We start from the raw sequence: 461,373 nt of genomic DNA, 5'->3' as shown, positions 1-461,373 counted from the left end.
GCCGGTATCATCAAGAACGATTACGGGGCCTACGCCACCAACCTGGACTCCACCAGCGCCCTCTCATTTTCTGTTATCAGGGTAGGGGTAGATGACATCGCCGATACCCGCCGGTTGCAGAATGAATATGGAGCCATCCAGTATGACAGCATTGAGTTTTTCTCCGTAGCCGATTACGCCTTTCTAGCCTCCTACGCGCGTAAGAGCAACCTTATCCAGGGCCTGACTTTAGGTGCCAGTGCCAAAATAATTTACCGAAACGTAGGGAAGTTTGCCAATGCCTGGGGCTTTGGGATTGACGCCGGAGCCCAGTTGCGTCGGGGTAACTGGCAGTTTGGGTTGATGGCCAAAGACATCACCACCACCTTCACCGCCTGGAAACTGAACCCCGATGAACTGGAAAGCACGTATCTGCAGGATCAGGGGTCTTTTAATGCCAACAGCATAGAGGTTACGCTACCTCGTTTGATCCTGGGCGTGGGACGCTCCTTCCAGTTTGCCAAACGATTCTCTGCCTTAGTAGCCACCGATTTGGAAGTAACCACCGATGGGAAACGAAATACCCTTATTTCCACCGGAGTCGTTTCCGTCGATCCCAAAGTTGGAATAGAGTTAGGTTACGCCAATTCCGTGTTCCTGCGGGGAGGCATCAACAACGTGCAGCAGATTGAAGACCTCAACGGTAAAAGCAGCTGGAAAGTGCAGCCTAATTTCGGGATTGGTGTAGCTACCCACGGCCTGCAGTTGGACCTTGCTCTATCCAAGGTTTCTGACAACTCGCAGGTTTCTTCTGTGATTGTTTCCCTGGCCTATAGTTTTGATTGATTTGTGTGCATGCTTATATGAAAACAATTTACTCTTTTAGATTATTCTTTTTTGCTATTCTGTTCTGCTTTGCCTTCTTGGCACCTGCCTCAAGCTCCTATGGACAACAGGTAACCTACGGCAATGAGTGGATCAACTATAACCAGAAGTATTATAAAATCAAAGTGCCTACTACGGGCATTTACCGTTTAGACCGCGCTTACCTGCAGGCCGCCGGAATCAACGGGGTGGACCCTCGTAACTTCCAATTGTTCCGCCGCGGAAAGGAAGTGGCTATCCACGTAGAAGGTGAAGCCGATGGCTCTTTTGATGCGAATGATTTCATTGAGTTCTATGGGGAGAAAAACGATGGGGCTTTGGATAGAGAGTTATATAAGAATCCTGAGCATCAGGTAAACCCCTTTTATAGTCTCTATACTGATACTGCTGCGTATTTCTTGACATGGTCTACTTCTCAGCAAAATCGGAGGATGGTAACTCAAGAAACTCCTTCTAGCGGTCTAACTGCGCAGCCGTGGGTTTGGCAAACCATAATCAATCAGTCTACAGATCAATACAATCGGGGAAGACGTTATGGAGAGAACCATATGACTTGGGTGGATGAGGGAGAAGGTTTCATGTCAAGTTCATCTCCTAGATCCAGAGACATAGTCATAAATGGTGTCTCTAATATGTATGTTCAAGGGCCAAATCCTTCAGTAGAAGTTGTGATAGTTGGTTCTAATGCCACTTCGCCTGACGTTGATGTATTTGCTGTGAATGGGACAACGATAAGGCTATTGGGGAATTTGAAATCCTCGCCCTACAATACAATCAGACAAACTTTCCCATTAGAGTTTTCAGATGTTACTACGGCTGGAAGACTAACTATTCGGTTGGTGCCTAAAGACAACATTAATGGTCAAATCAGATTTTCACATGCGAAGGTGGTATTCCCCCAACGACCAATTATGGCAAGCTCTTCAATGTCATTTGAGGTTGCTTCGGCTGCGGAACAAACTTTACTAACCTTTGAAGGAACTAATGCTAAAAGCGCAATTGCTTACGACCTCACTGCTGAAGGTTTGGTTTATAGAATTGCAGGATCTGCAAACAGTACTTCCAAAAGCTTTGTATTTCCAAGTGCTGTAGGTTCATCTAATAAGAAAGGGTTTCTATGGTCTGGAGTAGCAATTACCCCCGCAAATGCACAAGAAGTAAAATTCAGAAATCTTACTGGAGCCCAAGCAAACTATTTGATAGTTTCTCATAAGAGTTTGATGTTGCCTTCTGGTGCTTCTGCTAATCCAGTGCTTGATTATGCTGCTTATAGAACCTCATCGGCAGGAGGTGGGTTTGATACCTTAGTAATGGAAGTGAACCAGATTTACGACCAGTTCTTCTATGGAGATAAGTCAGCTGCTGCTATAAGGAGGTTTGTGAAATATATGCTGGCAAATGGAAGGCCTCAATTCCTCTACCTCTTAGGTAAGGGAATTGAAACAGAGTATGTCAATGTAAGAAAGAACCCTAACTCTGTACCGTTCAAGGATTTAGTTCCAACAGGTGGAACCCCGGGCTCAGATATATTCTTTTCTTCAGATTGGGACCAAGGCCGTTATGAACCTAAACTTGCAACAGGCCGGTTGCCAGCACAGAATCCGGGAGATGTGCTGGCTTATTTAGAAAAAGTTAAGCAGCATGAGTCTCTGCCACAAAACTTAGAGTGGAGAAAGAACATTCTACATTTAGGTGGAGGCAATACCATAGAGGAAGGTAGACTTTTTGATAATTATCTTAGTACTTATAAGAGGATTGCAGAAAAGAAGTTCTTTGGAGCTAATGTAAAAACAAAAGTGCGAGATAGTAATGAAGATTTGGATACTCTAAATATAGCTAATGAATTAAACAATGGTCTTTCTTTGATTACGTTCTTTGGCCATAGTTCTTCCTCTGTATCGGATCTTGACATTGGGTATGTATCAAATCCAATTAATAGATATAATAATACTGGCAAATATCCAATGATTCTGATGAATGGGTGTAATGCCGGGAATATATTTACCACCGCTTCTTCTTTTGGTGAAGATTGGTTGTTGACTCCAAACAAAGGGGCAATATTATTCATAGCGCATTCCAGTTATGGATATCCATCTCTTCTTAATTTATTCAGCAGAACTTTTTACGAAGAAGCTTTTGCAAATGAAGAGTACTTTGGTAAACCCATGGGTATTATCCATAAACAAGTCTTAAAACAGATAGAAAATGTCAATACTGGAGATAATCTGATTGCAATGATAGAGCAAATGGATCTGAAAGGAGATCCAGCAATCATCTTAGTTAATCCAGAAAAGCCAGATTACGCTATAAACAATAGTTCTATCTCTGTTAAGCCGTTAGACAATAAACCTTTATCAGCTTCTACTGAGAAGTTTTCAGTTTTAGTAGAAGTAAAAAATTTAGGAAAAGTACATGATGAACCATTCAATATCAGAGTAAACCGCATACAGGAGAATGGAGAACTGCTACAATCTGACTCTGCAGTAGTTGCATTATCAAGCTTTAGAGATACAATTGAGATTCAATTAGAGTCACGTGCCTTCGTTCCAGGGATTAATTCCTTTGAGGTGAAGGTAGATTCAAGGAATGAGATTCAAGAACTAGACGAAACTAATAATATTGGGGAATTAGAAGTTTTCTTGCCTGCAAGCAGTGTAATTGCCTTATCACCCTATAAATACGGAATTGTTAGTTCTCAAACTGTGAAATTAATTGGCCAGTCAACCAATCTGTTGGAGGGTAATAATAAGTATTATTTTGAAATAGACACAACTGCTACTTTTAAAAGTCCATGGAAGAGAACTAACGTAGTTGAGGGCGGAACCGTCCCTATATGGGAAGTGAGTTTACCATCCAATACATCCCAGCGGGATAGTGTGGTATACTTTTGGCGTTTCCGAAACTTTGAGGTCTCTTCCCAAGAAGATACTGTTTGGGCTACCAGTTCATTTAGATTTATTCCTGATAGTCCAAATGGTTGGTCTCAAAGCAATATAGATCAATTAGCAGAAATTGAAGGCCAGAATGTCTTATTAAAAAGAGACAGTAAAAAGATTGAATTTGTAAATAGCATAGCTAAAACTATTAGGATCAGGGGCGTAGGTGGAGCCGTAAACTTCGGGTATCCGCCAAATTCAATTTACATTGAAGGTATAAGAACAATTGATGGAGATTGTTATACTTATAATCCTAATATAATGATTGTAGTGTTCAATGATAAAACATTGGAACCTTATACAGATATGCCGGTTGGACTTGCTTCCTTTTGTGGGCGACAACCTAAAGTCACTTACAATTTTGTTGATTTAAGAAAACCTGAAAATTTAGCTAATCTAGAAACATTCCTTAGCAAGATTCCTGAAGGGTTCCATGTTGCTCTAGTTGGAACTAGCAATGTACCTTATAATACTCTTCCAGAAAGTTTAAAAGCCCAGTTTAGAAGTTTAGGGTCTGTTTTGATTGACAAATTAGTGCCTGGAGATCCTTTTGCCTTAATTGGTAGGAAAGGTGCAAAACCAGGGACAGTTCCTGAAGTAGGGCCATCAGCAGCTGAGCCTACTCCAGCTAATCAGCAGTCAATCTTCTTAGAAACTCAACTCTGGACAAATTCCGGTAGCGGGATGTATTCTTCAACCGTTATCGGCCCTGCTCGTGAATGGAAGTCACTGCATTATAAACTAGCTCTTGAGCAGTCCGATAGTTATAAATTAGAAGTAATGGGAATTACGTTGAATGGTGAAGAAACACGGCTTTTTGACAATATAACATCTTCTAATTTTGATTTAGGATCAGTTAACGCATCGCAGTATCCTTACTTAAGATTGAAAATGAATCTTAGTGATATTGAAAACAGGACTGCGCCTCAGTTGAAGGAATGGGTAGTTCTGTATGAAAGGGTTCCCGAGGGGGTTTTAAGGCCGGATCTTATAGGTGTCAACAAGTATGAGCAAATATCAGAACAGGCTACTAATGGTAAGATAGATTTGCAATTTGCATTCCATAATATTTCAAATGTAGATTTCAATGATTCATTAACGGTTGAAACTACTTTGCATAAAGAAGATGGTAATACTACTTCTAAAACATTCAAGATTGAACCTTTACAAAAGAACGATACCGTCTATTTCAAGAGTACATTTGTTACTAATGGCTTAACTGGTGCAAACAGGTTACGCGTAAATGTTAATCCAAGAATATTGCCTGAGCAGTATTATTATAATAACACCCTTGAACTACCATTTACGATTGGTTCCTATTCCGGAATGCCTCCTATAGTGGATGTTGCAATTGATGGGACTCGTATTCTTGACGGTGATATAGTTTCTCCAAGTCCACTGATTAATATTGTGTTGAAAGACAATTCAGGTAAGTTGTCTGTGAAGCAATCGCAAAAGATGCGGGTGTATTTAACTAAGCCCGGTAATTCTGTTGCTGAAGAAATTTTATTGGAGGCTAATTCAGATGTGAAATTGTATGCAGCTGATGAAAACAATGATTTTAGAATAGAATATAACCCCAAAGAGTTAGTTGATGGAGTTTACTTGCTGGAGGTTCAGGGTTTAGATGCTACAGACAATAAATTAGGTGAGCCATACAGAGTTTCCTTCCAAGTTGTGAATGAATCTTCTATTTCCAACTTTTATCCGTACCCTAATCCTTTCTCCTCAAAGACAAGGTTTGTTTTTACTTTGACTGGGAATAAAGTGCCTGATAAAATGAAGCTCCAAATTATGACAGTGACTGGCAAGGTGATTCGAGAAATTCATAAAGAAGAACTTGGTCCAATAAAAATAGGGAATAATGTTTCCGAGTTCGCTTGGGATGGCACTGATGAATATGGTGACAAATTAGCAAATGGTGTATACCTGTATAGAGTAGTTATGGATAATGTGAATGAGGATATAAAACATAGATATACTACCGGCGATAAAGCATTTAAAAAGGGGTATGGAAAAATCTATATTCTCAGATAGAAGACAGAATCAGTAGTAACATAATGAAACAGGGGGCTAATCAGCCCCCTGTTTCATTATGTTACTACTTGATTGATATCACTCTAAATACTTTTACTGTATCAACTGGTTTTACTGTAAAAGACCATGGTACATTTGAAATGTCAGTTCTATAAAAACTAGCATTTTTGGCAGTAGTAAAAAATGTAACCCAGGTGGGGCTTTGGTATATACTGCCAACTTCTTGGAGTATGATGTTTTTTGAAACTGGTTGCAAAGGCACGTTGAGCGGATAAACGAAAAAGTCGTTTACCATGGGTTTAGAAGTTTCCTCGTCATAAAACTTCATTCCACTTTGGGCACTGTACCATCGCCACCCCCAATGACCAACTGTCCAAATGGTGGACCTTTTTGGAAGATTAGCTGCAATCTTATTTGAAGCACACCTGTAGAAAGAAGAATACGCCCAGTCAGACATGCCTAGAAGGAAGCCTAAGGTAACTGTACAAATTAAAGTAAAGAAAAGTGTTCTAGCTTCTATATGTTCCAAACTTTGGAAGACTAGAATTATTAGGGGAGGAATAGCTAAGAGTACATGCCTAGTAGATATAAAAGGGGCGAATAGTATGATAAATAAAGCCATTGTAAAGAACCAAGTAAAAATTATTATTCTGTTCTTGTGAAATGATTTATCTGATAAAGTTTTAAAAACATGAAATAATAGAGTGCTTCCAACAAATAAAAAGGATACCCAAAGTATAAATGCAGGTGTCTTGTAGTTTAGTTTGTTTGATATACCATATAAAGTTGAGAGCAGAATTATTGGAAGCTGAATGGTAATTATATTCTTGAAATTTTCCTTTCTTAAATGCTGCGCTAGAATAAATAAAGAGAATGTGGCTATAGAGCCTAATGTTACTGTATAAGTAATAAGCTTATGTACAGTGAATGATGATAGTACAATGTTGTTTGATCTACCTATTATATGGATTGAATTGAATTCATAAATATTAAAAATACTCCATGCAGTGATAGTAAGGAAGGGGAGTGTTAAGGCAGGTGTCTGCTTGATGGACCAGTTATTAAGAATGGAAATTGCTAGTATTAAGTAAAGCGGTAGTAAAGAATATTTAATTAGAAGACCTGCGCTTAAAATAGTTGCTGCAAAAAAATGATTTTTTATGTTCGAATTACTGTTATTTTTGACTAGTAGAAAAATAAAGATAATACTCAACGATAGAATAGGTATGTCTACCATTGTGTTCTGATTTACTAAAAAGGCCGGGTTGAAAGCTAAAAGAGCGGTAGCTAACAAAGAAAACCTGGGAATTAGAATATTGCATAATTTGTAAAAATATATTATTGCTAATAAAGAAAAGATAGATTCTAATAAATGTAAAGGGACCTCTTTGTACCCAAATGACTTACCAATTGCAGCTATTAGGTAGAAAAATAGTGGAGGTTGATTTGAAGTATAAATTGGTACATTCTCTTTTCCCCAGTTAATAATGCCAGACATAGGAGCTAAGGGGTGCTTTTCAATCCATTGAGCAACTAATAAATGAAATGTGTCATCTATATGAAATGCTTTATTTAAGTTGAATGCAGTTGCAATGATCCAAATTGCTGCCAGTATGAACCAATCCGCTTTTTTAATCAAAGCATTCTTTTGAAGTAGAGAGATAGAATTCAATAAAATGGTGCTTTTAAGCTGCTTGGTGATACTTGTAAATAGACATCCTTTTGATGTATACTATAATTTGAAAATCTGAGTGCTAAATCATTAATTATTACTAAACACTGCCTTCCGCCGGAAAGTGAAAAACGTGTAGGGATACGCGTGTTTCTCATCGGTCGGGTGTTCCTCTTGCTCGGTTACTTCCCAGGCATCGGCTTCCAGTTCCGGGAAGAGGACGTCGCCGTCAAAGGATTCGTGGACCAGAGTGAGGTACACCACTTCGGCCAGCGGCAAGGCTTGTTTGTAAATCTCGCCGCCGCCTATTACCATGACCTGCTCGTCCAGGGCGAGGCCTTCCTGTAATGCTTCTTCCAGTGAGGCCGTCACTACGCAGCCTTCAGGAGCCTGGTAGTCTTCCTGCCGGGTGACGATGATGGAGGTGCGGCCGGGCAGCGGTTTGCCAATGGCTTCAAAGGTTTTGCGGCCCATCACCATGGGGTGGCCCATGGTCAGTTTTTTGAAATGTTGCAGGTCTTTGGGCAAATGCCAGATCAACTGGTTGTCTTTCCCGATGACGCGGTTCTCCGCGATGGCTACTACTAAGGCGATCATACGGCTTGTTGAAACGTGAAACCCCGCAAAAACTCCTGGATCTTCATCCGCTTTTTGCCTTCCATCTGCAGTTCCTCCACGGCGTAAGCAGTTCCTTCTCCGCATTGTACGTGAAGGAAGTTCTTGCCATCGGTGGTGTAAGTGCCGGGTGCCGTTTCAGCGGGGTTTTCCAGAATTCGGCCTGAAAACACCTTGAACTGCTTTCCTTCCAACACTGTCCACGCGGCTGGGTACGGCGACAAACCACGTACAAAGTTGTGCACCTGCTCGGCGGGTTGGTTCCAGTCTATCTGGCATGTTTGTTTAAAGATCTTGGGCGCCATGCGCAAGGGCTCGGCGGGTTGCGGTTGCGGATAAGGCTGGGTACGCTCCTCGGCGATAGCTTCCACGGTTTCCAGCAGGAGTTCAGCGCCGGCGTGCTTCAGCTTCTCGTAGAGCGTCCCGAAGTTGTCTTCCGGGGCAATGGTCACTTTTTTCTGCAGGATGATGTCGCCGGTGTCAATCTCGTGCTGCAGGAAGAAGGACGTGACGCCGGTTTCTTTGTCACCATGGATGAGGGCCCAGTTGATGGGCGCGGCTCCGCGGTAATGCGGCAGCAGAGAGGCGTGGATGTTGAGCGAGCCCAAAGGCGGCATGTTCCAGACGGCTTCGGGCAGCATCCGGAAGGCCACAATCACCTGCAGATGGGCATTGAAGCTTCTGAGTTCTTCCTGAAAGGCTTGGTCCTTCAGGTTGGTGGGCTGGAGCACGGGCAGGTTGTGCTGCAAGGCTACTTCCTTCACCGGCGAGTGCACCAGTCTGAGGCCTCGGCCAGCGGGCTTGTCGGGGGCGGTGATCACGGCCACCACGTTCCAGCCGTTTTCCACAAGGGCTTGGAGCGAAGGCACCGCAAAGTCTGGGGTGCCCATGAAAATAATCTGGAGGTCTTCTTTCCGCATGATGTTATTCAAAGTCTGGGTAAAGCAGGTACTGCTTGCGCATTTTTTTATAGGCCTCTAAGCCCGGTTTCCAGGAATTCCGGATTTCTTTCTCGCTCATGCCGGCCATGATCTGTTTCTGCAGCTCGTCGGTGCCGGCCAGGCTCTTGAAGAAGTTGTTGAAGAACTTCTCTTTTTGCCCTGATTTCTGATAAAAGTCCAGTAAATAGCTGAGAGTGAAATTCTCCTTCAGTTTCAGGTTGGTCAAGTCTTTTCCGTAGCAAACCTGGTTTTTGTACGGCGGGTCCATGGACATGCCGGGAATAGGCACGGGCGTGAACGAGAAGGCTTTGTCAGGATAATACGGCGCCCCGATTACCTGGAACGGCGTGTGCGTACCACGGCCCTGGCTCACCGTAGTCCCTTCAAAGAGACACAGGAACGGATACAGCTTAATGGACTGGTCGTTGGGCAGGTTAGGCGACGGCTTGATAGGCAGCGAATAGAACATTTTATGGTGGTAGCCCTTCACCGGAATAATCTTCACTTCGGCCTGCACGCCGTTTTGGAGCCATTTTTCGCCGTTGATCATCAAAGCATACTCGCCCAGCGTAAGCCCGTGCGAGATGGGAATTGTGTTCATGCCCACAAATGACTTGAACTGCGGCTTCAGGATAGGACCGTCAATGAGGTACCCGATGGGGTTAGGGCGGTCCAACAGCAGCATAGGCTTCTTCTGCTCGGCAAGGGCCTCCATCACGTAGTGCATGGTACTGCTGTAGGTGTAGAAGCGCACGCCCACGTCTTGGATATCGAACAGAACTACGTCTACATCTTTCAGTTGCTCGGCACTGGGTTTTTTGTTCTTCCCATACAAGGAAAGGATAGGCAAACCAGTTTTAGAGTCGGTGGAGTTACTGATGTGGGCTCCGGCATCGGCATCGCCGCGAAAACCATGCTCCGGGGCAAAAATCATGGTGATCTTCACGCCTCGGCTCAACAGCGTATCCACCAGGTGCGTTTTCCCGATGGTGGAGGTCTGGTTCACCACCATGCCCACGCGCTTGCCCTGCAGGTACGGCAAGTATAACTCTGTTTGCTGCGCGCCCGTTAGGAGAGTGGCCGAAGCCGGGACAGGCTGCGCCAAAGTTGTTTTAGCCGCTTCCGGGCTGATTGCCGGGGTACTGGCCACCGGCGTTGACGCGGCTGGTTTGCCGCCGGCCAGTGTGGCGCAGAGCATTGCCGTGCGGAGGAGAGTGAAGAGCATAGGTTTAGTTTAAGTACAGATAACTATCTTTAAGCACAAATTTGACGAAGTGAATCTTTCCCGATATATAGCCAGCCGTTTGGCCGGCGCCCGATCAGACTCTTTTACCGCCTCGGTCACAAAAATAGCAAAGTTCAGCGTAGGGCTAGGCATTGCTATCATGATTGTGTCTTTCGCGATCCTGGAAGGGTTCCGCCACGAGATCCAGGAGAAGATCTTCAGCTTTGGCGGGCACCTGCAGATCAGCAAATTTGACACCAACAATTCCTTTGAGGGCTATCCCATGGGCACCTCCACGGGCCTGGAAGATTACCGCAAGATCCCCGGGGTGTCGCACCTGCAGCCGTTCGCCCGTAAGACGGCCATCGTGAAAACCGAGGAAGAAGTGCTGGGCGTGGTGCTGAAGGGCGTGGATTCTACCTATGATTTCCGGGGGATGCGCGCCAACCTGGTCTCGGGCTCAGTGCTGGAGTTCAGCGATACCGCCGCCTCCAACCAGATCATGATGAGCCAGATCATGGCCGATAAGCTCAGATTGAAAGTAGGCGACCGCGTGCTGTTTTACTTTATCCAGAACCCGCCCCGCATGCGGAGGTTCGAGGTGAAAGGAATCTTCAAAACCGGCCTGGAGGAATTTGACAACGTGTACGTTTTAGGCGATTTGCAGCAAATCCGGGACTTAAACCAGTGGCCCGATTCCCTGGTGGGCGGCTACGAAATTTTGTTAAGCGATTTCACCCAGATTGATACCGTCACGAGCCAGGTCTTTGATAAGATGAACTACGATTTGCAACTGGAGAAAATCACCGACACCTACGCCCAGCTCTTCGATTGGCTGGAGCTCCTCAAGCGGAACGTGATCATCTTTCTGGTGCTGATTGTGTTTGTTGCCACGTTCAATATGGTGTCCACGCTGTTTATCATGATTCTGGAGCGCACCAACATGATTGGCGCTTTAAAGGCCATGGGCGCCACCAACGGACAAATCAGGGGTATTTTCCTACACCGAGGGCTGCGCCTCACCATTGCCGGTTTGATTGGCGGGAACCTGCTGGCCCTGCTTTTCTGTCTGGTGCAGGACTATTTCCACCTCATTCCGCTTGACCCAGAAAACTACTACATGGACACCGTGCCCATCTACTGGGATTGGCGCATTTGGGTAGGCATCAACGGCATCACCTTTATTTTGACCATGCTTTCGGTCCTGCTGCCCACCTTCCTCATCGCCCGCATCAGCCCAGTGAAAGCCATCAAGTTTGATTAAAAGCAGATCCCCGTTTCAGCGCTATTTTCCAGGAAGTAGCGCCGAAACGGGGATCTGCTTTTATGAGAAATTACGGCTTGAGGAAATACGTTTTCTGAGACTGTGATTATTTGCCGAACCTTACTTCAGTTCGATTCCTTCCTGCTCAAAAGCTTCTTTCACTTTCTCATTCAGGGATTCAGAGACCTGCTGAAAACGGTAATCTCCGCGTTGCACCCACACCTTCACTGACAAGGTCATGGTTTGTCCAGCCAGTTTTTCCACTCCCACCGATGGGGCCGGTTCCTGGATGATCTGCTTATCAGTGGCGATGATCCGGTTGAGGACTTCCCTGATTCTGGACAGCGGCACCGAGGCATCCACCGTGTAGGTCACATCTAACCGGCGTACGTTCTCCACGTCATAGTTCACCACTACCGCTGAGGCCAGCGGACCGTTGGGTAAATAGATGGTCTTGTTGTCTTCGGTTTTAATGACGGTATTGAAGATATTAATCAGCGAGACGGTTCCTTTCTGCCCTTGCGCCTCAATAAAGTCGCCCACCCTAAAAGGCTTGATGGTTAAAATCAGCACCCCACCCGCAAAATTGGCCAAACTGCCCTGCAGAGCCAATCCCACCGCCAGACCGGCTGATCCCAGCAAGGCTATGAAAGAAGTAACCTCCAGGCCCACCTGGTCAATTACCACCATGATGAGCAAAACCAGCAGCACAATGTTGAGGATATTCTTGAGAAACGGCCGCAATGACGGGTCCACATTCTCCCGGGTCATGATACGGTACGCGAAATCAGTGATGCGCCGGATAAGCCAAAGCCCCACAATCAGAATAAAGATGGCTACCAGAATCTTGATGCCATACAACAAAGCGAAATCTTGGATGCGGGTTAGAAAACGGTCGGCTTCAAACATACAGTATTAGGAATGATGGATGATAACTTTAAGATGAAGGAGTGACGATTATGATTTGAGCAGGATTTAACCAATAACCTGTTAAAAGGCATCTTTTCTCACGCTAAGTAATCATGATCTTAAAAAGATAATGGAATTACCTGGTTTCGACTTTCTTTTCAAAGGCCTACACTTTTCATAAAAGAAGGTTAGTGCAGATGCCGTGATCCCAAAATCAAATTCGGGTCAATACAAATCTGCCGGTAGTATCCTTCCTCAGAAGGCGCGCAGACACCCGGGAAATCGCCGCTTTTACCTAACAGGTTGGTCATGACCTGGAAATGCAGGTGCGGGGGCCAATCACCGTTCTCGGGGTAGGGGCCCATGGTGGCAATCTGGTTTCCGGCGGCAATGGGTTTGCCGGCATACAAACCTTCCAAAGAGGTACGGCTAAGGTGACCATATAAGGTGTAGAACGTGATGCCTTCCAGTTCATGCGCCAGGATAATGGTAGGGCCGTAATCCCCGAAGTTGTCGTTGTCCTGGAAACTGTGGACGGTTCCGGCCAGGGGCGCGTAGATAGGTAGGTGGGCAGGGGCCCAGATGTCCACGCCCAAGTGCACAGATCTGGACTCGGCAGTTCCTTCAAAGTGCTCGCTGCGGCGGTAAATGACCCGGTTTTCAAAATAACCTCCCACTCCAACCGTTGCATTTTGCTGGCGCAGCATCTCTAAGACAAACTGCTCAAATGAAGCGGTGTCTTTGAAATCGGTTTGCAGAAGGGCTTTGTTTTCAGCGGTAAAATCTAGCCTCACCACATCCGGGGCGTTGAGGTCATGATCCAGGATGGAAGCGAAAGACGAGGCGCGGGCGGAGAGGAGCGAGATCAGTTTGGAAGCGTTTTCCATAAAAGGGCTCAGAAACGTACTTTGGTGAAAAAGGAACGTGGCAAGTTACAGGAAAAACAAACGTACGGCCGCTTTTTTTAGCCTAAGTTCGGGTTGGTATATGAAATGTTGTAACTTTCCTGCTTTAATTAGAGTCAGTAAATGCTGAACTTACTCGTTTTTCGTACATACAAACTATGAGCAACGCTTATTATACCATGAAGGTGGCCGAGATCACCCAAGAGACATCAGATGCCATCACCCTTCATTTAGACCATCCAGACAAAAACAACATCCCATACATCCCTGGTCAGTTTTTGACCTTGATTTTGCCGGTGAACGGCCAGAAAGTACGCCGGTCATATTCTTTGTGCAGCATCCCCAGCGAGCCGTATTTCTCCGTGACCGTGAAGCGGGTAGAAGGCGGCCTTATGTCTAATTATCTGGTAGATAATGCCCAGGTAGGGCAGACCATTGAGGTGATGGCGCCGCTGGGAAATTTCATCCTGAAGCCCGATGCCTCCCAGAAACGCCATATTTTCCTGTTTGGCGGTGGTAGCGGCATCACGCCGCTCATGTCTATGCTCAAAAGCACCCTGAAGCATGAACCACAGAGCCGCATCACGCTCGTGTACGGAAACCGCAACCTGGAATCGGTTATCTTCAAAGACCAGTTGGCGCAACTGGAGCAGCAATACCCGCAGAACCTCAAGATTGTGCACGTGTTCAATGAGTCTATTGTAGACGCCACAGAGGCACAGGAGCACATTGGTTTGCTGGACCGTACCATGGTGTTGCGCCTTTTGGAGAACCTGAGAGTACCCGGTTACCAGCAGGAAAGCTTCTACATGTGCGGACCCGAGGCCATGATGAACGAGGTGCGCGAGGCCCTGCATTTCATGCGTGTGCCCAACAACCAGATCTTCAAAGAAAGCTTTACCGCGCCTACCTCCACCGAGGAGCACGGGGCTGACGTAACCGCGGCGGCAGACTCAGACGAGATCATCGTCCGTACCGTTACCATTATTTATGAGGGACAGGAATATCAGTTGGAAGTGAAACCAAATGAGACCATCCTGGAAGCTGGCCTGAAAGCCGATATTGATTTACCTTATTCCTGCCAGGCAGGTCTATGTACCGCCTGTATGGGCAAATGCCTCAGCGGTCGCGTGCATTTAGATGAGCGCGAAGGCCTCTCTGATGCCGAGATTGCCCAAGGGTATGTATTGAACTGCGTTGGCCACCCGCTTACCGCCGACGTAGTGATTGAGATTGGTTAATTGTTTTTCTCCTGTTATATGGAAAACACCCCCAAAACACTCGCGCTGCCGCAGCGCAAAACCCGCCAGTACCTGCCCGAAGATTTCGAGGTAACGGATTGGGCTGCCTTGGAGCCTTACTTCGAGGAACTGAAAACCCGTGCGATAAATTCGCAGGAAGATCTTGAAAAGTGGATTGCTGACCGCAGCGAACTGGAGAGCGTGCTCTCTGAGAACTTGGCCTGGCGCTACATCAAGATGACCTGCGACACCCAGGACGAGGCGCTCACCCAGGCGTTCCAGTTCTTCGTGACCGAGATTGAGCCCAAAGCCTCGCCCTATGACGATGCCTTCAACCGCAAGTTGGTGGAGTCGCCGTACGTGCAGGGGCTGGATGAGCAGCGGTTCCGCATTTATCTGCGGGGCGTGCGCCGGGCCATTGAGCTGTTCCGGGAGGAGAACATTCCGCTGCAGACCGAGATCAGCACCAAGCAGCAGCAGTACGGCGCCATTGCCGGGGCCATGATGGTGACCCTGGATGGCGAGGAGATGACCCTGCAACGCGCCGCCGACCGCCTGAAGCAAACCGATCGGGCCGTGCGCGAGGAAGCCTACCTGGCTATTCAGAAACGCCGCCTGGAAGATAAAGAAAAGCTGGATGATCTGTACACCGAGTTGATCCAACTGCGCCACCAGGTAGCCGTGAACGCCGGTTTTGAGAACTTCCGTGATTACATGTTCGCCGCCCTGGGCCGGTTTGACTACGGTCCTGAGGATACGTTCTCGTTTCACCAGGCCATCAAAGAGAAAGTAGTGCCGGTCACCCGCCAACTGGACCGGGAGCGCAAAGAACTGTTGGGCTTGGACACCCTTCGCCCGTGGGACATGGACGTAGACCCTAGCCTGAAGCCTCCGCTGGAGCCGTTCAAGCAGGGAGACGAACTGCTTTCCAAAACCATCGAGATCTTCTACCGTCTGGATTCTTTCCTGGGCGACTGCCTGGTAACCATGCGCGAAATGGGCCACCTGGATCTGGAGTCCCGCAAAGGCAAAGCCCCGGGCGGTTACAACTATCCGCTGGACGAGATAGGGGTGCCGTTCATCTTCATGAATGCGACTTCCTCACTGCGTGATGTAGTGACCCTGTTGCACGAAGGCGGCCACGCGGTGCATTCCTTCCTGACCCGTGATCTGCCGTTGAACGCCGCCAAGCACCCACCGTCTGAGGTAGCCGAACTGGCCTCCATGTCTATGGAACTGCTTACCCTGGATCACTGGGACATCTTTTTCCCGAACCAGGAGGATTTGGTACGCGCTAAGCGCCAGCACCTGGAAGGCGTTCTGGAGACGTTCCCGTGGGTAGCCACCGTAGATAAATTCCAGCACTGGGTGTACGAGAACCCCAACCATACCGTGGAGGAGCGCCATCAGAACTGGGTGCGCATCTTTGAGGAATTCAACCTGCAGGAAGTAGACTGGAGCGGCCTGGAGCACATTAAACCGTACATCTGGCAGAAACAGCTGCACGTGTACGAGGTGCCGTTCTACTACGTGGAGTACGCCATGGCTCAGTTGGGTGCCGTTGCCGTCTGGAAGCGCTTCAAATCTGAGCCCGAAGCCGCGCTGGAAGGCTACAAAAATGCCCTCAGCCTGGGCTACACCGCCACCATTGGGGAAATCTACGCCGCCGCCGGCATTCGCTTCGATTTCTCCCCTGAGTACATCCAGTCGCTGGTGGACTTTGTGAAAGGCGAGTTAGAGCAGTTAGACGTGAAATAACCGGTTTTCGGTTCCTTTGCAGGAAAACAGCCATAAAACAGAAAAGCCTCAGATGTAACTTCTGAGGCTTTTCTGTTTTATCCAGGCCGGAAGAGATTTATTGTTCTTCCTCTTCGTCGGTGGTTTTAGCGTTTTTGTCTACCCACTGAAATAAAGGGGCTGGCTGCAGGGTATCGTAGGGTTTGCCCAGGTTGGGCAGCTGTTTTTTGTAGCGGCGCAGCAGGGTGTTCAGCTCTTTGGCCGTTTGGTCGTAGCGGCCTCGGTAGAAAACGGTTCCGGTATGCAGGCTGGTGATGGACTCATTCAGGGAATCTACCAGAGCCACGCCTGTGGGGCCGTTTTCGGGCAGATAAGACCGTAAAGCCCTGAAAACAGAATCCTGCGCCATGTCATAAGCGTCTATCCGGTCTGAGTCGCGCACGGTTTTGCGGTCGTACCGGAGCGAGGTAAGCCGGTGGATGGACTGTTGCAGGTTGGCGCGTTCCTGGGCCTGAATGGCTTCTGGGGGAATAGCCGCCAGCAGTTCCTCCATCTGGTGGTTTTTCACGCTATCGCTCTGCATCATCACGTTCCACTTGCCGTTGAGGGTATCGTAAAGAACCGTGATTTCTTGCTTAAGCTGCTCATCAGAGATGGGGCGTACCAGCTTGCCCGTTTTCCCTGAGTCTTTGGCGCAACCCATTATGCCCACTGCCAGTGCCACGGCCACTCCAAAGAATAATTCCTTTTTCATAAGTACTTACTTTATAAAGCCGGGCCAGTGCCTGTCGCTTTAACATCTGTCTTACTTAATATTTGGTCAGACACCCTGCAAACGTATCAAAACCGTTTCCCGTTACACCTGGGGCAATATGGTTTAGATTTTTAGCCTGGCAGGTTGGGGGAAAGAACATGCGTCTTGCCAATACCGTCTAAAACAGTTTTTGAAAGAACTGCCGAAGGAATAGAATTATTGTGGCTTAGAAATGTTTAAGGCCGTTCAGCAACAGGTTGGAAAGGAACTCGGCGATATCATCGGGGCTCATCTTGCCTTCAGGCTTGTACCACATGTGCAGCCAGTTCAGGCTGGAAAGCAGGGTGAGCACCACAAATTTCTCGTCGTTCACCTTGAACTCGCCCGTGGCCATGCCGGCGCGCACAATCTCGCGAAGGCTTTCCTCGTACTGAAAGCGCATCTCGTGGAATTTGCTCAGCGAAGGCTCGCTCAAATGACGCCACTCGTTCAGGAACACGCCGGCAGCCGGAGGGTTCTTGGTCAGAACGCGCACGTGGGCGGCAATGGCCAGGCGCAGTTTCTCGCTGGGTGGCACGTCCTGGTTTTTCACCTCGTCAAATGCGGCGTTGAACTCATCGGCCATCTTAAAACAGACACGTTGCAGAATATCCTCCTTTGATTTGATGTGGGAGTAGAGGCTTCCGGCTTCAATGCCCAGTTCAAGAGCCAGGTCACGCATGGTGGTGGCGGCAAAGCCTCTTGATTTGAAAAGGGAAGTGGCAACTTGGTCAATCTGTTCTTTACGCGACATTGGGGTACTAGACATAGAGGTACTGTTTACAATCAAAGCTACTAAACCGAACGCCTGTTAGCAAATTTGCATGGTCATTGGGGGCGGAATGACGTAGCATGAAAGGTGCCGAGGAAAAAGCTATCTTTGCGTTTCAGGCAAGTTTTTCTAAAAATAAGCCGAAAACGTATATCTGATGCTCTTTCGCATTGGTTTTGACAAAAATTATATCTGAAAACCCCATGTCTGACTATACACCTTTGGAAAATCTGGGCGAATTTGGCCTGATTCGTCGTTTGCAGGAGCAATTGGAAATAAACAATCCGTCTACCGTGGTGGGCATTGGCGACGACGCCGCTGTGCTGGAGCCCGGCCAGAAGCAGATTGTGGTCACCTCTGATATGCTGGTAGAGAACGTACATTTTGACCTCTCGTTCTGCCCGCTCAAGCACCTGGGCTATAAAGCCGTGGCCGTGAACGTCTCAGACATTGCCGCCATGAACGCCACGCCTACCCAGATTGTGGTGAGCCTGGCCATTGGCGCCCGGTACACCGTAGAGGCCATTGAGGAACTGTACGCCGGCATGCGCATTGCCTGCGAGAACTACAAAGTGGACCTGGTGGGCGGCGATACCACTGCCTCGCGCGGAGGCTTGGTCATCAGCATCACGGCCCTGGGCGAGGTGGAGAAAGGAAAAGCCGTGTTGCGCAGCACCGCGCAACTCAATGACCTGATCTGCGTGACCGGCGACTTAGGCGGCGCCTATTTGGGTTTACAGTTGCTGGAGCGCGAGAAACAAGCCTACTTAGCCGATCCAGAGACCCAGCCAGAACTGGAAGGGAAGGATTACGTGGTGGGCCGTCAGCTTCGGCCGGAGGCGCGCATGGACGTAATCCATGAACTGCGCGATCTGGGCGTACACCCCACCTCCATGATTGATATCTCTGACGGATTAGGCTCTGAACTGCTGCACATCTGTTCACAGAGCCGGGTAGGGGCGGCCATTTACCAGGACAAACTGCCCGCCGACCAGCAGACCCTGGAAACTGCCGAGGAGTTCAAACTGGACCCCGTGACCTGCATCCTGAACGGCGGCGAAGACTACGAACTGCTCTTCACCGTGAAAATGTCTGATTACGACAAAATCCGGAACCACCCAGACATCACCATCATCGGCAACATCACCGATGCCGGCGAAGGCGTTCGCTTGGTAACGCCAAGCGGCAACACGTTCCCCATCAAAGCCCAAGGCTGGAATCACTTCGGGTAAGATTGGTCAATTTTTAAACAGCAAGCCCCAACTTCCTGCTAGAAGTTGGGGCTTGCTGTTTAGAGGGTGTTTTCAGGATATCGGGCTGGAAACGTCAACCTTGTGAGGTTTCGAAAACCCCAAAGGTTTTTAATCCTCCGGGTACGGCACGAACACGAAGTTCATGAAATCGCGGTCAATCACGAAGAGGCAGCAATATTCGTCGGCATCGCGGTAGGCTTGCTCAAACTCCTCGGTTTTGTCGGCGGCCACCAGTTGGCGGTTCACGAAATCCTCCAGGTAAGAGGCGTTGATGTTCCACTCAAGATCGCGCTCCTCGGCGGCAATGAGTAAACCGCCTATTTTGGTGATCTCCCGGGAAAACACGAAGATGGGGTACTTGGAGATATCGCGCTTCCGGATCTGGTAAGAGGCTTCTTTCAGGGTTTCGGAAACCTGCGCGAAATCCTTGGTGATGGTGCCTAAATATTTGCCGTTCAGTTCTGGATCGTTATGCATAGAAGTATGGAGTAGTGCGTAACAAGTAGCACGTATTATCTTTTAAAGAGATTCGTTTCAGGGCTGATTTCTGGAAACCAGCCCTGAAACGAAAACTTAGCTTTTCAGCGTAAGCAAGGCCACGCTTTCTACGTGGTAGGTCTGCGGGAACATGTCTACGGGCTGAATTTTCACCACATCGTACAGTTCCGCGAGCATTTCCAGGTCGCGGGCCTGGGTGGCGGGGTTGCAGCTCACGTACACAATGCGGTTGGCTTTTACCTCCAGCAATTTGGCTACCACGTCTGGGTGCATGCCGGCGCGGGGCGGATCGGTGATGATCACGTCGGGGCGGCCGTGTTTGGCGAAGAGCTCGGTGGTGAGCACGTCCTTCATATCGCCGGCGTAGAAGTGCGTGTTGGTGATGTCGTTGATCTGCGAGTTGATCTTGGCGTCTTCAATGGCGCTGGCCACGTACTCAATGCCAATCACCTGCGCGCAGGATCGGGCCACGAAGTTGGCGATGGTGCCCGCCCCGGTGTACAGGTCATACACAATCTGGGTGCTGTTGAGCAGCGCGAACTCGCGGGTCAGTTTATACAGGTTGTACGCCTGCTCTGAGTTGGTCTGGTAAAACGACTTAGGCCCCACTCTAAACCGAAGCCCTTCCATCTGCTCATGGATGTACGGATCGCCGTGGTAGCACACCACGTCCAGGTCATGGAAGGTCTCGTTGCCTTTATTATTAATCACGTACTGCAAAGAGGTAATCTGCGGAAACTGCTGCAGCAGGAAATCCAGCAAAGGAGTCAACCACTCCGGCCGGTCCTGGAACACCTGCACAATCACCATCAGGTCGCCGGTGTTGGCGGTTCTGATGATGAGGTTGCGTAAAAAGCCCTCTTGTTTCACCAGGTCAAAAAACGGCAGGTTGTTTTCCCGCGCGTAGTTCTTCACCGCCAGCCTGATCTCGTTAGACGGAGCGGGTTGCAGGTAGCAGTGCTGAATGTCCACGATCTTGTCAAAGCGCAGCGGAACGTGGAAACCCAGCGCCCGGCGGTCCATATCAACGCCGCTGTCAATCTGCTCTTTGGTGAGCCAGGCGAAGTCTGAGAACGTGAACTCCAGTTTGTTGCGGTAAAAGCTCACGCGGTCAGACGGCAGAATGGGCAGCATCTCGTGGCCTTTGATCTTGCCAATGCGCTCAATGTTGTCATTCACCTGCTTCTGCTTGTAGAACAGCTGGGTGTCATACGGAATATGCTGCCACTTGCAGCCGCCGCAGACATTGAAGTGCTCGCAGAACGGCTGGGTACGGGCCTCAGAGTACTCGTGGAAATGCACCGGCACCGCCTCCAGGTAGTTCTTCCGTTTTTTGGTCACGCGCACGTCTACCACATCGCCGGGGGCCACATCTGAGATGAACACCACCAGGTTGTCATGGCGGGAAATGCACTTGCCTTCCGCGGCCATTTCCTCCACGCGCAGCTGCGGGATGACCTCGTATTTATGTTTCTTTTTCTTGAATTTTCTCACAATGCCGCAAAATTACAAAGAAAACTCTGCACCAGGGCCTTTTCCGGCAAATGCGTTTCAAAGGAGTTTTCAGGAAATCGGCATAAAAACGGGTTTGGGAGAAATCGGGGTTCATTCAGGAAAAGGAAACGTAGGTACCGGCAAACATAGCAGCGAACTCATTGATATAGAAGTGTTCCGATTCAGGGCTATTTTCTGGAAAACAGCCCTGAAACAGTAGGCTACTACTTTTTGAATCGGACACCCAGGTTCACGCCGGGCCACACCACTACGCGCGACTGCCGGGAGACGTTCTCAAACAAAGGCCAGGGTTCCAGTTTCATGCCCGGGTCTTCGCCGGCTTTCAGCGGACGCCGGTTAGAGACGAACACGTTGAGCGTGGCCCCGTACAGCAGCGCCACTTTCCCGAAGTCCCGCTCTTTGGTGAGGCGCACCTGTTCCAGGAGGTTGCTGGAGCCGTTGGTCCAGAACTTGTTTTCGCTCACCTGGTAAATGAGCACATCCAGGAACATGCCTTTGGGGTTCACCGGAAAACCCAGCCCCAGTCCGTACCCAAAGTGGTGCTTGCCCTCGTGCGGACCCCAGCCCAGCGCGAAGATGCTGTACAGTTTCTGGGTACCCATTTTGAGCGCCCCGTTGGCGAAGAAAGTTTCCCCGGCCCAAACCTCGGCCCGGTAATAGCCGCCGTGCCGCACAATGTTCACCACGCCCAACGTAGCCCCGCTGCTGGAATCGACGATGTTGATCACCCCAATCTGCAAACCTTTGGAATGACGCGTCCGGTTGATGGTGCCAATCTGCAAGCCGTTCAGCACGCCGGTGGCCGTATTGATCACCCCACCAATCTGGGCCCCGTTCACATCACCCTCCACTGAGTTCAGGATTCCGCCTAACTGAAGACCTTCCAGGCTGGCTTCGGGAGAGATGAGGGAATCTGGTTTTTGGCGCTGGGGCATGGAAAAGTCGGTGGGTAGCGCCCCCACGGTGTTGATGAGCCCGGCCAATTGCAGGCCTTTGGAGAAATAGCGGCTCCGGTTGATCAACCCGCTGAGTTGGACGCCGCTCACCCCGCCGCTTTTATCGCCCAGCACCCCGAAGGAAAAGGAGGTGTAGTACTGCTCGCTCTGTTTTCCGTTAGAGCCTAAACCCGGTGTGACCGAGAACTGAACCGGCCGGTATTCCAGGGAAGTGCCTGATGTAGTTTGGGAGAAACCATCCGCAGCCATGGCCAAAAGCGCTGCAAGAGAGAAGAAAAATTTTTTCATGGTAAACGTGCTAAAGCACCTTTTTGAAGGTGGTTAGAAGTAATGACGGCTTTTCTGCCGTTTACCCCCACGTTGCTTTGGTGATTGTTGAGGGTGTGCCACAGCAAGTGCGGTAACCAGATGGGGAAAATGGTGCGAAACTTATTGTAGATTTGCGGCGGCTGCTATGCGGCAAATGAAGCATTTGAACATGAAAGATAAAGTTGTCATTATCACCGGCGGATCGTCGGGCATTGGAAGAGCCTGCGCCCTGGCGTTCGGACGGGCCGGCGGAAAAATCGTGATCTCGGCCCGGAATGCGCAGAAATTGCAGGAAGTAGGCCAGGAACTGAATGCCGCAGGCGTAGAGTATCTGGCCGTAACCGGCGATGTCAGCATTGAGGAAGATTGCCGTAAGCTGATAGACGAAACCGTGGCCCGGTTCGGGAAGATAGACGTGATGCTGAACAACGCGGGCATCAGCATGCGGGCGCTTTTCCAGGATGTGGATCTGAGCGTGATCCGGCAGTTGATGGACATCAATTTCTGGGGAACCGTGTACTGCACCAAATTCGCGCTGCCGTACCTGCTGAAATCCAAAGGATCGGTGATTGGCGTGTCTTCCATAGCCGGTTACCAGGGGCTGCCAGGCCGCACGGGCTACTCGGCTTCTAAGTTCGCGATGCAAGGCTTTCTGGGCGCCCTCCGCACCGAGACGCTGCACCAGGGCCTGCACGTGATGATCGCCTGCCCCGGTTTTACCGCCTCCAACATCCGCAACACCGCCCTCTCCGCCGACGGCAGCCAGCAGGGAGAATCCCCGCGCGACGAAGCCAAGATGATGACCGCCGAGGAAGTAGCCGACCGCATTCTGGAAGCTACCCGCAAGCGCAAACGCGAACTGGTGCTCACCACCCAAGGGAAATTAGCGGTATTGTTAGGTAAGTTTCTGCCCGGCCTCACCGATAAGTTGGTGTACAACCAAATGAAGAAAGAGCCGAATTCGCCTTTTAAATAGAAGAAGCGTTTAGGACACGTTTTTAGGGAAATGGGTCTAAAACAGAATGAGCCTCCAGCATTTCACTATATCGCGAAAGTTCTGAGGGAATGCGTACGTCGTTACAGTGTAACGTCGCTACAGACCAATTTGTAGCGTCGTTACACTGTAACGACGTCATCCGGCAGGATGAAAGGGCGCTGCCTTCCCCAAGCTAGGCCGCCGAGGCAACAGCACCTGCCACAAACAGGATTCTAACCTTTGTCCTTTTCTAAACTACTTCTCACTATAAATTGATGTAAAGGTGCTTTAGCCCTGTTTACAGGAAAAGAGGGCCAAAACAGAAAGAGCCTGCAGCAACCTGCAGGCTCTTTCTGTTTAACGTCAAACTCAACCGTGCTTTACCGCGATGCCGTGGCATTAACCCTGCCTTTCTGGTTTGCCACAGTGGCCGCGATTTTGGAATCTGCGGTGCCGTAGTAGAGGAACCATTTGCCTTTGAACGGCGCCAGGCCTTCCACGAAACAGACGTTGTCTACCTGGCCGTTAATCTCGTAGTCCTTGTCTGGGGTGATGAACCATTTGGGGGTGCGGGCCAGCACTTTGAACGGATCGTTTTTGTCCAGGAGCACTTGCCCGGCGGCGTAGTTCCCGGCGGCCAGGGTGGTGTCTCCGTAGGTGGGGCTGTTTTTGCTGTTGTAGATGAAGACAATGCCTCTGTCAGTGATCAGGGCGGGCGGACCGGGTTCTACCAGTTCGCTGTCAAACTGGCGTTTGCGGGGTTGGAAGACCACTTTGAAGGCATCGTCGTAGCCGCGCATGCTGTCGGGTTTGGCCTTGGTGGGGTCGGTCTCGGGGACCGGGGTCCAGTCAATCAGGTTATCGGAGGTGGCCATGTAGATATTGGATTCGCCCCACAGCATCTGGTACTTGCCGTTGATTTTGGTAGCCACCAAACGGTTGCCCACCTGCCGCGCGATGATGGAGCCCGCCTTGGTCCAGTAGTTCACGTATTTGCCGTTTTTCACGTTTTTGAACACCGAGCCGTGCTTTTTCCAGTTCCGCAGGTCCTTGGAGGTAGCGATCATGAGGCGGGCGGTTTTACCGTCATAGGCGGTGTAGGTGAGGTAATAGGTGCCGTTCTCGTCCTCCACCATGCGGGGGTCCTCGCAGCCGCCTTCCCATTCCAGGGCTTTGTAGGCATCGTTATCGGGGTAGAGGACCGGGGCCGGGTACTTGGTGAACTTGAGGCCATCGGTGCTGTAGGCCAGGCCCAGCCGCGATGTTCCCGCGAATTTCCCAATCTTGTCCTCGGCGCGGTACAGCATGTACACCGTATCGTTGCGGACGGCCACCGTGGGGTTGAATACGTCTTTGGCCTCCCAGGCAACGGAATCTTTGCGGATGGGATCATAAAACTTGGCCTTGGGGTCAGGAACGAGGACTGGGTTGGCAGCATCGGCTTTCACGAAGGGACCAATGGTCCAATCCTCGGTGGTTTGCTGACCAGTGGCCGAGGCCTGGCTCTGCTCGGCTTTCTCCTGTTGGTTGCGCTGGCAAGCGGCCAGTCCCAGAATTAGGAGCAGGGTAGAAGTAGATAGAAGTATATTTTTCATAGGGGATAACAGGTTTTTCGGTGGAAGATGAAGCCCGGCTCTTTCAGTTCAGGAGTGGGCGTTTTCGGCCTAGTTTTGCGGTAAACCCAGTAAATCAACTTCGCGGCGGGGGATGGGCAGCAGGGCATTGCTGGGTTGCCAGCCGTTCCCGTAGTCTTTATAGCCTTTGAGCGGATCAGCATCGGGAGCCTTAGCCAGCACCTCATCGGCGATGCCCCAGCGCACCAGGTCATAGTAGCGATGTCCCTCAAAGGCCAGTTCTACCCGCCGCTCGTGCCGGATGGCTGCAAGCAATTCCTGCTGGTCGTTGGTGGTGACTTCCGGCAAAGCCGAGGGATCAGTGGCCTGGTTTCTGGCGCGCGCCCGCACCTGTTCCAGCGCGGCCCGGGCCTCGGCCAGTTGGTTCAGCTCGGCGTGGCATTCGGCTTTCCAGAGCAGCACATCGGCGTAGCGGATGTAGATAAAGTCTATGCCCCCGTCGTCAATGGGCGTCACATTCTGCATGAACTTCTTCACGTTGTAGCCGGTGAGCGGAGACCAGGCAGGGTTGTAGTCTGAGCCGTCCAGCCACTTGTCGCCGGCCATGAAGACGGTGGCCTTCAGCCGAGGGTCATTCGGCTCGAATTCATCCACCAGGTCCTGCGTGGGAATCTGGAAGCCCCAGCCTTTGCCCTGCGGCGCGAATACGGCGTTCAGGATAGAGCCCTGAGAGGGCACCAGACCCGCCTCGTGCCGGGAAGCGAAGATGATTTCCTTGCCTCTTTCGCCCTCGCCGTTGAAATTGTCCTCAAACTCGGGCAACAGCATGTAGCCCGAGTTCTGCACCTCGGCGATCTCGTTGAGGCAGTCCTGCCACCGCTCGCGGTAGAGGTAGGTTTTGGCCAGCAGCGCATGGGCCGCCCCGCTGGTGGCGCGGTGGTAATTGGCGTCCTCGGGGTAGGACATGGGCAGCAGTTGCATGGCCTGGGCCAGATCGCTTTCAATCTGCGCGTAGACCTCCTGCACCGATGCCCGCACGTTGTTGGTATTCTTGCCTTGTTCGGGGGCCAGGAGCGGCACCCCGCCAAAATTGACCACCAGCCGGAAGTAGTAGAAGGCCCTCAGAAAGTAGGCTTCGCCGCGCATGCGGTTGTAAAGGTCAGCGCTGAGGCCAGGTATGTTGCTCCCGTCCTGCTGCAGAAACGTGTTGGCCGCATTGATGCCCTTGTAGTTGAAGCGCCAGATACCCAGCACATTGTTGTTCTCGGGAAAGATGTTGAAGGTCTCCATCCTTCTCATATCTTCCTGGTCGCCCAAGCCGCCGCCTCCTTTTACGGCATCATCGCTCATGACATCACCAATGACCCATTCGCGGGGGATGGAGGCCCCGTTTTCCCACTCCCAATTGCCCCTGAACCGGTTGGTGATGGGCAGGTACACGGCGTCAATGGCCAACTGGAAATCACTGGCCTGGGTGAAGACGTTCCCCCCGGTGAGTTTCCCCTGCGGGAGTTTGTCCAGCTCGTCTTGGCAACTGGTTTGCAGGACTATTAGCAAAAACAGGCTATAAATATACTTTTTCATGTCTGATAGTTTGGGTGGAATAACCGGCCCGAAGGCCTCAACCAATAGTTAGAAGCCCAACTGCAACCCGAAGGTGTAGATGCGCGACTGCGGATACGTGCCCATGTCAATGCCCCGACCCAGGTCGCCGTAGTTGGCCAGGTTCTCATTGGTGTACAGCTCTGGGTCCATACCGCCGTAGTCGGTGATGGTGAAGAGATTCTGGGCGCTGACATACACCCGGGCTCTGGTGACGCCCACCCGCTGCATCAGGGAACCGGGCAAGGTGTAGCCCAGTACCACGTTTTTGAGGCGCAGATAGGAGCCGCTTTCCACGTACCTATCAGAGGAACGACGGTTGTTGTTGGGGTCCTGGTAGGTGGCCCGGGGCATGGAGTTGCTGGTGCCCGCGCCGTGCCAGCGTTCCTCGTAGAAATCCCGCTTCACGTTGAAGCCGCGCGCGTCAAAGCTGTTGATGATGTTGTCAACCTCGTTGTAGATGTCGTTGCCGTACACGCCGTTGAAGAACAGGTTCAGGTCAAAGTTCTTGTAGCTGAAGGTTCCGTTCAGGCTGTACAACAGATCTGGGTTAGGATCCCCGATGATGGTGCGGTCGGCATCGTCAATCTTGCCGTCATTGTTCACGTCCACGAACCGGATGTCGCCGGGTTGGGCGTTGGGCTGCAACTGTTCGCCGGTGGTGTTGACGTAGGCTTGCACGTCTTCCTCGGTTTGGAACAGCCCGTTGGTTTTATAGCCGTAAAACGCACTCAGCGGCAAACCCTCGCGCAGAATCACGCTGCCGGAGCCCGAGGAAAGGATCTGCTCCTTGGATTGGTACAATGACTCCACTCGGTTTTTCACCGTGGTCAGGTTGCCGGTCACATCCCAGGAGAAGCCGCCGGTGCTCTGCCGATAGTTGAGCGTGAAGTCCCAGCCTTTGTTGGAGAGTTTGGCCCCGTTCACGTAAGGCGGCGTGGCGTCTCCGTTGGTGTAGGAGGCGGGCAGTTGAATGAGGATGTCGCGGGACTGCTTGTCAAAGTAATCCACGCTCAGGTTCACCATACCCTGGAACAGCGAGGCGTCCAGCCCAACGTTGGTCTGCTCGGTTGTTTCCCATTTCACATCGGGGTTGCCTAGGCTGATGGGCTGCAACACGCCGTTGGAGGTGGAGTACAGCGTAGCAAACGGGTACAACCCGATTTCCTGGTTGCCCAACTGGCCCCAGCTGGCGCGCAGTTTCAGGTCTGGTAGCCAGGTCACGTTCTGCATGAAATTCTCCCGAGCCAAATTCCAACCCACCGAAACAGATGGGAAATACCCAGTTCTATTGTTCTCACTAAAGCGGGAAGAAGCATCAGCGCGCAGGTTGGCAGTTAAGAGGTATTTTTCCTTAAAAGCATAAGAAACGCGCCCGAAATAGGACATCAGGGCCCATTCTTCCTCCACGCCACTGCTGAACTGCTGCCCCAGCCCGAAGTCCAGGTACTGCAGGTCTGGGTTGGCATCGGTGCGGTTATCATAGCCATTGCGGGCCGCAGACAGGTAATCTACTACGAAAGTCACGTACTCGGTGCCCAGGGTGAAACCTACGTCATGGGCTTCGTTGAAATTGTGGTTGTAGTTGAGGGTATTGGTCCAGTTGAGGGTGTAGTAGCGGTGCCGGAATTTATCCAGGGACTTGTCCTTGTCGGTGAGGGTGGTGCGGTCGCCGGGAATCTGGCCGTTGTACTGCTGCTGTTCCTGCAAAGAGAAATCGAGGCCCGCATCGGTGCGCAGGCGGAAATCATCAAGGAACGTGACTTCGGCGTAAATGTTGCCCACAGCCCGGTAGCGGTCCAGCGCCCGATTGCGGTAATCAGCGATGGCGAGCGGGTTTTTGGCATCGCCGTACAGAATGGAGTTCTGGTAGAGCGAGGCGGGCGGCAAATCGGTGTAAAATCCGGTAACGGGGTCATAAATGGGAATGGCGTTGGGCCGCAGCAGCGCATACCTAACCACGCCAGGCAAACTGCCGGGCCGACCGCCATCGCCGGAGGCACCCAGGGCTTTGGTGTAGTCATAGGTGAGGTTCAGGTTCTCGCCCACGGTGAGCCATTTGCGCACGGTGCTGCTCACGTTGGACCGGAGGCCGTAGCGCTTGAACTCTGAGTTCTGGATGGTGCCCTCCTGGTTCACCAGGTTGCCGGAGAGATAGTACCGGGTCACGTCGTTGCCGCCGGAGAAACTGAGGTTGTACCGCTGGATACCTGCTGTGCGAAAAGTGGCATCTAGCCAATCCGTATTAGGGAGCGTGGCGGCGTTGTCATTGTTGCGGGTGGTGGCGCCGTCATTCGTAAAAGCCTCGTTCTGCAATTCAATGAACTCGGCGGTACTCACCATCTCCGGCAAGCCGATGGCGCTGGCCAAGCCGTACGTAGCCTCCACGGCAATTTCGTTTTTCCCTGCCTTCCCCGATTTGGTGGTCACCAGCACCACGCCGTTGGCGGCCCGGGCCCCGTAAATGGCCGAGGCAGCGGCGTCTTTCAGCACCTCAATGGATTCAATGTCATTGGGCGAGATGGTGTTCAGACCTCCGGTCACGGGCACCCCGTCAATAATAAAGAGTGGATTGCTGTTGTTAAGCGTGCCAATTCCCCTGATTCTGATCACCGCCTCGGTACCCGGCGCGCCGGTAGGGGAGGTGACGTTCACGCCAGAGGCCTGACCTTGCAGAGCGGTACTCAGATCAACCGCCTGTGTTTGGGCCAGACTGGCTCCTTTGATAGACGAAATGGCCCCGGTCACCTGGCTTTTCTGCTGCGTTCCGTACCCCACCACAACAACTTCATCTAGCGCCTGTTGGTCGGTGGCCAGCGTGACGTTGAGGGTAGATCGGTCATTGATGGCGACTTCCTGCGTCTGGAACCCGATGTAGGTGAACACCAACGTACCGCTTCCGCTGGGGACGCTCAAAGAATAACTGCCGTCTGAATTGGTGGCCGTGGCGGTGGTGGCCCCTTTCAGTTGTACGGTGACCCCGGCCAGACCGGTGCCGGTATCATCGCGCACCACGCCGCTCACCGTAAAGGTTTGCCCAAAGGCTTGCCCCACCAAAAACAGGCAGAGCAGCAACATCCCCAGGAAGCGTAACTTCCAGCGCCTTGCTCCCGGGAACGTCTTCTGAGGGTGGGGCAGTTGCCCAAAAGTAGATGTTCTATGCATGTTGTCTGTTAGTAAATGGTACATGAATGGGTGTGTTCCTTCCTGGTACTTCTCGCCCGGCAATGGCCCCCGAAGCGGTTGGAATGTCTTTTCAGGATGCTTGCGACCCTGTACATTCCTGCTTCCGCCGGGCTATGGGAGTTGATTCAAATGTAAAATTTACCTAACCCTGGGCTATGTACTGGAATCACAATGTGGTGTACTATAGTATCAACCGCCTATTTCTAGCTGTTTTGAGCTGTTTTGGGAGAGACGGGGTTCAGCGTTCTGGCAGGCAACTTCGCTGAGGATTCTTGGCGAGCAGGCGAGTTCTATTATCAGGCGAGTTCTATTATAAAATGTGCATTGGCGGAAACGAAGCCCAACTATGGCGCGGAAGTTACTTCCGTGACTTACGGGTAATGCTTAGAAAGTCACGGAAGTAACTTCCGCGCCATAGTAGGAGAGTTCCTTTTATAAGTTGCGCATTGGCTCAAAAGAAGCAGGCAATCGGGCATCCCTTTTTAGGCAGTTTTTCGGAAAAGAGGGCATAAATCGAAAACCCGCGGTAAGGGTTGGGTAAGGTCAAGTAATAAGCGTCGGATCTAAGGTGCGCCTGTTTCCTGGGGAATTACCTCGTTACAGTGTAACGAGGCTACATTTATGGGCTCTGTAGCGACGTTACACCGTAAGGTCGTAAGCAAACGGCTATGTTTTCCTAGGGGCGATTATGGTGGCAGGGTGGAATAAAGGTGCTTTCCAAAACAGGTTCGTTGCTTCTGATCGCTCGTATAATTGTTTTTGAAGGCCTTTTTTGAAAAACAGTGTCAAAACGAAGTCAGGCCTGGATGCGGTGGTGGGCGCGGTACTCATTGGGGGAGCACTCGTAGCGTTTCTTGAACTCACGGAAAAAGTAAGATTGGTTGTTGAAGCCGGTTTGGTAGAAGATTTCAGACACGCTTAGGTTGGTGTTCTGCAACAGGGCCGCGGCTTTCTGCAGGCGCACGTGTTTGATGAACTCGGCGGGTGTCATGGCCGAGAGGGCTTTGAGTTTGCGGTACAGCTGCATTTTGCTCAGCATCAGTTCCTTTTCCAACAGGGCGGCGTTCATATCGGGGTTGTCTAGGTGCGCCTCAATGCGATTGAGTACTTTGGAGAGGAATTCCTTGTCGGTGTTTTCCAGTTGGTCCTCGTCCAAGGAAATGCTGAAGCTGTCTTTCTGAAATAATTGGTGCAGCCGGTTCTTGTATTCCAGAAGTTTGCGGACCCGCACCATCAGGTGGGCGGTGTGGAAGGGTTTGGGAATGTAGGCATCGGCCCCAGCGTCATAGCCTTCCACTTTTTCCTCCAGGGTGCCCCGGGCTGTGAGCAGCACCACCGGAATGTGGCACGTTTCCGGGGTGTTTTTCAAGCGGGAGCAAAGTTCCAGGCCGTCCATTTCGGGCATCATGATGTCCGAGATAATTAGGTCGGGGAGGGTTTTAGCCAGCAGCTCAAGGGCTTGTTGACCGTTTTCGGCCTCAAAAATCAAAAACTCCTCTTCCAGCAGGTCGCGCAGAAGGTAGCGGATATCGGCCTCGTCTTCCACCAGCAGAATGGCTGGTTTGTGGCTCGGGTCTAAGCTTTGGAGCAAGGCGTGCTTGTTGTTCTCAGAAACGGGCTGCGGGTTCTGTTTCTGGGGAAGACGCGTGGCGGCGTGCAGAAGCGGGGAGGGCTTGTCTTGCAGCACATTGTCTTTGGTGAGACCCGTCACCCCCGGAATGGCGGAAATAGGGAGCGATGTAGTAAACGTCACCCAGTCGTCAGCGCTTTGCACGGTGATTTGCCCGTTGAGCAGCGAAGCCAGTTCCTGGGTGAACGCCAGTCCAATTCCGAAGCTGAATTTATGTTTCTGCGTCCCATCCAGCACAAAGAACCGATCAAACAGCTTTTGCAGTTGCTCCGGCGACAGGTTGCTGCCCGAGTTAGCCACTTTAATCTGCACCTGGTGCGCAGCGGTATCCTCGGTCACGGTCAGAATCACTTCCTGGTTGGGTCCGCTGTGCTTGAAGGCATTGGAAACCAGGTTGAAGACTATCTTCTCCAGCTTGTCTTTGTCAGTCCAGCCCAGAATGGCCGGACTGATGTGGACCGTGAACCGGAGCTTCTTCTGCTCCTGCAAAGGCGTGAATAGCTCGACAATGTTGGCCAGCAGCGCCGAGACGTTCACATAGCTGTAATGCACCTTCAAGTGGCCTTCCTGCGCCTTCCTGAACTCCAGAATCTGGTTCACCAGGTAATGCAGCCGCGAGGTGTGCTGCTGCACCAGAGACAGGAAGTAAGCGCTGTCGCCCGATTTTGCCTGCGGTTCCTTTTTCTGAAGGTAGCGTTCCAAAGAGCCGGTAATAAGGGTGAGCGGCGTCTGCAACTCATGGGCGATGTTAGTGAAGAAACTCAGCTGCTCCTGGTGCACTTCCTCGTCTTTGAGCCGCAGCCGGTGCTCCAGTTCTAGTTGGTTTTTCATTTCCAGGCGGCTCCGGCGGTAAGACGAATAGGCGTAAATGGAGACCACCGCTACCACAAAATAGAAGAGGAAGGCCTGCCAGCTGAGCCAAAGGTATTGGTCCACAGTTACCCGGAACAGCACGGCTTCCGGCGTCCATTTGCCTTCGCCGTTGGTCCATTTCACTTTGAAGGTGTAGTCGCCGGGGGCTAGGTTGCGGTACGAGATCCGGCCGTTGGTATTGGAGTACACCCAAGCTTGGTCCGCTCCCTCCAACAGGTAGGCGTACTGCGATTTCTCTGCTTTCTGGAAGTCAATGGCCTTTAACCGAACATCAAAAAAGCCTTCGCCGCGGGGTACCGTGAAGTTCTCCGCTTTTTGGGATTGACCGGGCCGAAGCACCAACTGACCAAACGCATTTCGGTAAATCTTGCTGCCCAACTGCAGGTCAGACACCAACAGATTTACCTGGCGGTTACTGGCCTGGATCTCGTCGGGGTTCACGTAATTAAACCCGTAGATCCCCCCAAAAAAGAGCATGCCCTTGCCGTTCTTCCACACCGCTCCATCGCTGAACTCATTGCCCTGCAAGCCATCTTCGGCCTGGAACCGATCTACCTGCAGGGAGGTGGGGTTGATGCGGGCCAAACCGTTGTTGGTGCTGACCCAGATGTTGCCCTTTCCGTCTTCGGAGATGCCGTGGATGGAGTTGTTAGGCAAGCCTTCCTCGGTGGTGAGCTTCCGGAAGATCACTTTTCGCTGGAGCACCTCGTTCTCTTTGACCCAGTTCAGCCCATAACTGGTGCCGATCCAGAGGCGGTTCTGGCGGTCTTTGTGCAGGGACAAGACATCGTTATGGGACAGGCCCTCGGCCTCGGAGAAAGCCTTGAAATGCCGGAATTTGCGGGTGGTTTTGTTAAAGAGGCTCAATCCACCGTTGCGGCAACCCAGCCACAGGTAATCGTTTGCTCCCGGCAGAAGCGAAAATATCACGTTACTGGCGGGGCCGGTATCATCACCATGGAACATGAATTGTTCCAGATATTGCACCGACCATTTCCCGGATCCTTTGGCCCGCAGTTTCAAATGCACCAAGCCATAGCCGCTGGTAGCCAGCCAAACGGAGCTGTCTTTTTCCGGTAACACAGCGTATACCGAGGCGAAGGCCAGGTGCTGGTTACTGCCTTCCACTTCCTTCCATTTAATGAAGTTTCTTGTTTTGGTGTCATACAGCGAGATCCCGGGACCATCGGTGCCAAGGTAAACCAATCCTTCTTTCCCGCGTTGGATGGCGTACACGGCATTGTTCTCCAACTGCTGCGGAGCCGAGTAGGAGTGAGGCGCCGCTTCCAATTGCCCTCCGTTTAGGCTATTCTTAAACCCGAGGATGCCGTTTCCCTTGGTGCCTACCCAAATCTCTGACCCAACCTCGCCGAATGCCCGCACCGCTTTGAAAGGCGCTCCGTTGGGCAGCTCCGAAACGCTGTGGAAAAACCGGTGATTGGGCGCGATTTTCAGGATGCCGTTGCCATCTGTGCCCACCCAAAGGGTTTGGTCTTTGGAAGTCCAGAAGGAAGTGGCGGAAACATTTTTCAATAGCTGAAGCTCTTTGCCAAGAGTAACGGGCTGAAAACGACGATCAAAACTCCCAATTCCTCCGCTCGTCCAGGCCACCTGAAAACCGGATGGCACCTGGACCAAGGCTTTGATGGGTTCTTGTAGCTGGGCCACAGTTTTCAGTTGCAAGGTTACGGGAGAGATTTCCTGCAAAGCATGCGTGCCGGTTTCCTGGAGGAAGATCCTTTTCCCCAGCACGAAGAGTTTCTCCGCCTTTACAGATAGAGTTTCCCTTTTCTGGAAGGTTTGATTGCGGAGAGTATAGACCTCCACTTGTTCCTGATTCAGGACACACAACCTACCCTGAGCATCGAAGGCGAGATCTGAAACGTGCGTCAGCGGGAAGGGGAAACTGAACGGTTCAAAAGCTTGAGTAGCGGGGTTGAAACGTTTGCCTACGGTTTTGCCCTTCTCCTGAATCAGGCAGAAAACCCCATGCTGCGGGCTGATGGCCAAAATCTGCACCTCTACCTGCCTGCCGTTCTCATAAAAATAATTGAAGAATTCCCCGGTTTGCTTGCTGTAGCGGGAGATGCCTTCACTGGTTTCAATCCAGATGTTTTTGGCCGCGTCCTCGGAAATGTAGGTAATCACGTTGTTCCCGATGCTCTTGCCAATGCCTTTCTGGTGGTAATTGAAAATATGAAAACTGGAGCCATCGTAGACATTCAGGCCGTCGTAGGTGCCAATCCAGAGCAGATCATCAGAATCCTGGTAAAGAGCATTGACGCAACTGTTAGAAAGGCCGTTTCGGCTGTCTAGCTGCTGCACCGCGAAAGACTTGCTTTCCAACTGCTGCCCGACAGCCGGATTGATCCCGTACAGGAAAGCCAGGAGGAGCAACAGGTAAGACCGCAGCATATTCTAGCGTTTTAGCAAGGCAGATATGAAATCTTGGTTCTGTTCTTCAGGCGGGTTGGCTACTAAAGCCATTTGTAGGGCGTACTGTTTTAAGCGGAATTTTATTAATAAAGCAATTGATTGAAAATGCGTTAATGACTAAGTCTAATTTAATGATTTTTTATCAGGATTGTAAATTGGTGCTGTTTGGAATAAAGCATGTTAGCAAACAAATTACCATAAAGTATGGAAATAGCTTTTCAATAATCTAAGGCGTTTTGAACCTATTTTCTGAAAAATGACCCAGAAACAGAATCAGAAATTGGAACCACTCTGGCTCATGTTCTTGGGCGAAGTTGTGCTCTATATTCCTTAATTGAGGTGTTCGGAAAATCCTAGGCTTAAAAAAAAACGCCTCTGCGTTTCGGACCTGTTTACGAGAAAACAGGTCCGAAACGCAGAGGCGGTCTGTAGAGTAAAACCGGGAAGTGTTCAGGGTTTATAAAGCCGGTACCCGAACAGGAAAATGACGGCGTAGCAAAGAATAGGCAGGTAGTAGGCGTGCGCTACATCCTGGTTCGCGATGAGGCCCATGAGCGGAGGGAACACGGCTCCACCCACCACGCCCATCACAATAAAGGAAGAGGCCTGTTGCGTGTTAGGTCCCAGATCTTTCAAACCCAAACTGAAGATGGTAGGGAACATGATGCTGAAGAAAAAATTGAGCATCAGCAGGGCGATAAAGGAGGGCCAACCCCAGCTTTGGGCGATGATCAGGCACATGCCTATGTTGGCCAAGGCAAAAGCCGCCAGCAGCTTATTAGGAGCGATAAACCGCATCAGGTACGTCCCGATAAAGCGACCCAACATCATCATGACCATGCTCAGGGAGAAGTAATAAGAAGCAGTTTCATCGGTAAGGGCCATTTTCTCCACGCCGTAGTTGATGAAAAAGGCCCAGGTGGCGCCTTGGGCCCCCACGTTGAAGAACTGCGTGATGAACGCCCAGACAAAGTGCCGGTGCTGGAACAGTTTCTTGGGGGCTTTCAGGTCCTGGGGCGTGGCGGCCACCTCGTAGGCATCCGGGTCAATAGTGTGGGCATCTTTCAGGGCAGGCACTTTCACGAAGGAGAATGCAACGGCGATGAGGGTGATCAAAACACCAATGCTCAGGTAAAGCGTCTTGACAGCGCTCAGGCCTTCTTGGGTGTCGCCGCCCACGCGTAAAATAAAGTAACCTCCAATGAGCGGACCAATCACCGCGCCCAATCCGTTGAATCCTTGCGCGAAATTGAGGCGCTGGTCACTGGTGCGCTCATCGCCCAGAGAAGCGACAAAGGGGTGTGCCACCGCCTCTAACGTCGCCAGCCCGCAGGCCAGCACAAACAAAGCAATCCGGAAGAACCCGAACGACTCGGCATTAGCGGCGGGCAGGAACAGGAAAGCGCCGCAGGCATACAGCGTGAGGCCCAGCAACACGCCATTCTTGTACCCGAAGCGCTTCATGAACAGCCCGGCGGGGATGCCCATCACGGCGTATGCCCCAAAAATGGAGAACTGCACCAGCCCAGATTCTGCCTTGGACACATTCAGCACGTTCTGGAAATGGCGGTTCAGCACATCGCCCATGGTGATGGCAATGCCCCAGAGCATAAAGAGCGAAACCACGAAGGTGAAGGTGACCAGGTAATGTTTCTCCGTAAACTTTGGCTTGTCCTGGAGATGGTTTCTTTGATCAGTGGCAGTTGCTTGCATCATATATCGGCTGGTTTAAGTAACCCCAAGCACTCCCGTCTGCTTCAGATTGCCGGCTAGGGAATGGCCTAAAATTAGTTGATGCACTGCGCAGCTTTATGTACTATAGTTACAAAATAATGTAGCACCGGTGTGCCTACTTGATCAAACCAGTTAATGCGCGCTGTGCAATAGTTACGCGTTGTATAAAGATACCATCAGAACAGGGTCTTCTCATCCAAGGGCTGTGGAAGCAGCAACAGGTTGTTCTTCCTGATATAAGCAGGCTGGCCATTCCACTCAATGCGGTACCAGATATCTTCCTCGCCCATGATGTTCACTTTATGCCCCGTGCCCACAGAAGCCACCAGCCCAGCCCCAGCCGAGGGAGCCGTCATGATGGGCACATTACTGTTCCGGATAATGCCTTGTTGGTCAATGGTCAGGAAGTTGGCGAAATAGAAAACAAACCCAACGTAGACCACAAACCCAAGCTTTGCCTCAGCACTGATAGGCTTCTTTTTAGCCCACCTGATTAAGAGCAAGGTCATGGTAACCACTGCGCCAACCAGCAACAGTTCCAGAATTTGGGAGTAGTATTTATAAAACTGGGTTTTGAAGAAGTCCCAATCGGTATACTCGTAACCTGTTAGATGCTGCTGGAGTCCCACTTCCTCCATTTTCCTCAGCACCGATCTGCTGGGGCTTTTACTGTAGAATAGCTGCAGATAGTGCATAGACTGGGTGTATTGCTGCAGCCCTTCATGAATGTAAGCCATTTTCAGGAGCATCTGAGGGGAATATACCCTGTCTTTTTCCAGCAAATGCTCATAGATTTCCAGAGCTTGGGTGTACTTATGTTGGTTGTAAAGGGAATCTGCCTTAGCTAACGTTTTGCTAGAAGGTTGAGCAAGAATAGGTTGTGCGCAAAAGAAGAAAATGGCGCAAAAAAACACATTTAATTTGTGAGCAATGTTTGGCATTTACAGAAAGGGTTTATACTTTTGCATCGCAAATGAGGGAAACGCCCTTGAAAGCAAAGGTAGTAAAAGATTCCGTAGCTCAGCTGGTAGAGCAATACACTTTTAATGTATGGGTCCTGGGTTCGAATCCCAGCGGGATCACTTGATTACAGAAGCCTTTCTGGTCACTCAATCAGAAAGGCTTTTTTACCACCTTCTTACTTTTTCTGATTCTGTAGCTCAGCTGGTAGAGCAATACACTTTTAATGTATGGGTCCTGGGTTCGAATCCCAGCGGGATCACGCTTAAACCTTCAAAGGTTATCAAAACCACTCAACACTATGTGTTTGGGTGGTTTTTGCGTTTATAACCCTTTCAAAACTTGCAATTTATTTCAAAAGATTAGTGGCCTGTATAGTGGCCTTGGGTTTGCTGTGCGAATTAGGCCACTTAAAGGGTCACTGCCACTACTCCAGAAAGGGCCACTAATACTTGTTTCAAAAGGGCCACTTTCTTACTCCTTCCTATTAGCCAGTTTCCACTATTTGCTATTCTTGAGCTTAAGGAATGAATTTGATTCATTTGTTATAGCTAAACCACCTTAGTTGTAGATAACTGTATTATGCAAGTGAAATAAATTCTTTCACTTGTAAGCACAATGTTAATTTTGCAGTTGTAAGTAAATACTATTATTCAAAGTGGAAAATAAAATTAATACGTCCTTTATTCTTAGAAAATCAAAGATTAGGCAAGATGGCAAATCTCCTATAATTATGCGTATGACTATAAACAAAGAAATAGTAGATATATCAACTGGAATGAAGGTAGAAGAAAAGGGTTGGTGTAATAAAAAGGATTGCGCTAAAGGAAGTGGGTATGATGCAAATAGGATTAATAAAGCCTTAGGTGAATTAAAGGTTAAGGTATTTAAGATTTTTGATGAATTGAACTATAAAGGTGTGTTTATAACAGGCGAGTTGTTAAAGCAATACCTGAAAGGAAATGTTTCAATTGATAAAAAATTGATTGGTACTTTTAAAGAGTTTATTAATGTAGAGGAAGTTAAGTTTGCAAGAGGTGCCAGTAATAAAGGGAAAGATACTTTAAGGCATTATAAATCTTCATTAAGGAAGCTGGAAGACTTTCTTGCCTCATCCAACAAGGCCTCGATTTCATTAAATAATTTAACGGAAAATTTTTTAGTGGAATATGGAAACTATATGGCTTATACAGAAGGGTTAAGCCACAACACTGTTCAAAACCACCTTAAGAAGCTTAAAACAGTTTTAAGTTCTGCCTTTAAGAATGGCGTAATGAAGCAAAATATCTTTGCAAGCCATGTTTTTACTTATAAAGAACCAGAAACCGCCTATTTGGAAGATGCCGAGTTGAAAATTCTTGAAGAAATGGAGTTTGGTAAAGAGTATTTAGGGATGGCGCGTGATTTCTTCCTTTTTTGCTGCCGCACAGGGCTTTCTTTCTGTGATTTGGAAACTGTTCACCAAGCCTACATTAAGAAGATGCCTAACTGTGATTGGGAGTGGGTAGTTGGTTGTAGGGGAAAAACAGGAGAGCAGTTTACTGTGCCTTTATTTTCAGATGCAAAAATGATTATTGAAAAGTACAAGAATCATCCAGTTAGTCTTTCGCGTGGTACATTTTTTCCGATTCCCTCATTGAAGAACTACAACAAGTATTTAAAAATTGTCGCAGAAGAGTGTGGTATTAGTAAAAATATTTCTAGTCACGTAGCTAGACACACTTTCGCTACAAAGTTGTTCTCATTAGGTATTTCAAGGGAAGCCATAGGTAAAATGTTGGGTCATAAGAGTGTAAAGACTACGCAAGTATACGCTAAAGTAGTGCCGCTTAAGATTATTAATGAAATGCAAACGTTGTTTGAATTAGAAGGTGGATTGTTGAAAAATGTAAGTTAAGAACAAATAACACCCTATTTTATTCTTTCACTTGTAAGTGTTCAGCTTATTTTTGTGTAAAGAAAATTATTTAAGTTTAAATTAGAAAATCCAATTATGAATATTGATATTTTGACAAAGAATGATTTAAATGAATTTGAAGAGAGATTTTTTAATAAGGTTGCTAATATGATTTCACCTCTTCAAATGTCCAAGCCGCTGCTTAAGCCTAAACAGGTTATGGAAGAGTTGAACTGCAGTTTCAATACCCTTAAAAAGTTAATTAAGGAAGGGGTTTTGGTTCCGGTTCAATATTCAGACCAAAATAGATTTAGGGCTGAAGATATTGAGAGGATAAAATTTGGTAATTGATAGTAAAAGAGAGGGAGCAATGCTCCCTTTTTTTTGCATTGATGAATTTTTTAATTGGTTTAAAAAAGTGCTATCTATTTTGGCTTAATTGCTTTTAGATAGATGTTCTGATGTGTACCTGATGATTTAAGATGAAGGTGGTTCACTATTTTAAACGGAGTTTCTGTATCTGTTAAATAATTTAACGGCTTACACCATCCCTTTGCCATAGTGGTTTAGCCCTGTTTTTAGCCCCTTCATTCCCATTTCTCCCCCTCAACTCTCTCCTCTGCCTTTGATTCTGGAAACGGCTCTAAACGGCTAAAACCAGAGTTCTGAATTTTGCTTCCTCGCCCTTGAGCAGAGACAAGCAAACCGTCTTTCCCCTGTTTCCGCTTGCCCTAGAACAGCCCTCTGCTTCGCTATTGCAAAATGGCTGTTTTAGCCCTGTTTCAGGCCGTCCATTCAGGCTTCGCTTGCCAAGCTGGCCTAAGTCAATCCACAGCAATGGATAGCTGTAAACGCCTATAACAGGCTATTTTCAAGCCTGTGCAACAGAAACCTTCCATTGTCCAATGGGTTCTCTTTAGCCATCCGGAAGTACACAGGCCAGACTACCCACGCGCTTTGTCTTTGTGGTTTAAGGTGGCACCCGCATACCTCTGAAGACCTTGTTTTACCGCTGTTTTAGCCCCGCCAAGAGGCGCATCCTTTTCAGGTGCCAATGGCACCATTCAATTCAGAAAATATTATGGTAGGGCTAAAACAGGGTCATGGCATCGGTTCTGTTAATTTATTCTATGCCGCCGTTTTAAATGGCATTTCCAGCTTTCCGGGGTGCAGCAGGTTAGGCTCTGCCCTTGGCGTGTAGCCGGTGAGCCGTAGGCACTCTTCCCTTACCACCCTAACCAAATAGTCCTTGTTCATCTCCGTGGTCAGGATGGAATCGTGCACCGTGAACAGGGGCATGGCCGGTCTCTCCCTCTTTATCCTGCCGCACACCTTGTTCAAAAGTACGTGGGCCTCTATGGCTTGCAGGAGGCAGGCGAGCAGGCGGTGGTTCTCCTGCTTGATGTACTCAAACAGACGCATCACAGTGGGGAAGCAGCTTCGGAAGAGGTCTTTTGCGGCTTCCCGCTGCTCCCTGATTTTCATTGCCTTCATGGTTTCCCTTCCTTTCGTTTCTTTCTCGTTCTCGGAGAAAAGGATGGTGAACATCACTTTCTTCATCTTTCCCCTGTCCATATCCTTTCTGCCTGTCTTCTCTTCATACCTATCTAAAAGGTAATCATACAGCTTTCCTTCAAGTACCACATTCCTGTAGTGGACAACATCTTCATTGTCAATGTCTTTAAGTATATCTTGAAGCATAACGTTAGAGAAGACATTTGGAAGACATTGGAATATCTCGTTTGATAATACATTATGGATAGACAACCTTTTAAAGGTTATTTTAGCCTTTGTGGAAGGGATATTTGCATCTATGACATTAGGAATACCTTTATCAATGAACATAGAGGAAGGGGAAATAGAAAATTTAGCGCCGCGCACCCTCTTTTTCCCGTAGAACTCCCTATCCAGAAGCAAAAGGCTGAACCACATCTGGCTGTTCTTCAAATCCACCTCATACAGGCTCTCCCCGCCGTATGTCAGGAAATTCCGTAGTTCCTTTTTTAAATTAGTTAACGAGGAGTGGAACCGGCCGGAGACGGTGTCAAAGCCGTGGTAAAAGTTGCCGTCCGCTATCTTCATGGCCGCGTGCAGGTTGGTGTAGAACTTTAATAGCTTTTTCTCTCTTGGTGTCAGTTTCTCCTTGGCGGTAGGGTCCTGCCGGTTGAGGTTGTTCACTTCTATGACCCTATTTTTTAAATTTAAAAAACCGACTTCCCTAACGCCTTTCAGAAAGGTGCTGCGCATGTATGATTCTGCCCCTTCCAAGTCCATCTTCAGAAGGTCTTTGTTAAATTGTTTAATCAGGTGCTTCCCTATCTTGGAGTCAAGTTCCCGTAGGCGCTCCTCCTCCAGCTTGGTGATTTCCTTTTTGTAGGTGAAGGAAAAGGTCTTTTTAACTTCTACCGTCCTGAACCCTTGCCGGTACTCCTTGGTGTAGCGGTACATGCGGGAGTGGATGCCGTTCCTGTACTGATTGTTCCCCCCGTCAAACACGCCCGTGTTCACCAGATAGTCAAGGTAGTGTTTGTATTCGTTCCCGATGGCGTTTTTAAGTGCCGTGGAATTGATGGGCACAAAGCCGTTGCGGTGCTTGAGGTCTTTGTTGTTGGAGGGGATTTCAATTGGAAGGGAAAGGACGTAGTGCAACTTGTCTGGGCAGAAGTCCTTTATGGCGCTTTGGGGCCACCATTCTTCCAGCGGGTACTGCTCAAGGTGTTTTTCAATGTCAAAATTTGATGGTACTGAATAGTGCATTTGATGTTTTATAAAATTGTTTAATTGTTTGGGTTTGGGCAATAGCATACCGGCAGAAGGGTTTTCCTTCTTTGAAAATGGGTTTAGAATGTCCGGTGTGAATTGCCTTTTGCAAAGGTACATCGGCTTCTTACAAGTGAACGAAGGTTCTGGATGGTATTTTCAGGGGAGTGATAAATTGTTGGAAGGGGTTTTGCAGGAACTGAAAAGGGCATTAAGCGGATATGTGCGCCGAGCCCTTTAGAAACAATTAAATAATTTAAGGCTATGATTCCATTCCGATTTAGATACTGGCCCTAAGGTTCAGAAGGGTAAGGTAAACGACGGAAAAGCAAATCGTTTGGGCCTCTTCCCTTTCAGTTTATGTGATGATTTCCGGCAAAGTGGCATCAAGCCGGATTCTAGGGTGTTCTAGTTGGCGTTTTTACAGCCAAAAAAGGCACGTGTACTACTTCCCAGAAAACAGGCGTTTTGGGCAGGATTTTAAATTTAAATTATTTAACCGTGTACTACCCGTGTATAACCGGATATACCCGAATACAAGCGCATAGCTTACGAATAAGGGTTGAAAGGCTTTGTTTAGATGGGTGCCAACAGCAAGGGAATCCTGAATCTGGGGCTTCCAGACCATCAGAACCGCCATTTTGAGGTAAACAGGGCACTATTTTGAGGTTCAGGGAAAAACGGTTACTTTGAGGAGGGATTTACATGAACCCTGAAAAAAGGTACATTAAAAAGGATGGTTGAACTACTTCCACCTATAGTGCCAATAACCGTAGGTGTTCCGTTTATCCGTTAGTTGTGGGTAATTGTAATCATGGAAAAATGAAGATTCTACCAAAGAATTTTAATCCTTTAGCTTTCATTACGATTGGTTCTATAATTACCCTTCTGATGATTGCCTCCTTCATTGCAGCTTTTGCCGAAGATGAAGGTACTTCTGGCGGCGGATTATTATCTACAATATTAGCGGCGACATTTCAAATTCTACGATTTCCTTTTCATACTTTGTTCTGGGGAGTTATAACCGAATACATGGCTCTTTATTTTCCAGCACTTCTTTCAAATATTATTTTTTATTCTTTCGCAATAGAGAGATTAATAGCTTTCATCTCTAAAAGAAGGAAGGTAATTGTATAAGGAGTAAAGATTACCTGATAAAGAAATAACTGTCTTTGACCTAATTTTCAGAAAACAGCCTTAAAACAGAAAATAAAATAGAATAAAAAAACAACTTCCCACAACAAGGCGCATAAGCCATGCTACGGCCGACGGCCTTGCACGCCTCATGCACTAATCCGTTAGCGCTCATTTAAAATTAAATTCCATGGAAAATATTGAAAAATTAAGAATCCAATTTGAAGACTTCAATAAAAGTCATTTTGAAATTTCTCCAATTTGGGAATTTGCAATTGATGAGGAGGGGGAAGATGGGCAAGATGAAACAACTTTAAAACCACGTTTAGACTTAAAATACCCAGATCCATCGGAAGGACTTTTAATCATAGAAGGTGAGTTTATGTCGAAATCAGGTAGAAAATATTCTGGTCTATGCTCTCCTTCGTTTGATAATTCATTAAGTAGTATCCAACCATATATTTTTGCTGGGAACCAAATGGCAAATTTTTGGATGGGCATTTCACAGCCTGACGACCAAACTAAAGAAGAAACTTATAAGATGCTAAATGAAACTAGCGAAAGCTTATTTCCAATAATTTTAGAATCAATATTGCCTAATGCTGATGGCTCAAAATTACAAGCACAAATCGATGGCTTTATGTGGATTAAACTTTCAGATGATACCATTTATGTAGAAAAATAAACGTGCGCTAACAACGCGTAAACGCCAGCATCGGCCGACGGCCTCCGCCGCCGTTTACACCAGTACGTTAAGGATGAAAAAATTAGTTATTCTCTTATTCCTATTTCAGATTATATCAGCTTGTTCCGCAACAAAAGAAAACATTCAAATGGAAAGGAAAGAAAATGAAAATGGTATTGAATTCACATATAAACCATCAAACTCAGTATTCTCCGATTTTCAGCTTAAAATTATCCCAAATGACTATAATTTAGAAATCACAGAAGAAAAGAATCAATCTATAGCTGAATTCATAACCAGAACCTTTCCCGAAAAGGAAATTACCTTTGAGATAAAGAACAAAGTAGATTTTGCGGATTCAGGAGTAAACCTCGAAAAAATTACCTGCCCTCATTGTAGAAGAGAAATTGAATTTGAGAAATGGCAAGAGGAAATGGCCAAAGCTGAAGAGTCCGACTTTATAGAAATGGAATTTGTAACTCCCTGTTGCAAAAAAGGGACAAGCTTGAATAACCTTATTTACGATTCTGAATCAGGATTTTCAAAATATCAGATTACCATAATAAATCCCGACTTTGACAAAGTAAACCAACAGGAACTTGTAAGCCATATTGAGAAACAAACAGGATTGAAAATGAAATTAGTTTGGGCGCAGTACTAAAAAAACACTTGTGCCAACATTGTGCAAACACCATACTTCGGCCGACGGCATAATAACGGCATAATAGTTAATAGAAAGGCTTTTGTTTAACATGTTAATGACTTGACAGGAATTAATGCTGTAAGGCAGTTTAATAATTTGCTTCCCAAATAAAGTAATAGAAACTTATTAGATTATGGAAAACTTTAAACCAGACAACGAAGAAGAAAAGCAATTTGTAAGCCATTATAACGGCATTTCAAAAGCAATCTCTAAGCAGATCAGAGCACTTGATGAAGAAAAAAGATTGCCCTATCTCAGAGAGGCCGAACCTACTGACCCTTCCCTTATGAACCTTTATCTACAAGCGTTGCAGAATGAAGACTATGAAACTTGTGCAGTCGCCAAGGCTTTGCTTCTAGAAAGAGGCATCCAAGTTCCAAAATGAAACTATCAAAGTTATCACATATTCTATGATGCCTTAATAGGGACCGTTAAATAATTTAACGAAACAACAAACGCCCTTCCACACGCTACTTCAAAGGGCAACATGGAAGGGAGTTTTGCCTGAATCAATGAGAATGTGCCCTCTGTTTCTGGAAAGTCATTTAAGACTAAGTGTTCTTTGAATATCCAGTATGCTATCAATGGAGTGTGCACGCAAGTTCCAAAGTAAAGTCTACTGTATATGTGTAATTAATACTTGTGCTTTCTTCTTTGTACTAGTACTAGTCCTGCTTATACGAGGACACTATTTGTTAGGCATAAAATTTTCTCTTAAAGTCAAGTTTTGCTGTTAAGGGTTATTCAACTACCTTGGAACATAAAGCAAATCCATTGATTTATGCTTAGACACATACCTGAACAAAATTTCACCAACACTGAAATTACCCATGACTATGAAATTCCCATTTCAGTTGATAGTACTTGCCCTCATTGTAGACGCAAGGTTAATTTTTCAATTCAATGGCTTGCAAAAAGAACTTACGTAGTTGAATATGCTTTGACACATTGCCCTGCTTGCCAAGAGAAAACTACTTTTATTTACCTAACTAAGAAGCGGGAGAATAAACCGATTCGGACTGGCCACCTATTTATTCATCCTTCAAACGGTAGTAGAGAACCCTTGTCAGGTGTTCAACAAGCGGATAATATGCAAGAAGGGCTTAAGAAAGCATATTTTTCCGCAATCAATGTGCTTAACGCACATGAATGGACAGCTACCTCAGTGCTTTGCAGGCGAGTACTTGAAGGGATAACAAAATCAGTAGTGCCCGAAGAGGATAAGAACAAGCCTTTGGCCACTCAACTAAAAGGCTTATCCAAACATATTGACTTAGAAGAGCCTATTATAACCCTTGCGGACGCTATTAGAAAGGGAGGGAACTTAGGAGCACATTTTGACTTAGAAAAGGAGCCAACTGAGGAGATATCCCAACTAATGGTAGAAATGCTAGATTATCTAATAGAGTACATTTTTATTCTTCCAAATAGAATAAAAAGTCTGCATGATAAAATCGAAGCCCTATCATATCAAGAACAACCTAACGATTAAAGTGTTGTTGGAGCAAGCACTAAGGAAAGGTTGTACAGTTGCTACTCTAACTTTTTGCCATGTATGTTGAAAATATTACCTTAGCTTATGTGCAAATACAACCAATACGTAAATCTAAACTAGTTTTAGTAGATTAGTGGTCAAATTTGTGGCCTGTAATTTTAACTGAGCTGTATTTATTTGAAAATCAATGTGTTATGAGACTGGAAAGAATCCCAGCGGGATCACTTCTAAAGCCTCTTATCTCCTCTGATAAGAGGCTTTTTTTATTCCCTGCTTCTGCGTTACAGCTTTCTTGTCAATGCTTAGTAAGCATTTCTTGCTTTCCTAAGAGCTGTTCGCATTTACTTAGAGACAAACCCAAAAGAAACATCTGCTTATATCATAAGCCTGATGCGATCAGAGTTTATCTCAAAGTGAAGAGGTGCATGCCTGCTTAGCGAAACTTTGCACAACAAGGTGCGTTTAAAACTTTCCCCCTTATATATAATGCATGCTACATTGGGTTGAACAGTGCTTGTGCAAAAGAGCGTGTTTCTTTAGCTAGAGTAAGGTTGACCTGCTTGTCTTAAGTTGAACTAACGTGATTAAAAGTGTTTGCTAACTTAAGAATATAGGCCTGCAAAAGGAGTGGTGAGTAGTTCTGAAAAATAAATTTATTTTTTTTCTAAATTTTTGGAATAGAGCGATTTGATGATTTCTGCGCTATAGCCCTGAAGGCAGTTAAGTTGCTCATTTATGATTTTGTAAAACAATACGTTGGTTGAGCCGATAGATTAATAATAATTTACAAAGGGAGGTTCTCCGAAGAATTTTTTGATAAGATTTTTATTCTAGTGTTAAATAAGGATAAGTTGCTATTATATAATTTTATAAAGAAAAACTGTTTAAAACTATGAGAAAAGGATAAATTTAGCCTGAATCATTTCAAATTTTTGCTCGTTAAATTGATTAAACTAATATATGATTGTATATTGGCGATAAGAATAAATAAATGTAATATTTATGAAGTCTGCTCCGATCTCCGTTAATGAGCCCCAAGGAATGAAGCAATGGTTATCATTGAAATTGCCCAAGTCAGGTAGGAATGCAGAGTATTCCAATATGCTGGAGAATGTAAGTGAATTCTTCAATCCTTCCACTTCATTCTTGACCTTGGGGAACATCAAACTTGTGCTGAAATCTTTTCTTCATACGCTTAAAGAACAAGGGATTTATTTACTCTCTATCTCTTCTGACAAGGAATGGAAAAGAAAGGCTTTAGGATTGCAGCAACCGTTAGTGTTTGAAAATGCTTTTCAGATTGCCGAAGTGCCCGCTTTCAATCTTAATGTATGCAGAGATAAGGTGTCAAACTTATTTGGAGAGGGGCGCACCTTTGGGATGTCGCAGGTATTTAACTTAAACCACCAGTATTGCCTCCAGGAGTATGATGCCGTTAGAAATCTTACTCTAGATGATTTCCCTGCCACCTTTGATAAGGTTCAGTTGCATGAAAAGCCCAACAAACGCCTGAGGAATCTTCATCAGGCAGGTGCTTTAACCGAGGAAATTGAGTCTTTATTAGAAGTTGGTCTTTGGGAATACTCTATAGAATCAGGTGAATTCTTCTATACAGACTACATTCATACTCTTCTGAATATCCCTTCTGAGGTATCTTTGCCAGGATTTGAAGCCCTTTTACCTTATTTACGGGAAGAAGACCGCTCCTCTCTGAAAGCTGCATGGAATGATATGCTTAACAGAGGAGAAAAGTTTGAACGCCTGTTGGAGGTTCTAAGCCCTACCGGATCACGCTGGGTAAGATTTAAGACAAAGCCTGTTTTCAGGCAGGAGCAGCTTTCCAAGATAGTAGGTACTCTGCAGGATGTTACCGACGCGGTTGAAAAAGAACAGGCTTTAAAGGTAGAAAGAGAAAAAGCCGAAAGACTGGCTCAGGTGAAAACCGAGTATGTGTCTCATATGAGCCATGAAATAAGAACCCCGTTGAATGCTATCATGGGGTTGACGTATCTGCTCTTGCAAGAAGAAGGGCTAAAAGAGGAGTATAGAGATAATTTAAACTCTATTCATTTTTCATCTCAAAACCTGTTAGCCTTAGTAAACAACACCTTAGACTTCTCTAAAATTGAGGCCGGTAAAGTAGAGTTAGAGAAAGTAAACTTCCATCTAAAAGATCTTTTAAAGAATACGCACCAAGCGCTATGCTTGCGCTCCGCTGAGAAAAAGGTGGATTTTGAACTCTCAATAGACCCCCGTACTCCCGAAGAAGTCGCCGGAGACCCAGTAAGATTGATGCAGATCCTTAATAATCTATTAAGTAATGCCATCAAGTTTACCGAGAAAGGTTCTGTTAAGATGGGCGTAGAGGTTATTTACCAGACAGACAAAGAATGGGTACTGGATTTCTCTGTAGCAGATACAGGTATTGGTATTCCATTAGAAAAGCAGAAAAGCGTTTTTGAAAGTTTTGTGCAAGCAAACTCTTCCACCCACCGCCAATTTGGTGGTTCAGGGCTGGGTTTGGCTATCACCAAAAACTTAGTTGATCTGCACAAAGGGAATATCTTACTAAAAAGCACGCCAGGTAAAGGCACTGTATTCACAGTTAGGTTGAGGTATGTTAAACCCCAGGCCTCTTTGGTTACGGTTCCTAGGGCTTGCAGCGCCAAGGTTTCCAGTACCAAATTGCGCGGAGTTAAAATCCTAGTAGTTGATGACAACGTGATGAACAAAACGGTAGCTACAAAGTTGCTTACTAGCTGGCATGCAGAAGTCGATACCGCTGAAGATGGATTAACAGCCTTGGAGAAGATCAACTCAAATGCCTATGATTTGGTGTTAATGGATCTGTACATGCCCGTATTAGATGGCTTCCACGCAGTTTCTAGAATGAGGGAGGCAGGGCATCAGGTGCCGGTGATTGCTTTAACTGCTAATGGTAGTGAAGAGGAGCGCAAAAGAATTGTAGAGGCCGGTGTGCAGGGGTATTTGTCCAAGCCTTTTGTGCCTCAAGATCTTTTCAACAAACTGTTACAGCACTTAGATTCTAAGAAAGCGTATAATTGATCCCTCAAACAGGAGTGAATCTCTTTTATCCTTGCTGAATTTCATTCATACCTTATGTGACAGTGCCTTTTGTTATGATCCATTTGCAGCAACAGCTGGTGGTTGCCATGGTTGATAATGATTTGCCAAAGGAGCTACAGCAGGAAACTGATTGCCTCTGCTAAGATGGAATAACTTAATGGATGCTATCTTTTAAAGATAGATCAAACATGCAACCTCACCTAATCTAAAAGCTTACACTCTTTCTCAGCTCGCCTACTCCAGAAATTATCTGTTGTCTTTGTCACTCTTGCCATGAGAGCGAGTGAGTGAAGGGCATGTTCAATAACCAACAACTAAGTAATGCTGAAATCTAAGGTACATTAGATTGAGAAGAAGAGGCGTTCTTCTCAGATAAGTTAAAATAAGTTGAGTAAAGCATATATGCTATAAGAATTTTCATAATTCTTTTATATATTGGCAGTAGTTGAAAGGTTAATTGTTCTTTTAATAGTTTTCATCTGCATGCCTGAGTTTAAAGATGGTTCTTCCGCTAAGATATTTGTTCTCGAAGATGATATTTGGTATTCACAGTTCCTTAGCTATCATCTCTCTCTGAATCCGGATCACCAGGTGGAGGTATTTAACTCCGTAGATTCGTTTTTGGGCCGTTTATCAGAAGCCCCTGATATCATTACGCTAGATTACCACTTGCCTTCTGGTACAGGTGAAGAAGTTCTACAGCAGATCCTTCGGCAAAGCCCTAAGTCTTATGTGATAATTATCTCTGGTCAGGAAGATATTAGAAAGGCTGTAAGTCTTCTGAAAATGGGTGCCTTTGATTACATAGTGAAAAATGATGAAACCAAAGAAAGGCTTTGGAGCATCATAGAGAAGATCAAGCAGAATAAAGCCCTTCGGCAGGAAGTAGAAATACTAAGAAACGAGGTAAAGCAGAAATATACCTTGGGCAGTGAATTGGTGGGCTCATCTGAACCCATCAAAAAAGTGTTCCAGTTAGTAGAGAAGGCCGCCGTAAATAATATTAATGTCACCATTACGGGAGAAACAGGAACTGGTAAAGAGTTAATTGCTAAAGCAATTCACCAAAACTCAAGAAGAGCTAAAATGCCCTTTGTTGCGGTCAATATTGCAGCATTACCCTCTGAATTGTTGGAGAGCGAATTATTTGGGCATGAGAAGGGGGCCTTTACCGGCGCTACTGCAAGAAGGGTGGGGAAATTTGAGGAAGCCAATGGAGGGACCCTCTTTTTAGATGAAATAGGAGAAATGAACATAAATCTCCAATCAAAACTTTTGCGGGTATTGCAAGAGAGAGAGGTGACTCCGGTAGGCTCTAACAAAAGTATTCCGGTGGAAGTGCGTATCGTTACTGCTACCCATCGGAATTTGATTGAGGAAGTGAAAAAAGGCAATTTTAGAGAAGACTTGTTCTATAGATTACTGGGGGTGCAAGTTCAACTGCCTCCTTTGCGGGAAAGAGGACATGATATTCTGTTGATTGCCAATAAGGTTTTGAGAGATTACTGCCACCAGAACGATTTAGAAGAAAAGTCATTTTCAGCAGGCGCACAAAAAAAGCTTTTAAATCATCCTTATCCAGGAAATGTGCGTGAATTGAAGGCAGTTGTAGAGTTAGCGGCAGTTCTTGCCGATTCTAATTTGATTACTGAAAATGAAATTCAACTTCAGGCATCCTTTACTGCGGCTACCTCAGAAGAGAAAACCCTGGATGAATATATCTATGAAATTGTGCAGAAGTATCTTGATAAATATAACTACAATGTTGTCTATGTGGCAGATAAACTTAAGGTAGGTAAATCAACAATTTATAGAATGATTCAGAAGGGTGAGGTGCTAATTCCCGAGCATAGAAGATAATTGACATTTAAAAGTGATCAAAGATTATTGGCTATAGGTGGAATATTTATTTAATGATTTTAACACCTAAAATAAAGTGTGGTATTTAAGTGGTTTCTGTTATTTAGGAGGGAAGAGAAGTTGAGTAATATCATCTAATTGAATATAGCATGCCCTTCTTAGGCTTAGCTTTCTTTAAAGCTTCAAGCGCTAAGTATTTTGTGAATACAGTTCTTGTTAAGCCTATGTTTTCTATTGAGCAAATCTTTAAGAGTAGTTCCAATCCAACTTATGTCAAAGATGCTTACGGCAAGATAGTTTGGGCTAATTTGGCTTATGCTCAGTTACATAGAAGTAATCTGGAACAGTTGCTCGAGAAAGGGGCTATCGACTTTGATTTCTCCTATGAGAGGGACTTAGAAGTAATTGCTGCGGACGATGAGTGTAAGATAGAGGAGTTTTTCAAGCTTGAAGATGGAAGAGGCGCCTGGTTCCTGACCACAAAAAAAACTATTGTTCAGCCCAATGGCCAACGGCTGTTACTCTCTACCTCTGCAGAAATCACAAACCTAAAGGAAAGTCTTCAGATTGCTGAAAACTCATTTTCTGCTAAAGAGAAATTCTTAGCCGATGTTGGCAAAGAGCTTGATGCCCCTATACATGCTGTAATCAGCTTGGTTAAGCTGTTAAAGAAAACGTTCATCAATAAAGATCAAAAGAGATACTTAAACTCTCTCCTTTCCATCTCTGATTATCTTCTGGAAGTGCCTAAAGATATTCTGGAATACACCAAATTAGAATCAGGTGCTCTGGATTTTGGTACTGAAGTAACAGATATTGTTGAATTCACTCAAAATGTAGTTCGGGTGCTTTCTCTTAAAGCAACTGAGCAGGATGTGGTAATCCATTTCTCTGAGCCTATTGCAAAGATCCCGCTGGTTGAATTGAATCCTGCCCACCTGAATCTGATACTGGTTAAGTTCATCAATTGTGCTATCAGGTATACTAAGAGTAAAGATATAGTTGTCTCGGTTTTCCAGAAGGAGAGAATAGAAAAGGTCCTTTACTTGCAGTTCTCTATCAATAACTTAGGACTGGACCAGAGTTTTGATGAGTTTGAGGACTTCTTCAATTCGGAGAATGCATTCACCAACGACGAGTTAGACAAGAACTCTAGATTTGACTTAGGGGTGTATACCTGCAAGCGGTTGATTGGGCTGCAAGGAGGGAAAGTTTGGTTTGAAAGCAAAATGGGGCAGGGAACAAGCATTGAGTTTGTGTTGCCTTTCTCTGTAAACGACAAGCCGGTTTCAGACTCAAGTAGCAGATATCTCCAGCCAGAGCATTTAAAAGAATTGAAATTACTGCTTGTTGATGATAATGAAAGTTGTCAATCATTGGTAAGGTACCAGATTCAAAATTGGAATTCCAGGCTTGATGTTGCAAGTAGAGGCGAAGATGCTGTTACCTTATCATCAAAACAGAAGTATGATCTGATCCTCATGGATATTGAGATGCCCGAAATGGATGGCCTACGGGCAACATCCTTGATAAGGAATTCAAATGGGCCCAATCAAAATACCCCTATAGTGGCTTTTACCGGCACTTCTGGCAATTTTGACCCTGTCAGATTCAAGGAGTTTGGGTTTACAGATTTCCTCAAGAAGCCATATCATGCCTTTGACTTATTTCTTTGTATCTCAAAGAATACCGGCCAACAAGTAAAAGATAGGTATTCTCAAAGGGAGAAGTTTGAAGCCGAAGAAGTTCCTCTGTATGACTTCTCAGGCTTAGGAGATATGGCTCAAGATGCCGTGTTCATCCGCAAAATGCAGAAATTGTTTGTGGATATTGTCCCTGGTCAATTAGCTAAGCTTCAACAAGCCGTTGCGCAGAAGCAATGGGAAACGGTTTCACTTGTAGCACATAGTTTGAAATCAACTTACGGAAATATAAAAGTTGTTAAAGCTGCTCAGGCGATGAGAAGGGTGGAAGAAATTTCAAATGCTAAAACCAACTACCATGAGTTAGATGGTTTGTTGGATATTATTAGTGATGAAACTCAAAAAGTGGTAAACGTATTTTCTGAAGAACTGTCTCTTCATGCTTAAGGCCTTTTTTTAGAAAAGTAGGCGATATTCGTTACTGAATATTGAGGTTATAACTTGAATTAAATAGGTGTAAAATGGATTTGGTTGTTCTTTATCTGTTTTACTTATTTGCGTGTGAAATTCATATTTGATTTAATCTTATCCATGCATAGTGTATGCTTTAATTAATTGACATTTTTTTATTAAAGCTCTTCTGATATATCTTAATTATTGCTTTGCTAACGTACTACTATTGTTAGTAGGATAGTGCTTAACTTAATTCACTCAGGTTGGGTATCTACTATCCACATATTTAATATATTCTCCCGTCCCATCCGTTTGTAAATCGATTCAACCTTCCTGATAGACCCTTCAAGAGTAAGTTTAATTCCCAGAATAAAACATGGATTCTCAAAATGGGAAGAAATAAGTAGTGAAACGTACTTGTTTATACTTTTCTCCTAAAATTTAAGATAAAATCAGGTTTGGCACGGTTGTTTCATATAATATGTAAAAAAAAGACAAGATGAAGCAATCTTTATTAATAGTTGATGATGAGCCTTCAATCGGGTTGATACTGGAACATTACTTCTCTAGGGCTTATCAAGTTGTGGTTAAGTCAAACGGAAAAGAAGCCATGGCCTGGTTGGAAGAGGGGAATCACATTGATGCCATAGTAGCTGACTTTGAAATGCCTTTTATGAATGGCTTAGACTTCATTAAGCAGCTAAGAGCGAGTACTTTATTCAAAGACATCCCTTTGATCATGCTTTCTGGCAAGGAAGAAACAAGAAATAAGATCCTCTGCCTAAAAAGCGGCGCGGATGACTACATGGTGAAGCCTTTCAATCCTGAAGAGCTTGAGGTGAGGATTAAGAATGTTCTAAGAAGAGTTAAAATTTCTTAAAACACCATGAAAACAAGGGTTGCCTATCTTTCTCCTGATCTACAGGAAGCTATCAATTTTGAGTCTGAATTAGACCCTTTGTTTGATGTAAATCATTTTGACAACCCTAGGTACTTTCTGCAATCCTTAGAGAAAGGTGATCAATACGATATCATAATTGATGCTGCATCATTAGGTTCTCCATTGGGAATCAACTTGTTGAGAACCGTGAAGGAGCGGTTTCTACGTTCCATACCAGTTATCTGGTTGGCAGAGGATCTGGTTTCTCCAACTCTGCAAAGAATGTTGATGACGGCAGGCGTTTCAGATGTCTTCTATAGAAAGCCAGATATGGAAAAGCTAAAAACCAGAATGAAGTATTTGGCGCTTTCTAAATATGAAGAAGTAACCACTCCTATAGAAAACATCTATCAATACAAATATCCGGTTGGTAAGCGCATATTTGATGTAGTAGTTGCATCCACCGCATTGTTCTTTCTTTCCCCTTTGATGCTCCTGATCGTTATTCTGATAAAGCTGGAATCTAAGGGACCTGCCTTCTACTACTCTTACAGAGTTGGTACAGGTTACAAGATATTCAAATTCTGGAAGTTCAGGTCAATGAGGCAAGATGCTGATAAGCTTCTGGACTCCATGAAAGACTTAAATCAGTATCACCAACCCACACGAACCAGTCCTGAAGATCTCTTTTCGATTTGTTCAACCTGTTCCGATATGGGATCTGAATGCGGAAACAAATTGATAGATGAGCACGGCAAGATCATTTGTGAAAAGCAGTACATCCAATCAAAAAAATCAAAAACCGGGGCGGCCTTTATCAAAATCGCGAATGACCCCAGAATTACTAAACTGGGAATGTTTCTGAGAAACACGAGCCTGGATGAGCTACCTCAATTATTCAATGTCTTAAAAGGAGATATGTCAATTGTGGGGAATAGGCCACTTCCAGTCTATGAGGCTGAAAGAATCACCACAGACCAATATGCGGCCAGGTTCATAGCACCAGCAGGAATCACAGGATTATGGCAGGTTAGCAAGCGTGGAAAAGGCACAATGTCAGAAGCTGAACGAAAGGCCCTTGATATTGAATATGCACAGAAGTTCTCCCTGAAAAAGGACTTGTACATTCTGCTCAAAACCCTGCCTGCTTTATTTCAAAAAGAAAATGTATAAAAATATAATGTTTAAAATGAAAAAAATTACCCTTGCGATTTTGCTAGCCTTCCAAGGAATGCTGGTGATGGCTCAGAGCGGCACAACACAGGAAGCAACAGATTGGGAGAAAAAGCTATTCAATTCTGAGTATGCTCTTCCTATTTTGACAGAGGCAGCCATTACTAATGCAGCAGAACTAGAAAATGCCGACGCAGCCAAATTGCAGGCAATAGAACAGAAAAAAATTATACGCAAAAACTTTTATAGCGGCTTTTCAATCAACTCGGCCTATACCTACGGAAGCTTAGGCAATTACAACCTCAACGGTGAACCTATCAACTCCTTCAATGCGTTTGATGCCCCTCTCCGTGCCAGATATAATGTGGGTTTGTCCATGTCTTTGCCTTTAGGTCAATTATTGAGTCGACATAATCTCATAAAAAACCAGGAACTGGCTATTGCCCAAGCTGAGGGAAGTAGAAAGTTAGCTGAGAGAGCCGTCAGACAGCGGGTGATAACCTTGTACCAGAACCTTGTGTTGGCAAAATCTCAGCTGGAACTACAGCAGCAAGCCTATCAATCAGCAGTTGTGACGCACAAACTGGCAGAAAAGCAATTCAAGAGTGGTGAAATACAGATTGATGCAATGTCAACGGTGCAACAAGCTTTCACTAGTTCCTCTGCAGCCTTAAAACAAGCCAAGGTAAACTATGAAACACAGCTCTTATTGATGGAAGATACAATTGGAATGAGACTAATCGATTTAATACAAAGCAAATGAAACTGAAAGACATTTTTAAAATTATATCCCGGAATCTGTTCCTGTTAGTTGCAGTAACCTCTGTAACTGCCGCATCTATCTTCTTCTTTACAAAAGATCAGGATGATGAGTACACGACAAACACCACTATTTATACCGGTATTGCGTCTGGGTATAATCTTAGTGACGTCACCAAAAGTACAACCCAGTATAAGGTTGCCAAGGACGGATTTGCGAACCTGATATCTATCATAGATTCAAGAGACATCAGAACAGAATTAGGTTTCAGGCTTTTGGCTACCCACCTGATGCTGAAAAAGCATGATCCTAATATCTTAAGTGAAGCCTCCTACCAAAAACTTCAGGAGTTTGTACCAGCTACTCTAAAAAGACAACTAGTAGGATCAACGCTACAAGAGACAGCTAAGAACATTGCTGTTGCTTATCACGCAAGCGACGCTAATCCAGTAAGAGATATCATCAACTCAGGTGAACTAGGTTACTCAGCCGATGCTTTTTCAACCATTGAAGCAAAAAGACTTGGTGATAGTGATCTCTTGCAAATCGCTTACTACTCAGGTGATCCTGCTCAATGTAAGAATACGCTTGAGCTCTTTACTCAATTGTTTCTGGAAAAACATAAAACGCTGTTCACTGCCCAGTCAGAATCTGTGGTTGACTATTTCACAAAAGCTACTGACAGTGCCTTGGTGAAGTTAAGAAATGCAGAAGACAAGCTATTGGCTTTCCAGCAAGCAAACAACATCATTGATTACAATACCCAGGTAGGTTCAACTACAACCGAGAAAAATACTCTGATGGGTAAATCCAATGATATGGAGATTGAGTACGCAGGTGCCTTGTCTACTTTACGGTCATTGGAGCAAAGCCTGAAAGACAGAGGCGTTCCAAACCTGTATAGCCAGGAAGTGCTGCAACTCAAAAACAGACTTTCTGGAATTACGACCGAGATAGCTGAGCTAGAGTTGTTGAACAAAGGCAAAACCAATACTGCCCAGTCAAACAGATTAGCTTCTCTTAGACAGGAGGCTGATAACCTGTCCAAAAAGATGCTGGGATCAGTGGATAAGCATTATGCCAATACCCATACTGTGCAAGGCTTGCCAGTCACCAACATGCTGACTGATTGGGTAAGAACTACTTTCCTGCTGGAGGAATTAAAAAGTAAGCGTAGCCTTATTAATAAGCAAAGAGCTGCCTATGCCCAGGAGTATGAGAAACTAATGCCTCTGGGAGCTGAGAATAGAAAGCTAACCCGCGATGTGACCATGGCTGAACAGGAATACCTGGCAAAATTGGAAGGTCTTAACCAAAGTAAGCTAAATCAACAGAACATTGAGTTGGCTTCGCAATTAAAGGTGATAGATCCTCCTTTCCTGCCCGGCAGCCCAACTAAGATCACTCGGATTCTACTCATCATCTTTGGTTCATTAGGTGTGTTCCTGCTAACCTTTGGGGCCCTGATTGCACATGCATTGTTAGATGAGTCACTGCGTAAGCCTTCTGTTGCTGCTAAAAAACTACAATATCCAATCTTCGGGGTATTACCAGCTACAGATTCAAGCAACTCTAAACTGCTTCAACTAGCCCAAAATGCTGAGGATCAACTGGCAAGACAATTGATTCTCAAAATGAAACAGAAGGACACTGCTTATCCATTTGTAGTAGGGGTAATGAGTAGCATGTCCGGCGAAGGTAAAACGGTGCTTTGCAATACCTTAGCCAATAACCTGATATCCATGGGGATTGAGGTGCAGGTGCTTTATCCTAAGAGTCACAAAGGCCAGATTCCGGCTGATGCAAACTGCGGTTTCTATGCTCCGCTGGAAGGGGTGCTCACCGATGCATCTGTCTCTGATTTAGCAGGTGAAAACTTCCTGAACAATACAGTGGTGATTGTGGAATTCCCTGCCCTGCTTGAAGACACCTATCCAGTGTCCTTGTTTAAGCATCTTGATCTGGTTCTCTTAACAGTGAAAGCGAATCGTGTGTGGAAACAAGCCGATAAAACAATGTTTGAGAGCATTCAAAAAGTAACCAATGCTCCGATCGAAACAGTGTTGAGCTCAGTTCAACCAGATGATGCCAAGGAAATGGTAGTGGTTAAGCCCAAGAGTGTTCTCCAGGAACAAAAGGCGCTACAGTCTCCCAAGAGCCTACCAGCCTTAGAAACTGTTTGAAAAATAACACTACTCCTATCACGCAAGGTGATGGCTTAGCAAATTGAATCTGTCCTTCCTCTCTTTCAAGTACTCTATTGGAAGAAAGGAAGGACGGATACAAAAGCCCTAAGGGGTATGATTATCAATAGTACAATTAAAGCTACCATGAGGCAACTTCAATTATCTTCTGAAAAAAGACCGTTTAATTACTTTATACCGCTAGTAATACTCGCTGCTGTTGGTATCGGGTGGCTTACTGCCCAGTTAGGCTTTGTGATGCCTGGGTTGATGCTCACGATATTGCTAGTTGCTCCTTTCTTATTTTCAGTGTTTAGAGAGCCCAAGGTTGGTCTTATAGCTTTTATTGTGTACTGTTTTATGTTCAATTTACTAGCCAGGGAAATTGGACAAGGCTTACCTTACTTGTATGTGATCGAAGGCTTGCTGGTGTTAACTTGGCTGGCCGTCATTTTTCATACAACGAAAGAGTATGATTGGGCTAATCTGAAGAACGAGATTTGTATCCTGGGTATCGGTTGGATTTTCATCAACATTGTTGAACTGTTCAACCCGGCTGGCTCAAACATATTGGGATGGATGCTTGATTTCAGGTATCCTTTGTTATGGTTGCTGGCTGTACCTCTTTGCCTGATTCTATTCAACAAGAATAGAGACTTGAATACTTTTTTGATCATGATTATCTGCTTTTCCTTATTAGCTACCCTTAATGGAGTTAAGCAGGTAAAATTTGGTCTTTCACAAGCAGAGCAAGTTTGGTTGGCTACTTCGGGGTATGTGACCCACTTGATCTTTGGGGAGTTACGTGCTTTCTCCTTTTACACAGATGCCAGTCAGTTTGGTGCTTCGCAGGCTCACTTGTTCGTAGTATCCTTGGTTTTAGCTTTAGGCCCTTTCAAGATCTGGAAGAGAGTATTGTGTGCTTTGGCAGCTCTGGCCTTCCTTTATGGTGAATCTATTTCAGGAACACGTGGAGCCCTCTTTACAATCTTCATCGGGTTGGGAGTGGTTATCTTTATCAACAAGAACTTCAAGGTAACCCTCATTGCCCTTACGTTGCTCATTACTGGGTTCTGCTTTCTCAAATTCACCTCAATAGGTCAGAGCAATTTTGAGATCAGAAGGATGCGTTCAGCGCTTAGACAACACGATGCTTCTTTCAACGCTCGTCTAAACAACCAGGAGAAGATTCAGAAGTACCTGGAGGCTCACCCACTTGGGGGAGGTGTTGGTGCCATTGGTTTTACCGGCCGAAACTATAACAGAGGAACTTATTTAGCTTCCATTCCACCTGATAGCTATTGGGTTAAGATTTGGGCAGAGTACGGGACGCCAGGTTTCGTGCTTTGGATAAGTCTCATGATGTACATTATAGGAAAGAGTTGTGGGATTGTCTGGCGAACGCAGGACAAAGGTCTCAAATTCAAACTTACTGCGCTTACGGCAGGCTTTACTGGTATCATAATCAGTAGTTATAGTAATGAGATTATGAACATGATGCCCTCTTCCATGATCATCTACATTTCCTGGGCATTTGTATTCCAAGGACCTAAGCTTGATGAAGAACTGAAGCAATTAAAAGAAGCCCATGCTTAGTCCATTAGTTTCTATTATTTCAGTTAACTACAATCAGGCCGCAGTAACCTGTGACATGATTGCTTCGCTTCGGAAGATAAGTTATCCGAACATTGAGATAATAATAGTAGATAATGCCTCACCCTCTGATGATCCTTCCATCATCAAGGAGCTCTATCCGGAAGTAACTTTGCTCAGGTCTTCGGTGAATCTTGGGTTTGCGGGAGGAAACAATTTGGGTATTGCACAAGCTTCTGGCGAGTATGTCCTCTTCCTGAACAATGACACTGAAGTTGAGCCAGATTTTCTGGAGCCTTTTATTGAGTTGTTTCAGGAGAATCCAAAAGCAGGAATTGCTTCTCCAAAGATCATTTTTTACGGAACAGATGACATTATCCAATATGCCGGTTCCAAAGGAATAAACCCCTGGACTGGACGGAGCATCACGCTTGGTCAATTAGAAAAAGATAATGGCCAATATGATACATCTTCTACTACAGTGCTGGCAGACGGAGCAGCCATGATGGTGCCCATGAGGGTTATCAAGGAAGTGGGTTTGATGCCCGAACTTTATTTTCTCTACTATGAAGAGCTGGACTGGTGTGAGATGATTAAAAGAGCAGGATACTCTTGTCATTATGTAGCCCAGTCAAAGGTGTATCATAAAGAATCAATGTCAGTAGGGAAAGCCTCTGTGCTTAAAACCTACTATATGAATAGAAATCGACTTTTGTTCCTGAGAAGAAACATTTCTGGAGGAGCTTTATGGACAAGCGTGCTCATCTTTCTCTTAGCCGCAATCCCCAAGAAGATATTAGAGTTCATGTTTGCGTTCCAAGGGAAACACTTAAAAGCATTAGTGAAAGGTATCTGGTGGAATTTGACTACCAGGAATATACATGTCAATACAGGATACCATAACAAGGCAAATGCTCAACAGATGCAAAGCCTGGTGATGCCATAAAGAAGAATTGGGAGAGGAATGAAATTGAAGGTGCCAAGTTGCTCCACAAACTAATCTCCAAAGTCCCTATTGTAGTTACAAGTTTGAAGTACAGAGATGAAAGTCATTGAAATAGTATTGAACGTTATTCTTTATGGCATAGGGGCATATCTTCTATTCAATTGCTGCTACTTGCTCTTCTTTTCTCTGGCTGGTCATAAAAAGGCAAAACCATTACGGGTTTTTGTAAATAAATACAGACGCTTCTGTGTGTTGATCCCAGCATACCAAGCCGACGAGGTTGTGCTGGAGACCAGCATTGCAGCCCTGAATCATGCGTATGAGGGAGACTTCGATGTTTTTGTGATCGCTGACGGATTACAGCCTGAAACCATCACTAAGCTAGAGGTTCAAGGAGTTGGCGTTATTGAGGTGTTTTTTGAAAAAAGCACTAAAGGCAAAGCACTCTCTGCCGCCCTTAGTGAACTGCCCACTCATAAATATGACGTCGCGGTCATTCTTGATGTCGATAATTTGATGGGCAACAATTTTCTGGAAGAAGTGAATAAGGCGTTTGGGGCTGGTTACAAAGTGGTTCAAGCCCATAGGACTGCCAAAAACATGGAGACTTCCTTTGCCTTCCTGGATGCCTGTAACGAGGAAATCAATAACCACATCTATAGAAAAGGGCACTATGCCATAGGCATGTCGTCTGCTCTCATCGGTTCTGGAATGGCGTTCAGTTTTTCTTACCTGAAGCAGTTGTTGGAAGGTATAGGTGAAACGGTTGGGGAAGACAAGGAACTGGACTTCAGGATTGTGAAAGACCAGGAGAAGATCTGTTACCTGGATGAAGTGTTTGTCTATGATGAGAAAATAGAGAATGCCAAGGTTTTCACTCAGCAAAGAACCCGTTGGATTGCTGCCCAGGTAGAGTTCCTGAAAAAGTATGCTGTGGAGGGAGTCTTACAACTCCTGAGACTAGGTAATATTGAGTTCTTTAACAAAGTTGTACAGGCCTTTCTGGTGCCCAGGATTTTGTTGATTGGCGTTTTAGGTCTGTTTTTCTTATTCTCACTCATAATCCCATACGGTCCCTCACCTATCTTTTGGGGTATATTGCTTCTAATGTTAAGTGCGGCACTGTTGATTGCTCTGCCGGCCCGTTTATATAAAAGCGATAAACTAGGGAAGGCTCTCTTTCAGTTGCCGTACGCGCTTTTCTGTATGGTAAAGGCTTTGTTCCAGATTAAGAAAGCTAAAAAGTCTTTTCTTTCTACGCCTCATAAAGCCAAATCTGTTTCTCCTGAAATCAATGTTTAATCTTTGTAATACATCAGTTTTATGCCTTTCGAAATCTTTGCTTTCCCGGCCGTGGTTTTCTTGATCATTGGTTTCTTCAGCGGGTTAAATATTAAAAGAAACGACTAGTCTCTATTCATATGGGAGTCCTGGAAATTAGCCTCTGGATTGCGTTTGCTGTCGTCTTTTATACATATTTCGGATACGCTCTGGTAGCCTGGATAATGGCAAAAGGAGCTCTCCTGTTAAGGAAGCCGAAAGCTTTAACTTTTTTTGAACCCGATGTTACGTTGGTAGTACCGGCATACAACGAGGCTTCAATCCTGGAGAGTAAAATAGAAAACTGCCTTTCTTTAGATTACCCCAGAAAGAAGCTTAAAATCATCTTCATTACTGATGGCTCTACTGACAACTGCGGGGAAATTCTAGCGAACTATCCTCAAGTACTGCACCTGCATTCACCTGTGAGAGGGGGGAAAGCTTTGGCGGAGAATAGAGCCATGCAGTATGTTCAGACGCCATACGTCATTTTTACAGACTGTAATTCCTTTCTGAATAAAGAAGCTGTGAGAGAGATGGTGAAACACTACCAGGACCAACAGGTAGGGGCTGTTTCCGGTGAAAAGAAAGTAATGACGTTAGATTCTGCCCCCGGTGCCGGAGAAGGTTTGTATTGGAAGTATGAGTCTTTTCTGAAAAAATGTGATTCCCAGATCTATAGCCTGATGGGAGCAGCTGGTGAGCTTGTCTCGTTTAGATCAGACTTATACCGGCCTCTGGAGAAAGACACAATTTTGGATGATTTTGTACAGTCGCTTAGGATTGTGGAACAGGGATACAAGGTGGTGTACGAGCCTTTGGCGTATGCTTCTGAAACGCCTTCTACCTCCATTGCGGAAGAGATGAAGAGAAAAGTGAGAATATGCGCCGGAGGATGGCAATCCATGGTTCGCTTGGGGGCCTTGCTTAACCCATTCCGGCAACCACTGGTAACTTTTCTGTATGTGTCACATAGGGTGCTGCGGTGGAGTATCGCTCCACTCATGTTAGCTCTTTTATTGCCACTAAGTTTGATTCTTGCCTGGCAAAAAGGGGGCCTGTACACGCTCATATTTGCTTCACAGATTCTTTTTTATTTGGCTTCTTGGGTAGGCTGGGTAATGGAAAGCAAAGGAAGAAAAGTGAAAGCATTGATCCTGCCACTATACTTCACATTAATGAACTTGGCTGTTTTTGCGGGGTTCCTCCGGTTTATCAGAAACGCTCAGCCTGCGGCCTGGGAGAAAGCAGATAGAACAACTATTCCGTCTGTGGCAATTAGCAGTGAGAATTAAATTGTTTGTGGAGTAATATTTGCTCTGTTATATATTATATTTAAATTTTATAAAATAGTCTTTACGAAATTGAGCTTACTTCAGAAAATAAAGACAGATGAACGCCTGAAAGCAATAGCGCTGTATATGCTAATGCCAAAAAATCAGGCAAGGCCTCGGTGGTGGGTCCGGAATTTCATGAACCCTTTCTACCATAAGAAAGGCGATGATGCGGTTTTTAGGAGTACTTCAAGGCTAGATGTCTTGCCTTTCAACGCTTTTTCTGTCGGCAACAATTCTGTGATTGAAGACTATGCTGTCATCAATAATGGAATGGGGCATGTTCTGATTGGGGCGGGTACATTTGTCGGGTTGTACGGAGTAGTGATCGGGCCTGTCTCTATTGGAAACCAGGTGATCATTGCGCAGCACGTAGTCATTTCCGGCCTAAATCACGGATACGACAATATACATGTGCCCATCAAGGACCAACCCTGCAAAACCTCTGAAATTATCATTGAGGATGAGTGTTGGATTGGAGCAAATGCGGTGATTACGGCAGGGGTGCGGATAGGAAAACATTCGGTGGTGGCAGCGGGCAGTGTGGTAACCAAAGATGTTCCAGCCTACTCGGTTGTGGGAGGAAATCCTGCCAGGGTACTTAAAAGATACAACTTCCAGACCTCTGAGTGGGAAGGAGTCAAAAAGCTTCAAATTTTAGAGATTGTTTCCTAAAAACTAAATCAATTGGTAATTGAAAATAGCCCATTCTTTAATCGGAAACCACCCCGTCATTCTGAAGTTAGCAAATATGGAAAATGCTAGATACTATTTTCAGGATGTTACTTTGCTGATAACGCACTATAACAGAAGTAGTTCGTTGACGCGTCTGCTAAAGACGTTTCGGGAACTTGGCTGTGCTTTTGAAAAAGTTATTATTTCCGATGATGGCAGTAAGCCGGAGCATTTAGCTGTCTTGAGAGAGTTGCAGAAAGCGTTCTCGTTTCAATTGATTGCCAGCCCAGAAAATAAAGGATTAGGGCACAATATGAACAAAGGGCAGGATGCGGTGCAAACCACTTATACCTTGTATGTGCAGGAGGATTTTGTTCCCAAGAGAGCCTTTCTAACCCACTTTCGGGATGCGCTTGAAATCATGAACAAGCATAGTGATGTTGATTTAATCAGATTCTATGCTTATTTCAAATATCCTTACCTAAAGCCGTTTTCTAAGGGTTTTTCCGAAATGGTGTATAAACCATTGCCCTGGTATACCAATCACTTAAAGTTCTACTCTTATAGTGACCAGCCACACATAAGACGTACTTCCTTTTTTCAGAAGTTTGGAAGGTATCAGGAAGGTAAAAAGGGGGATGTTGTTGAATTTGAAATGTGCCTTTCTTTTATCAAGAACAAAGGAAAAGGATTGTTCTTTGAAGAATTTACAGGTGTTTTTGAACAAAAGAATACTCCTGATGAGCCAAGCACCATGGGGCGCCCTAAGTGGAAACAGCAAAAAGAGCCCCCAATTCTTTTCTTGAGGTGGATGTATTTGAAATATCGTCTTCTAAAACATACCCTTGAATTAATGTTGACTTCGCAGCAAACCCCAAAAAAAGATATGGTGAGGAGTTTTGATGAACAGGAAAATACTGTAGGAAGCAAAGTCCTACCTCAAGAGCTAATATAATTTCCTTCCATTAAAGAAGTAGGTTATTGAATATTAGTTATGATTTTTAGGATGTTTTATATATCTTATTGTATAATATTATCTAAGTTGCTTAGCATCTCTTTAGCCGTAAACAATTACTTATCCCTATGAGAGCTTTTTCAAATCCTAATTGGATAAACGATCTCAAATTTGATTACGAGAAGTTTGAAGATATACCATCTGTTGTTTTTGATAAAATCAACCGTGACTTAGATAGGGTACAAAGTAAAAGCCCTTTGGTAAGTATATTGATCTCTGCCTGGAATGAAGAGGTAAACATATTGAGATGTATTGCCAGTCTGTCAAGAATGGAAACCCAGATTCCATTTGAGATTATTGTGATTAATAATAACTCAAAAGACAGAACCCAGGACACTGTTGATAGGCTACATGTTAGATCCCTGTTTGAAGTAAAGCAAGGGTGCGGACCGGCAAGACAAACCGGGCAGGAAAATGCATCTGGAGAGTATATTCTATTGGCAGATGCAGATTGTTATTACCCCTCTTGTTGGGTTGATGACATGATGAAAGTGCTGATGAAACCTAACGTGGTTTGTGTATACGGGCGGTATTCTTTTATAAGTGAACCGGGTTTTCCCCGCTGGAAGCTGTACATTCTGGAATCCTTAAAAGACGCGATTTCTGAGATAAGACACCTGAAACGGCCCTATTATAATGCCTATGGCTTGAGTATGGGGTATGTGAAAAAGTATGGCCTGAAAGTAGGCTTTATAAAAACCAACTTCTGGGGTGATGATGGGCAGCTTTGTTTAGGCTTGATGCGATATGGTAAAATAAAGCAGGTAAGGTCAAATAGGGCCAGAGCCTGGACCAGCCCCCGTACCTTACAACGTACTGGTAACTTTTCCCAAGCTCTAAATGCCCGGGTAGTAAAAGAGCTAAAAAGGTTCAAGAACCATTTCAACTCCCGCATGCCTAAGAACATAAGCATGACCAATAAATAAGCTCATCTAAATAAACCATTAAAATTTAGCCTAAGTAGTCACTTGTTTATGGATACAGCGAAATGCTTTTTCAAGGATGTAACCTTGCTGATCACACACTATAACAGAAGTAGTTCTCTGGAGCGACTTCTCAAAGCGTATAGGGAGCTGGGTTGTGAGTTTGAAGAGGTTGTGGTGTCAGATGATGGTAGCAAGCCTGAGCACTTGAATGCCATTAAAGAACTCCAGCAAGATTATTCATTCCGGTTGATTACTTCTCCTAGAAACAAAGGCTTGGCTAACAATCTGAACAAAGGCCAGGAGGCAGTAAAAACCCCTTTTACGCTTTATGTCCAGGAAGATTTTATTCCATTAGAAGCTTTCAAAGAGCATTTTCCTGATGCTGTAGAGTTTATGAAAGCTGAAAAAGAATTGGACATCGTCAGATTCTATGCTTATTCCGCCTATCCTTATTTAAAGCCATATAAAAAGGGTTTTTCTAGAATGGTAATTAAGCCTTGGTTTACTGATTACAGAAAGATTTATTACTATACAGATCATCCTCACTTAAGGAGATCAACATTCCTGCAAAAATTTGGCCGGTATGTAGAGGGTATAAAGTCAGATAAGGCAGAATACTTAATGTGCCTATCTTTCATTCAGAATAAGGGCAGAGGGTTGTTTTATGATAGGTTCAAAGAGTTGTTTCTGCAAAAGAATTCTGCAGAAGAGCCAAGCACAATTCAGCGCAGCAGTTGGAAACAAAGTAAAGGTCCATTGATCTCTTTTGGAAGAGATATTTATAGACAAATCAAGTATAATTTTGATTTATATATTGCCAAATAGGGTAAGGTTGATTTTGTAGCGCAGCAATATTAAATAAGATCTTTTATGAACTTCGTTTTTGTAAGCCTTCAGAGAATAAATACAGATAGAGATTCTACCTCTACTTGTCTGGCGAAAGAATTGGCAAAGAAACATAACGTGCTGTATGTAAACTCTCCAATTGATAGAAAGGCTACGTTGACCTCCAGGAACGATGTATATGTTGATGCTCACATCAAAGCCATCAAAAATAAACAGGAACCATTGATTAAATTAGGTCCCAGGTTGTGGGCTTTGAATCCTACCAGAGTAATTGAGTCAATAAACTGGGTGCCATTTACTCCTGTTTTCTCTATCCTTAATTGGGTAAATAATTCCCGTTTAGCGAAAGATATAAAAGAGGCTACTGATCAGCTTGGGTTTGATAAATTCATATTAATTAACGATAAGGATATCTTTCGTAGCTACTATCTGAAAGAGTTCTTAAAACCAGAGAAGTATATTTACCTAGATAGGGATTATACACTTGGGCTGGATTACTGGAGAAAACACGGAGCCTCCCTTGAACCTAAACTGATGCAGAAGTCAGACGCTGTTGTATGTAATTCGTTTGATTTTACCAAAAGAGCCAAGAAATACAATGCCAATAGTTTTTACATTGGGAATGGATTCAATGTAGAACAGTATCTCTTAAGAGAAGCGAATCCAATGCCAAAGGATTTGGCTGGTATTCCTGGACCAATCATTGGATACGTTGGAGCTCTGATTACGCTTAGATTGGATCTGCAGCTGATGATTCAGCTTGCAAAACAGAAGCCCTCCTGGAGTTTTGTATTCATTGGGAAAGAGGATGATGATTTCAAGAACAGTGAGTTGCATCATCTGCCTAATGTGTATTTCCTGGGTATTAAGCATACAAACGAAGTGCCGGCCTATCTGGAGTACTTTGACGTTTGCATCAATCCTCAAATCTTGAATGACATCACCAGAGGTAATTTCCCTTTAAAAATTGTAGAGTATCTGGCCATGGGTAAACCCGTGGTTGCCACTTCAACCAATACCATGAGGGAAGTTTTTTCATCCTACACCTACTTAGCCGAATCTCCTGAAGAGTTTATTGCCCAAACTGAAAGAGCTTTATCAGAGGACAGCGAGGTAGAGCAAAAAAAGAGAAAAGAGTATGCCCAGGGTTTCAGTTGGGAGAAGGTAACGTCTACTCTTTTAACGTGTATTAGTCCCTCCTGACAGGAGGGCTTCTGTGTTTGATTAGTGTTAGTAGGATTCATCAAACTGGTGAATGTTTCATGCCAGCTTTGCGGAGCGGCTGTTTTTAGAATAAGTTGTTTTAATTATCCTTTATGAAAGGTTCTGGTCCAATCTCTATTGTTGTAGTATCGGATGACCATTATGTGGTGCTTTTAGCTGCATTGATAAAGTCCATTGAAGTTAATCATAAAACAGGGGAACGGTTAGACTTCTATGTGGTTGAAGATAGAGTAGGGGAGAAGACCAAAGAAAAACTTCAGGCTTCTATTAACCCTGAGGTAAGTTCTTTGTACTGGATCAGTATGAAGGATGCAATTCCATCCGGGATTGTACTTCCGCTAGATAAGAGTTCCTGGCCTCTTAATATTTACATGAGGTTCTTCATCTCCTACTTTGTGCCTCAACATGTAAAAAGGGTCATCTACCTGGATGTGGATATGATTGTTCAGGCAGACATCAGCACCCTGTGGAATATTGATATGCAGAGTAAGGTCATTGCCGCTGTCATGGACCAAAGAATCAAGACAATTGATTGTAGCTGGGGAGGAGTAGTCAACTACAAAGAATTAGAATTAGATGGTAGCGCCAAATACTTTAATACGGGGTTATTGTTGATTGATGTAGAAAAATGGCGTGAATCTGATCTTACAAGTAAAATACTGGATTGCATCAGGGTTAACGAGAACTACGCAAACTTCCCCGATCAGTATGGCTTGAATGTGGTATTGGCTGATAAATGGTTGGAGTTAGATGTCTTGTGGAATTATTTTGCCACAGGTGACCATGAAGATCCTTACATCATTCACTTTATGTCTACAAAGCCCATCTATAAGTCATATAACTTCAACACCCACTACCAGAACCTGTTTTTCGATTACCTAAGCTTGACTCCCTGGAACGGACAAAGCCAAATAAGTTCATCCAGAATATACCTGGCTAAAGCCCGAAACAAAGTAAGGAAGATATTGAAAAAGGTTTTTTGCTACGGGGTAATCCTATGCGGCTTATCTGTCAAGGCAAAAGTTGCGCTTACCGTGACTGAGCAGCTTTAAAGCCTGTATGTGTATTTAAAACAAGTTTAGATTTAACTTATTTTAGTTATTAATTAGAAAGTTAAAGTTACTATTTATAAGTTTATAAGAATAGTTGGTAAGTGCTTCAGTTATTCCGCTTGCTTTACCTTTTAAGTTTATTCAAATATGCCTCTATCTGAGAGAATCTTAAGACGCTTTTCCTTCAAAAATCCTGCGCCTGATGTTCAGCCCGATTCCCTGAATTATAACCACGTAGATTTATACTACTGGAAACCGCTGAACGGGAGCCAAAATTTTGGGGATCACTTATCTAAAGTAATTGTCACTAAAGTACTGGCAGATAGAAACCACCTTTTAGAGGAGGAAACAAAACATCAGCGTACCATGCTGGCTATTGGATCTGTACTCCATTTCGCCTCAGACAATGATGTCATATGGGGAACGGGGGTGAACGGTAAAGTGGATGTAAATGAGCATACGTTTTCCAGATTAGATGTACGGGCTGTACGAGGACCTCTTACCAGGGAGTTTCTGATGAAAAGGGGGATTCCGGTGCCAGAAGTTTATGGAGATCCAGCTTTGTTAATCCCCCATATTTTTCCAGGCAGGTTCAAGAAAGACCCCCAGAAAGAGTATGTAGTGGTGCCTAACCTGCATGACTTGAAAATTGCAAAGGTTCTGAATCTGAAGAATGTTATCTCACCGGTATGGGGTTGGAATAAATGTGTAGAGGAAATTCTTAAGGCTGAATTTGTTATTGCCAGTTCGCTGCATGGGCTTATCATAGCCGAAGCCTTTGGCATTCCGGCTTGTTACATACGGCTCACCGAAACAGAGAACCTCTTTAAGTACAATGACTATTTACACGGTACCGGAAGGGGAGAGATTGAGTTTGCTACAAGTGTAGCCCAGGCGTTGGAGATGGGCGGAATGCAGCCTCCAAAATTTGATGCTCAGAAACTATTAGATGCATTCCCGATAGACCTTTGGGAGAAATAGGGGTAAAATGAGCAGTAGTTCCGGTAAAAGCTTTATTAAAGGTACCGTTTGGGCAATTGCTGACAATTTCTTTCGTCAGTTGGTTACCCTCAGCGTGTTTGTTGTGCTTGCCCGGATACTTGATCCAGAGGTATTCGGACTCCTTTCTTTTGCGCTGGTATTTGTTAACATTTTTGTGGCCGTAATCAATGATGGTATAGTGACAGCCATCATCAGAAAAGCAGAGCCCACGGAAACGGATTACAACACCGCTTTCTGGCTTTGCATAGGGTGTTCTGTGCCAGCTTTCCTTTTCCTCATTTCTACAGCCGGCTTTTTTGAAGATCTGACGGATTCTAAAGGACTAGCCATTGTGATGCGGGCCACTAGTCTCATCATTTTGACAACTGGCCTTTCCAGTATTCATGAAGTCTGGTTAAGACGCCGCATGGATTTCCGGACAATTGCAATCCGGTCTTCCATTTCGGTTTCTTTAGGGGGTGCCATTGGGGTCATTTTGGCTCTGCAAGGCTTTGGTGTGTATAGCGTTTTGGCTCAACAGTTAACCACCGCTATTTGCCAATTGTGCCTGCTTTGGTTTACAACCTCCTGGCGGCCCGGAATGAAGGTTTCCAAAGAATCTCTGAAGGAGATCGTGAATTTTAGCAAATTCATTGCATTGTCAAACCTCAGCAATGCGGCTAACCAGAATAGTGACATATTTTTTGTGACCTACTATTTAGGGCCGGTAGCAACGGGTATTTACACCACCGGTAAAAGAATCTCCAGCACCTTGAATACGGTGATTTCTTCCGCCTTATTGCGGGTGTCAATGCCGGCGTTTGCGAAGTTGCAGAATGATGACGCAGGGTTAGCTAAAATGTACCTTCATGCTACTACCTTGACCGCCATGGTGACGGCTCCTGTGTTTATAGGGATTGCTGTTTTATCAGAGGATATCACCATTTTGGTATTAGGTGAAAAATGGATCAAGGCGGTGCCGGTCATGCAGGTGGTTACAGTTATTGGCTTCCTGACATCAATTGGGTATTACAACCAAAGTGTAATGGTTGCCAAAAACAAACCTCAGTGGCAGACCAGGTTAACCCTTCTGTATGCTATTTCCAATGTGGTTTCTTTTATAATCTTTACCCGTTTTGGGTTATTAGCCACAGCTTTAGCCTTCGCGGGCAGAGCGTTGATATTGTACCCGGTATCTGCCTGGTGTGCTTTGAAGTTGACAGGAATTAAGTGGCAGAAGTATCTGAAGGCTATTCTACCTCCGCTTGGCTCTTCCTTTGTGATGGCTTATGTGCTGTTTAATGTTGCAACCCTGCTGGCAGGTAATCTGCTTATTGTGCGGTTGGTTGTTTTGATAGGATTAGGAGCTCTTATCTATGGTATCCTGATGTACCTGCTAATGCCTTCTTCATACAGAAAGTACATGATTGATATTTTCTACTCTAAAGTCCTTAAACATCAAAAAGCGTATAATTAATGAGAGGCTTTGGAATTTTGGCATGCCCGGCTTATTCAACAAAAAAAGGGAACCCTTATAACTACTTGCTTTATAGTAACATTGAGCCTATAGGCCACCGGGTTTATGAGTACGATTTCTCTCTAAAGAAAAGCCTTCAATACATTTTCTCCTCTAAGTACCGGATATTCCACATTCATTGGCCCAGTAACGTTCTCTTTGGGGCTAGTACTTTAGAGAATAGAGTCAGGTTGGGTATTTTCTTTTGGTTCATAAACCTGATCAAGATCTTAGGCCGAAAAGTGGTCTGGACTGTGCATAACCTGGAAGACCATGAAGGCAAGTTTGCTGATCTACAGAAGAAGCTAGACATGTTTATGTATCAGAAGGTGGATGGATTCATTAGCCTTAATCAAACTGGTTTAGAAACTATTCGGCAAAAAGCGGGCGGAAACGGAAAACAACAGTTTCGCCACATTAATCATCCTCACTATAAGGGGTATTATCCCAATGAAGTGTGCCGGTGTGAGGCAAGGAGAAAGTTGAATGTGCCGGAAGATAAGTTTGTTTTTCTTTTTCTGGGGCAGATAAGGGCTTACAAAAATGTAACGGGGCTCATCAAGGCATTCAAAGGGTTAAATGATTCTAACGCCCTGCTGCTTATAGCCGGAAAAGTGCATCAGGATGTTAGAAATGAATTGAACGAGACGTTAAAGGGCGCTCAAAACGTTTTGTTTATTGATTCTTTCATAGAAGACGACGACTTACAATTGTATTTCAATTGTTCAGATGTGGTAGTCACTCCCTATAATAAGATATTTAACTCAGGTTCGGCTTTGCTGAATGTTAGTTTCAATAAACCAACCTTAGCCCCAGACTTATGGGCTTTAAGTGAACTGAAGCAGATGGTGGGCTCCAAATGGATTAAAACCTACCAAGGCCAGATTAGCCCAAAGGTTCTAGAAGAGTGTATGCAGGAAACAAAGCAAGAGAAAGTTAGCCATCTTAACCTGTCTCCGGCAATTGATTCCCTTGATCCGGAAAGAATAGCTTTGGAGACCATTGCTTTTTATAAGTCTTTGCTAAACTGAAGTCAGTAGTTATGCTGCTACTGAGCCCAGGTTGATTCTGTTAGCAGAACTCTACCATCATAGAGAAAAAGATTCGCTAATCTGCTTACAGAAAGAGTGGATTCTCTGAAAATCAAATGTGGATATAGAAGCGGTGAAATCTATTCTTTAAGTGTTTATTAAGTGAATTTCTTAAATCAATAAGAAAGTAAAACATTGCCCAGGTATGAAAAACGTAGTTCTATTATGTTACGGTAAAGAAGTTGAGTTCAAAAGAACTCTATTTTCAGTGTTGAGCTTTTTTAGTTGGTGCGGGAAAGAGAATGAAGAGGTGCGGGTAATCATTTACACAGATAACCCAGATTACTTCAAACCCTACTTTGCTGACTTGAACGTGACGTATGTATACGTATCAATGGGTGAAATACAGGAGAGCACCAATAAAACGGGGCTCATTTACCGGTTCAAGATTTCTGTGGTTGATAAAACGTTTCAGTCGTACCCCAAGGATGATATTCTGTATATAGACACAGATACCTTTTTTATCTCCAACCCTAAAAGCCTGTTAAAAGGCTTAGTTCCAGGGCAAAGCTTTATGCACGTTCAGGAATATTCATTTGAGGAAATGATAGATGTCTACAAATGGATGAATACCAGTGCGCTGGATGCTCAGGAATTTCCCAGGTCTTTTGTAAAACTTATTGAAAGCAAACCTTTCAGCATTGGGGGGAAGGATGTGCAGTTGCACAGAGGGCAGTACATCTGGAATGCGGGCGTAATTGGCGTTTCAAGTCAAATGAGGCAGTTTATTCCGGATGTTTTCGCCCTTTCAGATGAATTTTATTTGAAAACCCAATGGCGGATAAGCGAACAGTTGGCGTTTACGGTGGTTCTGAATGAAGCTTCAAAATTGCTGGAGTCAGCGGAATACATAAACCACTACTGGCATTACAAAGACAGGGTAGACCCAAGGCTAAATGAGTTATTCACGGCAGATTTCAAGAAACTAAGCAAAAACGAGAAGTTGCTTATGGTTCAGAAACTCACGCGAAAGCTGGATAAGTTGATCTATCATGAACAAATGATGACGAACACCAAGAACTACCTGCGGGAGAAGGACTATATGAGTGGTTTTAAGTTCGCGGTGAAAGCGCTTGCGGGGCTTCCTTTGAACGATGATCTGATAAAAATCATCAAGTACAGATTTTCCAAAGCAGCTTCCTGATTTATAGGGCACTTCTTCAAGAGGGAATACTCAATGCTTGTTCAGGCATAGTATTCCCTCTTTTTATTTGTGCTAACCTTAAAATTAGTGGCATTCAGAAGTTGTGAACTCCTAGGTGAAGGAATTAAACAGATTGTTAAGTGATATACTCCATACATCCAGACCATTATTTAGATTGAAATTGTTCTCTTGCAATATTGGTCTTGGCGTATTTAATCTTTTAACATTCAAGATGATAGTAACTTGCTGAGGTTGTTTTAAGTAAGTGAAATGAGGCTTTCTTCAAGCACCAGATGAAAATAACTTAAGTGTGCGGTGGTAATGGCAAACCCAAACCGCATAATATATATTTATATTATAGCTTAGGATATTGCAAAAATCAGAAGAATGAGTTATAATTGAAGAAGTTATTGTACAAATCGGCTTTAATTGTACTATCAATCAGTTTATATCTTCAAAATTGTAGGACCCTTTGCGCTTTTAATGCATGGAAAGCTTTTATGAGTTGAAATCAGGTAAGGTTTTGAAATTCCTTCTCAAAAGCCTTGTGGTATTATTGGTGTTAAACCTCACGGTGCTCTACATTGAGTATTACTTTGAGAATTACACCAATTCTAAAATTACCTCACGGTATACGTTTCAGACCTATGTAACCGGAATGTTTTATTTTGATGGCGAGCGGAACGTGCCAACATATTTTTCAACCCTAAATCTTCTTTTCTCTGCAATCCTGCTTTTTACGATCTCTAAATATGTGAAAAACAGTGAAGAGCCTGAATACTTTAGAAAATGGTACCTTTTGGGCTGCGTTTTCATCTGGTTGGCCTTGGACGAGCTATTTGTGTTGCATGAAATCAGCGCAAAGCCCATGCGCTCGATTCTTCAGAGCGTGCTTCAAAGAGACGATATAGGAGTTCTGCACTTCGCCTGGTTTGTTCCTTATTTTCTGGTAGCACTTTTTGTAGGAGCTTACTTCTTTAAGTTCATTCTGTCTCTTCCTAGAAAGACAATGCTTAGCTTTTTTTTGGCTGGAGTTCTGTTTATATCAGGGGCAGTGGGAATGGAGATGGTGAGTGGGTTGGTGGTAAGCTATAATATGCTTTCAATCTACAAACTGATCACAACTTTTGAGGAAACCCTTGAGATGATGGGGGTTATTCTGTTCATCCACTCGTTGGTGAGGTACATGGAGTACCAGAAAAATCTAGCCAAGATTAGCATTAACATCTCTGTGGGTGGCAAAAACCAGGACACAGAACCGGAAACGCTAAAAAATAGTGCTCCAGTTTCTAAGCATCTTGATATTCTGGTAGCATAAGCTTACTATTCATTTCAGGCATACTTACCTTGATGCCCTGTGACAGGTAACAGGGCATGCGTTTAGTTATAAGTTAACATGATATCTTTAGTTCCTGCTACGGCTAAGCAAAAAGAGGCTTTGCAATTGGTAAAGTTCATCATAGTAGGGGCCCTCTGTGCAGGGTTCGATATGTTCTTTTTCATCCTACTGAATGAGTACTTTCAGATAAACTACCTTGTCGCTAATTTTATTTCCACCTTCCTGGCCATTTTGCTGAATTATGTACTTTCAAAAAAATGGGTCTTTAAGAGCGGGAAGTATTCGGCAAGGGTTGAATTGATAGCCTTTGTATTGTTCTCGGTTGCTGGTTTCTTCATTAACCAAATCCTGATCTGGCTATTTGTAGAGAAGATTTTCCTGGATCCCAAATACGGTAAACTGTTAGCAATCATACTGGTTGCCATTTTCAACTTTGTAACAAAAAAGGTGTTTGTATTCAAAAGCTAGTTTCTGTTGAATCACAGATTTGCCTAGAGCAAACGGAAACTTACACGCTTTCTGGCTTAAACACCTTTGCATCAGTCTATCAGGTATGCTTTGATGAGCACCTCTGTTTTTAGGCTGTTTCTCAGAAAACCCAAAGAAAACGCCTGGGCAGTGCAAACTGCCCAGGCGTTTTCTTTGGGTTGAAATTTTGTGGCTGTGGTACAGCGGTCTTTACAGTAGAAAGTGGTTAATGCAGTTTTAGGCTGCTGCTTAAACTACTTGTTTGTTGGCTACACTGCTTCTAAGAGAAGTGGGTTGTTGGTCTCTTTTTTCCGAAAGTGAGGAAATCTCGGCTGAAGAAGTTCCTTGTGTACCGTTGGTGCCGAAATCAAACTTCAGGTTAAGAGATTTCTGGTGCAACTTCAGGTAAACCAGCAATGTCTTGATGAAGTACATAATGCCCAGCATCTCTAAGGATTCTTCAAAGGTGGTAATGACTTTGTAAGGATAACTATACTTGCCAAATATGCCCCGCAAGTATTCTCCCAACAATTCTATGCCTACTGCACCTATCACAACCAGCAGCCCCGAGGCAATAAACCCATACATGATGGGCTTAGGAAGGGAGAAAAACCAGTTTACAAAGAAGAAGAAAGAGAAGCCAGCCGCCAGAATATAGGGAATGAAGCCTGTGAACCTAACCAGTGGGATGTCATTGCCTCCATTCAAAATTTTCAACACCACAATAAAGGGCAGCCCCATGACCTCATGCAACATTAATAGTTCATCAAGGGCCAGAAAGAGAAACAGGAAACCTAAGAAGGACCATTGTTTATGGAGCCTGGGTGCGGCAGAGGCCCTGGTCACTCTTGAAATGAGAAACAGTAGGCCGGCGCTAATAAATAGGTTGATGGAGGAAATGTAAGTAGGGATGTTCTTCTCTCCGTTACAGTCAAACATGCCCACCACATAAGTATTGAAGGTGTAACTAGACGATATGCTTTTGTTTATCTCTATGTTTTTGAAATAATAGTCCAGGGAAACAGCTATCAGGCTTAGGGTTACCACCACAAGCAAGACCTTTAAATAGAACCTGAAAATCTTTGAAGGGTTTATTTTGAAGAGTATTTCCATTATGTATTCGTATTTAGAATTTCCTTCGGTGAAGCCAATCAATCCTTAGATTTTAATGTAAGCACAACTGTGTCCCGTCTTTGTAGAAGTACCGGAACTGCATGATTTTTTCCAGCATGCCATTTTCCTTTCTTAGCATTGGGTCATTGGCAGAAGCCTTGCTCCGGTCAAAGGTTGCCGGTACTCCATTCCTTTTGTAGCTGACTTGCTGGACTCTGCTTTTTCTTACATACCGTCTGAATTGAAAGTAGACTAGTAGTTTCTGTTCTTGCGCCATTCTCTGTAAAAAAGGGTCAGAAGAAGACACAATCTCTATCACATCTTTTTGGTAGTCAAATATCTGTGTGCTTGCCGGTACAATGAAATGGTTAGTGATACCTCCCTCGGTTCTTAAATTGGAAAACATGGCGTAAGAAGACTCTGTTTTCAAGCCCAGGTAAGGGCATAATCCGTTTACGAAAACAATGACAGGAATAATCATCAAGGAGAAGTGCGCAAAAGAGAACGCCTTTGGCTTTTCAGAGGCATCTCCTGATCTCATGGCCAGCATGAAGATCACTATGAAAGACACACTATAGCCGGTCCAGACTAAATGTCGGAAATAATCTTCAAATTCACGGTTGTAATAATGTACTAAGGCAACCAGCAATCCAACAGAACCAGCAAAAAAGAAAAGGTTTCTCAGTTTGAACTGAAGTAGCTTCCTCTTCAAGGCTGTTTTTTGACGCTTGAATTTCTGGTAGAGCTGATAAATCTGGTTGCTGAAACTTGTGCTGGTAAACAGGAGATAGAGGGCGAAGACTGTGGCAGAGAAATCATAAAACCCATTCAAAGGGTTGTACGCCAATATGCAATGGAATACCAGCCCTAACAATATTCCCCAGTTACGCGACCTCCGGAAAATGAGGAGTAGGGGAATAAGCGCCTCTATGAAAACGGTCAGGTATATGTTGATGGTGAGGAATATCTTGTCTGGTGGCAAGATGTTGTAGTAGTTATTCTGTAGAATCAGGAACCTGACAGCGCAGCTTGCCTCTGTGTTGAAGAAGTCTGCATTCAGTTTGTGGAAAACAGCAAAGAAATAGAGAATGATCAGCTGAATGTTCACCAAAGGGGCAAAGGTGTTTAACAGTTCTGCTTTGTCTATGTAAAAGCTCTTCCGTTTGAAAATAAGGTATACGTATGACTGAATAATGGTCAGGTTCATGAAGGCTGCTAACAACCAGTGGTTGGGTGCATCTGGCATATCTGTGTAGGCCTGATACATTTGCATGGTTATGAAAATCAGCAAGCGTACAAGAGAAGAGGGTTTGGCAATTAGTGCTAACGCCGAGATGGTAAGCAGGAAGAACGTTAAATTCAATGAAAATGAGTTGTGATTGGCCATATGGAAAATGGAGGCAATGGCCCAAAGACAACTAAAGATCTTGTATTTCAGAACAGTGGCCTTGTGGTTCTCTTGTGAAGAAAACCCCGCAGGAACGTCCAGGTAGGGTGATTCAATTACTGAAGGTGCTTTCCTGGTTAGTGGTGGATAGGTGTTCATGACAGCATTCTCTATCTGTGTTCTTTCCGTGTTTGCTTAGTCAATAATGGGGGATATGGCAATGCTTGAACTGTTTTGTTGAGGAACTTCTCAGTAAAGCGGGGAGGATCAGGTGGTTTAAACTAGCTTTTGTTGCAGGAAGCTGACCTTTGGGTGTGTGCTTACCGTGGGTAGGGGAAATGAGTTTTTTATTTAGAATTGGTATTTCAGGCTTAAAATGCAGCCTTTTTAAGAAACAAATCAAGAGAAAAGCATACTGGGCTAAGGCTAAAAAAGCATAGGAAACTTCAAGAGTATAGGCTCTCAGTGCAGATTTCCTGATGCACTGAGAGCCTTTGATCTCACATTACAATTGAATACTACTGGTTGAAGCTTAGTGGCGGCATTCCTGGGCCCCGCTTTTGTTGTAGTATCTGTAGTACATTACTTTTTCCATGAAGTAATTGCTTTTCTGGAAGAGTTCATGGTTTGCAGACGCCTTGCTTAACTCAAAGGTATACGGCTTCCCATTTCTGATATATTTCACATACTCTGGCCGTTCCATTCTCACAAATCTCCGGAACTGGAAGTACGGTACCAGTTTCTTTTCATCGGCTAAGTGCTGCAGGTGGTATTCAGAGGAAGAAACTACCTCCACAATGTCTTTCTGGTAATCAAATACCTGCACACTTGCAGGAATTATGAAGTGGTTAGAAATGCCATCCTCCGTTCTCAGGTTTGAAAACATCGCATAAGAAGATTCTGTTTTCAGGCCCAGATAAGGGCAGAGGCCGTTCAGGAACACTATCAGCGGAATCAAGATGAGGGAATAGTGCGAGATAGCGAACGGATTCTTTTCTTCTTTTTTCTCCTTCGTTCCCATAGACATGGCAAAAATGATGATGAATGCCAGGCCGTACGTGGTCCAGAGGATATGCCGGAAGTAGTCTTGAAACGCCTTGTTATAAACATAAACCAGGATCATGACGAAGACGATTGAGAAAGCAAACAAAGTAAAGTTGACCAGATTGAATTGGAGCAGCTGATTTTTCAGGGCTACTTTCCGGCGGATTGCTTTGGTGTAAAGGGTATTTATCTTACTACTGAAACTGTTGCTCGTAAACAAAAAGTAAAGGGCAAAGACAAAAGAAGAAAAGTCATAAAAACCATTGATGGGGTTATAGGCAATAATGAAGTGGAAGACCAACCCAACGAGTATGCCTACATAACGGGTTTTCCTGAATAACAGCAGTAGCGGAATCAGGGATTCTATGACTAAGGTAGCGTAGATGTTTAATGTAAGTAAGTACTTGTCTGAAGGTAAGATATTGTAGTAGTTATTCTGTACTAAAAGAAACCTTACCGCGCAGCTGAATTCGGTATCAAAAAAGCCGGCATTCAGTTTGTGGAAAACCGCATAGAAATACAGGACTATCACCTCTATCTTAACAAGCGGGGCAAATGTCTCCAGGAACTCCACTTTGTCTATGTAAAAGGTTTTCCGCTTGATGACCAAATACAGGAAGGAGTGGATGATGGTGAGGTTAACGAATGAAGTAAGTAGCCAGTGATTGCTTACCCCGGGAAGATCCAGCCCTACCCTGAAAATCTGCATACAAGCAAAGATGAGTAACCTTACAATGGAAGAAGGTTTGGCCATCAATGCAACCGCAGCACTGGTTAGCAGAAAGAAGGTAAAATTGAGAGTGAATCCATTGTAATTGGCCATGTGGAAAATGGAGGCAATGGCCCATACACAACAGAATATCTTATATTTTAAAATGGATGATGCATACTTGTCTGGCGATGCATATTCATTTAAAAAGCTATAGTAATTGATGCCTTTAGCGGTGAATGCCTGTTTAAACGAGAGGGTAGGAATGCTCATATACGCATATAACTTTTTCAGATTAAATAATTTGTTCTTGTTCTAGGTGCTGCTGCACCAGCATAGATTGGTGCTTATCCTTTTAAGCTTCCACTCCCCTTTGCTTACAGTTGCAAGCCTGTTAGACTTTGATTTTAGCTTGTTTTAAGAAAAACAGGCGTGAAACAGGGAAATGAATAGGGCAGAACAGACTTAAGATGAGGCAGACGGATAGTACAGGAAGGAGAATGGGTTGTAACAGGGCATCTTGTACGGCATGTTTCTATTGATGTACTTCACGGTTTTGCTCTCATCCATTTTATTCAGGAAGAAGTCAGTGGAGACCAGGTAGGTTTGTACTAGCTTCGTGATGGTGAGTGACTTAGTGGCATTTACCCCTAAATAGTAGCAAGACATTAAATTAAATTTCGCCTTCATGCTGGTGGTTATATAATGCCCTCTGAGGTAATCGTCTACAAATTGCTCTACTCCCGGTTTGTCCAGTTTAAGGTAGCTCAGTTCATTCATGATGACTCCTACGGCTGCATCCTTTAGAGAAGTAGAGATATATCCTAAACTGGGGAGGGCAATGGTTGCTGCTCCGGCCAGGCCAGTTAATCTTAAAAAATACCTTCTATTCATACCTGTATTCCTAATTGATTCTAATCTCGTTCGTGTTTCTAAACATGTATAAAGGAGTTATCCAACAGCTTTCTATGAGAGGCTACCAAAGGCTTTATCGGCGGCGTGCAGTGACAAGGCAGATAACGTCAGGGTAGGGTTGGCGGGAGTGAACGTGGTAAAACTGCCACTGCCCAGCACAAACAAATTACGGTATTGGTGATGCCTCAAATGTTTGTCTACCACCCCTTCATTGGCGTTGCCGCTCATGCGGGTGGTGCCCAGAATATGCGCCTCCGATTCTATCAAAGAAGAGTATTCAATTTTCTCTACAGGTAAGCAAGACAGAATACCAGGCAGCTTCTTCTTCATATTCTCAATGCCTTTCAAGGCGTACTCTGAAGGACCTTTGTGGTGAACGGCCGGCCTCAATCTGTCCGGGGAGGTTGTAACGTAGTTGTGGTCTTCGGGTAATTCTTCAAAGATCATCCGGAAGTTGATGAGATGCCGCCATTTACCTCGTTCCATTCTGATGTATGGGGCATTGTTGGATTCCATGAGGCAGGCGGCAAAGTCCTTCCGGTGGTCTCCGTCGTACAACATGTAGCCGTTAGCGTTCACCCAGGTACTGCCTCCCACATTTTCCAGATTATCCAGGTAAACAGATGCCTCCAGCGCTAACTGTTCTCCTAGGCCTTTCCCTGTGAATGGGTTTTTGTCTCCAGAGTTTAGGAGGATATTGGCATTGAACATGGCATTGGTGCCCAGTGCTATTATCTCTCCGGCAACATGATGCTCCTTGCCATCTTTGATAAAGTTGACTTTACGTGCTACGTTCTGCTCCAGATCAAGGCTGTAGACCTGTGCTCCATAAAGAAGTTCTACGCGTGGGTCCTGGTAAACCCCCATGTTGGAGTTTTCAATGGTGAACTTGGCATTCACAGGGCACACGTGGCAGACGGCACTGGCGCAGCAGGCATTTCTACCGTTTACGGCAACTCTGGCTCTGGCGGTAGGCTGGTTAATGTACAGGTTGCCATACTCCTTGTGCAGAATCTTATCTACCGTGGTAAACAGGTGTGGCGGCAACGGGTAAGAAGACTTTTTAGGGAACGGCGTGATTTCGGGCCCCGAAATAGACATGAGTTCCTCTACCTGAGTGTAGTACGGATCAAGTTCGTCATATTGCAGGGGCCAGTCATTCACAACGCCGTAGAGCGATTTCATCTTAAAATCAGCAGGCATGAACCGGGGAGTGCAGCCATACCAGCAGTTGGAACTTCCCCCAAAGCCTTGCGTGAACATCCACCTCTTCTTTGGATTGTGGTTGTCATATGTTTCCTGGGCATCTGGGTTTAATTTGGCATAAGGCGTTTCTTCTCCTCTTCTTTCTTTTACCCGCTCAGCATGAGGAAAGAAATGCCCTTTTTCCAGTACCAGCACCTTTGCGGAGGCTGGTGCTTTGCTCAGGTATTTATAGAGAAAAAACGTTGATGCAAACCCAGTGCCTACTACCACCAAGTCATATGACGTATGTTTCATTGACAGAAAATGTTATTGTCTACTCTTTAAGAAGGAGGGTCAAAAAAGGATTGTATTAGAAAGATTGCTTCAGGAACCAGTTTAAAGCCGGAATGTCTATGTAGACCAAGCCCATCAACAGGAGGGTGAAAAGAACTACATAAAGCATGAATCCCGTCTCTTTGTGCAGCTTTTCCGGACCTTGCACCACCGAGTCTTTGCGCAGACCAATCTGAAGATACCAGGCAAACATCAGGGCGAAGAACGGGAAGCTTATAAGGAGTTCTATCTTGTTTTTGATCAGGAAAATGCCCAGGAAGAATGCCGACGTGATGGCATAAAAGAACATTGAAATCAACAGGCTGTTTTCTGTATACCGCTTGAAAGATTTACGGTACAACCCGGCCAGTTCTGGGTTGTTGATGTAACGGTACTCGGCAAAGCGTTTGGTGGCCATCAGGAAGGCGCCGCCCATCCAATATGCTACAATGATGCTGCTTGGGGGAATCAACGCCCAGGCTGGGTTGAGGAAGCTTTCAGGAAGCAGGGCTGCCGGCACAAAAATGAACCAGCCTAGTGCTAGTCTGATAGGGTTGTTCACAGATTCAGAGAGAACATCCAGGTAAACCCGCTCTTTTGTGCGGAAGGGTCTTACATTGTACATGATGCCCATGAAAAGCAGAAAGCCTTCAATGGCCATGAACGGAAGTGAAATATAATAAGCCAGTGCCAGGCCAATAATGGCCAGCGCGAAGTACTCTGAGTACACATACCCAGGGCTCAACACCGTTACAACTGCTGACCTTTTCTTTTTCTCAGGGTGGAACCGGTCAAATTCGGCGTCTAAGTACTCGTTGATAGTGTAATTGGCAGAGGCAATCAAGCAGGTGCTCACAATACCCACTACAATTCTTAACAGAAGATTGAAGTCCAGGGTGGTATCATACACCAGGAAGGCGAAGAGCATACCCGGCAACATAAAAATGTTTTTGAACCAATGGTCTGGCCGGGCAATGGCGATATACTCTTTTAAGCCAGCAGGACGGAGAACAACTTCTGCATTAGACGAATCTGGTACAGTAACGGTAGGGTTCATACGGTAGTAGTTTATCTTTTTAGATTGTTTTGCCTACAGAGGCAATGGTTAGCTGTGATTTAATAGAAAAAGAATAATTAATCTTTGATAGTTATAATATTATGTTCAAAATCATGCCAAGGTTATGTAAAATATTTAAAAAAGATTATTTAACGGCACATAGCCGATTGATAAGTAGGAATATGCTTAGATTTTATATACTTTGATGGTAGTTGAAGGTGGGAAACTTACTATGTTTCCCATTTTGGATAAGAAAATCTCAAAAAGAGAATAAACAAGTTGGCCTCAATTTCCCAAAATGAAATACTTTCTCCCATTCTGGACGGCATCTATCCCAGGCAAACTTCTGGTAATAGAGCGAAGAACCCAAGGCTGAGTAAAGTATAGATCTTCTTATTGGAACCCTGGGGGTTTGCAAGATGAGGCTAGAGGCAAGCAATGCTTTCCTTGTTGTTGCTGCTGCGGAGAGCAACTGTTTTTATAAGGAGTTGATTTCTAAGGAGGCTTTTTTCGCTTTGTTCCCTTGTTTGGCTTGTATAAGTTGCTGGGTTAGCTTGGCGTAGAAGTCAAATTCCTTGAAGGGCTTTTTCTCCAGAATAAGGTAAGGCATGTTGGCTCTTTCGGCGCATTCTCCGTCTAATTCCAACCTATCACCAATGAAAAGGCATTCATCCGTAGACAGCCCCAATTTTTCCGCTATATAGAATAAGCCATCGGGGTTAGGTTTCAATTTGTCTACTTCCTTGTCTGTGGAACACACGATCAAATCGGCATCTAATTCCATGGCTTTTAACTTGTCAACTGCTTTATAATCAGAGTATATTCCCGTTTTTAGACCGTTTTTTTCTAAAGACTCAAAAAACGTTTTAACTCCCGGATACATGCAGTTTTTGAGAAATTGGTTAGGAAACGTAAACATCCAGTGTTCCACAACTTTCCTGATTCTGGGTATATGAAAGTTGCCTTTCTCAGCGCACCATTCATATTGGGCGTTTTCCAGATTACCGGCCGAATACCCTGCTTTTTTTTCCCGTTCAACCCTGAAGTGGTATAAAATCAAAAAGTCTTTTAACCGCCAGGGTCTCCATGCATAATAGCTGATCAACGCAAAAAGCATCCTCTTTCTCATTCTGGACTGAGTATAAAGTGTGCCGTCCACATCAAAAATTACAGCCTTAATCTTGGTCCAATCTAACTGCTTCTCTTGAGCCATCTTTTTCTCTAAAGTTTAATGTTGTTGTTTTAGTAAGATATTTTTTAACAAAAAGTAGGCTAGTTTTTTCAAGCCGCTTCCGTATCATGAGAGTGGCAAAATCATTTTTATCGCTTGTCTTGCGGAGCAGGTATTATTGTGATTTGATAATCAGTGTCTTATCTAAGTATATTAAGTATGTAAGAGTTGATCATTTTCCTACCTGATACAATTTTATTCACAAATTGTATTAATTAATCTTTAAACTGTAATATTATGGTATTGTTTTTGCAGTTTATTTAGTTGCTCAAGATAAGCTCATCAAGAACCCTTATTAGATGATGGCTTTGCTTGAGCATTTCTACTACTGTTTGCCACACTTCAAGGTTTATATGTAGAGGCGCGCAGACCTCTATCATACTAATGTAGAATAGCATCTGTAAAGCCATGCCGTTAAAAGTAGAGAGTGCCCCTGTGCTAGTGTACGAAAATCTTCCAAGTGCTTCCGCAAAAGTGGGGTTCGGTCTCGGGTGGAAGACAATGGTCTGGGCTTTTCTTTTGGCTGGGGTGTTCCTCAGGGTGTTCCACTACCTTGATAACAGATCTCTTTGGCTAGATGAAATCTACCTGGCTTCCAGTCTTATTAACAAAGACCTGAGCGATCTGCTTTTCACAGAACTGGAATATGAGCAAAAGGCCCCTTTAGGGTTCCTCCTGTTCTGTAAACTTGCTGTGATGGTATTTGGGAAGAGTGAGTTGGCACTCAGGTTTTTCCCCTTCCTATGCGGAATTGCGTCTTTGTTTCTGTTTAGGAAGGTCTGCTCATACTTCTTGAAACCTTATGGGGTAGCCATTGCGATGGGCATATTGGCGCTTGCCCCGCCTTTGGTGTACCATGGGGTTGAAATCAAACAATACAGTACTGAGGTGCTCGCCTCCATTACCTGCCTGTACCTTTACACCCGCTACCACAAAACCAAGTCGTTAAGCTCTCTGACCCTATGGGGTATCTGGGGAGGACTGGTGCTTTGGTTTGCCTATGCCTCTGTGTTTGTCTTGGCTGGTATGGCAATCGGAGTTACAGGGTATCATTTGTGCAGGAAAGAATGGTCCTCTATGGTAAGGAACCTCCTACCATTTGGCATTTGGTTGGTGAGTTTTGCAGTGAATTACTTCCTGTTTACCCAAAAACACATTGACTCAGCCTGGCTCATCCATTATTTCAAAGTAAGGAGCAGCTTCATGCCGTTTCCTCCGGAGTCCTTGCGAGACTTGCTATGGCCCATCAGGAAAGCAGGAAACAGGCTGATCAGGTATCCGTTAGGGCTTACTTTAAATACTGTTGTTACGCAAAATGCTTTTCTTCTTGCTTTATTTAAGAGAGCGTTTTTAGCCATCGGCTGCATTTTGGTTGGACTTGCCTGGTTTTTCAGGAAAGACCGAAAATTCCTGTTGGCCTTGGTTATGCCTTACCTACTGGCAGTAGTGGCTTCTGCCCTGGAGCTGTATCCCTTGTACGAGCGCCTCACTGTTTTTCTCGCTCCCTTATTCATCCTGATCATTGCTTTAGGATGTCAGCAGATAGGAGCGTTCATAAAGCGTATAAGCCCGGCGGTGGCATTCACCATACCTCTGTTGCTTTTAATGCCTTGTTTCTTGGTGTCAGGCCAGCAATTACTGCAGCCAGAGCTCTTTGGTGGTTACAAGAGAGCCTATTGCCGTGATGCTTTTCTGCTTATTAATGATCACTATAAAGAAGGTGATCAGGTGTATGTCTATTGGAACATGCTTACGCCTTATAAGTTCTATAAGACTTCTTACAACCTAAAATTCAATGCCATAGAAGGAAGCGATTTCAGGGCTAGTTCTGCAGATGCTTCTGAATACTTTGAGAAACTGACCTCGGAGATTACCGGCTTAAAGGATTCAAAGAGGGTATGGCTTATCTATTGTAAAAACCGAGGGGTAAAGATTGGAGAGTTTGACCATCGGCCGGCTTGGTATTTTAAAGAAGTACTTGGAGGTAAAAAGTTACATCAGAAATTTTCGGAGATGGGATATGAAGTTGATGGGTTTGAGACTCCTGAATTGAGAGTAGCTCTCTTTGAAGTTAGCAAAGAGTCTCCTGGCAATTACCAGAAATAAAACCTGTCACTCATATCATATCCCCTGAATGTCGCTAGCCTTTAGAGTTTCTCCTGTACTGCCTGTCCTTCCTGTCTCGCCTGTTGAGCCCGCTTCCGCCGGTCCGGGCCGCCTGCTGCGGGCGCTCACGTGGGCGGTGCTGGCGGCCGGGGCGCTGCTGCGGGTGTTCCACCTGGTGGACAACCGCTCGCTGTGGCGCGACGAGCTCTACCTGGCCGTGAGCCTGGTGCGGATGGGCTTCGGGGAGCTGGCGGCCGGCCCGTTGGCCTACGAGCAGAAGGCGCCGCTGGGCTTCCTGTGGGCCGAGCGCCTGGCCGTGGAGCTGCTGGGCAAGGGCGAGCTGGCCCTGCGCCTGTTCCCGCTGCTGTGCGGGGTGGCGGCGCTGGGGCTCTTCGCGCCGGTGGCCCGGCACTTCCTGCGGCCCTGGGCGGCGCTGCTGGCCCTGGCGCTGCTGGCGCTGGCCGGGCCGGCGGTCTACCACGCCGTGGAGGCCAAGCAGTACAGCACCGAGCTGCTGGCCTCGGTGCTGGGCCTGTGGCTGTACGCGCGCCAGCGGCGGGGGCGGCTCCCGCTCTGGGCCTGGGGCCTGTGGGGGGCGCTGCTGCCCTGGTTCTCCTACTCGTCGGTGTTCGTGCTGGCCGGGGTGGCCGGCGCGGTGGGCCTGGGGGCGCTGCGGGAGGGGGGCTGGCGGGCGGCGCTGGGCTACGCGCCGGCCTTCCTGCCCTGGCTGGCGAGCTTCGCGGCCGTCTACCTGCTCTACCTGGGCCGCTACCAGGACTCCGGCTGGCTGACCGTCTTCTTCGAGAAGTACTGCCGGGCTTATCTCCCGCTTTCGTTCTCCCCTGGGGTGATTGCCCAATGGTTATTTGAAAAGGCGAACGAACTGGCAAAAAATCCTTTAGGCCAATACTTCAAATTCACCGTTGCTTCCCCGACCGCTTTTGTGGCGTTGAGACTTTTCCCGTTGGTTCTTTTAGTGGCTGGCATGCTGTTGATGGCCAAAAATAACTTTCGGAATTTCTCGGTACTGGCTTTCCCCGTTCTCTTGACCCTGTTGGCATCCGCCCTTAAGTTTTACCCCTTTTATGAGCGACTGGTGCTGTTTCTTGCCCCTGTTTTTATTCTATTTATCGGGTACAGCGCCCAGAAGATTGTGGGTTTCTTTTCTGGCAATAAAGCAGTGAAGGCAGTATTGGTCGCCTTACTGATGGCACCTCTGCTCTACAATGCCACGCGGGAAGTGTTGTACCCGGAACATTTTCTTAACCACCAAAAGAACAGGGAGAGTCTGCTGTTCATCAATGAGCACTATAAAGAGGGCGATGCGGTGTACATATACTGGAATATGTGGCACGCCTACCTTTACTACAAGGAGGCCTATAACCTGAAGTACACCGCCATAGAGGGCCAGGATCTGAAGACTTCTTCCGCAAACCACGCCGAGTACCTGAAGAATCTCGACCCCGGTATCCAGAAGATCAAGGACAAGGACCGGTTGTGGTTCCTGTATGATTCTTACCTGCGGATAAACATTGGAGACTACGTGGATCAACCTACCTGGTATCACCACAAAGACTATGTAGTAGGGGAGGGCCTGGAGAAAACTTTCTCTGGGCTGGGCCAAAGGGCAGGGGAAAGGTATAAAGGTGGCGATACAGTGGTATCCTTGTTTCAACTAGCCCAATAATCTTGTATGATATGGCTTCAATTTACCAGTCTGGACCAGCGGTAGCAGAGCATCCTGTCCTTCCTGTCTCTCCCGTTGAGCCCGCTTCCGCCGGTCCGGGGCGCCTGCTGCGGGCGCTCACGTGGGCGGTGCTGGCGGCCGGGGCGCTGCTGCGGGTGTTCCACCTGTTGGACAACCGCTCGCTGTGGCGCGACGAGCTCTACCTGGCCGTGAGCCTGGTGCGGATGGGCTTCGGGGAGCTGGCGGCCGGCCCGCTGGCCTACGAGCAGAAGGCGCCGCTGGCCTTCCTGTGGGCCGAGCGCCTGGCCGTGGAGCTGCTGGGCAAGGGCGAGCTGGCCCTGCGCCTGTTCCCGCTGCTGTGCGGGGTGGCGGCGCTGGGGCTCTTCGCGCCGGTGGCCCGGCACTTCCTGCGGCCCTGGGCGGCGCTGCTGGCCCTGGCGCTGCTGGCGCTGGCCGGGCCGGCGGTCTACCACGCCGTGGAGGCCAAGCAGTACAGCACCGAGCTGCTGGCCTCGGTGCTGGGCCTGTGGCTGTACGCGCGCCAGCGGCGGGGGCGGCTCCCGCTCTGGGCCTGGGGCCTGTGGGGGGCGCTGCTGCCCTGGTTCTCCTACTCGTCGGTGTTCGTGCTGGCCGGGGTGGCCGGCGCGGTGGGCCTGGGGGCGCTGCGGGAGGGGGGCTGGCGGGCGGCGCTGGGCTACGCGCCGGCCTTCCTGCCCTGGCTGGCGAGCTTCGCGGCCGTCTACCTGCTCTACCTGGGCCGCTACCAGGACTCTGGCTGGCTGACCGTCTTCTTCGAGAAAGTCTACCACGCCTATATGCCTTTACTTCCTACTTCTGTGGGGGACTTTGAGTGGTTCTTTCATAAAACCAATGCCTTGGTCAAACATCCTCTGGGCCAGAAGATAAGATTCACCGGAGCCTTGTCTTTTATACTGGTGCAGCTTAGGCTATTGCCTTTACTGCTCATGGGGGTAGGGGTGGTATTGATGGCTAAAAATAACTTTAAGAAGTTCTCGGTGCTGGCTTTCCCCGTTCTGTTGACACTGTTGGCTTCTGGGTTGAAATTCTACCCTTTTCATGAGCGCTTTGTCTTGTTTTTAGCACCCATGTTTATCCTGTTTATTTCTTACGGAGCGCAAAGTTTATGGGAATTCTTGCCTAAGCACCTACCCGTTAGGTTAGTTCTATGCTTGTTGCTTTTGGCAGCACCGGGTTGGAATGCGATCAAAGAGGCGCTTAACACAGAGAACTTCTACAAGAAAGAGGCGAACCGGGAGGCCCTGCTGTTTATCAATGAGCACTATAAAGAGGGCGATGCGGTGTACGTGTACTGGAATATGTGGCACGCCTACCTTTACTACAAGGAGGCCTATAACCTGAAGTACACTGCCGTAGAGGGCCAAGATCTGAAAACCAACTCAACTTCCTATGCCGAGTATCTCGGCAAACTTTCTACGGGTTTTGGGGAGATCAAAAACCATAACCGGTTATGGTACTTGTATCATACCCATGTAAGGAACAACATCGGAGGGTTTATTGGGCAGCCTGCCTGGTATTTCGAAAAGAGCTTAGTGCCCGGCAAAATGCTGGAGCCTTCTTTCTCTTCCTTTGGAGAAAACTTGGGTCCTAAATTCAATCAGAAGGAAACCGTAGTGTCCCTCTTCCAGCTTGCTCAATAAAGCACACTTGCTTATGGGATAGGGATCAAGGTGAACTTCTGGTTTTCTGTTTAGGATGTGTTTTTCAGTAAACGAGTGAAAAACAGAATATTGGCTTTTGATTGGTTGAGATAGACTTATAGAGGACAACTCTAGGATTTGTAACCTCAGGAAGCGCCCTTCTGTTTTCGGGCTGGTTTTATAGAAACCAGGCTAAAACGGGAGGGCGCTTTTGTGTCTCAGCGGTGTAGAGCTATCTCAGGCTTGTATTACTTCAGGAGGAGATGGCCGTGACCCATTTTGAGGTGGTAGCTACTGGTTTCTTCCGGTGGAATTCTATCCAGCGCAACCGGACTTGACTTGGTTTCAGTAACGCCTTGCGTTTGAAAACGAGGTACAAATCGGGTTTGCCTCCCGGGTTCTTCAGCAATGCATTTTGTTCACGCCATTGTTTCCAACTGCCTGTAGGGGTAAAATTAAGCTGCCCAATTAGAAATCCCTCCGGAGACCCGGCCCTCACTTCAATGAGCCCACCGTTTTCTAAGGCCGAGTAGTTGAAGGTTAGGTGACTTATTTGGTGCAGATCTATATTCTTGAGCACCAGGTACCCACCTTGTTCTTTACTCTCTATAAAATGGTTGTTTCCAGAAGAGCCCTGCGACACATCGGTGTACCCATCAAAATCATAGGATTCCACGCGCGGATGCCGAAGGATTATCTTACGGGAAGTTGTAAAGGCTTCTTCTCCGTTAGCCCCATTCTCTGCATAGGAAGCAGTTAAAATGTACTTCCCGGTAGGGCCATTGCCTTGGTGCTTGTCTAGCAGTAAATTCCCTTCAGAAGGAAGCGAAGTAAGTTCAGGGGTGGAAAGGGAAAGAATATACTGGACTAAAGCGTCGGCATCTTCTTTTGAAAGCTGCGGATGCGCGTTCATGGAGTGCTCTCCCCACACACCGCCGCCGCCATTGATGACTTTATTGGCCAGCTCCGAGACAGTTTTAGTGGTAGGCTTATACTTGCTGGCCACGGCTAAAAAGGCAGGGCCGTACCCTTCTTCGTCTTTCATGTGGCAAGACTTGCAATCGTTTTTGCGCAGAAGTTGCTCTCCCTTGTTCACCTTCAAAGCGGTGGTTTCTTTGCTCTGCAGGGGCAAACCTGGTAAGTCTTTCCCTTCCGGGAGGTAGTCTAACGTGACTCTCAGATTCGCTTTATCTGGTTGGTGCTGTTGGTTTGAAACCAGCACCTGGTACCCGAATACTTCATTGTCCCAGTAGAAGGATTGATTGGCGTTAGAGGCAATTCTAAGAGCTGGTAAGGTTTTGCCTACCGTCACTTTCAGAGAACTCTGGGTGGTAGCGCCGCTTTTGTCTGTTACTGAGAGCACTGCCAGGAACTGGCCGGGTTTATGGAAAGTAAATTCAGGGTTGGGGGCGTTACCGCCAAATGGTTTGCCGTTCAAGGTCCACTCATACGTAAGTTTGTCTCCCTCATCGTAATCAAAAGTGCCTTTGCTTGAGAACTGAACCTTGAGTGGGGCCTGCCCGGTTGTTTTGGAGGCCGAGGCAACTGCTACCGGAGGCCGGTTCCCAACATTATACTCAATTCTGGTCAGTTTACCTCTTTCCTGAAGATAGCCCCACGGATCACCAAATTCTAAGACATACAGAGCGCCGTCTGGGCCGAACTCAAAATCAATGGGGTGGTTGAGGGCAAGGTTTGGCATAAAAGCCTCGGTGCGCAGGTAGTTCAGGTCCTGGTCCATGTACACCGCTTTGATCCAGTTTCTGGACCAATCGCCTATAAACAGCACGTCATCATAGTAAGCCGGGAATTTTATGGCGGACTTAGATTGAGGATTGTAGTGATAGACGGGGCCTCCTAAAGCGCAGCGAGCACCTTCGCCTAGCTCTGGAAATTCTTTGGAGGGGGTATAAGGATAGTAAATAAAGGCAGGAGCGGCAGGGGGCAACTTTTTGGCGCCAGTATTATTGGGTGAGTTGTTAACGGGGGCATTGGGGTTGAACAAGGCTCCTATCTTGCCTGAGGCGAAATTATACTCAGCATAAGGAGCATTCTTCCCTATGAAGTAAGGCCATCCGTTGTTGCACGCTTTCCTGACCTGGTTTATCTCGTCATATCCCTGGGAGCCGCGCGTGCTGTCTTTGCCGGCATCAGGCCCTACCTCGCCCCAGTATAGAGTTCCGGTTGGTTTGTCTACGGCTATTCTGAAAGGGTTCCGGCACCCCATCACGTAAATTTCGGGTCTTCCTTGTGAGCCATCCTTAGGAAATAGGTTACTCTCTGGAATGGAGTAGGAACCGTTTGGCAGCGGCTTTATGCGTAAAATTTTCCCTCTCAGGTCATTGGTGTTACCGGCTGAGCGTTGGGCATCGTTGCTGGCATGACCAGGCCGTTCATCCATCGGGCTGAAGCCGCTGGAGAAGTTTGCATAGGAGTTGTCACCGGTAGAGATGTATAACAGCCCTTCGGCATCAAAGGAAAGCGATCCCCCTAAGTGGCCGCTTCCATTTACATCCAGAGGTATCTCCAGCAATACCTTCTTTGAGGGCAGATCCAGTTTTCCCGCCTTTAGCGTGTACCTGCATACCTGCATTAGTGAGCCATTGCTGTTGGGTGGGGTTAGAAAAAGGAAGATGTGTCTGGTTTGGGTGAAATCCGGAGAAAGTGCCATCCCATGGAGGCCATGGCCAGCGTCTGAGGCATCAACGGGAACGGTGCCTATCTTCTCAGTGGTATTAGTTTTAGGATCAAAGACAAGTAAAGCCCCTTTCCGTTGGATGATGTACACCTCCCCGGTAGGGGCAATGCTTAGCTCCATGGGGTCTTTTAGATCCTCAAACAAAACATTGGCGTGGTATCGGCTTTTTTCCTGAAGGTGGCTAACCGGTAGGTCTTTGTTTTTGCCTGTGTTGCCAAGAACATAGTGCATCGCCTCTGTTATCTGCGAGGGAAAGTACTTGTTTTGGCTTGGCTCAGAGGAGGTTTGTAAAAGGCAGATATGGCTTTCCTGAAACTGGAAACGGGTAGGCAGCGGTACCGGGTTTGTTTCTTGGTCGGGGAGGACAGAAGCGACTGGAATGGCTTTGAGGGTGCTATTTAACCCAGTTTGCAACAGGTAGGCGTACCATTCCCAATCTTGCGGATTCTCTAAAGCGGCATCTATGCCAATAAAGCCACCGCCTTCCTGTATAAATGAAGCAAAACTTCTTTTTTGGGCTTTGTTAAGTTTTTCGCCTGAGGTTCTGAAGAAAATGACCGCCTGGTACTGTTCTAGATTTTGTTGGTTGAAATGAGATGCGTTATCTGTTAGATCAACTAAGATTTGTTGCTTGGCGGCTTGTATCTGAATCTCTTCCAGGTAACCCTGAATGGGTTGCTCTCCTTTAGAATGGTTGTAGAATAACAGAACCTTGTCTGGTTTACTTTTCTGAGAGCAGGCAGAAAGAAGATAAAGTAGGCTGAGAAAGAGTAGATACCTTACCGTTTGTGCAGCAGAAAGCCTTGGTAATATCCACTTGACCCAGAAAGGCGGAGCGGTCATAGCTGAAGGGTCAAAGTTTATAATCGGTTATTCCTATGTCTTCCATAGCTCAAAGCACTTTAGATGTGAAACTGACGAAAGCGATGGGAGGCAATAACTGCTTTCATGAGCTTCGCTCTACTTGTCGGCATGAGATGATCTTAACCATTAAGTCAACGTGTTTCAATGATTATGCCGATAGAAAAGAGTGTAAGGTAATTTGCTCTATTTCAGTACTAATTCATTTGATGTATAAGTATAATCTCATTGTGCTTGTATTCAACTACGCTTATAAAGGCGGTTACTTAATAATGAATAAGACCTATAATATAAGAAATTAATACAGAGCCTTAGACTAATGTAAAATGAAGAGTATAGCGCCAGGTTTGCATAGATTTCATGAGAAACTAAATCATTTCATGTAAGTCATGTCTGTTTTACAGGAGTTTTCAGGAAAACAGTGCTAAAACAGAGGGCAATCCTAAACGAGGATTACTCCTGATGAATGTATGAATAGCGCTGTAGTAAGGATAAAAAAAACAACCCGTTTAGGTATCACTCTTTTTTTGCTAGTTGATTTACAAATATTTGCCGCTTAATGGGCGTCTCTCCCATAAGCTAGTTGGATTGTAGTTTTTGTGTCAAATCTAGAATTTGTTCCTAAAATGGGAATGTTAACATAAATAGTATGGTGTGTTAGAATTGGGATTGCTTCCGTAGGTTTTGGCTAGGCTAATTGGTGCACTTAGTATTTTTAAGATCCTGCCATTTTGCTTCTGTTTTCATAAAACTACCTCCAAAACGCGATGTGTTCAGGACAAAGCTAGGTACAGGTTCTGCTTAAAAAGAAGGAAAGAGGATAGAAGAGGAGGTTAAAAGCCTTTGTGGAATATCGTTTGAGACTACACTCTATTGGTCACAATCTTTAAATATACTTTCAGAATCTTAAGATAAAGCTTGAAGCTACCGTTGTGCATGACAAGGGTATGCTTTATATGGCTTTTAACATTTTGCTTATTGTGGGTTGCGTGCCATATTCTGTTTGCAACACTCACGCCATAATGGGCATAAGCGTACCTTGATTTCTCCAGAACAGCTTTTCTCTCATTCTCTGGTAAATGCTCCTGAATATGCTTCATGGCATGGGCAATATCCATCAGATACTGGCCATTCAAAAACTTTTGTCCTGAAATAGAACTCAGGTGCTTCCGGTAATCGGCTAAGACTTCTGGGGTATAGGCAACGGGATAGTGTTTGGCTATGCGCACCCACATCTCCCAGTCTTCTCCATACGTGATTCCATAAAAGCTGCCTAGTTTCTCATACACCTCCCGTTTGACCACAATGGAAGCGTACTGGATGCGCTGGCGTTCGGCAATGCGCAAAAGCCAATTGTCTAAAATCCCATCCTGCTTCATCTCGCAAGGCTGCACGTAGTCTATGTGCCCGCTTTCATCCATATAACTAAACCGGCAGAAAGCAGCTCCTGCCTGGGGGTGTTGCTCAAACAGTTGCCCCATTTTTTGATAGAAGCCTTTTCTGAGCCGGTCGTCGCCGTGTAGTAAGTGCACCAATTCTCCCTGGGCTCGGTTGATACAAGTTTCAAAATTCCGGAGACTTCCTACGTTTCTTGGTTGTCTGAAGTATTTGATTCTGCCTTTCCCTATTTGATTGACAATAGCTTCTACATTGGCATCGGTACTGCAATCATCAATAACCTCAATTTGCATTACCTCTTCAGGAAGTTGCTGCTGCAGTACGCTTTCCAGGGTTTCAGGAAGAAACTCTGCGCAGTTATAGACAGGAATCATCACGGACCAAATCGGCCTCTTTCCTGCAGTAGGAAGAGGCAAAATGATAGGTGGTGATGACGGAATTCTTGGTTGCACAATCAAATTATAATAAATAATTCTATCCAAATACCTGTCTGAAAATGGCTTTAGGCAGGTGATTCAATCTAAGAGTTAATTAAGGTAGCCTATTTACGGTTGATAAGTTAAACCTTGGCTTAGATACCTTTGATAGTTTAAAAGTTAATTGTTTTTAATGTAACTCATTTCCAGATTATTGGTAGTTGGAAGCGGTTGCCCAGATCCCTCTTTTTTAAGTTTAAGGAAAGGCTTTTCTACTACATGCCAACTCACAAAAGCCGCAATAAAAGAGATGAAGCCTGAAAGTATAAACAGCAGATAAATATTCAGGTGTTCACCTGCAATAGCTAACACTAGCTGTTGAACAGGCCACGCGTATAGATAAAGCCCGTAAGAAAAGTCTCCTTTCCTTGCAAACCTAGGAAAGGGTAAGGTGGGATGGTAGGCCAAGTAGAATAATACATACGAGCCAGCAAATGGTGCCACCAAATTGAAGTAAGGGAGCCAAATACAAGAAACAATAAGAGCAACAATTGATACAATTATGAGGCCAAAGCTTCTCTTAATGTGGTTTCTATACAGAAAAAAGCAGGCGCCTGCCATAAAGTAGGTAATGAATTTGGGGAGATAGAGTGGATGGCTCATTATTCTTCCCTGGTAATTCTCCCATTGAAACCAGTGTGCTACTTCCTGTAAAGCGAAAAAGAGGTAGGAAATTCCAAACAATACCAAAGGCTGCCATTTTCCTTTTAACAATCCCAGGAGTGCCAGAACAGGAACTATCAAGTAGCAAATAAATTCGTATTGAATAGTCCATAAAGATTCATTGATCATGTTGGGCAACGGATTGTCCTGGAAAGACCAAGGCGCTCTTTGGGTTTGCAGGGTAAACAGATTCAGAAGGAACGCTTTCCCTCTGAACTCCTGGAAATAAGCAGTTACATTTCCTTGAGGATGGCTGTTGTCTATCGTACTTAAAGGAGCTATTACCAGCATACTTAGGGCAAACGCCACAAGAAACCCGGGGTAAATTCTTAGGATTCTCTTTTTTAGATAACTAGGAATTGAGGAAGTGTTTTGAAAGCTTCGGACAATTAGAAACCCACTGATCGCAAAAAAGCAGTTGACAGCCACACTTCCCAGGTCTGCCTGATTTTGGGTGATAACCATAAAAGGCTCAACATCAATTGTTTTCCCATAATAAATCACATAGCAATGGCTGTAGATAACGGTGACCGCCAGCGCAAACCTGAGCACGTCAAAGTTGTTGTTCTGTAGAGTAGGGCTTATTAATAAATCGCTTCTCAAGTTTATTCAGCCTTTATAAGAATCTACTGTTCGTTTCTTGATGCTCTATTGGAGAGTATCAGGTATTTGCTTGTGGGGGAAGGGAAGTAAGTATTTCATTCCAGATGCCTTTAAAAAGCAGTACAAAACACCTGTAATGTATAAATACTTATAAATATAGTCATAAATTTAATATAAAGTGTACTTACACAGATTTTTTGGTTTTGATTTAGAATTTAAACGGGTGGACGTTTCAGGAGAGAATTAATGATGAACTTGAGGTAGGTTTGAAATGCTTCCAATGAAGCATTTCAAAAAGCTGGCATATTCTTCATAGGGTGGCACCCAATCATATCAGCAAATTGTTTGAGGTGATTGTCAAATAGACGCAATGGTGGGTAACTGCCAAATCTTGATTAGAATGCTTGTGAGTTCATACAGGTCATCCATAAAAATTTGCTGTGCTTTAGTTATAATCTATATAATAAATATTATATTTAGTAAATCAGTTTTGATAATCGTCAATGATGTTGTTTGGAGTATCTACCTACCTTGTGAGATAAAGAAATTAGCCGACAGTTATGAGAAGGGTTCATCTGTTTTTGTTTGCTTCTCTCATATGTGTCATGAATGTCTCAGGTCAGACCATAGATTCTTTGAAAGTAGAGGGGGGCACCTCGGGAATCATAGCCACAGAGAATCATCCGCCTTTTTGGATAGAGGCTAACCGCTTTGGAACGGTTCCTTTGAAACAACATGATTTGATTACCCATCTCAAAATAGGCAATACTCACCTTTTTTCCAGAAAGTACCTTCCGCCACCTGGGAGCCCATTGTCATCAAAAGCACCCTTTCACATCGGGTATGGAGTAGATGTATACAATAACAGCCATTTTAGGGATGTTTTTCTAAAAGAAGCCTATTTAAAGGTAGGGTATGGCGCATGGGAGCTGCGTGGCGGCCGATATGCCGAAACAGTAGGCAACGTAGATCCAGAGTTATCCAGTGGCTCGTTAGCTGTCAGTAGAAATGCTCTGCCCATTCCTAAAGTGGGGGTAGCGGTGAAAGACTATGTGAACATACCTCATACAAACGGATTCTTAAAGGTTAAAGGGGTATTTAGCCATGGGTGGTTGGGCAATTCAAATCATGTCAAAGGTGCCTATCTGCATGAAAAGAACCTGTGTTTAAGAATAGGGCGAGATGCTCTGAATGTACATGCCGGATTGAGCCACTTTGCCCAATGGGGTGGAAGACACCCCTTGGGGCAGATCCCAAGTAGATTCAAGGATTACCTAAGGATTTTGGTGGGAGCAAAAGGTGATGAAACCGATCCTGCCAGTCAACAAGGTCCGGTTGATATTGTGAATGCGGTCGGGAACCATGTGATCGTCTCTGATTTTGGCGTGAATTTTCTCCTGAAAGGCAAATCCCTGCATTTATACACACAGACTATTTTTGATAAGGGGGTAGGAAGCCCCGATGCGCGGGATAAAATCAATGGCCTTAACGTTTTCAGCCGAGACAGATTGGTGGGCATTGGCTTTGATTTGAGACATCCGGGTTTAGTAAGTAAAGTGGTGATTGAAGGCATTTACACCAAATACCAGGGTGGGCCCGTCATTTACCAAGGTAGGTTCAATTATTATAACAATGCCACTTACTTAACGGGTTGGGACTATCAGGGGCAGATCATTGGGACTCCGCTTTTCTTAAACCGGAGGCATGCCAGCCTGTACAATCTTGACTTAAGCGAAGGAAGCCCTGGAAATGATTGGAATGTTGTTAGTAACCGTGTGACGGGTTTGCATGTGGGGTTAAAAGGTAATTTGTCCACCAGAATCAGTTACCGCACCCTGGCAACCTATGTACAACATGCTGGCAACTACTATAATGATGCCCTCTTCACGTCAGTAAAGAAACAAGCCTATTTCTATGGTGAACTCATCAGCCAGATAGGACCATCACTGACTTTTACCACAGCAGTAGGAAGAGACATGGGCCAGTTATCCCATAATACGGGAGGCCTTCTGGGAGTAAACTGGCAGATTAAGTGAAGGGATTGTTTTCTCTGTGATATCCTAAGCTGTCTTTGTTGCCTTGCCGGTAATGATTACCTGGAAATGAGGGTCCTGATAGTCTAGTTCCTCTTGCTTTAGCTCTGTTTTCCCCACCCCATACAGGAAAGCAGAGGCAACGTACACGTTCCCGAAAGAATTTGTTTCTATATGGTTGATGGGAAACGTTTCCGCTAACATTTTTTCTATGGAAAAACGGGTGAACGTCCATAGCCAGTTTTTTTCCCACGGCCCGAAATCAACCGGTGTTATACCGGGTACGGTAAGAAGTAAAGTGCCGCCTGGTTTCAAGGCCCTAAAACAATCCTTTACCACTGCCTTGAAATCATATATCAAGTGTAAAGCCTGGGGTAATAGGATGCAATCAAAGGTATTGTCTCCTGCAGTCACTTTGGGGCTGAACTCAGGGAGGGTAGATGATTTTTCATCAAGGTCCTCTAATCTCAAGACCGTACATTGTGTCACCTTGTCCCCGCCGATACGCTTGGCATATTGGTTCTCGCCAAATTCCAGGACTTGCCCCGTGATGTAATCTGCTTTTGAGCGCAGGAAATTCTCAATATAGTATTGGTCTATGGCGCCTCCTCTGTTCTGGCCAAAGGTTCGGTTAAAAGGAGTTTTGCTGATGAGGTCTCCAAACTTAATGTTACCAATAGCGGGTAAAAAATTTTTATAAACTCCCCGGCGATGGAGATACCGAAAGACAAAATTTGGTGTTACTGTTCTTAAGCTCAGTTTCTTTGTGAAGAATTCTACCAGATAGTACATGTAATAGGATTTGGGCTTGTACTGGTGTAGAAAATTAAGTACTTCAGGGGTAGGCTTTATTTGCTCCGCTTTTAGGCAACCATATATTAAGGTTGTATAATAATCAACAAACCCTTTTAGTCCCGCTTCATAAGCTTCTCTTTCAGCGTCAGATCTTAATTCTGGCTCCTGACGCTTTAAAACCTCCAATGCCTGTGACAACATCAGGGGAAGGTTGCCAGACATATTGGATGTATGCATTCTGTACGCCGCCAATTTTTTGGTATGGTGGAGAACGGGATATTTGCGGGTTACTCGCAAGTATAGATCGTAGTCTTCGCAAGCCTTCAGAGAGGTGTCAAACAAAAACTCATCAAAAACCCACCGCCTGTACATAACCGTGCCGTGCATGCCAATGTAGTTCTTGCGTAACATGTTGATGTAGTGATCATCTAGTATTTCCTCACCTCCATCATCCAGATTTTCCTTGGCGTGGGTAATAGCAAGATAAGCCCCGGAGACAAAAGCTGCGTTTGGGTGTTGAAGCAGATACGCCAGGTTGTAAGAAATGGCATAAGGATATAGAAGGTCATCCGCATCAAGAAAGACCAAAAACTCGCCGGTACTATGTAAGGCTCCGGTGTTACGGGCGGCAGAAAGCCCCTGATTTTCCTGATAAATGTATTTTGCAGAACTAAGTTTTTCCGAGACAACTCTGGTGTCATCGGTTGAACCATCATCCACGATAATGATCTCAATATTGGAGTACGTTTGCCTCTGTATACTATCTACTGCATCAGGTAAATAGGAGGCATGATTATAACAGGGAATTATAACCGAGACTAAGGGGTATGCTGGGGGAGGTAATAAAGGCATAGCATTGAGCAGTTAACAATTTCTTGCTTGTTTGTGAAATGCTGACTTGTTATGCAATTCAGGTTGTAGTCAATTTCCTAACTATGGAAACAGGGGGGAGTACCAGGGTAAATAGTTTGTTAATTAAGTAGATGTAACAGAGCGGGAAGACGGTAGTAGAATTCTAATAAAGTCAAAACCTGCAGTTTAATCAAACCTGAATCTGCACAGATTTTAACTTAACGTTTGATTTCTTGCACGCACGCGATGCTTTGAGTTTGGTATGAAGCCAAAGGCTTTATGGATTTGGACTTACTATCCTTCTTTTGGCTGCAGCTATGATCAATTCTATCAGGAACTTGATTTTCCGGTCCCTGATAAGTAGTTCAATTATCTTGATTTTAGGGAAATGATAGATGAAGAATATTAAGATATAGTTTCTTTTACCTAAAGCAGCTTTCTTTATGGCTTTTACATCTTTATTGATATTTTCTTTTTTTAGAATTCCTTCAGTTATAACATCTAGATTATGTAGACATTGAATCACTTCTTTAACGCTGCCCATCTCCAGTAAGGGTTGGAAATTATGCTGGAGACATTCTATGTGAGAAAGAGGGAGGGTAAAATCAGGCCCGGCGTAGTAGCGAAAATTTCTGAGCAACTGCTCCTGTAAGGCTTCTTCATACTCCTTCTTTTTGAGTACCTGGTGCAGGCTCTGGTCTGTGACTCTGTAATAAAGTAAAATTTCTGATAAGTTGTAGAACTTGTATTTGCGGGTAAGCTGCCAGAACAACTCAAAATCTTCGGCATAAGGAACGGTATACATTCCTACCTCCTCCACAGCATGCTTCCTGTACATGACAGTAGGGTGGTAGATCCAGCAACTAAAAGTGAGATTGTAGTAAAAGAACTTACTTTTGAATTTGTCTACCCTGATAAATTGTCCATCTTCTGTTACTACTTTCACCAAACTAGAAACCATCACACACTCTGGATTCGCCTGCAAGTAGTCAAACTGCTTCTGCAACCGGTCCGGAGTACTGATATCATCGGCATCCATGCGGGCAATAATGGGGGCTTTGGCTAACTGAATGCCTTTGTTCAATGTGGCCGAAATCCCTAAGTTTCGCTCGTTTTGAATGAACCTGATGCGTTGATCTGTATAGGAATTGATAATGGCTACACTATTGTCCTTTGATTCATCGTCAATAACGATAAACTCAAAGTCCTGGAAGGTCTGCTGCAAAATACTGTCTATTGCCTCTTTCAGGAATCTCTCAGCATTATAGACCGGCATTAAGACGGATATTGCAGGCATTGTGCTTGTGTTTTAGTTCTGTTTTACAAAATGTAAGACCTTTTCAGGAAGAGTATTGGTAAGTAGGTGCAGAATTGGATAACGATAACGAAAAAACGCCTTTCTAAGAAGATCGTGAATGGTTTTGTCCTGAATGTTCATCTTATGAAGATAAGCGCTCAGCCATTTCAGGTAAAACAGCCTGACGGTGTGGTATTTGCCGTCTGCATGCACGCTGTAAACAATGGATTCGGCCCGTTGCCGATACAGATTATTGCAGGCTGAGGATACGTAAACCGTTTCTGACAGATAGATCTTGCTTAATAAGGCCTGGTCTTCATACAACCCGTATTCTTTTCTGAAAGACTCCTCAAATCCACCAGATCTGTCAAAGGCAGCTTTGGTAAATATCAACCCAGAGGGGCATGGAGCGGCTCCTTCTCCCAGCGGGTACAGAAGCTTCATCAACTGAGGTGGAGGGTAGGTGGTATCTTGCGGAGCGCCTACCGGGATAACAACGTTACTCTTACCAGGATCTTCCCAGTTATACCAGTAAGCCGAGCTTTCTGCAATCATGGCAACTGAGGGATTTTCCTGGAAAATAGTTACCTGATTGGAAAGTTTGCCCGGGAGCCAGACATCGTCAGCATCCAGCAGGGCAATGTATTTGCCCCTGGCATGGCTTATCGCGAAGTTTCTGCTGGCGCTCAACCCTTTGTTTACATGGCCCTCATGTTCAAGGTAGAAGATCTTATCAGGAAACCGCTGGGCAAATTCTTGGGCTATCTGGGTACTACGGTCAGTAGAGCCGTCATCTATTAACAGTATCTCCCAAGAGGTATAATCCTGCTTTAACACGCTTTCTATTGCCTCTTGCAGAAAGCGCTCTTCGTTCAGGAAAGGGATGATAACTGAAACAAGTATTTCGCCTGGCATGGTACTCCTCATGATGCAATCAATTTACTAATCCCCAAGCTTTTTTGAGTTGGAATTTAAATTGTTCAGGAGCCCAGTTTGGTACCTGAACTCTGCCTAACCGGTAAGGGTCTGAATCTTTGGTTATTACCTGGGTTTCAGTGGTTACCGCGGCTTTGAATTCCAGCCCCTCGGCTACTTTTACTGTTCCTTCATTGAAGTTGCCGTAGGGGTAAGCCAATAAATCAATGGTCTGGCCTGTTAATTTTTGCAGGTCCTTTTTGTTTTGGGCAATCTCCTGTTCCTGGTGGGTTTTAGGATGGTATGCCAGCGCAGGATGGTTAACCGTATGGGCCCCAATGTCAAAAAGCTCATGGCTGGCCAGTTCTCTCAGCTGCTGGGTGGACATGCTGATGAAATCTGGTCGGGAGTAAGGGGCTGTATTCCCGGCCCACTCCCTTATGATTTGCAGACTTGCCTCCTGTTGGGGGTAGGGCAGGGGCTTGAGGGCTTGCCAAAGCTGGAAAAATAAGTGCGCGCGTCCGGTTGGAGGTGTTTCCAGACAGGCATTCCATTTTTGGTGCGTTTTTTCAGAATCTCCCGATAATTCCACTTCTTCTTCCAATGCACCAGAGACAAGGGTGTTTCCTACCTTGATTTCCAATTTTGCGGGCAAAACAGCGGAGTAGAGAAGCAAGCGCTCTAACTCATCCCACCAGAATTCTTTTTCCTTGCCAATATTGCCGGTAGAAACAAAAAATGTGGCGGGCAGCCCATGCTTCTCCAGGATTGGTTTAGCCGTTAAATAATTATCCGCGTAACCATCATCAAAGGTGATGGCGATGTGGTTGTTTTTCAGCCGCTTGTTTTTAACTCCTTCCGCTAACTCCCGCAAAGGAACCACGGTACCTACCCTTTTCAGTATCTGCAGTTGGGCTTCAAAATGAGCGGGGCTAACGGCAATCTCCCATATATCTGATGTTGGTTCAGCTATACGGTGGTACATAAGCACCATTGCCTTGTTCTCAAATAACCTTCTGTAGATGTACCGTAACTGTGTTTTCAAGTGGTTAGGCCTTTACTGCTTTCACTGTATTGATTACCTGGTATTGGGGGTCATATTGATCTAATTCCCGGGTGGCAATCTCTGAACGTCCCATGCCGTACAGGAAAGCCGTAGCCGCCAAAACGTTGCCAAATGATCCCACTTCTGTCTTTCCGCCAAGGAAAGTCTCGGCCATCAGTTTCCGTAGTACTTTGTCTGTGAAAGACCAGTACCAGGTTTCGCCCCATTCATCGCGGTCAATGGAGGTGATATAAGGGACTGTCAGGAGTAAGGCTCCCCCCGGCTTCAGGATACGGTGGCAGGTAGCCAAAGCTCCTTTGAAGTCATAGATCAGGTGCAGCGTTTGCGTAAGGATGATACAGTCAAAGGTGTTGTCTGGAATGTGAGGGGCAGAGCTGATGTCTCCAATAATGGTGGCTATAGGATTGCTGTCATTCACATGTAAAATATCGCTTTTGGTTACCCGTTTGCCACCATAATGCAGGGTGTATTCATTGTCGCCAATCTCCAAAACCCTGCCTTTGATTGTGGAGGCTTCTTTCTCAAGAAAGTTCTCTATGTAGTATCTGTCCACGGGACCGCCTCGGTCATACCCAAATTGGTTGCTGAACGGAGTAGTGCGGCCAAAGTCTCCCATATCTACTTTTCCCACCACAGGTGCTTCTCTTCTGTACAATCCAACTTTGTGAAGCAATCTTAAACCAAAAGCAGGCGTAGATTTTCTTATTAGTGACTTGATCATAGCGGCTTTTTTTAAATAGAATTTAACTAATAGAAATGGCCTGTGCTGTAGAAAGGTAAGCGCTTCAGAAGAAGAGGATGTTTTTTCCCGGGTTACTTTCTTGTATAACAGGTCGCAGTAATATTCTTTCCAGATCTTGTTCCCCTTGGTAAAAGCGGCTTGCTCAGTAGGAGAAGTCAACAGACCTTGTTGCCTGCCTAATACCTCCAAAACCGTTTCCAGCATCTTGGGAATGTTGCCAGACATATTGGAGCTATGCAACCGGTAAGCTGCAATTTTTCTGGTGTGGTGAGCGACCGGGTGTTTCCGGGCTACTTTCAGGTACAGGTCATAGTCTTCACACCTGGGTAGGGAGGTGTCGTAAAGAAATTCATTGAACACCCAGCGCTGGTACATGACAGTGGCATGCATGCCTATGTAGTTGCCCTGAAGCAGTTGAAGATAATGGTTTGATCCTACCTCCCAGACTTCTTCCTGGGTATAGCCTTCTTTCTCAAAGACCTTGTCATGGGCACCAGATACAAAAGCAAGTTTTGGGTTCTGTATCAGGTACTGGATGTTACTGGAAATGGCCCCTGGAAGCAACCAGTCATCAGCATCCAGAAACACCAGGAACTCTCCTCTGGCATGCAGTATGCCGGTGTTCCTGGCGGCGGACAATCCCTGGTTTGCCTGATAGATGTACCTGACGCCTTCTACACTCTGGGTTACCTGCCGGGTGTTGTCAGTGGAGCCATCATCCACCACCAGTACCTCAATTGCCGGATAGTCCTGTTGCCAGATGCTTTCAAACGCCTCCCGCAGATATTGGCCGTGGTTATAACAGGGTATCACCACCGAAACCAGGGGCAGTTCAGGCTGGGTGGCCTTTTCTGGCTGGCTGTTCTTTTTTGTTTCGGGTTGTACCATGTATACCATTACAGACAATTTAAACTTTTAGGGTTTACTGAAGTGTGGGGTGCAAATCCAAGTCGGGAACAGGTTTGATACTGCTTAACTCAGCGCGATCAACGGTTGATTTCTCCCGGTTTTTGCGGTAAAAAGCAAAACCAGAGAGAATACCTGTCATTTCTGACCACAAGGTTCTGTTCCGGTCTCTGTATCTGGGAAATCCCCTGATAACCAGTAGATAGTAATGTTTGGGAATCACATGGAACAATAACTTTTTATAATCAGCTAAGGGGTACTGCTGTTGCTGAAGCAAGGCGGCAGTGGTAAACCCCCGCATATAGTAGAAAATCTGCTTTCTCAAGCCCTTCAGATCTCTTCGGTGCTCGTGATAGGCCACCGCTCTGGGGTTGTACCGAATGGTGTAGCCGTGGGCAAGAATGCGGTACCACATTTCTGAGTCACCGTTGCAACCAGCTGCGCCAACATCCAGGATCTCGTCAAAATAGCCCACTTTGGCAAAAACTGATTTCCGGAATGCCATGTTTGCCCCAGCGCCAATGTCCCAAACAGGAGGACCTTGCGAGAGCCCACTGTTGAAAAAGTGGGTGTCATACACCTTGTCAAGGTAGCCTCGGTTGAAGCTCCAGTGTCTTTCAAAAATTTGCTGCGCTTCTGTTTCCAGTTCAGAGGCGATCACCAAGCCGGTCATGGCCGCCGTGTTCTCCTCCTGAAAGGTTTCCCAGACCCGGTATACCCAAAGTGGATGCACGACTACATCATCATCCAAATAAGCAACGATGGGGCAATTGGCCTTCCTGATTCCGGTATTTCTGGCAATATCCAACCCTGCTCGTGGCTCCCTAACGTAGGTAACCTCTTTGAACCCCATGGTTACTTCTTTGCTGCTTTCATCTGTTGGGGCATTGTCTACCACAATGATTTCTGTGGGAAAGCATGTTAGCATTTGCAGCCTTTCAAGGCATAGGTGCAAATGCTTGGCTCTATTGCGGGTACAAATGACAACAGATACAGGTACCTGGGCAGGAACAGCGGAGGAAGTATGGGAAGTGAAGACAGAATCCATCCAGTTCTTCCAGGCATTAAAGTCTTTTGTCTTCAATGCCTGTTCCCATTGGTAAGATGGTGTTCCACTCGTATAGAAATCAATTGTAGGGGCAATCGCCTGAATAAGCTGGTGGTAAAACTTTTCTTCCGATATAACTTCGTTTGGTTCCAGAAACAGTTGACCCAACGCCACGCTCCTCCACCAAAAGACAAAGTAGTTCCCTCTGTCCTTTCCGGCCAGTTCAGGCATCAGGATAGATGCATCCAAAGAGTGGTGGGTAATGGTGTAGGGCCAATTCTTTTTCATGTTGCTTGGGCAGGTTATTGGCTAAACAAGCTCCATTTCGGTCTGCTCTAATTTGAAGGGAAGCTTGGGACGAACCGCTCCCATCCACTTACCAAACCATTTGATATCTCCCCGGTAATCTTCTAACTCAAAAGACAGGCATTCCTCAAAGTAAAAAAGGTCCACCGAGGTGTCTTTCACAATGATCAAAGAGATATAATAAGAGCCATCATTCAGGAAGTTGCCCGGGATACTACACTCTCCCTCCACAAACCCCTTCTGGAAAAGAACGGAAGGGGAGGAAACATCAAAAATGCAATCTCCTCCATAGGAGAAAAGGTGCAGCCCTACGCTTAGCTCCTGGTTGTCAGCCATGTTCCAGAAGCGGAATTTGACAGTGATGGGAGTGCGAATGTCCATAGGAGCCTCTGGGTGTTCCAGTTGCGGAATCAACTCCAGTCTACTAAATCTGACCAGGTTATTTCCCGGCGCAGCTTCCGGCGTTTCCCATTCCTGCAACAGCCTTTTCTGCTGTACTTTGGAGATGTATTTATTCACAATAGTGGACACCTCTCCAATTTCCTGCATCCGGCCTTTGTTTAACCACAACGCCGTGTTGCATAGGTTTTTTACCGCTTGCATGGAGTGGCTTACAAACAGGATGGTTCTGCCGTCACTGTTGGAGACTTCTCTCATTTTACCCAGGCATTTCTTCTGGAACTCGCTATCGCCCACGGCTAATACCTCATCAACAATCAAGATGTCAGGCTCCAGGTGAGCGGCTACCGCAAAGGCCAGCCGTACATACATGCCCGAGGAGTACCGCTTTACAGGTGTGTCAATGAACTGCTCAATTCCAGAGAATTCCACTATTTCATCAAACTTTCTCCTGATCTCATTCTTACTCATGCCCAGGATGTACCCGCTGATGAAGATGTTTTCCCGGCCGGTGAGTTCCTGGTGGAATCCTGTGCCCACTTCCAACAAGCTGCTTACTTTGCCATGCCCCCTTACAGAGCCGTGGGTAGGGCGGACAATGCGGGAGATGATTTTAAGAAGCGTAGATTTCCCGGAGCCATTGCTCCCGATGATCCCCAAGACATCGCCTCTGTTTACCTCAAAGTTGATGTCGCGTAAAGCCCAAAGATATTGGTTGTTGGCAGGAGCGTCCTCGGCTTGCAAGTCAAAAAAAGGATCCTGCTTTTTTAAGACAGAGGAGTTCCACCAACGCTGGAGGTCTTGCCGAAACGAGCCGGTACCAATGGTACCCAACCGGTATAGCTTAGATAAGTTTTCGACTTCTATGATGGTGTTAGCCATACAAAACAGTTATACTATGTCAATGAGTTTATCCCCTTGCTTATTGAAAACCAAGGTAGACAGCAAGAGGCTTATCGCCGCAAAGCCGACACTATACATCAACCCATAAGTGGTGAAGGTACCTTCACCAAGTAAAGCATAGCGAAAGATCTCAAAAAGAGGGGTGAGCGGATTCACTTCTACCATCCAGCGGGCATTTTCTGGCACGGAGCCGAGGGGATAGATCACAGGGGTTACGAACATAAATAACCGGATTCCCAGGCTTACAAAGTTTGCCAGGTCCCGGTATTTAGCGGTTAAAACAGAACAGAAGAGCCCCAGCGCGAGCCCAATTGCACCTATGACCAAGATCACGGCCGGTACCACCACCAGCAGCCAGGGAGTAGACAGGAAGGGCGTCTGCCTGAACAGCCAGTAATACAGCATGATAAGGACCAGGAGGGCCAGTTGCATCAGAAAGCGTAGGAAGTGGGTGCTGACCACCGAAATAGGCATTACTAACCGCGGAAAGTAGACCTTGCTGAATAGATGATCATTCTCTTTGAAGGTATATGCCGTACCCGTAAAACAATCATTGAACAGGTTCCATAGGATAATGCCAGAAAAGTAAAATAAGACCGGCGGGATTTTACCGGTAGGTACCCCCACCACTACGCCAAACACCAGCACATACGTGACCAAGGTCATGACAGGCTGTATCAAGATCCAGATAGGGCCAAGTAGTGTTTGCTGGTAATTAAGGAGGAATTCACGTCTGATCAAACTGGCAACCAGATGCCTGTAACTCCATACTTCCTTTATATTCCACCCCCAGTAGCTGGTTTTGCTACTTATTTCCCAATGATTCTCCTGCATTTCTTAAACTAACTATGGTATTGTGGTGATCTGCTACTCCTAAAAGCCTGTTGTTTTATAAGGCTCTGGTTTACTTCTATCCTGTAAAAAGCCTGTTTTTAACCTGGTTTTACCAAAGTAAACCAAGAACAGTATTGGGTATTTAATGATAAAATTTACCTTAAGTTATAAAAATTTGAATTAAAATCTGAGCTTTCTTAAAATTATGAGCCTTGTATAAAGAATCATGCCTAAGAATAACTTAATAAGATAATACCGTTAAAATTTTGGGTTTAAGCTTCTGAGAACCCAAATAGGCAAGTCAATTCTTGTAGACCAATCTGTTTTAAGAAGATTTATCCAGTTTAAAAGTTAAAGGTGCCTATACCGTTCCTGAAAGCTGAGTGACGGGGGAGCTGATGCTAAACCCAGTTCTGCTTTCAAATTGGGACATTGTTCCCAATTTGAAAGCAGAAACGGTTATCTCTTTATGAGACAAGCCAACTGATAGCCTGAGGGTCTTTGAATGGCTGGCAGACGCATCTGTGCGGGTGTGGTGAGCGAGTTTGTATTCTGGGGTTCGTGATCAACTATAAAGGCTTCTGCAAGTATGGAGGAGGGCTTGACAGAGTTTTATAACTACTTACATGTGTTTAAAAAAAAATAATGTGCTCTTAATAGTATGTGTGTATAGTTTAGTCTGAAAATAGTGTACCCGTTTGCCTTGCCTGCTATATTCTATTAAAGCATCCCCTCTGATTGCGTATATGTAGTTTCATGTATGTTTTATATAAATACCCTGTGCCTATATATACTGAATAGCTTACTGATTTTTATGGTTGGAAGATGATTCCTGATCCTTTGAGTCGTTTTTCAGAAGACAACCGTCTAGGCTTAGTTCATTTATCTTTTGTTCTAGTTCTTCAATCTTAGCCTTCAAAGACGAGATCAGGTTGGCGTTTTCGCGGCGGGCCTGTACTTCTTTTACGGCATTCTGCATGGTTCTTACCAGCTCCTCCTTGTCCCAGGGCTTCATGATGTACCTGTAAACTTTGGCGTTGTTAATCGCATCCAGGATGGCATCTGTATCGCTGTAGCCAGTAATGATGATCCTGACAATGTCCTTGTTCTCGGGCAGGTTCTTGAGAAACTGTACCCCAGACATTTTGGGCATCCGCTGGTCTACAATTACTATGTATATGTCCTCTGAGTTGATAATCCTCAGGCCTTCTTCGCCAGACATGGCGGTAAAGACTTTGAAGTAGCGTCTGAAAGTGGATTTGAAAACAACGTTGTTATCTTCCTGGTCATCAATATAGAGGATGCTCGGCTTTTCTTGCCCCTCAGGTGTAGGCGTGGCGGATTGATTCGTAGTGTTCTGCATGAGTGCCGGATTCAACGGTATAAGTAATTCAATCTGAGTCAAGGCCTATTTGTTCAAACGTTGGCAAGCACCTGTAACGGGTACCTGCTTTTGCAGACGACATGTGTAGACAATAGGCGTAAGGTCTGAGTTTTTGGACGAGTAGTTAGATCCAATGCTCTGTAATGCGCTTGCTGTATTCAATTTTACAATAACACCTTCGTTTCATCTGAAGAACTGAATGTTTCATTTCTTACTCTGGAATTTTGGTTTCGTTAGAGCCTTAGAGGGGATTTTAAGTATATGGTTCAAAGTTAAGCATAATTTATTCTAATATAAATTATAATTTAAAACTTATTAAGCAATAAAATTAAAATCAAAATAAAATAAAGTCAATTAATTGATCGTTAAGTACTTTCTCTCATTATCAAGCCAAAAGCATAGATCTGGTGCCTAAGATGAGTGAGACTGAGCTTAAAGGTCACAGGAGCGAAGAAGCTTCTGTGAGAGATGCTCTGCTCCTGAGCGCTGATTGGTAGCTCTGTTGGAAAGGCTGTAAGAGGCTATGCGATGAGAGATAGCCAGGCCATGTTTCTACTTCGTTTCAGGGCTTTTTACGCAAAACAGCCCCGAAACGAAGTAGAATTTTATAAACGCTAGAACCGGTACATCAAGAGGCTTAGAAGAACTATTGCGGCCAGAATAATGTGGGGGATGAGGGTGATGCCTCCCTGCCTTTGCAGTTTGGCAATAACATACGTGTCATTTGTTTCTTGCCGAAGCCCTTTGGCTACCTTCCTTTTAGCATTCAGTATGTACAGCCAGTTGCCCCCAAACCCCAGCAGTAAACTCCAGACAATGGTAAATATGTTATTAATCAGAATGTCTGAACCGGTAGGCAGGCTCTGCGATTGTACCAGCGCTTTTGTGAGGAAAGGAAGCCCGGAAATTACTAGAAGAGCAACCAGGGCTTCTATGTACAGTTTCCGGTACAGCATCCAGAAAATCCCGAAGAAGAAAGCCCCAAGGTTAAACGTGATCTTGACTCCTGCTTCATACTGGGTCAGTTTCTGTAAATAATAGTCGGCGTCACTTCCAAAGTAGGCTCGGTAGTAATCTTCCAGGTCTTCATTCTCGGGGTCCAGGACTTCAGGGGGCATAAAAAGGGTACTCGGTAAGAGAATTGGTAATGCCCAAAGATACTAGTCATTCTTATTGCAAGTAGGTCCTTCAGGTGAATTCTTTGTTTTGAACCTGTTTTGGGAAATCCAGCTTTAAAACAGGAGTGGTGTTCTGAGTTATGACCTGTGGCAATACCTAAGATTTCTCATAGATAAAAGTCATTATCCCGGAAAAGGCCCTCAGATTTTCGTGCAGAAGCATGGTATATTCTACTCCTCGCCCGTACAAGGGGTCTGGTAATTCTTATGATAGTGGAACAGGCACCCAAAAAGAGCTCACGAAGAAAAAAGTACTGGCTAACCGGTGGTGCTGTTGTAGCAACAATACTGGTGCTGTTCTGGGTAGCAGCCAGCAATCTGGATGCTTGGGCTGAGAAAAAGCTCACGGAGCAGGTGAGTACCAAGTCTAAAGGGGTGTATTCGCTTCAGATGAAAGAACTGGATATAACCCTGCTGGCAGGCTCGGCTGCTTTGGAGGCGGTTGAACTGATACCCAATGATTCAGTGTGGCAGCAGCTGCAAAGGAAATCTCCAGGACAGGCACCGGCTAATACCTTTCAGGTGAAAGCCGGGCGCGTAAAGGTGCAGGGGATCAGTTTTATGAAATTGCTGTTCGGTGGTCCGCTGAGTGTACATACCCTACAACTTGATGAACCTGAGGTGCTCCTGCGGCAGATGAAACAAGACACCTCCTCGCAGCCCTTACACAAAAAGGTAGGAGAGCAGTTCAAGGGGTTGGCTGTACAAGAAATCAAGATCAGAAATGGCGGGTTCAGGTACAGACCCAAGAACAACCACAAGGCGGACCTGTTTACTCTTGCGGGTGTTGACATACAGGCTAACGGAGTGAAACTGGACAGCGCTTCTTATGAAGACAAGTCCCGGGCTTACTACAGTAAGGCCATCACCTTCACCGCTAAAGAAGGCACCTTCCATTTCCCCGATGGCAATTATCAGCTCAAGGGGAAGGTAGCAAAGGTATCCACCCAAGAGAAAGAGGCAGTATTGGAAAACGTCAGGTTGATACCTTTGCGCAGCGCCAGTGAAATGTCCAGAAAAGCAAAGATGGCGGTGACCAGATTTAAGGTGCAGGTGCCGGCTATCACCATGAAAAATATTGACTTCTCCAACGCTTTCAGGAACTCCGCCTTGTATATGAGCACCCTCGTGCTGCAGAAACCACGGGTGAGTGCTTTTAAAGATGGCAAAAACTTCCCCGCCAAAGGAAATGGGTATTTGCCCCATGACCTCATCCGGCAGGTGTCTTTCGGGTTGAATGTGCGCCGGGCACAGGTGACAGACATGTACGTGCATTATGAGCAGCTAGCCGAAAAGGCGTTCAGGACAGGCTACGTTACCGGCAGCAACATTGACCTGACCCTCACCAATCTTACCAATGACAGAACCTTGGTCTCCCACAAGAACCCCGCGGTGTTGAAAGCCCGGGGTTTGGTAATGGGCAAAGCCGTGATGGAAGCTACCGTGCGGCTGGCACTGCTGGACCCCAGCGGCTACCATTCCATAGAGGGCACCATTGGCAAAGGCAACCCGGCCATCCTGAACCCCATTATTGAGCCCAGCATGTTTGTGCGCGTAAAGAGTGGGTATCTGCAGAAAGGGTCATTCAGGTTGGAGCTAACCAAAGCCTCGGCCAGCGGTTCCATGCAACTGCAGTACGATGACTTCAAGGTGGACTTACTGAACAAATCAGAAGACCGTAAACAGTCTCTGGGCAATAAGATCAAGTCTTTAGCGGCGAACAAATTGGTGCTGAAATCAGAAAGCGAGAAAGACGGAAAAGCTCCCCGCGAAGGTGACATCAAAGTGAAACGCAGGGCAGAGCGCTCTTTTCTGACCTACTGGAAAGACTGCTTGGCCAACGGAGTGCTCTCGGTGATTGGTGCTCCCATGTAAACGGGCAGGCAAGAGCCTGTTTAGGTGCAAAGATGCGCAGAAGGGTAGCACTGGATTTTTGAAGTAGAGGCGGTAAGTCCTACCTTAAGGCTTTCAACCGATACTTGCTCCCCAGTGGCATTGCTTATGAGATATGTTACCTGCCTGCTCTTTACTCTTAGTTTTCTGTTTGGTGCAATGAAAGTCCAGGCCCAGAGCCAAACCAGGGAATTGCTGCGGCAGAAAACCCAACAACAATTGAAAGCGATCATTGATGCCTCTCCCGCGCTTACGGGGCTGGTAGCCATAGATTTGATTTCCGGGGAGACGTTTTCTTTTAACCAGGAGGTGGTGTTTCCGCAGGCCAGCGCCATTAAAGTACCTATTCTGCTGGAAGTATACAAACAGGCCCAAAACGGAAAGTTCAGGTTAACCGATGCCCGGCCTGTTCTGCCCGCCAACGTGGTGGGCGGCACCGGGATTATCAAAGACCTGCCAGACAGCACTTCCTTCAGCATCCGGAACCTGGCCGTGCTCATGATTTCCTTAAGCGACAACACCGCCACCAATTCCTTGATTGATCTGGTGGGCATGGCCAACATCAACGCGTCATTGCAGCAGATGGGCTTGAAACAAACCCGGGTACAGCGCAAGATGATTCAGGCGGCGGCTTCGGGCAGGGGAGAGGAGAACATCTCTACGCCCGCCGAGGCTGCCAAAATACTGCAGATGCTCTACAAAGGCGAGTTCCTGAACAAGGCAGCCTCGGCGGAGATTGTCTCCATTCTGCAAAAGACAAACCGGGAAACCAGCAGGTTGGCGCCTGGTATTCCGGGCAACGTGCCTCTGGCCTTTAAGCCGGGTATTTTGAACGGGGTTTCCACTGAGTGGGCCTTGGTGCTGCTCCCCGAACGACCTTATGCCGTCGCCATCATGGAAAGCTATAAACAACCGGGAAAAGCAGAGCGGGTGATAGAAGATGTTTCTGAGGTTCTGTACCAGTACTTCTGGCGGCTGGGCAATGCTACCCGTTACGGCACCTACGTGGACCCTAAACTAATAAAGTGATTTTCCCCCATGATACGCTTCCTCAAAGTAGCCCCCATCCTGATTGCTTTTCTATTTCTGGTGTCTTTTGGCGGAAACGCGCAGAAAACCAAAAACTCCTTAGCCGGTAAAATTATTTGCGTGGATGCCGGCCACGGCGGAACTGCCCAGACAGATAAGTACCGGGTAGGGCCAACCGGCGAGCGCGAGGAGTGGATCAACCTTCGGGTAGCGCTGCTCCTGCAGAAACTACTGGAAGAAAGAGGCGCCACCGTACTCATGACCCGCACCCAGGATACCAATGTGCCTTTCGAGGATCGGGTGAAACTGGCCGTCCAGAACAAAGCGCAGGTTTTTCTTTCCATTCACCATAACGCAACGGCAGACCCGCTGGTAAACTTCCCTATCATTTACTACCACGGGTACGCCAGAGAAAACAAAGCCAGCGTGAAGTTGGCCAAGAAAATAGCCAGTGCCCTGCTCAAAAGCCACTACAAAGCCGATGTGCCCGTGAGTATTGCCTCTGACCATGCTATTTTCCCTACCGCCGGAGCCAAGGTGTTGCGGGACACCTATGGCATTCCGGCCGTAATTGCGGAGGCTTCCTTCTTCACCCATGCTCCGGAGGAGGCGCGCCTGAAAAGGCCAGAATACAACCAACAGGAGGCGCAGGCATACCTAGAAGCGCTGGAGGATTTCTTCACAAAGGAACCGCCGGCCATTCTGCCCAAGAACTCAAAAGTCACCCTGCCTCCGTTCAGGGCTTTTCAGGAGGCGGAGCGCATGAGCGAAACCGCTAAGCGCTGGCTGCAGGATTACCAGGAGGGAGTGGAGCTGTTAAAGCAGGCCAAAGACACGGCATCGGTGCGGCAGGCCTATGACCTCTTTACCCGCTCCGCCAGATCGTTCCCAGACTCTTACGTAGCAGCCCTTTGCCACCAGCGCCGGGCCTATTTATTGAAACGCTTGGGCAGGAAAGAAGAAGCCGCTCAGGAAGCTCTAAGAGCCAGAGAGTTTTATGTCCCTGTCAAACGGTAACTTCGTTTTGGCGCTGTTTTGCAGAAAGAAGAGCTAAAACAGTTTTTAGGAAGCAATCATTGCTGCTTTAAGCATTCACTTCAATCTCGTTCTCCACGTTTTCGGCTTTCTGCACAATGTCCCGGATGATGGTGTCCAGTTCCACTCCTGAGGTTTTGATGTAGCCGTAAAGGGTTTGCTGATCAAATTTCTGGGAGTGGTTTCCTTCCAGCAGGTTGATCAACCCGAGGATGCGGGCCAGGGGGGCCCTTACCACGTGCGACTGAATCCAGGCGATTTCACGCAGTTTGGCGTTCTGGCTTTCGATGGCTTTCAGGTATTCGCGGCGTTCAGTCACATCTCTTTCAATAGAGATGAAATGGGTTAAGCGGCCCTGCTGATCGGTTACCGGGGAAATGTTCATGCTCACGAAGAACTCATCGCCGTTCTTGCGGTAATTCAGGATGCCAATCTCACAGGCTTCGCCTTGCTGGAGCGATTGTTTAAGCTTGTCCAGCTCGGCCCGGTCAGAGTTTGGCCCCTGCAGAAAGCGCGGCGATTGGCCTATGGCTTCTTCCGGAAGATATCCCGTCATTCTGGTGAACGCCTCGTTTACGTAGAGTATTCTGGGGCCAGGTTCTTCTAGCCGGGCATCGGTGATGATGACAGCATCCGTGGCGTTGGTGATCACAGACTCCAGCAGTTTCAGGCGTTGCTCTTCTTCCTTTACTTTGGTGATGTCCTGCATGGCGCCCAGCATCCGGATGGCTTTGCCCTGGCTGTCCCGTAAGATATACCCCCGGTCAACGACATTGGCGTAGTGGCCATCCCCCTTCCGGAAGCGGTACTCCTCGTTCCAGGTCAAGGTATCCCCGACAAGGGAACTGTTGAAGGTGGAAAGGATTCTGTCAGAATCAGCCGGATGGATGTTCTCAAACCAGAGGTTGTAATTTTCTGCCTTATCCGCAGGTTTGTGGCCAAACAGACTTTCCAGGCTCTCGCCCCAGTACACATCCTGGCGTACCGGGTCATATTCCCAGACCACCAGAAAAGTAGCTTTGTTGACTAACTGAAAACGGTCATTGCTGTCTTTCAGGTCCTGCGTACGGGCCTCCACCAACTCTTTAAGCCATCTCTCCTGCTGATGCTTGGAAAGAAATTTCTTCAGGAAGTACCCGGCCAGGAACAGAAGGAGCACCATCAAAAACGTAAACCAGCTGCTTTGGTAAAAGAAAGGCTTCACCTTGAACGTAAGCTGCACCGGTTGGGACCATACCCCGTTCAGTTCTGCTTTCACCTCAAAGGTGTAGGTGCCGGGTTTCAGGGTGGTGAAGTAGGCGGTTCTCCGTTGGTCTGCAAATTCCCAGGCATTGTTTATCCCTTTCAGCCGGTAGTAGAAATTTACGGCCGAGGGTTTCGCGAACTGAATGCTGGTGTAGTCAATCTCCAGGGTGTTAACGCCCGGGGGCAGCACAATAGGTTGGGAGAGATCAAGGGCTGTGTTGCCCATGCGAAACTCCAGGATGGACACGTTCACCGGGCCTTTTTTCAACTGGGTGGTGGCCGGGTCAACAATGGCCACTCCTTCTACCGTAGGAAACCACAAGGTGCCATCCTGTAGTTTGTAGCCCGCCGGAAAAATACCGCCGTTCATCTCTGCGTTAGCCAGGCCGTCTGAGGTGTCATACAACCGGGCAGTCACCTGGATCTTCCTGTTTTGGGATTTCTTGGCTTTTAGCAGTTCCTGAAGAGAAATGCGTTGCAAGCCAAAGCTGCCGCTAAGCCATAAGTATCCTTTCCCATCCTCCAGGATTTGGTAAATGCCGTTGAAATGCAGACCATTGGTTTTATTAAGTAAGAAAAACCGATTGTTCGTGTAGCACACCAGGCCTTTGTCAGTGCCCAACCACAGGTCTCCCTCGGCATCCTGGTAGAAGCAATCGATGATTCCGGCGGGCAAACCTTGTTTAGCGTAGAAGTGGGTGAGCTGACCCGCTGGTGAAAGCCGCACCATTCCGGCTCCCCTGCTTCCTATCCACTTGTTTTGGGTCCGGTCTTCAAAAATGCTCACAAAATCAGCTTTCGCTAAGCCAGGTGGGACTTGCACCTTTTTCACCTTGCCATCAGGTCCTACGGTGTGAATCCCGCCGGAACGGGTCGCAATCCACAGTCTTTCTTGTTGGTCTGCATACAGTGCCTGTATGATGTCACTGGCTAAGCCATGCTGCTCCGTGTAGGTTTCTTCTATTTTGCCTGTGCTCAGGTTGAAACGGTTTAAACCGTTGGGAGTGCCAATGAAAATATTCTTTCTGGTGCCAGCCAAACTCAGCACCACATCGGCCGACAAGCCCTGCCTTGAAGTGTAGGTCACGACTTTGCCTTCTGAGATTCTGCTTACCCCGGCACCATTAGCGCCAAACCAGACATCGCCGTTGGGGTGCTGGTAGATGGGCAGAATGGCTTTGTCGGGTGCTTGGTATTCTGCCGACAGCATATGAACCTCAGCGGGTTTGAACTGTACCACGCCAGATGCGGCGGTGCCCAACCACACCAGATTTGGTTGGTCAAACAAAATAGTTCTTACCCCATCTTCGGGCATTCCCTTGGGGTTAATAGAAGTGAATTTCCCGTTTTGCAGTCTATATACACCTGTGGTGAGTGTGCCGGCCCACAGGCTACCGTCCGGAGCTAGGGAGAGAGCAGTGATGAAAGACTCGCCCAAGCCGTCTTTTTGGGTAAAGTTCACCGCCTGATTCTGGGTTTGGTGAAACACGCCATGCTCTTTGGTGCCAATCCAGATAGAGTGGTCTGGGGCCACTGCCAACGCCCGGATGTCCTGGTTTTCGTATCCTGGGATGGCTTTTACACTCCTCTGGTCCTGGCTGATCTGGAACAAGCCTTTCTCAGTACCAACAAGAAGTCCTTCTCTGGTTAGCGCCAGAACCTGCACAGACCTCTTTCCTTTGTACGTCCATGCTTTCGCTGAAAATACGGTGTTGTTTTGCAGGTAAAGTAAATCACCGGCTTGCGTTCCTATCCAAAGTCTGCCTTGCTGGTCCTGGTTGATACAGGTGATTCTGGAGTTTTTGATGTAGTTCTTCAGTTCAATGGCCTGGGCCTTGTTCCGGTTAACCCGTACTACGGCATAGTCAGAGGCAGCCCAGATTCCCCCGCCTAGGGCGGGCGCAATGCTGTAGAATGCACTGGAGGTTAAGCCCGGTACATTGGTCTCATTGAAGACTTCAAAGGTGTTGCCGTCAAAGCAGCTTACCCCTTCTTCCGTTGCCAGCCACAGAAAGCCCCGGTCATCTTTTTTGAGATCGAACACCGTGTTCTGGGGCAGGCCATTCTTGTTATCCCAAACTTTAGAGACATAAGTAGGTCTGTACCAGGTAGCCGGGGTAGACTGGGCCATGGTGAGGCAAATGCTTGAAAAGAGCAATACAACTAAAAGTGTTCCAACACCAGTAAACCTAATTAAACGCATAAATGCTCTTTGTGCGATATGGTGATTTTTCTAGTAATCTTCAGCGGAAAAGGGATTATTTATCCGGAGTTTCAGATGCGATGAATCCTATTTAATGCAAGGGGGAGTTGCTCCAGAAGCTGATTACTGTTTCAATAATAGATTTTTGTTTGGTAAAAAAAATTATAAAGTTGAGTAATGAGCGTAATTTGGCTATTTTCTTGATTTTGCCATATATATGCTGATTTAGGTACTTTGTTGGTTAGATGGGTTTCTTTCAAATAGAGAGAAAAAGGGTAATGCAACTGGGTTGTAAAATTATTTAAGAATGCTGAAAAGCTAGGTTAGAGCAAGTGTGCAGGCTGGCAAATACTGCTTTAATAACTTAGTTGAGTTAGCAATCAGGTAGGGCTGAGGAGGAGATTGTTTGTGGGGTGTAGTGAATAAGTTATAAAGGATTTTATTGTTTAATCCTAGTTTAGAGTTTTGTTGGTGTGGGTTTAGTTAAAATGTTGGATCAGGTTAATGCTTGTATGATGCCGATTGGCTTGGTGGGTTTAGATGCTTTGAGATGATTAAATTATAATTTGTAGTTAACAGGGTAGGTGTGCTCTTGATTATTGACCTTTTCGGAGAGATCTACCTTTGATCGCATAATCTTGCCTGTGCAAACCTGCTTCTTTTTCTTGTATCTGTTTTAGGGCCATTTAGGGCAAAACACACCTAAAACGCGAAGCCCGTGGGTGGAGCAAAAAAAGCCGTTTGGTAAGGCATTATGAGACCTCCAGTGAACCGCGGTTCCATTTGAAATTCACTTACTTGGCAAAGGTTTGCATTACATATGATTTGTTGCATATTTTCGCCGGAACTTTGAATTCAACGGCTATCTTCTAAACCCTAACCCCCATGTACAGAAGCTTTCTGTTTGCCAGTGCCTGTCTTCTTATTCTGCTACAATCCTGTTCTACCACAAAGATTCCTGCTAAGGAAGAAGCATCCAGCCAAAGTCCCGCTCCGCCCAATTACAATGTTGAGAAGGAGTTCAGGGCCGCCTGGGTGGCTACTGTTGCCAATATCAACTGGCCCAGCAAGCCGGGTCTGAGTACCGAAGAACAGCAAAAGGAGGCCCTTCAGCTCCTGGACTTTTTGCAGCAACACCACTACAATGCGGTGATCTTCCAGGTTCGGCCCCAGGCCGATGCCCTCTACAAAAGCGACCTGGAGCCCTGGTCTTATTACCTCACCGGGGAGCAAGGCAAAGCCCCTGATCCGTACTATGATCCGCTGGAATTCTGGACCGAGGCCGCCCATGACCGGGGCCTGGAGCTGCACGTGTGGCTGAACCCGTACCGGGCGCACCATACCGCCGGCGGCCCCATCAGTGAGCAATCCATCGTGAAGAAGCGGCCCGAGCTGGTGGTGCACCTGAAAGAAGGGTATCATTGGCTAGACCCCGCCCAAAAAGGAACGCAGGATCATTCCTACGCGGTGGTCATGGACCTGGTGAAGCGCTATGACATTGACGGCGTACACTTTGATGATTACTTCTATCCGTACCCTTCTTACAACGGCGAGGAAGATTTCCCCGATGACGTGAGCTGGAAAGCCTACCAAGCGGCTGGCGGCACGCTGGCAAGAGGAGACTGGCGACGGCAGGCCGTGAACCAGTTCATTGAGCGACTGTACAAAGGCATTAAAACCGAGAAACCGCACGTGAAATTCGGGTTGAGTCCGTTTGGGATCTGGCGGCCGGGCTACCCCGCCTCAGTGCAGGGATTTGACCAGCATAACAAACTCTACGCCGATGCCCGCCTGTGGCTCAACAAAGGGTGGATAGACTATTTCTCGCCTCAACTGTACTGGAAAATAAACCAGATTCCGCAAAGCTTCCCGGTGCTGTTGGGCTGGTGGGACCAGGAAAACCGCCTGCGCCGGCATTTGTGGCCCGGCATCAGCGTGGGCCGAGACAGCAGTGCCGTGAACGTGCAGGAGATCATGAGCCAGATCATGATTTCCCGCGGTATGCTGCCCAACAGCAAAGGAGTAGTGCACTGGAGCATTTCCTCGGTGACCAAGAATCCGCCCATGGCCAAGGCCTTGGTAGCGGGACCTTATAAAAACGATGCCCTGGTGCCGGCCAGTTTATGGCTGGACGATCAGAAGCCCGATACCCCATCTGTGAGCACCGAGGTGCAGGGAGATTCTGTGCGGGTGGTTTGGGTTCCGAAGGATGAGAAAGATGCCTTCCGTTCTGTGCTGTACTACCAGTACGGTACTGCCTGGAACTACAAAGTCCTGAACCGGAAAGACCGTTCCTTCACCTTAACCCGTGCCCTGCAGGCAAAAGCCGGCGCCCCGCAACCGCTCCTGAAAGTGGCCGTCTCTACGGTAGACCGCGTAGGGAATGAAAGTGAACGCAAGGAAATAACCGTTCCCCAAGCTGGTATCTAGGTACTGCCTTCTTCTACCGCGAGGCCTCGTTTTCTCCACCATGGAAAGAACGAGGCCTTGCTGTTTTCAGGCGGTGGGAAACTGTTCCCGTATCCAATCCCGAAGGCTTTTCAGGTGGGGGTGTTCTTGTCTGAAAGTCGGGAGATCTTTTAAAAATACGGCATCGTGCTCATTCACCCATTTGAACATCTTGTACAAATCCCGACCCATGAACAGCCGGGTAATGAACATGGGCAGCTTCTGGTACCTGATTTCTTTGCCCAGTACTTCTGAGAAGATGGCGGCCACCTGAGCAAGGGTTAGCTGTTCGGCGGCCAGGGTAAGGGTTTGACCCTGGTAACGCCCGGGATCTGTAAAGATTTGAGCACTGATGGCTCCAATATCCTGGGTGCTGATAAATTGCTGCAGTACCTCTTTGTTCACCGGAGAAACAAGCTTGCCTTGCCTGATGCCCTTGGCCACCTGCGGAATCAGAAAGTTCTCATACAGGGATGAAGGCCGCAGAATGGTGTAAGAAAGGTCCGTTTCTTTGAGGTACTGCTCAATTTTCCCTTTGCTCTCCCAATGCGGAATGCCCGTCGGGTGATCGGCACCGGTAACGGAGGAGTAAATGAAATGAGGTACTTTGTTCTGAACAGCCAGGTCAATTAAGGCAATGCCCTGCTGTATTTCCTTTTGGGTGCCCTGCTCAAAAGCCTGTACACTGAATACCCCAGCCACCCCAGCCAGATGATGACCAATGGTTTCTGGTTTGTCTAAATCGCCCTGGACTATTTCGGCCCCCAGCTGCTTCAACTGTTGGGCGGCAGGGGAGTTGGGCTTTCGGGTTAGTGCCTTCACCCTAAAACCATTTGTAAGCAAATGCCTTGTAACTGCCCCACCTTGTTTGCCGGTGGCACCCGTCACAAAAATAGTTCTAGAAGAGTCCATAGTCGTAAGGTGGATTTATGAACGGGGTTTAGAAATTGGCCTTTTTAAAAATAACAGGCCAAAAACGATCCCTCCATACAGAGGATGGCACTGTTTGGCATTGGAGGAAATAATTGGAAAGCCTCAGACCATTATGGCCGATTACGTTGCTGTTTTTTCTTCTTATTCAGCGGTGGTTGGATCAATGACCGTGGAAACCTGCTTAACGGAGTTAGCTGGAAAACCGCCTTGCCGGGCATGTTCCCGAATCATCTCCTCATCAGGGGCAATGTAGACGCAATAGATTTTGTCGCCGGTAACATAACTCTGCAGCCACTGAATCTGCGGCCCCATATTGCTGAGCACTCCGCAGGAAGTCTGTGAAATGCTTTTCAGTTGGTCGGGAGTGAGAGTGCCGGCACCCGGTATTTCCCGTTCAATTACAAACTTGGGCATCTTATATGGAAGTAAAAGGTTTGACCTACTCGTGTGGCTTTTCGGGTACGCCTCGTTTTTGCAGTGGTTTCTGAACTCCACTCACTTGTTAGAACAATGCATGAAGAAAGAGGAGAAGGCTCCTGCTTTCGGTGGGGTATAGGGGAGAGGTAATTAGGAGAGGTGAAGGTTCGTATCTCGCTCAAGGAGAGAAGGGTCTGCTTACATAATCTGCCAATGACGGCAGCCCGAGTGGCAAGATGAAAGTACAAATAAATCTATGATAAAGCTAGATTGTACCCCTGTCAGGTAAAGCAACATCAACCGTTTTACCTCTGTTTTCAGGAAAACAGCTTCAAAACAAACGAAGGCTTGGGGACTAGAAGACGCCAGAAAAGGGCAGGAGCGGCTCTTGCTTTATGGTGGATGAACTTATGCCGTTTTGTTGCTGCGGCTCACGGCAAGGGTTACTGAGAATACCGCCAGAAGAAGCGTTACCGGTGTGAAGATGAGTTTCTCTAGAGGGCTATTGGAAAACAGGTTGCCTACCGTGTTCAGCAAGAAGATCCCAAACATGATCCACATGGCACCTGTGAGCAGCCTGGGAGAAACGTTCAGGCGCAGATAGCCCGCCTGCAGCAAGGCGATGAAAAAGAAAAGCACATTCAGGAGCAAGGCCGACGTTTCAAGCTGGTACATCTCTTCCTGCGTTGTGATGCGCCCGCCACCCACTATGGTGAACGGAACAACCGAGGCTAAAACCAGAAGATGGAAAACAATGGTAAGGCCGAAGATGAGGACCATGCCCTTAGATGCAATGCTTTTCATATGGTTTCAAGGAATTTTAGGAGTAGCAGCCGGAAAACGGAACCTAAATTACGAATATCTGGAACATTAGCAAAGTTCTATATAAAGCGGGAGCCTGTTCTGTTCTCCAGAGGCTTGGGAGCCAAAAAGAAAGGTCTCGCCAGTTTGCGTTCGGCTGAAAAGCCACAAACCAGCGAGACCTTTTCAATGGGTTAAATCATAGCTTAAAGCGGATTGTGAAAGTGCTTCCTTTCCCTACTTCGCTCAGTACCTCTATGTTGCCGCCACTGTTCTCCATGATCTTTTTCACAATGTACAGCCCAATGCCGGTGCCCTCCACATGGTCATGCAGGCGCTTGAACATGGAGAAGACCTTGTCTTTCTGGGCTTGGTCAATGCCCAACCCGTTGTCTTCAATGGTCAGGATGCAATAGCCTTGTTCCTGCCGGGAGGCAATCCTGATCTGCGGTGCCCGTTCCGGTGATCTGTACTTAATGGCGTTAGACACCAGGTTATACACAACGCTTCTCAGGTTCTTTTTGGAAAACCGCAGCGAAGGATGCTGGCTGAAGTCTGCTTCTACCTTAGCCGCAGACTCCTGGATCGTTCCCGATAAATCCTGGCAGATTTCCTCAAAAATCTCCTGCAACTGAATCACGCTCACGTCCTCCTCCATCTGCCGTTGCAGTTTGGTAAGCTCGGTCAGGTCATTGATGGTGGTTCTGAACCTGGTAATAGAGCTGCTTATCAGAGAAATGACCCGGTTTACTTCTGGCACCCGCAGGATTTCAATCGGTAGATCCTCAATAAGGGTGTTCACCAGCCCTTCAATGTTGGTGATGGGCGCTTTCAGGTCATGCGAGGCGGTGTAGATGAAGTTGTCCAGGTCATTATTGGTGCGCTGGAGTTCCTCGTTTCTGCGCTGCAATTCTTCCTCGGCATTTTTCTGCTTCGTGATATCGGTGTTGGTGCCAATCCAGCGGACTACTTTGCCCTGGGCGTTTTTCACGGCGTAGGCACGAGTCAGAAACCAGCGGTATTCTCCGTCGGCGCGTCTCAGGGGGAAGACCAGTTCCCAGGTTTCCTGCTTGGTCCAGGCTTCTTTTACATAGGCCAGCACCAGCTCCACGTGGTCTGGGTGATGGAGCTTTTGCCAGCCCCAGCCCTGCACTTCTTCAAAGGTGGTGCCGGTGAAATCGTACCAGCGCTGGTTGTACCAGGTGATGTTTCCTTCGGGGTCTGCCATCCAGGCCAGGTTCTGGATATTATTGGCGAAGGTCCTGAACCGGTCTTCGCTTTCGGCCAGGGCTTCTTCGGCTAATTTGCTTTCAGTGACATCCACGCAGGAACTGATGAACCCGGCAAAGGTACCGTTTGGCCCATACCTGGGCGATACCACCGCCAGTTGCCAGCGGTACTCTCCCGTCTTGCTCCGTAACCTGAACTCGCGGCGCAGAACCTCCCGGTTGGCAAAGGCATTCTGGTAGTCCTGCACAAAGCTCTCGCGGTCTTCCGGGTGGAAGTACTCTGCCCAGCCAAAATTGAGCAGGTCTTCCATGGAGCTCCCCGTCAGGTGTATCCATTCTCTGTTGAAGTAGATGGCGTTGCCTTCCAGGTCGGTCTGGGCAATGAGAAGGCCAGAGGCTTCGGCCATGGTCCGGAAACGCTCTTCGCTCTCCTTAATGGCTTCTTCCGCCCGCTTACGGGCCGTGATATCGGGGCTTACGGTGGCTATTCCCAGGACCTCGCCGGTTTTGGTGTCTTTTACCGCAAACTGGTTGTAATCTACCTCTAAAGGGGCACCCGTTTTGAAGTTCCGGAAACGGAATTCGCCTTTCCAGAAGCCTTCTTTTTCCTGGGCAGGCAAGATGACCTCCTGTACAAATGGCTTGTCTTCCTCCAGGAAATAATCCATCACGGTGGTGTTCAGGGCCTCCTGCAGGCTGTCTAACCCCACCATCTTCCGGCCGGTGGGGTTCACATAGAGAACCTTTCCTTTGGTATCCGCGATGCCTATGAAATTGGGGGAGTTCTCGCTCATGGCCAGGAACAGCTTCTGGTGCTTCTCGGCTTTTTTCCTTTGGGTGATCTCGTGGCAAACGGCTACCATGAAAGAAGCCTCTCCGTTAGGAGACTTTACAACCGAAACGTTGTTTTGCACCCAGACCTCTGAGCCATCTGGCCTGATGTACCGCTTCTCAATATCAAAGGGCGTTCCGTTCTTAATGGCCTCCTTGAACAGAACTACGTTTTGGGGCAGGTCTTCCGGATGGCTGATCTCCTGCATGCTCATCTGGTAAAGCTCCTCTCTGGACCGCCCAACCATCTCACAGAACCGGTCGTTCACCAACACAAATCTGCCGGTGAAGTCGCACTCCGCTATGCCCACCATTTTCTGGTTGAAAACCCCGTTCAGCCGTTCCTGGTGTTCTTTCAGGGACAGGTCTGCCTGTACTTTCTCGGTGGTCTCGTTGGTGATGATGAGAGTGCCCGCCGGAAGGCCGTTGTCGCCCAGGAGCGGGCTGCAATCCAGGTCCAGCCAGATGTCTTCGGCAGTGTTGTTTCGGTACACCGTAAAAGGCAGCCTGCGGTAAGAAAGCGCCTTGCCTTGCAGGGTCTGGGAAAGCACGTCTCCTATAAACCGGGCCGTTTCGGGCCAGCTTTCAGAATACTGAGCCCCCAGCATGCCCGGATGCCGTTGACCGGCCAGCACGCTGTAGGCATCGTTGTAAAGCAATGTTCCTCCCTCGCCCCAAAGTATGACCATGGGGGCAGGGGATTGCAGCATGAGGTTTACCGCCGCGCGCAGGCCTAAACTCCAGTCTGGAATTGGCCCCAAGGCGGTAGAAGCCCAATCATAATTCCGGATGAGGTCTCCTAATTCCCCGCCCCCCACAATGGGCTGGAGCGTGATTTCGGGAACATCCTGAATGGGGTGTAGAATATCTGTCATGTAAGTTGATGAAAACACAGTAAAAAAGCACTTGACCGGCACTTGGCCAAGGTACTTCTTGAGGTAGTCTGGGGGGAAGCCTACGCCAAGGCAAATCTAGTTTTTTTCTGCTTCTAAGGCATGAGAAGAACGCGAGTCTGCGCGAATAACGGTTTCTTAGGATTTAAGTTTTGAAAAGCAGAAAATTTGCCTCTAACCCGGTGTTTCTGACTTCTGGCAGCCTAACAGGCAGGGTGCAGAAAAGTTATATAGAAAAGTAGACTTCGGCAGACAAAGCCTTTGTAATGCTAAGGTTAGGGCATACTCTGTTTTAAGGCCTCTTTTCATAAAAAGGCTTGATTTCTGAAAAGAGGCCTTAAAACAAACCACTTCAGGGAAGCTGATTACGTGCAGAACTCTGGCCGGGGAGGCTCTGGTCTGCACCAGTTTATTTCTTTTCCTGTTGCTGGGCCATCTTGTTACCGATGTGGTTCATGACTTGCCGGTGTTCGTTCTCGGGGCTGAAGTCTATGAATTTGGCATTTTTCAAGACTACTCCCGTATGCGGCGCGGGCCAGTAAAAGACTTCTCCCTGGTTCACAATTTCTTCGCGGCCATCGGCGTACCTGAGTTTCATGGAGCCTTCAAATAAATAGCCCCAGTGCGGTGACGTACACATGTCATGCGGCAAGCCCGCAAACAGGGTACTGAAGTCAGTGCCGGCCGGTACTTCCACAAAACCAGCGTACATGCCACCCAAGCCACCCTTGGTGCGGAAAGAGGTTTTCTCGTCTACCGGAAGGTTTTCTTTCGGGCTGTGGTAAGAAAGGGCTTTGGGTTTGTCATAGGAAGAGGTCACAATTACATTTGTTTGCACTATTTTCCATTGGTCATCCACTTTCCTGAGCGTGCGCGATTCCTTCTTCCTGTAGCTTCCTGATCCTCCCCAGTTATCATACTGGTCAAAACTGACATAAGCCACGTTTTCTCCAATGGTGTAATGGTAGTTGTCGCGTTTGAGGTCAAGCTTAAATGGTCTGGCCCCCCTGAAATTGGTTCTGATGCTGTCCCATCCGTTGAGTTGCCAGCAACCTCTGGCCGAGGCCATGGTAAACTGGGCCTCCTCTGTCTGGACCCAGCATTTGGCCCAGTTCAACGTATCTGCGGCGGCAATAAAGTAGGTTTCGTCATCAATGAGTTTGGTGATGGTGGTTTGGTGGTTTTCTGAGCTCATGGGCCTTGCACAGGCACTGCAAAGCAAAACCAGTAGGTAAAGGTACTTTTTCATGGCAATGATGGTTTGGTGTACTACATCTCATAAAGGGGCCTGCTATGTCCCCGCTGCCAAATCAAAAGGATTGCCTTTGGGTAAGGGTTAGAAACCTGGAGTATGTCCATGGTCGTGCTTTTCCTGGGCTGTCCTTCTCCGTTAAGCGGTTTAAAAAGAAATCTGGGGTACAGAAGAGGTCCGTGGAGGTAGGTGCCGCAGCAAGAGGAGGGAGCGCTGCGCAAGGTCCACGAGAAGGGCCACAAGGGGGAAGGCGACCGGCAGGGGCTGGAAGGAAACGCCCGGCAGGCTGTCTCCTGTAGGAATCCAGGGGGAACGGCGTTTTGTGACCGCTTACTCAAGTTAGTTATTTCAGAAGAAAGATGGAAAGGTTTTGGGCCGGTTTTCTCCAAAAGAGGCCCAAAACGCAAAACCGTTAGTAAACCCCGCCTCTCACTGAAAACCCAGAAGGAAGTCACCCCTTTTGCAGAAGCTTTTTCCTACAAAGGAGAAGTTGCTTTTTCATCAGCTTCCCCAAAAAACCGAACCCTGGGATTTGACGCAAGCAACACGGCCGCAGAGACGGCATCAAGTGCCTGGTGATGGTGCCTACCCGCGAATTGGCCATTCAGATAACGGAGGTATTCCAGATACTGGACAAGTTCTTAGGGGAAGTTCCGGGATGCTATGATGCCAGCAAGCAGCTTCAAATGGGAAGTAGAGGAGAGGCTTCGTGTATTATACCTACTTTACAGTATTGCAAAGGTAAAGTCATAATTGAATCTTGCTTATGTTAAATATAATATAGACAAGATATGAGGAAAATTTTTACGTGCATTCTCTCCCTGCTGGTATTTCAAAGTGTTGCCCAAACCGCAGCCACTCCCGGCGATGCTCCCACTGGGTACAAGCCAACCTACTTTGGGCTGGGTGAACAAACCTTGGCTCCACGTCAAGAAAAAGAAGAGGTGTTCAGAAAGAACATTGTCAAAATCAACCTTTCTTCCCTTGCCCTTAACAACTACAGCTTCAGCTATGAGCGCTCCCTTACCCGCAAGATCTCGCTGGTGGCGGGGTACGGTTTTATGCCTAAAACCAACGTGGCCTCTATGCCGCTGGTAGAGAAGGTAGTTGACAGATACATGAAGGACGAAGAGGACATTGTAGAGCAGATCAAGGAATCCAACGTGGCCTATAAATCCTATACCGGGGAACTTCGGTTCTATGCCGGTAAGAAACCAGGTGCCCGGGGCTTCTACCTGTCTTTGTATGGCCGGTACATGAACCTGGATGCCGCCTACACCCATGAGTACGACACCGACCTGAGAACGTACGACATTCCCATAGACGGCAATATTAACGGCTTTGGAGGCGGTTTGATGATAGGTTCCCAATGGCTGATTGCCCGCAGAATAACCTTTGACTGGTACATTCTGGGAGGACACTACGGCAAAATGAAGCTGAACCTGGACGGGAAAGCCGATCTGAGCGCCATGAGTGCGCAGGAGAGAAGAGATCTGGAGGAAGACATTGAATCTATCAACGATGAATTACCCGGCAGCCCCAAAATAGACGCCACCGTGACAGAACAAGGCGTAACGGTGAAGGGGAATTCACCTTTTGCGGGCATCAGAGGGTTGGGCTTTAGCTTAGGCATTGCGTTCTAATAAAAAAGCTTTTCTTTTGCCTCCTTCTGCTTGATTTTTCCGGAGATCAGAAATCCTAAAGCGGTCAGTTAAGTAACTGACCGCTTTTTTGTTTTTCGGCTTAAATAAGAAAACCAGGCCAGAAATGACTCGCACTGGTAAAGTGCGGCAGAACTGTTATTCCACCAAGGCGTGCCTTTGTCTGTTTTGGACCTCTTTTCAGGAAGCAGGCCTGAAACGATAAGAGCAATGGGCTGGTCCTCTTTGACTCATCAGAATTCTATCTTCTGGCGGGCTCTGCAAAACCCAGAAAGAAATCGCACCTTTGCAGAATGTTTCTGCTGGTGCTTCTCGTACAAAGGAGAAACTGATGACTAGATCGGCGCACGCCGGAACACTTACCATGAGATTCGAAGATTACCATATCAACCCTGCCATTAAGAAAAGTCTGGAGAAACTGGACTTCAAGAAACCCACCGATATCCAGTTCAAAGCCATTCCGCCTATCCTGAAAGGGGAGGATGTGCTGGCCATTGCGCAGACGGGTACCGGGAAAACGGCTGCTTTTGCCATTCCGGTGCTGCACATGTTGCATGAACGCAAGCAGCACGGCCGCAGAGACGGCATCAAGTGTTTGGTAATGGTGCCTACCCGCGAGCTGGCCATCCAGATAACCGAGGTGTTCCAGACGCTGGGCAAGCACACGCGGGTGAATACGTTCTCGGTGTTCGGGGGCGTGGAGCAGGGGCCGCAGATCCAGCAACTGGAAGACGGCATTGATGTGCTGGTGGCCACCCCGGGCCGCATGTTTGACCTGGTAAGCCAAGGCTACATCAGGCTGGAGCGCGTGGAAATCCTGATCCTGGACGAGGCCGACCACATGCTGGACCTGGGCTTTATCAAAGACATCAGGGATGTGATGCGGCACTTGCCCCGCAAACGGCAAACGCTTTTCTTCTCGGCCACCATCAATGAGAAAATCAAAGAACTGGCGTACTCGCTGGTGACCAAGCCTATCCGTATTCAGGTATCGCCTAAAGATCCAGTTTCCAAAAACGTGGACCACTCTGTTGCCTACGTAGGCATGGACGACAAGCGCTTCTTCCTGGAGCGCGTGATAAAGGAAAACGAAGGCAGCAAGATCCTGGTGTTTGTGCGCACCAAAGTACGGGCCGAGCGCGTGCACAAAGCAATGGAACGCGTGGGCATTAAAACCGAGACCCTGCACGGAGACAAAGAGCAGAAAGACCGCCTGGCCGCCCTCAACCGCTTTAAAAGAGGCGAGGTGAAAGTCTTGATTGCCACCGATGTGAGTTCGCGCGGCATTGACATCCCCAGCGTGGAGTACGTGGTGAACTATGACTTGCCCGATGTGCCCGAGAATTACGTGCACCGCGTAGGCCGGACCGGCCGGGGTACCCAGAAGGGGAAATCGGTGTCTTTCTGCAGCCCCGAAGAGAAACCTATCCTGGATGAAATTGAGTCTTACCTGGGCAAGCCCATCAAAGTGCTGGAAATAAATAAAGAAGACTACACCGCCACCATCGATTTCTCGGCGGAAGTAAAGCCCGACCTGAAATCCCTGCTCAAAGAAGTAGAGGAGTTTGAAAACCAGAAGAAAGGCAAGAAAAGACCTAAGAAGTAAGTTTATGCAGTGATTCCCTGCAAAAGGGACTTTCAAACGTTAACCATGAATCCCCTGTTTTTAAGCTCTTTTCCATAAAATTGGCTTAAAAACAGGGGATTCATGGTTTGAAGGCTTTAATCAATTTCAAGTCCTCTGAGATGGCACAAGTGGAACTTTCCTGAACTTCCTGAACAAAAAAGCCCTCCATAAGGAAAGGCTTTTAACACGAAGTCTCCGGTTAGTTGTAGCTAGATTTCTCTACCGCTTTGGCAGCTTTTTTAGCTTGCCTATCGGCTTTAATGCGGTTACGCTGTGCTTTTGCCTCCAATTTGGAAGCTTGCTTGGCTTGTTTGGCTGCAGCGGAGGCATCGTCTTCTATCCGGTCTGCTTCTTTGGCGTTCGCTTTGGCGGCTTTGGCCTCAGATTTAGTAGTGCTTCTTAAAATGGCGGCATCATTCAGGCGTTTTTTATCTGCTTGCGCCTTTTGTTTAATAGAGTCCTGCTCTATTGCGAGTTCCTGTTCATTCTGAGTAGCCTGCGCAGAAACCTGGGTATAGAAAGAGGTGAATACCCCCATTAACAATACAATTATAATGTTCTTGGCTTTCATGATGTTTGGAGTATGGAATTACCTAGTTAGTGTATACTCTAAGGTATACGGCAAACCCAGAGAAGTAACCGAGATTTATATTGTTATATAATTGTAAATCAGAGTCTTATTTAAAATAATCGTTGGCTTCAAGAAGCTGACAGTTCTACTGCGTTAAGAAGTGTGTTCAGGCGCTGATACATCTGCTGCATCTCGCCCTCATCTTCAAAATAATATTCCAGTACTTGGGTCCGGTCTCCCTATACAAGTTCAATTTCCAACACATCGGTGCTCTTGGTGGTGTCAAGTGTCACTGAAACAATGAAGTCTGTGTTGAGTACTAATTCCTGAATACTTCCTATTGCGGGTATTTTGATGTACATGGTTAAAATGAAGAAAGGGCGAAATAGATGTCGGCGGAATTGTCGTCTCTCATCTTAAACGGATGCTCAGTATTTTAGGTGTAATTTCCCCAAATAAGGCTTGAAATGGGATTCCCATAGGCTGATTTGCATCTCCGCTTCCTAACCTCTGTTTTATCAAATGCGTTGGACAAGAAGTTAAATTGATTGACTTTACAGATAGATATGGAGCAGCGTGTAATAACGGTACTAAGCAGGGTGGAATACCCCAAACCCGGCAATAACCAAATGTCATCAAATGATACCACCTACCAGATAGCCCAGTTTCTGAATAACGGCTTTTATATTCAAAGTGTGTCTACCCAATTAAGGACCGGTATAGAGGAAGGTACCCGGCAGAACGCTATTCTGGTCACTACTTACCTTCTGGTACGGGAAGGAAATCTGCAGTAACGGGTAGGTTTAACTAACTTGTAACTTGTTTGAAAACCTAAAGCAGGTTTTTATCCAATAAGTGAATTAGATGGAGAAAATCCATTTTAATGCTGCTTTATTACGTATATTAAGGCATGATGGACTTTCAATATCCTGTAGGAGCAACCGTGTACGCCAATGCCAACCCTACTCAAAAATTAGTGGTAAGGAGATTTGCGAAACGCGTTTATTATTGCACCGCTCCAGATAGTCCTTCTCAAAAAGAGTTGGTCTATTATGGACGAGAGTTAAGTTTTGGCCCAGACAAACCGAGCCATTAAGCTGTACTTGTAAAAACGAGAAAGCCGCAGGATCAATCCCCTGCGGCTTTCTCGTTTTATCAGATTTCATATTCTATTATCTTTCAGCTTAGCTCACAAGTTGAGGGCTATGACCTTGGGTTGCATATGCCTCTTTCCCCAGTTTTCTTAGCATTCTGTAGTGCGACAATAAAGCTGCTTTAAAGCTTTCAATCTCCAGATAAGGCAGGTCATGCTCTGCTGCCGTCTCTTTTACAATCTTAGAAATGGCGGGGTAATGGACGTGGCAAACCTTGGGGAAAAGGTGGTGCTCAATCTGCCGGTTCAGGCCACCCAGGAAAAAGCTGGCTACCGCGCTTTTAGGAGCGAAGTTGGCTGTGGTGCGCATCTGGTGGTTGGCCCAGGCTTCCTCCATGTTGCCCTGCTCGTTGGGTACCGGAAAATCAGTGCCCTCCACTACGTGGGCCAACTGGAATACCAATCCCATTACGGTTCCTTCTGCCAGGTGCATGATCAGGAAACCAAGCCCTGCCTGCCACCAGGTCAGGTCCAAGGCCAGAAATGGCACGCCAATGAACAGGAAGTAATGGACAAACTTGAAAAAGAACAGGTTGAAGTACTCGCGTTTGGGGTGATTGTTCTGGTGTTGCCCAATCTGTTTCTGGAAGAACTTTATGTAATCTTTCCGGAGCGCCCAGGAGAGCGAAGCCAGGCCGTACAGCCAGAAGGCGTACAGGTGCTGGAAACGCTGGATCTTGTTCACCTTTTCGCTTTCGTCTAGCCTGATCAGGCCGGGGGCTACTTCTATGTCCTCGTCATGACCGGGTATATTGGTATAGGTGTGGTGCACCACGTTGTGGGAGATGTTCCAGAGGTAAGGATTAGCCCCAATGAGGTAAAAAAGATAGCTGAGGCCTTTGTTAACCTTGCTGCTTTTGGAGAATGATCCATGGATGGCATCGTGGCAGATATTGAACCCAATAAAGGCCCCAAAAGCTCCTAGAACCAGGGTCATGCCGATGGTGGTCCCCATACTGAACCAGCCGGAAAGAATCAGAAAGTAAAGGGAAAAGAAACCAACCAGGTAGAAAACGGTTTTGACCCACATTAACCAGTTGGCATTTTTAGAGATCCCTTGCTCTTGAAAATAGGCTTCCACCTTTTTGCGGGCGGTAGAGAAAAAAGCAGACTGGTTAGTATTAACGAATTTTAGTTTTTGTGACATGAACACTTAATGACTTAGGATTAACTTCTTGATTTAGTAATCCCAGGCCGAAAGCGCTGCAAAAACACAGATCAGAAATGAATAACAGGATTGCAGTATAGCGAATGATTCAGCTGCAATTCCCTTAAATATAGACAATAGATTGTCTTCTTTACTAACGACAATACTGATAGGAATAGTGCCATAACCTTGCCAACTTTATGAAGAGTGCTTCACAGGCCTAGTTAACTAGTTGGTTCCTTGGTGGCTCTGTTACCCATTGCGGCCTTTGGATAGCTCTCCTATGTGAAATAATTTTTGAGACTGGCCCAGCACAGGCTTGTAAGTAGCCACTATCGGTAGGTATAGCCTCTGTTCCGGACTTTTTGTCTTCCTAACAAACTTTCTTAACACATCCAGCGCCAGGCAAAAGGCTTAGTAACTTCCGTCAGTGGAGGTGCGCTTATTTTTAAACATCGGTTCATAGATACGCCCTTATAAATGGATATGCAAATCCCTACAAGGTGCCAACCAATCCTGCATCCACCTCCTTTTACTCTTTTTCTCTTACAGCAAGTTGTTAAAGCAGAACATGATAAAATATATCTAAACTATAGTGTAAGTTGTTCGTATTTTATTTTTAGGTTAGTCTAAAAATATGTTTTAGCTAGTTTAATCTTGAATATGCGGCAACAATTACTCGCCTTACTTGGATTCATATTGCCCTTAACTGCCTTTGCCCAACAAATCACCATTACGGGGAGTGTGAAAGATGCGCAGACGCGGGAGCCGTTGGGGTTCTGCAACATCAGCGTGCTGCATACAACGCTTGGTACCATGGCCGATGAGAAGGGTAGGTTCAAGCTCTCCGTTCCCCAGAACCAGACCCGTGCGCAGCTGGTAGTTTCCTTTCTGGGCTACCAGAACGATACGCTTGCGGTGCAGGCAGGGAAAACCAGTTACCAGGTGAACCTTAGGCCCACGGCCGGAAAGCTGGACGAGGTGGTGGTTACGGGCACCATGAAAGAGGTGAGTAGGTTAGAGAGCCCGGTGCCGGTGGAGGTGTACACGCCTACGTACTTCAAGAAGAATCCCACGCCCAGTTTGTTTGAGGCCGTGGGCATGATCAATGGGGTGCAGCCGCAGCTCAACTGCAACGTCTGCAACACCGGCGACATCCATATCAACGGCATGGAAGGACCTTACACGCTCATTCTCATTGACGGCATGCCCCTGGTGAGCAGCCTCTCCACGGTGTACGGCCTCAACGGTATCCCCAACAGCCTGGTGGAGCGGCTGGAGGTGGTGAAAGGTCCGGCGGCTTCTCTGTACGGCTCGGAGGCCATGGGCGGCATCATCAACGTGATCACCCAAAGTCCGCTTAAGGCACCGCGGGTGAGTGCTGAGGTGTTTGGTACCACCTGGGGGGAGGTAAGCGCAGATGTGGGCCTGAAGTTCAAGGCGGGCAAGGCGCACGGGTTGCTGGGCATCAATTACTTCAACTACCAGAACCCGCTGGATAAAAACCAGGACGGTTTCACCGATGTCACCCTGCAGCAGCGCGTGTCTGTGTTCAATAAGTGGGACTTTGAGCGGGATCAGAACCGGTTAGCCAGCGTGGCGGCCCGGTACGTGTACGAAGACCGCTGGGGCGGGCAGATGGACTGGACCAAAGAACACCGCGGCTCAGACCAGCTTTACGGCGAAAGCATTTACACCAAGCGCTGGGAACTCATTGGCCAGTACCAGTTGCCCGTGCAGGAGAAGATCATGGCGCAATTGTCTCTGAACCGGCACCAGCAGAATTCGTTCTACGGCACCACACCTTTCCACGCCGACCAGACCGTGGCCTTCGGGCAGTTGTACTGGGATAAATCCATCACCCCGCGTCACAACCTGCTGCTGGGCACCTCCTTCCGGTACACCCACTATGACGACAATACGCCTGCCACGGCCTCAGCCGATGAAATGAACCCCCAGAACCAACCGGTAACCACCCCCTTGCCGGGCATATTTGTGCAGGATGAATGGATTCTCTCAGAGAAACACAAACTCCTGCTGGGCTACCGCTATGACTATGACAAACGGCATGGGCACATTCAGTCACCGCGGGTGGCGTACAAATGGTCGCCGGGGCAGCAGCATACGCTAAGGGCGAGTTTCGGGACGGGCTACCGGGTGGTGAGTTTGTTCACCGAAGACCACGCCGCCCTCACCGGAGCACGCGAGGTAGTGATTACCGAGGCCCTGGAGTCCGAAAAGTCTGTCAACAGCAACCTGAATTACATCTGGCAGGCCCCTCTGGAGGCATTTCTGGTAACCGTAGATGTGACCGGTTTCTACTCGCGCTTCAGCAATAAAATCATCGGCGATTTTGACACCGATCCGCAGAAAATCATCTATTCTAACCTAAAGGGCCACGCGGTTTCCAAAGGCATCACCCTCAACACTGAGTTCTCGTTCTACAGCCCATTGAAGCTTTCTGCGGGAGTAACCTATATGCAGGTGTACCAGAAAGAAGCCGAAGGAGAGGGACCGCTGGTGAGGCGGGTACAACTGCACGCCCCGGAGTGGTCGGGGAATTTTCTGGCGGGCTATACGTTTGCGGGCAATCTCACCGTTGACCTTACCGGTACGTTCTACGGCCCCATGCGCCTGCCTATTTTACCCCATGACTACCGCCCCGAGTATTCGCCTTGGTTTAGCCTGGTAAACGTGCAACTCACCAAAAAATGGCAGAACGGGCTGGAGGTGTTTGGCGGCCTGAAGAACCTGTTCAACTTTGTGCCCCAGGACCCCATCATGCGTCCCTTTGATCCGTTTGACCGCACCGTAAACGATCCCGTCACCAACCCGCATGGCTACACCTTTGACCCCAGTTACAACTATGCGTCACTGCAGGGCAGGAGAGGGTTTGTAGGGGTACGCTATAATCTGTTCAAGTAAATGGTGGCAGGTAATAAAATAAGGCAGCGTCTGAATTGGGCCTGTTTTCAGGAAATCAGGCCCAATTCAGACGCTGCCTTGTGTTCAGCAATCGCTCTTTTAGAATGGCGGGCAACTAAAACCGTTTGCCACCTTTCTTAGATTTGGAGTAACCCTTTTCTTTCATGGCTTTTCTGAAAAAATAGGCGCTGGCCAGGGCAGAGGCGGTAAAGAAAAAGGCCGAGGTAATCTTTTTATACCGGTTGGTGGAGCTGGGTTTGTCCTGCATTCTGGAAAGATCTAAGTACGCAGGGCCTTCCAGCACTTTCCCGTCTACGCCAAAGCGGCTGCCGTGGCAGGGGCAGTCCCAACTTTTCTCGGCTTTGTTGAAATGCACCAGGCAGGCCATGTGGGTACACACCGCCGACACCACGTGCAGTTTCCCTGATTCGTCGCGGTAGGCACCGTAGTTCTTGCCGTCCATCTCAATGTTTTTGCCCTCGCCCAATGCAATGTCGGCCAGATCTTCTACCTGGCTGCGGTAGGGCAGGTCTTTGATGTACTGCGCCATCACGTCCACGTTCTCTTTGATGAACTTACCGGCCGCTTTCTTCGGATTGTGGCGGGTAGGAGAGTACATCTCGGCGTAGGGATTTTCTCGGCCCAGGATCAGGTCACTGATGATCATGCCCGCCAACGTGCCAAAGGTGAGGCCATCGGCTTCGTACCCGGTGCCCACGTAAATCTCAGTGTCATTGTCGCGCCGACCGATGTAAGGCAAACTGTCGGCGGGTTTGTAGTGCTGCGCGGCCCAGCGGTACTCCACATTTTTTACATCAAACCGCTCACGCACAAACTGCTCCAGTTTCTGGAAGGATTCTTCGTTGTCTTCTTTGTGGCCCACTTTGTGCGGTTCGCCCAGGATTAGCAGATACGGTTCTCCCTGGTCAGAAACGTAGGTACGCATGGAGTGGTGGTGCATGGCGTTGAAGTCCCAGAACGTGCCCTCCGGATACGCTGAGTTCAGTGACACCGCCAGTGCGTACTCGCGGTACGGACCCAGAAGCGTGTGCAGGAACCAGATGCCTTTGGGTGTGTGCGTGGCGTGTACTACCTGTTGGGCCCGCACGGTGCCGCCCTCGGTATGCACCACATGCGCTTGGCCTTCCTCCACGTACGTGACCTGGGTGTTCTCAAAAATCTGGCAGTTAGGCCCCGAGATGCTGTCGGCCAGTCCTTTGACGTAGGCCATCGGGTTAAACTGTGCCTGGTTCTCTATGCGCAGGGCGGCGGTGATAGGAAACGGGAGCGAGGTTCTGGGTTCATCGTTATAGGCGGGCAATCCTACTGCCTGCGCGGTTTCCAGCTCGGCCTGGATAAAGGCGTTCTGCGGCTCGTACTCGGTAAACAAATACCAGGGCACCCGCTTGAAATGACAATCTATGTTAAACTGCTGGGTAAGGCTTTCAATTAAATCAATAGCCGAACTTCTGGAGGCTGTTAAGGCCCTTACGGTTTCCTGGTCATACTTCTTTTCCAGCACGTTCAGGTATGATCCCACGGGCGCGTACAGGTTACCGGTGGAGTAACCCGTGGTACTTTCTCCTACCTTCAGGGCTTCCAACACAATTACCCGTTTTCCGGCCGAGGCCAGTAGATGCGCCGTTGTGATTCCGGTAATGCCGCCGCCGATAATGGCGACATCTGCTTCCAGATCTCCTTTTAAGGTGGGATAATTGGTTGCCTGGGCATCTTGCCGCCAGAGGGATGTGGTTTTCATAGCCTTATATTTTTCTGTGGATAGGAAGTTTCTGTGGTGATGTTTCTCTTTATCGGGATACGGGATAGAGGGGAAAAAGTAGGTTGTTTAGAGGAGAGTTGTGGACCTTGCTGCCGGTGTGGCTTCTGCTGGCCTTTCCATGCATCGGGGCAAAACGGAATTGCTCCATTGCTTTCTTCCCCTTTACACTGCTGATGTGCCACAACCCTGCACAGGTAGCGGAGTTAACTTTTGAGTGAACTTCCCTGGTGGTTTCCCCGAATACAAAGGCAAAAGACAGAAGACATGCAGAACTATTATACTTCAAAAGTGATCCTCATAACAGGCGGGGCGCAGGGCATTGGGCGCGGCATGGCACAGGCATTTTCCAGGGTGGGAGCCCAAGTCATCCTCACAGACCTTGACCCCGAGGCTGGCGAAGATGCATTAACCTGGTTAGATTCCCAGTACCTGAAAGCCGATTTTTTGCCCTGCGATGTAAGCAAGAAAGAACAGGTGAAAGGCATAATGCAGCAAATTGAACAGAAATATGGCCAGTTAGACGTGCTCATAAACAATGCCGGCATTGCCTCACCGGCCAGAAAACCATTAGCCGAGTTGCCGGTGGCGGAGTTTGACCAAGTGCTGAGCGTTAACCTGCGTGGACCCTTCCTGTGTGCGAAATATGCCTTGCCGCTGCTGGAGAAAACCCTGCACCCGGCAATTCTCAACATCACATCTACCCGCGCCTTTATGTCTGAACCAGATACGTTTGGGTACTCGGCCTCAAAAGGTGGCCTGGAGGCCCTTACACATTCTTTGGCCGTAAGCCTAGGACCCAAAGTAAGGGTAAACGCCATTAGCCCGGGGTGGATAGAAACAGGCCTCTGGCAGAAAGAAGGCCGGAAAACCGAGCCGCACCACAGCCAGGAAGACAAGGACCAGCATCCGGTGGGGCGCGTGGGAACGCCGGAAGACATCGCCGAGGCCGCTCTTTTTCTCTGTTCAGACAAAGCAGGCTTCATTACGGGGCAGAGCCTGGTCATTGACGGCGGCATGACCGTGAAAATGATCTACCATGAATAGCCGTTTTAGGGCTGTTTTACAGAAAATCAACTTAAAATAGCGGGCTTGGAAAAGGAATAATGCTCTTCCCCGGAATAGCGGGTTCCGAACCTTTGGACCCCAGTTCTCGGTAAAAAGAGAGAAACAAAGTAAAATACGCTTATGCAAATGCCCCCAGATAACCCGGTTTTGTTGTACGTCACTGATCCAATGTGTGCCTGGTGCTATGGGTTTACCCCCGTGATCAGGCGGCTGAAAGCACTTTGGTCCGGACGGTTGTCGGTGCAGGTGATGGTGGGCGGGTTGCGGCCGTATGCCCAGGAACCTTTAGCCTCTACAGACAAAGACAAACTGGCGGTGAGCTGGCACAGAGCCCAGAGAAAGTCTATGCTGCCCTTTGACTATAGCTTTTTTCTTCAGAAAGAAACCGTTTATGACACAGAACCCGCCTGCCGGGCCCTGCTGACGGTGCGCCATCTGCGGCCGGGTTTGGTGCTGGAGGTGCTGCGGGCGCTCCATTCTGCCTTTTATGCCGATGGCTTGGACATCAGCGATCCGCAGGTGCTGGTAGACGTGGTGCGCCCCTTCGGGATTGACGAGAACCTGTTCCTGGCGGTGTTTGAGACCGAGGAAATCTACCGGCAGACCCAGGAAGAATTCAGTAGGGTAGAGCAAATGGGGGTTACCACCTTGCCCAGCGTCTACCTGGACCACCCCAACGGGCCTCGCCTTATCTCCCGCGGTTTCTGTGAACTGGATGACCTGGAAGACCGCCTGTTGCAGGCCCTGCAGATTCCTTATTAAGGATTGATGGAGTGAATGAGAGATTGAAAGAATAACTGGAGCAGGAGCAAGTCACGTATATTCAAAAGAAACTATATCTGGCGGAAGGAGTACATATTACCAGATGTTCCATCTTCCAATCTTGCTGCCCTATGAAAACAATCGCCATACTTACCGATTTCTCTGACGAGGCGCTCAATGCGATAGAGTTCGCGGTAGCCCTGTGCCGGCATCTGCAAGGCAGATTGATTTTTCTGCACGTTTTTCACTTTTCAAGCCAATTACCCGGAACCACTTCCTCGGTCAGCGGCTTGAATTGGGCCGATCCAACGCTGTACACCCCGAATGATGTAGAAGTAGACCATGACCGCGAGCGGATCTCCAATGAGAAACTCTGGGACTTGGTAGAGAACGTGCGCCGGATCAATCCAGACCTGGAGGTCCAAAGCGAGTTGCTGCGGGGAGTAGGCATGGACACCGCCCTTGATTTTGTGAAAGCCCACGCCATAGACCTGATTGTGATGGGCACCAAAGGCGCAGACTCAGCCCTGGACCGATGGGCGGGCACCAGTGCGTCTTACGTGATGAACCATGCGTCTTGCCCTGTGCTGGCCGTGCCCAGGAACAGTGTGTTCAGGGGGTTCAACAAAATTGTGTACGCCACAGACCCCTACCACGAAGCCGATTGGCACCTGCGGGAATTACAAGCCTTGGCCACCACGTTGCGGGCCGAGGTAACCGTACTATACGTTCAGGAAGACCCAGATTCCCAGCAAAGCCTGGACCGCTGGACGGCGTTTACCTCCAAATGGGAACTGGAAGTACCCGCCCTTACCTTTGCCCGGGTATTTGGGGATAAAATGGCCGTCAGTATTGAGGAGTATGCCCAGACCAAGCAGGCAGACCTGCTGGTAGTAGCCAAGCAGAACCGCTCTTTCCTGGACGGTCTGTTCAGCAGCAGCCCCTCAGACAGATTGGTGTTTGACAACGTGCTGCCCGTGCTCTCCCTGCCCGCTCTGGATGAGAAGAAAGTCACCCAAACGAACTTCTTCTCAAGTGCCGTAGCCTAATGAGGACAGGAACTACAGGCACAAAGGTTAGCCGGTGAGAACTTAAGCTGGTTTTGGTTTCTGTCTGATTTCTGATAAACAGTTGTAAAACGAAAAAGCTCAGCGGGAAAACTTCCCAGTCTGAGCTTTTTGCTTTACACCATTTCAGGCTTCTTTTCCAGAAATCGGCTTGAAAACAGTTATTCCTTCATCTGATATTCGATTAGAGCAATCCTTCCTACTCCCATTCATTCAATCAATCACTCATTCATTCAATCACTCATTTACTCAATCACTCATTCCATTGGCCATTCCATAGTGCCGCAGAAACAGCTCCTCCAGTTGCCTGGCTTCTGGCAAGCGGGCGGCGTGAGCGGCTTGTACCAGGTTCTGCAGCCCGAAGAGATTTACCTGCCGTTCCCGCTCAAAGTAGGGGGGCTGGCTTGCGTAATAGGTGAGTTGCGTGTCAAAGCGGGCTCTCAAAAGGTTGGTTAGTTCCCGGGCTTCTTTGGTAAGTCCCGCCTGCGCCAGCGGCAACACCAGGGCCGCGCTTTCATAATTGTGCGGTGAGCCTTTGTCGGGCATCAGGTTTAGACAAGTTTGCAAAGCTTTGCGGGCCTGGGCAGTGTCACCGGCCTGTAAATGAGCCAGAGCCAACTCCGCGAAGTTCCGGCGGTACACGGGTACCGTCTGGTTCACGAAGTTCTCCTCGTAAGGCTGGTCTGGATTGGTTAACCCTGTGTATCGGAACTTCTGCAGCAGGCTTTCCTGGGTACGCTGGCGGTCAACGTAGGCCTCGGACTGCGCATCGGGGTTACGGGCGGGCACCAGCCGCAGGGCTTGGCCTTCCAGTTGTAAGAACGGCTGTAAACCCAGTTCGGCAGTTTCAGCGCCGGTGCTGGAGAAGTAAATAGGTCGCTGCCATTGGTTAGAGGCAATCACGTCCAGCATAAACAAGTGCTTTTTCTCCAGGGCACCCGCTTTCAGTTCCCACGCCATTACGTCTGTCACTTGGCTTGCCCGCTCCGGCGAGACGGTTCCGTTGGTCAGTACAACTTGTTTGTTCACCACCAAGCTGAGGCGTTTGGTAGGGAGTGTGGTAAGGGTGCGGCCGTCCTGGGTTTGTACCTGCAGCGCCGGGTGGTTTTGCCTGAGCAGTTGCAGATACTGGTTCAGGTCCATGCCGCTGTCCTGCACGCTGGGGTTGGGCACGTACGGCAGGTAATTGTTGCTGCTGAACGCGTATTGCTCCATGGGGATAGTGGCCGGCAGCGGAGCCGAGGTGTTCATTTGTCGGCGGGCCTGTTCAAGGTACCAATCGGTGTTGAGGTAGGTCATCACCAGCACACGCACATCGGGCCGGAAGCCTTCTACTTCCTGGGCGTACCAAAGCGGGAACGTGTCATTATCGCCGTTGGTGAACAGGATGGCGTTGGGGGCTACGGAGCTGAGCAGGTTCTTGGCCGAGTCCAGGGCGTGGTAGCGGTTAGAGCGGTTGTGGTCATCGTAGCCTTCGGCCAGGAGGAGGGTAGGAACCGTGAGGGAGAGGACCGTTGCCGCCGCTACTGAGGTCATTTCGGCTTTGATGAATTTCCGGAGGAATTCGTGTAAGGCCAGCACGCCTAATCCAATCCAGATACTGAAGGCGTAGTAAGAACCGGCAAAGGTGTAATCGCGCTCCCGCGGCTCTACGGGCGGCTGGTTCAGGTACAACACAATGGCAATGCCGGTGAAGAAAAACAGGAGCAGGACAACCCAACCGTCGGTGAATCTGCGCCGGAATTGGAGAAACAGCCCCAAAACACCCAGCAGCAGCGGCAGGAGGAAGAACTGGTTCCGGGACTTGCTCTCGGAGAGAGGCGCGGGGACATCGGTTTTCTTTTCCCAGGGCCAGAGCACCCCAGCGTGCTGTACATCGCTCTCTCGGCCAATGAAGTTCCACCCGAAATACCGCCAGTACATATGGTTCAGCTGGTAATCCCACAAAAAACGCAGGTTCTGTCCGAAACTAGGTTTCTGGCCCTGTTGCACGTCTCCCCAATACTGATAGGCCCGCAGGTGCAGGGGTTGGTCTGAGTAGAGGCGGGGGAGTAACGTTTTCTCCTGATCGGCATATATGGGTTCATATTTGTGATCTACCACGGCGTATTGGCCGTTTTTGGGCGCGTAAACAGGGCCGGTTTTCTCAAAGTTCTCTGCCTGCGCGTTGAACTGCGGCCCGAACAGCAAAGGCCGGCTGCCGTACTGCTCGCGTTTAAGATAGCTTACAAAAGAAAGCAGGTTCTCTGGGTTGTTCTCATCAATGGGCGGGTTGTAACCAGACCGGATGGGCACCATGAGGTAAGACGAATAGCCCACCAGCACCAGCACAAAGGCAATGATGGCATTATGCCACAGCACTTTGTTGGTTCTTTTGGCCCAGCGTAAACCGTACACAATGGCCCCGGTGAGCCCCAGCAGAAAAAGAATTGCGCCCGCGCCATACGGCAGACCCAGGCTGTTCACAACGAAAATCTCCAGCGCCCCCGCCACCGAGGGCAAACCCGTGATCACGCCTTCCATCACCGCCAGCACCAACACTCCGCCCAAAAACAATGCCGCCAGAACGCCCCACTTGGTAGGCCTGTACTTCCTGAAATACACCAGCAGTGCAATAGCGGGCAAAGCCACCAGATTGAGCAAATGCACGCCAATGGAAAGGCCCACCAGATAAGCCAGGAACAACAGCCACCGGTCCGCCTCCGGCGAGTCAGCCTCGGCTTGCCATTTGAGGGCGGCCCAAACCACAATGGCCGTGAAGAACGAAGACATGCCATAGACCTCGGCCTCTACCGCACTGAACCAGAAAGAATCGGTGAAGGCAAAAGCCAGAGCCCCCACCGTTCCGCTGGCCAGCAGGAGCAGGCGTTGGGTTGAGGTGGGACCATCCGCAGGAATGGACAATAACCTTTGAGCCAGCAGGGTGATGCTCCAGAACAGAAACATGATGGTGGCCGCGCTGCTCAACGCCGACAGGAAATTCATCCACCAGGCAACCCGGGTCACATCACCGAAGCTCAGCAAGGTAAACACCCGCCCGATGAGCAGAAACAGCGGCGCCCCCGGCGGATGGGGTACCTGCAGTTTGTACGCTGCCGCAATGAATTCCCCGGTATCCCAGAAACTGGTGGTGGGCTCCAGCGTGAGCACGTACACGGTCAAAGCAATCAAGCCAACTAGTATGCCCAGTCCCAGGTCCCAGCGCTGAAAAGCACGCCAGGCAGTAGAAGCAGGCTCAGTTGTTTCAGGGCTGTTTTTCCGTAAAATTCCAAAAAACGGCAGCGCTAGTCCCAGTACCACCAGCAGAGGGCCAAGCGTGAGGCCCAGAAACCCGTAGCCGTGCGGCGTATTGTCTAAGGACATCAAAACGAAGCCTGTTGCCATGACTGCAATGCCCAGAAACAGCGGGATGAATTGCCGTTTGGTGAAGAGAAAAGTTGCCTGTACTGTTACCCTGGCAGGTGCTTTGGTGATGGTGCTCATAGTTTTTCGTGTTTGTGTTCTGATGCCACTTCTCCGATTTCGATCCCTCGCGCAGGACTGCTGCATTTTCCCTCGCTCGCCTCTGGCGAGTGTGCGTTATGTTGCGGCCTCTGGCCGCTATGGGTATATGGGTAAAATCCCGCATAGCGGCGAGACGCCGCCTGATAGCTCACACTCGCCAGAGGCGAGCGAGGGGGTGGTGACGCAATCCTGAAACAAACGTACCCCTTCTAAGGGCATGACCGGCCATTTCCGGGTGAAATCTGCTTCGTTGCAAACATACTGGCTCCTGAAACGCACCCAGGTTAATGGATTGTAAAAAGATGTTAATGAGATGTTAACGAGGTAGAAGAGCCGCAGAAATTCAGTACTTTCGGGGCATGAGCCGTCGTAAGATCCAAGTTATTCTGGTATTGGCGTGCGTGGCGCTGGTGGCGCTGCTGAGCGTACAGTTGGTGTGGCTGAACAAAGCCTACAATGCCCAGGAACGGGCGTTCAACCACAGTGTACAGGTGGCCCTTACCCAGGTGTCTGACCAGTTGCTTTCCAAAGCGCAGAAACCGGTTACCTCGGCCAGGCCGGTGCAGCAGGTGGCATCCAACTTCTTTGTAGCGGAACTGAACGCCCCGGTAGACCCCACCGAGGCCAGTAAACTGCTGCAGCAGGAATTTGCCAAACGGCAGTTGCAGGAGCGCTATGAATTTGGGCTCTACAATAGCCTGGATGATACGCTCATGTTTGGGCAGTACATAGCGGCTCCGCAGAAATCAGTTGTGGGCGGGAAGGCCCCGGTGATCAGGCATGAGCAGGTGGGGGCAGTGCCCGTGTATAACCTGGCGGTGGTGTTTCCGGGCAAGACCTCGTTTATCCTGAAGGAGATGGAGTTCTGGTGGTACAGCACGGGTGCGGTGTTGCTGGTGGTACTGTTCTTCGGGTACACCATGATCCAGATTCTGCGGGAGAAACGCCTTTCTGAGCTCAAGACTGATTTCATCAACAATCTCACCCACGAGCTGCAGACGCCCATCACCAACATAGGGCTAGCTTCTGAGGTGCTCCGCAAACGCGCCGAAACGCTGCCCGCCGACCGGCTTTCGCGCTACCATGATCTTATCCATTCTGAGAACGAGCGGCTGCGCGCCCAGGTAGAGCGCGTGCTGCAGATGGCTACTATGGAAAGCCGGGAACTGGTGCTCAGGAAAGAAACCGTGGATCTTCACGCCCTGTTGCAACAAACCGGGCAAAACCTTACCCCGCGTCTGCAGCAACGGGCCGGCCAGTTGCGCCTGGATCTGCAAGCCACCCATACCCTCATCCATGCCGATGGGCTGCACGTAGCCAACGCCCTCTACAGCTTGCTGGACAACGCCGAAAAATACTCGCCGCAGGCCCCCGAAATTGAAGTGAGTACCCGCGATGTGGAGCAGGGAATCCTGATCAGCATCCGGGACAAAGGCATCGGGATAAAGCAGGAGTTCCAGAAGTTCCTCTTTGATAAGTTTTACCGCGTGCCCACCGGCAACGTGCACAACGTGAAAGGCTTCGGGCTGGGGTTAAGTTACGTGAAGGCCATCATGGAAGCCCATCACGGACACGTGAGCGTGGAAAGCGCCGAGCAGCAGGGCACCTGTTTCCGGCTGGTGCTGCCGGTTAATTAAACCTGTAATGAACTTCTTGAAAGCTATATGAGCATTCTATATCAAACGGATTTGCTTCTGTTAGAAAATCAATATGAGGTTGCAGTTCTGACTGACAAAAGAACAGGACAAATACTTTTACAAGAAGAGTTCTACGGAGACCCTGTTTGTGGATTAATTGACAATGAAAGTAAATGGGCGATTATAGCAGGAGAGACACTTTCAATTTGGACTCCGGGATGGGTTGAAAAGATAGATGACAAAGATTTATCCTGGGTACACGCGCTTAGATGTAAAGGCAAGGAGACCATAGAATTGTTGGTTGATCCTTGGGGAGATAAATCCTCTATTTGGGAATTAAGTACGAATACCTTCACTTATGGAAAGGCCAAAGACTTCAACGTTTACCGCGGAAAGGAATACATAGAAAATGTTCTCTGGTAAGAAAGTCGCTGATTTCTGAAAAGAAGGCTATTTTCGCTGGGCCTCCTGTATGAGGTCAGAGACTTTGTTAACTTCCTGCTGGCTGTGCTCTGGAAAGTAATCAATGCCGCAGATGGCCTTTTGAAGGTCTAATCTACGGGCGTAATGAAAAGCGAAGATGTGGTCGTTTTCATTTGCGTAGAATTCCACCGGCTGCTCCCCGGAAGGCACGCCCACCAGTTCCAGGCGCTGGCAGAAAATGGTTTGTTCTTCGGTGAGGTAACCGCCGGTAATGACTTCCACCTCCACCATCAAAGGCTTCAGATCAGTCAATAATGTATGTACCTTAACTACTTTCATCACCTTGGAATTAGAAAGTCAAGTTACCTTTTCCTGTTGAGCTGTGTGTAAAGGAATTGTTACCAATCTACTGCCCAAGATTATGTAATTGTTAAGTGCTTGTGGTTGATTGTGAATAGGTTATAGGTGGTTGCTTGCTCTGGGACATCTATCTGTTGTTGTCCTATGCACGGTACAGAAGCTTCCATAAAGGGAACAAGTCTTATCCTCATCCCTTGTTTTTGCTTTTCTTTTCTCAAACCAGGGCAACCCCCGCCAACCTTACTTGCCCTTTAGGCGGTGCTTTATCCTATAAATAGTTGTGGTTGTATTTTCTAGTGGGGTAATTATTTAATACCTTGACTATCAGTACTCAATTGAATCAGGTAAGACACTGGCTAAACAAGACAACTATGAAAGAGAATCTTATGAAGTTGCGCTGGGTGATGCTGGCGCTGTTTGTATTCAGTAGCTGTGATTTCTCAGACGATGAAGATCCGAAGCCAGACGAGGACGAGTATTTCGTGTCGGCCAAGTCGTTGGGTACTATCCCCAATGAGGCTCTGCAAGTCTATGCCACTGCTGCCGGGTTCACCAATTTTGTGTCCTATCTAGACTATGACGTAGAGTTCTTTGAGTTTGTCTATAACACCACCTACAAAGGAAACCGGGTGCAGGCCTCGGGGTTGCTCTGTATCCCGAAGGGGATCTCCGGTGCCACGGCCATTGTGAGTGCCCAGCACGGAACCATCTTTACCGAAGCTGACGCGCCTTCTAACTTTCCCGCGGGTTTCTCGGGCTTTGAACTTTTCGGATCGGTGGGGTACGTGACCGTGATCCCAGATTTCATTGGCTACGGCGTTTCCAAAGACATTGTGCACCCTTACTATGACGAGGAGCATTCTGCGGCCGCGGTCATAGACATGCTCAAAGCGGCTAAATTCTACCTAGGGCAACAGCAGATTGCCACCAATGACAACCTGTTTCTGGTGGGCTACTCAGAGGGAGGCTACGTGACGTTGGCGGCCCAAAAGGAAATAGAGGCCGAGGATGACCATGACCTGGAATTAACGGCTGTAGCCGCCGGGGCTGGCGGGTATGACCTGCAGGGCATGATGAACACCATTGCCACCGTGCCTACCTATGCAGAACCCTCGTTTCTACCCCTCATCCTGCACGGCTATAACGTAACTTACGGCTGGAACCGCCCCTACACCGATTTCTTCCAGCAGCCGTACGCCGGTAAAATCCCCGGTTTGTTGGACGGCACCCGCGACCGGGAAGAGATCAACAGTGAACTCACTACTTCCACCGCGGAGCTGTTCAACCCTACCTTTTACGCCAACCTGAGCAATCCTTCCGGCGAGCCCGTTCTAAAGCAAGCCCTCACCCAGAACAGTCTTCTGGATTGGGTACCCCAAACGCCCACCCGCCTGTACCATGGTACTGAAGACGAAGCCGTTTTCTACCAGACCACAGTGACCACCTACAACCAGTTTGTGTCACAGGGGGCCACCAAGGTTACGCTTCACCCAATTGAAGGAGGCATGCACCGCACCAGCATTGAACCCATGATGCTGGAAGTGCTCCCCTGGTTTGAATCTCTGAACCAGTAAGGCAGCCGTTGGCGGCAGGAGCGTTCTGCGGGTATAAAGGCAAGCAGATAGCGTAGCGTTTTTGAAGGCTTTTCCTGAAATTAGCCCCCAAACGCACAGAGAACCTGCTATGCCTACCCCGCTGAAAGAAGTCTATTCTCCCCGGTTCTATGACCAATTTGGTCAGGTTCTGCAGATGGTATTGCCCACCTTTGACCAGGAAAAGTTCAGGCAGTTGATCTTCGCCGAAGGCTGGGAGGCCAGGGAACTGAAGGAGCGCATGCGGCATACGGCCCGGGTGTTGCACCACTTTCTGCCGCACCACTTCCCTGAGGCGGTAGCGGTGATCCGGCAAACGATTCAGCAGTTGCGGGAAATGCGGTTTCCGGTGCAGCACGTGGAGTTCATGTTCTTCCCGGATTATGTGGAGCTGTACGGGCTGGAAGACCTGGAAACCTCTACCAAGGCCATGGAGCACATCACCCAGTTCATCAGCTGTGAGTTTGCCGTGCGTCCGTTCCTTCTGAAGTACCCAGAGCAGATGATGGCGCAGATGCTGGCCTGGTCCACGCATGAACACCATCATGTGCGCAGATTTGCCAGTGAAGGCTGCCGTCCGCGGTTACCCTGGTCCATGGCGCTGCCCTTCCTCAAACGCGATCCATCGCCAATTCTGCCCATCCTGGAAAACCTCAAAGCCGACCCTTCTGAGTTTGTGCGCCGCAGTGTGGCCAACAACCTCAACGACATCTCCAAAGACAATCCCGAGCTGGTGTTGAACCTGCTGGCCCAATGGAAAGGCCAAACCAAGGAAACCGATTGGGTGGTAAAACACGGCTGCCGCACTCTGTTGAAGCAAGGCCACACCGAGGTGTTGCAGTACTTCGGGTTTGACGGTGAGGCGCAGTTGGAGGTCTCTGATTTCAAGGTGTTAACCCCCGAGGTGGCTTTGGGCAAAGACCTGCTTTTCGCCTTTTCTGTGAAAAACACCGCCGAAACGCCGCAGAAAGTACGGCTGGAGTACGGCGTGTATTACAAAAAAGCGAACAACTCCCTGGCTCGCAAGGTGTTCAAGATCAGCGAGCGGGAGTTTGCCCCGGTAGAGGTGGCCTCCGTTACCCGCAAACAGAGTTTCAAGTACATCACCACCCGCAGATATTACCCGGGCGCGCACCGCGTGTCGTTGATTGTGAACGGGCAGGAACGGGAGATCGCAGATTTTCTAGTAGTTAACTGAGGTATGGCGCATATCCTGATCGTAGAAGACGACCCCAGCCTGGGGTTCCTGCTGCAAGACAGCCTGGAGAGCGCGGGCTATACCGTGACGCTCTGTACCGATGGGGAACAGGGCTTGGCGGCGCTGGGGGCAAACGCCTTTGATTTGTGCGTGCTGGATGTGATGCTGCCCAAACTAGATGGCTTCACGCTGGCCCAGGAAATGCGCAAACGCCAGGTGGAAGTGCCGTTCATGTTCCTGACCGCCAAAGCGATGAAAGCCGATCGGCTGCAAGGCTTTGAACTGGGCTGCGATGATTACCTCACCAAGCCCTTCGGGTTGGAAGAACTGGTGTACCGCGTCAGAGCCATCCTGCGCCGCACTGCCCGCCAGCCTGAGACCAAGCCGGCAGAAGCATCAACTTCGGTGTCTGATATTCTCCAGTTTGGCGCTTCTTCGCTCGAGTTCAGGAACCTGTTGCTGCATGTGGCGGGCCAGACCCACACCCTCACTGATCGGGAGGCCGAGTTGTTGCGCTTGTTTGCCCAACACCCGCACCAGCTCCTGCGCCGCGAAGAGATTCTGCAACGCCTCTGGCAAGACGATGGCTACTTTGTGGGCCGCAGCCTGGACGTGTTCATCTCCCGCCTCCGCAAGTACCTGCAACCCGATTCGTCGCTTAAAATCACCACCGTACACGGGCGCGGCTACAAATTTGAGGTGGCGGAATAGACCCGTTTCTGGCTTGTTTTCCTGAAAACGGCCCTAAAACTACAAAGCCCCGGTAATAGCTGTGAAGTGCTTCCAGGGCTTTGCAGTTGACGCTATCAATCAAAGACCAAGGTTCAGGTTAAGCGAGAACGTGCGCGGTCTGGGATATTGGACAAAGTCAACCCCATAGGCTACTTCGGGGTCCTGGCCGTCATAGCCCGTGAGCACAAAGGCATTCTGCACGGTGGCGCTTAGCTTGAGCGTTAGTTTGTCCTGCAGCAAGGTCCCAAAATCATACCCCACACTGATGTACTCCATCCGCAGAAATGAGGCGTTCTGAACGTAGTAGCTTGAGTTGTACTGTGGTGCGGCAAAGTTGGTATTCAGCACATCAGAAGACAGGTTTTGTGACCAGGTGGGTTGCAGGATGATATTATAGAACCCATGTTGGGCCGCTTCCCGGTTGTAATTGAAAGCGCCTAACTCAGCTCTGGCCAGCCAGCCCAAGCTCCATTTCTGGTATCTCAGCTGTGAACTCAACCCGATCAGGCTTTTGGGCCGGGCGCTGTGGAATGGTTTCTGATCCTCGGGAGTCAACTGGCCGTCTTTGTTGAGGTCTTCGTACTGGCCTTCCACCGGTACCCCGTTGGTGTATTTCTGTTGGTACACATAATAGGAATTGATGGCGCTGCCTGACCTGTTGATGTACCACTGCGGATTAGACAGGGAGCCTCCATGAAAGTTTTGAGTAACAGATTTGAGTTCATTAGTGGAGTAGGAAGCATTCAAGCCCAAAAGCCAAACTGCTTTTTCTGTTTCCAAAGCCTTGTACTGCAGCACAAGCTCAGCACCCTTGGATTGCACTTCTCCGCCGTTGGTGATCACATATTGTATACCATTGAAGGGAAGCATATTGTACGCCAGCAGGTCCTTGGTGGTGCGGTGAAAAAGGTCCAGGCTTCCGGTCAAGCGGTTGTTCAGCAAACCGAAGTCTGCGCCTAGATTTAACGTTTTGGTGCTTTCCCAGGTGAGGGACGGGTTGGGATAAAGTGAGCCGCCCGTGTTGTTTTGGGTTAAGTTGGGGAAGACGGGCGTGTTTCCCTGCACGCCATAACTGGCCCTGATCTTCAGGTCAGAAACGAATTCCTGGTTCTTCATAAACGATTCCTGCGAGAGCTGCCAGGCAAGGCCCACGGCTTTGGAATTGAAGCGGCGGTTCTCTTCGGCAAACACCGGGCTCTCGTCCTGGCGGGCGGAGAAAGACAGGAAATAACGGTTTTTGAAACCGTATTGCACCCGGCCGAAGTACGCCTTATGCCTGTTTTCCTGGCGGTACCAATATGCACTCTGCAATTCTGCCTGGGGGACCGTAACGGTGTTAAAGTAACCTTCTTCTTTGGTTTTCTGGAAAGAGTACCCGGCCGTAATGTCTAACTGGCTCTTTAACCGTTCCAGGGTCTCAGAGAAGGTGAGGTAATACTCTTGCAGCCTGCTTTTTCTGGTTTGGCCAGATTGATTTAAAACTTCACTGGAACCGCGCGGTGTGGAAAATAGCCTTGGGTTGCCTGCTCTGTCGGTCTGAAAACGGTCATACCCCAGGTTGACATGCGCCGTAAGAGCGGGCAGAAAGTGGAACCGGTATGCCAGGTGGGCATTCCCGAATCCTCTTTTGGAATCATCTTCCACCAAGGCCCTGTTTAGCAAGCCTACCGGGTTGAGCGGTGCATATTCCAGTTGCTCCCCGTTAGGGTTTCGCCACTCAAAGAAGGAGCCGTTGCTGGTGTAAACGGGCTGGGTAGGATCAAACCGAACGGCCGCATTAATAAGGTTGGCGTTGGCTATGCGTGCCTCTCCTTCGTTTCCTTTTAAACTCAGCTGGATCTGCAGGTGATCATCAAACAAGGAAGGAGTCAGGTGAATGGCAGCCGATTTTCGGGTGAAGTTGGTGTTGGAGACGATGCCATTCTGCTTCAGGTGGCCCAATGAAATACGGTAGGGCAGAAACCCCACGGTACCGCCCAGACTCAAGTTCTGGTCATAACTCACGGCATTTTCATAGATTTCCTCCTGCCAGTCTGTATTAGCAGAGCCTAATCGGTCCTTTTGCTCCTGGGTACCGCGCAGGTTGATCACCTGCCGGAACTGGTTGGCCGACAAGACCTCTACTTTTCTAGGCAGGGTGGCAAGCGCAAACTGGCTTTGGAACTCTACCTGCAGTTTCCGGTCTGGGGTACCTGTTTTGGTGTTGATGAGCAGCACGCCGTTAACCCCTCTGGACCCGTAAATACCCGTTGCGGCCGCATCTTTCAGAAAAGTAACCGAGGCAATGTCATAAGGATTCAGCAGACTCAGCGGCGAAATAACCGAGGGATCACTTCCCGGCTCCAGCAGCACCCCGTCCAGCACTATCAAAGGAACCGTTTCTCCGGATAAGGTGGCTGTCCGTTGCAGTTGAATGAGGGAGTTGGTGCCGGGTGCTCCGTTCAATGCTGTGATCTGTACGCCGGCAAGCTGGCCCACCAGCAGTTGCTCCGGGGTTGTGATCAAACCTCTGTTAAACTGGGTTGCCTGTACGGTTTGCACCGCACCGGTTGCCTGGTACCTTTTTTGGTTTCCGTAGCCTATTTGTAAGGAATCTGATGCAGTAGGAAAAGACGACTGCCGGGCTTCTGTGATAGCCGGAAGGGAGAGCGAAAGTAGAACCGCAGAAAGAAAAGCTTTCCTGCGAAAACCGGGAAGTAGAGTGTTTGGCATAGGCGTCTTAGACACAAGAAGTATATAAAATTACTAATTCTTGTTCAATAAGAGAGCATGCCGCCTACCTGGTCAGGCCTGATTTCGGAGAAACAGGCCTGAAATTCACTTTGCCGCTATTTGGTTTCCTCTTTCTGTTTTTGGGCTTTTTTCTCGGCTTTCTTCTCTGCCTTTTCCGCCTTCTTCTCTTCTTTGTTGTTTTTGATAATCTTCTTCACCTGCTGCACCACGTTGATCTCGCCGGTTTTCACGGCATCCATTTCTACGGTGCCTACCACATCGCTTTTGGGTTCCAGCACCATGTGGGTTTTCATGGAGTAAGGCCAGACCTGGTCGCCGGTGAGGGTTTTGAAGGTGGTTTTCAAAGGCTTCTTTACGTCTGAAACCGCCTGAATCTGGATAGGAGTGACACTCTGGGCCTTTACCAGGTAATCTTTCACGTTGCCGCCCACAGAGGTCATTTTCTCTGGAAAGTTCAGGGTCATTTTCATGTCCCGGATGTAGAAGTCAAACTCATTGGGGTTGTCCAGCTGCATGGTCATGACCATTTCCATTTCGTCCAGCCCGAAATCAGTGATCTTGAGATCTGTGACCGTGGCGCCGGGCAGGGCCGGAATTACCATGTCCAGGTCTTCCTCAATGATAAATTTTTTGCGGCCCAGCAGAGGAACATCGCTGAAGATCTGGAGATAGGCTTGTACTTTGTCTCCCTCTTTCGCCTGCCGTCTGACCAGCTCGCGGGTGACGTTATGGTTCATGGTCATGGGAATCTTGAGGGTTTGGGCATCGCCTTTGCGGTCGTCCCGCTCAAACGATTTGTTTCCCTTGGCTATCTGGGTACCGTACAGGCTGAGCCGGTAAGACATGCTGTCTACAAACCCAGACACAAGGGAGGGCTGCACATGGGCCAGCACGTTCATGGTCACCATTTCCTCGTTGATGCGGGTATCGGTGATGCGGAGGCGGTCAATCTTAGGCGCGAACAAAGACAGCAACTTGCGGGTAGGAGTAGTGGCCAGCACCACACCGCCAACTATGATCAGCCCTAAGATCACCAGTAAGAAAATTTTCAATCCTCTCTTCATGTCGCCTTTGGGTTCAGAGTTAAAAAGACACTTCTTTGGCTAACGAATGTACAAGGATTGTGTTGGTTACCGATTGATAATTAGGTATTTATTCCGATAAGGGAAAGGTGCGCGGGCGAGCCACCAGTTGGGAGATTCTGCTGCTTACACGAAAAGCCCCGTCTGTTTTAAGCGAGTTTTTGGAAAAATCAGCCTAAAAAAGACGGGGCTTTGAAAGTACTACTTCTGCTTACCGGATGAGCGCCATCTTACAAGGACTGAGGGCTTTCACCGAGTGGGGTACCTGCGCCGGAATCTGGATGATCTGACCCGCCTGTAAGGTCTGCGCCACTTCTTCCTCCGGAAACACAAACGAGCATTCACCTTCCAGCATGATCAGCAGGGCGTCCACGGGGGTGGTATGGGTTTTCAGTTCTTGCCCGGGAGTGAACGCGAAGAGAATGGTTTTCTGCCCGTTCCGGTCCAGCAGAACCCTGCTCTGGAACTTCTCCAGGGAGTAGCTGATCTGGCTGGCAAGATCTGGCAGTGGCCGTTGCGGTACAGCCTGAGGATTGGCGGTAGTGGCGTTGTCGTTCATGATGGTAGGTAGAAAGGATTACGGGTGGGTTGGCTAGGCCACCATTTCCTGTATGCGGTGGTAGCGGAGGCGCTCTTTATGTTTAAGCGTAACGGTGACTTTGTGCACCATGCCGGCGGTAAAGAGCAGCAACCCAAATTTGAGGAACTCCAACGCCACGTACACAAAGTGCAGCGAACTGGCCGGAGGGTTTTGCCCGTTGATGATGGCCACCGCCCGCACGTCCAGCGCCGGTAAAAGCCAGAAAGTCTGCAGAAGCAAAATAGCAGCCGTGCCGGCAATAAGCGTCCACTCAAGTTTAGAGGCATGGTTGAACAGGAAAGCCAGCAACGCAATGGCGCAGAAGGCAATCTCCACTTTGTTCATCACCCCAAACACCAACCGACCAATGCCTAAGCCCAGCGGCAAAGTGATGCCCGGCGCAGTAAACTTGACAGGCGCCTCAATGAACGAGATCCCGATGATCAGGCCAGCCCACAGAAACAGGGCCGCCACAGAAACGAAGGTGAGGGTATGGGAGCGCATAAGGGTAGGGTTTTAATGCTGATTGCTTTTTCTATAGATGAGGTGTTCTTCTCTTGCACTTACAACAGGTACTAACGAGTCCTGGGAAGGGGGCGATCTGTTTTCAATCTATTTCCTGTGAAATGGACTGAAAACAGATCGGGTCTGGGCAGCTTACATGCCGCGCTCACTACTTCGGGGCATGGGGCCAGACCGCTTCCCAAATGTACTTTCACTGAGACAAATTTCGGGTATTTAAGCCAAGAACCTTCATGAGCAGCATCATAAGCGCGGGTGATCTTTGTCATGTTCTCCGGGGCGGGGGCGCGGTACTTTTGTACTACCTAAATAACGAGACGTATGCTCCAGACCGCACATCCAGAGACTGATGTCCACACCTGCTATCATTGCGGCGATGAATGCCCCGGCACCCCCATCCGGTTTGACCAAAAAGAGTTCTGCTGCGAAGGCTGCAAAGTAGTGTATGAACTCCTGGCCGAGAACGACCTCTGCACCTATTATACCCTGGACAACCGCCCCGGCATCTCGGTGAAAGACCCCATTGCCTCCGCGCGGTTCGCCTACCTCAACGATGCCAAAGTCCAGCGGCAGTTGCTGGATTTCCAGAACGACACCGTGAGCAAGATCACGTTCCATATTCCGCAGATGCACTGCAGTTCCTGTATCTGGCTGCTGGAGAACCTCAACCGTCTGAACGCCGGCGTCACCGATGTACACGTAAACTTCCTGCGCAAAGAAGCCGCCGTGACCTTTGAGCAGGGGGTAACCACCCTGGCCCAGGTAGTGGAACTGATGGCCCACATCGGTTACGAGCCGCAGATCACCCTGGCAGACATGGAAGCGCCCGCGCCCAGGAAAGACCGCTCCATCTACTACAAACTGGGGTTGGCCGGGTTCTGCTTCGGGAATGTGATGCTGTTGAGTTTCCCCGAGTACTTCGGCGGATTGCAGCACCACTTCGGGCGGTTCTTTGGGTGGCTGAACGTGTTGCTGGCTTTGCCGGTGTTCCTGTACAGTGCCCGCGGGTTCTTCACCAGCGCCTGGCAGGGATTGCAGCAGCGCATGATCAACCTGGATCTGCCCATCGCCATTGGGCTCATGTCTTTGTTCAGCGTGAGTATCTATGACATCGCCACCGGCAAAGGCCCCGGCTTCCTGGATTCGTTCACCGGCCTGGTGTTCTTCATGCTGATCGGCAAATTGGTGCAGCGCCGCACCTATGACTCGCTGGCCTTTGACCGGGAATACACCTCATATTTCCCCATTTCGGTGTCGGTTCTGAAAAACGGGCAGGAAACGCCTACCTCGGTGAAAGAGCTGCAAAAAGGCCAACGCATTCTGGTGCGCAACCACGAACTCATCCCCGCCGATTCCATCTTGCTGCGCGGTACCGCCAACATTGACTACAGCTTTGTGACCGGTGAATCTGTGCCAGTGGCGCGGGTAGCCGGCGAGGTGATCTATGCCGGGGGCCGGCAACTAGGCGAGGGCATTGAGTTGGAGGTAGTAAAAGAAGTATCGCAAGGTTACCTGACCCAACTCTGGAACCACGTCAACTTCAAAAAAGAGGAAAAGCAGACCATTGAAAACTACGCCAACGCCGTGGGCAAGCCCTTCCTGATTGCGACCTTGATCATTGCCGCCGCGTCTCTGGTGTACTGGGTGCCGCGAGATACCGAGATGGCAATCAAAGCCTTTACCTCGGTGCTGGTGATTGCCTGTCCGTGTGCCTTGTCGCTGGCTACGCCTTTTACGCTGGGGGCTACGTTGCGCATCTTCGGGCGGCATAAATTCTACCTCAAGAACAGCGGCGTGGTGGAAGCCTTGGCCAAAGCCGATACCGTGGTATTTGATAAAACCGGTACCCTAACCGAGCCCAGCGCCGCCCAGATTACGTTTGTGGGCCACGCCCTGAACGCGCAGGAAGAGCAGTTGGTACGCTCAGTACTAAAACATTCTACGCACCCGCTAAGCCAACGTCTGTACGCCCAACTGCAAGGAAAACCGCAACCGGTGCTCAACTTCACCGAAAAACCTGGCGCGGGTCTACAAGGCCTGGTGGGCGATGTGAACATCTCCATCGGGTCTGCGGCCTGGGTAGGCGCCGAGTTTGGGGCCGATCAGGACACGAAGCAGACCAAGGTATTTATCTCCCTGGACGGCCAGGTGCGCGGGTACTACGTGTTCCAGAACGTGTACCGCAGAGGCCTGAAAGAACTGGTGCAGGAACTGGGCAAAACCAAAAAACTGGCCGTGCTTTCCGGTGACAACGACAGCGAGGCGCCGCGTCTGCGCGAACTGTTCGGGCCGGAGGCCGATTTCCGGTTCAACCAGTCGCCCATGCAGAAACTGGAGTACATCCAGCGCCTGAAAGAGGAGGGGCGTTCGCCCATCATGGTGGGCGATGGGCTGAACGATGCGGGAGCCCTGCGCCAGAGCGATGTGGGCCTGGCCCTCACCGACAACGTAACCGGTTTCTCCCCCTCCTGTGACGGAATTCTGGATGCCGGTAAACTCGCCAGACTGGCCCATTTCATCCGGTTCTCCCAAACCAGCCTCCGGTTGATTCTGGCCGCCTTCGGGGTGTCCTTCGTCTACAACATCATCGGGTTGACCATGGCCGTGATGGGTGAGTTTACGCCTATTGTCTCCGCCATTCTCATGCCGGTGAGTACCCTGAGCGTGATCTCGTTTGCCGTTCTTTCCGTGAAACTAGCCGCAAAACGGGCAGGTTTACGGTAGAGGATGGATGTCTAAAACAGCATCGGGCAATCTCCCCATGGAGAGATTGCCCGATGCTGTTTTTATGGTCTTGAATGTTCTTAGGTGGTTAGGGAGTCGCTCCTTTATGAGCGTACCATTGGTTGTATTCCTCAATGATTTTCTGCAGATCGGCAAACTTGTATTCCTTGGTTTTGATCTTGTTCAGGAGCTCTTTGTTGTCGGCGATAAGGATGGGAAGCTGATCATTGAAGTTAGCCGGCCTAACCATGCGGTACAGTTCGCCATCTTTCTCCAGCAAGTATGTCAGGACAAGTTTTCTGGTTTGGGTGGAGACAGTGCTGTAATGCAGGTACAAACTGATCTCGCCAGATTTTACCACCCGCACAAAGTCTTTGGCATAATGGTCATGGTCATTAATGTCAAAGTTCTGCTTTACGGTAAAGCTATCCTGGCCCGTCACAAAGGCAGAGATGTCCTGAACCGTCAGCTTCTGTTCCTTTGCTTCCGGGGCGGGCTTAAACGTGATAAAGTTGTCAGGGCTGTCGCCCCAGGAGTTGCCAAACGTGTGTCTGAGTAAACCTTCCACGCGGGTTCCTTCTGGGGTATAGTAATGCCCGGGAGTAAAAGAGCCAGAGGTCTGGCTTACCTGCGCAAAACTGGGTAATGCTGCCAGAAGCAGGAAGAACGAGAATGCTAATCTTTTCATATAAGAGATGCCAACACAGAACCAATCTTCCTCTCAGAAGCAGTTCCCATTTCTGCAAAGATAAGAAGTGCGGGACTTTCTGGAGGAAAAACGGGCAAAGCTGGTTGGCAGTATAAAAGTAGCTACCCCCTACAAAGGCTTCTGCAGCAAAATGGCGGTCTGGTGGTCGTGGGCTTCTGGGGTGACGGATAACACGCGGGCAAAGCGGGCCCATTTCTTTACCAGGTATTCTCTGTTGTAGAAGATCTGAGAGGCCGGATCTGAGCAGATGTTGAAGTAGACATAGTTCTGCCCTTGCACCGACTGTTTCTCATAGAACTGCCGCACAGATTCCACAAAATCAGAAAACAGGGGATCATCTTTGTATTTGGTGAACATCAGGTCAAGGGTATGCTCATCATGGATTGTAAGGTACGCATAACCACCCTTGCGCAGAATCCGTCTGAGTTCCAGGAACCAGGCATCGGCGGTATCGGTGATGTGGGTGAAAACCGAGCCGCAATACACCAGGTCAAACGAATTGTCTTCAAATGGAAGGTGCGGGGCCGTGGTGTTGGTGAGGAAAAAAAACGGATCATCAAAGTTCTGCTGGCACCAATTGATGTACCTGGCATTGATGTCACTGCCCCAGAGCTCAGATTTCCCTTTGGTGCCCGGAAAATGCCGGAGCATTCTGCCCGCAGCGCACCCCAGGTCCAGTACTCTGGTGAAGGTTTTTGGAGAAGCTTCGGCCTTTTCCAGGATGCTAAGCAGTACGTCCATGTCTTTTTTGCCGCCGGCCAAGTAATCCTCCTCTGTATCGGCGTATCCTTCCCAGTATTCAATGGGAGGCACTGGCAAGCGGGTAGAGGAAGCCCTTTGGTCTTTTTCCACTTTCACTACATAGTCCGCCGAGGCCGTGTTGTAAGGCAGAAGTTTACCCGTGATAAAGGAGTTGTCCAGAATTCTGCTGTCCATGGGCAACAGGCGCTGTTTTACCATTGCTTCTACCATTGGTTGCACCGCGTTGCCCATGCGTGTTCTTACCGTGTTCTTGAATTTCTTTATCATATAGAAGGGTTGACGTATCGCTTGCCAGGTATAAGGTACATTGCAGAGTTTAATTTAATATTATTTTAGTAATAAATAATAGAGCGGTTAAAATGAGAGGCGCTATTCTGGTATCTACGTTTTAGGGGTGCTTTGCCAGAAGTAAGCTTAAAAGACCAGCCAGGCGCCAGGTACCATTTTAAACATTGGGCAGGGGAGTGCGTACTAACAGCAATTTCTATAAAATGTTTTAAATACAGGCTTGGTTAGGCAAGCTAAGCCCTACGTCTTGGGTGTATTTTCCAATAAAACTTACATAACTGATGCAGACACGCTTAAAAAGTATTTTTCTGCTCCTGTACACCCTGCTCTTCTTAGCCGGGTGCGAAAACTACCCCAAAGACCCGGAGAAAACGCTGGAAAAAGTAACCAATGGCACTCTGGTGGTAGGGTATTCAGAAAATCCGCCCTGGGTAGTGAAAGGAGCAGCAGAACCTGCCGGCATAGAGCCAGAACTGGTAAAAGCCTTTGCCAAAAGCATTAACGCCAGCATTCAGTGGCAGAATGATACAGAGCAGAACCTGCTGGAAGAACTGGAGAAGAGAAAGCTGCACGTGGTCATTGCCGGTATCACAGATGATTCTCCCTGGAAAAGTAAGATCTCCTTTACCAGGCCCTTTGCCGAGGTGGCGAAAAAGAAGCACGTCATGGCCATTGTCATGGGAGAGAACGCTTTCACTATAAAGCTGGAGACTTTCCTGAACCAACAGAAAACAGCCCTAGAAAACAGAATCAGACCATGAATCCAATCAACAGATTTGAATACCCGGAGGAACTTCGGCCGGTTTTCCGGAAAGCAAAGAAACTGGAGTGGATCACGGTGGCGTATCTGGTCTCCACCGCGGTGGTGGTGTACCTGACTATGGGCAACTCCCAAGCCATGAAAACCGCCTGGTTTGAAGACTTACTGAGTCTTACACCCTCCATTTCGTTCCTGGTCGCCTCCCGCGTCTTTCACAAAAAACCTAACAAAGACTTCCCTTACGGCTACCACCGCGTAGTGAATATTGCGTACCTGTGCAGTGCCCTGGCCTTGTTTTGCGTAGGCGCTTTCCTTATCTATGATTCCGCCTCCACGCTCCTTAAACAGGAACACCCCACTATCGGTATCAAAGTCATCTTCGGGCAAGAAGTATGGCTGGGTTATCTCATGATTGCCGCCATGGTCTACAGCACGGTACCGGCCATGATTCTGGGCCGCCTGAAGTTGCCCCTGGCCAAGAAACTGCACGAAAAGAACCTCTATACCGATGCCGACATGAACAAAGCCGACTGGATGACCGGAGCAGCGGCCATTCCCGGCATTCTGGGCATTGGACTGGGCTGGTGGTGGGCCGATTCAGTAGCGGCTCTCATCATTTCCCTGGACATCATCAAAGATGGGTACACCAACCTGAAACAGGCCGTGTGTGACCTGATGGACCAGATTCCTAAAAACGTGGATGACCAGAAAACCGATCCTCTCTTTCAGCAGGTCAGGCAGAAATTGCAGGCCCAACCGTGGGTGAAGGAACACGCGTTCAGGATGCGCGAAGACGGCCACATTTACCTGGGTGAGGCCTTTGTGGTGCCGCAGGAAGAGACAAACCTGATGCCACGCCTAGAGCGACTGGCCGAGGAAATTGAAAGCCTGAACTGGCGCATCCAGGAGTTTGTGATCATGCCCGTCTCTAAACTACCCGAAACCGGGAACGAGGAAGGCAGACCAAACTAATAAGGAACACGGTGGAAAAGAACGTTTTAAGGCTTATTTCAGAAAGGAAGCCCTAAAACGCAGGCAAACAAAAAGCCTTGCCGGTGAGGGCAAGGCTTTTCTTATGTACTGGCCAAAAGGTTAGTCAACCTTCTGGTCTACTTTCTGAGCGCCTTTCTTGGCGGTGTTCTTTACTGCTTTCCCGGCTTTTTTAGCACCTTTGGCAGTAGCTTTGGCGCCGCTCACCGCCAGGTTCTTGGTACCTTTTCCCACCGATTTGGCACCGTGCCCAACTTGTTTGGCTCCGGTTTTAGCCCGTTCCTTGTTGGTCATGGCCTGGGTGGTGTCCTGAGCCGCCTTTACCGGAAGGTCAGTGGCCTGCGCGGAGTTCATCTGCAGTCCGGCAGCCAGAAACAAAGCCGCTAAAAATGTTACCTTTTTCATATGGGTATGTATTAAGTTCTTACTCTATTGCAGCTTATAAAACGGATTGAACACAGGATGGTTACCGTTGGGGGGCGTTCTTGTGCTGGGGAGAACAGATTTAAGAAATTAGAATTCAAGGTCTAAGCACTTAAGGCCAGGTACAGTGCCACCTGTTGCTTTAAAGAAGAACAGGTGGTGCAGGGTGGAAAGGCATTTTTGGGCTGTTTTTCAAACAATTGAAATTTTTCTGCATTTTGGTTGTAACGTAATCTTTTAGGGCCAGTTTCGCGTATAGCGGGCATTCTGACGCGTTATCCCGGATTTATTACATGAGTATAACTTCATCCGCCGCCCTTGGTGAGACAGCAAAGGAAGAGAACCTGCCTTTTCACAGGATCTTTGGCTCTTTGCCTGGATTGATCTTGATTCTGACCCCCCAGTACATAATCATGGGTGCCACAGATGCCTATTTGCGGGATACACTCACCGTGCGCGATGAAATTGCAGGCAAACACGTGTTTGAGGTTTTCCCCGAAAACCCCGAAGCCGCAGGAGCCATCAGCAGCCTGCGCCATTCTATTGAGCAGGTGCTGGCCACGGGAAAGCCCCATAAGATGGAAACCTTCCGGTACGATATCCCGGATCCGACCAATCCCAGCCGCTTCATTGAACGGTACTGGAACACCATCAACTCGCCGGTTTTAGACAGCCAGGGAAACATCAGCCACATCATCCACGAGACGGTAAACGTCACTGAGAGCGAAAAAGCCAAACAGCAACTGAGAGAAAGCCAGGAAAGGGAAAGAGAAGCCCTGGCTCAGGCCGAGTTGCAAAGAATAAGGCTGGAGCGCTTGTTTGAGCAGGCTCCCGCTGCCCTGGCAATGCTGGAAGGCCCGGAGCTGGTGTACAAAGTGCTGAACAAGTCCTACCAGCAGCTCTTCCCCGGACGGGCCTTGTCTGGACTTCCTTTGTTTGAGGCCCTGCCCGAACTCAAAAACCAACCCGTGGCCGATATCATCCGGAACGTCTACGAGACCGGCGAAACTTTTGAGGGGAAAGAAGTCCTGATTCCGGTGGCCCGCTACGAAGGGCAGGAGCCCGAAGACATCTATTGGAATTTCATCTACCAGGCCCTTTATGACGCCAGAGGTCAGGTGAACGGCATCCTTATCTTCGCGCTGGATGTGACAGGTTTTGTAGATGCTCGCCGGCAGATAGAGAAAAATGCCCAGGTATTGCAGGCCCTGAACCAGGAGTTAGAGGAACGGGTAGAGCGCAGAACCAAGCAGCTCCAGGCCGCTCAGTTTGAAGCCGAAAAGCAAAAACAACGCCTGGAACGCCTCTTCATGCGCGCGCCGGCCGCTATCTGTATTCTGGATGGGCCCACCATGGTGTATGAGCTGGTGAACCCCATTTACCAGGAGTTGTTTCCTGGGCGGCAGCTTCTGGGCAAACCTATTCTGGAGGCGCTCCCTGAGATCAGGAACAACCGCGTCTACCAGACCTTCCTGGAGGTTTACCAAACCGGGAAAACCCACGAAGAGCACGAGATGCTTATTCCGCTGGCTCGCAAACAGGGTGGAGAGCTGGAGCCGCGGTACTTCAAATACATTCAACAGGCCCGTTTCAATGAACAGGGACAGGTAGACGGCATTTTGGTGCTGGCCTTTGAGGTGACTGAGCAAGTGGAGGCCCGCAAGGCGGTAGAAGCCAGTGCCCGGCAGTTGCAGCTCATCACAGATTCATTGCCCGTGCTCATCAGTTATATAGACAAGGAAGAGAAGTACGGCTTTGTGAACAAAGCCTACGAAGACTGGTTCCCGCACAAGGCAGAAGGCTTCCTTGGCAAGCAACTGGCAGATGTGATCGGCCCGAAAGCCTACCAGAACGTGGAAGGTTACGTGCGGCGCGCCCTGGCCGGAGAACGGCTGTCCTTTGAGGCTTCTATGCCCTATAGAATTGGGTTCCAGAAACATATCCAGACCAGTTACGTGCCCGATGTCCGGAACGGGAGCGTGGAAGGTTTCTACGCCCTGGTGACCGATGTGACGAACCAGGTGGAGGCCCGTAGGGCGTTGGAGAAGCGGGAGCAGGAAGCCAATACCATGGCCGAAGAACTGGCCGTGACCAACGAGGAGCTGCGGGTTGCCAACCAGCAACTGATCCACACCAATTCAGACCTGGATAACTTTATCTACACGGCTTCCCATGACCTGAAAGCGCCAATCTCTAACATAGAAATGCTCATGGAAGAACTCCTGGTGGAGTTACCCACCCAAAGCCTTCAGAAGCAAGAGGTGGAAACCATCATTGCCATGATGCGCGGGGCCGTTGACCGGTTCAAAAGAACCATTGCCAACCTCACCGAGATTTCTAAACTCCAGAAAGAGAACGCCCAGGAGGCCAAAATGGTCAATCTGGAGGAACTGGTAAATGAGGTTAAGCTTGACCTGGAGCAGATCATTTCCAAATCAAAGGCGGAGATAGAAGCCTCGGTGAGAAATTGCTCCAGGGTGTCTTTCTCAGAGAAAAACCTGCGCAGCATTGTCTACAACCTGCTTTCCAACGCCATTAAATACTGCCACCCAGACCGGAAGCCGCAGATACAGGTAACCTGCCACCGCGAAGATGGATATCTGGTGCTCAGCGTAAAAGACAACGGCCTGGGGCTGAGCCCCGCGCAGCAATCCAAATTGTTCACCATGTTCCGCCGCTTCCATGACCACGTAGAGGGCTCCGGTGTAGGCTTGTACATGGTAAAACGCATTGTAGACAATGCCGGCGGCATGATTAAGGTAGAAAGCCAGTTAGGGGAGGGCAGCACGTTTCAGGTATTCCTGAGAGATGGCCACGCAGTCCCCCAAAACCTGCACCAGAACCTGGCCGAGGAAAAAAGTTAAGCCATTAGGTAGCTTTTCATCGGTGTAGATAACCGCTCTTTCTGTTCAGTTGCTTTCAATGGCATATCTTACTGCCAGCCACGGTACCGGCTTTGCCCTGTCTTGTTTTGCGCCTGTTTCTTAGAAAAGAAGCAGAAAACCGGCTTTTCAGGAATTTACACAACTTTCAGGTCCCGTAAGCGGTATTTCCTACCTTGCGGTCATATCTAATTTTATTCCAGGCTATCTGGAACCGAGTACCTATGGATTTTTCAACTATCAAGCTGGTAGCCTCTGACATGGACGGCACCCTGCTAGACCCCCAACATCAACTAAGCGAAGATTTCTATCCTATCTATTACGCTTTAAAAGAAAAAGGAATTCTGTTTGCCGCCGCCAGCGGCCGGCAATACTATAACCTGCTCAACCTGTTCAAACCCATCAAAGACGAGATTGTGTTCCTGGCCGAGAACGGCAGCTATGTAGCCTACCGGGGCCAGGAGATTCTGGTGCAGGCCATGGACCCCGCGGTGACTAAACAGACGCTGCAGAAAGCCGGAACCGTGCCTGGCGTGCACCTGGTCTTGTGCGGCAAGAAAACGGCCTATGTGGAGAGCAGCCATGAGGAGTTCAGGAGAAACGTGGACCTGTATTACGATGAGGTGCAGGTGGTGGAGAATCTGATGGACGTGGAAGACGATGAGTTCCTGAAAATTGCCATCTGTGACCTGGCCGGCGCCGAAAACAACAGCAACACGTACTTCCAGGCCGAACGGGAATACCTGCAGGTGACGGTCTCGGGCAGCATCTGGCTGGACATCTGCCACAAAGAAGCCAACAAAGGCAAAGCCATGGAGGTGCTGCAGGCAAGCCTGGGCATCACCCCAGAGGAAACCATGGTCTTCGGCGATTACCTCAATGACCTGAAGATGATCCAGAAGGCCTACTACAGCTTCGCGATGGAAAATGCCCATCCAGACATCAAAGCCGCGGCTCGTTTCCAGGCCAAAAGCAACAGCCAGAACGGGGTGCTGGAGGTCTTGCAGCAACTGGTGGCCGTGGAACAAAAAAGCTAAGTTCTGTTAGAGGGAATCTGGTTGCCTGCAGGATACGGCCCTGAGTGTTCCGTTTTACTGCCGTTCTCTGAAATTCGGGCCGAAAACAAGTAAACTTACCGGCATGAAAAACGCATCGCTTGCTTATTTGCTGGCCCGGTTGCCCATTGCGCTCAGCTTCTTCGGGCACGGGCTGGTACGCCTGCCTAAACTGGAGAAGTTCAGCCAATGGATGATGGGGCTGTTCCAGAAGTCCATGCTGCCCACGGCGCTAGTGCAGCCGTTCAGTTACGTGCTGCCGTTCGCCGAGCTGCTCATTGGCGCCTTGCTGTTGGTAGGGCTGTTCACCCGGCAGGCCCTGGTGGCGGGGTCGGTAGTCATCCTGATGCTCATTCTGGGTTCCTGTTTGCTGGAAGAATGGCAGAATGTGTTTGTGCAGATGCTCTACGGTTTGTACCTGGCCGGACTGCTGTTGTTTGTGGAACATGACCAGTACGCGCTGAACCATCGGCTACGCCGAAGAAGCTGACGTTTTGGGTCCGTTTTCGGGAAAAGAAACCAAAATCGCCCTGGCCGTATAACCGAGAAGATAAGTTTAAACGCCACTATCATGGATGAGCAATTATTACAGGCCGTGAACGAGGCCGTCTCTAAGAAGAAGTTCCTCAAGATACAATACCGCACGGAGCTGAATGAATACTTAAGCGTTACCTCCCTGATCAAGAAAATAGAAGAGAAAGAAGGCGGGTTGAAAGTAGAACTGGCTACCGGCGAGGAGATTCCCTTTGACCATTTGGTGAAAGTGGGCAACGTAGCCTCAGACCAATACAACAGCCGCGATTTCACCTGCGACTGTTAAGCTGTTCCTCGCCTGTTTATTGAATATTAGCCGAAATTCAGTTATTCTGATTTTTAACTTGAAATGTGATCAAAGCAAAACGGCGGTGAAGCAAGGATTTTTCCTGCTTCACCGCCGCTTGTGCTTTGTATGTAATCGTTAACTTCTGGCTTTTCCTTCTGCCATTGCTTAGAGGTGCATGGCTGGTCGGGTAGTGGTGGTTCTTCGGCTGTTATCCACGCTCCAGATGCCCGAGCCCTGGGCAGCGATGTACAGGAACAGGAAGCAGTATAGCACTGCCAGTTCTCCCTGGTTAATAATGGGCAGCCCACCCTGCGAGCCATGATACATGAAATAGGCTACCGCCATGGTACCACTGGCTAAAATTCCCGCAAAGCCGGTGAAGAAGCCAATCGCAATCATGATCCCCGTTACCAATTCAATGATGCCGCCTACTCCCGCAAGAGAAGCCAGTTCCACCGGGCCTTTGTCGCCGGGCCAGCCAAACAGCTTTTGGGTGCCGTGCATGGCGAACATAATCCCCGCTACAATGCGCAGAATGGCATAAAGATGGGGTGCGTATTTTCCTAGTGTTCTTTCCATAACAAAATTATCTAAGTGTAGCCCTTGCAGATATACTGAAGAAGCTGATTCATCTACAGATAATTTTACGATCTCTGCCAGATTCAGTTTTAGATAGTACGAGTATCCTTATTTCAAGACGGTTACTTCCTGGCTGGCCCTGATACCTTCTGAAGAACTTCCCACGATAACCCTGAACGTGTAGGCCTCTACGGTTCAATGCATGTTCTTGTCTAAGAGGGCCAGATTCTGCAGTTGCAAAGTGAATTTCACTGCTTTTTGTCCCGCCAGCCTGCAGAGTGATCAATCCAGTCGTTGTGGTAGATAAAGCTTTTTGCTCTGCCCGGTGGCTACGTGCATCGTGCAGAAAAAGCCCAGGGAGAGCAAGGCTGCTTTAGTTAAAAGCGCCTGAAAGAGGAATAGCTTAGGTTTTTTCTTCTTTAGAGAATTTTCAATTATATTAATGAATTAAAAGTATTCTCATAATCTGTTTGGGTCTGAAATCTACTTCAATAGAGAATTTATGAATAGGCGTTCCGCAGTGAAAGGGCTGCTGTTTGTAACGGGAGGGTTGGTGCTGCTGCCTTCCTGCATGATGGAAAGCGGGAAAGCCTCCATCGCGCTGAAACATCTGCGCATATCGGCGGATGATGAAAAGGTCTTGGCCGAAATGGTGGAAACCCTCATTCCCACCACTGATACCGCCGGAGGCAAAACCCTGGGTTTGCACAAATTCACCCTGAAAATGGTTGACGACATCTATTCTGAGGAAGACCAGGAGACTTTTACCGAAGGTCTGGATGATTTCCAGAAACTGACCAAAAAACAGATGGGTGCTTCCTTTCTGGAGTGCAGCCCCCAACAGCGGCAGCAGATGATTGCCCAGGTGAACGCCGGGAAAGCGCCCCAGGAAGTGCTCGGCTTCTACGCCATCCTGAAAGACCAGACCATCAAAGGATACCTGAACTCCAAACTGGTGATGACCAAGCTCCGGAAATATGAATTGGTGCCGGGCCGGTACATTGCCTATCATCCCGTGAAAACAACCCCAAAACTCAGCTAGGGTATGGCCAACCTGAATGTAGATAGTGTAAAGCAGCGCACCTTTGATGCCATAGTGATTGGCTCGGGGATGAGCGGGGGCTGGGCAGCCAAGGAGCTGACTGAAAAAGGCCTGAAAACGTTGGTGCTGGAACGGGGGCGTGACGTGAAGCACATCAAAGATTACCCCACCACCAATAAGATGCCCTATGAGTTTGAGCACCTGGGAGAACTGACTAGGGAAATAAGGGAGAAAGAGCCCATTGTGAGCCGCTGCTACGCGTTCCGCGAAGATGCCATGCACTTCTTCGTGAAAGATTCTGAGCAGCCGTATTTGCAGGAAAAGCCGTTTGACTGGATCAGGGGGCAGCAGGTGGGGGGCAAATCCTTGTTGTGGGCGCGCCAGACGCAGCGCTGGAGCGACCTGGATTTTGAAGGTCCGGCCCGCGATGGGTTCGCGGTGGATTGGCCCATCCGGTACAAAGACCTGGCGCCCTGGTACAGCTACGTGGAGAAGTTCGCGGGCATTGCCGGTAACCGGGACGGCCTGGTGGAACTACCCGATGGCGAGTTTCTGCCGCCTTTCCCGCTCAACAGCGTGGAAGACCACTTCAAAAAGCAACTCAAAACCCATTATGGCAACCGGCACGTGATCAGTGCCCGCTGTGCGCACTTGTCCCAGCCCAACGAGATCCACTTTCAGCAGGGGCGGGCGCAGTGCCAGAACCGAGTGCTGTGCCAGCGGGGATGTCCGTTTGGTGGGTATTTCAGCAGCAATGCCACCACCATTCCGTGGGCCGAGAAAACCGGTAACATGACCTTGCTGCCGCACTCAGTGGTGCAGGAAGTGATGTATGACGAGAAAGCCGGCAAAGCCACCGGCGTGCGCGTGATCCACGGCAAGACCAAGGAGGTAACCGAGTACTACGCGCCCATTATCTTTGTGAATGCCTCGGCCTTCAGCACAAACCAGATCCTGCTGAACTCCATCTCAAATAGATTCCCGAACGGCCTGGGCAACGACAACGGCTTGCTGGGCAAGTACGTGGCCTTTCACAACTACCGGGCCCGCATCACCGCCGATTATGAAGGATTAAAGGAGTTTGCCACCGATGGCCGCAATCCCGCTGGGGGTGGGTATATTCCGCGCTTCCGGAACCTGCACCAACAGGAGACCGATTTCCTGCGAGGCTACGCCGCGGGTTTCAGGGCTAACCGGAACCAGGAAGAAGTCCGCTCTGGTTTTGGCGTAGATTTGAAAAAACACCTGCTAAACCCAAGCTGGGGCATCTGGCAAGTGGGCTCTCACATGATGGGCGAAACTATTCCCAAAGCCGAAAGCCAGTTGAGCCTGAGCAAGAACCAGAAAGACGAATGGGGCATTCCGCTGTTGAACATCTCGCTGGGCTACGACGACAACGACGAGAAAATGATCCAGGATTACCATGCCCAGATGGAGGAAATGTTCACCAAAGCGGGCTTTACCAACATCCAGAAAACCGATTCCAAACAAGCCCCGGGCCTGGACATCCACGAGATGGGCGGCGTTCGCATGGGCCATGATCCCAAGACCTCGCTGCTGAACAAGTACAACCAACTGCATGCCTGCCCCAACGTGTTCGTGACCGATGGCGCCTGCATGACGTCCACCTCCACCCAGAACCCTTCCCTTACCTACATGGCCCTCACAGCCCGCGCCGTGGACCATGCCGTAAATGAGATGAAGAAGCAGAATCTATAAAATCTAAATTCTGCAAAAAGAACAAAGCTGCGTCGGTTGTTATCACACAACAAACGACCGCAGCTTTGTTTTATAGACTTTATAAAGTATCAGTCCTGACCAGATTCCATCCTCATTTTCAGGGTGTTTTCAGGAAAACCGGAGAGAAACCCGTCAACGCTTGAGTGAACAAGCTTTGGCTCTAAATTCTACCTTCTGGGCGTGTAGAAGGCTTTGAGAGAGACGCTTACATACTTGTCATTGGCTCCTAAAATGTTGCCTTCCGCCTGTCGGTTGTCAAGGTAATCAGTGGAAGGCATGTTGAGGGTAACTTCTGTGGCCAGGCTGATGCGCTCTGAGATACGGGCCCTCAGCCCGCCTCCAACCGGAATCACGAAGGCCACCGCCGGGTATTTCCGGGCGGGCAATGCCTCCTGTTCGCCGTTGTAAGATTTAACCTTGTAGCCCAGAAAACCAACCCCACCTTTCAGGTAAGGAACCAGTAAGATCTTCCCTCTGAAGGTTCTTTCATACAACCGCGCCAGGGTGGGTCTGCTGGCAAGATGCACAGTAACCGAACCCGTGCCCGATACCAGGTCTGCGCAATAGGAGCAATCTTCCTCTAAAGTGGCCGGTTGGTCGCCTCGTATGCGGGCGTACTCCAGGGTAGTCATGGCTCCCACGTAGGGCGAAAACTGGTACATGAGTCCGGCGGTGATGGTAGGGCCATATCCTTTTATCTTCACTTTCTGCACCAAGCTATTGTCTACGCCACCCCGATAATCGCTGTTCATGACGGCTACGCCAATACCGGCATTGTAGCTCAGTTTGTTGGCCTCCCTGAAAATCCGGTCCATGTTGTTGCGTAGAACCGTTTTTTCAAAGTCCTGGGCCTGGGTACGGAGTGGGGCCGCAAGCATAATACTCAGCAGCAGGCCTACCAAAAAGGACGGGCCACTGAGCCTCATCAAACAAGTTTTAGGAAGCGTAGAAACAATCTGCTGAGGGGTAGGGGTGGAATTAGGGCTATGGATTATCGGCCTTTCCGCGATCTTCACCATTTCAAAACATAAAAGCCTGTTACATCACGTCTATTTTCCGGGGGAAAGTAGCTTTCAGGAAAAGCTCGGCTTCCCGGAAACATCTATTCAGAAGTCATGTTTGTAAACGGAACGTCTACACGGCGCGCCATAAATGCCTGTCAGAACCGTTGGTTGGATTTTTAATGGTTCCGGCTGATTTACTTTCTGAGGGGTTGCAAGTGCTATACGTGTATAACTAAAGAAAGATAAAGTTGAGTATGTGGCGCCGCAGAATACTACAAAATAGACCAAAAAACTTGTGTACCGCAGGCTGCAGCTGGTAAAAACAAGGAGGTTCGGGCGTTTTAGGCCTGATTTTAGGTAAGCAACCCCGAAACGCCCGAACTCCATTGGAGGCTTCTTTGAGTTAAGGCACCAGCTCAAAGAAGGCGCGTTTGCCAATGCGCACTTTCACGGGTTCTTTGCCTACCTCAACGGGGCTTTGGGAATCGGTGACTTTGGTGCCGTTGATGGTGACGCTGCCGGCTTCAATGAGGCGTTTCAGATTAGAGCGGCTTTCTTCGATTTTTAGCTCTTTGCACAGATCCAGCAGGCGTAGGTTTTCAGGCTGGTCAATCCCCAGCGCCGCCAAGGAAACGCTGGTGAATTCCTTTTCCTCAAACTTCTTGTTCTGGAACTGGTTCTGGAAAAACTCCTGTGCCTGTTGCGCGTCCTCTGCAGAGTGGTACTGCTGCACCACGTTGAAGCCTACCTGTTTCTTGATGGCCATGGGGTTCTCGCCCTGGTTTAGTTGCTGCAGCAAGCCCTGTTTCCCTTCCGGAGTGAAATCGGTGACCAGGTGAAGGTAGTCAGGCAGCAGCGCATCGGGGATGGACATGATTTTGCCGAACATTTCGTGAGGGGCATCGGTGAGGCCCACAATGTTGCCCTCAGATTTACTCATCTTCGCCGAGCCGTCAATGCCTTTGAGCAACGGCATACAAAGCACCGCTTGTCCCGGCAGGTCCTGGCCTTCCTGCAGTTGGCGGCCCATGGAGCAGTTGAAGAGTTGGTCGGTGCCGCCCATTTCAATATCAGCGTGGATCATCACCGAGTCCTGGCCTTGCAGCAAGGGGTACACCAACTCGTGCAAAGAGATGGGCAGGCCTGTGGAAAAACGGTTATTGAAATCGGTGCGCTGCATGATCTGGGCCAGCGTTACCTGCGAGAGCAGCTTGATGGTCTCGGTCATGTCCATAGAGCCCAGCCACTCAGAATTGTAGCGGATCTCGCATCTGTTTACATCCAGGATTTTGGAGAGCTGGTTCACGTAGGTCTGGGCGTTGATTTGTACCTGCTCGGCGCTCAGCGGCGGACGGCTTTTATTTTTGCCGGTAGGGTCACCGATGCGGGCCGTAAAATCCCCGATGATGATGACAATGGTGTGCCCCAAGTTCTGGAACTGCCGGAGTTTCTTCAGTACCACCGCGTGGCCCAGGTGCAGGTCTGGCGCGGTGGGGTCAAACCCCAGTTTGATGATGAGCTTTCGGTTCTCCTTCTGGGCCAACCCCAGTTTTTCTTCCAGGGCGTTGTCTGGCAGGAAAATCTCAACGTTTTCTTTTAATACGGTTAGTGGTTCTGCGGCATTCATGCGCTTACAAAAGTTAAGTGAAATGGTTTTTGCTTGAAAAAAGCGCCAGGCAGGACAGGGCAGAAAACAAAAAAGCCCAGGTCCGTGAACCTGGGCTTCTGTATGAGTAAGTGAGTTTTTCTACATCAATACGTATAGCAATCCCAGGCTACGGCTATTGGGTAATAGGTAGAGTAGGCTGAGTAAGGATAAAAGGATTGCTGATGAAGGGTCATCTGTTTCTTCTTGATCAGGGCAAAGGAAAGCACTCTTTTTTACTTCTCCAAATGAATCTGTGAGTGCATCGCTTTGATTCTAAGGTAGAACTACTTTAACTGGTGCGTGTGGCCAATGGCTGGCAGCCAAATAATAGCCTTATTTTAAGGCTCTTTTCCTGAAATCAGGCCAGAAACTGGCGCTGTTTAGCCCAGCAGAACCTTCGCCAAAGCCACCGCCGTCATCAGCAGCCAAATGGAGTTTAATACCCAACTGGCATGGGCTTTCTTGAAAACGGCGTAGATGATCAGGCAAAAGCACCCGATGACGTTCATGAGCAGGTATTGGATAGATTGGCTGCCAATCACGTTGAGGCTGTTCAGACTGAACGCCGAAAGAGAAAACAGCGCGCCTGCCCAACCAATGGCTTCTTGTATGTACTTTCGTAGAGATAACATGGTATTCAACTTTATGCAAAGGACGGGCTATGCCACGGCTCTAAAAATGCCAATGTTGGATTGATTGATGCATAAACCAAATTACTGCCCGTGGACCTGCAACAGATAAAGTATTTCCTGGCCTTGGCCGATGAGCTGCATTTCTGGAATACCGCCGAGAAAATGTTCATTACGCAGTCGGCGCTGAGTCGGCAGATCAAGGCCCTGGAAGAGGAACTGGGCGTAACCCTTTTTGAGCGGAGCAAACGCAGCGTGAAGCTCACCCAGGCCGGCATATTTCTGCGCGACCGTTGGCGGCCCCTGCTGGAGGAAATCACGCGCACGCACCGGCAGGCCCTCAAAATCCACGAAGGCGCGTACGGTTCCATCAGCATCGGGTACCCGGGCTCGGTGGCGTACGGGTTCCTGCCCGAGGTCATTTCCCGCTTCTCCCAGACCTTGCCCGAGCTGAAGGTGGAACTGGTAGAACCCACCGACATCAGCTTTGAGGAACTGCTGCTGAGTTTCCGGATGGACCTGGCCTTCCGCCGTGACCCCGCCGAAAACCCCGCCCTGAGCTCTATTTGCCTGTATTCAGAGCCCTTCGCGTTAATTGTGCCCCAAGACCATCCCTTAACTGAGCAGAATTTCACCGGCTTGCAGGACGTGAAAGACGAGAAATTCATTATGTCTGGCCTGCACCAGAAGACGTTTTATGTGAATAGTCTGCAGGAGATGTTCCTGGCGAATGGGTTCACCCCCAACGTGTACATTGAGTCTGATTTCGGGGGCATGATTCTGAGTCTGGTGGCGCGGGGGTTAGGCGTATCGGTGCTGCCCAGTTCCTACGCCTTCGGTGCCCCGCCCGATGTGCGTTTCATTCACTTGCCGCAGAAGGTGAACCTGTACGTCACCTGGCGCAAAGACGACGCCAGCCCCGTGCTCAGAAACGTTCTGGAACTGGTGCAGGCCATCGCGCAGGAGTATCAGGAAGGATCCCAGAATGTGATGTTCTAGGTACTTGTTTATGGCAGGTAAATGCCTTCAGATGTAGTATGAACGTACGCGCCTTATGTCCCCCTTTGAAGGGGGTAGGGGGATGACAGGGGCGTTTTGAGCCAGAACTTTGCTTATTTAAAGCTATTATCTTCTGCTCTGGGATTCTAAGAAATACCTAAATCTGCAGGAGTCATCATCCCCCTACCCCCTTCAAAGGGGGACGGAATGCGTGCACAGTGTAGTGAAGAGAAAGTGGGTTAAGAGAGCAGGGGTTTTGCCAGATATTTTGACGCCTTAGATAAAGTTAACCAGAAAGCATCTTTTCAACAACCCAGTTCAAAAAAGCCTTCCACCGGCGGACCCGTCGAAGAACGATCTCTGCCGGTGGAAGGCGCTGTAGCTTTACTTGAGTTGTGGCAAGCTTAGGACTGGGGAGTGCTGTTCCAGATGTCTTTCTGCAGTTTCCAGTCTCCGTTTTCGCGCTTCCAAACCACCATGTATTTGCCCTGGTCCATGGGTTGTCCGGCATCGCCTAGTAAGGTGTAATGGCCCAGTTCTATGGCGGTCTGTTCCAGTTGTTCCACTTCCACGGTGTCCAAAATAATGGACTTGATTCCTGCATCCATGGCGCCTTGCCAGAATTGCGCAATGGCTTCCCGGCCGCGTACGGTTTCAAAGCCGGCGGGCATCAATACCGCGGTTGGGGTGTAAAGCGCGGCCAGGCCGGTGGCATCGCCCCGGTTGTAGGCATTGGTGAATTCACGGCAGAGCCGTTTGATTTCATCGGTGATATCAATGCTGAGTGTTTCCATGCGTTTTAGTGGATTGAATGGAATAGAATTGAACGTAAGCGCCGGTGCATCAGGAAGTCACTGAATCAGGCTATTTGCCTCTGCCCGATCTGTGGTTTTCTTCCCGCCAGGGATTCCAGAAACTTTCAATGGTGGTTCAGTTCTGTGAGGGCGTAGAACTTGAGGTGGAGAGTACCGAAGAGCCCGCAGGAGGGCGTACAGGGCGAGGTAAATTGAAAAAGCAGCACTTTCTGTTAGCTTCTATGAAGTTAGAAACAAATGCCGGATTTAAGAACAGAATTGGGTTAAAGTTGCAGGAAGAGCTGAATACAAGACGCAGAGGAAATCAGTGCCTAAATTGGAAGTAAGTGACTAAATCAAAGAGCCGTTTCCTGCCCGTTTTACCAAAATCAGGAAGGAAACGGCTCTTTAAAATTGCGCAAGTACCCTGTTAAAAGAAGGTAGACCTACTTCAGGGAAACAAGTACCTGAGTAAAGATGAGAAAGAGACTGGCCAGTTAAGCAGCAGGGGGGAGCACACGCAGGTTAGTTTTTCAATGTGTAACCAATAGCTATACCTCCCCAAGGAGCCAAAGGGCTATCGGTAATGTATTTGATGTCTTTTCTGGTTTGTATAATGGGAGTAAAACCAGCTTTGAAAAACAGACCTCCATCACTTCTTTGATAACGATAACCCAATCTCACCAATGGGAAAATAGAATAATTAGTCCTGTCAAAATCAAATTGTTTCTCAATAGATGGGTTCACCCCAACCCCTATTTCTAAGTGATGATTGCCCTTACCATGCAGGTAAGACAATTCTAAGGGAAACGAATACATATGATAGCCGCCATTTTCAATGATGCCGGTGTTTTTGAGGTACATGCCTCCAATGCGTCCGGCCAGTTTAAACGTTGGTTTATTGACTAAAATCCGGTCATAGTTCAGGGAGTAAACAAGACTATTGCCTCCAATTTCCAAAAAGACAGTGTTTCTGCTAATTTTTTCAGGAGGGGTGGTACTCTGCGCATGCAAAGAATTCATGATGAAGGCAAAAACAAGAGTGGGTAAAATTTTTTTCATATAAGATAATTAGTGATGCAATTTTGGATAGTTAATGCCTTTAGGTTGGAATCAAATAAACGTTGTTTCTAGGTTGATTTTTGGAAAGTGACTCCTTTTCAACCCTGAATAAACTCAGAAAATCACAAATAAAAAACTCCACCGGCAACAACCAGTGGAGTTTCTGAGGAAAGCAAATTGGGGGATATGCTAGTTGATGGTGTGGAACAGGCGGTTCCAGCGGATTCTGTTGGTGAAAGAGGCGGTGGAATCTGACGACATCCAGACCAGCACGGCTTTGCCTACCACGTATTCTTCGGGCACGAAACCCCAGTAGCGCGAATCGTGGGAGTTGTGGCGGTTGTCGCCCATCATGAAGTAGTAGTTCTGTTTGAAGGTGTAGCGGGTGAGCTCTTTTCCGTTTTGGAGGAGTTTTCCGTTTTTCACCGTCACATCAGGGTTGTGCTCATAGATCCGGATGGCCTTTTCATACAGCGGCAGGGTTTGCGGCGTAATGGCCACGGTGGCGCCGGCTTTGGGGATGTACAGCGGCCCGTAATTGTCCTGGTTCCAGGCATGGGTAGCAGGAGCTTGCGGGAAAACCCGTGGGTCTGCCTGGCCGGGAGCGGCTTTGAGAGAAACCACGTCTTTAATAAAGTCATAGGACCGTAGCTTTTCGGCGGTTTCTGGCAGGGTGTGCACGTAATAGCCGCCTTGTACCGGGTACACTTCGGTAATGCCCTGCTTTTTAAAGAATTTCTCCTGCACGTAGCCGTCGGTTTGCAGGTAGTAGCTGAACTGCAGCCGGGCATCGGTCTGGGCGGGAGCGCCGTTGAGGTACACCTGGCCTTGCCTGATTTCAAACGTATCGCCGGCTACGGCCACGCAGCGCTTTATCAGGTTGGTTTTGAGGTCAATGGGACGTTCCGTTTCCTCGGGGTGGTTGAACACCACCGGGTCATTGTGTTTGATCTCTGAGAAGCCCGGCAAGCGGTGGTACGGCAACTGCACAATGTCTGAGAAGGAGGGAAGGTTGGTGCCCCAGATGGTCTGGTGCGTTAACGGTACCTGCACCGGCGTAAGGGGCGTGCGCGAGCCGTAGTGCAGCTTGCTCACAAAGAGATAGTCGCCGGTGAGCAGTGATTTCTCCATAGACGAGCTGGGGATGGCAAACGCCTCAAAGGTGAGCCACCGGATGATAGTGGCGCACACCACGGCAAACATGACGGCATCGGCCCACTCCCTTGCCGCTGATTTCTTCTTCTTGGGGGGAGTAGGATCGGTTTTTCGGTTCCAGAATTTCAGGGTCATAGGAAGTAGTGTTGAATGCTTGTATCAGAATATAGAATAAAACTATATTTCTACTGATTTATTGTATTTACCCTTTCCTGAAAAGCATTCTGAAAAGACCGATGAGTGCTGCAGGAGAGTGACAGGTGGCTATTGAAAAGACGAAAATTCTGTAGGGAACCCCTATGCTGATCATCGGTTCTATGCTAGAAAACCCGGCGGAAAAGGGAGATTTCCTGTACATTTAGATGACTTCCTTTTCACCCTGTTTTTTGAAAATCAGGCGCTAAACGCAGGTAGGGTTTACTTCTATTGCGGAGGGTGCTTTTGGTTCTCCTGCCACAGTTATTTCTTTTCTGATTTAAGGCTTAAACTCTTCTCTTCCTATGAAAAAATCAGTGTTTTTGCTTTTCTCCCTGCTGGCTTTCTCTTGTTCCAGGACTTCCTCCGTGGAAGAAGAAACGGCCCGGCTGTTACAGCTGCATGAGCAGCAGCGCCAGGCGCACTTCGGGAAAGACGCGAAGGCCATGCTCGCCCACTCCTCCCCAGACATGATCAGTGTGAACGCCGGGAAAATTCACGTGGGTTCCGGCGACCAGGATGCAGCGGCTTTTCAAAGCTATTTCAACTCTGTGGAGTTCAGGAAGTGGGATGATGTGAAGCCGCCCGTGATCCGGTTCTCAGAGGACCGCACGTTGGCCTACACCGTGGTGGACAAACTGGTAGTTTTGACTACCAAAGACAGCTTGGGCCGGAACATAGAGGAAACCACTCATTATGCCTGGGTCTCCATTTACCGCAAGCAGCAAGACGGCAACTGGAAGCTGGAATGCATTGCCTCTACCAATGAACCCGAGAAAGTGGTGCCGTTGTAACCAGGTAAAGGTATCTCTTCGCTCTAAAGGCATAGATGAGAATTGAAGGAATTTCTGGCCTCCTTTTTAGGGTTACAGGCTTAACCAACTAAAAGTTCTTTTAAAATTTATACTTCTTGGTTATCTGGTGTATGAAAGCTGGGGAAATATGATTATTATTAAATCATAAATTCAATATTCTTTCACAGACCACCCTTTATTCAATGTTCAAAGCCCCATTTTCCTTTAAGGGAAGAGCCAGAAGGCTAGAGTACGGCCTTAGTTTTCTGATCTATGTACCACTTTCCTTTACCCTTAATGTACTAGCTGCCTCTAATGATGAAGCTACTTTATGGCTGTTCCTGCTTTTGTACGTACCCTTGATTTGGTTTCTCTGGGCCCAGGGTGCCAAGCGCTGCCATGATCTTGACCGTTCTGGCTGGTTCCAGCTGGTACCTTTCTATGTATTGGTGTTGTTGTTCAAAGACGGAGATTCCTATACAAACCGGTTCGGCGATGATCCTAAAGGTAGATACGATGCCCTTGCAGACTTTATGGAAGAACAGCCGGCAGTAGAATAAGTATTGATTGTTTTTACTATATCTGTTTGGGGCCGTTTTTGAGAAAACGGCCCCAAATTGTTTTACCCTCGCAGATACTCTACCAACACAAAAATGCCGTAAATCCAGCTGTTGTAAAGAAACGTGTAAAGCAGTCCGTAGCCCAAACTTGGAACAAGCCGGCCTTTGGTTTGGCGCGAATGCCGGAACACCAACCGCAACGCCCGGAAGAAGACCCAATAGAGCATGGCCATGAACATGCCAACGGCTACAACCAACACCTCCCCAAATAACCATAGCACCACCGATAGAACAACGGCGGTAACAATCCAGAGCAGAATACCCACCAACACCGCCAGGCAACCCTCCCCATCATCAAAGTCAAAATCGAAACTGCTGCCTGAAGAACCGGAGGAACCGCCTTTGGAAAAGGAAGGAAGCGCGTCTGCCAGGTTCAGCAAACTGCTGCGATCTTCTCCTTTACCCCTCCTTAAACTAAACCTATCTGCAACATTGCCAAGCGTATCTCTGAGTTTCACACCCCGGTATAACCCAATGCTTACAAACCCAAAAAATGCAATTGACAGCAGGGTAGTGGAGAGCAGTGAATTTTGAAAGAAGGTATGGTGCCGGCCTAAGCCAAAAGCATAAACGCCCACTATGGTTAAGGCCAGTACCAGAAGCGTGATAAAGAAAACGGTTTTGGAGTTGAGTAGGGGGCGGGATTGTATCTTATAAGATCCCATCAAAGTTTAAGATATATATTTGCTTGAATCATACTGTCCAAACTTTAGGACTATTGTTTGTGATTTCAATGCCTTTACTTCTTGCAATATCTTGGATTGCTTCAGAGAACTTGAGTGGTTTGTACTGAAACCTACTTTCGGTGGATAAGCCGAATAATCGTCTGAAACGAGCTTCTGTGTCGCCAGAGCTTTCAGGATTATAGACAACAATATTTCGAATTCTGTTTTTGCTAATTGTTCCTAAAGCAAATAAATACCTGAAAAATGAATCACTTTCTGGGAGAGAATACCCCAGTATGTAAATGTTCTGAGCTTTACTTAATTCATCAGCAGCGGCTTCCCATACTCTAGTAAGTTGGCCTTGGTATTCGGTTTTATTCCAAGTAGGAGGAATAATTACAGCCTCTATATCCTGTTGTTCGTTTGCTCCTGATAAATTTAAATATTTGTCAATATCAAAGGTATACCTGTTCCTTTCTATATATCTGTTTCTCGAATAATCATTTCTAATCCAGTTGTTTACATCTTCTACTGATAAATATTTGATTTTCCCTTTAAGAGTACTTGCATTAGTGTACCAATTTATGGAGCCATGTAGCTTCAAAAGATTCAGACCTGAGGTGTCATCATCTAATCTGTAGTTGATTTTAACATCATTATAATGAAAGCCTAGTTCTAAGCCCAAATCATAGTTAAAAGTCAGAACTGAAGGTTTTTGGTTCTTTTCGTTCTTAAGTAGTTGGGTGAAATGATTGTAGCTATCGGATGATTTGAAAGTTGGATGATGCACATAGCCAGGCTTTATAATGAAAGGGAAAAGCATTGATTTTATCAATGTTTTTGAAATTAGAGTTGTTAACGCTTCTTTATACTTAACTATATCTTGGGATTTAGATGTTAATCTACCAAGTATTATTCCCATTTCTATTGCTCCAAAAAGAGATTCTATATTGTTTAGGTCTAACTGTGCTTTTGAATGGACAATTTGCAGTTCGCTTATTAGATCAAACACTAACTGTATTTTTTCTGAATCATCATCCTCAAAAGCCTCTTTGCGAAGCAAATCTTCAGCAACATCTAAAAAGTTATTCATTAAAGGAGCGCCCGATTCAAAAGATGCTCCTGCACCGAGTATATACACATCACCATTCATAGCTATGATTAAAAGTTATTAGTAAATCTACTTTTGCATTAAAGTAGTAAAAATATATCCTCTATGGCGCGGATTTACTTCCGTGCCTAATGGGTTACTCCATGAAGTTAATTTTCAAAAGCCCTGTTCCTCCGGCATAATCAATCGCGCTGCAATAGATGTAATCTGCGGCTTCTCTGACCAAACCTGCTTCTACTGGGTTGTGATGGATGTAGTCCAGGCAGCGTTGTTGTTTCTCATTGCTGCTGAGTTCTACAGGGTGGTACTGGTTCTGCCAGAACTGGAATTTTTGATGTTTACTGCTTCCTTCTGCCGCTGTTTTGAACAAGTGAAGCAGCCACTCTTTTCTGCTCTCCTGTATATTTTCCTGGATTGCCCTCAATAAAGCAACAGAAGTGTACTTCTTGAAATCCCGGATGATGTCTGATAAAGTAATAGTGCCTTCTGTACTTAAAGCAAGATGAAGGTGATTAGACATAATGCACCAGGCATAGATTTGAAGCCCTTTCTTTAGCTGGCAGTACTGTAGGCTCTCTACTACAATGTCTTTGTATTCCCGCCGGGTGAATACATCTGCCCAGCCAACCACGGCAAACGTGATAAAGTAAACTTTCTCCTGATCGCGGACTTTATATTTCTCACTCATTAGTTAAAGGAGGCGTGGTTTGGTCTTGCGGTGCTGCTATTTTACGGGAAAGAAGGAGGTAAGGCACGGAAGTGACTTCCGCGCCATTGTGGGCTAATGTAGTTTTTCATAAAATAGGTCTAAAGCCTAAGTTGTTAATATTCAAGCTATGGCGCGGAAGTTACTTCCGTGCCTTTTGCACATCTAAATCAAACCCCTCTTGACAAGCTATGGCGCGGATTTACTTCCGTGCCTTTTGCCCATCTCAATCTCCAAATACCCCCTCTGACATCAATCACCCCCTAAACTGACGCACGTCATCTTTTCCGCGCAACCTTTCCCGGACCTTTGTAACAACTGAAAGGGCCAGGTAAGCGCCGAGGGAGCCAACTTCACTACTCTACCGCTGCCGCCTGTTTCAGGAGAGAAAAACCGGCAGCGCCATGAACATCATCTTTCTTTTAATCTGCATCAGTCTTCTGGTGGCCATCCTGTTTCTGGGGGCGTTCCTGTGGGCGGTGCGGTCCGGCCAGTACGAGGACGACTACACACCCTCCGTGCGCATTCTCTTTGACAACGAACTCACCAAAAAACAGACCATTACTTCAATTTCTACTAAACCAATGGAGGACACCGCACATGTTAGCTGAGGTTCTAAAAGCTCCGGGCGAGGCGCTTAAATCCAGCGTCCGCACCGTAGAAACATTCTACTATGACAACAAGATTGTCCGCGATTTCGCCTATGCCACCCTGTTCTGGGGCGTAGCCGGAATGCTCATCGGGGTGATCATCGCGTTTCAGTTGGCGCGCCCCGAGCTCAACATGGACACCGAGTATACCACCTTTGGGCGGGTACGGCCCCTGCATACCAACGCCGTGATCTTCGCCTTTGTGGGCAACGGGATCTTCATGGGCGTGTACTACTCTTTGCAGCGCCTTTGCAAAACCAGAATGTACTCAGATGTCTTGAGTAAAATCCACTTCTGGGGCTGGCAGTTGGTGATCTTATCGGCGGTGATTACCCTCCCGTTGGGTCTGACTACCTCTAAAGAGTACGCCGAGCTGGAGTGGCCCATTGACATTGCCATTACCTTGATCTGGGTGGTGTTCGGCTGGAACATGTTCGGGACCATCATCAAACGCCGCGAGCGCCACATGTACGTGGGCATCTGGTTCTACATCGCAACGTTTTTGACAGTGGCCGTGCTGCACCTGGTAAACTCCTATGAGATTCCGGTAACGTTCTTTAAAAGCTACTCTGGCTACGCCGGGGTGCAGGATGCGCTGGTGCAGTGGTGGTATGGCCACAACGCAGTGGCGTTCTTCTTAACTACGCCTTACCTGGGCATGATGTACTACTTTCTGCCCAAAGCCGCGAACCGCCCGGTATACTCTTACCGCTTGTCTATCATCCACTTCTGGTCTTTGATCTTTATCTACATCTGGGCTGGTCCTCACCACTTGCTGTACACCGCTCTGCCAGACTGGGCGCAATCATTGGGCGTGGTGTTCTCTGTGATGCTGATTGCCCCCAGCTGGGGCGGGATGATCAATGGTCTTCTGACTTTGCGCGGGGCCTGGGATAAAGTACGCACGGAGCCGGTGCTGAAATTCATGGTAGTAGCCATCACGGCCTACGGGATGGCCACCTTTGAGGGCCCTATGCTGTCCCTGAAAAACGTGAACGCCATTGCCCACTACACTGACTGGATAGTAGCCCACGTACACGTAGGTGCCCTGGGCTGGAACGGTTTCCTGACCTTCGGTATCCTGTACTGGTTGTTGCCCCGCATCTTCCGCACCGAGCTGTACTCTAAAAAACTGGCCAACTGGCATTTCTGGTTAGGCACGCTGGGTATCCTGTTCTATGCTGTGCCTATGTATTGGGCTGGGTTCACCCAAGGCCTCATGTGGAAGCAGTTCAACAACGAGGGCATGCTCCAGTACTCTAACTTCCTGGAGACCGTGCTGCAGATTGTGCCTATGTACTACCTGCGCGGCATTGGCGGGGTGCTCTACTTAGGCGGAGTGTTCCTGATGATCTACAACGTAGTGAAAACCGTGAAAAGCGGTTCTCTCTTAGCCAACGAAGAAGCCCAGGCGGTACCGTTGATGCCTGCTGCTAAAATCACTGCCGGCGGCGAGCACGCGGGTGGCCACTGGCACCGACTGATCGAGCGCCGTCCGGTTCAAATGGCCGTGTTCGCCACCATCGCCATCTTGATTGGTGGTCTGGTGGAGATGATCCCCACGTTCCTGGTAGAATCTAACGTGCCTACCATTGAGAGCGTGAAACCTTACACTGCCCTTGAGTTGCAGGGCCGCGATGTCTACATCAAAGAAGGCTGCGTGAACTGTCACTCTCAGATGGTGCGTCCGTTCCGCTCAGAGACCGAGCGCTACGGGGAGTACTCCAAAGCCGGCGAGTTTGTGTATGACCGTCCGTTCCTGTGGGGCTCTAAACGTACCGGTCCGGATTTGCACCGGGTAGGAGGGAAGTACCCGCATAGCTGGCACTACCACCACATGCTGGATCCCACCTCTATGTCTCCGGGTTCTATCATGCCGGCGTACCCCTGGTTGCTGGAAAAAGACCTGGACACCTCAGACACCAAAGCTAAGATTGAGACTCTGGCCAGCTTAGGAACTCCGTACGAGCCCGGCTACGCCGAGAAAGCCAACGAAGACCTGATGCGCCAGGCCCGCGAAATCACCGCCGAGCTCAAAAAAGAGAACATAGAGGTGAAACCAGAGAAAGAGATTGTGGCCCTTATTGCCTACCTGCAACGCCTGGGCACCGACATTAAAGTGAAAGAAGAGAAATAACGAAAGCCTTGATCGGCTGATGGCCAAATGAAAGAAGGGAGCTGTTTTTAGCCCGTTTTCCCTAAAACAAGCCCTAAACGCTCCCTCACTTTCCAACTTCTTTTTCATTGTCACCCTGAAAGGGTCTTGGAGACAAACGGTAAATACAAATCAAAAATGCATCTGCCGTTCGTCACCAAGATTCTTCCAGAATGACAAAAAGGAGGTACCGCCAGAACCCCGATTCAACAACGCATAAAAGCCATGTACAAGAACGTTTTACAGTCCATTGACGGAATCGAGATTTACCCAATCATCTCGTTCCTCATCTTCTTCGCTTTCTTCCTGGGCCTGATCGCCTACGTGGTAGTGGTGAAGAAAGAACATATCCAGAGCATGAAAGCCATGCCCCTGCAAAACGAAAACGGATTCGACCACCCATTAGACCTACGGTCATGAAACGATTGATACCCTATTTTGCCTCTGCGCTGTTCCTGGCCGGAGCCATGACCCTGCCTGCCCAGGCGCAGGACGCCGTAAAAGGCAAAGCCGTTTTTGATGCCAATTGTGCCGCCTGCCACGCCGTGCAGGAGCAGGTAGTAGGCCCGGCCCTCAAAGATGTGCACAAACGCCGCGACGAGAAATGGATCACCAACTTCGTGAAGAACTCCACCAAAGTCATCGCCAGCGGCGACAAGCAGGCGGTTGAGGTGTTTGAGAAGTTCGGGAAGGTGCAGATGACCAGCTTTGAAGGCACGCTTTCAGACGGTGACATCAAAGACGTGATTGCCTACGTCAAAGAAGAAAGCGATAAACCAGCCGAGGCCAAAGTAGAAGAATCTGCTCCCGCCGACGGGAACAAAGGCGCGGAAGCCGCTCCAGCCGCTGCTTCGTTCAGCTGGAAAGCCCTGCCGCCGCTTACCCAGGTGTTGGTGGTAATCATTAGCTTCCTGTTGCTGCTGGTGTTTGGGTTCCTGTTTGTGATTCTGGTGCAGGCGCTGCCAATTCTAAGCCAGGTGTGCGACAAGCCTGCCCTGCGCAATACTGCCATGGCCCGGTTCATTGCCCTGCTGCGCGGCGATACCTCTACCATCACGGGTACCCATAAAGACATTCTCATGGAAGACCACACCTACGATGGCATCTTTGAGTTTGACAACGACCTGCCCCCATGGTGGAAATACACTTTCTATGTGACCATCGTGTTTGGCGTGGCCTACCTGCTGCACTACCACGTGTTCCAGAGCGGTACCCTGCAGATTGCCGAGTACGAGGCCGAAATCCAGCAAGCCGCCCTGTTGAACCCATCTGGTGGCAGCGAAGGCAACGTGAATGAAGTCACCAACTTCAAACCACTCACCGAAGCTCCTAAACTTGAAGCCGGGAAAGCCGCCTTCGTACAGAACTGCGCCGCCTGTCACGGTGCCGAAGGCCAAGGGGTAGTGGGCCCTAACCTCACCGATGAATTCTGGCTACACGGCGGAGATGTGAACGACATCTACAAGACCATCAAATACGGTGTGACCAGCAAAGGCATGGTGGCCTGGCAGAAAAAGCTGAGTGATGATCAGATCCTGGAAGTGTCCAGCTACATCCTGAGCATCCAGGGCAGCAAACCCGCCAATGCCAAAGCTCCGCAAGGAGAGAAATACGTTCCTAAGAAATAGAGTACTTTACACCCTTTATTAACTAGATTGAAAAGAAGCCTCTACCGAATACGGTAGAGGCTTTTGCGTTTCTGGCATAATCAATCATACCGTCATCAGCCTGTGCCGCCCATTCACCAGTTGAGATGTCTGGTTTGTAGCGGCGTTACACTGTAACGCCGTGGTGCTACGCAGCGGTAAAGTCTAAGACTCAGAAAACCACAATTGCAACGTTTGCCCTGGCAGTGTAGGTAAGCCTATTTTGAGTTGGCGTTCCAGTTCCATTGCAACACGGCGTTACAGTGTAACGCCGCTACACTTATCTGGTATACCAAACAAAAGACAGAGTGTCTTCACCGATAACTCTTCTCATTAATCTGTTTTAAAGGTCTTTTTCCAAAAACAACCTCAAAACGCCGCCTTGCAGGCAAAAGATGACGAAGATCATTTTCCCCAATGACGGGTGAAATGGGAAACGGCAGCCCACCCCGGTAATTTTACAATGTGCTTTAGAAGGGGAAACAACCCAGCGGAAGCACATTGTAAAGTTAACCCCCTCTCGCTGCCGGGCGCACAACCGGTAAGAGACCATGAGTACACTGTTAACCGAGCCAGAAACCTTCCGAGACACCATCTCCACCGTTGACAAAGACGGGAAACGGGTGTGGCTGTACCCTAAAAAGCCCAGCGGAAAACTGTACCAGTACCGCAAATACGTGAGCTACGCGCTCCTGACGCTTCTTTTCTCGGGTCCGTTTATGAAAGTGAACGGGCTTCCTATGCTGCTGTTCAACATCCCGGAGCGCAAGTTCATCTTCTTCGGGATGATTTTCTGGCCCCAGGATTTCTTTATTCTGCTCATCGGGTTCATGGCGTTCATCCTCTTCATCATCTTGTTCACGGTGGTGTACGGGCGGGTGTGGTGCGGTTGGGTATGTCCGCAGACCATTTTCATGGAGATGGTGTTTCGGCGCATTGAGTACTGGATAGAAGGCGATGCGCCCAAGCAGAAAGCCCTGGACAAAGCCCCTTGGACCACCGAGAAAATCTGGAAGAAAACCGCCAAGCACACCTTGTTTGTGGCCGTCTCTTTCGTGATCGCCAACACGTTTCTGGCCTACATCATTGGCGTAGAAGAACTGCAGAAAATTGTCACCGATGGTCCTGCGGCCCACACGGGCGGGCTGTTCTCGCTGGTGCTCTTCACGGGTGTCTTCTACGGCGTGTTCGCGCGGTTCAGGGAGCAGGTGTGTACCATTGTGTGTCCGTACGGCCGTTTGCAGGGCGTGATGCTGGACAAGCAGTCGCTCACCGTGGCCTATGACTATGAGCGCGGCGAGCCGAGAGGCAAACTCCGCAAAAACCAGGTCCGCACCGAGGGCGATTGCATTGACTGCCACCAATGCGTGCAGGTGTGCCCTACCGGAATCGATATCCGGAACGGCGCCCAGCAGATGGAGTGTATCAACTGCACCGCCTGCATTGACATCTGTAACTCCATTATGGATCTGGTGAACAAACCACAGGGGCTCATCCGGATTGCCACCGAGGAAAGCATCGCGGAGAAAAAGCCCTGGCGCTTCACCACCCGCATGAAGTCTTACACCTTCGTGCTGGTCGTGTTGATAGGCGCTTTTGCCACATTGCTCATCACCCGCAGCAACATTGACGCCACCATCCTGCGCACGCCGGGCATGCTTTACCAGCAAACCGACAAAGGCACCGTGACCAACCTCTACAACATCACGCTCATCAACAAAACCGATGAAGAACTGCCCGTCACGCTCAAACTGCTGTCCAACAAAGGAACCATCAAAGTGGTGCGCAACGAACTGGTGCTGCCCAAACAAGGCTTAACCGAAGGCGTCTTTTTCGCCGAAATTCCGAAAAGCGACCTCAAAACAGCCAGCTCCCAAATTGAAATCGGTGTCTACAGCGGTGACAAACTCATCGCCACCGAGACCACCAAGTTCCTGGGACCGGGGAATTAATGAGTGATTGAGAGATTGAGTGAAGGAGTGAATGGGGAAGGATGCAGATTTTGCTTCACCTCACATTATCTCCATAAAGCTTATAACTAATCTTCTGGCGCGAGACTCCGGTCTCGTGACTTGGGATGAAGCGAGTCTCCAGACTCGCCGGAAACCTCAACCCAAAACAGAAATACTTGCTCAGCAATGCGTCAGGTCGCTGCGGGCAGCGAGGGTGGTCTGGAGACTACCTTCCATCAGTAGGCACGAGTCAGGAGACTCGCGCCAGAGGAAAACACTAGAGAAAAATAAGCAAGTATAGGGCTATTTCTCCCACTAACAGCAAAGAACTTATAACCAGAACCAATATGTCTACTCATACCACTTCCGCCCCAACCCCGCAACGTTCGCTGTTGCCTTACCTCATCATTACTGCCTTTGTTTTGTTTGGCGGGTACATTGGCTTCATGGTGTACGGTGCTATGCAGAGCGATGTGAACCTGGTGAGCAAAGATTACTACGCCGAGGAATTGGTCTACAGCCAGCGCATGAAGCAGCAGGCGCAGACCCAGGAACTGAAGCAGCCCATCAACATCATGGCGGTACCGGCGGCAGAGCAACTGGTGATCCAGTTCCCGGCGGAATTAGCCAAGGCGAAAGGCACCGTGCATCTGTTCCGCCCTTCTGATGAGAAACTGGATGTGGTGTTGCCGCTGGACCTGAACACCGAGGCCATGCAGCTTCTGAATACCGCCGCCTTGAAGAAAGGTTTGTGGCGAGTACAGCTCATCGGGAAAGTAGGGGAGAAGGAATACTATCACGTGCAGGACATTACGCTGTAAACCATGTGGTGGGCAGGCGCAATCATAGGCTTTATCAGTAGTTTCCATTGCGTGGGGATGTGCGGCCCCATTGCCATGGCGCTACCAGTTGGCAGGGGTTCCGGCGTTTCCTTTGCGGGAGGCCGGCTCCTGTACAACCTGGGCCGCATCACAACTTACACCACCCTGGGCTTAGTAGCCGGACTGCTGGGCCGCACGCTGCAGCTGGCCGGTTGGCAACAGACCATCTCCATCGCCTCGGGTGTGCTCATGCTCGCTTTGGTGCTACTTCCTAAAATACACCCCGGAAACGTCGGCCGCTGGCTGGGCACCGACCGTTGGTGGAACTTCCTCCGGAAAACCATTGGCAAACAATTTATGAGTGCTTCGCCCAAAGCGCTTTTTACCATTGGCGTGTTGAACGGCCTGTTACCCTGCGGCATGGTGTATTTCGCCTTGGCCGGGGCGGTGAGCGCGCCGGGCGTAGGTGGGGCCGTGCTGTACATGGCCATGTTTGGGCTGGGAACGCTCCCGCTGATGTGGCTGGTGTCTTTGTCCGGGAGGCTGATTCAGCCTAAGTGGCGGGCACTCATGCGCCAGGCCGTTCCGTACGTGGCGGCTTGCCTGGCGGTGCTGTTCATCCTGCGGGGACTCAACCTGGGCGTACCGTACCTCAGTCCCAAACTCGTCTCTGCCACCCAGGAGGCTCCCGTTTGCCATGTGCCTTAACCAGATCTTTTCTCCAAAACCATACAAAACCATGACACCAACACCCAGAATCCTGCTGCCTTTCAACTTCACCGATGGTTGCGTAGCGGCCCTTCGGTACGCCAGCCACCTGGCCACTTACCTGAAAGCCGATATGGTGCTTTTGCATTGTGCCGGAGATTCGCAGCTTACGCCCACTTTCCAGAGCCATCTGATGTCGCGGCTGCGCTCGTACACAGACAGGTACATGCCTGCTTCTGGTAAGACTATCATCCGCTTTTGTGTGGTGCGGGCGGGCAATCTGCGCGAGAACCTACCCTCGGTGGTAGAAAACCACAACGTGAATTTACTGGTGGCCAGCCCCGAGATGCTGCTGGAGAACATCGGTTCGCAGGAGGTAGTATCACTGGCTGGTTTTGCGACTTGTCCGGTGTTGCTGGTGCCTCGTGAAGCCGTTTTCCAGCCCCTGAAAGAAATTGTGTTCAGCCTGAACGTTACCGATACCGATGCCCGGGTTTTGGAGAAAGTGCAGAAACTGGCCCGGCAATTCTCGGCGCATTTAACCCTGTTGCACCTGCATGGCAACGTGGGCGGCCTGGAGCTGTGCCAATACCAGAAAGCGGCTTCTAAGCTGCAAAGCGAACTTTCTTACCCCAACGTGTCTATCGTTTGTCAGGAGGAAGAAGACCTGCTGGAGGGCCTCAACGATTTCTCGGAGCTGTACACCCCCGATCTCTTCGTGCTGGCCACCCGTGACACGCACCTGTTGCACGAGTACTTTTCTGGCCGTTACCGCAAAACCAGCGCCTACCACCTGCATACGCCGCTGCTGAACCTGTACCAGGCCCGCACTACGCCCTGCTCCGGCGGATGCACCCACTGCAACGGGCATGAGCCCGCGCAGAAAGCCGTTTCTTCTCTTGAAATATAAAGTTTAAACCTGGCCGAAGCAGGACGTTTATCGCCTGTTTTTATGAAATTGACTTGAAAAGAAAAGGCGCCAGAATAAACTCTGGCGCCTTTTCTATATTCAGTTCATCGTATTTAATAACTCTTACACAGCTTCATTTACTCTGCAGGGCCGTAGCCCACCAACACTACGGGAGCCGTCACTTTAATGGATTTTGCGGTGGCTTGGGAGGAGACCTGGGCTAGTGCCTGTTCAAACTTTTGATTGATGACTTGCCTGTCATTCTTGAAGCCATCAATGACTACCGAGAAAGGGAATATGTAGGTGGCAGAAGTTCCGCTGGGTTCCCATTTGGGCATTTTCTGAATCACTCTCAGCGCTTCGTTCTCCAATAAAGCGTGGCTGCCCTTCAGAACCTTAAAGTCGCCGGGGGTTCCGTCTTTCGCAATAGTAGCTTGAATAAACACTCCTCCGTAATAGTTGTTTTTGGAGGCTTCCTGGGGAATCCGGAAGGTCTGGCCAATGAACTTCAACAACTCCTTCTCTCCGCCCGGATACTGAGGGGCCATGGTTGTTTGCGTATGGGCCTTTGTCTGGCCACGCTCTACCGAAGAGGATGCCTTGTTCAGTTCTTTCAACGGAAGCTGGTTAGAGGACAGGGAAAGTGCCAGCAGGCCCAGCAGCGGGAAGGCTAAGGCTTGTTTCACTTTTGACGGGCTACTCTGAGTTTGGTGAATCATTTTGAGACGTTTTAGAGTGAGAGATTTATTGAAGTAATGGCCTAAAGCAAAGTTGTTCTTCTGCAGGACCTGTTTAGCTAAAAGCAACCCATAGGCGGTTTTATCCTCGGTCTGGATGACGTGCGCATCGGCTAGAAACTCATGGGTGGCCATGAGGGCCTTTCTGTATAGGCGGAGGAGTGGGTTAAACCAAAATACAATGGCCATAATCTCCAGGTATATCAGGTCAAAACTGTGTCGCTGTTTTATGTGCACCCGTTCATGTTGCAAAATACGCTCTTGTTCCTCCTGGGTGAGAGGGTGTGAATTGTCCCAGAAGAGATACCGGAAGAAAGAAAAGGTGGGCCATTCTCCGTGGGTAGGGATCACGGTAATGCCATGCTTTATTTCTGCCTGTTCCTTATGTTTCCGGATGAATTTGGTCAGGTGAAGCAACTGCCTGGTAAACCGAACAGAAAATAGAACCACTCCAGTCCCATACAGAAGCAAAAGAACAGAGACCCAACTTAGGGGAGAATTGTCTATGACTGGTCTCGCTTCTATTGCAGCATTTACCACATAAGGCGTAAGAGAAGGCACCGTAACCGGAAGGGCGACTACTTTCTGAAACGAGGCTAATTCCAGAAAAGGAAGCAAAAAAGACACCACCGTGGCACTCAGTAAATAGAAGCGGTTGTACCGGAAACACGTCTCGTTACGCAGCAGAAGAAAGTAAAGCAGGTAGAACGCCAACAGGCAAACCGAAGACTCCAACAGGTAAGAAACAAGGCTATTCTGCATGATCGTCTTTGGGGGTTTTCTCCTTTACATACTGCACCAGTTCCTCCAGTTCTTTCACGTCTAGTTCTTCCTCTTTCGCGAAGAAGGAAACCATGCGCTTGAAAGACCCTCCGAAGTAGCCGCTTACAAAGTTCTTCAGGAAGAACCGCTGATACTCGCTCTTCTGAACCAGCGGATAATACTCGTGCGTTTTTCCGTAAGCGGTGTAGCCCACAAACCCTTTCTTCTCCAGAATCCGGATGATGGTGGAAACGGAGTTATAGATAGGTTTAGGCTCGGGAAACTGTTCAATCACATCTTTCACAAACCCTTTCCCCAGGCTCCACAGGATCTGCATGACCTGCTCTTCGGCTTTGGTTAACTCTTTCATTTACACACTGTATGTTTCTGTTTTAAACGTATAACTTAATTTTTAGTTATACAACTTAAATTTAAGGTAAACCAAAAAAATCTGCTCCTGCTCCGTTAAAGGGATGGATTGTTGGACAGAATTATAAATGTGATTTAAGGTCCTTTTTCAGAAACCGCTCCAAAAACAAAGACCCAGTTTAAGGCTGAGGCTCTGTAGGTTGAAGTAGAACAGAATTGCTTTTTACGGCACTACCCACGTTTTCAGTAGCGTAATCCATTATGAGTGGCAAAGTTCTGATGTGCCTTATCAGAAGTCATATGAGTTAAAGGCTTCCCTAGTTGGAAAGAAATATGGAAAGTTTGGCGAAGCCGATTCAAGTCAATATAGATTGTCTTAAAGAAAAACGGATAGGGAAGAGGTTTGTCAGCGAACAGTATTTGCTGTGTCAGTCAGCTTCCCTGTTAACATATAACGGAATGCAGTTTTACGAAACACAGTATTCTGCAGGATTACTGTCTAGATGAGAGCAAAAAGAAAAGCCGTTTCAGGGCTGCTTTCAGGAAAACAACGCCAAAACGGCTGTAGCAAAAAAACTAGACTACTTTCTGCGCGGTGGGTAGGAGGCGGGTTTTCTGGGCTGGGCGGGAGCGGCAGAGGCTTTCTTCTCCTCAGGAGTGCCCCGCATGTGGATAATCAGGCCGTTAAGAAAATTACGCAGCAACTGGTCGCCGCAAGGCTTGTAGTTAGGATGGTCCTCCTTCCGGAAAATGGCTCCCAGTTCACTCTTGGTTACGTTGAAGTCCACCAGTTTCAGGATATCAATGATATCATCGTCCCGCAGTTGCAGCGCCACGCGCAGTTTCTTCATTATATCATTATTGGTCATGGCTCATCATTTAATTGGTGCACGAAAATACGTATACGAAACCAAATACCAACGCAGCGATGCCTGCAGGCTAAATTCTAACTACTATGAGGCCGGTAGGAAGCGTAGAGACCAGGCACTGCCTTGTCTTCCCGCATCCAGATGATTTTTGAGGATCAAACGGGAAACCCATTCGCCTTCCTTAGCCTCTTTTCTTACCACCTTCCCCGGTTAGCTTCTCCAGCGCTTTGTCCCGTTTAAACTCCATTTTTCCGAAACGGTAGTTAAAACTCAGCCGCACAATGCGGTTGTAGTTGTTGTTCTGGTTAAAATTGTTGGAGTTGGCGTTGTTCACGGTGGTTCTAATGGTGTTGTTGCTGAACAGGAAATTCTCCACGTTCAAACTCACGCCGCCTTTTCGTTTCCAGAACTCCTTGCGCAAGCCCAGGCTGTAGGAGTAGTTGTACGTGCTGCGGCTCTGCAACGACAAACGGGGCGAGTTGAAAGAACCGGCGGTCTGCACGCTAAAATCATTCTCGAACCGGTAAGAGGCGTTGCCGCTCAGATTGTACATGAAACCAGCCCGGTGGATGGGCGTACGGCCCACAAAACTGTTTAGATCGTTGTAGAAAAGGTTCACGTTCATGCCAATCTGCCCTTTCTGGTTGAACCGCGTATTCACCGACAAATTGGTACCGTAGGTAGCGTTTTCGCCCAGGTTCCCGAAGGTGGTGTTGAGTGTGTCGTTGTTTTCTCTGATGGGGAACTGGTACTGCGCAATGTCATTGTTGGTTTGCCGCCAGTACACCGAGGCATTCAGGCTGGTGGTCTTGACGTACAAACTGTAGTTCAGCTCGGTGTTGTGGGTGAGCTCGGCGTCCAGGTCGGGGTTTCCGTAGCGGATATTCAGCTGGTTGCTCTCGTTGCGGTATGGGTTCAGTTGCCCGATGCCCGGCCGCTGGATGCGCGTAGAATAGCTCAGCCGCAGGCGCTGGTTGTTCTTGAAAGCCTTCATCAGCATCACGTTGGGCATGAAGTTGTGAAACGGCTTGTCCAGCTGCGTAGCCACGTTATTGGTGTTGAAATCGCCGGCGACGTTGGTGTATTCATAGCGGCCGCCTACCCTTATGGTATAGACTTTCTCCACCCGCAAAGTGTAGGAAAGGTAAGAGGAATACACGTCCTGGTCATAGTTGAACAGGTTGGAGCGGGCCGGGTCCTCGGTCAATGGGGCGGAGGCGGACCGGGAATACCGGAAATCATAGTCGCTGCCCGAGTTGCGCAACACTGCCCGTACTCCGCCTTCCAAACTGCCCCGTTTGGAGAATGGATGCGCATAATCGGCCTGGAAGGTGAGTTCGCGGGTTTGGCTGTGGTTGTCGCTCTGCTCCAGGCGGGTGACGGTGGGCGCCTTATCGGTTTCTACCAGAGCGTAGTCGCTTTCCTGCCAATTGGAGTTGAAAATAGCCAGCACGTCCAGCTCCTGACCTTTCTGTTTGAACCGTTTCTTGTAGTGCAGGTTGGTTTCAAAGCCGTTCCCGCGGTTGGTGTTGTCAATGTCCCGGAAGCGGTAATTGGCCGTTTGCTCCTCGCCGGAGGGCGTAAACTGGCTGGTGGTAAGCGTGCGGTCGCTCAGGTTACGGGACAGGTTCAGGCGGAGGTTGGCGCTGAGGTTGTTCTGCTCGTTGAAATCATAGTCGCCGCCCAGTTGCGTGAACAGAGACTGGCCATTGTTTTCATAGGTGCTGTTCTGCTGGATGAGCTTGGTGGGCGTCTGAATAAGGTTCTCCTCCCGGAAATACACCTGATCTGATTCTGAATCGCCCACACGGTCGTTGAAGTTGCCGCCCACGCTGGCCCTTACGCCCAGCTTCTTTTTCCGGATGTTCAGGTTGGTGTTGAGGTTGTTGGAGCGGTTGCCGGTGGAAGCGGTCACCTGGCCGGTCATGCCCTCCATGCTGCTTTGTTTGGTGATAATGTTCACCACGCCCGCCGTGCCTTCTGCCTCGTATTTCGCCGATGGATTGGTGATCACCTCCACCGATTTGATCATATCCGCCGGAATCTGCTGCAGGGCCTCGGCCAGGTTGTCGGCGAGCATGGTAGAGGGTTTGCCGTTGATCAAAATCTTGATCTTGGTACTGCCGCGCATCTCCACGTTGCCGTCCATGTCCACGGCCAGAGAAGGTACTTTCTTGAGCACATCGGCCGCGGTGCCGCCAATGTTGGTGATGTCGTTCTCGGCGTTGTAGACCATGCCGTCATCGGTTTCCTGGATCAGGTTTTTCTCGCCGGTCACCACTACTTCCTCCAGCGCCTTGCTGTCAGATTCCAGCACGATCTGACCCAACTGCACCGCCCCGGAACCGGCGGCAACCGTTACCGGCTGAATTTTGGTTTTGTAGCCGATAAACGAGATAGCCAGGTTGTATTCGCCGGAGGAAACTTTGGGGAAGGTGAATTTGCCTTTCTCATCGCAGGAGGTGCCGTTGACGGGCTTTCCGGCTTTGTCTTGCAGTGCTACCGTCGCGAAATCCACGGGTTGTTTGGTCACGGCATCTACCACCACCCCAGAAACCGGAACGCCACCTGTCTGCTGGTAGACGTGCGCCAGGGAAGTGGCGGCCACAGTAGGCCCCGATGGCGAGAGCGCCAAGGCAGGAAGCAAAAGATACCCGAAGATGCTTCGGAGGGAAAGCAGGTTCAGTTTAGCCATAAAGACTGGGACGGCAAATAAGGTGGTAAAAGCAGGTAAAGACTTACCGCGGAGAATCCTGTGCACCAAACTTCCTCTCTGCCTCCGGGTAGCTGGTTCTTAGACAGAAACAGCCGCTGTTGGTTTAAAACGTTCTGTAAGAAGTTTCAAGCTGTTAAACTCCGTTTCAGGGGCTTTTTTCCAAAAATAGGTCTAAAACCAAGTCATTTCGCTGCTAAACATGTCTTTCTGGAAAAAATAACGGTAGCATGAAGCACCTCCTATCATAAAACAATACTCCTAATTTGAGACCGATTTCTTTAAACCAGCCTCAAATCAGGAGTATGAAAATCTAAGGTAAATCAGATTAATAAGTCAGCATCTCCACCTTACCGTCCATGGTGGCGGCAATGAGGCGGCGTTTGGGCAGCACGTTCACGGTGTTCACCATGGAGTTGTCAATCTTATGCGCCCAATTGACTTGTTTAGTCTGCGGGTTGATGCTGTACACCACACCGCTCTTGGTCCCGAAGAACACGGCGCCGTCTTTCTCAATGAGCATAGACGGTACGTGCTCGTAGCCAAAGCCAGCGTTCATTCTCCAGGCGAGTTTGGGAGCCGTTTTCCCGGTCTCAAACGCTACTACCTCGTCTTGCATGGTTTTGCCGTAGACCAGTTTTTTGTCGGCGGAAAGGCCCAGGGATTCGCGCACGGTGGCTTCTTTGCTCCGCCACAGGGTGTTGCCGGTCTGGCTGTCAATAGCGGTGATGAAACGGTCTGGCGCCACAATGTACACCACGCCGTCATGAGCCACCGGAATGCACATGGCCGGGGAGAACATGCGGTTAGCCGATCCGTTGTTCCATTTCCAAGCCAGTGTACCGTCTTGCTGGTTCACCGCATACAAGTGCCGGTCCCAGGCCCCGAAAATCACTTTGCCTTCATAGAGCTGTGGCGTGCTCACCACGGCACCTTCCAATCCGGTGAACGCCCATTTTTCTTTTCCGCTAGTTGCTTCTAGGGCCCTGAACTTGACATCTGAGCCACCAATGTAGACGATTCCTTTTTCTACCAGCGGAGAACCCAGCACCGAGGCCTCGGTTTTGGTTTTCCAGGCTAGTTTTCCAGATTTAGCCTTTAATGCATAAATGTAGCCATCGCCGGACCCAAAAATTACCAGGTCTTTATGAACCGCGGGCGAAGAGAATACGCCGCCTCCGGTTTGGTACGACCACGCCTTGCTGCCGTCTTTCTCCTTCAGCGCCTCCACTTTGCCCACACTGTTGCCAAAAATTACCAAACCTTGCGTGTGTACGGGCGTGGAAATCACGTTAGCGTCTGAGTGGTAGCTCCAGGCCTTCTTGGTGGAAGAATAGGTCTCATTCACTTTGAAAGACGGACGATCATAGGTTTTGCCGTTGGCGTAGTTGCGGGTGCCCAGGGCTATGCGGCGCCACACGGGTTTGGTAGCCACGCCGGGCGTGCGCTCGGCAAAAAGCACCGAGTCCTGGCGCATCTCCACCAGGTTATAGCCGCCAATAGCATCCTTGGCTCTCAGGTTAGAACGACCCATGGTACCCAGCAGGCCTTCTGAATCAGCAACCCGGTTTTGGTGGCCGTGTCCGCAGATGGAGAACTGGGTGTTGTATTTTTTAAGCCGATCAATGGCATCGTACCAGTTATCCAGGCCGTTGTCCAGCGGGTAGTGGTTCACAAACACAATGGGCTGCGTTTTTGGAGTTTTCGCCAGCACGCTGTCCAGCCAAACGGTGGCATCGCGGGGGATGTGCCCGTCTGACATGCGCACGTACGGCCCCGAGGCACAGCCAATGAACTTGATGCCCTGGTGCTCAAACACGAACTTATCGGACCCAAATTCCTTGATAAAACTCACGCCCCCAGACTCAGACCAACCCGTGTCATGGTTGCCGGGCACAATGTAGTAAGGCACCTTCAGTTGGCTGATGATCTGTTTGGCCAGCTTCAGTTCCTTGTCGGTGCCCATCTCGGTGATGTCGCCGGTGAGCAGTACAAAATCAATGTTGGGTAGCTGGTTGATGTCAGAGATGGTGCGCTGCAGGTCTTCTTCGGCCCCGCCGTTGGGCGAACCAATGTGGGTGTCGGTGACAAACGCGAACCGGAACGATTGGGCAAAGCCGGGAAGCGCCGCCATCAGCCAGACGCAGAGCAGGAGGGGGAGTTTCTTCATAAATGGTGGAGGTTTCAAATGAGCGGCTAATATCAGGAAATAGGCCCGGATTATCCAAATACGCCTAAAAACAAGCTGCCCTTCCTTGATTTTACCAACAATTGAATGCTTTTTAGGCCTGGATTTTCAGAAAAGAAAGCAAAAACAGGGCAATTACTTTCCCGCTTCCAGAAACCCACATCCGGTAAAATCTGTAACTTGAAACCAGAACTAAACGCTTTACACCGTGCCACAATATTTAATCACTGCTTTTGACTTTACCGATGAACAGGCCCTGGACCGTAGAATGGCTACCCGCCCGGCCCACCTGGAGATGGTGAAGAAACTGAAAGAAACCGGTAACTTCATCCTGGGTGGGGCCATGCTGAGCCCCGAGGAAAAGATGATTGGCTCTACTTTGGTTGTAGAGTTTGAGAACGAAAATGCCGTGCAACAATACTTGGCCCAGGAGCCTTACATTCTGCAGAAGGTTTGGGACAAAGTAGACGTGAAGCCGTTCCGAGTTGCTAACGTGTAAGTTTTACCCCGCTACAAGTCTGTAAAACAGACAAGGCGTTTTGAATTTTTTCTTGTAAAAGAGGTTCAAAACGCCTTTTGCATGTCCACGCTTATTAAATATCAGGCGAAAACGGTTTGGCAAATTCAATGAATTGAGTTCACGCATTTCGTCCCCCTTGGAAGGGGGTAGGGGGATGATAGGCCTTTGAAGAACAATGGAGCAGCTATTATGGCGCGGAAGTTACTTCCGTGCCTTGTATGTATGTTTTGGCAAGGCACGGAAGTAACTTCCGCGCCATAGTAAATACTTCTCGGGAATGCTTTGATCGGCATGAGTTGTCATCCCCCTACCCCCTTCCAAGGGGGACGAAATGCGTGAGAAGGAAAGTATAAGCTCCAATAACTTTGGCTATGTCAAAAGAGGCCACATTATGGCACGGAAGTAACTTCTGCGCCATAGAGATCGGCTTTATGGTGTTTGGCAGACTGATCAAGTAAGGCTACATTGACCAATCTACAAATACCAGAGATCTGACGAGGCAGGTCTCAGATAGACGGTATCTCCTTGGGCCAAGGAACGCACGCCGGTTCTTACCACTACTGGAAAGTTCTCTACAGTAGCCTCTACCTCATAGTAGCTTCCGAAGAACGTGACCTTGTTTACGGTGGCAGAACTGCCCTTCTTTTCCTCTGGTTCCAGCACCAAATCCTCGGGCCGCAGCAACAGGCTTTTACCGTTACCGCCATTTGCTGAACCTCCAAGAAAATCCTTTGCCTGCTCTGAGGAGAGCAGATTGTATTTTCCGAACAAGCCCGCCACGTAGGTATTGACAGGTTGCCGGTAAATTTCCTCTGAGGTGCCTTGCTGTACCAGTTGCCCGTCTTTCATCACCAGAATCTGGTCTGCCCAGGAAAGGGTGTCCTGCGGATCGTGTGAGACCATGAGACAGGTGATGTCCAGTTGCTCGCTGATATCATGGATGATGGTTTTCAGGAGGTTCTTGTGCCCGGTGTCCAGGTTGGAGAACGGCTCGTCCATCAACAGTAGGCTGGGGGAGGTGAGCAGCAGGCGGGCCAGGGCAATCCGCTGGCGTTCGCCGCCCGAGAGCTGATCGGTTCTCCGGTGGAGCAGGTGGCTGATGTGGCAAAGCTCGTACAGGTTGTTGGCTTCTTCCTGGGTGAGGGTGTTGGCATAGCGCAGCACCTGCTCCACGCGCAGAAACTCGGCTAGCTCAAACTGCTGGGAAAGATAAGCGATGCCCGGATGCCCGGGAACCAGCTTCTCTGCCGGACCTTTCACCCGGTCTTCCAGGAAAAAGACCTGGCCGGCATCGGGTTGAATAAGCCCGGCAATGATTTTAAGCAAGGTGCTTTTGCCAGAACCAGTCTCGCCGGCAATGGCAATGTTCTGGAATTCCTGTTGGGTAAAATGGATGTCTTTTAAGACGGGTTCTTTCTCGCCCAGCTTAGAGATTCCGGTTACTTCTAAAAATGTCATATACTGTGTAAAGGAGTTCTTAGCTCCTGGAAACCCTTAGGATGCCTCCGTAGAAACGGGCGTGAGTTGCAGCTCCTCGGCGTGCGGCTGTAAGATCTGGATGATGAAGTCAATGTGCTGGGCCAGATCCACCCCCAGGAGCTCGGCGCCTAAGCGTACCTCGTTGCGGTCCACGGAAGCGGCAAAGCTGGCCTGCTTCAGTTTCTTCAGCACCGATTTAGCCTCCAACCCCGACAAACGCTGCGGACGAACCTGGGCGCAGGCCACAATGAAACCGGTGATCTCGTCGCAACCCAGCAGGGCTTTGTCCAGGAGACTTTCATGGGGAACGCCCCAGTGGCTGTAGTGCGCCGAGATAGCGTGGGCCATTTCTTCTTCGCCGCGCTCGCGCAGCAGTTCCACTACAACATGCGGGTGCCGGTCGGGGAAGGCTTCGTAATCGGCATCGTGGAGCAGGCCGGTGTTGCCCCATTGCTCCTCGTCCTGGTTTAGTTTCCGGGCATAGGCACGCATCACCAGTTCAACGGTGCGGGCGTGGCGCAGGAGGCTCTCGCCTTTGGTATAGTTCTGTAAGATCTGATATGCTTCTTCTCTGGTCATGTTCTGGAACGTTAAGACCAGTAAGATAGGCTTGCTGGCGCTACGGCGCAAATTCCCTTTAAAGAGCGGCCAATTTTAGAGGTGTTTTCAGGAAATTGGCCCGTAAACAGAAGCTGTGAGTTGCTTACAAGCCAAGTAATTGAGAAAGCAGAAATGTTTTCAACCCTTCCATACTTACCTATTCTCTCCACCACTCAATCCTTCATTCTCTCAATGATGATGGTGGTGGTGATGATGGTCATCGTCTTCGGGTTTGTGGCGCAGGTTCTGCACTGAACCAAACACAAACAGAACGCCCCAGCACAGATACAGGTAGTTGAAAGATTCCACTTCTTTGCCCCAAAGATGCAGGAACAGGTGCGCCAACGCAGACATCACCAATCCGGTCACGGCAATAAACTGGAAGGAGTTCATGGCCTTGGGGTTGTATATTTTAAACCATTCCATAAGTCAAAAGTTAACCGGCTTTGCTGCAAGTAGGAAAACCGGCGGTTAAGGTATTTATAGGTATACGTGTAAATGCCTGTAGGTGGGCAAGCCGGCAAGTGTAGCCAGTAGGGTGAGGATATGTTAGCCGGAGTGTGATGTCTTGTAGCCTATGTGTTAAAGACTGCGGAAAGAAAAGGAGGGCAGCCCACCGCAAAGGTAAGAATTAACCGGCACCTTGCTCTTTGTTGCTTGGGCGCGGGCTTGTTTTTGAGCTGAAATCAGAAAAGTAAGGCAGAAACAGCCCTTGGTCTTCTATTGATACTACTTCCTAAAACAAGAAAGGCCCCGGGTAAGGAGGCCTTTCTTGTTTCTATATATAATTAAGGATGTGACTAGTTCTTCTTTTTGTTTTTAGGCGTTACCTCTTGCACCAGCGTTAAGAAGTTGCCTTCTGGTTTGGCCTTGAACTCAGCGTAGGCCTCTAACTGGCGAGTGCTCAGGATTCTGAAAAGCTTGGTCTCAAACTCTTCTTCAATCTCGCGCAACCTGGCTTCGCGGTTCTCATCATCGTTGGCGTACATCTTGGTCGCTTCGGCGGCTTTAGACAAACGCTCCATGTTCAGAGTACGCACCTGCAGATACTCGTTCTCGTTCAATCCCATTGCATCAACCATCAGGCGGGAAACCGAAGAAGAAGTCTTTTCAACTGCTTCATTTTTGGGAGCATCTTGAGCCGAAGCATTGAAAGCAAGGGCAACCAGTAAGCAAAGAGAAAGAGTAAAGTTTTTCATGGATCTTGGATTTTTGTGGGTGAAGAGTTCTTAGTGTTAGGCAGACGTTTTCTTTGGAATGTCTTAAAAATGGAATTTCTTCTTTTTACGAGTGCCTATTTCTTAGGTTCATTTCCTGCCAGTCATAAGTGTATTTTATGTGAATCTTGAAACAAGAATATTGGCAGAGTGCAATTTAGAGTGAAAAAGAACAGAAGAATAATAGAGTTTTAGAATATATTGAATTTTGTATAAAGTAGGGATGTGGGTATAAGCTTTAGGTAAGTGAAGGAAGGGCATGGGTGAAATGGGTTCTTACCTGCCGCAGGTGGATGTTGGGGGCAGGCAGTAAAAAAGGGAAGGCCCTGTTTCGGGGATGTTTTTAGGAAAACATCCCCGAAACAGGGCCTTCGGCAAGAAAGCGGTTATATTACCAGAGCCACTCAGGGCATAGCATGCGGGCTTTGTTTTGAAGCTTGATGCCTACAATCAGCTCGTGGCTACCGGCGCTGGCACTGTTTAGGCCAGACGTGGTAAGGTCATAGGAGTAGCCAAAATCCAACACGTGGTTCACGTTCATACCGGCCAGTGCCGCTACGGCATCGCCGTGGCGGTAAGACATACCGGCCCAGAAACGGTTGGCATAGGTCATCTTGCAGTTGATATCCACGGCCAGCGGACTTGGGTTGGCAAACTTCAGCATCACCGATGGCTCAAAAGACAGATCGTACCGGATTCTGATGCGGTATCCGCTGGTCAGGAAGAAGTGCGGCTGCAGTTTCTGCTCCGGGTCCTGGATGCCTTCCTGTTGCGAAATCTGGTTTGTGAGCAACTGGGCTGCTGAAGCTCCCACGTAGAAGTAATCTGAGTAGATCCAGGTGCCCAGGCCCAGGTCAAAGTTGGTACGGTTCATCATGCCAGGTCTCAGGGTTGGGTCGTTCTGGTTGTTCAGGTAGATGGCGTTGCCGTTCAGCCGCGTCTGTATCACCCCGCCCGACAAGCCCACTGACATGTTCACCCGTCTGGTGATAGGGTGGTGGTAGGCGTACGTCAGGTTTGCGTTGGTAGTGCTCAACGGACCGGTTTTGTCTATCTGGGCCATGGCGCCAAACCCGTGGTGTGGCCTGGATTTGTGGTACTTGGTTGACCGCGGGTTTTTGGAAGGCATTTTCGGGATAAAACCTTTGCCGGTGCCCGGCCCGGTAGGCGAGTTACGGTCGCTCATCCCAAAAGAGGAATGTCCGCTCACATAGTACGTCACCGGGGCACCTTCCACGCCCACCCATTGGCGGCGGGTTCCCATGCGCACATCGGTGTAGCTCTCAATGCCGGAGAGCGCGGGGTTCAACAGAAAGTTGTTGAACAGGTACTGGCTGTACTGAGCCTTTTGCTGAGCCATTACCGGTGACATCAGCGTTAAGAAGAAGAGGATAGAGGCAAGCTTTTTCATGTTGGCTTACTTGATAATGGTGACGTTACCGGTTAATGGACTCTCTTTGCCATCCAGACGGATGATGTAATAGTAAGTAGCGGCAGGCAGCGGTTGTCCATTCATGCGGCCGTCCCACGGTTTCTCATAACCTTTGGATTCAAACACCCGGTTACCCCAGCGGTTGAAGATCTCTACCTGGCAGTTTGGATAGCTTTTCAGGTTAGGCACTTCCCAGCCATCGTTGATACCGTCACCGTTAGGGGTGAAGCCGTTTGGCACTGCAATGGGCTGCAATACGGTAATGGTCACTTGATCAGAAGAAGTACAGCCATCCTGTGTGGTTACGGTTACAGTGTAGGTGGTGGTCTGTACCGGCTTGGCTACCGGGTTAGAAATCTGGGTATTGCTCAGGCCAGTACTTGGCGACCAGCGGTAAGTAAGCCCCCCGGAGGCAGACAGCTCCGCAAACTGGCCCAGGACAATGTTCTGGTCCTGGCCGGCATTTGCCGTAGCCGCCGGAATGTTCACTTTCACCGGAATGCGTACGCTGGCGCAGTTCTGGGTCACTGACCGCACGTAAAAGGTAGTGGTCTCCTTAAGGATTGGCGTAGTAAAGGTCAGGCCAGATCCCAACAATCTGCCACCTTCCTCTTTGTCAAACCATTCAATCACTGATCCAGGAGCAGGAAGGATAGCGGTTAAGGTTGCCGTGTTGCCGCCGCAGATGAAAGCTTCCTGCACGGTGGGCGGCTGAGGCGCAGTAACCGTTACCTGTATCACGTTGCTCTCGGCCTGGGCGCAACCTCCAGACACTACCTTCCGGCGGAACCAGGTGGTGCGTTGCAAGGGGCCCGGGGCGTAGTTCTGCTCTGTGCTGTTCCCGAAGGCCGTCCCGAACCCGCTGGTTGGTCCGCTGGTGCTGCTCTCCCACACATAAGCGAAAGATCCGTTACCGCCTTGGGGTAAAGTACCCACCAACTTTGCCGGAGCTGAGCCAATGCAGACCGTCTGGTTAGTAGAGATGGCGTTGTTGGTCACGGCGGTGAATACCGTTACTTTCACCACATTAGAATAAAGACTTACGGTACCGGAACTCACTTTTCTGCGGAACCAGGTGGTTTGGGTTAAGTTGCCCGGCGTATAGTCTTTGGTAGTGGCTGTTCCTTTTGCGGTCACAAACCCCGAGGCTGGTCCGCTGGTGCTCATTTCCCAAACGTAGCTGAAAGTGCCATCACCGCCGATAGGAGTAGTGCCGGCCAGGGTGGTGGGCGCCGTTCCGGTGCAGATGCTCTGGTCTTCGTGGATGGTGTTCTGCGAAATTTCCCCATTCACGGTCACTTTCACAGTGTTGCTCATTACCTGGCAGCCGCCTGATACCACCGCTCTGCGGAACCAGGTAGTCTGGGCAAGCTCCCCGGCGGCATAGGTTTTGCCGTTGGCGCCGGTAATGGCGGTGAAGTTTACTCCATCCTGGCTAGACTCCCATTGGTACTGGTAGTTTCCGGTTCCGCCGGTTGGCGTTGTGCCGGTGAAGGCCGCCGGTTTGGTGTGGATGAAGATAACCTGGTTGTCCTGGATGAAGTTGTTGATGATGGACTCGCTTACGGTCACCTTGATAGGAGCACTTACCTGAGGGACGCACGTTCCAGATTTCACTACCCGGCGGAACCAGTTGGTCTGGTACATGGTGCCTGGAGAGTAGCTTTCGGCCTGGGCGCCTCTTATGGTGTAGAAGGAGATGCCATCGGTGCTGCTTTCCCATTGGTAGGTGTAAGTGCCGTTCCCTCCGGTTGGCTGCGAGCCGGTGAGGGTGGTAGTGCCGGTACCCGCGCAGACTTCCTGCGCCCCAGATAACACGTTATTGGCAATTGGGTCCTGCACGGTTACAAACACCGGGGTTCTTGGTCCGGCGCAACCGCCCACTACGGCTTGTACATAGTAAGTGGTGCTTTGGGTAAGCGTGGCAGTGGTGTAAGAAGGGCCTCTGAAAAGCGAGGTTCCACCAGTGGCTGTGGTAAACCATTCATACGTAACATCGGTGCCCGGATTATTCACCCGCAGGATCGCTTTCTCAGAATGGCATACCGTGGCCGTAATGGCTTCTGGTGCTGCCGGCAACGGCGTTACGGTAACATTCACTTCTACTCTGGAAGGAGCTAAACAGCCGGAGGCAGTAACGGCCTGGGCAAAGTAAGAAGTGTTGTTCTGTAAAACAGGAGTAGTAAAGGTATTGCCTTCGGCCAGCAGGTTGCCACCGGTGGCAGCGTCAAACCATTGAATCTTCTGGCCCGAAGCAGCCGGAGTAGCGGTAAGGGTAGCCGTAGCGTTCTGGCAAGTCACCGCATCCTTTGCAATGGGCAGGGCCGGCAGCGGCATGACAGTTACTTTTACTGCGGCACTGGTGATCTGGCAGTTGCCTGAATAAGTAATTCTTCTGAACCAGGTGGTAGTGGTTAAGATGCCCGGTGCATAGGAAACGCCATCGGTTACGCCTGTGGCAGCGGTGAAACCAGCGGTGGCACTGGTGATGCTTTTCTCCCACTTATAGGTGTAGGTGCCATTTCCGCCAGTAGCAACCGGAGCCTGGATGATTGGAGCCGAGGTATTGTCGCACACGGCCATGTCTGCCGGCATGGTAACCTGGGTCAGAACCGGAGTCACGTCTACCAAAATGGCTGGTGAGAAATCCACGCAGGGGCCCATGGTCACTTTGCGGCGGAACCAGGTAGGCTTGGTTAAAGCGGCAGGTGAGTAGTTCTGGTTTGAATTGGTACCTGAGGCGGCGGTGAAAGTTACCCCATCCTGGCTGAATTCCCAGGTGTACAGAGGAGTGTCATTGCCACCGCTCGGTTTTGAGCCGGTAAGGGCTGTGGGAGTGCTGCCTGAGCAAACGGTCTGCACCCCAGTGATAGTGTTGTTGGTGATTACCGGAAGAACAGTCACTTTCACTTCGGTACGGGCCTCAGAGCAGTTGCCAATAGCCCGGCTTTGCACGAAGTAAGTAGTGTTGGCTGTCAGGGCCGGAGTAGTGTACTGATCACCGGTGAAGAACGGGGTGCCGCCCGTGGCAGTGGTATACCACTCGTATGGTCCGCCGGGGGCAGTTGCCGTTAATGTGGCAGCAGAGCCGCTACAGATGGTAACTCCGGCCACGGTGGGCGGGAACGAGAATGTGTTGATGGAAACCAGAACCGCTTCTGAAGGCTGCTCGCAACCGTCAATGGTTACTTTTCGGCGGAACCAGGTATTGGCGGTAAGGGCTGCGGTTTGGTAAGATTGTCCGGTATTGGCGCCTTCGGCCGCTTTAAAACCCGCGGTGGCGCTGGTAGTGCTTACTTCCCACAGGTAAGCAGGGGTTCCACCGTTTCCGCCAGCAGGCACAGAGCCGGTCAGGGAGGTGGTGGCACCGTAGCACACGGTCTGCGTAGCGGCGGCAACGGTGTTATTGGTCACCTGCGGAACTACCAGAATCTGCACAGGAGTAGAGTTGCTGGTACAGGTTCCGGAAATCACTTTGCGTCTGAACCAGGTGCTCTCCCGCATGGTGCCGGGGTTGTAGGTAGCCTGGTTGTTGGTGCCGGGGGCGTTGGCGAAGTCGGTGCCGTTCACGCTGCTTTCCCAAAGATAGGTGTACGTGCCGGTGCCTCCTTTCGGGGCTTCGCCGGTGAGCGTTGCTGCCGTACCACCAATACAAAGTGTCTGCGGCGCGCTGATGTTGTTGCCGGTAATCACCGGCACTACCGTTACTTTTACCGCTTTGCGGGTAGAGGAGAAACAGCCCTGCGGCGACAAAGTGGCTGCATAATAGGTAGTGGTGGCGGTTAAGGCCGGGGTGGTAAAGGTGCTGCCCGTGGCCAGGGTGTCCCCTCCGGTAGCGGTGGCGTACCAGTAAACTTTACCGGCGGTGGTGGTCGCTTTAATGATGGCGTTACTTCCAGAGCAGGTGGTCAGGTCGGCCACGGTGGGAGGTGTCGGAAGCGGCTGCACGGTTACGGTAACCAGGGTGCGGGTAGGGTTGGCGCAAGAGGCGTTCAGGGCCGCTTCCACGTAGTATTTGGTAGTGGCAGTAAGCGTTGGGGTAGTAAAGGTGGCGCCGGTTGCTAGGGGAGTAGTGGCGGTGGCAGAGGCGTACCATCTGTAAAGCGGAGCGTTCCCCTCGGCCTTTAACGTAGCTTTGGTACCGGAGCAAATGGTCACCCCAGGTACAACAGGTGCTGTAGGAATGTCCTGCACCACAATGTTTTTCACAATAGAGTCGCCAAGGCAGGTGGTGCTGGACCCGGATGGAGTTACCGCCAAAGATATGCGGTAGGTGCCGTGCTCCTTGAAGATGATGGAAGGGCTGGCCGAAGTGGCATTGGTAGAGTTGGTGAATTCCCAGCCGGTGTTAGGCAAAATGGTCCACAGCCTGCGGTACCCAGTGGTGTTTCCTCCAATGTTATTTCCGTTGAAACCTACTTTGGTTTGATCGTTCAGTTTCACCACCTGGTTCAAGCAGATGGGGCTTTCCGGGTTCACGCTGAAGCCGGGAATCGGTTTGCTGGAAATGATGATACCGCTTACCTCGGCTTGCTTAGGGATACAGCCGTACGCAATGGCGTACATGGTGAATCCTTTTGATTTTCCTTCGGAAGACTTGGTAAAGGCGTGCGTAATGGTGCGCGGAATGTTGTTTTGGGTAAAGCGAAGGGTGTCGGTGCCGTCATCAAACCAGATGGCGTAGGTAGTGGTGGGGCCGTTGTTCTCTGTGCCGGTAATGCCAAAGGTGAAGGCCGCCGGCGCACAGTCTGAGGTGTTGTTAGGGCTCTGGATACCTATACCAGGTGTACTGCCATTGAAAACCGAGTAGGTTTTACTATTGGTACAGCCGTTCTGGCTGGTAATGGAGTACTTCAGCGTGAAGCTTCCCTGGGTTTTGTAGGTGTGCGTGGCACTGGTGAAGGACCCTGGATACGTGCTGGTGGTTCCGTCTCCCCATTCAATGGTGCACTCTTTGTTGCGGGAGGCGGTGGTGGAGGTGTTAGTGACTACCAGCGTGTACTCCGGAGATCCGCCCACCGAACTACATCGGGTGAAGTTCTCCTCGTTGGCATCGGCCAGCGAAGGGTCTGGTTTGTCAGGACAATTTTGGGCATAGGAGGCAAAGCTCAGCAGGAACAGAAAGCCCAGTGAATGGAAAAATTTTCTCAGAGGCGCCATAGTGCCAGAAAAAGGAAAGAAATAAGAGATTACACAGATTGGGAAAAGCAAAGGCAGCCCTGAAGCAGGCATAAAGTGCCCGCCCTCCAGAGAGGTTTGCTTTTTAGGTGTTTATTGTACCCTAGGTGATGTCTGGCCTATGATACCGCCCGTAGATGTGGGATGGTTGAAGCCCGTAGCCGTTTGGTGGAACAGACTAGCTAAAGAAGGGGAAAGATGTGTGTTCAGTAAGTATAGATGTTTCATATATAGTAATTATTTATTGTACTAACCTTATATAGAAGCTATGGGTCTCTTATTGGGCCACTAAATCTTGTTAAGAAAAAGTGATGTTATAAAAGTAGTTTCGAGGTCAGTAACACCGGAATGTGAAACTTTAGTTCAATAATTACGTCAAATATAAGTTAATTGTATTTTAATTTAAAATGTGAAAAATCTAAGAAACTAATATAAGTAAGTTTAGAAGATGGCTTTATTTTCTGAATTTGCTTACTATTGGGGCATTCGACAGGGGGCAACCTTTTAGTGGCTCAGAAAATATTTTTTCAGAAAACCAGAGGCTGCAAAACTTTGAAGAGAAATCTTGAGTAGGTGATTTTGTGATTGGTCTGCTTGGAGGTTTGGTTTGGCGGGAGAAGCGCGGCATTCATCGGGAGAAAAGGTAAACTCACCGAATTAAAAATGCAGGCAAAATATTACCTATTATCTTTGAATCAGTTAAAACAACAAAGACAGTTTGTTGTTCCAAAAAGAGAAGATATCAAGGGACGGTGAGTCACTTCTGCCTGGCAGGAGCGTCAAAAGTTCTGGTGCTTATTGGGGGATATGCTACAGATGCTGATGACATTTGACTCTCCCGTCCCTACTTTTTCATAGCCTCTTTTCCTTTACGGAGAAGAGGCTTTTTTATTGCCCCTGGGTTTCTGAAAGACTTTTCCTTTGCCTCAGCCTGGTTGGGTAAACGGTAACTTTTAGCGCCTTATGGAAAGCGAAACGGGTTTATCACCTGTTTTCTTTAAACCAGGCCTAAATCAAAGAAGTAGCCGTTTGAGCCTTGCAACGTGGCGCTTCCTTTGTTTGTCTTAAGTTAATAACCCATTTATAAGCGTTTTCCTGGTGTAAATCTGTGTACAGAAGCTGGCCTGTGCAGCTAAGTGCCAGAGGTGGCTTTTTTTCTTACCTTTGGGTAGATACTATCAGTCCAGAATCCATGAAGCAGCATATCACAGAGAACGAGAGGGAAGTCATCAAGCTCATTACCTTCTTCAAGAAACGGGGAGAGCGGTTGGCCGCAGAAGGAGCTCTGACGCAGGAGCACGAGGAGTTGAATGCTGCATGCGAGCGCCTGACGCAGAAAATCTATAACCACGCAGATTTCCGGCAACAGGTACTGGATAAGCATGAAACCCTCAAACGTATTATTGAAGACAACGCCCAGTGCCCTTCCTGCAGCAAATCAGACATGCTCAAAAAAACAGACGTTGCCACCACTGAACTGGGCTGGAAATCTAACCGCTACAGATGCCGCCGGTGTAATATAGTATTCACCTGGAACCGGCCCAATAATCCCTGGGACATGATTCCGTTCCTGGAGTTGTGCGTGAAAGAACTGGATGACAACATCGCTTCCCAGCCCATGGACGAGGCCCTGAAAGCACGTGCCACAGAAGCCCGCGACCATATGGCCGCCAGTCTGGAGCAGTTACGGGCCGCTATTCAGCTGGCAGACACTGAAAAGCAGCAGATGGAAGCCCAGGACAAAGAAATGGCCCGCATGCTGCATGAGTTCAAGAAGTACCTCATGATTGAGAAAATAAAGCTGGAGCCCTTCAGCGAGAATTAATAGTACACCAGAAGAAACGTGTAACGGCGTGCATTTAGGGCCAGTTTTGCAGAAAACAGGCCCTAAACGCACGCCGTTACATTTTGATAATAAACATTTTCTAAGGGCAGCGTACAAATACTTAGAAGCAGCCACAGGGGCCGCTTTTATAACGCGCAAACCTATGCCCATTGAAAACGATAACATCACCAACGCAGACGAAAGCAAACGCCTGCCAGACAGCAACCCCTCTCCGGTAAAAGGCCCCAAAAGCGACTATGACGAAGTGGCCAAGCCAGACCTGGGAGGCAGCCCCTTGCAAGCCCAGGAAGCCGATTTCCTGGACCACGAACACGAGGGGAAATTCTCTGAGGGGAACATAGCCGCCGAGGACGAGGAAGACACCACCCAACTGGACGGCAGTAATGCCAACAACCTCCGCACCAAGTAACCAGCGGGCAGGGCTCTGCGGTTTTGAGGCTTTTCCAGGAAAACAGCCCCAAAACCGCAGAGCCCTTCTTGCCGTTAAGAATACTGTTTGTTACACTCAACGTCTAACACTATGAACAGAGATCAGAGATCAGATAACCATGACCATAGCCGTTCCCACCGTGGGCGCGCCGATGAAGACCAGTACCGTGGGTCTTATCGGATGGATAACGACCGGGGACGGGAATACGAGGGCCTGGACCGCAGGAACTCCGGTAACCGCCGCGACGATTTCAACGACCGTGACATCAGCAACGATTACAGAAGCCGCGATTTCCGGGGAACCAACGAAGACCTTCGGCGGGAAAGAGACCATGAACTGAGCCGCGACTACGGTCGGGATCCCAACCGTAGGGGAGAGCGCTTTGACAACATGGGCGCCCACGAAGACAACAACGGCCTGGAAGGGTCTACCCGTAACTTCGGTAACATGGGCAGCTACGGCGGAGCCCAGGGCTGGGGATCATCGGGCAACGGATCGCACCGCAATTCAGGCGAGGACAGATGGGCCAGTGGCCACGGAAGAGAAGACAACCGGCATGTGAACCGGCAGGTGTACGGCGCCTACCGTGACCATAACAGCTTTGCCCCCGGAGAGCGCGAGCAGTACGATGGCACCAACCGCGCTGGCGGCCGCGGCGCAGACAATACCCGTGGCTGGGGACCTGCCGATAGAGCCGGTTCAAACGGAGCGGTAAGAAGGCTGGGAACCAATGATATTTCGCGAGGCGATGATGACAGCCGTTATGAAATCTATGACAGTGCCCAGGCACACTACAACCGCGGCGAGTACAGCCAGCAGTTTGGCGGTGGTACCTACATAGGCGAAGGCTATGACCGCAGATCCAGAGCCGAAGGTGGGGCCAACATGGACTACAACCATGGCCGTAGAGAGCATTACAACCAGCAGGGCGAAGGCAACCGCAGCGAGAACTACGGCAACATGGCCGGTTCGCTGAGCTGGGGCAACGACCGCGACTACCGATCTGAAGAAGGCCGGGAACGGAGCTATGATCCCATGAGCGGCCACGTGAGAACCCAAGGCTCGCAGCCACCACCCCGCGATGATTTCAACTGGTAATTCCTTTAGAAACATATAAAAGAAAGGCCGCCTGTTAGGTGGCCTTTTTGTTTGTACAGAGGGAGAGTACCGCAGACGGTTCTGTTTTTAAGCTGGTTTCAGGAAAACCGGCTTAAAACAGCTTCGGCTTTAATCACAGTCCGGAGTTCTTGAATGCCTAACAGAAATCTGTGGCTGTTTACAGGCTGCTTTCCCTGAAACAAGGCAAAACAGAGGAAATGAAATCAAGGGCAGTTGGCGTATAATCTGACGGAAAGCCGTGCGTTCTATTGGTGTAGGTTCTACCTTTGCAGTTGAAAATACTGCCTCTTCATGACTAAATCTTTGCTTCCGCTGTTTTCGCTTGCTTTGTTGGGTTGGGCCTGTGCGCCGTCCTCAGAGAAGAAAGTTGAGAAAATGCAACAGGAAGTGCTGGCGCTCCATGATTCTGCCATGGCCAACATGGACACTCTTTACTCTTCCCGCAAGGCACTCACGTACCTGAGAGATTCTGTGGTAACGCAGGACACCGTGGCCAAACGGAACCTGACACAGGGCATCTCCAACCTGGCCCAGGCCGATGAGGAAATGATGCAGTGGATGCGCTCTTACCGCAACCCAGACGAAAAGAAGCCAGAAGAGGCGTTGACGTACCTGCAACAGGAGAAAGTAAAAATTGAGCAGGTGCGCAAGGCCATCTCAGAAAGCCTCAAAGCGGCAGATTCCCTGCATACCCATTACAGTAACAATCCTAAATGAAAAATACCCTTTTAGCAGTAGGCCTCGGGCTGGCGTTGGTTACGGCCTGTACCTCATCGCCGGAAGAGAAGAAGTTGCCCATCCTTGGCCCCAGAGAGCCTAAGGTAACCATGGTAGACGGAAAGCCCCAGGTAGATACCGTTTACCACACCATCCCAGACTTCGCGTTCCTGGACCAGGACAGCACCCTGGTGACCCAGCAAACCGTGGCCAATAAGATTTACGTGGCCGATTTCTTTTTCACCTCCTGCCCCTCTATCTGCCCTAAAATGAAGAGCCAGATGCTGCGGGTGTATGAGAAATTCAAAGACAACCCGCGGGTGGCCTTGCTGTCGCACTCCATTGACCCGGCGCATGATACCGTGGCCGTACTCCGCGATTACGCAGACCGTTTGGGCGTAAAGAGCAGCACCTGGCATTTTTTGACCGGTAACCGGGACAGTATCTTTGACATGGCCCAGAAGCATTACTACACCAGTGCCATGGAAGACAAAACCGTGGCCGGCGGGTACGCGCACAGCGGCTCTTTCTTACTGGTAGATGGGCAGCGCAGATTGCGGGGGCATTATGACGGTACCAATGCGCAGGACGTAGACAAGTTGCTGCAAGACATGGATGTGCTGCTGGCCGAGAAAGGGAAATAGGCCTATGTCGGTTTCCAGACTAATAGTTGCCGCTGTTCTGTTCCTGGCCTTTGCCATGGCAAGCTGTTTCACCGAGCGGGGAGATGAAGGAGAACTGCTCTACGGGCGGCACTGCGCCAGTTGCCACCTGGAAAACGGCGAAGGGCTGCGCGGTGTCATTCCGCCCCTGGTCAATTCAGATTACGTAGAGAAAAACCGCGATATCTTGGCGTGTCTTCTGCGCAAAGGCATAAGCGGTACCATTACGGTGAACGGGAAGCAGTATAACCAGGCCATGCCGGGAAACCAGCAGCTAACGGAGGCCGATCTCACCAACATCATCAATTACCTGCACAAAGAATTTAAATCGCCTAAGCAGCGGGTGTCTTTTGGCGAGATTAGAGAGCAAATGAGGAACTGCCCTTAAAAGATAGGAACGTGTAAAAACAAGAAGAGCAACCAGTACTAACCGGTTGCTCTTCTTGTTTTAGCTTTAAAATAGTTAAGCTTATAAGAAGGACTTAACTATTGGAATTATCTGGCTGTAGTTCCGCCACCGGTTGTGCCACCAGTAGTTCCACCTCCTGTAGTACCAGTTGTACCGCCGGTAGTTCCGGTTGTACCAGCAGTAGTACCTGTAGTACCAGTTGTTCCGGCAGTTGTACCAGTAGTTCCGGTTGTGCCAGTAGTACCAGTTGTACCAGTGGTTCCGCCAGTAGTGCCGGTTGTACCGCCTCCGGTGGTGCCAGTGGTACCAGTAGTACCGGCAGTAGTACCAGTGGTGCCGCCGCCCATAGTGTCGGTGCTCATGTCAGTAGAAGTACCAGCGCCATTATCCATAGTGCCGGCGTCAACAGACGTGTTATCAGTAGTTGTGCCATTGGCCTGGTCTTCCTTGTTGCCACCGCCTCCGCAAGATGAGAACGCCATCATAGCAGCCAGAGCAAAAGCGGCTCCCCAGTTTAATCTGTTAATTTTCATAGCTAAGTGAAAGGTTAAGGTTGAATAATGAACATATGCCCTTGGTACGAGATTGCAATATATTAAGTCGGTCTTAGATGAAAATATTATGAAAAAAATTTAAAAAATAGGTATAAACACGTACGAGTCTTTCCGATAAAATCCTTGAAGCGCGTATCTTAAGGCTTTAGCGGAAGAAATGCCGAAGCGGTTTGCTCTAACAGGGTGAAAAGAGGAAGTTTTTAAGAAAATGGCTTTGTTGCTAAATTTGATAGCTTTATTTGCGTATTGTTTATAAAGCTAATAATTTTAGCTATGGAAAAAGATGCTTCAAACGGGCAACCAAGCAGCAGGCCGTTGCAGGACAGAGACCTGGTAAAAGGAAGAGGAGCCCAGTATAATCCTGCCAATCCTTTCCTGAAGAACGAATACGTGGTGGAGCACCTGGAAGGGCTAGACGAACCCTGGGAGCAGAACTCCAAAACGCAGTTCTTTCAGGAGAACCCTAAAACCCTGGTGAATGAGATCAATTCACCAGACCTGGGCCAGGGGTATTCCATGAACCCTTACCAGGGCTGCGAGCACGGGTGCATCTATTGTTATGCCCGTAACACCCATACCTATTGGGGCTTTGGTGCCGGGCTGGATTTTGAGCAGAAGATTATTGTCAAAGAGAACGCCCCAGAGGTCCTGAAAACGCAACTGGAGCATCCAAACTGGGTGGTCAGGCCCATAATGCTGGCGGGCAACACAGACTGTTACCAGCCCATAGAGGCTAAAAAGAAGATCACCCGCCGGTTGCTGGAAGTGCTGTTGCAGTACCGCCACCCGGTAAGTATCATCACCAAGAACGCCCTGGTTTTACGCGACCTGGATTTACTGACTGAGTTGCACAAGCACCGCCTGGTACACGTGAACATCTCCGTCACCACCCTGGACGAGTCTTTGCGGCAGAAAATGGAACCCCGCACGGCCACGGGTGCCCGCAGGTTGCAGGTGGTGCGGGATCTGTCCCAAGCCGGGATACCGGTGAATGTGATGGTAGCGCCCATTATCCCCGGCTTGAACGACCACGAGATACCGGCTATTCTGGAGGCATCGGCGGCGGCAGGAGCCTTGTCGGCGGCTTACACCATTGTGCGGTTAAACGGGGCGGTAGGGGAGACGTTTGAAGACTGGGTGCATAAGGCGTACCCAGACCGCGCCAATAAAGTGTTAAACCAGATAAAAGCCTGCCACGGCGGCACCCTGAACGATAGCCAGTTTGGACGACGGATGACCGGAGAAGGCCAGTGGGCCGAGACGATCAAGGCGCTCTTCAAGGTAGCTAAGCACAAGCACTTCAAAGGCCGGCAAATGCCTCCGTATGACCTCACGGCTTTCACCCCGCGGTCTGGGAAGCAGCTCTCTATGTTCTAAGGCTTTCTTTCAAATCTAAGGCGCGTGCCCTTCTGAGAACCTTATTCTGAACGCAAAGAGGCTTTGCTTGTGCGCTATCCTTTCAAATATGAAGTAAGTGCAAGAATTCTAGCGACTTAGGTCCAGTTTTTGGATTATACCTACTTGGGTTCCATGCTTCTCTTGGTTTGGGATCAATAGACTGTTGGGTTCTGCTCTGGGCTCAATAGCAATAAAATAGTATTCTGGCTATATTAGGCGCAGTCTTCCATTGGATTTTCAGGAAATCTTGCAGGCGCTCTGTAAAGCCTTTAATTTCTTCTGTAAGGCACTTTTTAAGTAAACAAGAAGGAAAATTGCCTGTTCTCCCGTACACAGAAGTAGATCTTTTCCCTGAAAACAGGTAATAAATGCCCTGAAATGAAGTTATGATTACAGTGCCACAGGTGCTGCGAAACCAGAAAGTAACTTTTCGGGGCGCAGAGAGTATGCTTCTTTCTAAACATAACTTTTCTAAAACAGATAGGCACTTCGTATCTTTAGGCATGGGGAAAACCCTTACACATACAAGAACTGTGGCTGGGAAGAGAATTAAAAGAAGCTTCTTGTTTAAATTAATCGTGTTTTTAAACATAGGAGCGGCTTCCTTATTGCTTCTTTCCCATCTGGCCTCCTATATAAACCCGGGAAGTTTCTGGGTGGCTAGCCTTGTGGCCTTGGCGTTCCCGGGGTTGCTTCTGGTAAACCTGCTTTTCATTCTATACTGGCTTCTGGTTAAAAGCCGGGCCCTGTTTATCTCGGTGTTTGCGGTGCTGGTGGGCTTTGATAACCTGCGTACCCAGATTCAGCTGAACCTCTTTGAGAACGAAATCCCCGCTCAGGCGCAGAAACTACGGGTGCTCAGCTTCAATGCCCGTTTGTTTGACCTCTACGAGTGGACGGGGAATCCTAAAACCCGCGACAAGATCTTCAAGATGGTGCAGGATGAAACGCCCACTATTCTCTGCTTTCAGGAGTTTTATACCTCAGCCAAACCGGGCCGCAACAACCTGGATACCCTGCTGCACCTTCAAAAGGCTACCAACCACCACGTAGCCTATACAGAAACCCTGCGCGGGAGCGATCATTGGGGCATTGCCACCTTCAGTGCTTACCCCATTGTGAAAAGAGGCAATATCATGTTTCATGAAGAAACCAACAACCTCTGCATTTTCACTGATCTGAAAGTGGGTCAGGACACCATACGGGTGTACAATGTGCATTTCCAGTCAAACAGGTTTAAGCGGGAAGACTACGAGTTTTTGGGCAACCCGAACGCCAAGCCTTCCAATGACGAGAAACTCACTGCCTCCCGCAACATCATCAAACGCCTACAGGTGGGAGCGGTGAAACGGGCCACCCAGGTAAAGGTAGTGTCTGAGCACATTGAGAGCTCGCCGTATCCGGTGATTGTCTGCGGCGATTTCAATGATCCGCCCGCCTCGTATACGTACAATAAAATTAGCAAAAACCTGAACGACGCCTTCGTAGAAAGCGGCTGGGGGCTGGGCAACACGTACAACGGGCTCTTTTCGGTGCTGCGCATAGATTACCTCCTGCATGATAAAAACATGGTAGGGAGCGGGTACAAAACCATCCGGCAGAACCTCTCAGACCATTACGCTATTGTGAGTGACCTGTGGCTCAGGAAATAACCCCGCACTTGAAACCGAATAGTATATTCCCGGGGTGAGGACAGCGGAAATGCCTACATGGGGCACAACTTCCGTTTCGGGTTTGTTTTGCAGAAAACTGCCTTAAAACAAAAAGCTGAAGGCTTCTTTCTTTCTTTTGAGATAAAGAAAGAAGCCCTCAGCTTTTTGCGTCATTTAGTAATGTTCCCACCAGGCTTTCAGGATGTTCAAAGTGGGGAGCGAAGCCTAGTTATTACAGTGAGTGTTTCTGGTTTTCTATTACGTTGTCCAGCGTCCATTCTACCCGGCCTACAAAGGCATGCTCTCTTACCATGCAGTCAGACTTGGTGCAGAGGCGGCAGCTATGCGGGGGCAGGCAGGGGTCTAAGTGCACAAACAGTTCCACTATATTGCCCATTTCCTCAGAGATCATATCCTGTAAGATCTCTACCTCCTTGTGCGATTCCTGCAGGTTAAAGTACCAGGGCAAGGTGAGGTGGCAGTCAATGTGCAACTGGCTCCCGTACTTAATCACCCGCATGTTGTGGAGGTCTATCCAGTTTTCGCGGCGGTTCTGGTTGAGTACGGTAATGATGCGCTCCAGGAGTTGATGGTCGGCCTCGTCCATGACGCCCGAGATGGAGTTGCGCACAATGCCGTAGCCGGTGTAGGTGATAAAAGACCCGAAGATGATGGCAATGACTGAGTCAAACCACAGGATCTGGGTGAAGTAGATGCAGGCCAGCCCCATCAGCAAGCCAAGGCTGGAGTAAGCATCGGAAAGGAGGTGCTTGCCATTGGCCAGAATAGTGAGCGAGTGCTGCTCTGTGCCCCGTTTCACCAGGTAACGGCCCGCCAGGTAGTTGACAAACCCTGCAATGGCGGTAAGAATAATACCCACGTCCATTTTCTGGATGGGGTGGGGGTACAGCAGGTTGTACACTGATTTCACGATGATGATGACCCCCGCAATGGTGATCAGAGAGCCTTCCAGGCCAGAGGAAATGTATTCAATCTTGCCGTGTCCGTACGGGTGGTCCTGGTCTTTGGGTTTGGCGGCCAGGTACACGCTATACAAGGCAAACCCACCGGTCACAAAATTGATGATAGACTCCAGGGCATCGGTGAGGATGGCATTGGAATTGGTGAGAAAATAGGCGCCAAATTTTACACTCAGTAAAACCAGCGCCAGCACCAGCATCAAAGCCATGATGCGAAAGGATGTAGTGGCCGGGGAAGGGGCGGGCATAGGGTTGGTATTAGTGAGACTTCTGCTTCTCAAACGGGGAGAGGCAAAAGGGGGTGCAAAAGTACCACTTTTTTTAGCCCACAGGAAGAACTGCCCTTAAGAAATAAAGGAAATCTGGAGAGGCGTTTACCGCCCGGCAAGAAGAAGGGGAGGAACTACCGTTTATCCCAGCAAGGCAGACAGCAACCAGGTGATAAAAGAGGCGAGTAAACCCAGGAAGAAAAACAGGAAACCAAGGATTGGATGCATAACCGTACGCTAAAAGTTAAGTAAAGATAAGAATTTATTAATTAATGCAACAATTACATTAGAACATTCATATAAGGTCTATTGTAGGAACTGGAGCTTTGCTTTAATTTCGTTGTTGGTACATGATATATTCTTACGTTCAGCCGCTAAACTTATGAACTCCTCCGTGAAGAAGGCAGTAGTGGGTAAGCCCATTGAAAAAATGTTGAAAGACAATGTGCTGTTGCCCATTGACAACAGCTACATCAATGAATCGCTGGCCAGGTTGCAGGATCTGCGTCAGATGTACATTCAAAAGCCTAAGACGGGGAAGAACGTCTTCAAATTGCCGGCTCTAAAGAAGAAATAACTGCTTTCTTCCGGAAGGCTTTACGCGTATTCTTAGCTTTGCAGTAGCCCTTGCGGTGCTGCCCAACACCCTTTTACCCTTTCAGGAGCAAGTACAAGCCAGGTTTGAACTGGCTTTTTTTATGCTCTTTTTTCTGTTTCAGGGCAAAACTGAAACGCCTTAAAAAGGAGAACTCCCGTTTCAGGCCCGCTTTGCGTAAAACGGGCCTGAAACGGGAGTTCTCCCTTGGGGAATTCTAATGCTTAGTCAATCAGGCCTTGCTGAATGGCGTACTTGATCAGCGTGGCGGTGTTACGGGCCTTGGTTTTTTCAATGAGGTGCTGCCGGTGTGATTCAATGGTCCGTTTGCTGGCAAACAGCTTGTCTGCTATCTCGGCGTTGGTGTAGCCCTCGGCAATGAGGCGCAGTACCTCCATTTCGCGCTTAGACAGGTCTGGGTTGACTTTGGAGCCGCCCGCAGTGGCCGTCTGGTCTGGGTTGTTGGCTTTGTTGAGCAGGTTAAGGGCCACCTCAGAGCTAATGAAGGAGTTATCATTGGCCACCGTTTTAATAGCGTGCACCAACTCATCCCGGCCCGCCGTCTTAAGCACATAGCCCATGGCACCGGCACTGCGTACCTTGTGCACATAGCTTTCCTGGTCAAGCATGGTTAAAATCAAGACCTTTACATCTGGGTGAGATTCCTTCAGGTGCTGTAAGGTCTCAAAACCATCCATCACGGGCATGTTAAGGTCTAACATGATCACGTCTGGGGTAATGGTTTTCAGAAGCTCCAGCAGTTGAAGGCCATTATCAGCCTCCCCCACAATTTGAATTGATCTTTCTGATTTAAGCAAAGATTTCAACCCATCTCTGATCAGTGTATGATCATCTACAAGAACTACTTTTATCATGCTCTTCTATTTTGAGAGGTCTAATAAGTTTAATAACAGAGACTTAGTAATTGCCAGAATTTAGCGTAGTGCAAGATAGAATATTATACGGGGAAATAGTGGTAACAACCCATTATGCGGAATAATTTTTGAGGTTAATTCCTTTTGTCCGTATAAATACTTAGTAGATAAAAAGGGTAATTAATACATTTTTTTCCACCCTATAAATAGCTATATTTGAATAGGTCAACTTCCTTATTTAGAAGCCTATTCCTGGCCAGTAGCTAATAATTTTTACCATGGAAATTTCTACTAAGGTGACAGATGCCGGAGTATGGGTTTCTATGCGGGGTTCACTAGATGCTATCTCTGGGGAAGTAATTCAGCGGGAGTTACGGTCTGTCTTTCAACACAATAGGAGAAGCCTGCTGATTGATTTCTCTGGAGTGGCAGAAGCTACCCCGGCAGGTTTACGTAGTCTTATTCCCTACGTGCAGCAAATTCAAGCGCAGAAAATGGAATTAATTCTTTTTAACCTGAATGAGAACATTCAAAAAATGGTTAAAAACTCTGGATTTGATTCCTTGGTGGTAGTGGTAGATTCTTTGGATACTGCAATTGGTTATGCTCTGAGTAAAAGCTTAAAAAAGAGATAATATACCCGGTAAGCAAACTCTTGCCAGAAACTGCTTACTTTAAATAAAAAGAGCCATGCAAATAGCCATTGAAGAAGAAGGACGGGCTTACATTCTGCACCTGGTGGGTGAGCTGGATGCCTCTACTTGCCTGGAAGTTGACAGAGAAATTGAGATGGCTTTATGCAAGCCCATTGAACAGCTGTGGGTTGACTGCGAAGGGCTGAAATACATTTCCTCTGCCGGTCTGGGAGTTCTGATTTCGCATCTGGGTACGCTGGAAGCCCGCCAGATCAGCCTGGTGCTCTACGGCATGAGCGACCACGTGAAGAACGTGTTTGAGTTGTTGGGTTTGCACATGATCATGACCATTGTGCCCTCCAAAAAAGACGCCGTTTTACAGGCCAGATAAGCCCCGGGCAGTTGCCCGGCTTCTAAAATCCTCTCTCCTGAAAGTACCTCCGGCCCGTAATGTGTAATTACCGGCGCTCCTCTTCGTGAATTCTTGCTGGGTTGCATTTTACCGGTACCGGCAGAACCGTAACCACCTCCGTTTTGAGGCTCAAAAGATGAAATAAGATGAAAACGGCCCCAGTTCCAAACCTTTACTAGAAGTGGAACCGGGGCCGTTGTTTTTATGGAAGGTAATTACCGGTTCAGGTGAATGGTAACCACGGTGCCTTCTTCTGGGTTGGAGGTGATTCTCATTCTGCCTTGCAGCAATTTCACGCGGTTCTGGATGGTAGCCAGCCCCATGCCAGAGGAATTGGGCTTTGCCTTTGACGGCATGCCTACGCCGTTGTCTTCTACCCGCACCATGATCTGGTGGCCTTTGTCTACCACCTGTACCAGTACCTCGGTAGCGGAGGCGTGTTTAATGGCGTTGTTCAGCAGTTCCTGCACAATGCGGTACAGGGCGGTTTCCAGAATGCCCGCTTGCTTCTGCTCAAAACCAGTGACCACGCACTGCACCGAGAAGTTGTCGGTGGAAAGGCGGTGGGCCAGGTCTCTAAGGGCAATCTTCAGGCCGAAATCCTGCAACGCCTTCGGAATCAGTTCATGGGCCAGGGTTCTGGTTTCTTTGATGGCGTCTTCCAGGAACCCGCTGATGCGTTTCAGGGAGGTGGCATTTGGGGTAGGGGTGGGGTCGGTCTCCACGTCATCGGTCTGGATCAGGTCTTCCAGGTTCAGTTTGGCGGCGTACAGCAACTGGGCCAGGCTGTTGTGCAGGGCCTCGGCAATGCGTTTGCGTTCCTCTTCCTGAGCAGAAAGCACGGCGTTGGCCACGGCCTTCTGTTGGTTGAGCTGGTACTGGGTTTCTTCCTGCTGGCGTTGTTTCTGCAGCGTAATGTCATGGATAACACCCAAAGCGCCAATCACTTCTTTGTCTGCGTTCAGGAATGGCACCAGGTTTACCTCATAGGCGCGGTCTGTTTCCAGCCCCGGAATCTCGTAGAGCGTGATGCGGTGGCCCTCCAGTACCCGGTTTAAGTGCAGGTTTACTTTTTCATGATGCTCCTCTGGAAAGAGCGATACCAACGGCTGGCCCAGCACGGCTTTGCGGGGTTTGCCCATAATTGTCTCCAGGGTTTTGTTCCAGGCGGTAATGGTTTGGTCCTGGTCCAGGGCAAAGATCCCGTCAATGCTGTTTTCCAGGAGTTTCTCTGAGAACTCTTTCTCGGTCATCAGTTTGTCTTGCATCACTTTCTGTTCTGTGATGTCAATACCAAAAGCAATGCCAATCTCCCGGTGAGGGTCAAGAAAACCAAAGTTCTGGAAATGAACATTTTGTCCGTTGTGCGGGAAGCTGGCGGTAAAGCTTTTCACCTCGCCCTTGAGTACATCCTGGATGTTGTTCTTCAGGATAGGAAAGATCTCAAACATGCTTTTGCCAACCAGTTCATTGTCTTGTATGCCCACGCTGCGCAGGCCCTTGCCTTTTATCTCCAGGTATTTTCCTTCAAGGTCAATCACGGCCAGTACCAGGGGCAGGTTCTGCAGGAGCTGGTCTAGCAGAAAGGTGCGGTGCCGGGCTTCGGCCTCGGCATTTTTCTGCTCAGTTACGTCCAGGCAGAAGCCAATGGCCCCTTTGGTGGCCTCATCATAGAAAAAGAAGTTCTGCTTGTAGATTTTCTGGCCGTTTATCTCGCTTTCTCCCAGAAATGTCTCTTTGCCACCCGCCAGCACGGCGTCCAGGTGGGGTTGAACAGAGGGGTTAAGGGCAGCAAAGGAAGTGCCCTCCAGCGCATGGTCCTGGTAGCCTAACACTCCTAACCCAGAGCCTACCGCTTGCTCAATAATGCCGTCTGCTGAGATGCGCCAGAGAATAATGGGCAGGTTCCTGAGAATGCTGCTCACGGTTTCGTGCATCTGCCGCAGTTCCTGCTCAGCGCGCAGCCGTTGGGTTATGTCCTGGGCTGTGCCCACCAGCTGGATGGGCTCTTGCCGGGCGTTCCGTTTGAAAACCGTTTCCCGGAAGTTGAAGGTGTGCCAGGTGCCGTCTTTGGCCTTTACGCGTACCTGGTATTCCAGGAAATCGCCTTCAGAGACCTGGGCAAAGCGCTGCCGATGGGTAGAGATAAGCGGGGCGTCTTCTGGGTGTAAAAGCGTGTCCAGCAGCTCGCGCGGGTGGCCTTTGATGTCTTCTGCGGTGTAGCCCAGAAAAGCCAAGAAATCGCGGTTGTTGTACACGTTGCGGCCCAGTTGCAGATCCTCTACGTACAGGAAATCTGGCATGGCCTCGGCCATGGTTTTGATCAGGTGCTGGCTGTCTTTGAGTTGCTCATGGGCCTGGTGCTGCTGGGTAACGTCCTCGGTGGTGAGCACAAACCCGTCGTCCATCTTCAAAGCCACGCAGTTAAGCCAGTGTTCTCGGTCTTTTTTCTTGAAATGGGCGGTAAACGTTTGCGTGATCCCCGTTTCTACCACCTGCACGTAGCGGGCAAAGCGCCCTGAGGCTACTTCATCGGGGGCCTCCTGGGTGAGCGTAGACGGTTGCAGCCGGGCAAAGGTGGTTTGCATGAAGGCCTCGGCGGTGTGGTTCATGAGCACCCATTTGAAATCGTCTATTACGCCGTTGCTGTCTCGTACGGCCTTGAACACCTGTATGCCGTTAAGGGAACTGTTAAAGATGCCGCTGAGCAGTTGCTCATTTTTCTCCAGGGCCTTGCTTGCTTTTTTCTGCTCAGTGATGTCCAGGAACACAAAGCGGTACAGAGGGGTGTCTGTTTCCTGCTGAAGCCTGACGGCCTCTACCTGCGCACAGAATACCTCTCCCTTGGCAGGAACCAGTTTTAGTTCTGTGCGTTGCTGGGTGGTGCTGTTCTGGGCATTTCTGAAGAGGCCGTAGTACTCTGAGATGCTGTCTGGGTGCACAAACATGCTGAAACGCTTGTCCTGCAGGTGGAGGCGGGGCAGGTTCAGCAGTTCTGCGGCACTACGGTTGGCCTCGGTGATAAGTCCTTCCTGGCCAAGGGTAAGGTAGCCAAAGGGAGCGGTGTCATATAACTCAACGTATTTGTTGCGGGCCTGCTCCAGTTCTGCCGTGGTCTGGGCCAACTGGTGGTTCTGCATTTCCAGCTCAATCTGGTAAATCTGCAGCTCCTGAATCATGGTACGCACTTCCTCCGGCGTCATCTTCGCTGCTTCCTCCACCGTTACCAGCCGTTGCAGTTTCTCGGCCCTTGACCGCAGCTTTGAGTTATCGTGTGCCTGCATTGGCGTTTGCTGACCTTTAAATTCCATCACTTATACTTACCAGCTCTTTATTTGATGTAAAACCAAACCGGGTGCTACTACCCTTTGGGGGTTGTCTCTGCCCGGCACTATCTGGTGAACCAATGGTGCGCTTGCCAGCGCTTACCTGAAAGGCGGCCCTTCCCCGGCAAAAAACCAGGGCAGGCCTGCTTGTTCGGTTGCCTGCCCTCCACGGCCGCTTTGCTGTTGAAGGTGCCATCCCTGCGTTTAAAGCTTGTTTTACGCAAAACAGACCTGAAACCTGCGTGGGTTGTTTTCCTTTTTCTGCCTTGCCGGTGCCCAGCCCAGAGGAAAATTGTTTTCTGCCTCTTCTGGCAAAAGGAGGCCAGAATTAGGTTGCCAGTACCTCCGTAACCGCTTCCTGTCCCCAAGAAATGGTTTACTCTTCCAGCACCTCTATGGATATGAGAATTTTATAGGTTTTGTTGTCTTTGTACGCAATGCGGCGGGTGTTGAGGCACATTTTGCGGTAACCCAGCAGCGCGAAGTCATGCTCCAGAATGCTGTCTTTTACGTCCTGGCCCTCCAGCAGCACCTGGGCCATGACGTCATGCAGGCCGGGAATGTCCCACTGGCCGTTGCCCAGGTGGTACAGCCATTGCCCTTTGATCTGCTCAGGAATGAGTTTGAAGGTATCTATGAAAGCCTGGCTGGAGGTTTCTACCCGCAGAAGATGGTCTAACACTATCAGGGGCTTGGGCATGAGGTCTACCAGGGCGGTGGCGTACTGGTTGGTGGCCTCGCGGCTTGCTTCCATCTCTTTGTAGGCCGTAATGTTGGTGAACGTGAGCACCGTGCCGTTAATGAAATTGTCTACGGTGCGGTACGGGATAATGCGCATGGAGTACCATTGCTGCTCATCGGCGGTTTGCAGGTGCACTTCTTTGCTGCGCAGCCGTTCCAGCACCTCTTTCACGTCTTTGGTAATGTCCTGGTACTTCAGGTTAGAGGCAATGTGCGTAATGGAGCGCCCCACATCTGTCCGGATGAGGTTGAAGATCTGGGTGGCCTGCGGCGTAAAGTTCTTGATGTTGTTGTGCTGGTCCAGGAAGATGGTGGCTATCTCAGTGGAGTCCAGCAGGTTCTTCATGTCATTGTTGGAGTTGAGGAGCTCATCGGTCTTGGTCTGGTACTGCAGGTTGATGGTCATGAGCTCTTCGTTCAATGACTGCAGTTCCTCTTTGTTGGTCATAGACTCCTCATTGGTGCTTTGCAGCTCCTCATTGGCGCTTTGCAGTTCCTCATTGGTAGATTTGAGTTCCTCCAGGGAGGAGTGCATCTCTTCTACGGTAGTCTGCAGGCGTTGCTTGGTAAACTGCAGTTCCATCTCCAGTTGGGAAATGATCTGGTCTTTTTCACTCATTTCCTCCTGGGTTTGTTTGGTGCGGCGGGTTTTCTTTTTCTCGGTGGGTATGTCTTCAAACACCACCATCAGGAAATTCTTCAGGACCTCGGGTTCCTGCAAGGGCCGCACCGTAAGCCGTATGCTTTGAGTACCCACCTCATTGCGCACCTGCACGGGCATAACCGTCACTTGCTCCCGCAGCAGGTTGGCTTTCTGAATGGCATCGCTCAGCTCATAGTTGAGCCCCTCGCGGGCCATGTCAAACACGTTGAGTTTGGCCTGACCCGGGGCAGGCTCCAGGTAACGCCCGGTACGGCCATGGATGTAAAAAATATCGCCTTTGGCGTTGACAATAACAGAGGGAGGGGCAAACTGATCTAGCATGATCCGGTGCACCGCCGTTGACATGGAAGATTCTCTTATCACTTCAGTGGCAGGTTCGGGCAAGGTTTTAATAGGTTCCTTGGTGGTGAAATTAAACGGGAAGTCTATGCGCGAGAGCGGCAGGGCCTGCTCACTGCGCTGGTAGATTTTCCATTTGGTGTCTAAGGGTGTAAACAGGTCCTGGTAGCCGCCAATGGTTTCAGAGGAGCCCAGCAACAGGAAGCCGTTGGGGTTTAAGGAGTAATGGAATACCGGAAATATTTTGCGCTGCAGGTCTGATGCCAGGTAAATGAGCAGGTTGCGGCAGGTAAGCAGGTCCAGTTTGGTAAAAGGGGCATCGCGGTTAATGTTATGCACCGCAAACACAATCTTCTCGCGCAGCTCTTTCCTGACGTGGTACTGGCTGTCTATTTTTATAAAGTACCGTTTCAGACGCTCCTGCGCCACATCGGCGGCAATGTTCTCTGGGTAATAACCGTTACGGGCGCGTTCTATGGCGTCTGGGTCTATGTCTGAGGCAAAGATCTGCACGGTGAGGTGCTGGATCTGGGGGTCCTGTTCAATGCACTCCAGCAGCAGAATGGCTATAGAATACGCCTCCTCGCCGGTAGAGCAGCCCGCCACCCACACCCGCACGGTGTCGCCGTCTTTCTTCTCCTGCAGCAAACGCGGCAGGTATTTGTTTTTGAGCAGCTCATAGGCCTCGGGGTCCCTGAAAAAGCGGGTTACCCCAATCAGGAATTCCTTGAACAGCAACTCCACCTCTGAGGGGTTCTCCTGCAGGTAGCGCACGTAGTCTGGCAGTTGCTTTACCTGCTGCAGGTTCATGCGGCGTTCAATGCGCCGGAAAATGGTGTTGCGTTTGTACTGGGAGAAATCATGCCCGGTCTGGTTGCGGATCAGGAAAAATATCTTCTGCAGCAATAGCAGTGATTTCTTGCTGTCTGTGAGCAGGCGGCCTACCTGGTTGGGGTTTTGGGCAAAGGAGATCAGCTTTTCGGGCATGTCTTCGGGCGCCAGCACGTAGTCTACAAAATCGGTTTTAAGAGCACTGCGGGGCATGCTGTCAAACAGGGCAGTCTCGGGGTCCTGTACTGTTACCATGCCGTAGTTTTCTACAATGGCCCTGAGACCCAGGGTGCCGTCTGTGCCCGCGCCGGAGAGAATAATGGCCACCGCCCGCTCCCGCAGTTCGCGGGCCAGGCTCAGGAAAAAGAAATCTATGGGTTTGCGCTGCTCTGCGGGTAAACTGGGCGTATGCAGTTTAAAGAAACCATCCAGCAGCTCAATTTCCTGAAAAGGCGGCACCACATACACTTTGTTAACCTCCAGGGGCTGGTCCTGCTGTATCTCTGCCACGGGCAAGTTTGTGTGCCGCTGCAGAATCTCCACCATGTTGCTTTTGTGCTCAGGGGCCAGGTGCGGCACCACCACAAAGGACATGCCCGGCTGGGCCGGTACGTTCTTAAAGAATGTCTCGTAGGCTTCCAGTGATCCGGCGGAGCCGCCAATGCCTACCACCAGGTAATGCGCTCTCTCTTGCCTGCGCTCATTACCCGGCGGGGAAGAGGCGGCAGGAACAGTGCTTTCTGGAGCAGCAGGAACAGGTTGGGCATTTTTATCAGGCATGGAATACAAATAAAGGTAATAAAAGTAAAAGGCTGCGTTTGTTTTTGCAGCCTTTTTGGGTACTGAATAGTTGGCCTGTGTAAGGCGAAAAAACATTCTACCCAATTTACACACTTTTGCCCCCAACCGCTAATAAGTAGAATTGGACTCCCTCAAATGCCGTATTAATACGGCACCTGGCGGTTGTTTATTCCTTGTTTCAGGGAAACCTTCAAGAGAACTGTAAGAAACGCGTCTTTTATGGACCCGGGGCCGTACAACCTTCTGATGCGACCTCTACCTACCACCACTAGCCCCAACCATCACGACGTGATCGTGATAGGCACCTCTGCCGGAGGAATGACTGTGCTCCTCAAACTGCTGGAGCAACTGCCCGCCAGTTTACCGGCCTCTATTTTCATTGTGCAGCACCTGGCCCGTAACTCCAACGCCGAGATTCTGGTGGACCGCCTGAACCGCAGCACCGAGCTGGTGTGCGAAGTGGCCCAGCACGAAAAGGCGTTTGCCCCCGGGCATGTGTACTTCTGCCCCGAGGACCATCATCTGCTCTTGCAGCGGGGCCGCATGCTGGTGACCAAAGGCCCCCGTGAAAACCTGTTCAGGCCAGCCATTGACCCGCTTTTCCGGTCGGCAGCGGCGGCCTATGATTCACGGGTGATTGGCATTATCCTGACGGGCATGTTGCAGGACGGCACCGTGGGCATGCAGGCCGTGAAGCGCAGCGGCGGACTTACCATGGTGCAACTGCCCGCCGAGGCCGAGTACCCAGACATGCCCCAGAGCGTGCTGAACGAGATGGAGGTAGATTACTCTGTGCCGGTAGGCGAGATGGGCTTGCTTTTGCAGGAATTGGCTTCAGTGCCTGCCTCCCTTGACCACCTGGTACCCGATGACATCAAGTACGAAGCCACCATTGCTGAACGGCTCATGACTCAGGGCAATGGCCACACCCACGAGATGGGCGTGATGGGGCCGCAGGTGCCGCTCACCTGCCCAGACTGCGGCGGTGCCCTCTGGGAAGTGAAAAACGGGCAGTTAAGCCATCTGCGCTGCCACGCCGGGCACACCTTTACCCCAGAAAGTTACCTGGCCGGTAACCTGGAAGCCCTGGAAGAAACCATGTGGGTAGCCCTGCGCATGCTGGAAGAACGCCGCACCATGCTCAACTCCATGGCCGACCAGGACCGCAAACGCGGCAGCAATTACTGGGCCTCCACCCAGGAAGAACGCGCCGAGGAGCTCAAAGTCCACATTGAACGCATCAGGAATCTGCTCCTGGCCAACGCCAACGCTAAAAGCGACAACCAACTACGCCTAGAAGGCGATTCTGAGGCAGAGCGGGCCTGACCTGTTTTCAAGCTCTTTTCAGGAAATCACCGCCTATACGCCTTTTCCCTCGCTCGCCTCCGGCGAGTGTGGGTCATAGGGCAGCCTCTGGCTGCATTGCGGGGGTAAGGGGTTGCGGAGATCAATGACAATGAACCGGAAATGCGATGAAGCCTGACCAGATGCACACATAAGACACATAGCGGCGAGACGCCGCCCCATAACCCACACTCGCCAGAGGCGAGCGAGGGGGTTGTTTGTAGCTTCGTTTTTAATTAGTTTTTCTAAAAGTAGACCTTAAACCCATTAGACAAACCTGACTTAACTTCAACCTGCTCATGAGTGAATACCGGAAGGCGTTTCCAGACGAGTTGTATTTTGTCACCCTTACTGTTGCCGGGTGGGTAGATGTGTTTACCAGACGTGAGTACAAAGACCTGTTGGTAGAAAACCTGCAGTACTGCCAGCAGAAGGAAGGCCTTGAGATTTTCAGCTACGTGCTCATGCCCAATCACCTGCATCTGGTAGCAAGAAGGCAGGAGCAAGGTCTCTCTGAGGTGATAGGACGGTTCAAGAGCTTTACGGCCAAGAAGCTGTTAGCCGCCATTGCCCATAACCCGGTTGAGAGCAGAAAGGAATGGCTGTTGTTCCTGTTTCAGCGCTTTGCCAAAACCAATACCCAGTACGGCACCTACCATTTCTGGCAGTACACCAACCACCCAACCCCTTTACCCACGCCTGTTTTGATTCAACAGAAGGTAGACTACATCCACCAAAATCCAGTAAGAGCCGGCCTGGTCACCACCCCTGAAACGTACCTGTACAGTAGCGCCTGCCCAGATAGCCCGTTAAAGGTTTCAGATTTATAATCCTTGTTTTTCCTCTTTCCCCTCGCTCGCCTCTGGCGAGTGTGAGTTATGGGGCGGCGTCCCGCCGCTATGGGCTATATGTGCATCTAGTCAGGCTTCCACGCATTTCCGGTGCATTGTCATTTATCTCTGCAACCCCTTACCTCCCCGCAACGCAGCCAGAGGCTGCCCTGTAACGCACACTCGCCAGAGGCGAGCGAGGGATTTATGAGGAGCTGACTGCTCCACAAAATTTAGAAACCACTCTTTCTCCCGCAAAAAGCTAACCCTCTAAAGGAGTGATGGTTCCCTTTCTCTTGTCTTTAAATGCCTTTGCGGTGGCCCCCGGAAAATTTTTGGAAAAGTACGGGAAGAAATCTCCGTATAAATACAACCTTCTAAAATGGCATGCGTTGAAAGTGAGGCAATTAACAAAAAAGTAGAAGTATGAGAGCGGAAGAGAAGGTGTTAAAGGCGATTTATGGATTGGTGAAAGGAGACGAGTCGCCGGTTCATTTGCCCGTATCGCCGGTGGGGGTGAGCCAAAAGACCGGTTTGCCGGTGGAGCGCGTGCAAATGTGTTGCAAGGTGCTGGAAAACCACGGCTTTTTGATCAGCAGCAAGGTGGGGGCTTCTTCCACCTATTATTATATCACGAAACATGGCATCTCCGAGGCCCAAAAGCCCAGCCAGGTAGTTTATCTTTTTTCATCGGCCAACCCCAACAGGAAAAGAGCCTGAGATTTTTCTGAACGATCCTACGCGAACTCCCTTGTTTTAGGCCAGTTTCCTGAAAAACAGCCTGAATACAAGAGAGTTGTTGCGCGTGTGCGCAGCCCATCTGTGCTCTGCCGCTTGATTGTCCTTCCCGTGTTCTAACCTACTGGGTTGGATTCTTCAATATTCCCGTTGTCTTCGTGCGCCTTGGGGTGTCTCCCGTTTTCAGGCTGACCCGGAACATGCCTTGCATATGGAAGGTGCTGCCTGTCATTGTTCTGAATTTCCGGTACAATCACACTGCCCAAGCCCCAGTTTTCCCTACGTTCTGGTGAATCACTTTCGGCACGGCCTGCTGCACAGATACTTTTTTGTATTCCAGGAGAGCGGCAATGCCAGGTGCTACCATGTGCTGGAGGTAGAACACCCTATGAACCGTTTCTGATACTGCGCATAGGTGGCTGACATAGGTGGGGAAGTGCGGGAAATATGTGGCAAAATAGAACCTAAAACCCGTTTCGGAGCTGATTTTGAGAAATCAGCCCCTAAACGGGTTGGCTATTCAGGGGAGGCTACTTCAAAGAGTTGACTGCCGCCAGCGCTTTTTCAATTTCTTCTTCTGTGTTGTAAATGCCAGGGGTAAAGCGGGCGTAACTGGTGAGGTACGGGGCGGCGGTGCAGGTGATTTTCTGCTCCAGCATGCGCTTCACCACGTCCTCGGTGCTAAGGCCGTCTACTTCAAAGGAGATGATGCCGGCTGACAGTTCATCGTCCAGGGGAGTGTGCAGCGTTACATGGGGCATGGAAGCCAGGCCTTCTTTGCAAAGCCGGTTCAGGTAATGCACCCGTTCGTATATTTCTTCTTTCCCGATGGACTCCAGGAACTGGATGGCATCGTTCAAGGCCCAGCGGTACTCCAGGGAGTGGAAGCCGCCCGGGGTCATCTGTTTTCCGTTCATTTTGTTGGGGCGCTCTTTCTCGGCGATCACAATGTCCATCACATCCGTGAAGCTGGGGATGACCGGGGTGACGTGTTGCCAGGCCTCAGAAGTAGCCGCTACAAAGCCGGTGCCCCTGGGGCCATACGCCCACTTATGACACCCCGAAACAAAGAAGTCGCAGCCCAGTTCCTGAAACGTTTCGCGTTCTATCCCAAAGCCGTGCACGCCATCTACCAGCAACAGCACCTTGTTATCCTTGTCACGGGATTGGTTTAGTTTGGCAATGGCTTGGGCAATCTGGGTTACGGGAGTCTTGAGCCCTGTGCTGGAGTGTACCCACGTGATGCCCACTACGCGGGTTTGTTCCCCTATCGCGTTTACGATGGAGTGGACCATTTCTTCCTGGGTAACCTCGGCCAGGTTTTCGTACATGGGTACCCGGCGGAAAGAGGCTCCATAGCGGTACGTAACCCCTCTGATGGACTCATGGTGCGAGTAATGGTCGTGCTCGGTGGTGAGGATCTCCTGGCCTTTCTCCAGGCCCAGCCCCGAATACGTGATGCCCAGACCCATGGTGGTGCTGTCGGTCATGGCAAGGTCATCGGGTTCCGGATGCCCGAAATATCGGGCCACCGCTTTGCGGGTGTTCTGCATGAGGGGATCCTCGTTTTCCTCGGTGTACAACTCTGGGTCTTTGTCCAGCGCCTGCTGGTACCGGTGAATGGCTTCCCGCACCGGTGTTGGCATGGAGGCAAGAAACTGGGAGGAAGCTAAATGGATGTATTCTTTGCTCAGGTTGAATTGGGCTCTTATGTTATCCCAGTCTACTTTGGCTTGTCTGGTGTAAGTATCGTTGGTACTATTCGTCTGCATTGGGTGTTTTCTTCTCTTAGGGGGTTGAAATCAAGGACGTTAGAAGGTGGTTTTTTTTATAGGATAGGAGGCTCTTTACCGCTGGAGGGTAAGTAAACCGGCCCGGAAAGAGAAAGCGTTTCAAGCCCGGTTTCTGAAAAACGGGCCTAAAACGCTTTAAGCGAGGGGAGAGAGGATATCAGCCTTCCTTTTCCCAGTCTCCAGCATCGTCTCTCCAGATACCAATGTAGGTGGGCTCATCGGCGCGTTTGCAGGCCCTGAACATAAGGCTGGTCACAAAGCTGAATTCCACGTTGCCCTGGGTGTCAAGGGCGATGAAGTTGCGGTCTCCTTCAATCCGGTCGGTGTACAGGTGCAGGGCTTCCTGGCAGGCCTCCTTCAAGGGCAGGCCTTTGTATTTAAGCAGTGCGTACACTTCGTGGGCGGTGTTGGCCAGCATAATGCCTTCGCCGTCGCCGGTGCAGGAAACGGCGCAGACCTCGTTGTTGGCGTACACGCCGCTGCCTACAATAGGGGAGTCGCCCACGCGGCCCGGTAACTGGTTCACCAGGCCGCCGGTAGAGGTAGCGGCCGCCAGGTTCCCGTGCATGTCCATGGCGATGGCGCCCACCGTGTCATGCCCCGTGGTGGCTTCTTCCTTCTGCGCTTCTTTCAGGGCCTTTTCTTTTTCCTCGGTCAGGAAATAGGCATCCGATTTCAGTTCAAGCTTATGCTGGCGGGCAAACTCCTCGGCCCCCGGGCCGCACAGCATCACGTGTTTGGATTCCTGCATAATGGTTTTGGCCAGCGTAATGGGGTTCTTCACGTGTTTTACCCCGGCCACAGAACCCGCTTTCATGGTTTTGCCGTCCATGATGGCGGCGTCAAACTCATTGGTGTTCTCGCTGGTAGGGCTGCCTCCTTTACCGGCGTTGAAAAGCGGGTTGTTTTCCATGCTCCTGACGGCGGCCTCTACGGCATCAAGGGCGCTGCCGCCTTCTTTCAATACGTGCCAGCCCGCCATCAGGGCGTTTTCCAGGCCCTGCTCATAGGCGGCCTGTTTGGTTTCGCCCAGTTCTTCGCAGCTTTGGTTTTCGGCACCGCCGTGTATAGCAATTACCCACTTATTTCCCATAGGATACAATTTGTTGTGTTTAGGTAGTGTCAAGTGCCCTGGCAACGTGGCCGGGCTGTATTTTGTGTACGCGTGAGGGTAGGGTCAGTTTGCCTGATTAATACTGAATTGAAATAGGATTTTTACGGATTGGTAAAGAGCGATGACTCTGCGGCTAAAGGACGTTTCTAAGGCAGATAGCTGCAGCTTTAGAGGAAAACCGACGGGTAAAATTGGGTGGCGCTTTGCTTAGGGATGGAAAAATCAGTGTTTTCGCAAGTCAAATGCCGTGTTAGTTCGGGCACTATCTAAAGTGCAGGAAGCGTATGTATATACAAATTGAAACTCTGAAATATAACTATTGCCATCTGCGGGAATGTGCTGCTTCTGGTTTGTTCCTGCTCTGTTGCACAGGCGCAAGAGTGGTCACCCTTAGCATAGTAGACGTTGGCGAAAACAAACTCCAGACCTGCTTGTTGGAATCAGCATGTAGAAGGAAGTAGAGTGCGGTGGCAGGGCAGAATGGCAGAGACTACTTCCAATTAGGGAGCCAGGAATATTAAATAGAGTATTGTATGCAAAAGATTCTCACAGATAAAACGGACGCGCCCGGCATTCTCCTGTTGCAGGAAGATGTGGATCTCGCTGACCAACAACTGATCAGGAGCCTGGAAAAGATAAACCAATCTGGCAAGGCCTTTCACCTTTGGGTTGACTGCGCCGGCCTGAAGTGCCTCAAAACAATGGGCTTCTGCCACTTCATCAACCAATTACTCCTGCTGCGGCACAGGGCAGCCCACATCACGCTACTTAACCTGAGCCCACAGCACCAAGCCCTACTAAAACTCTTCAACCTGAATGCCTTCTTCACCATTGTGCATGATATAAAGGAAATAGATCAACTGGTGCAGGCCTCTTAACCAGCTAAGGGTTTGATCAGGGTTTAGGAGGTAGGAGAGGTTTTCAGTCTAATTTTCACAAAACAGAGCAGAAAGGAACAGCATGCAGCTGGAGCAATTCACAGATATAAAGGAGGCGGTGGCGTATTTGCGACAGCAAGGGTATGAGCATGTATTTGAGTGTTGCCCGCAGGGCTGGAGGCAGCGGAAGACAGGCCTGGTGTTTTGCCCCGAGAAAATGCAGATGGAAAACTGTCAGCGTTTTCAGAAATGCGGGGGTGTGCACAACGTAACGGTGTTGTACATGGTACTGGCCCCCGATGGCAGCAAAGGCGTGATCATAGATGACTGCACCACTTACGGCGATGCGCTTTTTGGCGAATACCTGGTTCGGATGAAGCTGCGCCACATCAACCCAGACCAGCAACGCCAGCAGCCTGGGTAAAAGAAGAGAGATAAATTCAAGCGATGATTATGAGAATGAACCCCGTTAGCTTCGGCTGGAATCTGATCGGAAAGCAGGTTTCTTCGCGTACTTCTTCTACGTTGTCACCTGCCTCCATAAACAGTTGGTGTGCTCAGCCGGTCCTTCCCCAGGCAGAACTCCGGTATACTTTCACCCCTTCCATGACAAAGGAGGAGCCCCTGACTTTCTCTAATCCCATACTAAGCGGTCCTCTGGGGTGAATTGCTCTTTATTGAGGGTGCTATTCTCAAAAAAAATCTTTGACAGCAGAGTTGAATTTTTATCAGGGGAAGAGCTTTTCTGACTGTTTAATATTGGACTTTTTGTATGTAAGTAGGGTTTCATCCAAAACTTGGAAAAATTATTTTTAATAAAAAGGTTGTTTTTGTAAAAGTTGTGCCCTTACCTTTAGGGCATCTTTATTGGAGATTTATAAAGAAGAGGCGAGAGAGCAGGCTCCAGGACCCTCTAGCAACCTTCGGCCCAGCCGAAAAGGTGCTAACACCTGCCCAGTTTTTGGGAACTATAAATTTATGACCATGCAACCAAAGATTTTGAACACGCGCCTTCCTTTAGACAGCCATCCTGCCTCCCGGCAGTTCCTGCGAATGCAGGCTTGTTGTTGCTGTTAGCGTACTCTATTGCTTCTTTTTTTTTCTGATGTAGTAGCCAGAAACCGCCGGGTGGTGGTATGTTCTTCTGTCTTCCTATTTTAACACAATACTCCTATGAGTCCTTCTTTACCCTTCTCTTTTCCGGAGAACTATGCTCCAGCCGGAGCTTCGTTTAGATCTGTTACAGATGCTCTTTGCATGGGCATCCTGCCTGCTTGCGGCCGAATGTGCTGTTGTTGATTCAGCCTACCTCTACTTTTAGCTCCTCCTTTAGTTTTGTTTTAAACGACTCCTGGTATCGTCCTGATGCCAGATAGGAATTCTCTTGTCTTTATAATTTCATAATAATGCAAACTTCTACAAGTAGTACTCTAAAAAGTCTAGTAAGTCTAGGGGTATTATTAGCAATATTGCTGACCCATGCTGCTTTTGCCCAGGCTCCACTGGTGAGCGGGCAGGTAACCGGTGCCAAGGGCAATGAAGCCCTGGCGGGCGTAAGTGTGGTGCTGAAAGGCACTACCAGCGGCACCTTCACCAACGCCGAAGGGCGTTTCTCCATCTCTGCTAAAACCGGGCAAACGCTGGTGTTTTCCAGCATCGGATACTCTTCCGTTGAGGCGGTGGTGAACGGAAGCACTGTAAACGTGGTGCTCAAAGAAGACACCAAAAGCCTGGAAGAAATTGTGGTGGTGGGCTACGGAACCCAGTCGCAACGGGCGGTTTCCAGCTCGGTGAGCACCGTGAACGTGGAAGACCTCAGGGGTTTGCCGGTTTCTTCCCCAGACCAATTGATTCAGGGAAAAGCGGCCGGGGTGCAGATTTCCTCAGCCAGCGGCGCGCCCGGAGGCGGAATCAGCGTGAGTGTGCGCGGCGCTACTTCCATCAATGCCAGCAACTCTCCTTTATACGTGATTGACGGCGTGTTCATCAACAACCAATCGCTAAGCAACCTGGGCTTGGGCGGACAAACCTTCAATCCACTGGCAGACCTCAACCCCGCGGATATTGAGAGCATCCAGGTGCTGAAAGACGCCAACGCCACGGCCATTTACGGGTCGAGGGGAGCGAACGGGGTGGTACTCATCACTACTAAGCGCGGCAAACTGAACGCGGGTTCCAAGATTAGTTTCCAGACCTACTTTGGCTGGGCCAAGGCACCGAAGCTTTATGAAACCGTGAACGCCCAGCAGGAGGCCGAACTCATCAACGAGGCTTTCTTGAACGATGGCGGCGCTTTCGCTTCCCGTCCGTTCCGCCCGAAAGCCGAAGGTGGGCGCGGCTTACCCGAGGAGCAGACCACGTATTCCCGCATTCCGGATGTGTTCCAGACGGCCAAAACCCAGAGCTATGATTTGTCGGCCTCAGGTGGGTCAGACAAAAGCCGGTACTTTATTGGCGGTAGTTATTTTTCGCAGGAAGGGATTGTGAAACCAGCCTTGTTTGAGCGTTTCAGCGGCCGGTTCAACTTTGACCATAACCTGAGCGAGAAACTGACAGTGGGCATCAGTGCCTCGGGGGCGTACAGTCACCGCAACGTGAGCCGCAACGATAACAGCGCGCAGGGCGTGATTAACTCCTCGCTTTACGTGCAAACGTTTCTGCCCGTGTTTAACGAAGACGGCAGCTACGCCCGCCACAGCATCTTTGACAATCACTTGGCGCTCATTGAGAACCTGAACATACAGGGCCACAGCAACCGCCTTATCGGGAACCTGTACGCCGAGTACGAGATTCTGCCGGGTTTGTCGTTCAAATCCAGCTGGAGCCTGGACTACAACAGCTACATTGACAAGGTCTACAACAACACCCAAATCAGTGTAGGCCTTCCGGCCGGGAACGGCAGCAACACCCAAACCAGCTTAGTGACGCTCATCAACGAGCAGGTCCTGACTTACAACAAAGCCTTAGGCGATGATCACCGTTTAAACCTGGTTTTAGGAAATACCCTCCAAAGCACCAAATACAACTTCCTGACGCTCTCGGGCCAGAAATTTCCAAGCGATAATTTCCAGGAAATCGCTTCTTCCTCCATTCAGACGGGGAGTACCAGTTCTAGCCAGAATGGCTTGGTGTCTTTCTTCGGAAGAGCCAGTTACACGTTCAGAGACAAGTACAGCTTAGACGGTAGCCTGCGCGCCGATGGTTCCTCTAAGTTTGCCGCGGGCAACAAGTGGGGCTACTTCCCATCGGTAGGGGCGTCCTGGATTGTCTCTGAGGAGGCGTTTGCGGAAAACCTGCCGTTTGACCAGATCAAGCTGCGCGCCAACATCGGGTTGTCCGGTAACCAGAACGGCATCAGTGATTTCCCTTCGCAGAGCTTGTGGAGAGCCGGTAGAAACTACCAGAACAACCCCGGCATCAGCCCTAGCCAGTTGGGCAACCCGGACTTGACCTGGGAAACCACCCGCCAGTGGAACGTGGGTCTGGACTTGGCGTTCCTGCAGAACCGCATCAAAGTGGAGGCCAACTACTACAGCAAATACACCAAAGACCTGCTCATCCAGGTGCCGGTGCCTTCCAAGCTGGGCTATTCCAGCGTGTATGAGAACCTGGGCGAGGTGAGCAACAAAGGGGTGGAGCTGAGCATTTCCTCGGTGAACATCCAGAAAGACGATTTCCAGTGGTCCACTGATTTCAATATCGCGAGAAACAAGAACCGCATTGAGAAACTGCCTACGCCTATCACCGCCCACTCCCGCGACTGGGTGCGCATGGAACAAGGCAACTCGCTCTTCGCTTTCTGGGTGTATGACCAACTGTATGTAGACCCGCAGACCGGCGATGCCGTGTACGATGACGTGGATAAAAACGGCACCATTACCACCGCTGACCGCAAGATCCTGGGCAACGGCGCCCCGGATTTCTTCGGGAGCTTGAACAACACCGTGCGCTTCAAACGGTTCGATTTAGGGGCCCTTTTGTATTTCCAGTACGGAAACGACGTCATCAACCTGAACCGCTTCTTTATGGAGCACGGCGGTACCCAGAGCGGCATCACCTTCTTCCCGAACCAGCTGAACAGATGGCAGAAACCCGGCGACATCACCGATGTGCCCCGCCTGACCAAAAGAGGCAACAACTACACGCTGCCCAGCAGCCGCTACTTGGAGGACGCTTCCTTCCTGCGCCTGCGCTCCATCACGCTGGGCTACAACGTGCCTACTGAGCTGATCAACCGCTTCAAAATTTCTAACCTGCGCCTGTACGCCCTGGCCACCAACCTCTGGACGCTCACCAATTACAGCGGCCTTGACCCCGAGGTGAACACAGCGGCGAACAACCAGAACGTGCTGGGCATTGACCACGCCGTGGTGCCGCAGCCCAGAAGTTTCCAGATAGGTGCCAATGTAACTTTCTAAGAAAATCAGCCATGAAAAATATTCTTTCTTCCTATAAAACCTTTGTTTTAGCCGCCGCCGTTTTGTTCTCCAGTTGCGATTTACTGGAGCCGGACCCGGCCACCGAAGTCTTGTCTTCCATCGCCCTGGTAGATGCCCGCGGCGCCCAGGCTGCCCTGCTGGGGACCTACAGCGAACTGCAAAGCAACAATTATTACGGCCTGGATTATCCGGCTCTGTCTTACCTGTCCTCCGACGAGGCGGAGTCCATCGGGTCCTTTGACTTTTACCGGCAGTTCGACCGCAACGGCATCCAGTCAGAGAACAGCTCTATCCTGAGCACCTGGCGGCAGATTTACCGCGTGATTAACCTGGCCAACAACCTCATCACCGATGTGCCTGCTATCCAGGACCCCGCCTTAACCGAAAACTTGCGGAAAAGCATCCTAGCCGAAGCCCATTTCCTGCGTGGCCTCGCCTACTTTGACATCGCCCGGGCCTGGGGAGGTGCCCAATTGGTTTTGACGCCCACTGAGTCTAAACTGGACGGACAAGGCATCGGCCGCTCCACCAAAGCCGAAACCTACGCTCAGGTGCTGGCAGATTTAAACCAGGCCGAGCAACTTTTCACCGAGGTGGAGAACGGTGCCGTGGGTGCTTCCTACACCACACCTGCCCGTGCTTCCTTGCTGGCTGTGTGGGCCCTGAAAGCCCGTTTCTATCTCTATCAGGAAAACTGGACTGAGGCCGAGAACTTCGCCACCAAGGTAATCAATGCGAAAAAAGCCCAGCTGGTGTATCCGTACGAGCAAACAATCCAGGGCCTGCTCACCCCCGAAAGTATTCTGGAGCTGGCCTACACCACCGCCAACGGCAACAGCCACGCTTCTTACTGGCTGCCCAGTTCCAGCGGCGGCCGCCTGGAATGGATTCCCGGCCAGGCCATCACCAGCGAGTTGCGCAACCCGGCCATCGGCGGCGCCCGCAGTATCCTCATCGGGACCTCCGGCACCATTGTCTACGGCAAAAAATACTTCCGCAACGGCACCAGCGATGACCCAGCGTTTTTGCTGAGAATCTCTGAGCAGTACCTCATCCGCGCCGAGGCCCGCGTGAAGAAAGCTGCCCCTGACCTGATAGGTGCCCTAGCCGATGTGAACGCCATCCGGGAAAGAGCCCGCGTTGAGAAACTGACCTTGCTGGATGCTCCCGGCTTGTTGCTGGTCATTGAGCAGGAACGCAAACTGGAACTCGCCTTTGAAGGCCACCGCTGGTTTGACCTCATCCGCACCGGCCGCGCCCAATCCGTCCTCGGCATCACCGACCCCAACAAGTTCCTGTACCCCATACCCAACGCCGACATCGTCGCAGACCCAGACTTGGGACCCGAAGACCAGAATCCCGGCTATTGATTGTAATTCTTCCTTTGCATGTGAAAAGGAGTATCACTCTGCGATACTCCTTTCTTTTTGTCTGATGCTTTGGGGCTGTTTTTAGGAAAGTAGGCTTTAAACTGTGGCTTTAATTGAACTGATTACTTTATCAGTTTGCCCAGTTTGAGGCTACCGCCTCACTGAAGTTGCAAACTTCAAGTCATGGTAGGTCCAAGTTGAAAACTTGAACCAGAGATAGAGTGATTGGAAGTGGTGCGCATTTCGTCCCCCTTTGAAGGGGGTAGGGGGATGATTTCTTCTGCAGATTATCGCGTTTCCTAAATGTAGGGCAATCCCTTGTGGTTGCCCTTGCGCCAGCTACCGCAATAGTGGTTGTTGGTGATAACACCAACAACGGCAGCAGGAAAGGATTCTCCCCTTGAGGGGAGCGAAGAGGGGTGTTTACACCTGCTAATCATGACGTTCCCAACTGCCTTCTGAGTGGTGGTAGATTCTTTGAATTTTAATGGTACTGATTACCTCAACAATGCGCACCCTCCTGTGTAAACACCCCTTTTTATCTCCCCTCAAGGGGAGAATCTGTGCTTAGTAAAAAGCAACCGGTTCTTCAAGCGCTATCGTCATCCCCTACCTCCTTCAAAGGGGGACGGAATGCGTGAAAAGGAATGAAGGATGCTGTACTATCTTTTACTGTCATAACAGCAATAAAAAAGCGGCTACAAAAAGGTAGCCGCTTTCATTTAAGATAGAAGTACAAATGAAATCCTCCTTCTGTCATCCTGAAAGGACCTTGTGGGCAAGCTAGAAAGGCGTTTGGGAAGCGCTATTACCGTTCGCCACCAAGATCCTACCAGGATGACAAGCGGGAATACAATGCACTATTCCTCTTCCTCCGCACCAGCAGGCACGCCGCCCACGGTTTTAATGATGTTGCCAAAGAAAAGGGCGTTGAAGAACAGGTGGTTGGTGCCGTACCAGCTGCCTCGGAAGTTGGGGTTGTCGGCGAAGAGCACCACGGTGCCCTGGCCCTGGTTTTGGGCCAGCAGTGAGGCTGAGTTGGCGATTTTCTTCAGGTTCGCTTTAGACACATAGCCACTTTGCAGCGGGTTGGCGGTGTATTGGGCCACGGTTTCATAGGAACTTTTGCTGGGGGCCAGGAACACGCTGCTATTGCGGTACACGCTCAGTTTACGGGAGGTGTAGCCGAAGGCCAGCGGGTGCGTAATGTCCAGGTCAGTCTCGTAAATAGAGCCGCCTACTGATTTGGCGCCTTCCAGTTCACGGGCGTTGATGTAATCTTGGCGCACCGTTTTAGCGGTGGTATCTGCAGGGGAGATAAGGCGGGCATTCGCGATGCCTTGTTTGATGGCCCACTCAGAGGCGGTTTTGAAAGTAATCAATGTGCCGCCTTCGGTCACCCAGCGCTTCAGTTTGTCCACGGTGTTTTTGTCCAGGCTGTTGTAGGAGCCGCTTACCAGCACGATGGTGTTGTAGCGGGCCAAAGACAGGCGCGGGAAAGAGCTCAACTCAGCTTTGGTGATGGGCATCTTCAGCTGTGAATCCAGGAGGAACCAAACTTCGCCGGCCTCAGGGCCTTGCACGCCAGTGCCTACCAGCATCAGCGCCTCGGGTTTGCGGATGGTCTGGATGTTGCTGCTGCCCAGGTCAATGCCTTTCGCGCTGAAACCGCTGTTCACCGCAGCAATGTTGATTTTGCGATCGGCGACTACTTTCTGGATGGCTTTGTACAGCGAGTCAGACGAGATTTTCTGCGAGGCCACCGGAATGGTGATGGCACCGGGCAAATAGTCTTTGGCGCCTGCCGTGGTATTGGCCGTGAAAGGTTTTAATGCGGTTTGGGCGGTTACGCCTAAGGATTGCAGTTGGTACAAGGCGCCAGCGGTGTTGTAATCGGTCCAGTCCAGGAGGTAGGCGTAGTTGCTTTTTGATGGCGCTGCTGCGGTGAGGGCAGGCAGGGTTGTTACTTTGTTTCCGCGGTTCACTGGTTTAGTGGCGCCCATATGCGGCAGACCATAAGCCAGCGCCAGGGTCCAGGTGGAGGCATCGTAGAAGACGCTGTCGGGTAAATTGGTGTTCTTCGCGAAGATGGATTCCACCAGTCGGTACTGTGGTTGCTCGGTGGGCACTACATAGGATTTCCCTTTCTCAAAGGTGGTGCCGTTGATGGTCTGGTTGCCCGGTAGTTCATACACCTCAATTTTGTGGGCCAGCAGCAGCTCGGTGAAGTTACGCAGGCGGGTGGCATCGTACTTCTCGCCGTACACATAGGCTTTCACCGGATTTTTGCGGCCATCGGCGATACCGGATTTGTAGAACTCGCGCTGGTGTTTCAGGAAGGTCTCGCGGTTCTCTACGGCACCTTTCACCGTGGCTAATCCCGTGCTCAGGTGGTTTCGGATACCGAAGGCAAAGGTCAAGACGCCGGTGGAATTTTCCTGGCGGTTGCCGCGGGAGCTGGCCTGCTCGGTGGTGATGCCCACGCCGCCCTGGAAATCGGGGTAAGTAGAGCCGTAGCCGGGATAGATGTTGTCGTACTGCTCTTTGGTGAAGTACAAAGACCCGATCTCGTCCAGCGCCGCTGCGTGGTACTTGGCGATGATCACGTTCAGGTTATCATAGGTGCTGCGGGGCACCAGGTAGTTCTCGGAGCCGTAGGGCTTGCTGGGCTCAAAGTAGTAGGTGGAATTGGTGCCCATCTCGTGGAAGTCAATGACCACGTTAGGCAGCCACTCATGGTAGAACTTGAGGCGGTTTCTGCTTTCCACGTGCGCAATGGGAAGCCAGTCGCGGTTCAGGTCAAACCAGTAGTGGTTGCCGCGGCCGCCGGGCCAAACCTCGTTATGCTCCCAATCATCAGGATCTGCCACGGAGGGATCACTTTGGTGCACGTTGATCCAGTTGGCGTGCCGGTCGCGGCCATCGGGGTTGTGGGCGGGATCGAGCAAAATCACGGCTTCTTTCAACGCGCGCTGGGTTTCCGGGTCCTGGTTGGCGGTGTAGTAATAAGCCGTGAGGAGGGAGGCTTCCAGACTGGAGGCTTCGTTTCCGTGCACGCTGTATCCCAGGTTCACAAACACGGGTGAGTTGGCTAGGTTGGGGAGTGGTTTAGAGACATCGGCCAACTGCAGGTGCTCTTTCCGGATGTCCTCCAGGCGGGCGTGGTTCTCGGGCGAAGTGATGATGGCCACCACCTGCGGCCGCAGTTCATAGGTAAACCCGATGGTCTGCACCTTCACTTTGTCCGAGAGCCGGTCCAGTTCTTTGAGGTAAGCCACCGATTGCTCGTAGCGGCTGTGGCGCTCGCCGATGCCGTAGCCCAGAAACTGCTCGGGCGTAGGAATGGCGGCATCAAAGTTCTTCGTCTTCGGGAAATAATAACTGCTTTGCGCCAGGGCCGGGACGATGGTCAGAACCCAGGCGGCCAGGACCAGAAGCGCCCTGTAAGTAGGTAATATTGATTTCATGGTATTTTAAGGGTGTTTTTTAAAAAATGGGTTAAAAGCGGAGCGGTGAGGAATAACGTTTCCGCAACAGCAAAGAGAGAGGAAGCGACAAAGCGCTGCCAGGGTAGAGGAGAGGCAGGCGTGCAAAGAGGAGTCCCAGGCAAACGCCGGTTTCTTTGCCCTTGCCTGCGCAAGTGCCGTGTACATAAAGAGTAAAACTGAAAAAGTAGCTAGAAAACAAAAGAGCGCTGCCTCAGCGCAAAAGGGTAGAAACCCGGGAGCCCGGAAAATCTAAGGAAGCTAACAGCAACAACAAGAGTGCATACAGGCAACGGAATAGCCTGAAGCAGTAGATAACGAAAGAAGGTTTGCGTTGGAAAGGTGGTGGTTGCTGAGCATGGTCTGAAAACTTATATTTCCCATTTGGCTGGGCAGGAGTTAGCACCTTTTTAACTTGGTTAACGGTTGCTAGAGGTTCTCAGAGCCTGCTCTCTCCCCTCTTCGGTATAATTTCAGGGGCTAAGGTAGAAAGCAGGTGGGTATATAGCAAAAGAAAGATAGATTATTTATACCCCGATTAAACTGGGTGGAAAGCTGATTTTAAGTTGTTTCTGTAAAAAGAGGCGGAAAGCCCCATAAAGCTGGGGTCAACAGAAAATGGGAAGGTAAACGAAGATTGCATCTCTCTTTCTCATGGAAGGAAGACTCTTTGGGAGCAAACCCCACCCATGGGCTCAGGTAAGCAGCGTCATTTCTTTCCAAAGGCGGTTAAATTCCTGGTTATAACCAGCCACTACCTTGGAATCTGAGGTAACCAATACATTCTCATGGTTGTACAGAGCGGCGCTGCGGGTCCAGTTGTAACTGCCGGTGAGCACGAATTTCTGGTCAATGACGGCAAACTTATGGTGCATGTGGTTGGGCGAGTTGTCAATCTTCACCTTGAGGCCCGCCTGCGCCAGTTGCCGGATGTCCGATCCTTTGTCAAACAGCTTCTCGTTGTCTGAGATCAGTTGCACGTTCACGCCGCTGCGGTGCGCGTTCAGGATAGCCTGCGAGATACGGTCATCTGAGATAGTGAACACGCATATTTTGAGCGAGGACTTAGCCGAGTTGATGCATTGTAAGATGGCCCGCAAACAATCTTCGCCAGGACTGAAATAGGCACCACAAGGCAGTGAGGCAGCGGAGGAAAAGAAGGGAAATCTGAACGCCATGCGAATATCTGGTTTTTAGGAGGCTAAATGTAAGAACTTTCTGCCACTCCTTTCCGGGTGATTTCCCTTCGGGTTATCAAAATTTTCCTATCCATAGCCCAAGCCAGGTCGGTAATATCTCCTTTTTCATTTAGCCGTAAAATAGGAGTACTTTTGCCCCGCAAAGTGGGCACCCCGGCATTTTGCCCCTTTTGGACTTACAAATTCACCGGTATACGTGTCTACTCAGAGAAACGGCTCGCCCGCAGAGCCCACCAGATTGTTTGACTGCCTGGCATATCAACTAGAAAATATGCCATTGCAGGATATGCTCAGCGCCAAGGAAGACGGAGCGTGGCGCAAGTATTCCACCCAGGAGGTGATAGATACTGTGAACCAGTTGAGCCTGGGCTTGCTGGCGCAGGGACTGTCTTCGGGCGACGGCACCGTAGAAGGCCGGGACAAGATCGCCATCATCAGTGCCAACCGGCCCGAGTGGATTCTGGTAGATCTGGCCATCCAGCAGATTGGTGCCATTTCGGTGCCCATTTACCCCACCATCAACCAGAGCGAGCTCACATTTATCCTGCAAGACGCCGCCGTGAAGACGGTGTTTGTGGGCGACAAAGCCCTTTACAATAAAGTGGTGAGCGTGCAGGAGGAATTGCCGGAGGTAAAAAACATTTTCACGTTCAGCCAGGTACCGGGGGCGCGGCACTGGAAAGAGTTGCTCTTTGAAGCCTCCCCAGACCTTGAGCGGCAACTGGCGCAGAGCAAGGAAAGCATCAGGCCAGAAGATCTGGCCACCATTCTGTATACCTCGGGCACTACGGGCGTTCCCAAGGGTGTCATGCTCTCACACCACAATATTTTGAGCAACATGTTCGCCAGTACCGAGGTGATTGATGAAGTAGGTGTGCGGGGCAAACGGGCCATCAGTTTCCTGCCGCTGAACCATGCCTTTGAACGGATGGCTACCTATTGCTACCTCTACGCCAGCGTTTCTATCTATTACGCCGAGAGCATGGATACCATCGCCGAAAACCTGCGCGAGGTGCAACCCACCATCTTTACCACCGTGCCCCGCCTGCTGGAAAAAGTCTACGAAGGCATCATCAGGAAAGGGAAGGAGCTTACCGGCGTAAAGAAAAGTTTGTTTGACTGGGCCTTGAAACTAGCCGAACGCTACGAGATCAATACCCCGCTCCCGGTAAGTTACCGTCTGCAACTGGCGCTGGCTAACAAACTGGTATTCAGTAAATGGCGGGAAGCCCTGGGCGGCGAGATAAAGTCTATCATTACCGGGGCGGCGGCCTGCCAGGTAAGGCTGCTAAAAGTATTTTCGGCGACCCAGATCATAATACAGGAAGGTTACGGCCTCACCGAGGCCTCGCCCATCATCAGCGGGAACCGGTACCCAGAGGAAAACCGCAAATTCGGGACGGTGGGACCGCTGCTCAGCAACGTGAAAGTGAAGATTGCCGAAGACGGCGAAATCCTCTGCCAAGGGCCCAACGTGATGATGGGCTATTACAAACGCCCCGACCTTACCGCCGAGGTCATCAAAGACGGCTGGCTACACACGGGAGATATCGGTATCCTGGACGAAGGCAAATTCCTGAAAATCACTGACCGCAAAAAAGAACTGTTCAAAACCAGCGGCGGCAAGTACGTGGCACCCCAACCCATTGAAAACAAGATGGTGGAAAGCCCCTGGATTGAGCAGATCATGGTGGTGGGAGAGTCGCAGAAGTTTGTGGGTGCTTTGATTGTGCCCGCTTTCCAGGCCCTGCAGGAGTGGTATTCTGCCCAGGGATTGCCTTACCCTGGCAATCTGGCCGCCGTGGCAGACAAACGGGTCCGCGCCCTGATTGGCGAGGCCATTAAACAGTACAACCGTTTCTTCAACCCGGTGGAGCAGCTCAAAAAGTTTACCTTACTGCCTCAGGAATGGACGGTAGCCAGCGGCGAACTCACGCCCACCCTAAAACTGAAAAGAAAAGTCCTTTCAGAAAAATACAGAAGCGCCATCCAGGAAATCTACACCTAACATGGAATCCCTTCAAACAGCATCGGCCCTGGCTAAAACCAAGGCCGATGCTGTTCAGTGAAAGTTGAGCTATCGTTTCTGACTTGTTTCAAGAAAATTAGACCCTAAACGAAGCCTGAACAGGGTGGAGGTTCAACGGTGTGTAACTCCAGGCAAACCTAATTCTCTCAATCACTCATTCTCTCAATCACTCATTTATTAAACCACTCCTTCTATTAAACCACTCCTTCGCTCAATCGCTCATTGCTTAGTTTCCGCACCAGGCTCTCCAGGCGGGTGAGCCGTTCTTCAATAGACGAAGGTGATTTCAGATAGGTGCTGTACACCCCGTCTACGTGCCAGATTTCCAGAATGTCTTCCGGTGTTACGGCCAGGTGCTCATAGTCGGGGTTGTCGGCTTTCAGGAGCAGGTTGCCCTCGGCGGTGAGACCCTGGTAGCGGCGCGTGATGAGTTTGTTTTGCTGCACCACTACGTAGATCTCGTTTATCTTCAGGTGGCTGGGATCGGTGTTGACGAAGGAGCAATACACCACATCGCCATGGCGCAAGCCGTGCTGCTGGTACTGCATCTCAGAGCCGGTATGTTCAAACGCGCGGTGCAAAACCTGGGGCTCGCCGGGCAGAATCAAAGAAGGAAGCTTGTCCAGGAACTGCCTTTCCTGGCGGCGCGCGAAGTAAGCGGTCTGCTCATTGGCCATGACCAACGCGGCCCGGTGTACCGGCGATTCTGCTGCATCTGCTACTTTTATGAGCAGTTGGCTCTGCGGAAGATCCCGTTTGAAGATATCGAACCCGTATAAATCATTGACAGTGAGTTCTTTGGTGATGAGCAGGTCCAGGCTGATGCCGAAGTGCCGCGCTATCTGCACCAGCGTGTCAATCTTGGGTTCTGACCGGCCTTCTTCGTAGGCGCCCACGCTAGGACGCGCTAAATCAAAGAGTTGCGCAAAAGCGGCTTGGCTCAAATTCTTGACCGTTCTAATCTTCTTGATGTTCTTCCCGATGCACGACATGAAAATATTTTTAAAAATATTTGTGCTACAATTTTGAGCGTATCTATTTTTTGTAGTATACTTGTCCTCGAAATCAGGGCAAGATAAGGAGATATTTTGAGATTATGGCTACAAGTATGAGCATAAGCCGCCATAATCCTTTTCTTGCCGGAATGAAACGCTTGGAAGAGAAGCCGCGGCATGGTCAGGAATATGAGCAAAGCCGGGGCGAAGTTGGTTCAGTAGGGTAGAAGGCTCCTCTTAGAAGATGATTGTGTGAGATTCAACTGGCCTCAGGTTGGGTAAAAACCACGGTCTGGGCCGCACCTAAATTGAAAAGATGGGAAACAACTACTTCCAGAAAGTGAAAGACTACCTCTTGGAACTGGACTTCCAGATCACCCATGAAGACGCGCGCGACTGCGTGCTGGTGGTGGAAAAGGAAAGCCTGGGCATCAAGAACCTGGTCATTGGCTGCACAGATCCGCTGCTGATCATGGAGCAGTACATCATGGAACTGCCCCAGGTAACGGTGGAAATCTGCCAGAACCTGCTCCAGAAAAACCGGGACATCATCCACGGGGCGTTTGTGCTGGATGAATCGGGACGGCGGCTCATTTTCCGGGACACCCTGCAGATGGCCAAACTGGACCTCCACGAGATAGAGGCTTCGCTTAACTCACTAGCGTTGTTGCTGAGCGAGTACTCAGACCAACTCATTCAATTCTCAAAAACTAACCACCAATCGCAATGAATTTTCTGCAACGCATTCTCCATTTAGGGCAGCCCGAGGCGCTTTCAGCGGTAAACCAATTGGAAGACCCCATCAGGATGACGGAGCAGGGCCTCCGCGAGATGCGGAAAGACCTGGAGAAAAGCCTGTTGGGACTGAGCGAGCTGAAAGCCCTGGCCATCCGGTCGCGCGAGGAAGTGGTGGCGTGCCGCGCCAAAGCCCACGGGTACGAACAGAAGGCGGTGGAGCTGCTGCAGGCGGCCCACAAGGGCGGGCTGGATGCGGCTACCGCAGACCAACTGGCCGGCGAAGCCCTGAACCTGAAAGAAGAAAACCTGGCCTTGGCTGCCGCTGCGCAGGAAAAGGAACTGAAATGCGAAAGATCAGTGACCGAACTAGAACAGAACCTGCAAACCCTGCGCTCCACCATCGGCAAATGGGAAAACGAACTGCGGGTACTTAAGTCCAGGGTATCGGTAAGCGAAGCCACCAAAACCATGGACAAGCAGCTGGACCTGATTGATTCTACCGGCACGGTGACTCTGCTGGAACGCCTGAAACAAAACGCTCCTGCAGAGGAAACCTCTTCTGAGACTACCTCAACAACTGGCGCAGAAGGGTTGGGCAAGGGGCTGGAAGCAGCCCAGGAAACCGCCCGCCAATTGGCTGCGCTCAAAGCCAAACTGGGCTACCTGGCAAATCCCGGCTCAAAAAATGCCGCAGATAGCAACTCTACCCCGGCGTAGGAGCTCCGCTTCAAGGCAGTTTTCCGGAAACCGGGGTTAAAACGCACCGCACCAACAGAGAGAAGGCTTGGCAGTTAGCGAAGCAGGTCCTTTTTGATTTCCGCCCGCTCCAGGTGGGCATTTCATCAGGTTACTTCCCCGTTTGGGCTGGTTTCAGGGAAAACAGCCCCAAAACACACCGGTTTACAGGACGCAGTACTTCATTTCAAAAGACACAGTTTTCACTTCAAAATGGGACAATTAGGATTCATCTTTTTCGCGATGGTGGGCTTTTGGCTGGTGCGGGAGGAATGGGGCCAGCAACTGGCCGAGGTGCTGCCCTCTGTGACGGAACTCTCAACGGCGCTGCTGGCCAACCAAGCCGAAATGTGGCAAACGCTTCTGCTGCAGGTGCTGTCTCTGGGGTGGTTGTTGTAATTACCTGGTTTGTGGAAGCGCAGGAACGTAGTTGAATTTTAAGGATCGGTTTTGAATCTACTTTCCAAAAAATAGGTATAAAATAAAAAATAACCCATTTTTTATGGTATTAAGGCAGTAAAAGGTGCCCTATCAGCAAAACTAAAGGGTACTGACTTTCGGGCTTTGGGAGAAATCAGTAATTTTAGTTTCTCAGGTAAAATTATTGGAACAAATAATTCCCGTATGAAGGCATTTTCTCTTTCTCTGCTCTTAAGTGTTTTGGTTTTGGCTTCGGGTCAGGCCCAAACGCCGGCTCCGGCTAAAACCCGCTCAAACTATACCCTGCAACAGCAGTTCAGTTCCCTCAAATACCGGTCTTCTACGCAGATCCAGTACAACCAGCCCTACAAAGTTGTAAAGCAAGCTAGTCTTGATGCTTTCTTCAAAAGTGTGCAGGATACCCTGGCGGCGCGGCAACAAAGCATTAAGAACGCCGGGAAAGAAGTGGCCGTGAAGCTGGCGCAGACCCAGAAAGAACTGGAAGAGCAGAGGGCGCAGGTAAAAGCCCTGCAAGAGGTAAATGCCCAGAAAGAGCAGCTTCTTCAGCAGGGAGCGCATGACGTAGCCAGCCTGTCTGTCTTGGGAATTGACATGGATAAGCAGGTGTATGTGATCCTCAGCCTGATTGTGATTGTGGGCCTTGGCATTGTCACCGCAGTTTTCGCCTACCTCTATAAAAACAGCAACAACGTAACCCAGGAAAAAATCAGGGCTTACGAAGACCTCTCTGAGGAATTCAAGAACCATAAGCAAGTAGCCCGCGAGAAAGAAGTGAAACTGAAGCGTGAGCACCAGTCAGAAGCAAACAAAGTAGAAGAACTGAAGCAGGAAATAGCAGAATTGCGGAAACGTGTGGCAATGTAACTCTTCGCTCTTTTCCCATAACCAAAACAAAAGACCGCATCATTGGCTTGCCCTGATGCGGTCTTTTGTTTTTAAGTCAATTTTGCTAGCTTGGTAAATAAACAAAAGACAGGTGAAAACGGCTCCGGAAAGACTTAGACTTCTCGTGAACTACGGCGCAGTTGGTTATCTCCTCCATTTTGTGGGGCTATTCTTTGTACCTGCCTTGCTGTTCATTTCGCCCCTTGTATTCAACCTGGCAATCTGGGGAAAGATAAAGGAGGGAAGAAACAGAGCGTTAGGTCTGTTGTGCGCCGGTACGGTGGTGCTTACTAGTTTCATCTTTTTTCTGCAACTGCTGAGCCGTGAACAAGCGCAATGGGGCTGTATCAATACAGTTTCTGATTGGGAGATAAATGCAGGTTATACTTCAACCCTTATCTTGTTTTCTCTTCTGAGTTGGGGATTTGGCTCTTCCTGGCTTTACAACAGAAAGCCAACAGTGAAATAAGTAGCGTAAGTCTGTTAACCCAAAGTAGGTTTTAGAATGGAAACAGCAGAACCAAGAGGCCTTTCGGTCAAAAGGTCCATCTATCTGTTATTGATTGGCCATGGGGTAATCTTACTTGCCGTGTTGGCCGAGGTGGTTCTTAAGAAGATAACCAGGAATCCGGGGGTGTTGTCCTTGGCAGACCTGCTGTCTTACTGTTTACCCCTGATGTATCTGATTTTCTTAGGTATGAAGAGAATCCAGAAAAACCACGTCTTTAATCTGAAGGAGGAGAGCAGGAAGTTTGACGGAAAGGTTTTGTTCTTAACAGTACTGATTACCCCTTTCCTGGGAAATCTGATTGAATATTTAGGTGAAATCCTTCTTCCTCCTGCCCCTGAGTCCTTAACCAGTCTGTTCGCTGACTGGGTTCAACCTACTTTTGTCTCTTTTGTTTCCATGGCCGTTGCTCCGGCAATTCTGGAGGAACTGCTTTTTAGGGGCGTAATTCTGGAGGGAATGTTACAGGAATACTCCCCCCGGAAAGCGATCATTTGGTCGGCGGTACTGTTTGGGGTTGTCCACTTAAATCCCTGGCAGGCTTTTGGTGCCATTATAATTGGGTTGCTCATTGGCTGGCTGTATTACAAAACCAGATCAGTTCTGCCAGGAATCCTTCTTCACTTCGTGAATAACAGCCTTGCGTTTTTCCTGATGTTACATTTTGGAATTGAGGCAAATACCTCGGATATAATAGGCAACCCACTTGTTTACTACCTGTTATTAGCTGTATCGGTGGTCATTTTTGTGGGTATTCTGTGGTACCTGGTACAGGTGCTGAAGCAGAAACCCAACCCGGCTTTGGGGGAAGTTGCTCACCCTTAAGAGTGCCTTTTGTCAAGTCAGGAGCATTCTTGTTAACCACTGTTTCTGGCTTGTTTTCCTATATATGCCTCTAAAACAGAATTCCCCCTTCTTGTCCTAAATCCCGCTACAAACCATTAACTTGTCAGGTCAATAACTGAATTCTTTTTCCGTTTACCACCTGATATGGATTTAACTGAAACGAAGATCCCGGAGGCGCCTGCTTCTACGGGGCACCCAAAGCAGCTCTACATGCTCTTTTTCACTGAGATGTGGGAGCGCTTTTCTTTCTATGGCATGAAGGCCCTCTTGCTGGCCTACATGATTTCTGAACTTAAGTTTGATGAACCCAAGGGTTACGCCATTCTGGGATCCTACGCCGCGTTGGTGTACACCATGCCCATGTTTGGCGGCATGATGTCTGACCGCTTTCTGGGTGGGCGCAAGGCCGTGATGTACGGCGGGGTGCTCATGACCATCGGGCATTTGGTTTTGGCGTTACCGCAGGACTGGAGCTTCTTCTACGGCATGGCCTTCATCATCTGCGGAAACGGCTTCTTTAAACCCAACATCTCCAGCCTGGTGGGTACCCTGTACTCAGACAACGATCCGCGCAAAGACAGTGCCTTCTCCATTTTCTACATGGGCATCAACATTGGTGCGGCCTTGGGCGGCTTGCTCTGCGGTTACGTGGGGCAGCAGATAGACTGGCACTACGGCTTTGGGTTGGCCGGTTTGTTTATGATTCTGGGCTTGGTGGTGTTTGCGCTGGGTAAAAAGTCCTTGGGTGACAAAGGGCTTCCGCCTAATCCAGTCCACCTGAAAGCCCCGGTGTTTGCGGGCATCAGCAGGGAGGTGGTAATTTATGGGGCTACGTTGTTGATTATACCAGTGATTGTGGCCCTTTTCCATAATTACGAGGTGATGGACTACATCATGTTCGGGTTAGGGGGGCTGGCAGTGGTGTACATTCTAACCTTTGCCTTACGGAACGAGGCCGAAGTCCGCAACAAGTTATTCGCCGCGCTAGTCCTCACCATTTCGTCTTCGTTGTTCTGGGCGTTTTATGAGCAGAATGCCGGGTCGCTTAATTTGTTTGCCATGCGCAACGTAGACATGCACGTGGGTGGGGTAGAACTCCCGGCTTTGGCGGTGAACAATTTCCTGCCACCGGCGTGGGTGATCGCCCTGAGCTTTGTGTTTTCACAGCTTTGGCCTTACCTGAACCGGAAGGGAATAGAGCCTAATACCCCCAGCAAGTTTGGGTTGTCTTTCGTGTTAATGGGCATCGGGTTCTATGTGTTCTACCTGAGCTGCGTTTCCAATGAAGAAACAGGCCTGATTTCTTTGCCGGCTTTCATGGCGGGTTACTTCTTTATCATCTGCGGGGAGCTGTGCATTTCACCCATCGGCCTCTCCATGATTACCAAACTGTCGCCCGCCAAGATTGTGGCCCTGATGATGGGGATCTGGTTTTTCGCCAGCGCCATTGGGGAGTACCTGGCCGGCAAGATTGGGGCCTTGATGAGTGTCCCTGCCGAGGTGGTAGACAACCCAGTGCTTTCGCTTCCTTATTATTCCACCATCTTAAACCAGATAGGGTTATGGTCGGTTGGAATAGGCGTGGCTTTGCTCTGCCTTGGGTACTTCATCAGAAGATTGATGGGTGAAGTGCGGTAGGTCTTTGCCGGCAATCACCCTATAGAAGAACGGGAGCAGGAATTTTTTCCGTCTCCCGTTCTTTTTTTAACTTACCAGTGCCTACCTCAACCAAAAACAAACGAACCATGGAGTTAAACCACAAACTACTGCGGCAGTTTGAGCAAGAGGCTGCCAATACCAGAAAGATGCTGGAACGGGTTCCCGAGGAGCATTTCGATTGGAGTCCGCATCCCAAGAGCATGACCCTGAAACGCCTGGCCGGACACGTGGCCGAGCTGCCCGGCATGTTCATTGCCCGGGTACTGCAATCAGACGAGCACGATTTCCAGAAAACCAAGTACACGCCCTTTGCCGGTGCCACGCACCAGGAGCTGATGCAGTTGTTTGAGGATAGTTACCAGAAAGCCGTAAAAGCGCTGAACGAGACCAACGTGGTGGAGATTGCCAAAACCTGGACCCTGCGCCACGGAGACCACGTCATTCTTTCCCTACCCCGGCAGGTAGTCATCAGAAACCTGGCCATGAACCACATCATCCACCACCGGGGGCAATTATCTGTGTATCTGCGGTTTCTGGATGTGCCGGTGCCAGGCATGTACGGCCCCTCAGCCGATGAGGGCTTTGGCGGCTGAGAAAATTTATTGAAGGTGTGAAAAGCTGTTTCCGGGCTGTTTTAACAGAAACACCCCAGAAACAGCTTCTTTTGTAACAATCTCCCAAAAATGAAAAAATCTATTATCCTGCTGGCCATGGCCTGCGTTAGCTTTGCCGGAGTAAGTCAGGTAAAACCCATGGAAATCCCCCTCTACGAAGGCAAAGTCCCCAACGAAGTGCCAGGCCCCAACCAGGAAGCCCGCGAAGTAAGACCAGATAAAACGGTGATCGTCACCAAAGTGCGGCAACCCACCCTTACCGTTTTTCTGCCGTCTAAAGAAAAAGCCAACGGAACGGCCGTGGTGATTTGCCCCGGCGGAGGGTACGCCAAACTGGCCACCAGCCATGAGGGAACCGATGTGGCGCAGAAATTTGCTGAGCAAGGGGTGGCTGCGTTTGTGGTGAAGTACCGGTTACCGGATGCGGCTGTTACCGTTAACCCCGAGCTTGCACCCATTCAGGATGCCCAGCAGGCTTTACGCGTGGTGCGCAAACGAGCCAAGGAGTGGAACGTGAACCCGGCCAGAGTGGGCATCATGGGCTTCTCAGCGGGCGGGCACCTGGCTTCTACCGCGGGTACGCACTTTACCAAAACCCACATCGCTAACCCAGAGAATCTTTCGCTTAGGCCAGACTTTCTGCTCTTGATTTACCCGGTTATCAGCAGTGATCCTGCCATCAGCCACAAGGGTTCCTTTGAGATGCTGCTGGGCAAAAATGCGTCAGCAGAGAAACTGAAGGCTTACTCCAATGAACAACAGGTGACGGCGCAAACGCCGCCTACGTTTCTGGTACACGCCTCAGATGACAAAGCCGTACCGGCTCAGAACAGTGTGGTATTCTATCAGGCTCTGCTCCAGCACAACATTCCGGCCGAGCTGCACATTTACCAGAACGGCGGCCATGGCTTTGGCATGATCAACAAGACCACCAAAGAACTCTGGTTTGAGAGCTGCATCAACTGGCTAGGCAGCAACGGTTTGCTATCCGTTGCCAGCAAGTAATTACCCAAAAAATAATTCTGAAGCATAAAAAAAGCCTCTCCGGGCAGGAGAGGCTTTTTGATGTCTTTATATGAAAAGACTAAGCAAGTTGTACTTTAACGGCGTTTAGTCCTTTTTTGCCTTCTTGTAGCTCAAAAGTAACTTCATCGTTTTCTCTGATCTCGTCAATCAAATTAGAAACGTGTACGAAGTACTCCTGATTTGATTTGTTGTCTTTAATAAAGCCGAAGCCTTTCTCGGTATTAAAGAACTTTACTTTTCCTTGATTCATGTGATTGTTCATTGTACCCTCAAGACATAGCCCAGCCTTCTTTCGTTCACTTTTCCCAAAAATAAAGCAAATACTTTCATGGGTTTGGGGGTGAGGACTTCAGAAGCAGCAGGAGAGGGATGGGTTAAAAGGAGAAAAGCCCCTCCTGGAGGAGAGGCTTTTGTAACAATATGTCTTTATAGCGAAAGACTAAGCACGCTTAACGTTGATGGCGTTTAGTCCTTTTCTTCCTTCCTGAAGATCATAGACTACTTCGTCGTTTTCTCTGATTTCATCTACTAAACCAGATACGTGCACGAAGTACTCCTGATTTGAATTGTTGTCTTTGATAAAACCAAACCCCTTAGAGTCGTTGAAGAATTTTACTGTTCCTTGATTCATAACTTTGTTTAATGTACAGCTACTACGCCCAAAGGTAGGCATTAGTTCATGACTTGCTAGAAAAAGTTAAATTTTATTTTAGTTAAGTAAAATTTTGTGCTTTAAGCGCATTAAGTAGGTTTTGGTACTTAATTAGCGTACCTTTGGAAAGGAAAGCAATCATTATCTCCTTTCTCCGCTTCTGGCTTACCTCTGGCGGTTTGTAATCTGATAATCCTTGAAAGCCTACTCAGTAGGTTTTACCTGCCTAAGCCCCTCATCTGTTTAGTTTCTGCACCTGACCGGCTTTTGAATCTACCTGATCCGCAAGCCATGATCTTGTGTATTTCTGCAAAAGAATAGCACCTGCTTGCTTTGGTTCTCCTGGGTAGGAACGGTAGGTCTTACTTAGTTCAATCACTGCCTCTGGCCACACTTGAGCGTGCAACCAGGGTATTATGTTTCATTTAACTCCTCACTATGGCAAGATCACAGAACAGTTTCCTGAAGAAGCAACTAGAGCAGAAGAAGCTCAAAAAGAAGAAAGACAAGGAGGAACGTAAGCAGGAGCGTAAAGAAAACTCATCTGGGGGCAACCTGGAAGATATGATCATGTACGTTGACGAAAACGGCAATTTCTCTTCTACCCCTCCAGAAAAGAAGAAAGAGCAAGCCTAATGCTGGCGAAGGAAACGTGTTTGCAGTACCATCTACTCTTAGGTTTTAAGCTCCGTTTTACAATTCCAGCCTGTATTCATTCCCAGGCATGTACCAGGTGGTTTGTTTTGCCTTTCAAAGCGTACCACTGGTTATTGGCTGGTTTCTGAAAAACAGGCGCTAAACGAGAATTTTCCTGGAGTGGGTTCAGCCCCAAAACAGAAGCCCGATCCGTTAAAGATCGGGCTTCTGTTTTGGGGCTGTTTTCTGAAATGTAGCCTCTAACGGCACCTTGTATTACTTTGCCTGCAGGTACCGCTCAAAGAACTCATAGGTACGCAGCATCTGGTCAAGGCGCTGGCGGTTGTTGCCGGAACGGGTGATCTCATGGGTGGCGCCGGGATGGCGAACATACTCTACAGGGCGGTTCAGGATCTTGAGGCTTTTGTACAGCATCTCGCTCTGGATGACGCCGGTGCGCAAGTCGTTTTCACCGTGGAAGATGATGAGCGGCGTGGTGATGTTCTGCACGTACGTCAGCGGAGATTCACTCTGGATCAGCGCTCTGTGCTGAGCTTCCCACGGAAACCCACCGAAGTAGTTAGGCACCAGGCGCCAGGCATTGCCCTCTCCAAAGAACGTACTCAGGTCATATACGCCGCGTTGGGCACAGGCGGCCTTGAAGCGTTTGTCGTGGCCCAGAATCCAGGACACCAGGTACCCGCCGTAAGAACCACCGGTCACGACCAGCCGCGAGGTATCTGCCCAGCCTTCGGCCACGGTTTTGTCAAGGGCGGTGAGCACATCACTGGCCGGTCCGGCCCCCCAGTCTTTCACATTTCCCTGCATAAAGGCCTCGCCGTAGCCCCCGGAGCCACGCGGATTGCTGTATACCACGCCGTATCCTCTGGAGGTGAAATACTGGTACTCATGCCACATGCTGCCTTCACCGGGACCCCACATGGCCGTTGGTCCGCCGTGGATTTCCAGCAGCAGCGGATATTTCTGACCGGCCACAAAATTGGTAGGTTTCATGACCCAGTACTCCACGGTCTGGCCTTTGCTGTTGGTAAAGGTGTGTTTTTCGGGTTGGCTCAGTTTTTTGTCTTTCACCCAGTCATGGTTAACGGAGGTAAGGCGCTGGGCTTTTCTGGCATCAGGGGTGGCGGCGTAGAGTTCGTTGGGGTTGGCCACTTCGGTCTTCACAAATACCAGCTGGTTTTTCTTCAGGTCAAAGCTGCCCACGCCGCTGTTGAAATCGGTGAGCTGGGTTACTTTCCTGGTCTGGAGATCGGCGCGGTTCAGAATCACGCCGCCGTTGGACGGGGAGGTGAAATACAGGGCCTTGTCTTTCTCGTCAAAGAGCAGGTTGCTTTTGTTCCGGTCATAAGGGATCTGGGTGAAGGGATCAGGGCTTCCTCTGAGGGGCATCACAGCCAGGGTAGGAATGGAAACACGGCTCACCGGCGAGACCTGGAACGCAATCCATTTACCCGAGGGCGAAACCGATAAACTGCTGAAAGAACTGCCTTTCCGTTGTAACAACGTTTTGAGGCCGGTGCCATCCAGGTTGATGAGGTAAATGGCGCTTTCCTGCGCGCGGGTAGGGTTCTCGGTTTCGTTTGAGTTGCCTTCAAAGATGATCTGTTTACCGTTGGCCACAAAATCTGCGTTGGAGCTGGACACAAACCCGGGCGTCAGGTCTCTGGGCACGGCCCCTGGCGTGGCATCTATCAGGAAAACGTGCGAGAAGTTGATGTTTGACGAGGTGGTAGATTCTTCCTGGAACGCCAGCTGGTTGATTACTTTGGCTTTGTTGTCTTTCTCGTTCTGGTCCAGGTAACTGCGGATTTCGGCCAGGGAGCCGTCTGGATTGGCTTTGGCCGAGTTGGCGCGCAGGTGCTCGTTTTGGAAAAAGCCCGGTTTCTCGTAAGACCACTTGGGCACGTCATGGTTGGGGTTCAGGAGCGAATCGGTTAACAGCTCCCGCAAAGCCAGACCCGAGGTGAACAGCAGCTGCTGCCCATTAGGGCTCCAACGTGGTTGGCTGGCGCCGTACTTGAACTTGGTCAGTTGCAGGGGCTCGCCCCCGGCGAAGGACAGCAGGTGAATCTGGGGTTTGCCTTCTACTACGCGCACAAAGGCCAGGTGCTTGCCATCGGGGCTCCAGGTGGGCTGGGTGGCGTTGTTGCTGCCATAAGTGAGTTGGCGGGCCGGCGCGCTTCCGTTGGAGGGTTGCAGGTGAATCTGCGTCACATACTTGTACTCATTCTTCTGCGCGGGATCTGGCTCAATGCTGGTGACGGTGTATGCCACCTGTTTGCCATCGGGGGAGAGGGCCACGGCCCCAATTTGTTTGATCCTGAGTAAGTCTGTGACCTGGATGAGGTTGCTCGCCCCCTGGGCGAGAACCCACGAGAGGCTTGCCCACCAGAGAAGCAGGAAGGCAGAAAGGCGTTTGTTCATGGTAGCTTGGTATGATGAAGAAGTATTTCTGTCTTTTCAGACAATCCTTAAATCTAGGAAAAATACTTCCATCACGCATACCAAAGGCCCACATAGCCTCAGGTTTGTAAACCCATCTTGCCTGTTTCAAGGCAGATTTCCATAAACCAGCCTTAAAACCGGCTCCCTATTTTGATTGGACTAACGAATCAGCGGTTCTCTTCTATCTGCTGCAGCAGGTCTTCATCTGAAAGATTTTCCAGCCAGTCTTTGGACAATTCCAGCCGAACGGTTTGGGCCTGTCCGCTGGGGGTACAGACTACGGTGACGTTGCCTTCGTCGGTTTCGGCTAGTTCAGTGGCTTTTTCGGCGGCTTTGCCCTGCAGGCCCGCATAGGCTTGCACGCAGGTCCAGGTGAGATTGTCTTTGTCCGTTACTTCGCGCTGGGTCATGGTGTGAATGAGTGAATGAGAGAATGTGTGAATGAATGATTGCGTGAGTTGTAACGGATTTGCGGTAGGAAAGGATGGAAGCTGAACAAAGAAAAAGCCCTTGCTTTTGGCCCATTTTCTGGAAAACAGGCCAAAAGCAAGGGCTTAGACGTTAGTTTGGAAAAGGAGCGGGTTACTTTGGGGTTTGAAGAAAGTAAAGAGATCCAAACTGAGGAAGCGGCGGAATGTACTTCTATCGCTTATAAGGTGTCCATGTATAAGACACGCAAAACCCGTTTCTCCCTTATCTATTCACCCATTCTCTCATTCACTCAATCACTCATTTTCTGCCTCAATAAACGAAAAGGCACTAATGAAGCCGTTCATCTGCTGCAGAAACTGATGAATGTGGTAGCCATCAGCTAGGGCGTGGTGGAGCGCGATGCTCACGGGCAGTATCACCTTGTCAGGCTGCAGGTCCAGTTGGCCAAACGCAATTTTGGGTACGCCGGCCTCCTGCGGATTCACCGAGGTGGCGTGCTCCAGGCCGTAAGATTTAAACCAGGGCAAAGTAGTAATGTGGAGCAAGTCTGGTCCCTGGTGCCCAATAAAGAACTCTTTGCTCGTTTTAGCCGCCGTGATCAACTCCCTGGAATTAGTGCAGAACTCCAGGAAAGTGTCTTTATAGGGCAAACTCACAAACGCAATGGTGTGGTTGTCTTTGAGCACCGTGGTGGAAAGGTCCAGCCCATCGTAGAGCACCACGTCATCGCCCTCCAGCCTTAGCCGGAAGTTCTCCGTGGCCCGGGCTGCCTCCAGCGTCACGTACAGGTACGCCAGGAACACCGATACCTGGTTCTGCTTGCAGTACACGTACAGTGGGGTGATATCTACCTCAGTGTGCACGTTGAAAAACGGTTGGGTGAAGGTTTTGAAGAAGCGGAACTGCTCTTCGCGCGCCCAGCCTTCTACCGTGATCTGTTGTTTATTGTATTTCGAAATCATAGGTCTCAATTCTTTTTTCAATGCCTTTGCGGTCCATCTGGGAAACAAACGCGCCTTTTACGTAGATGAGCTGCTCGTCTTCCAGTTGCCCCAGCAGGCGGTTGAGGTTACGTTGCGAGGTGCCCAGAAGCTCGGTGAGCAGTGGTTTGGAAATCTGCAGTTCATTTAACCGGGAGAGCTCCCGCAGCACAATCAGCAGGGTGTAGATTAATCTATTAGTGCTCTGGATGGAAGATTGCAGCGAGGTGTTCAGCATCTTGGAAGCCATGGAGCGGTGCATGAGCAGGTTAAACTCCTGTTCCTGGGACAGCATTTGCAGGAACTGGTGGCCGCTGATGTAGTAGAACGTGCAGGCAGTAAGCGTTTGCACCGTGCAGAAGTAGGGCATGTGCATGAGCGCCTCCACATCGCCCTCCACCTCTCCGGGACCGAAAACCCCTAAGGTAAACAACTGTCCGGCGGCCGTGGTGCGCGTGACTTTCACTAGGCCAGCAGCCAGGATGTACACACCTTGGGGGGCGGAGCCCTGTTTTAGTAAAATCTCGTGCGCCGGGGTTTGCACCTCGGTGATGTGGTGTTTCTCGCGCAAGGCCGGGTTGGCCTGCATGAACTGCGTGATCTTAGTGCGGTACTCGGTAAAGAACTGCTCTTCCATGCTGCAAACTTACTGGCTTCTGCCGCGGCGCAAAAGGACATTTGTCTCGGGAGGCAAAATCCCTGAAGAAAAGGCTGAAGAAAGAAGACTGTAGGGCCATGTCGGCAGGATTTGGTTTGGCGGAAGAGGTATTGGCCCTGCCCTTGATGAGATCTGCTTTTTTTCTTGTCCCACTTATTGTAAGTTAAGACTCCAATTGCGTACCAATCCTCAACCCCACATGATACACAGATATTTGCTCCTGGTTCTGATGATCGCCTTCGGACTTCCCGCTTCAGCGCAACAGCCGCACACCCTCCAGTCTCCGGACGGGAAGATTAAGGTAACGGTTGATCTGCAAGATATACTGACCTACAGCGTCCTGCATGAGAGGGATGTAGTCATTGCGCCATCGCCTATTTCCATGCAGCTGACCAACGGCGAAATCCTGGGCGGCAAGCCACAGTTGCGGAACGCTAAACGGAATGTGGTAAACCAGACCATCAAAGCACCGGTGTACAAGCGGGCCGAGATCCAGGACCACTACAATGAACTGGTGCTGAACTTCAAGGGCGACTACTCAGTCATCTTCCGGGCTTACAATGATGGGGTGGCCTATCGGTTTGCTACGTCCAGGAAGAAAGACTTTCAGGTGCAGAACGAGGAAGCCGCGTTCAACTTTCCCGCCGATCATAAGGCCATAGTGCCGTACGTGAAACAGGAACGGAAAACCACCATAGAGGAGCAGTTCTGGAATTCCTTTGAGAACACCTACACCCACGCTCCCTTGTCAAAGCTGGACCCGGAGCGCTTGGCGTTTCTGCCTTTGGGAGTAGAGGTAAGCCCCCGCAAGAAAGTAGTCATCACCGAGGCTGACCTGGAAAACTACCCGGGCATGTACCTGATCAACCGCAACGGCAGACCATCCCTGACCGGAGTGTTTGCGGCTTATCCCAAAAGAATTGAGCAGGGCGGGCATAACCAGCTGCAACTCATTGTGCGGGAGCGGGAGAATTACATTGCCAAGGTGAAAGGCACGCGTACGTTTCCCTGGCGGGTGATGGTGATCTCGGCCCAGGACAAAGAACTAGCCGATAGCGACATGGTGTACAAGCTGGCCTCGCCCTCGCGGGTGAAAGATGCCTCCTGGGTGAAGCCCGGTAAAGTGGCCTGGGACTGGTGGAACGACTGGAACATTGCGGGCGTGGATTTCAAATCGGGCATCAACAATGCTACTTATAAGTACTACATAGATTTCGCCTCCCAGAACAACATCCAATACGTGATCCTGGACGAAGGCTGGGCCGTGAACCTGAAAGCCGATCTGATGCAGGTGGTACCCGAGATTAACCTGAAAGAGCTCATTGACTACGGCAAGCAGAAAAACGTGGACATTATCTTGTGGGCCGGGTACCACGCCTTTGACCGCGACATGGAGAACGTAGCCCGCCATTATGCCAACATGGGCGTGAAAGGCTTCAAGGTGGATTTCATGGACCGCGATGACCAGCAGGCCGTGGAATTCTACCAGCGCGCTGCCCAGATTGGGGCCAAATACAAACTGCTCATTGATTTTCATGGCGCGTTCAAGCCCACCGGTTTGCAGCGCACCTATCCTAATGTGATCAACTTTGAAGGCGTGCACGGCCTGGAGCAGATGAAGTGGTCTGGCCCCGAGGTAGACCAAGTGACCTATGATGTGACCATGCCCTACTTGCGCATGCTGGCCGGCCCCATTGATTACACCCAGGGCGCTATGCGCAACGCCTCCAAAGGCAACTACCGCCCGGTGAACTCAGAGCCCATGAGTCAGGGAACCCGGGTGCGTCAGTTAGCCATGTACGTGGTGTTTGAGTCGCCGCTGAACATGCTCGCCGATAGCCCTACCAACTACCAGAAAGAAGAGGAAAGCACCAAATTTATCGCCTCGGTGCCCGAAGTATGGGATAATACCGTAGCCCTGGACGGCCAACTGGGAGAGCACATCGCCCTGGCTCGCCGCAAAGGCAATGACTGGTACGTGGGCGCCCTCACCAACTGGAACGCCCGTGAACTGGAGTTGGACTTATCCTTCTTAGGAGACGGTAACTACAAAGCCGAAATTTTTAGAGATGGCATAAACGCAGACCGCAAAGCCTCTGACTACAAGCACGAGACCATTGATGTGCCCCAAAACCGGAAACTTAAAATCTCCATGGCCCCCGGGGGCGGCTACGTGGCCAGAATCTACAAACAATAGAATTGCAGAAGCCCCAAACCAAGCAGTTGGCTTCCCAGCGTGGAAGGTTTGTTTTAGAGCTGAATTCAGGAATTTAAGCTTAAAACAGGGTATCCTAGTCACAGCTTCTGTTACACAAATGCGATACCCGGCAGTTTTGATGAAAACTGCCGGAAAACGCATTTTTTGATTTTATGCATATTGTTGAACCGATGGAAGGCTGAAAAGATAAGCTCCTGGATCTGAAGTTGCCCTTTGCAAGGCCGCCGGGAATTACGCAACAGCTTTGCCTCTGAAAGGAGAGGGAGAGTGCCGTATCCAATCCAGGGCATCTGTGGGAGCATGGAAGAACTGAAGGTCATAGCAGACCTGCGAAGTCATCAGGCAACTCTCCAGGTTACGGGCGTGGTGAGGATCTTCTGGCACCACCAGCGCCAATTGCTGAATCTCATGTTCGCACAGAAAAGGAACTACCTGGTGCGACAGCCAGAGCAGATCCTGTGGCGTAGGGTTGCCGCGTTTGCTGCAGTCTGAGATGAGTCTCTTAATGTGGAGTTCCCGCACTAACTCCAGAAACGCTAAGCTCCCGTTCTGGTATTCCAGCGTGGAGGGAGGCTGGTTCCAGGTTAACTGTAGAATATGGTCATAGGAGAACAGGGTGATTTCATATAAGGAGGTCTGTTGCAGAAGAGTCGCCTGGCGTTTCATGGGTTTAAGAATTTAGCTATTACATACAATGTTCTATCTGTCTTTTTAAGAAATAAGCGGTAAAACGTAAAAGAATGTAGCTATAAATAATCCTGTTTTTTATTATAGGATTAGCTTTATTGGTATACTTAAATTATTTAAAAAAGATGAGATTTAGAGGCGCTTTTCTAACAAAAAGAGGAAAATAGTTAGATGTATCTACACTAAAGCAAAATAGAGGCAGATAGAGGTGATAAGGCGGGGAAACAGGAGAATAGAAAAAAGATAAAAAATTTAGGCGAGTGCAATTAATTGTCTGGTTTTATGACTTTATTTAGCTGATAACCAGGAAAGAGCGCTGGCCTGGTCTGGAAAGTTCTCAAACTGAATGGTGAACGTCATCTCTTTGGTAAGTTCGCCCGAAATTTTCTGGGATCTCTGCTCCCGTTTGATGTCTGGGTTGATGATGCGCGCCACTTTTTGTACCCGGGTGCCCTGCAGCATCAGCGCAAACTTATAGGCAATGGTCTTCTGCTCTTCCTCGCTTATCTCCACGGTGCTGGAGGTAGAATCAATCAGCAGCTTTTTGATATCGTAGTGTTTAAGGGCATCCACCAGCTTGTTCAGCGAGTACTGAATCTCTGCAATGGAAAAGAACTTCAGGTCTGGCCAGCGTACAGACAAGATATCCGTGGTTACCTCATAGTTTAATTCCAGAAGGCCATCCTTGTACAGAAGCATAATAGTAGTGGGGTTAGAGGTGCAGCAGATTAGCTACTCTAAGATAAAGGAATTTAGGAATTTTTACTCCTGGTGCCGTCATTTGTGCTTTAAAATTAACCCAACCCATGGTGACCATTTACCACAACAACCGTTGCAGCAAAAGCCGTCAAACGCTGGAACTGTTGCAAAAACAAGGGCAGGACGTTCAGGTGGTGCCGTACCTAACCCAGACTCCTTCCAGGGAAGAACTAAGAGAGGTGCTGGCGAAGTTGAAACTCGCCCCCGAAGATATTATCAGAAAAGGGGAGAAGCTTTATAAAGAAGTATACGCAGGCCAGCACCTCACCCACGACGAATGGCTGCAGGTGCTCACGCAGAACCCCATCCTGATTGAGCGGCCCATTGTCATCAACGGAGACAAAGCCGTGATTGGCCGTCCGCCAGAAAACGTTCTTACTATTCTGTAAGGCCGGGCGCAATGGCCGGCGCTTCATCCGGGGAAAGAGGCATCTGTTGGGCAGGAACCGGAGCCGATACTTCGCGCAAATCATGCCGGGAGAGCGATCTGATGGCCAGAACAACGCTGATTACCGTAAGAACTGCCCCTAACAGGAAAGGAGCACCCGGGAAATATTGCGGCGCGTCTTTACTGGTGAAATACGCAAAGGTATAGGTCATGAGCGGAGGCCCTACAATAGAGGTAGCACTCACCAGGCTGGTAAGCCCTCCCTGCAGTTCGCCCTGCTCATTGGCGGATACCTGGTTAGAGATGATGCCCTGGATGGCTGGCCCCGCTATTCCTCCCAGGCAGTAAGGAACCAGGAAGGCAAACATCATCCAGCCCTCGGTGGCAAACGCGAACAGCAAAAAGCCCAAGGCATATAAGGCCAGTCCGTAGTAAACTGATCGCTTATGCCCCAGCCATGGGTTAATGAATCTGATAAGGCCACCCTGCACCACGGCCACCACAAAGCCCAAAGAATAACCTACCCAGGCCTCGTTCCACTTGAACTTCTCCATGGTGTAATAAGACCAGGTGCTTTGGGTAGAGTGGGCCGCTACGTAAATAAAGATAAGTGAACCCACCAGCCCGGCAATAATAGGGTACCGCTTCAGCTGCAACAGCGAGCCCACCGGGTTGGCCCGTTTCAGGTTGAATGGACGGCGGTTTTCCGGGGCCAGTGATTCTGGTAAAATAAAGAACCCGTACAGCCAATTAAGCAGCGTAATGGCTGCCGCTGCATAGAAAGGAACACGGGCGCCAAATTGCCCTAGCACCCCGCCAATCACCGGGCCTATGATAAAGCCCAACCCAAAGGCAGCGCCCACCATGCCAAAGTTCTGCGCCCGCTTCTCGGGCGTGCTGATATCGGCTATGTAGGCGGTGGCCGTGGTCATGCTGGCTCCGGTAATCCCCGCAATAATTCTTCCCACAAACAACCAGGCAATGTTAGGCGCCAAAGCTAGCAGAATGTAGTCTATCCCAAACCCGAAAAGCGAAAACAGCAGCACTGGTCGTCTGCCATACCGGTCAGACAGGTTGCCTAGTACCGGTGAAAACAAGAATTGCGTAATAGAAAAGGCAAACATAAGCCAGCCGCCGTACAGAGAGGCATCGCTCAAGCTCCCGTTGATCAGTTCACTGATGAGTTTTGGCAGTACCGGAATGATTATCCCAAACCCAATGACATCTATCAACAATGTCACGAAAATAAAACCCAGAGCTGCTTGGCGTTGTGCTTTCATAGGATAAATATTTTAGCAAAAGTTGCTAAAATAACTGGATGTTATGCACGCTTGTCCGCCGAAAAATATTCATCGAGGGGATACGCCCATTCATCCGAAGAACTTTCTGCCTGCAGAAAATCATCGTGCAAAACCGGGGTTTGAACTTGTAAAAAGATTTACTTGCCTAATTAGGTAAATTTTTTCTATATTAAATTACATTTTTGTAACGACAACAAGAACAAACTAAACCAAAACTCTGATTCATGAAAAAATCTGTACTAGCCCTGGCCCTATTCTTCTCGTTCGCCGGCGTATCGCTCGCCGACAACACGCCAAACGCCACCAACAATGCCCGGCAACTTGCCAATGCGTTGAAATTGAACGAAGCTCAGTACCTGCAGATTAGAAACCTGGAGAAAGCCAGACTAGCAGAGTTGGGGAAAACCAATTCAGATGCGAAAGCAATCAATGACAAGTTCACAGTAGCTCTTTTGGAGGTTCTCTCTAAAGACCAGCAAGAAGCATATAAGTCGTTGGTGAAAATGAACTCCTCTACCCAACAGGAAGCGCTGCTGAAAAATTAAAACAACTGCCCTTTACCAATAAACTACAAACAATTTTTTTGCCTGGACCCGCCCTGACAAGCGGGTCTCTTTTTTGCTATGCAAGGTACCGTTGGTTAAGAAGTGACCGTCTGGGAAATGCGCTTTCAACAAAACAGAAGCACAAACCTTTATAGGTAAACCCGCAAAAGCTACTGTAAGAGTATGAAATGATCGCTATTGCAGGAGCCACCGCATGGCAATGTTTTGGTTGGGAAATGTCTCCAGGGCGAAGGAGGAAAGCAGTTCCAGGCTCATGGTTGAGGTAATGTTGGCAGATCTGGTTTCGTGGGAATGGTTGGAGGTGCCAATGCGGGCAAACCGCTGAAGGCGAGTTTTCTTCAGATCAGAAAAGAACTTTGATACTATCCGGCGGTAAGAGTCTTCATCTAGGGCATAGATGACACTGTTGCTGCTGTCTAAAAGCAGCTTCTTTACGTCATAGCTCTGAATGTAATCAGCGATGGTATCCAGGCAGCGCTGTAGCTCATTGATGCCAATGTGATGCGCGTTGGGCAGTGCTACCTGTAATACGTCGGTAGAAGGATTGTACTCCAGTTCAATCAATCCGTTTTGGTATAGAATCATAGAGGTTCATCATCAGACAAAAGCCAATCCTCTTCTTTGAATTCTATCTAAAGTTACCAGTGGTTGTTTTGCAAGCCGGGCAACCCAAACGCATGCAATTAGGAAAGAACCTGAGCCAGGAATCTGACCTTGCCAGGTGAATTGCTTTTGGGGAGACACAGAAATCCCCGCTCTACCGAACAGGCCAAGCAGGGGATCTTTACTGGAACCGTAGATGTTAGAGACTTCTTAACCAATTTCTCAGTTCATGCTCGGTTTTCCCAAGCTTCTGCTGAAGCTTGCCAAGCCACTTGTTTTCCTGCCCCTCATCATAGGTCAGGTCGTCATCGGTTAAGTCTCCGTAGGCCATTTTCATTCGGCCCTTGATCTCGTTCCAATTTCCTCTGGATCTATATTCTGCCTCGTCACTATATGACTCGTTATTGGTAGTATTCATATAAAGGAAGTTATAGATAGGTATGTATGTATATACGCAGAGAGCTAAGCAGGGTTGGTGCCAGAAAGGGAGGTTTAGGCGATAGTCTGTCCCTTTTTTAGCCTGCTTTTTGGGAAACAGTTGTAAAGCAGCAGATTAGGTTTTATAGGATGGGAAAAGTATTTTTTATTTTTTGAAGCCTTTCACAAAATCACGTACCGCCGCCGGATCACGGAAGCTGGACAAGGCAAATTCCAGCTGCTGAATTTCCTCTCGTAGGTCTCTTTTGGCGCTTCTGAACTTGGTCTCCATCTGTTTGGGCGTTCCTCCAAAATCACGGTATAACTGCGCCTCGGGGCCCATGTAGTAGTTACTGTGCTCGTCTTCCAGTTCCTGGATCTGCTCTTGCAAAAGCTTCACGTAATACGCCAGTTGCTCCTCGGGAACCTGGGCTAGAATCTGCTCCTGCTCGTGCATGAATTCCATCTGCAACCTGAGCAATTCAAAGAAATCGTCCTGGTGGTAGGCAATGGTCACCTTCTTCATCGCCTCTTCCTTCCAGAGCCGGGCCTGCGGGTCTCTTTCCCGGTCTGGGTGCAACAGCTTGGCCAGGGTGGTGTACAGTCGCCGACTGGCCTTGCTGATCGTTTCCAGCTCCACTTTGGCTTTGGTTTGTTTGGCTTGCTGCGCCTTGGCCTTTTGCCGGTTAGCTTTCTGAGCGTCGCGTTTTTCCTGTTCTTCCTGCATTTGTTTGTCTAACCGTGCCTGGAACGCCTCCAGGTCTGTGAGGTCTTCCAGGTTCACGTCCAGGCCCAACACGTTCCTGAGCAGTTGCTGGGTTTCTGCTTTTGCCTGGTCAGGATTTTGTTTCGGCACGGAAACGGGCGTGGAATACCGGTGCAGGATTTCCGATACTTCCTCGGCCTGGTACTGGTGGAAGAGGTAAGAAGCCTGGTCTTTGATAAAAGTGGCCAGGTTTTCACGCTCCAACCGGGCAAATTCTTCTGTCTGGTACACTTCATCCAGTAACCTGACCAAGGCTACTCTGTTGGCAACCATTTCCCTGACCAGCGGCTGAACCTCTTTTTGCACCCGGGCTCTGGCGGCCTCGGTGATCTTAGCCCTTTCTGCCAACTGGCCTTTTAAGTGGTCAATGGTCTGGATGCTGGCGTTGAACTGATGCTGCAGGTCAGACAAAGACGCTTTTTCCTGGGGAGTGAATTGAGGAAGATTATTCTCTTTGGGCTGGTGGTCTGAGGACATAAGAATGCCGGGGTTTTTAAATAATTGTTTGCTGCTGGCGTAGCGGCGGCTTTTCTATGGATTTATGGGCTACTCTTTCTATAGGTAGCGGTATGCGCTCACGGCCGCGGGGCCCCGTCTTCCGCGCTCGCGCTGTACCAGCTTCCTTTGCTCCCTTTCGGTCGCAATGCCCGCGGCACCGGAACCTGCTAAGGCGCTCGCACGAAAGACTGGAATCGGGGAAGTAGCGGAATTGGTGACAATGGTGATGGAACCGTAGAGACAAGGCACTGCCTTGTCTAACTCTCGCATTGCCTTTCCATGGTTCAAGTCCGTGACTTGGACCTATAATGGTGGCAGTTTGTAACTGCCCTGAGGCGCTAGCCTCAAAAGCACATCTAAAGGTAAAACGCAGCTAAATTCGGTTCACCCGTTTTTCAGCAGATGAACCGAATTTGACAGCATGAAAGCTACGCTTTTGAAGCCACTGGTTCTGCTGCTGGGATCTGTTTTAGGGTCTCCAACAGGAAATTCCAGAATTTCTGAACGGAGCTGATCTGTACTTTCTCGTCGGGGGAGTGGGCGCCGGTGATGTTAGGTCCGAAGGAAATCATCTCCATATTGGGGTAGTTAGTGCCCAGAATACCGCATTCCAGACCGGCGTGGCAGGCGTTCACGTGCGGGGTTTCCTGGAAAAGCTCGCGGTACAGGGTGCTCATGGTTTTCACGATGGTGGCATCGGGGTTGGGAGTCCAGCCGGGGTAGGAGCCTTTTTGGGTCACGCTGGCACCGGCCAGCTCAAAGGTGCTTTGGATGGCCTGTGCCAGGTCAAACTTCTCGGTATCTACCGAAGAGCGGGTAAGGCATTGAACGGTATACGTACCGTCTTTTACCAGAACGCGCGCCAGGTTATTGGAGGTCTGCACCAAGCCTTCAATGGCGGGGCTCATGCGGTAAATGCCGTTAGGGCAGGCATAGAGCGCGCGCAGCACCTGGTTCTGGAAATCATAGGAAATAGCCGCGGAGGGCAGGTCAATCACCTCGGCTTGCAGTTGCAGGTGCGGATCGGTGAGGGCGTATTCGGCTTTCAGGATTTCGGCCTGTTTTTCCATGAACTGCTCAAAAACCGGCATGTTGATTTCCGGGATGGCAATCTCAGCGAATGACTCCCGCGGAATGGCATTGCGCAGACTGCCACCGTCAATGCTGTACACTCTGGCGTTGAGTTTGTGCGTGGCCTGGTACAGAATACGGTTCATGAGCTTGTTGGCATTGGCCCTACCCAAATGAATGTCCATACCCGAGTGGCCGCCAGTTAGGCCAGTGAGGCTGATGCGGTAGCCTTCAAAATCAAAAGGGATTTTCTCCTGGTTGTAAGAACCGGTGGCGGTAACGTCTACGCCGCCGGCGCAACCAATGGTGAGTTCGCGGTCATCCTCGGTGTCCAGGTTCAGCAGGATGGAGCCTTTCAGCAAACCACCTTTCAAGCCCATGGCCCCGGTCATACCGGTTTCCTCGTCAATGGTGAAAAGGCACTCCAGCGGCGGATGCGCAATGTCGCGGGAGGTGAGCAGGGCCATCATGGTGGCTACGCCAATGCCATTGTCGGCGCCCAGCGTGGTTCCTTTCGCCCGTACCCAGTCGCCGTCCACGTACATCTCAATGCCCTGGCTGTTGAAGTCAAAGTCGGTATCGGCGTTCTTCTGGTGCACCATGTCCAGGTGGCTCTGCAGCACCACGGTCTGGCGGTCTTCCATGCCCGGGGAGGCAGGCTTGCGGATGATTACGTTGCCCACCTCATCGGTGATGGTGTCAAAGCCCTGGCTGTTCCCGAAATCCTGGATGAACTTAATCACGCGCTCTTCTTTCTTGGACGGACGGGGCACGGCATTCAACGCCGCGAAATGCTGCCACAGGGCTTTAGGTTCTAAGTTTTCTAGCTGGGTGCTCATAAAGAATCGGTTCAGGAAACCCTGCGGAAGAGCCAAGGCTCCGCCTGCTGGTTTTGGTTGAGGATAATGTTCCTTTGGTAAAGGTAGTAAACAGAACGGACTACCGCCCGCGCCAGTTTAGGAAAACACCACCCTGTTTTTGGCCTTTTTTCAGAAAAGCGGGGGCAAAACGGAAACAAGCCAGAAGAAGGCAGGACCGGTAGATTTCGCTTTCAAGAAAACAACTTGTAGCGCTAAGGAGTAAAAAAGAGTTCTTCAGATGAACATCTTACTGCTGATACACTATGGCAAAACGAATGAAAGCGGCCTTTTACGAGGAGTTTGGGGGCACAGACAAAATCAAAGTAGGTGAAGTAGACATACCAGAATTGAAAGAGGGCGAAGTACTGGTACGCGTGAAAGCCGCCGCCGTGAACCCCGTAGACAATGCCGTGCTGGCGGGTTGGCTGAGCAGTTTCCTTCCCGTGCATTTCCCGGCCATTCCGGGCTGGGACATTGCCGGCGTGGTGGAAGACCGAGCCTTCAGTGCCCGTCGCTTCAACGTGGGCGATGAAGTCTATGCATATGCCCGCAGACCCGTAGTGCAGCAAGGTACCTTTGCCGAGTACATCGTGATCCCAGAGAGTTACCTCGCTCACAAACCCAGGAACCTGAGCTTTGAGGAAGCCTCGGGTATTCCGCTGGTGGGGTTAACCGCTTACCAGTCCATGTTTGATGCCGGTAATCTGCAGCCCGGCCAGAGCGTGCTGATCCTGGGTGCCTCCGGCGGAATCGGGACGCTGGGCATTCAGTTGGCCAAAAATGCGGGAGCCACGGTCATCGGCGTAGCCAGCCAGCGCAACCATGCTTTCATGCAAGAACTGGGCGCCGACCATACCATTGACTACAACGGTACCGATGTGGGGCAGGCCGTGAAAGAGATTTTCCCCGAGGGCGTGGACCTCATCTTTGATGCCGCCAGCGGCGAAACCCTCCAGCAAAGCCTCAAAGCCCTGAAGCCATCCGGCAAATTGGTTTCCATCCTGAACCAGGGCCAAGACCTTGACAAGAGTATTAACTTCCAATACGTCTTTGTGGAGCCCAACTCCGCTGAGCTGGAAATCCTTCGCCAACAAGCCGAGGCCGGCAATCTCAAAGTCCACGTAAGCGAAACCTACACCCTGGACCAAGCCGCCGAAGCCCTGGACCAGATTGCCACCCACCACACCAAGGGCAAGATTGTAATAGTGCCGTAAATCTTTGCAGCAATAAAACCTGATAATGTCGGGAGGTAAATGTTATAGAATTGTAGAGACAAGGCACTGCCTTATCTCCAACCGTTTACAGCGTCACATTCAACTCAGAGGAAGAACCATCAATTCGCGAACAACCTGAAAAGGATTAATGCGGATTTTAGCCCTCTTTTCCTCAAAACAGGCCCAAAACAGAAAGCCTCCGCTATTTTTTGGCGGAGGCTCTCTGTTAACAAGTCATCGGCTTTTCATGCCACCTTGCTGTAGGCTTTATGGATTTTATCTACCCAATCTTTGCCCCACACGCGTAGCCCGTAGGTCCAGATGTAGTTGGTTCTACCGTATTCCGTCCAGTTTTCTTCATGGCTGTCTAGCAGCAGGCCGTTGGTGAGGTCTTTGTGGTGGATGTAGAACGTGTTGGTGTCCAGCTCAATGATTTCCTCAAAGTTGTCAATGGCAAACGAACTGTCCAGTTGCAGGAAGAAGGAATTGGAAAACCTGCCGGTGGCAAAATAGGTCTTGGGGTTCGCTAATTCCTGTTTGAGTGAGGAGAAGATTTTCCTGAGTTTCTCTGCCTGCGAAAACGGGAAAACCACGCTATAAACAGGCCTTTGGGACTCTCGGGAATAAATCCGCTGGAACAGCCTATCGGTTTCCTCAATAGACAGCACCGCGTCCCCGCACACTGGTTTTCCGGCAATTCTTGAAAGACAGAGCAGAAAGTCACTGAGGTAGTGTCTTCGGTCCTGCTGCCTTTTCAGATACGTAATGCGGTTCTGGCGTCTTTGTTCTTCTTTCATCATGTCCTGGAGCACAATAGGGTGATGGTGGACTCTGAATTGAAAATCAATGGTTCACCATTTTGTATTGCTCCGGGTTGTAGCGTTCGCCCACGTGCGGGTATTGTTTGAGAAGGTCTTCCAGCGCCTGAATATCTTCTATGGTGAGCTGAATGTCCACGGCGGCGGCGTTCTCCTCCAGGTATTTGCGGCGCTTGGTGCCCGGGATGGGGATGAGGCTCTCGCTCTGGGCCAAAACCCAGGCCAGGGCTAGCTGCGCCGGAGTGCAGTTCTTGTTAGCCGCGAACTCCGCAAACGCTTGCGCCAATTTCTGGTTGTTGTCCCAGTTGTCTTCGTTTTTGAAACGGGGCAGGGACTTGCGCATGTCGTTATCCGGGAGGGTTTCCAGACTTACGGTATTGGTCACCAAACCGCGCACCAACGGACTGAAGGGCACGAACGCAATGTCCAGCTCCTGGCACAGCGGAATGACTTCTTTCTCGGCATCGCGGGTGAGCAGCGAGTACTCCGACTGCACGGCGGTGATGGGATGTACGGCGTGGGCTTTCCGTATAGAGGCCGGCGAGGCTTCGGACAAGCCCAGGAACCGCACTTTGCCTTCCTGAACCAGTTGGGCCATGGCACCTACCATTTCCTCCACGGGCACGTTGGGGTCCACGCGGTGGGCGTAGTACAAGTCAATCACGTCTACTTTGAGGCGCCGGAGGCTGCCTTCCACGGCGGTGCGCATGTAGGCCGGGGAACCGTCAAAGGCCATACCGCCGTCTTCGGTGGGCTTGAAACCGAATTTTGTGGCGATGAAAATCTTGTCACGATTTGGCACCAGCACCTGCGAGATCAGTTTCTCGTTGTGGTGCGGGCCGTAGACATCGGCGGTGTCCCAGAAGTTGATGCCCAGTTCCAGTGCCCGGTGCAGGGTGGCAATGGATTCGGCATCGTCGCGGGTGCCGTAGGCCTGGCTCATGCCCATGCAGCCCAGGCCAATGGCCGATACATTTACTCCGGTGTTGCCCAGTTCTCTATAGGTCATATCAATTGAGTTTTAGCTGAACGTGGAAAATAGAATGTACGCCCCCGGCGAGAAACCGGACGCAAAAAGCGCTCTAAGAAGACCGATGTTCCTCTAGTTTTTCCTCCGCAGCGTTGGTTCTGAAAGGCCACTCCTGGTTCAGTTTCGCTTTGATGAAATACACCACCGTTCCCAGCGAGATCACCACCAAGCCCGAGATGACCATGGTAGTGCCCGTAGACAGCAGAATGGCCGCCCACATGAGCAACGCCACAATCACAGGCAGCGGGAACAGCGGCATTTTGTACGGGAAATCCTCGCTGCTTCGGTTCTTGCGCAGCAGCAGCAAGCCCACCGCCTGTCCCATGAACTGAATGAGAATGCGCATGGCCAGAATGGCACTGATGACATCGCTCAACCTGAACAGCATACTAAACACGAAGGCCACCGCACCCAGAAACAGCAACGAGATATGCGGAAAATGCTTGGTGGGGTGCAGCCGGGCGAAGACCTTGAAGAAAGCCCCATCGGCGGCGGCCGCGTACGGAATACGCGTGTAGCCCAGCGTGGCGGAGAACACCGAGGCGAAGGCCACCCACAGGATAAGCACCGTAACCACCGTTGCCGCCGTGTTGCCCGCCAGCCGCTGAATGAAAAGGCTCACCACAAACTCGCTTTCCTTCGCTTCCTGCCAAGGCACCACGCTCACCACGCTGATGTTCATGAGCAGGTACAACGCCGCGATGCCCGCAATGGAATAAAACATACTGCGCGGGATGTTTTGGACCGGATTCTTAATTTCGGCCCCTAAATGGCAGATGTTGTAGTAGCCCAGGTAGCTGTACACCGTTTTCACGCTGGCAAACCCGATGGCCGCGACAAACCCGTAGTTGACGGTGAGGCCTTCGTTCATTTCGCGCAGTGGCTGCAAAAAGTTTCCGTTGGCCAGTCCGCCGCCAATGATCCAGCCCATGGTGAGCAGCACGCCCACCCACAGCATCACGCTGATCTTGCCGATGGATTCAATCTTTCGGTAGAGCAGCACAACAATCAGAATGACCACCCCGCCGCTCACTACTTTGGAGGTGATATCAGTCAAAGGCACCAGGTAAGAGAAATAGGAAGCGAACCCAATAGCCGCCGAGGCAATTACCAGCGGGGCCTGAATCATGGTTTGCCACACAAACAGGAAGCTCATGAACCGGCCCATGCCTTTTTCGCCGTAAGCTTCTTTCAGGAAGTTGTAACTACCACCGGCTCTGGGGAAGGCCGCGCCCAACTCACTCCAGATCATGGCATCCACAATGGAAAGCACCGCGCCCGCCATCCAGGCGTACAAGAAATAAGGTCCGTTCATCATGCCAATAACCATGGGCAGGGTGATGAACGGACCAATGCCCACCATGTCAATCATGTTAATGGCCGTGGCCTGTGCCAGCCCCAGGCGTCTTTCTAAGTGAGGTGCAGACATGTAGAAGTAGCGTCAATAAAAGAAAATAGATGCGTTAAAGATGGTGAAAAGAAAGCTGCCTATGCGTACGTGCGTTGGTATCTGCGGGTATAGCAGAAGTGGGTTCCTTTAGAAATAAAGCATGCTTGAAGGATGCAGGCTGCTTCAACTCAGGTCAAATCTAATTGCGGGCTCTTTTCGTATAGTAATAAACTGATATTTCAGATAGACTGTCTTATCCGCTTCCTGCCAGAAAACACCTGTATCCTTTTATAACCTCAAACCAGAAACCGCACCAGATGGGCGGTACACCTAAAAACCTGTTTTATGAACGAGCACTACTACAACGCCAAAGATTTGTCTCAATTTGCCAACGTGGGAGACTTACAGCAAGGCCTGGCCGACAAGTTTTTTTCTTATTACGGCGAGGTTTTCAAGGACAGTGAACTCACCGCCCGCGAAAAGTCTTTGATTGCGCTGGCCGTGGCCCATGCCGTACAGTGCCCTTACTGCATTGACGCTTACAGCACCGATGCCGTGGAGAAAGGCTGGAGCGGCCCGCAGATGATGGAGGCCGTACACGTGGCGTGTGCCATTAGGGGCGGGGCTTCTTTGGTGCATGGTGTGCAGATGATGAACAAGGTGAAGGAAATTTCCATGTAGGCATGAAGTCCCTCAAAGCGCAGCACAGTCTTTTAGCCATTGCTCAGGAGCAGATAGGAATTATCCAGCACGGGCCCAATCCCGATTTCTCCCTGGTGCCCTTTGAGGACCAGTTAAAGAAATCCGACCTTTATCCGCTGAAGCCGCTGCCCGCGGAAATCCTGCAGATCAACATCGGGAAGATGTGCAACCAGGTTTGTAAGCATTGCCACGTAGATGCCGGGCCAGACAGAAAGGAAATCATGACCCGCGAGACCATGCAGCAATGCCTGGAAGTGCTGCAGGCCAACCGGCACCTGAAGACGGTGGACCTTACCGGGGGCGCCCCGGAAATGAACCCGGATTTCAGGTGGTTTGTGACCGAGATCTCGAAACTGGGCCGACACGTGATGGTGCGCTGTAACCTTACCATTCTGCTGGCCAATAAAAAGTACCATGACCTGCCGCTCTTCTACAAGCAACACAACGTAGAGGTGGTTTCCTCGCTACCGTTTTACACCCAGGACCGCACCGACCGTCAACGCGGCAACGGTGTTTTTGAAGACAGCATTAAAGCCCTGCAAATGCTGAACGAAGTAGGCTACGGCAAAGAAGGCACCGGCCTGATCCTGAATCTGGTGTACAACCCGGCGGGTGCTTTTCTGCCTCCTGCCCAGAAAGCGCTGGAGATTGAGTACAAGCAGGCTTTGGGGCAGAAGTTCAACATTGAATTCAACCAACTGTTTGCCATCACCAATCTGCCCATCAGTAGGTACCTGGACTATCTGCTGGCCAGCGGAAACTATGAAAGTTACATGCAGAAGTTGGTAGCTTCGTATAATCCGGCCGCCGCCGCCAATGTGATGTGCCGTACTACGCTTTCGGTGGGTTGGGACGGTTATTTATATGACTGCGACTTCAACCAGATGCTGGAACTAAAGGTAAACGGGCCGCACCAACACATCAGTGATTTTCAAAACGATCTGCTGCAGCAGCGGGACATTGTGGTGGGGCAACATTGCTACGGGTGCACCGCCGGGGCAGGAAGCAGCTGTGGCGGAGCCGTGGCATAAGCTTACCCCAATTCTGTTTCCTGCTTAGTTTTATCAAATCAGGCCTAAACCAAACAACCCTTCTAGAGTTCATGCAACCAAGCTTCGCGCTCATCATCTTCGTTAAAAACCTGGTGCCCGGTAAGGTGAAAACCCGCTTAGCGGCTACAGTGGGCAATGACAAAGCCTTAGAAGTGTACAAGCACTTATTGCAGCATACCAGAGAAGTGTGCCAGGCAATAGACGCGCATAGAGTGGTGTATTACTCAGGCCAGGTGGAAGAAACAGATTTGTGGGACAGTGGTTTTGAGAAAGCCAGGCAGCACGGCAATGACCTAGGCGAGCGTATGAAAAACGCCTTTGCCCAAGTACTAGCGCAAGGCTACACCAAAGCTGTAGTCATTGGGACTGATTGCCCCGGCATTGATGCGCAACTATTGGACACAGCCTTTGATGCCTTGGAAGAATCGGATGTGGTCATTGGGCCTGCGTTTGATGGTGGGTACTACCTATTGGGAATGAAAGCGCCGCACTCATTTTTGTTTGAAGACATTGCCTGGAGCACCGCTACCGTATGTGAAACCACCCTTGCAAAGTGCCGCCAGCATCAACTAGGCTATCACCTTCTGCCACCCTTGCATGATATAGACGAAGAGAAAGACTTGGTTCACCTGCAAGCAACGGGAAAATGAAAGAAGCGCAATTGGTTTTCGTCTATAACGCCAACGCTGATCTGTTCAGCACTGTGACAGACTTTGCTCATAAGCTTTTGTCGCCGCAGACGTACCCTTGTCAGCTGTGTGCCTTAACCTACGGAAATTTCACCGAGAAGCAGGCCTGGAAAACGTTTGTGCAGCACTTGCCCATTCCCTCGGTTTTCCTGCACAAAGACGAGTTCGCCAAGAAATACCGCCTAGACACGCGCCTGCCAGCTGTTTTCTTGCAGCAAGACGGAACGCTGGAAGAAATCATCAGCAAGTCCGAGTTGGAGAACTGTTCTTCTCTGGAAGCTTTGCAAGATTTGGTGCGCAGTAACCTGAAAAGGCATGCTTAGCATCATCGTGCCCACCTACAACGAGGTTGACCAGATAGGGCAAACCATTCGGCATATTAGGTCCGCTTCCGGGCAGCATGCTTTGGAAATACTGGTGGTAGACGGCGGCAGCGCCGATGGTACCGCTTTGATTGCGGAACAGCACGGGGCTACGGTGGTAAACAGTGAACGCAAAGGTCGGGCGGCCCAAATGAACAAAGGCGCGTCTTTGGCCCAGGGAGAGCTCCTGTATTTCCTGCACGCCGACAGCATTCCGCCCCAAGGATTCATAGACCAGATTCTGACGGCGTACCAGCAAGGGGCACGAAGCGGGTGTTTTCGGTTGGCGTTTGATGATCCGCATTGGTTTTTAAAAGCCAATGCCTGGTTTACCCGGTTCAACATCAACGGCCTCCGGTTCGGGGATCAAAGCTTGTTTGTAGCCAAAGAGGTTTTTGCCCAAAGTGGCGGGTTCCGGGAAGATCTGGTGGTGATGGAAGACCAGGAAATCATCCATCGCCTGAAAAAACTGGGTACGTTCAGGGTATTGCCAGACGTGGTCATTACCTCGGCCAGAAAGTATAGGGAAAATGGCGTGTTCCGGATGCAAGGCATTTTTTACCTGATCTGGAGCCTCTATTACCTGGGCTACTCGCAGCAGCAGTTAGTGAAAGTTTATAAAAAACTGATCAGAAAACATAAGCTGTAAAGTGCCATTTGCCTAAACAAAGCAGAAGGAGTAGAGGTTAGTTTTCAGAATATCTAAATGCCGGTGACCCATGAGACCAGACGATAAAAATGCAGCTCTCCCACCAGAGAAAAGGCCCTTTCGGATATTGATCATCTCCGGGTCAGACCGGCGACAGTACAACTGTCCGGGCGTAGACAGTAAGTCCCGTACCCTGATGCTGAAAATGGCCGAAATGCTGCCCCAGGATTGGGAAATAGATTATGAAGACTTAGGTAACGTGTACGGCCGGGCCAGAATCCAGAGTTGTAATGCTTGTGTCTCCACCTCCATGGCCTTGTGCGTGTGGCCCTGCAACTGTTATGAGAAAAACAGCAAGAAAGAGCCAGACTTGTTGTGGGATTTGGACATGTACTCTAGGCTAGACATGGCCGATGCCTGGGCCATCATCGGGCCGGTGAACTGGTACGCGCCCACCAGTAACCTGAAACTCATGTTTGACCGCTTGGTGTGCATGAACGGCGGCAACCCCGACGAGAAAACCATTGACCACAAGAACCCCGAGAAAGCCATGGCCCTGGAACATAGCCAGGAATGGGAAGCTATGAGCCTGAACCACCTGGAAGGCAGAACCGCCGCTTTCTTCTGTTACGGAGACGAAGGCAGTGATGAAATGGATGACACCGGCCGCCCGAAACTGCTACGCCACAAACATTACTTCGATCCGGAAAAAGAACCTTTCCAGCACATGCGCGATGCGTACGCGCCCTTGGTATGGCAAAGCCGTTACGGCGGCATAGAAGTGCCTGACCAATTATGGGCTTACTGCACCACCGGCAAAGGCGTGAAGTACAGCGACAACCAAGCCGAAGACATGATCAAAGAAGACGAGTTCATGAATACCTTTGCCGAATGGGTGCAACAATTTGAAACGTTTGTCCGCCTGAAAGGGAAAGTGCCACCTAATAAGTACCGGGCCTACGGGTATGACCCTCCTGCGCACCATTGGGCCGATTTGCAGGATGGAATTCGCTATGTTAGAATGATGGCGGGCAAATCTCCGGAAGGCTCTTCGCCCCAGATCCAGGAAGAGTTAGGCTTAAATCAGGATGCCACCCTGCATACCAAAAGAGGTGAAGGCGAAAAGCTGCGGAGCAAAGAGCAGGAGTAAGGTAAACCACTCGTTGCTTTGCTCAGGGCTATGGGAAGATTTCTGCGAGAATTATCCTAGAACTTCTATATATAAACGCTCTTTCCCGGTTTTAAGCTACTTTGAAGAAAATAGCCAGAAAACACAGGAAAGAGCGCTTGAACTTAGTAAATTTTCCAATTCTGATTTTGCACTGCAAAAAGCTAGCAAACCAGAATTGAAATAAGCTTTTAGAGGGTAACCACAATTTTCCCGAAATGCGAACCGCTCTTCATGAACTCCAGTGCGTCTACCACCTTGTCAAAGGTAAAGGTTTGGCCAATGGCAGGCTTCACCTGGTTAGCGTCAAACGCTTTGAAGAGTTCTTCCATCATCTCTGTGCTGCCTACATAAATGGCTTGCAGGTTTACCATGTCAAACGGAGAGATAAAAATATCTTTGGTCTGGCCAGGTGCACCACCGCCAACAGCACCAATAATGTAGATGCTTCCACCTGGTTTAAGCGCAATAATAGACTGGTTCAGCGTGTCAGGACCACCTACTTCCAGGATGAAATCTACACCCTCGCCGTTCGTTAGTTCTTTGGCTTTAGCTCCCCATTCCGGAGTTTCTTTGTAGTTGATGAGGTAATCAGCACCCAGAGCTTTCGCTTGTTCCAGTTTCTCATTGCAGCTGGAAGTCACAATCACTTTTGCTCCATACAGTTTTGCAATCTGCAACCCGAAGATGGAAACCCCGCCAGTACCTTGTACCAATACTGTCTGACCTGGCTTTATGCCACCTTTAGTTACTAAAGAGTGCCATGCTGTTACTCCCGCACATGGTACTGAAGCAGCTTCTTCATAGGTAAATGAATCTGGGATCTTAGCTACTGAATCTTCGCTGAACACCACGTATTCTGCTAATACTCCGTCTGTGCTGCCGCCCAAAGAACGAGCTACCTTCTGCGCTGAGAAAGCACCCCCATACCAGTCTGGGAAGAAGTTAGGAGATACTCTATCGCCTACTTTGAGATTTCTTACATCAGGGCCTACCTCGGTGATGATACCAGCACCATCACTAAACGGAATCATTGGTAACTTCTCACCAGGGTACGCAAAGTAACCCAAGGTTACAGCAGTATCGCGGTAGTTCAATGAAACAGCTTTGATGTTGATTTTAACCTGATTGCCTGTCACAGCAGGTTCTTCAGATTCAACTAGTTTTAAATTGTCCCAACCTTTAGGGGCGTGTATTTTGTACGCTTTCATGTTCAGATTATCTGTTTTTCCTTTCAGGAAAATAAATGAATGATAAAGGCAACATACCTTTTTGCCTCAAGTCTCTTATGAATGCCACAAAAGTAAGGAAAGGTAATACTGTGTCTTTGTTAGTTTATTTACTGATACCGGTATGGTTAAAGGTACCTGAGCTGGAGAAGGGTTAGTAATGTACGTGATTATAAGCCCTATAAGCCTGGATGATACTTTCCTGAAATGATCATCTGAGTAGCAAGGGCTTAAAATCAGTAGAAACAACATCCAGCATAAAAAGGGTTATCTGCTTAAACATGTTTTGAAAGTGCCCTGCTAATTGCCCATCAATTCAGAGGAAGACCTTTCTTTCATTTTGTGTGGTTTTATTAAAAACCGCACAAAATGAGGTGAGTCTTTGCAGGGTCAGATTCTCCATTATCTTTGAATTTAAAAAAACTGCTTTCCCAGATTTTCCTTAGTCCTCCCAACATGAGAAATCCTCTGCTTCTCGCTTTCCTGCTCTGTCAGTTTACTTCCTTCGCCCAGAAACCAGCCAATGATCTGGTTCGTTGGGTCAATCCCCTGATCGGGACGCATAAGATGGGCCACACGTACCCGGGAGCCACGGCGCCTTTCGGGATGGTGCAGCTCTCACCTGATACCGATACCATTCCGTACGAGGTGAACGGCAAGTACAACAAAGACGTGTACAAGTACTGCGCTGGCTACCAATACGATGATCCTACCATCGTGGGCTTCAGCCATACGCACTTCAGCGGCACCGGCCACTCAGACCTAGGCGATTTCCTCATCATGCCTACCACCGGCAAACTGCAGCTGAACCCCGGCACCGAGACCCAACCCGAAACGGGCTATCGGTCCAAGTTCTCGCACAACAACGAGGTGGCCCAACCCGCCTACTACAGCGTGAAGCTGGACGACCACAACATCCAGGCGGAACTCACGGCCACCAACCGGGTGGGCATGCACCAGTACACGTTTCCCAAGAGTGACGAGGCGCACATCATCCTGGACCTGATGCATGGCATCTACAACTACGAAGACAAAAACACCTGGACCTTCCTGCGCATTGAGAACGATACGTTGGTGACCGGCTACCGGCAGACCAACGGCTGGGGCCGCACGCGCACGGTGTACTTCGCCATGGCGTTTTCCAAGCCGTTTTACCAGTACGGCAACAAAGACTACTCCAAAGCCCAGGTGTACCGCGGCTTCTGGCGGAAATTCGACCAGAGCAAGAACTTCCCCGAGATGGCTGGCAAGCAGATCAGGGCTTATTTCGATTTCAAGACCCAGGAAGGCGAAAAGGTGAAGATCAAATTCGCGTTGTCGCCGGTGAGTACCGAGGGCGCTTTGGCCAACATGCGTGCCGAGGTGCCGCATTGGGATTTTGACCGCGTAAAGCAGGAAAGCCAAGCCCAGTGGAACCAGGAGCTGGGCAAAGTGCGCGCCAGCCTACCCACCAAAGACGATTATATCAACTTCTACACCGCGCTCTACCACACGTTTCTGGGCCCCACCATTTACATGGACGTGAACGGCCAGTACCGGGGCCTGGACCAGAACAACCACGGGGCAAAGAACTTCACCAACTACACGTCTTTTTCCCTGTGGGATACCTACCGCGCCCTGCACCCCTGGTTCAACCTGGTGCAGCCCAAACGCAACGCCGATATGGTGGAGTCTATGCTGGCGCATTATGACCAGAGCGTGCACAACATGCTGCCCATCTGGTCGCACCACGGCAACGAGAACTGGTGCATGATCGGCTACCACAGCGTATCGGTGATCTCAGATGCGATCATGAAAGGTACTTACCCCGGCGATGCGAACCGGGCGCTGGATGCCTGCGTGGCCACCGCCCGCCAAGGCTACTATGACGGTTTGCAGTATTACATGCAGTTGGGTTATGTGCCGGAGGATAAGAACGGTTCCTCGGTGTCTAAAACGCTGGAGTACGCCTATGACGATTGGTGCATCGCGCAGGTGGCCAAAAAGCTGAACCGGCAGGATATTTACCAGGAGTTCACCAAACGCGCCCAAAACTGGCGGAATGTGTATGACAAGAACATCGGGTACATGCGGCCCAAGCTGAGCGACGGCACGTTCAAGAAGGAGTTTGATGTGCTGAGCACCCACAATCAGGGCTTTATTGAAGGCAACGCCTGGAACTACAGCCTCTACGTGCCGCAGGCCCCCGCGGAGATGATCCAACTCATGGGCGGAAACGCCAAATTCGTCCCGCACCTGGACTCACTCTTTACCATGCATTTACCGGACGAGTTCTTTGCTGATACCGAGGACATCACCCGCGAGGGCATTATAGGCAACTACGTGCACGGCAACGAGCCCGCACACCACGCCGCCTACCTGTATAACTGGACAGATCAGCCTTGGAAGACGCAGGAGCGCGTACGCATGATCCTCAAGAAACAGTATCAGGCCACCCCCGATGGTCTGGGCGGCAACGATGACTGCGGCCAGATGAGCGCCTGGTACCTGTTCAGCTCCCTCGGGTTCTACCCGGTGGCACCCGGCTCAGAGCAATACGCCTTAGGCAGCCCTGCCGTGAAAGAGGCCACTTTGAACCTGGACAATGGCAAAAGCTTCGTGATTGAGGCGAAAAACCAAAGCGAGAAAAACGTGTACGTGCAGAAAGTGGAACTGAACGGCAAGCCTCTTACCCAGCCTTTCCTGAATCATGCGGATCTGGTAAAAGGCGGCAAGCTCACCTTTTACATGAGCAGCAAACCAAAGAAGTAAGCGGCTTTAGCAGCACAAATAGGAATCCCCGTTTACGGCCTGTTTTCCTGACAACAGGCCGTAAACGGGGGATTTTTGTGGAAGACGATTGCCTCCTAAAACGATATCAGAAAACCAGCTCTTCCTGCGCTTGCAGCACATCTTCCCAGCTAAACTGCTGGCACAGCCGAAGCATGTTTTCGGGCATTCTTGCTTTTATCTCTATTTGCTCTCCCGTGAAAGGATGTTCAAATTTCAGGGAGGCGGAGTGCAGCAGCATAAACGGGCTGTTCAGTTCTTCCAGGAACATGCGGTTGTGGCGCCAGTCGCCGTGTTTTTTATCTCCTACAATGTAGTGACGCAAGTGCGCGAAGTGCTTTCTGATCTGGTGCATGCGGCCGGTTTCGGGTTTTACTTTCACCAGGCTGTAGCGGCTGGTCTGGTACCGGCCCACCGGTATGGTTAGCTCTACGGTGGCTAATCTCTGGAAATGGGTGAGCGCATCCTGGGGTTCTTTCAGGCCGTTGTCCTTGTCGGGGCGAATGGGGTTGTCAATGGTGCCTGCCTCAGGGGCATAGCCGCGTACAATGGCAAAGTAGGTTTTATCGGGCTGCCGTTCACTAAAAGCCTTTACCAGCGGGGCCGTTGCCTCCGGAGATTTCGCGAAGAGCAGCACGCCGGAGGTACCCCGGTCAAGCCGATGGACCGCGTGTACCCGGTACCCCAGTTGGTCGCGCAGCAACTGGATGGCAAATTCCTTCTTCTCCTCGGCTATGCGCGTGCGGTGAACCAACAGCCCATTGGGCTTATTGATGGCCACGTACTGCGCGTCTTCATAAATTATCTCCAGCACTCGCTTCCTACTTTTGTTGTAAAATCACCTTTTAAGCCCAGAATCAGATTGACTGAGCAGGGGATTGAAACTTCAAAAGTACCACATAAATAGGTAAGATTACGCTTAGCCGATGTTCAGCCTTCACCAGGTTCTGCATAGTGTGGCAATCGCTTTGTCTTGGCAGTTGCCGTCAAGGATACAGGTAAGGTAGTAACGCCGGAGTTTCAGCCCTGTTTTCAGGAAAATCGAGCTAAAATGGGTCCCTGTCTTGGGGATTTAAAGCAGCAGTTTTATGTAAGGACAATCCATTTCCTGTACATTCTGCGGTGCCGGTTCATGGATTACTGTGCCCAGTTTTGTACCTTCCAAAGAAACAACCTACACCTATGGACCAGCGCATCATCAATTTATTTGACGAGTACACCCACGCTCCGCTCACCCGCAAGGAGTTCATTTCCAGATTAGCCAAACTCACGGGCAGCCTAACGTTGGCTATGTCGCTCTTGCCCATGCTGGAGAACAATTACGCCCAGGCTGCTACGGTAGACGATAAAAACCTCCAAACCGAGGACATTACTTACGCCGGGGCCGAGGGCGTGACCATGAAAGGATTTCTGGCACAGCCCAGGAAAGAGAAGAAGCTGGGTGCCGTGATGGTTATCCATGAAAACCGGGGCTTGAATCCGCACATCCGGGATGTGACGGTGCGGGTGGCGCAGGCGGGTTACCTCGCCTTGGCGCCCGATGCGTTGTCGCCGATGGGAGGCACCCCGGCCAATGAAGACGAGGCCCGCGCCTTATTCTCTAAACTGGATGCCCAGCAGAACCTCACCAATTTCCTGAAAGGCTTGGAGTACCTGCAACACCACAAAAACGCCAACGGGAAAACCGGGGCGGTAGGCTTCTGTTGGGGCGGGGCCCTGGTAGGGCAGTTAGCCGTAAATTCGCCTGAGCTGGACGCTGCCGTGGTGTATTACGGCCGGCAACCCGATGCCGCGGAGGTGCCTAAGATAAAAGCCGAGATGCTGCTGCACTACGGCGGACTGGACGAGCGGGTAAACGCGGGCATCCCGGCCTTTGAACAAGCCCTGAAAGCCGCCAATATCAACTACCAACTGTACGTGTACGAAGGAGCCAACCATGCCTTCAACAACAATACCTCACCGGCCCGCTACAATGAGGCGGTCGCCAAACTAGCCTGGAACCGTACGCTAGAGCTTTTCAACCGGAAACTCAAATAAGCCGGGCAACAGGTACCCTGCAGGAAAGCGGCTAAGCCAAGCAGCAAAAAACTATTTCCTGGTACCTTCACGTTTTTACCTATAAACCAACCCGCTTTTTATGAGTGCTTATTTAGTGAACGCCAGCTTTGAGGCCGATAAAGAACATGAAGCGTACCTGGCCCAGAAATGCCAGCATGATTTGGAGGAAAGCCACGGTGCGGCCGGGCTCATTTCCTTCGATATCTGGAAACGCGAACATCCGCAGACCGTGGAGTACGTGCTGGTCTCCAAGTGGAACAGCAAAGATGATTTCAAAGCCTGGATCTCCCGCGAGGATCACGTGCAAGGGCACAAGGAACAACGTCAGAACAAAGAAGCAGAACGGCCCAAGCTCACCAAGAAACTTACCTATTTTGAAAGCGTTTTGTAGAAAACAGGCCCAAAACAAACAAGAGGTCCTGCCCGGGGTAAACTCAGGCAGGACCTCTTGTTTTAGGTCTTCGGTAAAACCTTACGCTTAAGGCAAGGGAAACTAGGAATTATTAAAAGGGTGCCTGGGAGTGAAATACACTTTGAAGACGGTGCCTTTGCCAACTTCGCTTTCCACCTCAATACGGTCTCCTGAGTTCTCCAGGATTTTTTTCACCAGGTACAAGCCAATACCGGTGCCTTCTACGTGGTCATGCACCCGCTTGTACATGGCAAATATTTTATCTATCTGGTGGGCCGGTATCCCTAACCCGTTATCAGCCACAGACAGCACGTACTCACCGGTGGGGGCAGAGAAGGTGCTGATGACTACCTCGGGCGTGCGTTGCGGGTCTGCATACTTCACAGCATTGGATACCAAGTTGAAGAGCAGGCTGCGCAGGTTCTTGCGGGTGTAGCGCAGGTTGTGGAACTCCATGTCGCCTACTTTGACCTGGGCGTTGCTGGCTTGCAGCTTATCGGATAGGGTTTCCTTTACCTCTTCCAGCAACTCCGGCAGATTCACCACCACGGGGCTGTCTTTATCCTGCTGCAGTTTGGTCACATCAGACAAGTCTGTGATTACTTTGCGCAGAGTGGTGATGGAGTTAGCCATCATACCCAAAATGTCCTGGTGGGTGAGGCAGTCGGGGCCCAGGTCTTCTTTCAGGGCGGTGAGCAGGCCCTCCAGGTTGGTGATTGGTGATTTCAGGTCGTGGGAGGCCGTGTAGACAAAGTTATCCAGATCATTGTTGATGCGTAGCAGCTCCTGGTTTTTCTGGGTGAGTTCTTCGTTGCGGCGGCGCTCGGTTAGGTCGCGGGTAACTTTGGCAAAGCCCAGCAGGCGGTGCTCTGAGTTGAACACCGGCGAGATCACCACGTTGGCCCAGAAAGCGGTTCCGTCTTTTCTGATGCGCCAGCCTTCGTCTTCAAACCTGCCAATCTTGAGGGCGGTGGCAAGTTCATACTGCGGAAAGTTCTTTTCAATGGCCTCGCGTGGATAGAACATGGAAAAGTGCTTGCCCAGGATTTCTTTGGGGGAGTAGCCTTTGATACGCTCAGCCCCGGCGTTCCAGCTGGTGATGTAGCCTTCTGGGTTGAGCATGAGAATGGCGTAGTCTTTCACACTGTCTATTAGCAGGCGACTCTTTTCCTCGGCTTCCTTTAACTCCTCGTTGGTCTGGAAGAGCTGCTGCTCCAATTTCTTTTTCTCGGTGAGGTCACGCGTGATCTTAGAGAAGCCAATGAGCTCTTTCTTTTTGTTGTAGATGGCCGTGATGACCACGTTGGCCCAAAACGCTGAGCCGTCTTTGCGGTAGCGCCAGCCTTCGTCTTCAAAGCGGCCGTCTTCGCGGGCTTTTTTGAGTTCGTACTCCGGAAAACCGCTCTGGATGGCCTCGCGGCTGTAGAACTTGGAGAAGTACTTGCCAATGATCTCGCTGGCCTGGTACCCTTTTATGTTTTGGGCACCTTTGTTCCAGGTGGCAATGTTTCCGGCGGGGTCCAGCATGAAAATGGCGTAATCGGTGACGCCTTCTACCAGCAACCGGAACCGCTCTTCGCTGTCTTTCAGCTCCTCGTAGGCCTTGAACAGATCGTCCTCGGCTTTTTTGCGCTCAGACAGGTCGCGGGTAATCTTGGAGAACCCGATCAGTTCTTTCTTGGAGTTGAAGATGGCCGTAATAATCACATTGGCCCAGAACACAGATCCGTCTTTGCGCACGCGCCAGCCTTCGTCTTCAAAGCGGCCTACCCGTTTGGCTTCTTCCAATTCATAATCTGGGTAGCCGGTTTCCTTGGCCTGGGAGGTGTAGAAGGTAGAAAAGTGTTTGCCAATGATTTCTTCCGGCTCATACTGTTTTATGCGCCTGGCCCCAGCGTTCCAGGTAGAAACGTGGCCGGTGGCATCCAGCAGAAAGATGGCGTAATCAATAACGTTCTCAATCAATAATCTATACCTGTCTTCTGTTTGGGTGCCCTCCACAAAATTGGGTACAACGTCAAGTTCTCCTGTGTTCATGTTAATTGCTAAAAGCCAGTAAGATAGTGTGCGCTTTTCTTCTATGCTTTAAGATGCGTTCTTCAAATATCCTTCATAATAAGTTAGAAAGACACCACTTGTGCATTTTGTTATATTCTTTTCTTCATTAAGTTAAACAAAACCCTAAACATACGTGTTAGGCATAGCTTAGTTTCATTTAAAGCTGAGGTTTGGCAGATGACCGGAGAAACCGTATTTTCAGCCTTCATCAACGAAATAAAACTATGGCTTATACACCCTCTGACCAGCGCTATTCCACCATGGAGTACCGGCGCTGCGGCAAAAGCGGACTCAAACTACCGGCCCTTTCTCTGGGCTTGTGGCACAACTTTGGGCACGTGGATGTGCTGGAGAACTCCCGCCAGATCCTGCGCGATGCCTTTGATGCCGGGGTTACCCACTTTGACCTGGCCAACAACTACGGTCCGCCGCCCGGCTCAGCCGAGGAGAACTTCGGGAAGATTCTGCACGAAGATTTCCGGGGCTACCGCGATGAGCTCATCATTTCCTCCAAGGCGGGTTACAAGATGTGGGAAGGACCGTATGGCGAGTGGGGCTCCCGCAAATACCTCATCTCCAGCCTGGACCAGAGCCTCAAGCGCATGAAGCTGGACTACGTGGATATTTTCTACAGCCACCGTCCAGACCCCAATACGCCGCTGGAAGAAACCATGGGTGCTTTGGACTCTATTGTGCGCCAGGGCAAGGCATTGTACGTGGGCATTTCCAACTACGAAACCCCGGAAGCCACCCGCGCCATCCAGATACTGAACGAACTGGGTACACCTTGTCTTATCCACCAGCCTAAATACTCTATGTTTGTGCGGTGGGTAGAGGAAAGCCTGTTGGATTTACTGGAGCAGCAAGGCGTAGGCTGTATTCCGTTCTCGCCGCTGGCCCAGGGCCTGCTCACTAACAAGTACCTGAAAGGCATACCGGAGAACTCCCGCGCCGCCAAACCCCACGGTTTCCTGCAGGAAGGTGACATTACGGAGGAACGCCTGAGCCAAATCCGTCAGCTCAACGACCTGGCGCAGGGCCGCGGACAATCCCTGGCTCAGATGGCCCTGGCCTGGCTGCTGAAAGACCCGCGCGTGACCTCGGTGTTGATTGGTGCCAGCACTAGCGCCCAGCTAGCCGATTCTCTGAAATGCATGCACAACACCCAGTTCAGCCAGGACGAACTAACCCAGATTGAAACCATCCTTAAGTAAAATCAGGAAGCTGTTTTAGGCCCGGTTTCTGAGAAATTAGCTTGAAACGGCTAAACCTGTGAGGTTTTCAAAACCTCACAGGTTTTTTATGATGCTGCCAGAAATTACCCTGAAAACCACTTTAAGGCAGCAGTCAGTATTTATTTACCAATTCAGTACGCTTTTCTAATTCAAAACAAACCAACTATCTGCTAAGAAATTTACCCTATGCTGCACGCCCCAAAAAGAAAAGTGACGGCCGTTTTTCTGCTGTTAACTTTGTTCACTCTGGCTTTCTCCTTGCTGGGGAAAAGCGCTCCCAAGCGGGAGTTTTACCAGCTTAAAATCTATCACCTGAAAACCCAGCAGCAGGAAGACCGCCTGGATAATTACCTGAAAGAAGCCTATCTGCCTGCCTTGCACCGGGCAGGGGTAGGCAAAGTAGGCGTATTCAAACCCATTGAAGAAGCCGGACAGAACACTGCCGCACCCGCTGAAAAACTGGTCTATGTGTTTATCCCGTTCAAATCTGCAGAGCAGGTGTTCAAAGTGGAGGAAGACCTGGCCAAAGACAAGCAGTTGGCTTCCTCCGGACAGGAGTACATCAACGCTACCCATGACAACCCGGTGTACCAGCGTTTGGAGGTGGTGCTGATGCAAGCCTTCGCCGGAAAACCGGTCTTCACCGTGCCCAACCTGAAAGCAGCTCCCGCAGAAAGAGTCTATGAACTGCGCAGCTACGAAGCCGCCACCGAGAAACTGCACGAAAACAAAGTAGCCATGTTCAATAACGGCGAGATGGAGATTTTTGAGCGCCTGGGTTTTAACCCTGTGTTTTACGGACAAGTGAAAGCGGGCAGCAAAATGCCCAACCTCTTCTACATGACCTCCTTTGAGAACCGAGCCTCCCGTGAGGAGAAATGGAAAGCCTTCGGGTCTGATCCTGTCTGGAAAAAAATGAGCGCAGATCCTCAATACGCCCACAACTTCCTCCGCGCCGATATTTACCTGTTGAAGCCAGCCCCTTACTCAGAGATATAGGTAGGTCACTTTTCTTAACTGTTTTCAGCCAAAAATCCAGAAAACAGGACCAAAATAGCAGCGCCTTCTCCCGCAATGGAAGAAGGCGCTGCTATTTTAGAACTCCACGGTTTGATGTGGAGCTTATTACTATGGCGCGGATTTACTTCCGTGCCTCTCCTACTTGAACAAAAGTCACGGAAGTAAATCCGCGCCATAGTAAGCTATATCTCTTCTCTTTGTCATCCTGAAAGGATCTTGTGAGCAAACGGTAACGGCAGTTAGTAAACGCCTGTACTGTTTTCTCATAAGATATGTACCGTCCTTTCAATACTGTTACTGCACTCCTTGCTGTTCCTTTGAAAACGAGAAAGGTGCGGCGCTCTCCTGGGTTCCGCGGGTGGTGTTGGGCTTGTCGGCCATCTCGAAGCGCAGCTTGGCGCCTTTCATCAGGTCAAAGTGGCCTACCCAGTTCCTCCCGTGGCTCTTGCCGTTGAGTCTCAGCTCCCGCACGTACAGGTTCTCCCGGCTGTTGTTAGGGGCCTCGATCTCCACCTTCCTCCCGTTCTCCAGCTCCAGGGTCATCCTGGGGAAGAGCGGGGCGCCGAGCACGTACTGGTCGGTGCCGGGGCAGACGGGGTAGAAGCCCATGGCCGAGAACACGTACCAGGCCGAGGTCTGGCCGTTGTCCTCGTCGCCGCAGTAGCCGTCCGGGGTGGGCCGGTACATGCGGTCCATGGTCTGGCGGACCCAGTGCTGGGTCTTCCAGGGCTCCCCGGCGAAGCCGTAGAGGTAGGCCATGTGCTGGATGGGCTGGTTGCCGTGCGCGTACTGGCCCATATTGGCGATCTGCATCTCCCGGATCTCGTGGATCACCCCGCCGTAGTAGCTATCGTCGAACACCGGGGGCAGGGTGAATACGGAATCTAATTTCTTCACGAAGTTCTGCCTGCCGCCCATCAGGTCGATCAGGCCCTGCACATCGTGGAACACGCTCCAGGAGTAGTGCCAGCTGTTGCCCTCGGTGAAGGCGTCGCCCCACTTGAAGGGGTTGAACGGGGCCTGGAAGGTGCCGTCCTGGTTCTTGCCGCGCATCAGGCCGGTGGCCGGGTCATAGAGGTTGCGGTAGTTCTGGCTGCGCCTGGCGTAGAGGTCGATCTCGGCCTGCGGCCTTTTCAGGGCCTTGGCCAGCTGGTAGATAGCGAAATCATCGTAGGCGTACTCCAGGGTACGGGCGGCGTTCTCGTTGATGCCCACGTCGTAGGGCACGTAGCCCAGTTTGTTGTAGTACCCCACGCCCTTGCGGCCGATGGCGGTGATGGGCCCCTCGTTATTGGCACCGTGCACCAGCGCCTCGTAGAGCTTCTCGATGTCGTAGCCGCGCAGGCCCTTCACGTAGGCGTCGGCCACCACGGAGGCCGAGTTGTTCCCGACCATGATGTCGGCGTAGCCGGGGCTGGACCACTCGGGCAGCCAGCCGCCCTCTTTGTAGTCGTTGCTCAGGCCCTCCTGCATCTCCCGGTTGATACTGGGGTACATGAGGTTGAGGAAGGGGTACAGCGCCCGGAACGTGTCCCAGAAGCCGGTCCCGGCGAAGCGGTAGCCATCATGGACCCTGCCGGTGTAGGGGCTGTAGTGCACCGCTTTGTTACTGGCGTCCAGCTCGTACATCTTGTGGGGGAAGAACAGCGTGCGGTAGAGGCAGGAGTAGAACGTGCGCTGCTGCTCCTCGGTGCCGCCCTCCACCTTGATGCGGCCCAGGGTCTTCTCCCAGCGCTCCCGGGCCTTGGCCATGGTCGCGCCGAAGTCGTCCTGCGCCAGCTCCCGGCTCAGGTTCAGCTCGGCCTGCTCGGGGCTGATGAAGGAGGAGGCGACCCTCAGGTGCACCTTCTCGCCCTTGGCGGTTTTAAAACCGATCACCGCCCCGGAGTGGTTGGAGGTCAGCTCCAGGGAATCCCTGCCGGCGAGTCTGTTGCCGCGGAAGGTGCGCGCCAGCGCGAACGGCTTGTCCACGTAGATGACGAAGTAGTTCTTGAAGTCTTTGGGGTTGGAACGGGCTGCCCGGGTGGTGTAGCCGATGATCTTTCTTTCCGAAGGGATTACCTTGATATAAGAGCCTTTGTCCAGCGCGTCGATCACCAGGAAAGAACTGTCCGATTTGGGGTAGGTGAAGCGGAACTGGGCGGCGCGCTCGGTGGGGGTGAGCTCGGCGGTCACGTCGTGGTCGGCCAGGTAGACGCCGTAGTAGTAGGGCCTGGCCGTCTCGGACTTGTGGGAGAACCAGCTGGCCCTTCCGTCCTGGTCAAACTTCATCTTTCCGGTCACCGGCATGATCACGAACTGGCCGTAGTCGTTCATCCAGGGCGAGGGCTGGTGCGTCTGCTTGAAGCCCCGGATCCTGTCCGCGGCGTAGGTGTAGGCCCAGCCGTTGCCCATGGTGCCCGTCTGCGGCGTCCACAGGTTCATGCCCCAGGGCACGGCCACCGCCGGGTAGGTGTTCCCGTTGGAGAGCTCCGGCTTGGAGTCCGTCCCCATCAACGGGTTCACCAAATCCACCGGGGAGGGGGAGGAAATTTTTTTGTTCTGGGAGACAGCAGGATTGCTCCAAAGAAATAGAGAACAGAGCAGGAGGCAAAAGGAGTACCGGTAGGTCATGCGTTTTTAGGCTTGTTTGCGAAAAGGAGCCTCAAAATAATGAATAATCTGAAGGTGAGTAAGTAGGCCTCGGTATTTGTACGGGAGATGCTCGCTTATACCTAATCTGAATTGCTGATATACGGCAACCCTCGCTCGCCTCCGGCGAGTGTGTGTTATGTGGTGGCCTCTGGCCACGTTGCGAAATATTGTACATCATTTGCATTGCGGCGAGACGCCGCTCCATAACGCACACTCGCCGGAGGCGAGCGAGGAAAAGCTAAAGCTCCAGTGTTTAGAGGCTATTTTCAAGAAATCAGCCTCTAAACACTGGAGCTTTTTTTTAGGAAATGGTGAAGTACAGGAAGCTACTCAATGGCGTTGATAAACCGTTGCACCGCCCGGTAAGTGGGACCTCTTCTTGCCATCAGGTAGTTGAACAAGGCAATTGCCGCGGTGGCGAAAAGTATCCCGAATAGTACATCCAGGATGTAGTGGTGGGAAGTGTACACGGCCGCAAACCAGATGCCCACGGCAATAATCCCGAATATTTCCCGGGCCACTTTCAGGCGGTTCTTCACGCCGTAGTACACCACAATAAGGGGATAGGCCGAATGGAGCGAAGGCATGGCGGCGAAGACGTTAGATCCTTTGGCGTACATGCCCCGGAACAGGTCTATCTGGAAAAACGCATCAAAATGGACCAACCCTGCCATGTTGCCGGGTGTTTTGGGGATAAACTCAAAGCCGTGCAACTGTACGTACCACGGCGGGGCGGCTGGGTACAGGTAATACGCCACGAAGCCTAGCAGATTCACCAGCAGGAAGGTGAGCGAAAAGTAGGTGAACTGGGTTCTGTCTCGGAAGAACAGATAAGCGGCAAAACCCATGGGGACCGGCACCCAGCACAGGTAAAAGATACCTGATAGGACATCCAGCACGGTGTTGTGGTGCTGGAGCCAAAATTCATTCGGGGTTAACCGTGCTCCTCCGTAGGTGATCCCAAAGAGGGCTTTCTCGGCTTCATACAGGTCCTGGATGTGTACTGGGTTGAACCAGTAGTTAGGGAAGGCCTTCATGTAGTCATACAGAATCCAGAAGATCCCAAAAATGGTGAAGCCCAGCGCAAACTTGCGGGTAGTGGGCGACAGGTAATACAGCGAGGTGAAAAGGCCCACCAACAGCAATTGGTCTACCTTAAACCCGATCAATAGATAAGAGAGCAGCAGATATCCCAGCGAGATGCCGGTGATCCAGAGGGTTGCTTTAAGAGAAACGCTTTTTTCTTCTTTGTTCGCTACTGTGGTAGTAGTACGCATGTTATTTTTTGATGAAATCAGAGCCAAAAACCTTGTCCCACAGCGCGGAACTTACGCCGTAGCCTTTGCTGGAATCTGAGTAATGGTGCAGCATGTGGTGTTTCTTCAGCTTTTTCCAGAACTCGTTTTTAAAGTTGAAATGGTGCAGGGCATAATGCGAGATGTCGTACACCAGGTACCCGGTCAGGAAAGCGGCGAAGAAGGCGTGGAGCGGACCTCCGCTGAAGAACAGCCGGAAAAAGAAGTACAGAATGGTAGCCATAGGAATGCTGGCCGAGGGCGGCATCACCAGGCGTTTGGCATCGTTGGGGTAGTCATGGTGCACACCGTGGAAGATGAAGTGCAGCCGCAGCGCCCAGGGAGCCTTGGGCACGAAATGGAACACAAACCGGTGCAGCAGGTACTCAGACAAGGTCCAGACCACCAATCCCAGTGCGTAGTACCCCGCAAAGGACAGCAGGGTTAGGTGCTGCCGGAAAAGGGCATCATAGATGAGGTAACCAATTACCGGAATGTAGATGTACAGCGGCACCGTGAAATGCACTTTTGAGAGCGCCTCCATCCAGTCGGCCTTGAACATTCTGGTTGATTCAGTGGAATTAGAGACATAGTTCTTTTTCATACAACTAAACTCGTTATGGTTTGAACCGTTCTACAGTTTGTTTTCCGGTGGCGGTTTCCCGCCCTTTGAACTCAGCATAGACCACGTTGGGAACCCAGAAGGAACCGCCCTCAATGCGTACAAAGATACGGTCTACCACGGCCTGTTTCTGGTTGATGGTAGTGTACACATGGAACTTGCCATCGGGCCCTTTCTGCAGGTAGAACGCGCGCTTGCCGTAACTCACAAACTTCAGTTCGTACTTTTCGGCATTGATCTTCCTTACGTTGAGGCCGTAGGCAAACTTCCGCTGGATGAAGTTCAGGTCCTGCTTTTTCCCGCCATCGGCGTATCTGATCCAGTAAATCTTTACGGGTTCATCCTCGTTGGGGACGCCTTTGCTGTTCAGGTTCCACTCGTACACCACAGTGTTGGTGTTGGGGTCACGCTGCACGTAGAACAGCATGTTAGAGATGCCTTTGGGCGTGGGCAGTTCCTGGCCCTTGTTGGTTTTAAGGGTTTCCTGTGAAAACGCCGGTAAAACGCTCCCGCCCACCAACAACACCACGGTCAAACAATAGAAGAGAATCCTTTTCATCTTACACTAAACAGTCTGCTTCTTCAATAAATTCTCTTTTTCCTCTAAAGCCTTTTTCGCGTCCAGCAACCGGTTGACAGCCGTGATATTGGTCAGGACGGCCAATACCGCCAGCGGGAACGTGAACACCGTCATGGTCTCAAACACCAGAATACGGGTACCCGGAATCACTACTTTGTACTCGCCGCCAATCCAGGAGGCCAACAGGCCGCAGAGAATAGAGGAGAGCCCGATGAGCACCACGCGCTCGGGGCGCTGCATGAGGCCGCCTTTGCATTCTACGCCCAACCCCTCGGCCCGGGCCCGGGTGTAGCTCACCATCATGGACCCGATCATGGCAATGAACGCCAGGAGAGAGCTCAGGAAATAATGGTGCGCAATGAGGTAGTAGCAGATGCCCAGGAACATGATCAGTTCAGAATATCTATCCACCACCGAGTCAAACAAAGCCCCGTAGGAAGAACTCATCTTGCCTATGCGGGCCACCTGCCCGTCCAGCATGTCAAACAAACCTGCGAACAGGATCAGGAAACCGGCCCAGCCCACGTAGTCCAGGTCGCCGCGGTTGCCCTTTTCGCCGCCCAGGATAAAGATCACCGCTACGCCAATGTTCAGCAGAAAACCGGTGATAGTAACCGTGTTGGGCGTAAAACCCAACGAGATAATAAACTTAACAAACGGATTGATAATCTTGTAGATACCTTGCTGTAAGGTGTCTCTGAGGGTGCTTTTGCGCAGAGTGCTCTCCATGCTTCTTTGAATGCTTAGAAATCAAATTTAAACCTGCCTCTGATGCCAATTTCAGAGACATCTGGGTGGTCCAGGTAAGACAGGCGTTTCACCACGTCTACCCTAAAGAATTTGAACAGATTGCCTACGCCCAGGCTGGCTTCCACGTAAGGCTTTTTCTCCAAGGAGTAGGTGGTAGGCAACCCGGTGGCGTACGCCGGGAAAGCCAACAGATCTGGGTTGTTTTTAGGGTCGTTTTCTTCTCTTATTTTGCCGTACAGCACTTTAAGGGTGGCGAACTCGCGCAGCTTGGTTTTCCTGATCAAGGGCAGTTTGTTGAAGATAAAACCGTTGAAACAGTGGTCTATGTTGATGCTGGCGTACTGATCGCTCACAAACTCCAGGAAGTTCATCAGGTTATAAGACTGAATCTGGTAAGAGTACGTCTGGTTGGCCCGGTGAATGGCCAGCAGCGGAAACGGAACTTGCCCAAAGATATAGCCGCCCTCGGCCACCACGTCTGAGTACCCAAACTGAGACATGTAGAACCGTTTGGCAATGTTCAGAGTCACGTTCTGGTAATCATAGTCTCCGTTGAAGAGGCCTTTGACTCCGGCCGCGGCCCGCAAAGTGAACACCGGATAGCGGTTCACAATAGGGAAGCGGTACAGTTTGCCCTGTACGTATTCCTCGTGGGGTGCCCAGCGCAGTTCCAGCCGGAACTCTGAGGTGGTAAGATTCTCCACCAAACCGGCCGTGCCGTCATTAGGAGTTCCCTCCGGCGAGGAAGGATCAATGGCTTTGCGGTACACCAGGCTACCGGCCGGCGTCTGTTCCCAGTTGCGGAAACCTACCCTGAACGAGAAGCGGTTTCTGAACTCGTGCAGGTAGTCAATGTTGTAGGTCTGGTTATACAGCCATTTGTCATTGTTGCCGCGCTTGAACGACAGCAGGAAGTTGTCTTCCTGCACAAACTGCAGGTCCTGCCCCGGGATTTTGGTGTCTTTTTGGTAACTCACGCGCAAAGCACGCACCGGAAACTCAAAGATGGAACGGTTAGACAGCGAGTAGGTGCCTCCCAGAAAATACTTCCACTTCTCGTCTTTGAACCCGTAAGCGGCGTAGGTTTCCAGCATCACCCGCTTGCTGAAGGTAGTGGTGGTTCTGCCGCCCGCCCGTAGCCTGAAGCCCTCTACCGGGTTGAAGCTGTAAAACGTATTCACGGGGCCAATCTCAAAGTAAGGGCCTGCCTGTTTGTAACCGGCAATGAACATGGTGGCAAAGTCCAGCGTCCGTTTAAAGGAACGGTTGTTTCTAAGACTGTCAATGCTCTGGTAGGTGTTGGCCTCTGACAGCGATAAGCTGTCATGCCGATTGGCGGCCCAGAAGTCTTCTTCCTGCTTCTCAGCTAAGGGTAATTTGGCGGTGGCTTCGCCTTCGTAGAACCCGTCTGGTTTGGGTTCATTGATGCGGAAGTCTTTGAACGAAACGGTCCGCTCGCCGTACACGCCGCCTTTGCTGTTCTGGGTTACGGCAAACTCAGATCTCAGCACGCTTTTGCTCAGGTTATAGCGTCCGTTGGGCAGTCGGTCAAAATCCAGGTTGATGTGCAGGTCACGCACCCAGTTGATGTTCACTTTCTTGCCCACTTCCATGTCTACTTTCTGCACGGCGTAATTACCGTCCATGGTTACGTACAGCTTGCCGGTGAACAGGAAATCGGTCTCGTTTTTGGGGCTGAAAGAAAGCTCGGTCAGTTTCTGACCGTCTACCACCACGGTATCGGTGACGTAGAAGCGGTAGAACGTAGGCGCCAGGTCGGCAATGGGGCTCAGGAACTGGTTGGTGAGAATGGTGATGTTGTTTTTGTAGATATCAATGTCCTGGTACATGTGCTTCACGTAGGAATTGATCACCACAAACTCGCCAAAGTCTACTTTCTTCTCGGCATCTACAATGGTCTTCTTCTTTTCGGGGTCTTTTCTGTAAAACTGTCGGGAAATAGATTCCTGCATGTACAGGGGCAACACCGCCGTTCCGGCCACTTTGGTGGTATCTATGTTCTTCAGAACGAAGTCATATTTCTTGAACAGGATGTTGTTGCGCAGCTTCTCGGGGCTGTTGCTCAAGGCCAGTTGCAGTTTATCATACTGCTGGTACTGCACATAATCATAGCTCTCCAGGCGGTTTTTGTTTTTGTTGTCCACCACCAGCCTGATGAGGTCTACCGCCGGGTTGTTCTTGTTGCTGTAATTGCGGCTGCGGCCTTTGATCACTACTTCTTTCAGCCGCTTGGCGTCACTCTCCAACTGCACGTTCAGGACCTGGGTCTGGCCAGGCGTAATGGTAAGCGTCTTGGACTTATAACCTACGTATGTGAACTGAACTTTGCTTTCAGATTGGTTGGTTTTGAGGGAGTAATTTCCCTCTATATCTGTAGTGGTGCCCACACTGGTGCCCGGAATAAAGATGGACACTCCAATGAGCGGCTCCTTGGTCACTGCATCTTTAATGGTGCCCTTCACCACCGTAGCGGTACTCTGGGCCTGAGTTGGGTTGAAGTTTGCTCCAAAGGCTAGAAAGGCCAAGCAGCAAATAAGTATATGTAAAGGGTTGACATATACATTCTTACTTGAATACATATCTCTTTTGTTGAATGTAATTGTAGAAGAAACCTACCAGCAGGGACACGAAAACCTTAGAAAAGATGTAGTTCAGGCCCAGGTAGTGCGTAAAAGCAAACACCCCCGTGGCGTTGAGCAACAGACTTCCGTTCCATACAATAAAATACTTGGTTGCTTGGGTAGGTAAATGTTTATGAGTAGCATGGAAGACCCAGGTTCTGCTGAGGGTGAAGTGTGTGACTCCGCCGGCAATAGTACCCAGAACTGAAGCGCCTACATACCAGAGCCCTACTAGTTCCACGGTGAGGATCGTCACCAAGAAATCGACTCCCGAGGCTATAAGGGAGGCCGCTTGGGACTTCAGGAAGGTGAGCATTTAGAAAAGGTCGAAGTACAGGCAAAGATGTAAGATCACGTTAGCGTAAACTCCGGAAAGCACATCGTCCAGCATCACACCCCAACCACCGGCTAACTTCTCTGTTCTTCTTATGTAAAAGGGTTTCACAATATCAAAAAAACGGAACAAGACCAGCGCTGCCGCCACGTAGTGAAGCTGAACCGGAACGAACAGGAGACTGATGCACATGCCCGCCACTTCATCTATCACTACTTTTTTGTCGTCTTTGCCCCAGTAGGGTTCCACTTCCGTGGCAGACCAGACGCCCAGTGCCGTGATCAGGAACGTGACGCCCGCTTGCCAGAAGACAAGCTCATTCCCACCGCCCTGCCACAGATACCAGGCAATACAGGTGGCTACGGCCGCAACCGTGCCTCCGCCTTTACCCACGTAGCCTATGCCTAAGCTGGTGGAAATGAGTTTGTGTAGTTGAATCATAGTATACTTACAGAGCTTCCACTAAATCCTGGTAGTAATCCAGGCCCAGGTGCGTGATCAGGTCCTCGCCCATCATGTGGCGCAGGGTGTTCTGCAGCTTCATCAATTGCTTGAAGATGTCGTGCTCGGGGGCAAGTCCCTCAGCCGTCTGCGGCGACTTGTAGTAGAAGCTCAGCCACTCCTGGATACCGCTCATGCCGGCGCGCTGCGCCAGGTCGGTGAACAGGGCAAGGTCAAGTACCAGCGGAGCCGCCAGGATGGAGTCGCGGCACAGGAAGTTGATCTTGATCTGCATCTGGTAGCCCAGCCAGCCGAAGATGTCGATGTTGTCCCAGCTCTCCTTGTTGTCGCCGTGCGGCGGGTAGTAGTTGATGCGCACCTTGTGGTACATCTCACCATACAACTCAGGATTTGACTCCGGACGGAAAATCTCATCCAAAACGCTCAGCTTGCTTACCTCTTTGGTCTTGAAGTTATCCGGGTGGTCCAGCACGTAGCCGTCGCGGTTCCCCAGGATGTTGGAAGAGAACCAGCCTCTCACGCCTAAAGCGCGGGCGTGCAACCCGGGGGCTAGGATGGTCTTCATCAACGTCTGCCCGGTCTTGAAGTCCTTGCCGGAGATGGCGATGCCGTGCTCTTTTGCTAATTCAACGATGGCTGGGATGTCCACGGTCAGGTTAGGCGCCCCGTTGGCGAAAGGAACGCCGGACTTGATGGCCGCATACGCGTAGATCATGCTTGGGGCGATGGCCGGATCGTTGTTGCGCAGGCCTTCCTCAAAAGCAGCCACAGATCTGTGTACATCAGATTCTTCGATGTAGATCTCCGTGGAACCGCACCATACCATCACCAGACGATCACAGTTGTTGGTTTCCTTGAAGTTCAGGATATCGTCCATCAGCATTTCGGCCAGCTCCATCTTGTTAGCGCCCTCTTTCACGTGGGTACCGTCCAGGTTGCGGGCGTAGGCTTTGTCAAACACCGCTTTCATAGGAACCAAGGCTTCCAGCTCGGGTTTGATAGAGTGCAGCAGCATGGGCTCCAGCACCTTGGCGTTCATAGCCGCTTCAAACACGTTGTCTGAGTACACGTCCCAGCCGCCGAATACGATATTGTTCAGGTCTGCCAACGGCACGAAATCCTTGATGAGGGGGAAACGGTCATCGGTACGTTTGCCTAACCGGATGCGGCCCATCTGGGTAAGGGAACCTACCGGTTGTGAAAAGCCTTTTTTGATAGCTTCCACTCCGGCGATGAGGGTGGTAGCCACCGCTCCCAAACCTGGCATCAGAATTCCTAAACGTCCGTTCGCGTCTTTTACTTGGTGATCCATTTTACTTAGTTAAGGTACATCAATTGTTTATAACCACTTATTTGCTTTATACCACTGCAGCGTATGGGTAAGGCCTTTTTCAAGGTCATACTCTGGGGTATAATGTAAATCCTGTTGAATGCGCGCAATGCTGCAGTTCCAGTTCTCGGCGATGAGTTCGCTGATTTTTTCCCGGTTTAAGGTCGGCGTTTTACTACCGGCGAATAACTCAGACAGTGTCGCCATGCCTTTGACCAGGCCCAAGGGAAGATGAAACCGCAAGGCCCTTTTCCGGAGCGCCCGTTTGGTGACATCGGCTAAGGCGTACCGGTCGTAGCTTCGGCCATCTGAGATATTGTAGCTGGTGCCGGTTACCCCAGACTCTAAAGCTTGCATCACTGCTTTGGCCAGGTCCTTCACGTACACAAAGCTCAGCCGCTGCTTCCCTTTGCCTATGTAAGGATCCAGTCCCTTGCTGATGGTGGAGAACAGAATAAAAATGTCTTTCTCCCGGGGGCCGTACACAGCAGTGGGTCTGAGTACCACCAGCGGTAGGTTCCTGATCTCGGCCAGGTACTGCTCGGCCAGCAGTTTGCTCTTGCCGTAATTGGTGACCGGGCGGGCGTTGCTCTCCTCGGTGATGGGGCTTTTCTCCTGGTAGGAGATGGGGCCCAGGGCAGCCAGACTACTGATGAACACAAACTTCTTCAGCGGAATAGCGGCCTGCACAGCGGCCAGGGCCAGGTTCCGGGTGTACTCGGCGTTTACTCTGTTGTATTCCTGCGCCTCTTTTGCTTTGGTAATGCCGGCGGCATGCACGATGTAGGCATATTGTTTTTCTTCCAGTTCCTGTTGCAAGGCGGCTACACTGGAGAAGTCTAACTGCGTGTACTGAATAGGGAAGGCCTTCAGGTGGTCTACCTCGCTGGAGGGTCGCACGGCCGCATAGACTTCCAGTCCTGCGTTTACCGCGGCCTCCACCAGGTGGTAGCCCACAAAGCCACTGGCTCCCGTTATCAGTACTCGTTCGTTCATATCGCCTTTTCGTAGATGCGGTATTTTTTATAGGGTTTGGCGTCCATGTTCAGGAGGCCCTGGTTCATGAGGGTGTTGTTCTCCAGAATCCAGGAGGCCTCGGCCACTTTCATCTTTTTCTTTTTGAATTGCTCCATAGCGTGGCCGTAGAAGCAGGCTTCAATGCCCAGTTTGCGGTAACCTTCCAGCACGCCCAAGGCAATAATGCGCAAGCCGTTTATCTTCTTCTTTTGGAAAAGTAGCTTGAAAATGCCCGTGGGCAGCAGCCGTCCGTTCTTCACCTTGATCAGGATCTGGTTGATGTCTGGCACCGAGAGCGAAAACCCGATGATCTCGCCTTCATGCTCAGCCACCATGCAGAAGTCCGGGTCCAGGATCATTTTCAGGTCTTTGGCCATGTGGTCAAACTCGTGGGGCGTCATCGGCACGAAGCCCATGTTCTTATCCCAGGCCTTGTTGTACACTTCCCTGATCTTGGTGACTTCCTCCTTAAAATTCTTCAGGTTGATGGGCCTGATCTGAATACCTTTTCGCCCCAGCCGTTCCTCCAGCACTTTGGTCATCCGGAAAGGCCGCTCGTTGTAGTGCTCGGTGAACTGGTAGGCAATCAAATCTACTTGTTTAGTCAACCCAGCCTTCTCCAGCAAATCCAGGTAATAGGGCTTGTTGTAGGTCATCATGACCACCGGCGGAGAGTCAAAGCCTTCCACCAGCATGCCACAGGTCTCATTAGTAGAAGGATTTACCGGGCCTATCATGGTCTCGGCGCCCTGTTCTTTCAGCCACTTGGCGGCTTGGGCAAACAGCAGGGTAGCTACTTCCTGGTTATTGATAGAGTCAAAGAACCCGAAGAACCCGTCTTTCTGGCCGTTGGTCTGGTTATGGTTGCGGTTGAGCACGGCGGCAATGCGGCCCACCACTTTGCTTCCCTCGTAGGCCAGGAAAGGCTGCACGGTGGAATGCTCATGGAACGGGTGCTTGCCGGGCGTGAGTAAATCGCGCTGGGCAATGAAAAGCTCCGGGACGTAGTTAGGGTCCCCTTTAAAAAGCTGGTGCGGAAAGTCTATGAAGGCTTTGAGCAGTTGCTTGGAGTTAACGGGCACTACTTGCCACATATACTTCTTGCTTGAGATTGATCTGAAGTTCTTTGAACGCCTCAGAAAGTTTACTAACTGCCTCCTCTATCTGCGGGAAGGTGTGGGTAGCCATCACCGACAAACGGATGAGCGTGGAGTCTGCCGGTACTGCCGGGGCAACCACCGGATTGACAAAGATGCCTTTGTCTTGCAGCGAGCGGGTAAGTAAAAACGTCTTGTAGTTGTCTCTTACATAAATAGGAATGATAGGGGACTCTGTAGGGCCTAATTCAAATCCTTCTTCCAACAACAACTTGGTCATGTAGCGGGTGTTCGTCCAGAGACGTTCCATCCACTCTGGTTCGGTTTCAATGATGTCCAGGGCTGCCAAAGTACTGGCCACCGAGGCCGGCGACATGCTGGCACTGAAAATAAGCGAGCGGGCGTGGTGTTTCAGGTACAGGATGGTTTCATGGTCAGCGGCGATGAAACCACCCAATGAAGCCAGCGACTTGCTGAACGTACCCATGATCAGATCCACCTGATCTGTCAGGCCGAAGTGCGAGGCGGTACCGGCGCCTCTTTCGCCAATCACGCCTAAGCTGTGGGCATCATCTACCATGATGCTGCCGCCGTAGCGCTGGGCAATGGCTACAATCTCGGGGAGTTTCACAATATCGCCTTCCATGCTGAAGATTCCGTCTACCACAATCAGTTTGATGGCCTCGGCGGGAAGTTTGCTGATTTTGCGCTCCAGGTCTTCCATGTCATTGTGCCGGTATTTGAGCACTTTGGAGAAGGAGAGGCGGCTGCCATCAATGATAGAGGCGTGGTTGAATTCATCCAGCAGAATGTAGTCATTGCGGCCGGTTAAGCTGGAAACTACGCCAAGGTTTACCTGAAAGCCGGTGCTGAACACCAGGGCGGCGTCTTTGCCCACAAAGGCGGCCAGCCTTCTTTCCAGTTCCAGGTGCAGGTCCAGGGTTCCGTTCAGGAACCGGGAACCGGCGCAGCCCGTGCCGTAATCATCAATGGCCTGCTTGGCGGCTTCTTTGATCTTGGGGTGGTTGGTAAGGCCCAGATACGCATTGGACCCGAACATTAACACCTTTTTTCCCTCAATGATTACCTCAGTATCCTGGGCCGATTCAATGGATCTGAAATAAGGATAAGCGCCTAACTCTCTGGCTTTCTCCCCGGCTTTCTCTGGAGCACCCTTCTCCCGATTGGCCAGTCTCTCGCTTAATTTTTTTGTCATATAAACAGACATTTACAAGTATCGAAATCGCCGCATTTGCAGTTTTCTCACATGCACTGACCTTTTCTTAGCTCAATGCACGGGGAGGCGGATTCTTCTCTATTACTATTTGGTTGACATGATCAACCAACTGATTGATATTTAGTTGACTATATCAACTAAATATACAAAAAATTTTAAACTTTATTTCTAAAATGCAAGGCAACATTCACAAAAGTGTCAATTTCTTCTTTTGTTAAGCCTTCTTGCAAGGTTGAATTTACTCTATGCTCTATCTGTAGGGCTTGCTTAAGAAGCTTCTTCCCCAGTGGAGTCAGGTGTAAGGTCTTTTTTCTCCGGTCACAGCAGTCGCCAGATCTTTCCACCAGGTTCTTTTCCTCCATTGCCGCAATCACCCGCAAAACCGCCGATTTGTCTATCTTCACGATGTCTGCCAAATCCTGCTGAATCAGTTTATTGCCCTTAGATAAGAGGTTCAAGAAAATGAAGTGCTGGTAGGTTAACCCCAGCCCAGCGTTCTCAAACTCCTTCTCTACTGCCTTGCCCAGCACAAAGCCAGTCCTAGCTATCAGTAACCCAAGATGCGACGCCTCATTCATTTTCTTTACCAATTAACTGCTACAAAGGTGAAGGAATTAGTTGATAAAATCAACTAATTATTGGTATCCTAAATGATAGCATTATTAGAAGGTAAAAAGTTAGTTTTGATGGTTCTACGGTGAAATCTATCTAAAAGAAACAGGTGTTCTCAAGGTGCGTTTTCAGGCTCTTCTCCTGGTTCAGGCAGAAAATCAGACGTAGGGCTGAGGAAGGAGGATTTTACTTCTGTTGAAGGTGCAAAACTCTTAGGAAGCGGGGGAGAGTTAAAGGAGCTTTGCGTTTTTCGCTTCTTTTCTGAAAACGGTTCAAAAAGAAGTCTAAAGTGCTTTGAGGTAGTTAGTTTATAAACGTGTCTTAGGGCTGTTTTACTGAAAACAAGCCTAAAACACGTTTATATACCAAAGTGAAAGTAATGCGTTATTTCTGGGTCTGGCGGGAAACGTACTCCACAAAATCACCCACGGTGTTGAAAGGCACTTCGTCTGGGATATTGATTTTGAAGTTCTTTTCCAGTTCCCAGATCACGCCCACCAGGTCAACGGTATCAAAGCCCAATTCTTTGCTCAGGTTGGAAGAAGTACGCAGCCGGGATGGCCTTATTTCTTTTACTTTACTGATTATTCTTACAACCCTCTGGGCAATAGAAGGGACAGTTACAGCGGCTATCATAAGGAAGGTAGAAGTTCTATCTATAATCTAATAATGGATGGTTTATCTGTTTTTCACTTTCCCATAGGGTGCTCAGTTCTTGTATCATAAAGAGCTTGATCTAAACACCAGTGACAGGTGGAGTGAAAAAGGACCGCAAAAGTACCTATTGTGCTCCAGAGTCCAAAACCAGAGTTTGGTTTCATTGATGAAAGTGATAAAAACGGGCGCAAAATGCGCCCGCCTTTCTTCATCATTCACTATTCAATTTATCTTATACAAGGGCCGGTTGGCCGTGGTGTTCTTTCTTGCCTTCCAGTTCGGCGGTTTCGCGCTCTAACTCTTCGGCGGTTTTGTCTACCAGTATGATCTCGGTTTGTTTGTCCAGGCCAAACTTGGCCAGCACACGGTCAAACAGGTAGTAGATGATAGGTACCACAATCAGGGTCAGGAACATGGAAGAACTCAAACCTCCGATCAGGGCCCAGGCCAGACCGTTTTTAGTGGCTGCTACGGAACCACCGGCCAACGCAATCGGCAACATACCAATCACCATCGCCAGGGTAGTCATCAGGATCGGGCGGAAACGAATTCGCACGGCTTCCATCAGGGCGCTTTTCACGTCATGACCTTCTTTCTTCATCTGGTTGGTGAAGTCCACCACCATAATCGCGTTCTTGGCTACCAGACCAATCATCATGATGATACCCAGGATAGAGAAAATACTCAGTGACTGGGCGGCCAGGGCCAGGGCCAGCAAGGCCCCGATGATCGCGAGCGGAATGGAGAACAATACCACCAGCGGATACACGTAAGAGTCATACAGAGCCACCATGATCAGGTACACGAAGATGATAGAGGCCAGCAAGGCAATTCCCAGCGTACCGAAGCCTTCGCTCTGGTTTTTCAGGTCCCCGGCGTAGTCAACGGTTACCCCGTTCGGGATCTTGATTTCCGCCATCTTGGCCTGAATATCGGCACCCACTGAACCAGACGGACGCCCAATTACCTGTGAGTTCACGTTCAGGGAGGTCACGCGGTTGGTACGCTCCAGCTGAGAAGGACCAGTAGACTGCTTGATGTCGGCGAACTGACCCAGACGCACTACCTGTCCAAAGTTGTTGATGAAAGACAGGTTGGCGATGTCGGTCATGTTGCGGCGGTCAAACTCATCCAGACGGATGTTGATGTCGTAGTCCTCGGTACCGGAGCGGAAAGTAGCGTCTGTGTTACCAGAGAAGGCCATTTGCATACCGGCTCCCACGCTTTCCAGAGACAAGCCCAGGCTTGCCATCTTGTCGCGGTCCACTACTACTTCAATCTCGGGGTTACCACCTTCAACGGAGGTTTCCACGTCTACCGTACCTTCCACGCCTTCCACCAACTTGGTCACTTTCTGTGAGAAGGCCAGCAGAGTATCCAGGTTAGAACCAGACAATACCACCTGGATAGGAGCTTGCGCATTCCCTACCAGACCTACCGGTACCGGAGTAACCTCTACGTTTGGCAGTTTGCTTTCAATATCGGCTTTGGCTCTACGGCTGAACTCCTGCGTGCTGAAAGAACGCTCTTTCACGTCTACCAGGGCAACAGATAACTCAGACTGATAAGCAGAGTTCTGGCCTTGCTGCGAAGAAGCCGTTGTACCCACCGTAGTGAACACCCGGGTTACCTCCGGAATGCCGCGCAGGTACTCTTCCACCTGCTTAGTGGCAAAGTTGGTTTGCTCAACGGTAGCGTTCTTAGGCAATTCTAACTGCAAGCTCACCTCGCCACGGTCACCCGCCGGGATGAACTCGTTCCCGATGAACCCGAACGGCACCAGCATGAAGGAAGCAATCAGTAACAGGAATGTTGCAGCCAGGGTAATGAACTTATGTCCAAAGGCCCACTGCAAGGCATCGGTAAAGCCTTCAATGATTCTGTCAAGCAAGCGCTCAAACCACAGAATGAACCGCCCGAACATGTTTTTGTCAGATACGTGCTCCAGTTTAGAGAAACGGCTGGCCAAAAGCGGAATCAGAGTGAATGCCACAAACAGGGAGATCATAGTGGCTACTGCTACCACCAGGGCAAACTGTCGCAGAATGTCAGACACCAGACCGGTAGACAAAGCGATTGGGATGAACACCACCACAATTACCAGGGTAATGGAGGTTACCGTAGCGCTGATTTCCCGAATACCGTCATATGCCGCCTGGGCCGGGTTCTTGCCCATCTCCATGTGGCGGTAAATGTTCTCAATCACCACAATGGCGTCGTCCACCAGGATACCTACCACCAGTGAAAGGGCCAGCAAAGACATCAGGTTCAAAGAGAACCCAAACAGGTACATGGCAATGAACGTGGCCACCAATGAGGCCGGGATGGACACCATCACAATCACCGCGTTACGCAGCGAGTGCAGGAACAACAGCATTACCACCGCCACCAGCACTACCGCAATCACCAGGTCGTGCATTACAGAATCAGCGGCCTCCAGGGTAAAGTCAGAGCTATCCGTTGCAATGTTGAACTTCAAGCCTTGAGACGCATAGGTTTTCTCCAGCTGGGCCAGAGCGGCCTTGGTCAGGGCACTTACTTCCACCGCGTTGGCATCAGACTGTTTCTGGATAGTGATACCCACCGATGGTTTTGAGTTGATACGGCTCAATACCTCCACGTCTTTCTGGGTATCCTGTACCTCGGCCAGGTCAGACAAACGTACGATACCGTTCTGGTCTTCTCTGATAACGAGGTTACGTAATTGGTCCAGATTCTGGTATTTACCCGATAAACGGAGCTGGGTCTGGCCGTTCTCGTTCTTGATTCTACCGGTAGGGAAGTCCAGGTTAGAGTTCTTGATCTTCTGTTGTACCTGCAGAATAGAGATGCCGTAGGCTTCCAGCTTGTTGGCGTCAATGTTTACCTTGATCTCGCGCTCAGAACCACCCAGGATTTTGATCTGGGCCATACCAGGCACACGGGACAGTTCCGGCTTGATTTTGTTGTCAATCAGGTCGAAGAACTCGGTGGCAGGCATGTTGGCCGTGGCCCCCATCTTGATGATGGGCAGGTCGTCAAAGTCAAATTTGTTCAGGGTTGGCGGGTCAGCGTCTTCGGGCAACTGGGCCAGAATGGTGTTGATTTTCCGCTGGGCATCCTGTAAGCTCAGGTCTACGTTGGTTCCCTGGTTCAGCTGGATGGTGATGATAGAGAAACTCTCCAGGGAGGTACCTTTCATCTCCTTCACGTTCTCCAGGGAAGAGAGCACATCTTCAATCTCTTTGGTCACCGAGTTCTCCACCTCGTTAGGCGATGCACCCGGGTACAAAGTAGTCACGGTCAAAACCGGCGGGCTGAACTTAGGTAACAGCTCGTAGTTGAGTGATTGGTAGCTGACAATCCCCAGCAAGGTGAGGACGGTGAACACCACCACCACCAGGGTTGACCGCTGAATTGATAACTTGGTTATATTCATTTCTAAACTTCCAGTTTAAAAGAAACTTCTTTTCTGATTACAGAGTGGTCACCTGGATGCCTTCGCGCAGGTTGATCTGGCCGCTCTGTACTACTTTTTCGCCGGGCTGCACCCCATCCAGGATCTCTACCTGGTCCTGGGTTACCGTACCCACTTTCACTTTGCGTAAATAGGCTTTGTTGTCTTTCACCACGTACACGCTTGGGTCCTGGATGCTACCTACAATAGACTGACGAGAAAGCAACAGGGCATCGCGCTGGTCGGCTACTTCAAAGAAGGCAGTGCCGTACATACCCGCTCTCAGGTTGTTGTTAGAGGTGTTTTTGACCTCAATTTCCACATCGTACTTCAAAGTGGCATCAGATTGGGCGGCAATGGCGGTTACTCTGCCTTCGTACTCCTGGCGGCCACCGGCATTGGCGGTTACTTTCACGCGCTGGCCTTTGTTGATGAGCAGAACCTCTGCTTCAGAAACCTGTACATTCAGTTTCAGGCTGTTCACGTTCACAATGTCATACATCTTAGTACCTGGGTTCAGGAAAGAACCTACCTCAATGTAGATCTCATTGATTTCGCCGTTGATAGGAGCGGTTACCCGGGTATTGGACATGTTCTGCTGGGCAGCCACCAATTGGGCACGGGCAGAATTCACTTGCAGACGGGCATCTTCTAACTGACGTTTAGTGATAGCGTCACCAGCGGCCAGGTTTTCAAAACGGGCCAGGTCACGTTTGGCTTTCTCGTAATTGGCCTGGGCGGTCACCAGGTTCGCGTTCATGGTGTTGCCTTCTACCTGCACCAGCAATTCGCCGGCACGTACGCGGTCGCCTTTGCGCTTCAATACCCGCTGAATCTGGCCTTGGGTCTCAGACAACAGGGTGAGGCTTTGCACTGGTCTGAAGTTTCCTTGCGCGGTAAAAGACCGGTCCAGTTTGGCAGATTTCGCCTCGGTGAGGGTTACCGGAATGGCTTCGCTCTTGATCTGGGCTACGGCCGCTTTTTCCGTCATTTCCTTTTTGTTCTTGTTGAGCGTGTAAGCCACGGCGCCTATCAGGACAACAACAACCAGGATATAAATCAGTTTTTTCATTTTTTTAGAGTGTACAGAAACAGTGTTATTGGATTAGGTTTTTCAGTTCGCCTCTGGCTTTGATGTAGTCCAGCTGCGCTATTTTATATTTCAGTCTTTCGTTGTTCAGGTTGGTTTGGGCCTCACGTAAGCTCACCTCGGCTTCTAACAGGTCGGTCAGCGGGGAAAGCCCTTCTTTGTACAGGCTGTTGGTGGTGTTGTACACCTCCTGGGCCAGCTGCACGTTGCGTTCCTGGTTCTGCACGGCCAATTGGCTGGTATTGATCTGCTTCAAGGCATTATCTAATCCCATTTGGGTGCTCAGGGTCAGGTTCTGGATGTCTAACTCAGTCTTTTTCACATCCAGCTCGGCTTGTTTTATCTGGTTTCTGCGCTGGAATCCGTCAAAAATGGGGATGTTCAGCTGCACACCCAGCACAAAGGTGTTGAACCAAGGCTGATTAGTGTCAAAGAAGTTAAACTGCTGCCGTTGGGCGTTGTAAGTGTACTGACCAAAACCTGCCAGAGTAGGGAAGGCGCGGCCTTTGATGTTCTCCACGTTCAGGCCATACAGCTTTTTCTGCGTCTGCAAAGCCTGGAAATCTGAGCGCTGGGTCAGGATCTCGTTGGCGTTGGTAGTAAGCGGCAGAGCCGTGTTGGTGAGGGTGGTGGAATCGGCAATCTCAATTGGTTGCTCAATTGGCATCCCCATAAAGAACTTCAAGGCGTTTTTCTGCTGCTCATAAGCCGCCGCCAAGGTCTGGCGCTGGTTCTCCAGGTTGGTTTTGTTTACCGTAATGCGGTTTACATCTACCTTCTTGGCGAAATCATTCTTGTATTGCAGTTGCAGGATCTTCTCCAGTTGGGTCAGGCGCTTGTAGTTGGCATCAATAGTGCTGAACTGTTCCTTGGTTTGCAGAGCCTGCAGGTAAGCAGAACTTACGTTGTAGATCACATCTTCTGTGCTCATCTGGGTGCGCAAACGGTACAGGTCACGGGTGGTCTGGGCCGCCTCTAATCCTACAAAGTAGGATTTGCTGAAAATAAGCTGCTGAAGCTCCACACCGCCGGAAACATTGTATTTCTGACCAAATTTCACCGGTACGTAAGTGCCTGGCTGGCCAATGATCTCACCTGGCAGCAACTGGGTAGGAATAGACGGATACACGCTTACCTGCCCGGTACCATTCAGTTGAGGAAGGCCAGAACCTTTGGTTTCGTTGATTCTGTATTCAGCTCCTTGCTCATCCAGCTTTGACTGCTGAATGCTGATGTTATTGTTGGCGGCAAAGTTCAACGCCTGTTGCAGCGTTAAGACATTGCCCTCCGGTTGAGTTTGTGCATAACTGAATCTTGCTACAAACGCAAGTAGAAGGCTCAGTATCAAATGCTTCTTATTCACGGTTTTACTTTTATTGATTGGTTTGTATCTTATTGTTTGGTTCTGAATAAAAAGAACCAAGCGGGCAAAAAATTATTGTTGTCTCTCCTTTATCCACTTTTGCAGAAGGGCTGGTACTTCCTTGGAAAGGAACTCCAGAAACTCAATCCGCTCCAGAACTTTCTGGTTCATGTCTGGATTGGCGTTTCCCCTCAGTTCATTGGTTTGCTTAAGCAGTTTGCTGAACGCCAGGATGGAATCCATCTTGTTGATCACTTCCTCGTGCCAGTTCTCCAGTAAAGCTCCGAAGTACCGTTTTCTGTCGCCGGGGAACGTGATGTATTCAATCAAATGCATCTGTAGCAGGAGGTTCAGGGCATTGCTGGCCGCACTCTTACTGATATTCAAGGTATCAATGATCTCCTCAAAAGACAGGTGCGGTCTGTCTGAGACGTACAGCAATCCAATGATGCGGCCGGTTGCGGGCGGAAAGCCCTGCTGCTCATGGTAAATGCCGATTTTCTCAATCAGTTGCTTTTGTTCTTTGGTTAACTGTACCACTTTTTTCTCCTTCTTTGACTTAAGAACACTGCAAAGGTATGCGTTAGTTTCGTTAGTTCATAATTTTGAGAACTAAAATTTAGTATTTCTTTTTGTCTACCAGGGAATGTTTGTTTGTGATTGATTAGTAGAAGTTTATACGCCTGATCTGGCTTGAAGGGAAGTAGTAGGAAGTGATTTTACCTACTGCCAGGGACTCAGAAACACCGCAAAGATAAGGTGATGGAATCTTATCTTCCAACCATTTCAACTTCAATGGACGTTCTGGTTAAGGCTGGATGCAATTCCTTCAACCTCAAATTCCTGAGGTATCTTATTAACTCCAATTCTGCAATGTATTCTTGCTGAAGAAGTACCTAAAAGCAAACCACCCGAATCGGGGCTGTTTTCCGGAAAACAGCCCCGATTCGGGTGGTTCATGTAACCGATAAGTTCTGTTTATTGCTGGTATCTGCCCCCGAAGAAGTCGTTGGCGTTCCAGGTAGGGCGTTCAGGAGTTTGGGCCACCTGGTAGCTGATCAGGAAGTTCAGCTGCACGTAGTTCTTGCCGGCTTCAAAGTCAAAGGTATCGTTCAGCTCATCCTGTGGTTTGTGGTAGAAATTGGCGCGCCACACTTCCACCTGCTTGTTCAGGTTGTTCTGGCCGTCTTTGGTTTTGTTTCCGTATTTGATGTGCAAGGCCGGAATTCCCTGGGCTACGAAGCTGAACTGATCGCTGCGGATGAACCGGTTCTGGTCTGGTTCCGGGTCAGCTTCCACGGCAATGCCTAAGTAACCGGCTGCGTTCGCTACTGGTTTAGCCAGTGAGGAGTGCTCGGCCCCCAAGGCCACCGCCGAAAGCAGCGGCGCGATGATGGTTGGCATATCGGTGTTAATGTCGGCTACAATGTTCTTCTTAGGCACGGTTGGGTACTTGGCAAAGTACTGCGAGCCCAGCAAGCCCATTTCCTCGCCGGTCACCAACACAAACAGGAGGGAGCGTTTGGGTTTCTGTTTCAGATTAGAGTAAATCTTGGCAATCTCCAGCACGCTGGCCACCCCGGAGGCATTGTCATGCGCGCCGTTATAGATAGAATCGCCTTTCACCGGCGTACTAATGCCCATGTGGTCCAGGTGAGCGCTGTGTACCACGTACTCCTCGCGCAAGGTGGCGTCTGACCCGGTGATTTTCCCCACTACATTATAAGTGTCGAAATCCTGGTAGGTGGTGGTGTAGCGGGCCGAGATTTTGCCGGGTAATGCGGCGGAAGTGGTGCTTCCACCTTTTAAGGTGGCTACTACCTTGGCGGTGTCCAGCCCGGCTCCTTGCATAAGCGTGTGGAAGGTGGCGGCGTTCACGTACCCAAACACCTTAGACTGATCAGACACATAAGAACCCGAGGCGGCCACTTTGCCATCGGCGGTCATAACGCTGTTCACCCCACGCGAAAGATTGGGAACCGTTACTCTGGGGCTGGGATTGGTGCTGCCCACCAGTACGCCTACCGCGCCGTGGTTCACCGCATTTTGCAGAATGGTGGAGAAATTCATGCTGGCGGCGGCAATGGTAGAGTGGAATTTCTGGGGCGCGCCGCGCAGGATCACCACCACTTTGCCTTTCACGTCCAGGTTGGCGTAATCGTCATATCCTACCTCAGGGGCGGTGATGCCGTACCCGGCGAACACCAGGGGAGCGTCAAGGCTGACCGATGGGTTTTGCGGGTTGGGGTAGAAGGTGAAGTCTTTGCCTGCCTCCAAGGTTTTGGAGCCCTGGGGCGTAGTAAAACTCAGGGTGGCATCTTTGCCGGTGAATGCCTTCCTGATTCTCACGGTCTGCAGGTAGGTGCTGTTCTCACCGCCCGGTTGCACGCCCAGTTTTTTGAACTGGTCAACCACGTAGTCTACCGCCATCTGGTAGCCCGGAGTGCCCGGTAAACGGCCCTGCAGTTTATCATCGGCCAGGTACTGGATGTGGCCTTTGATGGCCTCCGGTTTCACGGCTTTGAGTTGTTTGGTCACATCTTTGTCCAGTTTCAGTGACTGGGAGAACGCAGTGCCCGAGAGTAGCAAGGCACTGATCAGAAAGGGTGCAATTTTCATTTAGAACAAAAGGATTTACTTAACTACACTTGGTTGGCCTCGGCGTAGAATGCCTCAGGCTTTAAGCCCTGCCGCAAAAATTGAGCCTCGGGTACGTTTCAGGAGGGAAATTACTAAATAAACTAAGAAGTGCCCGGTAAGAAGTTCTCTGACCACCGGTGAGGTCCTCTTTTAGAGCAATTTTGCCAAAAACACCCTTAAAACGAATACCATCCTTTGGCCTGTTATTTCTTTCATCCGTTTCAGGGCAGTTTTTCAGAAAATGCCTATGAAACAGATTGAAGGCTATTCTGACTTCAACACAGGGCCGATGTAATTACACATTCGCCTTAAAACAAAAAATCCCTGCGGCTACCAGCTACAGGGATTCGTGAATTCTTAGGTGGATGGTGTCAATAGGAAAAGCCTTTGTGAACGTTGGTTGACAGCAGGTAGTACCGGGCAAGAAATCAGCGGGATTGCTGACGTACCGGAACCGGAACTGGCTGCAACGTAGGGCCGATAAGTTTAGAAATCAGATCGTTCAATAAAGAAGCGATAGAGGAAAGTGTGGTAAATCTCATTAGTTTAAAGTTCAAATCTCCTAAATAGAACAGGCTAACATCAACACTTTTGAAAAGCTGCCAAAAAATCTCAGGGCCTGTTCTCTCCCTTCAGTTTATGCATCAATCCTTGATAGAATTCATTGAATTTACGAGAAGAATTTGAAAAATGACAACAAACGCCAAATTCTTTTCTCAAGGATGATTCTTGTATCTACAACGATCAAGTAGGCAAAATCTGTTCCGGGCTTGAAAAAATTTTATCTTCTTTTTTGAGACGCGGGGGAAAGCCCGATTCTTTACCCGGATTGTACTAAAACCTATAACCCAATGCGGCAGAAAGCGCCTGAACAGGACTGGGCACCTGCAGAAATGTACCTTTTTTGTAAGGCAGCTACACACCCGGTTCTTGCCACTTCACCAGGAGTATTGTCTGCTTTACCCGTTTTTTGATTGGTTCTAACGCCTCCTAAGCCCTACTTTGTGGTTTAGAATAGGTGCCTCACTGTGTCATTGACCTTTTCACAATAAGAAGTTACCGGAATTTGCTCAATTGGGCGCCGAGATTCTTCGGTCATGACAAGGACCTAGGCTACACTTGAAAGACTAAAACATGAAGTATTTTGGTGTGGCGACCATTGATTCTGGAGTTGTTCTGCCGGGCTCCATTGTCACCTCTGGTTTGGTATGATCTAACAGGTGCAAGAACAGGTAAAAGAGTAGGAAGCGGGCAGAACGCCTGTAGTGTTGAATTATTCAAGTAGCTTAAGAAATGTTAGAGCCAGATTCCTATAAAAAAGGCTTATGGAGAATAGCGTTGATTACCTCGGTGGCCTGGGGGGTAATCAGTATGTTTCCCGTTATCAATGCCGGCCGGCCGTTCTTCCTGGGTAATCGTCCGCCCCGGCCCCGGATGCGCGAGATGCACTTTCCGCCTCCCCAGGAACATATGCTTATTACGGTAGTGGGCATCTCGGTGCTCATGCTTTGCCTGTGGTTTATCAATATTTACCTGTACGGCAGGCTGAGCAGGGTAGACCTGAAAGACAAGACCAGGAACATCATCAGGTACGTCACCAGTTATGTGCTTACTACTTTGCTGTATTACGGCTGTGTGGCGGTGATTTTTGTGCTGTCAGACGGAGGTCGGGTCAGGGTGCTGCCGCTCATTGTGGCGCTCACCAACAACACCATCATTCTGGTGCTCATGGATCTGATCATCTTGCAGCGGAAAAGCGCCCAGATTGCGGTGGAGAACAGCCAGCTCAAGATGAACCACGCCATTGCGCAGCACCAGCACCTGAAACACCAACTGCAGCCGCATTTCCTGTTCAACTCGCTTACTACCCTCAAATCATTGATCAAGCGGCAACGCCCCGAGGCCGAGGAGTACCTGGTGCGGCTCTCTGATTTGCTGAGGGCATCCATCAACTCGGGGAACGAGGCCATCATTCCGCTGAAGGAGGAGCTCAAGCTTTGCGTGGATTACCTGGAGATGCAGAAAGTGCGGTTCAAAGATTCCTTCAGCTACGAGATTGACATACCGGAGCACATTCTCCTGACTGGTTGCCTGCCCATTTTCTCGTTGCAGTTGCTGGTAGAGAACGCCATCAAGCACAATGCCTTCACCGTGGAGGAGCCCTTGACCATCAAGATCGCGTACCAAACCAATGATTCCATTGTGGTTACCAACAACAAAAGGAAGAAGCAGACCCTAGAGGCTTCCTCGGGCATCGGGCTCAGGAATTTGTCTGAGCGGTACCAGGTTATCTGCGGCACCGGCATCAACATTATGGAGTCAGACCAGTATTTCTCTGTTGAATTAAAGTTACTGTTCAATGAACATCCTCATAATTGAAGACGAACCCTTCACCGCCGAAGACCTGGAAGATACCTTGCTGGAGGTAGAGCCCGCCGCCAGGATTGTGGCGGTACTACCCTCGGTGAAAGCGGCGGTGGCGTATTTCCAGGCAAATCCGCAACCCGACCTTATTTTCTCGGATATACAGCTGGGCGATGGGCTGAGCTTTGAGATCTTCAACGCCGTGTCCATCACCAAGCCAGTGGTGTTCTGTACCGCCTACAACGAGTACGCGCTGGACGCTTTCCGGGCCAACGGCATTGATTATATCCTGAAGCCGTTCAACAGGGCCACTATTGAGAAAACGCTGCAGAAATACAAGCAACTGCAGGAAAGTCTGGCCCCAGGTAAACCAGACTACCAGGCCCTGCTGCAGCTGCTGGATAACCGTCTGGTGCAGAAGCCAACCTCGGTGCTGGTGTACCAACGCGATAAGATCATTCCGCTGCCCATTGACCAGATTGCCGTCTTCTATTCCCAGAACCTGATCACGCACGTGGTCACCTTTGACCAGCGCAAGTTCACCCTCAACCAGAACATGGAAGAGATGGAAGCCATCTGCGGCAGTCAGTTCTTCCGGGCCAACCGTCAGTACCTGGTAAACCACAAAGCCATCAAAGAAGCCGCACAATACTTCGGCCGCAAGCTATCAGTGACGTTGAACATCCCGTTCCAGGAAGAAATCATCGTCAGCAAAGCCAAAAGCCCCCTGTTCCTGAACTGGCTGGCGAAGTAACACAAGCTTGAGATAAGGGTGGAATGGGGCATGGCTGTCATTAGTACAGCAAGAAGTTGCCGTCCTTTCAGGGAGAAGCATGTAGCTGTTTTAAGGCCGTTTTCTGAAAGTAAGCTAATAACAGAAAGTTGTCTACTGGACTATGGCGCGGAAGTTATTTCCGTGCCTTGAGAGTACGTCAGGAAGGCACGGAAGTAACTTCCGCGCCATTGCAGGCTTAAGGGGGGGCATCAGGAAAGACAGCAAGCCGTTTTGAGGTTGTTTTCATAGAATCAAGCCAAATACAAAACTTTATCTGCCCTAAATAGAAAGAATTTGAAACACCAGCTACTCCACTTTTAACCCATCCGTTGTCATGGAAAATAGCCAAATCAGAAAACTGGAGCAGGAGATTGCGCTTAAGCAGAAGTGCTTGTATTCAGCGGAACTTCAGAAGATGAACAAGAAAGTAGCGCAGTTACTATTGCAGGAGTTGAAGGAACTGAAAGATCAGCTAAAACAGGTCAAACAGCAGCAATTGAAGGCTGAGAAAAAGAAGTCCTTTGCTTCTGCTTACTAATGGGCTTGCAGGCTGGCACTCCAAATGAAGGCTGGTGGAGAAAACCATTTTTTCCCATGATTAACAGTTTAGTTTTAGAGTGTTCTGAAATATCATGTAATAAGGCTACTCCGCTTCTCAGAACTTTCCTGAACCCTCGCTCGCCTCTGGCGAGTGTGAGTAATGGGGCAGCCTCTGGCTGCGTTGTTGGGGTACAGGTGAGCTAGACACACCTCGGCTACCTGCGTCCCCAGCGGCGAGACGCCGCATGATAACGCACACTCGCCAGAGGCGAGCGAGGGTTCAGTTACCAACCATAAAAAATTGAATCTGCCAGCTAACTGAGAGCAGAGAATTTACCCTAGTTCACAGTTTTACAATCCCGTGCTCTATAAAGCCAGACCTATCCCAAACCAGGCCTAAGAAATCCACCTCTCGTTTTAGAACCGTTTAGCTGAGATCATAGCCGAAATTGTTGGCTGGTAGCATGAGCAACTTCAGTTAGCCTTTTGCCCGCTTCACCCAGTATTGCCTGTTCCCCTGTGGATGGCCGCCCGAACTTAGCGGCATCAACCTGAAAGCCTCGGTTTTTGCCTTGCTTTTGGGAAAACAGGAACAAAACAGAAACTCTTACACAGGCAATATGAAGCGTTTTCTATTCATGGTACTGCTGCTCTTGGGAGGGTACCAGGCCTCAGCACAATCCTTTTCAGTCTCGGGTAAGGTGGTGGATGCCACTGACAAATCAGCGCTGCCCGGCGCTACGGTTATTCTTACCAGGTTAGTGGACTCAACCCAATCGGTGGCGGCAACTGATACGCAAGGAGCTTTCAAACTGAGCGTCCCAGCCGGTAACTATAGGCTGAACGTCACTTTTCTGGGGTACCAGACTTTTCAGAAATCGGTGCCGGTATTGACGGCTACAGATGTAGGGACGCTGAGCCTGGCTTTGAACAGCCAGGTGTTGGGCGAAGTGAAAGTAGTGGGCAAGATTCCGCCGGGCGAGCAGAAAGGCGATACAACCCAGTTCAACGCCGCCGCCTTCAAAACCGCCCCGGATGCCAGCGCCGAGGACCTGGTGCAGAAGATGCCGGGCATTACGGTGACCAACGGAACGCTGCAGGCGCAGGGCCAGGACGTGAAGCAGGTGCTGGTAGACGGCAAGCGCTTCTTCAGCGATGACCCCAGCGCCGCCCTCCGCAGCCTTCCCGCCGACGTGATCGCCAACATCCAGATCTTCGATAAGAAAAGCGACCAGGCCGAGTTCAGCGGGGTAGATGACGGCCACGCGGCCAAAACCATCAACATCATCACCAAACCAGACAAACGCAAAGGGCAGTTCGGGAAAGCCTCAGCGGGTTACGGCTCCGATGGCAAGTACATGGTGGGTGCGGCGGTGAACTCGTTCAACGGCGATCAGCGCCTCACGCTCACCGGCCTCACCAATAACATTAACCTGCTGGACTTTTCCATTGGCGAGACTCCCGGCGGCGGCATGCGGGGCCGGCGTCCGCCCATGGGCGGGGGCACCCCCTCGGGGCTGATTTCTACCAACACAATCGGGCTAAACTACAGTGATCTGTGGGGCAAGAAGATAGAGGTGAGCGGCAATTATAAGTTCACGGACCGCACCATCGGGAACAATCAGTTCAGGATCCAGAACTACACGCTGCCGTCAGACTCGGGCCAGGTCTACAACGAGAACCGCTTGAGTTCCACGGCCACGGCCAGCCACGTGTTCAATTTCCGGCTGGATTATAACCTCAACCCCAACAACCGCCTGTTGATCACGCCCAGTTTGACGGTGGAAGATAACAGCTCAACGAACCAGGTTTCTAGTGCCACTTCCAACGTGAACGGCGCCCTGAATACCTCTGAGAACTCCACAGTAGCCAGTAGCAAAGCGCTCACGTTCAACAACAACATCCTGTTTAGCCATAAATTCGGGAAAACGGGCCGAAATCTCTCCGCCAGCCTCAACACCAGCTACAGCACCAGCAACGGCGACAATACCTTGGCGGCGACCAGCCTTTACTACCGCGGAACCAACACCAATGCCTTTCAGAACCTGTTCACCCAACAGAAAAGAAACACGTTCTCGTGGGTCGGTGACCTGACCTACAATGAGCCGGTGGGTAAAAACGGCCATGTGCAGCTCATCTACAACCTGGGCAACCAACTGAACGATGCTGACAAAAAAGCCTATGAGCTGGATGCCGAAGGCTCCGGTACCTACAGCCAACTGAACCAAGCGCTGAGCAATACCTTCCAGAGTGGGTACTTCACGCAGCGCTTTGGCACCGGTTACCAGTACAACCAGGGCAAACTGCGGCTCCGCGTAAACACCCGCTACCAATTGGCTACGTTGGAGGTTGACCAGGAATACCCCAGTGAGAATACCTACACCCGGCGGTTTACCAGCATTTTGCCCTCGGCGGATATGAACCTCAAGATTTCCCAGTCCAAGAACTTTGATTTCAACTACAACACCAGTACCAATGCGCCTTCGGTAGATCAGTTGTCTGAGGCCATTGACAATACCAACCCGCTGCTGTTGTACCAGGGAAATCCTTCGTTGCTGCAAACCTACAGCCATAGTTTCCGGACCGGGTTCCGCAACTTCAATACAGAGACCAACCGCATCTTTTTTGTGGGTGTTTTCGGGAATCTGGTTCAAAACTACGTGGGTAACAGCATCACCAGAGCCACTGCGGAGCCTATCACGTTGGCCAACGGCGTGGTGCTGGAAAAGGGGCAGCAACTGACCACGCCAGTGAACCTGGATGGCTACGTGAATGTACGCTCGGTTTTCCACCTGGGCCAGCCGGTGAACTGGCTGAAGTCTAACGTTGGGGTGCACGGCTCGGTGGGGTACACGCGCACGCCGGGCTTAACCAACGGGGAGCTGAACATTGCCAAAGCGCCCAACGTGGGAGTGGGGCTGTCGTTGAGCAGTAACATCAGTGAGAAGATAGACTTCAATCTCTCCACCAATTCTTCTTACAACTTTGTGCACAATTCTTTGCCTACGCAGCAGAGTAACAACTATTTCACCCAGAACACCAACCTGAAATACAACTGGATCTTCGGGCCGGGCCTAGTGTACCGCACCGAGCTGAACCACCAGTACAACTCTGGTTTATCTGCGGGGTTAGATGCCAACTACCTGCTCTGGAACATGAGCATCAGCAAGAAGTTGTTCAAAAACCAGCAGGGCGAGCTGAGTCTGAGCGTGAACGATTTGCTCAACCAGAACGTGAGCGTGCAGCGGAACTTCACCGCCCAGTACGTGGAAGATGTGCAATCCAGCGTGCTGCAGCGTTTCTTCATGCTCACCTTCACCTACAACCTGCGCAACTTCACCGGCAGCGCCCCGGCAGAACCGAGCCGCGACAGAGGGTTCCCTGGTCCGCCTCCGGGCGGTTTGCCCGGCGGACCACCGCCACCACAGGGCTAATTCATCGCTCTTAAGTAGCACTCAAGCCTTCTGTTTACGGCTTATTTTCTCAGAAAAGAGCAATAAACAGAAGGCTTTTGCTTTATATTAGAAGAACCATATATCATGGCCGATATGAAAAATCTCATCCTTTTAATTGCCTTGTTTCTGGCCGGCAATGGCGCGATGGCCCAGATCAAGCTGGATAAAATCAAAGGTGCCATCCTGAGCGGCACTGGCCAACTTTCTAAGGAGGAAGTAGGAGCCGGCCTGAAGGAAGCCTTGACCAAAGGCGCCTCCAACGGTTCCGATTTAGCCTCGCAGGTGGACGGTTACTTTAAAAACCCCGAGATCAGGATTCCTTTTCCGCCGGAGGTGAAGAACGTGGAAACGCGGCTTCGGCAGATTGGCATGGGCGGCGAGGTAGACAAATTTGTGCTGGCCCTGAACCGCGCCGCCGAGGATGCTGCCAAGGAAGCGAAACCCATCTTTGTCTCCGCCATCAAGCAGATGACCATTCAGGATGCTTTCTCTATTCTGAAAGGCGAGCAGGACGCGGCTACCCGGTACCTCAAACGCACCACCTCAGATCAGCTGACCCAGGCGTTCCAGCCTATTATCCAGAACTCGCTGAGCAAGGTGAACGCCACCCAATATTACCACAACCTGATCTCGGCGTACAACAAGATTCCGCTGGTGAAGAAAGTGAATCCAGACCTGGAGGCCTATGCCACGCAAAAGGCGCTGGACGGTTTGTTTGTGATGGTGGCCAAAGAGGAAAAAGCCATCCGGCAGAATCCGCAGGCCCGCACGTCTGAGTTGCTCAAAAAAGTGTTCAGTCAGCAGTAAAGTGTCCTTTCACGCTTAGGAAAATCTCTTCTGGAAACGCTTTCATCTTGATTGGTGAAGGCGTTTTTTGTTTTGGGCTTCTTTTCAGGGAAACACCTTGAAAACAGGTTGCCCGTTTCACTTACCGCTTCTGTCCGTTTCACTTTGGGGTTTGTCCCGTTGGCTTCAAACAGGGGTTTTCAGGCTGTTTTTGGCACCTGCTTTGCAAATAGCCTAGCAACCAGGTCAAACAACCTGGCCTTACACTAGAAACTTAAACCCTTAGACAAAATGAAAAAATTAGCAGTAATGATTGCTTTAGGCCTGGCAGTAGTAGGAACTTCATATGCGCAGGATGGTCCGCGCCGAGACAGAAACGCCGAGAACAGAACCGAGCAGGGCCGTGGCGACCGAGGTGATTTCCGCCGTGGTGAGGGCAAGCGCCAGAAATTGACTCCGGAGCAAATTGCCGCCAAACGCACCGAAATGCTCACCAAGAAGCTGGACCTGAACAAATCCCAGGAACGCAAATTGCAAGCGCTTAACCTGAAACATGCTCAGCAAATGCAGAGCCTGCGCGGTGAGTTCGCTAAAGGCGGCAACCGCAATGAGCAGGGCCGTGAGCAATTGCAACGCCTTCGCGCCGATTGGGAGAAAGAGCTCAAAGACATCCTGAACAAAAAGCAGTTTGAGAAATACCAAACCGAGCGCAAGCAGATGCAAGCCAAACGCGCCGAGCGTTCTGGAAGAGGCGGGGATTTCAATCAGAAATTCAACAAGAAAAGCAGAGCGAACTCCTGATGCGCTGCGGCTCCAGGAAATCTGATTCTTCCTTAAGTAATAGAAGAAACGATCAGTAGCTTTTAAGCTCAGTTTAAAAAAATAGGCCTGAAACTTCCGTTTCAGGCCTATTTTTTTTCAAGCGTATTCTAACCACCAAGGTTTTCAGGCCCGGGTGGAATGATGATAATTAAGCGGGCACCTGGATCACGGCCTCGGAGAAGCGCTGCATTTCCTCGATCTGAGGGCTGCACTGCAACAGGAAGAAATCCACGCCTGCCTTTTCAAACTCGCCAATGCGGTCCTGAATCTGGGCAGTGGTTCCGGTGAGTCCGGTGCGGAGGCCGCGGTTGGAAACGGAGTAATCCTCCAGAGAAACGCGTTGCTCCAGTTGGGTTCCGGCCAGCCACTGCTGGTAATTTTTGTAACCGGCGGCGGAGCCCTGCACGTTGGTGATGCGTTCCAGTTCCTTTTTCACTTCCTGCTCGGTGTCGCGCACAATGGAATAGGCGGCTACCCCAAACTTCATGGGCGGTAAACCGGCTTCTTCGCGGCGGCGCTTCATGTCTGAGATGCGTTCCCCAATCTTTTCGGGAGAGTCACCGTGCATCACGTAGCCGTCGCATTGGCGGGAGATCAGTTGCTTGGCCGCCTCAGACTCGCCGCCCGCGTAAATGAACGGTTTGTTTTTGGGCTTGGGCTGCAGCACGTTATCGGTGACCTGGTAGTATTTGCCCTGGTAAGTGAAATGGTCTTTCTCCCAGAGGTTGGTCACCACATCCAGCCACTCCTTGGTGCGGGCGTAGCGGTCATCGTGCTGCTCAAACTGGATGCCGTATTTAGTAGCCTCGTCTTTCCACCAGCTGGACACCACGTTCAAAGACAGGCGCCCGTTGCTGATGAGGTCAATGTTGGCGGCGGCTTTGGCCAGCAGCGCCGGGTTATGGAACGTGGGGCGCACGGCCACCATCAGTTCCAGTTTCTGGGTCACGGCGGCCAGGGCGGCAGCGGTAGACCAGGCATCCAGCGCCGGAGCCTCTTCGCCTTTGATGTCGTTGAGGTACAGTTCCGCGATAAGCGCGATGCTGTAGCCCCAGTCCTCGCTTTTCTGGGCCAGGGTTTTCACATAGTCCCAGGAGGTTTCCATGGTTTCATCTGGTACGTTGCGGAGCCATCCGCCAAATACCGGGAGCCAATAACCAAACTGCATGCTTATACCTCCTCGGTTACCAGTTGCGCCTTTTTCTCCAGGAAGTCTACCAGACGCTGGTGCGGATTGAACCCGATCACGTTCACGGCATCGGCCACGAAGTTAGACAGTGCGTTCACGTCATAGTAGTACAGCTGGCCGTCGCGGTCGTCAACGATGTACTCAATGCCGCCCACGTCAATGCCCGAGTTCTGCACAATAGCCTCAATAGCATCAATCACTTCCTGGTCTGGGGTATAGCCTTCCACTTTGAGGCCGTTTTTAGGCGCATCCAGGGCGCAGGCGTTGCGCACCAGCTCCACACCGGTAGTGGTCTGGCAGATATCAGCGGGGCACAGGTTGAAGCTTTCGCCGGTGGTGTACACTTTAATGGCGTACAGGTATTTGCCGCCCAGGGTCTCCACTCGGTGGATGTAACCGCCACGGGCCGGGATGAACTCCTGCACCAGCGCGGTGTGGTCAATGCCCAGGTCAATCTCATTGTTGGCAACGGCTAGCGCCAAGGCTTCTACGGAGTCATATTTCACAATACCGGCGCCGCTTCCGCCAATGTTGGCTTTCACCACCACCGGGAAACGCAGCCCATCGGCGGCTTTCACAGCCTGGGAGGCGTGGTTGATCACGCGGGCTTTAGGGTAAGGCAAACCCAGCGATTGTAACAGGGAAAGCTGCAGGGCTTTGTTGGTTTCGTATTGGAAGGCTTTGTGGCCGTTCACGGTAGGAGTGCCGGTGCGCTCCAGGTGACCCAGTAAGCCCAAAGTATAGAAAATGCCGTTCTCATTGCCGCGTAAATAAGCAGATGGGCTCATGCGGTTGAAGAAAAGGCTGTAAGGAGTTTCCTCTTCGGCCAGGTCATAGGTGTGCTCAGCGGCGTTCAGGCGCACGTAAGGGATTCCTCTGTTCTCTAGCTCTTCAAACAAAGGCTTGAACCAGTCTGGGTGCTCGTGGAAAATGGCAATCGGTTTTACTTGGTTGTTCGTGCTCATTTTAGTGATGGGTTGTGTAGTGTGCAAGAAAGTTAATGATATACTCTATAGGTTTAATAGAGTTTGGTGATTATTAGGTTTGATGAATAAAAATCTGGCGCTACAGAAAATCTGTTGGATGAAAAAGAGGACGTTGATCAGGTTGGTACTTCAGGGGTACTTTTGAAAAAGAAGCCTGAAAAAGCCCAGAAACGATGCTTGAAAACCGCTGGTGCAGAGACCTGATGTTCGTCTTATTTCAGAATGAGGGAATTCAGCAACAGCAACAACAATCAGAAGCCGGATGGGAATTGGCCTTGAGAGAATGGGGCAGGAGTACTCCCCGAGATGCTGTCTGAGAAAGCAAAGAAGGATGCATGGGCTGTTCTTTATTTTTCCTAGTTTAATTAGGCAGGATTTAGCACCTAGTCTTACCTAAGTTGCTAGAAGTTCACAGAGCCTGTTCTCTCCCTTCTTCTTAATAAATCAATGCCCCGGAGGGGTAATTTTGACTTTACTTCCGCAAAGGTGCATCATGGAAACTTACTGTGCAAGCCCTCGGGCAAAATTGTGCAGGAAGATCATCCTGGTAATTCAGGGCGCTATCATTCAGAGAGACACCATCATAGTGGCACCTGTGTTGCGTTTAAAGCCTGTTTTAGTGAAAACAGCCCAAAAAGCGAAGCAGCTGGTCAGTTGACTGCGGGCAAGATAATCTGGAAGGTTGTGCCTTTGCGTTCCTGGCTTTCTACGTCTATGGAGCCGCCGTGCTTTTCTACCAGCTGCCGGCAGATGCTAAGACCCAATCCCGTGGATTTCTCACCTTTGAGGCCGCGCCGCCGGGCTTTGGAGAACCGATCAAAGAGCTGCGCCTTGAACTTATCTGGGATGCCAATGCCGTTGTCAGCCACCGTGAGGAGCAGTTTTTTATCGGCTCGCTGCAATCCTATGGTGATTTCGCCCTGGTGGGGAGTGAACTTCACCGCATTGGAAAGCAGGTTGTTCATGATGCGCTGGAACCGTTCCTTGTTCAGGTTGGCGTACAGCGGAGTATCTGAGTAGGTGAGTTTCAGGAGGCGGGAGCCTTGCAGTTGGGTTTCCCATTCTTGTTGCACCTCCTGCAGCAAAGTGCAGAGATTTGTTTTCTCCAGCGGAATGCTATCCTGCTGCTCTTCCTTGGACAGGTAAAGCAGTTCTTTGATGATGTGCCGCGAGGACTGGCAGCTGGTCAGGATCAGGTTAAGGTATTGCTGCTGTTGTTCCGGGGAGTTCGTCTGCTTCTGCAAAAGGGAGGTGAGCATTTCAATGTTGTTGAAGGGGCTCCTGAGGTCATGAGCTACCACGCCCAAAATCTCGGACTTGGCCCGGCTTACCTTTTCTATTTCCAGGTTCTTTTCCTCAATCTCCTTGAGTTGCAGAAAATAAGTGGCCCGGTGGCTGTACATCACCCTGGATAACACAAAGAAGCACGTCATGATCACAAAGGACATGCAGTGGTTCAGGACCACCTGGTCCATGGGCAGAGACGTCAGGCCCAGTACTCCAGAAAAAGCAAGCGTTGAGAGCACCACCAGAGCCAGAGATTCGTAATATTCAAAGTCCCAGAGAAACGCCACCGTCACCAAGCCCAGCAAGTACATGGTGAGCGTGTTTTTGGGGTTGCTCTGGGCAATGTAGGTGATACCCAGGCAGGAAAGAATCAACGTAAACGCAAACAGGAGGCACAGCAATTGGGCCTTCCAGACTTGGTCCTGGGTTTTCTGGGAGTTAAAGCAGAAACATTCCATCACCTGGAACAGGGCCGAGGCGAAGGCCAGGGAGATGTTCAAACCCCTGAAGAAGTTGACGTGCGGGATGTGGCTGAGGAACGGAAATGCCAGCGGCAACAGCAAAATACCACAAGGTACCAACTGGGTAATGGTAGAGGCCAGCCGAAGCTTTCTCAGGTTCTGCAAAGAATACTCCTGCCTAAACGCTTCTGCCTGGGAGGAGGGAGGAGTACTAAAAAAGTAAAAGTTCAAGTCAATACTCTGCTAATACGAGAGAGCATGAAGGAACCTGGGGGAGGGTTTTCATGATGATGCAAAGATAAGAAAAGTCTTACAAAAGATTGCTTTGGTTCTACGTTCTTCGCATAGCCACTACAAATAAGTCTATTCGTTTTCAGGGCTGCTTTTAGGCTGATTTTAGGGAGCTTTTCCGCTTATGATTTTAATTTAGAGAAGATTAGTAAAATTATATGTTTTGGCAAGATGTTTGGTTTAAAGCACTTAGGAGGTGTTTTCTCCTATACCGCAATCAACAAGCTGGTAAATGCTCCCAACATGAGGCAGCTGTTTGGTTATAAACTTCAGTACACATGAAAACCTTTATTAACAATCTGTGGGTTTGGGGAGCTTTGATGCTTCTGACCTTGGGCCTGGCAGCTTCTCCGGAGGCGCAGGCAGCACGTCCGGGAGACCAGGTGTCTTTCCAGACGTTTTATGACGAACTGGACCGCTACGGCCGCTGGATTCGGGATCCCGAGTACGGCTATGTGTGGTCACCCAGTGTGGAGCGTGACTTTCAGCCCTATGCCACCCGCGGGCACTGGGTGATGACCGAGTACGGCAACACATGGGTTTCTGACTATGACTGGGGCTGGGCACCGTTCCACTACGGCCGCTGGTATTATGACGATTTCTACGGCTGGCTTTGGGTACCCGGCAATGAGTGGGGACCGGCCTGGGTAGATTGGCGTAACGGCGGCGGCTACTACGGTTGGGCGCCTATGGGACCAAGGGTGACGTATGTGGTGGCTCCGGTTAGATGGATTTTTGTTCCGGTGATGTATATCACCAGCCCACGCATCTATGACTACTGCGTGCCCAGAACCCGGGTGGTGAACATTTACCATAATACCACCATCATCAACAACTACTATGAGCGCGATAACCGCCGGTACGTGTACGGTCCCCGCAACCAGGACATTGAACGAGCCACCAACCGCAAGGTGAACGTGTACCGGGTAGATCGTGACAGCAGACCTGGCAGAACCGCCGTAGCAGACAACTCCGTCCGGATTTACCGGCCAGACGTAAACTCGCGCCGCGAGGAAGCACCAACCAGGGTAATCGCCCGGGATAATACTTCCCGTTCACGTTTCAATGAAAGCCGGGAGACGGTTGGCCGAAGTGACCGCAGCAGCAATGCAGACCGGAGCCGCGCTGATATGGATGGATCAACCTCCCGCACCCGTACCAGCAATGATGGGTATTCTTCTTCCAGAAGCCGCACTGGGGTAGAAGCCACCGGCGAGCAGCGCAGTACCGTTGAAGGAACCCGGGAAAGGGAAAGCGTGCGTAGATCGCCTGCCGCTACCGGGGAGTATTCAAGTCCATCGCGCACTGAGGGAACCGATTACCCAAGACGTTCCAGACAGATGGAAACCACCGGTACCCGAGATGCCTCTACCGGCTATGGCTCTGCTGAACGCTCCCAGAGTGGGTACTCTACCCGCAGAAGCGAGGCTCCAAGCCAAGGACAATACCAGACCCGGTCCCGGCAAGAATCCTCGGGGTCAGGGCAATACCAGCAGCGCAGCCGCCAGGGATCTGCTCCCGCGCAAGCTCCTGCCCAAAGAAGCTCTTCCCGCCAAGGGGGTGCCGACTCAGGAAGGGATGGAGGCCAGCGAGGTCGTAATTAAATAGTGCTGATTTAATGAATGATAGGAAAGCCGCACTTCTTTGAGGTGCGGTTTTTTTTGTGCTGTTTCTAAAGGTGCTGATGGGTTGAAAAGCTGTTTTTGAACTGTTTTCGTGGTTTTAGCATGAAAATAAGAGTAGAAAGATTACCTGGTTTTGGGTGCTCAGCACCAAATCTTCTGAGCCACCTTATCCCGCTGCTTACTCCCGCAGAAAGTCTAACATCAGTTGGTTTACCTTGTCTGGTTCTTCATGGTGCAGCCAATGGGTGGCTTCTTCTAGGAAGATGAGTTTTCCCTGGTTGCATTGTTCCATGCTGGGCTGAGCCAATTCTGTGCCCAGGAACTGATCCTGTTTTCCCCAGATCATGAGGGTAGGAACGCTAATCTTATGGTCTGGTTCAATGGGGTTGTATTTGTAAGCCCGGTACCAATTGATCATGGCTTCCAAAGCACCCAGTTGCTCCCAGGCTTTCTTGTACGTTTCCAGCTCTTCTTCTGAAAAAGTGCCCGGTTTAGCGGTTCTGGTCATGGCGGTTTTCATAAGTTGGAAATCAAATGCGCTGTTCACCGTTTCCGGAACCCCAGGGAGTTGAAAGAAGCCGGCGTACCAACTTCTGAGCATCTGTTTGGGGTTATGCGTCAGGTGCTCATGAATTACTTTTGGATGCGGCATGTTCAGGATAACCAGTTTCTCCAGCAACGCAGGATGTTCCAAAGCCAGGTTCCATGCCACGGCCCCGCCCCAGTCATGTCCCACCACTACCACTTTCCCTTGGCTAATCTGCGGGATAAGTTCCACCATGTCCTGCGTGAGTTGGTCAATGGTGTAGGCCTCCACTTCCTGCGGTTTGCTGCTCAGATTATATCCCCGCTGGTCCGGGGCCACCGCGTGCCAGCCTTGATCCGTGAAGAAGCTGAGCTGTTTCCTCCAACCGTACCCAAACTCCGGGAAGCCGTGCAAAAACAGGATGGTTGGTTGACGAGGTTCTCCGGCCTCAAAGGTGTGCAGGTAAATGCCGTTGGCAGTATAATCTCGCTCTTTCATTTCCATGGCTTGGGTGATGATGACTAACCCTTGTACGTGCAGGGTAAGCATATTTCTGTTTTTGGGGAGATTTCAAGAAAACAGGCTTGAAAGAGGGAGGATAAATAGTACACGTCCTGCTTACCTATGGCGCGGATTTACTTACGTGCCTAACGAGAAAGTCACGGAAGTAACTTCCGCGCCATAGAATTTCTCTAACATGGATAAACAGAGGATCAGGTGTCGTGTAGACAAGGCAGTGCCTTGTCTCTACCATTCCCCTTTTCTGCATTACACGGTGATCTGAACCTGAGAACGCTTTCACGCAACAATAGCCTTTCAGGCCTTTTTCTTAGAAAACAGGCATAAAACGAAAAGCCCCGCCTCGCCGAACAGGCGAGCACGGGGCTTTCAATTCTATTATCGTGCTACCTGATACGTGCTTCGTGATACCAATTAAAACAGCTGGTACTTAGATAGCTCTTTGGATGGCAGTTCAGATTCGCCCATCAGGTACACGTCTATGGCGCGGGCAGCCTCGCGGCCGTCTGAGATGGCCCACACCACCAATGACTGACCACGGCAAGCGTCACCGGCCGAGAAGATGCCCGGGATGTTGGTTTGCCAGTCGTTCAGTTTAAAGTTACCGCGGCGGTCCAGCTCAAATTTGAAGTTGGCGGTGAAGGCATCGTGCTCGGGGCGTTCGTAGCCAATCGCGATCAAAGCTAAGTCGCAGGGAAGGATTTTCTCACTGTTGGGTTTCTCGGTGTATTCCGACTGGTTCTTCCATTCCAGTTCCACCACGCGCAAGCCTTTCACGTGCCCGTTTTCATCAGCGATGAACTCCTTGTTCAGCCAGCCCCAGCTGCGCTCGCAGCCTTCCTCGTGCGAAGAGGAAGAGGAGAACGTCACGGGTACTTCTGGCCACGGGTTGGTGGGGTGCCGCTCGGAGCTGGGCATGAAGCGATACTGCAGCTGCGTGATGGATTTGGCGAACTGGCGGTTGGCGGTACCCACGCAGTCAGAGCCGGTGTCGCCGCCGCCAATGACCAGTACGTGCTTACCAAAGGCGTTGATGTCGGTCTCAGGCGCAATCTGGGCACCGTCTACGCGACGGTTGTGCAGGCCCAGGTAATCCATGGCGAAGTGGATGCCCTTGAGGTGATTGCCCGGAATAGAGATAGCCCGCGGTTTGGTAGCCCCAATGCAGAGCAAGACCGCATCGTATTTCCGGTACAGTTTCTTCAAAGTGGTATCCTGCCCAATTCTGCGGTTGAGCTTGAACTTGATGCCCTCAGCTTCCAGAATGGCCAACCGGCGGTCAATGGTCCATTTCTCCAGCTTGAAATCCGGGATGCCGTAACGCAGCAAGCCGCCGGCTTTCTCGTCTTTCTCAAACACGGTCACTTTGTGGCCTGCGCGGTTCAACTGAGCGGCAGCGGCCAGTCCAGCCGGACCAGAACCTACCACGGCTACTTTCTTGCCGGTGCGTTTCTGAGGCGGCTCGGGTTTCACCAGGCCCAGTTCAAAAGACTTCTCGGCAATGGACTTCTCAATGTGCTCAATGGTCACCGGGCGCTTGTTGATAGACAACACGCAGCTGCTCTCGCAGGGCGCGGGGCAGATGCGGCCGGTGAACTCCGGGAAGTTGTTGGTGCGGTACAGCACGCGGGCCGCGCGTTCCCAATCGCCTTCCAGCACGGCATCGTTGAAATCCGGTATCAGGTTGCCCAGCGGACAGCCGTTGTGGCAGAACGGAATGCCGCAGTCCATGCAGCGGGCGGCCTGTTGTTTGGTTTTCTCCTCGGGGAACGGGAGGTAAATCTCGTTTGAATCGTTTACGCGTACTTTGGGGTCGCGGGTGCCGGGCACCTCGCGGTTATATTTTAAGAATCCATCTGCTTGTCCCATTACACCAGTGCTTTTTCGGTTTCTGCTTCTTTTACTGTTAAGGCTTTCTTGAGGTCATGCGGCATCACTTTCAGGAAGTAATTGCGGTGGGTTTCCCAGTTCTCCAGGAACTCTTTGGCCAGCACGCTGCCGGTGTAGGCCACGTGCTCCTGCAGCTTCTGCACAATCCAGAGCAGGTCTTCTGAGTCTGGTTCTTCCAGACCTACCATGTCCAGGTTGCATTGCTCTACGTGGCTGGGGTCTGGGGCGTAGAGGTAGGCCATTCCGCCGCTCATACCGGCCGCGAAGTTTTTGCCTATGGCGCCCAGCACCAGCACTTTGCCGCCGGTCATGTACTCGCAGCCGTGGTCGCCAATACCTTCCACTACCGCCTCGGCACCTGAGTTGCGTACGCAGAAGCGCTCGCCGGCCATGCCGTTGATGTACACCTTGCCCGAGGTGGCTCCGTACAGCGCCACGTTACCAGTGATGATGTGCTCGTGCGGCAGGTAGGTGGTTTCCTTGAAGGGCTGCAGAATAAGCTTCCCGCCCGACAAGCCTTTGCCCAGGTAGTCGTTGGCCTCGCCGTAGAGTTTGAAACTGACGCCCGGAGCCAGGAATGCCCCAAAGCTTTGCCCCGCCGATCCGTAGAACGTGGTTTTGAAGCTATCCTCCGGCAAACCGAACTTCCCGAAATTGCGGGAGATCTCATACGAGAGCATGGTACCCACGGAGCGGTCCACGTTGTTGATGCGGTACTCTACCTCGGTGTTGCCTTTCTTGAGGTCGCGGATGAGTTTCTTGTCCAGTACCTTGCTGATCTCGTGGTCCTGCTCAATCTGCTTATATCTACCCACGTTCTGGGCCACGTACTCCTGGTGGAAAATAGGAGAGAGGTCCAGGTTCTTCAGTTTCCAGTGGTTCAGGTCAGATCTTACTTTCAATACCTGTGACTGGCCCACCATCTCGTTGATGGTTCTAAAGCCCAGCGACGCCATAATCTGGCGCAACTCCATGGCCATGAACGTGAACAGATTCACCACATGGTCTGGATCGCCGGTAAACAGGTTGCGCAGGTCTGGGTTTTGCGTAGCGATTCCTACCGGGCAGGTGTTCAGATGGCACTTACGCATCATGATACAGCCTTCCACAATCAAGGCAGCGGTAGCCACGCCGTATTCCTCGGCACCCAGCAAAGTAGCCACGGCCAGGTCATAGCCGGTCAGGATCTTGCCATCGGTCTGCAACACCACGCGGCTACGCAGGTTGTTCTTGAGCAAGGTCTGGTGCGCTTCGGCCAAACCGATTTCCCACGGCAAGCCGGTGTGACGGATAGAGCTCAGCGGACTGGCCCCGGTTCCGCCGTCAGCGCCCGAGATCATAATGGCATCGGCTTTCGCTTTGGCTACGCCCGAGGCGATGGTGCCTACCCCGGCTTCGGCCACCAGCTTCACATTGATGCGCGCCTTGGGGTTAGCGTTCTTCAGGTCGAAGATGAGCTGTTTCAGGTCCTCAATGGAGTAGATGTCGTGGTGTGGTGGCGGCGAGATCAAGCCCACGCCCGGCGTAGAACAACGTACCCGCGCAATCCAGTGGTCTACTTTATGACCCGGTAACTGACCGCCTTCGCCCGGCTTTGCGCCCTGGGCAATCTTGATCTGGATCTCATCAGCATTGGCCAGGTAGTGGCTGGTCACCCCAAATCGGCCGGAGGCCACCTGTTTTACGCGTGAATTTTCTGAATCTCCGTTAGGCTTGGGCGTGAAACGGGCTTCGTCTTCACCGCCTTCGCCGCTGTTGCTCTTGCCTCCAATGCGGTTCATGGCAATGGCCAACGTGCTGTGCGCCTCATACGAGATAGACCCGAAAGACATTGCCCCGGTAGCGAACCGTTTCAGGATGGCCGATACGGGTTCCACTTCGTCCAGAGGAACGGACTGCCGCTTGCGGAATTCAAACAGGTTGCGCAGCGTGATGGCAGTCTGCTGCTGGTGCTCTCGTATGGATTTGGAGTATTCTTTGTATAATAGGTAGTCGTTTAAGCGGGTGGATTTCTGCAGCAGGTGAATCACCTTAGGCGTGAGCAAGTGCTCCTCGCCGTCGCGGCGCCATTGGTAGTAACCACCAGACTCCAGCAGGTTCTCCCGGTCTGGGAACGCCGACTGGTGCTTGGTAACAGCTTCCCGCTCCAGGTCTTCGAAATTAAGGCCTTCCAGGCGGTTGGTGGTGCCCCTGAAGCATTTCTCAATCACCTCCTGGCCTAGGCCCAAAATCTCAAAAATCTGCGAGCTTTGGTACGACTGCAGCGTGCTGATTCCCATTTTGGACAAAATCTTCAGCAGGCCGTTGTCTACCGCTTTGATGAAGTTCTGGAAATAATAGGTGTAGGGCTGCGCGTTGTCCAGCTTCTGCTGATCATGCAGGCCTTTGATGGTGTCATACACCAGGAACGGATACACCGCGCTAGCGCCGTAGCCCACAATAGTAGCGAAGTGGTGGGTTTCCCAGGCATCGCCGGCTTCCACCACCAGACCCGCTTTGGTCCGGATGCGTTTCTCAATCAAATGGTGGTGCACCGCGCCCACGGCCAGCAAAGACGGAATAGCCGCCCGCTGCGGTTGCACGTTGCGGTTTGAGATGATCAAGATCTTTTTGCCCGCGCGCACGGCCGCTTCGGCCTCTGCGCAGATGCGGTCAATCTCACGCTGCAGGTTACCGGTTTCCTTAGTAGGGAAAGTGGCATCTATCGTTTCATGGTCAAAGCCTTCTTCCTTCAGGAACACCAGCTTCTGGAATTCCACGGGGTCCAGTACCGGTTGCGAGATGTGTACCTGGCGGCTATGAAGTTCGGTCTCGTCCAGAATGTTTTTGGACTCACCCAGGCGGGTAAACAAAGACATCACCAAACGCTCCCGGATGGGGTCAATAGGCGGATTGCTTACCTGCGCGAAGAACTGCTTGAAGTAATGCGATACGTGCTGGCTCTGGTGCGACAGAACGGCCAACGGCGTATCAGAGCCCATACTGCCCACGGGCTCGTACCCGGTGGAGGCCATAGGTTCTACCAGCATTTTCAGGTCCTCACGGGTATAGCCGTAGGCTTTCTGGCGCTGTCTCAGTTCCTCAGGGGTACAGGGTTCCAGCAACACCGCTGGTTCCGGGCGAAGGCGCAATTTGATGCGGTTTTTCTGAATCCACTCAAAATACGGCTTGTCATTGCAGACCAGTTGTTTGATTTCCTCGTCCTCATAAACGCGGTTCTGGGAAACATCGGCGAGGAGCATTTTGCCGGGCTGCAAGCGGCCGCGTTTCACCACGTCTTTGGGGTCCACGGTCAAAGCGCCGGCTTCGGAGGCCATGATCAGGCGGCCTTGCTTGGTGAGGCAGTAGCGCACGGGGCGCAGGCCGTTCCGGTCCAGGGTGGCGCCAATCTGGGTGCCATCGGTGAAGAACAGGGCGGCAGGGCCATCCCAAGGCTCCATCAGAGACGCGTGGAATTTATAGAACGCCTTTTTATAGGTGTCCATGTGCGGGTTGTTCTGCCAGGCCTCGGGCACCAGCATCATCATCACGTGCGGCAACGGTCGGCCCGAGAGCGTGAGCAGTTCCACCAGCGCATCCAGGTTGGCGGAGTCTGAATCTCCGGGGTTGGTGATGGGAATGAGCCACTGCATCTCTTCCTCGGTGAAGAGGGGAGAAGACATGAGCGCCTCCTTTGATTTCATTTTGTTCACATTCCCTCTAATGGTGTTGATCTCGCCGTTGTGCGCAATAAAGCGGAACGGCTGGGCCAGTCGCCAGTTAGGGAAGGTATTGGTGGAGAAACGGGAGTGCACCACCGCAATCGCCGATTTGAAATCGGGGTGACGCAGGTCGTGGTAATAGCGCTCTAGTTGGTCGGTTTTGAGCTGACCTTTATAGATAATGGTGCGGGAGGAGAAGCTGGCGATGTAGAAGGTGCCGTTCTCGCCGCGTACGCTTTTGCGGGTTTCATTGCTGATGAGGTTGCGCAACACGAACAATTTGCGCTCCAGGTCCTCGCCTTTGATGGTGGGGTCAATGGGCTGCACGAACACCTGCTCAATGTAAGGCTCCACGGCTTTGGCGCCGTGGCCGGGCACCTGGCCGTTCACCGGCACCAGACGGTAACCCAGTAAGCTGAGGCCCAGTTTGCGCAGGCAGTTGTTCAAAATCTTGCGGGATTTCTCTCTTACTTCATATACCGCCGGGAAAAAGACCATGCCCACGCCATAGCTGCCTTGCGGAGGCAGGGAAATGGCAAACTCAGCGAGCTCTTTCTTGAAGAATTCATGAGGCAATTGCACCAGAATTCCGGCGCCGTCGCCGGTTTCTGGGTCGCTGCCCGTGGCGCCCCGGTGCTCCATGTTCTTCAACATGGTTAAGGCGTCTTTTACCGTAGCGTGTGATTTTTGACCGTCTAGGTTCACTACACAACCAACACCGCAAGCATCGTGCTCTAATTCGGGCGTGTAAAGCCCTCTATTAAGTTCATCAGCTTGATTCATTCCTTTGTTTGTTCGTTTGGGTAAGGGTGAATCAGTAAGCTATAGATAAATTTTCAAAAAGTCAATTCAAGATTTGAGCTTTTATCAACAAACAAGCGTTAGGTTTGAGAATTACATAATGAATGAAGGCGTATTTACGAGGTTGTTAATTTTGGCTTGCTAAACCCCTGTTTGTTTGAAAGTTTGTAAATGCAGCCTCAAAAAATTTTTAAGCAAAAATTTTGCTTACTGATGGGGAATGGTAGGTTTGTGTGGTAAGATAATGAAAATCAATAAGTTGTGCTGCCTGTTTTTGTGCTGAATTTTTAAAAAAAACTGGCCTGAAACGGATTTTTCTCTGAAATGGTTACGTGCACTGAGGATGATTTAACAAAATAGTTTGAGGAATACTTATCTGGCCGAAGATGTTAGAAAGGGGTTAGCCTTCGGCGGAGCCAACCAAATCATAGGAAAAGGAAACAGAGATTTGCGCATTCCTTTTACTATGATACCCTCCATTTCTAGGTTCTATTCTTCAGTTGTGCCCTCCGCCTGCGGCCTATTGAACTTATCCTGAGGGCTGGATTAAGGGTAAGTACTGATAAGATTGATAAAATGCTTTGTTAAACAGACTGATTTCCATTATCTTAGCTGAAGCTGAAAGCTAGCTATAGTGCTTTTGCCTGATTACCAACAGGCCGCTTCTCTCTCCGAGGATTATACATCCGCTGATTCCTGGCAGATTTTGTTAGTTACCATAGAAACCAAACTGCTAACCTACACCAAGCAATTACCAACCACCTACTTTGAGCCACCCTGGGTACCTGAACCCGGTACCTGAAAACTGAATCGTTTGCTGCATTCTTCTTTTAGTAGTTAACCACTAAACACATGAATCCAAACAAAGCATTATGGGAAAAAGGTGACTTCACTCAACTAGCCGAAACCATGCGGGAAAGCGGTGCGGCATTGGTTGATAAACTGGGGATCAAAAAAGACATGCGCGTTCTGGATCTTGGTTGCGGCGATGGTACCACGGCCATACCAGAAGCAAAACTGGGTGCCACCGTTATAGGGGTAGACATCGCCCGGAATTTGGTGGAGGCGGGGAACAGGCGGGCAAAAGCCGAAGGCCTCACCAATTGTACCTTCCAGGAAGGCGATGCGACTGATCTGCAGGAAGTACCCGACCAGGCTTTTGATCTGGTGGTAAGCATTTTCGGGGCGATGTTCGCGCCCAAGCCCTTTGATGTTGCCAAAGAAATGGTGCGGATTACCCGGCCGGGCGGAAGGATTGTGATGGGCAACTGGATTCCCGGCGACCCTACGTTGGTGGCGCAAATTCTCAGAATCAGTTCTGCCTACACTCCGCCGCCGCCTGAGGGCTTCGTCAGTCCTATGTTATGGGGAGTGGAAGACCATGTGATGGAACGTTTCGGGGGTGCCGGGGTGGCAAAGGAGAACATTTCCTTTGAAAGAGACACGTTCACTTTCTCCGCACCTTATCCGCCATCGGTATTCCTTGACAAGTTCAGGAACTACTACGGCCCTACCATGAACGCCTTTGAAGCTGCCGAAAAGAATGGAAAGGCCACGGATCTGCAGAATGAATTAGAGGCTTTGTTTACCAGCCAGAATCAAAGTGCAGACAACAGTACCTCCATTCCGGCTACCTACCTAAGGGTGACCGTTCAATGCTGAGGTCCTATTGTAGCGTTGAACTTTATACCGGTGTTCTGATCGGGATTGATTGTTATCAGCGCGGGTAAGCGTTAATAGCCAAGACTGGTTTAGCCCAATGCTGTAGTGTTTGCTTGTGGCAGGACACTCTTTAGGAATGGGTTTTTGATCTCATTTCTGGAAAGGAGCCTATATGTGTTCTCCTATCCAGCATTCTTCTACCCAATCCAGAAAGTTATCCCACTTCTCGTTGGTTGTTCCGTTGTGCGACCAGAACCTTACCAGGTATTCAGGACCTTTTGAGGTAAGGTCAAAGCAGTAATAGTCGCCGTTATCTTCCAGGAACGGGAGCAGGTGTTCTGGTAGGCCATATTCCCTTACTTCTCTCACAGAAGAAATCAGGTCTGTGTAGCTGCCGTCTTCAAATAGTTGGTAGAGCTCAAAAGGGCCAAAGGAAACGTCAGAGTATTTCAGTTGATACTCCACATAGGAAGGCGGGAACGTTACCCCTAACTTTTCCTCGGCATTTTTCAGCTCCTTTTCTGTAGGCAATGTAGGCGGTTTAGGAACGGATTCACTTAAGGATTTCAGCTTTTCTAATGTTTCCATTTCTGGTTTAGTCTTCTTTTCCGATTTGGGGCAGGAAACGCGCAAAGCCCTGGGCCAATGCTGGCTTTAGCTGCTGTTGCGCTGTCCCTTTTTAGATGATTTACAGTAACTTATTTCTTTTCAGCTTCTGTAAGCTTCTCAATGTGCCTGCTAATGTATTTGGAAATATTGAAAAGTAAGAAGATAGAGAGAATCCATATCCACAGGTGGGTCTCCATTCCTAACTCCTTTTTATTGGTTATATCTTCAAGAGAAGAATCTGTAATGTTTAATATTTTAAATAAGCTCTCTTTCTCAAGAGAGTCTGTTTTCTCTAACCTTATAATTCTTTCATAAGCCTCTTTTTGCTCCAACAAAATCTTGTTTTCACGTTCAAGGCTTCTATATGAATCCACCAGATTGCCAGTTAGATAGATTAAAATTAGGGCAGATAAGCAGTGAAATATGATCCGAAGGTATTTTACCTGTTTTGCCTTCACTTCAAGGTTTATTTTCATGTGGCGCCCAATGGTCTGCTATCTGAGGTGTTTAAGCCTTACATACTTTGCTGTACCTCGTTTTTCTTTTGAAAAAGTAGCTGTAAAAGGTTAAAAGCTATTAGAATACCTACAACTGTGATGCCCGTTAATAACGATAGTTTCCCTAGATACCTACCAACCTGATCAGTGTGCTCATTGAAAACATTGTCAATCAAGAAACTAAGGTAAACAACTGAAAGAAGTGTGATAGCTTTAATAATCCCAGACCTTACCGTATCTCCTTTCTTTTCTTTGTTAAGAATGTAAAATGAGCCAATGGGTAATAGTAATGTAGTCCTCAATAAGGTAACGAGAAAGAAGTGAGCAATTCCATCTATTTGTGCCAGACCGAGTGCGGTGAGATGTAATCCCACTAAAAGCAGAATACAATATGTAATTCCTCTTCTCATTATTGAATAGTAGGTACAATAGAATGTATCACCTGTGTTAGGATAACCAAAGCATTATCCAACCCAGTGCTTAAAAATAGAAAATAAAGCGAGACAGCCTGACACTCAGCAAGAGACTAAGGCTGGCTATATAAGGTTGGGCGTAGGTGCCACTCTTATTGCACATGCCGTGGTTTTAATTTCTGGGCGGCAAGTTCTGCTATTTCAGTGACTCGTTTTTGTCTTGTCTCGGGGCGTTTGGCAAGCACAAGCCACTGCAAAATTGATTTTCTGGCTGATTTACTCAAACTCAGGAAAAAATCCTTTGAGGAGGGATGAGCTGCAAACTCCACCTCAAGGTCTTGCGGGATCATCAGCTCTTCTACTGCGTCTAAGATAATCCAGGAGCCGTTTTGTTTGGCTACTTCAATGCTTTTGTAGCCTGCCTCTGTCATATGCCCGTCTGCAATTAGCCGTTGAACTTTTTCTTTGTTGATTTTTGACCAGGTGCTCTCAGGTTTTCGTCTGCTGAAAAACTGATGTGAGGTCTCCTGGTCTATCTTTATTTTTTTACTGTCTATCCACCCGAAGCAGAGCGCTTCCTCTACCGCCTCGCCCCAGGTGATGGATTTTTTACCTGAGCTCTTCGTATAGAAAACAAGCCATACCGCTTGCTGGGAAAGATGGTTTTTCTTTAACCACTCTCGCCAGGCTGCACGGCTTGCCGGATAAAATATCTCTACTTCCTTTCTCTGCATTTACTTTATGACGGTGGCTTCCTGTTCTATGGTGAGTGTGGCAATAAGTCCCTTTACCTCCGGTAAGATAGTAGCCTGCCGGATCTGGTGCCTTTGCAGGAAAGACGCCTGGTTTGCAGGTGAGTTAAAATTGCAGTCAGCCTTGAAAGTCCTTTTGTGTTATTATCGTTCATGTTTCAGTCTGACTGTTGAGGTATGCGGAAGTTTTTGTATGACTTTTAACGAGCCGTGGCTAAACGACGGGCGAGGCTATCGGCTGAGGCTGGCGTTTAGGTGTTGTTAGCACCTGTTGTTTTCCTTAAATCACTAATGAGCACATCCATATTTTCAATTCCTTTCGGGATGAAAAGGTTGTTTCTACTTTCTATTGAAGTAATCAAAACTCCTCCGTTTAACTTTTGTATCCCGCCTATATTATCCTTTCTTACTTCAGTTATCACCCGGCCATTTACAACCTTCTGGATTTCTGATTCTGTGACAAAATATTCTTGACTGCGCAGGACAGTTTCAAATAATCTTATCGTGTAAAAGTCCACTCCTAAACATATTCCTATTATTACGATAAAAAAAACGATTGACTCCGTAGTACCCAAGTCCATTGTTTTACCTATAAACAATATCCATATCATTGTTAAATAGATAACAGCATGCATTAAGAATGAAGAGCGGTACCTCTTTTTTTTCAACTGTTGAATTGTTGTTTCACTAAAAATGAATCTTCTCATTATAAATTTCAATTGGTGCTAATTTGTAGCTAAATGGAATGCGTTCCGGTTATCAGCACTATGTAAGGAGGTGAGATTTCCGTTACCTTCCTTCTTCTGGTTAAGGGAAACAAATCCATTCGTAGACCAAGATATAGGTAATTCACAGATTATCCAGTGGACTCGTTATTTTCTCAAGGGCATGGGTAGCGATATGAGGAAGGAGCTCCGGACTGTGATCCAGCAAGATGTGAAGGTGGCCCAGTACTACCAAATCAAAACGAAGGTGCCGGCAATGATCAGCGTGGCTCCAATAGCCGCTTTGAGGGTAAGGGCTTCGTTCAGGAAGATAACCGATAGAAGGATGGTCAAGGCAACGCTGGCTTTGTCAACGGGTGCCACCTGCGATACTTTCCCCAGTTGCAGGGCCTTGAAGTAAAACAGCCAGGACAAACCGGTGGCTACCCCAGACAGCACCAGAAAGAGTAAATTGCTTTTGGAGAGCGTAGCCAAACCAGAGGTAGCCCCGCGAGCCCACACCAGGGTCCAGGCAATGACCAGAACAACCACCGTTCTGATGGCGGTGGCCAGATCAGAATCCACGCCTTTTACGCCTACTTTCGCCAGAATAGCCGTTAACGAGGCAAAGAGCGACGCCAGCAAGGCATATATCCACCAGGTATTCATAAGTTGGTTCTTTTAGGTGAGTACAAAAGCAGAAATCAGGTAAATCCTTCCGGGTCTCCTGCTCACAGGGTTTTGTACGTCCATTGAAAAGGGGAGGAGAGGTTTGCCCTACAGCCGATGTTTCAGAGATAGTTGTTTCAGGCCTGTTTCCGGAAAAGGGGCTGAAAAATGCTACCACTACGCTTTGAGGAACCGATGGATTGCCTGCCAGCGCTTCTCTAAGAAAGGGCATCGGGCTGCTGGCCTGCCCACCTGAAAACAGTAAAGCCCGAAAGAACAGTGGGTTCTTTCGGGCTTTACTCCAGGGGTTGTAAACGGCTAGGACCTCAGTTTGTCCTTGGAGACTTCCAGCAGATAAAGGAGCACCAGGGCCAGCAGGTTAACGGTGACAAAGGAAGATACCGTGCCTGCGCCCAGGATGAACTGGAACGACGAGATGGAGAACCGCAGCTTGAACACCCAGCTCTCCAGGAAGTTGACGCCGATCCCAATTTTCAGGCCGGCCACGTAGTTGAAGGCAAAGCTGCCGATGCCCAGGCTGAGCACCTGCAAAACCTGGTTCACCATGGAGAGGGTGAGATACCTGGCCGGTTGTTTCAGCAACAGAACTCCGCAAAAAATGGAGTACAGGTAAAGGATACAAGCCAGCAAAATCGCCGCCGTGGAAGACATTGCTTCGGCTTCCATCTTAAAACCGGTCCTGATGGCCAGCACCAGGCCCACCGCGCCGCCCACCAGCTGATAAAAGGCAATGCCATTGAGTAGGGTAAGGGTGGGCTTGGTCCCGGGTTTGTTTGTGTTCATAGACGAAAGTACTAATTCTCTTTTTGGATGATCGTTTCTGGGCCAATTTCTGAAAAACAGCGCCTAAACGCAGGGTGCCGCTTCTAGTAAAAAGCCCTGGCTCTGGGCCAGGGCTTTTAGATGGGGTTCTGTTTTGGCGCTACTTTCAGGAAAGCGGGCCAGAAACGAAATTAATCATGGTCGTAGTCAATGCCTTTGTGCTGTTCCCGCAGGGCAGCCAAACCTTTTTTACCGTAAGCCAGGCGGGTGATCACCACGTACAGCACCGGCACAATGAAGATAGCCAGGAACGTAGCGGCCAACATACCGCCAATTACTACCCAGCCAATGGTCTGTCTGGACACGGCACCAGCCCCGGAGGCCAGCACCAGCGGCACAACCCCCAGAATGAACGCCAGAGACGTCATGATGATAGGCCGCAGACGCAGTTTCACGGCATCAATGGTGGCTTCAATCAGTTCCATGCCGCGGTCTACCCGTTCCTTGGCGAACTCCACAATCAGGATGGCGTTTTTGGCGGCCAAACCAATGAGGGTAATCATACCAATCTGGGCGTACACGTTGTTGTCCAGTTTAGGCAGGAAAGTAAGGGCCAGAATCGCCCCGAACATCCCCAGCGGAATGGCAAACAGGATGGAGAACGGAACAGACCAGCTTTCATAAAGCGCGGCCAGCAACAGCAGTACCAGCACAATGGAAAGCGAGAAGATGTACACGGTACTATTACCGGCGGCCAATTCTTCGCGGCTCAGGCCAGAGAAGTCAAATCCGTAACCAGCCGGTAAGGTTTGGGCGGCTACTTCCTGCAGGGCTTGCAGAGCCTGACCACTACTGTAGCCCGGTTTGGCGCTACCCGAGATCTCCACCGACCGGAACAGGTTGTAGTGGGAGATTACCGCCGGATTTTCCACTATTCTGGAAGTTACCAGGGCACTCAGCGGCACCGACTCGCCCGTGCGGTTGAGCACGTAGAACTGGCTCAGGTCCCTGATGTCCATGCGGTAGGCGGTATCGGCCTGGGCCACCACGCGGTAGTTACGGCCGTAGCGGGTGAAGTCATTGATGTAGCGGCTACCCATGTAAGAAGCCATGGTGGCGTACACATCGGTGAGGTTAATGCCCAGTTTCTTCACTTTTTCGCGGTCTACGTCTACCTGGTAGCCCGGCGTGCGGGTGTTGAAGAAGCTGTAAGCCATGGCAATCTCGGGGCGCTGGTTCACGGCTCCCAGGAACTGACCCATCACGCGCTCCAGTTCTTTGATGTCACCGGCGGTGCGCTGCTCCAGAATGAAACTGAAACCACCCGATTGGCCCAGCCCCGGAATAGCCGGCGGTGCCACCACAATGATGTTCGCTTCTTTAATGGCGGCAAAACGCTTGTTCAGATCGGCCATCACGCCCTGCAACTGCATGGACTCGTCCTGCCGTTGATCCCAGGGGTGCATCTGGATGAAGAACGTACCGCTGTTAGACTTGAACGAGAAGTTGATGGCGTTCAAACCAGAGATAGACGTGGCGTTTCGGATGGCCGGGACGTCTTTCAGGATGCCCGCCATTCTCTCCAGAATTGCCTGAGTTCTGTTCGAGGAGGAACCTTCCGGTAACTCCACAGAGATGAACAGACGGCCTTCGTCCTCGGTTGGGATAAAGCCGGTAGGTTTATTCGCGAACAAGCCCACGGTACCCACATACAAGCACACCAGCAGAATCAAGGCCAGCGGAGCCGCTTTAATGGTTTTCCGAACGCCCGCTGAGTAATTCTCGGTGGTTCTGGCAAACCAGTTGTTGAACCGATAGAAGAACTTGTTAATGCCTCTGGACTCGCGGTTCACGTTCATAGGACGCAGCATCAGTGAGCAAAGCGCCGGGGTAAGGGTCAAGGCCACGAACGCCGAGATCAATACCGAGATAGCGATGGTGATGGCGAACTGCTGATACAGACGGCCCACAATCCCCGGAATAAAGCCCACCGGAATAAACACCGCCGCCAGAATCAAGGCGATGGCAATTACCGGCGCCGTGATGTCTTTCATGGCTTTGCGGGTTGCCTCCCTCGGCGAGAGCCGCTCATGGTCAATGTAGTGCTGTACCGCTTCCACCACCACAATGGCGTCATCCACCACAATACCAATCGCCAACACAAAACCGAAGAGGGTCAACGTGTTAATGGTGAAGCCCAGTGGAATGAAGAAGATGAACGTACCAATGATGGACACCGGAATAGCCAGGATAGGCACCAACGTGGCGCGCCAGCTCTGCAGGAACAGGAACACCACAATAATTACCAGAATCAGGGCTTCTACCAGCGTGTGCACCACCTCATTGATGGATACCTCTACCACCGTCACAGACTCAAAGGAGACAATGTAGTCCACATCGGCGGGGAAGGTTTTCTTCATTTCCTGCAGGGCGGCGTTGATGCCCGCGGCCGTTTCCACGGCGTTTGAACCAGGAGCCTGGTAAATCAGCATGATCCCCGATGGATTCCCGTTGATAGTGGCCTGGCGGCCGTAGTCAAACTGCCCGAACTCCACGCGGGCCACGTCTTTCAGGTACACCAGAGAGCCTTCCTCAGGGTTGGTGCGGATGATCACGTTCTCAAACTCCTGCTGGGTAGCCAGACGGCCACTCACGGTAATAGGGTACTGAAACGCCTGGGTGTTGTACTGCGGACGGGCACCCACCGTACCGGCGGCCACCTGCATGTTCTGCTCCTGAATGGCGGCTACCACCTGGTTCGCGCTCAGGTTATACTGGGCCAGCTTGTCTGGCTGCAACCACAGACGCATACTGAAATCCTGACCGATGGAGGTTACGTCACCCACTCCTTTCACCCGCAGCAAGGCATCCTTCACGTAGATGTTGGTGTAGTTGTCCAGGTACTGGATGTTGTGGGTTCTGTTGGGGGAGTAGATCCCCACTACCATCAGAATACTGGGGTTCCGTTTCCGTACCGTTACCCCTAAACGCCGCACGTCTTCCGGCAAACTGGGCTCAGCCACGCTTGCGCGGTTTTGCACGTCCAGGGTGGCGATGTCAATGTCTGTGCCCACGTCAAAGGTCACGGTCATGTTCATCTGGCCGGTACTGGTATTGGTAGAGGTCAGGTACGCCATGCCCGGGGTACCGTTGATCTGGGTTTCAATGGGCGTGGCTACGGTTTGTTCAATGGTCTGCGCATCGGCCCCGGTGTAGTTCGCCGACACCGAAACCGTGGGCGGCGAAATATCAGGGTACTGGGTGACGGGCAAGTTCATCATGGCCAGCGTACCTACCAGCACGATCACAATGGAGATCACGATGGCGGTAATAGGCCGTCTTATAAATACTTCAGATATCATGTTCTTTCTGAAAAAGCTGCTTTAAACGTTATTATCTGGCTCCGGCGGCAGGGGCACCTCCGGCGGCCTGTGGTGCGCCCACCTGGATTTTAGCTCCCTGGCGCAGTTTCTGGATGCCTTCTACCACAATCACATCACCGGCCTCAAGGCCTTCGCGGGCTACGATCTTGTCCTGGAAGCGGGTACCTAACTGCACGTTCTGCTGCTGTACAGAATCGCCCTGCACTTTGTACACAAAGTACTCACCCAATTGCTCGGTCACGGCTTTGAACGGTAGCGTCACCTGGTGGCCTATGTCCTGGTTAAGCACATTCACGCTCACGGTCATACCGGCCACCAACTGGCGGTTAGGGTTAGGGAAGCTCAGGCGCACGGTAATGGTACCACTCTGCAGACCCACGGCGCGGTCAATGGCCGATAACTTGCCCGTATGCGGATAGCGGGAGCCATCGGCTAAGGTCAGGGTGAAAAGCGAATCTGGCTGGTTGCCTTGTTTTAATCTGTTAAAACGGGGCAGTTCCTGCTCGTTGATCACGAAATCAATGCCGGTCGGGCCTTCAGAAGAGATGGTGTTGAGCAACGTCTGGCCGGGGCTAACCTGCGAACCCACGCGTACCTGGGAGATACCAATGGTACCGCTGAACGGAGCCGTAATCACGGAATAGCCTAAGTCTGTACCGGCGCTGGCCACCTGGGCACGGGCCACCGCTACCTGAGCGCGGGCGGTCTCCACATCGGCGCGAGCATAATCTACGCGCTGGCGGGCAATGGCGTCTTGCTTGGCCAGGTTCTCATAACGCTCCAAGTCTTTCTGTACCCGGTTTAGGTTAGCCTGGGCGCTGCGCACGTTGGCCTGGGCCTGCCGATACGCCGCCTGGTATTTGGTGCGGTCAATCTCGTACAGTTTCTGGCCTTTGGTCACGCGCTGGCCGTCTTTCACATAAATCTGGGTGATGTAGCCACTCACCTGCGGGCGCAGTTCCACTTCATTCAGCGGTACCACGGTGCCGGGGTAGGTATCAGTGCCCATGACGCGTTCTTCGGTAACGGTGTAGGTATTCACAGCAACCGGACCACCCATCATAGGGCCTTGGGGGGCTGCTTCCTTTTTGCCGCAGGAAACCAGCACGGCCGCAAAAAAGGCAGAAGCTACCAGTGGGGATAAGTGTTTTTTCATTATTTCAGGTGATTTTCAGTTCTGGAAGGTTAATTAACTTCTATGGTGCCCAGGGCGCGCTGCACGTCCAGTTTGCTGGAAAGGACGTTGTAAAGGGCGTTGTAATAATTGATTTGCGCGGTGCGGAGGTCGGTTTCGGCCACAATCAGGTCCACGTAGGCCTTGATGCCCTCGTTGTACTGCAGCCTGATCACGTTATAGACATCCTGGGCCAGCTCCAGATTGTTTTGCAGCGTGAGCCAGTCGTTGTAATCGCTCTTGTAGTTGGCCAGGGCGGTTTCAAACTCGGTGTTGATGCGGCGCTGGATGTTGACCAGATCAATGTTCAGGCGATCTTCGCGCAGCTTGGAAATGCGCACGTTCTGCAGTCTGCGGCCACCCTGGAAAATAGGAACGCTCACCTGCAGACCTACCTGCGAGGTGGGGTACGCCGTGCTGTACAGGTCAGACACCGTGGAGCTGAAGAAAAGCGGGTTATAGTTTGCGTACGCCGAGGCCGTAGGCAGGAAGCCGTACTGGTAATACCGGGTGTTCAGCACCTGGATCTGCCGCTGCGTCTGAAGCTGTTGGTACTCTACCCGGTTTGTGAACGTTACCTGTTGTGTGGTGTCAATCAGGATGTTCTGCTGCATCTGGGCATAGTCATAGGCCAGCTGGATGTTAGAATTCACCGGCAAGCCCATCAACTCCTTCAACAGCGCGGTTCTGGCGGTGATGTTTTCCTGCGCCCGTTTGCGGTCTGCCCTGATGCTGGCCAGGGTAATGCTGGCGCGCTGGTAATCGGTTTTGTCTACCAGACCCTGCTCATACTGGGCGCGGGCATCGCGGTACTGCTTTTCCTGGCGGGCGATGTTCTCGTCCAGAATCCGGAGTTGCTCCTGGGTTAACAGCACGTTGAAGAACGCCTTGCTCACATCTACCACTGTGTTGATCTTGGTGGCCTGGGTGTTCTGATCCAGTGACAACCGCGTGAACCGCGCGGCTCTGGAGGCCAGCAGCAGGTCATTGCTGTAAATGGTTTGGTTGGCCTGGAACAGAATGTTGGAGGTGTATTTCTGCCCGATGGTGATCACCTGGTCACCAAACACGCTGCGCTGGCGCTGGATGTTGTGCGCCGCCGCAAACTGCGCCGACACCTGCGGGAGCCAGCCAGACAACTGCGCCCGGATCTGCCGTTCGCCAATTTCCTCATCTAATTGGGCTTGTTGCACTTCGGCCTGGTTCTGGAGCGCGTACTGTACGCATTGTTGCAGGGTGAGGGTGCCGTTGACGGGCGGGGTTTCACCGCTGCCTTGTGCCATGGCCCCCAAAGGTACCAGCAGGTACCCCAGGATCACTGACACGAGAAGCTTAACTCTCTTCATTGGGAATTTGTGTTACAGGTATTGAACAGGGGATATTAATTTGACTTGACGCCGTCCCAAACCATTTGGGCCAATTGCTGCAGTTCTTCATCAGTGAGGGTAACCCGGTCTAACAAGTGTACCTTGGCGGCAGAATGCGCGCTGCTATGGATCATGATGCACATGAGGCGCTGGTTCATGGGGCGAAGGATTCCTCTCTCCACACCAGACGCAATGAACTGGAACACTTCTTTCTGGAAGCGTTCGTCCTGCTCTTTGGAAAAACGGTTGTAATACGGCGAATTCACGAACTGCTCCATGAAGAAGAGCACATCCGGATTCTGGATATAGAACTTGCACCGGCTGATCCAGTAATTGAAGAACTGGGCCTTGTAGTCCATGCCCTCGTGGCTGTTTGCCAGGATGGCGTCCAGCAGGCGGTGTTGGGTATAGGTGTACAGTTCCATGATGAGCGTATCTTTGCTGTCAAAGTAATGGTAGATGGTGCCGGCCGCTACGCCCGCTTTTTTGGCTACCTGGCTCATGGGCGTGCCATGGAAGCCATTCTCCTTGATCAGCTTTAAGGTGCTCTCCAGAATTGCTTTTTTCTTGTCTGCAATAATCTCCAACTCTTATCTTTTCTTTCTATTGAACGTTCATTCGGTCGCGCAAAGTAAAGGAGATCCGGCAAGACAATCCAAGGTTTTATATGTTCCATTCAATCTCTGGCTAAAAGTGGACAGACTGAATTGAAGGTTACGGTCTGTAAAACAGGAAGTTATGCTGAAAATAGGAGGGTGGTTTCTCTTGGGAAACCAGTTAAAGTTTTGAAATTGAGAAAGTTGGAGGAGGAAAGGGCTGGTGCTGTCAGAGAAGAACGCAGAAAAATTGTACCTGTTTTTCTCTGCCGCGGGAGGTGAAAAGTCTGCCACAAAGCAAAAAGCGCCAATTCTGTCTCTCCAAAAGAGAACCAGAACAGCGCTTGTTGCCTGCGTTTTAAGGATAATTTCTGAAAAACAGCCGCTAAACCGGTACCAGCTGGTCTTTTCTGTCTTGCTCCAGAATGTGCTGCACAATCTTCTCGGCGTGGTCGCGGGAGTTCTCAATGAACCACAGGTGCGTATCCATGCCGCCGCAGACCACGCCCGCCAGGTACAGACCGGGCTGGTTGGTTTCCATGGTCTGGGTGTTGTGCTGCGGATACAACTTATCATCCGGTGACAACTCCACCCCAAACTTGCGCAGCAGGTCAAAGTTGGGTTTATAGCCGGTAAGCGCCAGCACAAAGTCGTTCTCAATGGTGATAGGGCCATCAGGGGTGTTGATATCCACCTCGCCCGGCCGAATGGCGGTGATACAGGAATTGAAGTGCGCCTTAATGCTGCCTTCCTTAATGCGGTTCTCAATATCTGGGCGTACCCAGTACTTCACCCGGCGGCCAATCTCGGGGCCACGCACCACCATGGTCACCTCGGCACCTTTGCGGTAGGTTTCCAGGGCGGCATCTACGGAGGAATTGCTGGCACCCACCACCACTACCTTCTGCAGGGCGTAGTAATGCGGGTCTTTGTAGTAATGCGTTACGTGCGGCAGTTCTTCGCCGGGAATGTCCATGAGGGCCGGTAAATCATAAAAGCCGGTAGACACAATCACTTTGCGGGCCAGGTAGGTGCCTTTGGCGGTCTGTACGGTAAACCGGTCATCGGTTTTCTGCACAGAGAGTACCTCTTCAAAGAGGCGCACGTGGAGGTTGAACTTGAGCGTGACGCGGCGGTAATACTCCAGGGCCTCGTTGCGCCGGGGCTTGGGGTTATCTGAGATAAAAGGAACGCCGCCAATCTCCAGTTTCTCCGAGGTAGAGAAAAAGGTCATGGTCACGGGGTAATTATAAAGCGAGTTCACCAGGGCGCCTTTGTCAATGATCACGTAAGAGAGACCCGCTTTCTGGGCTTCAATACCGCAGGTCAGCCCAATGGGGCCCGCCCCAATTACCAAAATGTCAACTTCTGAAGGAGTACGCATGCCGTAAAGGTAAGGAGTGATTTTTGAATGAGTGAATGTGTGCTTGAGCGAATGAGCAAATGAAGGGTTTACGAGGCTGGCCTCACCATAGTAACTGATGCGTTGCCGGTGAAATTGGCTACGGTACTTACGCAAATAATTGTTTTAGGCTTACTTACTGAAATTCAGGCTTAAAACGTCAAGAACCGGCCCGATGTTCTTTCCACGCCTGATCCTGTTTCCTTCAACTTACGTTAAGGGGCTGGTATGTACGTACCGTTTTAGGCCTGTTTTGGTGAAACCGGCTTTAAAACAAAGAGGCATGAGGAAAGGGAATCCCAACAGAGGAAAGCCAATACCTGCCAGGAACTTGTTATTTTTAACCAGTCATTCACACAATCACGCATTCACTCATTTAAGAATGAACAGGAAGGTTCGGGAGTTACAAGCTTTTTTTTACAGTCAGAACTTCTCTGATGGCATCCGCATCACCATTGGGGTGCTGTTGCCGGCTTTGCTGTTCTCCTACCTTGGCCAGTTGCAGACGGGCATCACCATCTCCCTGGGAGCCCTGGGCACCAGCCTCGCCGATTCGCCCGGACCAGCGGTGCACCGGCGCAACGGCATGTTGGTGTGCATTGGCGTGTGTACGCTGGCGGCAGTGGTGACCGGGTTTGCGCACATGCATGTGGTTACCCTGGGGTTGGAGATCTTCTTGTTTTCTTTTCTTTTCTCCATGCTGCAGGTATACGGCATGCGGGCCTCGCTCATTGGCCTGGCGGGGTTGCTGGTCATGATCCTGTCCATGGACCGGCCAATGGAGCCCCTTCAGGTTCTGGTGCACAGTCTGCTGGTGATGGCGGGCGGTATCTGGTATCTGCTCCTGAGCCTGCTGTCGTTCAAGATCATGCCGTACCGGGCGGCGCAACAGGCGCTGGGCGAATGCATACTGGAAATTGCCCGCTTCATCCGGATCAAAGCCTCTTTTTACCGCCATCAGCCCGATCTTACGGGAGAGTACCGCAAACTGGTGTCACAGCAGATTCTGGTGAGCGAGAAACAGGATGCCGTACGCGAGATTCTCTTCAAAACCCGCCAGATTGTGCAGGAATCCACCGATACGGGCCGCCGCCTGGTGATGACCTTCGTGGATCTGGTAGACCTCTATGAGCAGGTGACCGCCATCCACTATGACTATGCCACCATCCAGGAGAAGTTTGGCCATACCGGTATTCTGGGCCAGATTGCCACTCTGATTGAGAGCCTGGCCGATGAACTGGACAACATCGGGTTTGCCATGCAGGCCAACCTGAAACATGCCAACCAGATCAACTTTCAGGAGAAGACAGAGCAGCTCAAGAAAGACATTGATGCGCTGAGCGGGCAACTGGAGGAAACCAGTACGCTGGTTTTGAAGAAGATTCTGGTGAACATCAGGACCATTTCGCAGCGGCTTTCCGATATTCTGTCTTACTACAACGCAGATGCCACCCGTACCGCCATTCAGCGCCACACCAAAGAATACGGCCTGTTTGTCAACCGGCAGAACTACTCGCCCCGGCTTTTTCTGGATAACCTCACGTTCAATTCTTCCATTTTCCGGTTCTCTCTGCGGGTAGCCCTGGTGTCGTTGTTCGCGTACGCCCTCACCAAGCTGTACCCGTACGGGCAGCACAGTTACTGGGTATTGCTTACGGTGGTGGTCATCCTGAAACCGGCGTTCAGCCTCACCAAGCAGCGGAACAAGGAACGCATCATTGGAACGGTGGTAGGCGGAGCCATTGGGTTGCTCATCTTGTATCTGGTGCGCAACGAGACGGTGCAGTTTCTGTTCATGCTGCTGTTCATGGCTAGTTTCTACAGTGTGCAGCGCATCAACTACGTGCTCAGTGTCACGCTCATGACTCCTTTCATGCTCATTCTGTTCAGTTTCCTGGGCGGCGGAAGCCTGGCCATTGTGGAGGAACGGGTGGTGGATACCCTGGTGGGCTGCGCCATTGCGTTTGCGGCTACCTATTTTGTGTTTCCAAACTGGGAATCAAAGCAGGTGAGAACGTTTGCGAAGGATGTGCTGGCGGCTAACCTCAGGTATCTTCAGGTACTGGCCGGTGGGCTGGCCGGGAAAGCCATCACCGAGGTGCAGTACAAACTGGCCCGCAAAGAGGTGTATGTGAAATCGGCGAACCTATCGGCGGCGTTCCAGCGCATGGCTGCCGAGCCTAAGAGTAAGCAATTGAACAGCCAGCAGGTGTATGAATTTGTGGTGCTTAACCACGTGCTTTCTTCTTTCATTGCCAACGTGGTGTCTGAGCGGATGGCCGGCGGGAGCCAGGTTTGTTCCAGGGCTTTCCTCAAACCCATCCGGCGAGCGCAGATTTCCCTGTCAGAAGCCATCCGGCTCATTGATCCCGCGTACCAGGTGCCCGAAGCTGACCTGGAGAAGCCCGAAACCCCGGCCGAGACGGCGGCTACCCTTACCGGAGAAGATCAGTTACTGAACGAGCAGCTGGAGTTCATCCGGAAAATGTGCGCCGATATCCAGAAACTGACCACCGAGATCCTGGAAGTGAAAGTAAAACCCAGCCCCTCAGAGAAGACGCAAACCGCAGTTTCAAATTCGTAGCTACGGACCCATAAAGCAGGGGCTTCATTTCCCGCATGTTTTCCTGAAAAGAGCTTAGAAACAGAAACCCGGTTTGGAGGTGTAACAGAAAATCTATATTTATGTAGCTACATTAAATGTAGCTTTTGAAATCCAACCCGGGAAGAGGACATTCCGTACTCCCCACCTTAAGTTAAAATTCTGTTTAACCCCTACATACCCCTATGGCAACTATCAAATGGGTTCTTGACCCGATGCACAGCGAAGTACAGTTCAAAGTGAAGCACCTCATGATCACCACGGTAACTGGTTATTTCCAGAGCTTCAACGTGGAAGTGGAAACCGAAAGCGATGATTTCTCTACGGCTTCCAGCGTGGTGTTCACCGCCGATGTCAACTCCATCAACACCAACAACGAGCAGCGCGACACGCACCTGAAATCCCCGGATTTCTTTGAGGCCGAAACCCACGCCGAAATCAGATTTGTGGGCAACCGCTACGAGAAAACCGGCGAAGACTCCGCCCTGTTACACGGCGACCTTACCATCAAAGGCACTACCAAACCCGTGACCGTGAACGTAGAATTTGGCGGCATTGTGGTAGACCCTTACAGCCAGACCAAAGCCGGTTTCACGGTTAACGGTAAGATCAGCCGCAAAGAGTTTGGCCTGACCTGGAACGCCGTAACCGAGGCCGGCAGCGTGGTAGTGAGCGATGACATCCGTCTGAACGCTGAAATCCAGTTAGTGAAGCAAGCCTAAGTTTGCCCACGTCTTCAAAAACAAAGCGGGAGCCGATGTATCGGCTCCCGCTTTGTTTTTGGGGTATTTTCTGATAATTGAGTTAAAAACGGAGTATAAGGTTTAGGAACTAGAGCGCTTGCCGCACCCAGGTATACCCCAAAACGGCCACATAAAAAGCCCCCAATAAGGTGTCGCCGAGGGCAAGGCCCAGAATAGTACAAACCACGGCCGCCAAGCCTAGTACGGCTATGCCTACGGTGATCCAGGTAGATTTCTGCCGGGTTTTCCGGTTGGCTAGCTGCAAGGTGCCGGCCACCGGAAAGAGCAGACCCAACAGCACCGCACCCAGTGAAAAAGCCTCTTTCAGCGGAAGGGTCATCCCTACGACTAGTGAGGTAATTCCGCCCAGAAACAAGACCAGAAACAGGTTAGACCCGTTGATTTCTTCCTTGTTCAGGGCCTGTCTGCCGTAGGAGTTGAAACGGAGCAGCGTATTGAAGATCAAATCTGAAAACCAGGTGAAAAACACCAGCATCAGGTAAAAGGGCAGGAGCAGCGGCATCACCCGCACCAGCAGAATCATGCCAATGTACAGGCCCCAGCGCGCGCCGTTTCCAATAGAAGTAACCTTGTAGCTGAACTGCAGAAAGGCGCGGTAGATCCAGTATTTGGCTTTGAGCGCTTCCACCAGTCCCTCCCGGGCGAACTCAGAGGTGGGGTCCAGCCGCAGGGCCTCCTGGAAGTGCTGCAAGGCCGGTTTATGCTTGTTCTGCTCCAGGTACACCCAGCCTTGGTTTGTGTGCGTCTCAGAGTTATCAGGGGCCTGCTGAAAAGCATGGGTAAAGGTTTCAGAAGCCAGGTTCTTCTCACCCAGGCGATTGAGGGCACGGGCCTGCAGGTTCAGACAGTTCACGTTCTCGGGCTCCACGGCCAGGCCTTCGCGGGCTAACTCCAGGGCTTTCTGCCATTTGCCTTGCGTGAAATAAATGTTGCCCAGCAAGTGGTAATATGTAGCCTCATACGGGTCCAGGTCCAGCGCTTCCCGGATGGCGGCTTCGCTTTCTTTTGTCTGACCTTCCTCAAAATAGATGGCGCTCAGGATATAGTGGGCGAAGGCAAGATCCGGCTCCTCCGCAATGGCTAGCTGGGCTTCTTTTAGGGCTTCTTTCGCTTTCTTTTGGTTGATCAGGCACAGGGCCAGGTACGCGTGGTTCAGGCCATGGTGGATGTCCTCTGACAAGGCCCTTCTCAGTTCTTTTTCGGCCAGGTTGTATTTTCCCTGCTCAATGAGCAGTAACGCCCGGCTTTGGTTGATGGCTTCCATGTTGTTATTTCTTAATGCCTAAATACTCCAGAATTTCATCGTACAGTCCGTTTTCGTTGGAGTACAAGGCGTAATTACGGGCCGTGCTGAACCACTCTTTGGTAGAGGGCCGCACCTGGTCCAGGGCTTTGGTCAGATCATTCTGCTCAATGGGCAACGCAACGCCCTTTTTCATTGACTCGCGCAGTTTCATCTCCACCGCTACGTCTACCACGGCCTTTAGATCAGCGCCGGAGAATTCTTTCGCCTTCTTGGCCAGGGCCTCGGTGTTGATCTTGTGGGTGGGTTTGTCTTGCAGAAGCACATCCAGAATGGCCTGACGGGCTTTCTGATCAGGCGGCGTCACGAACACAATGCGGTCAAAGCGGCCCGGCCGGCGGAACGCTGAGTCCATGTTCCAGGGCGTGTTGGTGGCGGCCAGAATCAGAACCCCTTCGTTAGAGTATTCCACGCCATCCAGCTCTGACAGGAACTGGTTGATGAGGTGGCGACCGCCGCTTTTGCGCATATCGGTACGGGAGGCACCCAGGGCATCTACCTCGTCAAAAAACAGCACACAAGGCGCCTGGGAGCGGGCCAGTTCAAAGACCTGGTGCAGGTTTTTCTCTGAATTGCCAATCCACATATCCAGGATGTCATTGATGCCCACCGAAATAAAGGAAGCGTTCACCTCGCCGGCCGTGGCGCGGGCCAGCAGGGTTTTTCCGCAGCCAGGAGGGCCGTACATGAGAATACCGCCGCCTATTTTCTTGCCGTAGGCTTTGTAGAGATCCGCGTGCTTCAGGGGGTGGATGATCTTCATCTCAATCTCCTCCTTCACCTTCTCCATGCCGCCCACGTCCTGGAACTTGATGGTGGGCTTCTCAATGTGGCTGTTTATGCCTTGGTCCGGAGCCTGGGTGGGTACCTTGAAATCAAATTCTGATAAGCCGGGGTGGGCCTGTTCAGTGATCTCCTTCTCCAACTCAGCGTCCTGCGCGGTGGGGTCTTGCTGCGTAGCCAGCATGTACCGCTCCAGCGCCTCGGTGGGTTCCTGGGTGGCTAGCAAAAGACGGGCGTGCAACAGGTTAACTTCGGCGGGGTTGTAATCTGTGGTGTGCAACTCTTCTACCACTACAAAGGCCGCCGAGTATTTGCCGCGCTTAAAGTAGGCCTCGGCCAGAAGTAGTTTCAGGCTATTGTCCTGAGGCGCGTGCTGCAAACCAAGGAGTAACTGTGCCTCGGCTTCTTCCAGACGGTTAAGGCTGGTGTAAATAGAAGCAATATGTTTGCGCAAAGGCACGTTGTCTGGGGAAAATCTAAGTGCTTCCAGCAGTCCTTGCAGGGCCGCTTCTTCCGATGGGTTCATGCGTGAAATTCTGTTATCTCTCCTTGAAGGTACAAGAAAAATTTCATCGCTGAGAAGGGTTCAGAGTAAGAAATTTCAAAGGGAACGATTTTTGTTAACCAGAGGAAGATTGACTTCTGATTGGCTAAAGGCATGGAAGAGAGGAAGAAACACGTAGAATAAATATGTGGGAAATACTATAATATAAATATTCTATTATTAACTTTAATTTTATAGATAACTCTGTAGAGTGCCTTTCGTATAGCAGAATTCAACAGGAGATTAGAGTCAGAAGAGAGAGTATAGCGTCTATGGCAATGACTAATACGTTTGGTATGGAGATCATCCCCGAGAATGAGACAGATCGGGTTCAAAAATTACATGATTACCAGATTTTAGAGATAGATACGGAAGGACCTTTCAGGCACATAGCCGCACTGGCGGCCCATGTGTTCAAGGTACCTATTTCCCTGGTATCTTTTGTGGACAAGGATAAAGTATGGTTTAAAGGGAACGTGGGCATGGAAGGCGAAAGCGGCGCAGACAGGGGCATGAGTCTGTGTTCATTGGCTATTCTCAGGAACGAGGCCACCGTTTTCACCGATACCCTGAAAGAACCTTGCCTTCTGAACAATCCGTTGGTGGCAGGGCAGTTTGGGCTACGGTTTTACGCGGCAGTTCCCTTAACCACCTACGATGGTTATAACCTGGGCTCGGTCTGCATTTTAGACAAGGAACCCCGTGAGTTCTCAAAGGATGACCAGATTACCTTAGAATACATGGCCAAACTGGTCATGGATGAACTGGAGCTTTGGAAATGCCGGCTGTACACCCAGAAAAACAAAGGGGCACTGGCATAAGAAACATATACTGTTAATGAACAGAAGGCCTGGGGCAAAAATGCCTCAGGCCTTCTGTCTTTTGCATGCCGGGAGCCCTTTGGGTTATTTTCAGCCTCCTTTTAGAAATGACTTCTCTATCCCTCTGCTTTTCAGGAAATAAACTCTGGAAGACGCTTTGTTTTACCAGGCAGATTATTATATTTTTGTTCGCCTTTGGGCTAAACTTTCTCAATTGGCCCGTCGTTATTTTTAAGAGCTAATGATTACATCCATGGAAAATGCCCTCGCCATTGCCAACTTCTTTATCAAAAAGTCGTTTGACACCGGCGAACCCGTAACCAATATGAAACTGGTGAAACTGGTTTACATTGCGCACGGGTGGTATTTGGCTTTGGCTGGTGAACCGCTACTAAGCGAACCGGTAGAAGCGTGGAAATACGGGCCCGTGGTTCCTTCCGTTTACTACAGCTTCAAAGATTTTGGCGGCGAGCCCATCAGGCAAATGGCCCCGGGGCCTAATCCTGGCGAGAGTGCACCCGTAGCCCTGACCCATACCGAACTGGTACCGTTCCTGGAAAAGATCTGGGAAGTGTATGGGCGGTATACCGGAGTAGATCTATCTGCCATGACCCACCAGGATAACACACCCTGGAAGATGGTGTGGGACACGCAAGGAAAGCATAACAACAACGTCATTATCCCTAACAACCTTATCAAGGAGTATTATCAGAAGCTAGTAAACGCTCCGCATGCAGCCCAATCAGCCTAGTAACCCCTCAGACCTTGATCTTAATGCCATAAAGGCTTCCCCGTTACCGCAGGTTGGGTTAAGAAAAGCCAAAGAAGAAGATGAGTGGTTTGCCAGAGACCGCCGCACCCGGGAGCACCACCGCGAACAAGGGGCCAGAACCATTATCCATTGGGCTATTCAAGGGAATATCATAGTAGCGGGCATTGTGATTGCTATCTGTATTGGGGTACGGGGCTTCCACCTCATAGCCTCTGAAGAGTGGAAGTGGCTGCAAAATGAACAGATTCAACTGCTGGACAACCTTGCCAAATACGCCGGTTCCGGGGCCGTAGGAAGTTTGCTTACCCGCTACCTTACCAGGAACATAGAGAACGGGCCAGGGCCTTTGTAGGCAGAGTTGGTTTCCTTACGGTGGGAGAAGAGAAGCTTAGTCCAGCAACTCGCCTACGTGCTTGCGGATGTTGGCGCAGATCTGGTCCAGCGGCAAATCATTATCATCAGAGCCGAAGGGGTTCTCAATTTCCTCGGCTATCAATTCCAGGCTGGCCATGGCGTACAAGACCAGCATCACCATCGGAATCACATAATAGCCCATGCTGAAAGCCCACCCAAACGGCAGCGTCATGACATAAAAGAAGATGAATTTCTTGATGAAGACGCTGTAGGTGAAGGGGATAGGCGTATTCTTGATGCGCTCACTGGCGCCGGTCACCTCGGTCAGGTTCCTGATTTCCTGGTCCAGAATCATCAGCTGCCCCGCAGAGAGGGCCCCGGTTTGGTGCAGGTCATTTACTTTTGAAAAGATAGCGTTGGCGATTTGGTTTGGGAGGTGTTTTTCCGTTTTCAGGTCCAAAACAGAATCTAGTTCCTGGTAGTCTTCGTTCTCGCGCAGGTGGTTCTTCAGGGCAAAAGCGAAGTTGGGAATCATCTGGCGGAAATAGAGTTTGTCTTCCGGCTCTTGGAGGCAGGCCTGCAGTTTCAGGGCCAAATTGCGGGAACAGTTGGTAAGACTGCCCCATACTTTGCGGCCTTCCCACCAGCGGTCATACGCCGTATTGGTCCTGAACACCAACAAAAGGGAAATCACAAACCCCAGCACGCTGTGCATCAACCCCACATTTTTAAGGTGGTTTGCCGCTTCTTCCTGCAGATAGTTTAGCTCCAGGTACGTTACCAACCCAGAATAAACCCCAACCGCAAATAAAAGCGGCAGTAACTGCCGGAAGGTGTCTGATCTGGAGAAGCGAAAAATGAAGACAAACCAGTCTTTGGGATTGTAATTGATCATAGGAGAGGAGCGCTGCAGCGGTTAAAAAGGGCCCGCGCTGCTGTAAAGGTGCCTCAAATATAAAGGTTTTAGCTTGGCTTCCTGTTTTCTGTTGATGGCTGCAGGAAGTTACTGAGGGTAAGCTACAAGCACTATTTTAGCTCCGTTTTCCTGAAAACTGCCCCAAAACATCGCAGCCTGTTGGCTACTCCACTAAAATCAGTTGGTCCTGCCCAAAATGTAGGACAGGACCAACCGGAAGTAAGAAAAGGATCAGATGACTTAGAAGCCTAACCCAAGGGCAAAGCTTACCGGAGTCTGAGAAAGGGTAGAAACCAGGGTAGCGCTACCGGTACTCAGGTTGATGCGGTAGATGCCGGACTGTCCGCCGGTTTGCAGGAGAGCCAACGCGGTGCCGCTTACGCCTCCAATGTCAAACCCGTTATTGGGGCCGGTTGCTACTCCCAGGCTGCCAATGAACACCTGGGTTCCGGCATTAGGCGGGTTCTGCAGGTAAAGACCATCGGTGTTGTAATCAATGTTATACAGCGCGGTGGTGGTGGCCCCGGCGAAGTTATTGGTATAGGCGCTGGCGTCTACCGCTGGGCTACCCGGGTTGAGCATCACGTCTGCCATGGCTACCGTGCCGGTGTTCGGGTTCAGGCGCAGGTTCTGGCCGGTATTGCTCACTACGCGAATTCTGTCTACGGTAGGATTGAAATCAAACCCGAAATACTCCCCGGACAAGGCAGGGGTGAACGGCGTACCTACGGGGCTAGCGGCACCCGATGCCAGGTTCACGGTATACAGTTGGCTGGTGCTGCCCAGCGCGTACAGTTGTGAAGTAGCCGGACGCATGTCTATGCCCAACACTCGTTCACCGGGTTTAAGGCCAGTAATGGCTTTAGAGACCACCATGGAAGCATTGTACGGATTGAAGATGAGCAGATTGTTGCTGGCATCTACTCCATAGGCTACCGGGTTGGTAGGAATGGCAATGCCCAGAAGGGTACGGGCTGTTTTGCCCAGGTTCATGGCTTTGCCGGTGGTCAGGTCAATGCTGTAGAAACGGTATTTGTTTCCGTTGGAAGCCTCTTTCTGGTTCTCGCTTCCGCCGCCCCGCCCGAACAGGACGGCAAGGGCCAGCGAGTTATCAGGGGCTATGTCAAAGCCTCCTTCTCCCACCGCCTGCACGTTCAGGCGACCAACTTCCACCAGCGTACCGGCGTTAGGCGGATTCTGAATATACAGCTTATCGCTTTTTACATCTATGTCATAGAGGGTAGTAGAAGAAGCGCCTGCCATGCTGTTGGTATAGGCCACCGCCACCACATCTGGGTCGCCGGGGTTCAGGGCTCCGTCTGTGGCTGCTACAGCTCCCGTTTCTGGGTTAAGTCTGAGGTTTTGGTTTTTATCCGTCACCAGCCGGATGCGGTCTACCGTAGGGTTGAAATCAAACCCTACCTTCGTGCCGTCTATGGCCGGCGAGAAAGGCATGGTGCCCACCTGGGTAGCTCTTCCGGTGTTTTGGTTGATCACGTACAGGTAACTCTGGTTGCTCACCCCGTAGAGCTGCCCGGTAGCCGGCCGAAAGTCAATGGCCAGGAGTTTTTCACCACTTCTCAGGCCTGTGATATTCACTGCTCCTGCTTCCTGTACCTTGCCACTAGTGGTATACTTCACCAGTTGGTTATTGTCTGTGAGGGCGTAAAAGGTCACATCACGTTGCACCACTGCGTCTAAGCTAGACGTAGCGTTGAGATGGTCTTTAGATTCCAGTACGTCTTCTGAACAGGACGTTAGAAGACTAGAAAGGCAGAACAGGCCCGAAACCCATACTTGAAAGCGATAATTCTTTTTCATATTTCATAGGTTTATGTGGTTGAATGACAGAACCTACGACCTGGAATTACCACCGGATTTTACATGGGCAACGAAATTTTCGCTGCAATTTTCCTTCAGTTAGAGAGAAGTAGAGCTTTCAGGGATGAACAGAAGTTCTTCTGCTTACCATAGTGCCTGGTAGGCAGGCTCCTGGCAAAATCAAAGAAGAGGTCTTAAGCAACAGCGTTTTACCTGTACTAATATTTTGTTGCATACAGCAAGAGGTAGAGGAGAGATAACAGGATAGGTTCCTACTAGCAGGCAGCAGCAGCTTTGAACTTCAATTTGAGCAAGTTATGAAGACAAATAACTCTTTCAGCCTTTGAAAACAAAGTAAAGGCTTTTGGTGAAGGAGAATCAATTAAGGTTCAGGCCAAAAGAAAGCCCTATCCAAGGCTTGTACTGGTAGGCCCAATACCTGCGGTTGGTATCCAGAAGATTATCAAAGCCAAGAGCTAGCCCCGCAGTGAAGTTATTAATGGCTACAATACCTGCTATACCTTTAGACCAGATAATGCCGTCATATTCCTGGTTAACCTGATCTTGTGTAGTAGTAGGATTGATGGCGGTATTTCCAAGTCCACTGAAAAGACCCGCTGAAAAACCCAGGTGGGTAATGCTCCTTTCTGCTTTTCTTAAAGGGGTGGAATGGTAGTGCAAGACATACCGGTCTGTGCGCATTCCTACATAGATGGAGCCATTCAGATTAGAGTTCAGTTGCCTGGGAATACCGGCAGTAGGAAAGCGGTATTTCAAGGGAGTAGTAAGAAAATCGAGATCAAGGCTCTTTTTACTGAAGATAGACACCGGTAAAGCTTTGGAGTGGTTTTCTTCAGAGTAAAATGCAAGAACGTTCGCGGTGTCTGGCTCAGGGCTGGTTTCTTTGGAATGTACCGGGTAAACCAAAACCTTATTCTCATCTACGTTCACGTAAACAAGTTGCTTTTTACCGGTAAACCTCTGCCGATAATACCCATCTACAAATTCGTCTTTAGCAGACTTTCTAAGTAAGCCACAACCTGAAATCAGTGCTATTAACAGGGGGAAAAGGCATAGGTGGATAGAATGCTTCATCTGGTCCAGAAGTTTTCCTGAAAATGAACATTGCGGCAACCTGTAGCAAGGGTAGGTTGAATTAATATACTCTACTTTAACCTTGTGGTTTTCGGCGCATAATTTCCAGTGCCGGTACAAACTCAATATTGCTCTCTTAGCAGGAGATGATGTCCAGGTACATGAAAGCCCGTCGTTCATTGGTGGTTCCCGTTGTTTTGCTATATTCAAGGGCATAACTGCAGTCTGTAGTTGTAACCGCTTTTCTTAGTTCGTTCAAGTAACTATTCCCTTTACATTTTATGGCATCAGAAATTTCGCGCAGGGAGTTTATTGTAAAAGCAGGAGTGGCAGCACTGGCACTTCCGGCTTTGTCCTTTATAGGCAGTGCCGGAGCCGCTTCGGTGCCGGGTATGAAAGTAGGGTACGCCTCTATTACCTGGGGCGGAAACGATGTACAGGCCATCAAAGATATCTCCTCTCTGGGCTTTAAAGGCATACAGTTACGCGCGAACACCTTTAAAGAATATGGGAATAAACCTGAAGTCCTGCTGGATCTTCTCAAAACCCATAAACTGGAACTGTGCATGTTCTCCAGTGGGAATGCCAACATCAACACGGGCAACGACAAAGCTGTCATTGAGCAGCATTTGGAGAACGCTGCCTTCGTGAAGAAACTAGGTGGACAGATGCTGCAGGTGACCAATTCCTCACGTCCCAAAGAAGGTGCCCCCAGCACTACCGACCTGAAAAGTTATGGCCGCCTGCTGAACGAAATAGGCAAACGTACGCTCGACTTGGGGGTGCAGACGGTCTACCATAACCACATGCACCAGCTAGGGGAAACACCCCAAGAGATAGCGGTTATCATGGATAGTTGTGATGATAAATATGTGAACCTGCTGCTGGATATAGCGCACTACCAACAGGGGGGAGGAAGTCCGGAAGCGGCCATCAAACAATATAAAAGCAGGATAAAGGCCTTGCACCTGAAAGACGTGCGGCAGACCCCGGAAGCAGGACCCAAAGCGTACAAATTTGTGGAGCTTGGGCAAGGAGAAGTAAACCTGCCAAATGTGCTGGCGGCCCTTCAGGAAATCAAATTCAAAGGCTGGGGAATAATCGAGTTAGATGCGGTGCCTGAGAAGGACAAAACACCGCTGGAGTGTGCTAAAATCAGCCATGCGTACCTGAGGTCCAAAGGAGTAAAAGTTTAACGATTTCTGAAAAACAGGCCAAAAATGAAAAACTTAAGAATAAACATAGTAATGGGCGCTATGGCACTTGGAACGGTAGTAGCCTGCAATAGCCAGCAGCAGATGACAGCAAGTGCAACGTCTACTGCTGAAGGAATTACAGCGCCTGAAAGCCATAACACCCTGACCGAAAAGGAGAAAAAAGAAGGCTGGAAATTGCTCTTTGACGGCAAGACAACCAAAGGCTGGCGGGGGGCCTACAAAGATGCATTCCCCGAGCAAGGCTGGAAGATAGAAAACGGCGAACTGGTCGTGCTCAAATCGGGGGGCGGTGAGTCCAGAAACGGGGGCGACATCATCACAGAACAGCAATACGACAACTTTGAACTGACCCTGGAGGCAAAATTAACTCCGGGCGCCAACAGCGGTGTCAAGTACTTTGTAACAGAGCGCTTGCCTAAAAGCCCGGGCTCAGCCATTGGTTTGGAGTTCCAGATTCTGGACGACGAACTGCACCCCGATGCTAAAATGGGAAAAGACGGCAACCGCACCATTGGCTCGCTCTACGACCTGATTACTGCCCGAAATAAGAAAGTAATGCCCATTGGCGAGTGGAACAAAGTGCGCATTGTTTCCAAAAACAAACACGTGGAGCATTGGCTGAATGGGGTAAAGGTAGTAGAGTATGAGCGGGGTAGCCAGGCGTTCAGAGATTTGGTGGCAGCCAGCAAGTACCAGAAATTTGAGGCATTTGGGGAAGCGCCGCAAGGCCACATCCTGCTCCAGGACCACGGCGACGAGGTGCGGTACCGCAACATCAAACTCCTGAATCTGAATACGAAGTAAAACAAAACAGAACTTCAGAATAGGGCTTCCCTGACAGGAAGCTAACCATCTGCCACATGAAACTACTTCTCAAGTTCGTATTTATTGCCCTATTCATGACCCAACTAACTCCTGCGCAGGCACAAACCACTGCTGCTATAGACAAACCCGCCATCAGATTCAACCACCTTGCATTGCACGTGCATGACCTGAAAAAGAGTTCTGCTTTCTACGAGCAGGTGATGCAGTTCAAAAAAATACCAGAGCCTTTTAAAGACGGCCTGCACGATTGGTTCAGCATAGGCGACCCCTACCAGCTGCACCTGATACAGGGCGCACCCAAAGAGATTTATCAGGACATCACCCGCCATTTTTGTTTCAGCGTGCCCTCTCTTGATGCCTTTATGGAGCGCATCCGCCAACACAACATCAGGTACTACAACTCAAAGGGTGTGCCCGATAAGATAAATGTGCGGGCCGATGGCGTGAAGCAGATTTACATCCAGGACCCAGACGGTTACTGGCTGGAAATAAACAACGAGTATTAATCAGCAATAGCACTAGATAAAGGTGCTCTTTCATCCTGAAGAACGTGTAAACTCAAAACCTAAATCAGCAATACCTATGGAATGCAATGAACACAACTCCCGCCGGGACTTTATCAAAAAAGCTGCGCTCGGAACATTAGGCTTTTCTTTAATGGGCATGGGCATAAGTGCCAAAAGTTACGGCAGAATTTTAGGTGCCAATGACCGCGTACAAGTAGGTATTGTAGGTTTTTCAAACAGGTTTAAGAACTCGTTATATCCGGCGTTCATGAACCATTCCAAGGAGTTGAACTTCGAGTTTGTGTCAGTTTCAGACATTTGGAACCGTCGCCGCGATGAGGCAGAAGCCTTCATCAGAGAGAAGTCGGGTGGTAAGATTAAGAAGTACCGCAACAACGATGAGCTGTACGCTTCTAAAAACCTGGATGCCGTAATCATCAGTACCGCCGACTTCCAGCATGCCCTCATGGGAGTGGAGGCAGTGCGTAACGGCAAGGATGCCTACATTGAGAAGCCGCTGGCCGAAACAATGGAAGATGCCCGTGCGATACTGAAGGCTGTAGAGGAATCCGGTAAAATTGTACAGATAGGTTCTCAGCGCCGCAGCGCCCCTAACTACATTTCAGCGAATGAATACATCAGGTCTGGCAAGTTTGGTGACATTAAAATGGTGGAAATGAGCTGGAACGTGAATCAGCCGGGCCGCTGGCGCTTGCCAAAGCTGGTAAACGAAATCCGGCAGGAAGACACCGACTGGGACCGCTTCCTGATGAACCGCCCCAAAGTAGCCTGGGACCCGCGCAAGTACCTGGAGTACCGTTTGTTCTGGCCGTACTCTTCCGGTATACCGGGCCAGTGGATGTCGCACCAGATTGATACCGTGCATTGGTTCACCGACCTGGAGCATCCGCGCAGTGTGGTAGCCAACGGCGGTACCTATTTGTGGCAGGACGGCCGCGAAAACCCGGATACTTTGACGGCAGTTTTCGATTATGGGCCTCAAAACGACCCTAAAAAAGGCTTCCAGGTAGTGTATACTTCCCGGTTCACCAACAGTGCCGGCGGCGTGAGAGAGCTGTACTACTCAAACGGCGGTATGCTGAACCTGGACACCAACCAGGTGACCTCAGAAGGCGGCCTGACCCAGAGCATGGCCAATGAAATGGGAATGAAGGCGAACCTGCTGGCCAACTATACCCTGCCCACCCGTGCCGAAAAAGTATCTACCGATGCCAACACCGGAGGCGACCCCATGACCTCGCTGCACATGCGTAACTGGATGGAATGCGTACGCAGCCGTAAAACGCCCAATGCCTCTGTGCGTGCGGGCTATAACCATTCCCTTGCTACCATCATGACCCGCGTAGCCATGCAAACCGGCAAACGCGTCACCTTTGATGATGCTAAGCAGGAGGTAATTGTAAGCTAACTCAATCTTAGAAGAGGCCTCAAAGGACCGGCTCCTGAGGCAGGAGCCGGAGTAGATTTTCTAAAACTGATTAGACATGAAAACCAAACCAATACAATTCTTTGCAGCACCTCTGCTGGCCATGGCGTTGCTGATGGGCAATAACCTACAGGTGGGTGCGCAGGGCAAGGCAAAGCGCTTTGTACTCACAGAAAACAAGCAGGAGAAACGGGTAGACGTAACCGTAGAAGGCAAGCCTTTTACTTCGTATGTCTATCCGGATGTCCTGAAAAAGCCGGTGCTGTATCCCATTCGCACCGCCAGGGGAAACTTTATCACGCGTGGCTGGCCCATGGACCCCAGACCGGGCGAAAGGGTAGACCACCCGCACCACGTGGGCCTATGGTTTAACTTTGGCGATGTAAACGGACACGACTTCTGGAACAACTCCAATGATACTGGCAGCCACAAAGGCCCCTTTGGAACCATCCGCCATACCCGGGTAAACAAAATGACCAACGGCGATGCCAAAGCAGAACTGGAGGTAAGCTCAGAATGGCAGAAGCCTGACGGTACGGCCTTAATCAAAGAAGATACTAAGTACGTCTTCTGCGGCGAAGGTGATACTCGCATCATTGACCGAATCACTACCTTAACAGCCCTGAAGGAAGATGTTTTGTTTAAGGATAACAAAGAAGGAGTTATAGCCATTCGCCTGGCCCGTGAACTGGAGCATCCTTCTACCAAACCAGAGGTGTTTACTGATGCCAGCGGCAAAGCAACACCTGTCCCCGTCATGAACAACGAAGGCGTAACCGGAAACTACCGCAGCAGTGAAGGCAAAAATGGCGACGATGTATGGGGTACCCGCGGAAAATGGGTGAACCTGACCGGGGTTGTGGGCAATGAGCCGGTATCTGTAGTGCTGATGGATAACCCGCAGAACATAGGCTTTCCCACCTACTGGCACGCCCGCGGGTATGGCTTGTTTGCTGCAAACCCGTTTGGGCAAAAAGTAATGAGCGATGGTAAGGAAGAGCTTAACTACAAGCTTCCTGCTGGTAAGTCAGTTACCTTCCGGCACCGGGTGGTCATTCAATCGGGCAGCAGCCTTACAGATGAGCAGGTAAATGCCCAGTACCAAAAGTTCACCGGTAAAAAGTAAAACCAAGTATCCCTATCGTGGTTCAAACCAGATGGTGCGGTGCCTGCTACGTACAACTTAGCAGGCATCGCACCATCTGTATTAAGAATGTAGCAGTACCGCATGAAAAGCTTTTATTATAATGCCCTGTTGGCCTTCACCTGTGCAGGGATGCTGCTGGCTTGTCAGCCGAACAGTAATACCAAGGTTGCGCAGGAAGAAGGAGAGAAGGTTGAAACAGACTCGGTTAAAATAAGGGAGATGTACGCTTCCTCGCCTGTTTTGTCTCCGGAGGAATCGCTGAAGAAGATGCAGGTTGAGGAAGGGTTTAGGGTGGAGCTGGTGGCAGCAGAGCCCCTAATCAATTCGCCTGTAGCCATGACCTTCGATGAGAAAGGCCGCATGTGGGTAGCAGAAATGCAGAACTACATGCCCGATACGGCAGGCACCGGCGAAGAACTGCCCACGGGTAAAATTGTCATTCTGGAAGACAAGAATGGGGATGGTACATTTGACGACCGCAAAGTGTTCCTGGGCTCCCTTGTGTTGCCACGGGCGCTCTGCCTGGTAGAGGATGGCTTGTTGGTGGCCATGCCGCCCAACCTGTGGTACTATGAAAGAAAGCAGGACAAGCCGGGCAAAAGGACCCTGGTAGATAATAGCTATACCCAGGGCGGCAATGTGGAGCATGAGCCAAACGGACTGCTGCGCGCCATGGATAACTGGATTTACAGCGCTAAATTCACCAAGCGCTACCGTAAAAAAGGAGACAAGTGGCTTATTGAAAAAACGCATTTCAGGGGACAGTGGGGCATTGCCCAGGACAATCATGGCAGGCTTTATTACAACAACAACTCCCAAAACCTGTTAGGCGATTATTTCGCCCCGGGCATGGGCGCCGCTAACGCGAACCAACAGACTGTGGCAGGCTTTGATGTGGACCTGGTAGGCAACAACAGGGTATATCCGGCCAGGGCTACTACGGGGGTAAACCGGGGCTATCAGGAAGGTGTTCTAGACAAAAACCTGCGCCTGGTAAACTTCACAGCGGCCTGCGGACCGGTTATTTACCGGGGTGGGTTGTTTGGAGAAAAGTACTCCCAAAACGCTTTTGTAGCGGAACCGGCGGCCAACCTGATCAAGCGCAACATCCTAACCGAAAAGGGCTACCTGGTGCAGGGCGCACAGGCTTACGAAGGACGGGAGTTCCTGGCAAGCACAGATGAGCGTTTCCGGCCCGTCAACCTGTACGATGGTCCCGATGGTGGATTGTATGTGCTGGATATGTACCGAGGCGTGATACAGCATAAATTCTACTTAACCGATTACCTGGCGAAAGAGATAGCCCAACGGCAACTGGAGCAGCCCATCACCTGTGGGCGCATTTACAGGATAGTTCCAGCAAAAAAGGAAGTTAAACCGGTGGTTGTGCCGCAGGAGCCATCACAACTTGTGAAGCTGCTACAGCATACAAACGGATGGGTGCGTGACAAGGCACAGCAACTGCTGGTTGATAAAAAGTATCCGCAGGCTATCTCGGCCCTACGCCAGCTCCTGAAACAGAGGGAGCAACCGGTAGCGGCTGCACATGCGCTGTGGGCCTTGGAAGGCATGAATGCCTTGCGGCCCGAAGACGTATTGCCCTTGCTCAAACAGCCACAATGGACCATCCGGATGCAGGCCCTGAGTGTTTTGCCTTCTGTTATGACGGCCAAGAATTACACCACGTTTGTGCAGGTGCTTGGGCAACTGGTAGCACAACATGACTCGCTGGCGGCCACATATGTGGCATTTCTGGCACCCAGTATCCGTCAGTTTGATAAGCCTGCTGCCGACCGACTGGTGCAGACGGTTGTAAAGCGGTATCCTGGGAACAAATATGTGGCAGATGCCGCCATCAGCAGTATGCAGGGCAGGGAAGAGGTGTTCTATCACAAAACCATGGCTGCCAAGGATACAAGTTCTGTGCTACACGTGCGGCTGGGAGAAGTGCTGGAGGATATGCGTAAAGTAAAGCGCAGCAAAAATCCTGAAGGAGTGGCAAAAGAATTTCCTGTTGGCGCCAAGCTGTACGCCTCCACCTGCCAGTCTTGCCACGGGGCAGATGGGAATGGCGTGAAACGTCTGGCGCCGCCGCTGAATAATTCAAACTGGGTAACCGGCAGCAAAAGCAAGTTGATACCCATTGTCCTGTATGGCATGACCGGCCCTGTCAAAGTAAATGGAATGTTGTATCAGACCCCCGACATTATTGGCGAGATGCCAGGCATTGGTCACAACAAGGCTCTGTCTGATAAAGACATTGCCGAACTGCTAAGCTTTATCCGGAAGTCCTGGAACAACAATGCTGGTAAAATAGAGGCAGCAGAGGTGGAGCAGGCACGCAAAGCGTACAAGGGCAGGCAGAAAGCATTCACCATGGGAGAGTTGAATGCCTTATAACTAGCTTATTGCTTGGTCTCTACAGTTTATTATTAGCAGCTGTTTTATTGTAGCATATGAATGATTTTATAAAATTTTGATGTCTAACTATCTTGCTCTTTTGATTGAATAAAATAGTTAGACATCAAATTTGTTTGCCAATAAATTGTCAAGTTGCTTGATGTCTTCTATTAAATTTAGTTGGCTTTGTGTTAACGCTAATTCAGGAGCATTTTTTTGAATCAGCTTTTTAATTTCTCCCATTTTAAAGTAAAATGATTGGGATTGTAATTCAATTTGCTGTAGCGCTAACTCGCTTTCAATAGTAAATTTCTTTTGTTTAACTACGTTAATGATATCAAGGGCTGCATCAAAGTCTAACTCCTGTTTCTCTATTGATTTTAAAATTCCACACTCAAAACTGGCGCATTGTTTGGGTCTTTTAGAATAAATAGTGCACCCATCACAGTAGTTGTTACAGGGTTGAAGAAAGAAACCTTCGCCATTGGTATTCTCAATATCTATTATATCTCTCAATAAGGGCAACTCTTCCCGATCGAGCTGTACGAAACCAATCACAGTACCGTCACAGCAGAGTCCACAAGACAAACAGATATTGGTTGAATCACTCATTAATTAAGAATTAAAAACTTTTAAGATGTACTCTTCCAGGAAACATCTTCCATTGGTGCGAATTGGTTCGGCCAAGGTACGCCTTTAAAATGGTTAGTACATGTAAAAGCCGCAGCAGAAGAACCTAAAAGTGTTTATGAAGTTGTGGTATTTGAAAGAAGTCAGAGGCTTTTTCACTTTAAATTCAGTAAAAGCCTTTCTATCATAACTTTGCTCAGCAACCGCCTTTGCGAGGGGTACGTTGATAAATAACTTTACCATCTCGTTCTACATAGTCGCCCCGCACTATTGGAAAGGAATACTTGGGGGCATGTGATACGGTACGGCTTCTGATAATTATTTTGTCGTTAACTTTCAGGCTAAGCAATTGCTCAAGTTGAGACTTTTCTGGCTCAAAATTTAGAATATAATCATCACCATTAATCCTGACCATCACCCCATAACCTAATCGTGAGCCTTGCGGAAGAGAAAGAGAGGTAATCACTCCCTCCATATTGGTATAATCTCTAAGGGACTTCCTTACTTTAGCCTCACTGGCAAACACTTTTTTACCTGCGGGAGACGCTTCCCATTTTTTGTACATGATACCTTCAGGGGTAGCCTCCCACTTTTTCAATGCGGCTTCCCTTTCTGCAGCAGAGAGTGGCTTTGTGGTTGGTTTTTTAGGAGTTTCATTTTTGATATCGCGATTGGCGAATACTAGTCCGCTTACCACCACCAGCGGTAAGATCAGCGCATACATAACCTTTTTCATAATTCTTTGTAGTTTTAATTAACATAGACCCCTCTCCTGATACATCAGATTCGTTTAAGGCTTTTCATTTATTTTTCGAATCCTCTTGAAGTTGGTGCAATAAAAATACGTTGATTTATTTCAGGCTCAGGGACTTGGATCGTAAATAAGAATGTAAACTTTGTAAATAATATCTTGACATCATGCCTGTTAGAAGAAATCTCTTGCCCGTCAATCGAAAGCACCTGGGCGGACTATTACTACTACTACTCACGTTTATCTCGATAGTATGCGTGGCATTCAGCATGGCCGGCAATGATGACTATGACTTTGCCAGAAGGGAAGTTTTACTTCGCCGAATCGGACATGAATTACTTTTGCAGTCGGGCGACAGTGTATCACGAGTACTTCCGGTAAAAAAGATCGCTGGAAATGAATACCAGATCAGTTTTGAGAATGCCTTTTCTTTTCAGCCCGAATCCTTGGTGAATACTACGCAGCGTGTGTTAGCCCAAGACCCGCTCACAAGTGATTACGTGGTTAATGTACTGAACTGTGCCAACGCCAGTGTAGCCTATGGATATGCAATATCAAAAAATAAGAAAGAAGATATTGTAGCCTGTATAGGAAGAAGGCAACCCGTAGCGTGTTACAAGATTAGTATTAAATTCAAACCGCCAGGAATAATCACCGCGAAGAATGGATACCTTCTGGGCAGCCTGACAGTTTTAGTCTTTGTTGGATTTATTTTAATAGGATCTGTTAAGCCGCGGAAGGCCTTACCTGAAAGTCTGCCTACTGGTATAATCCTTTTGGGGTCAATGTCGTTCGACGCGGAGGCTCGTAAACTCATAATAAATGGAAATACTCTAGACTTAACCAGAACTGAAGCCCGTGTACTGCGCATTTTCGCGCTGTCTCCTAATGAGACTATAGAGCGAAGCCGGCTACAAAAAGAAATATGGGAAGATGAAGGTGTTATAGTTGGCCGCAGTCTGGATATGTTCATTTCAAAACTTAGAAAGAAACTGGAATTTGATCCGAATATCAAGATTGTGGTCATACGCGGCAAAGGATATAAGCTTGAAATCAGCGGTTAAGAAAATCTTCCCGCTTTGAACTGAGGTTATTAGAATTAATTTGACACTTATTATTGAGCAAGTTTACCGCAAAAGTAAGCGCAGTTGTCAATGCCGAAAATTGTTGCCCTTGTTAAAGCCCGCCAAGCAAAAAATGTGGATTTACGCAGACGGTTCGTTTTTGCAGTTGCGTACAACGGTTAAGCTAAACGGTGGGCGAGGACGTCGGCCGATGCTGGCGTTTATCTGTTGTATTTTTTTCTTTCTTCATCTCTTTCCCACTTATAAGTTTCTAAAGTGTTTTGCCAGTGGCTTCCTGGAATCTCAAATACTTTTGAATCTATCAATTTCAAGTCTTCAAGAACCTTGTTAAATTCTTCATCTGAAAATTCGGTATTGAAGAGGGAGTCAGTAAATAGTTTATTAAAACTATCAAAGAAACTGTTGATTCTTATTGCGCTAAAAGCAAACTTCTTTAAATCAGAATTTATAAAAACCTCCTTAAAGTAGTTGTCATGATTTAGATAAAGCATTTCTTGTGTCTCAAGATTTATTGCTATTGGGTCACCTGCTCCATTAAAACCAATTGCCAAATATTTGTCATAGTCAGAGTCATTAAGCTCCCACATTTGGTTAACTGTGACCAACTTCTTTTCCTGTAAGTAGTCAAAGTTCAGCTCTTGGAACTCTGATGGCATGCCTATAATAAATAGAAAATCGAAAGCTACAGAGCCTAAATCGAAAGATGATTGCAGGTTTGGCTCTGCAACCAAATGTTCGCTACCAAGTGACTTCCACTTCTTTAAAAACTCTTCTGATTTCATTAATTGATATTACAGCTAACGGTTAGTATAAAAAACGTGCGAGGCCGTCGGCCGAAGCATGATTTTTATACAATGTTAGGCGTAGTGCTATTTCAGATTTTCCAAATATTTTCCCTTGTTGTACACATCGTAAACAAAGTTTTCATCAGATTCCAGAAGAATATTATGTCCCTTCCACTTGTTGTTATATCTGTTTATCATCCTGCGGTCTTCCAATGCACGTTTGATAAAAGCATTATAGATGGAATCTAGTGCCGGATAATTCCTTTTCTTTAGGAGTAAAAACGCTAAACATGCTACTTTTCATCCTCACTGCCTGTTAACTTAATCAATTCGATGTCGGTGGCTTTTTCGGACAATTTATTGGCTAATCTTATATTCTTCCTTGTCAATCGGTGGTTTAGCAAAAGCGAAGGCTGGTTTCGGATCTTTTTGACAATGCCCTCGGTAGACGTCGCTATATTCTGAGAAAAAGACTTAGTAGCAAAAACAATCAAGGCCATGGCAAAGATTACTCTCAAAGCTATTCTTATCTTCTTCATTTTTTATGCATTACGCCTAACTACCGCACAAACGGAGTGAGTTCCGGTTATTGGCTCTGTGTATAGTGTCAAACTTCCAGTTATCCGCTCAGAATCAGCCGATTAACGGAACTGCCCTTCCAAACATGCTATATAATTCTCTCCAATATATAATTCTCTCCAATATATAATTCTCTCCAAATGAATAAGGTAAGAACCGCTAACTCTGTTTTAGGCCTAATTTCCCCAAAACAGCCTTAAAACACCACCCTACTTCAATCTACCCGCCTTCCTTTTCATAATCTCCTGCACTGGCACGTTCTCGATCTTGCTTTCCAGCCAGGAGATGATGTCCAGGTACATGAAAGGCCGGCGTTCGTAAGGGTTCTCGGAGATGGCAATGAGCTTTTCCTTGAGGGTGATAAAAGCCTCTCTCACCTGATTTGGGGCTATATTTCCCACATTGCGCAGAAAACGGAAAATCTCTACCTGCATTTGCTGCTGGTTGTCCATTTTGCCCAGGAAGTGGTACACCGTCCGGATCTGGTAGTCCAGGGCATCGTCGTCGTAGCCGGCTTCGTAGTGGGCGATCAGGTTCAGGATGCGGGCGAAACACTGCAGGTCTTCGCGCAGACTGGTGTTGCTGTGGTGGATGACCTTGTTCAGGTACTCAATCGCTTTCTTGAAATCGCCGCTGCCGAAGTACAAGCTGGCGATCTTGTAATAGAACACCAGCATCCGGTGCGGGTCCAGTTGCGCATGGAAACCTTCCAGGTTCTTCAATACACCCGGAATCACCTTCAGCCCCTCGGTGAACTTCCCTTCCAGAAAGTAGGCGTTGATCTTATTGGTATAGATATAAAGGAATAGCAGCGTATCAATGTTGGCGTTGGAGCGGCGCTTTGGATCATCGGCAAACTCCTCCAGTTGCTGCAAGACCTGCACAAACTTAGAATGGTACAGCAGGTTGTAGAGGGCGTTGAGCAGGTTGTGCATGCCTTTTATATACAGTACCGGCCGCCGCTCCTTCATGTGCGGGTACTCGTCAAACAGATCTACCCATTTCTGGGCGTAACGGTAGCAGGCCTTCAGGTCCTGGGTCATGAGGTGGTACCATACGTGGGCCTGGTAGAAATACAGTTTCTCGTAGAAGCCGGCGTTCTGGTAGTCAATCTCCGGCAGGTTCTCCAGGAAGAAAGCCGTGATGGATTCATAGTCTTCCTGGTTCCGGGCCAGGCCTACCTTCAGGTAATGGCCGTACAGGCGCAGGGCCACGTTGGAGAGCTGGTGCATCCGGTAGATGTGCGAAGAAACCTGGGTGGCTTGTTGGGTCAGGTCCTCGGCCCGACCACTTAAACTACGCGTGATGTATTGGCTCTCAATGAGCTTCTCAAAGTCAATGGCGGTAAGGGCAATGTGCGGCAACTCATACTCCAGCGCAGATACTTTTACTTTGTCCAGTATTTTCAGGCTCTGCTGGTAAAACCCTTTATTATAGAGTACGCGCGCATAATCCAGCTGCTCATGCAGTTGGATGTCCAGGTTCTGTGGGGCATGGAACGTTCTTAAACTGGCGAGCAGGTGCTTGTACAGGTTGTTCTTCAGGTTAGCCAGTTGCGCCTTCTTAATGCTGGGCACCTGCTTCAGAATCTGGGACTCATTAAGGGTGTCCTGCTGTTCCATGGCATCAAACAACTGCAAAAACTTCAAGTCTTCGCTGGAGCCGCTCTTATTGGTGTTCAGCCGGAAATGCCGTTTCTCTGAGGGGGTCAGTGATTTTATTAACTGAAAAATAGGATCAATATTTTGGTTAGGCATTGTAAATAGGAAGTTGTTAAAATATTGATTTTCAGTATTTTATAATTTAAGAAGGGGTGGCCAGAAATAGTAGAACGGCGAAAAATAATTTTTTGCTTCCGTATTAGTACGCGCTTCTTTGTATCCGAATAGAAGCCAAAATAACGATGTCAGCTCAGAAGATACAAATATTTGATACAACGTTGCGCGACGGCGAACAGGTGCCTGGCTGCAAATTGAACATGGAGGAGAAGTTGATCATTGCACGGCAATTGGAGCTTCTGGGCGTGAACGTGATTGAGGCAGGGTTTCCGGTTTCCAGCCCCGGCGATTTTGAGGCGGTTCGGGCCATTGCGGCCCAAACCAAGGACGCCACTGTCTGCGGACTTACCCGCGCCGTGGAAAACGACATCAGGGTAGCTGCCGAGGCCTTGAAAGCTGCCCGTTTCCCCAGAATCCACACTGGTATTGGTACTTCTGAGTCGCACGTGAAATTCAAACTGCGCACTACCCAAGCCGATGTCATTGAGCGGGCCGTGGCTGCCGTGAAGTTGGCGAAAAGCTTTGTGGAGGACGTAGAGTTCTACGCCGAAGACGCCGGCCGGACCGATAACGAGTTCCTGGCCATGGTGTGCGAAGCGGCCATCAAAGCCGGAGCCACCGTATTGAACATTCCGGATACCACCGGGTACTGCCTGCCCGAAGAATACGGGGCCAAGATCAAGTACCTCTACGAGAATGTGCGCGGCGTACAGAACGTAACCCTTTCCACGCATTGCCACAATGATTTAGGCTTGGCTACCGCCAACTCCATTTCCGGAGTGATCAACGGAGCCCGCCAGATTGAGTGTACCATCAACGGGGTAGGGGAGCGCGCCGGCAATACAGCCCTGGAAGAAGTCGTCATGATTCTCCGTCAGCACCCGTACCTGAACCTGGACACCAGCGTGAACACCCGTCTGTTGACCGAGACCTCACATTTGGTATCGCACATGATGCGCATGCAGGTGCAGCCGAATAAGGCTATTGTGGGCGCCAACGCGTTCGCACACTCCAGCGGCATCCACCAGGACGGCGTGATTAAGCACCGCGAAACCTATGAGATCATTGATCCCAAAGAAGTAGGCGCCGAGGATTCTTCTATTGTATTAACTGCCCGTTCCGGCAGAGCCGCTTTGGCCTACCGCATGCAGAAATTGGGCTATTCCCTAGAAAAATCAGCCTTGGACAAAGCGTATGCTGCGTTCCTGGTAGTGGCAGATAAAAAGAAAGAAGTAGTAGACGAAGACCTCCATTTGATGGTGGAGCAGGATAATTTGGTTTCTGCGAACTAAAACCCTTTCCTGTCTTCCTGAAAGGAACCTAATGGCGAACGGCAAAAGCGGTTGAAGCGCTAGCTGGCCAACAAGAACTTTCCAGGAGGACAAAAGAGAGAAAACTATGGCGAAAACATTATTAGATAAGATTTGGGCTGCCCACGTGGTGAAATCCATTCCTGGGGGTGGATTGGACGTGTTTTACATTGACCGTCACCTCATCCACGAGGTAACCAGCCCGCAAGCATTTGACGAGATTGAACACCGCGGATTGCCATTGTTCCGCAAGGAGCAGATTGTGGCTACCGCCGACCATAACGTACCCACCAAAAACCAGCACCTCCCCATTGAGGAGCCGCTTTCCCGTTTTCAGGTGGACAAACTCACTGAAAACTGCGCCAAGCACAACATTGAACTGTACGGCCTGGGCCATGAAAACCAGGGCATAGTGCACGTAATGGGGCCGGAATTAGGGTTGACTCAACCCGGCATGACCATTGTGTGCGGCGATAGCCATACCTCTACCCACGGAGCTTTCGGAGCAATTGCTTTCGGGATTGGTACCAGCCAGGTGGCGCAGGTAATGGCGTCTCAGACCTTGCTGCTAAGCAAACCGAAGAGTATGCGCATCACGGTAGAGGGGGAAGTGAAAAACGGCGTTACCGCCAAAGACATCATCCTGTACGTGATCTCCAAACTGGGAACCGGCGGGGCAACGGGGTACTTCGTAGAGTACGCCGGCAGTGCGTTCCGCGCCCTGAGCATGGAAGGCCGCATGACGGTCTGCAACATGAGCATAGAGATGGGTGCCCGCGGCGGCATGATTGCCCCTGACCAAACCACTTTTGAATACCTGAAAGGCCGTCCGTTTGCGCCGCAGGGTGAGCGGTGGGAGCAAGCCGTGGACTACTGGTCTACCCTGTACACCGACGAAGACGCCACCTTTGACAAAGAGTTCTTCTTTGATGCGCAGGACATCGCGCCTATGATCACCTTCGGGACCAACCCAGGCATGGGCATGGCCATCAATGAGGTGATCCCTACTGATGTTCCGGCCAGTGAAGTGGCCAGCTACAACAAGTCGTTGAACTACATGGGTTTTCAGCCGGGCGAATCCTTGCTGGGCAAGGAAATTCAGTATGTGTTCATCGGGTCCTGCACCAACTCCCGCATTGAGGATCTGCGCCAGGTAGCCAAATTCGTCCAAGGCAAGCGTAAAGCCCCCCACGTGGAGGCCATCATAGTACCAGGTTCCAAACACGTGGAGAAGCAAGCCATTGAGGAAGGCATTGACAAAGTGCTGGCCGAGGCTGGTTTTGAACTCCGTGAGCCGGGCTGCAGCGCCTGTCTGGCCATGAACGAAGACAAGATTCCGGCAGGTGCTTACTGCGTTTCCACCTCTAACCGCAACTTTGAAGGCCGTCAGGGACCGGGTTCCCGCACCTTGCTGGCCAGCCCGCTGGTGGCGGCCATCACCGCCGTGGAAGGCAAGATTGTGGACATCACCCAATACCTGAATGAATCTTCAGGGAGCCGATTGGGGATGACAAAGCAGTACGAAGAAGCAGAGCAGTTGCTCTGATGGGGTGGAAAGTGGTTCTCGGGGATGCTTGATCTGCCCGAGAAATCATCCCCCAACCTCCTTCAAAGGGGGACGATCAGATTAAGAATTGTAAAGTGCCCTTGTGGTACATAAAACAGTTAGATGGAAAAGTTTGAAGTGCTTCAATCTACGGCGGTTCCGCTCCCGATTGAGAATATAGATACCGACCAGATTATCCCGGCCCGCTTCCTGAAGGCTACTTCGCGCGAAGGCTTCGGGGAGAATTTATTCCGAGACTGGCGCTTTGATAACGCCGGTCAGCCCAAAGCCGATTTCGTGATGAACACCGGCCGTTACAGCGGTCAGATTCTGGTAGCGGGCAAGAACTTTGGGTGCGGTAGTAGCCGTGAGCACGCCGCCTGGGCAATCTATGATGCTGGTTTCAAAGTGGTGATTTCCAGCTTCTTCGCTGATATTTTCAAAGGCAACGCCCTGAACAATGGACTGTTGCCGCTTCAGGTCTCAGATGAGGTTTTGGCAAGACTGTTGGGCCAGATTGAGGAAGACCCGCAGACCACCCTGGTGGTGGACCTGGTGAAACAGGAATTACAGGTGCCGGCTTGGGAGGAGAAGATCCCGTTTGAGATTGACGCCTACAAGAAAGAGTGCCTGATCAATGGCTACGATGACATTGATTATTTAGTAAATCAGAAAGACGCAATAGAACAATACGAAAAGAGCAGACCATGGGCGTATTAAGTAAAAAGATAGCCGTTCTCCCCGGCGACGGAATTGGACCAGAAGTATGTGCCGAAGCCCTCAAAGTATTAGAAGCCGTTTCTGAACGCTTCGGGCATGAGTTTGAACTGGATGTGCAGCTGATGGGCGCCTGCGCCATTGATGCCACCGGCAACCCGCTGCCTGAATCAACCCTGCAAGCCTGCTTTGAAGCCGATGCCATCCTGCTGGGGGCTATTGGTGATCCTAAATACGACAACAACCCGGCCGCCAAAGTACGCCCAGAGCAAGGTTTGTTGCGCCTGCGTAAATCTTTGGGCTTGTACGCCAACATCCGCCCGGTAACTGCCTATGACGTGTTGTTGGAGCATTCTCCTTTGAAAGCAGACCGCATCTCGGGCGTAGACATGATGATCTACCGGGAGCTGACCGGCGGTATCTACTTCGGGGAGAAAGGCCGCACCGAGGATGGCGCTTTTGACAACTGCTTTTACTCTAAAGAAGAGATCGTGCGCATCGCGCATCTGGCCTTTCAGGCAGCGGCTAACCGCCGGAACAAACTGACCCTGGTAGACAAAGCCAACGTGCTGGAAACGTCCCGTCTGTGGCGCGAAGTGGTGCAGCAGATCGCCCCGGAATATCCTTCGGTAGCGGTGGATTACCTGTTCGTGGACAACGCCGCCATGCAGATGATCCTGAACCCGAAACAGTTTGACGTGATCCTCACCGAGAATATGTTCGGGGATATCATCTCAGACGAGGCCTCGGTGATCGCCGGCTCGCTGGGCTTGCTTCCTTCGGCATCGGTAGGGGAGACCGCAGCGTTGTTTGAACCCATCCACGGTTCTTTCCCGCAGGCCAAGGGCAAAGGTATCGCTAACCCTATTGCTACCATTCTTTCGGTAGCCATGATGCTGGAGCATTTCGGGTTGCAGGAAGAGGCAGATCTGGTGAAAGAAGGCGTGGAATACGCCCTGAAAAGAAACGTGCTGACCCCGGAACTGAACAAGGAAAACCCGTTCACCACCGAGCAGGTGGGCGGCTTCATCGCCGACTATGTGCAGGAAGGCGGCGAGTGTTTCCGGCACCTGAAAAACCTGGAGATAGGGCTAAGCACCATCATTTAACGAAGAAACGTTTCAGGCCAGTTTTGCTGAAAACATGCCTGAAACCAAAGATAATACCAGATGCGACTACAGTCGGTCATTTCCATTATTGTCATTATTCCTCTGCCGCAAGGTGGGTAGGAACGGCCTCTTACAATCCTTCAGAGCCTTTCTCACCACCCGGTAGAAAGGCTCTTTTTTTGTGAAAACACCTCAAAAACACCGCATTACGAACCATGGCATTAAATAAATACAGCAGCATCTACACCAAAGACGACAGCTTACCGGCTTCCCAGGCTATGCTCATCGGCTCGGGTATTCCGGAGGCCGATCTGCGCAAACCGTTTGTGGGCATCTGCTCCACAGGCTTTGAGGGAAACACCTGTAACATGCACCTCAATGGGTTAGCCGATGCCGTGAAAATGGGCGTGCAGGCCAACGGCATGGTGGGGCTTCGCTTCAACACCATTGGCGTGAGCGACGGCATCACCAACGGCAACGCCGGGATGCGCTTTTCGCTGGTATCCCGAGAGTTGATCGCTGATTCTATTGAAGCCATGGCCGGTGCCCATTACTATGACGCCGTGGCTACCGTGGTGGGCTGCGACAAAAACATGCCAGGTGCGTTGATTGCCATGGCGCGCCTGAACCGCCCCTCGCTGATGGTGTACGGCGGGACCATTAAGGGTGGGGAGTACAAAGGCCAGAAGCTGAACATTGTGTCCTGCTTTGAGGCCTACGGTAAAAAACTGAACGGCGCTATCTCTGACGAAGACTACCGGGGCATCATCCGGAACGCGTGTCCGGGCCCGGGGGCTTGCGGGGGGATGTACACCGCCAACACCATGGCCGCCGCCATTGAGACCCTGGGCATGAGCCTTCCATTCTCTTCGTCTTCCACAGCGGTGAGCGCCGAGAAAAACCAGGAAGCCTTGGATACCGGCGCCTACATTCTGCAACTGTTAGAGAAAGATATCAAGCCCCGCGACATCTTGGTGCGCGAGGCTTTTGAGAATGCACTGGTGATGATTACCGTATTGGGTGGTTCTACCAACGCCGTTTTGCACCTGATTGCCATCGCCCATGCCGCCGGCGTTAAACTGACGATGGAAGATTTCCAGGAAGTCAGCAACCGGGTGCCGGTGCTGGCCGATCTGAAGCCCAGCGGCAAATACCTGATGGAAGACCTATCCGCTTTAGGTGGAGTGCCTGCCGTGCAGAAAACCTTACTGGAAGCAGGTTTGCTCAAAGGCGATTTAATGACTGTCACCGGCAAAACCTTAGCCGAGAACTTAGCCAACGTGAAGCCACTGGGAGAGGAGCAGGATTTGTTAAGACCGCTTTCTAACCCCATCAAAGCAGACGGCCACATCCAGATCTTGTATGGCAACCTGGCCAGCAAAGGCGCTGTGGCGAAAATCTCCGGGAAAGAAGGCCTGCGGTTTGAAGGACCCGCCATTGTCTTCAATTCAGAAGAAGAACTGAACGAGGGCATCACCCATGGCAAAATCCAGCCTGGCCAGGTAGTGGTGATTCGCTACGTGGGACCAAAAGGCGGACCCGGCATGCCCGAAATGTTGAAACCCACCTCAGCCATCATGGGTGCTGGATTAGGCGATAAAGTAGCCCTCATTACCGATGGCAGGTTCTCGGGCGGTACGCACGGATTCGTCATCGGCCATGTCTGCCCCGAAGCCTATGACGGCGGAACCATTGCCCTGGTAGAAGACGGCGACTGGATTGTGCTGGACGCTACCACCAATACCATAGATGTGCAGCTAGACGATGCCGAGTTAGCCCTCCGGAGAAGCCAATGGCAAAGACCTAAGCCAAATGTGCAAGGGGGAGTGCTTTTGAAATATATCAGAACAGTAAGTGATGCCAGCCACGGTTGTATCACCGATTTACAGGAAGAAGCCTATGTTAACGCAAGAGAAACAAGCCCCAGCCTTGCCTGAAACAGACACCATGATTAGCGGCAGTCAGGCGCTGTTGCACGCCCTTTCCGTGGAAGGGGTGGACACGATCTTTGGCTATCCCGGTGGGGCCATCATGCCCATCTACGATGCCCTGTTCGATTTTCCCGGGAACATGAAGCACGTGTTGGTGCGCCACGAACAAGGCGGAATCCACGCGGGCCAGGGTTATGCCCGTGCCTCCGGCAAAGTAGGCGTGGTGTTCGCGACCAGCGGTCCGGGCGCCACCAACCTCATCACCGGCCTCGCCGATGCCCTCATTGACAGCACGCCGCTGGTCTGCATCACCGGCCAGGTGTTCGCGCACCTGCTGGGCACCGATGCGTTCCAGGAAGCCGATGTGATCGGGATCACTACCCCGGTGACCAAGTGGAACTACCAGGTAACTGATGCCACCGAGATCCCGGAGGTGCTGGCCAAGGCGTTTCATATCGCGCGCACCGGTCGGCCCGGACCGGTTCTAATTGACATTACCAAAAATGCCCAGTTGCAGAAGTTCCCTTTCCAGGGCTATAAGCGATGCGACCACATCCGCAGTTATCGGCCAAAGCCGATTGTAAGGAAAGAATACATTGAACGAGCGGCCGAACTCATCAACAGCGCTAAAAAGCCATTCGTGTTGTGGGGCCAGGGCGTGATGCTGGGCGCGGCCGAGCAGGAGTTCCGTGAGTTCCTGGAGAAATCCGGTATTCCGGCGGCTTGGACCATCATGGGCGCGGGCGCTTTGCCAAGTGACCACCCGCTGAACGTGGGCATGTTGGGCATGCACGGCAACTACGGCCCCAACGTGATGACGAACGAGTGCGATGTTTTGATCGCCATTGGCATGCGGTTCGATGACCGCGTAACCGGTAGGTTGGACAAATACGCCAAACAAGCCAAAATCATCCACCTGGACATTGACCCCGCCGAGATTGACAAAAACGTAAAAACCACCGTGCCGGTGTGGGGCGACTGCAAGGAAACCTTGCCGCTGCTGACGCAATTGGTGGAAAAGAAACAGCACACTGAGTGGCTGGCGAAATTCCAGGAGTTTGAGCAGCAGGAGATTGACGCGGTCATTCGCGAAGAGCTGTTCCCAACCTCAGGGGAAATGACCATGGGCGAGGTAATCCAGCAACTGAACGAACTCACTAAAGGCGAAGCCATCATTGTAACCGATGTAGGACAGCACCAGATGGTGGCCTGCCGCTACGCCAAGCTGAACCACACCCGCAGCAACATCACCAGCGGCGGCTTGGGCACCATGGGCTTCGCGCTGCCAGCAGCCATTGGGGCTAAGTTTGGCGCAGAGGATAGAACAGTTGTTGCCGTGATTGGCGACGGTGGCGTGCAGATGACCATTCAGGAGCTGGGCACCATCATGCAGAGCGGCGTGGACGTGAAAATCCTCATCCTCAACAACCAGTTTCTGGGCATGGTGCGGCAATGGCAGGAGTTGTTCCATGAGCGGCGCTACTCCTTCGTGGACATCCAGAGCCCCGATTACGTGACGGTAGCCAAAGGCTACGGCATCTCGGGCAGAAGCGTGAACCAACGCGCCGACCTCAATGATGCCCTGAAAGAAATGCTGGAGCATCCTGGTTCCTTCCTGTTGGAAGTGATGGTGACCAAAGAGAACAACGTGTTCCCCATGGTGCCGCAAGGCTGCAGCGTGAGCGAAATCAGATTAAAATAGGTGCCTAACCAAACAGAATATGCCTGAGCAAGCGCCCATAGAAAAGCAGGAATATAACATTACGGTGTACACCGAAAACCATGTGGGATTGCTGAACCGCATCGCCATGATTTTCACGCGCCGCAAGATCAACATAGACAGCCTGAACGTGTCGCCTTCTGAAATTGAAGGCATACACCGCTTCAACATCGTGATCAACGAGACCGAGGAGGTGGTGAGTAAAATCGCCCGGCAGATTGAAAAGCAGGTGGAGGTTTTGAAAGTGTACTTCAACACCAACGAAGACGTGATCTGGCAAGAAATGGCTCTCTACAAAGTGCCCACGGATATCATAGCCGAGAAGGCTAAAGTAGAGCGCCTGCTGCGTGAGAACGGAGCCCGCGCCGTGGTGATCCGCAAGGACTACACCGTCTTTGAAACCACCGGCCACCGTGAAGAGACCGACAACCTGATCAAGGTGCTGCAGCCCTTCGGGTTGATAGAGTTTGTACGCAGCGCCCGCATCGCCATCATCAAAGGCAGTGACGGCTTCAACCGCAAACTCCGCGAGTTTGAGCGCGCCGAACCGGGCCAGGACGCCATCGAAAACGAGTTCCTGAACAGCCGGGATAATGTGTTCAGCATGTAATTCATGTTGGCCTAAGCAACCGTTTAACTATGGCCCTTCTATGGCGCGGAAGTTACTTCCGTGACTTACGATAAAATTAGAAGCAAGGCACGGAAGTAACTTCCGCGCCATAGAAGGGAAATAAGGAAAACCGAAACAACTGGCGCAAGTCTCCAGACTCGTGCCTCCGGATGAAGCGAGTCTCCAGACTCGCCGGGAATCACGAACCGGAAATGCTTAGAATCAGCAATGCGGAATATCGCTGCGTTGCAGCGAGGGTAGTCAGGAGACTACCCGACATCCCTGGGCACGAGTCTGGAGACTCGCGCCAGCTCAGAGAGTACAACCTGTTTTAGCCCACTTTTCATGAAATCAGGCCTAAAACACCAAACGAGTAAATAAAACCATAACCCATATTAACCAAACAAAATGGCAAAGATCAATTTCGGCGGTGTAGAAGAAACCGTTGTGACCCGCGATGAATATCCGTTGGCAAAAGCCCAGGAAACCCTGAAAGACGAAGTAATAGCTGTGATTGGCTACGGCGTGCAAGGACCCGGTCAGGCATTGAACATGCGCGACAACGGCTTCAACGTGATTGTGGGACAGCGTCAGGATTCTGCTTCCTGGGAGAAGGCGAAGCAAGACGGTTGGGTAGAGGGACAGACCTTGTTCTCTATTGAAGAAGCCGTAGAACGCGGTACCATCATCTGCAACCTGTTGTCAGACGCCGGTCAGATTGCCGTGTGGCCAACCATCAAAGAAAGGCTGAAGCCCGGCAAGACGCTTTATTTCTCGCACGGATTCGGGATTACCTTCAAGGAGCAGACCAACATTATTCCGCCCGCCGATGTGGATGTGATCTTAGTGGCCCCCAAAGGCAGCGGTACCAGCTTGCGCCGCCTGTTCCTGGAAGGCGGAGGGTTGAACTCTTCCTTCGCGGTGTTCCAGGATGCCACCGGCAAAGCCTACGAGAAAGCCATTGCCATGGGCATTGGGGTGGGCTCCGGTTACCTGTTCGAGACCGATTTCAAAAAAGAAGTGTACTCAGACTTAACCGGTGAGCGCGGTGTGTTAATGGGCGCTTTGGCCGGCATCATCGAGGCCCAGTACCAGGTGTTGCGTCAGCGCGGTCACTCTCCGTCAGAGGCCTTCAACGAAACCGTGGAAGAATTAACCCAAAGCCTGGTGCCATTAGTAGGCGAGAACGGCATGGACTGGATGTTCAGCAACTGCTCCGTAACGGCTCAGCGTGGCGCCTTGGATTGGAAAGGCAAGTTCCGTGAGGCTACGCTTCCGGTATTAAATGAACTGTATGACAGCGTAGCATCAGGCAAAGAAGCCGAGCGCACCATCCAGCGCGGTTCTACCCCAGGCTACCGTCAGGAACTGGAAGCCGAGCTGAAAGAAGTACGCGAATCAGAATTGTGGCAAACCGGCGCGGTAGTGAGAAAACTTCGCTCGGGCCGATAAGCCATCAAAACGAAAGAGGTGTTTCCAGGTCGTTTTCTGAAAATCGGGTCTGAAACACCTCTCCTTTAAATAGAGAATCAAGATGCAGAAAGAAGCTTCCTTAGAAACCGTGGTCGCGTTGGGAAATGTTGAGAGGGCGGCTAAAAACCTGAAGGGCGTCATCTACAAGACGCCTTTGATGAAGAATCTGTGGCTCTCGCAAACCTACGACGCTGAGATTTACCTCAAGCGCGAGGATTTGCAGGTGGTGCGTTCTTATAAAATCAGGGGGGCGTACAACAAGATTTCCTCTTTATCCTCTGAGGAAAGAGAGCGGGAGATTGTCTGCTCCAGTGCCGGAAACCACGCGCAGGGTGTGGCCTACGCCTGTCAGCTGCTGGGCATCAAAGGCTACATCTTCATGCCCGCCGCCACGCCTGCCCAGAAAGTGAACAAAGTGCGCCTCTTCGGGAAGGACATGGTGGAAGTGGTTCTCACCGGTGCTACCTACGATGATACGTTCCAGGCCGCCAAAGAATTCTGCGACGGCCGCGGCAGTAACTTCATTCCGCCATTCGATGATCTGTCCATCATTGAAGGACAGGCCACCGTGGGGCTGGAGATCTTCAAGGACGCTGATTTCTCTATTGATTACCTGTTGATGCCCATCGGGGGCGGCGGATTGGCCTCTGGTCTTTCCAGCGTGTTCAAGCAGGTGAGTCCGCAAACCAAGCTCATTGGCGTGCAGCCCTTGGGAGCGCCGTCTATGTACAACTCCATCCGGGAGAAAAAGCGCCAGCCGCTGGAAACCATTGACTCCTTTGTGGATGGTGCCGCGGTGAAGTGCCCCGGCGAAATCACCTTCGAGATCTGCCGCGAGCTCCTGGACGATGTTCTCCTGGTACCCGAAGGCCAGATCTGCGAAGACATCCTGAAGATGTACAACGAAGAAGGGGTGGTGCTGGAACCGGCCGGCACGTTGACCATCTCGGCCCTGAAAACCCTGGCCGAGGAGATAAAAGGGAAGAACGTGGTCTGCGTCATCAGCGGCAGCAACAATGACATCACCCGCATGGAGGATATCAAAGAGCGCGCCATGCAGCACCAAGGCCTGAAGCACTATTTCATGGTGACCTTCAACCAAAAGCCTGGCGCCCTGCGCACCTTCGTGAACCGCGTGCTGCACCCCGAGGATGACATCATCCATTTCCAGTACATCAAGAAAAACAACAAGGAAAAAGGTCCGGTGTTTATTGGTGTGGAGGTGAAGCGCCCGCATGATGTGGAGAACATCAAACTGCGGATGCTTGAAGAAGGCTTCGCCTATGAGTACCTCAACGGCAAGCAAGACTTCCTCAATCTATTTGTGTGAGCGTTAATTTTAGTTTGTTTATAGGTCGTTTAAGTTCGTGTTGTGTGTTGTCTGAAAGCCCCGCGCCTGAAAAGGTGGCGGGGCTTTCTGCTTGTAGCGAGGACCTGTTTAAAGGGTGTTTTTCTGAAAAGGCACCGGAATCAGGAATTCAAGTTGATGCCAAACAAAGCCTTATAGTCTCAGTTCTCTGCTGCCGATCTTCAATTGTCGATTTCTTTCCAATCGCCTAAGCATTCCGTCCCCCTTTGAAGGGGGGAGGGGGATGATTGCTCCTGCTGATCAGGTATCCCCGATAATCACCTTCTTTCTATGGCGCGGATTTACTTCCGTGACTTACTGGAAAGTCACGGAAGTAACTTCCGCGCCATATTGGCTTCTCCGTAGCTAAGGATATGCATCTTCCAACCACTTTATCATCCCCCTACCCCCTTCAAAGGGGGACGATCAGATAATGTTCCCTATTTCTTAAGAGGAGATAGCCTCATCTTTCACGCAAATTCATCTTTGCAGCCCTGCATTTTCAGTCCATTTTCCGGAAAGTGGCTTTGAAACAAGAGGTTACTTTCTCCCATTTCCCCTTCAAAACATTGCGGTAATAAAAGCTTTACAAAAGCATAACTGGTTGGGTTCGCCCTCAAACAAACCGGTCCACTACTTTTGAAGTGTCAAATCAAGGACATTTCGCTTATAGGAAAATTACCATTTGCTGTCGGTCTTCCGCTTATCGGCACGTCAACATCGCCAATATCCAACTTACCATAAACAGACAACTCAACCATGAGACAACGTTTACTTCCTTCTAACAAGAGGATAAACTTCTTCCCCTACAAAATGCTTTTGGGGTTTTCGTTTCTGGCGCTGCCCCCCTTGGCAGAAGCGCAGAAGCATCCCGCCGGCATGAGGATGGAGACCTCGGGGCAACACTCCCCAATGGTTCTGGCCCATGCTACGCCAAATTCATCCGCCACAAGTACTAAGCAGATTGAAAAAATCCAACTTCAGCCAAAGTCGGTAGTGGTGCTGAATGCACAGCAAACGGAAAGAGTCAGGATCTCAGGGGTTGTCTCTTCCGCTGAGTTGGGAACTATGCCCGGGGTGGTGATCACGTCAAACGGAACGGCCGTGGGTGCCACCGGAAGCGATGGAACCTTCTCCATTCAGGTGCCCAAAGGGGCAGAAGTGGTTTTCTCATTTGTAGGGTATACCTCTCTCAAGAAAACCTTCAACCAGAACGAGGCCAATGTGAAAGTAAGCCTGGTGCAAGACAGCCAGCAATTGTCTGAAGTGGTAGTAACAGCCCTGGGTATTGAGCGGGAAGAGAAAGCGCTAGGGTATGCCGTGACGGAAGTACAAGGCGAGGAACTGACCAATGCGCTTCCCAACAACTGGACCGATGCCTTGTCTGGCCGGGTAGCGGGTTTGAACCTGATTAAATCGGGTGGCGGTCCTGGGGGATCTAACAGGATCATCCTGCGGGGCGAAAACGACCTGGGTGGCCAGTCTGATGCTTTGATTGTGGTAGACGGCGTGGTGATGGGTGGATCTAACCGGCAGACGGGTACCGGCAGCACAGCCTATCTGCAGGGTGAATCGCCGGTGGATTTCGGGACCAGTTTGAACGACATCAACCCCGAGGACATTGAGAGCGTGAGCGTGCTGAAAGGCCCCGGTGCAACGGCCTTGTATGGTTCCCGTGGAGCCAACGGCGCTATTATCATCACCACTAAATCAGGCAGATCACGCGAGAAAGGCATAGGAGTAACCATCAACTCCAACACTGCTTTTGAAACCATCTCCCGTTGGCCAGATTACCAATATGAGTACGGCCAGGGCGTAAACGGCGACAATTACTACTCTTACAACGCCACCGAAGACGGAGCCAGCACCCGCAGCACCAGCTCGGCCTGGGGGCCAAAGTTTGACGGGCAGCTATTCTACCAGTATGATCCGGTGACCCGCACTACCGGCACCGAAAGAACTCCGTGGGTGCCTTACAAGAACAACCGGAAAGATTTCTTCCAGACCGGGAAAACCTTCACCAACAGCGTGACCTTGGATGGCGGCACCGACCGCACCACGGCCCGCTTCTCGTTTACCAACCTGAAAAACACCTGGATTATCCCCAACACGGGGTACACCCGCAACACGGTAGCTTTGTCGGCGAGCCAGAAAGTAACTGACAAGCTCCGTATCTCCACCAAGATCAACTACACCAACAAGTACGCAGATAACCTGCCTTCTACGGGGTACAACAACCAGTCTCTGATGTACTGGCTCATGTTCCAGGTGCCCAACGCAGACCTGAACTGGCTGAAACAATACTGGCAGCCGGGCAAGGAAGGAGTGTTGCAGAACTATCCTTTCAGCAGCCTGGTAGACAACCCGTACCTGATCACTTATGAGATGCTGAATAAATCTAACCGGCACTCTGTAACTGGTAACGTGCAGGCCACCTATGACTTCACCAAGCACCTCAGCTTAATGGTAAGAACGGCTATTGACTATTCTTACGAGGCACGTTCCCAGCAGCGACCCATGGACACCGAGAAGTTCAAGCAAGGCATGTTCCGCACGCAGAACATCTTCTCTCAGGAAACCAACAGTGATTTCTTGCTGAGATACGGCCGTGAAGTGGGAGACCGCTTTGATTTCAGCGTATCGGTAGGGGGTAGCCGGATGAGAAACCGCTATAACCGCGACGAACTTCGGGCAGATCAGTTGTCTTACCCGCAGATTTTCACCTTCGCTAACAGTGCGGTAGTACCACTAGCTTATCCTTACCGTGCAGAATTTGCAGTGAACAGCTTGTACAGCTTGGCAACGCTAGGCTACAATGAGTGGTTGTTTGTAGATCTTACCGCACGCCAGGATTGGGCCAGTACCCTGGCTACTCCTGGCGTGGACCGAAACCTGGGCTTCTTCTATCCATCGGTAAGTGTGAGTACGGTTCTTTCTGAACTCATTCCCATGCCGCAAGCCGTTTCCTTTGTGAAACTGAGAGGATCCTGGGCAGCGGTAGGTAGCGGCTCCACCAGACCTTACCAGACTTCCTTTACTTACGCCACAGAGGCCGGTTTCCCGGGTGGTTTATCAAACCCAAGCACCATCGCAAACCCCACGCTTAACTTCATGAGCACGCAAAGCATTGAAGTAGGGGCTGATGTGCGCCTGTTCAAAAGCCGTTTGGGCGTAGATGTGTCTTTGTACCAGAGCAAAACCTTTGACCAGATCCTTCCAGTGCCTATTGATCGGTCCTCTGGGTACGATTACGCTACCCTCAATGCCGGTGAGGTGCAGAATAGAGGAATTGAGATTCAGGCAAACGGTGCGCCATTCAGAAACGCGGCCGGTTTTAGCTGGGACATCACGGGTACCTTCACCGCTAACCGGAACGAAGTAGTAGAACTGGCCGATAGTTTGTTGACCTACCAGTTGCAGAGAGGCCCCGGCGGGCGCGGATCTGTGGAGGCCCGCCCCGGCGGGACCATGGGCGCCATTTACGGCAGAGGCTACCTGCGGGCCCCGGATGGACAGATCATATATGAGAATGGCTACCCGGTGCTGACCAGTGACATGATATACCTGGGCAACGCCATGCCAAAATGGAGAGCCAGCCTGGGCAACCAGTTCCGGTTCAAACAATTCAGCATGAACGTCCTTTTTGACGCACAGTTTGGGGCAAAAGCTTTCTCCCTCACGCACTCGGTTCTGGCCGATGCAGGAAAACTGAAAAAGACCATTCCGGGCCGCTACAACGGAATCATTGGCAGTGGGGTTGTCAGAAACGATGACGGCACGTTCCGCCCCAACGATGTGATCGCGGAAAATATCTGGACCTACTACAACGCGCACTTCGGCCGTGACAACGTGGAAGGTAACCTGTTCAGCACCGATTTTATCAAGCTCCGCGAAGTACGTTTTGACTACAATTTGCCCCAAATACTGCTAAAACGCTTAAGACTGCAGAGGGCTTCCATAGGTGTGTACGGGCGTGACCTGTTCATGATCACCAACTGGCCCGCCTTTGACCCAGAGTTCGGAACCCTGAACAACGGCACCATTGATGCCGGCTTTGAACTGGGCCAGTTCCCGTCTACCAGAACCATGGGCCTTAACCTAACCCTTGGCATTTAAGCAACCTGAATTTGTTACTGAAAATGAAAAGCCTAAAAATAGTACCTCTTGCTCTTTTAGTGGCGTGCAGCTTTGGCGTGGTTTCCTCCTGTACCGAGGGCTTTGAGGAAATGAACGTGAACCCCAACCAGAGTGCGAGTGCCCTGCCCGAGAACCTCTTGGCGCCCACCATTACTGATCTGGTAAACCGTAACATGGACCGCGCCATGCGCCTCACCAATGAGCTCATGCAGGTACACGTGACTTTGGTAAACTCAGACGAAATCCACCGCTACGTAATTCAACCCTCTGAGGCAGATTATATGTGGAACAACTGGTTTACCCAGTTAACCAACATCCGGGACATCTACAAAGGCGGGGAGGAAACCGGAAACAAAACCTTCATGGGGATCTCCCTCATTCTGGATGCCTGGGTGACCTCTCTTCTGACCGATACTTTTGGCGATGTGCCCTACACTGAGGCCATCCAGGGAAAGTCTGGCCAGTACATGCCTAAGTTTGACAAGCAGGAAGCTATTTACACTGACTTGTTCCGGAAACTGGATTCTGCCAACGTCTACCTGAAAGCCAATACCGATCTGACCGCCGGGCAAGCCGAGAAAGATCCATTGTTTGCCGGGAAAGCCGCCCTGTGGCGCAAGTTCGGGAACTCTATGTACCTGCGTCTGCTCCTTCGGGTATCAGGTAAAAACGATCCTATTGTGGGCGGGAAAACCGCGGCGGAGAAAATCAGGGAGATGGTGCAGGACAATCCGGGTGAATTTCCTATCATGGCCGCCAACGAAGAGTCAGCGATCCTGAAGTTTACAGGCACGGTTCCTTATCAATCTACTTTCCATAACTGGCGGGCCTATGATTTCAACGGTTCTTCATCCCTGAGCCAGTTCTTCGTGAACAACCTGGTCCAGTGGAACGATCCACGCCTGCCGCTGTGGGCCACCACCTATGAGGGGATGTACTCTGGGGTGCCAAGCGGCTATCCGGTAACCAGCGTACCCGAAGGCCAATCCAGGTACCAGGCCGCACTGGCCAGAGAACCCAAACTGGGGAATATCCTCAACTACGCCGAGGTACAGTTTATTCTGGCAGAGGCGGCCATCAGAGGGTTTATCTCCGGCGATGCCAAAACCTATTACGAGAAAGGGGTAACCAGCGGCCTCACCCTGTGGGGAACAACAGTGCCTGCCAATTACCTGAACGGGCCGGATGTGAAATGGGATGACAGCTATGCCTTCGAGACCAAACTGGAGCAGATCCACCTGCAGAAATACTACACCCTGTTCTTCACCGATTTCCAGCAGTGGTTTGAATACCGCAGAACCGGCCACCCTATTTTACCCAAAGGCCCCGGGCTCCAGAATGGCGGTAACATGCCTGCCCGTCTGAACTACCCCATGTACGTGCAATCCCTGAACCAGCAGAACTACCAGGCTGCCGTGGCCGACCAGGGACCAGACAACATCAATACCAAAGTGTGGTGGCAACAATAACCGCAGGTTCAACTCTAGAAAACAAGATCAAAAAGGAAATCATGAAGAATAAGATAGTTAGCCTCTTCAGTTTGCTATGCGCCCTGGTTTTCACCGGGTGTCTGGAGGAAGATGTGAATAATGCCATTGGCACGCCAAGCCCCATCATCTCCATTGAAGATGTGCGCTCGTTTCACAAAGGCTCAGATGTAGCCTTAGGCCCCGACCAGTTGATGGGTGCGCGGCAAATCCTGGGTGTGGTTATCTCTGATGCCGCTGGCCAGAACGTACCGGGCGGCGCCTCTAATCTGGTGATCCAGAACCACCGCAGAGGGCAGCTTAGGGGAATCACCCTGAATGTAGACGGTGGCAACACCGCCTCTTACAAGATTGGAGATTCTGTGGTGGTGAATGTGACAGGCACTACGCTTACCCGGCGCAACGGTATTCTGCAGATTGTAGGCGTAAAACCCACCGCCATTACCAAAGTCTCTGAAAACGCGAAGGTGCACCTGCGGGAGGTAACCATGGAAGAACTGGTGAACAAGCCTCAGAATTACGAAGGCACCTTGGTGCGCCTGGCGGCCGGCAATGTGTCTCCGGTCCCGACTTCCAATGCCACTTTCAGCGGAGACAAAACCTTAGCTGGCGGTAACGGGAAATCCATGGTATTACACACTGAACCTACCGCAGCTTTCGCCAACCAACGGGTGTACGCCAGCGCCACTTACACCGGAATCCCTGTACTGGTGAACAACGGCGAGCCGGTGGTTCAGTTCTGGGTGCGTACTATAAATGACGTAAAAGACCCTAGTGGTCCTATCTACGCCGGCTTCCCAGAGGGTTTTGAGGCCGTGCCGCAGACCGCCAAGGGTAGCTACAACATGACCGCCATTGACAATAACATCACGGTAGGTACCGGCTCCTGGAAGCTGCTGCAAGCCATTCTGGGGAACACCGCTGGCCGTGACCGCTTCACCGGTCAGCACGGCATCAGGATGCAGCAGCAATTGACCACCGATGCCCTTGTGCAGATGAACTTTGACGTGCCCAACGGTGCCTCCAAAGTAACCATGCTCTACGGCTCTTATTACAATGATGCCTCCAGCACCTGGCGCTTAGAATATTCCCAGGACCAGGGAACCACCTGGACTCAGGTTGGGCCTACCGTTACCGATGCCAGCAGCACTGAGAAAACGGCCGTGTTCCTGATGGACATCTCGGGCCCGGTTCGGTTCAGGATTGTGAAAGTGGGCTTAGGAGCTACCACCCCAACGGTTCAGAACGGCCGCTTGTGCTTTGATGACATTGCCGTGTACCAGAACTAAATTAGAACCAACAGATTAGCCCGTGCTTGTCTTATATGCGGTTAATCTGATTTATATGGAATAGTGATTGTGTTTTAGGGCTATTTTCCTGAAAATAGCCCTAAAACACACCTGTTAAAGAGCTTTCTTAAAGGTGTGGCAATCATCAGCAAACCAACCCTTACTATGAAATCATTTCTGTATCGCCTTGGTGCTTGTGTAAGCGTAAGCTTGATTTTAGGCTCCTCTGCTATGGCACAAACCAACTTCACCCTGACCAACTTCACTTATACCGCCAACAAACCTGTGGTAGGTAAAATTGTGCCTGTAACTACCGGTGCTGCCATGCCCAAAGTGAAACTGGTAGGCGAAAGTGCCAGGACGTTTGAACTGGTCAAAGACAACACCTTAAAACTGAAGAAGACGGCCATCAGCAATCCCCAAGCTTTTTGGCAGGAGGTAGTGGTGGAAACCAATAGCGGGCAGCGCGATACCTTCCGGATTGTCAGAGACGAATTCATCACCAACCGGGTGGTGGCCCACCGCGGCGCCTGGAAGAACACCGGGGCTACGGAGAATTCCATCGGTGCCTTACAGCACGCCATCAGACTGGGCTGCGCGGGCAGCGAGTTTGACGTGCACATGTCTTCAGACTCGGTGTTGTTTGTGCACCATGACCATGATGTGAACGGCACCCATATTGAGAAAACCCCGGCCGCTGAACTGGCCAAACTGAAGTTGCCTAACGGTGAGTACCTGCCCACGCTGGAGGCGTATCTGCAAGCCGGATTAAACCAGAACAAAACCAAACTGATCCTAGAGATTAAACCCTCGGCCATCAGTAAGGAGCGGGGGCAGGCCCTGGCCCGGAAAGTGGTGGAAACGGTTCAGAAATACAAAGCGCAGGGCTGGGTAGACTACATCAGTTTTGATTATGACATCTGCCGGAAAGTGAAGGAACTGGAGCCCTCGGCCAAGGTGGCGTACCTCAACGGCGAGAAAGCTCCCGCTGAACTGGCCAAAGACAAAATGTACGGCTTCGATTACCACCAGAACGTGGTGAAGAAAAATCCGCAGTGTATAGAGGAGGCCCATGCCCTGAACCTCACCGTCAACGTCTGGACCGTGAACGCTCCGGAAATGATGGACTGGCTCCTGGAGCGCAAGGTAGATTTCATCACTACCAACGAACCCGAAATCCTGCTGGAGAAAGTAAGTAAACTGAGCTCCAAATAGCGGGCTACTCTTCGTGCTGCTTCCTGCTTGCTGGCTACCAAAAGCCACCATTCTGGTTCACCGTTGCCGTTTTACGGCTGTTTTGCCCAAAGAAGGCATAAAACGGCAACCTTCTGATTAAAAACTAAAGGTCTGTTTAAAGGCCCATTCCCCTAATCTTACATCTATCAAATTCTCACACATGTTTAGAAGAAAATTCCTCCAAAGCTTAGGCACCCTGGGGCTTGGTTTAACCCTGCCTGTGGGCGCTGTGCAGGCACAAGTCGTCAAAAAAGCCACCGACCAGAAAGTTGACCTGTCAGCGGTGGGCATCAAAGGCAAAGTGCAGGCGGGAGGCAAAGGAATTCCTGGCGTAGTGGTCACCGATGGCATCAACCTGGTCACCACGGATAAGTCCGGGCGGTACACCCTGGAAAGCAACGCCACTGCCCAGTTTGTGTATATCTCGGTGCCGCGTGGTTACGAGATTCCGCAGGAGAAAGGCGTGGCAAGATTCTACCAGCCCATTCCGGCCGGTAAGTCCAGCTTCACCGCCGATTTTGAGCTGCAGAAACTGGCGCAGGACGATACCAAGCACAACTTTGTGGTGTGGGCCGATCCGCAGATGATCAACAAGAAGGACGCCGAGGAACTAGTGAACGTATCGGCGCCGGATCTGAAGAAACTGGTGGACGGCTACGGCAAAGATACGCTGTTCCACGGCATCGGGTGCGGTGACCTGGTGTGGGACAAGTTTGAGTTGTTCGAGGATTATCAAAAAGCCATCGGGATCTCCGGTATTCCCTTTTTCCAGGTCATCGGGAACCACGACATGGACCTCTCCGCCCGCACCGATGACGGCTCCGGTGATACGTTCAAAAAGCTGTTCGGCCCCACCTATTATTCCTTTAATCGCGGCGAGGTGCACTACGTGGTGCTGGACGATGTCTTTTTCATCGGAACGGCCAAACGCTACATCGGGTACCTCACAGAGCGGCAATTGCAGTGGCTGGAGCAGGATTTAAGTTATGTGAAGCCGGGTAGCATGGTGGTGGTCTCGGTGCACATTCCGGTGAACAGCGGGGAGAAAAGACGCATGAAACTCAAAGACGAATCATTGGGTGGCGTGGTGTCTAACCGCAAGGAACTGTACCGGTTGCTGAAACCCTACAAAGCCCACATTATGTCGGGCCACACGCACATCTGCGAGAAAGTGATAGAGGGCGATATCATTGAACACACCCACGGAGCGGTGTGCGGCGCCTGGTGGACGGGCCCCATCTGCACCGATGGTTCTCCCAGCGGTTATGGGGTGTACGAGGTGAATGGCTCGGAGCTGAAATGGTACTACAAATCAGTGGGCCATGACCGCGACCACCAGTTCAGGATCTACCCCAAAGGCACCGTGAAAGACCGCCCCGAGGAAGTGGTGGTGAACGTCTGGAACTGGGACCCGGAGTGGAAAGTGACCTGGTTTGAAGACGGGGTGCGCAAAGGCGAGATGAAGCAGGAGATGGGCCTGGACCCGCTCTCAGTAGAACTGCACGCCGGCCCAAATCTGCCCGCCAAGCACAAGTTCGTGGACCCTACCATGACGGATCATTTGTTCTGGGCCAAACCCTCGGCGGGCGCCAAGCAAATCAAGATTGAAGTCACAGACCGCTTTGGGATGGTGTACACCCAATCACAGGCAGTATAGCGTTCCCTTTTCTCATGTGATGGGCTGTGGAAATCCTTAGGTTTCTGCAGCCCATTTTTTCGTGTGTATCCATTGGCACTAAGGCTTTTCTGTTTCTTAGTTGTTTTCACGAAAACAGGCCTAAAAGGAAGGGCTCTACTTGCGGGAAGCCTGATGCATTACGTTACATCCCTCGCTCGCCTCTGGCGAGTGTAAGTTATTTGGTGGCCTCTGGCCGCGTTGCGGGAATAGTAGTTTGTAACTTGTGCATAGCGGCGGGACGCCGCAACATAACTCACACTCGCCAGAGGCGAGCGAGGGTGTAATTAGTAACGCATAGTATAGGCAAATGAAATATTGTAGCTTCAGGCTAAGGCTGGTGCGATAGGCATACCTTAGCCTGATTTTGTTTCAGACCTGATTTTCTGATTTCGGGCGTAAAACAAGAAGAGCAGAAAAGGCTAGGTTAGGCGCGGCAAACCTTCTATTTTAGAGGAATTACCATTGCCAACCTTCATGACATCGCCTTTCCTTTCCCTCCGTAACGTGACGGTCCGCCACCTGAACCACATTATTTTCCGGGACCTTTCCTTTGAGGTGCAGAAAGGCCAGCACTGGGCCGTGGTGGGGGAGAGCGGCTCGGGGAAAACCAGTTTGCTGCAGGCCATTGCTGGAAAACTGAGCGCGGTGGGAGGAGAGGTGACGCACGAGTTCTACAAGGAATATGTGCAGGAGCATGCCGTTTCTGACCCCCTTTTTACATTTAAGGACTTAATCGGCGAAGTGGGCCAGCGGCATTCCTTCCGGAATTTCTCCACCAACAGTAGCAACTTCTACTATCAGCAGCGCTATCACGCCACCGATGTGGAGGATGCGCCCACCGTGGAAGATTACCTGAGTTCTACCCGTCCGTTGGAGGAGGTTAATGCCCACTGGACGTACGCGCAAGTGGTGGTGACTTTCTCCTTGCAGGAGTTGCTCCCAATGGAGCTGATCAAGTTATCCAACGGCGAAACCAAGCGGTTAATAATGGCGGCGGCCCTGCTCAAGAATCCTAAGCTATTGCTCCTGGATATGCCCCTCACCGGTCTGGACGTGGCTTCCCGCGCAAACTTCAACGGTCTGCTCTCCCAGATCATCGCTTCCGGCGTAACCGTGGTAATGGCGACCTCAGCGGAGGAAATCCCGCAGGCCATCACGCACGTGGCAGTATTGCATCAGGGCAAACTGGTGTCGGCCCAGCCTAGGGAAAGCTTTGACCAAAACAGCTTCCAACCTGATTCCCGCGGGAACATCGACCTGAACCTGCTGGCAGAGTTGCTTTCCTCTGAAAAGCCATCGGAGTTTGAGACCATTGTGGAATTAAGGGATGTGTCGGTGGAGTATTGCGGAAAAGCGGTGCTGCAGAAGGTGAACTGGAAGATACAGCAAGGCGAGCGCTGGGCGTTGTTGGGACCCAACGGGGCCGGAAAAACCACCTTGCTCAGTCTCCTAAATGGCGATAATCCTCAGGCATTTTCCAAAGACATCACCCTCTTTGACCGCAAGCGCGGCACCGGCGAAACTATCTGGGACATCAAAAAGAAGATCGGGTTTGTGTCGCCGGAGCTGTTTCAGTTTTTCCCGTACCAGCAGACTTGCCTGCAGGTGGTGGAATCTGGCCTTTATGATACCCTGGGCCTGTTCAAAAAAAGCGTGCCCGAGAATGCCGCCAAAGCTATGAAGTGGCTGGAGTTGCTAGGGATAGGGCAGGAGGCGCAAAAGAACCTTCGGCTGGAACCGGCTAGTACGCAACGGCTTTGCCTCTTGGCCCGGGCCCTCATCAAGAACCCGCCGCTGTTGATCCTGGACGAGCCCTGTCAGGGGATGGATGCCCAGCAGCAACAACGCTTCCAGCAGATCATGGAGGCTATCTGCGCCCACAGCAACACCACCCTCATCTACGTGACGCATTACCAGCAGGAAATCCCGAGTTGCGTGACCAAGGTGCTGAAACTGGAGCAGGGCCGGGTGCAGGAGAAAGCGTAGGTATCTGGCCGCAAAGCTGTATCTTGCCGTTTTGTAGCAACCATCTGATTACCCTTTCCGCGGAGATTCACCCATGAGGAAACATTACGGCCAAAACAAGTTTGCCCTGCTGCTCACCGGCGGAAGCTGGCTTTTGATGGTCCTCGTGGTGTGGCTGCTGCCCGTCTCGTTCAGCGGGTATCTGCAGGAAGATTGGGATACGCTCTTTTGGTATGCCTTATCGCAGACGGGCGGCGTGTACGGTACGCCGGTGCTGGGAGTGCTGTTATGCATTCTGGTGGCCCGACGACAGAAAGGCCTCAAACTGCGAGTACAGTCCTTTACGGTGGCTTTTCTGTTCCTGCTGCTCACTTTGGGCAGCATGGCCATGCTGAATGAGTACGTCATCAAACCTTTGGCGCAGGTGCCGCGTCCCAGCCATCAGTTTCTGCTGGGGAGCAAAGGGCAGGAGGCTTCTTTACTGGATACGTTTTACCTGCAAGATGCCGCCTCCCGCCGGGCGTATTTAGCCGAGTTTCTGAAAAAGAACCCCGAAAAGTACACCCAGATATCGCCGCTGGTGCTGGACCATTGGGTGAGCGAAGCCGGGTACTCGTTTCCTTCGGGCCATTCCCAGAATGCGTTCCTGTTGGGTTCTCTGCTGACCATGTGGCTGGGGCTTCAGTTGCCGCGCAAACGCCGGCCTTGGTTGGTGCTGCCGGTGCTGTGGGCCGTTTTGGTGTGCCTGTCACGAGTGGCGCTGGGCGTGCACTCAGAGCTGGATGTTTCCTTAGGGTCTGGCGTAGGCATGTTGCTGGCCTATTTGTTTTCTTTGTCGGGGATTTTGAGAAAAGCGTTCAGGGAAACCACGCACCCCCAGGATTTATCGTAACCGCATGAAAATTCTATACGGAGTACCCGGCGAGGGCATGGGCCACGCCACCAGAAGCAAGGTGATTATTACGTATCTATTGGCGCAGGGCCATGACGTGCAGGTAGTTTCCAGCGCGCGGGCCTTCCAGTTCCTGAACGAGGCGTTTCCGGGGCGGGTGCACGAGATCAAAGGCTTCCATATTGCCTATCGTAACGCCGCCGTGTCTACCGTGAATACCGCCATGCTCACGCTCCGCACCGCCCCAACCAACCTTAAGGTGAACTTCAATCGGTACCGCGAGCTGATGGAGAAGTTCCGCCCCGAGGTGGTGATCTCTGATTTTGAGTCGTTCAGTTATTTCTTCGCGAAGCACCACCGTTTGCCCGTCATCAGCATTGACAACATGCAGGTCATCAACCGCTGCCAGCTGGACATACCCGTGCTTCCTGAGTGGATAAGCAGTTTTCAGGTGGCCAAGAGTGTGGTGAAGGCGAAGGTGCCGCACTCGGCGCATTACCTGGTGGCCTCGTTCTTTGCTGCCACCCCGTGCAAGGAGAACACCACAGTAGTACCGCCCATTATCCGGGAGGCCATTCGACAGGCCAAAACCAGCGTGGGAAACCATGTGCTGGTGTACCAATCCAGCACGAACCAGAAGAACCTGGTGCAGGTGTTGCAGGCGCTTCCTCAGGAAACGTTCTACGTCTACGGCTTCAACAAAGACGAGCAGCACGGCAACGTGCACCTGAAGGCCTTCAGTGAGGAAGGCTTTATTAAGGATTTAGCTTCGGCGAAGGCAGTGGTAGCTAACGGCGGCTTCTCCTTGTTGAGCGAGGCCGTGTACCTGCACAAACCCATCTGCTCGGTGCCCATTCCTAAGCAGTTTGAGCAGTATCTGAACGCCGCCTACGTGGAGAAACTTGGCTACGGCCGCTACTTTCCGGATTTCACCCCAGACGGCCTCAAAGCTTTTCTCTACGACCTGCCCCGTTTTCAGCACGAACTCCAAAACTACAGGCAAAACGCAAATACGCTACTTTTTCAGGAGCTGGAGAAGGTGCTGGCCGAAGCGGTGGTGCCCTCGTCTTCCTTTTCCTGATCCGTTCAGGGTGATGAGAAAACCCTATCTCGCGCTTTCGCCCCAATAGATTTCAGCAGCGCCCGTAAGGATCTTTTAAATGAATATGAAATTTTATATATTTATTTGAAGATAGACCTTTGAGATAGTGGAACCGTAAACGCCATTGTATGAAAGCTGCGCCTGGTATTCTTTGCCTGTTTCTGCTAAGTTACCTGAGCAGCGCGCAGGATACGACAAGGGTGGCACGGAACTTTGGGCAGTTGGGCATCCTGTTTCCTGTCAATGCACAGGCTACAGTTGTCCTTGGAGGTTCTTTTGTGCGGGAAACCAGGAAAGATTTGGTTTGGGCGGCCCGGATCTATAGCTCAGAATACCATGAGACGGGCTATGGCCCCAGCACTGCCTGGTTTGGCAACAACCAACCCAAACACTACATTGATGAACTGAATTTTTCTGTTGGAAAGGTGAGGTATTTGACCAAAGACATCGGGTTTTCCCTCACCGGCGGTCCTTCTTATGTTCATTATGAAATGCCGATCAATATCAAGCGGGTAAGCAGTGGCGGATGGGGCGGCATCATCACCAGTACCACCTTTGAGCATGATGTCAGGAAGTACTATCTCCTGGGCCTGAGCGCACGTGGCGAAATGATTATCGGGCCCTGGAACTCGGTGGGTTTTACCGTTGGGGGGGAGTACCACTATAGCCGCAAGGTGCGTTGGGGCGGAATGTCCATCAACCTGATGCTCGGCCGATTTCGGCCTAAAAAACCAGAATAGCCTTTAATCCGGAAGAGCACTGCCCTTTGAGGCAGAGGCCCAGCCATTGGCTAACTCTCCTTGGCTTCCTCCAGGTGCACGTAATACCGGGTGATTTTATTCCACTGCAGATCCTGGAAACCGGCCCAGCCGCCTTCTGAGATCAGCGTGTTCAGCAAGCCCCGGCCACCCGATTGGTCGCCCTGGTTGTTGGGTTTCTCGTCTCGGCCAATCTCAAACCCGTAGATGGTATTTCCTTCGCGCAACACCCGGAACGTGCTGGTGGCTTCATCGGTGAAGAAGTGTTTTACCTCACCGTCTTCATCGGGTTGTTTCTGGGGTTCTGGTTTGGGGCAGGGGCGCACAATGAACTGGGCCGCATTCTCTTCCTCGGTGACTTCCACCACCATTACCCAGTTCTCAATGTTGGTAGCGGGCAGAATGATCTGCATGTAATCGCCTAACTGTACCCTGGACCGGGCGGTGGGGTGCCCTTGTTGATCATAGAGCTGAAAGGTGGAATTGATGCCTTCCAGGTGCGACCAGCGGTTCACGTCAAACAGTTTCTGCTTGGTGCGCACAAACTCGCGCTGGGCAGTGGCTTCGTCCGGAAAAGTATTCTCGTTCTGGAAGAACTTGTCTTTGGCATCCTGGCCTTTCAATACCTCCCACTCTTTCTTGATCTTATCTAGCAAATCGGTGATTCCCATGGCTTCGCTTTTTTGGTCCTGGTCAAAGCATTTCTTTCCTGCTGTGGTACGGACCTACGCTACTGGGGTTCCTGAGATGAGAGAAAACCACCTGATTTTAGCCTAATTCCTGAAAAAGAGGCCTGAAACAGCGGTAAAGAAGTTTCTGATTCCTCGTTTGAAGATGGCGAATCAGTGCGTTTATGGGAGTTTATCTCCATCATTTCAGCGAACGAGAGGCAGACGATACAGAACTGCCGCTCCTTCCTGTGCGGGAAAAGCCGGCAGAAACTCAGTCGGTTTTAGAGCTACTTTCCGGAAAACAGCCCTAAAACTGGATTACTTCACCGGTGAAACCTGCGCGATGCCATCCAGCACCGGCCTGATCTGGTTAGCCTGCTGCATCATCTGGTACAGCTGATCGGTGTCGCCGTTTAAGAGGTGCTTATGGAATTGCTGCAGGTGCTTGATGTACTCGGCCAGGGCGTGGCTCAGGAAATGGGCGTTCTGCTCAAAGATGGGTGCCCACATATCGGGGGAGCTTTTGGCCAGACGCACCGTGGAGGCGAAACCCGAACCGGCCAGCGTGAAGATGTTGCGTTCGTCTTTCTCCACGTCCAGCACAGTCAGGCCCAGCAGAAACGAGCTCACGTGCGAGAGGTGCGACACGTAGGCCACATGCTTGTCGTGCTCCTCGGGCTGCATGTAAATGGTTTTAAGCCCCAGCACAGAGAACAGTTCTTCGGCGGTAGAAAGGGCATGCTCAGAAGAAAGCTCTTTCTCGCAGATGATGTTCATTTTGCCCTGGTACAGTCCTTCTAGCGCGGCGGTGGGACCCGAGTACTCGGTACCGGCAATGGGGTGGGCGGCTACAAACTGGGAGCGGTTGCGGTGCGCGCGTACGGCCTCGCAGAGCAGGCTTTTGGTGGAGCCCAGGTCAATGACCACCGTTTGCGGCGGAACCATGTCCAACAGGGAAGGCAGCAGTTTCTGAATAGCCGATACCGGAATGGCCACCAGCATCACATCAGACACGGCAGCGGCTTCTGCCAGCGACAGAATGCGGTCTACAATGCCTAGTTCCAGGGCTTTGGTCGCGTTGTCGGGGTTTTGGTCCACGCCAATCAGTTCCTGCGCAAATCCTGCCTTTCTGATGTCTATAGCCGCCGAACCGCCAATTAGACCGGTTCCTATGATGGAGATGGTTTTCATGTATGTAAGCGTACTCTCAAGTAAAAGACGAAGGTACTATAACTTTTTTGATCGTCTTTCATGTAGGAGCGGCCTTTGCGGTGATGAAGACAGAAAGCTCCGGTTTCAAAGCTACTTTTCTGAAAAGAGCCCTGAAACCGGAGCTTTCCTCGGGAGCGGACGCACCGCCCTGCTAAATATCCACCATCAAGTCATTGTACTCGGGGTGGCGTTTCACATAGGCTTCCACCACGGGGCAGGAGGCAATGAACTTCAGTTGGTTGCCTTTCACATACTCCATGGCTGTTTTTACCAGTTCATCGGCCAGGCCCTGACCACGGTGGTCTTCGGGCACGTAGGTGTAGTCCAGATCCAGTTCCTCGTTGTCGGTGAGGGAGTAGGTGAGTTCGGCCTCTTCCTCGCCCAGGTCAATGTAGAACCTAAGATCGTCTTCGTCATGGATCACTTGCTGCTTGCTCATAGTTTTCTTGGTTAGAATATCCTATACGGCAGAAGCGAGTGGTACGCTAAAAATCCGTATTTTCTCCCGGGCTAATCCCAGAAATGCCAGCAACAGAAAAGGAGAGGGGGCGGTAAAAGAAGCAGGTGTTTGATCTGGATGCCTTACAATCACTACCCACGCCTAAGTTGACTGTATGAACTATATAGACCTCCTGATTCTGTTTATCTTTCTTACCAACCTCTGGACGGGCTGGTACCGGGGCTTTGTGTATGGGGTGCTGGACTTTGTGCGCTGGGTGGGTAGCCTCTTTATTGGCTTAACCTTTTACCCCTACGTGGCCGAGTGGCTGGAAAAGATAGTGGACTGGAACGAGCTCTGGCTTTTGCCCATCTCTTTTTTCCTGGTGGCCATGGTAGCCAGCCTCTGTATTCAGGCGCTTGCCGAATGGCTTATTTCCAAACTGCCTTCTCACATCCAGAGCCATAAAGGAAACCAGGTGTTGGGTTTGCTGCCGGGTTTGCTTAACGGTTTTGTGACAGCCGCCATTGTGATCTTTATGCTCACTGCTTTTCCGCTGCCGCAGAACATCCAGGACGAGGTGCAGCAGAGTGCCCTGGCATCGCGCATGAACGGCTACACCGAGAAGGCCGAGATGGCTTTTTCCCCCATTTTTGAGAAAGCCGCCAACCGTACCATGCAGAAACTCACGGTAAACCCGGGCTCGCAGGAAATGATCGAGCTGCCGTACAAAGTGACCCGCATGAAGCCCCGGCCCGACCTGGAGGCTGAGATGCTGGAACTGGTGAACCGGGAACGCGCCAAAGAAAACCTGGAGCCGCTGAGGGCAGATACGCTCCTCCGGACCGTGGCCCGCCGTCATTCCGAAGACATGTTCCGCCGCGGCTATTTCTCCCACTATACCCCTGAAGGCTGGAGCCCTTTTGACCGCATCCGGAAAGCCCGCGTTCCGTTCCGCCTGGCCGGAGAGAATCTGGCGCTTGCCCCCACGTTAACCATTGCGCACGAAGGATTGATGAACTCACCGGGGCACCGGGCCAACATTCTGCGGGACCGGTTTGGCCGGGTAGGCATAGGCATCCTCCAGGGAAGCGATAGACGCCTGATGATCACCCAGAATTTCAGGAATTGAAGGAGTGTTTGGCCGTATCCAGCTTAAGCAAAATTGAAATGATCCTTGCCTAAAGTTGCATTTAGGAGATTAGTGCCTTATCATTGCACAAGTAGATCCTTTTTTGAGCCGGCATCTGTTTAAAGGCATAAACCTATCTGTGTTCTTTAGATGCTTTGGCCAGGATCACTCCTCATCAAGAATGCTCCGTCTTCAGCCCTATATCGCTAGTTTTCTGCTTCTGCTCTTTTGCCAGGTAATGGTACCGGAGGCAGCGTTATTGGCGTTGCATGATCACGAGCATACCGAGGCACATGATGAACAACTGCCTGATGCGGAGCATACCGTGGAGAAGGCGCACCAGCACTGTAAAGTCAAAGAGTACGGCCCCACCGATCTTATCTCATTTCCTCCTCTAGAGGTTCCGTTTACAGCATCCCCAATCAGTACCCGAAGTTCAGGCTTTACCTTCGCCTGGAAGTTTACCTATCCCAACAATATAGATCTCCGGGGGCCACCCCAACGCATCTCCTAACCGTAGGCACTCGCCTGCTTTTACCCTTTTTCTTGGCTTTTTACGGCTGCTTTTGCCTCTGCCGGAGCAGCGGGTACCGGTACGTCTTGTTTTTTCGTGCCGTGATAAGCCGTGTCTGCGTGGGATTACCTTTTAGCGTTTCACGCCCAGAATTGGGGTTTTCGGGTTTTTTCTGAACCAGGAAAAGCCTGACCGGCAGCTTGTGCCCTTTCTTCTGTTTTGCAGCTTCTGGCGCTTACCGTTTTGGTAAGTCGTGTCCCTGCATTCCTTCATGATTTTAGAAAAGCAGACCCGCGTGGCTAGTCAAAAGTCAGCGGTATCTGCCGTTTACGATTTGAGTTTCTTATGAGAAATTTACCTCTTCTATTCTTCTTCTTTTCCGCGTTACACCTATCCGCCCATGCCCAGGTAAAAGCATTCCAGTTTCAGGGCGAAAAGATAAAACCAGGCTCAAAACAGAGTTTTCTGCTGCCCGTCGTCACGGCGCAGGACAGCACCGTTATACCGGTAACAGTTTTCCACGGGGCTAAAAAAGGCCCGGTTTTAGGCATCACGGCTGGGGTGCACGGCTTGGAATACGCCCCCATCATGGCCGCCCAGAAGCTAAGCAAACAATTAGACCCGACGCAGATGAGCGGCACCGTCATTCTGGTGCACATGGCCAATGTGCCGGCCTTTCTGAATCGTAGTTTGCGGGTGAACCCTTTAGATGGAAAGAACCTGAACCGCGTTTTCCCGGGCAAAAAAGAGGGCACCAGCTCTGAGAAAATTGCCTGGATTATCTCCAATGACATCATTGCGCGCTGTGATTACTTTATTGACGTGCACGACGGCGATGCCAATGGGGATCTGCGCCCGTATTCCGGCTACTACAACTACTTCAACATGCCCGAGGTCTCGGAGAAAGCCCGTCAGATGGCCATAAGCCTGGGCTTTGATTTCATTGTGCAGTTCGGGAATGAGCAGGCGTTAACCGAGGCGTCCATCTACTGTTCCCGGGAAGCCACCAAGCGCAACATTCCGGCCGTGGACATTGAATGCGGCCGCATGGGGATGGTAGAAGAAGAAACGGTGCAGCAGGTGTTAGCCGCTTTGAATAGCCTCATGCGCCACCTGGCCATTCTGGAAGGAAAGCCCAACACGGTGCTCCATCCGGTGATGGTGGGCCAACGGACCACCGTGGAAAGTAAGCACACCGGCTTTTTCTACAGCGACCTCACCAGCGGCGACTACGTGAAAAAGGGCATGCGGCTGGGTTACACCACCGATCTTTTCGGGAACCACCTGGCCGATGTGTTCTGCCCCGTAGACGGCGTCATTCTCTACAAGATCTTCAACCCGCCGGTAAAGACCGGCGATGGGCTTTTCAACATCGGGCACATCCAGTAACTATTTCAAGAAACCCGCACAAGTCAGGTGCAGGAAACTCCTTTGCCGGCTTGCTGCTATCCCTCTCTCTACATGAAAAAATATTTATTTTTGATAGTACTGGCGTTATGCCAGGTGCATGCCTTTGCCCAGACCGAAGGCCACATTACCGGAACCGTGAAAAACAACCGCGGCGAGCCGCTGGAAGGGTTCACGGTCACCCTGAAGGAGAACAATGCCTTTGCGACCATCACCGCGGCCGATGGTTCTTTTCACCTCCACCACGTTCCATTCGGTACGTACAGCTTGTTGGCGCTGGGGATGGGCTATGCCACCGAGTCCCGCACCATTACAATTTCAGCTAATAACCATGAAGTAGTGGTGGCCTTTGCCTTGAAGCAGAATTCCCAGGCTTTGCAGGAAGTGGAGGTCTTGGGCCGGAAAGAGACCACCTACAAAAGCGAGTACAGCTTCATTGGCACCAAAACAGCCACGCTGGTGATGGACGTGCCGCAGACCATTTCCACGGTCACCAAAGAACTCATAGAAGACCAGCAGGCCTTTACCCTCAATGATGTGGTGAAAAACGTGGCGGGCGTAAACCAATACTCCAGCTATGACGACCTCACGGTGCGTGGCTTTAGGAACGGCTACGAAAGCGGTTTTCGGTTGGTGAACGGACTGCGCTCCGGCTATAGTTTTGGAAACGGGTTTTTCAGGGTGCCCCTTACGGTGAACCTGGAGCGGGTAGAAGTGCTGAAAGGTCCGGGCGCGGCGCTGTTCGGGGACATCAATCCCGGCGGAACCATCAACATGGTGACTAAGAAACCGCTGGAGGAAGACCGCAAGGCGGTGAGTTTCAGCGTGGGTAGTTTTCAGACGATGCGCGCTACGCTGGATTTTACCGGTTCCTTGAACGAAGACAAAACCTTGCTGTACCGCCTGAACGTGGGCTACGAGAACACCAAAACGTTCCGGGACGTGAACGACAGGGCCTCGTTCATCCTAGCGCCCACGGCTACGTTCCGGCCCACCGCAAACACCACGCTGAACGCTGAGTTGGTGTTCAGTCACTTCAACGGGTACCTGGACCGGGGCTTGCCCATCCAGGGCGGAGACTTGTTCGCGCTGCCGTTCAACTTTACCGTGAGCCAACCCAACGATCACTTCCGGGTGACCGACCTCTCGTTGAACGCTTCCCTGAACCACAGATTCTCTGATCGGCTTTCGTTCAACCTGGCCTACATGAAGTTTGCTTACGCCGAAGACCTAAAAGAGCACCGCACGCTCAACACCTTCGCCGATGCCCCGCTTAACACGGTCATGAACTTGCGGTACTTTGAGCGCAGGGCCAAAGAGTACACCGATAACCTCTCGGGCTACTTTGCCTACACCGCCAACACCGGATCTGTCCCCCACAAACTGGTAGTTGGGCTGGACTACGTGAAGTTTGACACCGACCCCAACAGCACCATGTTTGAGGTGCGCGAGCAACTGGTGAACGGACAGAAAATGCCGCTGACCTTAGACCTGAAGAACCCCGTCTACGAGATCAAGGTAACCAGCAACTACATCCGTCGGCCGCTGCCGCAGTTCTTTATTGACTACATCAACTCGGTGTACCACACCACCGGCGTGTACGTGCAGGACCAGGTAGACCTAACCTCCCGCTTAGGCGTGCTGCTGGGCCTCAGGTACGAGATGTTCCGCGATGAGCGGGATTACGGCACCGGCGAGGAAAGCGTGAAGCAAAACGTGCTCTTACCACGAGTGGGCCTGACCTACCAGTTGCTGGATAACCTGAATTACTTCGCCAGTTTCAGCCAGGGGTTCAAGCCCGTGAATCCGCAGTTCATCAAGTTCCCGGAGCGCTACGGAAGCGATGCACCGTTCAACCATGAGGAAAGCTACCAGCTGGAAACGGGGCTGAAAGGCGAGTTCTTCCAGAAGGCGCTGTTTGCTACCATCTCGCTGTACCAGATTGAGAAACGCCACACGCTGGTGAACACCGGCACCGTAGATGAAGCCGGAAACCCCGTGTACCGCCAGAACGGCAAAGCCCGCTCCCGGGGCGTGGAAGCAGAACTGACCGGGAATGTTTTGCCCAATTTCAGCCTGAACGCCAACTACGCCTTCAACCATACCGAGATTCTGGAGGCCTCCGTTCCCGCCGAAAACGGGATGGTAGCCGCCAACGCCCCCAAGCACACTGCCGGACTCTGGGCCAAATACACCTTTACTTCTCCCGTGCTCAACGGTCTAGGCCTGGCAGTAGGCGGAAACTACGTGAGCCGCCGCCGCATGGAAGTACAGGTGAACGCCGTCAATACCGGCGAACTCATCTGGGATTACTGGCCTGAGTACACCGTTGCAAACGCAGCCCTGTTCTACCAAGTGAACAAATTCAAGCTGAGCCTGAACTTGAACAATCTGCTAAACAAGCGCTACTTCGTGGGCGGCTACGACTACTTCCGCGCCAGCCCCGGCGCGCCCCGGAATTTCATCGTCACGGTGGGGTATACCATTTAAGGGAAAGCGAGGAAGTAGGGATGTGTTTAGCCGCTGTTATAGAGAAATCAGGCCCAAAACGCAGATTCTCCCCTTGAGGGGAGATAAAGAGGGGTGTTTACACAGGAGGTCAAACATTTGTGATCTTTTAAATAAGATGCTCCCATACATTTTGGGAATGCAATCTGTAATGCTTGGACCAGTAGATGTAAACACCCCTCTACGCTCCCCTCAAGGGGAGAATCAAAGCTGCGAAACGAACTTTCTTGAATTTAGTTTCATCCCCTGTTTTCAACCTCTTTCCCGCAAAACAACCCCAAAACAAAAGCAATTAACAATAGACAATTAACAATCATCATATATGGAATTTGCCTTAGAAGCAAGACAACTCAAGAAACAGTACCAGGACAAACTGGCGCTGAAAGGCCTGAACCTACAGATAGAACCCGGAGAAATTTTTTGCCTCCTTGGCCAGAACGGAGCCGGAAAGTCCACCACCATTAACCTGTTCTTGGGCTTTATCACGCCCACCTCAGGGGCGGCGTACATCAACGGGCTGGAAGTGGCCACCAATCAACTCAAGGTAAAAGAGTACCTGGCGTACATCCCCGAGAACGTAATGCTGTACCCAAACCTGACCGGACTGGAGAACCTGACTTTGTTCAGCAGTCTGGCTGGTTTCGACTATAGCCCCGAGAGCCTGATGCAGTACCTGATAGAGGCAGGGTTACCTTCTGAAGCGGCTACGCGCAAGGTAGGCGCTTATTCCAAAGGCATGCGCCAGAAGGTGGGCATTGCCATTGCAGTAGCCAAGCACGCCAGAGTGCTCCTGCTGGATGAACCTACCTCGGGCCTGGACCCTAAAGCCAGCAATGAGTTTTCTGATCTGCTGCTGAAACTGAGTGGGCAGGGTACCGCCATTTTCATGGCCACGCATGACATTTTCCGGGCGAAGGAAGTGGGTACCCGCGTGGGCATCATGCGCGAGGGCGAGTTAGTGGATGTGCTAAGCACCACCGATCTGAATGCCAACGAACTAGAGAATTTGTACCTCAACTACATGCACGCATAGAGATGGTAAAAAGTATTGCCCAAAAAGAATTCATCAGTACGCTCCGCGACAGACGCTTTGTGGTTTTGAGTGTGCTGGTGCTGCTACTGCTTCTTGCGGCGACGGTAGTGGGACTATACAGTTCCCACACCCTGCAACAGGAGCGCGAGGTGGCCCAGGAAGAAGTAAACCACCAGTTCCATAACTCAGCCGACCGGCACCCGCACCGCATGGCGCATTACGGCTCCTTTGCGTTTCGGCCTAAGTCCACTTTGAGTTTTCTGGATTTCGGACTGGATTCCTTTACCGGGGCCTCAGTGTTTATGGAGGCGCACAAGCAGAATAGCGCTAATTTCAGTCAGGCGCAGCAATCTTCCTCGCTCATTCGGTTCGGGGAAATGACAGTGGCATTTGTGCTGCAGATGCTGATGCCGCTGCTCATTATTTTCCTGTGCTTCGGGGCGTTTACCCAAGAGAAGGAGACGGGTACGCTCAAGATTCTGCTGAGCCAGGGCGTGTCTTTGAGTCAGATTGCCTGGGCCAAGATTGCGGGTTACAGCAAAACCGTTGCCTTGGTGGTGACGCCGGCATTGTTGCTGGCGGGCGGGCTGCTCTTCGGGCAGAACGGGTTGGATCTGCAGCCAGATACCCTTTGGCGCCTGCTGCTGTTCATGGCCTTTTACCTGATGTACTTCTTCATTTTTATCGTGCTGTCGGTGGTGGTGTCGGCGCTGCACCAGCGTTCCAGCACCTCTTTGGTCACCCTGCTGGGCATCTGGATTTTGTGCTGCGTCATCATTCCCAAGGCCTCGGCGAATCTGGGCAACACGCTCTACACCACGCCCACCAAAGCCCAGATGGATGCTGATGTGCACGAGGAAGTAGCCAAAGGCATTGATGGCCATAACTCGCAGGATTCCCGCGCCGAAGCGCTCAAAAAAGACCTGCTCCGGAAATACGGGGTGGATTCGGTGAGTCAGCTGCTGGTGAACGTGGACGGCATCATCATGGCCGTGGGCGAGGAGCAAAGTACGAAGGTGTACCGGGAGCATTTCGAGAAACTCACGGGCACCTTCCAAAAACAGAACCGCATCTCTGAGCTGGCAGCCTTCCTGAACCCGTACCTGGCGGTGCGGCACCTGTCCATGGGCATGGCCGGCTCTGATTTTCCGCACTACCTCCACTTCCAGAACAAGGCCGAAGAATACCGCTACCACCTAGCCCAAGGACTGAACCACATCCAGGCCACCCGCCTGAAGTACAAAGACAAAACCACCCGCCTCAGCTCTGACACATGGAAGGAGTTTAAGCCTTTTACCTATGAGACGCCGCCCGTGCAGTGGGCGCTGCGCCACCATCTGCTCTCTTTAACGGCCCTGGTCTTGTGGCTGGGGTTGGTGTGTACCGTGGGCATGCGCGTCATCAATAAAACTCAAATTGTGTAGAGGATGAAGAAATTCTGGATATTGATCAAATACGAATGGCTCAACTTCAGAGCCGATAAAGGATTGCTGATCCTGGTCACGCTCACCTTGCTGGCGGGTTTGTACGGCATCTACTACGGCACCACCGAGGTGCAGCGGCAGCAGCAGAACATTGCCGGGCTGGAGAAACTGACGGAGCACAACGTGGAGGAACTGAAAGCCAAATACCCTGAGGGCACCGATGCCGGGGACATTGGCTACTATCACTCCACCTTCGCGGTGCACCACCCAGATTCCTGGGCCAGCCTGGCTTTGGGTCAGCGCGATGTGAACCCGTACTACATTAAGCTTCGGCTACTGAACCTGCAGTCCCAGTTGTATGATACCGAGAACATCAATCCGCAGAAGGTGCTGGCGGGCAACTTTGATTTGTCGTTTGTGCTGGTGTACCTGTTTCCGCTGCTCATCATAGGCTTGTGCTTTAACATCCTGTCCATAGAAAAGGAGCAGGGCACGCTGCCACTACTGCTGTCGCAGCCCATCAGTTTACCCTTAATTGTTGGCGCGAAGCTTACGTTCCGGATGCTGGTAGTGCTGGGTTTAGGGCTGCTGCTCTCCATCCTGGCTATGATCTGGGGAAAAGTGCTGCCCGATGGACGCGTGGCGCTTTGGCTGGGCGTTGTGGTACTGTACTGCCTGTTCTGGTTTGCGGTGGCCTTTCTGGTGGCGGCGCTGCAGAAGAATTCGGCCTTTAACGCCGTGACCTTGCTGGGCGTGTGGCTGCTGCTCACCATTGTCATTCCGGCCTTGCTGAACGTGTACGTTTCCATTAAACAACCCGTACCGCAGGCGCTGGCGCTCACCATCCAACAGCGCGAGGTGGTGCACGGCGGCTGGGACAAACCCAAACGCGAGACCATGGACAAGTTTTTCGCCCTGTACCCGCAATGGCGTGATACCACCGAGATCAAGGAGCGCTTTGTATGGCGCTGGTACTACGCTTTCCACCACCTGGGCGATGTGGCGGTGCAAGACCTCGCTACCCAATACAAGCAAACCCTGCTGGCCCGGCATGAACTGGTGCAGAAACTGAATGTGCTAAGCGTACCCGTGAACGTGCAGGGAATTTTCAACGCCATGGCTGGTTCAGATCTGCCTTCTTACGTGCAGTTTCTGCAAAGCGCCACCCGCTACCATGACAGGCTGCGGGAGTTCTATTACCCGTTCCTGTTCAGACAGATCACCTTCACCCACGCTGACTTTGCCCGGGAGCCCAGACACAGCTTTGCCAGTGCGCCTGACATGAAATCTGCCACCGCTGGTTTATTGAAACTGCTGGTAAGTGTGGGAATAGTGTTCGGGGCAGGGCTGTTGCTGTTTAGGTGGAAAACGGCTAGTGTGAAGTAGCGGATTTTTTGAGTCAATCCAGCTACTGATTTCAGGTTGATTTCTAAAATTCAATTAAAATCCTTTACTATGGCGCGGAAGTTACTTCCGTGATTTCTTAATGAATACCTGCAAGTCACGGAAGTAACTTCCGCGCCATAGTTGGTTTCATTCGCTGGCGCGAGCCTCCGGCTCGTGTCCGCACGTATTGCTGATCGTCTTTCTAGCTTCCTGGAAGTTAGGCTCTTCGTTTTAATTGTATAAGTATATAAGGTTTTCCTCCACCCAACTGTCATCTTGGAAAGATCTTGTGGGCGAACTGTAATGATATTTCTCTATCTGCCTTTCAAGTTCGTAACCAAGATCCTTTCAGGATGGCAGATGGGTGGTGCAATGTGATTTTATTTGGAATGCGTGCGGACACGAGCCGGAGGCTCGCGCCAGCGAATGAATCATTATGGTTTCTGTTTTGGAGTTGTTCTCTGAAAAACAGTTCTAAAACGGAGTCTGTCTTATCAGGAGCCTGTCTTATCAGAAGTGATTCCACTAAAAAGGAGAGGCCGCTCCTATCTGGAGCGGCCTTCTCGTTTTAACTCATAAACACGCAATCAGTTATTTCTCCACCACTTTGATCAAGGTATTGGCGGCAATTCGCTCATTCAACTGCATGCCGTTCAGGATAGCCATTTCCTCGAAGCGTTTGCTAGGCACATTGAACGATTGAAGTACCTGCGACAAGGTTCCGGGGTTCCGGACAGTTTTGATGCGCACTACCTCGGGTTTGCGGTTGATCTTCTCCTGATCGGTGAGTTGTCTGAAATTCTGGGCAGTAGCGCTAAATGCCGGGAAGTACGTATTAAAAGCGGAGGCCGTAGTCACCCCCGTGATGTTGTAGATATTCCCGCCGTATTGGATAAAGTAGCTCAGGGCCTGAATGGGTTCTGCCTGCTGCTGGGTTTGCTGTTGCTGTTGGGCGGCCTGCTGGGAAATAACGGCCAGGGCAGGCAAACCGTTTACGGTTACCTGTTTTGATTCAACGGCTTGCAGTTGGTTATCGGTGAGCATTTTCTGGGCCGCAGCCTCCAGGGAGTTGCCCTGGGCCAGCCGCAGGAACATCAATGCTTTTCCGTCTTTGGGAGCCATCTGTACCTGTTGCGGAGAGTTCTGGAATTGCCAGCCCGTTGGAATTGGAAACTGGAACTTCAGATCAGGGTGGTAGAAAATGCTGTTCTCCACAAAGCCCTGTTTGGGATCTTCGCCATAGATGAGCCCGTCAATCATGCGCAGGTAGCTGTCGCGGCCTTCCTTGAGGTTGGTGGCGTTGGTTTGCTGTTTCCAGTGGGCGGCCAGCTGGTGCACGGTAGAATAGCGGTTGGCAGGGTTAGGGTGCGTAGATTGCCACTCGGGTATCTCGCCCTGACCAGCCTGTTTGGATTGCCGTTGCAGGGTCTGGAAGAAATCGGCCATGTGGCTGGCATCGTACCCTATTTTAGTGGAATACTCCACGCCAAGTTCATCAGACTGGCGCTCATCATCTCTACCGAATTTCAAGAAGAGGAGCCCGGCCCCTTGGGAAAGCACATCGCCGTACTGCGCCAGGGTAGGCGAGGCAATCATGCCGCCAATGAGTAAGCCTTGCGTTAAGATGGCCTTGCTCTGCTGCTGCGCCGAGTGCCGGGCAGTAATGTGCCCGATCTCGTGGCCCAGCACTCCGGCAAACTGCGCCTCTGAGTTGAAGTGTGCCATGATGCCCCGGGTGAAATACACGTAGCCGCCAGGTACGGCAAAGGCGTTCAGAATGGGAGAGTCCACAATCTTGAATTCGTACTTCAGGTTAGGGCGGTGCGAGATGGCGGCCATCTGCTGGCCTTTCTCCTGGATGAACCGCTGCAAGGTGGGGTTCTGGACCAACCCGTACTGGGCTACAATGCCCGGATCGGCCTGGGCACCCATCGCAATCTCCTGGTCTTCAGAAACCAGGCTGATATCTCTTTTCCCGGTCACGGGGTTGGTGGCGCAAGAGTTGAATAATAGTATGGCCGCAATGGCCAGACTACTGGGAAACAGTTTTTTCATAGTGGTAGTAAGATTAAGGCCAGACTTGTATTTCTCTTAGGCAAGCCAGAAAGAAGCGGCCTGTCTGCTCATTGCAACGTGTACCGTAAATCAATGGTTACGGTCTGTTATTATAGGATATAAACCAGTTGCGCGCACCAGGGGTAAAGTGCCGTTTTTAGGTTGTTTTCAAGAAAGGAGGCCTGAATCTGACAGGTTGATTTACAGGAGAGAAACCTGATGCCTGGCTTGTCTTCTTAGGCTCCGTTATCGGTTTTAGAGGCTGATTGCTCCAGGAGTTGTTGCTCTTTCCAGCGCATGCGGTAGGCGTTCATGGCGGTGGTGCCCAGTTTCTGCACCAGCCGGTAATTAACCACAACTCCTACCGGGGCACCTATGACCGGAATCAATTGCGCTATTTTAGCCAGGTCAATGTAGTCGCGGTACTCTTGCTGGAACGTGCGCCATTCAAACTGATGAATGTCCTCGGGGAGGTGGAGTTTCTGGGTTTCCCAGTCCACCATCTGCAGGTACACCTCGCGCCGTTGCTGCTGGCTGCTGAACGTCAATTGGAAAATATGCAGGAGGTAGAGGCGCTCGCGGTAATCGTCTACGGGGTAGCCATACAGAGCGGCAATGTCAAACAGCATCTTCAGTTTGAGACCCAGGAGCAAGGGGAAATCGGCTAAGCCCAGCAAGATGCCGCCCGCTCCCGTGATTCCGCCCTCGGCGGCCGCAGTGGTCTTGTAAAAGTTGATTCGGTCCCGTACGGCTGCCTCCTTTTCTTGCAGGGTATCATGAGTGGCAGGTTTGCCTGTGGTATGCCTGGCCCCGAAGAGCACTGCCCTGATCATCTGCTTAATGGTGGCCGTTATGGCCTGGTGTACCTTCTCGGGAATAAAGCTGTTCAACTTCTGCTGCATGCCCCGCGCGAGATGGTTCATCAGAGAGGGTTCTTTCTGCATCTGGGCCTGCCATTCGCGGAGTTCCTGCAGGGCAATTTGTTCGTAGGCAGAAGATATCATAAAGGTAAAGGCAGCTTGATTTCTATACGAAGAAAGAGGATAGGGGTGGATAGAACAAGCGCCGGAAGAACGGTTCTTTAACTTATTGCGGGAGCAGGACCTATAGATGAGCTTTCCTGATGTGTTGTTAAAGCAAGAAAAGCGATTTGGGGCTGTTTTCTGGAAAACAGCCCCAAATCGCTTTTGTAGGTTCTACCCAGATTTTTCTACCGACGTCCTCTGCCTCTGGTGCCGGTGCTTCTTTTGGGCTTTTGGTCTGAAGAGGGTCTGGAGCTTCTGCCGCCCGGGGCAGCCCCCGGTCTGCCGGTGCCTGAAGTTTTACCGCTTGGTCTGGAAGCACCGCCTCTGGACGTTCTTCCGCCCGCCGTGTCTCTGCCTGCGCCGGAAGCTCCCTTAGGGCTTCTGTTCGCTTTGGCTTTGGGGTTCACCCATTCGTCTGCCCTTGGCTTAGCAACACGGTGGACCTTTACGCCAAACTCTTCCGTCAGGTCATAGTCGGCATCCGGGTTTTCGGCTTTGCCGGCCTTGGTTGCGCCTTTAGAGGCTTCCTCGGTTTTAGAAGACTCAGAAACCAGTTGGTTGATGGTCTTGATCTCTTCTGCCGTGAGATAGCGCCAGTGGCCGGTAGGCAAATCGGCTAGTTTCACGTTCATGATGCGCACGCGCTTCAGGCGCTCCACTTTGTAGCCCAAGGTTTCGCACATCCGCCGGATCTGCCGGTTCAGGCCCTGGGTTAAGACAATCCTGAATTCTTTGTGGCCAATCTGCTTCACCACCGCTTTCTTGGTGAGGCCCTCGGTCAGGCGCACACCATTGGCCATGCGAGTAACAAACTCATCGGTAACGGGTTTGTCTACCATCACCACGTACTCTTTCTCGTGGTTGTTATCGGCGCGCAGGATCTTGTTTACAATGTCGCCATCATTGGTGAGCAGGATGAGCCCCTCAGAAGCGTTGTCTAAGCGGCCCACCGGGAAAATGCGCTTGGGAAACCCTATAAAGTCAATGATGTTCTTTTTGTCATTGGGGTCTGTGGTGGTGGTGATGCCCGTGGGCTTGTTGAAGGCCAGGTAAATGGGCCGGTCTGTCGGCTTTTTGGCTCTTACCGGTTCTCCGTCCACGGCTACCCGGTCGCCGGGTTTTACGGTGGCACCCATGCGGGCCGTGCGGTCATTGATGGTGACCCTGCCTTCTTCTATGTACCTGTCTGCCTCACGGCGGGAGCAGAAGCCTGAGTCAGAGATGTATTTATTTAACCGGGTGTTGTTGTCTGTAGACATAGTAATGTTGATTCTGGTACGTTTTCGGGAAAAACTTCCCGGTGTCTGCTGGTAAGACTCCTGCCTAGGCGAAGGTCTTCAGGTACAAATCTTCCACTTTCTTGCGGGCCCAGGGCGTTTTCCGCAGAAAGGTAAGGCTGGACTTAATGCTGGGGTTGTGGGTGAAGCTATTGATTCTGATGCGGTCGCCCAGCTCTTCCCAGCCGTAATGGTCTACCAGCAACACCAATATCATCTCCAGGGTTTTTCCGTGTAAGGGATTATTCTTCTGTTCTTCCATAGTACTGCTGCAAAGGTAGTCTTTCTGGATGAGTTTTACGTGCGGAAGCCGCCGCAGGGTATTAGCCCGCCATTTTCTGGCTGTTATAGAAAAACAAGGCCAGAAACGATACTGCTGCACTAGTTTGGATTTAAGTTGGCAGAAGCCCCAAGGTTATATTTATTCTGGGAGGAGTTATGAAGTAGAAGCAACTTTTTTAACTAATGTTCCAAAAAATGTGTATATATTTATATTCATAATGCCATGCTTCATGGCGAGCAAACAGAATATAAGTTAATGTAAGGTGATGAGGGGTACGGCATTCTGTGTCTTGCCCTTGCTTCAGCTTTCTCCAATCCAAAATTCTATAGTCCTATGGAAACCATTACTATGCCCTTGACCGCTTTGTCTTCCCATTCTGCCATGTCGGTGGAGGAGTTCCTGCAGACCTATGCAAATCATCCCGTGTATTTTCCGCCCAGAGGACCAAAATTGCACGCAAAGAACTGGCCCGCCGAAGCTGCCCTGCGGATGTTTCTGAACAATCTCTCCCAGGATGTAGCCGAAGACCCTGAACGACTGGTTGTGTATGGTGGCATAGGACAAGCCGCCCGGACCCCGCAGGACGCGTGCAAAATCATTGAGCTGCTGCTGACCTTGGAAGAAGATGAAAGCTTGCTCATCCAGTCAGGTAAACCGGTGGGCAAAATCAGAAGCCATGCCGAGGCTCCGCGCGTGCTCATCGCCAACAGCAACCTGGTACCGCACTGGGCAACCTGGCAGCATTTCAATGAGCTGAGAGAACGCGGCCTGATGATGTACGGCCAGATGACCGCCGGCAGCTGGATTTACATTGGCACCCAGGGAATTCTGCAGGGCACCTATGAAACGTTTGCCGCCTGCGCCCGGCAGCACTTCAACGGGGATCTGCGCCATAAACTTATTGTGAGCGGTGGCCTGGGCGGAATGGGCGGAGCTCAGCCTCTGGCGGCCACCATGACCGGAGCCACCTTCCTGGGCGTAGACGTTGACCCTGAAAGAATCAAAAAACGGCAGGAAAGCGGCTACATTGATACCATGACTTATGATTACCACCATGCCATGCGCTTGGTGCTGGCCGCCCAACACAAAGGCGAAGCTGTTTCCATAGGTTTGGTGGGCAACATAGGCGACGTACTGGAGAAACTAGTGCAGGATGGCATAACCCCAGATATTTTAACGGACCAAACCTCCGCCCACGACCCTATCAACGGCTACGTACCCCACGGCATGTGCCTGCCGCAGGCGCTGGATCTGCGCAGGAATAACCCAGAGTATTACCGTGAGCTGTCGCTGCAGAGCATGGCCCGCCACGTGGGGTATATGCTGGAGTTGCAACGCCGGGGCAGCTGCACCTTTGACTATGGCAACAACCTGCGGGAGTTCGCGCTGCAGGGCGGGGAACAAAACGCCTTCCAGATCCCGGGGTTTGTGCCCGAGTTCATCCGGCCGTTGTTCTGCGAGGGCAAAGGTCCATTTAGGTGGGTGGCGCTTTCCGGTGATCCTGAGGACATCAGAGTGACCGATGAAGCATTGAAGAAACTGTTCCCCAAAAACAAACAGATGATCAGCTGGCTGGAGCAAGCCAAGGTGAAAGTACCGTTCCAGGGGTTACCCAGCCGCATCTGCTGGCTAGGCATGGACGAGCGCGAGAAAGCTGGCCTGCTGTTTAACCAACTGGTGCGCGAAGGCAAAGTGAAAGGCCCTATTGTCATAGGCCGCGATCACCTGGACTGTGGCTCCGTCGCCTCGCCTTACAGGGAAACCGAAGGCATGAAAGACGGCTCCGATGCCGTTTCTGACTGGCCACTCCTGAACCTCATGGCTAATACCAGCGGCGGGGCAACCTGGGTGTCGTTCCACCACGGAGGCGGTGTGGGCATTGGCTACTCACAGCATGCCGGCATGGTCATCCTGGCCGATGGTACGGAAAGGGCAGATCGGTGCCTGCGCCGGGTTCTGTACAATGACCCGGCCCTGGGCATCTACCGCCACGCCGATGCCGGGTATGAATCGGCCCAGAAGAATGCCCATAAGTTCAACCTGAACAGCTAAACCCTTACATTCGGAAACGCATCTGCTATACGCAAGCCGAAATAGTGGAAAAAGCGACAGGTATAAAGCACAGATTACCACTACCTCGCAGGGCCGTGATGCGTTATCATGAGCAGGTGCGTTTCCGGCTTTATTTACAAAAAACACCTTTAAAACCACCTTGTGCTTCAGAACGGAACCAGGCTCTCAGGAGAATGCTTCCCGTGTCTGAAGTGAATTCCCATGGAGGCACCCCCTGAAACCTGTACCTTGATTGGCCCATTCGCCCAAGTGGTTACCATGGCGAACCTGCCCTTAACCGGACCGATCACCGATGACCAGTTAGAAATTCTGGAACACGCCGGGGTTCTGGTACAGGCAGACAAAATAGTGCGGGTTGGGCCTTACGCGCAACTCGCGCGGGAAGCGGAAAGCCATTCCTATCAGTTGCACCCGATAGATCAGCCGCTGGTCTTGCTACCCGGCTTAATTGATGCCCATACCCATCTTTGTTTTGCGGGGTCCAGGTCCAATGACTATGCCTTGCGGGTTGCCGGGAAAACCTACCTGGAGATTGCCCGGCAGGGTGGGGGCATTCTGGATACGGTCCGGAAAACCAGGGCAGCCTCACCGGAGGAACTGGTGCAAACGCTTACCCAGCGCTGCAGCCGGCATTTAGCGGAAGGAGTAACCACCTGCGAGGTAAAAAGTGGCTATGGGCTCACGGTGCCAGACGAGCTGAAAATGCTGGAGGCCATTTCTCAGGTGAACCAACAGCATCCCCTGGATTTAGTGCCTACCTGTTTGGCCGCTCATACCCGTCCCCGGGAGTTTGCAGAAAATACCGCTTACCTCCGGCATGTGGTACAGGAGCATTTGCCGCAGGTGAAAGAAAAAGCCCTGGCTTACCGGGTGGATATTTTCATTGAAGACACCGCTTTTTCTGAGGAAGAAGCTTTGTGGTTTCTACAGGAGGCAAAGGCGCAAGGGTTTCAAATAACGGTTCACGCCGATCAGTTCAGTACCGGCGGTAGCAAGGTTGCCGCTCAGGTGGAGGCGCTCAGCGCCGATCATCTAGAAGCCAGCACCCCGCAGGAACTCTTGTTGCTGAAGGAGGCCGGAGTTGTGGCCACGGTGCTGCCCGGCGCCTCCCTGGGGCTGGGAATCGCCTTCGCCCCGGCCCGTAAGATGCTGGACCAGGGCCTCTGCGTAGCCATTGCAACCGACTGGAACCCGGGCTCTGCCCCAATGGGCGATTTACTGGTACAGGCAAGTCTATTGGGGGCTGCCCAGAAACTGACCATCGCAGAAACCTTCGCTGGCGTTACCACAAGGGCTGCCCATGCCCTCAGATTAGAAGACCGCGGAAGCCTTGAAGCCGGTATGCTGGCAGATATGATCGCTTTCCCTACCAGTAATTACCAGGAAATCCCGTACTTCCAGGGCAAGCTGAAACCCACTATGGTCTGGAAAAACGGAAAGCTGGTGTAGAAGTACCCAGACCAGCTTTCCGCTCTCAAATACCAGGGCAAACTTAGTTCACCGATTGCTGGGCATCCAGAATGATGCGCACAAGGCGAGTGTCTTCGTCTTCCCAGTTGATGTTTTTCACGTTCTCAATCAGGTGCACAGACAGGCCATCGTACTGACCATAGCTGTTGTAGACCTCAATCAAGAACTCCGTTTCTGATACTTCTTTTATAAATCCGTAAAGGCCTAAATCCTGGTACAGGTAAAGATAAATGAGTTGCTGTTCCTTTTTGGCCTGTTGCAGGATCTCTTCCATGCTGCAGTTGCCAATATGGAACAGGGCGGGCACAGGCGTGTCGGTATAGATTTTCCGGAGATTGGTTTCTTTGATCTCCAGCCGGCGCAGGAAAATATCATCAATATCAACCCCAAACAGGTCAGTGGTTTTAAGGATCAGGATTCCGTTGGGCAACCCCTGCGCGGTCATAGACCGCACACTGATGGTTTCTTCGTTGTAGTCCAGCAGATAGCCCAGGTACACTTTAGGGCCGTCATTGCCGTGGGTTCTAAGGGCTACCGGCTTGTCTTCTTCTTTCGCTTGTTGTAGAATAGTGTAGAATAACGTCATGTAATTCAGATTTATTTATCTTATTGGATAGTGGGGTATAGGTTGAAGATGTAATATAAAAATTATGACACTTCTTTAAACCTCTAAAGCGGCAGAAAATATGTACAAACCATCAGACAAAACAACCTGGAAAGGAAGAACCGATCTGCAGGATGGCATGCTGGGGATGCGGTGGCACCAGGTGGTGCAGTTGATTGACCTTTCCAGAGACGTGCCCGAAGGGGAGGGGAATTTCGCTTTTCTGGGCTTTAGTTGTGATGAAGGCGTGCGCCGGAACCTGGGCCGGGTGGGAGCATCGGCCGGACCTTCGGCCATCAGACTGGCCATGTCTGCCCTGGCTGATCATCTGCCGGAAGAGGTGCAACTCTTTGGGGGCGGAGATGTGATCTGCTCTAATCACCTGTTGGAAGAAGCCCAGATCAGGCTGGGCCGCAAAGTGGAGCTGCTGCAGCGAAAAGGCTACAAAACCATTCTCCTGGGCGGCGGACATGAAACCGCGTACGGACATTTCCTGGGACTTCAGACGCAGATAGGAGCAGAGGAGCAGCTAGGCATTATCAACATGGATGCCCATTTTGACCTCCGTAGTTACGCGCCGCAGCCAAGTTCTGGGAGTCCTTTTCTCCAGATAGCACATGCGTTGGAAACCGCCGGAAAAGCGTTTCATTACCTGTGCCTGGGAATACAGGAGTACGGCAATACCCGCAAGCTTTTCCAAACAGCGGAAGAGGTAGGAGCCCAATATGTGGAGGCCCAGGACCTGCAGTTTGGGCTAACCCAACGGGTGAAGGAGAAGATTCAGGAGTTTATCAATCGGGTAGACAAGGTGTACCTCAGCATTGACCTGGATGTGTTTGCCGCTGCCTATGCCCCCGGCGTGAGTGCTCCCACTGCCCTGGGCTTAACCCCCCAGGCTGTTTTGCCCCTAATCAAAGAGATTGCCCACAGCGGAAAACTCATGTCAGCAGATGTAGTGGAGCTGAACCCAACGCATGATATTGACAACCAAACCGCCAAGCTAGCCGCCGGCTTGATTTACCATCTGGTGCAAACCTGGAAATAAGATTTTGTTTTGGGCTTGTTTTCCTTAAACTAAGCTTAAAACGAAGGTTGATAGAAGTTGAGCCTGTTTAAAATTTTCTTTTATTCACTTTTAGGCACAAGCTAAAAATATGAAGTATTACCTAGGAGCTTATTATTTCATAAAAGTACGTCTTGCGGATTTCGGTTCCAGAAAAAGTTCCAAAGTTTGCACATGCAGTACTTGTATTAATGACTCCTACTTCGATGCTTGGTCAATCTCTTGGAGTTCAAGCGGAAACAGCGGACTTAAAGAGGCAAGAGAAGAATTCAATCTGACCACATCCAAGATCAAGGAAATCCAGACTTGGGCTGACCAAAAGTTCGAGGAAAAGAAAATTGGCTGGGTAAATACCTTCTCTGATTTTGACACTTTAAAGGAATATAAAAAAAGGTTCTTTGACACAGCACAGGATTATCACCTATTCAGTGTGAATTTCCCTGAAATGGAAAAAGACGCATTGATAGAAGAGTTTGTAGTGAAGGAAAAAAATATAGGAGCTATCGGACTTTGGGATAACTTAAACAGACAGATACCTGAAGTAGCTGATGACTCTGAAAAAGCTATTGGCTATGACTTAATAGGCATTGAGGCAAGCGGCGACTTCCATACCTTTCACTGCCATGACATTGCTGATGAATTAGTAGATAAGTTTGGTGTGCAGATAAATCATTTCGGACTTATTGCCAATGACCATAATTGGGAAAAGCTAGTAGAGTACATGAATGCTGAAGAAAATGGTTTCGAGCCTGTGCCTTGGTTCTTTGTCAAAGTAAAGCTGGTTGACGAAAGAAAAAAGCTTGTGTCTAAAGTTGACTAAACACTATACTTCTGTCGACGGCCCATGCACGCTGTTTATACTAAACCGTTATAATGGTAGGTAATCTGGCGCAAGCGTCCGTTTGTGTTTACGTATACAAGCTTTTTTTCGAAAAATAGCCCCAAAACAGATGTCACTCAAAAAAGACACAAGCGGACGCTTGCGCCAGACATGAAAAGAAAAGCCTCCATAGACTTTGTTTCTGCGGCCATTTACAGAAAACAAGCCTAAAACAGAAAAAGCGAAACCCGGCAACTTCCAAAGTGCCGGGTTTCGCTTTTTTATCACTTACAAAAAGATTTACGCTGAGTTCCGTTCGGCGTTGATGATCCCGAAGGAGCACCTTACCACCAGTTTCTCAAACTTGCTTTTGTCTTCAGTCTCGGTTTCCTGCTCTTCCATTTCCCTGATCTGGGTGAGGGCAAATTGCTGAATGGTGAGCAGCGGCAACTCAATGCGCTGCCGCATCTGGATGGAAAGCAGGTTCACGGGCTTGTCTTCCATCAAATGCGCGTTGCCGGTCAGGCGCAGTACGTATTGCTTGGTGCGCTCAAACTCCTCATGAATCATGTTCCACAACTCGCCGTACTGCGGGTGCTTGGCCAGAAACGCGGTAAGCGGGAAGAAACATTTGGTCATGGCCATCTCGCAGTTGCCTATCAATGTCCGGAAAAACAGGGACCGTCTGTACAGTTGCACTACGGCCTCCCACTGGCCTTCGTTCTCCAGTTTCTGCATGGCGGCGCCTACCCCGTAATAACCCGGCAGGTTCTGCTTTAACTGACTCCAGGAGCCCACGTACGGCACAGCCCGCAGATCGTTCAGGTTCAGTTTGCCCGGTTTCCGCTTGGCCGGACGGCTCCCGATGTTGGCTTCGGCGTAGTACCTGAGCGGACTGGCGTAGTTGAGGTACTCCAAAAAGTTGGGCAGGTTCTTGAGCGTGTTGTAGGCCTGGTAACTTTCATCGGCCATGCGCTGTATGAGCTGTTCCTCTTCCTGGGTGAGGGTGGTTTCGCGGGCAGTGAACAGCGCGTTGCGGATACCGGCGTGCATCAACTGTTCCATGTTGTACTGGGCCGCATCTATGGTCCCGAAGTTGGAGCTGATGGTCTGCCCCTGGATGGTCAGTTGGATTTCCTTGCTGGCGATATTGGAACCCATGGACGCGTAGAACTGGTGCGTTCTGCCACCGCCCCGGGCGGGAGGTCCGCCGCGGCCGTCAAAGAAGACCACCTGCAAACCATGCTCCTTGGCCAGCATACTCAGTTCTTCCTTGGCTTTGTAAATGCTCCAGTTGGCCATGAGATACCCGCCGTCTTTGGTGCCGTCTGAGAAGCCCAGCATAATGGTCTGGATGTTGCCGCGCCGCTGCAAATGCTGGCGGTATACGTCTGAGGTGTACAGTGCCTGCATCACCCCGCGGGCGTTCTTAAGGTCATCAATGGTCTCAAACAGCGGCACAATGTCTATGCTCATTTCCTCGGGTTTCCAGCCGCTCAAGAGGAACAGGCCGTAGACTTCCATAATGTCCAAGGCGCTGGTGCTGTGGCTGATGATGTAGCGGTGGCAACCCTGCTCGCCGTTGATCTGCTGGATGGATTTAATAGCCTGCATAGACTCCACGGTGTCGCGGTGCAGCTCGTTTTCCAGCGATGCCGGGTCTACGGTGGTGTTGGCGTTGAGCAAGGCCGCAATTTTCTCTTCCGCCGAAAGCTGCGTGTAGTTCTGGGGCAAGGCATCGGTTTGCGAGGCGATGGCTTCCAAAGCTTCGGTGTGGGCCGAACTGTCTTGCCGCACATCCAGCGACGCGAAGTACAAGCCAAACAGCTCTACTTTCCGCACCAGGTTTTCGGCTAAGTGCAGGAACAAGCCGTTGTGGTGTTTGATCAACACATCTGTGATGCGCTGCAGCGGCGCCAGGATGTCTTCCTTGGTGATATCTGCTTTGTACCCTGGCAGAAACAAGTTGTTGTACAGCTTTTCTTCCAGCGCAATCAGCTCGTTCAAAACTCCTTTGAAAGTAAGCCGGCGTTTGAGGCGGCGCACATCCTGGTAATAGGATTTTATGATGCCGCCGCGCAGGGCTTCGGCTACCTTGCGGGTAATCTGGGCCGTGACAAACGGGTTCCCGTCACGGTCGCCGCCCGGCCAGAAGCCCAGCCTGATCAGCGGGTTCTGGGCCGAAACAGCCTCAGGGAACTGGCTTTTCAGGAAAGACATGATCTGTCCGGCCGACTGGTAAAACACGTTCTCCAGGTACCAGATCAGACTCACCGCCTCGTCATACGGCGAAGGTTTCTCGTTTTTGAAGAAGGGGGTTTTGCCCAACTGGCGCAGGTAGCTGTTCACCTGGGCCGTATTGTCGCTCACCAAAGCCTTGGACAAGTCATTGATGATGCCCAACACCTCGCTGGGGTAAAACTGGGTAGGATGGGCCGTGAGCACCAGGCGCACCGAGAAATCCTTTAGTTTTTCTTTCAGTTGCTGGTGCGTTTGGGTTTGCTCAACTTCGGCTTGCAGGTGCTTCAGGGTACCGGCCCCGGTCATGTCATGCGTCTCCCTGAATGAGGCATCCTCCAGGGCATCAAACAACACCACTTGCCGCTCAGCATACTGCACAAACCGGAAAAGCAGATCCAGCTGCTCCTGCTGGGTACGGTAGGGCGTGTACTGGCTGAAGAAAGTGCTGATGATTTCGGCAGGGCTGGCTTCCTTGGCAAATCCTTCTTCGCAATGCAGCAGGAAGATGGAAAGCAGAACGCCCGTTTTCTCCACCCGGTGGAACGGGAGCGCCGTGAACAAGCTGTTGTATAATTGAAATTTCAGCCCTACGTGTTTGTCATAGGTTTGCAGGGCACTGGTAGAAGAGCCATCCATAGTTGATAGTTATAGCAGTATTCTTAACTGTTCACTGGTTGTACTAAAGCCACATCGGTACGGTTACAGCTATGGCCTTTAACAAATATAAAAGTCTCCGTCTGCTTTGTTGATGTTTTTATCAGTATTCGGCAGAAATAGCAATCAACTTTCAAATTTGCCTAGGTTTAATTCCTGTACGAGCTCCTGATAGTCCCTTCTGTTTTAGGCTTGTTTTTACAAATCAGGCCTAAAACAGAAGGGCTGACCTGGCAGGAACTCAGTCTTCCTTCCTCAGGATGAAAATGGTTACTGCCAGCAGGTAGTAAAGCTATTGCCAACTTATTCTATAAGCCGATCAATTGATAAGTTTTGCCTTTCTTGGTTTTCAGGTCCAGAAGGGTGGTTTGCGGTAGGTTTGCGTGGCCTTGGCTTGCTTTGGAAGTGATTAATGGCGCTTTGATAGAAGCCACCTGGTAAAAGGTATTGCCGTTGATACCCTCCGCTTTTTGCAGGCTTACTTTGCCCTGCAGTTCCAATCCGTTGGCTACCCTCAAGCGGCAGTTACCGCCTAGTTTGGAGTGAATGGTGAGCGCTTTCACCTTGCCGTTCTCCCAACGCATGTCCACTACAAAGCCGCCGCGGGCCACCAAGCCCTTCACCTCACCGGACTGCCACTTCTCCGGTAAAGCAGGCAGCAGGTGCAATGCGCCGTCATGGCTCTGCAAAAGCATCTCGGCGATGCCGGACGTACAGCCGAAGTTTCCATCAATCTGGAACGGTGGGTGGGCATCGAAAAGGTTGGGGTAGGTGCCTCCGCCTTCGCCGGATTCCACGGCCCCGGCGGGCGAGAGTTGGTCTTCTATGAGTTTGTAAGCGCGGTTTCCGTCCAGCAGCCTGGCCCATAGGTTCACTTTCCAGCCCATAGACCAACCCGTGGATTTATCGCCGCGGTAGACGAGAGAAGTTTTAGCGGCCTGAAATAACTCCGGATGGGTGAACGGGGATATCTGGTTGCTGGGGAACAGGCCGTACAGGTGCGAGACGTGGCGGTGCTTGTCGGTGGGTTTGTCCCAGTCATGGAGCCATTCCTGCAATTGCCCGTGTTGGCCTACTTGCATAGGCGCCAGGCGGTCGCGGAGGGTGCGCAGCGTATCGGCAAAGGCTTGGTCGGTTTTCAGAGCCGCCGCGGCGTTGATCACGTTGGAGAACACATCAAAGACCAGCTGATTGTCCATGGTGGTGCCGGCGGCAATGGAAACTCCGTTTTGGTGGGAGTTCTCCGGCGACATAGACGGGGCCACCACCAGCCACCTATGCGTGGGTTCTACCTGCAGCACATCAGCGAAGAACTGGGCGGCACCTTTCAAAACGGGGTAATATTCTTTCAGGAACTTGCGGTCTCCGGTATACAGGTAATGCTGCCAAAGGTGCTGCGTGAGCCAGGCGCCGCCCATGGGCCAAAGACCATAAAACGCCCCGTCTACCGGACCAGTCATGCGCCAGAGATCGGTGTTATGGTGCAGGGTCCAGCCGCGGGCCCCGTACATCTTGGAGGCCGCTTCCTTGCCGGTTTGGGCCAAATCCTTCAGCATGCTGAAAAGCGGCTCGTGCATCTCCGGCAGGTTGGTGACCTCAGCGGGCCAGTAGTTCATCTCGGTGTTGATGTTCACGGTGTACTTGCTGTCCCAGGGCGGGGAAACTTTGTCGTTCCAGATGCCTTGCAGGTTGGCCGGTTGGGTACCCGGTTGTGAGCTGGAGAGCAGTAAATACCGCCCGAACTGGAAGTACAGGCTCACCAGCTGCGGATCATTGCCTTTGGCGAACTCGGCCAGGCGCACGTTGGTGGGTTTGCCCATGGCCTCGGTGGTGCCCAAATCCAGCGCTACCCGGTTAAAGTAGTTCTGGTAAAATTTGATGTGCGCCTCGCGAGCTTTGGGGTAGTCTCTTTTGAGTGCCTTTTTCAAAAATTGGGCTGTTTTCACCGTTTCATCGCCGGAGATATCCTGGTAGTTCTTAAAGTTGGTGCCCATGGCCACGTACACCACCACCTCATCGGCACCGGTGATCTGGAGCGAATTGTCTGTGGCGTTGACTTTTCCGCCTATCACCTTCGGCTGGATCTGGGCCTGAAATCTTACCTTCCCTTGTTTGTTGGCCACGTTTCCGGAGGTGCCCGACAGAATCAGTTTATTGCCTTGGGTGCTCACCTGGTAGGTTTTGTGCGGACTATCCGCAAAAAGGGTGCAGGTGATGCTGTTTGGTTTACTTGCGGTGAGCCGGATGAGGATGACCTGGTCTGTGAAAGAAGTGATCATCTCGCGCCGGAACGTCACATCGCCCACCTGGTACGAGACTGAGGCCACGGCCTGGCTGATGTCCAGATCGCGGGTGTAGTGGGTGGGTCGTTCATGGCCGGGAAAGTGCAGAAACAGGTTGCCCACCGGTTGGTAGGGCATGCCGTAGTTGTTACCGGCGGGAGCGTTTCTGGGGATTTTTTCCAACGCTAGGGCCTGCGCCTCCTGGTGCTTGCCTTCAAAGATCAGCCTCCGGATCTGGGGCAGGGCGCTGTACAGATCGTTCTTTACGTTGTTGCCCGGTTCGCCGGCCCATACCGTTTCCTCATTCAGCTGCAGTTGCTCTTTGGCCGGATTGCCGAATACCATAGCCCCGATGCGCCCATTACCCAAGGGAAGGGCCTCGTTCCAGTTGGCAGCGGGTTTGTCGTACCACAGCCGCATGGGTGCATTCTGCTGGGCCAAACTGGTAGTCACGGTAAAAAGCAAAAGGAAAGTAAACCTGAAAAAGTGCACTAGTCTCATGGGACAACGGTTAGGGGCTGATTTTCTGAAAATAGACTAAAAACAGGAAACGGGAAACAGAGCGGTAAAAATGCAGCAGCAGGAGGGAGGCCCGGAAATGAATAAGCCTTCAGATCGCAGAATCCAAAGGCTTATTCAGGGGGTGAATCTGGGAAGAAAGCCTTCCGGAGATTTCACCTTAGAAACGGGGCAGGCTTACTACAAGGCCACCGGCTTCATTTTAGGCACCAATGATTTCATCACTGCCCAGGCAATCAGGTACGCCAGGGCGCAGAAAGCGAACATGATGGTATAACCGGTTTCCACGCTGCCAAGTGCTTCATAGTGGTCAAACAGGTAACCGCCTAATTTGGTGACCACCACCCCGCCAATACCACCGGCCATGCCACCGATACCCGTCACCGAGGCCACGGATTTCTTCGGGAACATATCGGAAACGGTGGTGAAGATGTTTGCGCTCCAGGCCTGGTGGGCAGATGCGCCTACTCCGATCAAAATTACCGGGAACCAGTAACTGATATCACCTAACGGTTGGGCAGCAAGTACCACCAGTGGGAAGAGGGCGATCATGAGCATCGCCCGCATGCGGCCCTCGTAAGGATTATAGCCTTTGTTGATGAAATACATAGGAAACCAGCCGCCGAAAATACTGCCAATCATGGTCATACTGTAAAGCACGGTTAAGGGCAGCATCACTTCTTTACCGGTTATCCCGTACTGCGCCTTGAGGTAAGCAGGCAGCCAGAAAAGGAAGAACCACCACACGCCGTCGGTCATGAATTTCCCGAACACAAATGCCCAGGTTTGCTTGAAGTTGAGTAGTCTGAACCAGGAAACTTTCTCTGCCGAGGCCGGGGAATCTGGTTCCAGAACCGGTTCACTGTCGCTGCTGATGTAGGCTCTCTCCGCGGCAGACAATCTTTTCTGCCGGTCTGGGGTGTCATAGAAGATAAACCAGAAGATCAGCCACACAAAACCCACTGCGCCGATGATGAAGAAAGTATACTCCCAACCCAGATGCGAGGCAATCAACGGCACCGTTACCGGGGCCAGGATGGCACCTATGTTAGACCCAGAGTTGAAGACCCCGGTGGCCAGCGATCTTTCTTTCTTAGGAAAATATTCTGCCGTAGCCTTGATGGCTGCCGGGAAGTTCCCAGATTCACCAAAGCCCAGAAAAGCTCTGGCCACCATAAACCCTATCACCGACACAGATAGGCCGGTAAAGCCCAATGCCGTGAACACCGGGCTCACCGCCCTGCCCAAAGGCTCCGCGTAGGCGTGTAGAATAGCCGCCAAGGACCAGATGATCAGTGCCCAGGCATAGCCCTGTTTGGTGCCCAACCGGTCAATGATGCGGCCGGCAAAAAGCATGGAGATGGCGTAGGTGAACTGGAAAACCGCCGCAATGTTGGCGTAATCGGTGTTGGACCAGCCAAACTTCTCCGCCAGCAGGGGCTGCAACAGGCTGAGCACCTGCCGGTCCAGGTAATTGACCGTGGTGGCGAAGAAGAGCAGGCCACAGATGGTCCACCGGTACTTGCCAATCTTTTCCTGGCTTGTCATTGTGATTGGTTTTGTTTGTTTCGTTTGGGTCATAAGGGCGGGGTTAACTATTTTCTACATTTCTGCGCTAATTCCAATGCTTGTGCCGTGAGATCCTGTAAGGTATCAAACTGCCGGTTGGCCAGTATGTCTTTGCTGATGAGTTTGCTGCCCATGCCCACGGCACAGACGCCCGCTTTAAACCAGGTGCGGAAGTTCTCCTCTTCCATTTCCACGCCCCCGGTAGGGATGAACAACTGACCCGGGAACAGCTCCTTGATGGAAGACACAAACGCCGGACCCACAATGTTAGCCGGGAAGATCTTGATCAAAGCCGCCTGCGCCTGCTGCGCCAAATGGATCTCCGTGGGCGTGAAGCACCCCGGAATCCAGAGCAAACCCGCTTCGTGCACCAGGTTGCCCACCTGCGGGTCCACAATAGGGGCCACCACGTAATCGGCGCCGGCTTTGAGAAAATCGTTGGCCTGTTGCACGGTTTTAATGGTCCCGATGCCCAAGTGCAGATCCTCGTACGTTTTGAGCTCGTGTTTCAGAAACGTGAAGTTTTCCAGCGCCGCCGATCCGCGGTTGGTGTACTCCAGCGTTCTCACGCCCGCCTGGTAAAGGGCCTTTACCACGTCCAGGCTCAGCTGCGGGTCCTCATGGAAGAATAACGGCAGAAGCCCTTGGTTTACGATGGCCTGTAGGGCCGTTTCTTTATTTGGCATACGCTTGAATGGTTTCCTCAATCTCGGCTACCGTGCTGGTGGTAGCGTCGCTTTCGATGAATAATTTCTTAAAGGCCGCCGCCGTGGCAAACTTCAGGGTTTCCTGCGGTGAGCGCTGGTGGTAAAAGCCATAAATGAGCCCGGCCATGAAGCAGTCGCCGCTGCCCACTTTGTCCAGGATCTTGTCTACCACGTACTCCTGCGACACGTGCAATTCGCCCTGGGTATAGAGCGTGGTGAAGTAGCGGATGCCCTGCGGCCCGTGATCGAACCGGAAGGTGTTGGCCACGATTTTGCACTTGGGGAATTCTTTCAAAATTGCTTCCGAAGTTAAGGTGGCGTGCTGCAGCAGTTTCTCTTTCTCGATGTCCTGCACCAGTTCCTCTTCCAGCGGCATGCCCAGCATTTTGTTCGCGGCCCACACGTTGCCCATGATTAGGTTACAGGATACTGCCAACGATGGCATGACCTCAACCGGGTCCTTCCCGTACTTCCAAAGCTTGGCGCGGTAGTTCAGGTCCAGGGAAACGAAGATGTTACGTTCCTGGGCGGCTTGCAGGGCTTCGGCGCAGACCTCGGCTACGTTCTGGTTGATGGCCGGGCAGATGGCGCTGAAATGGAACCAGCTCACGCCTTCAAATACCTGGTCCCAGTTGATGGTCCCGGTTTTCAAATCGGCGTACGCCGAGCCCGCGCGGTCATAGATCACGCCGGCGTTTTTGAGGTCTTTTCCCTTAGGCAGGTAATAAAGGCCCACACGGTCGCCTTGCAGCACCACGGGGCTGGTATCAATCTGGCGCTCCTGCATATAGCCGATCAACTGCTCAGACACGAAGTTCTCGGGCAGGGCCGTGAGGTACGCCGAGGGAACGCCCCACAGCGCTAGGGCGGTCGCTACGTTCAGTTCGGCGCCGCCCACGTAGAACGGCAACCGATTCTCCTGCAGCCATTGGCCTTGCCCATCCGGACAGATTCTGAGCAGCAGCTCCCCAAATGATAAGACTTTTCCGCGGGTCATAGCTTAAAAATTGAAGTAGTTTTTCGCGTTGTTGTAGCAGATGTTCTCCACCATCTGACCTATCCAATCCAGTTCAGAAGCCGGAAGTTCGCCGTTCTCCACATCGTTGCCCAGCATGTTGCAGAGGATTCTTCTAAAGTACTCGTGGCGCGGGTAGGAGAGGAAGCTGCGGGAATCGGTGAGCATTCCCACGAAGCGGCTCAGCAAGCCCATGTTGGACAGGGCGTTCATCTGGGCCTCCATGCCTTGCTTCTGGTCAAGGAACCACCACGCCGATCCGTACTGGATTTTACCGGGTGTGCTGCCGTCGTTGAAGTTGCCGATCATGGTGGCGTACAGTTCGTTCTGGCTCGGGTTCAGGTTGTAGAGGATGGTCTTGGCCAACTGATTGGAGTTGTCCAGTTTGTCCATGAATTTAGCCAAAGGACGGGCCACGTCAAAATCCCCGATGGAATCGAAGCCGGTATCCGGGCCCAGTTCGCGCATCATGCGGGTGTTGTTGTTGCGCAGCGCACCCAGGTGAAACTGCTGCGTCCAACCTTTGGCATGATCCATCAGGGCCAGTTCCACCAGCATGGCAGATTTGAATTTCAGGACCTCTTCTTTGGTCAATGCCTGTTTTTGCAGCGCTTTTTCAAAAATGGCGGCAATCTCCTGGTCGGTGTATTCCTCGGCGTACATGGTCTCCAGGCCGTGGTCAGACAAGCGTCCGCCCTGGGCGTGGAAGAAGTCGTGGCGCTGTTTCAGAGCATCAAGCAGGCTTTGGTAATTGCTGATGGAAATGCCCGAAGCGGCTTCCAGTTTCTCCAGGTACCCCAGGTAGCCGGCGTCCTCAATGGCCATCGCTTTATCCGGACGGAAAGTAGGCAACACCTTTATCCCGAATTCATCGGCGGCTATTTTCTGGTGGTGTTCCAGGGTATCGATGGGGTCATCGGTGGTGCAGATGGTCACTACGTTCATCTTCTTCAGGATGCCACGCACGCTGAATTCATCGGATTGCAGCATCTCGGTGGCCGCGTCATAGATTTCACGGGCAGACTCCGGTTTCAGGATTTTTTTTATCCCGAAGGGGCGCTTCAGCTCCATGTGCGTCCAGTGGTACAAGGGGTTGCGCATGGTAAGCGGAACGGTTTTGGCCCAGTGCTCAAACTTCTCGAAATCATCGGCATCGCCGGTGCAGAACCGCTCAGGTACGCCGTTGGTGCGCATGGCCCGCCATTTATAGTGATCGCCTTCCAGCCAGATTTGGGTCAGGTTCCTGAACTTCCGGTCGTTGGCAATATCAGCGGGGTTCAGGTGGCAATGATAGTCAATGATGGGCATGTGCTTGGCATGCTCATGGTACAGCGTTTGGGCGGTCTTGGTCTGAAGTAAGAAGTTGTCGTCTAAAAATGACATAAACGTAGCGTTGGGATACTGTAAAAGATCTGAAAACAGCCCGATTGCCGGTAAGCTACTCGGGCGTTTTCAGGGTAATTCGCTTAAAATAGGTCAAAAACAGACACCAACACCTGTGTGGGTGCCTGTTTTTGTTAAAAGAGTATGAATAAGTGCCTTTTAGACAGTTTTCAGCTGCTCTTGTTGCTGCAGCGCTTCCAGTTCCTGGTTCACCAAAGCCTCCAGGCCTTCTACCTGGGTCAGGTCAGTGCCCCAGAACTCCTGGTTAGAAAGCACTACTTGCACGGTCTCGGCGGCGGAGTTTCTCTGCCAGGCCGCCTGGAAGAAATCCAGCACCTCTGGGGTATCGTTCACCGGCGTTGGTTCGCCGTTGTACTCGCCTTTGTAAAACAGGATCAAGGCCGCCAGCGAGTGCAGCAAACGCTGCGGCAGTTGGCCTTTGCGGTACTGATATTCCAATACTGAAGGCAGCACGCGCACCTTGTATTTAGACACGGAGTTGAGGGCGATGGATTGCAGCTCGTGGCGGATGAACGGGTTCTGGAAACGCTCAATCACGTCGTTAGCGAACTGGTTCAGTTCCTCTGCGGAAAGGTCCAAAGTAGGGATGATTTCCTCAAAAATGGCTTCTTTGATGAACGTACCGGCTTTTTCGTCTTCCACGGCTTCGCGCACGGTACGTAGGCCTTGCAAGTAAGCCACCGGGACCAGGGCGGTGTGGGCGCCGTTCAGGATGCGCACCTTACGGGTTCTGTACGGGGTAAGATCGTCCACGAATTTCACCTGCAGATCGGCTTGCTCGGTGGGGAACGCTTTCGCCACCGATTCCGGCGCTTCAATCACCCACAGGTGGAACGGCTCGGCCTTCACCACCAGGTTGTCCTCAAAGCCCAGTTCCTGCTGAATCTCTTTGATGGTGTCCTTCGGGAAGCCCGGCACGATGCGGTCTACCAGCGTGTTGCAGAAAATGGTGTCGTTCTCAATCCAGGATACAAACTCAGCAGGCAGGTTCCAGTGCTGCGCGAATTGCAGCACGGTGGTACGCAGGTTTTCCCCGTTTTTCTCTATCAATTCGCATGGAATAATGGTTAAGGCTTTGTCTTTTGCCCCCGCGAAATGCGTGAACCTGCGGTACAATAAGGCCGTGAGTTTACCCGGGAAGGAGCCAGGCGTAGTGTCAAAGTTGACGTCATCGGGCTCAAATGCGATGCCGGCCTCGGTGGTGTTGGAGATGATGAACTCCAAATCGGGGTTCTCGCCTAATTTTAAATATTCCTCATAATGGGCGTACGGGCTGAGCGAGTGGTTCACGCAGGTAATCAGCCGGGTGTCCTGCACGGTATTCCCGTCCTGGATTCCTTCCAGCACCAGGTGATACAAGCCGTCCTGCTTGTTGAGCAACTGATAGATGCCTTTGTCCAGCGGTTGAACAATTTCCACGCCACCGTTAAAGTCGGTTTTCTCGTTCAGGATATCAATGATCCAATCCACGAAACCGCGGAGGAAGTTACCCTCGCCAAACTGAACCACTTTGGTTGGCCGTTGCTGCGTGACCTGGGCGTTATTTCTGTTCAATGCTTGCATACAATTCTGGTGTTTCGTTTTTGGGATGTTTTATGAAATGCAGGCCCAAAACAGGCCTTCAGGAGTTAATCTTACTTTCAGGATTTACTTTTTCTTGGAAGGATTCCTGAGCGAAGAGCCTCTGATGATGAGCTCGGGTTTGAGGACCGTTTTCTGAGGGACCAGTTTTTTGTCTCCGGCTTTGAAATGCTCAAAAAACAGCTCAGCGGTGATGCGGCCCATGGTTAAGCTGAACTGGTCCACGGTGGTAAGCGCCGGGTCTGAGAACGAGGTAAACGGCTCGTTCCCGAATCCTGCCAAAGCAATCTCCTCCGGAATCCTGATTTTTTTCTCCTTGAGTACCTGCATGGCGCCCATGGCACCGTAGTCTGAGGCAGAGAAAACCGCGTCTGGCTTTAGGTCCAGCTCCAGCAGTTTCTGCATGCTCTCGCGGCCGTCTTCCAGCTGCAGGTTGCTCTTGATCACCAGTTCCTCGTCATAAGGTATATCGTGGTCGCGCAGGGCATCCGTGTACCCGCGCAGGCGCTCCTTGAATACGCTCACCTTTTTGGGGCTGGTAAAATGCGCGATGCGGCGGCAACCCTGCTGAATAAGGTGCTCCACTACTTTGTACGCGCCCAGGTAGTCATCAATCACTACCTGGCTTACCTCCAGGGCATCGGTGGTACGGTCAAACAAGACCAGCGGAATCCCTTTTTCCTGGGGCCGCTTGTAATGGTCAAAGTTCTCGGTGTTCTTGCCAATGGAGGCGATGATGCCGTCCACGCGGGCGCTCAGCAGCGCGTCAATGGTCTGCACCTCTTTCTCATAGTTGTCATAAGACTGGCAGATGATCACCTTGTAGTTGAGCTTGTTGGCGATTTCCTCAATCCCGCGCACCACCGAGGCAAAGAACGCCCTGTCAGCGGTTGGCACAATGATCCCGATGATGTAGCTTCTCCCGTTCCGGAGTGCGGCGGCGATGTTGTTTGGCTGATAGTTCAGCTGTTTGGCTGCTTTCAGCACCGCTTTTTTGGTGACCTCACTGATCCGGGGGTTGTCATTTAACGCCCTGGAAACCGTTGATGCCGTAATGTTGAGCTTTTCAGCTATGTGGTGAATAGTCACCTTTGGTTTGCTGCCCATGTTGTTGCTCGCCATGTAAGTACGTTCAAATAGTCAATAACCTTCCCCGCCCAGCAAGAGATCACTTTTCGTTGCTGGGTTTTCCTATGGTGGCCAGAATGCCCCCATCTACGTACAAAATCTGCCCGTTCACGAATTCACTGGCCCGGCTCGCCAAAAAGATGGTGGCGCCCGCCAGATCCTCCGGATCGCCCCAGCGTCCGGCCGGGGTACGGTGGATGATAAATTCATTAAAAGGGTGCCCGTCCACGCGGATAGGTGCGGTCTGGTCCGTGGCAAAATACCCCGGCCCGATGCCGTTCACCTGCACGTTGTACCGCGCCCACTCAGTGGCTAGGTTCCTAGTGAGCATTTTCAGGCCACCTTTAGCGGCGGAATACGCGGTAACCGTATCGCGACCCAGTTCGCTCATCATAGAGCAGATATTGATGATCTTGCCTTCCTGGCGCTGCACCATGTACTTGCCCACTTGTTTGGACATGATGAACGGACCGGTCAAGTCCACGTCCAGCACTTTCCTAAAGTCGGCCACGTCCATCTCCAAAGCCGGAATACGCTTGATCATGCCGGCGTTGTTCACCAGAATGGAAATGGGACCCACTTCCTGCTCAATGCGTTCTACGTTCTCTTTGGCCAAATCTTCATTGGTCACGTCAAACAAATAGCCTTTCACGTCCAGGCCTTCGGCCCGGTACTGCTCCAGGGCACGCTCCATTTTCTCCGGCGTGTTGCCATTCACTACCAACGTAGCTCCTGCTTTGCCCAGGGCTGTGGCCATGGCCATCCCTAGGCCGTGGGTGGCACCGGTTACCAGGGCTACTTTGCCAGTTAAATCAAATAAATGGGTCATAAACGGCTATTTCAGGTCAGTGGTGGCTACTTTGTCCATGTCGTTGTAATCCAAGTTCTCACCGGCCATTCCCCAGATAAAGGTGTAGTTGGAGGTTCCGGCGCCGCTGTGGATGGACCATGGCGGCGAAATGATGGCCTGGTGGTTTTTCACCCAAAGATGGCGGGTTTCATCGGGCTCGCCCATAAAGTGGCACACCACCTGGTCCTCGGGTAATTCAAAATAGAAGTAAGCCTCCATGCGGCGGTCGTGGGTGTGGGCCGGCATGGTGTTCCAGACGCTGCCGGTTTTCAGTTCCGTCACGCCCATCTGCAGTTGACAGGTTTCCACCACAGAGTTGATCAACACTTTTCTGATAGTGCGGGCGTTGGCGGTCTCCAGGGAACCCAGTTCTACGGTTTCGGCTTCCGCCAAGGTCACCTTCTTGGTAGGGTAGGTGTGGTGGGCAGGAGCGGAGTTGAAGTAGAAGCGGGTAGCTCCGCCATTTGCGGCCGGATGGAACACCACGTCTTTCACGCCTTTTCCTATATATAACGCTTCTTTGGGTGCCAGGGGGTACGCTTCCCCTTCCACGGTGACGGTGCTTTCCACACCCACGTTGATGATGCCAATTTCCCGACGGTCCAGGAAGTTTTCAGAACGAAGGGTGGGGAACGTCTCCAGTCTTACGGGGCCTTCCACGGGGTGTACGCCTCCTACAATGAGTCTGTCATATAAAGTATAGACCAGTTCAATGGAGTCTGGTCTGAACAATTCCTCAATCAGGAAAGCCTCGCGCAATTTCTGGGTGTCGTAACCCTTGGCATCGGCGGGGTGGATGGCATGACGGGTGGTATGGTGCAGGGGCATAGATTTGGTCTTAATGATGTAATCGTTTGCGCAAATTACGAATTTATCAATCAGTTGAGCTATGGTAGGGTAGAAAAATATTCATCCATTTCCATTGGAGAGGTTTTAATGCTCTGCTAACATAATAAAAAAATGTTAATCACGGCGGCTGTAGCTGGGTGTATTTATAAAAGTCTTAAAATAATGGCAAATAATTTTGTGTTTGATTTTAATAAATGCTAAATATGCAATCGGTTGCGCAGAATAATGCACTTCAGCCGCCTTGCTTCCTGTTCCTATCATTTTATCAAAAATCAAATTGCTGTCTATGCAACAAACATTACTTAAGAAGAGCCGGTGCCTGCTGGTGCTTATCTTTCTCTTTACAGCCGTAACAAGCGCCTTTTCTCAGGCGGTTACCATCAAAGGAAAGGTGACGGACGACAAAAAGGAGGGTCTTCCAGGAGTGACTGTGCTTCTGAAGGGAACCACCACCGCCAATGCGACCGATATTGAAGGAAATTTCTCCCTTTCTGTGCCCGGTGGTACTGGAACACTCGTGTTTTCTTACATCGGGTTCCAGCCGCAGGAAGTAGCCATCAATGGTAGGACCACTATCAACGTGACCTTGGCGCCGGATTCTAAAGCAATTGATGAAGTGGTGGTAGTGGGGTATCAGCCTGTGACCAGGAAGGAACTGACCAGTGCGGTTTCTTCAGTTAACGCTAAGCAGATTCAGGATGTACCGGTCAGTACTGCAGCTGAGGCACTAGCCGGGCGTTTGGCCGGTGTTCAGGTGAATACCTCTGAAGGGCAGCCTGGGGCTGAAATCACTATCCGGGTAAGAGGTGGGAACTCTATTACGCAAAGCAATGAGCCTTTATATATAGTAGACGGAATCCAGGTAGAGAATGCCTTATCCTTCCTGTCTCCTCAGGAAATTCAATCCATTGACGTATTGAAAGATGCAGCCTCCACTGCCATCTATGGGGCACGCGGGGCCAATGGGGTAATTGTGATTACCACCAAGGGCGGCCGCGAAATGCCCACTCAGGTGACCTATAACGGGTTTGCCGGGGTACGCCAGATTGTGAACAAGCTGGATGTGATGAATCCGTATGACTTTGTGCAGTACCAATACCAAGTATACAACTACAATCAGGATCAGCAAACCCGTGACGGGTTCAGAGACCGGTACGGCCGGTTTGAAGACTTGGACATCTACAAAAACATGCCCACCACTGACTGGCAGGAAGAGGTGTTCGGCCGGGCGGCGTTCAGTCAGACGCACGTGGTGGGCGTAACCGGTGGCACTAAGGCCACTTCTTTCAACTTCACCTTGAACCACGTGGATGAGGAAGGCATCATGCTCAACTCAGGCAACGTGCGTACGCTGGCCTCGCTTAAGTTTGACCATTCCGTAAACGACCGTTTCAAAGTAGGCTTTACCACCCGCTACAGCCGCCAGGAAATTGAAGGGGTAGGAACCTCCAGCACGGGTACGCAAAGCACTAACCGTTTGAGAAACTCGGTTAGGTACATGCCTTTTGTGGCCCCAGGGTTTGAAGATCAGGTAGATGACTTCAATCCTCTGGATTTTGACCGTACTAATCTTACCAGTCCTGTACTGCTAGCCAACCAGGAACTGCGGTATGACCGCCGGAATGATATCATCTTCAACGGTTACGCCAGCCTGGACTTGGTAAAGAACCTGACCTTCAAAAGTGTTTTCGGGATCAACAGCACTGATAGAAACCGGGAGGAATTCAATGGGGTGGTAACTCCGGTAGCCCGGCAAAACAACGCCCAACCCGTAGTGAACCTGTCTGGTGGCCAACAATACTCTATCACCAACTCCAACACCCTTAGCTACAGAAAGAAATTTGGCGAAGACCACAATATCACTGCTTTGTTAGGGCAGGAAATCTGGAAAAGAGACAGTAAAACCAATGGCGTACAGGTAAGATGGTTGCCCACCGACATCACGCCGGAACAGGCATTTGCCGGTATACAGAAGGCCACGCCTCCGGCTGGGTTGATCCAGAGCCCTGCTACCACCGGTGAGTCTGGTGAAGCGCTTTTCTCTCTGTTCGGGAGCGTGGGCTACAACTACAAAGAGCGGTACAGAGCTAATGTGGCTTTAAGAAGAGATGAGTCTTCTTTGTTTGCGCCGCAGCACAGAACCGGTTATTTCCCTACGTTCTCCCTGGCCTGGCATATTGGTGATGAGTTCTTCATGGAAGGCACCAAAGACTGGTTGAATGACTTGAAAGTGCGTTTTGGCTATGGTGCTGTGGGGAATAACCGCATTGGCCCAGATCAGTGGAGAACGGTGTTTGAGTCCACTACCAATGATGGCTATGCTTTTACAGAGGCAGTAACCCCAGGTTTGGTGGCCAACGTTCTGGCCAACCCCAACCTGAAATGGGAAACCACCATCTCCAAGAACCTAGCCCTTGATTTCTCTTTGTGGAACAGCCGACTGAACGGTAGCATTGACTTCTATGACAACGCCACCAATGATCTTTTGCTGAATGCGCAGATTCCTACCACCAGTGGGTACACTTTTCAGCTCCAGAACGTGGGCAAGACCAGAAACAAAGGGGTTGAGCTACAATTAGACGGGGTGTTGGTCGACAAGGGCGATTTAAGCTGGACCGCCAATTTCAACGTGACCCACCAGAAAAACAGAATCGTCAGCCTGGGAACTGATACTCAGGGACAGCCTCTGAAATCCTACACCGTTTCTTCCGGCTGGATCACCAACACCTATCAAGACTTCTTAGTGGAAGTAGGTAAACCAGTAGGTCAGTTCTACGGCTATGTCACGGATGGGTACTACACCCTGGATGATTTCAATGCCACCTTTAACCAAGCCACCAACACCTGGACCTACGCTTTGAAAGAAGGGGTGGCCAACAGCCAGAACATTGCCTTGGGTAACCGCCTGCCACAGCCGGGTGATCTTAAATTGAAAGACTTAACTCCTGACAACGGTACCTCCATGATTGGCACCGATGACAGAACAGTGCTGGGGAACAACCAACCTAAGTTCTTCGGGGGATTAAACCAGCAGGTAACTTACAAAGGCTTTGACTTAAGCTTGTTCATCAACTTCTCTTACGGTGCCAAGGTGTACAATGCCAACCGCCTGGAGTTTACCACCCTGTATGAGTACAAAGACAACAACATGTTGACGCTCATGAACGACCGCTGGAAGTGGTATGACGCCAACGGTGCCCTAGTGACCAACCCCGAGCAGTTGGCGGAGATGAACAAAAACACCAAGTACTGGACGCCGGGCAGAGGCCAATACTTTCTGCACTCCTTCGGGATTGAAGACGGTTCTTTCCTGAGGATCTCTAACCTGACCATTGGCTACTCTCTGCCAGAGGCCCTGCTGAAGAGAACCCGCGTGATTTCCAAGTTCAGAGTGTACGCTACCGTGAACAACCTGGCTACCATCACCGGCTACTCAGGGTATGACCCAGAGGCCAACACCAGAAGAAATGCCCTGACCCCAGGGGTGGACTATGCCGCCTATCCGCGCAGCAGATTTGTATTGGGTGGTGTGAATGTTACCTTCTAATTTTTAAGATTAAGAAATGAAAAAGACCTATATAAAGTCCCTGCTGTTTTCAGCCGCACTAGGAGGCTTGCTTACTTTCTCGGCCTGTGAAGATTTCGTGACCATTGAGAACGATTCAATACTGGCACCTGAGGCCGTTTTCTCCAGCATTTCTTTTACCAACACCGCTATTGCCGGGGTGTACAACATGCTGCCCGGAGACGATGGGTACGGCAGCCGCATTTCCACCATTTTCCCCAATGCCGCCGATGACTTCAGAGTAGGGGGGGACCACAACCCACAAAACCGAACCGGGGTAGCCCACTACGGAGTTGCCGCAGGGAACACCGAGATTGAGCGTCCCTTTAACCAATTGTACCGGGGCATTGAGCGGGCCAATATCTGCATCAAGAACATTCCGCTGTCTGATGTGTACAACAACGGTTCTGCCGCCGAGCAGGCCACCATGCGGAAGTTCCTGGGAGAGGCGCTTACCTTAAGAGCCCAGTTCTACCATGAAATTATCCGTAACTGGGGCGATGTGCCGGCCCAGTTTGAACCTTCCTCTGATCTGCCGGATCTGTTCATCGGGAAGACAAACCAGGATGAGATCTATGATCGTCTGTTGAAAGACCTGGAGCAGGCCGCCGAATTGGTGCCCTGGAGATCTGAGTCAGGAGACCCTACCACCCGGGTGACCAAAGCTGCGGTGAAAGGCCTGCGCGCCAGAATTGCCTTGGCCAGAGGTGGGTACGCCTTGCGCAGAGAATCACGCCAGATGGAGCGCAGAAGCAACTACCTGGAGTATTATACCATTGCCCGCAAAGAGTGCCTTGACATCATGCAGCGAGGCGAGAATGGTTTGAACCCGAACTACGAAAACATCTTCCGGACCCTCCATGGCGTCTCCAGACAAGACCCAACCAATGAGTTGATCTGGGAAATCGGCGCCTTTGGCGGTAACGCCAGAACCGATACGAAGCTTGGTTTTGGAAATGGGCCCAGAATCAACGGCGGTAACACCACTTATGGTCAAGCCAACGGTTTGATAGAAGCGGTGCCTACGTACTTCTATGAATTCGATTCTATTGGTGATTCCAGAAGAGATGTGACCATTGCCTATCTGGCCGTGGAAGCCAACAACAATAAAACCCTCACTACGCCTTTGGTGATGCGCGAAGGCAAGTTCAGGAAATACTGGACTAACATTGCCGGCACCAACCAGACCTTGGGGATCAACTGGCCCCTTATTCGGTATGCTGATATTCTCCTGATGTTTGCCGAGGCCGAAAACGAATTGAACGGCACCACCCCAGAAGCCATTGCCGCTTATGAGGCTGTAAAAAAGAGAGCCTTCTTTGATGATTACGAAACCCGTATGGGCACCACCCCCACTACTAAGCCGGAGTTCTTCAAAGCCATTGTGAAAGAAAGATTGTTGGAATTTGGCGGCGAAGGTGTGCGCAAGTATGATCTGATCCGGTGGAATCTTCTGGCCTCCACTATCGCAGAGACCAGGGCGAAGTTCGGTCAGATGATGAGCGGCACCGGACGTTATGCCAATGTCCCCCAGTACGTGTTCTTCAAACCTAATGTGTTGATCGGCAGAACCGCAACCGCTCAGGCAGAGATGGCGGACTTCGACCTCATCGCCGGCCTGGACGCCAACGGAAGAGCAATCAGAGGCAGTGTGAACCAGGTAATGTACCAGCCAAGTCCTACCACTACCGCGCCGGAAGGGTCGGGTTACCAAAGAATTAACTGGAGAGCGGCCATTACGCAGGAGCATGTGACCGGGGCTACCAGAATGTTCGCCAGCCAATACACGCCAGGCAAATCAGAGGTATTCCCTATCCCTACCGCGGCCCTTAACTCCAACTTCAGGTTAACGCAAGACTACGGGTACGGGAATTAATCATCGCTTTTGATTCAAAATCATAAAAAGACATGAAAAACATGCGTTCAAAGCTTTTCAAATTACTGTATCCGGCGTTTGCTCTGATGGTGGTAAGTTTTGTTTCCTGTAAAGAGGAAGAAGAGGATTTAGCCCCCATGCGGATGTTCCAGCCCGGTGGGGAGATTGCCGCTGCCAGTGGGGAAACCATGGTGAAACTTACCTGGAAAACCCCGGCCAACACCCCCGCAGGTTCAGTGACCTATACCGTGGAAGTGGCCAAAGATACCCTCTTTCAAACACCCGTGATTTTAACGGCCCAAACAGACACCACCGCCATTACTTTCACCGATCAGCAACTGGAAATAAAGCAGGACTACTTTGCCCGGGTGAAAACCAATGCCCGGGAGAATTCGGCCGGAGAATCAAAGTGGTTGGTGGGATCTCGTTTCAGAATAAGAGGGGAGCAGATCTTCAACGCCCCTTTGGCTTCTGAGATAAAAGACAAAACAGCTATTTTGAGATGGCGCCCCACCGCGGGGGTAACCAGGATAGTGCTGACCCCAGCCACCGGAACCCCGGTTGAAATCACCTTGACTCCAGAAAACGTGGCGGCAAACTCCATTACCCTTTCTAATCTGAAGGCCAGCACCCTGTACACCGCAGAAATTTTTGCCGGGACCATGAGCAAGGGGATCACCAATTTTGCCACCAAAGAGCCCAGCATTTTCACGTTGACCATCACGCCAGCAGATGATCTGTTAGCTACCGTAGCCAGCGCTGCCAACGGCGATGTCATAGGCTTAGAGCCTGGGGTGTACAATGCGCAGGGCGGAAACATTCTGGTTACAGGTAAAACCATCACCCTTCAGTCAACCTCGGGCAACCCATCCAACACCCGGGTGAATTTTAAAGAAGTAGTGCTGGAAGGAACCGGAGCCGGCGTAAAGCTGAAAGGGATTGAATTTGACGGAACAGCTGCCAACGCTGCCTACTTCCTGAACCTGGTGGGCTCTACAACAAAAAATGATGCCCCCGCAACGTTCACAGACATTCTGGTAGAAGACTGTATTGTGCGCAACATGGCGAACTGCTTTATCAGAGCAGACAGGGCCACAACTGCCGCTGACCACAAGATCACCTCCATTGCGGTGAAGAACACCATTGCCGGCCTGACGTCCATTGGAACCACGTATGTATTCTTCACCTTGCCCAAGCTGCAATTTGAAACACTAACGCTGGAGAACTCCACTTTCTATGGCTTCGGACGGACCTTTATGGCCGCTGGTACCGAGGTTCCTGTCAAGCCTACCATCCTGATCACCAACTGTACCATCGGTAACTTTGGCGGTGGGGGCGCAAACAGAAACTACCTGTTGTTTGACGGCAATACTAATCCGGTGAACTTTACGCTGCAGAACAGCATCATCGGGAACGCGCCGTTAACCGGGCAGCTAATCGGGAATGCTGCTTTCCGGGCAAATGGAGCCGGTTCTTCAATCGTGATCAGAAACAACAACATGTTCAATCTCACCAACGGAGCAACACCGGCGCTAGACCTGACCTTCCCGGCTAACGCTACTCCAACGGCGAATAAAACCATTGTGCTCTCTAACTGGACGGCTAACACGTTTGAAGTACCGGCAGACTCTGAATTGAAGACTGCCAGCACCACCGGTGGTCCGATAGGAGATCCTAGATGGGTGAAATAATAAACAGGACAAGTGAGATCTTGAAGTACCTTGGTCTCACTTGTTTTTGTTTTAAGCCCATTTTCATAAAACTACCCGCAAACTCTTTCTTCTTGGGTTTCTGCCACATTCTGCTTTTCTGTAGCCTATCAGCAGTCTTACTCACCCTTCTTACCCACTTAACTATGATTAAAAAGTATCTTACCTGGAAAAACGGAGCTTTAGGTGTAGCGCTCCTTCTCAACGTAGCCTGCTCCTCCAGCCAAAAAGTAACTTCTTCTGAATTTCCGCAATCGTTCACGGTGCAAGTTTCCAATCCTCTAAACCGGGAGCGGGAAAGTGTGCTAGTGGTGATCAAAGAAGAGGACTTGCCTAAAAAGGGGGCGGGTTTTAACAGGAATGCGTTCATAGTGACAGATGGCTCCACCGAAATCCCCAGCCAGTACAACGGCAAAGATGCCCATAACAAAGGAATTGCTTTGGTGCTGGACCAGATGGGAGCTGGGGAAACCAGGAAACTGACGGTGAGCTACAACCCAGAGGGAAAAAACCAACGCACTTATACCAAACGCACCCAGGCCGAATTGTCCAAGAAAGTGGGCGGCCGTTGGGAAAACCGGAAATACATTGGCGGCGATTTCCAGAACATAGACTCTTTACGCGTACCCAGTGAACTGACGGACCATTCCTACTACCTCCGCTACGAGGGACCAGGCTGGGAATCTGACAAGGTAGGATACCGCTTTTACCTGGACTGGCGCAACGCCGTGGATGTGTTCGGTAAGAAAACCCCGGAGATGGTGCTCCAGAAAGCGGGCCTGGACGGGTATGATTCTTACCACAACCAACAGCCCTGGGGCATGGATGTGCTCAAAGTGGGCAAAGCACTGGGCGTAGGAACGCTGGCCATGTATGATAACGGCAAAGCCGTTCGTGTGGAGAAAACCGACAGCACCTACAGCAAAATCACGCAAAACGGACCGGTGTACTCTTCCATTCTCACAGACTATTATGGCTGGCAGGTGGCAGGGCAAAAACTCAATGTGCATTCGCAGTTGAGCATCCACGGCGGCACCAGAATGACTCATCACCAGATCAGGCTGGAAGGCGGTCAGCCGCAGAACATCGCTACTGGCCTCATCAAAGACAAAGCGGCCAAACTGGTCAGCGACAAAGGGGAGGCCGGCAAGCGCTACGGTTATATGTACACTTACGGCAAGCAGACACTGAACTCCCCGCCAGACAACATCGGCATTGCGGTGCTGTTCAATCCGCAGGATTTCATCACCTTCTCAGATGATCCTCTGAGCCACGTGGTACAACTGAAACCATCCAACGGACAGGCCCAATACTACTTCCTGGCAGCCTGGGAACTGGAACCGGACGGCATTAAAACCGAGGAGCAGTTCCGCCAATACATCACCAGAACCGCCGAGGAACTGGCTAATCCGGTGAAGGTGAAAGTATCTAAGTAAGACGGGCTAAGCAACAGGATCTATCTCTCCTGTCAACCTGAAAGGAGCTTGTGGGTAAGCTAGGATGGCTTTTGTAAAATGCTACTACCGTTTGCTACCAAGATCCTTTCAGGTTGACAAAGGGGGAGATTTACTCAGTAAAGCATCCTTCAGGAACCAAAGCATCCTGAGCATACACGAACCAAAGCGTTTTTAGGTCCTTTTTTGAGAGAAGGCCAGAAACCACAAGGCTTAAGGTTCTAAAAGTAAAATTTAAACACAGGGTTGGGTACGAGGGGAGGATTTTAGTAAACAGAAGTACATGAAAAACAGAAACAACATTCTTAGTAGTACCTGCCTAGGCTTAGCATTCCAGATGGTGGTTTTATCGGGCTGTGCCCAGAAAGTAGCCTCGGTGCCCACGCAGAAGGTAGAAAGTCACGCGGCTTCCGGTTCAATCAATGACGAGACTGCTCAGGTCCTGGCGTTCCCCGGGGCCGAAGGATTTGGCAAGTTTACCACAGGCGGACGCGGCGGGAAGGTATTGGTTGTTTCCAATCTGAATAACGATGGTCCGGGCAGTTTGCGCGAGGCCATCCGTAAGAAAGGTCCGCGTACCATTGTGTTCTCCGTATCGGGGAACATTGAGTTGCAGGCGCCGCTGGACATCAACAACGGGGATTTGACCATCGCCGGGCAATCGGCGCCGGGGGAGGGCATCACCCTAAAAAACTACCAGGTGAGCATCAAAGCCGATAATGTGATTGTGCGGTATATGCGCTTCCGGATGGGGGACGAAAAAGGCCAGCAGTCCGATGCGTTTGGGGCCAACCGGGGCAACAGTAACATCGTGATTGACCATTGCTCCATGAGCTGGGCCACCGATGAGTGCGCGTCGTTCTACCGCAACAAGAATTTTACGCTGCAGTGGTGCATCATCGCCGAGGCTTTGAACCACTCGGTACACGAGAAAGGTGACCATGGCTACGGCGGCATCTGGGGTGGCGAGGGCGCTTCGTTCCACCACAACCTCATTGCCAGCAACAACAGCCGTAACCCACGTTTTTCAGGCTCCAGCTCCACGCCAAATTCTCCGGATGAACTAGTGGATTTCACCAACAACGTGATCTACAACTGGGGTTTCAACAGCATCTACGGCGGCGAAAAAGGCCGCTACAACCTGGTGAACAACTACTTTAAATCGGGTCCGGCCACGCAGAATTCCCGGAAGAACCGTATTGTGAACCCGTCGCAGCCGTACGGCAAGTTCTATGTGAACGGCAACCACGTGGAGGGCTTCCCGCAAGTGACCAAAGACAACTGGGCCGGCGGCGTGCAGTGCGAGCATCCGGATTCCACCAAAGCGGCTTCGGCGTTTCAGGTGCTGAATATCTCTACCCAACCGGCGCAGGCCGCTTACGAGGAAGTGCTAGCCAAAGCCGGTGCTAGCTTCAAACGCGATGCCGTGGACACCCGCATTGTGGCCGAGGTGCGCAGCGGTAAGTCTACGGCTGGCAAGAAAGGCACGGGCATCATTGACTCGCAGAAAGACGTGGGTGGTTTCCCGCAGCTGAAATCGGCGGCCGCGCCCGAGGACAAAGACCAGGACGGCATGCCCGATGCCTGGGAGCGCACCCAGAAACTGGACAGCAATAACGCCCAAGATGCCGTGGCGCACACCCTTAACAAGCAATACACCAATCTTGAGGTTTATCTAAACAGCCTGGTAAAATAGCACGGTTATGAAAAAGTGGCTTGGTTTCCTTCTAATCTGCGTTTTGGCGGTGTTTTCTGTAGAAGCGCAGCAAAAGCGAATTGTGGTGGCCCAGGACGGCAGCGGCGACCATGCCACCATCCAGGGTGCGCTGGATGCTATTCCGGCGTTCCCGAATGACCGCATCGAGATCCACATCAAAAACGGCACTTACCGAGAAAAGCTGGTGGTCTCCTCCTGGAAAACCAAAATCTCCTTCATCGGCGAGGACCGCGACAAAACCATTATTGTTTGGAACGATTACTCGGGCAAAGGGAAGATCAACACGTTCACCTCCTACACGGTTTTGGTGCAGGGAAATGAATTTCAGGCTGAAAACCTGACCTTCCAGAACGATGCCGGTCCGGTAGGGCAAGCGGTGGCGCTGCACGTGGAGGCCGACCGTTGCGTGTTCAGAAACTGCCGCATCTTGGGCGACCAGGACACCCTGTACGCCGGGGTAGACAACAGCCGCCAGTACTATGTGAACTGCTACATTGAAGGCACCACCGATTTTATCTTCGGGCCGGCCACGGCGGTGTTTGAGAACTGCACCATCCATTGCAAAAAGAACTCCTACATCACCGCCGCCTCCACGCCGCAGAACCAGCCCTTCGGCTTCGTGTTCCTCAACTGCAAAATCACGACTGCCGTTCCCGAGGCCACCAAAGTGTACCTGGGCCGTCCGTGGCGGCCGTATGCGCAGACGGTGTTTCTCAACTCTGAACTGGGACCGCACATCCTGCCCGAGGGCTGGCACAACTGGAACAAACCCGATGCCGAGAAAACCGCCCTGTACGCCGAGTACAAATCTACCGGGCCGGGAGCGGCTATTGAGAAACGCGTTGCCTGGTCTAAGCAACTTTCCAGAAAAGAAGCCAAAAAATACAAGCCCGAACTGGTCCTTGCCGGTGACGACAAATGGAACCCCACAAAATGAGTTTTCGCCTCGTTTTCCTAAAATCTGCCTCAAAACACCTCCTTCACGCTTAAGCCTGCATCACAAATGAAACTTGCCCAATACGCCCTCATCGCTTTGTCCGCTTTGACCATGGCCTGCCGCTCCGGCGAGACGGCCTCGTCCAGCGCCGCGCCCGCTGCTTCTCCCAGCGGCAAACCCTACTCCGTCTGGATGGCCGAATCTGAGATGAAGCGGAGTCCGCAGGGCTGGATGATCGATTTCCGGCCGGAGCCGAAGTGGGACTACACGCAGGGGCTTTTCGCGAGTGCCCTGGAGCGGGTCTGGAAGCGCACCGGCGACCAGAAGTACTTCACCTACATCAAGGCCTTCGCCGACACCATGATCACCGATAACGGCCAGATCAAAACCTACAAGAAAACCGATTACAACATTGACCGCGTGAACCCGGGCAAGTTCCTGATTGCGCTCTACAAAGAAACCGGTCAGCAGAAATACAAGATCGCCATTGACGAGCTGCGCGATCAGATGCGCACGCACCCCAGAACCTCGGAGGGCGGCTTCTGGCACAAGAAAATCTACCCGCACCAGATGTGGCTGGACGGCCTGTACATGGCCACCCCATTTCTGGCCCAATATGCCTCTGAGTTCAACGAACCAGCCCTGTACGATGACGTGGTAAAGCAGATCATCCTGATTGACAAACACACCTGGGACGAGAAGAAAGGCCTGTTCTATCACGCCTGGGACGAGAAAAAGGAGCAGAAATGGGCCGATCCGGTAACCGGTTTGTCGCCGAACGTATGGGGCCGCGCCATGGGCTGGCTGTCCATGGCCTTGGTAGATGCGTTGGATTACCTGCCCCAGAACCATCCGCAGCGCGGCGAGGTGTTGCGCGTGACCAAAAAGATGGCCCAGGCCATTGCCCGGTACCAGGACCCGAAAACCGGTCTGTGGTGGCAGGTGGTGGACCAGGGTGGCCGCGAAGGAAATTACCGCGAGGCCTCGGTTTCCAGCATGTTTACTTATTTTTTGGTGAAGGCCGCCAAGAAAGGCTACATTGACCAGAAATACATGGAAGATGCGCGCCAAGGCTATAACGGCCTGTTGGAGAACCTGATCAAGAAAAACGAGGACGAAACCATCAGCATCACCCAGGTGTGCGCCGTGGCCGGTCTGGGCGGAACCCCGTACCGCGACGGAACCTACGAGTACTACATCAACGAGCAGAAACGCGACAATGACCCCAAAGCCGTGTCGCCGTTCATCATGGCCTCGCTGGAGTTTGAAGAAATGGGCAAAGCATCCGCCTCTAAATAAGCATTCGCATGACGCTCAAAAAATCCTTCCTGATTCTGGTTTTCCTGTGCAGCGCCTTTTTCACGCAGGCGCAGAAGTATGATTTTGTGGTGGCCAAAGACGGCAGCGGTACCTTCAGGACGGTGCAGGAAGCCATCAACGCCGTGCCCGATTTCCGGAAGAACGTCACCACCATTTACATCAAGAACGGCACCTACAAAGAGAAACTCACCCTGCCCAGCACCAAAACCGCGGTGCGCATGATCGGTGAGGACGTGAAGAAAACCATCCTCACCTTTGATGATTACGCCTCCAAGAAAAACCGTTTCGGGGAGGAGATGGGCACCACCGGATCCACCAGTTTCTTTGTGTACGGCGATGATTTCACCGCCGAGAACATCACCTTTGAGAACTCCTCGGGACCGGTAGGGCAGGCGGTGGCCGTGCGCGTGGACGGTGACAAGGTCATGTTCCAGAACTGCCGTTTCCTGGGTTTTCAAGACACGCTGTATCCGCACGGCGAGAAAAGCCGCCAGTACTACAAAAACTGCTACATTGAGGGCACCACCGACTTTATCTTCGGGTGGTCTACGGCGGTGTTTGAGAACTGTGAGATCTTCAGCAAAAAAGGAGGGAACTTCGTGACCGCCGCCTCTACGCTGGAAGGCGCGCCTTACGGGTTTGTGTTCCTGAACTGCCGCCTCACCGGCGATGCCCCGGAGAAATCCTACTACTTGGGCCGTCCCTGGAGACCATTCGCCAAGACTGTGTTCATCAATACGTATTTAGGCAAGCACATCCGGCCCGAAGGCTGGCACAACTGGAGCAAACCGGAGGCCGAGAAACAAGTGCTCTACGCCGAGTACAATTCCACCGGTCCGGGCGCTGCCAAAGCAGATCGCGTGAAATGGTCCAAGCAACTAACGGAGCAGGAGGCGCAGCAGTACACTTTGAAAAACATCTTCGGGGACTGGACTCCCGGGCAACTGATCACCGCCAATAAATAGGTGAAGAAGTACCCGCACGCTGAGGCAGGAAAAAAGAGCGAAGTTGAAAGGTACTTAAGTGCAAACGATTGCATAACTGTTTTGGTGCTGTTTCGGAGAAATCGGCCCCAAAACGAACTGGAAATTTCAACGCATATCCTCCTTTAAAAATATCAAGATGGTAAAAAAGCTACTCACATTGGCCCTGTTCGGGTGTCTCGGAAGCAGCCTGCAGGCCCAGCAACTGGCGTTTCCCGGCGCCGAAGGGTTTGGCCGCTACGCCACCGGCGGCAGGGGCGGAGCCGTGCTGGAGGTCACCAACCTAAACGATTCCGGGCCGGGTAGCTTGCGGGCGGCCATCAATGCCTCCGGTGCCAGAACGGTAGTGTTCCGGGTGTCCGGGACTATTGCGCTGGCCTCAAACCTCACCATCAGGTACCCCAACATCACCATTGCCGGCCAGACCGCGCCCGGTGACGGGATCGCTATCAAGAATTACCCGGTGAGCGTGGACGCCGATAACGTAATTGTGCGCTATCTTCGGTTCAGGATGGGCGACGAGACGCAGCAGGAAGCCGATGCGTTTGGGGGCCGTTTTCACAAAAACATCATCGTTGACCATTGCTCCATGAGTTGGTCCACGGATGAGTGCGTGTCGTTTTACGCCAATGAGAACTTCACGCTGCAGTGGTGCCTTATCTCGGAAAGCCTCCGCAACTCGGCTCACGCCAAAGGGGCACACGGCTACGGGGGCATCTGGGGCGGCAAGAACGCCTCTTTCCACCATAACCTAATGGCGCACCATGACAGCCGTAACCCACGTTTGGGCGAGGAAGCCGGCAAAGCCTTCGCCCTCACCGATCTGGTGGATGTGCGCAACAACGTGTACTACAACTGGGCCAACAACAGCATGTACGGCGGCGAAGCCATGAACGTGAACGTGGTCAACAACTACTACAAACCCGGGCCCGCCACGGCCAAGAAAGAGCGCATCTTCTCCATCGATAAAAACAAGAACGAAGGCACCGAGGTGTATGACATCTGGGGCAAGTTCTACATTGATGGTAATTTTGTGGAAGGCAGCACCCGCGCCACCAATGACAACTGGACTTACGGCGTGTTCAACCAGTTCCACAGCAGCTACGGCACCGTGTCAGACGCCGACAAAGCCGCTATGCGCCGCAGTGAACCGCATCCAATTCAGAACAACGTCACCACGCATTCCGCCGAGGAAGCCTACGAACTGGTGTTGAACAAAGCCGGCGCCTCCCTGAAACGCGATGCCGTGGATACCCGCATCATCAACACCGTGCGCACCAAAACTTTCACCACCGCGGGTTCTAACGGCAGCACCAACGGAATCATCGACAGCCAGAACGATGTAGGCGGTTGGCCTACGCTGGCTTCTCTGCCCGCTCCCGAGGACACCGACAAAGACGGCATGCCCAACGTCTGGGAAACCGCAAAAGGCCTGAACCTCAACAACGCCGAGGACCGCAACGGCGACCGCAACAACGATGGCTACACCAACCTGGAAGAATATCTGAATAGCCTGGTATCTACGGGCAACCTGACCAGTTCCCCAGAGGGCAAAAAGACAGGTTCTACCAGTCTGCACCCCAACCCATTCTCCGCCTCCACCAAAGTGGCCTTCACAGCGAAGCAAAAAGGTCAGGCAGTGGTGAAAGTGACCAACGCCGCCGGCGAAACCGTGGCAACTTTGCTCAACACCTCGGTGGCCCCGGGTGCCCACTCCCTCCACTGGAGCGGCACCGACCAGAACGGAAGCAAACTGCCCAGCGGCATGTACTTTATCTCAGTACAGGTAGGAAATGAAAAAGAAACGAAGCGGGTGGCGCTTCTAAGAGATTAATCAAGCAGTACCTTGCGGTACTTAACACGTAAGCAGATGTCCCCTAAAAAACAGCTAGCCCTTGGTTTCCTTCTCCTGTTGGGCGCTTGCCAGAGCGAGAAAACGCGTACCTCCTTATCAGTTTCCAACACCAGCGCCTCAGGTGGCAGCATGGCGGTTCCGGCCAACTACGTCTCCAAGGTGTGGGTCTCGGACAAAGGCGACGGCACCTTCCAGAACCCGGTCCTGGACGCCGACTACTCCGATCCCGATGTGGTGCGCGTGGGCGATGACTACTACATGACCTCGTCCAGCTTCAGCTCCATCCCCGGCCTGCAGATCCTGCATTCCAAAGACCTGGTGAACTGGCAGATCATCGGCTACGCCATTGACCGTTTGCCGCCGTACCAGCATTTCGCTAAGCCGCAGCACGGCAACGGCGTGTGGGCCCCGTCCATCCGCTACCACAAAGGCGAGTTCTACATCTACTGGGGCGACCCTGATTTCGGGATCTACATGGTGAAAACCAAGAACCCGGCGGGCCGCTGGGAGGCGCCCGTTTTGGTGATGGAAGGCAAAGGCCTGATCGATTCCTGCCCGCTGTGGGACGAGGACGGCAACGCCTATTTGGTGCACGGCTGGGCCGGGAGTCGGGCGGGCGTGAAGAGCATGCTCACCGTGAACCGCATGAACCCCGAGGGGACCAAGGTGCTGGACGAGGGCGTGATGGTCTTCGACGGCCACGATGCGCACCCCACCGTGGAGGGCCCTAAGTTCTACAAGCGCAACGGCTACTATTACATCATGGCGCCGGCCGGCGGCGTAGCCACGGGTTGGCAACTGGTGCTTCGGTCTAAGAACGTGTATGGTCCCTACGAGGAGAAAATTGTGATGGACCAAGGCAAAACGCCTATCAACGGTCCGCACCAGGGCGCCTGGGTAGACACCAAGTCCGGCGAGGACTGGTTCTTCCATTTCCAGGACAAAGAAGCCTACGGGCGCGTGGTGCACCTGCAGCCCATGAAGTGGGTGAACGACTGGCCGGTGATAGGCGAGGACCCGGACGGCGACGGCAAAGGCCAGCCGGTGCTCACCTACAAGAAACCGAACGTGGGCAAAACCTACCCCATCGTGACGCCCGCCGAGTCGGACGAGTTCGACAGCCATCTGCTGGGCCTGCAGTGGCAGTGGCACGCCAACCCGAAGGCTACCTGGGCATTCGCCTCGAACAAAGGCCATCTGCGCCTCTTCACCGACCAGGTACCCGAGGGCGGCAAGAACCTCTGGGACGTGCCCAACCTGCTGCTCCAGAAATTCCCCGCCGAGAACTTCACCGTGACCACCAAACTCAAGTTCACGCCCAACCCCAAGCTGCAGAACGAGCGCACCGGCCTGGTGGTGATGGGCATGGACTACGGCTACGTGTCGGTGGTGAACAAAAAAGACGGTCTGTACCTGACCTACAACACCGCCCTCAAAGCCGACAAAGGCACCCCTGAGAAGGAGCAGATCCTGGGAAAACTGACGGGAAACGAAGTGCAGTTCCGGGTGCAGGTGAGCAAGGGCGCCAAGTGCCAGTTCAGCTACTCAGAAGACGGCCAGACCTTCAAAAACGCCGGCGCACCGTTCACCGCCGTTCCCGGCAAGTGGATCGGGGCCAAGGTGGGCCTGTTCGCCCTCCGCGAGGACAAAACCAACGACTCCGGCTACGCCGATTACGATTGGTTCAGAGTGACCAGGTAGGAGGGAGGTTTTTGTTTTGGGGCTGTTTTTGGAAAATCGGCCCTGAAACAAAAATAGACGTGAAATCTGAAATTATACATCTTTTAAGTAACAAGAAGAATTGGTTGCACTTGCTGAAGTTCTCACCATAGTTTTCCGATTAAAGGCATTGCCTACGACGACGTTACAGTGTAACGTCGCTACAGAAACTGAAATGTAGCCTCGTTACACTGTAACGAGGTAATTCCACGGCAGAGGCGGTGGAGAAGAGCAGTTCTAGTTCGCCCACAAGGTCCTTCCAGGATGACAAATGAGAGAGAAGTAAGTTCGATTATTTAAAACTCCTCTGCGGAGCCATCAATAGAAGTTAAAGAGTAAACATACCATCATGAAGAATGTAGCAAAGAGCAGGTTTTTATTGGCCTTGGGGCTGGCGAGCGCGTTTCAGTTCTCCTGCCAACGCCAATCCTCCGCCCCGGCGGCCAGTGCCATTAACAGCAGCGCAGAAGCCACTACCGGCCGTAACTTCTCCAGCGCCAGCGTAGCCGCTACCATTTACGAGGGCATTGAGTTTGACATGCCCAAAGTGAAAGAAACCAAGTACCCCAACTACAGCGTGCCCATCACCAAATACGGCGCGGTGGGCGATGGTATTACCAAAAACACTCAAGCGTTTGAGCAGGCCATAGCTGATGTAGCGGCCAAAGGCGGAGGGCACGTGATCATCCCGCGGGGTCTGTGGCTCACCGGGCCTATCGTGTTGAAAAGCAACATTGATCTGCATGCTGAGGCGGGTTCCATGGTCATCTTCAGCCGTGATTTTGATGATTATCCGTTGATCAAAACTAGCTTCGAGGGGCTGGATACCTACCGTTGCCAGTCGCCCATTTCGGGTATGAACCTGGAGAACGTGGCCATTACTGGCGAGGGTACGTTTGACGGAAACGGCGATGCCTGGCGACCGGTGAAGAAAAGCAAGATGACTGATGCCCAGTGGAAAGCTTTGACCAAAACCGGGGTGTTGAGCGATGACGGGAAGACCTGGTACCCCACCGAGAAGTCTAAGAAAGCTGATGCCAAGGACAACTTCAACGTGCCCAACTTCAAAACCAAGGAAGAGTTTGAGGCCGTGAAAGACTACCTGCGCCCCGTGTTGCTGAGCCTGGTGAACTGCAAAACCGTGCTGCTGGATGGACCTACCTTCCAGAACTCGCCGGCCTGGAACCTGCACCCGCTCATGTGCCAGGACATTATCCTTCGGAATTTGAACGTGCGCAACCCCTGGTACTCGCAGAACGGCGACGGCCTGGATCTGGAGTCCTGCAAAAACGCGCTGGTCTACAACAACACCTTTGACGTGGGCGACGATGCCATTTGCGTGAAATCGGGGAAAGACGAAGACGGTCGCCGGAGAGGCGTGCCTACTGAGAACGTGATCGTGAAAAACAACGTGGTGTACCACGGCCACGGCGGGTTTGTGGTGGGTAGCGAGATGAGTGGTGGCGTGAAAAACGTGCACGTGTCTAACTGTACCTTCATGGGCACCGACATCGGGTTGCGTTTCAAAAGTACCCGTGGGCGCGGCGGCGTAGTGGAGAACATCTGGATCTCCAACATTGACATGATCAACATTCCTACCCAAGCCATCAGCTTTAATTTGTTCTACGGCGGCAACTCGCCGGTGCTGGAGGAAGACCAGAAAGCCGGTACCGAGGCCCGCGTGGAGAAACTGGTGCCGGTGACTGAGGAAACCCCCTCGTTCAAAAACATCTGGATGCGCAACATCACCGTATCGGGTGCCGATGAAGCCGTGGCCTTGCAAGGTCTGCCCGAGATGAACCTGCAAAACGTGAACATTGAAAACGCGTACTTGAAAGCCAGGAGAGGAATCTCGGCGGTGGATGCAACGGGCATTGCTTTGAAGAACGTGAAAGTAGTTACCGAGAAAGGTCCGGCCCTGACCATCTACAACAGCAAAGACATCAACGTGCAGGGACTTACCTTTAACCAAACGAATGAACCGGCGGTGAAAGTCCTGGGTCCTCTGACCAAAAACGTGAAGCTGAACAACAAAGACTTCACCAGCGCCGCCACCCAAATTTCCAAAGGCAAAGACCTGGGGAAAGCGGCCGTCTCAATGCAATAATTCATTATGGAGAGGGCATGTGCAAGCGTGCCCTTTTTCATGCCCTTTTCGCAAAAACAGCTTAAAAACAGAACCTACATGCTGAGAAGATTATCCCTCGTTCTTTTCCTGGTGGGCTGCGTGGCAGCCATGTCGTTTGCACCTTTCAAGAAAAACATCGTGCGCGTGTACCTCATCGGGGACTCCACCGTGGCGGATTATTCTGATTACGATGGCGAGGATTACCTGAACAAGCGCTACCCGGTCATGGGCTGGGGCCAGATGTTCAAACCGTTCCTGGTGAAAGACAGCCTGGCTAAAGTAAAGCGCCTCATCAAAGCCGACAGCGTCATCCTTTTGGACAAAGCCCGGGGCGGCCGCAGCACGCGCACCTTTTTTGAGGAGGGACGCTGGGCCGCCGTGTACAAAGACCTGAAGAAAAACGATGTGGTCATGATCCAGTTCGGCCACAACGATGCGGCGGTGGACAAAACCGAGCGGTACGTGAACATCCAGGGCTACAAAGAATTCCTGCGCCTGTACGTGAACCAGACCCGCGAGAAAGGCGCGTATCCCATTCTGCTCACGCCCGTGACCCGCAACTATCCCTGGAAAGACGGCAGAATCGGGAACGTGCACGGCGAATATCCGCAGGCAGTGAAGGACGTGGCCAAAGAGCTGAACGTGCCCTTGATTGACCTGCAGCAGCTTTCTATTGATTCTTTCTCCCAGAAAGGCCAGGAGTTTGTGACCAATAACTATTTCATGAACCTGCCCGCCGGCAAATACAAAAACTACCCCGAGGGGCAGAAAGACAACACCCACTTCCAACCCGAAGGCGCCAAAGAAGTAGCCCGCCTAGTATTCCAGGGAATGAAGGCACTGAAGTAAAGCCGGTTGTAAATTCTTTAAAATTAAAAAATCGAAACGAGGCTATTTTCCAGAAAACAGCCCCGTTTCGATTTTTAGCTTGAACTTCTTAGATAAGTCAGTAGCGATAATCCCCATCTATGGCCAAATATGGCGCGGAAGTTACTTCCGTGCCTTTCTAACTATTTATAAGGTTCATGCCAACAAGGCACGGAAGTAACTTCCGCGCTATAATAGAAGAGCGATTCTGGGCTGTTTTGCGCAAAACAGCCCAGAATCGCTCTTCAGTTTCAAAGAATCAGCCTAAGCCTTTTTCTTCGGTGCATACACCTTCTTCAGGAACGCGTCAATGTAGCCTACCATAGGCTCAAACCATGGATCAAACAACGGGAAAGTATGCGGGGAATCGGGGAAGGTATGCACCTGTGAGTAAATCTTGTGCTGATCCAGGATCTTGCGGAAATCGTCACGGCCGGCGTGCATGCGGTCTACGGAGCTATTGATGAACAGGAAGGGCGGAGCGGTAGGGCCCACTTGGTTCAATGGCGAGGCTTCTTCCCACAGGGCGAGCTTCTCCTTTTTAGGGTACCCAAACCAGTACGTAGCTGCCGAGATGCCTTTGGCGTCGTTGCCCTCGCCGGATTCCGGGTGCACAAAGGAAAGCGTTCCGTCAAGGTCTACAACGGCCTGCACCTGGCTGGATACCTTGGTCAGACAGTTTTCTCCTTCATAAGCGGGTTTCTGGTTTGTGGCGCCCAAAAGAGCCGCCAGTTGTCCGCCCGCCGAGAAACCAAGGGCAGTGACTTTTGCGGTATCCACGTTGAACTGTTTCCCGTTGGCCCTGATCCAGCGCACAGCGGCTTTCAGGTCATGGACGGCTGCTGGGTAGAGCGCTTCGGTGGAAAGTCGGTATTCGGCTGTGAAACACACATAGCCTAGATCGGCCAGGCGTTGGGCCAGCGGAATGTGCTGTTGCCGGTTCCCGCTGCGCCAGCCCCCGCCATGGATGAGCAGAATGGCCGGGGTTTTGGCACTCGTTTTCTTCTTGGGGTAAAAAGCGTCCAGTGACAGGGCGCGGTCGCCCATCTGGCAGTAGACAATGTTCCGCTTCTCCTGCACCGTAGGCAATTTGAATTCCTCCACCAGCTTCAGGTTGGGGATATTGGAGTGGTATTTCTTCGCTTGCCGGTAAGCGCCGGGGTTGGAGAAACTGGTATCCTGTTTACCGGTGACGCCCGAGGTCATCTGGGCCACCGCCGGCGCACCTGTAAGCAGAAGGGGGATAAACCCCAGAAGTAGTTTTTTCATGCGGAAGTAGATTTCGGGCTACCCCGATAAGGGTAGATGCAGGCAAGAATCCCGCTCTTAGGGCCTAATTTCAGAAAAATAGGCTGAAAGCTCGCTATAATTTTCCTTCTATTCCTTCCTAACAGCCTTCATCTGTTTGAACCCTGTGGAATATCAATGGATTGTAAATGCTGGTAACATCTTCCTGCTGC

At 50.4% G+C, this 461,373-nt stretch carries 356 protein-coding genes, 2 tRNA genes, 1 pseudogene and 3 riboswitches (1 of these 362 cut by a window edge); of the genes and pseudogenes, 187 read left to right on the top strand and 172 right to left on the bottom strand.

Annotated elements, in window-relative coordinates; genetic code table 11:
• Positions 1-825 carry the 3' portion of a putative type IX sorting system protein PorV2 gene (locus JT719_RS07700; protein ID WP_207432213.1) on the top strand. 255 nt of this gene lie to the left of the window's left edge, so only the last 825 of its 1,080 coding nucleotides appear in the window; the start codon falls outside the window, past its left edge; it ends in the stop codon at positions 823-825.
• A gap of 17 nt (positions 826-842) precedes the next feature.
• The gene (gene porU2 / locus JT719_RS07695; RefSeq protein ID WP_207432212.1) at positions 843-5,837 is read left to right on the top strand and encodes a putative type IX secretion system sortase PorU2; all 4,995 of its coding nucleotides are present in this window, start codon (positions 843-845) and stop codon (positions 5,835-5,837) included.
• Between the two features lie 64 nt (positions 5,838-5,901).
• Here the strand turns inward: porU2 and JT719_RS07690 are convergent, their stop codons facing one another.
• The 4 genes from JT719_RS07690 to JT719_RS07675 form a co-directional block, all read right to left on the bottom strand.
• A complete protein-coding gene (locus tag JT719_RS07690; protein WP_207432211.1) occupies positions 5,902-7,509 on the bottom strand; it encodes an ArnT family glycosyltransferase in 1,608 nt (535 codons plus the stop codon).
• Between the two features lie 90 nt (positions 7,510-7,599).
• A complete protein-coding gene (locus JT719_RS07685) occupies positions 7,600-8,106 on the bottom strand; it encodes a dihydrofolate reductase (RefSeq protein ID WP_207432210.1) in 507 nt (168 codons plus the stop codon).
• Complete coding sequence (fmt, locus tag JT719_RS07680) at positions 8,103-9,044, bottom strand: methionyl-tRNA formyltransferase (protein WP_207432207.1); 942 nt, start codon at positions 9,042-9,044, stop codon at positions 8,103-8,105. Before fmt ends, JT719_RS07685 begins: the two co-directional genes overlap by 4 nt.
• Positions 9,045-9,048: 4 nt before the next feature.
• On the bottom strand, positions 9,049-10,290 hold the full coding sequence (locus JT719_RS07675) for a DUF1343 domain-containing protein (RefSeq protein ID WP_242693100.1): 1,242 nt from the start codon (positions 10,288-10,290) through the stop codon (positions 9,049-9,051).
• A gap of 49 nt (positions 10,291-10,339) precedes the next feature.
• Here JT719_RS07675 and JT719_RS07670 point away from each other — a divergent pair, with 49 nt between their 5' ends.
• Positions 10,340-11,554 carry an FtsX-like permease family protein gene (locus tag JT719_RS07670; RefSeq protein WP_207432205.1) on the top strand — a complete coding sequence of 405 codons (1,215 nt, stop codon included), beginning with the start codon at positions 10,340-10,342 and terminating at the stop codon, positions 11,552-11,554.
• A 120-nt stretch (positions 11,555-11,674) separates the two neighbouring features.
• Here JT719_RS07670 and JT719_RS07665 read toward each other — a convergent pair whose 3' ends face one another.
• Entirely contained in the window at positions 11,675-12,463 is a 789-nt protein-coding gene (locus JT719_RS07665; RefSeq protein ID WP_207432203.1) for a mechanosensitive ion channel family protein, read from the bottom strand.
• A gap of 188 nt (positions 12,464-12,651) precedes the next feature.
• Complete coding sequence (locus tag JT719_RS07660; protein ID WP_207432201.1) at positions 12,652-13,350, bottom strand: peptidoglycan DD-metalloendopeptidase family protein; 699 nt, start codon at positions 13,348-13,350, stop codon at positions 12,652-12,654.
• A 176-nt stretch (positions 13,351-13,526) separates the two neighbouring features.
• Here JT719_RS07660 and JT719_RS07655 point away from each other — a divergent pair, with 176 nt between their 5' ends.
• Positions 13,527-14,609: a ferredoxin--NADP reductase gene (locus tag JT719_RS07655; protein ID WP_207432199.1), complete on the top strand. Its 1,083-nt coding sequence runs from the start codon at positions 13,527-13,529 to the stop codon at positions 14,607-14,609.
• Positions 14,610-14,627: 18 nt separating this feature from the next.
• Positions 14,628-16,367, top strand: a complete 1,740-nt coding sequence (locus JT719_RS07650; protein WP_207432197.1) for a M3 family oligoendopeptidase — start codon at positions 14,628-14,630, stop codon at positions 16,365-16,367.
• Between the two features lie 97 nt (positions 16,368-16,464).
• Here JT719_RS07650 and JT719_RS07645 read toward each other — a convergent pair whose 3' ends face one another.
• Both JT719_RS07645 and JT719_RS07640 read right to left on the bottom strand, forming a co-directional pair.
• Positions 16,465-17,100 carry a hypothetical protein gene (locus JT719_RS07645; protein ID WP_207432195.1) on the bottom strand — a complete coding sequence of 212 codons (636 nt, stop codon included), beginning with the start codon at positions 17,098-17,100 and terminating at the stop codon, positions 16,465-16,467.
• Between the two features lie 226 nt (positions 17,101-17,326).
• Positions 17,327-17,908, bottom strand: coding sequence for a TetR/AcrR family transcriptional regulator (locus JT719_RS07640; RefSeq protein ID WP_242693099.1), 582 nt, complete (start codon positions 17,906-17,908; stop codon positions 17,327-17,329).
• A 206-nt stretch (positions 17,909-18,114) separates the two neighbouring features.
• Here JT719_RS07640 and thiL point away from each other — a divergent pair, with 206 nt between their 5' ends.
• Positions 18,115-19,143, top strand: a complete 1,029-nt coding sequence (thiL, locus tag JT719_RS07635; RefSeq protein WP_207432192.1) for a thiamine-phosphate kinase — start codon at positions 18,115-18,117, stop codon at positions 19,141-19,143.
• 129 nt (positions 19,144-19,272) lie between these two features.
• On the opposite strand, the gene JT719_RS07630 is transcribed toward thiL, so the two are convergent.
• Both JT719_RS07630 and rlmD read right to left on the bottom strand, forming a co-directional pair.
• Complete coding sequence (locus JT719_RS07630; RefSeq protein WP_207432190.1) at positions 19,273-19,641, bottom strand: hypothetical protein; 369 nt, start codon at positions 19,639-19,641, stop codon at positions 19,273-19,275.
• A 96-nt stretch (positions 19,642-19,737) separates the two neighbouring features.
• Positions 19,738-21,156 (bottom strand): 23S rRNA (uracil(1939)-C(5))-methyltransferase RlmD, encoded by a 1,419-nt coding sequence (rlmD, locus tag JT719_RS07625; protein ID WP_341350746.1) that lies wholly within the window; start codon positions 21,154-21,156, stop codon positions 19,738-19,740.
• A 1-nt stretch (position 21,157) separates the two neighbouring features.
• Between rlmD and JT719_RS07620 the strand changes: the two genes are divergently transcribed.
• Positions 21,158-21,376: a hypothetical protein gene (locus tag JT719_RS07620; protein WP_207432188.1), complete on the top strand. Its 219-nt coding sequence runs from the start codon at positions 21,158-21,160 to the stop codon at positions 21,374-21,376.
• 4 nt (positions 21,377-21,380) lie between these two features.
• Here JT719_RS07620 and JT719_RS07615 read toward each other — a convergent pair whose 3' ends face one another.
• Entirely contained in the window at positions 21,381-22,421 is a 1,041-nt protein-coding gene (locus tag JT719_RS07615; RefSeq protein WP_207432187.1) for an LA_2272 family surface repeat-containing protein, read from the bottom strand.
• A gap of 190 nt (positions 22,422-22,611) precedes the next feature.
• Here JT719_RS07615 and JT719_RS07610 point away from each other — a divergent pair, with 190 nt between their 5' ends.
• Positions 22,612-23,418: an SDR family oxidoreductase gene (locus JT719_RS07610; protein ID WP_207432186.1), complete on the top strand. Its 807-nt coding sequence runs from the start codon at positions 22,612-22,614 to the stop codon at positions 23,416-23,418.
• A gap of 380 nt (positions 23,419-23,798) precedes the next feature.
• On the opposite strand, the gene JT719_RS07605 is transcribed toward JT719_RS07610, so the two are convergent.
• The 6 genes from JT719_RS07605 to JT719_RS07580 all read right to left on the bottom strand — a co-directional run bounded on the left by JT719_RS07605 (position 23,799) and on the right by JT719_RS07580 (position 37,190).
• Entirely contained in the window at positions 23,799-25,013 is a 1,215-nt protein-coding gene (locus tag JT719_RS07605; RefSeq protein WP_207432185.1) for a glycoside hydrolase family 130 protein, read from the bottom strand.
• Positions 25,014-25,082: 69 nt separating this feature from the next.
• Complete coding sequence (locus JT719_RS07600) at positions 25,083-26,576, bottom strand: RagB/SusD family nutrient uptake outer membrane protein (protein ID WP_207432184.1); 1,494 nt, start codon at positions 26,574-26,576, stop codon at positions 25,083-25,085.
• 48 nt (positions 26,577-26,624) lie between these two features.
• Entirely contained in the window at positions 26,625-29,759 is a 3,135-nt protein-coding gene (locus tag JT719_RS07595; RefSeq protein WP_207432183.1) for a SusC/RagA family TonB-linked outer membrane protein, read from the bottom strand.
• 817 nt (positions 29,760-30,576) lie between these two features.
• Positions 30,577-34,698, bottom strand: coding sequence for a hybrid sensor histidine kinase/response regulator transcription factor (locus JT719_RS07590; RefSeq protein WP_207432182.1), 4,122 nt, complete (start codon positions 34,696-34,698; stop codon positions 30,577-30,579).
• Between the two features lie 471 nt (positions 34,699-35,169).
• Positions 35,170-36,432, bottom strand: coding sequence for an L-fucose:H+ symporter permease (gene fucP / locus JT719_RS07585; RefSeq protein WP_207433305.1), 1,263 nt, complete (start codon positions 36,430-36,432; stop codon positions 35,170-35,172).
• A gap of 197 nt (positions 36,433-36,629) precedes the next feature.
• The gene (locus JT719_RS07580; RefSeq protein WP_242693098.1) at positions 36,630-37,190 is read right to left on the bottom strand and encodes an SH3 domain-containing protein; all 561 of its coding nucleotides are present in this window, start codon (positions 37,188-37,190) and stop codon (positions 36,630-36,632) included.
• Positions 37,191-37,462: 272 nt separating this feature from the next.
• Between JT719_RS07580 and JT719_RS07575 the strand changes: the two genes are divergently transcribed.
• The 4 genes from JT719_RS07575 to JT719_RS07560 all read left to right on the top strand — a co-directional run bounded on the left by JT719_RS07575 (position 37,463) and on the right by JT719_RS07560 (position 39,661).
• Positions 37,463-37,535, top strand: a tRNA-Lys gene (locus tag JT719_RS07575).
• Between the two features lie 67 nt (positions 37,536-37,602).
• Positions 37,603-37,675, top strand: a tRNA-Lys gene (locus JT719_RS07570).
• Between the two features lie 396 nt (positions 37,676-38,071).
• The gene (locus JT719_RS25515; RefSeq protein WP_207432178.1) at positions 38,072-39,310 is read left to right on the top strand and encodes a phage integrase SAM-like domain-containing protein; all 1,239 of its coding nucleotides are present in this window, start codon (positions 38,072-38,074) and stop codon (positions 39,308-39,310) included.
• Between the two features lie 96 nt (positions 39,311-39,406).
• Positions 39,407-39,661, top strand: a complete 255-nt coding sequence (locus JT719_RS07560) for a helix-turn-helix domain-containing protein (protein ID WP_207432176.1) — start codon at positions 39,407-39,409, stop codon at positions 39,659-39,661.
• A 777-nt stretch (positions 39,662-40,438) separates the two neighbouring features.
• Here JT719_RS07560 and JT719_RS07555 read toward each other — a convergent pair.
• Positions 40,439-42,067, bottom strand: coding sequence for a hypothetical protein (locus JT719_RS07555; RefSeq protein ID WP_207432174.1), 1,629 nt, complete (start codon positions 42,065-42,067; stop codon positions 40,439-40,441).
• Positions 42,068-42,892: 825 nt separating this feature from the next.
• Here JT719_RS07555 and JT719_RS07550 point away from each other — a divergent pair.
• The 28 genes from JT719_RS07550 to JT719_RS07415 all read left to right on the top strand — a co-directional run bounded on the left by JT719_RS07550 (position 42,893) and on the right by JT719_RS07415 (position 75,596).
• On the top strand, positions 42,893-43,207 hold the full coding sequence (locus JT719_RS07550; protein WP_207432173.1) for a hypothetical protein: 315 nt from the start codon (positions 42,893-42,895) through the stop codon (positions 43,205-43,207).
• 187 nt (positions 43,208-43,394) lie between these two features.
• Positions 43,395-43,889: a hypothetical protein gene (locus JT719_RS07545; RefSeq protein ID WP_207432172.1), complete on the top strand. Its 495-nt coding sequence runs from the start codon at positions 43,395-43,397 to the stop codon at positions 43,887-43,889.
• 73 nt (positions 43,890-43,962) lie between these two features.
• Positions 43,963-44,550 carry a hypothetical protein gene (locus JT719_RS07540; RefSeq protein ID WP_207432171.1) on the top strand — a complete coding sequence of 196 codons (588 nt, stop codon included), beginning with the start codon at positions 43,963-43,965 and terminating at the stop codon, positions 44,548-44,550.
• A 175-nt stretch (positions 44,551-44,725) separates the two neighbouring features.
• Positions 44,726-44,977 (top strand): hypothetical protein, encoded by a 252-nt coding sequence (locus JT719_RS07535; protein WP_207432170.1) that lies wholly within the window; start codon positions 44,726-44,728, stop codon positions 44,975-44,977.
• Between the two features lie 396 nt (positions 44,978-45,373).
• The gene (locus JT719_RS07530; RefSeq protein ID WP_207432169.1) at positions 45,374-46,084 is read left to right on the top strand and encodes a DUF4145 domain-containing protein; all 711 of its coding nucleotides are present in this window, start codon (positions 45,374-45,376) and stop codon (positions 46,082-46,084) included.
• Positions 46,085-47,128: 1,044 nt separating this feature from the next.
• Positions 47,129-49,153 carry a response regulator gene (locus tag JT719_RS07525; RefSeq protein WP_207432168.1) on the top strand — a complete coding sequence of 675 codons (2,025 nt, stop codon included), beginning with the start codon at positions 47,129-47,131 and terminating at the stop codon, positions 49,151-49,153.
• Between the two features lie 504 nt (positions 49,154-49,657).
• A complete protein-coding gene (locus JT719_RS07520; protein WP_207432167.1) occupies positions 49,658-51,034 on the top strand; it encodes a sigma-54-dependent transcriptional regulator in 1,377 nt (458 codons plus the stop codon).
• 149 nt (positions 51,035-51,183) lie between these two features.
• On the top strand, positions 51,184-53,124 hold the full coding sequence (locus tag JT719_RS07515) for an ATP-binding response regulator (RefSeq protein ID WP_207432165.1): 1,941 nt from the start codon (positions 51,184-51,186) through the stop codon (positions 53,122-53,124).
• Positions 53,125-53,629: 505 nt separating this feature from the next.
• Complete coding sequence (locus tag JT719_RS07510) at positions 53,630-54,010, top strand: response regulator transcription factor (RefSeq protein WP_207432163.1); 381 nt, start codon at positions 53,630-53,632, stop codon at positions 54,008-54,010.
• 6 nt (positions 54,011-54,016) lie between these two features.
• Positions 54,017-55,183 (top strand): sugar transferase, encoded by a 1,167-nt coding sequence (locus JT719_RS07505; protein ID WP_207432161.1) that lies wholly within the window; start codon positions 54,017-54,019, stop codon positions 55,181-55,183.
• 16 nt (positions 55,184-55,199) lie between these two features.
• Entirely contained in the window at positions 55,200-55,946 is a 747-nt protein-coding gene (locus JT719_RS07500; protein ID WP_207432159.1) for a TolC family protein, read from the top strand.
• Positions 55,943-58,126 carry a GumC family protein gene (locus JT719_RS07495; protein WP_207432157.1) on the top strand — a complete coding sequence of 728 codons (2,184 nt, stop codon included), beginning with the start codon at positions 55,943-55,945 and terminating at the stop codon, positions 58,124-58,126. The genes JT719_RS07500 and JT719_RS07495 overlap by 4 nt, the downstream gene beginning before the upstream one ends.
• 117 nt (positions 58,127-58,243) lie before the next feature.
• On the top strand, positions 58,244-59,722 hold the full coding sequence (locus JT719_RS07490; RefSeq protein ID WP_207432155.1) for an O-antigen ligase family protein: 1,479 nt from the start codon (positions 58,244-58,246) through the stop codon (positions 59,720-59,722).
• Complete coding sequence (locus tag JT719_RS07485; RefSeq protein WP_207432153.1) at positions 59,715-60,665, top strand: glycosyltransferase family 2 protein; 951 nt, start codon at positions 59,715-59,717, stop codon at positions 60,663-60,665. The genes JT719_RS07490 and JT719_RS07485 overlap by 8 nt, the downstream gene beginning before the upstream one ends.
• 96 nt (positions 60,666-60,761) lie before the next feature.
• Positions 60,762-61,967, top strand: coding sequence for a glycosyltransferase family 2 protein (locus JT719_RS07480; protein ID WP_207432151.1), 1,206 nt, complete (start codon positions 60,762-60,764; stop codon positions 61,965-61,967).
• Positions 61,968-62,086: 119 nt separating this feature from the next.
• A complete protein-coding gene (locus JT719_RS07475; RefSeq protein ID WP_207432149.1) occupies positions 62,087-63,280 on the top strand; it encodes a glycosyltransferase family 2 protein in 1,194 nt (397 codons plus the stop codon).
• Positions 63,281-63,457: 177 nt separating this feature from the next.
• Positions 63,458-63,994: an acyltransferase gene (locus JT719_RS07470; RefSeq protein WP_278251835.1), complete on the top strand. Its 537-nt coding sequence runs from the start codon at positions 63,458-63,460 to the stop codon at positions 63,992-63,994.
• A gap of 19 nt (positions 63,995-64,013) precedes the next feature.
• A complete protein-coding gene (locus JT719_RS07465) occupies positions 64,014-64,949 on the top strand; it encodes a glycosyltransferase family 2 protein (protein ID WP_242693097.1) in 936 nt (311 codons plus the stop codon).
• A gap of 128 nt (positions 64,950-65,077) precedes the next feature.
• Entirely contained in the window at positions 65,078-65,935 is an 858-nt protein-coding gene (locus JT719_RS07460) for a glycosyltransferase family 2 protein (RefSeq protein ID WP_207432145.1), read from the top strand.
• A 48-nt stretch (positions 65,936-65,983) separates the two neighbouring features.
• A complete protein-coding gene (locus tag JT719_RS07455; protein WP_207432143.1) occupies positions 65,984-66,760 on the top strand; it encodes a glycosyltransferase family 2 protein in 777 nt (258 codons plus the stop codon).
• 45 nt (positions 66,761-66,805) lie between these two features.
• Entirely contained in the window at positions 66,806-67,984 is a 1,179-nt protein-coding gene (locus JT719_RS07450) for a glycosyltransferase (RefSeq protein WP_207432141.1), read from the top strand.
• Positions 67,985-68,097: 113 nt separating this feature from the next.
• Entirely contained in the window at positions 68,098-69,057 is a 960-nt protein-coding gene (locus JT719_RS07445; protein ID WP_207432139.1) for a glycosyltransferase family 8 protein, read from the top strand.
• 147 nt (positions 69,058-69,204) lie between these two features.
• Positions 69,205-70,038, top strand: a complete 834-nt coding sequence (locus JT719_RS07440; protein ID WP_207432137.1) for a polysaccharide pyruvyl transferase family protein — start codon at positions 69,205-69,207, stop codon at positions 70,036-70,038.
• 7 nt (positions 70,039-70,045) lie between these two features.
• Positions 70,046-71,515, top strand: coding sequence for a lipopolysaccharide biosynthesis protein (locus tag JT719_RS07435; RefSeq protein ID WP_207432135.1), 1,470 nt, complete (start codon positions 70,046-70,048; stop codon positions 71,513-71,515).
• Positions 71,515-72,585 carry a glycosyltransferase gene (locus JT719_RS07430; RefSeq protein WP_207432133.1) on the top strand — a complete coding sequence of 357 codons (1,071 nt, stop codon included), beginning with the start codon at positions 71,515-71,517 and terminating at the stop codon, positions 72,583-72,585. Before JT719_RS07435 ends, JT719_RS07430 begins: the two co-directional genes overlap by 1 nt.
• Positions 72,586-72,856: 271 nt before the next feature.
• Complete coding sequence (locus tag JT719_RS07425; protein ID WP_207432132.1) at positions 72,857-73,789, top strand: hypothetical protein; 933 nt, start codon at positions 72,857-72,859, stop codon at positions 73,787-73,789.
• Positions 73,790-74,276: 487 nt separating this feature from the next.
• Positions 74,277-75,107, top strand: coding sequence for a hypothetical protein (locus JT719_RS07420; protein ID WP_207432129.1), 831 nt, complete (start codon positions 74,277-74,279; stop codon positions 75,105-75,107).
• 78 nt (positions 75,108-75,185) lie between these two features.
• The gene (locus tag JT719_RS07415) at positions 75,186-75,596 is read left to right on the top strand and encodes a GtrA family protein (RefSeq protein WP_207432128.1); all 411 of its coding nucleotides are present in this window, start codon (positions 75,186-75,188) and stop codon (positions 75,594-75,596) included.
• 249 nt (positions 75,597-75,845) lie between these two features.
• On the opposite strand, the gene JT719_RS07410 is transcribed toward JT719_RS07415, so the two are convergent.
• From JT719_RS07410 to JT719_RS07375, 7 genes are all read right to left on the bottom strand, one after another.
• Entirely contained in the window at positions 75,846-76,646 is an 801-nt protein-coding gene (locus JT719_RS07410) for a hypothetical protein (RefSeq protein WP_207432127.1), read from the bottom strand.
• A 115-nt stretch (positions 76,647-76,761) separates the two neighbouring features.
• Positions 76,762-77,982: an HTTM domain-containing protein gene (locus tag JT719_RS07405; RefSeq protein WP_207432126.1), complete on the bottom strand. Its 1,221-nt coding sequence runs from the start codon at positions 77,980-77,982 to the stop codon at positions 76,762-76,764.
• Positions 77,983-78,628: 646 nt separating this feature from the next.
• Positions 78,629-80,122: a hypothetical protein gene (locus JT719_RS07400; protein WP_207432125.1), complete on the bottom strand. Its 1,494-nt coding sequence runs from the start codon at positions 80,120-80,122 to the stop codon at positions 78,629-78,631.
• 192 nt (positions 80,123-80,314) lie between these two features.
• On the bottom strand, positions 80,315-80,743 hold the full coding sequence (locus tag JT719_RS07395; RefSeq protein WP_207432123.1) for a hypothetical protein: 429 nt from the start codon (positions 80,741-80,743) through the stop codon (positions 80,315-80,317).
• A 72-nt stretch (positions 80,744-80,815) separates the two neighbouring features.
• Entirely contained in the window at positions 80,816-82,264 is a 1,449-nt protein-coding gene (locus JT719_RS07390) for a GMC oxidoreductase (RefSeq protein ID WP_207432121.1), read from the bottom strand.
• Between the two features lie 55 nt (positions 82,265-82,319).
• Positions 82,320-83,339: a UbiA prenyltransferase family protein gene (locus JT719_RS07385; protein WP_207432119.1), complete on the bottom strand. Its 1,020-nt coding sequence runs from the start codon at positions 83,337-83,339 to the stop codon at positions 82,320-82,322.
• Positions 83,340-83,817: 478 nt separating this feature from the next.
• The gene (locus JT719_RS07375; RefSeq protein ID WP_207432117.1) at positions 83,818-84,552 is read right to left on the bottom strand and encodes an HAD family hydrolase; all 735 of its coding nucleotides are present in this window, start codon (positions 84,550-84,552) and stop codon (positions 83,818-83,820) included.
• Between the two features lie 426 nt (positions 84,553-84,978).
• Here JT719_RS07375 and JT719_RS07370 point away from each other — a divergent pair, with 426 nt between their 5' ends.
• Genes JT719_RS07370 through JT719_RS07360 form a run of 3 tightly spaced genes read left to right on the top strand, consistent with a single transcriptional unit; the run spans position 84,979 to position 90,042 of the window.
• On the top strand, positions 84,979-86,676 hold the full coding sequence (locus JT719_RS07370; protein WP_207432115.1) for a glycosyltransferase family 39 protein: 1,698 nt from the start codon (positions 84,979-84,981) through the stop codon (positions 86,674-86,676).
• A gap of 28 nt (positions 86,677-86,704) precedes the next feature.
• Entirely contained in the window at positions 86,705-88,363 is a 1,659-nt protein-coding gene (locus JT719_RS07365) for a hypothetical protein (protein WP_207432113.1), read from the top strand.
• Between the two features lie 11 nt (positions 88,364-88,374).
• A complete protein-coding gene (locus JT719_RS07360; protein ID WP_207432111.1) occupies positions 88,375-90,042 on the top strand; it encodes a hypothetical protein in 1,668 nt (555 codons plus the stop codon).
• Positions 90,043-90,295: 253 nt separating this feature from the next.
• On the opposite strand, the gene JT719_RS07355 is transcribed toward JT719_RS07360, so the two are convergent.
• From JT719_RS07355 to JT719_RS07345, 4 genes and pseudogenes are all read right to left on the bottom strand, one after another.
• Complete coding sequence (locus tag JT719_RS07355) at positions 90,296-92,971, bottom strand: PQQ-dependent sugar dehydrogenase (protein WP_242693096.1); 2,676 nt, start codon at positions 92,969-92,971, stop codon at positions 90,296-90,298.
• A gap of 186 nt (positions 92,972-93,157) precedes the next feature.
• Positions 93,158-93,583: pseudogene (locus JT719_RS25625) on the bottom strand (ThuA domain-containing protein); the annotation flags it as partial.
• A gap of 881 nt (positions 93,584-94,464) precedes the next feature.
• The gene (locus JT719_RS07350; protein ID WP_242693095.1) at positions 94,465-95,481 is read right to left on the bottom strand and encodes a glycosyltransferase family 2 protein; all 1,017 of its coding nucleotides are present in this window, start codon (positions 95,479-95,481) and stop codon (positions 94,465-94,467) included.
• A gap of 114 nt (positions 95,482-95,595) precedes the next feature.
• Positions 95,596-96,741 carry an acyltransferase family protein gene (locus JT719_RS07345; RefSeq protein WP_207432107.1) on the bottom strand — a complete coding sequence of 382 codons (1,146 nt, stop codon included), beginning with the start codon at positions 96,739-96,741 and terminating at the stop codon, positions 95,596-95,598.
• Between the two features lie 635 nt (positions 96,742-97,376).
• On the opposite strand from JT719_RS07345, the gene JT719_RS07340 reads away from it, so the two are divergent.
• Positions 97,377-98,777 carry a capsule assembly Wzi family protein gene (locus tag JT719_RS07340; protein WP_207432105.1) on the top strand — a complete coding sequence of 467 codons (1,401 nt, stop codon included), beginning with the start codon at positions 97,377-97,379 and terminating at the stop codon, positions 98,775-98,777.
• 24 nt (positions 98,778-98,801) lie between these two features.
• On the opposite strand, the gene JT719_RS07335 is transcribed toward JT719_RS07340, so the two are convergent.
• The 10 genes from JT719_RS07335 to JT719_RS07285 all read right to left on the bottom strand — a co-directional run bounded on the left by JT719_RS07335 (position 98,802) and on the right by JT719_RS07285 (position 111,339).
• A complete protein-coding gene (locus tag JT719_RS07335) occupies positions 98,802-100,421 on the bottom strand; it encodes a glycosyltransferase (RefSeq protein WP_207432104.1) in 1,620 nt (539 codons plus the stop codon).
• 277 nt (positions 100,422-100,698) lie between these two features.
• A complete protein-coding gene (locus JT719_RS07330) occupies positions 100,699-101,718 on the bottom strand; it encodes a glycosyltransferase family 2 protein (RefSeq protein WP_207432103.1) in 1,020 nt (339 codons plus the stop codon).
• Positions 101,719-101,730: 12 nt separating this feature from the next.
• Positions 101,731-102,633: a glycosyltransferase family 2 protein gene (locus JT719_RS07325; RefSeq protein WP_207432102.1), complete on the bottom strand. Its 903-nt coding sequence runs from the start codon at positions 102,631-102,633 to the stop codon at positions 101,731-101,733.
• 19 nt (positions 102,634-102,652) lie between these two features.
• The gene (locus JT719_RS07320; protein ID WP_207432101.1) at positions 102,653-103,678 is read right to left on the bottom strand and encodes a polysaccharide deacetylase family protein; all 1,026 of its coding nucleotides are present in this window, start codon (positions 103,676-103,678) and stop codon (positions 102,653-102,655) included.
• A 4-nt stretch (positions 103,679-103,682) separates the two neighbouring features.
• Positions 103,683-105,329, bottom strand: coding sequence for a glycosyltransferase (locus JT719_RS25195; protein ID WP_242693094.1), 1,647 nt, complete (start codon positions 105,327-105,329; stop codon positions 103,683-103,685).
• 34 nt (positions 105,330-105,363) lie between these two features.
• Positions 105,364-106,683 carry a glycosyltransferase family 2 protein gene (locus JT719_RS07305; protein ID WP_207432100.1) on the bottom strand — a complete coding sequence of 440 codons (1,320 nt, stop codon included), beginning with the start codon at positions 106,681-106,683 and terminating at the stop codon, positions 105,364-105,366.
• Positions 106,684-106,704: 21 nt separating this feature from the next.
• Entirely contained in the window at positions 106,705-107,982 is a 1,278-nt protein-coding gene (locus JT719_RS07300) for an ABC transporter ATP-binding protein (RefSeq protein ID WP_207432099.1), read from the bottom strand.
• A 9-nt stretch (positions 107,983-107,991) separates the two neighbouring features.
• A complete protein-coding gene (locus JT719_RS07295) occupies positions 107,992-108,837 on the bottom strand; it encodes an ABC transporter permease (RefSeq protein ID WP_207432098.1) in 846 nt (281 codons plus the stop codon).
• Between the two features lie 802 nt (positions 108,838-109,639).
• On the bottom strand, positions 109,640-110,200 hold the full coding sequence (locus JT719_RS07290) for a response regulator (protein WP_207432097.1): 561 nt from the start codon (positions 110,198-110,200) through the stop codon (positions 109,640-109,642).
• Positions 110,201-110,835: 635 nt separating this feature from the next.
• The gene (locus JT719_RS07285) at positions 110,836-111,339 is read right to left on the bottom strand and encodes a DUF2628 domain-containing protein (protein WP_207432095.1); all 504 of its coding nucleotides are present in this window, start codon (positions 111,337-111,339) and stop codon (positions 110,836-110,838) included.
• A 267-nt stretch (positions 111,340-111,606) separates the two neighbouring features.
• Between JT719_RS07285 and JT719_RS07280 the strand changes: the two genes are divergently transcribed.
• The 3 genes from JT719_RS07280 to JT719_RS07270 all read left to right on the top strand — a co-directional run bounded on the left by JT719_RS07280 (position 111,607) and on the right by JT719_RS07270 (position 115,338).
• Positions 111,607-113,274 (top strand): AsmA family protein, encoded by a 1,668-nt coding sequence (locus tag JT719_RS07280; RefSeq protein WP_207432093.1) that lies wholly within the window; start codon positions 111,607-111,609, stop codon positions 113,272-113,274.
• Between the two features lie 177 nt (positions 113,275-113,451).
• Positions 113,452-114,321 (top strand): serine hydrolase, encoded by an 870-nt coding sequence (locus JT719_RS07275; protein WP_207432091.1) that lies wholly within the window; start codon positions 113,452-113,454, stop codon positions 114,319-114,321.
• 9 nt (positions 114,322-114,330) lie between these two features.
• The gene (locus tag JT719_RS07270) at positions 114,331-115,338 is read left to right on the top strand and encodes an N-acetylmuramoyl-L-alanine amidase (protein ID WP_207432089.1); all 1,008 of its coding nucleotides are present in this window, start codon (positions 114,331-114,333) and stop codon (positions 115,336-115,338) included.
• A gap of 67 nt (positions 115,339-115,405) precedes the next feature.
• Here the strand turns inward: JT719_RS07270 and JT719_RS07265 are convergent, their stop codons facing one another.
• Positions 115,406-118,732, bottom strand: a complete 3,327-nt coding sequence (locus tag JT719_RS07265; protein ID WP_207432088.1) for a two-component regulator propeller domain-containing protein — start codon at positions 118,730-118,732, stop codon at positions 115,406-115,408.
• Between the two features lie 957 nt (positions 118,733-119,689).
• On the opposite strand from JT719_RS07265, the gene JT719_RS07260 reads away from it, so the two are divergent.
• Positions 119,690-121,234 carry a glycoside hydrolase family 10-like protein gene (locus JT719_RS07260; RefSeq protein ID WP_207432087.1) on the top strand — a complete coding sequence of 515 codons (1,545 nt, stop codon included), beginning with the start codon at positions 119,690-119,692 and terminating at the stop codon, positions 121,232-121,234.
• A 66-nt stretch (positions 121,235-121,300) separates the two neighbouring features.
• Here JT719_RS07260 and JT719_RS07255 read toward each other — a convergent pair whose 3' ends face one another.
• From JT719_RS07255 to JT719_RS07235, 5 genes are all read right to left on the bottom strand, one after another.
• Positions 121,301-122,164, bottom strand: a complete 864-nt coding sequence (locus JT719_RS07255; RefSeq protein ID WP_207432086.1) for an NmrA/HSCARG family protein — start codon at positions 122,162-122,164, stop codon at positions 121,301-121,303.
• A 162-nt stretch (positions 122,165-122,326) separates the two neighbouring features.
• A complete protein-coding gene (locus JT719_RS07250; RefSeq protein ID WP_207432085.1) occupies positions 122,327-122,599 on the bottom strand; it encodes a DUF4242 domain-containing protein in 273 nt (90 codons plus the stop codon).
• A 411-nt stretch (positions 122,600-123,010) separates the two neighbouring features.
• Positions 123,011-123,406 carry a hypothetical protein gene (locus tag JT719_RS07245; protein WP_207432084.1) on the bottom strand — a complete coding sequence of 132 codons (396 nt, stop codon included), beginning with the start codon at positions 123,404-123,406 and terminating at the stop codon, positions 123,011-123,013.
• A gap of 196 nt (positions 123,407-123,602) precedes the next feature.
• Positions 123,603-126,338, bottom strand: a complete 2,736-nt coding sequence (locus JT719_RS07240) for a PAS domain-containing sensor histidine kinase (RefSeq protein WP_207432083.1) — start codon at positions 126,336-126,338, stop codon at positions 123,603-123,605.
• A 427-nt stretch (positions 126,339-126,765) separates the two neighbouring features.
• Positions 126,766-127,605: a cupin domain-containing protein gene (locus JT719_RS07235; protein ID WP_207432081.1), complete on the bottom strand. Its 840-nt coding sequence runs from the start codon at positions 127,603-127,605 to the stop codon at positions 126,766-126,768.
• A gap of 794 nt (positions 127,606-128,399) precedes the next feature.
• Here JT719_RS07235 and JT719_RS07230 point away from each other — a divergent pair.
• Positions 128,400-129,251 (top strand): DUF3575 domain-containing protein, encoded by an 852-nt coding sequence (locus JT719_RS07230; protein ID WP_242693093.1) that lies wholly within the window; start codon positions 128,400-128,402, stop codon positions 129,249-129,251.
• 382 nt (positions 129,252-129,633) lie between these two features.
• Positions 129,634-130,875, top strand: a complete 1,242-nt coding sequence (locus JT719_RS07225; protein WP_207432080.1) for a DEAD/DEAH box helicase — start codon at positions 129,634-129,636, stop codon at positions 130,873-130,875.
• Between the two features lie 220 nt (positions 130,876-131,095).
• Here the strand turns inward: JT719_RS07225 and JT719_RS07220 are convergent, their stop codons facing one another.
• Positions 131,096-131,467 (bottom strand): hypothetical protein, encoded by a 372-nt coding sequence (locus tag JT719_RS07220; protein WP_207432079.1) that lies wholly within the window; start codon positions 131,465-131,467, stop codon positions 131,096-131,098.
• A gap of 629 nt (positions 131,468-132,096) precedes the next feature.
• Here JT719_RS07220 and JT719_RS07215 point away from each other — a divergent pair.
• Positions 132,097-132,261, top strand: coding sequence for a hypothetical protein (locus tag JT719_RS07215; protein ID WP_207432078.1), 165 nt, complete (start codon positions 132,097-132,099; stop codon positions 132,259-132,261).
• A gap of 390 nt (positions 132,262-132,651) precedes the next feature.
• Here JT719_RS07215 and JT719_RS07210 read toward each other — a convergent pair whose 3' ends face one another.
• Complete coding sequence (locus tag JT719_RS07210) at positions 132,652-133,767, bottom strand: fatty acid desaturase family protein (protein WP_207432077.1); 1,116 nt, start codon at positions 133,765-133,767, stop codon at positions 132,652-132,654.
• A 663-nt stretch (positions 133,768-134,430) separates the two neighbouring features.
• Here JT719_RS07210 and JT719_RS07205 point away from each other — a divergent pair.
• Positions 134,431-136,692, top strand: a complete 2,262-nt coding sequence (locus tag JT719_RS07205) for a TonB-dependent receptor (RefSeq protein WP_207432076.1) — start codon at positions 134,431-134,433, stop codon at positions 136,690-136,692.
• Between the two features lie 115 nt (positions 136,693-136,807).
• Here JT719_RS07205 and JT719_RS07200 read toward each other — a convergent pair whose 3' ends face one another.
• Positions 136,808-138,451 (bottom strand): FAD-dependent oxidoreductase, encoded by a 1,644-nt coding sequence (locus tag JT719_RS07200; protein ID WP_207432075.1) that lies wholly within the window; start codon positions 138,449-138,451, stop codon positions 136,808-136,810.
• A 285-nt stretch (positions 138,452-138,736) separates the two neighbouring features.
• Between JT719_RS07200 and JT719_RS07195 the strand changes: the two genes are divergently transcribed.
• From JT719_RS07195 to JT719_RS07185, 3 genes are all read left to right on the top strand, one after another.
• On the top strand, positions 138,737-139,516 hold the full coding sequence (locus JT719_RS07195) for an SDR family NAD(P)-dependent oxidoreductase (protein ID WP_207432074.1): 780 nt from the start codon (positions 138,737-138,739) through the stop codon (positions 139,514-139,516).
• Between the two features lie 147 nt (positions 139,517-139,663).
• Positions 139,664-140,299: a DsbA family protein gene (locus JT719_RS07190; protein WP_242693092.1), complete on the top strand. Its 636-nt coding sequence runs from the start codon at positions 139,664-139,666 to the stop codon at positions 140,297-140,299.
• 131 nt (positions 140,300-140,430) lie between these two features.
• Positions 140,431-141,348, top strand: a complete 918-nt coding sequence (locus tag JT719_RS07185; protein WP_207432072.1) for a universal stress protein — start codon at positions 140,431-140,433, stop codon at positions 141,346-141,348.
• 267 nt (positions 141,349-141,615) lie between these two features.
• On the opposite strand, the gene JT719_RS07180 is transcribed toward JT719_RS07185, so the two are convergent.
• Positions 141,616-144,849 carry a glycosyltransferase family 117 protein gene (locus JT719_RS07180; RefSeq protein WP_242693091.1) on the bottom strand — a complete coding sequence of 1,078 codons (3,234 nt, stop codon included), beginning with the start codon at positions 144,847-144,849 and terminating at the stop codon, positions 141,616-141,618.
• A 380-nt stretch (positions 144,850-145,229) separates the two neighbouring features.
• On the opposite strand from JT719_RS07180, the gene JT719_RS07175 reads away from it, so the two are divergent.
• Positions 145,230-146,507 (top strand): sensor histidine kinase, encoded by a 1,278-nt coding sequence (locus JT719_RS07175; RefSeq protein ID WP_207432071.1) that lies wholly within the window; start codon positions 145,230-145,232, stop codon positions 146,505-146,507.
• A 27-nt stretch (positions 146,508-146,534) separates the two neighbouring features.
• Complete coding sequence (locus tag JT719_RS07170; RefSeq protein WP_207432070.1) at positions 146,535-146,930, top strand: hypothetical protein; 396 nt, start codon at positions 146,535-146,537, stop codon at positions 146,928-146,930.
• 27 nt (positions 146,931-146,957) lie between these two features.
• Here JT719_RS07170 and JT719_RS07165 read toward each other — a convergent pair whose 3' ends face one another.
• Positions 146,958-147,269 (bottom strand): hypothetical protein, encoded by a 312-nt coding sequence (locus JT719_RS07165; protein WP_207432069.1) that lies wholly within the window; start codon positions 147,267-147,269, stop codon positions 146,958-146,960.
• A 392-nt stretch (positions 147,270-147,661) separates the two neighbouring features.
• Between JT719_RS07165 and JT719_RS07160 the strand changes: the two genes are divergently transcribed.
• The 3 genes from JT719_RS07160 (at position 147,662) to JT719_RS07150 (ending at position 150,791) form a co-directional block, all read left to right on the top strand.
• Positions 147,662-148,864, top strand: coding sequence for an alpha/beta hydrolase family protein (locus JT719_RS07160; protein WP_207432068.1), 1,203 nt, complete (start codon positions 147,662-147,664; stop codon positions 148,862-148,864).
• A gap of 109 nt (positions 148,865-148,973) precedes the next feature.
• Positions 148,974-150,080 (top strand): DNA alkylation repair protein, encoded by a 1,107-nt coding sequence (locus JT719_RS07155; protein ID WP_207432067.1) that lies wholly within the window; start codon positions 148,974-148,976, stop codon positions 150,078-150,080.
• Positions 150,081-150,083: 3 nt separating this feature from the next.
• Positions 150,084-150,791: a response regulator transcription factor gene (locus JT719_RS07150; protein WP_207432066.1), complete on the top strand. Its 708-nt coding sequence runs from the start codon at positions 150,084-150,086 to the stop codon at positions 150,789-150,791.
• Between the two features lie 99 nt (positions 150,792-150,890).
• Here the strand turns inward: JT719_RS07150 and JT719_RS07145 are convergent, their stop codons facing one another.
• The 4 genes from JT719_RS07145 to JT719_RS07130 all read right to left on the bottom strand — a co-directional run bounded on the left by JT719_RS07145 (position 150,891) and on the right by JT719_RS07130 (position 155,711).
• Positions 150,891-153,524, bottom strand: coding sequence for a SusC/RagA family TonB-linked outer membrane protein (locus tag JT719_RS07145; RefSeq protein WP_207432065.1), 2,634 nt, complete (start codon positions 153,522-153,524; stop codon positions 150,891-150,893).
• A gap of 116 nt (positions 153,525-153,640) precedes the next feature.
• Positions 153,641-154,609: an LEA/WHy family protein gene (locus JT719_RS07140; protein WP_207432063.1), complete on the bottom strand. Its 969-nt coding sequence runs from the start codon at positions 154,607-154,609 to the stop codon at positions 153,641-153,643.
• 229 nt (positions 154,610-154,838) lie between these two features.
• Positions 154,839-155,186: a cupin domain-containing protein gene (locus tag JT719_RS07135; protein ID WP_207432062.1), complete on the bottom strand. Its 348-nt coding sequence runs from the start codon at positions 155,184-155,186 to the stop codon at positions 154,839-154,841.
• Between the two features lie 33 nt (positions 155,187-155,219).
• Positions 155,220-155,711, bottom strand: a complete 492-nt coding sequence (locus JT719_RS07130) for a hypothetical protein (protein WP_207432061.1) — start codon at positions 155,709-155,711, stop codon at positions 155,220-155,222.
• A gap of 339 nt (positions 155,712-156,050) precedes the next feature.
• On the opposite strand from JT719_RS07130, the gene JT719_RS07125 reads away from it, so the two are divergent.
• A complete protein-coding gene (locus JT719_RS07125) occupies positions 156,051-158,453 on the top strand; it encodes a heavy metal translocating P-type ATPase (protein WP_207432060.1) in 2,403 nt (800 codons plus the stop codon).
• Positions 158,454-158,541: 88 nt separating this feature from the next.
• On the opposite strand, the gene JT719_RS07120 is transcribed toward JT719_RS07125, so the two are convergent.
• Both JT719_RS07120 and JT719_RS07115 read right to left on the bottom strand, forming a co-directional pair.
• The gene (locus JT719_RS07120; protein WP_207432059.1) at positions 158,542-159,141 is read right to left on the bottom strand and encodes a hypothetical protein; all 600 of its coding nucleotides are present in this window, start codon (positions 159,139-159,141) and stop codon (positions 158,542-158,544) included.
• A gap of 129 nt (positions 159,142-159,270) precedes the next feature.
• On the bottom strand, positions 159,271-160,191 hold the full coding sequence (locus JT719_RS07115; protein WP_207432058.1) for a class I SAM-dependent methyltransferase: 921 nt from the start codon (positions 160,189-160,191) through the stop codon (positions 159,271-159,273).
• Between the two features lie 302 nt (positions 160,192-160,493).
• Between JT719_RS07115 and JT719_RS07110 the strand changes: the two genes are divergently transcribed.
• Together JT719_RS07110 and JT719_RS07105 are read left to right on the top strand one after the other, a co-directional pair.
• A complete protein-coding gene (locus tag JT719_RS07110; protein WP_207432057.1) occupies positions 160,494-160,973 on the top strand; it encodes a transporter substrate-binding domain-containing protein in 480 nt (159 codons plus the stop codon).
• Complete coding sequence (locus tag JT719_RS07105; RefSeq protein ID WP_207432056.1) at positions 160,970-161,944, top strand: cation diffusion facilitator family transporter; 975 nt, start codon at positions 160,970-160,972, stop codon at positions 161,942-161,944. Before JT719_RS07110 ends, JT719_RS07105 begins: the two co-directional genes overlap by 4 nt.
• A gap of 120 nt (positions 161,945-162,064) precedes the next feature.
• Here JT719_RS07105 and JT719_RS07100 read toward each other — a convergent pair whose 3' ends face one another.
• Complete coding sequence (locus JT719_RS07100; RefSeq protein ID WP_207432054.1) at positions 162,065-162,367, bottom strand: hypothetical protein; 303 nt, start codon at positions 162,365-162,367, stop codon at positions 162,065-162,067.
• Positions 162,368-162,678: 311 nt separating this feature from the next.
• On the opposite strand from JT719_RS07100, the gene JT719_RS07095 reads away from it, so the two are divergent.
• The 4 genes from JT719_RS07095 to JT719_RS07080 all read left to right on the top strand — a co-directional run bounded on the left by JT719_RS07095 (position 162,679) and on the right by JT719_RS07080 (position 167,142).
• On the top strand, positions 162,679-165,249 hold the full coding sequence (locus JT719_RS07095; protein WP_207432052.1) for a PAS domain-containing sensor histidine kinase: 2,571 nt from the start codon (positions 162,679-162,681) through the stop codon (positions 165,247-165,249).
• Between the two features lie 242 nt (positions 165,250-165,491).
• Positions 165,492-166,304 (top strand): Cof-type HAD-IIB family hydrolase, encoded by an 813-nt coding sequence (locus JT719_RS07090; protein WP_207432050.1) that lies wholly within the window; start codon positions 165,492-165,494, stop codon positions 166,302-166,304.
• A 103-nt stretch (positions 166,305-166,407) separates the two neighbouring features.
• On the top strand, positions 166,408-166,812 hold the full coding sequence (locus tag JT719_RS07085; protein ID WP_207432048.1) for a DoxX family protein: 405 nt from the start codon (positions 166,408-166,410) through the stop codon (positions 166,810-166,812).
• Between the two features lie 81 nt (positions 166,813-166,893).
• Entirely contained in the window at positions 166,894-167,142 is a 249-nt protein-coding gene (locus tag JT719_RS07080; RefSeq protein ID WP_207432046.1) for a hypothetical protein, read from the top strand.
• A gap of 168 nt (positions 167,143-167,310) precedes the next feature.
• Here the strand turns inward: JT719_RS07080 and JT719_RS07075 are convergent, their stop codons facing one another.
• Positions 167,311-167,724, bottom strand: coding sequence for a DoxX family protein (locus JT719_RS07075; protein ID WP_207432044.1), 414 nt, complete (start codon positions 167,722-167,724; stop codon positions 167,311-167,313).
• Between the two features lie 502 nt (positions 167,725-168,226).
• Here JT719_RS07075 and JT719_RS07070 point away from each other — a divergent pair.
• A complete protein-coding gene (locus JT719_RS07070) occupies positions 168,227-168,766 on the top strand; it encodes a gluconate 2-dehydrogenase subunit 3 family protein (protein WP_207432042.1) in 540 nt (179 codons plus the stop codon).
• Positions 168,767-168,769: 3 nt separating this feature from the next.
• The gene (locus tag JT719_RS07065; protein WP_207432040.1) at positions 168,770-170,485 is read left to right on the top strand and encodes a GMC oxidoreductase; all 1,716 of its coding nucleotides are present in this window, start codon (positions 168,770-168,772) and stop codon (positions 170,483-170,485) included.
• A gap of 188 nt (positions 170,486-170,673) precedes the next feature.
• On the opposite strand, the gene JT719_RS07060 is transcribed toward JT719_RS07065, so the two are convergent.
• From JT719_RS07060 to JT719_RS07050, 3 genes are all read right to left on the bottom strand, one after another.
• Entirely contained in the window at positions 170,674-171,432 is a 759-nt protein-coding gene (locus tag JT719_RS07060; RefSeq protein ID WP_207432038.1) for a hypothetical protein, read from the bottom strand.
• Positions 171,433-171,913: 481 nt separating this feature from the next.
• A complete protein-coding gene (tyrS, locus tag JT719_RS07055) occupies positions 171,914-173,137 on the bottom strand; it encodes a tyrosine--tRNA ligase (RefSeq protein WP_207432036.1) in 1,224 nt (407 codons plus the stop codon).
• Between the two features lie 401 nt (positions 173,138-173,538).
• Positions 173,539-173,790, bottom strand: coding sequence for a CBU_0592 family membrane protein (locus JT719_RS07050; protein WP_207432035.1), 252 nt, complete (start codon positions 173,788-173,790; stop codon positions 173,539-173,541).
• A gap of 90 nt (positions 173,791-173,880) precedes the next feature.
• On the opposite strand from JT719_RS07050, the gene JT719_RS07045 reads away from it, so the two are divergent.
• On the top strand, positions 173,881-174,786 hold the full coding sequence (locus tag JT719_RS07045; protein ID WP_207432034.1) for a LysR substrate-binding domain-containing protein: 906 nt from the start codon (positions 173,881-173,883) through the stop codon (positions 174,784-174,786).
• A gap of 404 nt (positions 174,787-175,190) precedes the next feature.
• On the opposite strand, the gene JT719_RS07040 is transcribed toward JT719_RS07045, so the two are convergent.
• The 3 genes from JT719_RS07040 to lepB form a co-directional block, all read right to left on the bottom strand.
• Positions 175,191-175,580 carry a YybH family protein gene (locus tag JT719_RS07040; RefSeq protein ID WP_207432033.1) on the bottom strand — a complete coding sequence of 130 codons (390 nt, stop codon included), beginning with the start codon at positions 175,578-175,580 and terminating at the stop codon, positions 175,191-175,193.
• Between the two features lie 525 nt (positions 175,581-176,105).
• The gene (locus JT719_RS07035; protein ID WP_207432032.1) at positions 176,106-176,642 is read right to left on the bottom strand and encodes a hypothetical protein; all 537 of its coding nucleotides are present in this window, start codon (positions 176,640-176,642) and stop codon (positions 176,106-176,108) included.
• 189 nt (positions 176,643-176,831) lie between these two features.
• The gene (lepB, locus tag JT719_RS07030; protein ID WP_207432031.1) at positions 176,832-177,932 is read right to left on the bottom strand and encodes a signal peptidase I; all 1,101 of its coding nucleotides are present in this window, start codon (positions 177,930-177,932) and stop codon (positions 176,832-176,834) included.
• Positions 177,933-178,297: 365 nt separating this feature from the next.
• Here lepB and JT719_RS07025 point away from each other — a divergent pair, with 365 nt between their 5' ends.
• Positions 178,298-178,786 (top strand): YybH family protein, encoded by a 489-nt coding sequence (locus tag JT719_RS07025; RefSeq protein ID WP_207432030.1) that lies wholly within the window; start codon positions 178,298-178,300, stop codon positions 178,784-178,786.
• A gap of 203 nt (positions 178,787-178,989) precedes the next feature.
• Complete coding sequence (locus tag JT719_RS07020) at positions 178,990-179,346, top strand: DUF805 domain-containing protein (RefSeq protein ID WP_207432029.1); 357 nt, start codon at positions 178,990-178,992, stop codon at positions 179,344-179,346.
• A 62-nt stretch (positions 179,347-179,408) separates the two neighbouring features.
• Here JT719_RS07020 and JT719_RS07015 read toward each other — a convergent pair whose 3' ends face one another.
• From JT719_RS07015 to JT719_RS07005, 3 genes are all read right to left on the bottom strand, one after another.
• Entirely contained in the window at positions 179,409-180,074 is a 666-nt protein-coding gene (locus JT719_RS07015; RefSeq protein ID WP_207432027.1) for a hypothetical protein, read from the bottom strand.
• A 25-nt stretch (positions 180,075-180,099) separates the two neighbouring features.
• Positions 180,100-181,224: a hypothetical protein gene (locus JT719_RS07010; protein WP_207432026.1), complete on the bottom strand. Its 1,125-nt coding sequence runs from the start codon at positions 181,222-181,224 to the stop codon at positions 180,100-180,102.
• 94 nt (positions 181,225-181,318) lie between these two features.
• Entirely contained in the window at positions 181,319-181,870 is a 552-nt protein-coding gene (locus JT719_RS07005; protein ID WP_207432025.1) for an REP-associated tyrosine transposase, read from the bottom strand.
• A gap of 422 nt (positions 181,871-182,292) precedes the next feature.
• Between JT719_RS07005 and ccoS the strand changes: the two genes are divergently transcribed.
• The 8 genes from ccoS to JT719_RS06965 all read left to right on the top strand — a co-directional run bounded on the left by ccoS (position 182,293) and on the right by JT719_RS06965 (position 190,730).
• Positions 182,293-182,499, top strand: coding sequence for a cbb3-type cytochrome oxidase assembly protein CcoS (gene ccoS / locus JT719_RS07000; protein ID WP_207432024.1), 207 nt, complete (start codon positions 182,293-182,295; stop codon positions 182,497-182,499).
• The gene (gene ccoN / locus JT719_RS06995; RefSeq protein ID WP_207432023.1) at positions 182,489-184,675 is read left to right on the top strand and encodes a cytochrome-c oxidase, cbb3-type subunit I; all 2,187 of its coding nucleotides are present in this window, start codon (positions 182,489-182,491) and stop codon (positions 184,673-184,675) included. The genes ccoS and ccoN overlap by 11 nt, the downstream gene beginning before the upstream one ends.
• A 243-nt stretch (positions 184,676-184,918) precedes the next feature.
• Positions 184,919-185,113: a hypothetical protein gene (locus JT719_RS06990; protein ID WP_207432022.1), complete on the top strand. Its 195-nt coding sequence runs from the start codon at positions 184,919-184,921 to the stop codon at positions 185,111-185,113.
• Positions 185,110-186,321, top strand: coding sequence for a c-type cytochrome (locus JT719_RS06985; protein ID WP_207432021.1), 1,212 nt, complete (start codon positions 185,110-185,112; stop codon positions 186,319-186,321). The genes JT719_RS06990 and JT719_RS06985 overlap by 4 nt, the downstream gene beginning before the upstream one ends.
• Positions 186,322-186,890: 569 nt before the next feature.
• A complete protein-coding gene (gene ccoG / locus JT719_RS06980) occupies positions 186,891-188,291 on the top strand; it encodes a cytochrome c oxidase accessory protein CcoG (protein ID WP_207432019.1) in 1,401 nt (466 codons plus the stop codon).
• A gap of 347 nt (positions 188,292-188,638) precedes the next feature.
• Positions 188,639-189,112 carry a FixH family protein gene (locus JT719_RS06975; protein ID WP_207432017.1) on the top strand — a complete coding sequence of 158 codons (474 nt, stop codon included), beginning with the start codon at positions 188,639-188,641 and terminating at the stop codon, positions 189,110-189,112.
• A gap of 3 nt (positions 189,113-189,115) precedes the next feature.
• Positions 189,116-189,820, top strand: coding sequence for a sulfite exporter TauE/SafE family protein (locus tag JT719_RS06970; protein ID WP_207432015.1), 705 nt, complete (start codon positions 189,116-189,118; stop codon positions 189,818-189,820).
• A gap of 31 nt (positions 189,821-189,851) precedes the next feature.
• Complete coding sequence (locus JT719_RS06965) at positions 189,852-190,730, top strand: universal stress protein (RefSeq protein WP_207432013.1); 879 nt, start codon at positions 189,852-189,854, stop codon at positions 190,728-190,730.
• A gap of 137 nt (positions 190,731-190,867) precedes the next feature.
• On the opposite strand, the gene JT719_RS06960 is transcribed toward JT719_RS06965, so the two are convergent.
• The 5 genes from JT719_RS06960 to JT719_RS06940 form a co-directional block, all read right to left on the bottom strand.
• Positions 190,868-192,229 carry a M56 family metallopeptidase gene (locus tag JT719_RS06960; RefSeq protein WP_207432011.1) on the bottom strand — a complete coding sequence of 454 codons (1,362 nt, stop codon included), beginning with the start codon at positions 192,227-192,229 and terminating at the stop codon, positions 190,868-190,870.
• Positions 192,219-192,599, bottom strand: a complete 381-nt coding sequence (locus JT719_RS06955) for a BlaI/MecI/CopY family transcriptional regulator (protein ID WP_207432009.1) — start codon at positions 192,597-192,599, stop codon at positions 192,219-192,221. The genes JT719_RS06960 and JT719_RS06955 overlap by 11 nt, the downstream gene beginning before the upstream one ends.
• A gap of 580 nt (positions 192,600-193,179) precedes the next feature.
• Positions 193,180-193,467, bottom strand: a complete 288-nt coding sequence (locus JT719_RS06950) for a DUF1456 family protein (RefSeq protein ID WP_207432007.1) — start codon at positions 193,465-193,467, stop codon at positions 193,180-193,182.
• Between the two features lie 181 nt (positions 193,468-193,648).
• Complete coding sequence (locus JT719_RS06945) at positions 193,649-196,162, bottom strand: TonB-dependent receptor (RefSeq protein WP_207432005.1); 2,514 nt, start codon at positions 196,160-196,162, stop codon at positions 193,649-193,651.
• Between the two features lie 346 nt (positions 196,163-196,508).
• Positions 196,509-198,350, bottom strand: coding sequence for an outer membrane protein assembly factor BamB family protein (locus JT719_RS06940; protein WP_207432003.1), 1,842 nt, complete (start codon positions 198,348-198,350; stop codon positions 196,509-196,511).
• Between the two features lie 226 nt (positions 198,351-198,576).
• Here JT719_RS06940 and JT719_RS06935 point away from each other — a divergent pair, with 226 nt between their 5' ends.
• Positions 198,577-198,867 (top strand): YciI family protein, encoded by a 291-nt coding sequence (locus JT719_RS06935; protein ID WP_207432001.1) that lies wholly within the window; start codon positions 198,577-198,579, stop codon positions 198,865-198,867.
• A gap of 495 nt (positions 198,868-199,362) precedes the next feature.
• Here JT719_RS06935 and JT719_RS06930 read toward each other — a convergent pair whose 3' ends face one another.
• From JT719_RS06930 to JT719_RS06905, 6 genes are all read right to left on the bottom strand, one after another.
• Positions 199,363-200,346 (bottom strand): ABC transporter ATP-binding protein, encoded by a 984-nt coding sequence (locus JT719_RS06930; RefSeq protein WP_207431999.1) that lies wholly within the window; start codon positions 200,344-200,346, stop codon positions 199,363-199,365.
• A gap of 36 nt (positions 200,347-200,382) precedes the next feature.
• Positions 200,383-200,946: an HD domain-containing protein gene (locus JT719_RS06925; RefSeq protein WP_207431996.1), complete on the bottom strand. Its 564-nt coding sequence runs from the start codon at positions 200,944-200,946 to the stop codon at positions 200,383-200,385.
• A gap of 210 nt (positions 200,947-201,156) precedes the next feature.
• On the bottom strand, positions 201,157-201,393 hold the full coding sequence (locus JT719_RS06920; RefSeq protein ID WP_207431994.1) for a hypothetical protein: 237 nt from the start codon (positions 201,391-201,393) through the stop codon (positions 201,157-201,159).
• A gap of 374 nt (positions 201,394-201,767) precedes the next feature.
• Entirely contained in the window at positions 201,768-202,166 is a 399-nt protein-coding gene (locus JT719_RS06915; protein WP_207431992.1) for a hypothetical protein, read from the bottom strand.
• Between the two features lie 409 nt (positions 202,167-202,575).
• Positions 202,576-203,595, bottom strand: a complete 1,020-nt coding sequence (locus tag JT719_RS06910; protein ID WP_207431990.1) for a PorP/SprF family type IX secretion system membrane protein — start codon at positions 203,593-203,595, stop codon at positions 202,576-202,578.
• 6 nt (positions 203,596-203,601) lie between these two features.
• Positions 203,602-208,776, bottom strand: coding sequence for a T9SS type B sorting domain-containing protein (locus tag JT719_RS06905; RefSeq protein ID WP_207431988.1), 5,175 nt, complete (start codon positions 208,774-208,776; stop codon positions 203,602-203,604).
• 1,210 nt (positions 208,777-209,986) lie between these two features.
• On the opposite strand from JT719_RS06905, the gene JT719_RS06900 reads away from it, so the two are divergent.
• From JT719_RS06900 to JT719_RS06875, 6 genes are all read left to right on the top strand, one after another.
• On the top strand, positions 209,987-210,619 hold the full coding sequence (locus JT719_RS06900) for a hypothetical protein (protein WP_207431986.1): 633 nt from the start codon (positions 209,987-209,989) through the stop codon (positions 210,617-210,619).
• A 163-nt stretch (positions 210,620-210,782) separates the two neighbouring features.
• Positions 210,783-211,049 carry a hypothetical protein gene (locus JT719_RS06895; protein ID WP_207431984.1) on the top strand — a complete coding sequence of 89 codons (267 nt, stop codon included), beginning with the start codon at positions 210,783-210,785 and terminating at the stop codon, positions 211,047-211,049.
• 111 nt (positions 211,050-211,160) lie between these two features.
• On the top strand, positions 211,161-212,168 hold the full coding sequence (locus JT719_RS06890; RefSeq protein WP_207431982.1) for a hypothetical protein: 1,008 nt from the start codon (positions 211,161-211,163) through the stop codon (positions 212,166-212,168).
• Positions 212,169-212,480: 312 nt separating this feature from the next.
• Positions 212,481-212,906 (top strand): hypothetical protein, encoded by a 426-nt coding sequence (locus tag JT719_RS06885; protein WP_207431980.1) that lies wholly within the window; start codon positions 212,481-212,483, stop codon positions 212,904-212,906.
• Positions 212,903-213,550: an SCO family protein gene (locus tag JT719_RS06880; RefSeq protein ID WP_207431977.1), complete on the top strand. Its 648-nt coding sequence runs from the start codon at positions 212,903-212,905 to the stop codon at positions 213,548-213,550. Before JT719_RS06885 ends, JT719_RS06880 begins: the two co-directional genes overlap by 4 nt.
• A gap of 55 nt (positions 213,551-213,605) precedes the next feature.
• Positions 213,606-213,956 (top strand): c-type cytochrome, encoded by a 351-nt coding sequence (locus JT719_RS06875; RefSeq protein ID WP_207431975.1) that lies wholly within the window; start codon positions 213,606-213,608, stop codon positions 213,954-213,956.
• 107 nt (positions 213,957-214,063) lie between these two features.
• Here the strand turns inward: JT719_RS06875 and JT719_RS06870 are convergent, their stop codons facing one another.
• Positions 214,064-214,510 carry a hypothetical protein gene (locus JT719_RS06870; RefSeq protein ID WP_207431973.1) on the bottom strand — a complete coding sequence of 149 codons (447 nt, stop codon included), beginning with the start codon at positions 214,508-214,510 and terminating at the stop codon, positions 214,064-214,066.
• 294 nt (positions 214,511-214,804) lie between these two features.
• Here JT719_RS06870 and JT719_RS06865 point away from each other — a divergent pair, with 294 nt between their 5' ends.
• Together JT719_RS06865 and JT719_RS25395 are read left to right on the top strand one after the other, a co-directional pair.
• On the top strand, positions 214,805-215,908 hold the full coding sequence (locus JT719_RS06865; protein ID WP_207431971.1) for a PA0069 family radical SAM protein: 1,104 nt from the start codon (positions 214,805-214,807) through the stop codon (positions 215,906-215,908).
• A 677-nt stretch (positions 215,909-216,585) separates the two neighbouring features.
• Entirely contained in the window at positions 216,586-217,581 is a 996-nt protein-coding gene (locus JT719_RS25395; protein ID WP_207431969.1) for an endonuclease/exonuclease/phosphatase family protein, read from the top strand.
• 232 nt (positions 217,582-217,813) lie between these two features.
• Here the strand turns inward: JT719_RS25395 and JT719_RS06855 are convergent, their stop codons facing one another.
• Positions 217,814-218,809 carry a cation diffusion facilitator family transporter gene (locus JT719_RS06855; protein WP_207431967.1) on the bottom strand — a complete coding sequence of 332 codons (996 nt, stop codon included), beginning with the start codon at positions 218,807-218,809 and terminating at the stop codon, positions 217,814-217,816.
• Positions 218,810-219,212: 403 nt separating this feature from the next.
• Here JT719_RS06855 and JT719_RS06850 point away from each other — a divergent pair, with 403 nt between their 5' ends.
• Positions 219,213-219,407: a hypothetical protein gene (locus tag JT719_RS06850; RefSeq protein WP_207431965.1), complete on the top strand. Its 195-nt coding sequence runs from the start codon at positions 219,213-219,215 to the stop codon at positions 219,405-219,407.
• A 242-nt stretch (positions 219,408-219,649) separates the two neighbouring features.
• On the opposite strand, the gene JT719_RS06845 is transcribed toward JT719_RS06850, so the two are convergent.
• On the bottom strand, positions 219,650-220,300 hold the full coding sequence (locus JT719_RS06845; protein WP_207431963.1) for a response regulator: 651 nt from the start codon (positions 220,298-220,300) through the stop codon (positions 219,650-219,652).
• 278 nt (positions 220,301-220,578) lie between these two features.
• Here JT719_RS06845 and JT719_RS06840 point away from each other — a divergent pair, with 278 nt between their 5' ends.
• Together JT719_RS06840 and JT719_RS06835 are read left to right on the top strand one after the other, a co-directional pair.
• A complete protein-coding gene (locus JT719_RS06840) occupies positions 220,579-220,935 on the top strand; it encodes an STAS domain-containing protein (RefSeq protein ID WP_207431961.1) in 357 nt (118 codons plus the stop codon).
• A 55-nt stretch (positions 220,936-220,990) separates the two neighbouring features.
• Positions 220,991-221,326, top strand: coding sequence for an STAS domain-containing protein (locus tag JT719_RS06835; RefSeq protein ID WP_207431960.1), 336 nt, complete (start codon positions 220,991-220,993; stop codon positions 221,324-221,326).
• Positions 221,327-221,562: 236 nt separating this feature from the next.
• Here JT719_RS06835 and JT719_RS06830 read toward each other — a convergent pair whose 3' ends face one another.
• Together JT719_RS06830 and JT719_RS06825 are read right to left on the bottom strand one after the other, a co-directional pair.
• Positions 221,563-224,658 (bottom strand): PAS domain-containing sensor histidine kinase, encoded by a 3,096-nt coding sequence (locus JT719_RS06830; protein WP_207431956.1) that lies wholly within the window; start codon positions 224,656-224,658, stop codon positions 221,563-221,565.
• Between the two features lie 391 nt (positions 224,659-225,049).
• Entirely contained in the window at positions 225,050-228,028 is a 2,979-nt protein-coding gene (locus tag JT719_RS06825) for a CheR family methyltransferase (RefSeq protein WP_207431954.1), read from the bottom strand.
• Between the two features lie 267 nt (positions 228,029-228,295).
• On the opposite strand from JT719_RS06825, the gene JT719_RS06820 reads away from it, so the two are divergent.
• From JT719_RS06820 to JT719_RS06810, 3 genes are all read left to right on the top strand, one after another.
• Positions 228,296-229,375 carry a chemotaxis protein CheB gene (locus JT719_RS06820; RefSeq protein WP_207431952.1) on the top strand — a complete coding sequence of 360 codons (1,080 nt, stop codon included), beginning with the start codon at positions 228,296-228,298 and terminating at the stop codon, positions 229,373-229,375.
• A 317-nt stretch (positions 229,376-229,692) separates the two neighbouring features.
• Positions 229,693-230,223, top strand: coding sequence for an REP-associated tyrosine transposase (locus tag JT719_RS06815; RefSeq protein ID WP_207431949.1), 531 nt, complete (start codon positions 229,693-229,695; stop codon positions 230,221-230,223).
• A 426-nt stretch (positions 230,224-230,649) separates the two neighbouring features.
• The gene (locus JT719_RS06810) at positions 230,650-230,943 is read left to right on the top strand and encodes a hypothetical protein (RefSeq protein ID WP_207431947.1); all 294 of its coding nucleotides are present in this window, start codon (positions 230,650-230,652) and stop codon (positions 230,941-230,943) included.
• A gap of 548 nt (positions 230,944-231,491) precedes the next feature.
• Here the strand turns inward: JT719_RS06810 and JT719_RS06805 are convergent.
• On the bottom strand, positions 231,492-232,733 hold the full coding sequence (locus tag JT719_RS06805) for an aminotransferase class V-fold PLP-dependent enzyme (protein WP_207431945.1): 1,242 nt from the start codon (positions 232,731-232,733) through the stop codon (positions 231,492-231,494).
• Positions 232,734-232,911: 178 nt separating this feature from the next.
• Positions 232,912-233,847, bottom strand: a complete 936-nt coding sequence (locus JT719_RS06800) for an isoaspartyl peptidase/L-asparaginase family protein (protein WP_207431943.1) — start codon at positions 233,845-233,847, stop codon at positions 232,912-232,914.
• Positions 233,848-234,401: 554 nt separating this feature from the next.
• Between JT719_RS06800 and JT719_RS06795 the strand changes: the two genes are divergently transcribed.
• The 4 genes from JT719_RS06795 (at position 234,402) to JT719_RS06780 (ending at position 240,555) form a co-directional block, all read left to right on the top strand.
• Positions 234,402-234,746 carry an anti-sigma factor antagonist gene (locus tag JT719_RS06795; protein ID WP_207431941.1) on the top strand — a complete coding sequence of 115 codons (345 nt, stop codon included), beginning with the start codon at positions 234,402-234,404 and terminating at the stop codon, positions 234,744-234,746.
• Positions 234,747-234,828: 82 nt separating this feature from the next.
• Positions 234,829-235,170 carry a hypothetical protein gene (locus tag JT719_RS06790; RefSeq protein ID WP_207431939.1) on the top strand — a complete coding sequence of 114 codons (342 nt, stop codon included), beginning with the start codon at positions 234,829-234,831 and terminating at the stop codon, positions 235,168-235,170.
• Positions 235,171-235,618: 448 nt separating this feature from the next.
• Positions 235,619-235,723, top strand: a riboswitch (SAM riboswitch).
• Positions 235,724-236,215: 492 nt separating this feature from the next.
• Positions 236,216-239,164 carry a SusC/RagA family TonB-linked outer membrane protein gene (locus JT719_RS06785; RefSeq protein ID WP_207431937.1) on the top strand — a complete coding sequence of 983 codons (2,949 nt, stop codon included), beginning with the start codon at positions 236,216-236,218 and terminating at the stop codon, positions 239,162-239,164.
• A gap of 11 nt (positions 239,165-239,175) precedes the next feature.
• A complete protein-coding gene (locus JT719_RS06780) occupies positions 239,176-240,555 on the top strand; it encodes a RagB/SusD family nutrient uptake outer membrane protein (RefSeq protein ID WP_207431935.1) in 1,380 nt (459 codons plus the stop codon).
• Positions 240,556-241,415: 860 nt separating this feature from the next.
• Here the strand turns inward: JT719_RS06780 and JT719_RS06775 are convergent.
• Together JT719_RS06775 and JT719_RS06770 are read right to left on the bottom strand one after the other, a co-directional pair.
• The gene (locus tag JT719_RS06775; protein ID WP_207431933.1) at positions 241,416-244,022 is read right to left on the bottom strand and encodes a M14 family metallopeptidase; all 2,607 of its coding nucleotides are present in this window, start codon (positions 244,020-244,022) and stop codon (positions 241,416-241,418) included.
• Between the two features lie 386 nt (positions 244,023-244,408).
• Positions 244,409-244,514, bottom strand: a riboswitch (SAM riboswitch).
• 221 nt (positions 244,515-244,735) lie between these two features.
• A complete protein-coding gene (locus JT719_RS06770; RefSeq protein WP_207431931.1) occupies positions 244,736-245,218 on the bottom strand; it encodes a phospholipase D-like domain-containing protein in 483 nt (160 codons plus the stop codon).
• 292 nt (positions 245,219-245,510) lie between these two features.
• On the opposite strand from JT719_RS06770, the gene JT719_RS06765 reads away from it, so the two are divergent.
• A complete protein-coding gene (locus JT719_RS06765; RefSeq protein WP_207431929.1) occupies positions 245,511-247,247 on the top strand; it encodes an AMP-dependent synthetase/ligase in 1,737 nt (578 codons plus the stop codon).
• Between the two features lie 215 nt (positions 247,248-247,462).
• Here the strand turns inward: JT719_RS06765 and JT719_RS06760 are convergent, their stop codons facing one another.
• Complete coding sequence (locus tag JT719_RS06760) at positions 247,463-248,260, bottom strand: XRE family transcriptional regulator (protein WP_207431927.1); 798 nt, start codon at positions 248,258-248,260, stop codon at positions 247,463-247,465.
• 319 nt (positions 248,261-248,579) lie between these two features.
• Here JT719_RS06760 and JT719_RS06755 point away from each other — a divergent pair, with 319 nt between their 5' ends.
• The 9 genes from JT719_RS06755 to JT719_RS06715 all read left to right on the top strand — a co-directional run bounded on the left by JT719_RS06755 (position 248,580) and on the right by JT719_RS06715 (position 255,694).
• Positions 248,580-248,993 carry a YbjN domain-containing protein gene (locus JT719_RS06755; protein WP_207431925.1) on the top strand — a complete coding sequence of 138 codons (414 nt, stop codon included), beginning with the start codon at positions 248,580-248,582 and terminating at the stop codon, positions 248,991-248,993.
• The gene (locus JT719_RS06750) at positions 248,990-249,718 is read left to right on the top strand and encodes a PspA/IM30 family protein (RefSeq protein ID WP_207431923.1); all 729 of its coding nucleotides are present in this window, start codon (positions 248,990-248,992) and stop codon (positions 249,716-249,718) included. Before JT719_RS06755 ends, JT719_RS06750 begins: the two co-directional genes overlap by 4 nt.
• A gap of 231 nt (positions 249,719-249,949) precedes the next feature.
• Positions 249,950-250,135 carry a hypothetical protein gene (locus tag JT719_RS06745; protein WP_207431921.1) on the top strand — a complete coding sequence of 62 codons (186 nt, stop codon included), beginning with the start codon at positions 249,950-249,952 and terminating at the stop codon, positions 250,133-250,135.
• A gap of 225 nt (positions 250,136-250,360) precedes the next feature.
• Complete coding sequence (locus tag JT719_RS06740) at positions 250,361-251,041, top strand: hypothetical protein (protein ID WP_207431919.1); 681 nt, start codon at positions 250,361-250,363, stop codon at positions 251,039-251,041.
• A 112-nt stretch (positions 251,042-251,153) separates the two neighbouring features.
• The gene (locus JT719_RS06735; RefSeq protein WP_207431916.1) at positions 251,154-251,531 is read left to right on the top strand and encodes a hypothetical protein; all 378 of its coding nucleotides are present in this window, start codon (positions 251,154-251,156) and stop codon (positions 251,529-251,531) included.
• Between the two features lie 228 nt (positions 251,532-251,759).
• On the top strand, positions 251,760-252,395 hold the full coding sequence (locus JT719_RS06730; protein WP_207431915.1) for a CPBP family intramembrane glutamic endopeptidase: 636 nt from the start codon (positions 251,760-251,762) through the stop codon (positions 252,393-252,395).
• Between the two features lie 165 nt (positions 252,396-252,560).
• Positions 252,561-254,054 carry a peptide MFS transporter gene (locus JT719_RS06725; protein WP_207431913.1) on the top strand — a complete coding sequence of 498 codons (1,494 nt, stop codon included), beginning with the start codon at positions 252,561-252,563 and terminating at the stop codon, positions 254,052-254,054.
• Positions 254,055-254,161: 107 nt separating this feature from the next.
• Positions 254,162-254,668, top strand: a complete 507-nt coding sequence (locus JT719_RS06720) for a DinB family protein (RefSeq protein ID WP_207431911.1) — start codon at positions 254,162-254,164, stop codon at positions 254,666-254,668.
• 90 nt (positions 254,669-254,758) lie between these two features.
• A complete protein-coding gene (locus JT719_RS06715; protein ID WP_207431909.1) occupies positions 254,759-255,694 on the top strand; it encodes an alpha/beta hydrolase in 936 nt (311 codons plus the stop codon).
• A gap of 79 nt (positions 255,695-255,773) precedes the next feature.
• On the opposite strand, the gene JT719_RS06710 is transcribed toward JT719_RS06715, so the two are convergent.
• Together JT719_RS06710 and JT719_RS06705 are read right to left on the bottom strand one after the other, a co-directional pair.
• On the bottom strand, positions 255,774-255,965 hold the full coding sequence (locus JT719_RS06710) for a cold-shock protein (protein ID WP_207431907.1): 192 nt from the start codon (positions 255,963-255,965) through the stop codon (positions 255,774-255,776).
• 189 nt (positions 255,966-256,154) lie between these two features.
• Positions 256,155-256,346 carry a cold-shock protein gene (locus JT719_RS06705; protein WP_062542011.1) on the bottom strand — a complete coding sequence of 64 codons (192 nt, stop codon included), beginning with the start codon at positions 256,344-256,346 and terminating at the stop codon, positions 256,155-256,157.
• A gap of 459 nt (positions 256,347-256,805) precedes the next feature.
• Here JT719_RS06705 and JT719_RS06700 point away from each other — a divergent pair, with 459 nt between their 5' ends.
• Positions 256,806-257,003 carry a cold-shock protein gene (locus tag JT719_RS06700; RefSeq protein WP_207431905.1) on the top strand — a complete coding sequence of 66 codons (198 nt, stop codon included), beginning with the start codon at positions 256,806-256,808 and terminating at the stop codon, positions 257,001-257,003.
• A gap of 276 nt (positions 257,004-257,279) precedes the next feature.
• On the opposite strand, the gene JT719_RS06695 is transcribed toward JT719_RS06700, so the two are convergent.
• From JT719_RS06695 to JT719_RS06680, 4 genes are all read right to left on the bottom strand, one after another.
• Entirely contained in the window at positions 257,280-259,448 is a 2,169-nt protein-coding gene (locus JT719_RS06695; RefSeq protein ID WP_207431903.1) for a S9 family peptidase, read from the bottom strand.
• A gap of 188 nt (positions 259,449-259,636) precedes the next feature.
• Positions 259,637-259,879, bottom strand: a complete 243-nt coding sequence (locus tag JT719_RS06690) for a hypothetical protein (protein WP_207431901.1) — start codon at positions 259,877-259,879, stop codon at positions 259,637-259,639.
• A 315-nt stretch (positions 259,880-260,194) separates the two neighbouring features.
• The gene (locus JT719_RS06685) at positions 260,195-260,863 is read right to left on the bottom strand and encodes a CatA-like O-acetyltransferase (protein WP_207431900.1); all 669 of its coding nucleotides are present in this window, start codon (positions 260,861-260,863) and stop codon (positions 260,195-260,197) included.
• Positions 260,844-261,518 carry a Crp/Fnr family transcriptional regulator gene (locus JT719_RS06680; RefSeq protein WP_207431898.1) on the bottom strand — a complete coding sequence of 225 codons (675 nt, stop codon included), beginning with the start codon at positions 261,516-261,518 and terminating at the stop codon, positions 260,844-260,846. The genes JT719_RS06685 and JT719_RS06680 overlap by 20 nt, the downstream gene beginning before the upstream one ends.
• 220 nt (positions 261,519-261,738) lie before the next feature.
• Between JT719_RS06680 and JT719_RS06675 the strand changes: the two genes are divergently transcribed.
• Positions 261,739-263,736, top strand: a complete 1,998-nt coding sequence (locus JT719_RS06675) for a retaining alpha-galactosidase (RefSeq protein WP_207431896.1) — start codon at positions 261,739-261,741, stop codon at positions 263,734-263,736.
• A gap of 252 nt (positions 263,737-263,988) precedes the next feature.
• Here the strand turns inward: JT719_RS06675 and JT719_RS06670 are convergent, their stop codons facing one another.
• Positions 263,989-264,423, bottom strand: a complete 435-nt coding sequence (locus tag JT719_RS06670; RefSeq protein WP_207431894.1) for a hypothetical protein — start codon at positions 264,421-264,423, stop codon at positions 263,989-263,991.
• Positions 264,424-264,732: 309 nt separating this feature from the next.
• Positions 264,733-265,143: a hypothetical protein gene (locus tag JT719_RS06665; RefSeq protein WP_207431892.1), complete on the bottom strand. Its 411-nt coding sequence runs from the start codon at positions 265,141-265,143 to the stop codon at positions 264,733-264,735.
• Positions 265,144-265,250: 107 nt separating this feature from the next.
• Here JT719_RS06665 and arsC point away from each other — a divergent pair, with 107 nt between their 5' ends.
• Positions 265,251-265,592, top strand: a complete 342-nt coding sequence (gene arsC, locus JT719_RS06660; RefSeq protein ID WP_207431890.1) for an arsenate reductase (glutaredoxin) — start codon at positions 265,251-265,253, stop codon at positions 265,590-265,592.
• Here the strand turns inward: arsC and JT719_RS06655 are convergent.
• Positions 265,582-266,871: a TCR/Tet family MFS transporter gene (locus JT719_RS06655; RefSeq protein WP_207431888.1), complete on the bottom strand. Its 1,290-nt coding sequence runs from the start codon at positions 266,869-266,871 to the stop codon at positions 265,582-265,584. The genes arsC and JT719_RS06655 overlap by 11 nt on opposite strands.
• Positions 266,872-267,116: 245 nt before the next feature.
• On the opposite strand from JT719_RS06655, the gene JT719_RS06650 reads away from it, so the two are divergent.
• On the top strand, positions 267,117-267,437 hold the full coding sequence (locus tag JT719_RS06650) for a hypothetical protein (RefSeq protein ID WP_207431886.1): 321 nt from the start codon (positions 267,117-267,119) through the stop codon (positions 267,435-267,437).
• 195 nt (positions 267,438-267,632) lie between these two features.
• Here JT719_RS06650 and JT719_RS06645 read toward each other — a convergent pair whose 3' ends face one another.
• The 4 genes from JT719_RS06645 to JT719_RS06630 all read right to left on the bottom strand — a co-directional run bounded on the left by JT719_RS06645 (position 267,633) and on the right by JT719_RS06630 (position 271,652).
• Positions 267,633-268,043, bottom strand: a complete 411-nt coding sequence (locus tag JT719_RS06645) for a hypothetical protein (RefSeq protein ID WP_207431884.1) — start codon at positions 268,041-268,043, stop codon at positions 267,633-267,635.
• Positions 268,044-268,260: 217 nt separating this feature from the next.
• A complete protein-coding gene (locus tag JT719_RS06640; protein WP_207431882.1) occupies positions 268,261-268,479 on the bottom strand; it encodes a CsbD family protein in 219 nt (72 codons plus the stop codon).
• Positions 268,480-268,644: 165 nt separating this feature from the next.
• Entirely contained in the window at positions 268,645-269,721 is a 1,077-nt protein-coding gene (locus JT719_RS06635) for a J domain-containing protein (protein ID WP_207431880.1), read from the bottom strand.
• A 449-nt stretch (positions 269,722-270,170) separates the two neighbouring features.
• Positions 270,171-271,652, bottom strand: a complete 1,482-nt coding sequence (locus JT719_RS06630; protein ID WP_207431879.1) for an aminoacyl-histidine dipeptidase — start codon at positions 271,650-271,652, stop codon at positions 270,171-270,173.
• 284 nt (positions 271,653-271,936) lie between these two features.
• Between JT719_RS06630 and JT719_RS06625 the strand changes: the two genes are divergently transcribed.
• Complete coding sequence (locus JT719_RS06625) at positions 271,937-272,887, top strand: NADP-dependent oxidoreductase (RefSeq protein ID WP_207431877.1); 951 nt, start codon at positions 271,937-271,939, stop codon at positions 272,885-272,887.
• A gap of 245 nt (positions 272,888-273,132) precedes the next feature.
• Here JT719_RS06625 and JT719_RS06620 read toward each other — a convergent pair whose 3' ends face one another.
• From JT719_RS06620 to JT719_RS06610, 3 genes are all read right to left on the bottom strand, one after another.
• On the bottom strand, positions 273,133-273,687 hold the full coding sequence (locus JT719_RS06620) for a hypothetical protein (protein WP_207431875.1): 555 nt from the start codon (positions 273,685-273,687) through the stop codon (positions 273,133-273,135).
• Positions 273,688-273,730: 43 nt separating this feature from the next.
• Positions 273,731-274,714, bottom strand: coding sequence for an aldo/keto reductase (locus tag JT719_RS06615; protein WP_207431873.1), 984 nt, complete (start codon positions 274,712-274,714; stop codon positions 273,731-273,733).
• 73 nt (positions 274,715-274,787) lie between these two features.
• Positions 274,788-276,164, bottom strand: coding sequence for an APC family permease (locus JT719_RS06610; RefSeq protein ID WP_207431871.1), 1,377 nt, complete (start codon positions 276,162-276,164; stop codon positions 274,788-274,790).
• A 306-nt stretch (positions 276,165-276,470) separates the two neighbouring features.
• Between JT719_RS06610 and JT719_RS06605 the strand changes: the two genes are divergently transcribed.
• The 6 genes from JT719_RS06605 (at position 276,471) to JT719_RS06580 (ending at position 280,729) form a co-directional block, all read left to right on the top strand.
• Complete coding sequence (locus JT719_RS06605; protein WP_207431869.1) at positions 276,471-276,806, top strand: arsenosugar biosynthesis-associated peroxidase-like protein; 336 nt, start codon at positions 276,471-276,473, stop codon at positions 276,804-276,806.
• 2 nt (positions 276,807-276,808) lie between these two features.
• Positions 276,809-277,858, top strand: a complete 1,050-nt coding sequence (arsS, locus tag JT719_RS06600; RefSeq protein ID WP_207431861.1) for an arsenosugar biosynthesis radical SAM (seleno)protein ArsS — start codon at positions 276,809-276,811, stop codon at positions 277,856-277,858.
• 71 nt (positions 277,859-277,929) lie between these two features.
• Positions 277,930-278,529 carry a TIGR04282 family arsenosugar biosynthesis glycosyltransferase gene (locus JT719_RS06595; RefSeq protein ID WP_207431852.1) on the top strand — a complete coding sequence of 200 codons (600 nt, stop codon included), beginning with the start codon at positions 277,930-277,932 and terminating at the stop codon, positions 278,527-278,529.
• Positions 278,526-278,891 (top strand): hypothetical protein, encoded by a 366-nt coding sequence (locus tag JT719_RS06590; protein WP_207431845.1) that lies wholly within the window; start codon positions 278,526-278,528, stop codon positions 278,889-278,891. Before JT719_RS06595 ends, JT719_RS06590 begins: the two co-directional genes overlap by 4 nt.
• The gene (locus JT719_RS06585) at positions 278,884-279,579 is read left to right on the top strand and encodes a TIGR04283 family arsenosugar biosynthesis glycosyltransferase (RefSeq protein ID WP_207431843.1); all 696 of its coding nucleotides are present in this window, start codon (positions 278,884-278,886) and stop codon (positions 279,577-279,579) included. The genes JT719_RS06590 and JT719_RS06585 overlap by 8 nt, the downstream gene beginning before the upstream one ends.
• A gap of 70 nt (positions 279,580-279,649) precedes the next feature.
• Complete coding sequence (locus JT719_RS06580) at positions 279,650-280,729, top strand: NAD(P)H-dependent oxidoreductase (protein ID WP_207431833.1); 1,080 nt, start codon at positions 279,650-279,652, stop codon at positions 280,727-280,729.
• Positions 280,730-280,938: 209 nt separating this feature from the next.
• Here JT719_RS06580 and JT719_RS06575 read toward each other — a convergent pair whose 3' ends face one another.
• A complete protein-coding gene (locus tag JT719_RS06575) occupies positions 280,939-281,958 on the bottom strand; it encodes a zinc-dependent alcohol dehydrogenase family protein (RefSeq protein ID WP_207431831.1) in 1,020 nt (339 codons plus the stop codon).
• 474 nt (positions 281,959-282,432) lie between these two features.
• On the opposite strand from JT719_RS06575, the gene JT719_RS06570 reads away from it, so the two are divergent.
• Complete coding sequence (locus JT719_RS06570; protein ID WP_207431830.1) at positions 282,433-284,727, top strand: GH92 family glycosyl hydrolase; 2,295 nt, start codon at positions 282,433-282,435, stop codon at positions 284,725-284,727.
• A 106-nt stretch (positions 284,728-284,833) separates the two neighbouring features.
• Here JT719_RS06570 and JT719_RS06565 read toward each other — a convergent pair whose 3' ends face one another.
• On the bottom strand, positions 284,834-285,559 hold the full coding sequence (locus JT719_RS06565) for a pseudouridine synthase (RefSeq protein WP_207431825.1): 726 nt from the start codon (positions 285,557-285,559) through the stop codon (positions 284,834-284,836).
• A gap of 308 nt (positions 285,560-285,867) precedes the next feature.
• Here JT719_RS06565 and JT719_RS06560 point away from each other — a divergent pair, with 308 nt between their 5' ends.
• Together JT719_RS06560 and JT719_RS06555 are read left to right on the top strand one after the other, a co-directional pair.
• Positions 285,868-286,782, top strand: coding sequence for a dienelactone hydrolase family protein (locus JT719_RS06560; RefSeq protein ID WP_423227970.1), 915 nt, complete (start codon positions 285,868-285,870; stop codon positions 286,780-286,782).
• A 100-nt stretch (positions 286,783-286,882) separates the two neighbouring features.
• Positions 286,883-287,194 (top strand): antibiotic biosynthesis monooxygenase, encoded by a 312-nt coding sequence (locus JT719_RS06555; RefSeq protein WP_207431814.1) that lies wholly within the window; start codon positions 286,883-286,885, stop codon positions 287,192-287,194.
• 102 nt (positions 287,195-287,296) lie between these two features.
• Here the strand turns inward: JT719_RS06555 and JT719_RS06550 are convergent, their stop codons facing one another.
• Positions 287,297-289,252: a PAS domain-containing sensor histidine kinase gene (locus tag JT719_RS06550; RefSeq protein ID WP_207431813.1), complete on the bottom strand. Its 1,956-nt coding sequence runs from the start codon at positions 289,250-289,252 to the stop codon at positions 287,297-287,299.
• A gap of 245 nt (positions 289,253-289,497) precedes the next feature.
• Here JT719_RS06550 and mgrA point away from each other — a divergent pair, with 245 nt between their 5' ends.
• Entirely contained in the window at positions 289,498-290,487 is a 990-nt protein-coding gene (gene mgrA / locus JT719_RS06545; protein ID WP_207431811.1) for an L-glyceraldehyde 3-phosphate reductase, read from the top strand.
• 207 nt (positions 290,488-290,694) lie between these two features.
• On the top strand, positions 290,695-291,507 hold the full coding sequence (locus JT719_RS06540; RefSeq protein ID WP_207431810.1) for an NIPSNAP family protein: 813 nt from the start codon (positions 290,695-290,697) through the stop codon (positions 291,505-291,507).
• Between the two features lie 315 nt (positions 291,508-291,822).
• Here the strand turns inward: JT719_RS06540 and JT719_RS06535 are convergent, their stop codons facing one another.
• The 19 genes from JT719_RS06535 to JT719_RS06450 form a co-directional block, all read right to left on the bottom strand.
• Entirely contained in the window at positions 291,823-294,141 is a 2,319-nt protein-coding gene (locus tag JT719_RS06535; protein ID WP_207431809.1) for a GH92 family glycosyl hydrolase, read from the bottom strand.
• 347 nt (positions 294,142-294,488) lie between these two features.
• On the bottom strand, positions 294,489-295,439 hold the full coding sequence (locus JT719_RS06530; protein ID WP_207431808.1) for a phosphatase PAP2 family protein: 951 nt from the start codon (positions 295,437-295,439) through the stop codon (positions 294,489-294,491).
• 1 nt (position 295,440) lies between these two features.
• Complete coding sequence (locus JT719_RS06525; RefSeq protein ID WP_207431807.1) at positions 295,441-296,061, bottom strand: sterol desaturase family protein; 621 nt, start codon at positions 296,059-296,061, stop codon at positions 295,441-295,443.
• Positions 296,062-296,074: 13 nt separating this feature from the next.
• Positions 296,075-296,638 (bottom strand): DUF4833 domain-containing protein, encoded by a 564-nt coding sequence (locus tag JT719_RS25190; protein WP_242693089.1) that lies wholly within the window; start codon positions 296,636-296,638, stop codon positions 296,075-296,077.
• A 6-nt stretch (positions 296,639-296,644) separates the two neighbouring features.
• Positions 296,645-297,388: a CDP-alcohol phosphatidyltransferase family protein gene (locus JT719_RS25185; RefSeq protein WP_242693088.1), complete on the bottom strand. Its 744-nt coding sequence runs from the start codon at positions 297,386-297,388 to the stop codon at positions 296,645-296,647.
• Positions 297,389-297,402: 14 nt separating this feature from the next.
• The gene (locus JT719_RS06515; protein WP_242693087.1) at positions 297,403-299,955 is read right to left on the bottom strand and encodes a DUF5686 and carboxypeptidase-like regulatory domain-containing protein; all 2,553 of its coding nucleotides are present in this window, start codon (positions 299,953-299,955) and stop codon (positions 297,403-297,405) included.
• Positions 299,956-299,995: 40 nt separating this feature from the next.
• Positions 299,996-300,367: a GtrA family protein gene (locus tag JT719_RS06510; RefSeq protein WP_205499944.1), complete on the bottom strand. Its 372-nt coding sequence runs from the start codon at positions 300,365-300,367 to the stop codon at positions 299,996-299,998.
• Positions 300,368-300,826 (bottom strand): phosphatidylglycerophosphatase A family protein, encoded by a 459-nt coding sequence (locus JT719_RS06505; RefSeq protein ID WP_205499945.1) that lies wholly within the window; start codon positions 300,824-300,826, stop codon positions 300,368-300,370. It abuts the gene before it with no gap.
• Positions 300,827-300,833: 7 nt separating this feature from the next.
• Entirely contained in the window at positions 300,834-302,159 is a 1,326-nt protein-coding gene (locus tag JT719_RS06500; RefSeq protein ID WP_207431799.1) for an inositol-3-phosphate synthase, read from the bottom strand.
• Positions 302,160-302,186: 27 nt separating this feature from the next.
• Entirely contained in the window at positions 302,187-303,173 is a 987-nt protein-coding gene (locus JT719_RS06495) for an NAD-dependent epimerase/dehydratase family protein (RefSeq protein WP_207431797.1), read from the bottom strand.
• Complete coding sequence (locus tag JT719_RS06490; RefSeq protein ID WP_207431795.1) at positions 303,170-304,288, bottom strand: hypothetical protein; 1,119 nt, start codon at positions 304,286-304,288, stop codon at positions 303,170-303,172. Before JT719_RS06490 ends, JT719_RS06495 begins: the two co-directional genes overlap by 4 nt.
• Complete coding sequence (gene spt, locus JT719_RS06485; RefSeq protein WP_207431793.1) at positions 304,266-305,507, bottom strand: serine palmitoyltransferase; 1,242 nt, start codon at positions 305,505-305,507, stop codon at positions 304,266-304,268. Before spt ends, JT719_RS06490 begins: the two co-directional genes overlap by 23 nt.
• 176 nt (positions 305,508-305,683) lie before the next feature.
• The gene (locus JT719_RS06480; RefSeq protein WP_207431791.1) at positions 305,684-306,106 is read right to left on the bottom strand and encodes a MarR family winged helix-turn-helix transcriptional regulator; all 423 of its coding nucleotides are present in this window, start codon (positions 306,104-306,106) and stop codon (positions 305,684-305,686) included.
• Between the two features lie 418 nt (positions 306,107-306,524).
• Positions 306,525-306,776 carry an acyl carrier protein gene (locus JT719_RS06475; protein WP_207431789.1) on the bottom strand — a complete coding sequence of 84 codons (252 nt, stop codon included), beginning with the start codon at positions 306,774-306,776 and terminating at the stop codon, positions 306,525-306,527.
• A gap of 253 nt (positions 306,777-307,029) precedes the next feature.
• Positions 307,030-310,215, bottom strand: coding sequence for an efflux RND transporter permease subunit (locus tag JT719_RS06470; RefSeq protein ID WP_207431787.1), 3,186 nt, complete (start codon positions 310,213-310,215; stop codon positions 307,030-307,032).
• 37 nt (positions 310,216-310,252) lie between these two features.
• Positions 310,253-311,305: an efflux RND transporter periplasmic adaptor subunit gene (locus tag JT719_RS06465; protein WP_207431785.1), complete on the bottom strand. Its 1,053-nt coding sequence runs from the start codon at positions 311,303-311,305 to the stop codon at positions 310,253-310,255.
• Positions 311,306-311,330: 25 nt separating this feature from the next.
• Positions 311,331-312,686 (bottom strand): TolC family protein, encoded by a 1,356-nt coding sequence (locus tag JT719_RS06460; RefSeq protein WP_341350745.1) that lies wholly within the window; start codon positions 312,684-312,686, stop codon positions 311,331-311,333.
• A 72-nt stretch (positions 312,687-312,758) separates the two neighbouring features.
• Complete coding sequence (locus JT719_RS06455; RefSeq protein WP_207431784.1) at positions 312,759-313,226, bottom strand: MarR family transcriptional regulator; 468 nt, start codon at positions 313,224-313,226, stop codon at positions 312,759-312,761.
• A gap of 438 nt (positions 313,227-313,664) precedes the next feature.
• A complete protein-coding gene (locus JT719_RS06450; protein ID WP_207431783.1) occupies positions 313,665-315,305 on the bottom strand; it encodes a M28 family peptidase in 1,641 nt (546 codons plus the stop codon).
• 1,314 nt (positions 315,306-316,619) lie between these two features.
• Between JT719_RS06450 and JT719_RS06445 the strand changes: the two genes are divergently transcribed.
• The 6 genes from JT719_RS06445 to JT719_RS06420 all read left to right on the top strand — a co-directional run bounded on the left by JT719_RS06445 (position 316,620) and on the right by JT719_RS06420 (position 324,047).
• On the top strand, positions 316,620-317,705 hold the full coding sequence (locus tag JT719_RS06445) for a sensor histidine kinase (RefSeq protein ID WP_207431782.1): 1,086 nt from the start codon (positions 316,620-316,622) through the stop codon (positions 317,703-317,705).
• Positions 317,686-318,444, top strand: a complete 759-nt coding sequence (locus tag JT719_RS06440) for a LytR/AlgR family response regulator transcription factor (protein WP_207431781.1) — start codon at positions 317,686-317,688, stop codon at positions 318,442-318,444. The genes JT719_RS06445 and JT719_RS06440 overlap by 20 nt, the downstream gene beginning before the upstream one ends.
• Positions 318,445-318,799: 355 nt before the next feature.
• Entirely contained in the window at positions 318,800-319,003 is a 204-nt protein-coding gene (locus JT719_RS06435) for a hypothetical protein (RefSeq protein ID WP_207431780.1), read from the top strand.
• Positions 319,004-319,625: 622 nt separating this feature from the next.
• On the top strand, positions 319,626-322,439 hold the full coding sequence (locus JT719_RS06430) for an outer membrane beta-barrel protein (protein ID WP_207431779.1): 2,814 nt from the start codon (positions 319,626-319,628) through the stop codon (positions 322,437-322,439).
• Between the two features lie 114 nt (positions 322,440-322,553).
• Positions 322,554-323,267, top strand: a complete 714-nt coding sequence (locus tag JT719_RS06425) for a DUF4197 domain-containing protein (RefSeq protein ID WP_207431777.1) — start codon at positions 322,554-322,556, stop codon at positions 323,265-323,267.
• A 270-nt stretch (positions 323,268-323,537) separates the two neighbouring features.
• Positions 323,538-324,047: a hypothetical protein gene (locus JT719_RS06420; protein WP_207431775.1), complete on the top strand. Its 510-nt coding sequence runs from the start codon at positions 323,538-323,540 to the stop codon at positions 324,045-324,047.
• Between the two features lie 169 nt (positions 324,048-324,216).
• On the opposite strand, the gene JT719_RS06415 is transcribed toward JT719_RS06420, so the two are convergent.
• From JT719_RS06415 to JT719_RS06405, 3 genes are all read right to left on the bottom strand, one after another.
• Positions 324,217-325,236, bottom strand: coding sequence for an LLM class flavin-dependent oxidoreductase (locus tag JT719_RS06415; RefSeq protein ID WP_207431773.1), 1,020 nt, complete (start codon positions 325,234-325,236; stop codon positions 324,217-324,219).
• Positions 325,237-325,238: 2 nt separating this feature from the next.
• On the bottom strand, positions 325,239-326,222 hold the full coding sequence (locus tag JT719_RS06410) for an ATP-grasp domain-containing protein (RefSeq protein WP_207431771.1): 984 nt from the start codon (positions 326,220-326,222) through the stop codon (positions 325,239-325,241).
• Between the two features lie 365 nt (positions 326,223-326,587).
• Positions 326,588-326,689: riboswitch (SAM riboswitch) on the bottom strand.
• A 204-nt stretch (positions 326,690-326,893) separates the two neighbouring features.
• A complete protein-coding gene (locus tag JT719_RS06405) occupies positions 326,894-328,156 on the bottom strand; it encodes a sensor histidine kinase (protein WP_207431769.1) in 1,263 nt (420 codons plus the stop codon).
• A gap of 404 nt (positions 328,157-328,560) precedes the next feature.
• Here JT719_RS06405 and JT719_RS06400 point away from each other — a divergent pair, with 404 nt between their 5' ends.
• Positions 328,561-329,886, top strand: a complete 1,326-nt coding sequence (locus JT719_RS06400) for a DUF6600 domain-containing protein (protein ID WP_207431764.1) — start codon at positions 328,561-328,563, stop codon at positions 329,884-329,886.
• A 199-nt stretch (positions 329,887-330,085) separates the two neighbouring features.
• Here JT719_RS06400 and JT719_RS06395 read toward each other — a convergent pair whose 3' ends face one another.
• The 3 genes from JT719_RS06395 to gltB form a co-directional block, all read right to left on the bottom strand.
• Positions 330,086-330,982, bottom strand: coding sequence for an alpha/beta fold hydrolase (locus tag JT719_RS06395; protein WP_242693086.1), 897 nt, complete (start codon positions 330,980-330,982; stop codon positions 330,086-330,088).
• Positions 330,983-331,366: 384 nt separating this feature from the next.
• Entirely contained in the window at positions 331,367-332,821 is a 1,455-nt protein-coding gene (locus tag JT719_RS06390; RefSeq protein WP_207431763.1) for a glutamate synthase subunit beta, read from the bottom strand.
• Positions 332,821-337,326, bottom strand: coding sequence for a glutamate synthase large subunit (gene gltB / locus JT719_RS06385; protein WP_207431762.1), 4,506 nt, complete (start codon positions 337,324-337,326; stop codon positions 332,821-332,823). Before gltB ends, JT719_RS06390 begins: the two co-directional genes overlap by 1 nt.
• A 658-nt stretch (positions 337,327-337,984) precedes the next feature.
• Between gltB and JT719_RS06380 the strand changes: the two genes are divergently transcribed.
• Positions 337,985-338,146 (top strand): hypothetical protein, encoded by a 162-nt coding sequence (locus tag JT719_RS06380; RefSeq protein ID WP_207431761.1) that lies wholly within the window; start codon positions 337,985-337,987, stop codon positions 338,144-338,146.
• Between the two features lie 50 nt (positions 338,147-338,196).
• The gene (locus JT719_RS06375; protein ID WP_207431760.1) at positions 338,197-339,006 is read left to right on the top strand and encodes a class I SAM-dependent methyltransferase; all 810 of its coding nucleotides are present in this window, start codon (positions 338,197-338,199) and stop codon (positions 339,004-339,006) included.
• Between the two features lie 168 nt (positions 339,007-339,174).
• Here JT719_RS06375 and JT719_RS06370 read toward each other — a convergent pair whose 3' ends face one another.
• From JT719_RS06370 to JT719_RS06315, 12 genes are all read right to left on the bottom strand, one after another.
• Complete coding sequence (locus JT719_RS06370) at positions 339,175-339,594, bottom strand: SMI1/KNR4 family protein (RefSeq protein ID WP_207431758.1); 420 nt, start codon at positions 339,592-339,594, stop codon at positions 339,175-339,177.
• Positions 339,595-339,704: 110 nt separating this feature from the next.
• Positions 339,705-340,091 (bottom strand): hypothetical protein, encoded by a 387-nt coding sequence (locus JT719_RS06365; protein WP_207431756.1) that lies wholly within the window; start codon positions 340,089-340,091, stop codon positions 339,705-339,707.
• A 38-nt stretch (positions 340,092-340,129) separates the two neighbouring features.
• Entirely contained in the window at positions 340,130-340,522 is a 393-nt protein-coding gene (locus JT719_RS06360; protein ID WP_207431754.1) for a hypothetical protein, read from the bottom strand.
• A 155-nt stretch (positions 340,523-340,677) separates the two neighbouring features.
• Positions 340,678-341,259: a YdeI/OmpD-associated family protein gene (locus JT719_RS06355; protein WP_207431752.1), complete on the bottom strand. Its 582-nt coding sequence runs from the start codon at positions 341,257-341,259 to the stop codon at positions 340,678-340,680.
• Positions 341,260-341,528: 269 nt separating this feature from the next.
• On the bottom strand, positions 341,529-341,984 hold the full coding sequence (locus JT719_RS06350) for a hypothetical protein (RefSeq protein ID WP_207431743.1): 456 nt from the start codon (positions 341,982-341,984) through the stop codon (positions 341,529-341,531).
• Positions 341,985-342,230: 246 nt separating this feature from the next.
• Positions 342,231-342,650: an EamA family transporter gene (locus tag JT719_RS06345; protein ID WP_207431741.1), complete on the bottom strand. Its 420-nt coding sequence runs from the start codon at positions 342,648-342,650 to the stop codon at positions 342,231-342,233.
• A 318-nt stretch (positions 342,651-342,968) separates the two neighbouring features.
• Positions 342,969-343,454: a hypothetical protein gene (locus JT719_RS06340; protein ID WP_207431740.1), complete on the bottom strand. Its 486-nt coding sequence runs from the start codon at positions 343,452-343,454 to the stop codon at positions 342,969-342,971.
• 170 nt (positions 343,455-343,624) lie between these two features.
• The gene (locus tag JT719_RS06335) at positions 343,625-346,795 is read right to left on the bottom strand and encodes an efflux RND transporter permease subunit (protein WP_207431738.1); all 3,171 of its coding nucleotides are present in this window, start codon (positions 346,793-346,795) and stop codon (positions 343,625-343,627) included.
• A gap of 31 nt (positions 346,796-346,826) precedes the next feature.
• Complete coding sequence (locus tag JT719_RS06330; protein WP_207431737.1) at positions 346,827-347,972, bottom strand: efflux RND transporter periplasmic adaptor subunit; 1,146 nt, start codon at positions 347,970-347,972, stop codon at positions 346,827-346,829.
• Positions 347,973-348,001: 29 nt separating this feature from the next.
• Positions 348,002-349,336 carry a TolC family protein gene (locus tag JT719_RS06325; protein WP_207431736.1) on the bottom strand — a complete coding sequence of 445 codons (1,335 nt, stop codon included), beginning with the start codon at positions 349,334-349,336 and terminating at the stop codon, positions 348,002-348,004.
• A gap of 35 nt (positions 349,337-349,371) precedes the next feature.
• A complete protein-coding gene (locus tag JT719_RS06320; RefSeq protein WP_207431735.1) occupies positions 349,372-349,944 on the bottom strand; it encodes a TetR/AcrR family transcriptional regulator in 573 nt (190 codons plus the stop codon).
• Between the two features lie 394 nt (positions 349,945-350,338).
• Entirely contained in the window at positions 350,339-351,337 is a 999-nt protein-coding gene (locus JT719_RS06315; RefSeq protein WP_207431734.1) for a YpdA family putative bacillithiol disulfide reductase, read from the bottom strand.
• Positions 351,338-351,737: 400 nt separating this feature from the next.
• On the opposite strand from JT719_RS06315, the gene JT719_RS06310 reads away from it, so the two are divergent.
• Both JT719_RS06310 and JT719_RS06305 read left to right on the top strand, forming a co-directional pair.
• The gene (locus JT719_RS06310; protein WP_207431733.1) at positions 351,738-353,939 is read left to right on the top strand and encodes an FUSC family membrane protein; all 2,202 of its coding nucleotides are present in this window, start codon (positions 351,738-351,740) and stop codon (positions 353,937-353,939) included.
• 203 nt (positions 353,940-354,142) lie between these two features.
• Positions 354,143-354,679 (top strand): YceI family protein, encoded by a 537-nt coding sequence (locus JT719_RS06305; protein ID WP_207431732.1) that lies wholly within the window; start codon positions 354,143-354,145, stop codon positions 354,677-354,679.
• A gap of 109 nt (positions 354,680-354,788) precedes the next feature.
• Here the strand turns inward: JT719_RS06305 and JT719_RS06300 are convergent, their stop codons facing one another.
• A complete protein-coding gene (locus JT719_RS06300; RefSeq protein ID WP_207431730.1) occupies positions 354,789-355,985 on the bottom strand; it encodes a tetratricopeptide repeat protein in 1,197 nt (398 codons plus the stop codon).
• Between the two features lie 4 nt (positions 355,986-355,989).
• Complete coding sequence (locus JT719_RS06295; protein WP_207431727.1) at positions 355,990-357,333, bottom strand: ATP-binding protein; 1,344 nt, start codon at positions 357,331-357,333, stop codon at positions 355,990-355,992.
• A gap of 296 nt (positions 357,334-357,629) precedes the next feature.
• On the opposite strand from JT719_RS06295, the gene JT719_RS06290 reads away from it, so the two are divergent.
• From JT719_RS06290 to JT719_RS06280, 3 genes are all read left to right on the top strand, one after another.
• Positions 357,630-358,172: a GAF domain-containing protein gene (locus JT719_RS06290; RefSeq protein WP_207431718.1), complete on the top strand. Its 543-nt coding sequence runs from the start codon at positions 357,630-357,632 to the stop codon at positions 358,170-358,172.
• A 253-nt stretch (positions 358,173-358,425) separates the two neighbouring features.
• Positions 358,426-358,923: a Panacea domain-containing protein gene (locus tag JT719_RS06285; protein ID WP_207431717.1), complete on the top strand. Its 498-nt coding sequence runs from the start codon at positions 358,426-358,428 to the stop codon at positions 358,921-358,923.
• Positions 358,904-359,296: a hypothetical protein gene (locus tag JT719_RS06280; protein WP_207431715.1), complete on the top strand. Its 393-nt coding sequence runs from the start codon at positions 358,904-358,906 to the stop codon at positions 359,294-359,296. Before JT719_RS06285 ends, JT719_RS06280 begins: the two co-directional genes overlap by 20 nt.
• 36 nt (positions 359,297-359,332) lie before the next feature.
• Here JT719_RS06280 and JT719_RS06275 read toward each other — a convergent pair whose 3' ends face one another.
• From JT719_RS06275 to JT719_RS06265, 3 genes are all read right to left on the bottom strand, one after another.
• Positions 359,333-360,193 carry a bestrophin family protein gene (locus tag JT719_RS06275; protein WP_207431713.1) on the bottom strand — a complete coding sequence of 287 codons (861 nt, stop codon included), beginning with the start codon at positions 360,191-360,193 and terminating at the stop codon, positions 359,333-359,335.
• Between the two features lie 261 nt (positions 360,194-360,454).
• Positions 360,455-362,035 (bottom strand): DUF4394 domain-containing protein, encoded by a 1,581-nt coding sequence (locus JT719_RS06270; RefSeq protein WP_207431707.1) that lies wholly within the window; start codon positions 362,033-362,035, stop codon positions 360,455-360,457.
• A 378-nt stretch (positions 362,036-362,413) separates the two neighbouring features.
• A complete protein-coding gene (locus JT719_RS06265) occupies positions 362,414-363,310 on the bottom strand; it encodes a hypothetical protein (RefSeq protein ID WP_207431705.1) in 897 nt (298 codons plus the stop codon).
• Positions 363,311-363,411: 101 nt separating this feature from the next.
• Between JT719_RS06265 and JT719_RS06260 the strand changes: the two genes are divergently transcribed.
• From JT719_RS06260 to JT719_RS06235, 6 genes are all read left to right on the top strand, one after another.
• Positions 363,412-364,326: a sugar phosphate isomerase/epimerase family protein gene (locus tag JT719_RS06260; protein ID WP_207431703.1), complete on the top strand. Its 915-nt coding sequence runs from the start codon at positions 363,412-363,414 to the stop codon at positions 364,324-364,326.
• A gap of 24 nt (positions 364,327-364,350) precedes the next feature.
• Positions 364,351-365,151 carry a 3-keto-disaccharide hydrolase gene (locus JT719_RS06255; protein ID WP_341350744.1) on the top strand — a complete coding sequence of 267 codons (801 nt, stop codon included), beginning with the start codon at positions 364,351-364,353 and terminating at the stop codon, positions 365,149-365,151.
• Positions 365,152-365,207: 56 nt separating this feature from the next.
• A complete protein-coding gene (locus tag JT719_RS06250; RefSeq protein WP_207431700.1) occupies positions 365,208-365,678 on the top strand; it encodes a VOC family protein in 471 nt (156 codons plus the stop codon).
• A 76-nt stretch (positions 365,679-365,754) separates the two neighbouring features.
• On the top strand, positions 365,755-367,107 hold the full coding sequence (locus JT719_RS06245) for a Gfo/Idh/MocA family protein (RefSeq protein ID WP_207431698.1): 1,353 nt from the start codon (positions 365,755-365,757) through the stop codon (positions 367,105-367,107).
• A gap of 76 nt (positions 367,108-367,183) precedes the next feature.
• Positions 367,184-368,251: a DUF6807 domain-containing protein gene (locus JT719_RS06240; protein ID WP_423227969.1), complete on the top strand. Its 1,068-nt coding sequence runs from the start codon at positions 367,184-367,186 to the stop codon at positions 368,249-368,251.
• Positions 368,252-368,353: 102 nt separating this feature from the next.
• Complete coding sequence (locus JT719_RS06235; protein ID WP_207431696.1) at positions 368,354-370,672, top strand: DUF7133 domain-containing protein; 2,319 nt, start codon at positions 368,354-368,356, stop codon at positions 370,670-370,672.
• Between the two features lie 117 nt (positions 370,673-370,789).
• Here JT719_RS06235 and JT719_RS06230 read toward each other — a convergent pair whose 3' ends face one another.
• Entirely contained in the window at positions 370,790-371,284 is a 495-nt protein-coding gene (locus JT719_RS06230) for a YkgJ family cysteine cluster protein (protein WP_207431694.1), read from the bottom strand.
• 214 nt (positions 371,285-371,498) lie between these two features.
• On the bottom strand, positions 371,499-372,038 hold the full coding sequence (locus JT719_RS06225; RefSeq protein WP_207431693.1) for a hypothetical protein: 540 nt from the start codon (positions 372,036-372,038) through the stop codon (positions 371,499-371,501).
• A gap of 284 nt (positions 372,039-372,322) precedes the next feature.
• Between JT719_RS06225 and JT719_RS06220 the strand changes: the two genes are divergently transcribed.
• Positions 372,323-373,117: a winged helix-turn-helix domain-containing protein gene (locus JT719_RS06220; protein ID WP_242693085.1), complete on the top strand. Its 795-nt coding sequence runs from the start codon at positions 372,323-372,325 to the stop codon at positions 373,115-373,117.
• 221 nt (positions 373,118-373,338) lie between these two features.
• Here JT719_RS06220 and JT719_RS06215 read toward each other — a convergent pair whose 3' ends face one another.
• On the bottom strand, positions 373,339-373,920 hold the full coding sequence (locus tag JT719_RS06215) for an SUKH-4 family immunity protein (RefSeq protein ID WP_207431690.1): 582 nt from the start codon (positions 373,918-373,920) through the stop codon (positions 373,339-373,341).
• Positions 373,921-374,711: 791 nt separating this feature from the next.
• Complete coding sequence (locus JT719_RS06210; RefSeq protein WP_207431689.1) at positions 374,712-376,259, bottom strand: hypothetical protein; 1,548 nt, start codon at positions 376,257-376,259, stop codon at positions 374,712-374,714.
• A gap of 146 nt (positions 376,260-376,405) precedes the next feature.
• On the opposite strand from JT719_RS06210, the gene JT719_RS06205 reads away from it, so the two are divergent.
• From JT719_RS06205 to JT719_RS06120, 18 genes are all read left to right on the top strand, one after another.
• Positions 376,406-377,572 carry a 2-isopropylmalate synthase gene (locus tag JT719_RS06205; protein ID WP_207431688.1) on the top strand — a complete coding sequence of 389 codons (1,167 nt, stop codon included), beginning with the start codon at positions 376,406-376,408 and terminating at the stop codon, positions 377,570-377,572.
• Between the two features lie 106 nt (positions 377,573-377,678).
• Positions 377,679-379,136, top strand: coding sequence for a 3-isopropylmalate dehydratase large subunit (gene leuC / locus JT719_RS06200; RefSeq protein WP_207431687.1), 1,458 nt, complete (start codon positions 377,679-377,681; stop codon positions 379,134-379,136).
• 123 nt (positions 379,137-379,259) lie between these two features.
• Positions 379,260-379,856, top strand: a complete 597-nt coding sequence (leuD, locus tag JT719_RS06195; protein WP_207431686.1) for a 3-isopropylmalate dehydratase small subunit — start codon at positions 379,260-379,262, stop codon at positions 379,854-379,856.
• Positions 379,844-380,962 carry a 3-isopropylmalate dehydrogenase gene (gene leuB, locus JT719_RS06190; protein WP_207431685.1) on the top strand — a complete coding sequence of 373 codons (1,119 nt, stop codon included), beginning with the start codon at positions 379,844-379,846 and terminating at the stop codon, positions 380,960-380,962. Before leuD ends, leuB begins: the two co-directional genes overlap by 13 nt.
• Before the next feature lie 215 nt (positions 380,963-381,177).
• A complete protein-coding gene (gene ilvD, locus JT719_RS06185) occupies positions 381,178-382,899 on the top strand; it encodes a dihydroxy-acid dehydratase (protein ID WP_207431683.1) in 1,722 nt (573 codons plus the stop codon).
• Positions 382,862-384,595, top strand: a complete 1,734-nt coding sequence (ilvB, locus tag JT719_RS06180; RefSeq protein ID WP_242693084.1) for a biosynthetic-type acetolactate synthase large subunit — start codon at positions 382,862-382,864, stop codon at positions 384,593-384,595. Before ilvD ends, ilvB begins: the two co-directional genes overlap by 38 nt.
• Positions 384,596-384,614: 19 nt before the next feature.
• Positions 384,615-385,223: an acetolactate synthase small subunit gene (ilvN, locus tag JT719_RS06175; RefSeq protein ID WP_207431680.1), complete on the top strand. Its 609-nt coding sequence runs from the start codon at positions 384,615-384,617 to the stop codon at positions 385,221-385,223.
• Positions 385,224-385,631: 408 nt separating this feature from the next.
• Complete coding sequence (gene ilvC / locus JT719_RS06170; RefSeq protein ID WP_207431679.1) at positions 385,632-386,675, top strand: ketol-acid reductoisomerase; 1,044 nt, start codon at positions 385,632-385,634, stop codon at positions 386,673-386,675.
• A gap of 82 nt (positions 386,676-386,757) precedes the next feature.
• Positions 386,758-388,026, top strand: a complete 1,269-nt coding sequence (gene ilvA, locus JT719_RS06165) for a threonine ammonia-lyase IlvA (RefSeq protein ID WP_207431677.1) — start codon at positions 386,758-386,760, stop codon at positions 388,024-388,026.
• Positions 388,027-388,803: 777 nt separating this feature from the next.
• The gene (locus JT719_RS06160) at positions 388,804-392,160 is read left to right on the top strand and encodes a SusC/RagA family TonB-linked outer membrane protein (RefSeq protein WP_207431675.1); all 3,357 of its coding nucleotides are present in this window, start codon (positions 388,804-388,806) and stop codon (positions 392,158-392,160) included.
• A gap of 23 nt (positions 392,161-392,183) precedes the next feature.
• Positions 392,184-393,650 carry a SusD/RagB family nutrient-binding outer membrane lipoprotein gene (locus tag JT719_RS06155; protein ID WP_207431668.1) on the top strand — a complete coding sequence of 489 codons (1,467 nt, stop codon included), beginning with the start codon at positions 392,184-392,186 and terminating at the stop codon, positions 393,648-393,650.
• 41 nt (positions 393,651-393,691) lie between these two features.
• Positions 393,692-394,957 (top strand): DUF5689 domain-containing protein, encoded by a 1,266-nt coding sequence (locus JT719_RS06150; protein ID WP_207431666.1) that lies wholly within the window; start codon positions 393,692-393,694, stop codon positions 394,955-394,957.
• 231 nt (positions 394,958-395,188) lie between these two features.
• Positions 395,189-396,172, top strand: coding sequence for a glycerophosphodiester phosphodiesterase (locus tag JT719_RS06145; RefSeq protein WP_207431665.1), 984 nt, complete (start codon positions 395,189-395,191; stop codon positions 396,170-396,172).
• Positions 396,173-396,353: 181 nt separating this feature from the next.
• On the top strand, positions 396,354-397,850 hold the full coding sequence (locus JT719_RS06140) for a calcineurin-like phosphoesterase C-terminal domain-containing protein (RefSeq protein WP_207431664.1): 1,497 nt from the start codon (positions 396,354-396,356) through the stop codon (positions 397,848-397,850).
• 495 nt (positions 397,851-398,345) lie between these two features.
• Positions 398,346-399,857, top strand: a complete 1,512-nt coding sequence (locus tag JT719_RS06135) for an ATP-binding cassette domain-containing protein (protein ID WP_207431663.1) — start codon at positions 398,346-398,348, stop codon at positions 399,855-399,857.
• Between the two features lie 73 nt (positions 399,858-399,930).
• Positions 399,931-400,728 (top strand): phosphatase PAP2 family protein, encoded by a 798-nt coding sequence (locus JT719_RS06130; RefSeq protein WP_207431661.1) that lies wholly within the window; start codon positions 399,931-399,933, stop codon positions 400,726-400,728.
• Between the two features lie 4 nt (positions 400,729-400,732).
• Entirely contained in the window at positions 400,733-401,809 is a 1,077-nt protein-coding gene (locus JT719_RS06125; protein WP_207431660.1) for an MJ1255/VC2487 family glycosyltransferase, read from the top strand.
• A gap of 149 nt (positions 401,810-401,958) precedes the next feature.
• Complete coding sequence (locus tag JT719_RS06120; RefSeq protein ID WP_207431659.1) at positions 401,959-402,570, top strand: hypothetical protein; 612 nt, start codon at positions 401,959-401,961, stop codon at positions 402,568-402,570.
• 50 nt (positions 402,571-402,620) lie between these two features.
• On the opposite strand, the gene JT719_RS06115 is transcribed toward JT719_RS06120, so the two are convergent.
• The 3 genes from JT719_RS06115 to JT719_RS06105 form a co-directional block, all read right to left on the bottom strand.
• A complete protein-coding gene (locus JT719_RS06115) occupies positions 402,621-403,259 on the bottom strand; it encodes a hypothetical protein (RefSeq protein ID WP_207431657.1) in 639 nt (212 codons plus the stop codon).
• A 318-nt stretch (positions 403,260-403,577) separates the two neighbouring features.
• A complete protein-coding gene (locus JT719_RS06110; RefSeq protein ID WP_207431655.1) occupies positions 403,578-404,450 on the bottom strand; it encodes a prephenate dehydrogenase in 873 nt (290 codons plus the stop codon).
• 172 nt (positions 404,451-404,622) lie between these two features.
• Positions 404,623-404,910, bottom strand: a complete 288-nt coding sequence (locus JT719_RS06105) for a GNAT family N-acetyltransferase (RefSeq protein ID WP_207431654.1) — start codon at positions 404,908-404,910, stop codon at positions 404,623-404,625.
• A 175-nt stretch (positions 404,911-405,085) separates the two neighbouring features.
• Between JT719_RS06105 and JT719_RS06100 the strand changes: the two genes are divergently transcribed.
• From JT719_RS06100 to JT719_RS06070, 7 genes are all read left to right on the top strand, one after another.
• A complete protein-coding gene (locus tag JT719_RS06100; protein WP_207431653.1) occupies positions 405,086-406,042 on the top strand; it encodes a CvpA family protein in 957 nt (318 codons plus the stop codon).
• Between the two features lie 181 nt (positions 406,043-406,223).
• Complete coding sequence (locus JT719_RS06095; RefSeq protein WP_207431652.1) at positions 406,224-406,556, top strand: hypothetical protein; 333 nt, start codon at positions 406,224-406,226, stop codon at positions 406,554-406,556.
• Between the two features lie 345 nt (positions 406,557-406,901).
• Positions 406,902-407,945 (top strand): succinylglutamate desuccinylase/aspartoacylase family protein, encoded by a 1,044-nt coding sequence (locus JT719_RS06090; protein ID WP_207431651.1) that lies wholly within the window; start codon positions 406,902-406,904, stop codon positions 407,943-407,945.
• A 72-nt stretch (positions 407,946-408,017) separates the two neighbouring features.
• Positions 408,018-410,453 carry a TonB-dependent receptor gene (locus tag JT719_RS06085; RefSeq protein ID WP_207431650.1) on the top strand — a complete coding sequence of 812 codons (2,436 nt, stop codon included), beginning with the start codon at positions 408,018-408,020 and terminating at the stop codon, positions 410,451-410,453.
• A gap of 340 nt (positions 410,454-410,793) precedes the next feature.
• Positions 410,794-411,504 carry an ABC transporter ATP-binding protein gene (locus JT719_RS06080; protein WP_207431649.1) on the top strand — a complete coding sequence of 237 codons (711 nt, stop codon included), beginning with the start codon at positions 410,794-410,796 and terminating at the stop codon, positions 411,502-411,504.
• 2 nt (positions 411,505-411,506) lie between these two features.
• Positions 411,507-412,928: an ABC transporter permease gene (locus JT719_RS06075; protein ID WP_207431647.1), complete on the top strand. Its 1,422-nt coding sequence runs from the start codon at positions 411,507-411,509 to the stop codon at positions 412,926-412,928.
• 3 nt (positions 412,929-412,931) lie between these two features.
• Positions 412,932-414,314, top strand: coding sequence for an ABC transporter permease (locus JT719_RS06070; RefSeq protein WP_207431645.1), 1,383 nt, complete (start codon positions 412,932-412,934; stop codon positions 414,312-414,314).
• Between the two features lie 591 nt (positions 414,315-414,905).
• On the opposite strand, the gene JT719_RS06065 is transcribed toward JT719_RS06070, so the two are convergent.
• The 4 genes from JT719_RS06065 to JT719_RS06050 form a co-directional block, all read right to left on the bottom strand.
• Positions 414,906-416,369: a M48 family metalloprotease gene (locus tag JT719_RS06065; RefSeq protein ID WP_207431643.1), complete on the bottom strand. Its 1,464-nt coding sequence runs from the start codon at positions 416,367-416,369 to the stop codon at positions 414,906-414,908.
• A 236-nt stretch (positions 416,370-416,605) separates the two neighbouring features.
• A complete protein-coding gene (locus JT719_RS06060) occupies positions 416,606-417,373 on the bottom strand; it encodes an EcsC family protein (RefSeq protein WP_207431642.1) in 768 nt (255 codons plus the stop codon).
• A gap of 206 nt (positions 417,374-417,579) precedes the next feature.
• The gene (gene rluF, locus JT719_RS06055) at positions 417,580-418,653 is read right to left on the bottom strand and encodes a 23S rRNA pseudouridine(2604) synthase RluF (protein ID WP_207431641.1); all 1,074 of its coding nucleotides are present in this window, start codon (positions 418,651-418,653) and stop codon (positions 417,580-417,582) included.
• A gap of 64 nt (positions 418,654-418,717) precedes the next feature.
• Positions 418,718-418,933, bottom strand: coding sequence for a VF530 family protein (locus JT719_RS06050; protein ID WP_207431639.1), 216 nt, complete (start codon positions 418,931-418,933; stop codon positions 418,718-418,720).
• 354 nt (positions 418,934-419,287) lie between these two features.
• Between JT719_RS06050 and JT719_RS06045 the strand changes: the two genes are divergently transcribed.
• Together JT719_RS06045 and hutI are read left to right on the top strand one after the other, a co-directional pair.
• Positions 419,288-421,006, top strand: a complete 1,719-nt coding sequence (locus tag JT719_RS06045; RefSeq protein ID WP_479725263.1) for a urocanate hydratase — start codon at positions 419,288-419,290, stop codon at positions 421,004-421,006.
• Positions 421,007-421,228: 222 nt separating this feature from the next.
• Positions 421,229-422,476 carry an imidazolonepropionase gene (hutI, locus tag JT719_RS06040; RefSeq protein ID WP_207431637.1) on the top strand — a complete coding sequence of 416 codons (1,248 nt, stop codon included), beginning with the start codon at positions 421,229-421,231 and terminating at the stop codon, positions 422,474-422,476.
• A 43-nt stretch (positions 422,477-422,519) separates the two neighbouring features.
• On the opposite strand, the gene JT719_RS06035 is transcribed toward hutI, so the two are convergent.
• On the bottom strand, positions 422,520-423,083 hold the full coding sequence (locus tag JT719_RS06035; protein WP_207431635.1) for a hypothetical protein: 564 nt from the start codon (positions 423,081-423,083) through the stop codon (positions 422,520-422,522).
• A gap of 100 nt (positions 423,084-423,183) precedes the next feature.
• On the opposite strand from JT719_RS06035, the gene hutG reads away from it, so the two are divergent.
• Both hutG and JT719_RS06025 read left to right on the top strand, forming a co-directional pair.
• Entirely contained in the window at positions 423,184-424,146 is a 963-nt protein-coding gene (gene hutG, locus JT719_RS06030; protein WP_207431633.1) for a formimidoylglutamase, read from the top strand.
• A 109-nt stretch (positions 424,147-424,255) separates the two neighbouring features.
• On the top strand, positions 424,256-424,984 hold the full coding sequence (locus tag JT719_RS06025) for a hypothetical protein (RefSeq protein ID WP_207431632.1): 729 nt from the start codon (positions 424,256-424,258) through the stop codon (positions 424,982-424,984).
• A gap of 300 nt (positions 424,985-425,284) precedes the next feature.
• Here JT719_RS06025 and JT719_RS06020 read toward each other — a convergent pair whose 3' ends face one another.
• The 10 genes from JT719_RS06020 to kduI form a co-directional block, all read right to left on the bottom strand.
• Positions 425,285-427,861 carry a phosphoenolpyruvate carboxylase gene (locus JT719_RS06020; RefSeq protein ID WP_207431630.1) on the bottom strand — a complete coding sequence of 859 codons (2,577 nt, stop codon included), beginning with the start codon at positions 427,859-427,861 and terminating at the stop codon, positions 425,285-425,287.
• Between the two features lie 326 nt (positions 427,862-428,187).
• Positions 428,188-430,662 (bottom strand): glycoside hydrolase family 95 protein, encoded by a 2,475-nt coding sequence (locus JT719_RS06015; protein ID WP_207431628.1) that lies wholly within the window; start codon positions 430,660-430,662, stop codon positions 428,188-428,190.
• Positions 430,663-430,860: 198 nt separating this feature from the next.
• On the bottom strand, positions 430,861-432,228 hold the full coding sequence (locus JT719_RS06010; protein WP_207431626.1) for an MFS transporter: 1,368 nt from the start codon (positions 432,226-432,228) through the stop codon (positions 430,861-430,863).
• Between the two features lie 47 nt (positions 432,229-432,275).
• A complete protein-coding gene (locus JT719_RS06005; protein ID WP_207431625.1) occupies positions 432,276-432,935 on the bottom strand; it encodes a beta/alpha barrel domain-containing protein in 660 nt (219 codons plus the stop codon).
• Positions 432,925-433,953, bottom strand: a complete 1,029-nt coding sequence (locus JT719_RS06000; RefSeq protein ID WP_207431624.1) for a sugar kinase — start codon at positions 433,951-433,953, stop codon at positions 432,925-432,927. Before JT719_RS06000 ends, JT719_RS06005 begins: the two co-directional genes overlap by 11 nt.
• Before the next feature lie 3 nt (positions 433,954-433,956).
• Positions 433,957-435,354, bottom strand: a complete 1,398-nt coding sequence (gene uxaC / locus JT719_RS05995) for a glucuronate isomerase (protein ID WP_207431623.1) — start codon at positions 435,352-435,354, stop codon at positions 433,957-433,959.
• A 159-nt stretch (positions 435,355-435,513) separates the two neighbouring features.
• Positions 435,514-436,938: a tagaturonate reductase gene (locus tag JT719_RS05990; protein WP_207431617.1), complete on the bottom strand. Its 1,425-nt coding sequence runs from the start codon at positions 436,936-436,938 to the stop codon at positions 435,514-435,516.
• 84 nt (positions 436,939-437,022) lie between these two features.
• Positions 437,023-438,063, bottom strand: coding sequence for a LacI family DNA-binding transcriptional regulator (locus JT719_RS05985; protein WP_207433284.1), 1,041 nt, complete (start codon positions 438,061-438,063; stop codon positions 437,023-437,025).
• Positions 438,064-438,124: 61 nt separating this feature from the next.
• Positions 438,125-438,913, bottom strand: a complete 789-nt coding sequence (locus tag JT719_RS05980; RefSeq protein WP_207431615.1) for a gluconate 5-dehydrogenase — start codon at positions 438,911-438,913, stop codon at positions 438,125-438,127.
• A 6-nt stretch (positions 438,914-438,919) separates the two neighbouring features.
• The gene (gene kduI / locus JT719_RS05975) at positions 438,920-439,762 is read right to left on the bottom strand and encodes a 5-dehydro-4-deoxy-D-glucuronate isomerase (RefSeq protein ID WP_207431613.1); all 843 of its coding nucleotides are present in this window, start codon (positions 439,760-439,762) and stop codon (positions 438,920-438,922) included.
• Between the two features lie 307 nt (positions 439,763-440,069).
• On the opposite strand from kduI, the gene JT719_RS05970 reads away from it, so the two are divergent.
• From JT719_RS05970 to JT719_RS05915, 12 genes are all read left to right on the top strand, one after another.
• Complete coding sequence (locus JT719_RS05970) at positions 440,070-443,330, top strand: SusC/RagA family TonB-linked outer membrane protein (RefSeq protein ID WP_207431611.1); 3,261 nt, start codon at positions 440,070-440,072, stop codon at positions 443,328-443,330.
• A 16-nt stretch (positions 443,331-443,346) separates the two neighbouring features.
• Entirely contained in the window at positions 443,347-445,224 is a 1,878-nt protein-coding gene (locus JT719_RS05965) for a RagB/SusD family nutrient uptake outer membrane protein (protein ID WP_207431609.1), read from the top strand.
• A 41-nt stretch (positions 445,225-445,265) separates the two neighbouring features.
• Entirely contained in the window at positions 445,266-446,915 is a 1,650-nt protein-coding gene (locus tag JT719_RS05960) for a DUF4957 domain-containing protein (RefSeq protein ID WP_207431601.1), read from the top strand.
• Between the two features lie 164 nt (positions 446,916-447,079).
• Positions 447,080-448,369 carry a DUF4861 domain-containing protein gene (locus tag JT719_RS05955; RefSeq protein WP_207431599.1) on the top strand — a complete coding sequence of 430 codons (1,290 nt, stop codon included), beginning with the start codon at positions 447,080-447,082 and terminating at the stop codon, positions 448,367-448,369.
• 301 nt (positions 448,370-448,670) lie between these two features.
• The gene (locus JT719_RS05950; RefSeq protein ID WP_242693083.1) at positions 448,671-450,083 is read left to right on the top strand and encodes a pectate lyase family protein; all 1,413 of its coding nucleotides are present in this window, start codon (positions 448,671-448,673) and stop codon (positions 450,081-450,083) included.
• Positions 450,084-450,090: 7 nt separating this feature from the next.
• Entirely contained in the window at positions 450,091-451,041 is a 951-nt protein-coding gene (locus JT719_RS05945) for a pectinesterase family protein (protein ID WP_207431597.1), read from the top strand.
• A 66-nt stretch (positions 451,042-451,107) separates the two neighbouring features.
• Positions 451,108-452,340 (top strand): glycoside hydrolase family 88/105 protein, encoded by a 1,233-nt coding sequence (locus tag JT719_RS05940; RefSeq protein WP_207431595.1) that lies wholly within the window; start codon positions 451,108-451,110, stop codon positions 452,338-452,340.
• Between the two features lie 8 nt (positions 452,341-452,348).
• The gene (locus JT719_RS05935) at positions 452,349-453,326 is read left to right on the top strand and encodes a pectinesterase family protein (RefSeq protein ID WP_207431594.1); all 978 of its coding nucleotides are present in this window, start codon (positions 452,349-452,351) and stop codon (positions 453,324-453,326) included.
• Between the two features lie 157 nt (positions 453,327-453,483).
• Positions 453,484-455,178, top strand: coding sequence for a FlgD immunoglobulin-like domain containing protein (locus tag JT719_RS05930; RefSeq protein WP_207431592.1), 1,695 nt, complete (start codon positions 453,484-453,486; stop codon positions 455,176-455,178).
• Positions 455,179-455,214: 36 nt separating this feature from the next.
• A complete protein-coding gene (locus tag JT719_RS05925; protein WP_207431583.1) occupies positions 455,215-456,900 on the top strand; it encodes a glycoside hydrolase family 43 protein in 1,686 nt (561 codons plus the stop codon).
• Positions 456,901-457,267: 367 nt separating this feature from the next.
• Positions 457,268-459,025 (top strand): glycoside hydrolase family 28 protein, encoded by a 1,758-nt coding sequence (locus tag JT719_RS05920; RefSeq protein WP_207431582.1) that lies wholly within the window; start codon positions 457,268-457,270, stop codon positions 459,023-459,025.
• A 78-nt stretch (positions 459,026-459,103) separates the two neighbouring features.
• Complete coding sequence (locus tag JT719_RS05915) at positions 459,104-459,895, top strand: rhamnogalacturonan acetylesterase (protein ID WP_207431581.1); 792 nt, start codon at positions 459,104-459,106, stop codon at positions 459,893-459,895.
• A gap of 282 nt (positions 459,896-460,177) precedes the next feature.
• On the opposite strand, the gene JT719_RS05910 is transcribed toward JT719_RS05915, so the two are convergent.
• The gene (locus JT719_RS05910) at positions 460,178-461,182 is read right to left on the bottom strand and encodes an alpha/beta hydrolase (protein WP_207431580.1); all 1,005 of its coding nucleotides are present in this window, start codon (positions 461,180-461,182) and stop codon (positions 460,178-460,180) included.
• Between the last annotated feature and the right edge of the window lie 191 nt (positions 461,183-461,373).

Source organism: Sabulibacter ruber (genome assembly GCF_017355955.1).
GTDB lineage: Bacteria > Bacteroidota > Bacteroidia > Cytophagales > Hymenobacteraceae > Nibribacter > Nibribacter ruber_A.
Note: the sequence above shows the minus strand (reverse complement) of the source record. Positions and strands in the feature narration are given on the sequence as shown.

Excerpts from the sequence above, each read along its gene's own strand:
- porU2 (WP_207432212.1), top strand. The coding sequence starts at position 843 with ATGAAAACAATTTACTCTTTTAGATTATTCTTTTTTGCTATTCTGTTC.
- JT719_RS07685 (WP_207432210.1), bottom strand. The coding sequence starts at position 8,106 with ATGATCGCCTTAGTAGTAGCCATCGCGGAGAACCGCGTCATCGGGAAA.
- fmt (WP_207432207.1), bottom strand. The coding sequence starts at position 9,044 with ATGCGGAAAGAAGACCTCCAGATTATTTTCATGGGCACCCCAGACTTT.
- JT719_RS07675 (WP_242693100.1), bottom strand. The coding sequence starts at position 10,290 with ATGCTCTTCACTCTCCTCCGCACGGCAATGCTCTGCGCCACACTGGCC.
- JT719_RS07665 (WP_207432203.1), bottom strand. The coding sequence starts at position 12,463 with ATGTTTGAAGCCGACCGTTTTCTAACCCGCATCCAAGATTTCGCTTTG.
- JT719_RS07660 (WP_207432201.1), bottom strand. The coding sequence starts at position 13,350 with ATGGAAAACGCTTCCAAACTGATCTCGCTCCTCTCCGCCCGCGCCTCG.
- JT719_RS07655 (WP_207432199.1), top strand. The coding sequence starts at position 13,527 with ATGAGCAACGCTTATTATACCATGAAGGTGGCCGAGATCACCCAAGAG.
- JT719_RS07650 (WP_207432197.1), top strand. The coding sequence starts at position 14,628 with ATGGAAAACACCCCCAAAACACTCGCGCTGCCGCAGCGCAAAACCCGC.
- JT719_RS07645 (WP_207432195.1), bottom strand. The coding sequence starts at position 17,100 with ATGAAAAAGGAATTATTCTTTGGAGTGGCCGTGGCACTGGCAGTGGGC.
- JT719_RS07640 (WP_242693099.1), bottom strand. The coding sequence starts at position 17,908 with ATGTCTAGTACCCCAATGTCGCGTAAAGAACAGATTGACCAAGTTGCC.
- thiL (WP_207432192.1), top strand. The coding sequence starts at position 18,115 with ATGTCTGACTATACACCTTTGGAAAATCTGGGCGAATTTGGCCTGATT.
- JT719_RS07630 (WP_207432190.1), bottom strand. The coding sequence starts at position 19,641 with ATGCATAACGATCCAGAACTGAACGGCAAATATTTAGGCACCATCACC.
- JT719_RS07620 (WP_207432188.1), top strand. The coding sequence starts at position 21,158 with ATGCCGCAAAATTACAAAGAAAACTCTGCACCAGGGCCTTTTCCGGCA.
- JT719_RS07615 (WP_207432187.1), bottom strand. The coding sequence starts at position 22,421 with ATGAAAAAATTTTTCTTCTCTCTTGCAGCGCTTTTGGCCATGGCTGCG.
- JT719_RS07610 (WP_207432186.1), top strand. The coding sequence starts at position 22,612 with ATGAAAGATAAAGTTGTCATTATCACCGGCGGATCGTCGGGCATTGGA.
- JT719_RS07605 (WP_207432185.1), bottom strand. The coding sequence starts at position 25,013 with ATGAAAAATATACTTCTATCTACTTCTACCCTGCTCCTAATTCTGGGA.
- JT719_RS07600 (WP_207432184.1), bottom strand. The coding sequence starts at position 26,576 with ATGAAAAAGTATATTTATAGCCTGTTTTTGCTAATAGTCCTGCAAACC.
- JT719_RS07595 (WP_207432183.1), bottom strand. The coding sequence starts at position 29,759 with ATGCATAGAACATCTACTTTTGGGCAACTGCCCCACCCTCAGAAGACG.
- JT719_RS07590 (WP_207432182.1), bottom strand. The coding sequence starts at position 34,698 with ATGCTGCGGTCTTACCTGTTGCTCCTCCTGGCTTTCCTGTACGGGATC.
- fucP (WP_207433305.1), bottom strand. The coding sequence starts at position 36,432 with ATGCAAGCAACTGCCACTGATCAAAGAAACCATCTCCAGGACAAGCCA.
- JT719_RS07580 (WP_242693098.1), bottom strand. The coding sequence starts at position 37,190 with ATGGCTTACATTCATGAAGGGCTGCAGCAATACACCCAGTCTATGCAC.
- JT719_RS07560 (WP_207432176.1), top strand. The coding sequence starts at position 39,407 with ATGAATATTGATATTTTGACAAAGAATGATTTAAATGAATTTGAAGAG.
- JT719_RS07555 (WP_207432174.1), bottom strand. The coding sequence starts at position 42,067 with ATGCACTATTCAGTACCATCAAATTTTGACATTGAAAAACACCTTGAG.
- JT719_RS07550 (WP_207432173.1), top strand. The coding sequence starts at position 42,893 with ATGAAGATTCTACCAAAGAATTTTAATCCTTTAGCTTTCATTACGATT.
- JT719_RS07545 (WP_207432172.1), top strand. The coding sequence starts at position 43,395 with ATGGAAAATATTGAAAAATTAAGAATCCAATTTGAAGACTTCAATAAA.
- JT719_RS07540 (WP_207432171.1), top strand. The coding sequence starts at position 43,963 with ATGAAAAAATTAGTTATTCTCTTATTCCTATTTCAGATTATATCAGCT.
- JT719_RS07535 (WP_207432170.1), top strand. The coding sequence starts at position 44,726 with ATGGAAAACTTTAAACCAGACAACGAAGAAGAAAAGCAATTTGTAAGC.
- JT719_RS07530 (WP_207432169.1), top strand. The coding sequence starts at position 45,374 with ATGCTTAGACACATACCTGAACAAAATTTCACCAACACTGAAATTACC.
- JT719_RS07525 (WP_207432168.1), top strand. The coding sequence starts at position 47,129 with ATGAAGCAATGGTTATCATTGAAATTGCCCAAGTCAGGTAGGAATGCA.
- JT719_RS07520 (WP_207432167.1), top strand. The coding sequence starts at position 49,658 with ATGCCTGAGTTTAAAGATGGTTCTTCCGCTAAGATATTTGTTCTCGAA.
- JT719_RS07515 (WP_207432165.1), top strand. The coding sequence starts at position 51,184 with ATGCCCTTCTTAGGCTTAGCTTTCTTTAAAGCTTCAAGCGCTAAGTAT.
- JT719_RS07510 (WP_207432163.1), top strand. The coding sequence starts at position 53,630 with ATGAAGCAATCTTTATTAATAGTTGATGATGAGCCTTCAATCGGGTTG.
- JT719_RS07505 (WP_207432161.1), top strand. The coding sequence starts at position 54,017 with ATGAAAACAAGGGTTGCCTATCTTTCTCCTGATCTACAGGAAGCTATC.
- JT719_RS07500 (WP_207432159.1), top strand. The coding sequence starts at position 55,200 with ATGAAAAAAATTACCCTTGCGATTTTGCTAGCCTTCCAAGGAATGCTG.
- JT719_RS07495 (WP_207432157.1), top strand. The coding sequence starts at position 55,943 with ATGAAACTGAAAGACATTTTTAAAATTATATCCCGGAATCTGTTCCTG.
- JT719_RS07490 (WP_207432155.1), top strand. The coding sequence starts at position 58,244 with ATGATTATCAATAGTACAATTAAAGCTACCATGAGGCAACTTCAATTA.
- JT719_RS07485 (WP_207432153.1), top strand. The coding sequence starts at position 59,715 with ATGCTTAGTCCATTAGTTTCTATTATTTCAGTTAACTACAATCAGGCC.
- JT719_RS07480 (WP_207432151.1), top strand. The coding sequence starts at position 60,762 with ATGAAAGTCATTGAAATAGTATTGAACGTTATTCTTTATGGCATAGGG.
- JT719_RS07475 (WP_207432149.1), top strand. The coding sequence starts at position 62,087 with ATGGGAGTCCTGGAAATTAGCCTCTGGATTGCGTTTGCTGTCGTCTTT.
- JT719_RS07470 (WP_278251835.1), top strand. The coding sequence starts at position 63,458 with ATGAACCCTTTCTACCATAAGAAAGGCGATGATGCGGTTTTTAGGAGT.
- JT719_RS07460 (WP_207432145.1), top strand. The coding sequence starts at position 65,078 with ATGAGAGCTTTTTCAAATCCTAATTGGATAAACGATCTCAAATTTGAT.
- JT719_RS07455 (WP_207432143.1), top strand. The coding sequence starts at position 65,984 with ATGGATACAGCGAAATGCTTTTTCAAGGATGTAACCTTGCTGATCACA.
- JT719_RS07450 (WP_207432141.1), top strand. The coding sequence starts at position 66,806 with ATGAACTTCGTTTTTGTAAGCCTTCAGAGAATAAATACAGATAGAGAT.
- JT719_RS07445 (WP_207432139.1), top strand. The coding sequence starts at position 68,098 with ATGAAAGGTTCTGGTCCAATCTCTATTGTTGTAGTATCGGATGACCAT.
- JT719_RS07440 (WP_207432137.1), top strand. The coding sequence starts at position 69,205 with ATGCCTCTATCTGAGAGAATCTTAAGACGCTTTTCCTTCAAAAATCCT.
- JT719_RS07435 (WP_207432135.1), top strand. The coding sequence starts at position 70,046 with ATGAGCAGTAGTTCCGGTAAAAGCTTTATTAAAGGTACCGTTTGGGCA.
- JT719_RS07430 (WP_207432133.1), top strand. The coding sequence starts at position 71,515 with ATGAGAGGCTTTGGAATTTTGGCATGCCCGGCTTATTCAACAAAAAAA.
- JT719_RS07420 (WP_207432129.1), top strand. The coding sequence starts at position 74,277 with ATGGAAAGCTTTTATGAGTTGAAATCAGGTAAGGTTTTGAAATTCCTT.
- JT719_RS07415 (WP_207432128.1), top strand. The coding sequence starts at position 75,186 with ATGATATCTTTAGTTCCTGCTACGGCTAAGCAAAAAGAGGCTTTGCAA.
- JT719_RS07405 (WP_207432126.1), bottom strand. The coding sequence starts at position 77,982 with ATGCAAATGTATCAGGCCTACACAGATATGCCAGATGCACCCAACCAC.
- JT719_RS07400 (WP_207432125.1), bottom strand. The coding sequence starts at position 80,122 with ATGAGCATTCCTACCCTCTCGTTTAAACAGGCATTCACCGCTAAAGGC.
- JT719_RS07395 (WP_207432123.1), bottom strand. The coding sequence starts at position 80,743 with ATGAATAGAAGGTATTTTTTAAGATTAACTGGCCTGGCCGGAGCAGCA.
- JT719_RS07390 (WP_207432121.1), bottom strand. The coding sequence starts at position 82,264 with ATGAAACATACGTCATATGACTTGGTGGTAGTAGGCACTGGGTTTGCA.
- JT719_RS07385 (WP_207432119.1), bottom strand. The coding sequence starts at position 83,339 with ATGAACCCTACCGTTACTGTACCAGATTCGTCTAATGCAGAAGTTGTT.
- JT719_RS07375 (WP_207432117.1), bottom strand. The coding sequence starts at position 84,552 with ATGGCTCAAGAGAAGCAGTTAGATTGGACCAAGATTAAGGCTGTAATT.
- JT719_RS07370 (WP_207432115.1), top strand. The coding sequence starts at position 84,979 with ATGCCGTTAAAAGTAGAGAGTGCCCCTGTGCTAGTGTACGAAAATCTT.
- JT719_RS07365 (WP_207432113.1), top strand. The coding sequence starts at position 86,705 with ATGTCGCTAGCCTTTAGAGTTTCTCCTGTACTGCCTGTCCTTCCTGTC.
- JT719_RS07360 (WP_207432111.1), top strand. The coding sequence starts at position 88,375 with ATGGCTTCAATTTACCAGTCTGGACCAGCGGTAGCAGAGCATCCTGTC.
- JT719_RS07355 (WP_242693096.1), bottom strand. The coding sequence starts at position 92,971 with ATGCACTATGTTCTTGGCAACACAGGCAAAAACAAAGACCTACCGGTT.
- JT719_RS07335 (WP_207432104.1), bottom strand. The coding sequence starts at position 100,421 with ATGCCTTTATTACCTCCCCCAGCATACCCCTTAGTCTCGGTTATAATT.
- JT719_RS07330 (WP_207432103.1), bottom strand. The coding sequence starts at position 101,718 with ATGCCTGCAATATCCGTCTTAATGCCGGTCTATAATGCTGAGAGATTC.
- JT719_RS07325 (WP_207432102.1), bottom strand. The coding sequence starts at position 102,633 with ATGCCAGGCGAAATACTTGTTTCAGTTATCATCCCTTTCCTGAACGAA.
- JT719_RS25195 (WP_242693094.1), bottom strand. The coding sequence starts at position 105,329 with ATGGTACAACCCGAAACAAAAAAGAACAGCCAGCCAGAAAAGGCCACC.
- JT719_RS07305 (WP_207432100.1), bottom strand. The coding sequence starts at position 106,683 with ATGAAAAAGAATTGGCCCTACACCATTACCCACCACTCTTTGGATGCA.
- JT719_RS07300 (WP_207432099.1), bottom strand. The coding sequence starts at position 107,982 with ATGGCTAACACCATCATAGAAGTCGAAAACTTATCTAAGCTATACCGG.
- JT719_RS07295 (WP_207432098.1), bottom strand. The coding sequence starts at position 108,837 with ATGCAGGAGAATCATTGGGAAATAAGTAGCAAAACCAGCTACTGGGGG.
- JT719_RS07290 (WP_207432097.1), bottom strand. The coding sequence starts at position 110,200 with ATGCAGAACACTACGAATCAATCCGCCACGCCTACACCTGAGGGGCAA.
- JT719_RS07285 (WP_207432095.1), bottom strand. The coding sequence starts at position 111,339 with ATGCCCCCTGAAGTCCTGGACCCCGAGAATGAAGACCTGGAAGATTAC.
- JT719_RS07280 (WP_207432093.1), top strand. The coding sequence starts at position 111,607 with ATGATAGTGGAACAGGCACCCAAAAAGAGCTCACGAAGAAAAAAGTAC.
- JT719_RS07275 (WP_207432091.1), top strand. The coding sequence starts at position 113,452 with ATGAAAGTCCAGGCCCAGAGCCAAACCAGGGAATTGCTGCGGCAGAAA.
- JT719_RS07270 (WP_207432089.1), top strand. The coding sequence starts at position 114,331 with ATGATACGCTTCCTCAAAGTAGCCCCCATCCTGATTGCTTTTCTATTT.
- JT719_RS07265 (WP_207432088.1), bottom strand. The coding sequence starts at position 118,732 with ATGGCCCAGTCTACCCCGGCTACCTGGTACAGACCTACTTATGTCTCT.
- JT719_RS07260 (WP_207432087.1), top strand. The coding sequence starts at position 119,690 with ATGTACAGAAGCTTTCTGTTTGCCAGTGCCTGTCTTCTTATTCTGCTA.
- JT719_RS07255 (WP_207432086.1), bottom strand. The coding sequence starts at position 122,164 with ATGGACTCTTCTAGAACTATTTTTGTGACGGGTGCCACCGGCAAACAA.
- JT719_RS07250 (WP_207432085.1), bottom strand. The coding sequence starts at position 122,599 with ATGCCCAAGTTTGTAATTGAACGGGAAATACCGGGTGCCGGCACTCTC.
- JT719_RS07245 (WP_207432084.1), bottom strand. The coding sequence starts at position 123,406 with ATGAAAAGCATTGCATCTAAGGGCATGGTCCTCATCTTCGGCCTTACC.
- JT719_RS07240 (WP_207432083.1), bottom strand. The coding sequence starts at position 126,338 with ATGACAGATATTCTACACCCCATTCAGGATGTTCCCGAAATCACGCTC.
- JT719_RS07235 (WP_207432081.1), bottom strand. The coding sequence starts at position 127,605 with ATGAAAAAGTACCTTTACCTACTGGTTTTGCTTTGCAGTGCCTGTGCA.
- JT719_RS07230 (WP_242693093.1), top strand. The coding sequence starts at position 128,400 with ATGAGGAAAATTTTTACGTGCATTCTCTCCCTGCTGGTATTTCAAAGT.
- JT719_RS07225 (WP_207432080.1), top strand. The coding sequence starts at position 129,634 with ATGAGATTCGAAGATTACCATATCAACCCTGCCATTAAGAAAAGTCTG.
- JT719_RS07220 (WP_207432079.1), bottom strand. The coding sequence starts at position 131,467 with ATGAAAGCCAAGAACATTATAATTGTATTGTTAATGGGGGTATTCACC.
- JT719_RS07215 (WP_207432078.1), top strand. The coding sequence starts at position 132,097 with ATGTCATCAAATGATACCACCTACCAGATAGCCCAGTTTCTGAATAAC.
- JT719_RS07210 (WP_207432077.1), bottom strand. The coding sequence starts at position 133,767 with ATGTCACAAAAACTAAAATTCGTTAATACTAACCAGTCTGCTTTTTTC.
- JT719_RS07205 (WP_207432076.1), top strand. The coding sequence starts at position 134,431 with ATGCGGCAACAATTACTCGCCTTACTTGGATTCATATTGCCCTTAACT.
- JT719_RS07200 (WP_207432075.1), bottom strand. The coding sequence starts at position 138,451 with ATGAAAACCACATCCCTCTGGCGGCAAGATGCCCAGGCAACCAATTAT.
- JT719_RS07195 (WP_207432074.1), top strand. The coding sequence starts at position 138,737 with ATGCAGAACTATTATACTTCAAAAGTGATCCTCATAACAGGCGGGGCG.
- JT719_RS07190 (WP_242693092.1), top strand. The coding sequence starts at position 139,664 with ATGCCCCCAGATAACCCGGTTTTGTTGTACGTCACTGATCCAATGTGT.
- JT719_RS07185 (WP_207432072.1), top strand. The coding sequence starts at position 140,431 with ATGAAAACAATCGCCATACTTACCGATTTCTCTGACGAGGCGCTCAAT.
- JT719_RS07180 (WP_242693091.1), bottom strand. The coding sequence starts at position 144,849 with ATGAGCACCATCACCAAAGCACCTGCCAGGGTAACAGTACAGGCAACT.
- JT719_RS07175 (WP_207432071.1), top strand. The coding sequence starts at position 145,230 with ATGAGCCGTCGTAAGATCCAAGTTATTCTGGTATTGGCGTGCGTGGCG.
- JT719_RS07170 (WP_207432070.1), top strand. The coding sequence starts at position 146,535 with ATGAGCATTCTATATCAAACGGATTTGCTTCTGTTAGAAAATCAATAT.
- JT719_RS07165 (WP_207432069.1), bottom strand. The coding sequence starts at position 147,269 with ATGAAAGTAGTTAAGGTACATACATTATTGACTGATCTGAAGCCTTTG.
- JT719_RS07160 (WP_207432068.1), top strand. The coding sequence starts at position 147,662 with ATGAAAGAGAATCTTATGAAGTTGCGCTGGGTGATGCTGGCGCTGTTT.
- JT719_RS07155 (WP_207432067.1), top strand. The coding sequence starts at position 148,974 with ATGCCTACCCCGCTGAAAGAAGTCTATTCTCCCCGGTTCTATGACCAA.
- JT719_RS07150 (WP_207432066.1), top strand. The coding sequence starts at position 150,084 with ATGGCGCATATCCTGATCGTAGAAGACGACCCCAGCCTGGGGTTCCTG.
- JT719_RS07145 (WP_207432065.1), bottom strand. The coding sequence starts at position 153,524 with ATGCCAAACACTCTACTTCCCGGTTTTCGCAGGAAAGCTTTTCTTTCT.
- JT719_RS07140 (WP_207432063.1), bottom strand. The coding sequence starts at position 154,609 with ATGAAGAGAGGATTGAAAATTTTCTTACTGGTGATCTTAGGGCTGATC.
- JT719_RS07135 (WP_207432062.1), bottom strand. The coding sequence starts at position 155,186 with ATGAACGACAACGCCACTACCGCCAATCCTCAGGCTGTACCGCAACGG.
- JT719_RS07130 (WP_207432061.1), bottom strand. The coding sequence starts at position 155,711 with ATGCGCTCCCATACCCTCACCTTCGTTTCTGTGGCGGCCCTGTTTCTG.
- JT719_RS07125 (WP_207432060.1), top strand. The coding sequence starts at position 156,051 with ATGCTCCAGACCGCACATCCAGAGACTGATGTCCACACCTGCTATCAT.
- JT719_RS07120 (WP_207432059.1), bottom strand. The coding sequence starts at position 159,141 with ATGAAAAGATTAGCATTCTCGTTCTTCCTGCTTCTGGCAGCATTACCC.
- JT719_RS07115 (WP_207432058.1), bottom strand. The coding sequence starts at position 160,191 with ATGATAAAGAAATTCAAGAACACGGTAAGAACACGCATGGGCAACGCG.
- JT719_RS07110 (WP_207432057.1), top strand. The coding sequence starts at position 160,494 with ATGCAGACACGCTTAAAAAGTATTTTTCTGCTCCTGTACACCCTGCTC.
- JT719_RS07105 (WP_207432056.1), top strand. The coding sequence starts at position 160,970 with ATGAATCCAATCAACAGATTTGAATACCCGGAGGAACTTCGGCCGGTT.
- JT719_RS07100 (WP_207432054.1), bottom strand. The coding sequence starts at position 162,367 with ATGAAAAAGGTAACATTTTTAGCGGCTTTGTTTCTGGCTGCCGGACTG.
- JT719_RS07095 (WP_207432052.1), top strand. The coding sequence starts at position 162,679 with ATGAGTATAACTTCATCCGCCGCCCTTGGTGAGACAGCAAAGGAAGAG.
- JT719_RS07090 (WP_207432050.1), top strand. The coding sequence starts at position 165,492 with ATGGATTTTTCAACTATCAAGCTGGTAGCCTCTGACATGGACGGCACC.
- JT719_RS07085 (WP_207432048.1), top strand. The coding sequence starts at position 166,408 with ATGAAAAACGCATCGCTTGCTTATTTGCTGGCCCGGTTGCCCATTGCG.
- JT719_RS07080 (WP_207432046.1), top strand. The coding sequence starts at position 166,894 with ATGGATGAGCAATTATTACAGGCCGTGAACGAGGCCGTCTCTAAGAAG.
- JT719_RS07075 (WP_207432044.1), bottom strand. The coding sequence starts at position 167,724 with ATGGAAAGAACACTAGGAAAATACGCACCCCATCTTTATGCCATTCTG.
- JT719_RS07070 (WP_207432042.1), top strand. The coding sequence starts at position 168,227 with ATGAATAGGCGTTCCGCAGTGAAAGGGCTGCTGTTTGTAACGGGAGGG.
- JT719_RS07065 (WP_207432040.1), top strand. The coding sequence starts at position 168,770 with ATGGCCAACCTGAATGTAGATAGTGTAAAGCAGCGCACCTTTGATGCC.
- JT719_RS07060 (WP_207432038.1), bottom strand. The coding sequence starts at position 171,432 with ATGAGGCTCAGTGGCCCGTCCTTTTTGGTAGGCCTGCTGCTGAGTATT.
- tyrS (WP_207432036.1), bottom strand. The coding sequence starts at position 173,137 with ATGAATGCCGCAGAACCACTAACCGTATTAAAAGAAAACGTTGAGATT.
- JT719_RS07050 (WP_207432035.1), bottom strand. The coding sequence starts at position 173,790 with ATGTTATCTCTACGAAAGTACATACAAGAAGCCATTGGTTGGGCAGGC.
- JT719_RS07040 (WP_207432033.1), bottom strand. The coding sequence starts at position 175,580 with ATGGAAACACTCAGCATTGATATCACCGATGAAATCAAACGGCTCTGC.
- JT719_RS07035 (WP_207432032.1), bottom strand. The coding sequence starts at position 176,642 with ATGAAAAAAATTTTACCCACTCTTGTTTTTGCCTTCATCATGAATTCT.
- lepB (WP_207432031.1), bottom strand. The coding sequence starts at position 177,932 with ATGACCCTGAAATTCTGGAACCGAAAAACCGATCCTACTCCCCCCAAG.
- JT719_RS07025 (WP_207432030.1), top strand. The coding sequence starts at position 178,298 with ATGAAAAAATCAGTGTTTTTGCTTTTCTCCCTGCTGGCTTTCTCTTGT.
- JT719_RS07020 (WP_207432029.1), top strand. The coding sequence starts at position 178,990 with ATGTTCAAAGCCCCATTTTCCTTTAAGGGAAGAGCCAGAAGGCTAGAG.
- JT719_RS07010 (WP_207432026.1), bottom strand. The coding sequence starts at position 181,224 with ATGAATGGTGATGTGTATATACTCGGTGCAGGAGCATCTTTTGAATCG.
- JT719_RS07005 (WP_207432025.1), bottom strand. The coding sequence starts at position 181,870 with ATGAGTGAGAAATATAAAGTCCGCGATCAGGAGAAAGTTTACTTTATC.
- ccoS (WP_207432024.1), top strand. The coding sequence starts at position 182,293 with ATGAACATCATCTTTCTTTTAATCTGCATCAGTCTTCTGGTGGCCATC.
- ccoN (WP_207432023.1), top strand. The coding sequence starts at position 182,489 with ATGTTAGCTGAGGTTCTAAAAGCTCCGGGCGAGGCGCTTAAATCCAGC.
- JT719_RS06990 (WP_207432022.1), top strand. The coding sequence starts at position 184,919 with ATGTACAAGAACGTTTTACAGTCCATTGACGGAATCGAGATTTACCCA.
- JT719_RS06985 (WP_207432021.1), top strand. The coding sequence starts at position 185,110 with ATGAAACGATTGATACCCTATTTTGCCTCTGCGCTGTTCCTGGCCGGA.
- ccoG (WP_207432019.1), top strand. The coding sequence starts at position 186,891 with ATGAGTACACTGTTAACCGAGCCAGAAACCTTCCGAGACACCATCTCC.
- JT719_RS06975 (WP_207432017.1), top strand. The coding sequence starts at position 188,639 with ATGTCTACTCATACCACTTCCGCCCCAACCCCGCAACGTTCGCTGTTG.
- JT719_RS06970 (WP_207432015.1), top strand. The coding sequence starts at position 189,116 with ATGTGGTGGGCAGGCGCAATCATAGGCTTTATCAGTAGTTTCCATTGC.
- JT719_RS06965 (WP_207432013.1), top strand. The coding sequence starts at position 189,852 with ATGACACCAACACCCAGAATCCTGCTGCCTTTCAACTTCACCGATGGT.
- JT719_RS06960 (WP_207432011.1), bottom strand. The coding sequence starts at position 192,229 with ATGCAGAATAGCCTTGTTTCTTACCTGTTGGAGTCTTCGGTTTGCCTG.
- JT719_RS06955 (WP_207432009.1), bottom strand. The coding sequence starts at position 192,599 with ATGAAAGAGTTAACCAAAGCCGAAGAGCAGGTCATGCAGATCCTGTGG.
- JT719_RS06950 (WP_207432007.1), bottom strand. The coding sequence starts at position 193,467 with ATGACCAATAATGATATAATGAAGAAACTGCGCGTGGCGCTGCAACTG.
- JT719_RS06945 (WP_207432005.1), bottom strand. The coding sequence starts at position 196,162 with ATGGCTAAACTGAACCTGCTTTCCCTCCGAAGCATCTTCGGGTATCTT.
- JT719_RS06940 (WP_207432003.1), bottom strand. The coding sequence starts at position 198,350 with ATGAAGAAACTCCCCCTCCTGCTCTGCGTCTGGCTGATGGCGGCGCTT.
- JT719_RS06930 (WP_207431999.1), bottom strand. The coding sequence starts at position 200,346 with ATGACATTTTTAGAAGTAACCGGAATCTCTAAGCTGGGCGAGAAAGAA.
- JT719_RS06925 (WP_207431996.1), bottom strand. The coding sequence starts at position 200,946 with ATGACCAGAGAAGAAGCATATCAGATCTTACAGAACTATACCAAAGGC.
- JT719_RS06920 (WP_207431994.1), bottom strand. The coding sequence starts at position 201,393 with ATGGAATGGTTTAAAATATACAACCCCAAGGCCATGAACTCCTTCCAG.
- JT719_RS06915 (WP_207431992.1), bottom strand. The coding sequence starts at position 202,166 with ATGAAAAACTTTACTCTTTCTCTTTGCTTACTGGTTGCCCTTGCTTTC.
- JT719_RS06910 (WP_207431990.1), bottom strand. The coding sequence starts at position 203,595 with ATGAAAAAGCTTGCCTCTATCCTCTTCTTCTTAACGCTGATGTCACCG.
- JT719_RS06905 (WP_207431988.1), bottom strand. The coding sequence starts at position 208,776 with ATGGCGCCTCTGAGAAAATTTTTCCATTCACTGGGCTTTCTGTTCCTG.
- JT719_RS06900 (WP_207431986.1), top strand. The coding sequence starts at position 209,987 with ATGAAGCAGCATATCACAGAGAACGAGAGGGAAGTCATCAAGCTCATT.
- JT719_RS06895 (WP_207431984.1), top strand. The coding sequence starts at position 210,783 with ATGCCCATTGAAAACGATAACATCACCAACGCAGACGAAAGCAAACGC.
- JT719_RS06890 (WP_207431982.1), top strand. The coding sequence starts at position 211,161 with ATGAACAGAGATCAGAGATCAGATAACCATGACCATAGCCGTTCCCAC.
- JT719_RS06885 (WP_207431980.1), top strand. The coding sequence starts at position 212,481 with ATGACTAAATCTTTGCTTCCGCTGTTTTCGCTTGCTTTGTTGGGTTGG.
- JT719_RS06880 (WP_207431977.1), top strand. The coding sequence starts at position 212,903 with ATGAAAAATACCCTTTTAGCAGTAGGCCTCGGGCTGGCGTTGGTTACG.
- JT719_RS06875 (WP_207431975.1), top strand. The coding sequence starts at position 213,606 with ATGGCAAGCTGTTTCACCGAGCGGGGAGATGAAGGAGAACTGCTCTAC.
- JT719_RS06870 (WP_207431973.1), bottom strand. The coding sequence starts at position 214,510 with ATGAAAATTAACAGATTAAACTGGGGAGCCGCTTTTGCTCTGGCTGCT.
- JT719_RS06865 (WP_207431971.1), top strand. The coding sequence starts at position 214,805 with ATGGAAAAAGATGCTTCAAACGGGCAACCAAGCAGCAGGCCGTTGCAG.
- JT719_RS06855 (WP_207431967.1), bottom strand. The coding sequence starts at position 218,809 with ATGCCCGCCCCTTCCCCGGCCACTACATCCTTTCGCATCATGGCTTTG.
- JT719_RS06850 (WP_207431965.1), top strand. The coding sequence starts at position 219,213 with ATGAACTCCTCCGTGAAGAAGGCAGTAGTGGGTAAGCCCATTGAAAAA.
- JT719_RS06845 (WP_207431963.1), bottom strand. The coding sequence starts at position 220,300 with ATGATAAAAGTAGTTCTTGTAGATGATCATACACTGATCAGAGATGGG.
- JT719_RS06840 (WP_207431961.1), top strand. The coding sequence starts at position 220,579 with ATGGAAATTTCTACTAAGGTGACAGATGCCGGAGTATGGGTTTCTATG.
- JT719_RS06835 (WP_207431960.1), top strand. The coding sequence starts at position 220,991 with ATGCAAATAGCCATTGAAGAAGAAGGACGGGCTTACATTCTGCACCTG.
- JT719_RS06830 (WP_207431956.1), bottom strand. The coding sequence starts at position 224,658 with ATGGAATTTAAAGGTCAGCAAACGCCAATGCAGGCACACGATAACTCA.
- JT719_RS06825 (WP_207431954.1), bottom strand. The coding sequence starts at position 228,028 with ATGCCTGATAAAAATGCCCAACCTGTTCCTGCTGCTCCAGAAAGCACT.
- JT719_RS06820 (WP_207431952.1), top strand. The coding sequence starts at position 228,296 with ATGCGACCTCTACCTACCACCACTAGCCCCAACCATCACGACGTGATC.
- JT719_RS06815 (WP_207431949.1), top strand. The coding sequence starts at position 229,693 with ATGAGTGAATACCGGAAGGCGTTTCCAGACGAGTTGTATTTTGTCACC.
- JT719_RS06810 (WP_207431947.1), top strand. The coding sequence starts at position 230,650 with ATGAGAGCGGAAGAGAAGGTGTTAAAGGCGATTTATGGATTGGTGAAA.
- JT719_RS06805 (WP_207431945.1), bottom strand. The coding sequence starts at position 232,733 with ATGCAGACGAATAGTACCAACGATACTTACACCAGACAAGCCAAAGTA.
- JT719_RS06800 (WP_207431943.1), bottom strand. The coding sequence starts at position 233,847 with ATGGGAAATAAGTGGGTAATTGCTATACACGGCGGTGCCGAAAACCAA.
- JT719_RS06795 (WP_207431941.1), top strand. The coding sequence starts at position 234,402 with ATGCAAAAGATTCTCACAGATAAAACGGACGCGCCCGGCATTCTCCTG.
- JT719_RS06790 (WP_207431939.1), top strand. The coding sequence starts at position 234,829 with ATGCAGCTGGAGCAATTCACAGATATAAAGGAGGCGGTGGCGTATTTG.
- JT719_RS06780 (WP_207431935.1), top strand. The coding sequence starts at position 239,176 with ATGAAAAATATTCTTTCTTCCTATAAAACCTTTGTTTTAGCCGCCGCC.
- JT719_RS06775 (WP_207431933.1), bottom strand. The coding sequence starts at position 244,022 with ATGAAATCAATATTACCTACTTACAGGGCGCTTCTGGTCCTGGCCGCC.
- JT719_RS06770 (WP_207431931.1), bottom strand. The coding sequence starts at position 245,218 with ATGGCGTTCAGATTTCCCTTCTTTTCCTCCGCTGCCTCACTGCCTTGT.
- JT719_RS06765 (WP_207431929.1), top strand. The coding sequence starts at position 245,511 with ATGCCATTGCAGGATATGCTCAGCGCCAAGGAAGACGGAGCGTGGCGC.
- JT719_RS06760 (WP_207431927.1), bottom strand. The coding sequence starts at position 248,260 with ATGTCGTGCATCGGGAAGAACATCAAGAAGATTAGAACGGTCAAGAAT.
- JT719_RS06755 (WP_207431925.1), top strand. The coding sequence starts at position 248,580 with ATGGGAAACAACTACTTCCAGAAAGTGAAAGACTACCTCTTGGAACTG.
- JT719_RS06750 (WP_207431923.1), top strand. The coding sequence starts at position 248,990 with ATGAATTTTCTGCAACGCATTCTCCATTTAGGGCAGCCCGAGGCGCTT.
- JT719_RS06745 (WP_207431921.1), top strand. The coding sequence starts at position 249,950 with ATGGGACAATTAGGATTCATCTTTTTCGCGATGGTGGGCTTTTGGCTG.
- JT719_RS06740 (WP_207431919.1), top strand. The coding sequence starts at position 250,361 with ATGAAGGCATTTTCTCTTTCTCTGCTCTTAAGTGTTTTGGTTTTGGCT.
- JT719_RS06730 (WP_207431915.1), top strand. The coding sequence starts at position 251,760 with ATGAAGAGAATCCAGAAAAACCACGTCTTTAATCTGAAGGAGGAGAGC.
- JT719_RS06725 (WP_207431913.1), top strand. The coding sequence starts at position 252,561 with ATGGATTTAACTGAAACGAAGATCCCGGAGGCGCCTGCTTCTACGGGG.
- JT719_RS06720 (WP_207431911.1), top strand. The coding sequence starts at position 254,162 with ATGGAGTTAAACCACAAACTACTGCGGCAGTTTGAGCAAGAGGCTGCC.
- JT719_RS06715 (WP_207431909.1), top strand. The coding sequence starts at position 254,759 with ATGAAAAAATCTATTATCCTGCTGGCCATGGCCTGCGTTAGCTTTGCC.
- JT719_RS06710 (WP_207431907.1), bottom strand. The coding sequence starts at position 255,965 with ATGAATCAAGGAAAAGTAAAGTTCTTTAATACCGAGAAAGGCTTCGGC.
- JT719_RS06705 (WP_062542011.1), bottom strand. The coding sequence starts at position 256,346 with ATGAATCAAGGAACAGTAAAATTCTTCAACGACTCTAAGGGGTTTGGT.
- JT719_RS06700 (WP_207431905.1), top strand. The coding sequence starts at position 256,806 with ATGGCAAGATCACAGAACAGTTTCCTGAAGAAGCAACTAGAGCAGAAG.
- JT719_RS06695 (WP_207431903.1), bottom strand. The coding sequence starts at position 259,448 with ATGAACAAACGCCTTTCTGCCTTCCTGCTTCTCTGGTGGGCAAGCCTC.
- JT719_RS06690 (WP_207431901.1), bottom strand. The coding sequence starts at position 259,879 with ATGACCCAGCGCGAAGTAACGGACAAAGACAATCTCACCTGGACCTGC.
- JT719_RS06685 (WP_207431900.1), bottom strand. The coding sequence starts at position 260,863 with ATGATTTCGAAATACAATAAACAACAGATCACGGTAGAAGGCTGGGCG.
- JT719_RS06680 (WP_207431898.1), bottom strand. The coding sequence starts at position 261,518 with ATGGAAGAGCAGTTCTTTACCGAGTACCGCACTAAGATCACGCAGTTC.
- JT719_RS06675 (WP_207431896.1), top strand. The coding sequence starts at position 261,739 with ATGATACACAGATATTTGCTCCTGGTTCTGATGATCGCCTTCGGACTT.
- JT719_RS06670 (WP_207431894.1), bottom strand. The coding sequence starts at position 264,423 with ATGAAACGCCAGGCGACTCTTCTGCAACAGACCTCCTTATATGAAATC.
- JT719_RS06665 (WP_207431892.1), bottom strand. The coding sequence starts at position 265,143 with ATGCTTCTGTACAAGGATGGCCTTCTGGAATTAAACTATGAGGTAACC.
- arsC (WP_207431890.1), top strand. The coding sequence starts at position 265,251 with ATGGTGACCATTTACCACAACAACCGTTGCAGCAAAAGCCGTCAAACG.
- JT719_RS06655 (WP_207431888.1), bottom strand. The coding sequence starts at position 266,871 with ATGAAAGCACAACGCCAAGCAGCTCTGGGTTTTATTTTCGTGACATTG.
- JT719_RS06650 (WP_207431886.1), top strand. The coding sequence starts at position 267,117 with ATGAAAAAATCTGTACTAGCCCTGGCCCTATTCTTCTCGTTCGCCGGC.
- JT719_RS06645 (WP_207431884.1), bottom strand. The coding sequence starts at position 268,043 with ATGATTCTATACCAAAACGGATTGATTGAACTGGAGTACAATCCTTCT.
- JT719_RS06640 (WP_207431882.1), bottom strand. The coding sequence starts at position 268,479 with ATGAATACTACCAATAACGAGTCATATAGTGACGAGGCAGAATATAGA.
- JT719_RS06635 (WP_207431880.1), bottom strand. The coding sequence starts at position 269,721 with ATGTCCTCAGACCACCAGCCCAAAGAGAATAATCTTCCTCAATTCACT.
- JT719_RS06630 (WP_207431879.1), bottom strand. The coding sequence starts at position 271,652 with ATGAGCACCCAGCTAGAAAACTTAGAACCTAAAGCCCTGTGGCAGCAT.
- JT719_RS06625 (WP_207431877.1), top strand. The coding sequence starts at position 271,937 with ATGGCAAAACGAATGAAAGCGGCCTTTTACGAGGAGTTTGGGGGCACA.
- JT719_RS06620 (WP_207431875.1), bottom strand. The coding sequence starts at position 273,687 with ATGATGAAAGAAGAACAAAGACGCCAGAACCGCATTACGTATCTGAAA.
- JT719_RS06615 (WP_207431873.1), bottom strand. The coding sequence starts at position 274,714 with ATGACCTATAGAGAACTGGGCAACACCGGAGTAAATGTATCGGCCATT.
- JT719_RS06610 (WP_207431871.1), bottom strand. The coding sequence starts at position 276,164 with ATGTCTGCACCTCACTTAGAAAGACGCCTGGGGCTGGCACAGGCCACG.
- JT719_RS06605 (WP_207431869.1), top strand. The coding sequence starts at position 276,471 with ATGAACGAGCACTACTACAACGCCAAAGATTTGTCTCAATTTGCCAAC.
- arsS (WP_207431861.1), top strand. The coding sequence starts at position 276,809 with ATGAAGTCCCTCAAAGCGCAGCACAGTCTTTTAGCCATTGCTCAGGAG.
- JT719_RS06595 (WP_207431852.1), top strand. The coding sequence starts at position 277,930 with ATGCAACCAAGCTTCGCGCTCATCATCTTCGTTAAAAACCTGGTGCCC.
- JT719_RS06590 (WP_207431845.1), top strand. The coding sequence starts at position 278,526 with ATGAAAGAAGCGCAATTGGTTTTCGTCTATAACGCCAACGCTGATCTG.
- JT719_RS06585 (WP_207431843.1), top strand. The coding sequence starts at position 278,884 with ATGCTTAGCATCATCGTGCCCACCTACAACGAGGTTGACCAGATAGGG.
- JT719_RS06580 (WP_207431833.1), top strand. The coding sequence starts at position 279,650 with ATGAGACCAGACGATAAAAATGCAGCTCTCCCACCAGAGAAAAGGCCC.
- JT719_RS06575 (WP_207431831.1), bottom strand. The coding sequence starts at position 281,958 with ATGAAAGCGTACAAAATACACGCCCCTAAAGGTTGGGACAATTTAAAA.
- JT719_RS06570 (WP_207431830.1), top strand. The coding sequence starts at position 282,433 with ATGAGAAATCCTCTGCTTCTCGCTTTCCTGCTCTGTCAGTTTACTTCC.
- JT719_RS06555 (WP_207431814.1), top strand. The coding sequence starts at position 286,883 with ATGAGTGCTTATTTAGTGAACGCCAGCTTTGAGGCCGATAAAGAACAT.
- JT719_RS06550 (WP_207431813.1), bottom strand. The coding sequence starts at position 289,252 with ATGAACACAGGAGAACTTGACGTTGTACCCAATTTTGTGGAGGGCACC.
- mgrA (WP_207431811.1), top strand. The coding sequence starts at position 289,498 with ATGGCTTATACACCCTCTGACCAGCGCTATTCCACCATGGAGTACCGG.
- JT719_RS06540 (WP_207431810.1), top strand. The coding sequence starts at position 290,695 with ATGCTGCACGCCCCAAAAAGAAAAGTGACGGCCGTTTTTCTGCTGTTA.
- JT719_RS06535 (WP_207431809.1), bottom strand. The coding sequence starts at position 294,141 with ATGACCTACCGGTACTCCTTTTGCCTCCTGCTCTGTTCTCTATTTCTT.
- JT719_RS06530 (WP_207431808.1), bottom strand. The coding sequence starts at position 295,439 with ATGCGTACTACTACCACAGTAGCGAACAAAGAAGAAAAAAGCGTTTCT.
- JT719_RS06525 (WP_207431807.1), bottom strand. The coding sequence starts at position 296,061 with ATGAAAAAGAACTATGTCTCTAATTCCACTGAATCAACCAGAATGTTC.
- JT719_RS25190 (WP_242693089.1), bottom strand. The coding sequence starts at position 296,638 with ATGAAAAGGATTCTCTTCTATTGTTTGACCGTGGTGTTGTTGGTGGGC.
- JT719_RS25185 (WP_242693088.1), bottom strand. The coding sequence starts at position 297,388 with ATGGAGAGCACTCTGCGCAAAAGCACCCTCAGAGACACCTTACAGCAA.
- JT719_RS06510 (WP_205499944.1), bottom strand. The coding sequence starts at position 300,367 with ATGCTCACCTTCCTGAAGTCCCAAGCGGCCTCCCTTATAGCCTCGGGA.
- JT719_RS06505 (WP_205499945.1), bottom strand. The coding sequence starts at position 300,826 with ATGATTCAACTACACAAACTCATTTCCACCAGCTTAGGCATAGGCTAC.
- JT719_RS06500 (WP_207431799.1), bottom strand. The coding sequence starts at position 302,159 with ATGGATCACCAAGTAAAAGACGCGAACGGACGTTTAGGAATTCTGATG.
- JT719_RS06495 (WP_207431797.1), bottom strand. The coding sequence starts at position 303,173 with ATGAACGAACGAGTACTGATAACGGGAGCCAGTGGCTTTGTGGGCTAC.
- JT719_RS06490 (WP_207431795.1), bottom strand. The coding sequence starts at position 304,288 with ATGTGGCAAGTAGTGCCCGTTAACTCCAAGCAACTGCTCAAAGCCTTC.
- spt (WP_207431793.1), bottom strand. The coding sequence starts at position 305,507 with ATGACAAAAAAATTAAGCGAGAGACTGGCCAATCGGGAGAAGGGTGCT.
- JT719_RS06480 (WP_207431791.1), bottom strand. The coding sequence starts at position 306,106 with ATGAATGAGGCGTCGCATCTTGGGTTACTGATAGCTAGGACTGGCTTT.
- JT719_RS06475 (WP_207431789.1), bottom strand. The coding sequence starts at position 306,776 with ATGATAGCCGCTGTAACTGTCCCTTCTATTGCCCAGAGGGTTGTAAGA.
- JT719_RS06470 (WP_207431787.1), bottom strand. The coding sequence starts at position 310,215 with ATGAATATAACCAAGTTATCAATTCAGCGGTCAACCCTGGTGGTGGTG.
- JT719_RS06465 (WP_207431785.1), bottom strand. The coding sequence starts at position 311,305 with ATGAAAAAACTGATTTATATCCTGGTTGTTGTTGTCCTGATAGGCGCC.
- JT719_RS06450 (WP_207431783.1), bottom strand. The coding sequence starts at position 315,305 with ATGAAAATTGCACCCTTTCTGATCAGTGCCTTGCTACTCTCGGGCACT.
- JT719_RS06445 (WP_207431782.1), top strand. The coding sequence starts at position 316,620 with ATGTTAGAGCCAGATTCCTATAAAAAAGGCTTATGGAGAATAGCGTTG.
- JT719_RS06440 (WP_207431781.1), top strand. The coding sequence starts at position 317,686 with ATGAACATCCTCATAATTGAAGACGAACCCTTCACCGCCGAAGACCTG.
- JT719_RS06435 (WP_207431780.1), top strand. The coding sequence starts at position 318,800 with ATGGAAAATAGCCAAATCAGAAAACTGGAGCAGGAGATTGCGCTTAAG.
- JT719_RS06430 (WP_207431779.1), top strand. The coding sequence starts at position 319,626 with ATGAAGCGTTTTCTATTCATGGTACTGCTGCTCTTGGGAGGGTACCAG.
- JT719_RS06425 (WP_207431777.1), top strand. The coding sequence starts at position 322,554 with ATGAAAAATCTCATCCTTTTAATTGCCTTGTTTCTGGCCGGCAATGGC.
- JT719_RS06420 (WP_207431775.1), top strand. The coding sequence starts at position 323,538 with ATGAAAAAATTAGCAGTAATGATTGCTTTAGGCCTGGCAGTAGTAGGA.
- JT719_RS06415 (WP_207431773.1), bottom strand. The coding sequence starts at position 325,236 with ATGCAGTTTGGTTATTGGCTCCCGGTATTTGGCGGATGGCTCCGCAAC.
- JT719_RS06410 (WP_207431771.1), bottom strand. The coding sequence starts at position 326,222 with ATGAGCACGAACAACCAAGTAAAACCGATTGCCATTTTCCACGAGCAC.
- JT719_RS06400 (WP_207431764.1), top strand. The coding sequence starts at position 328,561 with ATGAAAACCTTTATTAACAATCTGTGGGTTTGGGGAGCTTTGATGCTT.
- JT719_RS06395 (WP_242693086.1), bottom strand. The coding sequence starts at position 330,982 with ATGCTTACCCTGCACGTACAAGGGTTAGTCATCATCACCCAAGCCATG.
- JT719_RS06390 (WP_207431763.1), bottom strand. The coding sequence starts at position 332,821 with ATGGGACAAGCAGATGGATTCTTAAAATATAACCGCGAGGTGCCCGGC.
- gltB (WP_207431762.1), bottom strand. The coding sequence starts at position 337,326 with ATGAATCAAGCTGATGAACTTAATAGAGGGCTTTACACGCCCGAATTA.
- JT719_RS06375 (WP_207431760.1), top strand. The coding sequence starts at position 338,197 with ATGAATCCAAACAAAGCATTATGGGAAAAAGGTGACTTCACTCAACTA.
- JT719_RS06370 (WP_207431758.1), bottom strand. The coding sequence starts at position 339,594 with ATGGAAACATTAGAAAAGCTGAAATCCTTAAGTGAATCCGTTCCTAAA.
- JT719_RS06365 (WP_207431756.1), bottom strand. The coding sequence starts at position 340,091 with ATGAAAATAAACCTTGAAGTGAAGGCAAAACAGGTAAAATACCTTCGG.
- JT719_RS06360 (WP_207431754.1), bottom strand. The coding sequence starts at position 340,522 with ATGAGAAGAGGAATTACATATTGTATTCTGCTTTTAGTGGGATTACAT.
- JT719_RS06355 (WP_207431752.1), bottom strand. The coding sequence starts at position 341,259 with ATGCAGAGAAAGGAAGTAGAGATATTTTATCCGGCAAGCCGTGCAGCC.
- JT719_RS06350 (WP_207431743.1), bottom strand. The coding sequence starts at position 341,984 with ATGAGAAGATTCATTTTTAGTGAAACAACAATTCAACAGTTGAAAAAA.
- JT719_RS06345 (WP_207431741.1), bottom strand. The coding sequence starts at position 342,650 with ATGAATACCTGGTGGATATATGCCTTGCTGGCGTCGCTCTTTGCCTCG.
- JT719_RS06340 (WP_207431740.1), bottom strand. The coding sequence starts at position 343,454 with ATGAACACAAACAAACCCGGGACCAAGCCCACCCTTACCCTACTCAAT.
- JT719_RS06335 (WP_207431738.1), bottom strand. The coding sequence starts at position 346,795 with ATGATATCTGAAGTATTTATAAGACGGCCTATTACCGCCATCGTGATC.
- JT719_RS06330 (WP_207431737.1), bottom strand. The coding sequence starts at position 347,972 with ATGAAAAAACACTTATCCCCACTGGTAGCTTCTGCCTTTTTTGCGGCC.
- JT719_RS06325 (WP_207431736.1), bottom strand. The coding sequence starts at position 349,336 with ATGAAGAGAGTTAAGCTTCTCGTGTCAGTGATCCTGGGGTACCTGCTG.
- JT719_RS06315 (WP_207431734.1), bottom strand. The coding sequence starts at position 351,337 with ATGCGTACTCCTTCAGAAGTTGACATTTTGGTAATTGGGGCGGGCCCC.
- JT719_RS06310 (WP_207431733.1), top strand. The coding sequence starts at position 351,738 with ATGAACAGGAAGGTTCGGGAGTTACAAGCTTTTTTTTACAGTCAGAAC.
- JT719_RS06305 (WP_207431732.1), top strand. The coding sequence starts at position 354,143 with ATGGCAACTATCAAATGGGTTCTTGACCCGATGCACAGCGAAGTACAG.
- JT719_RS06300 (WP_207431730.1), bottom strand. The coding sequence starts at position 355,985 with ATGGAAGCCATCAACCAAAGCCGGGCGTTACTGCTCATTGAGCAGGGA.
- JT719_RS06295 (WP_207431727.1), bottom strand. The coding sequence starts at position 357,333 with ATGAACCCATCGGAAGAAGCGGCCCTGCAAGGACTGCTGGAAGCACTT.
- JT719_RS06290 (WP_207431718.1), top strand. The coding sequence starts at position 357,630 with ATGACTAATACGTTTGGTATGGAGATCATCCCCGAGAATGAGACAGAT.
- JT719_RS06285 (WP_207431717.1), top strand. The coding sequence starts at position 358,426 with ATGGAAAATGCCCTCGCCATTGCCAACTTCTTTATCAAAAAGTCGTTT.
- JT719_RS06280 (WP_207431715.1), top strand. The coding sequence starts at position 358,904 with ATGCAGCCCAATCAGCCTAGTAACCCCTCAGACCTTGATCTTAATGCC.
- JT719_RS06275 (WP_207431713.1), bottom strand. The coding sequence starts at position 360,193 with ATGATCAATTACAATCCCAAAGACTGGTTTGTCTTCATTTTTCGCTTC.
- JT719_RS06270 (WP_207431707.1), bottom strand. The coding sequence starts at position 362,035 with ATGAAAAAGAATTATCGCTTTCAAGTATGGGTTTCGGGCCTGTTCTGC.
- JT719_RS06265 (WP_207431705.1), bottom strand. The coding sequence starts at position 363,310 with ATGAACGACGGGCTTTCATGTACCTGGACATCATCTCCTGCTAAGAGA.
- JT719_RS06260 (WP_207431703.1), top strand. The coding sequence starts at position 363,412 with ATGGCATCAGAAATTTCGCGCAGGGAGTTTATTGTAAAAGCAGGAGTG.
- JT719_RS06255 (WP_341350744.1), top strand. The coding sequence starts at position 364,351 with ATGAAAAACTTAAGAATAAACATAGTAATGGGCGCTATGGCACTTGGA.
- JT719_RS06250 (WP_207431700.1), top strand. The coding sequence starts at position 365,208 with ATGAAACTACTTCTCAAGTTCGTATTTATTGCCCTATTCATGACCCAA.
- JT719_RS06245 (WP_207431698.1), top strand. The coding sequence starts at position 365,755 with ATGGAATGCAATGAACACAACTCCCGCCGGGACTTTATCAAAAAAGCT.
- JT719_RS06240 (WP_423227969.1), top strand. The coding sequence starts at position 367,184 with ATGAAAACCAAACCAATACAATTCTTTGCAGCACCTCTGCTGGCCATG.
- JT719_RS06235 (WP_207431696.1), top strand. The coding sequence starts at position 368,354 with ATGAAAAGCTTTTATTATAATGCCCTGTTGGCCTTCACCTGTGCAGGG.
- JT719_RS06230 (WP_207431694.1), bottom strand. The coding sequence starts at position 371,284 with ATGAGTGATTCAACCAATATCTGTTTGTCTTGTGGACTCTGCTGTGAC.
- JT719_RS06225 (WP_207431693.1), bottom strand. The coding sequence starts at position 372,038 with ATGAAAAAGGTTATGTATGCGCTGATCTTACCGCTGGTGGTGGTAAGC.
- JT719_RS06220 (WP_242693085.1), top strand. The coding sequence starts at position 372,323 with ATGGCCGGCAATGATGACTATGACTTTGCCAGAAGGGAAGTTTTACTT.
- JT719_RS06215 (WP_207431690.1), bottom strand. The coding sequence starts at position 373,920 with ATGAAATCAGAAGAGTTTTTAAAGAAGTGGAAGTCACTTGGTAGCGAA.
- JT719_RS06210 (WP_207431689.1), bottom strand. The coding sequence starts at position 376,259 with ATGCCTAACCAAAATATTGATCCTATTTTTCAGTTAATAAAATCACTG.
- JT719_RS06205 (WP_207431688.1), top strand. The coding sequence starts at position 376,406 with ATGTCAGCTCAGAAGATACAAATATTTGATACAACGTTGCGCGACGGC.
- leuC (WP_207431687.1), top strand. The coding sequence starts at position 377,679 with ATGGCGAAAACATTATTAGATAAGATTTGGGCTGCCCACGTGGTGAAA.
- leuD (WP_207431686.1), top strand. The coding sequence starts at position 379,260 with ATGGAAAAGTTTGAAGTGCTTCAATCTACGGCGGTTCCGCTCCCGATT.
- leuB (WP_207431685.1), top strand. The coding sequence starts at position 379,844 with ATGGGCGTATTAAGTAAAAAGATAGCCGTTCTCCCCGGCGACGGAATT.
- ilvD (WP_207431683.1), top strand. The coding sequence starts at position 381,178 with ATGGCATTAAATAAATACAGCAGCATCTACACCAAAGACGACAGCTTA.
- ilvB (WP_242693084.1), top strand. The coding sequence starts at position 382,862 with ATGTTAACGCAAGAGAAACAAGCCCCAGCCTTGCCTGAAACAGACACC.
- ilvN (WP_207431680.1), top strand. The coding sequence starts at position 384,615 with ATGCCTGAGCAAGCGCCCATAGAAAAGCAGGAATATAACATTACGGTG.
- ilvC (WP_207431679.1), top strand. The coding sequence starts at position 385,632 with ATGGCAAAGATCAATTTCGGCGGTGTAGAAGAAACCGTTGTGACCCGC.
- ilvA (WP_207431677.1), top strand. The coding sequence starts at position 386,758 with ATGCAGAAAGAAGCTTCCTTAGAAACCGTGGTCGCGTTGGGAAATGTT.
- JT719_RS06160 (WP_207431675.1), top strand. The coding sequence starts at position 388,804 with ATGAGACAACGTTTACTTCCTTCTAACAAGAGGATAAACTTCTTCCCC.
- JT719_RS06155 (WP_207431668.1), top strand. The coding sequence starts at position 392,184 with ATGAAAAGCCTAAAAATAGTACCTCTTGCTCTTTTAGTGGCGTGCAGC.
- JT719_RS06150 (WP_207431666.1), top strand. The coding sequence starts at position 393,692 with ATGAAGAATAAGATAGTTAGCCTCTTCAGTTTGCTATGCGCCCTGGTT.
- JT719_RS06145 (WP_207431665.1), top strand. The coding sequence starts at position 395,189 with ATGGCACAAACCAACTTCACCCTGACCAACTTCACTTATACCGCCAAC.
- JT719_RS06140 (WP_207431664.1), top strand. The coding sequence starts at position 396,354 with ATGTTTAGAAGAAAATTCCTCCAAAGCTTAGGCACCCTGGGGCTTGGT.
- JT719_RS06135 (WP_207431663.1), top strand. The coding sequence starts at position 398,346 with ATGACATCGCCTTTCCTTTCCCTCCGTAACGTGACGGTCCGCCACCTG.
- JT719_RS06130 (WP_207431661.1), top strand. The coding sequence starts at position 399,931 with ATGAGGAAACATTACGGCCAAAACAAGTTTGCCCTGCTGCTCACCGGC.
- JT719_RS06125 (WP_207431660.1), top strand. The coding sequence starts at position 400,733 with ATGAAAATTCTATACGGAGTACCCGGCGAGGGCATGGGCCACGCCACC.
- JT719_RS06120 (WP_207431659.1), top strand. The coding sequence starts at position 401,959 with ATGAAAGCTGCGCCTGGTATTCTTTGCCTGTTTCTGCTAAGTTACCTG.
- JT719_RS06115 (WP_207431657.1), bottom strand. The coding sequence starts at position 403,259 with ATGGGAATCACCGATTTGCTAGATAAGATCAAGAAAGAGTGGGAGGTA.
- JT719_RS06110 (WP_207431655.1), bottom strand. The coding sequence starts at position 404,450 with ATGAAAACCATCTCCATCATAGGAACCGGTCTAATTGGCGGTTCGGCG.
- JT719_RS06105 (WP_207431654.1), bottom strand. The coding sequence starts at position 404,910 with ATGAGCAAGCAGCAAGTGATCCATGACGAAGACGATCTTAGGTTCTAC.
- JT719_RS06100 (WP_207431653.1), top strand. The coding sequence starts at position 405,086 with ATGAACTATATAGACCTCCTGATTCTGTTTATCTTTCTTACCAACCTC.
- JT719_RS06095 (WP_207431652.1), top strand. The coding sequence starts at position 406,224 with ATGCTCCGTCTTCAGCCCTATATCGCTAGTTTTCTGCTTCTGCTCTTT.
- JT719_RS06090 (WP_207431651.1), top strand. The coding sequence starts at position 406,902 with ATGAGAAATTTACCTCTTCTATTCTTCTTCTTTTCCGCGTTACACCTA.
- JT719_RS06085 (WP_207431650.1), top strand. The coding sequence starts at position 408,018 with ATGAAAAAATATTTATTTTTGATAGTACTGGCGTTATGCCAGGTGCAT.
- JT719_RS06080 (WP_207431649.1), top strand. The coding sequence starts at position 410,794 with ATGGAATTTGCCTTAGAAGCAAGACAACTCAAGAAACAGTACCAGGAC.
- JT719_RS06075 (WP_207431647.1), top strand. The coding sequence starts at position 411,507 with ATGGTAAAAAGTATTGCCCAAAAAGAATTCATCAGTACGCTCCGCGAC.
- JT719_RS06070 (WP_207431645.1), top strand. The coding sequence starts at position 412,932 with ATGAAGAAATTCTGGATATTGATCAAATACGAATGGCTCAACTTCAGA.
- JT719_RS06065 (WP_207431643.1), bottom strand. The coding sequence starts at position 416,369 with ATGAAAAAACTGTTTCCCAGTAGTCTGGCCATTGCGGCCATACTATTA.
- JT719_RS06060 (WP_207431642.1), bottom strand. The coding sequence starts at position 417,373 with ATGATATCTTCTGCCTACGAACAAATTGCCCTGCAGGAACTCCGCGAA.
- rluF (WP_207431641.1), bottom strand. The coding sequence starts at position 418,653 with ATGTCTACAGACAACAACACCCGGTTAAATAAATACATCTCTGACTCA.
- JT719_RS06050 (WP_207431639.1), bottom strand. The coding sequence starts at position 418,933 with ATGGAAGAACAGAAGAATAATCCCTTACACGGAAAAACCCTGGAGATG.
- JT719_RS06045 (WP_479725263.1), top strand. The coding sequence starts at position 419,288 with ATGGAAACCATTACTATGCCCTTGACCGCTTTGTCTTCCCATTCTGCC.
- hutI (WP_207431637.1), top strand. The coding sequence starts at position 421,229 with ATGGAGGCACCCCCTGAAACCTGTACCTTGATTGGCCCATTCGCCCAA.
- JT719_RS06035 (WP_207431635.1), bottom strand. The coding sequence starts at position 423,083 with ATGACGTTATTCTACACTATTCTACAACAAGCGAAAGAAGAAGACAAG.
- hutG (WP_207431633.1), top strand. The coding sequence starts at position 423,184 with ATGTACAAACCATCAGACAAAACAACCTGGAAAGGAAGAACCGATCTG.
- JT719_RS06025 (WP_207431632.1), top strand. The coding sequence starts at position 424,256 with ATGAAGTATTACCTAGGAGCTTATTATTTCATAAAAGTACGTCTTGCG.
- JT719_RS06020 (WP_207431630.1), bottom strand. The coding sequence starts at position 427,861 with ATGGATGGCTCTTCTACCAGTGCCCTGCAAACCTATGACAAACACGTA.
- JT719_RS06015 (WP_207431628.1), bottom strand. The coding sequence starts at position 430,662 with ATGAGACTAGTGCACTTTTTCAGGTTTACTTTCCTTTTGCTTTTTACC.
- JT719_RS06010 (WP_207431626.1), bottom strand. The coding sequence starts at position 432,228 with ATGACAAGCCAGGAAAAGATTGGCAAGTACCGGTGGACCATCTGTGGC.
- JT719_RS06005 (WP_207431625.1), bottom strand. The coding sequence starts at position 432,935 with ATGCCAAATAAAGAAACGGCCCTACAGGCCATCGTAAACCAAGGGCTT.
- JT719_RS06000 (WP_207431624.1), bottom strand. The coding sequence starts at position 433,953 with ATGACCCGCGGAAAAGTCTTATCATTTGGGGAGCTGCTGCTCAGAATC.
- uxaC (WP_207431623.1), bottom strand. The coding sequence starts at position 435,354 with ATGTCATTTTTAGACGACAACTTCTTACTTCAGACCAAGACCGCCCAA.
- JT719_RS05990 (WP_207431617.1), bottom strand. The coding sequence starts at position 436,938 with ATGCAAGCATTGAACAGAAATAACGCCCAGGTCACGCAGCAACGGCCA.
- JT719_RS05985 (WP_207433284.1), bottom strand. The coding sequence starts at position 438,063 with ATGGGCAGCAAACCAAAGGTGACTATTCACCACATAGCTGAAAAGCTC.
- JT719_RS05980 (WP_207431615.1), bottom strand. The coding sequence starts at position 438,913 with ATGACCCATTTATTTGATTTAACTGGCAAAGTAGCCCTGGTAACCGGT.
- kduI (WP_207431613.1), bottom strand. The coding sequence starts at position 439,762 with ATGCCCCTGCACCATACCACCCGTCATGCCATCCACCCCGCCGATGCC.
- JT719_RS05970 (WP_207431611.1), top strand. The coding sequence starts at position 440,070 with ATGCAACAAACATTACTTAAGAAGAGCCGGTGCCTGCTGGTGCTTATC.
- JT719_RS05965 (WP_207431609.1), top strand. The coding sequence starts at position 443,347 with ATGAAAAAGACCTATATAAAGTCCCTGCTGTTTTCAGCCGCACTAGGA.
- JT719_RS05960 (WP_207431601.1), top strand. The coding sequence starts at position 445,266 with ATGCGTTCAAAGCTTTTCAAATTACTGTATCCGGCGTTTGCTCTGATG.
- JT719_RS05955 (WP_207431599.1), top strand. The coding sequence starts at position 447,080 with ATGATTAAAAAGTATCTTACCTGGAAAAACGGAGCTTTAGGTGTAGCG.
- JT719_RS05950 (WP_242693083.1), top strand. The coding sequence starts at position 448,671 with ATGAAAAACAGAAACAACATTCTTAGTAGTACCTGCCTAGGCTTAGCA.
- JT719_RS05945 (WP_207431597.1), top strand. The coding sequence starts at position 450,091 with ATGAAAAAGTGGCTTGGTTTCCTTCTAATCTGCGTTTTGGCGGTGTTT.
- JT719_RS05940 (WP_207431595.1), top strand. The coding sequence starts at position 451,108 with ATGAAACTTGCCCAATACGCCCTCATCGCTTTGTCCGCTTTGACCATG.
- JT719_RS05935 (WP_207431594.1), top strand. The coding sequence starts at position 452,349 with ATGACGCTCAAAAAATCCTTCCTGATTCTGGTTTTCCTGTGCAGCGCC.
- JT719_RS05930 (WP_207431592.1), top strand. The coding sequence starts at position 453,484 with ATGGTAAAAAAGCTACTCACATTGGCCCTGTTCGGGTGTCTCGGAAGC.
- JT719_RS05925 (WP_207431583.1), top strand. The coding sequence starts at position 455,215 with ATGTCCCCTAAAAAACAGCTAGCCCTTGGTTTCCTTCTCCTGTTGGGC.
- JT719_RS05920 (WP_207431582.1), top strand. The coding sequence starts at position 457,268 with ATGAAGAATGTAGCAAAGAGCAGGTTTTTATTGGCCTTGGGGCTGGCG.
- JT719_RS05915 (WP_207431581.1), top strand. The coding sequence starts at position 459,104 with ATGCTGAGAAGATTATCCCTCGTTCTTTTCCTGGTGGGCTGCGTGGCA.
- JT719_RS05910 (WP_207431580.1), bottom strand. The coding sequence starts at position 461,182 with ATGAAAAAACTACTTCTGGGGTTTATCCCCCTTCTGCTTACAGGTGCG.